General features: G+C 51.5%; 387 protein-coding genes, 1 tRNA gene, 13 pseudogenes and 1 CRISPR repeat array (2 of these 402 cut by a window edge). Of the genes and pseudogenes, 173 read left to right on the forward strand and 228 right to left on the reverse strand.

Features of this window, described 5'->3' with window-relative positions:
* From F1728_RS25100 to F1728_RS31380, 11 genes are all read right to left on the reverse strand, one after another.
* Positions 1-329, reverse strand: partial view of a hypothetical protein gene (locus F1728_RS25100; RefSeq protein ID WP_155366323.1) — the 5' end (the start) only. The gene continues 514 nt to the left of window position 1, outside the view; the window shows 329 of its 843 coding nt (coding positions 1-329); the start codon lies at positions 327-329; its stop codon lies beyond the left edge, outside the window.
* Between the two features lie 299 nt (positions 330-628).
* Positions 629-853, reverse strand: a complete 225-nt coding sequence (locus F1728_RS25105; RefSeq protein WP_155366324.1) for a MoaD/ThiS family protein — start codon at positions 851-853, stop codon at positions 629-631.
* A gap of 223 nt (positions 854-1,076) precedes the next feature.
* Positions 1,077-1,292, reverse strand: coding sequence for a hypothetical protein (locus F1728_RS25110; RefSeq protein ID WP_155366325.1), 216 nt, complete (start codon positions 1,290-1,292; stop codon positions 1,077-1,079).
* Between the two features lie 97 nt (positions 1,293-1,389).
* On the reverse strand, positions 1,390-1,638 hold the full coding sequence (locus F1728_RS25115) for a hypothetical protein (RefSeq protein ID WP_155366326.1): 249 nt from the start codon (positions 1,636-1,638) through the stop codon (positions 1,390-1,392).
* A gap of 10 nt (positions 1,639-1,648) precedes the next feature.
* Positions 1,649-2,590 carry a hypothetical protein gene (locus F1728_RS25120; RefSeq protein WP_155366327.1) on the reverse strand — a complete coding sequence of 314 codons (942 nt, stop codon included), beginning with the start codon at positions 2,588-2,590 and terminating at the stop codon, positions 1,649-1,651.
* Between the two features lie 25 nt (positions 2,591-2,615).
* Positions 2,616-4,112, reverse strand: coding sequence for an AAA family ATPase (locus F1728_RS25125; RefSeq protein ID WP_155366328.1), 1,497 nt, complete (start codon positions 4,110-4,112; stop codon positions 2,616-2,618).
* A 45-nt stretch (positions 4,113-4,157) separates the two neighbouring features.
* Complete coding sequence (locus F1728_RS25130) at positions 4,158-4,805, reverse strand: hypothetical protein (protein ID WP_228030343.1); 648 nt, start codon at positions 4,803-4,805, stop codon at positions 4,158-4,160.
* 17 nt (positions 4,806-4,822) lie between these two features.
* Complete coding sequence (locus F1728_RS25135; protein ID WP_155366329.1) at positions 4,823-5,017, reverse strand: DUF2997 domain-containing protein; 195 nt, start codon at positions 5,015-5,017, stop codon at positions 4,823-4,825.
* A complete protein-coding gene (locus tag F1728_RS25140; protein ID WP_155366330.1) occupies positions 5,014-5,382 on the reverse strand; it encodes a DUF1257 domain-containing protein in 369 nt (122 codons plus the stop codon). The genes F1728_RS25135 and F1728_RS25140 overlap by 4 nt, the downstream gene beginning before the upstream one ends.
* 1 nt (position 5,383) lies before the next feature.
* Entirely contained in the window at positions 5,384-5,953 is a 570-nt protein-coding gene (locus tag F1728_RS25145; RefSeq protein ID WP_155366331.1) for a hypothetical protein, read from the reverse strand.
* Positions 5,892-6,083, reverse strand: a complete 192-nt coding sequence (locus tag F1728_RS31380) for a hypothetical protein (protein WP_194242518.1) — start codon at positions 6,081-6,083, stop codon at positions 5,892-5,894. The genes F1728_RS25145 and F1728_RS31380 overlap by 62 nt, the downstream gene beginning before the upstream one ends.
* Positions 6,084-6,641: 558 nt before the next feature.
* Here F1728_RS31380 and F1728_RS25150 point away from each other — a divergent pair.
* Positions 6,642-6,809 carry a helix-turn-helix domain-containing protein gene (locus F1728_RS25150; protein WP_228030344.1) on the forward strand — a complete coding sequence of 56 codons (168 nt, stop codon included), beginning with the start codon at positions 6,642-6,644 and terminating at the stop codon, positions 6,807-6,809.
* A gap of 6 nt (positions 6,810-6,815) precedes the next feature.
* Here the strand turns inward: F1728_RS25150 and F1728_RS25155 are convergent, their stop codons facing one another.
* Positions 6,816-7,109: a hypothetical protein gene (locus F1728_RS25155; protein WP_155366332.1), complete on the reverse strand. Its 294-nt coding sequence runs from the start codon at positions 7,107-7,109 to the stop codon at positions 6,816-6,818.
* 278 nt (positions 7,110-7,387) lie between these two features.
* Here F1728_RS25155 and F1728_RS25160 point away from each other — a divergent pair, with 278 nt between their 5' ends.
* The 4 genes from F1728_RS25160 (at position 7,388) to F1728_RS25175 (ending at position 8,885) form a co-directional block, all read left to right on the forward strand.
* Positions 7,388-7,633 carry a hypothetical protein gene (locus F1728_RS25160; RefSeq protein WP_155366333.1) on the forward strand — a complete coding sequence of 82 codons (246 nt, stop codon included), beginning with the start codon at positions 7,388-7,390 and terminating at the stop codon, positions 7,631-7,633.
* A 115-nt stretch (positions 7,634-7,748) separates the two neighbouring features.
* Positions 7,749-8,036, forward strand: coding sequence for a hypothetical protein (locus F1728_RS25165; RefSeq protein WP_155366334.1), 288 nt, complete (start codon positions 7,749-7,751; stop codon positions 8,034-8,036).
* A gap of 24 nt (positions 8,037-8,060) precedes the next feature.
* A complete protein-coding gene (locus F1728_RS25170) occupies positions 8,061-8,309 on the forward strand; it encodes a hypothetical protein (RefSeq protein WP_155366335.1) in 249 nt (82 codons plus the stop codon).
* Between the two features lie 21 nt (positions 8,310-8,330).
* A complete protein-coding gene (locus F1728_RS25175; protein ID WP_155366336.1) occupies positions 8,331-8,885 on the forward strand; it encodes a plasmid pRiA4b ORF-3 family protein in 555 nt (184 codons plus the stop codon).
* A gap of 1,057 nt (positions 8,886-9,942) precedes the next feature.
* Here F1728_RS25175 and F1728_RS25180 read toward each other — a convergent pair.
* On the reverse strand, positions 9,943-11,328 hold the full coding sequence (locus F1728_RS25180) for a hypothetical protein (protein WP_155366337.1): 1,386 nt from the start codon (positions 11,326-11,328) through the stop codon (positions 9,943-9,945).
* A gap of 59 nt (positions 11,329-11,387) precedes the next feature.
* Positions 11,388-12,757 (reverse strand): annotated as a pseudogene (locus tag F1728_RS25185) (IS1380 family transposase).
* Between the two features lie 680 nt (positions 12,758-13,437).
* On the opposite strand from F1728_RS25185, the gene F1728_RS25190 reads away from it, so the two are divergent.
* The 10 genes from F1728_RS25190 to F1728_RS31895 all read left to right on the forward strand — a co-directional run bounded on the left by F1728_RS25190 (position 13,438) and on the right by F1728_RS31895 (position 26,933).
* On the forward strand, positions 13,438-14,451 hold the full coding sequence (locus F1728_RS25190) for a helix-turn-helix transcriptional regulator (protein ID WP_155366338.1): 1,014 nt from the start codon (positions 13,438-13,440) through the stop codon (positions 14,449-14,451).
* A gap of 39 nt (positions 14,452-14,490) precedes the next feature.
* The gene (cas3, locus tag F1728_RS25195) at positions 14,491-16,767 is read left to right on the forward strand and encodes a CRISPR-associated helicase Cas3' (protein WP_155366339.1); all 2,277 of its coding nucleotides are present in this window, start codon (positions 14,491-14,493) and stop codon (positions 16,765-16,767) included.
* 15 nt (positions 16,768-16,782) lie between these two features.
* Complete coding sequence (gene cas5c / locus F1728_RS25200) at positions 16,783-17,445, forward strand: type I-C CRISPR-associated protein Cas5c (protein WP_155366340.1); 663 nt, start codon at positions 16,783-16,785, stop codon at positions 17,443-17,445.
* Positions 17,442-19,199 (forward strand): type I-C CRISPR-associated protein Cas8c/Csd1, encoded by a 1,758-nt coding sequence (cas8c, locus tag F1728_RS25205; protein ID WP_155366341.1) that lies wholly within the window; start codon positions 17,442-17,444, stop codon positions 19,197-19,199. The genes cas5c and cas8c overlap by 4 nt, the downstream gene beginning before the upstream one ends.
* A gap of 98 nt (positions 19,200-19,297) precedes the next feature.
* On the forward strand, positions 19,298-20,179 hold the full coding sequence (cas7c, locus tag F1728_RS25210) for a type I-C CRISPR-associated protein Cas7/Csd2 (protein ID WP_155366342.1): 882 nt from the start codon (positions 19,298-19,300) through the stop codon (positions 20,177-20,179).
* A 92-nt stretch (positions 20,180-20,271) separates the two neighbouring features.
* Positions 20,272-20,976 (forward strand): CRISPR-associated protein Cas4, encoded by a 705-nt coding sequence (cas4, locus tag F1728_RS25215; RefSeq protein ID WP_155366343.1) that lies wholly within the window; start codon positions 20,272-20,274, stop codon positions 20,974-20,976.
* Positions 20,977-20,989: 13 nt separating this feature from the next.
* Positions 20,990-22,024 carry a type I-C CRISPR-associated endonuclease Cas1c gene (cas1c, locus tag F1728_RS25220; protein ID WP_155366344.1) on the forward strand — a complete coding sequence of 345 codons (1,035 nt, stop codon included), beginning with the start codon at positions 20,990-20,992 and terminating at the stop codon, positions 22,022-22,024.
* 14 nt (positions 22,025-22,038) lie between these two features.
* Positions 22,039-22,329 (forward strand): CRISPR-associated endonuclease Cas2, encoded by a 291-nt coding sequence (gene cas2 / locus F1728_RS25225; RefSeq protein ID WP_155366345.1) that lies wholly within the window; start codon positions 22,039-22,041, stop codon positions 22,327-22,329.
* A 202-nt stretch (positions 22,330-22,531) separates the two neighbouring features.
* Positions 22,532-24,788: a CRISPR direct-repeat array (repeat unit 33 nt; unit sequence CATCGCCCCTCACGTAGGGGCGCGGATTGAAAC).
* Positions 24,789-25,502: 714 nt separating this feature from the next.
* Entirely contained in the window at positions 25,503-26,144 is a 642-nt protein-coding gene (locus tag F1728_RS31890) for a reverse transcriptase domain-containing protein (RefSeq protein WP_390642638.1), read from the forward strand.
* 81 nt (positions 26,145-26,225) lie between these two features.
* Entirely contained in the window at positions 26,226-26,933 is a 708-nt protein-coding gene (locus F1728_RS31895) for a group II intron maturase-specific domain-containing protein (RefSeq protein WP_228030346.1), read from the forward strand.
* A 100-nt stretch (positions 26,934-27,033) separates the two neighbouring features.
* On the opposite strand, the gene F1728_RS25240 is transcribed toward F1728_RS31895, so the two are convergent.
* The 5 genes from F1728_RS25240 to F1728_RS25260 form a co-directional block, all read right to left on the reverse strand.
* Positions 27,034-27,216, reverse strand: a complete 183-nt coding sequence (locus tag F1728_RS25240) for a hypothetical protein (protein ID WP_155366347.1) — start codon at positions 27,214-27,216, stop codon at positions 27,034-27,036.
* Positions 27,217-27,667: 451 nt separating this feature from the next.
* A complete protein-coding gene (locus F1728_RS25245; RefSeq protein WP_155366348.1) occupies positions 27,668-28,639 on the reverse strand; it encodes a hypothetical protein in 972 nt (323 codons plus the stop codon).
* 323 nt (positions 28,640-28,962) lie between these two features.
* On the reverse strand, positions 28,963-29,553 hold the full coding sequence (locus F1728_RS25250) for an IS4 family transposase (RefSeq protein ID WP_155366349.1): 591 nt from the start codon (positions 29,551-29,553) through the stop codon (positions 28,963-28,965).
* Positions 29,547-29,894: an IS66 family insertion sequence element accessory protein TnpA gene (tnpA, locus tag F1728_RS25255; RefSeq protein ID WP_155366350.1), complete on the reverse strand. Its 348-nt coding sequence runs from the start codon at positions 29,892-29,894 to the stop codon at positions 29,547-29,549. The genes F1728_RS25250 and tnpA overlap by 7 nt, the downstream gene beginning before the upstream one ends.
* Before the next feature lie 620 nt (positions 29,895-30,514).
* Positions 30,515-31,723 (reverse strand): hypothetical protein, encoded by a 1,209-nt coding sequence (locus tag F1728_RS25260; protein WP_155366351.1) that lies wholly within the window; start codon positions 31,721-31,723, stop codon positions 30,515-30,517.
* Positions 31,724-32,144: 421 nt separating this feature from the next.
* Between F1728_RS25260 and F1728_RS25265 the strand changes: the two genes are divergently transcribed.
* The gene (locus F1728_RS25265; protein ID WP_155366352.1) at positions 32,145-32,360 is read left to right on the forward strand and encodes a hypothetical protein; all 216 of its coding nucleotides are present in this window, start codon (positions 32,145-32,147) and stop codon (positions 32,358-32,360) included.
* Positions 32,361-32,612 (forward strand): hypothetical protein, encoded by a 252-nt coding sequence (locus F1728_RS25270; RefSeq protein ID WP_155366353.1) that lies wholly within the window; start codon positions 32,361-32,363, stop codon positions 32,610-32,612. It begins immediately after the preceding gene.
* A 360-nt stretch (positions 32,613-32,972) separates the two neighbouring features.
* On the opposite strand, the gene F1728_RS25275 is transcribed toward F1728_RS25270, so the two are convergent.
* The gene (locus F1728_RS25275) at positions 32,973-33,629 is read right to left on the reverse strand and encodes a hypothetical protein (RefSeq protein WP_155366354.1); all 657 of its coding nucleotides are present in this window, start codon (positions 33,627-33,629) and stop codon (positions 32,973-32,975) included.
* A 746-nt stretch (positions 33,630-34,375) separates the two neighbouring features.
* Between F1728_RS25275 and F1728_RS25280 the strand changes: the two genes are divergently transcribed.
* The 7 genes and pseudogenes from F1728_RS25280 (at position 34,376) to F1728_RS25310 (ending at position 43,951) form a co-directional block, all read left to right on the forward strand.
* Entirely contained in the window at positions 34,376-35,425 is a 1,050-nt protein-coding gene (locus F1728_RS25280) for a glycosyltransferase (protein WP_155366355.1), read from the forward strand.
* Between the two features lie 14 nt (positions 35,426-35,439).
* Positions 35,440-36,585, forward strand: a complete 1,146-nt coding sequence (locus tag F1728_RS25285; RefSeq protein ID WP_194242519.1) for a class I SAM-dependent methyltransferase — start codon at positions 35,440-35,442, stop codon at positions 36,583-36,585.
* Positions 36,586-36,638: 53 nt separating this feature from the next.
* A complete protein-coding gene (locus F1728_RS25290) occupies positions 36,639-39,410 on the forward strand; it encodes a class I SAM-dependent methyltransferase (protein WP_155366357.1) in 2,772 nt (923 codons plus the stop codon).
* A gap of 478 nt (positions 39,411-39,888) precedes the next feature.
* A pseudogene (locus F1728_RS32850) lies at positions 39,889-40,506 on the forward strand (tyrosine-type recombinase/integrase); the annotation flags it as partial.
* A gap of 52 nt (positions 40,507-40,558) precedes the next feature.
* Positions 40,559-41,301 (forward strand): annotated as a pseudogene (locus F1728_RS32855) (IS91 family transposase); the annotation flags it as partial.
* A gap of 560 nt (positions 41,302-41,861) precedes the next feature.
* Positions 41,862-42,731, forward strand: a complete 870-nt coding sequence (locus F1728_RS25305) for a tyrosine-type recombinase/integrase (RefSeq protein WP_155366360.1) — start codon at positions 41,862-41,864, stop codon at positions 42,729-42,731.
* The gene (locus F1728_RS25310) at positions 42,728-43,951 is read left to right on the forward strand and encodes an IS91 family transposase (protein ID WP_155366361.1); all 1,224 of its coding nucleotides are present in this window, start codon (positions 42,728-42,730) and stop codon (positions 43,949-43,951) included. The genes F1728_RS25305 and F1728_RS25310 overlap by 4 nt, the downstream gene beginning before the upstream one ends.
* Positions 43,952-44,289: 338 nt before the next feature.
* Here F1728_RS25310 and F1728_RS25315 read toward each other — a convergent pair whose 3' ends face one another.
* Complete coding sequence (locus tag F1728_RS25315; protein ID WP_155366362.1) at positions 44,290-45,729, reverse strand: tyrosine-type recombinase/integrase; 1,440 nt, start codon at positions 45,727-45,729, stop codon at positions 44,290-44,292.
* Between the two features lie 328 nt (positions 45,730-46,057).
* Positions 46,058-47,626: a tyrosine-type recombinase/integrase gene (locus tag F1728_RS25320; protein WP_155366363.1), complete on the reverse strand. Its 1,569-nt coding sequence runs from the start codon at positions 47,624-47,626 to the stop codon at positions 46,058-46,060.
* A 178-nt stretch (positions 47,627-47,804) separates the two neighbouring features.
* On the opposite strand from F1728_RS25320, the gene F1728_RS25325 reads away from it, so the two are divergent.
* The gene (locus tag F1728_RS25325) at positions 47,805-48,920 is read left to right on the forward strand and encodes a hypothetical protein (protein ID WP_155366364.1); all 1,116 of its coding nucleotides are present in this window, start codon (positions 47,805-47,807) and stop codon (positions 48,918-48,920) included.
* 404 nt (positions 48,921-49,324) lie between these two features.
* Here F1728_RS25325 and F1728_RS25330 read toward each other — a convergent pair whose 3' ends face one another.
* Both F1728_RS25330 and F1728_RS25335 read right to left on the reverse strand, forming a co-directional pair.
* The gene (locus F1728_RS25330) at positions 49,325-49,744 is read right to left on the reverse strand and encodes a Wadjet anti-phage system protein JetD domain-containing protein (RefSeq protein WP_155366365.1); all 420 of its coding nucleotides are present in this window, start codon (positions 49,742-49,744) and stop codon (positions 49,325-49,327) included.
* Positions 49,745-49,955: 211 nt separating this feature from the next.
* The gene (locus tag F1728_RS25335) at positions 49,956-50,636 is read right to left on the reverse strand and encodes a TetR/AcrR family transcriptional regulator (protein ID WP_155366366.1); all 681 of its coding nucleotides are present in this window, start codon (positions 50,634-50,636) and stop codon (positions 49,956-49,958) included.
* A 558-nt stretch (positions 50,637-51,194) separates the two neighbouring features.
* Here F1728_RS25335 and F1728_RS25340 point away from each other — a divergent pair.
* From F1728_RS25340 to F1728_RS32730, 6 genes are all read left to right on the forward strand, one after another.
* A complete protein-coding gene (locus F1728_RS25340; protein ID WP_155366367.1) occupies positions 51,195-51,683 on the forward strand; it encodes a DUF2141 domain-containing protein in 489 nt (162 codons plus the stop codon).
* 410 nt (positions 51,684-52,093) lie between these two features.
* Positions 52,094-53,263, forward strand: a complete 1,170-nt coding sequence (locus F1728_RS25345) for an efflux RND transporter periplasmic adaptor subunit (protein ID WP_155366368.1) — start codon at positions 52,094-52,096, stop codon at positions 53,261-53,263.
* Positions 53,260-54,471, forward strand: coding sequence for an ABC transporter permease (locus F1728_RS25350; protein ID WP_155366369.1), 1,212 nt, complete (start codon positions 53,260-53,262; stop codon positions 54,469-54,471). Before F1728_RS25345 ends, F1728_RS25350 begins: the two co-directional genes overlap by 4 nt.
* Before the next feature lie 10 nt (positions 54,472-54,481).
* Positions 54,482-55,174, forward strand: a complete 693-nt coding sequence (locus tag F1728_RS25355; protein WP_155366370.1) for an ABC transporter ATP-binding protein — start codon at positions 54,482-54,484, stop codon at positions 55,172-55,174.
* Positions 55,175-55,833: 659 nt separating this feature from the next.
* The gene (locus F1728_RS25360; RefSeq protein WP_228030347.1) at positions 55,834-57,246 is read left to right on the forward strand and encodes a hypothetical protein; all 1,413 of its coding nucleotides are present in this window, start codon (positions 55,834-55,836) and stop codon (positions 57,244-57,246) included.
* Positions 57,230-57,421 (forward strand): DUF542 domain-containing protein, encoded by a 192-nt coding sequence (locus F1728_RS32730; protein ID WP_228030882.1) that lies wholly within the window; start codon positions 57,230-57,232, stop codon positions 57,419-57,421. The genes F1728_RS25360 and F1728_RS32730 overlap by 17 nt, the downstream gene beginning before the upstream one ends.
* Here F1728_RS32730 and F1728_RS25365 read toward each other — a convergent pair.
* From F1728_RS25365 to F1728_RS25415, 11 genes and pseudogenes are all read right to left on the reverse strand, one after another.
* Positions 57,376-58,311, reverse strand: a pseudogene (locus F1728_RS25365) (chloride channel protein); the annotation flags it as partial. The gene F1728_RS32730 and the pseudogene F1728_RS25365 sit on opposite strands and share 46 nt — an antisense overlap.
* Positions 58,312-58,516: 205 nt before the next feature.
* Positions 58,517-59,743: an NAD(P)/FAD-dependent oxidoreductase gene (locus tag F1728_RS25370; protein WP_155366371.1), complete on the reverse strand. Its 1,227-nt coding sequence runs from the start codon at positions 59,741-59,743 to the stop codon at positions 58,517-58,519.
* Positions 59,744-60,002: 259 nt separating this feature from the next.
* The gene (gene cas5, locus F1728_RS25375; RefSeq protein WP_155366372.1) at positions 60,003-60,641 is read right to left on the reverse strand and encodes a type I-MYXAN CRISPR-associated protein Cas5/Cmx5/DevS; all 639 of its coding nucleotides are present in this window, start codon (positions 60,639-60,641) and stop codon (positions 60,003-60,005) included.
* Positions 60,638-61,564 (reverse strand): type I-B CRISPR-associated protein Cas7/Cst2/DevR, encoded by a 927-nt coding sequence (gene cas7i / locus F1728_RS25380; protein WP_155366373.1) that lies wholly within the window; start codon positions 61,562-61,564, stop codon positions 60,638-60,640. Before cas7i ends, cas5 begins: the two co-directional genes overlap by 4 nt.
* A 25-nt stretch (positions 61,565-61,589) precedes the next feature.
* Positions 61,590-63,167 carry a type I-MYXAN CRISPR-associated Cas8a1/Cmx1 gene (gene cas8a1, locus F1728_RS25385; protein ID WP_155366374.1) on the reverse strand — a complete coding sequence of 526 codons (1,578 nt, stop codon included), beginning with the start codon at positions 63,165-63,167 and terminating at the stop codon, positions 61,590-61,592.
* A complete protein-coding gene (cas6, locus tag F1728_RS25390; protein WP_155366375.1) occupies positions 63,151-63,822 on the reverse strand; it encodes a type I-MYXAN CRISPR-associated protein Cas6/Cmx6 in 672 nt (223 codons plus the stop codon). Before cas6 ends, cas8a1 begins: the two co-directional genes overlap by 17 nt.
* A gap of 94 nt (positions 63,823-63,916) precedes the next feature.
* On the reverse strand, positions 63,917-64,489 hold the full coding sequence (locus F1728_RS25395) for a c-type heme family protein (RefSeq protein ID WP_155366376.1): 573 nt from the start codon (positions 64,487-64,489) through the stop codon (positions 63,917-63,919).
* A 53-nt stretch (positions 64,490-64,542) separates the two neighbouring features.
* Positions 64,543-65,112 carry a DUF488 family protein, N3 subclade gene (locus tag F1728_RS25400; RefSeq protein WP_155366377.1) on the reverse strand — a complete coding sequence of 190 codons (570 nt, stop codon included), beginning with the start codon at positions 65,110-65,112 and terminating at the stop codon, positions 64,543-64,545.
* 115 nt (positions 65,113-65,227) lie between these two features.
* Positions 65,228-65,656, reverse strand: a complete 429-nt coding sequence (locus F1728_RS25405) for a PAS domain-containing protein (RefSeq protein WP_155366378.1) — start codon at positions 65,654-65,656, stop codon at positions 65,228-65,230.
* Positions 65,637-66,203, reverse strand: a complete 567-nt coding sequence (locus F1728_RS25410) for a c-type heme family protein (RefSeq protein ID WP_145442687.1) — start codon at positions 66,201-66,203, stop codon at positions 65,637-65,639. Before F1728_RS25410 ends, F1728_RS25405 begins: the two co-directional genes overlap by 20 nt.
* Before the next feature lie 65 nt (positions 66,204-66,268).
* Positions 66,269-66,688 carry an RrF2 family transcriptional regulator gene (locus tag F1728_RS25415; RefSeq protein WP_155366379.1) on the reverse strand — a complete coding sequence of 140 codons (420 nt, stop codon included), beginning with the start codon at positions 66,686-66,688 and terminating at the stop codon, positions 66,269-66,271.
* Positions 66,689-66,946: 258 nt separating this feature from the next.
* Between F1728_RS25415 and F1728_RS32735 the strand changes: the two genes are divergently transcribed.
* Together F1728_RS32735 and F1728_RS25420 are read left to right on the forward strand one after the other, a co-directional pair.
* On the forward strand, positions 66,947-67,084 hold the full coding sequence (locus F1728_RS32735; protein WP_390644265.1) for a hypothetical protein: 138 nt from the start codon (positions 66,947-66,949) through the stop codon (positions 67,082-67,084).
* Between the two features lie 62 nt (positions 67,085-67,146).
* Entirely contained in the window at positions 67,147-67,479 is a 333-nt protein-coding gene (locus F1728_RS25420) for a cupin domain-containing protein (RefSeq protein WP_155366380.1), read from the forward strand.
* A 941-nt stretch (positions 67,480-68,420) separates the two neighbouring features.
* Here F1728_RS25420 and F1728_RS25425 read toward each other — a convergent pair.
* Together F1728_RS25425 and F1728_RS25430 are read right to left on the reverse strand one after the other, a co-directional pair.
* Positions 68,421-68,993: a c-type heme family protein gene (locus F1728_RS25425; protein ID WP_155366381.1), complete on the reverse strand. Its 573-nt coding sequence runs from the start codon at positions 68,991-68,993 to the stop codon at positions 68,421-68,423.
* Between the two features lie 160 nt (positions 68,994-69,153).
* Complete coding sequence (locus tag F1728_RS25430; protein ID WP_145442683.1) at positions 69,154-69,573, reverse strand: RrF2 family transcriptional regulator; 420 nt, start codon at positions 69,571-69,573, stop codon at positions 69,154-69,156.
* Between the two features lie 129 nt (positions 69,574-69,702).
* Here F1728_RS25430 and hmpA point away from each other — a divergent pair, with 129 nt between their 5' ends.
* Together hmpA and F1728_RS25440 are read left to right on the forward strand one after the other, a co-directional pair.
* Complete coding sequence (hmpA, locus tag F1728_RS25435; protein WP_155366382.1) at positions 69,703-70,941, forward strand: NO-inducible flavohemoprotein; 1,239 nt, start codon at positions 69,703-69,705, stop codon at positions 70,939-70,941.
* 741 nt (positions 70,942-71,682) lie between these two features.
* Positions 71,683-72,087 (forward strand): GreA/GreB family elongation factor, encoded by a 405-nt coding sequence (locus F1728_RS25440; protein ID WP_155366383.1) that lies wholly within the window; start codon positions 71,683-71,685, stop codon positions 72,085-72,087.
* Positions 72,088-72,359: 272 nt separating this feature from the next.
* Here the strand turns inward: F1728_RS25440 and F1728_RS25445 are convergent, their stop codons facing one another.
* Both F1728_RS25445 and F1728_RS25450 read right to left on the reverse strand, forming a co-directional pair.
* Positions 72,360-72,788 (reverse strand): GreA/GreB family elongation factor, encoded by a 429-nt coding sequence (locus F1728_RS25445; RefSeq protein WP_194242520.1) that lies wholly within the window; start codon positions 72,786-72,788, stop codon positions 72,360-72,362.
* 507 nt (positions 72,789-73,295) lie between these two features.
* Positions 73,296-73,548 (reverse strand): annotated as a pseudogene (locus tag F1728_RS25450) (transposase); the annotation flags it as partial.
* A 688-nt stretch (positions 73,549-74,236) separates the two neighbouring features.
* Here F1728_RS25450 and F1728_RS25455 point away from each other — a divergent pair.
* Positions 74,237-74,521: a hypothetical protein gene (locus F1728_RS25455; protein WP_155366386.1), complete on the forward strand. Its 285-nt coding sequence runs from the start codon at positions 74,237-74,239 to the stop codon at positions 74,519-74,521.
* Positions 74,522-74,639: 118 nt separating this feature from the next.
* Here the strand turns inward: F1728_RS25455 and F1728_RS25460 are convergent, their stop codons facing one another.
* The 4 genes from F1728_RS25460 to F1728_RS25475 all read right to left on the reverse strand — a co-directional run bounded on the left by F1728_RS25460 (position 74,640) and on the right by F1728_RS25475 (position 78,253).
* Positions 74,640-75,047: a GreA/GreB family elongation factor gene (locus F1728_RS25460; protein WP_155366387.1), complete on the reverse strand. Its 408-nt coding sequence runs from the start codon at positions 75,045-75,047 to the stop codon at positions 74,640-74,642.
* Positions 75,048-75,338: 291 nt separating this feature from the next.
* A complete protein-coding gene (locus F1728_RS25465) occupies positions 75,339-76,739 on the reverse strand; it encodes a sigma-54-dependent transcriptional regulator (RefSeq protein WP_155366388.1) in 1,401 nt (466 codons plus the stop codon).
* Positions 76,740-76,807: 68 nt separating this feature from the next.
* The gene (locus tag F1728_RS25470) at positions 76,808-77,971 is read right to left on the reverse strand and encodes a two-component system sensor histidine kinase NtrB (protein ID WP_155366389.1); all 1,164 of its coding nucleotides are present in this window, start codon (positions 77,969-77,971) and stop codon (positions 76,808-76,810) included.
* A 132-nt stretch (positions 77,972-78,103) separates the two neighbouring features.
* Positions 78,104-78,253 carry a hypothetical protein gene (locus tag F1728_RS25475; protein ID WP_155366390.1) on the reverse strand — a complete coding sequence of 50 codons (150 nt, stop codon included), beginning with the start codon at positions 78,251-78,253 and terminating at the stop codon, positions 78,104-78,106.
* Between the two features lie 466 nt (positions 78,254-78,719).
* On the opposite strand from F1728_RS25475, the gene F1728_RS25480 reads away from it, so the two are divergent.
* The 4 genes from F1728_RS25480 (at position 78,720) to F1728_RS25495 (ending at position 80,459) form a co-directional block, all read left to right on the forward strand.
* The gene (locus F1728_RS25480) at positions 78,720-79,031 is read left to right on the forward strand and encodes a hypothetical protein (RefSeq protein WP_155366391.1); all 312 of its coding nucleotides are present in this window, start codon (positions 78,720-78,722) and stop codon (positions 79,029-79,031) included.
* Positions 79,000-79,515 (forward strand): hemerythrin domain-containing protein, encoded by a 516-nt coding sequence (locus tag F1728_RS25485; RefSeq protein ID WP_155366392.1) that lies wholly within the window; start codon positions 79,000-79,002, stop codon positions 79,513-79,515. The genes F1728_RS25480 and F1728_RS25485 overlap by 32 nt, the downstream gene beginning before the upstream one ends.
* 79 nt (positions 79,516-79,594) lie before the next feature.
* Positions 79,595-79,963: a hypothetical protein gene (locus tag F1728_RS25490; RefSeq protein ID WP_155366393.1), complete on the forward strand. Its 369-nt coding sequence runs from the start codon at positions 79,595-79,597 to the stop codon at positions 79,961-79,963.
* 127 nt (positions 79,964-80,090) lie between these two features.
* Entirely contained in the window at positions 80,091-80,459 is a 369-nt protein-coding gene (locus F1728_RS25495; protein ID WP_155366394.1) for an STAS domain-containing protein, read from the forward strand.
* 447 nt (positions 80,460-80,906) lie between these two features.
* On the opposite strand, the gene F1728_RS25500 is transcribed toward F1728_RS25495, so the two are convergent.
* The gene (locus tag F1728_RS25500) at positions 80,907-81,209 is read right to left on the reverse strand and encodes a DUF4194 domain-containing protein (RefSeq protein ID WP_155366395.1); all 303 of its coding nucleotides are present in this window, start codon (positions 81,207-81,209) and stop codon (positions 80,907-80,909) included.
* On the reverse strand, positions 81,202-82,689 hold the full coding sequence (locus tag F1728_RS25505; RefSeq protein WP_155366396.1) for a DUF3375 family protein: 1,488 nt from the start codon (positions 82,687-82,689) through the stop codon (positions 81,202-81,204). Before F1728_RS25505 ends, F1728_RS25500 begins: the two co-directional genes overlap by 8 nt.
* A gap of 369 nt (positions 82,690-83,058) precedes the next feature.
* Here F1728_RS25505 and F1728_RS25510 point away from each other — a divergent pair, with 369 nt between their 5' ends.
* On the forward strand, positions 83,059-83,289 hold the full coding sequence (locus F1728_RS25510; RefSeq protein WP_155366397.1) for a hypothetical protein: 231 nt from the start codon (positions 83,059-83,061) through the stop codon (positions 83,287-83,289).
* Between the two features lie 37 nt (positions 83,290-83,326).
* Here F1728_RS25510 and F1728_RS25515 read toward each other — a convergent pair whose 3' ends face one another.
* The 3 genes and pseudogenes from F1728_RS25515 to F1728_RS32740 all read right to left on the reverse strand — a co-directional run.
* Complete coding sequence (locus F1728_RS25515; protein WP_155366398.1) at positions 83,327-84,667, reverse strand: PrsW family glutamic-type intramembrane protease; 1,341 nt, start codon at positions 84,665-84,667, stop codon at positions 83,327-83,329.
* Between the two features lie 72 nt (positions 84,668-84,739).
* Positions 84,740-85,714 carry a hypothetical protein gene (locus F1728_RS25520; RefSeq protein ID WP_228030904.1) on the reverse strand — a complete coding sequence of 325 codons (975 nt, stop codon included), beginning with the start codon at positions 85,712-85,714 and terminating at the stop codon, positions 84,740-84,742.
* A 207-nt stretch (positions 85,715-85,921) separates the two neighbouring features.
* Positions 85,922-86,095: pseudogene (locus F1728_RS32740) on the reverse strand (GYF domain-containing protein); the annotation flags it as partial.
* Positions 86,096-86,453: 358 nt separating this feature from the next.
* Between F1728_RS32740 and F1728_RS25525 the strand changes: the two are divergent.
* On the forward strand, positions 86,454-86,708 hold the full coding sequence (locus tag F1728_RS25525) for a helix-turn-helix domain-containing protein (RefSeq protein ID WP_155366400.1): 255 nt from the start codon (positions 86,454-86,456) through the stop codon (positions 86,706-86,708).
* Between the two features lie 451 nt (positions 86,709-87,159).
* On the opposite strand, the pseudogene F1728_RS32860 reads toward F1728_RS25525, so the two are convergent.
* The 4 genes and pseudogenes from F1728_RS32860 to F1728_RS25550 all read right to left on the reverse strand — a co-directional run.
* Positions 87,160-87,605 (reverse strand): annotated as a pseudogene (locus F1728_RS32860) (DDE-type integrase/transposase/recombinase); the annotation flags it as partial.
* Positions 87,606-87,706: 101 nt separating this feature from the next.
* A complete protein-coding gene (locus F1728_RS25540; protein ID WP_155366402.1) occupies positions 87,707-88,648 on the reverse strand; it encodes a toll/interleukin-1 receptor domain-containing protein in 942 nt (313 codons plus the stop codon).
* Positions 88,649-88,785: 137 nt separating this feature from the next.
* Complete coding sequence (locus F1728_RS25545) at positions 88,786-89,646, reverse strand: ImmA/IrrE family metallo-endopeptidase (protein ID WP_155366403.1); 861 nt, start codon at positions 89,644-89,646, stop codon at positions 88,786-88,788.
* A gap of 3 nt (positions 89,647-89,649) precedes the next feature.
* On the reverse strand, positions 89,650-90,027 hold the full coding sequence (locus tag F1728_RS25550; protein ID WP_228030348.1) for a helix-turn-helix domain-containing protein: 378 nt from the start codon (positions 90,025-90,027) through the stop codon (positions 89,650-89,652).
* 288 nt (positions 90,028-90,315) lie between these two features.
* Between F1728_RS25550 and F1728_RS32750 the strand changes: the two genes are divergently transcribed.
* Both F1728_RS32750 and F1728_RS25560 read left to right on the forward strand, forming a co-directional pair.
* Positions 90,316-90,573, forward strand: a complete 258-nt coding sequence (locus F1728_RS32750) for a DUF1883 domain-containing protein (RefSeq protein WP_228030883.1) — start codon at positions 90,316-90,318, stop codon at positions 90,571-90,573.
* A gap of 13 nt (positions 90,574-90,586) precedes the next feature.
* Complete coding sequence (locus tag F1728_RS25560) at positions 90,587-90,781, forward strand: hypothetical protein (RefSeq protein WP_155366405.1); 195 nt, start codon at positions 90,587-90,589, stop codon at positions 90,779-90,781.
* 481 nt (positions 90,782-91,262) lie between these two features.
* Here the strand turns inward: F1728_RS25560 and F1728_RS25565 are convergent, their stop codons facing one another.
* The 21 genes from F1728_RS25565 to F1728_RS25665 form a co-directional block, all read right to left on the reverse strand.
* Positions 91,263-92,168 carry a hypothetical protein gene (locus F1728_RS25565; RefSeq protein WP_155366406.1) on the reverse strand — a complete coding sequence of 302 codons (906 nt, stop codon included), beginning with the start codon at positions 92,166-92,168 and terminating at the stop codon, positions 91,263-91,265.
* Positions 92,165-92,965, reverse strand: a complete 801-nt coding sequence (locus F1728_RS25570; RefSeq protein WP_155366407.1) for a hypothetical protein — start codon at positions 92,963-92,965, stop codon at positions 92,165-92,167. The genes F1728_RS25565 and F1728_RS25570 overlap by 4 nt, the downstream gene beginning before the upstream one ends.
* Before the next feature lie 120 nt (positions 92,966-93,085).
* Positions 93,086-93,589 (reverse strand): YfaP family protein, encoded by a 504-nt coding sequence (locus F1728_RS25575; RefSeq protein WP_155366408.1) that lies wholly within the window; start codon positions 93,587-93,589, stop codon positions 93,086-93,088.
* A 71-nt stretch (positions 93,590-93,660) separates the two neighbouring features.
* Complete coding sequence (locus tag F1728_RS32755) at positions 93,661-94,221, reverse strand: DUF4339 domain-containing protein (RefSeq protein WP_228030884.1); 561 nt, start codon at positions 94,219-94,221, stop codon at positions 93,661-93,663.
* A gap of 5 nt (positions 94,222-94,226) precedes the next feature.
* Positions 94,227-95,081: a MotA/TolQ/ExbB proton channel family protein gene (locus tag F1728_RS25585; protein ID WP_228030349.1), complete on the reverse strand. Its 855-nt coding sequence runs from the start codon at positions 95,079-95,081 to the stop codon at positions 94,227-94,229.
* A 67-nt stretch (positions 95,082-95,148) separates the two neighbouring features.
* Positions 95,149-95,943 (reverse strand): GYF domain-containing protein, encoded by a 795-nt coding sequence (locus tag F1728_RS25590; protein ID WP_155366410.1) that lies wholly within the window; start codon positions 95,941-95,943, stop codon positions 95,149-95,151.
* 28 nt (positions 95,944-95,971) lie between these two features.
* Positions 95,972-98,932 carry a hypothetical protein gene (locus tag F1728_RS25595; RefSeq protein ID WP_155366411.1) on the reverse strand — a complete coding sequence of 987 codons (2,961 nt, stop codon included), beginning with the start codon at positions 98,930-98,932 and terminating at the stop codon, positions 95,972-95,974.
* A 68-nt stretch (positions 98,933-99,000) separates the two neighbouring features.
* Entirely contained in the window at positions 99,001-101,565 is a 2,565-nt protein-coding gene (locus F1728_RS25600; RefSeq protein ID WP_155366412.1) for a GAP1-N2 domain-containing protein, read from the reverse strand.
* A gap of 26 nt (positions 101,566-101,591) precedes the next feature.
* Positions 101,592-102,845: a hypothetical protein gene (locus F1728_RS25605; RefSeq protein ID WP_155366413.1), complete on the reverse strand. Its 1,254-nt coding sequence runs from the start codon at positions 102,843-102,845 to the stop codon at positions 101,592-101,594.
* A 439-nt stretch (positions 102,846-103,284) separates the two neighbouring features.
* Complete coding sequence (locus F1728_RS25610; RefSeq protein WP_155366414.1) at positions 103,285-105,903, reverse strand: GAP1-N2 domain-containing protein; 2,619 nt, start codon at positions 105,901-105,903, stop codon at positions 103,285-103,287.
* Positions 105,904-106,663: 760 nt separating this feature from the next.
* On the reverse strand, positions 106,664-106,948 hold the full coding sequence (locus F1728_RS25615; protein WP_155366415.1) for a hypothetical protein: 285 nt from the start codon (positions 106,946-106,948) through the stop codon (positions 106,664-106,666).
* A gap of 347 nt (positions 106,949-107,295) precedes the next feature.
* The gene (locus F1728_RS25620) at positions 107,296-107,967 is read right to left on the reverse strand and encodes a hypothetical protein (protein ID WP_155366416.1); all 672 of its coding nucleotides are present in this window, start codon (positions 107,965-107,967) and stop codon (positions 107,296-107,298) included.
* 1,066 nt (positions 107,968-109,033) lie between these two features.
* Positions 109,034-109,201 (reverse strand): hypothetical protein, encoded by a 168-nt coding sequence (locus tag F1728_RS25625; RefSeq protein ID WP_155366417.1) that lies wholly within the window; start codon positions 109,199-109,201, stop codon positions 109,034-109,036.
* A 300-nt stretch (positions 109,202-109,501) separates the two neighbouring features.
* Positions 109,502-110,308 (reverse strand): hypothetical protein, encoded by an 807-nt coding sequence (locus F1728_RS25630; protein ID WP_155366418.1) that lies wholly within the window; start codon positions 110,306-110,308, stop codon positions 109,502-109,504.
* A 366-nt stretch (positions 110,309-110,674) separates the two neighbouring features.
* Positions 110,675-112,072: an argonaute/piwi family protein gene (locus F1728_RS25635; protein WP_155366419.1), complete on the reverse strand. Its 1,398-nt coding sequence runs from the start codon at positions 112,070-112,072 to the stop codon at positions 110,675-110,677.
* A gap of 6 nt (positions 112,073-112,078) precedes the next feature.
* A complete protein-coding gene (locus tag F1728_RS25640) occupies positions 112,079-113,848 on the reverse strand; it encodes an SIR2 family protein (protein WP_155366420.1) in 1,770 nt (589 codons plus the stop codon).
* 355 nt (positions 113,849-114,203) lie between these two features.
* Entirely contained in the window at positions 114,204-114,803 is a 600-nt protein-coding gene (locus tag F1728_RS25645) for a GIY-YIG nuclease family protein (protein WP_155366421.1), read from the reverse strand.
* Between the two features lie 398 nt (positions 114,804-115,201).
* Positions 115,202-115,891: a hypothetical protein gene (locus tag F1728_RS25650; protein WP_155366422.1), complete on the reverse strand. Its 690-nt coding sequence runs from the start codon at positions 115,889-115,891 to the stop codon at positions 115,202-115,204.
* A 250-nt stretch (positions 115,892-116,141) separates the two neighbouring features.
* A complete protein-coding gene (locus tag F1728_RS32760) occupies positions 116,142-116,564 on the reverse strand; it encodes a PGPGW domain-containing protein (protein WP_155366423.1) in 423 nt (140 codons plus the stop codon).
* Between the two features lie 425 nt (positions 116,565-116,989).
* Positions 116,990-117,301, reverse strand: coding sequence for a hypothetical protein (locus F1728_RS25660; protein WP_155366424.1), 312 nt, complete (start codon positions 117,299-117,301; stop codon positions 116,990-116,992).
* Positions 117,302-117,343: 42 nt separating this feature from the next.
* The gene (locus F1728_RS25665; RefSeq protein WP_155366425.1) at positions 117,344-117,682 is read right to left on the reverse strand and encodes an HNH endonuclease signature motif containing protein; all 339 of its coding nucleotides are present in this window, start codon (positions 117,680-117,682) and stop codon (positions 117,344-117,346) included.
* A gap of 1,239 nt (positions 117,683-118,921) precedes the next feature.
* Between F1728_RS25665 and F1728_RS25670 the strand changes: the two genes are divergently transcribed.
* Positions 118,922-120,076 carry an IS256 family transposase gene (locus F1728_RS25670; RefSeq protein WP_155363077.1) on the forward strand — a complete coding sequence of 385 codons (1,155 nt, stop codon included), beginning with the start codon at positions 118,922-118,924 and terminating at the stop codon, positions 120,074-120,076.
* Between the two features lie 32 nt (positions 120,077-120,108).
* On the opposite strand, the gene F1728_RS25675 is transcribed toward F1728_RS25670, so the two are convergent.
* The 8 genes from F1728_RS25675 to F1728_RS25710 all read right to left on the reverse strand — a co-directional run bounded on the left by F1728_RS25675 (position 120,109) and on the right by F1728_RS25710 (position 135,604).
* Positions 120,109-121,638, reverse strand: a complete 1,530-nt coding sequence (locus F1728_RS25675; RefSeq protein WP_155366426.1) for a DegT/DnrJ/EryC1/StrS family aminotransferase — start codon at positions 121,636-121,638, stop codon at positions 120,109-120,111.
* Between the two features lie 89 nt (positions 121,639-121,727).
* Positions 121,728-123,188 (reverse strand): glycosyltransferase family 39 protein, encoded by a 1,461-nt coding sequence (locus tag F1728_RS25680; protein WP_194242523.1) that lies wholly within the window; start codon positions 123,186-123,188, stop codon positions 121,728-121,730.
* 271 nt (positions 123,189-123,459) lie between these two features.
* Positions 123,460-125,055, reverse strand: a complete 1,596-nt coding sequence (locus tag F1728_RS25685) for a glycosyltransferase family 39 protein (protein ID WP_145441609.1) — start codon at positions 125,053-125,055, stop codon at positions 123,460-123,462.
* Positions 125,056-125,122: 67 nt separating this feature from the next.
* Positions 125,123-127,099 carry a formylglycine-generating enzyme family protein gene (locus F1728_RS25690; RefSeq protein WP_145441608.1) on the reverse strand — a complete coding sequence of 659 codons (1,977 nt, stop codon included), beginning with the start codon at positions 127,097-127,099 and terminating at the stop codon, positions 125,123-125,125.
* A 76-nt stretch (positions 127,100-127,175) separates the two neighbouring features.
* Positions 127,176-131,804 carry a hypothetical protein gene (locus tag F1728_RS25695; protein WP_194242524.1) on the reverse strand — a complete coding sequence of 1,543 codons (4,629 nt, stop codon included), beginning with the start codon at positions 131,802-131,804 and terminating at the stop codon, positions 127,176-127,178.
* Positions 131,805-132,157: 353 nt separating this feature from the next.
* Positions 132,158-133,012 (reverse strand): carboxylesterase family protein, encoded by an 855-nt coding sequence (locus F1728_RS25700; protein WP_155366429.1) that lies wholly within the window; start codon positions 133,010-133,012, stop codon positions 132,158-132,160.
* Between the two features lie 392 nt (positions 133,013-133,404).
* Positions 133,405-134,496: a DUF1559 family PulG-like putative transporter gene (locus tag F1728_RS25705; protein ID WP_155366430.1), complete on the reverse strand. Its 1,092-nt coding sequence runs from the start codon at positions 134,494-134,496 to the stop codon at positions 133,405-133,407.
* Positions 134,486-135,604 carry a DUF4339 domain-containing protein gene (locus F1728_RS25710; protein WP_155366431.1) on the reverse strand — a complete coding sequence of 373 codons (1,119 nt, stop codon included), beginning with the start codon at positions 135,602-135,604 and terminating at the stop codon, positions 134,486-134,488. Before F1728_RS25710 ends, F1728_RS25705 begins: the two co-directional genes overlap by 11 nt.
* A 231-nt stretch (positions 135,605-135,835) precedes the next feature.
* On the opposite strand from F1728_RS25710, the pseudogene F1728_RS25715 reads away from it, so the two are divergent.
* A pseudogene (locus F1728_RS25715) lies at positions 135,836-136,039 on the forward strand (integrase core domain-containing protein); the annotation flags it as partial.
* Between the two features lie 224 nt (positions 136,040-136,263).
* Here F1728_RS25715 and F1728_RS25720 read toward each other — a convergent pair.
* Positions 136,264-137,253, reverse strand: a complete 990-nt coding sequence (locus F1728_RS25720; RefSeq protein ID WP_155366432.1) for a hypothetical protein — start codon at positions 137,251-137,253, stop codon at positions 136,264-136,266.
* Between the two features lie 959 nt (positions 137,254-138,212).
* Here F1728_RS25720 and F1728_RS25725 point away from each other — a divergent pair.
* Positions 138,213-140,006 (forward strand): ArnT family glycosyltransferase, encoded by a 1,794-nt coding sequence (locus F1728_RS25725; protein WP_155366433.1) that lies wholly within the window; start codon positions 138,213-138,215, stop codon positions 140,004-140,006.
* Between the two features lie 15 nt (positions 140,007-140,021).
* Here the strand turns inward: F1728_RS25725 and F1728_RS32765 are convergent, their stop codons facing one another.
* A complete protein-coding gene (locus F1728_RS32765; protein WP_155366434.1) occupies positions 140,022-140,198 on the reverse strand; it encodes an integrase core domain-containing protein in 177 nt (58 codons plus the stop codon).
* Between the two features lie 45 nt (positions 140,199-140,243).
* On the opposite strand from F1728_RS32765, the pseudogene F1728_RS25735 reads away from it, so the two are divergent.
* A pseudogene (locus tag F1728_RS25735) lies at positions 140,244-141,392 on the forward strand (IS3 family transposase).
* A 218-nt stretch (positions 141,393-141,610) separates the two neighbouring features.
* On the opposite strand, the gene F1728_RS25740 reads toward F1728_RS25735, so the two are convergent.
* From F1728_RS25740 to F1728_RS25765, 6 genes are all read right to left on the reverse strand, one after another.
* The gene (locus F1728_RS25740) at positions 141,611-142,687 is read right to left on the reverse strand and encodes a hypothetical protein (RefSeq protein WP_155366435.1); all 1,077 of its coding nucleotides are present in this window, start codon (positions 142,685-142,687) and stop codon (positions 141,611-141,613) included.
* A 216-nt stretch (positions 142,688-142,903) separates the two neighbouring features.
* On the reverse strand, positions 142,904-143,332 hold the full coding sequence (locus F1728_RS25745; RefSeq protein WP_155366436.1) for a hypothetical protein: 429 nt from the start codon (positions 143,330-143,332) through the stop codon (positions 142,904-142,906).
* Between the two features lie 17 nt (positions 143,333-143,349).
* Positions 143,350-144,483 carry a DUF1573 domain-containing protein gene (locus F1728_RS25750; RefSeq protein WP_155366437.1) on the reverse strand — a complete coding sequence of 378 codons (1,134 nt, stop codon included), beginning with the start codon at positions 144,481-144,483 and terminating at the stop codon, positions 143,350-143,352.
* A 522-nt stretch (positions 144,484-145,005) separates the two neighbouring features.
* Entirely contained in the window at positions 145,006-145,113 is a 108-nt protein-coding gene (locus tag F1728_RS32770; protein ID WP_194242526.1) for a transposase, read from the reverse strand.
* Positions 145,077-145,259 (reverse strand): transposase, encoded by a 183-nt coding sequence (locus F1728_RS32775; protein ID WP_155366438.1) that lies wholly within the window; start codon positions 145,257-145,259, stop codon positions 145,077-145,079. The genes F1728_RS32770 and F1728_RS32775 overlap by 37 nt, the downstream gene beginning before the upstream one ends.
* Before the next feature lie 152 nt (positions 145,260-145,411).
* Positions 145,412-146,511 (reverse strand): IS3 family transposase gene (locus tag F1728_RS25765; protein ID WP_155366439.1). Its coding sequence is split into 2 segments (ribosomal slippage): positions 145,412-146,247 and positions 146,247-146,511, totalling 1,101 coding nucleotides; the frame shifts between segments, so codons are not numbered across the junction.
* 140 nt (positions 146,512-146,651) lie between these two features.
* Here F1728_RS25765 and F1728_RS25770 point away from each other — a divergent pair.
* Positions 146,652-147,290 (forward strand): annotated as a pseudogene (locus tag F1728_RS25770) (IS3 family transposase); the annotation flags it as partial.
* A gap of 225 nt (positions 147,291-147,515) precedes the next feature.
* Here F1728_RS25770 and F1728_RS25775 read toward each other — a convergent pair.
* The 15 genes from F1728_RS25775 to F1728_RS25840 all read right to left on the reverse strand — a co-directional run bounded on the left by F1728_RS25775 (position 147,516) and on the right by F1728_RS25840 (position 156,969).
* Positions 147,516-148,175: a HesA/MoeB/ThiF family protein gene (locus tag F1728_RS25775; protein WP_228030350.1), complete on the reverse strand. Its 660-nt coding sequence runs from the start codon at positions 148,173-148,175 to the stop codon at positions 147,516-147,518.
* Positions 148,172-148,840 carry an MPN domain-containing protein gene (locus F1728_RS25780; protein WP_228030351.1) on the reverse strand — a complete coding sequence of 223 codons (669 nt, stop codon included), beginning with the start codon at positions 148,838-148,840 and terminating at the stop codon, positions 148,172-148,174. Before F1728_RS25780 ends, F1728_RS25775 begins: the two co-directional genes overlap by 4 nt.
* Entirely contained in the window at positions 148,752-149,768 is a 1,017-nt protein-coding gene (locus F1728_RS25785) for a hypothetical protein (protein WP_155366441.1), read from the reverse strand. The genes F1728_RS25780 and F1728_RS25785 overlap by 89 nt, the downstream gene beginning before the upstream one ends.
* 95 nt (positions 149,769-149,863) lie before the next feature.
* Positions 149,864-150,088 (reverse strand): MoaD/ThiS family protein, encoded by a 225-nt coding sequence (locus tag F1728_RS25790; protein ID WP_155366442.1) that lies wholly within the window; start codon positions 150,086-150,088, stop codon positions 149,864-149,866.
* A gap of 199 nt (positions 150,089-150,287) precedes the next feature.
* The gene (locus F1728_RS25795) at positions 150,288-150,503 is read right to left on the reverse strand and encodes a hypothetical protein (RefSeq protein WP_155366443.1); all 216 of its coding nucleotides are present in this window, start codon (positions 150,501-150,503) and stop codon (positions 150,288-150,290) included.
* 97 nt (positions 150,504-150,600) lie between these two features.
* Positions 150,601-150,846, reverse strand: coding sequence for a hypothetical protein (locus F1728_RS25800; protein ID WP_155366444.1), 246 nt, complete (start codon positions 150,844-150,846; stop codon positions 150,601-150,603).
* Positions 150,847-150,855: 9 nt separating this feature from the next.
* Positions 150,856-151,797 carry a hypothetical protein gene (locus tag F1728_RS25805; protein ID WP_155367497.1) on the reverse strand — a complete coding sequence of 314 codons (942 nt, stop codon included), beginning with the start codon at positions 151,795-151,797 and terminating at the stop codon, positions 150,856-150,858.
* A 26-nt stretch (positions 151,798-151,823) separates the two neighbouring features.
* Positions 151,824-153,320, reverse strand: coding sequence for an AAA family ATPase (locus F1728_RS25810; protein WP_155366445.1), 1,497 nt, complete (start codon positions 153,318-153,320; stop codon positions 151,824-151,826).
* 44 nt (positions 153,321-153,364) lie between these two features.
* Positions 153,365-153,970, reverse strand: coding sequence for a hypothetical protein (locus F1728_RS25815; protein WP_228030353.1), 606 nt, complete (start codon positions 153,968-153,970; stop codon positions 153,365-153,367).
* A 59-nt stretch (positions 153,971-154,029) separates the two neighbouring features.
* A complete protein-coding gene (locus F1728_RS25820) occupies positions 154,030-154,224 on the reverse strand; it encodes a DUF2997 domain-containing protein (protein ID WP_145044139.1) in 195 nt (64 codons plus the stop codon).
* On the reverse strand, positions 154,224-154,589 hold the full coding sequence (locus F1728_RS25825) for a DUF1257 domain-containing protein (RefSeq protein WP_155366446.1): 366 nt from the start codon (positions 154,587-154,589) through the stop codon (positions 154,224-154,226). The genes F1728_RS25820 and F1728_RS25825 overlap by 1 nt, the downstream gene beginning before the upstream one ends.
* Position 154,590: 1 nt before the next feature.
* A complete protein-coding gene (locus F1728_RS25830) occupies positions 154,591-155,163 on the reverse strand; it encodes a hypothetical protein (RefSeq protein WP_155366447.1) in 573 nt (190 codons plus the stop codon).
* The gene (locus F1728_RS31385) at positions 155,102-155,293 is read right to left on the reverse strand and encodes a hypothetical protein (RefSeq protein ID WP_194242527.1); all 192 of its coding nucleotides are present in this window, start codon (positions 155,291-155,293) and stop codon (positions 155,102-155,104) included. The genes F1728_RS25830 and F1728_RS31385 overlap by 62 nt, the downstream gene beginning before the upstream one ends.
* Before the next feature lie 347 nt (positions 155,294-155,640).
* Entirely contained in the window at positions 155,641-156,186 is a 546-nt protein-coding gene (locus F1728_RS25835; RefSeq protein WP_155366448.1) for a hypothetical protein, read from the reverse strand.
* A 63-nt stretch (positions 156,187-156,249) separates the two neighbouring features.
* Positions 156,250-156,969: a DUF4339 domain-containing protein gene (locus F1728_RS25840; protein WP_194242528.1), complete on the reverse strand. Its 720-nt coding sequence runs from the start codon at positions 156,967-156,969 to the stop codon at positions 156,250-156,252.
* 83 nt (positions 156,970-157,052) lie between these two features.
* On the opposite strand from F1728_RS25840, the pseudogene F1728_RS25845 reads away from it, so the two are divergent.
* A pseudogene (locus tag F1728_RS25845) lies at positions 157,053-157,291 on the forward strand (helix-turn-helix domain-containing protein).
* Between the two features lie 6 nt (positions 157,292-157,297).
* On the opposite strand, the gene F1728_RS25850 reads toward F1728_RS25845, so the two are convergent.
* Positions 157,298-157,609, reverse strand: coding sequence for a hypothetical protein (locus tag F1728_RS25850; RefSeq protein ID WP_155366450.1), 312 nt, complete (start codon positions 157,607-157,609; stop codon positions 157,298-157,300).
* A 330-nt stretch (positions 157,610-157,939) separates the two neighbouring features.
* Here F1728_RS25850 and F1728_RS25855 point away from each other — a divergent pair, with 330 nt between their 5' ends.
* Positions 157,940-158,809 (forward strand): tyrosine-type recombinase/integrase, encoded by an 870-nt coding sequence (locus F1728_RS25855; protein ID WP_155366451.1) that lies wholly within the window; start codon positions 157,940-157,942, stop codon positions 158,807-158,809.
* Positions 158,806-160,029, forward strand: a complete 1,224-nt coding sequence (locus tag F1728_RS25860; protein ID WP_155366452.1) for an IS91 family transposase — start codon at positions 158,806-158,808, stop codon at positions 160,027-160,029. Before F1728_RS25855 ends, F1728_RS25860 begins: the two co-directional genes overlap by 4 nt.
* Positions 160,030-160,398: 369 nt before the next feature.
* Here F1728_RS25860 and F1728_RS25865 read toward each other — a convergent pair whose 3' ends face one another.
* The 6 genes from F1728_RS25865 to F1728_RS25890 all read right to left on the reverse strand — a co-directional run bounded on the left by F1728_RS25865 (position 160,399) and on the right by F1728_RS25890 (position 165,095).
* Entirely contained in the window at positions 160,399-160,581 is a 183-nt protein-coding gene (locus tag F1728_RS25865) for a hypothetical protein (protein WP_155366453.1), read from the reverse strand.
* Between the two features lie 57 nt (positions 160,582-160,638).
* Entirely contained in the window at positions 160,639-162,603 is a 1,965-nt protein-coding gene (locus F1728_RS25870; RefSeq protein ID WP_194242529.1) for a recombinase family protein, read from the reverse strand.
* A gap of 69 nt (positions 162,604-162,672) precedes the next feature.
* Complete coding sequence (locus tag F1728_RS25875) at positions 162,673-164,031, reverse strand: tyrosine-type recombinase/integrase (protein WP_155366455.1); 1,359 nt, start codon at positions 164,029-164,031, stop codon at positions 162,673-162,675.
* A gap of 120 nt (positions 164,032-164,151) precedes the next feature.
* Positions 164,152-164,238: transfer RNA gene (locus F1728_RS25880), tRNA-Ser, on the reverse strand.
* Between the two features lie 62 nt (positions 164,239-164,300).
* Positions 164,301-164,543 (reverse strand): hypothetical protein, encoded by a 243-nt coding sequence (locus tag F1728_RS25885; protein WP_145042171.1) that lies wholly within the window; start codon positions 164,541-164,543, stop codon positions 164,301-164,303.
* A 234-nt stretch (positions 164,544-164,777) separates the two neighbouring features.
* Positions 164,778-165,095 (reverse strand): BON domain-containing protein, encoded by a 318-nt coding sequence (locus F1728_RS25890; protein ID WP_194242530.1) that lies wholly within the window; start codon positions 165,093-165,095, stop codon positions 164,778-164,780.
* A 364-nt stretch (positions 165,096-165,459) separates the two neighbouring features.
* Between F1728_RS25890 and F1728_RS25895 the strand changes: the two genes are divergently transcribed.
* Genes F1728_RS25895 through F1728_RS25905 form a run of 3 tightly spaced genes read left to right on the forward strand, consistent with a single transcriptional unit; the run spans position 165,460 to position 168,650 of the window.
* Positions 165,460-166,572 carry an ArnT family glycosyltransferase gene (locus tag F1728_RS25895; RefSeq protein ID WP_194242531.1) on the forward strand — a complete coding sequence of 371 codons (1,113 nt, stop codon included), beginning with the start codon at positions 165,460-165,462 and terminating at the stop codon, positions 166,570-166,572.
* Positions 166,569-167,258 carry a hypothetical protein gene (locus F1728_RS25900; RefSeq protein ID WP_155366458.1) on the forward strand — a complete coding sequence of 230 codons (690 nt, stop codon included), beginning with the start codon at positions 166,569-166,571 and terminating at the stop codon, positions 167,256-167,258. Before F1728_RS25895 ends, F1728_RS25900 begins: the two co-directional genes overlap by 4 nt.
* Positions 167,259-167,306: 48 nt before the next feature.
* Positions 167,307-168,650 (forward strand): CehA/McbA family metallohydrolase domain-containing protein, encoded by a 1,344-nt coding sequence (locus F1728_RS25905; protein ID WP_155366459.1) that lies wholly within the window; start codon positions 167,307-167,309, stop codon positions 168,648-168,650.
* 11 nt (positions 168,651-168,661) lie between these two features.
* On the opposite strand, the gene F1728_RS25910 is transcribed toward F1728_RS25905, so the two are convergent.
* The 3 genes from F1728_RS25910 to F1728_RS25920 form a co-directional block, all read right to left on the reverse strand.
* Positions 168,662-170,659: a hypothetical protein gene (locus F1728_RS25910; protein WP_155366460.1), complete on the reverse strand. Its 1,998-nt coding sequence runs from the start codon at positions 170,657-170,659 to the stop codon at positions 168,662-168,664.
* A gap of 220 nt (positions 170,660-170,879) precedes the next feature.
* Positions 170,880-172,337 carry a DUF1501 domain-containing protein gene (locus F1728_RS25915; protein ID WP_145042166.1) on the reverse strand — a complete coding sequence of 486 codons (1,458 nt, stop codon included), beginning with the start codon at positions 172,335-172,337 and terminating at the stop codon, positions 170,880-170,882.
* Between the two features lie 223 nt (positions 172,338-172,560).
* Positions 172,561-175,233 carry an FAD-dependent oxidoreductase gene (locus tag F1728_RS25920; RefSeq protein ID WP_155366461.1) on the reverse strand — a complete coding sequence of 891 codons (2,673 nt, stop codon included), beginning with the start codon at positions 175,231-175,233 and terminating at the stop codon, positions 172,561-172,563.
* Between the two features lie 363 nt (positions 175,234-175,596).
* Between F1728_RS25920 and F1728_RS25925 the strand changes: the two genes are divergently transcribed.
* Positions 175,597-176,565, forward strand: coding sequence for a DUF1559 domain-containing protein (locus F1728_RS25925; RefSeq protein ID WP_155366462.1), 969 nt, complete (start codon positions 175,597-175,599; stop codon positions 176,563-176,565).
* Between the two features lie 71 nt (positions 176,566-176,636).
* The gene (locus F1728_RS25930) at positions 176,637-177,092 is read left to right on the forward strand and encodes a carboxypeptidase regulatory-like domain-containing protein (RefSeq protein ID WP_155366463.1); all 456 of its coding nucleotides are present in this window, start codon (positions 176,637-176,639) and stop codon (positions 177,090-177,092) included.
* A 124-nt stretch (positions 177,093-177,216) separates the two neighbouring features.
* On the opposite strand, the gene F1728_RS25935 is transcribed toward F1728_RS25930, so the two are convergent.
* Together F1728_RS25935 and F1728_RS25940 are read right to left on the reverse strand one after the other, a co-directional pair.
* Entirely contained in the window at positions 177,217-178,971 is a 1,755-nt protein-coding gene (locus F1728_RS25935; RefSeq protein ID WP_194242532.1) for a CRTAC1 family protein, read from the reverse strand.
* 29 nt (positions 178,972-179,000) lie between these two features.
* Entirely contained in the window at positions 179,001-180,221 is a 1,221-nt protein-coding gene (locus tag F1728_RS25940) for a tetratricopeptide repeat protein (RefSeq protein ID WP_155366465.1), read from the reverse strand.
* A gap of 280 nt (positions 180,222-180,501) precedes the next feature.
* Here F1728_RS25940 and F1728_RS25945 point away from each other — a divergent pair.
* A pseudogene (locus tag F1728_RS25945) lies at positions 180,502-180,810 on the forward strand (DUF1559 family PulG-like putative transporter); the annotation flags it as partial.
* A 62-nt stretch (positions 180,811-180,872) separates the two neighbouring features.
* Here the strand turns inward: F1728_RS25945 and F1728_RS25950 are convergent.
* Positions 180,873-182,027, reverse strand: a complete 1,155-nt coding sequence (locus tag F1728_RS25950; RefSeq protein WP_155363077.1) for an IS256 family transposase — start codon at positions 182,025-182,027, stop codon at positions 180,873-180,875.
* Between the two features lie 171 nt (positions 182,028-182,198).
* Between F1728_RS25950 and F1728_RS25955 the strand changes: the two are divergent.
* From F1728_RS25955 to F1728_RS25970, 4 genes and pseudogenes are all read left to right on the forward strand, one after another.
* Positions 182,199-182,816, forward strand: a pseudogene (locus tag F1728_RS25955) (DUF1559 family PulG-like putative transporter); the annotation flags it as partial.
* A gap of 186 nt (positions 182,817-183,002) precedes the next feature.
* Positions 183,003-183,320: a hypothetical protein gene (locus F1728_RS25960; protein ID WP_155366467.1), complete on the forward strand. Its 318-nt coding sequence runs from the start codon at positions 183,003-183,005 to the stop codon at positions 183,318-183,320.
* Between the two features lie 310 nt (positions 183,321-183,630).
* On the forward strand, positions 183,631-186,108 hold the full coding sequence (locus F1728_RS25965) for a PSD1 and planctomycete cytochrome C domain-containing protein (RefSeq protein ID WP_194242534.1): 2,478 nt from the start codon (positions 183,631-183,633) through the stop codon (positions 186,106-186,108).
* Between the two features lie 5 nt (positions 186,109-186,113).
* Entirely contained in the window at positions 186,114-187,562 is a 1,449-nt protein-coding gene (locus F1728_RS25970) for a DUF1501 domain-containing protein (protein ID WP_155366469.1), read from the forward strand.
* A gap of 22 nt (positions 187,563-187,584) precedes the next feature.
* Here F1728_RS25970 and F1728_RS25975 read toward each other — a convergent pair whose 3' ends face one another.
* Both F1728_RS25975 and F1728_RS25980 read right to left on the reverse strand, forming a co-directional pair.
* Positions 187,585-188,502, reverse strand: coding sequence for an aminotransferase class IV (locus F1728_RS25975; protein WP_155366470.1), 918 nt, complete (start codon positions 188,500-188,502; stop codon positions 187,585-187,587).
* 10 nt (positions 188,503-188,512) lie between these two features.
* Positions 188,513-189,544 carry an FAD:protein FMN transferase gene (locus tag F1728_RS25980; RefSeq protein ID WP_155366471.1) on the reverse strand — a complete coding sequence of 344 codons (1,032 nt, stop codon included), beginning with the start codon at positions 189,542-189,544 and terminating at the stop codon, positions 188,513-188,515.
* 84 nt (positions 189,545-189,628) lie between these two features.
* Between F1728_RS25980 and F1728_RS25985 the strand changes: the two genes are divergently transcribed.
* The 5 genes from F1728_RS25985 (at position 189,629) to F1728_RS26005 (ending at position 195,305) form a co-directional block, all read left to right on the forward strand.
* A complete protein-coding gene (locus F1728_RS25985; RefSeq protein ID WP_145441571.1) occupies positions 189,629-190,663 on the forward strand; it encodes a formylglycine-generating enzyme family protein in 1,035 nt (344 codons plus the stop codon).
* A gap of 138 nt (positions 190,664-190,801) precedes the next feature.
* Entirely contained in the window at positions 190,802-192,130 is a 1,329-nt protein-coding gene (locus F1728_RS25990; RefSeq protein WP_155366472.1) for a Gfo/Idh/MocA family protein, read from the forward strand.
* A 123-nt stretch (positions 192,131-192,253) separates the two neighbouring features.
* The gene (locus F1728_RS25995) at positions 192,254-192,682 is read left to right on the forward strand and encodes a GNAT family N-acetyltransferase (protein WP_155366473.1); all 429 of its coding nucleotides are present in this window, start codon (positions 192,254-192,256) and stop codon (positions 192,680-192,682) included.
* A 72-nt stretch (positions 192,683-192,754) separates the two neighbouring features.
* Entirely contained in the window at positions 192,755-194,287 is a 1,533-nt protein-coding gene (locus F1728_RS26000; protein WP_228030355.1) for a hypothetical protein, read from the forward strand.
* Between the two features lie 166 nt (positions 194,288-194,453).
* Complete coding sequence (locus tag F1728_RS26005) at positions 194,454-195,305, forward strand: ion transporter (RefSeq protein ID WP_155366474.1); 852 nt, start codon at positions 194,454-194,456, stop codon at positions 195,303-195,305.
* Between the two features lie 8 nt (positions 195,306-195,313).
* Here the strand turns inward: F1728_RS26005 and F1728_RS26010 are convergent, their stop codons facing one another.
* From F1728_RS26010 to F1728_RS26085, 16 genes are all read right to left on the reverse strand, one after another.
* Entirely contained in the window at positions 195,314-196,669 is a 1,356-nt protein-coding gene (locus F1728_RS26010) for an MFS transporter (RefSeq protein WP_155366475.1), read from the reverse strand.
* 209 nt (positions 196,670-196,878) lie between these two features.
* Positions 196,879-197,781 (reverse strand): hypothetical protein, encoded by a 903-nt coding sequence (locus tag F1728_RS26015; RefSeq protein ID WP_155366476.1) that lies wholly within the window; start codon positions 197,779-197,781, stop codon positions 196,879-196,881.
* A complete protein-coding gene (locus F1728_RS26020) occupies positions 197,778-198,641 on the reverse strand; it encodes a hypothetical protein (RefSeq protein WP_145042150.1) in 864 nt (287 codons plus the stop codon). Before F1728_RS26020 ends, F1728_RS26015 begins: the two co-directional genes overlap by 4 nt.
* 3 nt (positions 198,642-198,644) lie before the next feature.
* Positions 198,645-199,376 (reverse strand): hypothetical protein, encoded by a 732-nt coding sequence (locus tag F1728_RS26025; protein WP_155366477.1) that lies wholly within the window; start codon positions 199,374-199,376, stop codon positions 198,645-198,647.
* Between the two features lie 2 nt (positions 199,377-199,378).
* A complete protein-coding gene (locus tag F1728_RS26030) occupies positions 199,379-200,713 on the reverse strand; it encodes a DUF6754 domain-containing protein (protein ID WP_155366478.1) in 1,335 nt (444 codons plus the stop codon).
* A gap of 3 nt (positions 200,714-200,716) precedes the next feature.
* Positions 200,717-201,850 carry a hypothetical protein gene (locus F1728_RS26035; protein ID WP_155366479.1) on the reverse strand — a complete coding sequence of 378 codons (1,134 nt, stop codon included), beginning with the start codon at positions 201,848-201,850 and terminating at the stop codon, positions 200,717-200,719.
* Between the two features lie 12 nt (positions 201,851-201,862).
* Positions 201,863-203,689 carry a glutamate mutase L gene (locus F1728_RS26040; RefSeq protein WP_155366480.1) on the reverse strand — a complete coding sequence of 609 codons (1,827 nt, stop codon included), beginning with the start codon at positions 203,687-203,689 and terminating at the stop codon, positions 201,863-201,865.
* 66 nt (positions 203,690-203,755) lie between these two features.
* Complete coding sequence (locus F1728_RS26045) at positions 203,756-204,154, reverse strand: hypothetical protein (RefSeq protein ID WP_155366481.1); 399 nt, start codon at positions 204,152-204,154, stop codon at positions 203,756-203,758.
* A gap of 255 nt (positions 204,155-204,409) precedes the next feature.
* Positions 204,410-205,183 carry a TatD family hydrolase gene (locus F1728_RS26050; protein WP_155366482.1) on the reverse strand — a complete coding sequence of 258 codons (774 nt, stop codon included), beginning with the start codon at positions 205,181-205,183 and terminating at the stop codon, positions 204,410-204,412.
* Between the two features lie 14 nt (positions 205,184-205,197).
* Positions 205,198-205,680 (reverse strand): ExbD/TolR family protein, encoded by a 483-nt coding sequence (locus F1728_RS26055; RefSeq protein ID WP_145042143.1) that lies wholly within the window; start codon positions 205,678-205,680, stop codon positions 205,198-205,200.
* An 11-nt stretch (positions 205,681-205,691) separates the two neighbouring features.
* Entirely contained in the window at positions 205,692-206,108 is a 417-nt protein-coding gene (locus tag F1728_RS26060) for an ExbD/TolR family protein (protein WP_145188048.1), read from the reverse strand.
* Positions 206,105-206,968, reverse strand: a complete 864-nt coding sequence (locus tag F1728_RS26065; RefSeq protein ID WP_155366483.1) for a MotA/TolQ/ExbB proton channel family protein — start codon at positions 206,966-206,968, stop codon at positions 206,105-206,107. Before F1728_RS26065 ends, F1728_RS26060 begins: the two co-directional genes overlap by 4 nt.
* Before the next feature lie 53 nt (positions 206,969-207,021).
* Positions 207,022-208,062 carry a tetratricopeptide repeat protein gene (locus F1728_RS26070; RefSeq protein ID WP_155366484.1) on the reverse strand — a complete coding sequence of 347 codons (1,041 nt, stop codon included), beginning with the start codon at positions 208,060-208,062 and terminating at the stop codon, positions 207,022-207,024.
* Positions 208,063-208,092: 30 nt separating this feature from the next.
* A complete protein-coding gene (gene lspA / locus F1728_RS26075) occupies positions 208,093-208,656 on the reverse strand; it encodes a signal peptidase II (RefSeq protein WP_155366485.1) in 564 nt (187 codons plus the stop codon).
* A gap of 68 nt (positions 208,657-208,724) precedes the next feature.
* Positions 208,725-209,753, reverse strand: a complete 1,029-nt coding sequence (locus tag F1728_RS26080; protein WP_155366486.1) for a vWA domain-containing protein — start codon at positions 209,751-209,753, stop codon at positions 208,725-208,727.
* A gap of 168 nt (positions 209,754-209,921) precedes the next feature.
* Positions 209,922-210,887 (reverse strand): LolA family protein, encoded by a 966-nt coding sequence (locus F1728_RS26085; protein WP_155366487.1) that lies wholly within the window; start codon positions 210,885-210,887, stop codon positions 209,922-209,924.
* 322 nt (positions 210,888-211,209) lie between these two features.
* On the opposite strand from F1728_RS26085, the gene F1728_RS26090 reads away from it, so the two are divergent.
* From F1728_RS26090 to F1728_RS26115, 6 genes are all read left to right on the forward strand, one after another.
* Entirely contained in the window at positions 211,210-212,349 is a 1,140-nt protein-coding gene (locus tag F1728_RS26090; protein WP_228030356.1) for a hypothetical protein, read from the forward strand.
* Positions 212,350-212,511: 162 nt separating this feature from the next.
* Positions 212,512-213,255, forward strand: a complete 744-nt coding sequence (locus F1728_RS26095) for a hypothetical protein (RefSeq protein ID WP_149344650.1) — start codon at positions 212,512-212,514, stop codon at positions 213,253-213,255.
* A 67-nt stretch (positions 213,256-213,322) separates the two neighbouring features.
* The gene (locus F1728_RS26100) at positions 213,323-214,579 is read left to right on the forward strand and encodes an isopeptide-forming domain-containing fimbrial protein (protein WP_155366488.1); all 1,257 of its coding nucleotides are present in this window, start codon (positions 213,323-213,325) and stop codon (positions 214,577-214,579) included.
* Positions 214,580-215,053: 474 nt separating this feature from the next.
* Positions 215,054-215,389 carry an STAS domain-containing protein gene (locus tag F1728_RS26105; protein WP_155366489.1) on the forward strand — a complete coding sequence of 112 codons (336 nt, stop codon included), beginning with the start codon at positions 215,054-215,056 and terminating at the stop codon, positions 215,387-215,389.
* Positions 215,390-216,294: 905 nt separating this feature from the next.
* Complete coding sequence (locus tag F1728_RS26110; protein WP_194242535.1) at positions 216,295-217,410, forward strand: serine hydrolase domain-containing protein; 1,116 nt, start codon at positions 216,295-216,297, stop codon at positions 217,408-217,410.
* A 284-nt stretch (positions 217,411-217,694) separates the two neighbouring features.
* On the forward strand, positions 217,695-218,504 hold the full coding sequence (locus F1728_RS26115; protein ID WP_155366491.1) for a lysophospholipid acyltransferase family protein: 810 nt from the start codon (positions 217,695-217,697) through the stop codon (positions 218,502-218,504).
* Here the strand turns inward: F1728_RS26115 and F1728_RS26120 are convergent.
* Entirely contained in the window at positions 218,464-221,403 is a 2,940-nt protein-coding gene (locus tag F1728_RS26120; protein ID WP_155366492.1) for a putative Ig domain-containing protein, read from the reverse strand. The genes F1728_RS26115 and F1728_RS26120 overlap by 41 nt on opposite strands.
* Before the next feature lie 311 nt (positions 221,404-221,714).
* Here F1728_RS26120 and F1728_RS26125 point away from each other — a divergent pair, with 311 nt between their 5' ends.
* The 5 genes from F1728_RS26125 to F1728_RS26145 all read left to right on the forward strand — a co-directional run bounded on the left by F1728_RS26125 (position 221,715) and on the right by F1728_RS26145 (position 227,682).
* Positions 221,715-222,431, forward strand: a complete 717-nt coding sequence (locus F1728_RS26125; protein WP_155366493.1) for a pyridoxine 5'-phosphate synthase — start codon at positions 221,715-221,717, stop codon at positions 222,429-222,431.
* Between the two features lie 631 nt (positions 222,432-223,062).
* A complete protein-coding gene (glnA, locus tag F1728_RS26130) occupies positions 223,063-224,475 on the forward strand; it encodes a type I glutamate--ammonia ligase (RefSeq protein WP_155366494.1) in 1,413 nt (470 codons plus the stop codon).
* Positions 224,476-224,831: 356 nt separating this feature from the next.
* Positions 224,832-225,275 (forward strand): Hsp20/alpha crystallin family protein, encoded by a 444-nt coding sequence (locus F1728_RS26135; protein WP_155366495.1) that lies wholly within the window; start codon positions 224,832-224,834, stop codon positions 225,273-225,275.
* Between the two features lie 579 nt (positions 225,276-225,854).
* Positions 225,855-226,670 (forward strand): HAD-IIA family hydrolase, encoded by an 816-nt coding sequence (locus tag F1728_RS26140; RefSeq protein ID WP_228030357.1) that lies wholly within the window; start codon positions 225,855-225,857, stop codon positions 226,668-226,670.
* Between the two features lie 220 nt (positions 226,671-226,890).
* Positions 226,891-227,682, forward strand: a complete 792-nt coding sequence (locus F1728_RS26145; protein WP_145042126.1) for a phosphoadenylyl-sulfate reductase — start codon at positions 226,891-226,893, stop codon at positions 227,680-227,682.
* Positions 227,683-227,688: 6 nt separating this feature from the next.
* On the opposite strand, the gene F1728_RS26150 is transcribed toward F1728_RS26145, so the two are convergent.
* Positions 227,689-228,693: an endo alpha-1,4 polygalactosaminidase gene (locus tag F1728_RS26150; RefSeq protein WP_155366496.1), complete on the reverse strand. Its 1,005-nt coding sequence runs from the start codon at positions 228,691-228,693 to the stop codon at positions 227,689-227,691.
* A gap of 68 nt (positions 228,694-228,761) precedes the next feature.
* Between F1728_RS26150 and F1728_RS26155 the strand changes: the two genes are divergently transcribed.
* Positions 228,762-230,267 (forward strand): sulfatase-like hydrolase/transferase, encoded by a 1,506-nt coding sequence (locus F1728_RS26155; protein WP_155366497.1) that lies wholly within the window; start codon positions 228,762-228,764, stop codon positions 230,265-230,267.
* A 13-nt stretch (positions 230,268-230,280) separates the two neighbouring features.
* On the opposite strand, the gene F1728_RS26160 is transcribed toward F1728_RS26155, so the two are convergent.
* The 6 genes from F1728_RS26160 to F1728_RS26185 form a co-directional block, all read right to left on the reverse strand.
* Positions 230,281-233,193, reverse strand: a complete 2,913-nt coding sequence (locus F1728_RS26160; RefSeq protein ID WP_155366498.1) for an outer membrane protein assembly factor BamB family protein — start codon at positions 233,191-233,193, stop codon at positions 230,281-230,283.
* 90 nt (positions 233,194-233,283) lie between these two features.
* Positions 233,284-233,958: a hypothetical protein gene (locus F1728_RS26165; RefSeq protein WP_155366499.1), complete on the reverse strand. Its 675-nt coding sequence runs from the start codon at positions 233,956-233,958 to the stop codon at positions 233,284-233,286.
* A 10-nt stretch (positions 233,959-233,968) separates the two neighbouring features.
* Positions 233,969-234,949: a tryptophan--tRNA ligase gene (gene trpS, locus F1728_RS26170; protein ID WP_155366500.1), complete on the reverse strand. Its 981-nt coding sequence runs from the start codon at positions 234,947-234,949 to the stop codon at positions 233,969-233,971.
* A gap of 73 nt (positions 234,950-235,022) precedes the next feature.
* The gene (locus tag F1728_RS26175) at positions 235,023-235,955 is read right to left on the reverse strand and encodes a dihydroorotate dehydrogenase (protein WP_155366501.1); all 933 of its coding nucleotides are present in this window, start codon (positions 235,953-235,955) and stop codon (positions 235,023-235,025) included.
* A gap of 973 nt (positions 235,956-236,928) precedes the next feature.
* On the reverse strand, positions 236,929-237,399 hold the full coding sequence (locus F1728_RS26180) for an HU family DNA-binding protein (protein ID WP_145042118.1): 471 nt from the start codon (positions 237,397-237,399) through the stop codon (positions 236,929-236,931).
* A gap of 607 nt (positions 237,400-238,006) precedes the next feature.
* Entirely contained in the window at positions 238,007-238,438 is a 432-nt protein-coding gene (locus F1728_RS26185; RefSeq protein ID WP_155366502.1) for a YkgJ family cysteine cluster protein, read from the reverse strand.
* A gap of 77 nt (positions 238,439-238,515) precedes the next feature.
* On the opposite strand from F1728_RS26185, the gene mobA reads away from it, so the two are divergent.
* On the forward strand, positions 238,516-239,166 hold the full coding sequence (mobA, locus tag F1728_RS26190; protein WP_155366503.1) for a molybdenum cofactor guanylyltransferase: 651 nt from the start codon (positions 238,516-238,518) through the stop codon (positions 239,164-239,166).
* Between the two features lie 22 nt (positions 239,167-239,188).
* Here mobA and F1728_RS26195 read toward each other — a convergent pair whose 3' ends face one another.
* The 4 genes from F1728_RS26195 to F1728_RS26210 form a co-directional block, all read right to left on the reverse strand.
* Entirely contained in the window at positions 239,189-240,949 is a 1,761-nt protein-coding gene (locus F1728_RS26195; RefSeq protein ID WP_155366504.1) for an ArnT family glycosyltransferase, read from the reverse strand.
* 436 nt (positions 240,950-241,385) lie between these two features.
* Positions 241,386-241,826, reverse strand: a complete 441-nt coding sequence (locus tag F1728_RS26200) for a hypothetical protein (protein ID WP_155366505.1) — start codon at positions 241,824-241,826, stop codon at positions 241,386-241,388.
* Positions 241,827-241,856: 30 nt separating this feature from the next.
* Positions 241,857-243,380, reverse strand: coding sequence for a 2-isopropylmalate synthase (locus F1728_RS26205; RefSeq protein WP_155366506.1), 1,524 nt, complete (start codon positions 243,378-243,380; stop codon positions 241,857-241,859).
* 381 nt (positions 243,381-243,761) lie between these two features.
* Positions 243,762-245,483, reverse strand: a complete 1,722-nt coding sequence (locus F1728_RS26210) for an NADPH-dependent assimilatory sulfite reductase hemoprotein subunit (RefSeq protein ID WP_145187974.1) — start codon at positions 245,481-245,483, stop codon at positions 243,762-243,764.
* A 325-nt stretch (positions 245,484-245,808) separates the two neighbouring features.
* Between F1728_RS26210 and F1728_RS26215 the strand changes: the two genes are divergently transcribed.
* Together F1728_RS26215 and folD are read left to right on the forward strand one after the other, a co-directional pair.
* The gene (locus tag F1728_RS26215; protein WP_155366507.1) at positions 245,809-246,300 is read left to right on the forward strand and encodes a phosphatidylglycerophosphatase A family protein; all 492 of its coding nucleotides are present in this window, start codon (positions 245,809-245,811) and stop codon (positions 246,298-246,300) included.
* A 68-nt stretch (positions 246,301-246,368) separates the two neighbouring features.
* Positions 246,369-247,247, forward strand: coding sequence for a bifunctional methylenetetrahydrofolate dehydrogenase/methenyltetrahydrofolate cyclohydrolase FolD (gene folD / locus F1728_RS26220; protein ID WP_155366508.1), 879 nt, complete (start codon positions 246,369-246,371; stop codon positions 247,245-247,247).
* Positions 247,248-247,334: 87 nt separating this feature from the next.
* Here folD and F1728_RS26225 read toward each other — a convergent pair whose 3' ends face one another.
* A complete protein-coding gene (locus F1728_RS26225; RefSeq protein ID WP_155366509.1) occupies positions 247,335-247,610 on the reverse strand; it encodes a hypothetical protein in 276 nt (91 codons plus the stop codon).
* A 671-nt stretch (positions 247,611-248,281) separates the two neighbouring features.
* Between F1728_RS26225 and F1728_RS26230 the strand changes: the two genes are divergently transcribed.
* On the forward strand, positions 248,282-250,213 hold the full coding sequence (locus F1728_RS26230) for a hypothetical protein (protein ID WP_155366510.1): 1,932 nt from the start codon (positions 248,282-248,284) through the stop codon (positions 250,211-250,213).
* Between the two features lie 57 nt (positions 250,214-250,270).
* Here the strand turns inward: F1728_RS26230 and F1728_RS26235 are convergent, their stop codons facing one another.
* Positions 250,271-251,533 (reverse strand): dipeptidase, encoded by a 1,263-nt coding sequence (locus tag F1728_RS26235; RefSeq protein ID WP_155366511.1) that lies wholly within the window; start codon positions 251,531-251,533, stop codon positions 250,271-250,273.
* Between the two features lie 266 nt (positions 251,534-251,799).
* Between F1728_RS26235 and F1728_RS26240 the strand changes: the two genes are divergently transcribed.
* Positions 251,800-252,042, forward strand: coding sequence for a putative signal transducing protein (locus tag F1728_RS26240; RefSeq protein ID WP_187782167.1), 243 nt, complete (start codon positions 251,800-251,802; stop codon positions 252,040-252,042).
* Between the two features lie 7 nt (positions 252,043-252,049).
* On the opposite strand, the gene F1728_RS26245 is transcribed toward F1728_RS26240, so the two are convergent.
* Positions 252,050-252,619 carry a tRNA (mnm(5)s(2)U34)-methyltransferase gene (locus tag F1728_RS26245; protein WP_155366512.1) on the reverse strand — a complete coding sequence of 190 codons (570 nt, stop codon included), beginning with the start codon at positions 252,617-252,619 and terminating at the stop codon, positions 252,050-252,052.
* The gene (locus F1728_RS26250) at positions 252,616-253,689 is read right to left on the reverse strand and encodes an NAD(P)/FAD-dependent oxidoreductase (protein ID WP_155366513.1); all 1,074 of its coding nucleotides are present in this window, start codon (positions 253,687-253,689) and stop codon (positions 252,616-252,618) included. Before F1728_RS26250 ends, F1728_RS26245 begins: the two co-directional genes overlap by 4 nt.
* Positions 253,690-254,251: 562 nt before the next feature.
* On the opposite strand from F1728_RS26250, the gene F1728_RS26255 reads away from it, so the two are divergent.
* From F1728_RS26255 to F1728_RS26265, 3 genes are all read left to right on the forward strand, one after another.
* The gene (locus F1728_RS26255; protein ID WP_155366514.1) at positions 254,252-255,265 is read left to right on the forward strand and encodes a DUF1559 domain-containing protein; all 1,014 of its coding nucleotides are present in this window, start codon (positions 254,252-254,254) and stop codon (positions 255,263-255,265) included.
* 101 nt (positions 255,266-255,366) lie between these two features.
* A complete protein-coding gene (locus F1728_RS26260; protein ID WP_155366515.1) occupies positions 255,367-255,819 on the forward strand; it encodes a hypothetical protein in 453 nt (150 codons plus the stop codon).
* A gap of 211 nt (positions 255,820-256,030) precedes the next feature.
* The gene (locus F1728_RS26265) at positions 256,031-256,960 is read left to right on the forward strand and encodes a hypothetical protein (RefSeq protein WP_155366516.1); all 930 of its coding nucleotides are present in this window, start codon (positions 256,031-256,033) and stop codon (positions 256,958-256,960) included.
* Between the two features lie 14 nt (positions 256,961-256,974).
* Here the strand turns inward: F1728_RS26265 and F1728_RS26270 are convergent, their stop codons facing one another.
* Positions 256,975-258,225, reverse strand: coding sequence for an outer membrane protein assembly factor BamB family protein (locus tag F1728_RS26270; protein WP_155366517.1), 1,251 nt, complete (start codon positions 258,223-258,225; stop codon positions 256,975-256,977).
* A gap of 454 nt (positions 258,226-258,679) precedes the next feature.
* Here F1728_RS26270 and F1728_RS26275 point away from each other — a divergent pair, with 454 nt between their 5' ends.
* The 3 genes from F1728_RS26275 (at position 258,680) to F1728_RS26285 (ending at position 263,378) form a co-directional block, all read left to right on the forward strand.
* Positions 258,680-259,456, forward strand: a complete 777-nt coding sequence (locus F1728_RS26275) for an ABC transporter ATP-binding protein (RefSeq protein WP_155366518.1) — start codon at positions 258,680-258,682, stop codon at positions 259,454-259,456.
* Entirely contained in the window at positions 259,456-261,687 is a 2,232-nt protein-coding gene (locus tag F1728_RS26280) for an ABC transporter permease subunit/CPBP intramembrane protease (RefSeq protein WP_194242536.1), read from the forward strand. Before F1728_RS26275 ends, F1728_RS26280 begins: the two co-directional genes overlap by 1 nt.
* 137 nt (positions 261,688-261,824) lie before the next feature.
* The gene (locus F1728_RS26285; protein ID WP_155366520.1) at positions 261,825-263,378 is read left to right on the forward strand and encodes a sulfatase family protein; all 1,554 of its coding nucleotides are present in this window, start codon (positions 261,825-261,827) and stop codon (positions 263,376-263,378) included.
* A gap of 21 nt (positions 263,379-263,399) precedes the next feature.
* Here the strand turns inward: F1728_RS26285 and dinB are convergent, their stop codons facing one another.
* Positions 263,400-264,593, reverse strand: coding sequence for a DNA polymerase IV (gene dinB / locus F1728_RS26290; protein ID WP_155366521.1), 1,194 nt, complete (start codon positions 264,591-264,593; stop codon positions 263,400-263,402).
* 278 nt (positions 264,594-264,871) lie between these two features.
* On the opposite strand from dinB, the gene F1728_RS26295 reads away from it, so the two are divergent.
* Positions 264,872-266,245 (forward strand): Gfo/Idh/MocA family oxidoreductase, encoded by a 1,374-nt coding sequence (locus F1728_RS26295; RefSeq protein ID WP_155366522.1) that lies wholly within the window; start codon positions 264,872-264,874, stop codon positions 266,243-266,245.
* 98 nt (positions 266,246-266,343) lie between these two features.
* Here the strand turns inward: F1728_RS26295 and F1728_RS26300 are convergent, their stop codons facing one another.
* Positions 266,344-267,183: an MBL fold metallo-hydrolase gene (locus tag F1728_RS26300; protein ID WP_155366523.1), complete on the reverse strand. Its 840-nt coding sequence runs from the start codon at positions 267,181-267,183 to the stop codon at positions 266,344-266,346.
* Between the two features lie 230 nt (positions 267,184-267,413).
* Entirely contained in the window at positions 267,414-268,475 is a 1,062-nt protein-coding gene (locus F1728_RS26305) for a Gfo/Idh/MocA family protein (RefSeq protein ID WP_145042093.1), read from the reverse strand.
* A gap of 625 nt (positions 268,476-269,100) precedes the next feature.
* Here F1728_RS26305 and F1728_RS26310 point away from each other — a divergent pair.
* From F1728_RS26310 to F1728_RS26340, 7 genes are all read left to right on the forward strand, one after another.
* Entirely contained in the window at positions 269,101-269,304 is a 204-nt protein-coding gene (locus F1728_RS26310) for a carbon storage regulator (protein WP_145042092.1), read from the forward strand.
* Between the two features lie 122 nt (positions 269,305-269,426).
* Positions 269,427-269,738 carry an acylphosphatase gene (locus tag F1728_RS26315; protein ID WP_155366524.1) on the forward strand — a complete coding sequence of 104 codons (312 nt, stop codon included), beginning with the start codon at positions 269,427-269,429 and terminating at the stop codon, positions 269,736-269,738.
* 389 nt (positions 269,739-270,127) lie between these two features.
* Positions 270,128-271,054, forward strand: a complete 927-nt coding sequence (locus F1728_RS26320; RefSeq protein WP_145187919.1) for an ABC transporter permease — start codon at positions 270,128-270,130, stop codon at positions 271,052-271,054.
* A 55-nt stretch (positions 271,055-271,109) separates the two neighbouring features.
* A complete protein-coding gene (locus F1728_RS26325; RefSeq protein WP_155366525.1) occupies positions 271,110-273,218 on the forward strand; it encodes an ABC transporter ATP-binding protein in 2,109 nt (702 codons plus the stop codon).
* A gap of 15 nt (positions 273,219-273,233) precedes the next feature.
* The gene (locus F1728_RS26330) at positions 273,234-273,821 is read left to right on the forward strand and encodes an HD domain-containing protein (protein ID WP_155366526.1); all 588 of its coding nucleotides are present in this window, start codon (positions 273,234-273,236) and stop codon (positions 273,819-273,821) included.
* A 150-nt stretch (positions 273,822-273,971) separates the two neighbouring features.
* Positions 273,972-274,595: a DUF3124 domain-containing protein gene (locus F1728_RS26335; RefSeq protein ID WP_155366527.1), complete on the forward strand. Its 624-nt coding sequence runs from the start codon at positions 273,972-273,974 to the stop codon at positions 274,593-274,595.
* A 54-nt stretch (positions 274,596-274,649) separates the two neighbouring features.
* Positions 274,650-276,218, forward strand: coding sequence for a sulfatase family protein (locus F1728_RS26340; RefSeq protein WP_155366528.1), 1,569 nt, complete (start codon positions 274,650-274,652; stop codon positions 276,216-276,218).
* Here the strand turns inward: F1728_RS26340 and F1728_RS26345 are convergent, their stop codons facing one another.
* Positions 276,219-277,646, reverse strand: a complete 1,428-nt coding sequence (locus tag F1728_RS26345; RefSeq protein WP_155366529.1) for a sulfatase — start codon at positions 277,644-277,646, stop codon at positions 276,219-276,221.
* Positions 277,647-277,914: 268 nt separating this feature from the next.
* Between F1728_RS26345 and F1728_RS26350 the strand changes: the two genes are divergently transcribed.
* Positions 277,915-278,772, forward strand: coding sequence for a deoxyribonuclease IV (locus tag F1728_RS26350; RefSeq protein ID WP_155366530.1), 858 nt, complete (start codon positions 277,915-277,917; stop codon positions 278,770-278,772).
* 39 nt (positions 278,773-278,811) lie between these two features.
* Here F1728_RS26350 and F1728_RS26355 read toward each other — a convergent pair whose 3' ends face one another.
* Positions 278,812-278,967: a hypothetical protein gene (locus F1728_RS26355; protein ID WP_155366531.1), complete on the reverse strand. Its 156-nt coding sequence runs from the start codon at positions 278,965-278,967 to the stop codon at positions 278,812-278,814.
* A 21-nt stretch (positions 278,968-278,988) separates the two neighbouring features.
* Between F1728_RS26355 and F1728_RS26360 the strand changes: the two genes are divergently transcribed.
* Positions 278,989-280,851, forward strand: a complete 1,863-nt coding sequence (locus F1728_RS26360) for a hypothetical protein (protein WP_155366532.1) — start codon at positions 278,989-278,991, stop codon at positions 280,849-280,851.
* A 100-nt stretch (positions 280,852-280,951) separates the two neighbouring features.
* Here the strand turns inward: F1728_RS26360 and F1728_RS26365 are convergent, their stop codons facing one another.
* Positions 280,952-281,302, reverse strand: a complete 351-nt coding sequence (locus F1728_RS26365) for a PilZ domain-containing protein (protein ID WP_145187900.1) — start codon at positions 281,300-281,302, stop codon at positions 280,952-280,954.
* Positions 281,303-281,825: 523 nt separating this feature from the next.
* Between F1728_RS26365 and F1728_RS26370 the strand changes: the two genes are divergently transcribed.
* On the forward strand, positions 281,826-284,051 hold the full coding sequence (locus F1728_RS26370) for an efflux RND transporter permease subunit (RefSeq protein ID WP_155366533.1): 2,226 nt from the start codon (positions 281,826-281,828) through the stop codon (positions 284,049-284,051).
* Positions 284,052-284,310: 259 nt separating this feature from the next.
* Positions 284,311-285,444, forward strand: a complete 1,134-nt coding sequence (locus tag F1728_RS26375) for an SDR family oxidoreductase (RefSeq protein WP_155366534.1) — start codon at positions 284,311-284,313, stop codon at positions 285,442-285,444.
* Here the strand turns inward: F1728_RS26375 and nusB are convergent.
* From nusB to polA, 5 genes are all read right to left on the reverse strand, one after another.
* Complete coding sequence (nusB, locus tag F1728_RS26380; protein ID WP_145042079.1) at positions 285,437-285,952, reverse strand: transcription antitermination factor NusB; 516 nt, start codon at positions 285,950-285,952, stop codon at positions 285,437-285,439. The genes F1728_RS26375 and nusB overlap by 8 nt on opposite strands.
* Positions 285,953-286,024: 72 nt before the next feature.
* Complete coding sequence (ribH, locus tag F1728_RS26385; protein ID WP_145042078.1) at positions 286,025-286,513, reverse strand: 6,7-dimethyl-8-ribityllumazine synthase; 489 nt, start codon at positions 286,511-286,513, stop codon at positions 286,025-286,027.
* An 88-nt stretch (positions 286,514-286,601) separates the two neighbouring features.
* A complete protein-coding gene (gene rho, locus F1728_RS26390; RefSeq protein WP_145187891.1) occupies positions 286,602-288,035 on the reverse strand; it encodes a transcription termination factor Rho in 1,434 nt (477 codons plus the stop codon).
* Positions 288,036-288,268: 233 nt separating this feature from the next.
* Positions 288,269-288,913: a dephospho-CoA kinase gene (gene coaE / locus F1728_RS26395; RefSeq protein ID WP_155366535.1), complete on the reverse strand. Its 645-nt coding sequence runs from the start codon at positions 288,911-288,913 to the stop codon at positions 288,269-288,271.
* A 315-nt stretch (positions 288,914-289,228) separates the two neighbouring features.
* The gene (gene polA, locus F1728_RS26400) at positions 289,229-291,925 is read right to left on the reverse strand and encodes a DNA polymerase I (RefSeq protein ID WP_155366536.1); all 2,697 of its coding nucleotides are present in this window, start codon (positions 291,923-291,925) and stop codon (positions 289,229-289,231) included.
* A gap of 519 nt (positions 291,926-292,444) precedes the next feature.
* Between polA and F1728_RS26405 the strand changes: the two genes are divergently transcribed.
* Positions 292,445-293,944, forward strand: coding sequence for a coiled-coil domain-containing protein (locus F1728_RS26405; RefSeq protein ID WP_155366537.1), 1,500 nt, complete (start codon positions 292,445-292,447; stop codon positions 293,942-293,944).
* A gap of 76 nt (positions 293,945-294,020) precedes the next feature.
* On the opposite strand, the gene F1728_RS26410 is transcribed toward F1728_RS26405, so the two are convergent.
* On the reverse strand, positions 294,021-295,784 hold the full coding sequence (locus tag F1728_RS26410) for a DEAD/DEAH box helicase (RefSeq protein WP_155366538.1): 1,764 nt from the start codon (positions 295,782-295,784) through the stop codon (positions 294,021-294,023).
* Between the two features lie 510 nt (positions 295,785-296,294).
* On the opposite strand from F1728_RS26410, the gene F1728_RS26415 reads away from it, so the two are divergent.
* Together F1728_RS26415 and F1728_RS26420 are read left to right on the forward strand one after the other, a co-directional pair.
* A complete protein-coding gene (locus tag F1728_RS26415; protein WP_155366539.1) occupies positions 296,295-298,349 on the forward strand; it encodes a prolyl oligopeptidase family serine peptidase in 2,055 nt (684 codons plus the stop codon).
* A 122-nt stretch (positions 298,350-298,471) separates the two neighbouring features.
* Positions 298,472-299,833 carry a sulfatase-like hydrolase/transferase gene (locus F1728_RS26420; RefSeq protein ID WP_155366540.1) on the forward strand — a complete coding sequence of 454 codons (1,362 nt, stop codon included), beginning with the start codon at positions 298,472-298,474 and terminating at the stop codon, positions 299,831-299,833.
* Positions 299,834-299,842: 9 nt separating this feature from the next.
* Here F1728_RS26420 and F1728_RS26425 read toward each other — a convergent pair whose 3' ends face one another.
* Positions 299,843-300,310 carry a DUF2203 domain-containing protein gene (locus F1728_RS26425; protein WP_155366541.1) on the reverse strand — a complete coding sequence of 156 codons (468 nt, stop codon included), beginning with the start codon at positions 300,308-300,310 and terminating at the stop codon, positions 299,843-299,845.
* 156 nt (positions 300,311-300,466) lie between these two features.
* Positions 300,467-301,498: an anthranilate phosphoribosyltransferase gene (gene trpD / locus F1728_RS26430; protein WP_155366542.1), complete on the reverse strand. Its 1,032-nt coding sequence runs from the start codon at positions 301,496-301,498 to the stop codon at positions 300,467-300,469.
* A gap of 287 nt (positions 301,499-301,785) precedes the next feature.
* On the opposite strand from trpD, the gene F1728_RS26435 reads away from it, so the two are divergent.
* The 7 genes from F1728_RS26435 (at position 301,786) to F1728_RS26465 (ending at position 309,924) form a co-directional block, all read left to right on the forward strand.
* On the forward strand, positions 301,786-302,931 hold the full coding sequence (locus F1728_RS26435) for a YfgM family protein (RefSeq protein ID WP_155366543.1): 1,146 nt from the start codon (positions 301,786-301,788) through the stop codon (positions 302,929-302,931).
* Positions 302,932-302,988: 57 nt separating this feature from the next.
* On the forward strand, positions 302,989-304,197 hold the full coding sequence (locus F1728_RS26440) for an outer membrane protein assembly factor BamB family protein (protein WP_155366544.1): 1,209 nt from the start codon (positions 302,989-302,991) through the stop codon (positions 304,195-304,197).
* 71 nt (positions 304,198-304,268) lie between these two features.
* Positions 304,269-304,664: a fluoride efflux transporter CrcB gene (gene crcB, locus F1728_RS26445; protein WP_145441505.1), complete on the forward strand. Its 396-nt coding sequence runs from the start codon at positions 304,269-304,271 to the stop codon at positions 304,662-304,664.
* Positions 304,665-304,924: 260 nt separating this feature from the next.
* On the forward strand, positions 304,925-305,437 hold the full coding sequence (locus F1728_RS26450) for a TIGR03546 family protein (RefSeq protein WP_155366545.1): 513 nt from the start codon (positions 304,925-304,927) through the stop codon (positions 305,435-305,437).
* On the forward strand, positions 305,434-307,167 hold the full coding sequence (locus F1728_RS26455; protein ID WP_155366546.1) for a TIGR03545 family protein: 1,734 nt from the start codon (positions 305,434-305,436) through the stop codon (positions 307,165-307,167). The genes F1728_RS26450 and F1728_RS26455 overlap by 4 nt, the downstream gene beginning before the upstream one ends.
* Before the next feature lie 412 nt (positions 307,168-307,579).
* The gene (locus tag F1728_RS26460) at positions 307,580-308,749 is read left to right on the forward strand and encodes a M24 family metallopeptidase (RefSeq protein WP_194242537.1); all 1,170 of its coding nucleotides are present in this window, start codon (positions 307,580-307,582) and stop codon (positions 308,747-308,749) included.
* A 179-nt stretch (positions 308,750-308,928) separates the two neighbouring features.
* Positions 308,929-309,924, forward strand: coding sequence for a cation diffusion facilitator family transporter (locus tag F1728_RS26465; RefSeq protein ID WP_155366548.1), 996 nt, complete (start codon positions 308,929-308,931; stop codon positions 309,922-309,924).
* A 38-nt stretch (positions 309,925-309,962) separates the two neighbouring features.
* Here F1728_RS26465 and F1728_RS26470 read toward each other — a convergent pair whose 3' ends face one another.
* Positions 309,963-311,390, reverse strand: a complete 1,428-nt coding sequence (locus F1728_RS26470; RefSeq protein WP_194242538.1) for a porin — start codon at positions 311,388-311,390, stop codon at positions 309,963-309,965.
* Positions 311,391-312,253: 863 nt separating this feature from the next.
* On the opposite strand from F1728_RS26470, the gene F1728_RS26475 reads away from it, so the two are divergent.
* The 4 genes from F1728_RS26475 (at position 312,254) to F1728_RS26490 (ending at position 329,614) form a co-directional block, all read left to right on the forward strand.
* Complete coding sequence (locus F1728_RS26475) at positions 312,254-323,107, forward strand: beta strand repeat-containing protein (RefSeq protein WP_194242539.1); 10,854 nt, start codon at positions 312,254-312,256, stop codon at positions 323,105-323,107.
* Positions 323,080-325,587: a pre-peptidase C-terminal domain-containing protein gene (locus F1728_RS26480; RefSeq protein ID WP_155366551.1), complete on the forward strand. Its 2,508-nt coding sequence runs from the start codon at positions 323,080-323,082 to the stop codon at positions 325,585-325,587. The genes F1728_RS26475 and F1728_RS26480 overlap by 28 nt, the downstream gene beginning before the upstream one ends.
* Before the next feature lie 386 nt (positions 325,588-325,973).
* Positions 325,974-326,345 carry a DUF3467 domain-containing protein gene (locus tag F1728_RS26485; RefSeq protein ID WP_155366552.1) on the forward strand — a complete coding sequence of 124 codons (372 nt, stop codon included), beginning with the start codon at positions 325,974-325,976 and terminating at the stop codon, positions 326,343-326,345.
* Between the two features lie 392 nt (positions 326,346-326,737).
* Positions 326,738-329,614 carry a 2-oxoglutarate dehydrogenase E1 component gene (locus tag F1728_RS26490; protein ID WP_155366553.1) on the forward strand — a complete coding sequence of 959 codons (2,877 nt, stop codon included), beginning with the start codon at positions 326,738-326,740 and terminating at the stop codon, positions 329,612-329,614.
* Positions 329,615-329,623: 9 nt separating this feature from the next.
* On the opposite strand, the gene fhcD is transcribed toward F1728_RS26490, so the two are convergent.
* The 4 genes from fhcD to surE form a co-directional block, all read right to left on the reverse strand.
* Positions 329,624-330,553 carry a formylmethanofuran--tetrahydromethanopterin N-formyltransferase gene (fhcD, locus tag F1728_RS26495; protein ID WP_155366554.1) on the reverse strand — a complete coding sequence of 310 codons (930 nt, stop codon included), beginning with the start codon at positions 330,551-330,553 and terminating at the stop codon, positions 329,624-329,626.
* A gap of 85 nt (positions 330,554-330,638) precedes the next feature.
* Positions 330,639-331,277, reverse strand: coding sequence for a response regulator transcription factor (locus F1728_RS26500; protein ID WP_228030358.1), 639 nt, complete (start codon positions 331,275-331,277; stop codon positions 330,639-330,641).
* Positions 331,278-331,281: 4 nt separating this feature from the next.
* Positions 331,282-333,330 (reverse strand): PAS domain S-box protein, encoded by a 2,049-nt coding sequence (locus F1728_RS26505; protein WP_155366556.1) that lies wholly within the window; start codon positions 333,328-333,330, stop codon positions 331,282-331,284.
* 220 nt (positions 333,331-333,550) lie between these two features.
* Positions 333,551-334,345 carry a 5'/3'-nucleotidase SurE gene (gene surE / locus F1728_RS26510; protein ID WP_155366557.1) on the reverse strand — a complete coding sequence of 265 codons (795 nt, stop codon included), beginning with the start codon at positions 334,343-334,345 and terminating at the stop codon, positions 333,551-333,553.
* Positions 334,346-334,460: 115 nt separating this feature from the next.
* Here surE and F1728_RS26515 point away from each other — a divergent pair, with 115 nt between their 5' ends.
* The 3 genes from F1728_RS26515 (at position 334,461) to F1728_RS26525 (ending at position 337,142) form a co-directional block, all read left to right on the forward strand.
* Positions 334,461-335,087: a nucleotidyltransferase family protein gene (locus F1728_RS26515; protein ID WP_194242540.1), complete on the forward strand. Its 627-nt coding sequence runs from the start codon at positions 334,461-334,463 to the stop codon at positions 335,085-335,087.
* A 405-nt stretch (positions 335,088-335,492) separates the two neighbouring features.
* Positions 335,493-336,833, forward strand: coding sequence for a hypothetical protein (locus tag F1728_RS26520; RefSeq protein WP_155366559.1), 1,341 nt, complete (start codon positions 335,493-335,495; stop codon positions 336,831-336,833).
* A gap of 69 nt (positions 336,834-336,902) precedes the next feature.
* On the forward strand, positions 336,903-337,142 hold the full coding sequence (locus F1728_RS26525) for a hypothetical protein (protein ID WP_155366560.1): 240 nt from the start codon (positions 336,903-336,905) through the stop codon (positions 337,140-337,142).
* A gap of 178 nt (positions 337,143-337,320) precedes the next feature.
* On the opposite strand, the gene F1728_RS26530 is transcribed toward F1728_RS26525, so the two are convergent.
* The 5 genes from F1728_RS26530 to F1728_RS26550 form a co-directional block, all read right to left on the reverse strand.
* On the reverse strand, positions 337,321-337,656 hold the full coding sequence (locus F1728_RS26530) for a hypothetical protein (RefSeq protein ID WP_145441493.1): 336 nt from the start codon (positions 337,654-337,656) through the stop codon (positions 337,321-337,323).
* A gap of 415 nt (positions 337,657-338,071) precedes the next feature.
* Complete coding sequence (locus tag F1728_RS26535; RefSeq protein ID WP_145042052.1) at positions 338,072-338,410, reverse strand: Flp family type IVb pilin; 339 nt, start codon at positions 338,408-338,410, stop codon at positions 338,072-338,074.
* Between the two features lie 76 nt (positions 338,411-338,486).
* Entirely contained in the window at positions 338,487-338,816 is a 330-nt protein-coding gene (locus F1728_RS26540) for a hypothetical protein (protein ID WP_145042051.1), read from the reverse strand.
* 904 nt (positions 338,817-339,720) lie between these two features.
* A complete protein-coding gene (locus tag F1728_RS26545) occupies positions 339,721-340,050 on the reverse strand; it encodes a hypothetical protein (RefSeq protein WP_155366561.1) in 330 nt (109 codons plus the stop codon).
* Between the two features lie 594 nt (positions 340,051-340,644).
* Positions 340,645-340,974 (reverse strand): hypothetical protein, encoded by a 330-nt coding sequence (locus F1728_RS26550; protein ID WP_155366562.1) that lies wholly within the window; start codon positions 340,972-340,974, stop codon positions 340,645-340,647.
* Between the two features lie 619 nt (positions 340,975-341,593).
* On the opposite strand from F1728_RS26550, the gene F1728_RS26555 reads away from it, so the two are divergent.
* Positions 341,594-342,463, forward strand: a complete 870-nt coding sequence (locus F1728_RS26555) for a formyltetrahydrofolate deformylase (protein ID WP_155366563.1) — start codon at positions 341,594-341,596, stop codon at positions 342,461-342,463.
* Between the two features lie 12 nt (positions 342,464-342,475).
* Here F1728_RS26555 and F1728_RS26560 read toward each other — a convergent pair whose 3' ends face one another.
* A complete protein-coding gene (locus F1728_RS26560; RefSeq protein WP_155366564.1) occupies positions 342,476-343,159 on the reverse strand; it encodes a uracil-DNA glycosylase in 684 nt (227 codons plus the stop codon).
* A gap of 298 nt (positions 343,160-343,457) precedes the next feature.
* On the opposite strand from F1728_RS26560, the gene F1728_RS26565 reads away from it, so the two are divergent.
* On the forward strand, positions 343,458-343,949 hold the full coding sequence (locus tag F1728_RS26565; protein ID WP_155366565.1) for a hypothetical protein: 492 nt from the start codon (positions 343,458-343,460) through the stop codon (positions 343,947-343,949).
* Between the two features lie 37 nt (positions 343,950-343,986).
* Here the strand turns inward: F1728_RS26565 and F1728_RS26570 are convergent, their stop codons facing one another.
* Positions 343,987-345,705: an SMP-30/gluconolactonase/LRE family protein gene (locus F1728_RS26570; RefSeq protein WP_155366566.1), complete on the reverse strand. Its 1,719-nt coding sequence runs from the start codon at positions 345,703-345,705 to the stop codon at positions 343,987-343,989.
* A gap of 404 nt (positions 345,706-346,109) precedes the next feature.
* Here F1728_RS26570 and F1728_RS26575 point away from each other — a divergent pair, with 404 nt between their 5' ends.
* The 5 genes from F1728_RS26575 to F1728_RS26595 all read left to right on the forward strand — a co-directional run bounded on the left by F1728_RS26575 (position 346,110) and on the right by F1728_RS26595 (position 353,704).
* A complete protein-coding gene (locus tag F1728_RS26575) occupies positions 346,110-346,649 on the forward strand; it encodes an NUDIX hydrolase (protein WP_155366567.1) in 540 nt (179 codons plus the stop codon).
* Positions 346,650-346,749: 100 nt separating this feature from the next.
* Positions 346,750-347,865 (forward strand): pyridoxal phosphate-dependent aminotransferase, encoded by a 1,116-nt coding sequence (locus tag F1728_RS26580; protein ID WP_149344493.1) that lies wholly within the window; start codon positions 346,750-346,752, stop codon positions 347,863-347,865.
* Between the two features lie 160 nt (positions 347,866-348,025).
* The gene (locus F1728_RS26585) at positions 348,026-349,729 is read left to right on the forward strand and encodes a serine/threonine protein kinase (protein ID WP_155366568.1); all 1,704 of its coding nucleotides are present in this window, start codon (positions 348,026-348,028) and stop codon (positions 349,727-349,729) included.
* Positions 349,730-349,924: 195 nt separating this feature from the next.
* Complete coding sequence (locus F1728_RS26590) at positions 349,925-351,646, forward strand: SpoIIE family protein phosphatase (protein ID WP_155366569.1); 1,722 nt, start codon at positions 349,925-349,927, stop codon at positions 351,644-351,646.
* Between the two features lie 60 nt (positions 351,647-351,706).
* Positions 351,707-353,704, forward strand: coding sequence for an ATP-dependent DNA helicase (locus F1728_RS26595; RefSeq protein WP_155366570.1), 1,998 nt, complete (start codon positions 351,707-351,709; stop codon positions 353,702-353,704).
* 16 nt (positions 353,705-353,720) lie between these two features.
* On the opposite strand, the gene F1728_RS26600 is transcribed toward F1728_RS26595, so the two are convergent.
* On the reverse strand, positions 353,721-354,131 hold the full coding sequence (locus F1728_RS26600; protein WP_155366571.1) for a hypothetical protein: 411 nt from the start codon (positions 354,129-354,131) through the stop codon (positions 353,721-353,723).
* A gap of 352 nt (positions 354,132-354,483) precedes the next feature.
* On the opposite strand from F1728_RS26600, the gene F1728_RS26605 reads away from it, so the two are divergent.
* The 9 genes from F1728_RS26605 to F1728_RS26640 all read left to right on the forward strand — a co-directional run bounded on the left by F1728_RS26605 (position 354,484) and on the right by F1728_RS26640 (position 367,840).
* The gene (locus tag F1728_RS26605; protein WP_155366572.1) at positions 354,484-355,656 is read left to right on the forward strand and encodes a serine/threonine-protein kinase; all 1,173 of its coding nucleotides are present in this window, start codon (positions 354,484-354,486) and stop codon (positions 355,654-355,656) included.
* Between the two features lie 173 nt (positions 355,657-355,829).
* Positions 355,830-356,738, forward strand: a complete 909-nt coding sequence (locus F1728_RS26610; protein ID WP_155366573.1) for an SGNH/GDSL hydrolase family protein — start codon at positions 355,830-355,832, stop codon at positions 356,736-356,738.
* A 66-nt stretch (positions 356,739-356,804) separates the two neighbouring features.
* The gene (locus F1728_RS26615; RefSeq protein WP_228030360.1) at positions 356,805-359,585 is read left to right on the forward strand and encodes a PVC-type heme-binding CxxCH protein; all 2,781 of its coding nucleotides are present in this window, start codon (positions 356,805-356,807) and stop codon (positions 359,583-359,585) included.
* Positions 359,582-360,289, forward strand: coding sequence for a hypothetical protein (locus F1728_RS31915; RefSeq protein WP_228030361.1), 708 nt, complete (start codon positions 359,582-359,584; stop codon positions 360,287-360,289). The genes F1728_RS26615 and F1728_RS31915 overlap by 4 nt, the downstream gene beginning before the upstream one ends.
* 210 nt (positions 360,290-360,499) lie before the next feature.
* Positions 360,500-361,993 (forward strand): aldehyde dehydrogenase family protein, encoded by a 1,494-nt coding sequence (locus tag F1728_RS26620; RefSeq protein WP_155366574.1) that lies wholly within the window; start codon positions 360,500-360,502, stop codon positions 361,991-361,993.
* 300 nt (positions 361,994-362,293) lie between these two features.
* Positions 362,294-363,868, forward strand: a complete 1,575-nt coding sequence (locus tag F1728_RS26625; protein WP_155366575.1) for a DUF1549 domain-containing protein — start codon at positions 362,294-362,296, stop codon at positions 363,866-363,868.
* Positions 363,869-363,924: 56 nt separating this feature from the next.
* Positions 363,925-365,469, forward strand: coding sequence for a DUF1553 domain-containing protein (locus tag F1728_RS26630; RefSeq protein ID WP_155366576.1), 1,545 nt, complete (start codon positions 363,925-363,927; stop codon positions 365,467-365,469).
* Positions 365,470-365,471: 2 nt separating this feature from the next.
* On the forward strand, positions 365,472-366,929 hold the full coding sequence (locus tag F1728_RS26635) for a DUF1501 domain-containing protein (RefSeq protein ID WP_149344477.1): 1,458 nt from the start codon (positions 365,472-365,474) through the stop codon (positions 366,927-366,929).
* Between the two features lie 341 nt (positions 366,930-367,270).
* On the forward strand, positions 367,271-367,840 hold the full coding sequence (locus F1728_RS26640) for a tetratricopeptide repeat protein (RefSeq protein WP_155366577.1): 570 nt from the start codon (positions 367,271-367,273) through the stop codon (positions 367,838-367,840).
* A gap of 173 nt (positions 367,841-368,013) precedes the next feature.
* On the opposite strand, the gene F1728_RS26645 is transcribed toward F1728_RS26640, so the two are convergent.
* Together F1728_RS26645 and F1728_RS26650 are read right to left on the reverse strand one after the other, a co-directional pair.
* Positions 368,014-368,289, reverse strand: a complete 276-nt coding sequence (locus tag F1728_RS26645) for a hypothetical protein (RefSeq protein WP_155366578.1) — start codon at positions 368,287-368,289, stop codon at positions 368,014-368,016.
* Positions 368,220-368,789 (reverse strand): hypothetical protein, encoded by a 570-nt coding sequence (locus tag F1728_RS26650; protein WP_155366579.1) that lies wholly within the window; start codon positions 368,787-368,789, stop codon positions 368,220-368,222. The genes F1728_RS26645 and F1728_RS26650 overlap by 70 nt, the downstream gene beginning before the upstream one ends.
* Positions 368,790-369,712: 923 nt before the next feature.
* On the opposite strand from F1728_RS26650, the gene F1728_RS26655 reads away from it, so the two are divergent.
* The 3 genes from F1728_RS26655 (at position 369,713) to F1728_RS26665 (ending at position 373,494) form a co-directional block, all read left to right on the forward strand.
* The gene (locus tag F1728_RS26655; protein WP_194242541.1) at positions 369,713-371,194 is read left to right on the forward strand and encodes an amidohydrolase; all 1,482 of its coding nucleotides are present in this window, start codon (positions 369,713-369,715) and stop codon (positions 371,192-371,194) included.
* A gap of 102 nt (positions 371,195-371,296) precedes the next feature.
* Entirely contained in the window at positions 371,297-372,244 is a 948-nt protein-coding gene (locus F1728_RS26660; RefSeq protein WP_155366581.1) for a PAC2 family protein, read from the forward strand.
* Between the two features lie 44 nt (positions 372,245-372,288).
* Complete coding sequence (locus tag F1728_RS26665; protein ID WP_155366582.1) at positions 372,289-373,494, forward strand: methionine adenosyltransferase; 1,206 nt, start codon at positions 372,289-372,291, stop codon at positions 373,492-373,494.
* A gap of 7 nt (positions 373,495-373,501) precedes the next feature.
* Here the strand turns inward: F1728_RS26665 and F1728_RS26670 are convergent, their stop codons facing one another.
* Together F1728_RS26670 and F1728_RS26675 are read right to left on the reverse strand one after the other, a co-directional pair.
* Complete coding sequence (locus F1728_RS26670; RefSeq protein ID WP_155366583.1) at positions 373,502-374,176, reverse strand: protein-L-isoaspartate(D-aspartate) O-methyltransferase; 675 nt, start codon at positions 374,174-374,176, stop codon at positions 373,502-373,504.
* A 42-nt stretch (positions 374,177-374,218) separates the two neighbouring features.
* A complete protein-coding gene (locus tag F1728_RS26675; protein WP_155366584.1) occupies positions 374,219-374,656 on the reverse strand; it encodes a CBS domain-containing protein in 438 nt (145 codons plus the stop codon).
* Positions 374,657-375,023: 367 nt separating this feature from the next.
* Between F1728_RS26675 and F1728_RS26680 the strand changes: the two genes are divergently transcribed.
* Positions 375,024-375,557, forward strand: a complete 534-nt coding sequence (locus tag F1728_RS26680) for an Hsp20/alpha crystallin family protein (protein WP_194242542.1) — start codon at positions 375,024-375,026, stop codon at positions 375,555-375,557.
* 112 nt (positions 375,558-375,669) lie between these two features.
* Here the strand turns inward: F1728_RS26680 and F1728_RS26685 are convergent, their stop codons facing one another.
* Both F1728_RS26685 and F1728_RS26690 read right to left on the reverse strand, forming a co-directional pair.
* Complete coding sequence (locus F1728_RS26685; RefSeq protein ID WP_261344486.1) at positions 375,670-376,305, reverse strand: response regulator transcription factor; 636 nt, start codon at positions 376,303-376,305, stop codon at positions 375,670-375,672.
* 173 nt (positions 376,306-376,478) lie between these two features.
* Positions 376,479-377,639, reverse strand: a complete 1,161-nt coding sequence (locus F1728_RS26690; RefSeq protein WP_155366587.1) for a baeRF3 domain-containing protein — start codon at positions 377,637-377,639, stop codon at positions 376,479-376,481.
* Between the two features lie 532 nt (positions 377,640-378,171).
* On the opposite strand from F1728_RS26690, the gene F1728_RS32355 reads away from it, so the two are divergent.
* Genes F1728_RS32355 through hypE form a run of 12 tightly spaced genes read left to right on the forward strand, consistent with a single transcriptional unit; the run spans position 378,172 to position 389,010 of the window.
* On the forward strand, positions 378,172-378,645 hold the full coding sequence (locus F1728_RS32355) for a Crp/Fnr family transcriptional regulator (protein ID WP_194242543.1): 474 nt from the start codon (positions 378,172-378,174) through the stop codon (positions 378,643-378,645).
* Positions 378,645-379,766 carry a 4Fe-4S dicluster domain-containing protein gene (locus F1728_RS26700; protein ID WP_390644269.1) on the forward strand — a complete coding sequence of 374 codons (1,122 nt, stop codon included), beginning with the start codon at positions 378,645-378,647 and terminating at the stop codon, positions 379,764-379,766. Before F1728_RS32355 ends, F1728_RS26700 begins: the two co-directional genes overlap by 1 nt.
* Positions 379,763-380,638 carry an FAD/NAD(P)-binding protein gene (locus F1728_RS26705; RefSeq protein WP_155366590.1) on the forward strand — a complete coding sequence of 292 codons (876 nt, stop codon included), beginning with the start codon at positions 379,763-379,765 and terminating at the stop codon, positions 380,636-380,638. The genes F1728_RS26700 and F1728_RS26705 overlap by 4 nt, the downstream gene beginning before the upstream one ends.
* Positions 380,639-380,640: 2 nt before the next feature.
* A complete protein-coding gene (locus tag F1728_RS26710; protein ID WP_155366591.1) occupies positions 380,641-381,432 on the forward strand; it encodes an NADH-quinone oxidoreductase subunit B family protein in 792 nt (263 codons plus the stop codon).
* Positions 381,429-382,721, forward strand: coding sequence for a Ni/Fe hydrogenase subunit alpha (locus F1728_RS26715; protein ID WP_155366592.1), 1,293 nt, complete (start codon positions 381,429-381,431; stop codon positions 382,719-382,721). Before F1728_RS26710 ends, F1728_RS26715 begins: the two co-directional genes overlap by 4 nt.
* Positions 382,722-382,724: 3 nt before the next feature.
* Positions 382,725-383,204, forward strand: a complete 480-nt coding sequence (locus F1728_RS26720) for a hydrogenase maturation protease (protein WP_155366593.1) — start codon at positions 382,725-382,727, stop codon at positions 383,202-383,204.
* A complete protein-coding gene (locus F1728_RS26725; RefSeq protein ID WP_194242544.1) occupies positions 383,197-383,568 on the forward strand; it encodes a hydrogenase maturation nickel metallochaperone HypA/HybF in 372 nt (123 codons plus the stop codon). Before F1728_RS26720 ends, F1728_RS26725 begins: the two co-directional genes overlap by 8 nt.
* Entirely contained in the window at positions 383,565-384,254 is a 690-nt protein-coding gene (gene hypB / locus F1728_RS26730) for a hydrogenase nickel incorporation protein HypB (RefSeq protein WP_155366595.1), read from the forward strand. The genes F1728_RS26725 and hypB overlap by 4 nt, the downstream gene beginning before the upstream one ends.
* Positions 384,232-386,529 carry a carbamoyltransferase HypF gene (hypF, locus tag F1728_RS26735; RefSeq protein ID WP_155366596.1) on the forward strand — a complete coding sequence of 766 codons (2,298 nt, stop codon included), beginning with the start codon at positions 384,232-384,234 and terminating at the stop codon, positions 386,527-386,529. Before hypB ends, hypF begins: the two co-directional genes overlap by 23 nt.
* The gene (locus F1728_RS26740; protein ID WP_155366597.1) at positions 386,520-386,795 is read left to right on the forward strand and encodes a HypC/HybG/HupF family hydrogenase formation chaperone; all 276 of its coding nucleotides are present in this window, start codon (positions 386,520-386,522) and stop codon (positions 386,793-386,795) included. Before hypF ends, F1728_RS26740 begins: the two co-directional genes overlap by 10 nt.
* A complete protein-coding gene (gene hypD / locus F1728_RS26745; RefSeq protein WP_155366598.1) occupies positions 386,792-387,892 on the forward strand; it encodes a hydrogenase formation protein HypD in 1,101 nt (366 codons plus the stop codon). The genes F1728_RS26740 and hypD overlap by 4 nt, the downstream gene beginning before the upstream one ends.
* 41 nt (positions 387,893-387,933) lie before the next feature.
* Complete coding sequence (hypE, locus tag F1728_RS26750; RefSeq protein WP_155366599.1) at positions 387,934-389,010, forward strand: hydrogenase expression/formation protein HypE; 1,077 nt, start codon at positions 387,934-387,936, stop codon at positions 389,008-389,010.
* A 14-nt stretch (positions 389,011-389,024) separates the two neighbouring features.
* On the opposite strand, the gene F1728_RS26755 is transcribed toward hypE, so the two are convergent.
* From F1728_RS26755 to atpD, 10 genes are read right to left on the reverse strand one after another with little or no spacing between them, the layout of a single operon-like run.
* Positions 389,025-389,537 (reverse strand): CBS domain-containing protein, encoded by a 513-nt coding sequence (locus F1728_RS26755; protein WP_155366600.1) that lies wholly within the window; start codon positions 389,535-389,537, stop codon positions 389,025-389,027.
* Positions 389,538-389,597: 60 nt separating this feature from the next.
* Positions 389,598-390,485: a F0F1 ATP synthase subunit gamma gene (locus tag F1728_RS26760; RefSeq protein ID WP_155366601.1), complete on the reverse strand. Its 888-nt coding sequence runs from the start codon at positions 390,483-390,485 to the stop codon at positions 389,598-389,600.
* A gap of 14 nt (positions 390,486-390,499) precedes the next feature.
* Positions 390,500-392,035 carry an alternate F1F0 ATPase, F1 subunit alpha gene (locus F1728_RS26765; protein WP_155366602.1) on the reverse strand — a complete coding sequence of 512 codons (1,536 nt, stop codon included), beginning with the start codon at positions 392,033-392,035 and terminating at the stop codon, positions 390,500-390,502.
* Between the two features lie 39 nt (positions 392,036-392,074).
* Positions 392,075-392,875, reverse strand: a complete 801-nt coding sequence (locus tag F1728_RS26770) for a F0F1 ATP synthase subunit B family protein (RefSeq protein ID WP_155366603.1) — start codon at positions 392,873-392,875, stop codon at positions 392,075-392,077.
* Positions 392,876-392,905: 30 nt separating this feature from the next.
* Positions 392,906-393,184, reverse strand: coding sequence for a F0F1 ATP synthase subunit C (locus tag F1728_RS26775; RefSeq protein WP_145042003.1), 279 nt, complete (start codon positions 393,182-393,184; stop codon positions 392,906-392,908).
* Between the two features lie 16 nt (positions 393,185-393,200).
* Entirely contained in the window at positions 393,201-393,935 is a 735-nt protein-coding gene (locus tag F1728_RS26780; protein WP_155366604.1) for a F0F1 ATP synthase subunit A, read from the reverse strand.
* A complete protein-coding gene (locus F1728_RS26785; RefSeq protein ID WP_155366605.1) occupies positions 393,936-394,253 on the reverse strand; it encodes an ATP synthase subunit I in 318 nt (105 codons plus the stop codon).
* Positions 394,250-394,606, reverse strand: a complete 357-nt coding sequence (locus tag F1728_RS26790) for an AtpZ/AtpI family protein (RefSeq protein ID WP_197993552.1) — start codon at positions 394,604-394,606, stop codon at positions 394,250-394,252. Before F1728_RS26790 ends, F1728_RS26785 begins: the two co-directional genes overlap by 4 nt.
* The gene (locus F1728_RS26795; protein WP_145187665.1) at positions 394,599-394,994 is read right to left on the reverse strand and encodes a F0F1 ATP synthase subunit epsilon; all 396 of its coding nucleotides are present in this window, start codon (positions 394,992-394,994) and stop codon (positions 394,599-394,601) included. Before F1728_RS26795 ends, F1728_RS26790 begins: the two co-directional genes overlap by 8 nt.
* Positions 394,991-396,403: a F0F1 ATP synthase subunit beta gene (atpD, locus tag F1728_RS26800; protein WP_155366606.1), complete on the reverse strand. Its 1,413-nt coding sequence runs from the start codon at positions 396,401-396,403 to the stop codon at positions 394,991-394,993. Before atpD ends, F1728_RS26795 begins: the two co-directional genes overlap by 4 nt.
* A gap of 442 nt (positions 396,404-396,845) precedes the next feature.
* Here atpD and ppsA point away from each other — a divergent pair, with 442 nt between their 5' ends.
* The 5 genes from ppsA (at position 396,846) to F1728_RS26820 (ending at position 402,495) form a co-directional block, all read left to right on the forward strand.
* On the forward strand, positions 396,846-399,293 hold the full coding sequence (gene ppsA / locus F1728_RS26805; protein ID WP_155366607.1) for a phosphoenolpyruvate synthase: 2,448 nt from the start codon (positions 396,846-396,848) through the stop codon (positions 399,291-399,293).
* A 29-nt stretch (positions 399,294-399,322) separates the two neighbouring features.
* On the forward strand, positions 399,323-399,808 hold the full coding sequence (locus F1728_RS26810; protein ID WP_155366608.1) for a hemerythrin domain-containing protein: 486 nt from the start codon (positions 399,323-399,325) through the stop codon (positions 399,806-399,808).
* Positions 399,809-399,882: 74 nt separating this feature from the next.
* Positions 399,883-400,659 carry a zinc-binding alcohol dehydrogenase family protein gene (locus tag F1728_RS26815; RefSeq protein ID WP_228030362.1) on the forward strand — a complete coding sequence of 259 codons (777 nt, stop codon included), beginning with the start codon at positions 399,883-399,885 and terminating at the stop codon, positions 400,657-400,659.
* Positions 400,656-400,886, forward strand: coding sequence for an MDR/zinc-dependent alcohol dehydrogenase-like family protein (locus F1728_RS31930; protein WP_228030363.1), 231 nt, complete (start codon positions 400,656-400,658; stop codon positions 400,884-400,886). The genes F1728_RS26815 and F1728_RS31930 overlap by 4 nt, the downstream gene beginning before the upstream one ends.
* Positions 400,887-401,016: 130 nt before the next feature.
* Positions 401,017-402,495, forward strand: coding sequence for a sulfatase (locus tag F1728_RS26820; protein ID WP_155366609.1), 1,479 nt, complete (start codon positions 401,017-401,019; stop codon positions 402,493-402,495).
* On the opposite strand, the gene F1728_RS26825 is transcribed toward F1728_RS26820, so the two are convergent.
* The 4 genes from F1728_RS26825 to F1728_RS26840 form a co-directional block, all read right to left on the reverse strand.
* A complete protein-coding gene (locus F1728_RS26825) occupies positions 402,483-403,370 on the reverse strand; it encodes a sugar phosphate isomerase/epimerase family protein (RefSeq protein ID WP_155366610.1) in 888 nt (295 codons plus the stop codon). The genes F1728_RS26820 and F1728_RS26825 overlap by 13 nt on opposite strands.
* 38 nt (positions 403,371-403,408) lie before the next feature.
* Entirely contained in the window at positions 403,409-404,425 is a 1,017-nt protein-coding gene (gene aroF, locus F1728_RS26830) for a 3-deoxy-7-phosphoheptulonate synthase (RefSeq protein WP_145041994.1), read from the reverse strand.
* Between the two features lie 347 nt (positions 404,426-404,772).
* Complete coding sequence (locus F1728_RS26835; RefSeq protein ID WP_155366611.1) at positions 404,773-405,711, reverse strand: hypothetical protein; 939 nt, start codon at positions 405,709-405,711, stop codon at positions 404,773-404,775.
* A gap of 236 nt (positions 405,712-405,947) precedes the next feature.
* Positions 405,948-406,703 (reverse strand): 3-keto-disaccharide hydrolase, encoded by a 756-nt coding sequence (locus F1728_RS26840; protein WP_155366612.1) that lies wholly within the window; start codon positions 406,701-406,703, stop codon positions 405,948-405,950.
* 279 nt (positions 406,704-406,982) lie between these two features.
* Here F1728_RS26840 and F1728_RS26845 point away from each other — a divergent pair, with 279 nt between their 5' ends.
* The gene (locus F1728_RS26845) at positions 406,983-408,707 is read left to right on the forward strand and encodes a sensor domain-containing diguanylate cyclase (protein ID WP_194242545.1); all 1,725 of its coding nucleotides are present in this window, start codon (positions 406,983-406,985) and stop codon (positions 408,705-408,707) included.
* 118 nt (positions 408,708-408,825) lie between these two features.
* Positions 408,826-409,623, forward strand: a complete 798-nt coding sequence (locus tag F1728_RS26850; protein ID WP_228030364.1) for a glycosyltransferase family 2 protein — start codon at positions 408,826-408,828, stop codon at positions 409,621-409,623.
* A 9-nt stretch (positions 409,624-409,632) separates the two neighbouring features.
* Here F1728_RS26850 and F1728_RS26855 read toward each other — a convergent pair whose 3' ends face one another.
* From F1728_RS26855 to F1728_RS26865, 3 genes are all read right to left on the reverse strand, one after another.
* Positions 409,633-410,544 (reverse strand): leucine-rich repeat domain-containing protein, encoded by a 912-nt coding sequence (locus F1728_RS26855; protein WP_155366614.1) that lies wholly within the window; start codon positions 410,542-410,544, stop codon positions 409,633-409,635.
* Between the two features lie 49 nt (positions 410,545-410,593).
* Entirely contained in the window at positions 410,594-411,631 is a 1,038-nt protein-coding gene (locus tag F1728_RS26860) for a mandelate racemase/muconate lactonizing enzyme family protein (RefSeq protein ID WP_155366615.1), read from the reverse strand.
* Positions 411,632-411,745: 114 nt separating this feature from the next.
* Positions 411,746-413,092 carry a HEAT repeat domain-containing protein gene (locus F1728_RS26865; RefSeq protein ID WP_155366616.1) on the reverse strand — a complete coding sequence of 449 codons (1,347 nt, stop codon included), beginning with the start codon at positions 413,090-413,092 and terminating at the stop codon, positions 411,746-411,748.
* 633 nt (positions 413,093-413,725) lie between these two features.
* On the opposite strand from F1728_RS26865, the gene F1728_RS26870 reads away from it, so the two are divergent.
* Positions 413,726-414,658: a histone deacetylase family protein gene (locus F1728_RS26870; protein ID WP_155366617.1), complete on the forward strand. Its 933-nt coding sequence runs from the start codon at positions 413,726-413,728 to the stop codon at positions 414,656-414,658.
* A gap of 11 nt (positions 414,659-414,669) precedes the next feature.
* On the opposite strand, the gene F1728_RS26875 is transcribed toward F1728_RS26870, so the two are convergent.
* From F1728_RS26875 to F1728_RS26890, 4 genes are all read right to left on the reverse strand, one after another.
* Positions 414,670-415,698, reverse strand: a complete 1,029-nt coding sequence (locus F1728_RS26875) for a prenyltransferase/squalene oxidase repeat-containing protein (protein WP_155366618.1) — start codon at positions 415,696-415,698, stop codon at positions 414,670-414,672.
* Positions 415,699-415,820: 122 nt separating this feature from the next.
* Complete coding sequence (locus tag F1728_RS26880) at positions 415,821-416,180, reverse strand: 2Fe-2S iron-sulfur cluster-binding protein (protein ID WP_145187622.1); 360 nt, start codon at positions 416,178-416,180, stop codon at positions 415,821-415,823.
* Positions 416,181-416,299: 119 nt separating this feature from the next.
* Positions 416,300-416,770: a universal stress protein gene (locus F1728_RS26885; protein WP_155366619.1), complete on the reverse strand. Its 471-nt coding sequence runs from the start codon at positions 416,768-416,770 to the stop codon at positions 416,300-416,302.
* Positions 416,771-417,037: 267 nt separating this feature from the next.
* Positions 417,038-417,190 (reverse strand): hypothetical protein, encoded by a 153-nt coding sequence (locus tag F1728_RS26890; protein ID WP_155366620.1) that lies wholly within the window; start codon positions 417,188-417,190, stop codon positions 417,038-417,040.
* Between the two features lie 80 nt (positions 417,191-417,270).
* On the opposite strand from F1728_RS26890, the gene F1728_RS26895 reads away from it, so the two are divergent.
* Positions 417,271-418,311 (forward strand): hypothetical protein, encoded by a 1,041-nt coding sequence (locus tag F1728_RS26895; RefSeq protein ID WP_155366621.1) that lies wholly within the window; start codon positions 417,271-417,273, stop codon positions 418,309-418,311.
* Between the two features lie 64 nt (positions 418,312-418,375).
* Here F1728_RS26895 and yidD read toward each other — a convergent pair whose 3' ends face one another.
* The 4 genes from yidD to F1728_RS26915 are packed head-to-tail and all read right to left on the reverse strand — an operon-like array spanning position 418,376 to position 420,402.
* On the reverse strand, positions 418,376-418,627 hold the full coding sequence (gene yidD, locus F1728_RS26900) for a membrane protein insertion efficiency factor YidD (RefSeq protein ID WP_155366622.1): 252 nt from the start codon (positions 418,625-418,627) through the stop codon (positions 418,376-418,378).
* On the reverse strand, positions 418,624-418,989 hold the full coding sequence (gene rnpA, locus F1728_RS26905; protein ID WP_228030365.1) for a ribonuclease P protein component: 366 nt from the start codon (positions 418,987-418,989) through the stop codon (positions 418,624-418,626). The genes yidD and rnpA overlap by 4 nt, the downstream gene beginning before the upstream one ends.
* 34 nt (positions 418,990-419,023) lie before the next feature.
* Positions 419,024-419,467 (reverse strand): hypothetical protein, encoded by a 444-nt coding sequence (locus F1728_RS26910; protein ID WP_155366623.1) that lies wholly within the window; start codon positions 419,465-419,467, stop codon positions 419,024-419,026.
* Between the two features lie 5 nt (positions 419,468-419,472).
* Positions 419,473-420,402, reverse strand: a complete 930-nt coding sequence (locus F1728_RS26915; RefSeq protein ID WP_155366624.1) for a DnaJ C-terminal domain-containing protein — start codon at positions 420,400-420,402, stop codon at positions 419,473-419,475.
* A gap of 324 nt (positions 420,403-420,726) precedes the next feature.
* Here F1728_RS26915 and F1728_RS26920 point away from each other — a divergent pair, with 324 nt between their 5' ends.
* A complete protein-coding gene (locus tag F1728_RS26920) occupies positions 420,727-422,082 on the forward strand; it encodes an ABC transporter permease (protein ID WP_155366625.1) in 1,356 nt (451 codons plus the stop codon).
* A gap of 47 nt (positions 422,083-422,129) precedes the next feature.
* The gene (locus F1728_RS26925) at positions 422,130-422,828 is read left to right on the forward strand and encodes an ABC transporter ATP-binding protein (RefSeq protein ID WP_155366626.1); all 699 of its coding nucleotides are present in this window, start codon (positions 422,130-422,132) and stop codon (positions 422,826-422,828) included.
* Between the two features lie 102 nt (positions 422,829-422,930).
* Here the strand turns inward: F1728_RS26925 and F1728_RS26930 are convergent, their stop codons facing one another.
* Entirely contained in the window at positions 422,931-423,428 is a 498-nt protein-coding gene (locus F1728_RS26930; protein WP_145187598.1) for a hypothetical protein, read from the reverse strand.
* A gap of 563 nt (positions 423,429-423,991) precedes the next feature.
* Here F1728_RS26930 and argB point away from each other — a divergent pair.
* Positions 423,992-424,867 carry an acetylglutamate kinase gene (gene argB, locus F1728_RS26935; protein ID WP_228030366.1) on the forward strand — a complete coding sequence of 292 codons (876 nt, stop codon included), beginning with the start codon at positions 423,992-423,994 and terminating at the stop codon, positions 424,865-424,867.
* A 9-nt stretch (positions 424,868-424,876) separates the two neighbouring features.
* Here the strand turns inward: argB and F1728_RS26940 are convergent, their stop codons facing one another.
* Positions 424,877-425,371, reverse strand: coding sequence for a hypothetical protein (locus F1728_RS26940; RefSeq protein ID WP_155366628.1), 495 nt, complete (start codon positions 425,369-425,371; stop codon positions 424,877-424,879).
* Positions 425,368-426,333 carry a hypothetical protein gene (locus F1728_RS26945; protein ID WP_155366629.1) on the reverse strand — a complete coding sequence of 322 codons (966 nt, stop codon included), beginning with the start codon at positions 426,331-426,333 and terminating at the stop codon, positions 425,368-425,370. The genes F1728_RS26940 and F1728_RS26945 overlap by 4 nt, the downstream gene beginning before the upstream one ends.
* Before the next feature lie 179 nt (positions 426,334-426,512).
* On the opposite strand from F1728_RS26945, the gene F1728_RS26950 reads away from it, so the two are divergent.
* The 6 genes from F1728_RS26950 (at position 426,513) to F1728_RS26975 (ending at position 432,728) form a co-directional block, all read left to right on the forward strand.
* Positions 426,513-428,495 (forward strand): hypothetical protein, encoded by a 1,983-nt coding sequence (locus F1728_RS26950; protein ID WP_155366630.1) that lies wholly within the window; start codon positions 426,513-426,515, stop codon positions 428,493-428,495.
* Positions 428,492-429,163: an ABC transporter ATP-binding protein gene (locus F1728_RS26955; RefSeq protein WP_155366631.1), complete on the forward strand. Its 672-nt coding sequence runs from the start codon at positions 428,492-428,494 to the stop codon at positions 429,161-429,163. Before F1728_RS26950 ends, F1728_RS26955 begins: the two co-directional genes overlap by 4 nt.
* Complete coding sequence (locus F1728_RS26960) at positions 429,160-430,341, forward strand: ABC transporter permease (protein ID WP_155366632.1); 1,182 nt, start codon at positions 429,160-429,162, stop codon at positions 430,339-430,341. The genes F1728_RS26955 and F1728_RS26960 overlap by 4 nt, the downstream gene beginning before the upstream one ends.
* Before the next feature lie 5 nt (positions 430,342-430,346).
* Complete coding sequence (locus F1728_RS26965) at positions 430,347-431,309, forward strand: metal ABC transporter substrate-binding protein (RefSeq protein ID WP_155366633.1); 963 nt, start codon at positions 430,347-430,349, stop codon at positions 431,307-431,309.
* Positions 431,310-431,585: 276 nt separating this feature from the next.
* Complete coding sequence (locus tag F1728_RS26970; protein ID WP_145041967.1) at positions 431,586-431,825, forward strand: hypothetical protein; 240 nt, start codon at positions 431,586-431,588, stop codon at positions 431,823-431,825.
* 57 nt (positions 431,826-431,882) lie between these two features.
* Complete coding sequence (locus F1728_RS26975; RefSeq protein WP_145187571.1) at positions 431,883-432,728, forward strand: TatD family hydrolase; 846 nt, start codon at positions 431,883-431,885, stop codon at positions 432,726-432,728.
* An 83-nt stretch (positions 432,729-432,811) separates the two neighbouring features.
* Here F1728_RS26975 and mog read toward each other — a convergent pair whose 3' ends face one another.
* The 5 genes from mog to F1728_RS27000 form a co-directional block, all read right to left on the reverse strand.
* Positions 432,812-433,342, reverse strand: a complete 531-nt coding sequence (mog, locus tag F1728_RS26980) for a molybdopterin adenylyltransferase (protein ID WP_155366634.1) — start codon at positions 433,340-433,342, stop codon at positions 432,812-432,814.
* Between the two features lie 168 nt (positions 433,343-433,510).
* The gene (locus F1728_RS26985; protein ID WP_155366635.1) at positions 433,511-434,971 is read right to left on the reverse strand and encodes a proton-conducting transporter transmembrane domain-containing protein; all 1,461 of its coding nucleotides are present in this window, start codon (positions 434,969-434,971) and stop codon (positions 433,511-433,513) included.
* A complete protein-coding gene (locus F1728_RS26990; protein WP_155366636.1) occupies positions 434,971-436,359 on the reverse strand; it encodes a proton-conducting transporter transmembrane domain-containing protein in 1,389 nt (462 codons plus the stop codon). The genes F1728_RS26985 and F1728_RS26990 overlap by 1 nt, the downstream gene beginning before the upstream one ends.
* A complete protein-coding gene (locus F1728_RS26995; protein WP_155366637.1) occupies positions 436,359-439,511 on the reverse strand; it encodes a DUF2309 domain-containing protein in 3,153 nt (1,050 codons plus the stop codon). The genes F1728_RS26990 and F1728_RS26995 overlap by 1 nt, the downstream gene beginning before the upstream one ends.
* A 205-nt stretch (positions 439,512-439,716) precedes the next feature.
* Positions 439,717-440,028, reverse strand: a complete 312-nt coding sequence (locus F1728_RS27000; RefSeq protein ID WP_155366638.1) for a hypothetical protein — start codon at positions 440,026-440,028, stop codon at positions 439,717-439,719.
* A gap of 360 nt (positions 440,029-440,388) precedes the next feature.
* Here F1728_RS27000 and F1728_RS27005 point away from each other — a divergent pair, with 360 nt between their 5' ends.
* Positions 440,389-441,063 (forward strand): carbonic anhydrase, encoded by a 675-nt coding sequence (locus F1728_RS27005; protein WP_145441420.1) that lies wholly within the window; start codon positions 440,389-440,391, stop codon positions 441,061-441,063.
* Positions 441,064-441,121: 58 nt separating this feature from the next.
* Here the strand turns inward: F1728_RS27005 and F1728_RS27010 are convergent, their stop codons facing one another.
* The 5 genes from F1728_RS27010 to F1728_RS27030 form a co-directional block, all read right to left on the reverse strand.
* Complete coding sequence (locus tag F1728_RS27010; protein ID WP_155366639.1) at positions 441,122-442,786, reverse strand: formylmethanofuran dehydrogenase subunit A; 1,665 nt, start codon at positions 442,784-442,786, stop codon at positions 441,122-441,124.
* Between the two features lie 67 nt (positions 442,787-442,853).
* Positions 442,854-443,111 carry an FmdB family zinc ribbon protein gene (locus F1728_RS27015; RefSeq protein WP_145187548.1) on the reverse strand — a complete coding sequence of 86 codons (258 nt, stop codon included), beginning with the start codon at positions 443,109-443,111 and terminating at the stop codon, positions 442,854-442,856.
* 28 nt (positions 443,112-443,139) lie between these two features.
* Complete coding sequence (locus F1728_RS27020) at positions 443,140-444,129, reverse strand: ABC transporter permease (RefSeq protein WP_145187546.1); 990 nt, start codon at positions 444,127-444,129, stop codon at positions 443,140-443,142.
* 36 nt (positions 444,130-444,165) lie between these two features.
* Positions 444,166-445,701, reverse strand: coding sequence for a sugar ABC transporter ATP-binding protein (locus F1728_RS27025; RefSeq protein WP_155366640.1), 1,536 nt, complete (start codon positions 445,699-445,701; stop codon positions 444,166-444,168).
* Positions 445,694-446,818: a sugar-binding protein gene (locus tag F1728_RS27030; RefSeq protein WP_194242546.1), complete on the reverse strand. Its 1,125-nt coding sequence runs from the start codon at positions 446,816-446,818 to the stop codon at positions 445,694-445,696. Before F1728_RS27030 ends, F1728_RS27025 begins: the two co-directional genes overlap by 8 nt.
* 352 nt (positions 446,819-447,170) lie before the next feature.
* Between F1728_RS27030 and F1728_RS27035 the strand changes: the two genes are divergently transcribed.
* Together F1728_RS27035 and F1728_RS27040 are read left to right on the forward strand one after the other, a co-directional pair.
* Positions 447,171-450,098 carry a c-type cytochrome gene (locus tag F1728_RS27035; RefSeq protein ID WP_155366642.1) on the forward strand — a complete coding sequence of 976 codons (2,928 nt, stop codon included), beginning with the start codon at positions 447,171-447,173 and terminating at the stop codon, positions 450,096-450,098.
* 158 nt (positions 450,099-450,256) lie between these two features.
* The gene (locus F1728_RS27040) at positions 450,257-451,528 is read left to right on the forward strand and encodes a hypothetical protein (RefSeq protein ID WP_228030367.1); all 1,272 of its coding nucleotides are present in this window, start codon (positions 450,257-450,259) and stop codon (positions 451,526-451,528) included.
* 53 nt (positions 451,529-451,581) lie between these two features.
* On the opposite strand, the gene F1728_RS27045 is transcribed toward F1728_RS27040, so the two are convergent.
* From F1728_RS27045 to F1728_RS27055, 3 genes are all read right to left on the reverse strand, one after another.
* Entirely contained in the window at positions 451,582-454,473 is a 2,892-nt protein-coding gene (locus F1728_RS27045) for a c-type cytochrome domain-containing protein (RefSeq protein ID WP_155366643.1), read from the reverse strand.
* Positions 454,474-454,535: 62 nt separating this feature from the next.
* Positions 454,536-457,040, reverse strand: coding sequence for a DUF1549 domain-containing protein (locus tag F1728_RS27050; protein ID WP_155366644.1), 2,505 nt, complete (start codon positions 457,038-457,040; stop codon positions 454,536-454,538).
* A gap of 151 nt (positions 457,041-457,191) precedes the next feature.
* Positions 457,192-458,568, reverse strand: coding sequence for a DUF1501 domain-containing protein (locus tag F1728_RS27055; protein ID WP_145041955.1), 1,377 nt, complete (start codon positions 458,566-458,568; stop codon positions 457,192-457,194).
* 202 nt (positions 458,569-458,770) lie between these two features.
* Between F1728_RS27055 and F1728_RS27060 the strand changes: the two genes are divergently transcribed.
* A complete protein-coding gene (locus tag F1728_RS27060; protein ID WP_155366645.1) occupies positions 458,771-459,532 on the forward strand; it encodes an AraC family transcriptional regulator in 762 nt (253 codons plus the stop codon).
* Positions 459,533-459,542: 10 nt separating this feature from the next.
* Here the strand turns inward: F1728_RS27060 and F1728_RS27065 are convergent, their stop codons facing one another.
* Both F1728_RS27065 and F1728_RS27070 read right to left on the reverse strand, forming a co-directional pair.
* A complete protein-coding gene (locus F1728_RS27065; RefSeq protein WP_155366646.1) occupies positions 459,543-461,030 on the reverse strand; it encodes a DUF1501 domain-containing protein in 1,488 nt (495 codons plus the stop codon).
* A 64-nt stretch (positions 461,031-461,094) separates the two neighbouring features.
* On the reverse strand, positions 461,095-461,373 hold the end of the coding sequence (locus tag F1728_RS27070; RefSeq protein ID WP_155366647.1) for a DUF1549 domain-containing protein. 2,844 nt of this gene lie beyond the right edge of the window; 279 of the gene's 3,123 nt are visible here — the last part of the coding sequence; its start codon lies off the right edge, out of view; its stop codon occupies positions 461,095-461,097.

Genomic DNA, 461,373 nt, shown 5'->3' on the forward strand with positions numbered 1-461,373 from the left:
ACCACATCCGACTGAACGTGTGGATGTGTGACACAGTCATTGGTAAACGCCGGATGGGGGTCCTTGGCGATCACCCGATACGGGGCCCCGTTATCCATTTTCAGATTTGCATAATTGAGATGAATCTCAAATGGTCCCAGATAGACGCCTTCCAGTTCAATTGGTTCAGTGCTGACGGAAATGCTTTGTTCACGGAGATCCAGTTGCAGCTCTCCGAATTCTTCTTCTATTGCCAGTAGTTCTGCATAGAGTTCTCGGACAGAGGAATTCTGCTGCCGAGATGCATCAGACGACAATTCACCATGTAAAGTGGTCAGTTGCTGGATCAACTGGGTTACACCTGATTTCAGTTCTCGTTCCAGTTTTGATGCAGCCGAATCCCAGCCTCTGCGTTGTGCTTGTTGGCGTTTCCGTATCAATCGATCACAGTACCACCATGCCTGGAATGGCATTTCATATAATGACGGGGGTCTTCAGATACCAGGCAGTGATGGATTCGACTGGCAGTTCGCCAGAGTCGTTTTCTTGGATGTTTCATAATTCACGTTCTCCCATAAAATAAAAACAGGCTGCCGGAACCGTGATCCCGACAACCTGCCAAAGACGAAACACTTAACTTCAGGGACAACTAACTTATCGCCCCTTCAATCTTCGTCGGCGTTATGGAAATCCGGTCCCCGTCCTGCAACTGCTGGTCCGGAGGACAGGGCTGGCGATTCACGCGAATCAGGTAATCGCGGGCTGCCGCATCTCCCATCTTCTGTTCAAAGAGTTGTGCCACCGTGGTTCCTGCGGGGACATCGATATAATCAGCGAATCCGCCGCCATCGTTGTTGATCAATAAAAGTTTCATAAAAGGCTTTCTGTTTTTGATTAAATTTTGTTAAGAACACACATTGATTGTTTATGTGAGCGGCCATCGTTTGCGACGTCGTTTCCTGCGGCGTGTATTACCTTTCACACCCCGTCGTCCCTTGATGCGACCAGAGTGCAGCGTTTGTCGCAGGGCTGATTGCGAATTCGATCGTGCACTGAGGTCCTCTGGGACAGTTCGACAGCATTCGCTCGTTTGAAGATCAGGCCACCACTGGTTCATGGCGTGCCCCTTGTCGCTCAGAATTCAGTCGATTGGCTTCCAGTTCATCCCAGTCAATTACATAGGGTCCCGACGTTTCGGAATCTGGATCAACCGTTTCATCGGGCTCCGCTAATAAAAAGCCCAGACGTTTCACGGTTGACATGCTTTCGCCGGTTGCCAGGGCAACGGCCCGATTCAATTCTGCCTGTTTCATCAGTTGTCTCCTTTAATACGAAAATGTTTAACAAAAAAAGCCCCAGCCATGCAGAGACGATTCTGCAAGACCGGGGCGTACCGTTGTGAAAATCCAATTACCCGAGGCTGGGGGAAAGCCAGTGCTGCTCCAGCCAGTCCATTTCGGCTTTCAGGGCAGCACTCCGCTGCACGAATGGTCCCAGTTTGGGACCGTCGACAGGGGACAGATCCACCAGCCACTGACCGGCTGCATCCGGTTCGACATACGAACCACGTGAGATGGCCAGTCGACCGAGGGTTGCCAGGTCAATGGCTTCCGAGTAAACGCAGTGCACCGTTCCCTGTGGCGAGATTAAAAGTTGCATGTTGATTACCTCACTTGGGGGTTCGGATAATCTGACGACGCGGGCGGTCGATCAACAGACCATCCAGGGCTGCCTGAACTCCCGACAGCTCAGAGGCTACCTGTTGCCGGAGTGTGTCTCGTTTTCGCAATTCCTGGGGCTGGATGCCCTGCACAATCCCCTGACACTGCGCTACCAGCACATCCAGCTGCTCGTTGGAGCGCACATTCAAGGAACGGAAACGCTCAAAGAACTCGTGCAGGTTGCCGATGGCGGAATCCCGAAAGACTTTGGGACGCCCATCAGCCTGACCACTCAAACGATCCGTCAGATGCGACACCAGCTGTGACAGTTCTCCCAGAAAGGCATCTTCGGCCAGCCTGACTGCCTCTTCAAACCGCGACTGCACCCGCTGGCATTCCTGCTCGTAGAGTTCCGGGTTGAGTTGCCTGAGGTAATCAGGCGGTTCGACGCTGGGAAAGTCCCAGGAAACTTCGAACAGACCGATCAGTGTCATGGGATAATCGTCGTCATTGAAGAGGCTTCCCAGACGCTCCCGGGCCGCTGACTTCAGGGACAGATATTGTTCATCCAACTGTGAGACAGCCTCGTTGAGCTCTTCCGTGAACTGGCGCATCTGCTCCTGAAAAGAATTCAGGGCATCCTGGCGCAGTAACCGTATCCCTGATTCCGGAAAAGGCAGGCTGATTGAAGTCCAGTACGAGCGCACCCGCTGACGGACCGCATTCACGGCTCGGAAACGGGGATGTCCTGTATCCAGCAGTTTCTTGCCCGCACTCAGGAAGGTCCCTTCCGCACCAAACGATTCTGCAGCCTGGGTCTTCTGATCGCGTGTCAGTGACTTGCGTGTGCCGAACCATTCAAAACTGATACGCGTGGCACACATCGTTGATCGCAGCCGATCGATGGGATCGGTGCGGGTATTTACTTCTTCGATAGCAGTCATGGTCATATTAGCTCCTTAAATAGAGTGTGGTTTAGTTTCTGTGAGGATCGCGTGAAAGATTCCGACGCGAACGCGAACCGGATCGCTCGTCATTGCTAAAAACGCCTGACAGTTCGGCAGACAGACAGCGTTTGCTGGCCCAACGTCTGAGACGCGCCACTGATTCGGCGGCCGTGACGGCCACAGGGACCACGTTTTCCGCGGCTTGAACTAAGGGCACATCAAGTAGTGCCGCCAGTCGACAGCAGGCCCGGATTTCCGAACCGGTCCAGTGCCGGTCGTCTGGCAAACGTTGATCGGACGTAAGCCCAAACAGATCACGGTACAGACGCCAGATAGCCTGCTTCTGTTCATCACCAGGTAAATCCAGAAAGAACAGCGCATCAAAGCGTTCAGCCCGCACAAACTCCGGCGGTAGTTTCGAAATATCGTTTGCAGTGCAAACTACAAACACGTCTGAAGTATGGTCGTTGAGCCAGCCCAGCAGTGTTCCCAGCATGCGGGTGGAGACACCGCTGTCAGACTGTCCGGAAGAGGCAGAGCCACTCAGCCCTTTTTCGACTTCATCGATGAACAGGATGGCGGGCTGCATGGCATCGACGATCCGGAGGGCTCGTCGAGTTCGCTCCTCTGTTTGCCCGACCAGCGCGCCCATCAGAGCCCCGACGTCGAGTGTCAGCGTGGGACGTCCCGTTTCCCTGCCGAGTGCTTTGGCAAACGCGCTTTTACCGGTTCCCGGAACTCCCAGTAACAACACGCCTCTGGGACGAACAGGTGTCGCATCCTGGGTTCGGGGACGGAGCGCACGCAGACAGAAGGCTTTGAGGGCTTCCAGACCGCCCAGACCAGTAAACGATTCTAACCCCTGGTGCAACGATAACAGGCCGCTTTTTAGCAACGTCTGGGATTTCAGTTCCAGTACGACCGAGGCTTCGATTCGGCCATGGCGTACCAGGGAGAGACTGAAAGCCCCTTCCGCTTCATAACGAGTCAGGCCCGAGGCAGCGTCCAGGACACGCTCCAACTCAGGTCCCTCCGGCAATTCTCCCGCTTCTGTGGCGATACTGCGGGCGATTTCTAGCAGCTGACCCCGATCAGGAAGATCATGTTCCAGGCAGACGAACAGTTTTTCCAGTTCTGTCGGGATCTGGACCAGGCTGGAAAGAACAACAATATATGTCCGTGCCTGTTTTCCCAGATTGATCTGTTGTGTCAGCGCCTGAATGATTTCGGGGGAGTTGATGAACCGATGGAAATTCTTGAGGACCAGCAGCGTGGGGCGACCCGGATCGGCCTGACTACTCAGACTGTGAATGGCAGCCAGAGGATCGGGGAGCGATGTGTTGCCGTTATCGACAAGTTCCGTTCCCTGCAGTCCCCGGTCAATGTCCCAGGAGAGTAACCGCCAGTCTTCACTGTGGCAGAGCCGGGACATTTCCAGCAACGCCTCGTCGTGTTCGTGACTCTGAATCCAGATACCAGTAAAGCAGGCGCGTATGTTCTCAGTCAGTCGTTCGGATAGTAACATAGAAGTTTCCTTGATGGTTTGAAAAAAAGAAGGTGAGAAATGTGCTTAAGCGGTTTCCGCCAGTTGGCCGATCGTCTCCAGCCAGGAAATGATTTCCCCGTCCGGATCACGTTCCTGCAGCAGGGGAATTGTCATTGACTCGACGGCACTGGTATTGAGCCAGTGCTTTGCTCGATTCCTGAGCCGGACCCGGATTCGACGAGTCAGTTGTTTCCAGCTATAGTCAGCATGCCGGCTGTCGAATATCCGCCGCGCGACATCCGAGGCCACACAATCATGGTCTCCGAATCCGAGAGTGATGTTGGCAACGGCCTGAATGGCACGGGGATGCAGGTAATTTTCCAGGCTCCGTTTCCGTGTCAGCACAGCATGACAACGGATTCGTTGATTGATCTGAGCAACAAACTCTATCCGTTGTTCCCTCTCAGGGGACATTTCTCCGTCATAGAGATGGAATTCTGACAGTTGGAGCGGAGCCAGCCGCCTGAGCCAGGCCCGGGGATGGCCGCCGATAGGCAGGAAAATGAGTTCCTGGTCGCGTTCCATGGCGGCCAGGTCAGGGAGTGTGGGATGTGCCGAATGCAGGAGCGTCGAGATGCGGGTCAGAAATTCAATATCGTGTGCCCCTTCAACGACGACCAGAATACGTACCGGCTGAGGATCTTCGGGAATCGGGTCCGGCAAGACCTGCATGTGTTGATTTGCGAAAGTTAATTCTCCTGTGTTAAATGGTTGGGTTGATGCTGGACACTCTGGTGGTACTCGGAGGTCAGCTGTTCTGAAGAGACCTTTCCCAGTGCCGCTTCCAGAAACCGGCTGGCGTCTTTGCACCGGGAGCCGGTAAAGCCGCGGGTTTCGATGCGGGACTGACCGTCGGTAGAAAAAATGATGTCGATGGTTTTCAATGGTCTGCTCCGATCTGAATGGTGAGTTTAATGGAACCGTCGCTCAACTGGTTTTCCAGGACAGAATGTCCCTTCCGGCGTGCCTCCAGACGGCATTTTTCCACCCCGTAAAATTGCAGTAGTCGATTGAGCTGAGCCGGTTCTCCCCAGCGTCCTTCAAAGTTATCGAATCGAACCTGCCCCTGCTCCACGTCAAACACGACAGGATACCGCCAGTCTGGTAGACGAACTGTGTATCCGGTGGCTTCCCCGCTAAACAGGGGAACGGTTTCGTGAATGGGTTCTCCCAGTTCGAGTCGACGGCAGGCTAGGCCCAGCGCTTCGGTGTCGCGGACCTCCGTTCGAATCGTGACAATGTGTGACATATCAGTTTTCCTCTTCTGTAGGTGGGGTATCAGGTGAGTGGGGTAAATCCGTTAATCGGCGTTTGTCTGGCTTTGATGTGGCAGATGGCATCAGACGTGGTTCTGCTGAGTCCAGATCCTCCAGCAGTAATTCTGTGATCTCATATTTGTCCGCTGGTTCAACCTTCTGCTGCAGTAACAGCCAGCAAATCAACAGGGGCAGCAGACTGACCACGACAAACGCCACCCTGGTGATCGCAGCCGCAATGATCGGATCTCGGTTTCTGCTGTCGACGATTTCGCGGCGTTCTGCCTCCAGCTGATCCCGCTGGTGACCGATCTCGTTTCGCTCGGTTTGCATCTCGCGCTGCAGAGTGACCATTTCCTGTCTGGCGTTGGCGTCTGCTTCCACCAGTTCGCGTGAACCCGAGGCGACTTCCTGCTGCAGTTCCGACATCCGACGGTTTTGATCCGCCTGACGTTTCAGTTGCTGAGTGGCCAGTTCGGCAACACGGCTGTTTTCGTTTGAATTACAGCCGATGCTTGTCAGCAGGATCAGCGTCAGTGTGATGCGAAGCGTCCGTTTTTCCATTTGCCCTCCAGCGTTGAATCAGGTGTCTGAGAATTCCCTGTAGCGCCAGGCGCAACCGTCGTTCCTTGATAAAAGCGATGACGGACAGCAACAGGGCGACAGAGACGAACGTTAAAACCATGTATTCCAAGCAATGCTCCTTTCTTTCTAATAAGGGGAACTGTGTGAAAAGCAAAACGCCCCGCATTCCAAAGTAATGCGAGGCGTTTTAACTGATTATGTTTTTGAATTACGGGTGACGGTAAGTGACAATAGCTAAGCTGCGCACCTATTAATCATGACACGTTTCGAGCCAAAATTTAGATACAGTGTGTGAAGCCACTATGCAGAAGTGACTTTCTCAAAAGATTTCAAGTTCTGTAGCTGGAACTTAACCCACCTAAAACTGAAATGGATCACGTTTTCGTGGCCCTTTATGTTCAAGAGACCATATTAAAGGTTGTCTGAGCGATTGAATGAAATTTTGAAGGGGAATTCATTTACCAGATTCCGTATCGACGTTGAGTGTCGTTTTATATTTGTAATTTGTGTGGGGAAAAGAGATCTCGAAGTCGATCCTGTCTGGATCGAAATCCAGACCTCCCTCTGGTGTAGAAAAGTGCTTTATTTCTCCCTTCATCCAGGAATCATGTTTCCAGAACCATGTTTTTGACTGGCCTTCTTTTAGAAAAGAAACATCAATCCGACATTGGGGAAGCAAGGTTACTCTCAGGAGAATTATGCTTACGCGTGTGAGCTGGACCGGACCTACGTCGGCGGGAGCGAGCGGAGGGAACGAAATCTTTCCTTACGGAATATCGAGCGGATCGCCGATACTCTCGAAATCAGCCTGGCAGAACTGCTGGAGAGGGTTTGAGGGAGTTTAGACCTCTGGTTCAGCAACCAGGACCACTCCCAGTCGGTCAGAGTCGTCAGTTTTTTCCTGACTGGCGGCTTCAGGAGTGTTAAACAGCTGGGGAGTCTTTACGCTGGCCGCATCATGCTGGCACACAGCATATCGCAGTCGCGCTGCCAGTAACTGCTGACGCAACCGCTGGATGTCTTCCTGACCCCATGTCGGCTCTATCTGGGGACTGCTAGCATAGACCTCGAACAGATTTGCATCTTCGAGATCCATTTCTTCGCACCAGAACTGCAGGGCAGCTCTGATTAACATGATTTCTTTTCTCGATAGCATTGTGCTCCTTTCATTAAATGTAACTTTTGATAAAAGACGGAATCAGTTCTTGGAACATACATTTTTCTGAACCAGTTGAAGAGATCATCACTGACCTTTTCATCTACTGTAATCTCTTTTGTTTTCGACAATAATATGTATTATTCTCGTGCTCGATAGCTAATATCTTTCCTATTTATCTTGACACGTTTTGAGCTAAAATTTAGATATTTAAAGGCGATACGGAAACAAGGCTCAGAGAACGGGGCATCTGCCAGTTGAAACATGGAGCGTTATCTGAGAATGAAGTACTGACGCTTGTGCGTGAGCCCGTGGTCGCCTTTACCATCGTGGTCCACGCTTTAACAAACCAAAAAAACAAGCAAGCCTGGATTGCCGCCGATGGTAAGGCGCGGGGATCGTTAACTGATAATGCGCTGCTAGATTCTAGCGGTAGCTGTTTGAAGCTGGTAGAATGGAGCTTCGACAACCACAAGGAAGCCATTATGCCTAACGAAAAATAGATTCAACCCGGCGAGAAAATGCCACTCAAACTGACCACAGCCGAGCAGAAGTTGATTCTTGATGATCTGCTGTACCTCGACCAGGATTACGAGCAGATCATTCGGCAAACCGGTGATGATGACCCTCGACGACCTCTACGACTTTGGCAGCTACTTCTCTGCCGAGTTCAACAACTGCAAAGACAGGAAGAAGCAAAAGAAACTCGATGCCGTGCTCAAAAAGATTCAGCGCTTGCTCGACACGTATATTGATGAAGAGCCTCCGCAGATTTTGAACATTGAGAATGCACACAAGATAAGGATGATTTCCGATCAGGCAGTACAGATCGCTAATTTTGCAGGGGCGACACTTGTGACTGCCGAACAACTTCGCATCAAAACAAAACCGCTCGAAACTTTCTGACTGGAACCGGAACAGCGAGATGTCTTGCTCCTGATTCCCAGCCTGTCGAAGACCATCAAGAATAAGCTGATGAAGGAAAATCCTCTCACTGTGGCGGAAGTTACCAGCATGACAATGTCTCTGGCGGTGGGCCTGCCGGATACCGGGGCTAAAAAAACAGGTGCACTGCTGCTGATTGCTGGCCGCTTGAGGGATCAGCTCGAAGAGGGAATCATGGCGAAGGCTGAACAACAGGAGAATATGGAGGCGGAGTCCAGGCGGAAGGCAAACTAGGATCTTCTCTACCAGTTCAAGATCACACAGCTAGGAATTGAACCCCAGATCAGGAGGCGGAATCAGGTTCAGGAATGCACTCTCGATATACTGCACGAACACATCCAGACCGCAATGGGCTGGGACAACATGCACCTGTACCAGTTCGAGATTAAGGGGGAACGGTACGGTAACCCTGATCTCCTGGACGATGGTTTCGGTGATTTTGTTTGCTTTGACTCGACAGCCACGATACTCAATCAAATCCTCCCCAGGACTGACAAGCGGTTTTCCTTCAAATACGAGTACGACTTTGGAGATGGCTGGAAACATGAAGTCTTATTTGAGGGGCAGCCTCCGCTGGAGAAGAACAAGAAGTACCCATTCTGTCTGGAAGGAGAACAAGCCTGCCCTCCTGAAGACATTGGCGGAGTTTGGGGCTATGTGGACTTCCTGGAGGCTCTGGCCGACTCGAAACATGAACGTCACGAAGAGTTCATGGAATGGGGCGGTCCGTTTGAGCCCAACGCATTCGACCCCAAACAAGCGACCAGGGAGATGAAGAAGGGGCTACCGGACTGGATAGTGATGAGATGAGCTTGCACTCAAGTTAACTATCGTCACTCCGCTCCCCCGCCCCACCTCAAGTTAACTACTTCTCCCGCACCAGTTTCAGTGCATCCTTGCCCCAAATGTAATTTGTCCACAGTTGAATGCCCTACTTTCATGTGGTGTTTACGCTGCCGAATCAGCTGGTGGACCTGATGCTTGCCAAGCCGCGCCTGATCTCCCGGTAGGCACGAATTCCTGCTCCATTTGCAGTCTGTGTCCGCTTCCGTACTCTGGGAGGTCAGCGACACCCCATGAGCCTCAAAATGAGAACCTGCCCGTCCGAGATTTCTTCCCGGTATCACGGAGAAAACAAAACGCCGATTTCTCCACGAGGCATTATTCCCCATAGTTGAAATCGCCCCTGAGGTTCAGTCCAATAATTCATATGCCGCATGTTGAGACCTCGAAAACCGCTCCACCTGAATGCTAACACGCTGCATATAATCCTATTTAATATGCCACATTTTGGGGATGGATTTATCATTTATAGAGCAAAATCAAACAAAGGTTTTTATTTCACTCGAGAATACATTTCACCGTGAATTCTCATATATGCCGAGCTACGCTACAGCGTCGATTTGGGGAATGCTTCTTTGGAGTTGTCTCGCACAGCAACCGGGAGAATGGTGGACTTTTATTTCTAAGCCTGACATTCACAATAATAATTGGATGTCAAAAGTCTATTGGAGTCTTGATGCCAACGACCCACTCGTGCGCGCAGTGATGGAGTCTTCAGGCTGATCAGAGCTTTATAGACTGAAGCACCAGATCACCATCGCGACCAATCCCGAGTCGGGCCGTATAAACGATTGGCAAGTTTGTAGGTCGCAATTGCGCCCAGCAATGAAAACAACACAGCCACTAAACGGGCCGCAAAAAATATCTCGCGGACCGAGGTGGATCAGCAGAACTCCCGTCAACAACATTCGGCCGCGTACCTGTGGTGCTTTGTTGAGTGGCAAGGGAGGACTCTCGTTGTGACTAAAATTCGTGATGCGAGTATTAGCAGACGGCATCAACATTCAGTTCCGGGGCAAATTCCTTAGGAGTTCGAACCACGTTTTTTCTTGATCACGTACAGGCCGATGATCAAACAGAGTACCACGGCGTTAATGGTCAATAATAGTGGCAGTTTTGATTCAGTTCGTTCGGTTTCGATATCACCGCGGGCTTTGATGTCGGCTTCAATCTGCACACGTTTTTCAGCCAGGGCCGTCAGTTCCTGATAGATCCCCTCAATCTCGTTGGCGTTGACTTCGACGAACTTCTTCTCCTGGCTGCGATAGAGGCTTTTGGCCGTGTTCGGCTTAATTCCATCCGAGAACTGGGCAGTTCTCGGTAACCGAATCGAAAGTTCTTCGGCTAGAGGTTTGTAAGACGGGTCAAACTCGACAACTTTCATTTCGCGAACATCGACGTAATGTTGTCTGTCAGATGGCGTCCTCCACTTCATTTTAATAGCATGTATAGGGTAATACGCTCCAGAATGATTTCTTATTTCAAGGACTTGTGTTTTTCCTTTATATTTTCCGCTTGATTTGCTGTAGAATTCCGTTAATACGGGCAGATAGCCTTGATTAGGATCAATGTAATAGTGTGTCTCCAAGCTTGAGACTTTTCCTGTGAGCTTGACCACAATCACTTCTTGACCTTCTGGTCCTATTGCATCATCGACTTCATATTTGTAGCCTTGATACTTATTTCGTATGGCATTTTCAATGAAAGTTGCTGGATCTCCTCCTTGAGCATCGTCTGCAAGATTAAATGGATGATGGCGAATACTCAGTCGATAATTCTTAGGAGAGTGAACATCTACGATATTTACCAAACCATCCCAGTCAAGTGCATATTGACTGTTCCCCAAAGCTTGGAAAGGAGACAGGATGACATTCTCACTCTCTAACCTTTCTAATGTCTCTCCATTCTCAACATCCATCTTTAGCGCGAACTTTTGATCGTCCAAATATAATGAGTATTTAGCGGTCGCCGGTATTACTGAGTCATTCCAGATGCCATGCAACGCGTCCTCTTCAGTCGCCGCCGACCGATATGAGAATTCAAACACATATCTGCCTGTCGTAAAAGACATCACATTATGTTTGTAAAGTTCAGCAATTACTTGCAACCGCGCACGCTCATCCCTATCCTCACCGTTCGCGATCAATGCCTGCGGCACAAACAGAACAAAACAGAATAGTACACAGATTAGGTGGCCAGAAGTGCGCATGTTTAACACATCAGATACGGTTTTCGGAAAACTATTATATAAACCGAGATTTCCCATATGGATCAGCCTGAAACCGCTCCAAGCATGGATTTTCTTTGATTGTAACCACTGCGGTCCCCCGTGTCTAAAACGAAGTGAGTTTTCACCACTTTTGTTGTCCCTCTTTTGTTGAGATCCGGGAATCGCGGCCGAGCGAATCATCTTTCAGTAGTCAACACGGTTTCTGCGCAGACTTTCTCTGTGATGACCCCCGTTTTTCGCTATTTGATATACTTCCGCTTCACGTCATGCGTGACCGGCGGCGGAATTGCCAGTCGTGCAATCCGATCAAGAATCGCGGCGAACAATCTCCGTGGCACAGCCACTTCGGCCAGTTGAAAGAATACGTACTTGGCTGCCGGGTTACCTTGGCCCCAACCTTGACCAGCTTCTCCCGCAGCGTCGTCAGCGACCAGTTCTGTATAGGCTTGGGCAAGGCCAGCCGCCGCAGGAAGTTGCCGAGGTTATAAGCTAAGGCGAACAGTTGCAGCCGCGCCTGATTGTCTTTGAATGTACGGCAGGAGAGCTTCGTCCATCCGACGGCGTTCTTGCTTTCCTTAATCCACTGCTCGGCCGTACCGCGACCGTTGTAGAACTTCACGACATTCTTCGAGTGTCGGCTCAAGTTGGTCACGATGAATCCAACACGCGGGAACAGTTCGCCTGCGTGCCACTCAACTTTGGCCACCACGCGACGCGCTCGCTGCCATGATTTCGCTTGATATTGGAAGCTGTGATAACAGACTTAGGGCTTGTGGGAAGGTCGTCCGACCGGACGGGTGAGCAAATGTGAGATTTCCCGCTCCAATACGGCGTTGGCTTTGAGGCGAACGGCGTAACGATAGCCTGCTTTCTCCAGCACACGATATAACGCTGGAATGGCAAACGCCGCGTCGCCGCGAAAAGACTTCGGAATGCTCAAGTGGCGATACCGTTCGATCACCGGCAACAGTACACTTCGCCAGTATTTCACGCTGGCCTTGTTGCCACGCCGCAGCATGGCGCTTTCCAAATCGCCATGCTGGTTGAACAGAAACAGCGAATGGTAACAGAAGCATGGAAAGTGACCGTTGTAAGCCGTGCCCTGTTGTCGGCCGTAGGTCTCACTGACCGAGCTGTCCAGATCCAAGATGAGTTCTTTGAGCGGTCGCCGCCGGTGGACGTTGTTGATCCAGCGTCCGGAGAGCTTCATCAGTGCCGTGAGATTGCGCTGCGTTCTGAGTATCTGCGTCTCGAAGCGGTCCACCTCGCTACTCGAAGCCGCTTGCTTCTCTGGCAATGTCGCCCTTCCACCAACCACGTGACGTAGTGCCGGGGCCACACACAACCGCTCGGCGTCGTTGACATCTTCGTAGCCTGCCAGTCGGCTGTAGATCGACTGACGTAACAGCGGCACAAGTTGGTGCTGCTTGTTGCGGCCCTGGCGTGAATCGCTCAGCACATCTCCGCCCATTTCCGTCAGACCGAGCGCTTCATCCAGTTCACGGTAGGCCAGCAGTCCCGCATCGGTGGTGACCTGACTTCCGCAGAACTTCAGCTTCAAGCGGCTGTCAAAACCAACCCGCAAATCCTCGTTTTGGCTGTCACCCATCGGGTTCCCCTGTCAGCATGGCATGAATTGGCAGAATACCCCTGCTTTGTAGGAGTATGGCGCAAATTACGTGCCAAAGTGTGGAAGGTCATCTGGGAAATGCGGGTTTCAATATCTAACGAGTATCTGAGTAATTACTACTGGAAAGAACCTTCTCCCAAACGTGCAAAGCAAGCACGCAAATCGAAATTTGATGCGCGCACCTGGTACCTGGAAAAACGGTGGGCTTTAATACTCGAACGAAGTCTGGAACGCGTATACCTAATTCGATGCCAGTTGATACACGGTGCAGCAACACACGGTGGCAAACTCAATCGTACTTCATTGAAGCATTGTGGTATGATGCTGAATTGCCTGCTGCCAACTTTTTTAAAAGTGTATGTTGAGAATGGATCAGAGGATGAATGGGGAACACTTTGTTACCCACCTTCAAATGGTTCATCGAGTTGAATAGGAATTCAAGCAAAATCACTTCAACTCTGCCAACATGCAAAACGCTGAGATTCCTATTGAAGTATAGCCTTTTCCAAGCTGAAAACTCTTTGCATCCGCTTGACTTTCTTTGCACATTTCGCCAGCATGATATGAACATTCGCTACGTGCGACATGATCTGACCAGACTATCCAGTACACTGCTGTCTAATAGAAACCTGGTCCACAATTCCACGTAAGGGCTCAAGATGGCTGAATCTGCTCAACTGATGCGTCAATGGAGGTTGCTTCAGATCCTCTCTCATCGCAAACAAGGTGTCACGCTGCAGGAATTAGCTCAAGAAACTGAAGTCTCAAATCGTACGATTGCACGCGACCTTCTTGTACTGAAATCAGTCGGCTTTCCCGTATCAGAAGTGACCACTGCTCATGGTAAAAAGCAGTGGAAAATTGCGGAAAATGTGGGGATTGCCCAATTACAGTTTACTCTGGAAGAGACGGCAGCCCTATATCTGGGGAGACAGTTCCTGGAACTGATGGCGGGCACTCTCTTCTGGCAGGGATCTCACAGCGCCTATCAGAAAATCAAATCAGCCCTCAGTGACCCTGCAGTTCGTTTTCTCGAAAAACTGGCATCAGCAGTCCATCTGACAAATCACCATATTGTCAATTATGCCGAGCGTGCTGAACTGATTGACCAGTTGATGCTGGCGATTGAAGATCATCGATTGACTGTGATCACTTATCAATCTCTCCGTTCAACTGAACCAGTCACTTTGTATGACATCCATCCCTACGCCCTGATTTTTCATAAAGGCGCTTTGTATCTGATTGCCTGGTCGCTGGATCACGGAGCAATCCGGACTTTTAAAGTAGATCGGATTTCAGAAGTGGATGTGCAACCGAACCTGATGACCTTTCAGAGGCCCAAAGATTTCCATCCCGCCAAATATCTGGAACATTCATTTGGTATCTTCGCTGAAGAACGTGCTCCCCAGACCATTCGCATTCGCTTTTCTCCCCCTGTAGTAAGAATCTTGCAGGAAAAGAAATTTCATACAAGTCAACATCTCAGTTTCAACAATGATGGTTCGGTGATTGCAGAATATCAATTGACCGGATTTGAAGAAATTCGATCCTGGCTTCTCAGTTTTGGAAGACATGCCCGTGTACTTGAACCTGAGGAACTGGTGGAGACGATTCGCGAGGAACTGGATCTGATGCTCGACTCTTATTCCTTGGGAGATCGTTCCTATGACTGAATATTTCGGCCATTCACTGAAGGATCGTCCTATTGAAGAATGGGAGCCATTAGAAGCACATCTGGAACTCGTAACAGAGTATGCACTGGAATTCTCAAAAAACTTAATGCAACTGATTGGGGCAGATTGTTGGGATATTGGCACGATCTGGGAAAATATGATTCCCGGTTTCAGGCTTATCTGCTGCAAGCCAATGGTTACCTTTCACATCTGGAAGAGACCAGTCGTGTGAACCATTCCAGTTTTGGTGCTCAGCATGCCATCCAAAGCTTCCCATCACCAAATGAAAAGCCACTGGCTTATTTGCTTGCGTATTGCATTATGGGGCACCACGCCGGTTTGCCTGATTATGCAGACGAAAATGCAGAACCGGGTAGAGCATCTTCGCTCTCTGCACGTCTCAGTGATACATCGACTCTAATTTCATTGGAAGAGATCCCTCAGCAGATACATCAGATGCAGCCTCCTGCCATGCCTCAAATCATGAAGTCAAATTCTGGTTTCCCCTTTCAGCTTGCGTTCTGGAATCGCATGTTATTCTCCTGTCTGGTGGACAGTGATTACCTGGCAACGGAAGAGTTCATGTCTCCCGATCGCACAAATTATCGGCCAGTCCTTCTGGATAATGCGATTTGGACAGCGATGGAAGAAGCGTTGCATCAGGATTTAGCAAGTAAAAGTATTCAATCACGTTCCAAAGTCTCAGAAATCCGTCAAAACATTTTGAATTCATGCCTGGAAAAAGCGAAAGAAGCCCCTGGTTTCTTTTCATTAACTGTTCCGACAGGTGGTGGAAAAACTCTCTCCAGTTTGGCTTTCGCGCTGAAGCATCGCCGATGCCATCACAAAGAACGAATTATTTATGCCATTCCTTTTACTAGTATTGTAGAGCAGACAGCCGGGGTGTTTCGAAATCTGTTCGATACGCTGGATACAGATCTCGTTCTGGAACACCACTCAAATGTCGATCCTGATCAGGAAAAGTATGCCTCCCGACTGGCAACAGAAAACTGGGATGCTCCTCTAATCGTAACGACGAATGTCCAACTGTTAGAGTCGTTATTCGCAGCCAAACCATCACGTTGTCGAAAACTACATCGATTGATCAATTCAGTCATTATTCTTGATGAAGCACAAACACTTCCGGTAGAGTTTTTGAAACCCTGCCTCAAGGCCTTACAGGAACTGGTTATGAATTACGGTTGCACCATCATTTTATGTACGGCAACCCAGCCAGCCATCACGCATCGGGATCAGTTTGACACTGGTCTAAAAGACGTCAGAGAAATCATGCCGGCACCGGATGCACTGTCGAAGCAAATGAAACGGGTCGAAGTTCGGTCACTGGGTCCCGTTTCGCAAGAATCGTTACTGGATAAATTGATAACACATGAAAGTTTTCTCTGTATCGTCAATTCCAAACCAGATGCTGCCAGATTATTTGAAAATCTGAAAGAACAGGGGTCATCAAATGGACTCTATCACCTGAGTACGAATCTGTGTGCCGTACATCGATTCCAGAAACTGGACGAAATAAGAAGCAGGCTCGCTCAGGGAAAGTCGTGTCGTGTAATCAGTACACAACTGATTGAAGCAGGCGTCGATGTCGATTTCCCTGTCGTTTTCAGAGCAATCGCTGGTCTGGACAGTATTGCACAAGCAGCCGGTCGTTGTAACCGTGAAGGGAAACAGGATTCAGCCGACGTCTATGTCTTTGAACCAACGGGAGATGGTTGGACGCGACTATGTGGCTATCTCAAACGAACTGCTGAGACGACTCTAACAATGATGCGCGACGCAGAAAGTCCACTTCATAGTCATGGCTGGTTATCTCTCCCTGCGATCAATCAATACTTCCGATTAAACTATTGGTCGCACAAACAAGAATGGGATAAAAACAACATCCTGGACCAGTTCCGCGTCTCTCTCAAAGATGGCACTCCGGAATTCTACTATCGTGAAGCTGCAAAAAGATTTCGCCTGATCGACGACTATCAAACCTCTGTATTTATTCCCTTCGACGAAAAATCCCGCCAGGCACTATCTCAACTAAGAGCCTGTCTGATGTCCCTCGACCAGACAACGACCACCATGCTAAAACGGAAACTGCTGCGAATCTTGCAGCGTTATACGGTTGGCCTGAATCAATTCGCGATACATACCATGCTGGGAAAAGACATCTCTGAACTATTAGATGCAGAAGGGCAACCGACAGGCTATTTCGAACTGATAAATTTGAGTTGCTATGACTTTAATTATCTAGGATTTATGCCTCAGCAGGCAGGAATTCTGGATGTTTCGCAATCTGTATTCTGAATGAAAGGACAACTGATGAAAAATACATCCATCTTCCTTCGTCTGTGGGGGGACTACGCCTGTTTTACTCGTCCCGAGATGAAAGTAGAGCGGGTCTCGTATGATGTCATAACTCCGTCTGCCGCACGTGGTGTTCTCGAAGCAATCTACTGGAAGCCACAAATCCGCTGGTGTGTTGACCGTATTCATGTCCATGCTCCGATTCGATTCATGAATATTCGACGAAATGAAGTGGCAAGTAAGATTTCTGTGAATGGCCCCAAAAAGTCCATGAAAGAAGGTAAAGGACATTTGGGACTGTATGTGGATGAAGATCGTCAACAGCGTGCGGCGATTGTCTTGCGTCATGTTGATTATGTCATCGAAGCCCATTTCGAGCTACGGGATCAGTCAGAGCACCCCAAAAAACATTACGAGATGTTCAAACGACGGGTCGATAAAGGGCAGCACTTCCAACAACCTTATCTGGGTTGTCGTGAATTCTCCTGTGATTATGAATGGATTGACCCATTAGAAATTGCTGCCTGCCCTGAGTCCCTGCAGGGACAGAAAGAGTTGGGCTACATGCTGCACGACATCGATTTTGATGACGATTGTACTCCCCGATTTTTCCGCGCTGTCATGAATGATGGTGTGATCGAAGTTCCTCCGTTTCACGGAAATGAGGTGCTGTCGTGATCTTGCAATCACTCAACCAATTTTATGAAAGGCTGGCTGAAGATCCGGAGATAGAGATCGCCCCTTACGGTTACAGTTCTCAAAAAATCAGCTTTTGCATCGTAATTAACAAAAAAGGGAAGTTGATTCAGTTTTCTGATATCCGTCGTGAAGCCGGCAAGCGAATGGTAGCGCAGGAAATCCAGGTGTGTGGCGGAGCCAAACCTTCCGGTTCTGGTCTGAATCCATGTTTTCTCTGGGATAACTCAAGCTACCTGTTGGGTTATAAGGCTGACGACCAGAAACCGGAACGCACGCGGGAATCGTTTGAAGCATCGCGTGATTATCACCTCGGTCTGGAACAGGAAATCAACCATCCCAGCTATTCAGCAGTTTGTAATTTCTTAAAGTCCTGGAATCCTGAATTAGCTGCTAACCACCCGGAGTTGGCTGAAGTTTCCACAGGTTTTCTGGTCTTTCAGATATCCGGAGAGGAAGGATATGTACATGAAACGGCGGAAATCAAAGCATGGTGGAATCAGCAATTAGAAGCACATCAAGACAGTAAGGACGTTGTGAATGCGTTTTGTCTGGTAAGCGGAAAACGGCAAAGACTGGCTCGGTTACATGAGCCGAAAATAAAAGGAGTCCGCGGGGCACAGTCCGCAGGAGCTTCGATAGTCTCCTTTAATGCGACTGCTTATGAATCTTACCATAAGGAACAATCATTCAATGCACCAGTGAGCGAACAGGCCGCATTTCAATATTGTACAGCTTTAAATTATCTCTTGTCGCGTGATAACAAACGAAGTTTTACCATCGGTGATGCGACTGTCGTTTTCTGGACAGAACGAGCCTCACCAATGGAACATCTTTTTTCCGCCTTCATGGACCCTGATCTCAAAGCCGAAGACGAATCGCAGCGAGAAAACTTAGGTAGGTTGCTCAAACAGGTGGCACGTGGCCAATATCCGACGCAGGAGTTTGGAGATCCCGAAACACCATTTTATGTTCTGGGCCTGTCTCCCAATGCTGCCCGGATTTCTGTTCGATTCTGGTATATGAGTTCGCTGGGAGAAATCTTTGCTCACCTCAGTCAGCATATGCATGATCTGGAGATTTGCGGTAAACCTGAAAAAGAATTGGCGATGCCCCCTCTATGGCAGTTACTCGCGGAAACAGTACGCGACACTAAGGATCTACCTCCGTTACTAGCTGGTTCCGTGATGAAAGCCATTCTTTCCGGCCAAATTTATCCACAGATGTTGTACTCCAGTATTTTACGACGGATTCGCATGGATCGTCAAATTAATTACCGTCGTGTATCCCTCTTAAAAGCCTGTCTGAATCGTCAAAACCGCATACAAAAACATTTCCAATTAACAAAGGAGATCTCCGTGTCCCTCGACCCAGAATACCCCGATCCTGCCTATCACATGGGGCGATTATTTGCTGAACTGGAAAAATCCCAGGAAGACGCTTTACCTGGCTTGAATGCCACCATTAAAGACCGTTTCTTTGGCGCCGCATCGGCAACACCGGCTTCTGTTTTTCCCCGCTTGATTCGCATGAATCAACATCACCTGGGAAAGCTGGAACCTGCGAAAAAGTCCTATCATGAAAAGCGGATTCAGGATATTTGTCAGAAACTGAATGTATTCCCAAGTCATCTGACTTTGTCGCAACAGGGGTTGTTCGCCTTGGGATATTACCACCAACGTCAGGATATCTTCACAAAAAAGACCAAAGCTAAAACTGACGACAATGCTGCTTGATCTTGATATCTCAAGAGGCGGCAAAAGCTGAATCGAAATCATTCTTCAGGGTCATCTGTACGCGACTCTTCACTAAATACAAAAGAAAGAATCATCTCATGAATCACCGTTACGATTTTGTTTATCTGTTTGATGTCACCGATGGCAATCCCAATGGCGATCCTGATGCCGGCAATCTTCCCCGCCTGGATGCAGAAACCGGTCAGGGATTGGTAACCGATGTCTGTATCAAACGAAAAATTCGAAATTATGTGGGGCTCATAAAAGAGGAGCAGCCTCCTTTCGAAATCTATATCAAGGAAAAGGCAGTGCTGAATCAGCAGCATGAACGGGCCTACCAGGCCTCAAAACTGAAATCTGAATCAAAGAAACTACCCAAGAAAGTTGAAGAAGCACAAAAAATAACGCACTGGATGTGTGAGAATTTCTATGACATTCGCGCTTTCGGCGCAGTAATGACCACCGAAGTTAACGCGGGTCAGGTACGCGGCCCCATTCAATTTACATTTGGCCGAAGCATTGATCCGATAATCTCTTCGGAACACTCCATCACACGCTGTGCAGTTACGACCGAGAAAGAAGCAGAAAAACAACAGGGGGATAATCGCACTATGGGACGTAAGTTCACAGTCCCCTATGGCCTCTACCGGATGCACGGCTTTGTTAACGCCAATCTTGCTGCTCAAACGGGTTTTGACAGCAACGATGAAGACCTGGAGCTTCTGTGGTCAGCACTGGCTAATATGTTTGATCATGATCGTGCTGCGGCGCGAGGTCAGATGTCGCCACAAGAGCTGATTGTGTTCCAGCATGAAAGCCCCTTGGGTAATGCTCCAGCACATAAACTCTTTAGTCGTGTCAAAATAGAACGTACTGCCTCAAACGGGGAAGCTGGACCACCCCGCTCGTTTAGTGATTACTCGGTCTCAGTAGATGACTCCGATCTCCCTTCCGGAATTTCAATCGAAAGAAAGATCTAAGATGACTCCCCCGAACGTTTAGTCCGGGGGGATATTTAAATTATTCAGTCTCAACAACCTGGTTTTGCATTCTCAAGTTTGGAGTGCAACTAATGTCATTTAATGAAGATGATCTGGTTCCGATCTCAGCGCTACAGCATTTAATTTTCTGCCCGAGACAATGTGCCTTGATTCATCTCGAGCGTCTCTGGGCTGACAATCAGTGGACTGCAGAAGGACATCTCCTGCACAAGAGAGCTGAAAGTGGTAAATCGACGACCCGGGATGGCATTCGTATTACGCGGGATCTGCCTTTACACAGCTTGAAGTATGGATTGATTGGCAAGGCTGATATTATCGAGTGGCATCCCCCCTCTGATCTGGAATCTCAAGCTGTCAAAGGAACTCTCAAGGAAGTCATTCATCAGTATCGCACGCGTTCCTTAGCCGACTGGACAATACTGCCAATTGAGTACAAGCGTGGTCAGCCGAAACAAAATGATTCAGACCGGGTGCAACTATGTGCCCAGGCTTTATGTTTGGAAGAAATGTTACATGTATCAATCAGCAAAGGTCTGCTTTTTTATGGAAAAAAGCAACACCGTTATGAAGTTGTTCTGGATGAATCACTGAGACAAACCACTATCGATACCATTCAGCAAATGCATGACCTGATTACATCCGGCCGCACACCACAAGCTGAATTTGGTCCGAAGTGCCAAAGTTGCTCACTTTACGATCTATGTTTACCACAATCGTTCCAACAAAACTCAGTCAGTCAGTGGCTGAACCAGCAGGTCAATCATTCTTTGAAATGACAGTGAGTTGATTATGAAAACCCATTTAAATACGCTCTTTGTCACAACGGAAGGATCTTACTTAGCAAAGGACGGAGATACCGTTTCAATTCGCCTGGATCACAAAACTCAGGCACGTCTTCCCTTTCATAATCTCGATAGCATCATTTGTATTGGACGGATTGGATTAAGTCCGCAATTAATGCAGGCAGCCAGCCAGTCCGGCATTTCGATTTCACTCCTCGACGAACGGGGACGTTTTCGAGCTTTGATCCAGGGATTTACATCTGGTAATGTATTGCTTCGCAGGGAACAGTATCGGGCCGCGGATAGCGAAAATCGGACGTTTGAACTGGCACGTGCTTTTGTTTTGGGAAAACTTGCCAACTGTCGGACTGTTTTACGCAGAGCCATTCGAGATGCCAACGAATTAGAACCGCGTGTCCAGACAATCGATAAGTCAGCCACTCGGATGAAAATTGCCATCGAAGCAGCTACGACTTCCTCAGACATTAGTGAACTACGCGGAATCGAAGGAGAAGCAGCCGCACAGTACTTCTCTGCTTTTAACTCTCTACAAACCCAGTTTCAGGAACGCTTCGCATTCCAAAAGCGATCTAAACGACCTCCCCTTGATCCAATCAATTCACTAATGTCTTTTGTGTATACGCTGCTCACACATGATATACGATCTGCGTGTGAAGCCACTGGTTTAGATGCCGCCGTCGGATATCTGCACCGTGATCGTCCCGGCAGGCCTGGTCTGGCTCTCGACCTGATGGAAGAATTTCGTCCCTGGCTCGCAGACCGTTTAGTATTCTCTTTAATCAATCGGCAGCAACTCACTGCTTCTGCTTTTCAGACACTGGAAAACGGTGCTGTGCTCATCTCCCCAGAAGCCAGACGCACAATTCTCACATCCTGGCAACAGCGAAAAAGTGAAGATATCTTCCATCCTTTTATCAATGAAAAGATCACGATCGGAATCCTGCCACTCATCCAGGCACGTCTGCTCGCCCGTCATCTCAGAGGTGATCTGGATCTCTACCCTCCTTTTCTCTGGAAATAAAGGACACTATTCTCGTGTATGTCCTTGTCACCTATGATATTTCCACATCAGATCCAAAAGGCCAGAAACGACTGCGTCGAATCGCCAAGGCTTGCGAGAATATCGGTCAGCGCGTCCAAAATTCGGTTTTCGAAATCAAGGCCGATGCCGGCCAGTGGACTATTTATAAAGCAATGCTTTTAGATATTGCTGACCTTTCCCAGGACAGTCTCCGCTTTTATAATCTGGGAAATAACTGGGAACGCAGAGTAGAACATCATGGGACAAAAGCATCCTATAATATTGATGGTCCCTTGATTATGTAAACTTTCCCGACATCAGTGTTTCTGATTGCGAACCTAATGCGCGCTCATTGAAGCCTATAGGTTCGCAATTCTATTAACTTGATTCTAAATAAAGGTTTAGATATTTTGAATTATAGCGAACAAGTAAATCAATTCAAAAAAACGGTTGTTTCGCGGATCAATCAATTTGGCCGCATTCCAGCTAACGATTTACAACATCGCTCATCGCCCCTCACGTAGGGGCGCGGATTGAAACTCGGTGGATAACGCCTACCATATTATCGGCGGCAACCATCGCCCCTCACGTAGGGGCGCGGATTGAAACACTCGTCATCGTTTGGATGTGCTGTAGATTCCACCCATCGCCCCTCACGTAGGGGCGCGGATTGAAACTGTGTCGGCGGCTAGATTACAGGACTCTTCTGAGCATCGCCCCTCACGTAGGGGCGCGGATTGAAACGCCATAGTATTTCCTGGGTCGTTTAAGGTCGTTTACATCGCCCCTCACGTAGGGGCGCGGATTGAAACCGAGATTTCGCCCATCACATGCCGGCCCTTACAGGCATCGCCCCTCACGTAGGGGCGCGGATTGAAACCGAAATGGAGTCGATGATCGATAGGCACCTTGAGCATCGCCCCTCACGTAGGGGCGCGGATTGAAACTGGGGAGAGGAAGAAGAAAAACTCGCATTGTACGACCATCGCCCCTCACGTAGGGGCGCGGATTGAAACCCACGGTGGCACAGTCCGCCCACAAGTCGACGCATCCATCGCCCCTCACGTAGGGGCGCGGATTGAAACCTGCTCATAGATATCGTTTGCGGTATCCATTGCGTCATCGCCCCTCACGTAGGGGCGCGGATTGAAACCGATTGTCGGTGATGTCTTTGTGCTTCCGTGCCGACATCGCCCCTCACGTAGGGGCGCGGATTGAAACACGCTGTCGAGGAATTTACCCTCATCATCAGCACCATCGCCCCTCACGTAGGGGCGCGGATTGAAACCCACCAACAACACCGTCGTCATACCCTTTTTTACATCGCCCCTCACGTAGGGGCGCGGATTGAAACATCCATGCCTGTTTTTTCGATAAGCGAATCCAACATCGCCCCTCACGTAGGGGCGCGGATTGAAACTCGATGAAGAGCGAGCACCGCAAGTAATCTAATTCATCGCCCCTCACGTAGGGGCGCGGATTGAAACGTTGTCACATTTGCAGTGAAATACTGCACAAGCCCCATCGCCCCTCACGTAGGGGCGCGGATTGAAACATGGGCAGCCTTCGCAGTGGAGAGTAGGATCTCATACATCGCCCCTCACGTAGGGGCGCGGATTGAAACACAATCGTTAAATGGGATGGCGATGAAAATTTAACATCGCCCCTCACGTAGGGGCGCGGATTGAAACTGGCGAATCAGAAACCAGCAGATAAAACCGACGTCATCGCCCCTCACGTAGGGGCGCGGATTGAAACTTTCTCAGTAAGTTTAAACGTTGACGGTTTCGCACATCGCCCCTCACGTAGGGGCGCGGATTGAAACCAATGTTGGCGTACAGCGAGTAACCATCCCCCTCACATCGCCCCTCACGTAGGGGCGCGGATTGAAACAGCGGTACATATGGTTGATTAAACAGGGGTCTGGCATCGCCCCTCACGTAGGGGCGCGGATTGAAACGCTTTACGTCAAGTTATACCGACAAGGTGTTTCAGCATCGCCCCTCACGTAGGGGCGCGGATTGAAACGTTTTCGCGCTCAAGTGCTGATATACGGTCTAGCCATCGCCCCTCACGTAGGGGCGCGGATTGAAACTGATTTGCTCTGATGGCTTCCGTGATAAAACTAGCATCGCCCCTCACGTAGGGGCGCGGATTGAAACATTTACTTGTGAGTCAGTTGGTTTCATTCCTGCCTCCATCGCCCCTCACGTAGGGGCGCGGATTGAAACAGATAGTCTTTGAACTGAGCACCCCTGACACCGACATCGCCCCTCACGTAGGGGCGCGGATTGAAACTTCTGTCATCTCACCCAATTTGATATATGAGTAGCATCGCCCCTCACGTAGGGGCGCGGATTGAAACCCGCTACGGTTGGGATGTTACCCAGTTGTGTATCCATCGCCCCTCACGTAGGGGCGCGGATTGAAACGACGAGTTTACCCCCGGGGAGCATGCTGAAGGCCATCGCCTCTCACGTAGGGGCGCGGATTGAAACTCGATTTCCTCTTTATTGGTAACAACATAAGAAAATATCGTCCCTCACGCAGAGGCCCGGATTGAAACCAAGTTGCGAAGCTGCTCTAATACCTGCTGATAAGATCGCTCCTCACGCAGGGGCGCGGATTGAAACTAAGTTCTGTTAATGTCACTCCTCAGACTCAGAATCGCCCCTCACGCAGGGGCGCGGATTGAAACAGCAGTTGCCCCGGTTGCGGCGTGGGCGAAATGAATCGCCCCTCACACAGGGGCGCGGATTAAAGCCAGCAGCCTTGCTTTTGCCATTCTGAAAGCTGATTTGTGTTGGCATTTCGTGTCTCCTTGTGCCATAGTTGCGATTGGCTACCAACTGTCGGCTGCCGTCGCTGAGGAAGGTACGGGGCGAATGATGCGATGAAAACCGTACATAAGTGTGATGATGAGTAACTTTGTGCATTACACTGGTGCTCGGTCGAGGAGATTCTCCACTGTCGATGGATCGGTCTAACAAAAAAGCAAAGGAGTGGGCTGACACGTCTACATTATGTTCGAGGCCAGGTCCGATGTCTGACGACATTCACACAACTAAGAGTGCGCAGTTCTTTCAAAAGACTAAAGCACTCCAGCGACGGGACATCGACAACTTCTTTGATGAAGTGCTTCAGTATTCGGATGCTACCGAGGTGCTTCGGATAACGATGTTGGTGTGTGGCGGAAGTCAGCCGAGGTCATTGTACTGCATCGTCGCATTCCAGCGACGACAGGAAGGACCGAACCATGAAGAACAGAGAGGAGCGACCGACGAATTTGGATCGAGGTGCCACGTAGCGAACGTTCGACTTCGGGAACGGAGACGAACCAACACTGTCCGCGAAATTCCTCCGCCCGGAGGTGACCGATCCGGTATTCGTTGACACGCCGTCCCTGAGCGTCTCACCAGACGCAGACTTGTTAGAAAAAGTTGTTGATTCGGGAAATCTTGAACGTGCGTGGCGAAGTGTGAAGAAGAACCGAGGAGCTCCCGGTCCTGATGGCATGACGATCCGCGAGTTCGAGAGCTGGTGTCCTGAACACTGGCCCGCGATTCAACAGCAGCTTCTGGATGGCACTTACCGACCCGCTCCGGTGCGTCGGAAAACCATCCCGAAAGACAGTGGCGGCGAGAGATCGCTCGGTATTCCAAACGTGCTCGATCGTCTCATTCAACAAGCCATCGCTCAGGTTTTGACACCGATCTTCGATCCGGAGTTTTCGGAATCGAGTTTCGGTTTTCGCCCCGGCCGATCCGCTCATGGAGCCGCGAAGCGGGTTCAGCAGATCATCCGGCAACGTCACGAACATTGCATCGATGTGGATCTCTCAAAATTCTTTGACCGAGTCCAACATGACGTGTTAATGTCTCGTGTGAGCCGCAAGGTTCACGACGTGCGTGTGCTGCGACTGATCGGCTGCTTCCTGCGAGCGGGCGTAATGGTCGAGGGCGTGGTTCAACCGACGGACGAAGGCTCTCCGCAAGGCGGACCTCTGTCACCTTTGTTGAGTAACATCCTGCTGGATGATCTCGACAAGGAACTGGAACGCCGCAAGCTAAAGTTCGTGCGTTACGCGGATGACTTTGTCATCTTCGTTCGCAGCGAATGAAGTGCTCTGCGTGTGTTCTCGTCGGTGCAGCGATATCTGACGCAGGTTCTGAAACTCGTTGTGAACGAGGAAAAGAGCAGCGTGAGATTATCCCGAGACTGCGAATATCTCGGGTTTGCATTTACGAGTAAGCGTGTGACGATTTCTGTCGCACCTAAGAAGCTGAAATCCTTTAAACGACGCGTCAAAGAACTCAGCGGTTGTAGCCGTGGCGTTTCGATGCAGCGTCGCTTGACCGACCTCAACCGTTATGTGCGAGGCTGGATCGGTTACTTCGGACTGGCTCAACAGTTTGATTTATTCGACAAACTGGATGGGTGGGTTCGCCGCCGGATTCGGATGTGCTTCTGGAAACAGTGGCGTCGTCCACGCACGAAGGTGAAGAACCTTGTGCGTCTGGGGGGTGAGCCTCGACTTTGCGATCAAACACGCGATCAGTCGCAAAAGCTACTGGCGTCTCTCGCGGACACCAGCAATGCGATTTGCAATGCCCAACAGATGGCTGCACGAACAGTTAGGACTTCTTTCGCTCAAACAACTCTGGTGCGACCTTGCTCCGCTTCGAGGAATCGCCTGATGCGGACCCGCATGTCAGGTGGTGTGGGGAGGGTCGTCAGCGATGGCGGCCCTTACCCGATTTCTGCCGCGCCGATGCGCCGTACGCCAACTGAACAGACATTAATGTCAGTCCATGATTCTACAATGTGGTTTGAGCTGTATCCATTGAAGATGGCCACCGTTTCTTTAGCCATGCAATTGTTGAAGATACGAGTACAAAAAGTGATGTGAGGACCCACGCAATTCCGACGATTCGGAAATCGTCCGCAGCTGAAACGACATCCGGATCATCATACGCATCAGCCTCGAACGGAACAAAACAATACCAAGGTTAGAAAAACAATGTGAATGCGATAAGCAACACGACAGAAGTAACCGCGAGTTTTCGTGAGGCAGTTTCTAAGGTCAGAAAAGCGACGAAGCAGATGACTAGCATGCCACCGCCCATTAGCATCATGGCCATCATCCAAGCTGCTTCTGCGAGACCAGCGGCGGCGATCAAAGTGTATTGCATCGGTGGGCCTTGGCGACAGAACTATTGATAGACAGAATTTGATTCTGTCTAAATTTATCAGGATTTCTGTCTATTATCAATTGTCGCAATGTGAACTTACGTCCATTTTTAGGATTATTCAGGGAAGACCAACATGACAGCGGATGTTGATCCTCTTCTCTCTATCAGGATCATGTAACATGACCACTGCCGTTTACCAATCGCCCAAACTCCTTGACCAGATGCGAAATAAGTTGCGAGTGATGCACTATGCCTGGAAGATCGAGTAGGATTAACATCATTTACCCGGTCACTATATTTAATGATTGTCTCTTAACCGGGATCGTCCAGTTGCAGCTCTTCAATCACCAGCGGTTTCGATTCGGCATAGGGAGTCGGTTTCTCCATTTCATACAACACGGCGGCGCGAGTGTGCATGGCGAGTGTCCCATTTTTATCAAGGAATGGTAATTTATTTCACCGTATAAGGGATGACCTTGCCGTCGGCGTCCCGTTTACGGGAATCCCAGACACGTGCTCCCTGGGGAAACTTTACCTGGAACTCTTCTGCTGGAATGCTTGCTTTGGCATGTAGGACATCGAAAAAATATTTGTAGCTGTTTCGCAGTAAATCTTCATTTCCGTAAAAAGATTTCAGATCGCAAGTCGTGGGGACCTGCCCCCAGTCTTTATCAATTTTGTATTGAATTTGACTCGAGACCAATAACTTATCTGCATTATGATACTCATATTTCAGCACCGTACATTCGTGTGATTTGGGAGCGACCCAGAGACAAGCTGTACCCTCTGAATCTGTTCGTTCCAAAACGGTACAGTCGAGATCCAAAATGGGTTCCGTTTTGCTTCGGACTGTAAAACCCTCCAGGGTTTCTCCAAGGTCGTGATCTCCTGCCAGGAGTGCCCAGCGGAGCGGAAGTTCTGACAGGGCAGAAAACACATCACTTGTCTCAGTTTTTTGGAATATATCGATCGAGGGTGTCCCTTGTGACTGCATCAGTCTGGTCACTGTCAGCCCATTGCTGAAGCAGGAATTATCAAATGAGACGGTCTCTTTCATGCGGTCAGAAGGAACACGTCCCCATTGGCGGTAACGAATCCTGGGGGAATCAAGCAGTATTGAATACCTGGCATGATAGATCACCAGTTCTTTTTTGAGACGCTTCATATCTGCTTTAGTCAGAGGAGAATAGGTGCTGGGGGGATTGACGGGTTCTTCTTCTTCAGAAAATAGAAGCAGCTTACTGGTCGCTATTTCTAGAGACAGCTCGACCCGTATTGCCTGCAGACGATCGCGGCGCTGTTGCCAGGTCTTGTTGATCTCTTTAATTGTAAGAGGCTGTGTATCTGCAGCTTCAGCAGTGGAACTAGCAGCTATACTGAAAACGATTTGGGTCAGAATAAGGAGTGGAAGACAGCGATTCATGCCGGGGCCTTTCTGTTCGAGTGACAAAGTCCATTTCGTCGATCGAGCCCAATATAGAACATTTTCAGCTGAAAGACCAGAGCGGATTAAACGCCTATGGTAGAGCCAGCCACTCGTGTCAGAAAACGTTGATTAAAACGTGCATGCTGAAGACCTACCAGAAGGAAATTGTCTTATCGAGCTTGAGTCCACACAAAAACGTGCGAATACCGCGTACACGTAGGGTGCAAGCGAAAACGGTCGAATTTTAACACGTACCGTAAATGACGAGTTTCGCGGACAGAATTGAGTGGAACACCTGCCGTAACCGTCTCACGAAACTTTCAATTACCCACAACTCCCCTTCTTAGTTCGAATCCTATTTGGATATCAGTAAGTCGTGATAAGCCGCGCCAGAGCACCATATTACCCGCGGGTGGGTCTTTCCCGCGCGCCAGATAACCTCCCAGCTTGGCAACTTCTGTGATGTAATCACTAACCGTTGCTGGGAATGATGGCTTTGTGCTTTTTGCAAGGTGATTCAGTATTTGAATTTCGGATTTGGTAAAGGCAACCTCGACCGACAGATTAGGTTCAGTCCGATTGACCATCGTTAACCAGAACACTCTCCAGGCGATAATACAGAACACGGCTAACTGGTTGGTCAATCGCTCGGCTGTACGAAGTTTGGATTCTTCAGCTTTACATCCTGACTTCAACACTTTATGAAACGTCTCAATTTTCCACCGCTGCGCATACCAATCCAGTTTCTCGATGGCCGACAAAAGGTCGTCTACAGGCAGGTTGGTCAACAGTTTCCACTCGATCGGGCTTCTGTCGGAGGGAGTTCCGCGTTCATAAGCATGGATGACCGCATAATTACGCATATCTGTGGGGACCGTGCAGAAATAAATGCGGGTCGGCAGATTCAGCATGCGCGCTGCTCCAGCGCGGCGAGCACGGTTTCGAGCGTGGTCCGATCACAGCCGCTTCCGACGCGAACAGTCGTGCCGTGCGAGAACACGATTTCAATCGGCGTAGCAGGGAGTTGAATTTCAACGGGCAGGAAGGAAGCTGCAGCGGTGTTCTCGGCATCCCGTTTTTTCAATTCGCGTCGCCAGTAATGGTAAGCTGGTTCGCTCAGTCCCTCACGCTGGCAGAAGGCACGGATCGAAAGCTCTGATTGCAGCCGGTCTGAAATCGTTGTTCGCCAGAACACTTCACGGTCCGGGTTCCGCCGCTGGTCGGCACGTTGTGTTGGCTGGGATGCGGGCATCGAATTCGCTCCTGAATATGTTGGGGTTGAAGCACATTCAGAATACTGCACACGTCAAGGTGTATTTTGTGGGCCGGTTACCACCTGCCTGGGGTCAGTTTCAAAACGGATTGCAATGCTGCGTAAGCGAAAACAATGATATTAAGGCACGTACTGGAGTACGTTTGAGATTGTGGAGCTGTAGACGTCTGAGATGAGTAAATCAAACGAGACCCAAGTGCCGAATATCCATGCAAATACGGGTCGGCTGAGTTTTTTTTACCCTACGGGGGCTAGATCAGGTGGACCAACGCTGACTGCTGCCGCTGAAGATCAGGTCGTTGTATATCGAACGGGGGCACCCTGGGAGAATGGATATACGGAAAGCTTCAGCAGTCGTTCCAGCTATGAATTTCTGACAGAGGGAATTTGAAAGCTGAAAGCAGCCCGAAGGCAGACAGGGGCCTGGAAAGAGGACTACTATAACGAACAACGCTCCTACGGTTCGTTGTGACCGTTACTCCGGCAAAGTTTGTATCGTTTTCGTCCGGCTCCTCAACTTCATCCAGGATTTCCCCGATGTACTATCAGTCATTGATAAAATCTCTGGCCATATTTGAGACTCGTTACAGCAAGGATTTCTACTTCTTACTTTTTTCCTTCAAGCCATCACTTTTCTGTTTGTGTTGCGACTTCTTCTTTTCTGCTTTGACTGTAAATTGAGATCGTTTGATATCTAATAGCACAAGGGGGCTCTCAGGAGAAAGTTTTAGAAACATCATGGCGGTTAACTTATACTTATCGGGATCCATAGAGCGGCTGATAATAAGAGCCTCTTCTGCCATAGCCGGTTGCCCTTTATGGATCCTCAACTCAGATCGACTAAATTGAGTCCAGAGATGCCCAGATATCGAGTTTTCACACGAGAGAGCAAGAAAGGTGGGAATCGACATATCTGCCTTCGAACTTGGAAACTCGGGCCAATTGTACTTTGTATTACAGGAGATTTCTTGAATTTCTGACGCCTTAGTGGAAGTACCTGCAACGGGCGTCAGTTTGTTTATCGAGGCTTCTATTGGACCATTGGCGGTCATCAGAGCGTCCGTCATACCATCCTTGGGTAAGGAGAGATCATCTTTTCCAATCTGATATGCGACGCGCGCCAGCAATTGAAAGGTATATAGATCCTTTTCGCTGTTCTCAAGACGCTTTTGATCGAGTTGGGCTTTCTCTTTTTCTGGCTTGATCGAAAATTGTGTTCGCTTGATGTTTAATAGAAAGGGGGGCCTTTCAGGAGAAAGTTGAGTAAACAGCATTGTGGTGAACATATACTCTCCAGAGGGGGCTGTAAAATTGGAATCACCCATAGATATTTCTGCCTTCGCCGGTTGTTCTTTTGTGATTCTCAAAACAGGTCGAGCAAATTGAGTCCAGAGATACCCTGTTTTTGAATTTTCACAAGAGATAACGAGGATGACGGGGATAAACATGTTCGCTTTCGCGATTGGAAATTCAGGAAAATCGAATTTTACTTTACAAGACACGTCCAGAGTTTCTGACACCTTAGCTTTGGTACCCATGGCTGGTGTTAGTTTGAGTGAGTGCTTTAATTGACCATTGGCGGTCATCAAAGAGTCCGAGATACCATCCTTGGGTAAGGAGAGATCCTCTTTTCCGATCTGGTATGCGACTCGCGCCAGCAATTGATATGAATGCAGATCACTTTGACTAATTTCAGTTTGCTTCTGTTTCGGGTTTTCTTCAGCAACGGCTCGCGAAGCCAGAACGGTCAAAAACAAAACAGCTACAAATCGGCAGAACCAAAACGATAGAAGATTCTGTTGGATCACTGTATCATTCCTTTGAAGTGAAATTAATACTGAAGGTAACTTATCTACTTTCTGAGGGGGAATTGTCAATCGAGAAAATAAAAAGTGATAAATAGTCTTAATTTCTAAGGGGACGACGAACTAGGAGGTGGCCACGAACTCGATGATGACGACGAACTAGGTGGTCGCGATGCACTAGATGATGACGACGAACTGGATGATGACGATGGTGGAGACGAACTAGAAGAAGATGACGAACTGGACGGTGGAGACGAACTGGATGGTGGAGACGAACTGGACGGTGGAGACGAACTAGATGGTGGAGACGAACTGGACGGTGGAGACGAACTGGATGGTGGAGACGAACTGGACGGTGGAGACGAACTAGATGGTGGAGACGAACTGGACGGTGGAGACGAACTGGATGGTGGAGACGAACTAGATGGTGGAGACGAACTGGACGGTGGAGACGAACTGGACGGTGGAGACGAACTGGACGGTGGAGACGAACTGGACGGTGGAGACGAACTGGACGGTGGAGACGAACTGGACGGTGGAGACGAACTGGACGGTGGAGACGAACTGGACGGTGGAGACGAACTGGACGGTGGAGACGAACTGGACGGTGGAGACGAACTGGACGGTGGAGACGAACTAGATGGTGGAGACGAACTGGACGGTGGAGACGAACTGGACGGTGGAGACGAACTGGACGGTGGAGACGAACTGGACGGTGGAGACGAACTGGACGGTGGAGACGAACTGGACGGTGGAGACGAACTGGACGGTGGAGACGAACTGGATGGTGGAGACGAACTGGATGGTGGAGACGAACTGGATGGTGGAGACGAACTGGATGGTGGAGACGAACTGGATGGTGGAGACGAACTGGACGGTGGAGACGAACTAGATGGTGGAGACGAACTGGACGGTGGAGACGAACTAGATGGTGGAGACGAACTAGAAGAAGATGACGAACTAGACGGTGGAGACGAACTAGATGGTGGAGACGAACTGGACGGTGGAGACGAACTGGACGGTGGAGACGACGAACTAGAGGATGACGACGACGAACTAGACGAACTAGAAGAGTTCGATGGCTGAGATGATGAGGAGGAGGAACTTGAAGTTTTCTTTATGCTAAACTGCCAGCTTGTTTGAACTAGAAGGTGCTTCTTAAAGCAGGCAGGGTTGGTTGAGCCACCATCATTGCGCTGTACATGTATGGTCGCGACTGCATTGTATTCCCCTTCCTTACTGACTGGACCTGCTAACAGGAGAAAGGGAGTGTCAGTAGTACCCCCGTAGTTTGTATCGTATTTATGAATGTTGCAGACTCAGGCCCAGTCACTTTCAATTCAAAGGTGAATACATACGTTTTGGTACTTGAATTTGACCCAGCAACTTTATACCGACCATCAATCTTTACGGTCACGGGGGGAGGATTTTCCGTACCATCGGCAGGGACCGGACCAACACAACCTGTTGCCGGTGCACCTTGACCGCTACAGAAGAAGGCGCTTGGCTGTGTATCATTTGGTGTTCCAATTTTGAACTGCCAAATTTTTAGATCCAATGTAGTTTCCGGACCAAATGTACCATCGGCCCGTTTCTTTTGTGAGACCATCGTCGCCGTCGCCTGATAATAACCATCATCACTGATGGGCTGACTAGGCTTCGATGTTGTATATGTCTTTGGTACGAATACTTCCTCATAGGTATTGATTGTAATCCGCGAAACTGTTGTGCAGTTCGTATTACTATAGACGCTAAGTCTTATGCTTACTTTATAGGTATCTTGCACGCCGTTTTGTGCAGCCGGGACAGTGACACTTCCTTGGGCATTGACATCCACACTAGTTCCTGAAGGGAATGATGATCCATTGTCCGGTTTAAAGGTGGTGATTGAACCCGTGATTTCAGCCATCTGTCGATTTCCTCATAGGGACTGGTAAATCAGCCTCTCGGCCTATTGAAGTTTCGTTTGCTTTACATAAATTGAGGTAAAAGAAATATGGAAACTTATATACCACATTCTGGTTCGAGCATGAAGGATATTTTGTGTTTTTGTTCAAGATATTACTGTTTTTATGTATTCAAGTGTTTTTTTAATTATACATTAGTGGTTTAATATCTCTGATGAAATTGAATGAAGATTCCACTTACTAAACTCAAGTCTAATAACTAAACATATCTAATTTTCAAAAGTTTAACGATCATTTTTTCGTCGCCTATAAAACTCTTTGACAGTCTGGTTTTCAACTCGGTGAGCAATATCAATATTCGATTGACTGTCATCATTTTTTTATATCATGAAAGCGCTTTCAAAATGAATTTCATTTAAGCATGTCCCTATTATATCGCGTTCATCTGTTCAATTTTTTAAGAGTAACCGATTTATATGTCTTATCTTTGTCTATATCTACTCCAACCTTTCAGTCCGGTGAACCATAAGTATTCAATTGTATTATGTTATCGTGGTATTGAGCTTGCAGATAGCTTTCTGCACATTGATTCTGTTGTTGGTTTTTGTTGGTTCGTGAGTAGCCCCTAAACACTCTGGAATCTTTGGTTGAGCCCAAATACCTTTTCACTTTCCAATACTATTGTATAGTCAACGCTAATAATGATAAGTGCGTCTTGACGTACCCTGCAAATATTTGGGAGAGCAACATGATTGAAAGTTTGTGTGTGATTGGCCATCCAAGTCGGTTGGGTGGGGCAGATACAGAGCTGGATCATCAAATCCGTTGTTGGCTGGCAATGGGGATTAAGGTGCATATGTGCCCTACTTCTCCGTTGGATAGTAATCAGAAATCGATGGGGTTTGAGCAGTTGGGCTGTGTGTATCACGAACATTGTGATTGGGCGTCTCTCGAGGGGATGCACTGCATTTCATTTTGCAACGAAGAATTCCTGAAATCTCTACCAGAGATAATAAAATATTCGCGTACCACATCATTTGTTAACTGCATGTCGTGGAATTTTGAACTGGAGATTGAACATCAAAAGCAAGGGTTGATTGATTTTCATTTGTATCAAACAGAGCATTCGTACGAACAGGTTAGCAAAAAATTAAAAGAGCATGATATCTATCGGCCTTTGTTTTTCAAACCATATTTTCATGCTGATGAGTTCCCCTATATCGATAATCGGCCGATGGACAAATTCCGATTTGGCCGCATTTCGCGAAATGATAGCGAAAAATTTGGTAGAGAGCAGTTATGGATTTACGAAACAATGACGGCCCCTGTTACAAAAGAAGGCCTCATTCTAGGGTGGGGGGCTAATACAGAGCGTAAGTTTGGCACAAGACCAGCGGAGTATATTCAGGCACTTCCCGAGGGGGCATTAACGCAGCGGGCATTTTATACTCAATGTGAAGCAATTATTATGACAACAGACACTTTCGAAAATCTTCCCCGCATTGGTTTTGAAGCAATGGCCTCAGGGTCGATTTTGATTGTTGACAATCGAGGAGGCTGGAAACTTGAGGTCGAAGATGGTGTGACAGGTTGGCTCTGTAATGACGGGCGTGAATTCGTCTACAAGGCCTCTCGCTGTGCCTTCGAATTTGAAGAGCGCAACCAAATGCGACTCGCCGCACTAAATAAACTTCAAAACGAATGGGGGCTGCAGCCTGCCATGGACTCTTGGTCTCAAGTCTTTGAACAATGGGAAACATTGACAAAGAAGAATTCATTAACGGCATTTCCTGCTTAGTATTGAGGAGAAAGATGAGTAATTGGACTCAAGAGATCATTTTGACTCGCTATCGCCAAGAGGCACAACGCGGACGTCCCTACACATGGTTTAACTATCAGCCAATCAACTTGCCGGGTTATGGGGAAACTCTGTCAAACTGTGGTAGGAATTGTTTTGATCGAAGCGAGGCGATTGCTGCGCATTTACAAGCGGAGTTCGGTGATAAGCGTTTGAAGATCATCGATTGGGGGTGCAATCTTGGTTTCTTTTGCTTTGAGCTAGCAAAGCTGGGTCACCAAGTGACAGGGATTGACAGCAACCGAGAGAATGTCGAATTATGCCGTTATTTGGCGAGGACAAATGACTTTCCAGAAACGCCTCAGTTCTTTCATGATAAGTTGTCAGTAGAGACACTCTCCAATTATCACGACTATGATCTTGTTCTTTGCTTTTCCGTTCTTCACCACTTAGGTAAACAAAAGGTTGAGACGTTGAAGAAGATGGCAGAAACATATCCTCATGCCTATGTTGAAATGGATGGGGCTGGGTACGGTTTTAATCTTTTATTTGCATTTTACTGGCAGCTCGAAGAGGTCTTGGAAACAAATGATCGTTATGGCAGCGGTCATCGAACCCGAAAAACATGGTATGGCTCGAATCGTTGCAATGGGAATGTGTATCGGAACATAAAAGAAAATAATTTGGTCAACTCGCGTGGTGTGTTTAGAGTGAAGCGTGACGGGACAACGTCAGTAGTGAAGCGAGAATTAAATACTGGCGGCACTCACACTTGGATCCAAACCGACCTGTCGCACGAAAGAGAAATGTATAGAAAGCTCAAAGGGGTTCGGTTTTTCCCCCAGTTATTGGATAGTGGTACAGAGAAGGGTTTTCAGTGGATTGAGCTGGAATACGTCAAAGAAGATGGCTGTTTTTCAGCCGACGAACTCTCCCTTTTCTATGCTTATCTTGCAGAGAGCAATCTTTTTATGCTGGATCTTACTACAGATTCCTTCCTTTTCTCTGATGGAAAGTTAAAAGTCATTGACTTGGAATCCTTATTCCCAGTCGAACATACATTGGAAGATCTCATTCAGGTGCAAACTCGACGCTCGTCACTTTCGCTGGACTCATATGAGAAACAATTACAATACTTGTTGAAACGATTGGGTGGATGACCAAATATTGATGGTCCAAGAATAGCGTGTTTTTTAATTCGCAGAGGATTTAAATGATTCTTAATTGGGATAAAATCTATGAGTCGCGAGGTATGTATAGTGGGCACGGATCTAGAGGGGCATGTGCAAAAAAAAAGGTTACTGCTATTGAGCATGCAATCGCAATCAATCAACCAAAATCTATTTTGGATGTGGGTTGTGGAGATCAATTTGTTATCAAACATGTGGATCTCACAGGTGTTGACTATGTTGGTATCGACTCCTCGCAATTTGCAATCGACCAACTAAAAGCACAATCAGGCCAGCTTAATGTCTTTTGTGAAGACTTCTTTGAGTTCGACTTCAATCGCACGTTCGATCTGGTTGTTTGTCTTGATGTTCTAATACATCTTGATGACCCGATTGATTATCGCCGATTTACTGAACGTCTCAAACGATTCGCGGTGAAATCGATTCTCGTATCGGGGTATACCCAAGCAACTCCAGAGATAACCAAGAGTAAAGTTATCCATTTTCACGAGTCACTCATGCAGACCTTTGCAGGTTACGAATGTGAAAAATTAGCTGAGTATAGGGATACCACGCTTCTGCTGGTTAACCTGCAAAAACACCGCGATCGCAAACATACGATATGGACATATTGGGAGACGATGAAAAATCATACTCGCCCAAAATATCTCGATCTTTGTGAAGAAACTTGGCATCATCAATGTGGTGATGATTTTGAAATTGTTCGCGTTTCTCCAGAAAATATTCAACAATATGTCCCCGACATCATTCCTGAGTGGCATGGTATACAATGTCTTGCACATAAAGCCGATTATTTAAGAGCAGTTCTAGTTCACCGTTATGGAGGACTGTGGTTAGATAGTGACATGATTGCGTTGAGCAATCTTTCTCCGGTAATGGACCGTCTTCATGAGTCCGGCTCAGATTTTATCGGATGTGGACGTCCCGGAAATCGACCCTCAAATGGGTTCTTTGGTGGCAAAGCAGGATCGATCCTGCTTGGGAAATATATTGAATCCATGGATGCGTTAATTCAATCTCGTAATAACAATTTACGATTTAAATGGACCGAGTTAGGGTATAACTTGCTCTGGCCTTTGACAAAAAACTATTCTTATTTTCAATATGATTTTCGGATTTGTATTCCAATTCATCCAAGCAGATTTCGAGCGTATTTCGATCATCGCAGTCTTGACGAACTGAGTGCTGCAGATTGCGACATTCGCCAAGATACATTGGTTGCGTACCTTTATAATGCTATGTTTCCTGTATGGTTTAAGCAGCTGCCGATAGATTCTGTGCTAAGGAGTTCTATGGTCATCAGCCAAATCATTCGGAGAGGACTGTCGATTGCTAATTGGCAGGAATATAACAACAATGAACATCTTTTTGATCAAATGAAAGCGTTGGGGCACCGTAACAACATTCCTAGCATGCTGCGCCGCGCGGGGTTGAACCATCACGTTTGCGAAATCGGAGTTCGCGCGGGACAGAATCTGGATCAAATCGTTCAAGGGAGTAAACCGAGCGAGTTCGTTGGAATCGATTCTTGGGATTCTGGCGAAATCTCCAGCCAAAATGATGTCGGATTCTCTCAAGTGAAACAAGATCAGTTAGAATCTCAAGTGCGCAATAAATTTGCAAAGTATGGTGAACGCGGGAGGATTATTCGAGGTTACTCTTTTGAGGTGTGCAGTCAGTTTCCGGATGGCTACTTCGATTACATTTATATTGATGCAGACCATAGCTACGAAGCAGTTAAACGAGATCTTGAAGACTGGTATCCTAAAGTGCGAACTGGTGGAATTCTCGCCGGTCACGATTATATCGCTAAGGACTCGAAGCACGTAAAGTACGGTGTGATTGAAGCAGTTGACGAATTCGTCCGGAATCATAATGTTCGTTTTTTTGCAACAACTCCTGAGAATTATTCGAGTTGGTTGATGCTTAAGCAAGGCATGCCTCGTACGCCCAGTTTTTGCTATTGGTCAATTGGATTTGGAAGCGTAGATCATCATGCTATGCTTTGTAGCCTTGTCCAGTCTGCTCGGTCCGTTGGTGTAGAAGAAGACTTTCATATTTGGACCGATCATGGCATCACAATTCCGGGAAGTGAGATACATGAAATTGATCGGCCTTGCAATCCTTCGCTAAGAAATATGTTCAAGGTAGAGGTTCTGAAAAACCTGAATAAATACGAGTATGATTACTATGTATTTTTAGACCCGGATAACTACTTCACGCGGAAGCCGTCAGATGAATCTATTCACACGCTATTGCAACTAGCTGACCCACTCCACTTATCAGTGGAATCTAAAATCAATGATGAAGCATTCTCAAACGCACAAACCCAGAGCTGGCAGTGGCGGGGTATCACACTTCAAGACATTGTTGACATCTGGGCTGAACGGGGCATGGAAGAAAAAAGCGTTTACAATTTGAATGGCGGGTTCTTTGTCATCAAGCGAGATGAATGGAAAAAAGTATATGATGCTTGTTGGGAAGGATTTCATGCTGTTAAGAATAAGAAAGGAATCGAACAAATTGCTGATGAACTAGCATTTGCTTATGCAATGACTAAGTTAACGAACCCCGATGGACATCAAATCAAAGACAAGCATGTGAATGATGTCTGGGCTGTAGATCGTGGGAATTACCGAAATAAGTTGCCAGACGGAAAGCCATTTCCTTTCTGGACGAACTGGAATGGCCAAAAATTTATGGTTGACCCAGCAATCGTGCGTGCAATGAAGAGTAAGCCACAACTTATCGAATACGGCAAGGCAAATTCCATTGAAACGTCATGTAGATCGTGAGGCAGAATGGTCGCTGAATAAAAACGAAGGTTTGTGACTAGTGGCATACTTGGGGGCACGTCACATCTAACCGGATTCACCACGCGATTTTGTACGGCTCGAGGATTAAATGGACGATCGCCGCATCGTCTGTCAGCAGGTTGAGGTCTTCGAGGCAACCGGCGAAGACCTCAACAATATCGAACAGCGAGGTTTTATATTCATCTCCAATCTACCTCGAAGACACTGACTTCGACCTACAAAAGTGCTCCGAATCTGTACACACCGTCGCAAGTTTTGGAATGACACCGCTCGCTCCGCTGGCGGTTTACGACCCCGGACTGCAAAGCACGCGTAGGTACCCCGGTCCGTCTGTACGGTCTGTTCCGAATATTCCGATTTGCGCTTCCGCCATTTGTGAGGCATATTTCAGTACCTTCCCGGTCTCTGAAATCTCTGTTTCACGAAAGGTCCAGTGATGACTCCACTGCGGCAGCGCATGATCGAAGACATGGAGCTACGGAACCTGTCCCCGAAAACAATCAAGCTTTACATCGACAACGTCTCCCGCTTTGCCCGGCACTTCGGCAAAAGCCCGGAAGTCCTGGGACCGGAGGCCATCCGGACTTACCTGCTGTATCTGGTCCAGGACCGGCAAGTCGCCTGGGGAACCTATAAGCAGGTGCTGGCCGCGCTACGGTTCCTGTATCGGAACACGCTCCAACGCGGCGAGATCGTGCACGACATTCGCTGCCCCCGGCCCGAGCGGCATTTACCCGAGGTGCTGAGTTTTGACGAGGTGCGCCGTTTCTTTCAGGCAGTGCACTCGTTCAAGCACCGCACCATCCTGATGACGGCCTACGCGGCAGGGCTGCGGATTTCCGAAGCCGTCCGTCTACGGGTCTGTGACATCGACAGCCAGCGAATGGTGATCCATGTCGTACAGAGTAAGAGAAACAAAGATCGCTATACGCTGCTCTCACCACTGTTGCTGCAAATGCTGCGGCACTACTGGTGGGCCGCCCGTCCGGACGACTGGCTGTTTCTCGGTCCTTCACGGGTCAAGCCGATCGCCGTAGGAACGGTGCAACAGGTCTGCCGGGACGCACGCAACGAAGCCGGCCTGGACAAAGCCGTCACGCCGCACATGCTCCGCCATAGTTTCGCTCCTGCATTGCGTGGTCCCTTCCGGCGGACTGGCGACCGCACACGCTGGGTCGCGGGAGGGGCCGATTTCTTCCTGCCCGTGCGCGTACTCAGCCGGTTGTTTCGTGGCAAGTTTCTGGACCTGCTCAGACAGGCGTATGTCGCAGGGAAACTGAAATTCCCCGGGCAGCTGGCTTCCACCGTCAATTCTGCGGACTTCAAGCGTCTTCTCAACCGGTCCGTGCAGACCGAATGAGTCGTGTATGCCCGGCCGCCGTTCGGCGGCCCCGAGTCGGTACTGAAATACCTGGCACGTTACACGCACCGCGTGGCGATCTCGAACAGCCGGCTGTTGAACGTCGCAGACGGCCAGGTCACGTTTCGCTATAAAGACTATGCCCAAGGCAGTCGGAAGCGGACCATGACGCTCGCCGCCACAGAGTTTCTCCGCCGGTTCCTGCAGCACGTGCTTCCGGACGGACTGATGCGGATTCGGCATTACGGTTTTCTGGCCAACCGGTTTCGGGCAGAGAAGACCGCGCTGTGCCGCGAACTGCTGGAAGGAGCGGCGCCTCTGAACGAAAATCATTCCCTTGAAGAGTCTTCTGTTCCCGGGGAGTCGCCTGCAATCTGTCCCGCCTGTGGCCAGGCTGCGCTCCAGAGGTCGCAGGAACTGCCCTCCCGCTGGGAGCGACTTTCTGCTCCCGTTGCGGTCCGTGCCTCGCTGCCGGCTTCCGAGCTCTGGGAGGTCTGTGACACATCATGAACTCTCAGGAAGAGAATCTGTTCGTTGTTTCGACCTCTTTTCGCGGAGTGTTTCGGTCGGGGTCTGCGCCGGTGATGGATACCGTTCACAGGAGGCCCGGCACAACCGTCCTCGCAACTACAACCTGTCCTGGCTACCTGTCACGAAACACGAGCGAACAAGTTCGTCGGGAAAAAACGTCCGCAATCACAGAGAAAACAGAACGCTGTTTTCACCCTACGGGCATTCAATCCCCATAGTCGAAAACGCCCCTGCGGTTCAGTCCAATAGATCATATGCCGCGTGTTGAGTACCCCGAAAAACCGCTCCACCTGAATGCTAACACGCTGCATATAATCCTATTTATTGAACTAAACCGCTTCGCGGTAGGCCTGGGATCGGCAACTGTGATTGATCCCTCCGCTGAGGGCTCGTCCCACCGGACTGCAAAGTACACGTAGCACCCCGGTCCGTCTGTGCGGACTGTTCCGAATATTCCGATTTGCGCTTCCGCCATTTGTGAGGCATAGTTTCAGTACCTTCCCGGTCTCTGAAATCTCTGTTTCACGAAAGGTCCAGTGATGACTCCACTGCGGCAGCGCATGATCGAGGACATGGAACTGCGGAACCTGTCCCCGAAAACGATCAAGCTTTACGTCAACAACGTGTCCCGCTTTGCCCGGCACTTCGGTAAAAGCCCGGAAGTCCTGGGACCGGAGGCCATCCGGACTTACCTGCTGTATCTGGTCCAGGAACGGCAAGTCGCCTGGGGAACCTACAAGCAGGCGCTGGCCGCACTGCGGTTCCTGTATCGAAACACTCTTCACCGCGGCGATATCGTGCAGGACGTTCGCTGCCCCCGGCCCGAGCGGCATTTACCCGAGGTGCTGAGTTTTGATGAGGTGCGTCGCTTCTTTCAGGCGGTGCACTCGTTCAAACACCGCACCATCCTGATGACGGCCTATGCGGCAGGGCTGCGAATTTCCGAGGCCGTCCGTCTGCGGGTCTGTGACATCGACAGCCAGCGGATGGTGATCCGGGTTGTGCAGGGCAAGCGAAACAAAGATCGCTATACGCTGCTCTCACCCCTGTTGCTGCAAATGCTGCGGCATTACTGGTGGGCCGCCCGTCCGGTCGACTGGCTGTTTCTCGGTCCTTCACGAATCAAGCCGATCACCGTATCAACGGTGCAACGGGTCTGCCGGGACGCCTGCAATGAGGCCGGCCTGGACAAAGACGTCACGCCGCACATGCTGCGTCACAGTTTTGCCACCCATCTGCTCGAAGCCGGTACGGAACTGCGGGTCATCCAGGAACTCCTGGGGCACGCCAGTCAGCGGACCACCGCGATCTACACGCACGTTTCCACGCACCTGATCGGCCGCACCCGCAGTCCCCTGGAACTGCTCCACGAGCAGGACCAGGCAGACACGCCAAAGGAGGACTCATGACGCGTCCCCGGTGGGAACTCGCTGACGTCGTACGGAAGTACGGCGCGGAATACCTGAAGCGATATACCACGTCTGTTGCTCAGCGCCGCGTCATGCGGGCGCTGCAGAACTGCCGGACTGCGGTCCTGGGAGGGCATGTGGAAACATGCCGTTCCTGCGACCATCGACAGATCAGTTACAATTCCTGCCGGAATCGCCACTGCCCCAAATGCCAGGGTTCCGCCTGTGCGCTGTGGATGCAGCGGCGGGCGACCGAACTGCTGCCCGTGCCCTACTTCCATGTAGTGTTTACGCTACCGAACCTGCTGGTGGATCTGACGCTTGCCAACCCGCGGTTGATGTACGGGATGCTGTTTCGCGCGGCCAGCCAGACGCTGCTGGAAGTCGCCGCCGATCCCAGGCACCTGGGGGCGGAGATCGGGTTCCTGGCCGTGCTGCACACCTGGGGCCAGACCCTGATGCCGCATCCTCATCTGCATTGCGTAGTCCCTTCCGGCGGACTGGCGCCCGACCGCACACGCTGGATTGCGGGCCGGGCCGATTTCTTCCTGCCCGTGCGCGTACTCAGCCGGTTGTTTCGCGGCAAGTTTCTGGACCTGCTCAAGCAGGCGTATGTCGCGGGGAAACTGAAATTCCCCGGGCGGCTGGCTTCCGCCGCCGCCCCCCAGGACTTCAAGCGTCTGCTCAACCGGTCCGTGCGGACCGAATGGGTCGTGTATGCCCGGCCGCCTTTCGGCGGCCCCGAGGCGGTCCTCAAATACCTGGCACGCTACACGCACCGCGTGGCGATCTCGAACAGCCGGCTGTTGAACGTCGCAGACGGCCAGGTCACGTTCCGCTATAAAGACTACGCCCAAGGCAGTCGGAAGCGGACGATGACACTCGCCGCCACGGAGTTTCTCCGCAGGTTCCTGCAACATGTGCTTCCGGACGGGTTGATGAGGATTCGGCATTATGGCTTTCTGGCCAATCGCTTCCGGGCAGAGAAGATCGCGCTGTGCCGCGGACTGCTGGAAGGGGCGGGACCACTGAGCGAAAAACGTCCTCGGGCAATGTCTCCTGTTCCCGGGGAGTCGTCTGCCATCTGTCCCTCCTGCGGACAGGCCGCGCTCGAAAAGTCGCAGGAACTGCCCTCCCGCTGGGAGCGACTTCCTGCTCCATATTTGGTTCGTGCCTCGCTGCCAGCTTCCGAACTCTGGGAGGTCTGTGACACATCATGAACTCTCAGGAAGAGAATCTGTTCGTTGTTTTGATCTCTTTTCGCGGAGTGTTTCGGTCGAGGTCTGCGCCGGTGACGGCACCCGTCTTCGGGAGTCCCCGCACAACCGTCCTGGCAATTACAACCTGCCACAGCGGCCTGCCTCGACACTTGAGCGAACGATCCCGTCGGACAATTATGCCCGCAATCGCAGAGAAAACAGAACGCTGTTTTCACCCTGCGGGCATTCAATCCCCATAGTCGAAAACGCCCCTGCGGTTCAGTCCAATAGATCATATGCCGCGTGTTGAGTACCCCGAAAAACCACTCCACCGGAATGCTAACACGCTGCATATAATCCTATTTAATATGCCACATATTTCCTTTGAATTTAGTTTGATCGTCTAAGTTGTTAAATTTAGTTGAGTATCGAATATACCATGTTTTAGCTATTTGCACGGCCAGTCGAATCAATAGCGCATTGGCAAGTTGTTTTCTTTTCGTTTCGGGACGTGAATGTGTATAAGTGGCAGTCATCCCCAGGCCATGGCTTGCCCCATTTGTTGCTGAAGTAGAATGTCCCATTAATTCACTGCGGATCAATGGATCCACGTTTCCATCCTGTAAACATGTGGCAAAGAGATGTCGCAGTGATTTGGGGGCGGTAAACTGAGGTAGATCTATCTGCTTTGTCAGCCTGATGAATTCTGTTCGTATCCGATCGGTTTTCAACGCACCACTATCGCGCCAGATTGTTCGTGAGATATTCAGCCACTGGTTTCTATTGATAGCCTTGCCGGAGGCGGTCTCTTCTTGAGCCAGTCGTTGCTGGAGTAAGTCTTCGAGTTGCTTTTCCGAATGGTCATTTATCTCAGGTCGAACGGAGCCTGATGAATAACGACGTTGCAAAAAGACTGGGCCTGTGACTCGATCACCAACTGAGATTGTCAGAACATCTCTCAGTTCATCGATCAATGGGATTTCACGTTCATTGCGTGTCTTAACCTGCCAGCCTAAATGAGGTTTATTTCTGACGTAGAGCATACCCACATTCAGATCGAGATCTTCTGGTAACAACAAGTGCGTGAGCTCTCCTGGCCGGAGCCCCGTCAGCATTAGTGTGAGAAAGATAGGAAACTGCCAGTCGTCGCAGGTTTCCAGGAATTTCTTTTCCTGATCGGGGCTGAAAATGGAAATAACTTTAGCGTTTTCGATTGGGATGCGGTCCAGATCGAGACTGGAGAATGGGTTTTCGGCATACGGAGAAAGGTGCCGTCGTTTTATCGCGTAGCCAAACATACTTCGGCAGCATTGCAGGATGTATTTGATGCCTTTGTCGAGCAGGTGGCGTTTCTGCGAATTCTCATGACCATTGGGAGCGACTTTGATTGTGCGTAGATAATGTACAAACTCTTCTGCGTGTCCGACCTGGAATAGTGATGTTTTTGAAGCCACACCTTTATGCGCGATGAAGTTAATAAGGTGGGTTGTCGCAGCACGGTAGCGGCGGATGGTCTGTAATGAAGATCGCAATACCTGTTCGTGATGGTTGAGCCATCTGGTTTGCAAATCATCGATTTGAACGGGTTCAAAATTGAATACAGAATGAGTGTGAGACTCTAACTGGGAATTGATACGCGCGGCCATCTGCCGGGCCTGTTCTTTGTCCGGACCAATTTTGGGTCGCAAACGCTTGCCATTTTCGTGGTAGGTGAGGTACCAGATTTTCCCGCGGAGATCGCCACGAACTTTGCCGATCCGGAACGTTGCCTTACGGTTTTGATTTGATGATTGCTTCATCAACAGAGCCTTTCAGAGAACCCCCGTGCCACAAAACGCCACAAAATGTGCCACAAATGGGAAGCTCTGGAGCGGTCCAGATAAAGCAAATGCCGCTGAGTTATAGGGTTACAACTCAACGGCAATCAAATAAGCGGAGAGAGGGGGACTCTCCGCCTGGGTGGTTTCAAAGCTGATTTCAACGCGGCGAAAATAAACCTAATGGTGCGTAACTAATTGAAAATAAAACAGTTGCTTACTTCGATGGTTTTTCGGTTCGGCAACCACACTCTTGATCCGGCTGTCTGGCGTTTGCACCAGTTGTGCACCAGCGGTGCACCAACCGAATTTAAACATTCTGACCACCTTCAGGTAATGTATCTTGTACTGGATTCGATCGACTTTGGCAAGCACTTATTTCCGACGTTACAAGTTGTTCCGTGCGAGTCTTAATCGCCTCCAGCAGGGGACGAATCTTGTCGTAATATTTAGCGATTTCGTGTTTGGGATTCAGGCCGGAATACACGTTAATAATGTCATTCACAGCGTGCGCAGTTAGGTACCGTAATTCTAAAAATGGTACACCAGCTTCTTTCATCTCCTGTGTTATGGAGCCGCGGAAGTCATGTGGTTTACCAGGTTGACCTTTTCCAATTACCTGGCGCAGTTGTTTTCCTACATAGTCACTGGTAACGCCACCAGCTTTGCTCAAGAACTTACGGAACGCAGCTTTCCGATCCTGGCTGTTAAGAATAGTACCTTTCGGAGCCTTAGCTAATTCTACTTGATACTGTCGTTCTAAATCTGACTTCGAGTCGAATGCATATCTTATTGAGGATTTCCCTTGGCAAATCTTCCGATTCAGGAAAAGTGGCCCTTCAATCCGCTCTCCCACCGACATACGTAGCAAAGGCATCAGCTCTTCAGGTAACGGGAATTGAACTTCCACTTTTCCTTTATTGAAATCTGATCCACCAAATCGACTTCCAAAATGTACCTGTTGCTTTTCGAAGTCTACATCACTGACGAGGAGTCCTTCGACGTCTTCTAAACGAAGAGGCAAAACGAATATTATGCTCAACGTTATGAATTGCCAGTCATCCATGGTATTTAAGAGGGCAAGCCTTCGTTCAAGTGGAAATACACATCGCCGGAGAGGATCTTTATTAAATGATTGATCAAAAAGGTCGGTCGAAACAGGATTGACAAAATCAGGTGGAAGATTGCGTACGTCTGCTCTACAGGCCCATTTTAAAACCATCCTTAACGTGTCCAGACAATTTTGTATCTGACGTGCGGACATCGGTTTCGTGGGAGCATTTGTGCTACCGTTCCTGGTCACCTTTCGGTTGAATAGAAATTCGACTAAGCCGAGAGTAAAGTCTCTGTTGAGTAAATTTGCAGCGGGCCATTTTTTAAGTGATTGAGCTAATTCCGCATAATCCAGGGCAGGTGCAAGCCGATTCATATAGCTTCTGGTAGTTTTTTTCCCCCGGGTTTTGCGTTTTTCGCTCAAGAATCTATCGCAAAGTTGGCGCAGAGTCAGGTTCGGAATTCTTCTGGTTTTTAATATCTGCTTTCGGGCGTCACTCGGGGGAACAAATGTGCCAGAGTCAAGCCTATGCAGCAATTCTCTCAGCTTAGATTTGGCTTCCTGTAGATCTGTTCCTAGTGTTTCTCCAAACGGTCTTCTTTCAAAACGGCCACGCGCCAGATATTTCCCATCTCTTTCGTAGATGTGGACGTTGACACCAACACTCGTTTCATGGGTATGATCTCCCATCAGTTCTGAACGAACCATCTTGCGAGATTTAGAGGGTGACTTTCGGACGGTCTTTAAAGAATCATCAGGAGCAGCATCCTGACATTCTTTTTCCCGATCAGGCTGGTTAGAATTCATCTGCACATCTGTGGACATTAGAAACACCGGAGAGCTAGAAGAAAATATTAGATCCGGCAGAACTATTCCAAGATGGTCGGAAGATATCGAGGTAAGCGTTTTAGAATTCGTTTACCTCAATTGGGGAGTCATTGATTAGATTATATTTATTTGCACCTTTGTATACATCATGGCATGCTGTTGAAGGAGGCTCAGAATGTCGCAGGACTCAAAGATTCAAGAAAAGTACCATACCGCTTGGGACGAGCTGAAGAGGCGATATCCAGATCGATTATGCCTGGATAAAGATGTAATTTATGCCTTGCCAGTTGATTTTATACATGCCCTGAATAAACATCTTCCCGGTCTGTGGAGTAAACAAGAACTTCAGTTTGAGTATGATCTGAATGAGATCGCAGGGATGGGGCTCTTTTTAAAACAGCCTTTTTGGTATCCCCTGCTAAAAGAATATTTTCCTCCTTCTAATGACGGTACCCGCCATTTCCAGGCTGAGCATACTAGAATCAGTCATGATCTTCGTTTAACGATTGAAGATTGCATGAGAAGCAATGGTAGCTCTGAGCTCATGATCAAAAACTATTTCAAGGAGGAAGAGAAGTATAAGTTACAGGCCCAGGAACGCCAAATTGGATATGCTGGCTGGTTGGTGACTGATCCTGGGTTTCAGCTTTCCAACACAGTGTTTCTGGGAGAGTGGTGGGGAATGATTCAACAAAGGGGAGAGTTCCCTAGTGTGCCTCCTATGAAGATGCTGAGAGACGCTACCCCGCTGCCCAAAAGTCAGAGACCCTTTTATGCAGGTTATACTCAGTTTTATTACGATTGGAGTCTGGAAAGACTGGCGACACCACATCTTCCAGTTCCGATGCATTCGAATCCAGTCGGGGTTTCCCAATACAGCGAGGAAGTCGATGGAGCAGCTGGACTGACACTGTTCATCCCTTGGTATTTGCTTGCTGATCAGGATCTGAAATTACATGACATCGCAAATCATCATTTGATGTATGGTCATAAAAAACATCTTCAGGGTTGGTTCGGCAACGACAATCGGGGAGAAGATAAACCTGGGTGGGGATACAACAGATTTTCGACCATGCTGAAAATGTTTGTTTTCCTGGAATGTGGTTTGTTTGCCAGATACAGAGAGCGTTTGAACCGGAAGGTAAGAAATATCGATGAAGCGTTTACAGAATTCCTGGAGGGTACTGAGCTCGATCCATTAGAGTTGGATAAAAAATTCCAGAGTACTCGAAAAACCAGACAAGAATTACAACGTCGATTGAAAAAATGTCGGGAAGCAGGGGGAACATGAAGTCAAAAAACAGTCCCCAAGTACTAAGATTTTGAGAATTTATAGTCCCATTTAATCGGCTTGGAAAAGCAATAGATAAGCATTTTCCATCCTATTTATTATGACACGTTTGGGGCTAAAATTTAGGTGTTTTAAACCGTCCCGAGAGTCTCTAGGCAGAGAACTGACCTTACTTGGTAGAAATTTTGGTAAAAGGCTTAATTAAACACAGTTTGTTTTTTGGAAGTTAAACCGGACCAACAATTTTGGATAGAAAGTCAGTCAGATGGTGCTGATGTGATTGCAGCGATCTGATTTTCCACGTAATTCTGAAGAATTCGTTCCTGTTCCAGCCGACATTGATTTTGCAGGCAGAACTCATATGCCGCCACCTCCTGATTGGTCAGATAGGGAGGCTTCTCGGACTAACTCGGATTACCTTTTGCGATAGCAGCCGCGTGACTGTTGAGCATTTCTTGATCCATCATCACGCTGCGTACATGTGGAAAGAGATTTCGCAACCGCGATAAGATCTGGAAGCCCTCCACATCGAGATCTCCCCAGTAAATCAGTTGATTCCGACTCAGACAGCTTAAATCTTCGAGTCGCGTGACTGCAATTCCTTCACCACGAATGGCCATCCCTCGACGGAATGAAGGCAGGGTTAGTAGATTCAGGTTGTTTTCTACAATAAAAACACTGTAATTCCTGACATTCAGCGTTTTCAGGTAACGTAACAGCAGGGAGAGTTCATCGTAAAGCAGGTTCAGTTCCGATTGTAACTCAGGATCAAGCAGCCGGACCGAGCGATGGGGCTGACTATCTCTAACTGGTCCTGGGGACACGGCAGAGCGGGTTAGTTACTGGCTCCACAGGGGGGGAAGAGAAGACCTTGTTCATCGGCCCAGGCAGTCCCTCGGCTACAGGGCCCGGTACCGGAAGATAAGCCGTTTTTCTATTTATACACTAAAACACTGAGTCTTGTGACTGGTGTCATAATAAGGAGGGAAAGTCCAAACATAACCTTCGAATGTTAATGTCAGATTATTTCTGCAACTACTTTGATTCTATATCATTTGCAATCGAAGCAATTCCAGCGAGTGCGTAATCCGTCAGATGTTTAACCAGAGCCGGAGCATCTTTTTGAGTGAATCCTAGGTTGGGGAACATCTCTTGGAGCGAAGGGCGATCACAAATAAGTAACATAAAACACGGACTGATGATACTTAAGCATCCTCGTTCCACTGCTGGGTGATTCGCTGGCAATCCCATTAATTCGCTAACAATGTTTTTTATGATAAATATTCTCTCAACTCTCTCTTTTCCTTTAAAAGGTGCAGCAACTGAAGTTGGATGGACAAGTTCTCGGCTAATGACGCGTAATACCCAAGAGGAAGAAATCGGACTGGCTAAAGCTTGGACAAAAATTCCCATGAACGCATATAACTTTGCCTGTGGGTTAGATTTTTCTTCAATGACACTTCTAATAGTATCAGTCGTAATTAGTCTAGATCCTGCTTCATGAAGAACAGCCTTATATAGTTCTTCCAGACCTCCAAAATAGTAGTTTACAGAAGCCGCATTCGTGTTTGCCAATTCCGTAATCTCCTTACTGGTTGCCCGGTCAAATCCCTTTTCAGCAAACACTTGCCCAGCAACTTCCAGTATTTTCTGGCGAGTGGATGACACTCCTCCTTCCTTTTTCGCTGGAATAATTTCTTGTTTGCCTTTCTTCATTCAATTCACCCTCTGTTTTTACACCCATTAAAAAAAGCCCGTTCAAGTATTCAGAAATATGATTGAGATTTTTTTGGGGAAATGTTTGTCAGTGCTCCCTGATCATATCAATCAAACAATAGCTCTCAAACGTGAAACGAGTAGTGAAATGATAGATACATGTAAGCCACGATAGAAAATCGGCGAATTCTCCCATATCTGAGTAATCTGACTAGTAGGCCAAGCCTACCCGTTAATTCAGCTATGCCATGACTGAAATTTCTTCCTATCAGCATCGTGGAAATATCTCTTGAATCCGGTGAATTACCCTGCCACTGATATATATGATCCTAGTTTTTCTACGTACCTCGACCGGTTTACTATGAACGCACAATCAAATTCAAATTTCAATTTGTAATTTGAATTTGATTATTTAGCCAGTTTTAGATACAATACCCCTACTTCAGTCATGAATTCCGTGCCTCCGTGGAAATTCTTCGTGGATGAGCAGAACTATTGAACACTTTGCGTTGTTGCCAAAGCTCCTTGTTGAAAACCAAATTAAGGAAAGAATTTACTATGCAAACCCAATTATTTAATCACTCATTTAATTTAACTATTCTCATGACATGTTTGCTGGGTCAAACAAGCTATGCAGAGGAGAACCAGTCGAGTCTTGCAGTTGAGCTGAGCAGCGTTCCCACAGAAGGTGCAATTATCACTGTCATTCTTTTCAAGGATCCCAAAGCCTTCACTCCTAAGATGGCCACATCCGATCGAAATAAATGGAGGGGATATCACTCAGTTATTGACAGAAGATCACGTGCTGGTAAATCCGTCGTAACGTTTGATGAACTTGTTCCCGGTGATTATTCAGTATTCGTCTATTGTGATCTCAATTCAAATAAGAAGCTGGATACAAAGTTTCCAGGTATCCCAGTTGAACCAATTGGAACATCAAATAATATCGTGCCACCTAGGCAACGACCTGCTTGGGATAATACCAAGATTCGATTGGCACCAGGGAAAAATGTCACGAAGATAAAGTTAGTCTCAGTCTCACGCTAACTTCGCCTTGTATTCTTGCCAGTAGATGTGTGGGTGATGATTCATAAAATCGTTGATTTACTTCTGTGAATTTTCAGGTGATAATCAAGTCGACATTCATTAAACGTTTCAAAGCGATCCGAGTTGTGTCTTGTTGATGTTTTTACATGAAAAAATAGAATGTGAGGACCTTCCCTGAGGATACTTTGCCTGACGATTGGAGCACTTTGAAAAGTTTCTGTTTTAATCAGAGACGATTCAAAGTGTACTCCAAATATTTTCAAGTCCCAGGAGAAACGGTCTATGTTGCACTCTCATTGTATTTATTTTGTTGATGTACGATTTATTTCAAGAGTCAAATCAAGAGAAAAACTATCATCGCGACCACCAATCCATGAAGTGTTGAGCCAGAATATGAGGGGCTGTTCCAGATGAAAAATAACCGGAAACGTATCAATATATGGAGCAGGCGATTACTAAAAATATCGCTCATTATTCTGACGATAGTGGGGCTGATTTTCTGGCTAAGGTATTCTCCTGTAACAGTAATAGAACATCAGATTTCTAGGGGACCAATGATTTCGGAAGTTCTTGGAACAGGGACTCTGGAAGCGCGTGTTTCCACAAGGATTAGTCCTAAGATTTCAGGGAGAATAAAAGATATCTTAGTCGATCAGGGAGATCGCGTGCAGAAAGGCGAGCTTCTTGTACGACTGGATGACGATGAGTTAAAACAACAAGTGGCTATAGCACAAGCGCAGGTCGAAGCAAGTGCGGCTGCCATTGATCGACTTAAGACAGATCGAGATCGCTCTAATGCAGTATTCGAACAGGCAACTAAAAGCCATAGTCGCATTGCATCCTTATTCGAGAAGAGTGCAGCAAGCCAGGCTGAGGTAGATCAATCTGCTGAAGCATTAGCAATTGCTATCGCTGGAGTGTCTCAATCAGAGGCTGCGATCATCGAAGGGAAAAAAGAACTAATTACTGCAGAGAAAACGTTAGCGTATCAGAGAGCAAGACTACAAGATGCGGAAATAAAAGCTCCATTTGGTGGAATCGTCGTCAAACGTACTCGAGAACCTGGAGACGTGGCTGTCCCTGGGAGTACTATCTTAAGTGTCATCGCCACCGATGAATTGTGGATCAGTGCATGGGTAGACGAGACAGAAATTGCTCACCTCTCATCCGAGCAACCAGCAAGAGTATTATTCCGATCAGAACCACATCAGACCTATGCAGGAAAGGTCACGCGTTTAGGCCTAGAAGCAGACCGTGAGACAAGAGAATTCATTGTAGATGTTGGAGTTCTTGAGCTACCTCATAATTGGGCTGTTGGTCAGCGTGCCGAAGTCTATATTAAAACGGCTGAAAAGAAAAACGTGATCCAGCTTCCAACCAGATTTCTGAAGAGGGTAGGAGGTGAAGATGGAGTCTATATCAATAGAAATGGTATTGCCTTCTGGCAACCAGTAGAAGTGGGACTACGCAATCGGGATGCAGTGGAAGTCCTGAGTGGGGTGAAAACCGGAGACAGTGTTGTCGCTGCAACGGATCTTAAAACTGGTTTAAAAAATAATCGTAGAATCATAACACCATGAATCTAGCCACACGGGATATTCGACATAATCTCGGTCGTTTCGCTCTGACAACGCTTGGAGTTGGTATGCTTCTAATGGTTGTCATGGGTATGGGAGGGATCTATCGTGGAATCGTAGAAGATGCGACCCTTCTCATTGATAAGATTGGAGCTGATCTCTGGATTGTGCAGAAACATACAAGAGGTCCGTTCGCAGAACTTTCTCAAGTCCCATCAAATCTTACCCAACGCGCATTATCAGTCCCTGGCGTTCTATCGACCAGAGATTTCATTTACCACACAATTCAGCGCGTAAAAAATGACAAACCATTGCGAATCGCTGTATTAGGATTAAGTTGGCCTACAGACAAGGGTGAATGGATTCCACTGAAATCAGGACGCCCACTGGGCCAGAATCATTTTGAGATGATTGCAGACGAGTCGCTCGGTCTTCAACTAGGAGAGACGGTCAAGCTCGGAAAAGATTATTATTTAGTTGTTGGTATTTCACAAAGTATGATCAGTTCCAATGGGGACGGTATCGGATTTTTCACCGTTGCAGATGCGCAGACGATTCAGTCTGATGCAGTAGGAGAAGCTGTCCGACTGGAGAGGGCTTCTCGAAAAGCACGTGGTGAACGAAGCGAAATGGGACTTCAGCAACCATCAAATCTGGATCTGGCAGAAAGACCTTCAACTGAACTACCAGCGATTTCTCGACCTCAGCTAACGGCGGTCATGGTAACCCTCGCTCCTGGGGCAGATCTGGATCAAATCACTAGAATATTTTCCGGTTGGGGAGACGTTTCAGTTTTCACTAAAGCAGGTCAAAGAGAACTGCTCTTGAAGGGGAGCGTCGAAAAAATTCGACGCCAGATTGGACTCTTTAAGATTCTTCTAACAGTTATAGCAGCAGTCATTATGGCGTTGATTCTTTATACATTAACGCTGGATAAGCTGCATTCGATTGCATTATTAAAATTGATCGGCGCTCCCAATAGCGTTATTTTGGGCTTGATCATGCAACAAGCTCTAGTGCTTGGAGTGCTCGGCTTTGGGATAGCTTATCTCTTGGGAAAGCAAATTTTTCCCCTATTTCCCCGTCGTGTAATTCTTGTTGAATCGGACTTATATCAACTAGGAGTTATTGTGCTCGTTATTTCTATTGCGTCGAGCCTTTTGGGGATTTGGAAAGCAATGCGTGTTTCTCCTAACGAAGCTCTGTCTTAGTAAGAATAAAATGGATAATTATTTTGCAATTGAAGCAATCGACCTGACGAAAGTTTACGGTAGTGGTAATACCGAAGTGATCGCCATGAAAAATGCATCACTTCAGTTGAAGCGTGGTGAAATTGCCGCCTTGCTAGGCCCTAGTGGCTCTGGTAAATCCACTTTTCTTACTGCTGTTGGACTGATCAACCCTCCTACCTCAGGGACTATCATTATTGGAGGGCAGTTAGTCATGGAAGGTCAGCAAAGCCAAACTAATCTTCGTTCATTTCGGCGCCAGCATATAGGATATGTTTTTCAGAAATCAAATTTAATTCCGTTTTTAACCGCTCTTGAAAATGTGCAAATCTCCCTGGAGCTCAATGGTAACTCTAAACGAGAATCTCAAGACAAAGCTCAGCAATTACTAGATGAACTCGGAATTGGAGAACGTTCAGACAATCTGCCTTCGATGCTTTCAGGAGGACAACAGCAGCGAGTTGCTGTTGCGCGAGCTCTTGCAAATCAACCCAATGTGATACTGGCAGATGAACCTACTGCAGCACTGGACAGTAAGCGAGGAAGACAAGTGATGGAATTATTCGCACAAGTGGCTCACACTCGAGGGGCTGGGGTAATTGTTGTAACACACGATCATAGAGCTTTGGACGTTTTTGACACAATATATGAAATGGAAGACGGGATGATGCATCAGGAGTTGTGATGCATACCTAGTGAAGTTCCCCAGAAATAGTGGCAGCTTCACCAAGTATGCCGAGTAATTGCGAGTGGTGTCGTTTGTTCGAGTGACCTTTCCGCCAGCCAATCACCGTTCCTTCACCAGTTATTTCTCGTTACGTTTCAATTTATCAATGGGCTCCCAAAGTAACCAGGAAAGATACATGGAAGATGTACAATGATGTGGAAAGGAGATTGAGCAGTGAAAGCGTCCTGGAACGTCTCCTGGCCGATAGGTTCCGGAATTCAACCCGTCGCATATCACTTGCAGGTTATTCAAGTCATTGTAACTTCTTCCGTTGCCCTCACACACGAGTGTTTTTTTGAAGTCGCTCCAACGAACCCACAATCCTACACCTTGACATGCAGAATTGTATTCTATACCATTAGGTGATAGTTTATGCCTTGGTAATACGATACTGTTCATCAGCGTACAATCCACCGGTCAGACGCCCCTTGCCCTCCCCCCAATCGTCAACAACCCTCCCCAGGCACACCGAGATGCAGGAAATACACACCAAGTTTCCCAGAGCAGATATTCTAGAAGAAGTTATACCTATGATTTTTCATACATACCACTTCACGATAGAACTAATGTTCTGAACTGTCCGTCTGAGCCAGGAATTGCAGGAGAATATGTTCCTCATGATTTTTAATTCCCAAACACATTCAGGCAACACCGCGATTGAAACTCGACACACTCCAATCGCGATTCATGTACTTTCGAAATGGTATCTTAGCGCGTTTGTCATCTTGGTATTGCACAGCTTTGCCCAAACCTCTCATGCGCAATTCGACAATTACAGTGCCTCTCCCATTAATTACAACAAGACTGAAGTCAATGATCCGGTTGCGATACTGGCACGACGTGTAGAATCTGGTGAAGCGAAATTACAATATGATAAAACGCAAGGATTTCTACCCGCCGTGCTTAAAGCTTTGGACATCCCTGTCAGCTCACAAACGCTTGTCTTTTCAAAAACCAGCATGCAGCGTTCTCGTATTTCACCACAGCGCCCTCGTGCAATTTACTTCAACGAAGAGGTATATGTAGGTTATGTACAAAAAGGTGGTGTGATCGAATTTGCAGCGACGGATGCCAGACAAGGAGCAACATTTTACACACTAGAACAGTCAGCAACATTACGACCACAGTTCATTCGTGACCAAGGACAATGCTTGACGTGCCATTCTTCCAATCGCACTCAAAATGTGCCAGGTTACCTGATTCGCAGTGTTTTTGCCAAACCTGACGGAATGCCGGAATTCGGGAAAAGGACATTCACCACCGGCCATAACAGTCCCTTCAAAGACAGATGGGGAGGATGGTACGTCACGGGAACCCATGGCGATATGCGACATATGGGCAATACCACGATTAAGAATCGTGAAGAGCAGATCGACCGTAATACACGTGCGAATCTGAAGACATTGAACGAACTGGTCTCCACCGTTCCTTATCCAAGTCCACACAGTGATATCGTGGCCCTGATGGTGATGGAGCATCAGACACAGATGCACAATGCCATCGCGTGGGCCAACTATGAAACGCGGCGCGCGATTCATCAGTCCGAGAGCATGAATAGGCTGCTTGAGCGTTCCCAAACACTGCTGAGTGAATCGAGCGAGCGTCGAATCGACAGTGCTGCTGACCGTGTGCTCAAACATCTGTTAATGTGCGACGAATTCGTACTGACCTCACCAGTCAAAGGTACAAGTGCATTTACTTCAGATTTTGAAAGCCGTGGCGTTCGTGACTCACAACATCGATCCTTGCGCGACTTCGATTTGAAATCACGTATGTTCCGTTATCCGTGCAGTTATATGATTTACTCGAAAGCCTTTGATGGATTACCGGATGAAGTTCGTAACCGCGTTCTAAGAAAATTAAAGCAAATCCTCGAAGGTAATGTAACCGGCGAAGATATCGAAAAGTATGCTCATCTCAGCGACAAAGACCGGAGTAACATCAGCCAGATCCTCAAGGACACCAAGTCGGAGTTTGCAGCCGTTTGTAAAATAGAGGTAAAAGACAAAGATGATGACTCTGAGAGATAGAGTAGGAGACGGGATATCCAATCATCCTGCAATTTCACGCATCATTGAGCAACATTTGATCGAATACTACTGTCGTGGAGAACGCTCACTGAAAGAGGCTTGCAGGTCGGCACAGGTTGATACGGAAACGATTCCCACTGCGAAGGCACCAATGGCCGGCCACCACATCCAGTGAATCGGTAGACGTTCAAAGCTGTCTTCAATAGCGTACACAGCCCGGGTAATAATGACAGCAAACAAGCCCAGGCCGGCCCCGATCAAAATGTAGCTGATTAAGGCTGCCCCTCCAGGTGCCTGGATATCAGTCATCTGAAATACAGGTTCAGCCCCTTCGACCATAATTCGCATCCCGGTTGCAGTCGAGGAGGCCAGAGCAACAGGGATAATGGAGCGAGGACGAAATTCGAAAAGCAATAATTAAACAGCCAGCAACACAGCTGATACCGGGCTACCAAATGTGGCCGCCATTCCCGCTGCAGCTCCGGCCGCTAACAAGGTTTTGCGTTCTGTAGCAGTAGACTCCAGAAATTGGCCGATGACCGAACCCAAGGCCCCTCCTGTAGCAATGATGGGGCCTTCTGCTCCAAAGGGGCCCCCAGTCCCAATCGAAACCGCCGCTGAAAGTGGTTTGAGAAACATCAAACGCATTGGAATCCGGCTTTCATTGGTTAAAACCTGTTCCATTGCCTCTGGGATACCATGACCTCGAATTCCCTTGGATCCATATCTGGCCATGAGCCCAACAATCAAAGCACCTGCCACAGGTATGAAGACAACCCAAAGCCCTAAATAATATTGTACTGCTGGAGCGGGAGAAATGAATGAAGTGCTCAGTTTGCCATAAAAACTGAGATTTGTAATACACCCTATCAGAGACGTCAGGCACAAAGCCACAAATGCTGCAACGGCTCCCAACACGATTGCAAGGCCGCAAATTCGCAGTGTGCGCACATTGATGGGCGTTGTCTCAGGGGGAATCTGTGCTGCCTCGGCGACAAAGTCGAGCGAGGGTGAAACAGTCAGTCCCTCAGTTGTCGGTGATTGAGTTGATTCGTGTTCGGTCATTGAGTCATAAGAATTTTATGATGAAGTTAAATTAAGACTGATAGCTACAGATAGGGCTCTCAATTTTAACCTTTGATATCTGCGAAATATTAGATTTCACATAATACGCCTGGAACATTCGCTAAATGTTGGCCAGGGATCTATGAGATACGATTAGTAGGCATCGTTAAAACGGGACTAAGTTCTCGGCCCATCATGACCAGGGTTACATATCTTTGGATTTCATTCGATCGATATCGAGGAATACTTGATCCAGCTCGTCCTTGAATAAATCGCCGATCAACAGATTTGTGACGTTACCTTTATGGTGTGGATAACGTTTCACAAATTCACCGAAGTTGAAGCCATTATAAAACTCAACCACGAGGCGGCGCATACGATTCATTCCCTTGAAATACTCCTCAGCCCACTTTCCAAGCTGCTCTTTCGAAGTATCATTCTTTCTGAGTCCTTCGACAATCGCATCCGCCGCTAATTCGCCTGACTTTAGAGCTAGCAGAATGCCTGAAGAATAGAGGGGATCAAGAAACCCTAAAGCATCTCCAACGAGTACCCAACCATTTCCCGCAGCCTGTTTAGAGCGATAAGTAAAATCCCTGGTTGCCCTGACCTTCTCTACCTGAGTTCCCAGCGAGAGCCGTTCTTTTACAACCGGACAATTGATTAATTCTTCCTGAAAAGTGGTCGCATGGTCCCGTCTTTCTTTGAACAGGTAGTCGAAGTCTGCAACAACTCCAACACTCACGATATTCTCATGTAACGGGATATACCAAAACCAGCCAGTCGATTTTTTTAAACTAAGTACAATCGTGGCGCCTGCGTTCGGTTCTTCATCCCGGTAAGCCCCTTCATAGTATGTCCAGATAGCACCTTTATTCAGCTCTGGATCAGGTTCTCGTAATTTAAATTTATTCAGTATCATAGAGCTTTGGCCGCTTGCATCCACAACCACTCTCGCGAGAAGCTCTTCGCGTCGTCCTTCAGCATTTTTAATAACAACACCAATAGCCCGGTCATTCTGAAACAGTACATCCAGAACTCTCACCCCCTGCGATACTTCAACCCCTTGCTCCTGGGCATTCTGTAACATCATTGCATCAAACTCGCTCCGGCGGATCTGCCAGGTCTGCGAGCATTCGTGTGGGTTGTGTTCAAAGAAATTAAATGGGGCTGATAACTTGCCGGAAGAATTCACAAATTGAACGCTGTGTTTTTTGACAAAATGGCTGGCTCTTAACTTATCCAGCATATTCAGACGCTTAAATGTCCAGTATGTCTCGGGGATCAGTGATTCACCAATCCGATACTGAGGAGTTGGTTCACGTTCCAATAATTTGACAGAATATCCCTGTTGTGCCACGAGGGTGGATGCTGTGGCGCCGGCTGGACCACCTCCGATAACAATCACATCGCTTTGATTTGGAGAATTCATTTTTGACTCACGAAGAACTAGGTAGCTGAATCGACTACATCTTGGACAGAGTTGTCCCCCCATTTCATGTACATCGCCTGACGGCATCTAATATATTATCAAGGAGTTTTATAAACCTGCTTTGAATGCTCAACGCCTGACGGCATCTCATATAAAATAGACTCGATCAACATTCAGGATTTCACCATTATACTCAACGCCTGACGGCATCATCCCATGGATACCAGCATAAATGCTTCACCACAAAATCCATGATTCATCAGGGCGGGATGATCATCGGAATTTCGTCACGTGAAAGCGTATTCAGATTTCGTGTTTGTATAGTCCCAGTGACATAACGCGTATTGGTAGATTGCACGTGATCTACCCAAACCGGCAAGGTTTGTTCTCCTCGAGCATCCAAAAGAAACATGGTCGCTTCTAAATCTCCTTTCAACTTTGATATTTCCTTGATAACCGAAACGTCATTGACCAGATGGGTACTTTCTCCTAGAGAAAGTCCACCATAACGATGTGTGTGCTTCGGATATTCCAGCGTGGAGCTGACGCGTTTGTCCAGAGTCGGTCTACTCCGATCTTCCTCTGCTGAATCGAGCCATAGTACCAGTTCTAAATTAGACAATAATTCCTGGTAATCGGGACGAATATTCTCACGTGCTTCAGGACGTGGATTTTTCACTCGCCAGACTTTTCTCAAGACAACACTCTTCACCGGCGTGGAGATAAGTCCTGCGGTCACTCGACAGCCGATATGTCGCTTCCGATCACATTCTCCAACTAGCGATAACAGGAATCCGTAGCACGTTGCCGGTGGTGGTAAAAGATGAGTTTCCAGATACTCCCGCGCGTATCCTTTCCGGAAACAGGAGACGGGCACAGTTACACGAACTCCAATCACGGTTGAGCCTCGATTCCTATTAGCTTTGACATCCTATCAAGCACGGAGGCACACGCAGCTTTCACTCCCATCGTTTCGAGGCCCCTGTTTTTCAATTGTTGATACAGGGGAGATTCGAAATCACTGACGCCACCTATCAATTCTTCAATCTGAATATCGCCAGAATCCAGGCGTGCAAGGAGCTGATCGACGGAAACAGTCTTCCCGTGATCGTTCGACTCGAAACAATAAAGAATTCGAGGTGCCGGATCGTGGGTCAACCGGAATACAACGGCATCGGGAGAGAAGTCATATAAGAACCGTCCTTGATTACCTGCCACTGTCCCCAGGTGACACAATGCATCAATGGCGGAGGCTGCCCTGGACTTTTCCCGTAGACTTTCCGGTGTCAGTGACATGCCGTACTGATATCGCGTGGCATGCACTTCACAACCATAAGGAACCGGATGTTTGAATTTATCCTTACCACGAACTGCCGCTGGTGTCGCTCCTGGACTGGCAGCATTGAATGTGACGTCACCGTTCCAGGGGGTTAAAGAGACTGCACGAGTCAGTTCCAGCACTGCACGACGGACTTTGGTGGAAGTAGTACCTTCGGTTTTGGCAGCCTCAGCCCGCATATACCCCAAAAGGTCATCATCAATATAGGTTTTGCCAGAGTCAGTATCCCATCCTCGAAACTCCGGGTCCTCCCAGGAATTGGTGCGTTCAGTCTCATTCCAGCGTCGATTCGTACCTGAGTCTTCCAGATCTGCCAGACGTCTCCGCAGTGAAAAACGTATCGCTTCCGCGCTTACGGTAGAATGCGGATGGCCCAGCCAGAGAATTTTTTGTAAAGTTGTGATATTACCATCCGTTTCCGCCCGATTATTAGCAGCGGTCCCATAGGGTGTTACAAAATTAGCATAGACATGCAGGGACATACCCAGTCTCCACGTTCTTAAATATTCAGGCAGATTGTTTCAGTTTCTGTTCTTCACTGACACGTCCAGAAAAACAAACCAGAGCCAGCAGACTTAAATCGCGACAACGTTGCCAGTCCTCATTTATAAATGCCAGACACTGGTTGTATTCCGTAGATAACGTTTTTTTAGAACTACTTTGATTCAACAATTGGCTGAGCAGAGACCGCAACTGTGATTGACATTGCGTCCTGGCTAGTTTGAGTCGTATCTTCTCATAAGCCCATCCACAGGTTGATGGGGCAGACCGTCTTGCTGAATGGATTGCTTCTGATCTTTTCCCGGAAAGCAGACCTGTTACTGCATTCTGAATCATGCCAACCAGCAATCGCTCTTCATCTCGGCCCCAAATTCCGGGAGTGGAGATGAGCTGATGCAGCCCCTGGGCTTCATACATGACCTGATCACGAAACAGTCTGCCAGTATTAGGATTAGTTTTGGACATCATGCTCGAAAACCCTGAATACCAGGGTTTCCGAGCTATCAGATTCTCTGCTATCAGGGATCGCATGATACTGTCGACCCGATATCCAGATTGAAAAGCTTTAACGGTTGTCTGCTTCGAACTGGATCTATTGAGGTCTGACTCTAAGGCAACAATTCGAGGCCGCAGCGCGTCATACACTTTTTGAAAGTGGCTGATTGTCAGATCATCCAATGTTCCAACTTCGCAGGTCTTAACGCGAGACTTAATTTGAAGGGCCCAGGGAGTGGGCTGAAATGTGACTGAATTGATTCCCAGTTTCGCACCGACCCTCATTTTAGCCTGTAAAATCGCATCGGCAGAATTTAACACGCGACATTCGCTGGCATGTTGAGGATTTAGTCGGGGACGCTGCTGAATAAATTCATGCAAATCTTTTACCTCTGGTACGAGCAGTATTCCAACACCTCGATTCACTGCCATTGCCAGACAACCTACCAGAGAAAAATACAGTGGCAGAATTCGTTTTAATGGTTCTTTGATAGCTGTTTGATTCTTGAAAGCAAAATGACGGATGGATGCTCCCGGATAGATTGAGCTGTCGATTCTTATCGGTTGAGTCTGAAATCGCCCGTGTTGATCAATCAGATCTTTCCAGCCAGACTGCTGCTTGAACCAGGACCATTTTCGATAAGCAACAGGTACCTCCCAGCTTCCCCCACCAGACAAGCGATGACAGACCTGCGATTCGTTTTTTGCCAATTTTCGCGAAGTCCCGTGTTGCAAAAATGTCAGAAGGTAACCAGCCTGTAAATCTGCCAACAATGCTGAATCCGGAGGAGAATGAAACTGCCCTGGCAGAAAAATAAGACCGTCGGAATTGATTTGAAACCCGAATTCAAAGAGTTTCTGGAGCGCATTTGCAGCCTGCTGAGGTTCAGAAAGTTCCAACGTGATAGAGTCAGTCTTGATCTCAAAGCGAAAGGGATAATCCCAATTGGTACCTGCGCCTGAACACATTCCCTTTTGCCATGCATGTAGCGTGCAGGCCAAACCTCCTAGCCCCGCACGATGTAGAGGAGACATCCCCGGTGCATGGAGTTCTAATTCAATCGTTTTTAAATCATTTACCGATACCATAGCCGCCCTGCCCTATCGTCTCATCCATATCTGTTACCATCGTTTTGTTCCGCGGTCGATATGCAGTGAATAAGCCACAGCCCATATGCCGCCTTCCACCGACCCCCATGATCTGCACCTGGAGAGATTCTTCCTCAGTCAAATTCTCTAACAAAACTTCATACCCCACTATTACTTTATCTTTAATTTTTAGAGTACGTCGTTTTCGAATATCAACCTTGCCTTCAGGATTCACGTCATAGCTAGAGAGCTGTTTTTCTATTGACGCTCGAAATGATAAGGCATCCAACTGGGCCGCATTTTGTCCCGCTATCTTGATTATTACCAGCCTGCTCCAAAGTGTAGGGGCAGCAAGCAGAGCAGTCACTTGAGGGACTCCAATCCGTATCTTTGCCTGATTCACCTGAATCGTTTTTCCCGTCAGACATAAGAACTGAAAGATCTGCTCTACCGGGGTTCTCAGCACCAGACTACTGCCTGTCCGTAACTTCAAGTGATGATTCTGGAGATATTTACCGCGCAATGAGTGAATACCGATTTCGTTCTTCTGATGCAAATCAGGGACCAGGTTTGAAAGCGCAGCATACAGATGATATCCATGATCAACGGGGACTGAATCTTCTGTTGTAATCCGAAATTTCAGATCGACGTACATAACCACTAACTGTCACTTACCTGAGAAAAGCTTTCTTTTTGCTGAGTCTGTCATCAAAACAGCGCAGCCTAAACTAGATAAACTGAAGATAGGATTATTCAGCTTTGCCATGTGATTTTACGGGCATAGAAATCACTAATCCCGCCACGCGATCTCGGTTATCTCGACGCATCGGAAGATGACACTTCAAACACTGGGATGGTAGTCGGATCTTTCCGGTGTAATGGAATTGGTCATCGATTACCTGTTCATAACTGGCTTTACCCACTGACAATTCTTTGACAGACATTTTCTCAAATTCAGTTTTGGGTTCGTTGTCAATGTTCATCGCCTTCGCGTTTACAGCCAGCCAGCGAATCTTTACCCCATGAGCACGGTTCAGCTCTTTAAAAACATCTTCCAGAGAATGTGAGGGGATCACTCGACTCTCATCCTCCTGAAAAAAATCGCGGTGTATTACCTGCAGTGCGCCATGAATAGTCTCATGTAGAATCCGAGCGCGTATTTGCGCCTCACCGATTGTCGTCGGTAGAGATTTCAATGTTGAAAGCGCTGCTTTGTCATTTGGCTTTTCCGCCTGTACGATGAGCGATGAACGTCTCCCCTGCCCCAGACTGAGATAAAGCAACCCAAATCCGACAAAAAGCAGCAGTCTAATTTTATTCATATTCTGATTTCTCAATTCAAAAATTAAAGAATGGCTCCGAACATATCATCCCCTTAAAAATCACCAGGGAGTAAATCTACGATATACCTCCAGCTTTGTTTGTCAGGCATCATCCAGGTTTTATGTTTCGTATACCATAGACCTCCCAGCGCGATAATCTCACTACGTACAGGAAATGTGTGGCCGCCAATCATTAGTCCCGCGCTCCAGCGATGCTGGCATTCTAAATGAATCAGCTGATCTTCGATTACAGTCGCCAGGTTTTGATTTGCTGAACCACTCTGATAGACCAGGATCAGCAAGCCCTGGCAGGCTAAACTTCTGAGCTGTTCGCATAATGAAACCTGTGATATTAGTTGACAGCGATATCGTCGACGGAATTCATACCAGAGCTCTGGATGATGCGAAAACCATTCTTGTAATTCACGGTTTGGATTCAATCCTGGCAACCACCAGAGCTCATTTCTCAAATTGCCTGGCGGTACATAAGAGTCACACCAAACAACACTATCCGTCTCATGGGTGACGAGATCATCAATATGCACTGAACAAACATGGAATCTATAGTTAGTCATAGGAGTTTTATCGCGGATAGGTTCTATCCACTTTTCGATATTCGACACCGCTTACCATCATCTATTCATTGACTAGTCGTAAGAGAGCTTAGCCGGTATTAACACGTTGGCCACCTTTCACAGCCCTTTTGAATTCTTATCCAAATTATTAAATCAACAATGATTACTGATCGTATTGGCGAATAGTATCCTCTCGAATAATCGCACCGATATTCACAATCCTCTTATTTTCATCTCTCACAACGCCAACGGTCAGCGCTCCCGGAAACTGAGTCTGGTCTTTGCGCAACATGGGGACATGGATCAAATCGCTTCCCAGACGAGTCTGATTCAGGCGCGTGGCTTTGTAAAATCCTTCCCAGTGTGCTTTGCGCGATTGCGGAGGGATAATCAGATCCAGCGACTCTCCGAGTGCTTCAGTAGACGTATATCCAAACAGGCGCTCGGCTCCAGGATTCCAGAGGACAAACCGCCCATCACGATCGACACTGATAACAGCGTCTCCGAATGCATTTATGAGTGTGTGCAATTCAGAATGAAACTGCGTAGCCTCCGGATCTCTATGGAGAGACTCACTTGATTGGTAACTCATAGCTGATCGCTCCTATCGGTTGTCCATCCTTCACATCCTTGTAGTGAGGGTGGCACATGACACATTTTTTCATCACCACGGGAACAGGCGTCATCGCCTGCAGGTAGGGCCGCCCTTCTTTGATGATTACCTCCTCATAGTAAGGTTCACCTGATTTGAGTTTTCGAACGCCTTGCTTCTCGAATTCGGTCTTGGCCACATTCTGGGGTTCGTAAGGCTCACCTGTCACATCCAGAAGGCGTACATGATGAAAGCCTGTTTTGCCGACTCGCTTAAATAACTCAACCGCCGCGCTGCCTGCAGGAAAGTCGTCATCGTCATTTACATACTTATCTGTAATAAGCACAATCGCCTGTTTATAGATATCATCCAGCATTTTGACGGTTTGACGAGTCCGTTTAACCGCGGACTTTGAAGGCTGTCCAGGCTCTTGAGCAGTCGGCTCGTCAGACGTTTTTCCAATCTTTTGATCTTGGCCTGTTAAATCGAGAGTAAAGAGAAACAGAATAGTCACTGCGAGGCTTGTAACAATTCCTGTCTTGAGCATGAGGCTTCCTTTCTTCCTACCAGATGAAGATTAATTTCAACTTCAATGCAATTACCAGAATATGATTAAGTTAAATTCAACAACTGTTGCTTTGAAGGGGCAACACCAGCCAAGGTAACACTGTTGAGATACTCCAGTTGAATCCGTTCGGCCTCTGCCAGAACCCCTTTAAGCTTACAGAATGGCTGAATCACACAGACATTATCAGTCCCAACGCAATCCAAGAGGTGCAAGCTACCTTCAAAGCGTTCGATCACTTCTCCCAAACGTATTTCTTCAAGAGGGGTTGCGAGTTCAATTCCTCCCCCTAACCCTCTAACACTGCGGATATATCCAAAGCGTGATAGCTGATTGACCACCTTCGCCACATGATTACTTGAAATCTGGAAGAGGGTGGCGACATCTGCGACCGTGACCCGCTCGTCTTGAGACGCCAGGTACATCAGAGTTCGCAACGCGTAATCAGTTTGCACGGTGAGTTGCATTTTCAATCCTGATCTGTAATAAACATGTATAAGAGATACATCTTTTACGGAATATAGATATGAGTCACCTTTTTGTCAACAATATTTATAAAATGGTGTTGATCACAAATGCAGATTCGACGACCTGTATTCTGCTTGGGAAACACTTCCAGAGTATAAACGACGGCGAGCATGAATCGCGCATGGGTAGCGTTTGCAACAGTGTTAGTATTCCCATTTCTCGCTTTGGAATGGACCGGAAGTCGAATCTATCAACGGATGCCCCCCATTCCTGACAAAGTTTTAACGCCGGATGAGAAACTACTGATTGACTCGCGCGCGATTGAGCAAGGACACAATATCTGGCAGTCCACGGGAGGTATGGAGGTCGGCCCTATTTGGGGACAATCGAACTAGTTCGATTAAGTTTATAGGTATCACTGAATTCTCGAAATAATCATTCAATAGAGGTGTCATATATGGCTATACCACATGCAGAATCTGGAACAATCATTAAAATCGACCCACTGAAACAAAAGCTTTCAGAGACTAAGACTCATACACTAGCCAAGACAGACAAGCTTGAAATAATACGCCTGGTCATGAAGAAAGGAAAAGAAATATCCCCTCATTCCAGTCCAGGTCCTATCACTGTCCAATGCCTGGAAGGTCGGGTTCAGTTTTCTACTCAGGGAAAGGATCTTGACATGGTTCCAGGGAATTTAACTTTCCTGAATGGTGGCGAGACTCATTCCGTAAAAGCGATTGAGGATTCATCATTGCTTTTGACATTACAAATCATGAAGCATTGATTCATCTCCTCTGGCATAACGCTTCTATAGCAATCTAAGCTCAGGTGAAAAGTGAAATCGGTTGGTACCGTAGATCGATTTACTTAATTGGATAAAGCCCTTCACTCGCCTTTTCTGGGTCTTATTAATCCCAAGGGCCTGATGACAATCTCATTAAAGAATCTACTACGTTTCGACTGGGACATCATCGACGGAATACTTACTGCTGTGTCGGCAATCGTACCGCATATGCTACACGTACTTGATGTAGAAGCTTTATCTGCAATCATGGTTGTGTTACTGGCGTTACTATTGCTTAGAGACCTGAGGAGAGAAAATTATGATGGGGATATTTTGATTTGCTTCAAATAACAAACTCAGAAGACCTGACCTGCAATTTGGAATAATAGCAACAGATACTGTTCTTGTCGGTCCACGACACCTGAGGAAAGTGCACAGAAAGTTTGCTGAGCAAGCCAAAGCGAATATGGCTGGTTTAACGTATGTTTCCTTATGTTCGAAACTCAGGAAATATTTGACTTAATGCTACGAACTGCGATTGAAAACCCAGCTGTCAGATCAATTCAATTTCTTTCTGACAGTGCTGAAGAATTCCTATGAAAAAAGAATACGTGTCCAAAGAATGTGAGCATTCCTGGTTAGAAAAAAGTAAGTACACCTCGCTGGAGAGATCTTCCTGAGTCAACCTCCTTCATATTCAGTGATTCTAAAACAGATGGTACGACCGAGGCCTGCTCAGTTTCTGGGGAGTACCATTTATGTCAAGAGAGACTGGTCGACAAACACCTCGTTTTATTTTCTGGATAAAAGCACACTCCGATTTCATCCCTCAGTTGATTGAACTGGAGCGTCGTTATCGCCTCAGAAATATTTAGGACGAGGCTTAAGCTCTTTAGTACACCATGACGACAAATAATATCCCAGCCAGCTATCAGCTCATATCATTTTATTGGGATCGATATAATCAATCCAGCAAATCGATCTTTCGTATTTTTCTTTCCAAACCCAACATGACAGCTCAAACAACCATGATGCATTAATGAAATCGCACCTGCTCGCTGGTAAACACCATTTTCGACTTTTTCATAGATCTCTTTACCCGACGCCAGTTCCTGAGCAGCCTTTTTTTCAAAATCGGTTTTCGGCTCGTGGTCGATACTCATCGCGCGGGCATTTACGGCAATCCATCGTGCCTTGATTCTCTCTACTTCCTCCACATCATCAAACATTCGTTGCATTACCCGTGCAGGAACAGCAGCTCGCTCATTGACAAAATAACTTCTATGCATGGAATCCAAAGTCGCCGAATATATATTGTGAGTAAGTCGCGCCCGTAAACGTGCCTCGTCGATTGACATCCGCCGTTCCAGTTGCTTTTCATCGGTTTTCTTTGTCGCCCCTCTTTTTAGCCCCTGTGCCTGGGTGAGGCTCTCCTGCCCTGGTGGTTCAGCGAACGAAACCAAAGTACAAGCCAAAACACATCCGCATAGCATCACTGATACTTTAATCATCATTTCCCACTTTCTCTAAACGGTTATTGAAGCAGAAATCTTCATCACAACCAATCAAAGGTAAATTACTAAAGACACAACGTTCCATTTCAAGACTTGGGTGATCATCTCTCTTGCTATAAAAATAGAATCAACGAAGTTAAAGTTCCCTTCAACAATTTCATCAACTCTCGCATAAGGGAACGATCGTTGTGGTGGACTCAAGTAGCTGGCCGATTGTCACGCGAGCGAATGCAGCTTCCGCTTCGGCATATACACGATCTAATTCTGCGTGTAAGGGACAGAGACTGGTGTGCGATTTCAGCCCCAACGGACAACTATTGATTCGTTCCATGGGGGCGATAGCGCTCACGATATCCAGAATTGAAAGTTCTGAAGGATCAGTAATCAATTCGTAGCCCCCCTTGGGGCCACTTCGCGACTTCAGAATTCCTCCAGCGGTGAGGTCCTGCAGAACACGCGTGAGATACCGTCGGGGTACTTTGGTCTTTTCTGCCAGATGATCTGCCGATTCTGGTTTATGGGGTTGCCCCGCCAGACAGGCTACTGCACGCAATGCATATTCATGAGTCTTCGAAAGCATCTGATTTCCCGAAAAATATATGGAGGTCCACAATTAGGCGTTGACGTACAAGAAAAACAATTCTATACATTCAGGTGCAGTATAATTAACTTCCCACATATAGCAAGTTTTTCTTCAGGAGAACCATCAATGCTAAGTGATAAAACCATCGGTATTGTCAAGAATATCACTCCGGTTGTCGCGGCAAATGCGGAAACCGTCACTCGCGTTTTCTACCAGAAGATGTTCGCAGGGAACCCGGAAGTCAAAGCTTTCTTCAATCAATCACACCAACATTCCGGTGGCCAGCAAAAAGCTCTTGCTGGTGCCATCTGCGCTTATTTTTCACACATTGATGATCTGGAGTCCCTCACGCCAGCAATTGAGCTCATTGCTCAGAAGCACTGCTCTTTAGGTATTCAACCCGAACAGTATCCGATCGTCGGCAAGCACTTATTGGCAGCGATTCAGGAGGTTATGGGAGAAGCTGCCACAGACGAAATCTTGGCTGCGGTGGGCGAAGCTTATCAACTCCTTGCGGATGTATGCATAGAACGTGAGCGACAAATTTATGCTGAACAGCGTGCTTTAACTGGAGGCTGGAACGGCTATCGTCCGTTTATCGTTGAACGTAAGGAATCAGAGAGTAATGTCATTACATCCTTCTATTTGAAGCCTGCCGACAATGGCCCACTTCCGAGCTGGATACCGGGCCAATACATTACCGTCAGAATTGATCATCCAACCACTCCCACTTCACCCCGCAACTACAGTCTTTCGGATCAGCCGGGACAAAACTATTTTCGTATCAGTGTTAAACGCGAAGTGAGCCTCACCCCTGATGCTCCTGCTGGACTGATTTCGAATTATCTACACGATGTAGTTCAGGTTGGCGACACCTTGGAAATCGGCCCGCCTTGCGGAGAATTTACATTGAATCTCTCTGATCAGCATGAAACCCCGGTTGTCTTCCTTGCCGGTGGCGTTGGTGTCACTCCATTATTATCGATGGCAAAATCGTTGATCGCTTCTCAGCCTGAAGCCCCTCTCTATTTTTTACAGGCAGCACGCAACAGCCAGACTCATGCTTTCAGAAAAGAACTTCAAGAATTAAAAGATAATGGTCCAAACGTCAGAACGCTTACGATGTATGATTGCCCTCTTGAAGAAGACGTCGAAAGGGAAAATTATGATTCGAATGGCGTTGTAGATGAAACAATCATTCGTGACTGGACTCCCTTCGAGAATGCCGAATTTTATTTCTGTGGTCCTAAACCGTTCATGCAGAATGTTTATTCTTGCCTACACTCCTTGAATGTCTCAACTGATCGAATTCATTTCGAGTTCTTCGGACCACGCCAGGACATAGAGTCCTTGGCCAACTCTTGAAAACGATTCATAGACTTGATTTCACATAGAATCAAATACTCGTCGATCCCACAAGAATTATTAGAAATTAAAGCATCCTACTAAACCCCCAATGGGCATGACGACGATATTTTTTTATATGTCCTCCTGAGTCAGCTGAAAATCAGGAGCACAATGAGCGCAACACTATGGCTTGGATTCGTCCAGTTCCAATCAATCATAGTGGATGAATGCATCCGTTTCTTCCTAACACGGATGCATTCATTTTTTCAACACAGTGGCTTTTCATCAATGAAGTTGGTGCTTTGATATCGTCTGGAATTCTTTCCTGCTCCCATAAATAAGAATCCATCTGCTTCATTACAGCTTATTCGTTCTTATCTTGTTGTAGGTTATCTGTTGAAGCATGGCTACGATTTAAGGCCGTTCAAACCCGGCCATTCGGATCTGCTTGCTGCCGGATTGAGGAAATTCGAGGAATAGCTGAGCAGACAATCCTTCTGACCATGACAACATTACTCGTCTTGTCAGCACTGAATGACAATTGTCAACATTAGTTGACAGTGAATCCGAAATGACGATACACAAGAAAACATGGTCAAATCAACTAGCATTTTGCCATATTCAAGCTTACTTTGACTATGCTAAGTATCCTCTGAATCGGCCCGATAATTGCATCATGGATTTACTGACATAATTTCAGAGACAATGTAATGTTGTGTTCTAAGATTATCATTTTCTAAAAATCCAGGGATGTAATTGATGAACCAAAAACGAATAGTAATTTCCAAAAGCGATCATCGAAAATTGTCGCTATTGCTGCAGAGCGAGTTCACACAGGCGATTGGCAATAACCCCTACATCTCGCGATTAAGGGGGGAGTTATATAACGCCGATATTGTAGAGCCGGATTTTATACCACCAGACATAGTGACGATCAATTCGCAGGTAAAACTGATTGATCAGGACTTGAATGAGGATGAGATCTATACCCTAGTCTACCCAGACGAGGCAAACATTAATGACGGAAAATTATCAATCCTGACCCCGATTGGCACCGCAATATTCGGCTGCAGGATTGGTGATAAAGTGAGTGGCTATGCAAGTCAAATGCTGATCAAAGAGATCATTTATCAGCCCCAACGCTCCGGTATAATGTCATCATAAACGGATCACGGGTAAGGTTGTCTCCATAAGCTGAAATCACGCTGATAACTCAGCTAAGAACCTGTGGAGTAATTTTATTTGAAAAATGGCAGGGCCCTCTGCAGTTAAACAATAATCTTTTCCGAGTACAAAAAATACACAACAGGTATGAAAAATCCCACGGCTCCTAAAGTGTCTGAATCTTTATAGATGTTGATCGGACTCAATTATCAAAGTCCGGCCTCTTTACCTGGTGAGTTTTAAGTATATGAAATCCCAATCCGAAATAAGCATTATAATTCATAGTGCTTGGTAGCTTCGGGCTGAAAGCAGATCATATCCAACTGGATTTGCTTTGTCCCCTCCGGAAATTCCCACTCTATAGTATCCCCAACGCTATATCCCAAAATTGCGACTCCCAAGTCGGAGAGGATCGAGAGCTTTCCTTCTTCCAAATCAGCATCTTGAGGAAACACGAGCGTGTAGACCCGTTGCTTCCCAGTCTTGCAGTCAGTCATTTTGACTTGAGTATTCATAGTGACCAGATATGGCGGAATTTGATCTGGAGGAACTATCTTTGCTCGTAATAATTCTGTCTCAAGATGACGGATATAAGAAGGAGGTGGTGACGCAAATTGATTTGCAACGAGCAGCAGTTCTTGTAGCCTGCTGTAATCGTACTCGGAGATAGTAACCGCCCGATATTTATTTGGATTCGACATTTTGCACATTCCTGTGGAGAACGTATCAGTAAGTGGTTTACAACAATTCAAGTAATTCTCAATCTAAAATAAAGCGATCCAATACTGGTCCAATTCATGTAGAGTAAAACTATATGAGCACACAATATATCATCAAGTAAACGCATCTTTTCTCAGTTGGACCAGATAAGCTGTTCTGCATATGTTAACTTCACTGAAAGCGAAGAGTTGGGCACGCACTAGATCCTTTGCTCTCCATTTTCCAGATCCATGAGCTGAACGTCAACTAGATAGAGGCCTTCCAGCTGACATCCCCGCGTTCTGAGGATATTTCATACAGGCTTCAGATACGGGCTAGATCACGTAACCGGATACGTAATTCGGTCCATTCGTCTCGAACACTTTTGTAGCGGTAGCTGGCTCGTGGAAATTTCAATACCCGTGCAATCACGACGTTCACTTTGGGAATAACCTTCCTGAAGCCGCTTCACCACTACGTGACGACAATCAGACCTCATGCCTTTCCCTGGACGACATCCTGCAGCGTCTTCTTATCGAGGCTGAGGTCGGCCACGAGCTGTTTCAGCTTCTTGTTTTCTTCCTCGAGTTGCTTCAGACGCCGCAGTTCAGCCACCCCCATCCCGGCGTACTTCTTACTCCAGCGATAGAAGGCCTGCTCAGAAATGCCCATCTTGCGGGTCACGTCCGCCATTGTGGTTCCTGATTCAGCCTGGCGTAAAACAAAAGCAATTTGTTCTTCTGTGTAGCGTTTTCGTTTAATAGATCTGATCCCTTTCCAGAATACAAGATAACAATATCTCTCGCATTCCGCATGGATCAAGAAACAGGGGAAGGGGCATTGTATCAATGGCTTTCTCCGATAGGCTATAGCAATATAAAGGCGAGAGGCCTTAATAGATAACGAAAGGCAACCTTAATCCTGGTTAGCCAGAAGAGATAAAGCTGATTGAATTCACAGGCAATAAATAGCAGTTGTAATTAGTCTTAGTAAACGATGAGGGGGGCAGGGGCATCTTGATGGACTCGGTCTCGGTGATGATATGTTGTTAAATATGGAGAATCCACTTTCTTTATACCCGACTGAGGCACAGTCCACATTCGCTGGATGACCGCTTTCAGAACTCTGAGAAACCTTCACTGGCCGCAGTGCCACAGTGTTTATGAACTCCACCTTCCATTCAGGTGTCGTGCTTTCAGATAAAAAACAACTGCATGCGACTTACCATAAGTGGCTGTTTTTCTGCGAGTGACTGATAGAAGCAATTATGATTCGCCCGTCTCGTTCGCAAACTGCTGTTTTTACGACGGGATTCCTAACCACTTGCTTACAAAGTTGCAATAACCCAAATCTGGAATGCATGTTTTTATGGCCCACGATTTGCTTCTCTCATGTAAATGAGATTTGTCGTTTTCGATCCACGAATGTCCCTGATGCAGGAGGGCTGAACATGCTGATGAAATCAAATCATGAAACCCGTTCCCGCCAGAAAATCAGGCGACACACACAGGGCTCGTTTGAGAGGCTGAGTGCTTCACGAATGACACCTTACGTGGAAACTCACGCGACGCGAATGTCACGCAGCGTAGAAGAAACAGACTCGTATCGGGCAGAGTCTTTCATGGTTATCAGGCTGATCCTGATCCTGGTACTGTTGGGAATCACACCTTTTGTCCTGTTCCTGCTGTCCTTACAGCTGTACCCGGATCTGCTGCAGATTGATATCACACCTTAAGCTGTGACCTGCCTGGGGAAGGGGCTGTCAACGCGACGGGGAGCGCTCGTCAATCGCGGTTGACAGCCCTTCCCATCTCAGGCTGGTCTTGAATTTAACGTGAAAACATTCGGGGATTTCAGGAAGGAACCCGCGCCCGTTCCGGCTGGAAGACAATCTCTTTAATCTGCATGCGGCTGGCGTTCCCGCTCACCACATCCCCTGTTTTACAGCCTAATATAGCAGTTCCAATCGGCGTCAGAATCGACAGCCTTCCGCTGGCGATATTAGCCTGGTCCGGATAGACGAGCACATAGGTCTCATCTTCATTGATATCCAGATCGACCAGGGTGACCTTGGAATTCATCGTCACCACATCGGGGCTGATCTCTTCTGGATCGACAATCACCGCAGCCTCCAGTTCACTCCGTAAACCGGTCAGGTACGGCTTATTCCCAATTGCCTGGGTGTACTCGCTGTTTAACAGTCGCGAGAGTTTATAATAATCGTTCCTCGTGATTACGATCTGTTTCTGTTTTAAATTCATCTTCCTTTTCCTGACTTCAAATCTATCAGTCGATACTCGTATTCCATCGGTAATTCGCATCATCCAGTCGCGTGGACTGTAGATCTCTTAGAGCAAGTTTCAGGCCAGTACCTCACAGCGGCAATCGGTTCCGTGCAGGGGGCGCCAATTCGACATCGATTGATCTATAGACTGCCGGTTTTTCCGGAATTGGCACTTAAGAAAACGGGACCATGGGGTGTGAACGGGGGCTGACAGGTGTCGCCCCGGGTTGACAGTCTCCAAGAGAGACACTCACGCCGCCCGAAAATTTTACGAGCGAAAATCTGCCGCAGAAATATTGTGCTTGTTCAGCAGTTTATGCAGCCCCTGTCGCGAGAGGCCAGCCTGCTGCGCTGCCTGTGAGATATTCCCCTCATGCTTTTCCAGTAAAGCGGTCAGGTACTGATACTCGGCGTTTTCAATGGCCTCATCCCGTGATCCCTCGGCCACGCCACTGGAATCGTGCTGGAGATCCGCCGGCGGGTTAAGTAGTGATTCAGGAAGCTCGGTCTTTTCAATCGTCTCCCCACGTGTCAACGCGACGGCACGTTCGATCACATTCTTCAATTCCCGAATATTTCCCGGCCAGGAGTATTCCCGCAGAGACTCCAGGGTCTCCGGGGCGAACTGCAACTCGCGACCACTTTTCTTCAGGGTCAGATTGAGAAAATGTTCGGCCAGTAAGACAACGTCATCTTCCCGATCACGCAGGGGAGGCAGTTCGATATGAATCACTCCCAGTCGATAATACAGATCGCCACGAAAACGACCGGCACTCACTTCCGCTTCCAGGTTCCGATTGGTCGCACAGACGAATCGCGTATCGATCTGCACGGCCTGACTTTTTCCCACAGGCGTAAAACGGGATTCCTGAATCGCCCGCAACAGCTTGGACTGCGACGCAGCCGGCAACTCACCGATTTCATCAAAGAATGCGGTCCCCTTGTCGGCCAGTTTCAGCAAGCCTTCCTGGTCGTTCACCGCGCCGGTAAAAGCCCCTTTCACATGACCAAACAGCACCGATTCGAACAGGGATTCCGGAATCGCCGTGCAATCGATGACCTGAAAGTTTTCCTTACTGCGCAGACTGTGCGCGTGAATGGTCTGCGCGACCACCTCTTTTCCGGTCCCGCTTTCTCCGGTAATTAACACATTCACATCGGTCTCGGCGATGCGGTCGACGATATCCAGAATTTCCATGAGCGGAGCGCTTGACCCGACGATATTCGGAAACCGTTTCGCTAATTCACTCTGTTCGCGGGCGCTGATGCTCTCGCTCCGCTGGAAAACACGACTCGGAATGGCCAGCGCCCTTCGGACGCTCGCCAGCAGATCTTCATATTTCACCGGCTTCAACAGGTAGTCGGTGATTCCCAGACGGATACTTTCAATCGCAGACGGCATGGAAGGCACGCCGGTCACAACGATCAGTGGAATGTGCGGCCAGTTACTGCGTCCCTGGTGCAGCAGTTCCAGCTTGAGATTGCCCGGCATATTCAGGTCAGACAGAATGAGATCGAAGGGCTCCGCTTCCAGTTTTTCAATCGCGGCCCCCGCATTCGAAACACAAACACAGTCAAACCCGGCTTTGCGCAGCAACTGCCCGGTCGTTTTCAGATACAGCGGTTCGTCGTCTGCAATCAGGATTCGCGGGGTCTGCTTTTCACTCATGAATGTCTTCTCTTCGTCTGTTGCACTTCAGGATCAGATCAATGGAACTCAGACAGTAACGCTTTACGTTAACGATTCCCGGGAGGATCTGCTACCGGGAAGTTCGCCGTGAAGACAGCCCCTGCTCCCGGTTGACTGGTCACTTCGATAGTGCCTCCCATCGCCTCGATCAGACTCCGTGACACCGACAATCCCAGCCCCATCCCCTGCTTGGAATCTCCAACTTTAGTCGTGAAGAAAGGATCGAAAATCCGCGGCAGATCGGTCGGCTGAATCCCCTCCCCCTGATCGATCACCGCCACACTGACAGTAGTATCACCGGCCCCCACTTCTAAACGGACAGCACTTCCTTCCGGGGATGCCTGGATCGCATTCTGCATCAGGTTCAACAGGATCTGCTTGACCTCCCCTTCAGGCAGCGTCACCTGGACCTCTTCCCGATCCGATTCGCAGTTTATCGCGACACCGGCTTTCGCAGCCGCGGGCTGCGAGAGACAGACAACGTCCTCAATCGCACGCGATAATGAAAAGGTCGTCGCATCATGCGAACTGGGGCGATACAACTGATACATCTGATGGGTAATCGAACTGATCCGTTCAATTTCACTGTCGATCAATTCCAGCAGTTCGTAATGTTCGTTATCGGGAGCGATATCAGCTTTGAACAGCGCGAATGCGTTGCGGATCCCCGCCAGGGGATTGTTGACTTCGTGTGCCACGCCAGCGGCCAGTTGGCCCAGCGCGGCCAGCTTTTCCATTTTCCGACGATGAATTTCCAGCTGCGTAATCCGGGTGGTCCGCTCCTGCACAAGCTGCTCCAGATGCGCTGCATGCAGCCGCAACTGCTCTTTTAACTCGTGCCGTTCCGTGATATCGCGAATGCTGGTACGGAAACCGAGGTGCGTTCCCGAATCGTTATAGATCGGCTGCCAGGAAACTGCCGTCCACAGACTGCGCCCGTCGCGGTGAGCGGTACGGAATTCGATATCATTTCCGATATCTCCCTGTTGCGCCGCGGTCAGAATCTCTGTGATGCGTGAACGGTCCTCTTCCGCGACCAGCGGCAGCGGGTAGTCCGGCATCACCAGGCATTCTTCGGGCGTGTAGCCGGTCATCCGTTCGACGGTCGCATTGACCCACAGCAGACGTCCATCCGGAGCATGCCAGCTTTCCCAGTCATAGGTGTAATTGGCAATCGCTCGAAAACAATCTGCACTGAATTCGCCGGACATGAAGCCTCGCCGCCTGTTCTGATGGATGTCTATCACGGGTGAAGTACAAAATCCCCGACAGGGAATGTTCTTCAAAGCGCATTCCATTTTAACCGGCGGCGGGCAATTGAATAGAGACGATTCGATCAGATTCTACGTCAGTGCCTGCAACAGGATCGCGAGCAGAATCACCAGAAAGAGGATCACCTGCCCTAATACATCCTCCCGCTCCGCCTGTGCAGGCAATCGTGGAGGAGTGAATGGAACCAGCCGAGGAGTCTGTTTGTTTAATAAATTGCGCATTGCGGTGCCCTTTCGTAATGGAAACCATGAGGCACCTCGAGGTGTTTACCGGATTAGAGTAAGCAAACAGCATGCCAGTTGGTCGACGGTGAGCGCGGTTCCTGATGCACTCATCACTTAAGACTGATGCGATCTGCAAGAGGAACCGAGAAGTGTCAGCCGTGCGCGACGCTGTCACCTGCAGTTCACATCCGGTCTCCCTTGAAACGCCTCCCCGGCAAGTCGGTATTCCTGTTCCCCGGGTTTGGCATGCGCTTTGCCTTTCTTCTCCTGTGGCAGATCATTTTTAAGGAGGATCACCATGGTGTGCCGTCTGGATGAGCGAGAGACAGGCTTGTACTGGGGCCTGATTCTAACCTGCGGCGCACCATGGTCTGTTTTGCCTTCCGGCTGCAACCATCAACGTGGGGTGACACTGTCAACGGCAGTTGACAGTCCGCTCCTCACTCAAGCGAACGGGAATGACATGTCAAACAATGGATTGGCGACGGATTCCATCACACTGACGAAATCAAGACTGGATGAACTGCTGAAAGACACACAATTTCTGCAGCTCACCTGCCAACAGGATCTTGAACGGATCTCGATCACGGGACACCTCAAGACGTATTACGCGTTACAGCTTTTATTAACGGCAATCAGTCTGCAGCACTCTGGTCCGGAAACTGCCGCGATTGCTCTTTATGTCACTGTTGGTGCAGCACGGACTCAATTCGAGACACACTTTTCTAAACGGGAACATCACCATGATCAGCAACTCTCGTCAGGTCACTGTTAATGCTGCTTTTCTCAAAGAGATCAAAGAGGATAATCTCAGGCTCTACAATCTCATGGAAAATCTGCGTACCTTCTGGCTGGTTCCTGATCCGTTGACACTCAAACCGGAATGGTTCAGCGTGCTCATCAACGAACTGAGAGACCAACTGGCGATGCATTTCGCGTTGGAAGCCACCTTCGGCTATTTCGATCATGCAGACCAGGTCGACGCCCTCACCGCTGCTGAATCACAGCGGCTGAGAGATCAGCATGCAGATTTATACCTGGAAATCGCATCGATCGCCGAGCAGGTTGAAGAGGCGTTATACCCGGAATGGAATCAAACCGCTTACACAGCACAGATCGAACGTTTTGATCTGTTCTATCAGAAGTTTCAGCAACACGAATCGGCAGAATTCGATCTGATCATGTCAGTTTCCTACGAAAATTTTAAGCGGATGTATTATTCAGACGTTTCCAGTAAAGCATACTCGGAGCGCTGGTGAGAAATCTCCTGATCCACTGCACCGCCGAGAATCACTTCAATCTTTGAAACCGTTGTTCTCTTTCCCAAAGGATTTTCCAATGAGAAACTATGATTTTGAATGTGTCGCCACACAGATCAATTGTGGTCCTGGAACCAGAGAGTACATCGAACGCGAATGGGACAAGGCCGTCAATCGCATCGAAAACTGGATCAAAACGGTCCGCATCTGCATTACAGATATCAATGGCCCCAAAGGAGGCATCAATCAGCGGTGCCGCATTGTCATGCAGACCCGACTCGGCGCACCGATTGTCGTCCAGGAAACCCGCGAACGACTCTCATCGGCCATCAATGTTGCCATCAGGCGTTCCGTGCATACTTTAAAACGGAAAATTTCTAAAAAACGTGATCAGAAAAAACAGCCTGTGCATATTGAGACACAGCAGGACGCAGAAGGATTGAGTTAAATCAAAGTTATCCGTCTCACTGATTGAAATCCGGAAAGTGAATGGGCTATGATAGAACATTCACTTCTCTGGATTTTATTTTCTTATGTTATCTCGTTAGTGGGCCAGTGGAGATTGAGCTCAAATCATGTCTGAAAACTATGAAATTTTCGAGGTAGAGGTCATTGCCCCGAATCTGATTGTAATTCCCCAGGGATCGGCCCTGCAGTTCCTGTATAACAACATCCAGATTGAATCCAATAAAATCCTGACCCTGCTGAACCCACCTGAAATTTCTAACGTGATCATCGATCTCAATCGCGTGGAATACCTGGATTCGATCATCATCAGCTGTCTCACCCGTCTCCTGCAACAGGCCAAACAGTCCGGCGGGCAGGCTGTTTTCTGTAACGCCTGCGATAACATGCAGTACATTCTCCATACTATTAAACTGGGAACGCTCTGGCCTCTGTTCGACACCCGCGAAGAAGCCATCCTGAGCCTGGGCTCGAATTAAGCTTCTTCTGTCCTGTGGAAATAATGCTTCAACGCCCGAAACGGGACTGCCAGATTATCGTAAAGCGAAATGCGCTCATTCGTCGGGTACAAATAGACTGTCGAACTTTAAGTCCCGTAGCCAATTGATCTTTGCCAACAAAACCTGTTGAAGGAACTGACGTTGGCCGGAGTAGGTCAGCCGTGAAGGACTATCGACTTTGACCTTTCAGGAGCGAACGCGCGTAGGTTGCTCTCTTGCCCTCCTGTTTGTCATAACATGTCCAGACATTTTCGCGCGAGTTCTCGCGTCTGGAAATAGTCAAATCATTTCAGCAACGAAACGCAGGACATCATTGTCATCAGAACTGACTGTGCCAGAGTGGAACACCGATGTCGGGATGAAGTCGCTGTTGGGGATAACAAACCGCACACGGCCAACCGGTCATAGTTTAGATAACTCATGCGTCTACTCCTCGCGCAAAAGTACGCACAGGAGGGGCACTTTATAAGTCAGGGGCGCTTTGCGGAATAAACGCGGCAGGCGTTCATAACCTCCTGTCCGTTCGTCGTCGCTGAATTGACGCAGGTAGGTCATACCTTCCGTACGGTCGATGACCAGTGACAAACCGATCTCGCAGAAGTAGTCAGTCAGGTCAGATTCATTGCTCAGCAACAGTGACCAGATTTCTTCCTGTTCCTCATAGATCACACCTTGCAGCAGGTGGACCGCCACGATACCCCGTTCGCGGAATTCCGGGATTTCACTCATCGGTGGCCCTCCTGTGAACACGCTCCAGTCTTTCAGTTTCAGACAAATACACAACCCGGGGAATCTCAAAGTCCTGTATTCCCATGGGAGTGTCGATGCTGATCAGATCGAATTCGTTTTCGTCAACTTCATGGCCACCGTCATAAGCGAGTTGGATATACCCGAGTATTTCGAGAGGTTCGTTGTCGGGAGGAAAGATATTCAGCAGGTCAGGCAGAGTCACACGTTCGTTAAAATCGATTTGACTTTTAATATTAGATCGCATGGTATCCCAGTCGAGCCGCTGCATTTCAGCAAGTCGCTGGAAGACATTCAACCGCTCAGCTGCGTTTGGTTCTTCCTGCTTCAGTTCGATCGCCTCAAACTGGATCGGAGTCTGCCAGAAAGGACGCTCCATGCCGTTAAACAAATCAATCTCTGTAAAGACTTCGATTTCTGCTTCGGGTTGTAATTCTGCCTGCCGGACTGCTGCTGAGTGAATCTCTCTTAAAACTGTTGCCAGGCGGAGTCGCGTCGTGCTGATGCGGGAATCCAGTAACCGGCGGAGCGTCGCATTCAGTCGTCGCGTTGTCTGCTGGACCCGAGCCGCTTCTTTTGACAGATTGCCGATCATCCCTTTGACACGCGATTTCCCTTCCGTCTGAGAAGCCAGTTCGTCTAGCTCATCGAGTTGTCGGATCATCTTTTCCAGTTCGTCCTGCTTCGACTGGGACAGCAGCATCTTGAAAAACGCTTGAAAACTGGCCCCCTGGTCTTCGTCCTTGAGCCGGTCTTCCGCTGCCAGTGCAGAACCCAGAATTTGCCCGCGAGTATCCACTGCCTCCGATTGCTGTTTTTGAACATCGCGCGTGATGGACTTAAACGACTCTTCTACAGCTCGAAAATCCCCCTGCAGCGAAATCAGATCGGAGATGACATCCGAAAATCGCTCACGAATGGCGGTTGAACTGTGTGTTGATACGATTTCGCCCGACTCGATCGATTGAATCTCTTCCTCGATACGATCACGTTCTGCTTGCAGATAACTCAATCGACGTTCCCGGTCCGCAGAGCCACGAATAACGATGTCGGATAATGTCTCAAGAATCCGGGTGAAGCGGGATTCCGTGCCGACAAAACCGAGAGAATGATCAGTGACATCCGTCAGAAATGTCAGGACATCTTCGGAATGTGGCGTCAGTTGAAAGACAGAATCCGCGTGCTGCGAGTCGTAATATCGCCTCAACCAGCGCGTCTCACCAGTGGACCACTGATTGAGGTAAGTTTCCGCATTGTCACGCAGTACCTCCGGCTCGGTTTCATGAATGTGTTCCAGAAAACCTTTCAGGCTCTGCACGAGTTCGGTATTCGGAGTCGCCAAATTCCCATTTGTTTTGAAGTGCTGATTCAGGAAATAAACGATATAGGCCGCCTGATTGGCGCGCAACAGCCTTGCAGATGGATTCGTGGAAAAAAATGTGATCAGACGATCCAGTTCCATGGTTGTGGTTTCCAGGTGCCTTCATCTTCACTTCATACAGCTACCATAATGTACACCTTGGGAGAACTAAATGGCACAAGAGAGTTACGAAAATCATTCATAAGACCTGCATTTCAGGGTAAACCGTAAGCTGGTGAAAGATTATCAGTCTTACAGGTTTAGTAATTTATTTTGTAAGTCTTTATTAGATCGAAACATGCGACAATATTCCTGGGAGAGGTTTTAGCCAATTGAGAATTGTGCTTTTCTCACCTAAGGCACTGGACACATGAGTTGATACTGATGCATTAATTCTCTCTGCAGAAGATTCAAACTTGAAGAAAGGCTACTTTTCAGTTCTTTTTTTTATGCTCTGGGCCGATAGGGCCGATGGCTGACTTACCTCGGTATTATTTGATTCTGTATATTTCCAAAACAGAGTCGGGCCAGGGACAGGTGGCCTACCTGCCTGTCGAGAAGCAGTTCAAGCACCGATCCTGCAGACTGGCCGGGCACTGTGAATTGCACACCGCCAGGCAGATTGTGCTGAAAAAATACCAGCTTATCGGGGCTTTAGTGAGGAATCCGATGGACTGGTATCGTTCTGCCGTACAGTGCTGAAGAGAACAGGGGGAATTGATACTTCAGGTGCTCGTTGTTATGTAGAGCATTCAGCTGAATCTGTACCACGCAGGTTATCTGGCTCCTGTTGAGCGTAATATAATCGCACAGTGATAAATACCGTCAACCATGCTACCAATAAACCCAGAAACAACGACCGTGCAACGAGAACGTTATAGAGACTATGCAGGGCCATCGAAGATATCACAGAAAATAGAATTAAAAACGTATATTCAAAGATGTCTGTTGGCGGTTTATGAGAATTATCATCCGGATTTTCTAATAGATAATAAAAACAGGCTGCAGAAATTGTTGTCCAGCAGCCATGCAACATTGCTACTGAGAAGAATCGCAGCAAATAGATCGAGAGCGGCATTTCCTGGGGTTGATACATCTGGGAATGGTACATCACTCCTTCCACAATACCGAAGCCGAGCCCTGACAGGGCTCCCACGAACAAGCCTCTCTGCTTCCAGTCTCCCGCGGTAGATTTTGCCACGTACATTACAGGAATGAATTTCAATACTTCCTCGCATAAAGCGACACTCGAGAACATTGCAACAAAATGGTAAAAGAAAGGTAGGCTCGCTCCCAGATCATCTGGAGAGATCTGGTTGTAGCCATTTCCGATTAACCAGGTTAGACAGAGAAAGATTTTAAAACGCCCTCCGCCGGTCTTCATGACTTCCGAAAATGGAGTACCTGCATATTTGGTAGCCATCTCCTGGAAGAAAAAGAGCAACGGAATTGCAATGATGAATGTAAAGATGAAGGCACCGATACCGATCCCATAATCATTTTCCCCGGGCTTAATCAATACAGAGAAGAGAATGCCACCGCAGATTGTCGCAATGATGGCAAGAAACCAGGGGCTGCCAGGAGTCGAACCAAAGTTTGGTAGCAAAAACGGAACCATTATCATCAGGTATAAGATCCAGCCCGGTTGCATGTATTGTTTTAAATCCAGGATATACTGGAGATAGGGTTCGAATGCGTCATTTGCTCCGTAGGCAATATTGGGTGGAGGTTCTGATGAGTTGCTAGGCTGCCCCTCTGTATTTTCTGAGATTGATTTCCTTTCTCCCCTTGATTGAAGGGTTAACTTTTCCGGAGCTGAATTTGCCTGAACACAATCCGTGATGGAAGTAAGAGGAGGAGGTGGTGGAAGTCGTGATACAGCAACAGAAATTGCGTCTTCGAATGCATCCTTCCACTCTCTAAGTGGTTTCCACTCATTCCCACCAACTGGACAAGCAAGGTTATCAGGAAAGAGCTCCAGTGTCCTGATACGTTCACGTACGATTTCAACATCAAATGGTCCGTCTGGTATCTCGGCTTTTGCGATCCACCATTTGGGATCGACTGTTCCAACTGACATTACTCAAGTTCCTTTGTGGGCAGATAATCTAAAATGTGCGTTGGCTTTTCCAGATTCTTTTCTGGAAAGAAGTCAAGAGCGTGTATTACTTGAGTAAATGTATATGGCTCCGATTATGATCAGCAAAAAGACGATTCGACCTCCGGTCTCTCCGAAGATACTTTGAAGAAATCCAATGATCACACTTTTGATGTCAGAACTATTTTTGACAGGTTGTTCATTTGATTCTTTTGAAACTGAGGGCTTTTGAGGGGCTGATTTCTCTGTGGAAACTGGATCATTCGATTTGTCTGTCTGTGTGATATCATAGTTATAAATCGAATAATCTCGTTTCAGCGGGTTTTTATCTTTTGCGGTTGGAGATTTTTGTTCAATCTGTCGCTGCAGTTCATCAGTGATCCCCCTGTAAAAAGTCAACATCGATGTGGGGCCGTTATCCAGGGGTTGATTGTTGAAGTGTGTAATGATCCAGCTGTCAATTTTCCATTCATCCTTGACTTCTAATAAATGAAAATAACCATTCAGGGTGAAAGTACCACCAGCTTCGTCAGGCATCGTAGATCGGTAACCAACTAAATACCCACCGACATCGGGAGCAGCTTCAGCTTCGTCAGTCAGTTGAAAGTATTCAATCTCTTCTTCGTCTTTCTGTGATTCTGGAAGTTGCTTGAGAAGAGTTTCGAGAAGCTCGAACTGCCGAATAATCGGCATCATGTTAGATGTGGTATATTGTTTTGCTTCATCGGGAGTTTCAGCGGCCAGAAACTCACTACAGACATCCCGAGGACCAGTTGGAAGAAATGCAACGGCAAGTCCAGCCAGCTGAAGCAGGGCCAACGGAGATCCGGCTAGACAGGGGACTAACCAGCTACCAGGGCTCTTATTAGTCTCCGTAATGGATTCAAACTGTTCCTGCTGTTTCTCAAGAAACAAGTACCAGAACGCGAACGCAAATCCCCCCAGTAGTAGTAGTGAGACAATTAGGGAGCCTTGCGCGATCTGATCAAAAATAATATCTGCGATGAGCCAGCCAATCCCCAACCCCACGGGCCCCCAGACTGATATTTTCTGTTTCAGTCTTTTGCCGTTAATGGCGATTAGAATCCCCAACCACAGAGGGCTGAAAAGAAATCCCAGGTACCAGAGATGACTTGGGCTCCAGGGAACTTTGCCAGGTTTTTGTGACGGTAACGGAGGGGGAGGCGGGATCAGTTCAGAGTCATCTAACTGTTCAGAAAATGCGTCCCATTCTCTAAGAGGTTTCCACTCACTACCTCCAACGGGGCACGCCAGTTGATCGTTTCTCAGGTCGGACTGGGATATCCGTGCGAGAATTTCTTCTACAGAGAACGGCCCCTCATGTTGATCGCCATTTGCCAGCCACCATTTGGAATCTACCTCTTGGAATTCCATATCACTCGCTCCCATCCGCGATTTTGTCTTTTTGTTTTACGCTCATTGTGATTGCACCCAATGTTGTTAAATAGTTCTGTAGTTCAGAAGAATTATGATGCTTCAACTTACAGAACCCGCTTCGCACACCACTTCAGGTGGGCACTTTTTAGATCGCTTCCACTGGACGAAGATTCCAGAATCAACCATCCGGAGACGATGTTCCGACGGACTAACACGAAGGATATGAACCCGTATTTGCTGCACCTAAAGCCATAGAGCTTCAAGCATCATCCCGGCAACTTAATTACTTCGACCTGACTATTATATCCTGTAATGGGATATCCTCAAGTGGGATGTAATCTTCCTGTACTTTTTAGGAGGTACAGGGAGTTTGAAAAAGAATCTATATACGCAACGGCAGCGCATACTGCTCGATTTACTGCGAGAAACCAGGAAAGAAGCAGGCCTGCGCCAGGATGATGTGGCTGAGCGACTGGGGAGGCCGCAATCATTTGTTAGCAAATACGAGTCCGGGGAACGCAGACTCGACATTCTGGAGCTCTATGATATTTGCAAGGCAATGGGGCTGCCCCTGAATGACTTTATTGAAAAGCTCCAGGCAATTCTTTTAGAAAATAAGTATTAGGCTAATCAGTTAAGGCTGGTGCTCAAAGTGGAAGCAGGTATTTACACTGATGTGGATATCTACTTGAGAGTGAAGTGCAGTTGTGTGGTACCGGGAAATCGTCTGACGCAGCACGCGGCTAGCTTGAAGTTAAGTATCGGAACCGGTAGCTAGACTTTCAGGCAGATGTGTCTCTGAATTAAAATTCTTTTGTGATCATCTTGAGCAGATCACATACGTCCGCACGCCGGACGGGAATGAATGAGGCATAAAATAAATATATCAATTTACTGTGCAGATGTAAGTTGTTGACGAAAAGATTTCCAGACGACTGTGAGCCAATCTGCTGAGGTCTACCCAACCGAGATATCAAATAGGACTACTAGCACGTGTGTGACTTTCTCCAATAATACGCTTTAGATGACTCTTCGAAAGTTCTGGATTGCGCGCTGAAAACCCATCCGCTAGGAATCCAGTTTTCCAGGACATCTTCCAGTGACAGGAACCAGTGCTGATTCAAACATTCCTGTCGCAGTCGACCGTTGAAGTATTCAATAATCGCATTGTCTGTAGGATTTCCGGACGTCTGAAGTCAAGTTTCACACGGTTCCAGTAAGCCCAATAGTCCAGACTCTTCGAGATTTATTCAAGGCCATTATCAACTCGAATCGTTTCCGGATGGGCACCACTCTGCTTCGTGAACTGCTCCAGAATCTGATCAAAATCATCGCCGGTCAGACGCTGGCTGGCCTGAATCGCTAGACTCTCACGGCTAAAGTTATCGACAGACGTCAACAGTCGAAATCTCAGTGCAAAATTCAGACGACCGGACATGAAGTCCATGCTCCATCTTTCATTGGCGCGACTGGCTAACTGTCGTAATTCCGAACCTGACAGTTTCGATTCCGCCGGTGACATTTTCGGCTCATTTGCAGGCCTTCTTCAACATAGAGCCGGTACACCAGCTTGTGATTGACGTGCAAACCTTCTCGCGAATGCAGGATCTTCGTCTTTCGTTGTTAACCTTGTAGGGGAGATATCAAAACTGCCCAAAAAACCTCTGCTGCACCTTGTTGCGTAAGTTGATCCTTGCTTTGGTTACCAAACCCATGATTCATAGACGCGGACAAGCCAAGTGACATGCCGTCGTCGACGATAGTCAGCATGTTATTGAAGGAGTTTCCTCGACTAGACTTGTCAGAACTGTAAACGATATTACTACCACCGAAGCTACTGGAAAGACTAACAGAACATTCGGATATACTTCCGCCGTCTTCGTAAATCGTTGCAGTAAATGTATTCCCATCAATACGTTTGAAATTTGTCTCAATTGACTCATTTCTCAACTCTAATTCACTGAGTGATTCTTCGAAAAAACGTGCAATATACAAGAAGGTTTCCTCACGAAATATGTCTTTGTCACGCTCAGAAAACTGCTTTCTTATCCGAAGGTTACTTGACCTCGGTTTTTCCGAGACGAGATGGGCAATTCCAGTCGGAATCTTTTGAATAGAACCGCTTTTGGTGTTGGATATAACTGCATGGCGAATGGCATTTGTTACTTCCAAAAACGCATCATGAACATTTGGAAATTTAGAAATCGGTCTACCGTCTTTCGGCATAGCTAGCAACTTTCCAAATGGTGCTGAATGCCAATCACAAGGATCAACAATCACGGGGATTACACGCGACAATCCTTGTTCATGTCTTTCCATCGCACGCGTCAATTCAACGTCATAGCAATAATTCGAAGCAAGAAAATATGGGCTGATTAAAAGAAGAATGATATCGGCTGATTCTAAATGCTCACTGATTTGTCCGTCGAATTCGTCACCAGCAACAATTCGACGATCATGCCATGTTTCGATTACATTTTGACGTTTTAACATCACCAAGTGGGTCTCTAACTCATCACGGATGCCCTCGTCTCGATGCGAATAGGAAAAAAACAGATCAGCCATTTACAGTATCCTGTGAAATGCGGATTTGACAAAGTATCATTTGTCTCGTGTAAGTGAAATGGTAGTGATTATTTTAAAAGAATATCGGTGACCGCTTTGGTTTCTGACCGGCATTAGGTTTCAATCGAAAGGCTAATTCACATGCGATATGGCGAGAAACGATAATCGTCGTCCTCTTCTTCTACATCTTCTGCAAGTGCTTCACTCGTGTGGAGCACCGTCAGAGTTCTTCCGTAGCTCCCGAGACCTACGACGTCTTCCTTCATCTCGACTTCTGGGGCACCTTCGAACCACTCGTTCAGCCATGTATACCCCTCGACTCGCCTTGCTTCTTCGATATTCTCGAAATTGGTATTGAATTTTGCTGTCGCTGAAGCTGGTAGTACTGTTCCCTTCTTCAACCACTCGATTCGTGGAAGATCCCGCAAAGCCTCAGACATAAAACAGTAATCGACCTGATTTCCCGAGCTGACGACAACGGCAACCGGGTCCTCAGCAAACTTGGTGTATCGAATCGCTGTCGCAGTGATAGACGTCACACACGTCTCGGCAAGTGTTTCGATCCCCTCGAACCCATCCCCCGCCCGTCTTAACGCACCCAGGAACAAATCACGTGGCATCAAGAGGGCAGCGGCAAAGAAATCCGCCTGCCTCTCAAATTTGTCAGATGAAATGAACCCACTCATCGAGTGGTGAATCCCTTCACCGTTCGGAAACAGATGTTCGGGATGACCCGGTAGGAAGTAGTGGCCTAGCTCGTGAGCAACGGTAAACCGTTTGAACCCCTCCACCTTGATGTGCGTCGCATACTGAATTCCGAACTGATCACCGACCCGAATAAGATATCCAGAGACCCCAGACGAGCTGGATGGTTTCGCCTGAACGACTATGTTGTGACTGTCGGCAAGCCCGAATGGGTCTACTGGCAATTCCGTGAATGCTTTGGTGACATTGGAAGCAACCCACTCCGCTTCCTGTTCGAGAAGTTTCGAGTTCATGACCTAATCATTGCCTCTCTTCCTGCTCTTCTTGGCCAGCATGGCGGCGAAGTCCGCTAAGTTCTCTTGGTCTTCAGCCGAAATCTCGGAAAAGTGGCGAAATAGCTTTTCGGCCACTGGACCTGCTCCCTCTGCTTTCTTCTCCCGTCCGAGGAGGAAGTCGATTGTCACGTTCAGAGCATCGGCCAATCGCCGCAAGTTGTCGAACGACGGACTCCTCCGACCAGTTTCAAAGTGGGAGATGGCTGATGGCTGAAATCCTGCTTTTTCTGCTAGTTCCGACTGACTTAATCCACGGTTTTCTCGAATTTTCCGAAGCTTTGGACCGAATGATGATGAATTGTCGCTTGACAAAGGCATGACGAAACCGTATACTTTCACGTGACACTGCCGTCTCTTGCTGCGGCGTTTTTTTTGATGATTGCTATAGACGAATACGTCATATTGTATGCTACGGAAATGGATAAGGCAAGTGATGAATCAGTCATCAAATACGACTTCTCAATTTAAATACCCTTCCTTTACTGCGGCGGCCTCTGGTAGTAGTGGTAGACAGCCATAGATATTATTGGACTTCGCGGCTCCATTTTGAAATGCCAGATCAGCAATAGCAGAATAGCGGGGCATTAGTCTGGATTAATCAATTTTGGCCATAAGAAAAGGAATATGATGAATTACTTACATTCAGAAGCTCAGATCGGGGCGGATAACTGTTTTGTAGTCTCAATTTCTGGCCAAGCAAATGTGATTCTGCTCGACGATTGCAACTACCACAATTACAAATCCGGGCGATCATACAACTACCGAGGTGGACTGGCAAAACGATCGCCAATTCGATTGTCGCCACCATATTTTGGCAACTGGCACGTTATTATCGACTTAGGTGGATATTCTGGTAGCGTAAATGCAAGTATAGAAGTTTTTTGAAAAAGGATTAGAAATGAAAAAACTTGAAATTGAGATTAAATGTCCAAGCTGCAGACGCGTATTGAAGCAGCAACTTGATCAAATGAAGCATGGTAGATCACGGCGTTGCACTTGTGGGTGTGAAATTGTTTTTGAAGGAAACGATGGTCCGAGTGCTCAGCAAGCACTTGATGAATTTGAGCGCGATTTGAAAAGAATTTTTAAGTGATGCTTATAGACTGTGAGTTTCTTCCAATAATCATTCATGTAATGACACCGAAGTAGAAACTCAGCCTTCGTAAAGAACTTCCGGAATGTAAGGATCTAAACATAGTGTTAATCAAGTTATTTGTATGTCAGATGTGTGGCTACCGATTCGAAGTCAAAGTCCTTGACCGCCGAGACCCTAACGAAAAGGATATTCCTGGTTCTCCGATTTGCTGTGATAAGTGCGGTAGTGCACGGGTGGAACCAATCCGAGTTATTCGACGAGCTAGTTGAGTGGCAGGTTGTCGTAAAAGTTAACTGTAGTTATCTGATACCATTAAAGTCATTCTAAGCGAACGGCAAGAATGAGTCTGAGGACTTCATCGCAGTAGTCACAGAGCACAGCTTCGGCTGCTCAGATTGGGTATTCTTCCCTACGTCAAACTTTTCCTATCGCTAATTGCTTCTAAAGAAGCAATTGGAAAAAGAGTCAGAAACAAACGCTATTGTACATTTTTAGCATTCTGGGCAGGGCCGATATACACTTTCTGATCTGGTGTGTATGGCTCCAGACGATATTCAAATCCTTTTTGAACCATTAGGTCTTTTAAAACGGCGAATTCTTCAAACGAATCGGGAGAAACAAAAACGGCAATATAGTGTTGGCTGGGCTTGAAGTCAGCCAGACGTCTTTCAAGCGATTCCTGGATGGCGTTGTCGCCTTTCGAGATCTTTATACCGGCTGAGGAAACAGGTTCAATGTATGCCCCTTGGGGGCCTGTTTTCTCAACCACTTCATTTGTGTTGGGAACATACGAGCCTTCTCCCATCTTTCTTGCGTAAGAAGACAAATACCCCTCGCGTAGAAAAAACACCATTTCAGTTTTGCTGGTTCTTCTTAATTTTGGTAACTTAGCAGCCTGGGTTCGCGTTTCCACCTCCGTCCGAAGTCTGCTCAGCAGCGAGTTATATTCCTCTTTCGCCTGGGCGAGTGCATCGGCACTTTGTTTTGACTCTGCAGCTACTTTGTTAATTAAGGTCTGATCTTTGCTGATATTGGCGAGCGCCTGATCTTTGCTCTCTTGTAACCGGGTTAAATCTGCATTGAGCTGTGTCCATTTTCGAACGATCATTTTTGTATCAGGATCGACAAACTGGCTTTCAATGCTCTGCTGTTGATCAATCGCATTTTTGAGCTTCTGGATTCGCTCCTGCGATTTTTGTAACTCGATCTGCATTTCCATCAGTTCTGCCTCATCGGGCGGGGTGACCTGAGCAGCATCGCTGGACATGTTGATCAGAATCACGACCAGAATTGATATAAACAACACGCCCCCAAACGTATTGCAAATCGTATCTAGTAGTAATTCGAGGCTATTGCCCTCGCCGGTACGTCGCGTTCGACTCATTCTAAGCCACTCCCTGCGCCTGTTTGCGGATCGATAGCTTTTTGGTTCGCGGAGAGTAAATCAAAACCGACGTCATAATTCTTTTCTTTAAGGTGAGGCAGGAGGGAATGGAACTGCTCTATGCCATCAGGTTTGATTAACAAAACAAAATATTGTGTTGCTGGATTTCTGCCTGTCAGCCAGTCCTCGAATTGGGACACATTGGAAAACTGAGATGGTACCTGAGATTTTCCCATTTCAGCCACACTGATTTTGTTTGCAGTGAGTTCGACAAGCCAAGGCGTTTTAGATGTCCCTTCAGCAGGGTTAAAAATAACACGGTTCTCCTGCTTCATCTTCTCCAGTCGTTCTTTCAAATCCTGGACTTGTCGTTGGATTTCTTCCGTTTTATATTGTTCTTCTCTAATTTGATCCTGCTGTTCGACCGCCTTGTTTCTTTCAACTTTAGTTTCCATTTGATCTTGAGCAATACTCGTATTTTCCTTTTGCATGACTTCTGTGAGCTCAGTCAGTTCGTTGATTTGTGTTTGCAATCGAGTAGGGGAGAATCGGGTAAGATCTTCCAGCTGAGACTTTCCAGCATTGAATTGCTTTTCCAGATCTTCGACTTCTCCTACAGCATTTTTCAGCTGAGAAATAATCTCACTGGTTCTTTCTCTGGGAGACATTTCCTGGCGTTCCATCATTTCCAGTGACAGAATCAATGTAATCAGGATCATAATGCCTGTTACCGACATGATGATGTCTTGAAAAACAAAAAGTGAAAATGCTGATCTATTTTTACCACGTCGAGACATTGCAGATCTGTAAAAATTCGATGAACTGAGTGAAACGGACAGCTATGTTTGTAATCAAGAAAATGTCCGGGGATGTGATGACGCAAACAGCACAATCAACTCCACATGCTACCAGGACGTTTAACGAGATAATTTATCAATCTGCATGGCAGGCTCTCCTGTACTGAGGGTTCCTGAAAACTGTCTGCTTTTCCCATCCTCAATGATCCTGACAGTAAACCTGGTTGGATCGGGGGATCCGTGTCGACTGTAATGATGGACAAAGACACGATAGATTCCATTCTGCATACCTTTGGGAGGCCAGAAAATGTTTTCGACCGGACGAGTTGATTCGCCTCTGACATTCATGTCAACATCCAGTTCGCCCCCATCAGCAGATCGCCTGTGGTCGAATGAAATCCGTTCACCAGAGGGGCATAACACATGCAAATCCAGATCATTTCTGTTATTCCAGATCAGAGAGATCTGAACTTCACCGGTTTTCCCTCCCTCGCGTTCAACTCGCTTATTGATTTCCTCGTTATTCCCTGAGAAATTCTCATTACTGGGGCTGGCTGTCACCAGTCGACTGGCGGTGAGCAGGCCAGATGCAGGTGGTTCTTTGTCAGTCCTTCCATTTTTCATTTCAGTAGGTTTCGGCTCCTGGGACACTTCCTGTGATACTTCCTCTGGCGATTCAGCTATCGGAGTCGGGGCTACCACACTGTCTCCGCTCGCTTTCGATTCTGTAGATGACGGCAAAGTATCACCGGTCCCTGTCTTTCCTTTTGGGCCTTGTTCGCCTGACATTCCCGTTCCCTGGCTTTGTGAGGATGTTGATCTGGCAACTGTCTCCGGCTGGGTTGGGTCTTTCCATAAAAAAGTATCAGCAGCAATAGTAACAGCAGCAGAAGTCCCCCCGCCAGCACGCTGAAAATGACATTCTTCTGACTTCGATTGCGATGTTCCGCCGGCAGAGGGGGAAGATTTGTTTTGTCCGGCGTTTCATCAATGAAATCAACGATTTCAGAACTGATGTCTGATTCCTCTTTGACAGCGTTCGGTTTAATTAAAGTGGCAAGCTCAATTCTGGAATGCGTCAATCGTTCTTTTGAAAACAGTTCACGAACAGACTCTGCTCGGACCCAGCCGCTCTGATGCTCGTTTTTTACCAGCGAGCCTGGGGTGATCTGTCCCTTGTTTTTCAGGTAGATCAATTCATCCAATGAATAAGGACCACATTCTGTTTCATCGGATTTAAAGTACCAGCCGGTCATGTCGCTCAATTGTCATTCTGAGTTTCAAAGGGCATGATGCGAAGTTTATTGACTATGTTCGTAATACAGTATTCAGAACAGGAATCGAGAAATTCCTCCTCTGATTTTTTCAGGAAGGTAAGTATCAGTTGAATGAAGAGTGCTGCGATCAGTGCCTGTAAAGTCGTCTCGAAAGCAGTCGCCAGTCCTCCCGTTACCCCTTGTAGTGAAGTCTTGATCTGACTTAGTTCTTCACTGGTCTGAAGAACTTTTCCGAATCCGCCAATTGCTTGAGATAGTCCAAGTACCGTTCCAATAAATCCTAAAACCGGAATAGCCCAGATAAAACCGCTCAAAAGAGCGTAACTGGTTTCCATTGAAGATTCATCGTGTACCGCCTGCGAACGTAGAATTTCGTCAACGTCAGTAACTCGTCCCAGGTTTCTCAAATTAGAGAGAGCGATTATGATCCGATTGAAAAGTACAAAATGCCTCGGATCATCAACACATTCATAAATATTATCAATTACAGTATCCACTGTGGTTGATGACAACACAAAACTCGTATCAGAGGGAACGACAATATAAGCCAGACTTTTCTTTTGAAAGGAGAGCTTCCGGTACTTAATAAACAAAATCGATAGTGACCAGAATGAAAAAAAACAGATCAGGTACGGAATGAAACCACGCCTAGTAAACATTTCTGCGAAAAACGTTCCTTCCAGAGGAATGAGCAGCGCGTAGAAAACGACTGTCAAAATTACTCCCAACAGAATAGAGAGTAACGTATTGACACGTGTGTATCTTCCTCCTTTGAAAGCGAAACGCTGTTCTATATCCTGACGTGACCAGGAAAGAGGAACTTCAGTGGTAATAGCCAACAATCCTCCCGGAATATTTTTATGTAAAGCTCAAGTTGTCGAATTGATAGAGCAGTCAATGCTGGAACTACGAACTCGCCGCGATGACGCCGATTAGCATTAACACGAATAGAATAATAATTACGATCAAACAAACGAAAATAACTCCATATCCCAGCATCAGGCCTGCCATTGCCATACCACGACCGCTGAGTCCTCCTCCAGCCTGTTTAATCTGCTTGAGAGCGACATGACCAAAAATGACAGCCAGAATGCTCCCTAACAAAAACAAAACATTGAAACCGACCAGCCCCAGAACCAGACTGGCGACGGCCATTGGGGCTGTTCTCGTAAATTCAGACTGCCGGGTATTATTCACCTCTACAGCATTTACAACTGGAATAACTTCAGATTTCGGCGTTGCAAATAAACCAGGAATTTCACTGCCTAATTCCCACTCATCCATTCCTTCCTGGCATACATAATCGTTCGGTTTCAGGGCACCGGATGAGGCCAATGACTGAAGCTTTGAAAATGAAACTGGTCCCTGACGTTCTGAATCCTGTGAATAATACCAGTTTTTCTGATCGGTATCTGGTGCTTCCACTAACTCATATGAATCATTCTTGCTAGGAGATTCTGTTAGTTCGTCTTCTGCCTGAAATTCTAAGACTGTTTCTGTTTCCTGCTTCTTACGGACTTTGGGCTGCACTGAAGCTGGAAACAAGTCAGGACGTGAAGAGGCGCGAGTCCAGTTGATACCATCTTCGGATATTTCATTGTGTCGTCCAAAACGACCACGATTCGCTTGAACCCTGATCTGCTCAGCAGTGAGTGGCCCTTTTACATTTCCACGAATTCGTATGAAAAATTGATCTGACAAAGTATTCTGTCCTCATATTTTAATATGATCAGTTGGAATCCAACTGACGTGTCTTCTGGTCCGACTTCATCGCATCTTTTACATAAAACACAGGACGGCCTTCCTGTAAAGCAGATGAAGGTCCTGAAAGGGTTACCTTACCTTTATGAACTTCTCCAACTTTTACGATTTGAACTGTTTCAGACTTAGGGTAGATGGCAAATAAATTCTTGTTTTCCGACTCATCAGGTACCGTTTTTGTTTTACAGACCCACTTATCTTCTGCTTTATCTTCAATCATCCAGCCATACCACTCATATTGATTTGCGAGAACAGGATTCTTCCATTTCGCTTTATATGCTTCTAATGATTTGAGAGCGGTTTTCGGGTGTTCCATTCTGTCCAGAACTCGTATTGCTTTTTTTCTGGCGAGATTGCTGTGGATGTTCTCTGGATCGATCCAGTTCACGGTAAAATCAAGATTGGAATTCGCTATCAGATCTATGTGGGAAGTAAATTCCTGCTTGATAAACAAGCTGCCCTGGGATGCCACTTTTAAGATACTCTCGATCAACTGAAGTTTGAGAACCGGTTCCATCTCGGTATTTTCAAACAGCAATACCAGGATCTCGATGAAAGTCGTCTCCCACCCTTTTCGATCAAGGTCGGTCATCAGATCCTGTGCTGAGGAGCTGAATACTGCCTGTGGCGCAGCATAATTGACTTTTTCACTTTGGGGGGGATATTCAATATTTTCTTTTTCAATACGTTCGACACCACCAATTTTGACTAAGTCGAACCCTTCCAGATAATTAACCACTAGCACCGAGCCACTTGATCTGGGGGGTTCCTTGCAATAGTACCTTTTGCCATCGATTGTTCTGATCATCAGCAGGTTGGCGACAGTTTCATTGTTGAACACATTATTTAACTGATTTTGTAACTTCTCGCCGCTTTCAGAAATGCGACTATTTACAGAGTGCAGCATATCGAGCAATGGCTGAATACTTTCTGCAGCTGGAAAGCTTTTATATTCTTCCTGTACTTTTCTGGCTTCGCTTTCCCAGGCCTTTGATTCATCTGCGGAGAGTGTCCCGAAATCAGTTCGTGTGCTGCGATCGATAAACTGATTCCAGGCATTGACCCCGACCCAGACAGTAAACTCGTCCTCCAGAACCTGCTGAAGGGCTTTCCCGCGAGCCGTTTGCCGAGCATGAGAATACTTCTCCAGGGCTGATTTGTACCTGTTGCGATCTCCGATCGAATCTGTAATCTGTGACAGAGCCCGGTTCTCCCGCTGTTTTTCCAGCGTGGTAGTGACCATGGAATTCAGGGAGTTGATCAACGGAGGTACCAGGACCGCGTATTCCGCACTCACACGAGGGCGGTCATTGAGCTCGTTTGCCTGTTTTAAAAGATTTTGCAGTTGAGTGAGATTTTCCTGGTCAGCATCAGCCATGCTTGATTTTAAATTGTCTAAATCTGCCCTGAAGCGACTATCTACCTCTTCCTGCATTCCGGACTGTTTTTCATTCACCTTACGCGTCAATTCAAGAATCTGACCATACTCTGCATCGGTGATTGCGACTTCTTTCGCTTCGTCCAGGCATTTCAGGGCGGCGGGCATATTCTCCCAGCTGGCGTTCAAGACACCCCGGGCGCGAGCGTCATCAAGGATATTTTGAAATTTAACTTGCCGTCCGCTCTCTGCTTCAATCGCAAGCTTCATCTCTGCCTTGAGTTTCTTAATATCAGTACTCTCCGCAACTCTCTGATTCTCTGATTCCAATTGATCGAAGTAATTGGATACTTCTTTGAAATTTCCCGTCTCCCTGGCAGACTCAAGCAATTCGGTGGCAGCAGCCACTGATGTGGCCAGTTCTTTATTATGGATCTGTCTGACAATCAGGTAGGTTATCCCGGCGCCGATCAATAAGACTCCCATCGCAACACAGGAAATGATTAACCGCCCTTTCCGCCGAGCTGCGAGTTCCTGGTATTCGAGGCGTTCCGAAAGTCGCCGATGTAATACGTCCGGAAGCGCTCGATCGTTTTTGACAGCCTGATAATAATGTCGCTCCAGTTCTTCTTTGGGGAGCTCAGAATCTAAAGCCTGTTCCAGCTGCGAAAGTGCTGTCTGATAGTCTCGCTCCTCTTGCTCCTGCTGATCTTCCCGATCCAGCCATTCCAGAGCTGGCCCTGCCAGTTCCCATAACTGGTCGTCGTCTGAGAGATTGGCAATCGGAACCAGAGCATTCCAGCGCTGACGCAAACTGCGCGCGGTCTGAAGATTAAAATCACTGAAAGCCGTCGTCAGGCCTTCTTCGATTGCTGTCATTTCTTTGCGTGCCTCTTTGGCGCGCAGCTGCGAATGGGTGGCGGATACCTTTGAAATCAGTTTTTTCGGAGGTCTTTCCAGCCAGTTGGGATCGAGCAGTTCCTGTTCTAGTTGAGCCAGCTGTTTTGAGTCCAATTGTTTTACTGCCGTATTCGCTTCATCTTTGAGCTGATTTTGACGCGCGCGTTCGAAATCGTGCAGATCGTCTTCCCAGATCGGGTTGCTCTGGTCAGCCTCTGCCAGCCGGCGCAGAATCCCAATGCGGGTTTTTAAGGGACTGCGTGCCAGGGCATGTAATCGATTTAAACGCATGAGACCATTTAATGGTTGCTCTTCTGAATATGCTTCATTGAGGTCAGCAGCAATATCAAGTTGTAATTCCGGAGGAGCCGGCAGATCGAATTGCGAAATATAATCGACCCAGACCTCACGCCCGGGGAAGTCCAGAATCGCGACGATATCCAGCAGATTCGGGGCGATTTCACATTTTCCCAGCGCCTCTGTCCGTAATCCCTGGTGTAAAAGGTTTTCACATTCCCGCAGCCGTGTATTGGTCTCTTCAACAGCACTGACGAATCGCCCCTCCAGGGCCTCCAGTTCTTCCTGTTCCGCATCGATGTCCGAAGACAGAATCGACTGGATCTCTTCAATAATACTTTGCTGCTCTCTCATAGCTTTTTGTCCCTGACGGAATCATCGTATCGTTACAAAAGTCGTAATTGGTTCTTTGTTAAAGGAAGCTACTGTTTCTTGTTACCGGGGCTGGTTTTGATAATCACCACCTTCTCGCCTTCGATTTCGATAAACAGTTCGTAATTGATGGTCACGTTCTTCTCTAACTGGTCGAAGAGTTCCAGCATTTTGTTGCACCATGACAGGTTCTTTTCAGAGAATTCTTTTCTCATACCATATATGTTTTTTTTGTTATCAAGCTTCTTTAGTGAACTCTCATTGTTTTTTTGTATATTCTTAGCATCCTTAATACTTGTTAACCCAAAGAAATTCAGATAGTCGATATGAAATGTTTTAATATAATTAAAAGCTTGCTGATCTTGCTTAGGTAGACTGGAGTCACTTTCAATCTTACTGATAATGCTCTGGCCCTCTTGTACTTTATCTTGTTGAGCAGCTATCTCTTTCTCTATCTTGGAAAGAAACGATAGACTTGAAGTGATTCCTTTTTTGCAATCATCTATTTTACGATCAATATGCTCCAAAGAAGTGATTTCATGCCATTGTTTTTCTTTGTGATTGCTATCAAGTTCTTTGCCAAATGCTTCTGCCTGAATAGAAATTCCGCTCTCTGTGTTGCTGTCGATATTTTCTAAGCTAACGATCAGGTCAAGAAACTTTTCAGAGTCCCCTTCAGCCGTAGGGTCGAAGATGCTAGCCCGGTACTCACCATTTAGTTTTAGGGGAGTTGGTGCTGGAACACCGAATTTATTGAACCCAGCTAAGCGTTTTTGGGATATTCCCTTAATGGATACAAGAAGCTGTAGATATTCAGAAGGGGGGAAAGGTCTGGCTTCTGGCGGAAACTTAAATTTCTCCTTTTTGGAGTTAAAGCTAAGTTTTAACGGCTTGGGGTTGAGGGTGATTGGTTTCGATAGACGACAGAGCACAGAATCGCCACCAGCGGTGATTTTTAGCAGACAATATTTCAAATATTGCCATTTTTCAGGAGGTTCTTTCCCCCAAACGAAGCTAAGTGAGTTGTTGATTAACTGAAATTTTCCCACCACTTTCTGACCGAAACCACTCCCAGACTTTTTGATCACGTTCCATTGCCTTACTTTATCTGAGATCGGTTCCAGTATAAATTTACTGCCATCCCCTAGTACGATCTCACTTCCTAGAATCTGCAAATGACAACCCTGTCTCTCTTTAACAAAGACCTTAGTGAGCTCGAACGGATCACTGCTGCTATTCAAACTATGGTCATTGGAGGGCAAAGGAAGCACCCGGTGATGTTTCTTACGAACATCTTCCAGCGGTTGTTTCACTATTATTGGTGATGTGCTCACTTTAGGTTTTTCGGCTTCAAGAGGGGAATGGTCAAAGATGACAACTTCGGTTGTTTTAACCTCTTTTTCAGGAAGAATCAGTTTTGGAGCCTGCTTCTGCCGGGCTTGCTCCATGACCTCCAGGGCTTCTTTATTCTTTAACCTCGGTGCTGTCTTCGGTGTATGGGCAACCGTTTCCGGATCCTGGCTCTGTTCTGGCATAAACAGGTAACCGGCTCCCGCGCTCAACAGCAGGAGCAAAACGACTCCCGCACCAATCAGCAACTTACGCCCCCTTTTTTTCGGCTTCTGGAAATGTTTCTCCAGAGGGGGAGGACCGGAAGCTCTCCGCGTCTTCTCAATAGGAGGTGGCACAGGAGGAATCGATTCGGAGATATCGGGAAACTCTTCAGTAGAATCCTGCTGTACAATTTCTTGAGGTGGAATCAGTGCCGCTTCACGAAATTCGATCACAGTCTCTGTATTCTGCTGCTGGGGAAGTTGCCCCGTCCTTGCCGCTTCAACCAGTGTTCCTTCCGGAGCAGTTCCCAGATCAGCACAGAGGTCAATTACCTGCATCCGTGGATTACGCCGGGCGGCGTCTGCTTCCAGTGTACCATCCAGCACAAAACGCCACTGACAATCCACGCCCGCGGGCAGCTTTGTGAAATAGGTGCTGAAGGTGACTTCCCAGCGTTTCTTTTCCGATAACAGCTGTAAGGCCTCGGCGACCAGTGCAAGCGTGCTGCTACCAGCCTCGACAGGAAAGATTATTGTCTGTGTCTGATTCTTTCCTTCCAACACGGATTGTGCCAGAACACCTGCCCAGCCCGCATCGCACCAGCGCGACCAGCTGGTGCATTGGGTTAGCGGAGGGTGGTCGCCGCTTAAATGATGGCAGTTCATTTCAGTATAACGGGTTTGAGAATCCCATTCTTCGACACAGAAACCAGGCTTCTGCAACTGGTAAGCAGGGCCTGCGGGGGGACGTTCAGAACGCGTCAAAGCCACATGGTGGGCCAGCTTGTTGGTACGCCCTGTGTAGTCCTGACCGGCATCACAGATACGGGATAAAACCGAATATTCCTGACCGCCGACCGTGACCTTCAGATGGGAGTAGTTTACCGGATTCAGATGCGAGTTTTCGTCGTGTACCGCAAATGCGTGGCGGTAGCCGCTCAGGGATTCCAGGCGTTCGGTCAGGTTCCGGGCCATTCCCTGAGTAGCGATCACGGTACAGAAGCCACGGCTGCTAGGCTTCAAGCCTTGAGGGGCGGATGTGTAGACGATCTCCTGACTCATGTTAGCGAATCCCTGAATAAACGCGGCTATGATGGTGAGGAAGAGTGGTCCCGATCGGTCGTCTTTTGCCTGGTTGACGACGATACTTTCTTTTTCTGTTCCCCGTTTTTAACCGTTGCGATCAGGCCAGGTACAGAGCGGTGGAGGGCATATAGCATGGGAATTTCAATCCACATCGACTTGATATCCTTGGGACGAATACCCAAATAGCCTGATTCTTCAATCAGTTCAGGAGCTTGCCCCTGAGCGCTTGCTGGAATGTAGATCACGTCTGACGAAAAGCCTTCTACAGCAGAGACCATTTCCGGAGCATACTTTGATACGATTTCACGTACCTGCCTTGAAATATTGCGTAACTGCTTTAGATTCAGCCCCTGATAGGCAGATTGCGTGGCGCTGGTCACCCACTCTTCTTTCAAAGGCTTCCCACTGGCCAGGGAACACCAGGCATCATATTTGGTGACCACAACCACCAGGGGACGATCATCCTTTTCATGCGCCGGCAACCCCTTATAGTTTCGGATCCGGTTTGCCGCTTCCTGGAAGACCAGGTCCTGACGATTACTCCAGACATTCTTCAAAATCTGTGGATCCTGGCTTTGATCTTTACAGGCATTTCGGAACTTGGGGTGCTGTGTCGGATCAAACAAAAAGAGAAGAACTCGCGATACCGCCAGATGCTGAACCGGTCTGTTTGCATTTTCATTTCCCGGAAGAAAATGTTCGCCCGCATTGTCATACAGGCATAAAGCACGTGCGAGTCGTCTGCTGTGGGCACCGTACTGGTGTCCCGCTTCTGGTTGGATGGGAAAGACGAATGGTTTCGGATATTGCACAGTTCTCCCAGATCCATAATTGACTGTCTCGTATAATTCCCCGCCTTCCAGTTCTGTTTTTCGGAGCGCAACTAATTTATCGTCGTCAGAATTGAGAAACAGTTCTTCTTCATAATTGATTAAAAGCTGGTTGGCTTCAGGATCTGCATCACCAAAACTAAGGCCGAACTGACTGCTTAATATCGACCGTAGTTTCCAGGTCATGGCTGCCAGAAAATATGATTTCCCTGAACCGGGGGCACCCAGAATTGATATAAAGAATGGTTCCATTTCCAGTAATTGTCGGGGGATCAGCAGGTGACATTGCGGGCAGGCGAGCTTACTGCACGGGACTCCCTTAATATCCAGGGCCTTCCCCTGAACGTTGAAGCGTGTGGGGAGAAATCGCTGTTGAGCATCACTGCCCAGAAGGGGATCGCCTGTCAGATCTGAATGGGCAGCCACCCAGAGTATCTCTTCAGGGGGGAATTCATTCCAACAGTGGGGACAGATGACTTGTTTTAGCAATGTTTGAGCTGTTTTTTGCCCACGACCCGTCGACACAAATTTTCTCCCTCTGAACGATCACTCAAAGGAAACTTCCCCCCGACCATTGATATAGAAATCGTAATAATTAACGTAAATCTAACAGGATAAATCTGGCTACAGGGTGAAACAAAAGTCTCCAGTGGCATATATACTAACATGCATGTCCATCAGAAACGAGAGTTTTGATATGATTTTCTGGGGATGTGTTGCGTATCGATCATTCCAGGTAGAATTACCTGATTTTTGTGCAAATCAGAACAATTTAGTCCTTTCTCAGCTGACAGGAAAGAACTAAAAATGAATCACCGGAGCGAGGCTACTGTCTGTGGATGTTCCATTTTTTGATCTTCTTGATCTAGTTTCTTTTATCAAACTCATTTATCCAATACTCAATGGCCTTGGGATCATCAGTATCAGAGGGATTAGAAAATCGAGATTTTGCGTGTTGCTTTCGAGTAATTCGTTCAAGGTTCCAGATTACAAGAGCTCTTGATAGATAATCGCCTACTTTCAATTGTTGGTTGCCATATTGCAAAATCTTCTCGAAATAAATGTCGCGTTTGATATTTTGCAAAACCGATTCTGCTCGAACGGTTCCACCTTCATTAAAGACGTCTTTTTTTAACCGTGTCGTGTCTCCGCGAATCAAGTCCAATAAATTCTCTGCGGTTTGAAGGCGTCTCCAGGAATCCTCTAATTCTTGGGGTAGCTCTGGTTTCTCTTTTTTTTCCGCTTGCTCCTTCTCGGCATGATAGGCCTTCAGCTGATCCTCATACTCTGTTCTCAATTCGGAAATTCTGGGAATTGATTCTTCTGGTGTCAGCCGTCTATTCACCGCCTGCCAGACCTGTTCTTCCAATTTTTCCTGAGCCGCTTGATCACTCTCGGGTAGGCTGACCAGTTGCCAGTTCAGCACGCCTACAAACTCAGGCCATGATTCTGCTAGTTCTTGATCATTCTCTGATTGCATCAGAGCCTGAACCACAGGGTCTACCTCGCCTAGCAGTCCCAGCCCCAGGGCCAGCTGGGCTTTTTGCTGCCCCTGCGCCTGATCCAATTTTTTCAGCATAATCCGTTTCAGGTTGCGATAGTATTTTTCAGATCTCGGATCAGAGGATGCTGCATTTTCTGAAGACAGGGCGGAAATGATTTCCCGTGAGAGAATTAAATTGCTCTCTGCCTGTTTCACTGCGTCTTCATATTTTCTGTTTTTCGGCAAAAACTTGTTGTTTGAACTGAGAATAATATTACCCTTTTTCTTGAGATAATATTTCTGTTGTTCCAGCTGGCTAACACTGGGAGCCAGTGGGACAATCACGTCCAGTTCCGCAGGAATATTCGAAGGAAAGCCAAGTGGAATCATTTCAACCTGATCTGTTTGCCCCGCGACATTGACTTTGATCTCACGAGTTTTCTGGCTCTGGTTTGTCACAGTAATCCGACCATAATTCAATGAAATGGTGGGAATTGTTTTATTGCCTGTATCCGCTTCCTGCGCGGGTATGGGTAATTCGATTTCCGATTTCTCATGGACAGTCAGTTCCAACTGCCCCGGAAGATGAATCGTCACCCGGGACATTGGCAGCACTAACAGTTTGCCTCCAGTGAATTGAGGGGACGTACCATCATCCTCTTTCTTGTTACCAGTCTTATTAAAATCTATGTCCTGATGCTTGCCAAACACGAGATAAGTATCGCGCGGGTTAACTTTCCCGACCTCCCGAGGGGGGGCTGTTGCTTTTGTGACCTCCGCTACTTTCGGTTTATCTGCAACCAGTGGAGACTCTTCGATGGTCGGTGTTTCAACCTTAGTGACGGCGGCTAGATGTTGCATTTTTTTCTCAGCCGCCTCTGCCTGGGCTTGCTCCATCTCTTTCAGCTTTTGTTTGTTCTTCATTTTTGGTGCTGAAGTGGGAGTTTGGGCAACTTTTTCCTGATCATTGTTCTGCCTTGGCATTAACAGGATACCTGTTCCCACAATCAACAGCAGAAACAGAACCACGCCTGTGCCAATCAGCAGAGACCGGCCCCGATTCGATTTCGTTTTCTGAAAATGTTGAGCCAGAGGAGGAGGGCGTTTGGAAGAGGTAGCTGCCACCGGTGATGCTGGTGTCGGGCTGGGATCAATTTCTGTGGTATTTTTTACCGCCTCAGTTGTCTGCTGTAGAGGAAGATGCCCCGTCCTTGCCGCTTCAACCAGCGGGCCTTCTGGAACGGTCCCCAGATCGGCACAGAGGTCAATCAATGGCATTCGCGGATTACGCCGGGCGACTTCTGCTTCGGGAGTATCGTCCAATACAAAACGCCACTGACAATCCACGCCCGCGGGCAGCTTTGTGAAATAGGTGCTGAAGGTCACTTCCCAACGTTTCTTTTCCGGCAACAGCTGTAAGGCCTCGGCTACAAGGGCAAGCGTATTGCTGCCGGCTTCGACAGGAAAGATAATCGTCTGCGTCTGATTTTTGCCTTCCAACGCGGATTGTGCCAGCACACCTGCCCAGCCTGCATCACACCAGCGCGACCAGCTGGTGCACTGGGTTAGCGGAGGATGGTCGCTGCTTAAATGGTGGCAGTTCATCTCTGTATAACGGGTCTGAGAGTCCCATTCTTCGACACAGAACCCAGGCTGCTGCAGCTGGTGAGCGGGGCCAGCGGGGGAACGTTCAGAACGCGTCAAAGCCACATGGTGGGCCAGCTTGTTGGTACGCCCTGTATAGTCCTGGCCAGCATCGCAGATACGGGATAAAACCGAATACTCCTGACCGCCGACCGTGATCTTCAGATGGGAGTAGTTGACAGGATTCAGATGGGCGTTTTCGTCGTGTACCGCAAAGGCGTGGCGGTAGCCGCTTAGAGATTCCAAGCGTTCTGCCAGATTCCGGGCCATTCCTTGGGTGGCGATGACGGTACAGAATCCACGGCTCCCAGGCTTCAAGCCCTTAGGCGCGGACGTGTAGACGATCTCCTGGCTCATGTTAGCGAATCCTGCATCTGAGTGACAAAATGATTAGGTAGGCTTTCGGTATTCATTGAAGCAAATCAATAGGTCTGACTCGGATCACGTTTTCTAACTGGCTTCAAAATCAGGAGCTTTTATACCTCCTGAGGAAAACAGAACCAGACTTACGTATACACTACCATAGAATCGTACACCCTCTCAAGTGGCTTTTGGGAAGGTGTGATTATTCGTCAGGCGTTCTCTCATTCAGAGCAGGAAGAGGGCTCATTTAATTGGGCAATTGTGCTTTTGCCCCCGGGAAACTCATCGTGGTCTGTTTTCAAAAACTTAAACAAAACGTATGCTCATTCTACCGCTTTCAGATATGCTTCAAACGTGTAGAGTTGTCGTAGCAGGTGAGAGCTTACATGGTCTGTTGGAGCATTGAATAGGCGCTGGAAGACAACATCTTCGGCTTGGTTGAGGTTCTTGAGCTTGCCCCCGGTCTTTCATGGCTTCGAGGTCCATCGTTGTTAGACGGCCAACAGACCTGTGAGATCGCCAGAGGAATCGTTTCCCTAACAAGTGGGTGGAGCTGACTGGTTTCGCTGCCGCTTCTTAGCAGTTAACTTTGTCGTTATGGCTTCTCAAACCGCTCCGGTTGCATCGATCTTAGCATTTTGCGTTTGACCGTAAGGGCGTTGCTCAGCACCTGCTCTCGAAACTGGTGCTAAATTCCCCATGAAAACGAGCCGAACGGTTGAGGTATTGCGGTGGTGGTCAAGAACCTTTGGTTTCACAATACGACCGATCCACCACTCTGGTTAATTGCCTTGTTCTGCGTTTTTGTGGCTTTGAACTCTCGCGATTCTTTGGATGCGGCGATCTGCTTACGTAGGCTTTCGATCACGTCGTCGCGAGGACCGTAGGTGAACAATGCCGATCCCCATGTTGCGACAGCATTCGCATCCAGTGGATTATCTTTTGGCCTGCCTAATTCAGCGATATAGATCTCGGCAAGAATCCGGTGGATTTCCGTTGCATCAACTTTTGCAGTTTGTAGGTCGATGTCAACTCGCATCGGTGAAACCGACTGATGTTTCGAGCCGACCGAAAGATGTTTCCGAAAAAACGTTCGACTTCTCGGAACACTTGTAGTGTTTGCTTTATTATTGATTAAATAGTGCAGGCTGAAGTCAGTCCAGACGGAATTATCATGGTCGTGTCTGAATCCGCGAATACGTATGGCTTCCCCGCACACATATTGAGTCCGCTTTCTGGGGCGTATAAACGCATTTGAGAAAACGTTTGAGTATATCGAACGAGGACAGGAGTAACGCCCTTCCTTCACCGGGTCTCGGAAAACGACGTCGGCTTCGAAACCCACGCGGCTCGCGGCTCCGTGTACAACAGATTGTAATGCAGAATTTATGACTTCGACGAGTCCATGCCAAACTGAAACTCATTAACTAACTGGCCATAGTTAGAGTGCCATAGGAGCTTGAATCGTGGTAACCAATAGTTGCCATAATGTGTCTGACAAAGTTCTTTGATCGCGTCGATCTTGTCATTTTTTTGGCCATAGACTAACAGTACAGCGCCAAAATAACCCATCTTATCCAAAAATATTTTGAGTTTCAGCAGATCACCCTCAATTTCTTTTATAGGTGCCGTGATTGGTTTGACTTCGGTAACGGCAATATTATGGTTACCTTCTCCGGGGCGATGAAGTACAAAATCCGGTTTCAGGCTTCCGATGTGTTGTGAATAAACAGTTCCAGCTTTGTCAAGTTCCGCGTTCAGGTAAAGTGATCTATCGAAGGCATGTCCTTTAGTCATCGAACAGCGGAGTTGATGATACAATTCGTAGCAGTAGACTCGTTCGCGATATATCCATTGAGTATTGAGTTCGACATCATTCGCAGAATCCTCAATATTGGGAATGTGGAAGTATGGCTCTAAAATCCGGGGGGCCGATTCTTTAACGAGTTTCAGAAATAATTCAAAGTCGGTCTGGCGGAGAATACCATCATGAGCGGCCTCGTCAACGGTTTGTTCGTGTTTGGGCGTCAGGTACCCAGAAATGTTCGTTGTGCCCATGGCAAAACCTTTGCAACATACCGACTAAGTTTTTTGTTATTTTGGTATAGCATTCAGCCTCTCAGCCAATTATCTGATCTCCATATCTATTCGGTCCCGATTACAGATCTGGGTACCAACGCGCTGGCCAGCATGTCAAATCTGAAGCAGCTTGGTTTGAACAGTACCAATATCAGCGATGCCAATCTGGCCCGCCTGAAGTAAGCCTTACCCGATGCAAAAATTACCGTCAAAAAATAAACACTGGTAAAAACTATCGATTACGCTTCGCAAGCGTTTAAAATGCGGTTTGTCGAGATTCTCTTCAAGCACAAATGAGACATCAACTTATTTCAAGCCAATTTGGGATTAAGCAAATATTCATCTTTTATCGTTTGTAAAAAATGGTTCGTTTGCCTTGATTGTACGCGAATCAACGAGTTTCGTTAACAGAATCTGCATATTTGCGGGCTCTCGTAACCAATTGTCGGGGCAACACACTCGATTCCTTGTTGGACGCTGTCGTCTTGCCTTGTGGTAGTTATCCGGACGTTTTTGTGAAGCAAAAAGACCGTGTCGGAGCGGAGCGAAGTCTGTGAATGTTACGCGTAGATATCGTTTCCTGCCTCCGGCAGTTCAACAAAACTGAAAGGAAGCAACTCATTGTATAATTCTTCCCGCCAATGCGTAATCAGCTTGTCTTGGACGTGCCGCCAGCCCGTCCCGTCCAAGCCTCTGTAAGTCCCTTCGTTGCCATCTTTTCGCCAGTCACGCGGCAGTAGGCATACTCGACCTGGAACATAGCTTCTATCATATTCTGTCGGCATAAGACCGCAAGGTCGTGGTTCCAGCGGCGCGAGATGAAGTAGGTCGCGGTTGCGATAGCGATCATCTGCCGCACTCTCCATGGCGGGTACGATGCGATATCTGCGTCAGCGGCCGGAACTGAGTCATCGCCGAACATGCGGAAGAATGGGCAAATCCCGAATGCGAAATGGAAGACAGCCTCATCGGGCGTCTGGAAGAAGCGGGCAAGATTATTGGTCGGGCGAAGGCCCAGGCGTTGATGTCGTGGTTTTCGATCCAGTCAAAGTGAATCGACGGCTGAGGCAGCCCTTTCGATCTGGAAACGGGCGGCCGAAGCTGCGCTGTTGAGTCTTGCCCTGAGCCACGGGCTGGCTTTGTTGATGTCGAACCGCGGCCCCATATATCGATTCGCGCTTGTGAATTCATTGAACATCTCTTCGTCGGTCATGGCAATGCCCCACTATTGTTCCGCATTGACTGCTAACTCGAGTTAAATTGCATTATTTCGGTAAAACTCATCAAGGGTATAGTTAGTAATATTTTGTTGAAACAGAGAGAATCAAAAGAAAATGAGGAATGTTCAATGAAAAACAACAGCTTCGAGAGATTTGAATATCTAGTCATTCTAGAAACCATTCGTTTTGAATTAGTATCCTGAATTCGATGTGTTTCGCGAACAGAATCGAGGCCCTAAGTGGTTCGATCGCCTTCGGCTCATTCTGAATTTATCGTCGAGCTCCTTCTGACACTATCCCGCTACGTGCAGCCCTTTGCTTATCAAGAGAGTCATGATCTCCTCCGCAGAGCGGCCCTTCTCATTGTCCAGCAGTGGTTTCAAGGTCCCCTCGCGGATGTTTGTAGCAAGTTGCTGGGCGAATGAGCCAGGGAGGTGGTCGGTGCAGAACCGTGACCAGTGTTCCTTGAACAATTCGAAGCTCTGCCGGTGGCACTCCATATCGGCGAACCCGAGCCCCTTCGTCTCTTCATACGCCGCTTGAGCGGCGACATACGCGGCAGAGTTGGCGTGACGGTACTCTTCCAAATGGGCTGCGGAAACGTGCTTGAAGTAGAACCAAGTGAAGAGTTGAGGCATATGTGAAACGCCCGCATGTCGGTCAACAACCACCTCGTTCAACATGTCGGCCAGGGAGCCCCTCAACTCCCTAACCCAATGTGGCCAGTAAGCGGACATGTCGAGGCCATAGGCTTCCATCCGCCGGAAGATCTCAGGGTGCTGCATCTCGTTTGAGAACATACCATGTAAGGAATTGGGCAGCCGGGCGGCAATCCGACAATACCCCTCTTCCACTAAGATTCCGTGCAGTAATTCGTGCACGAGGGAATGGTGAACCCGTTCGGACGACTCATCGATGAATATGTGGATTGCATCGCTCCACGCGCAGTAGCAAGACTGCGGGACGCGCGGGATCAGAGAGAGTGGGTGAAGCAAGACCGTCCGCGTGGTTAGTTTGGTCAGGTCCTGGTATGCGGACACGACCGCCGAGTTTCCGAGAAAGGCGTCCCAGTTCAGGTTTGGAATATCGAGCGGAGTCACTGGCAGTACCCTAGGTCTGTTGACCGATCATACCTTCCGTAATAATTGTCCACGTCAAGAATACAAAAACGGTGGATTTATGAAATTCCAGAATCGGTATGAGTTGATGTGACCGAAGAACTGCTAACGACTAAACTCAACCGGCGCGTTAGTGATCGGTTGGAGTGATCGGTTGGAGTGATTTGTTATGTGTATTGTTCCTTTTCATGTAAACCCCCTATGCCTGCTCTCAGCCAAAAATGCGGACATTCATTTGATAGGCTGGCTCGGGCACAAATTTGCTGTCCTCATTCTCATAATCTGTGTGTAACTTAGCCCCAATCATCTGAATAAGCCGGAACTGTGCTATTTTGAGCTACAAACAAGCTACATGAAACAGCGAAAATCATAGACTTGATCAATCATGTTTGGGGCTTCTTTTACTATCTGAGCAAAACGACTGGAATACTCTAATGTAGCTGGAAGCTTTTTGTGGAGAGTATTGTTATTCCAATCCATCTTCGTCAGCCCTAGGATACTTTGGCACGTTTCATGCCAACCACCTAAACCTGAGAATCGTCGGATAAATAAGGGCTTTGGAGTTGGAGCAAAGACGAAATCCTTATGAGTTTGCCATCTAGAATTAGTCAGATTCGCTCCAATGGTAGGTCCTTGTGTCCAGAGTAATGCCTCGTTCTCGCTAACAGGGAGATATGTTCCCCTAGGAACACCATACCTATCCACTTCCTTACTGTTCCATTTGAAGCCAAATACAGGCGAACGCTCTAATATTTGAACTAGCTCGACATCAGTGCCATCGTTAAATGAATCCAGGGCACCTTTGATTTCTTCCTCAGTAAATCGAGTGCTTTTATGAATAGTTATTTTCCGAGGGTATCGTCCGCGATGGTTTCTCTGGTACACCTGTAAACTTCTCAGAAGAACGGCTTGCATGTCTTCGGAACTTAAGTAGGGGTTTTTCGCAAAATCTACGTTTGCCGCACGTGTATCATAAGCCACAAACTCGAAGCCCAATCCATCTGCTTCAATTATTTGGCTACAGCAGGTATAGAACTGGGCGTCTCCATCAAGATTCTTTAAAGAATAGCTAATACCGATGAATGCCTCATCTGCGTTTACAGATGGCAGCTTCCAAGGTATCCCATTTGCTTTTGCATACAAGGCAACGCTTAGGCCCCACATCACGTTGGATCTACATCTTCTTGTAAGGGCTTTTTTTGTAACAATCTGAAAGGGAATATCCAGAGGTGCGCAGCGTGCTTTAAGGTGATTATGAAGATCAAAATTCTCGCCTTTGAAGCAACTCGCCCATTGATCGGATAAAAAGATTACGATAACGTCGAACTGGTGTTTGATTCTTCTCATTTTCCCGAGCGACTCCGATAACGCGTCGGCAAGACCGATATGGTTCCCGGACATTGCATATTCGTTTAAGTCTCCGGGTAAAGTTTGATGAACGCCCCTATCTGCCGCTTTCAAAGGAACCCGAAATGCGGCTTGAAAGCCTGGGTAGTTAGGATAATAGTCAGTTGCATCTCTGGTTTGCTGCGGTCTCCCAAGCTCCCGAAATACTGACCTTAAATTATCTCTGTCTTCTTCAAGGCACATAAACGCAACTTTGATTTGGTTCCAAAGATCTATTGGCTGACTATATGGACCGTGATCGAGAATTCCTCTTAGTGGATTGCAATCCATTCGCCCATCCATGAATACTAGCTTTGGTTCAAGGATATGGGAGTGTGCAGCTAAAGATGAAACCGACATACCTAACTAAATCCTTTTTGAATACACAGTTTTTGTGGAAACTACGAAGTTAGCTTTCCCATATTCATCTGCTTCAGCAAAGGCGGAAAATGTCATTACCTCATCTTCACCAGAATCAAACAAGTAGTTTGACCATGCAGAAAAGATCTTATCCAATACATCATTTTTTCGATTACCTACTCTACTATCTATCAGGTTCCTTCCCTTCTCTCGTTCTTTAGGGGGTGAAATCCAAATATCAGGTCTGACAGTAAGTAGTATGAAGCCCCCGAGAGTCGAGATACCCACCTGAACGGCCTCTGCCCAAGAAAGTGGATACTCATTCCACTCTTCTAGTTCGGTATTAAATCCTCTCACCAATATATTCGAATTGTATCCAGAAACTATTCCCCCTCCTGTCGCTTTCTCCAGTTCAGGATAACATCCTTGTTCAGATGGAATAGGTAGTACCAAATACTTACTTTTCCTTCTGTATTTCAAGTTCAAACTAGTATTTGTAGCCAAACCAAATGCTAGGGCTTCCTCTAGTGCCCCTTTCAGGGCCCCCTTTTGCAGCAAGGTTTCGACTCTACAGTCCAGTTGACTACCCTGAAATTCTGCTTCACTTCCAAAAATATTTTCAAGATCGGTTATCTTTCCCCACGCATAAAGGTCGTCATCGATGAATGCAATCATTCTTCCCCGATTGCGTCTATTAAGATCATTTACCTTTTTCCAATCAATCTTGTTGTTAAGGTGCACCTTGTAAGCGTGAGAGGGCATATCTAGAATTTTGAATGCATTAAAACGGATGATGGGAAGAGACTTTCCTGGGCAAGGTAAGGGCAAGTGCACCTGTTGCCGTGAGTATTCGAAAATCGCATCATCTAAATCAGTTGGTCGATTCGGAAGTTGTTTCCAAAGGGCTGTCGTCAATGCAACAAAATCCACTATCTCAACAATCTTTGTCTCGACTCCAAGTGAATTTGCTTTCTCTAAAATGTCCTGGACTTTCTGTGGCGGTTGATGTCCTTTCAACGTTGCCCAATACAATCCGTGGGGAAAAGGATTGTCGCCTTCTAAGGTTTCATCAATCAGACTCATTACAGAATCATCCCTTCCACTATATCCGACTACGAACAAGCCAAATCGATTGGATGAATTTTTAAAGCACTGTCCTAAATTCTTATTTGCTTCCTTTAAATCTTCTTCTAAGTTCATCAAAGATTTGTATCGAAAATCACCATGAAGTTTCACGTAGAAAGGAAATTTCTCATTGTTCAATTCATCGACCGCGGCTGATGAACCTTCTAAGTGAAACGTGGTAATAGCTTTCTTGGCGACTCGGGCAAAAGAAGTCTCAACGACCTCATCGAAGTTCGTTGTGAATATACACCTGAGATAGCCAGTTTCAATCAATCCAGCTAAAGCTTTTTGACCTGATGAAATAGATATTGACTCAGTGCTCAACACTTCTCTCAAATAGTCGCGCTGCTTCCCGTAGTCATCTCCAAACAACAACCCAAAATAAAATGAATACTCTGAGTCATCCCATTCTTGGGGAAACCCTTTTGACTCCATGTAGGATTGAATCTTTGCTTTGATAGGGGAAAGCTGAATATCATTTCCAAGAAATTCCCTATTCTCTTCCGAACAGTAGTATCTTTTCTTCAAATCCCAAATCAACTCGGTAGCAGTAGGCATGCCCGCGCTTACCGAGGTGCCAGCACCCAGAAGCCATGAGAGCTGACCTTTCTTTGAAACTTGAGTCCTAACAAACTCAGCCTGTGTGATCATCCCAATCACAATGCGTCCCTCAATTTGCAATTAAATGCTATTCTATGAAAGAAGATAGAGCTTTTTGATCTACCACAGCGCCCGCAAAGCGTTGACCCTTTACAATCAAAAACGAACTTAAAGTCGCTGCAATTACGCGTAATTTATGAGAAAGTAAAGGGTACGGTTTTTTGATCAGTAACAGCTTTCGCTTTGGGTCGACCCCCGTCATTCCTAAAACACATCACGTTAAGGATATCCGGTCCGAAATACGGCCCCAACAACCGATAGACTAGCAAAAACACGCAAGGCGTAAACGGCTCCGGTTCACTGATTTGATATGCATATTGTTCGGTAGGGCTCACTTTGGCTACGATCATATATTTGCAGCTCTACGCCGTCGTCGAATTGGACGCACAATAGGTTTGCCAGGTGGATGACAATGCACACCTGGTCGCTTGACGGTGCCAATGAAATAGCCGTTTTGGGAGTACGCACTTTCTTTGTCGCAATGTGCAGCACGATGTGAAATAACATCGTAGTCATCATCAAGACACCAGCCGTGGCAATGATGGCGGTAACATTCAGGACACCAGATTTGAAGGTAAGCATCTCGGCTTTCCGTGATGCCATCAGCGTTCTCAAAATAACATTTAGTGAGATTTGTGAGAATACCTCGAAGGACAGGCAGACCTTCGTGTTTCTCTGGGTGATGCAGATCATACATTATTGCCGCGTCAATCAATTGTTTAAGTTCTGCATCAAAGTAAAACCATTCTGAACTTGGACTGACGCGCAGGTGAGAGTATTTGTCGTGGTATTGCCGCTCGGTGTCGCGGTCGCCGGGGATCGAGAACAAGAGTTGCAAATCGTACGGGCAACCGGTTTGCAATTGGGGGAGACGTTTTGCTGGATCGTCAGCGTATCCGATCTTCACGCGATGTGCGCCGATTGCTTCGATGAAGTATACGCTCATTCTGGAGTTCCGTCATAGAGTTGTGTGTATATCTTGCAGTTAGACTGAAATATTTCGATATAACAAATTAACGGCAGAGTTAGTGAAATTCTGTTTAACCAGAAATAGATTGTCAAGAGTTAGATGAGGAAGTTGCGGTGAAGAAAGGAATTATGTTGAATGGCAATGGCAGCTTGAAGTTTGATGTGAACTCTCTTGGGCGAACTGACCGAAAGATGTTTCCGAGAAAATGTATGGCTTCTCGGGACACTTGTCGTGTCCGTTTTATTATTGGTTTTGGCGACCGGATGGACGAGCATAACGACAAAAATCATTGGGCGGCAGTGATCAAACCTTCCATTCAAGACCGACGACAGCCGCTCCCGTGCATTGTTTTGTTCGGCGATTAGGCCAATATGTTAGCAAGTGGAAGTTGGCCAAATGCATGCATCCGGATTAATGAGCCGTTTGGCATTCGTTTCATGAAACCAGATAATTGGCGATGAAGACAATAACCCCTGATTGGTATTATTTGGATTTGTACAAGTGCCATTGTAGTTTGCAACAATTCGGTGTGGTGTTGATTGGCCACTTGGCGAATGAAGACAGGGTGACCTCCATTCCACGCGTGCAGTAGGTGAATCGCACTGAACACCATATCCGGTTTCTGTGAAAACCATTGCGCTGGCGATGCTTTGAGATTTAGTATGGACCGTTCCATATCGATGCTCGATGTTCGTGGCGTAGTCCATCACCGCGAAGAGCCAACGATGATATCCCTCGGCATCATCATCGACGCGCCAAACACGATAGCGATACCAACGATCGCATTCCCATTTAAATGGTGTATTGTTTACCCCAATTCCCCCGTAACCCGCCCAGTCAGATCCGCCACCCCAATTGACGCCCTTATTGTTATTGTCTCGAAATCCGTGAGGACCGGACCACTGAAATCCTCCGTGGGACCACTCGTTGTGCTGAGTAAAGTTCACGTGTAATGAGAAGTAATAAAGCCATTGGCGGTCGACTGATGCAGGAAAGTCTGTAATGCGAACGTCAACATCGTATGCATAAACGTCAGTGGCTTGAGATTCGAGATAGGTGTGCACGGATTTTGGTTCCATAGCATTCGCCGAGCTTGTATTAAACTGAATTATTTCTGAATACCCCCCATTAACGGTCGTTTGAATGTTTGGTTTCAGAAACATAGGATTTGATAGCTTTTACTGCAGCATTAACTCAACTGGATATAGCACCACAATACTGAACTGATGGGCAAAAAACGCTCCAAAACAAAATAACTAACTAGAATTCACTGAAATATCCAAAGATTGACTCTTTCGTATACCGTCTTCAATCCTAGGTAGCACTCGTTTCTGATTCTTCCGGGATCTCTAACGGCGGACAATTTGAACGCCGTCGAAGCCAGTTGATGCTGCGTATTGCAGGTTTTTGTGAAATGACCCATCTTTCAAGTTTAAACTTACCTGGAAAGTCAAGAAGCATGATTCCAATGATGACCGTCAGGAGCCCTTGACCAGGTAGAGCGAGTAATAATATTCCGACTACCACAAAGATGAAGCCGAGAACATTTTTACCTATTAGTAGAATCCCTCGAATGACAGGATGTTGCGAAGCCCATGGCAAAGTCTTTCGTCCTGTTCGTTTGAAGTAGTCAACCGGAATTTGGACGACCAATATTGGAATTATGATAGCTGTTCCAATGAACGTGAGTAGCGAAGCTACGGCCAACCATCGCAACAATTCGGGAGACGCATGCATTCTTTCCTCTAGTCTGTAGAACGCGCACCATGATATGTGCAATCAACTATCAGTTTGAGCCTACTACACCATAAATGAAGATTAACGCATCCTTATAAATAACGTTCGTTTTTGTTTGCTGTCCCGCATTCGATGAGTTTCGCGAACAAAATTAATGAATGTCTGGTCTACTTGAAATTCATATCACAACTAATTGAACACAGTACCATCTGACTGAAACAATGCGTAAGCGAAAACGGTGGTCTTAAGACATGTATCGGCATTCATAGAATTACCAAAGCAACCAAGATGAGAGGATCAGAAGTTGATCAAGTGCCGGATTGTTCTGTAAATATGAATAGGCCGAGTTTTATGGCCGCCGCTCACGTTCAACCGATTACTCTACAGAATATCGATTGAATGAGAATCAACGGAAACCGATCCCTTCAAGCCAAACCACCACCGAGAGGCGGACCATAAGGCTCGAAGCGTTTGTATCGCTCCACCGCCTTCCCTGTCTTAGGGTTAGTTACTTTTGGTCCATCTTCCTCCCAATCTACCAGGTCAATCGGCTGGATAGACTGCTTAAATTGCTGGTCAGAAAACTCATTTCCCTGTGGATCGGTGTAAACAAGTTTCTGCTTCCACACTCCCGCTTCCTCTTGTTCCCCTTTTTTCTTCGCAGGCTGCTTCTTCGACGAACCTTTAGGTGGCTGCACGAACCTGGCCTTCTGTACTCTCGATCTTTTCTTTGCCATACGAAGCTCCAGATAAATTGAAAGATTCCGCCAGAGATGTGATCAAGGGGCGCCTTGCTCTTCAATCCCAAATTCTATTTCCGTCACGGTGAGCTTGTTGTTTTGCTTCCAAGACTCTGGCAAGCCTGTTGCACCAAACTCTGTAAGTGCCCGATAGAGATAAGGGCGGAGTACTTCATCGAAAACGCGATGGCAGTTTGGGCATAAAGGCATACCGTTCGCCTGACGATCGCAAGCATTACGCCTCTTCCATTCCTTTTCGTCAATAATATGGACAGCATCAGGCAGAGGGTATTGGGTTCCGCATATCACGCAGGGATGATGTTTTCCCGTTTTCCGATCCCGCACAATCTTGCGTTTGACATCAGGATTGAAAGCCATTTGCCGACTCCTTCTGGTCTGCCGAATTCAGCTGACTCACTTATTTAGGACTCTTTAAAGACCCCGATGGTAGAGAATGGACGTAAACACCCACTTAAGTAAAGAGCAAGCGATTTCCATAAGCAACATATTCCGTTTCAAATCACCCCAAGCGCCTTCTCAAGATAAAACTCGAATTAGACTGAATTGTTTCGGTACAACCCATGGATGGTAGGATTGGTGAAATATTGTATAATCAATGAGAACCTGTCAAGCTAGCATAGAGGAAGTTGAATGAACAAGGAAATTACCTTGAATGACTCACTTCGGTGAACCAACCGAAGGAAATTTCCGAGAAAACGTACGGCTTTTCGGGACACTTGCAGTATCCGTTTTATTATTCGTTTTCGCGAACAGCTAAAAATCAATATCTCATCAATATAATCTATACGTGCTGAATACGAGCTTGCTATATTCGAAATCAAAATACTATGAATCGTTTTTATATGATGAAAACCGTATTCGATTAGAGCGCTGAAGTTCCCCGGAAACAGTGAATCGTTAAAGCAGAAGAAGCCAGGCTAACCAATTAATGGTTCCGGATTGTAAAATTAAAGCCTTTTCACAATGTTATTCGCCGATTAGTGTTTTCGTAAGCAGCTGAAAAATAAGGGCTTGCTGCAATATCACGCAATGAAGGTATGGAGGCAGATCTCTTCAGAGAACGGGGACAATACCTTAGTGGTGTTTCTACTGGAATTAGCATTTTGGTGGTTTTTATATCAGTCGGTTTCAGGGCCTGAAGGTCAAACTTTTTCTCTTTCTCTGTCAGATGGAAGTTCCTTATTTATTGCTCGATAATTGATAACAGATAAGTAAACAGTCAATGTCCTTGAGCTAAAGATTGCGTGAACTCAAAACAGAACCGCAAATACGTTCGATATCTTTTTCGCCGATTCGCTGATGGCAAGGCACATATAGATATTGCGATGAAATCGCTTCCGCATTCGGGAAATCTGACTTTGTGCCAAAATGTTCTCGAGCAATATTGGAAAACAGGGGGCGACACTCAACACCAGATTTACTGATCTCCTCCAAAGGTTACTGTAACATCTCTTCTGTAAATTACCTGTGTGCCGGAGTGGTGCTTGTTATTTGAGCGTAGCGAAAATAACAAGCACCACTCCGGCGAGCCCTTGAAAGGGTGGGCCAGATCGGTTTCTTTTTAATGTTTTCCACAACAGAAAAGGAACTCCAACCATGGCCCACCAACAACAATCTAACAACATTCTCGACGCTGTCCAGCTCCTGGCCGATCATGGATTCGATGAAATGTCGCAAGCACTCCAGATCCTGTTCAACGAAGCGATGAAGCTGGAACGTTCCGAATACCTCGGTGCCGAACCGTATCAACGCAGCGTAACACGCCGTTCTTATGCCAACGGTTTCAAGCCAAAATCATTTCAAAGTCGCCTCGGAAAGCTGGAACTGCAAGTGCCCCAGACACGCGATGGCGACTTTTATCCCTCTGCACTGGAACGCGGCGAACGGAGTGAACGCGCACTGAAGCTGGCAATCGCTGAAATGTATGTTCAAGGCGTCTCTACCCGTAAGGTCGCCAAAATCACCACCGAACTCTGTGGATTTGATGTCACCAGTACACAGGTCAGTCGGGCAGCGAAACTGCTCGACGAAGAGCTGGAAACGTGGCGTAATCGACCGCTGGGGCAGGTGGAATACCTGATCCTCGACGCCCGCTATGAAAAAGTTCGCGTGGAAGGCAGCGTGCGGGACTGTGCCGTGCTGATTGCGATCGGCGTCCTGGCCAGCGGTCATCGGAGCGTACTCGGAGTGTCTGTGTCGCTCTCCGAAGCCGAAGTCCATTGGCGTGAATTCCTGGGTTCACTCAACCAGCGCGGACTGCATGGCGTGAAGCTGATCGTCAGTGATGCACACGAAGGCCTGAAAGCGGCACGACAGAACATGCTCGCTGGCACGCCCTGGCAGCGTTGCCAGTTTCATTTGATGCAAAACGCGATGCAATACGTTCCCAAGGTTCATTTGCGCAAACAGGTGAGCGATGAATTACGCAATATCTTTAATGCCAGAGACCTGGATGATGCGCTGAATGAACTGAAACGGTTCGTTTCCACTCATGAAAAAACAGCTCCGAAACTGGCGAGTTGGGCGGAAGAAAACATCCTGGAAGGACTGACCGTATTTACCATCCCTGCCGGTCATCGCAAGCGGATGCGAACCACAAACATGCTCGAACGGCAGAATAAGGAATTAAAACGGCGTACCCGCGTAGCGGGACTGTTTCCCAATGAGGAGTCGTTGCTGAGGCTGGTGACCGCGGTCCTGGTGGAACTCAGCGACGACTGGGAAACCGGCATGAGATACCTGACAATTTAATGCTGATCACAGAGACCGAAGGCCCCGGAAATTTACAGAATGTTTGTTGCTTTATCCTCCAAAGCATGATCGCGTGACTTTTGGTCAGGGTATCTTATCGGAAAGCCATGAGCGACAATATCGTTTGTTGCAACTCCAAAATCGTCTCCCAAGCGGTCTGCCAGCTGCTTGACGACCTGCTTCCGGCTATCAATTATTTCATCAAAATCATCAATATGCGCAGTTGCGTATGCAGCCTGGATGTTTGACATTTTTGCATTAAAGCCCAATCGGGGAAAGCAAAAACGTTCATTTACATTGTCTCCCATGCGTCCATGTGCACGGATTGATCTGCAAAGTTCTGCGATTTCATCATCATTAGTAGCAATCCTTCCTCCTTCTCCAGAGGTAAAGGAATGAGACACATACATGGAAAAAGTTCCTGCCATTCCCATCGTACCTGCGTATCTCCCATCAACCTGACTTCCTAAAGCTTCGCATGCGTCTTCCAGCACAGGCAGAGTTCCCTGGAGCTGGCTCACCCAACGACAGACCTTCCCCATCAGATGGACTGGGTAGAGAATGGCCGGGTTACGTTCTGCCAGGTTCACGACATCCTCCATTAATCCATCAGTTCCTACATCTAGAAATATGGGATTCAGGCCCGCATGCCTTATAGCATTAGCCTGTGCGATGAATGTCAGGGATGGCACAATGACATTGTTGAGCCCTGTTTTTAATGCGATGGCGGATAAGGCAACTGCATCTGCTAACGTGCCATTACAAACTGCAATTGCGTGTTTCACATTCAGTTTTACAGCAAATTTATGTTCAAGTTCCTCCACAAATCTACCACTGGCAATTCTGCCTGTACGTGACGCTTCCAGCAGGTTCTGATCTGCCTGTCTGTTGTAACTGACACATCCCAACGAAACCTGAATCTGAGATGTCTGGGTTTCATATCTCCCCCCCACGTAACTCGTTCTGGATGTTAGATCATAAATTGTGCAATTCTTTTTCAGATACCAGATGATAAATAAGCTGTTTACAACAGCCTCTATCCCTTTTTCTGGATTCTGGATCAGAAATTCCGCTGATTTCATTTTCTCGAAGCTGAACTCGATAAACCGGTAGACCCATACCATGAACTGATAAAATGTTGCTTTCCGCATAATCAAGGTTTCAGCAGTGAAGCTTTTTTTCAATTCAAAATAATCTCCCGGAATCTCTTCCTGCAGATCAGCAAACATACTCAAAATATATGAGTTGATGCCGGGATGCGTTGATTCGGACTGAGAGGCTATCCCTAAATTGGAGTTGATTCTGGATCCGGAGAGGATTTCGTTTTTTTCGAGTAACGCTTCAATTTCGAATTCCTCAGGGAAAAGATCTTCAGGAGTTTCTTGCAGACTCCCTGCAAAATACCCGATCCAATCATTTTGATCGTGGGGTGAGCTTCTCCATAAATACAGTAATTCCGCGAAATGAGGTATCTGCCTGTGTATTTCGGGCTTTTGGAGTTCCGGACAGAATGTAGTTGTAGCAGCATTGAAACCCGACTCTAAATCTAAGCCCGAAAACATCGAAGGATCAAATCTATGGACTGGCTGCAAACAAGACTGATAGATCCCTGAGTTAGTGTTACGAGTCGATTCCAGTGTGGTATTGTAGTTCAATTTGAGTTTGGTTTTGCAGTCACTTCGGTTGCTCGTGAATAGAGTCTTACTGCATATTTCGCTCGGAAACCAGGAAACGAATTTTCCCCCACCAATCGGTAACCAGGCGGAACCGGAACTCTCCAACGATAAGAGTCAGCATCAAAAGCCCAGATCCAGGGATCCCTCCGTTGAGCAATTTCCTGTGATCGTAAATATTCATCTTCCCGCATGGCAGCAGCTCCGTGTGTAAAGGGATAGTCTTCACCCGGATGAAATGTGAAAATATCTCCGCGTTCTCTGGCATGGGCGATCACAGATACATAAATCGCAGGATCACACACCAGAAGCAGTTCCCCTGGTTTCCGCCGTTCTTCAATACTCGCCATGGCGCCCTGAATGGCAGGCAGTTTGAAATCTGCTTCACGATTGAGCCATTGTTCATAAGCCAGAAAACCGGTCCCTGCGATGCAGATTCCATACAGGCAGAATTGAATCGGTTTCAAGCTGATACGACTGATTAATACAGCCAGCGCAGCAAAAAGAAAGATCTGATTGAACATGAAATAGCGATCATTGAAGATATTTCGTGAAAAGATGGACACGAGAATTCCAGCTACAAACGGGAAACCGGCTATCAGAGCTAGAAAATAGTCCCCCGGACGACGCCCGAATGCCAGCAACAATAGAATCAATACCATGATCTGACCTGCAATCAGACCAATGACCGGGGTCATATCCATTGCCTGATCAAAGCCAAACATATCAAAGAGCGTCGCTCCCGCTGTCTGCCAACTGAATGGTTTCGTCCAGAAACCCTCGACAACAAGTTGTCTCTGATGGAGAAACGAAGGCAGCCAGGGCAGCCAGGCGAGAAGAGTGCCTGTCGCTGAGATCAAAAGCGGCATCAGTCGGGAGCCCGCTTGTAACAAACTCGCAGCACGGTGATGTAGCAACAGATAACCGGCTGCAAAGAGATATTGCGCTGTGACTACGAACAGCCCGAAATTATGTGTGTAAACCAGGGCGATCGCCGTCATTGTGAAAAAATACCAGTCACGTTTGCGTGAGGGTTCTCGTCGCAGGACCTTGAGCAGAAACCAGCTTGAAAAAGCAGCCAGAGCAGTACCTGCCGCGTACATCCGCACCTGATATGACCATAATATGTGGAGTGGGCTTAACGCGACCAGAGCAGCGGCTACGACGGCAGCCGAATTCACGGAGGAGCTACAGTTTCCTGTTTGTGGGTCGCGATATGCTTCTTTTACTACCAGAAAAATCCCAATGATGGACAAGATACCCGGGATGAAACTGGCCAGCCTGGTGGCCAAGGTCGATGAGCCAAACAGCATCATCCAGTACTTCAGGATGAAGTAAAATAATGGTGGATGCGGATCTTCCTTTGCATGGACCCACAAATCGGAAATGGGGAACTCTGCCATTTTGAGACAGAAGCTTTCATCAAACCAGAAACTCATGTCTGAAATTCGATGCACTCTGAAAATCATAGCAATCAATAGAACAACCAGTAACATCCCGACCGCAGGAGTTAGTCTGTATTTTGTTCTATCAGTATTGGAAGTTAGCTCTGATTGCATTAATTTTTCCCACACCTGATTCTTTCCCGGATAAGGAATTTACCTGTCAGAAGTAGTTCGAATGTTTTAATATTTATACTCCGCTGCACTTATTCTTTTACTTCAAACTACTAAATTTGGTGTCGTTCTTAACATCAGCGTCCCGCTTCCCTTATTGGAGAAGTGGCGTTTGCTGAGCCTGCGGTTTATCTTCACGAACATATAACCGCAAAATGAGATCTGCATAAAATTCAGGAAAATGCATTTCCCCTGCCTTTCTCCAGCCAGTCGGTACATGAACTTCCCAGGTACCATTGAACCAGCGTTGAGCATCCAGAGTCCAGAATGCGTTACTGTTCTCACCAAGATATTCAGCGGGTGCAAGATATTCATTTTCTCGAATGACCGCTGTCCCCTGAAAAAAGGGATACCTGTCCGGCGAACCATCTACAAAAATTGTGTGCCTGTTTCGGGAATATGCATCAGCAGAAGTAAATAACATGGGGTTACAACAGATCAATTTTTCATCCGCCCCCCGAGACTGTTCAAAACGGGCAATTGCCGTTTCCATACCAGGTAAAACAGCATGTTTTTGCCTGACTTCATAATGCTTCCAGGCGAGGAATCCCATACCTGATATGACGAGAACAGTCATACTCAACCGGAGAGGTTTCACTGGGAGACGAGAGAGCAGAACAGCTATGGCAATTAACATAAAAATATGTGCGAATTGCAAATAGCGATATGCAAATACACTGCGAGATATTTTTGAAATGATGACAACAATCAAAATGGGGACACTTGCTGCTAGCGCAATATAAATATCAGCCGGACGACGTCCCATGACCAGGATCACCAGGAAGACAAAGCAGATTTCTGCAGCAAGTAAACCTTTCTGTGGCGAATTGCTCAACCATAAATTCAAATCGAACAGCAGGGCGATTTGTGAACCAAAGCGATCCCACGTAAGGGGACTACTCCAGAAAGTCTGATTTACATGTGATCGCTGGTACAAAAATTGTGGAATCCAGGGAGACCAGACAAACCAGATTGCGAAGGCAGAAAGAACCAGAGGCCATATATGGTTTAGTCGATGTGTCCACTTTTTTTCTGTGGAATTCAATAGCAGATATCCAAGTGCAAACCCGAATTCGACGGTCAGCGTAAACAGTCCAAAATAGTGGGTGTAAATCAGTAAGATTCCTGTCAGAGTAAACAAGCCCCAGTCACGTGCGCTCCTTTCAGGACGCTTGAGTGCACGAAAAAGAAACAAGCTCGACAGTACAGCCAATGTGGTCCCCAGAGAATACATGCGAATACGTTGAGACCAGGTGATATGCAGTGGGCAGAGCGCCGCCAGTAAAGCTGCGGTAATAGCGATGAATCGTGCCTGTTTTTCTGAACTGGCATCTCCTCGTTTACGGTACGCCTCATAGGCCAGGAAATAGACCCCTAATACCGTAATTGTTCCCAGTGCGACGCTCAACATGCGTGTTGAAAACAGGGAATTACCGAATAACCCTATCCAGGCTTTCAGGATGATATAGAACATAGGTGGGCCGGTATCTTCAGGGATCCGTTCCATCATTTCCTGAAAGGGGAACTGGACCATTTGCAGGCTGAAACTCTCGTCAAACAGATAGCCTACCTCTGACAGGTTTTGGCCCCTGAGAAAAACAGTCAATACCACGATCGGGATCAGCCACCAGAGTTTCGAATATGCTCTTGTGGAAGTCGTGTTTTGGAGAGTGGATTCTGGAAAGTCCATAGCAAGGAATCTTGATAACGTTCTATAGATTGAGCGGTTCTACTTTTTTTGAGAACGTTTTATTAGTTCAATCAGCTACATTCCCGTGATTATGAATCGAATTCTCATCCGGTATTTGGTGCAATTCACAAACTATTCGAAATCCGACAAAGGGGCTGGCCTTCCAGGGAGGCATCATGGAATAATCGATGCGACAGGTTTCACCGGTAAAGCGCCAGTCAGACCCGCGGACCACTTTAATAAATCCCTGTGCTGGGCCCCGGGGATTTTCTCGGGGAGAGCGATGATAATAGTCGCGATCAAACCAGTCGGAACACCATTCCCAGACATTGCCTCGCATATCATAAATTCCCATTGAATTTGCCGGATAATGGCCGACGGATGTCACAGGCAGTGCCGGTCTGATCCCACCTGCATAACCAGTGTCACCTGAGTTCTTTCGGTATCTGCCCCAATCAAATGGTTCATCTGATCCAGCCTTGCAGGCATATTCCCATTCCGCCTCAGTGGGTAGCCGATATGTGCGCCCCTGCATCTGCTCTGTTGAAAGATTCGAGAGTTGTCTGCAAAACTCTTGTGCTTCATACCAGGTCACTCGTTCAACAGGTTTTTTCCCGGCATCACCTTCCGTGGAATCTTCGGATAGATGATAACTCGGATTGTTACCCGTGATTCGTAAATACTGTTCCTGGGTCACTTCATACTGACCTAGCAGATAATCTTCTGTAATAGTGACTGAGTGAGCGGGAGTTTCTGGAGGAGGATTATGATTATTCCCTGAGTCCGCTATCCCCATGGTGAAAGTACCTGCAGGGACAAGGACAAACTGCATTCCAATACTATTAGTCAATGAAGTAGTTTTTTTTGTGGATTGATTTTTATGCTGCTCTGACTCATCACTCAAAGCAGCCTCGTCGTTAAAATTCTCAGTGGCAAGCTGGTGATCAAAATCATTGGAGCTCAGTAATTCTGAAGGGGTTTCCCTGGAATGAATTGCATGCCAGAGCCCCGGATCTATTTGATTTGATAAAAAACGACTGGTGCCATCCAGAAACAGAACGTTTGCTCCTTCAGTGTGAAGACTGCGTGCGGTAGCGTTGGTGTTACTATCAAGATAGGAGACGCAGGGCATTCCTTCTTTTTTTAAAGTCTCTGTCCCAACGGTATCGTGCAGGCGCGCACACCCGAGAATATCATCAGATCGCGGCCATTGATTATTGGGGCCATAATCATCTCCGTTCACACCATGTGCCCACGTGACGCTACTCCCGATCTGACCGAACGCCCAGACTCCTCGTGGGTCGACGGGGTGAATCCCAGCACGCACTTCATCAAAGACCACTAGAGACGAACTTCCATTTGCAAAATCTTTCTGTCGAAATGAAATATTAAATCCGGCAACGCCATTTCCCCAGTATTGAAACTCTCTGTTTTCCCGGTCGATTTTCAACTGCGCTCCGTCTCCTGACGGAATTGTGGTTGATCCTGGCACCAGCCGCATATTATGAGATCCGCCATTGATGGCATAATTCCCTCGCGCAAAAGAGATCGATTGTCCTGGTGTCGGTTCAAAAATATGCGGGTTCTCAGCCTGATTAAAAGAATCACCCGGACAGGTCATCACTGAGAGGAATGTCGTGCGAACTGCAGCATTTTGTTCGATGCTGACGGGCTGGCGATAATCCATTTTTTCTGCCAGGTGTTCCTCCCCCACAAAAGGCAACAGCATCAAAGCCCAGTTAGCATGCGTGAACAGATCAGGACGCGTACTCATATTCAGAGAGAGCGAATGCATCGCTTGCGTGCTCCAGATCGCAGCAGGAGGCAGACATTGATACGTGGTTTGATATGCCGCGAGTCCTGTGCCGAGACGTCTCAGATTCGACTGACAATGCAGCAGACGAGATGATTCGCGAGAATAGATCACAAGAGGCGAAATAATGGCTATCAACAGGATCGCCACACAAGATACAACGATGATCTCACGTTTGGTGATTCCCCGTCGTGAATACTGATTTGTAACGCAGTTTTGTCCTCTATACATTGCGAGTCCTTGAGCTCTTTCTGTTTTCCAGCTTACAACTGATTCCGTCCGCAATATGATCTGGAGAACTCCTGGTTCAAGCTTTTTTGAAATGAGATCGAAACAAAAACAGAATCACTCCCAGGACCAGGACGACATTCAGCCCCAGAACGAGAAGCATCATATTTGATTCACCTTCCGGTGCCTCATCCTTTTTTGACACCTGGAGACTGCTGCGGTTCCCGGTCTTGAAAGACATATCGGGTGCGAGAATCTGATTACCCGCTTCAGTGTCCAGTTCTACCAGACTGATCAGTTTGTCACCGTTCACATCTGCTCGATAAAACGCCTCTTCGATCCGCATGACGCGCGGTTCTGGACTCCCATCCAGCTTGATTTTGCCGCTGTTTTTCTCTGCGTTGAGAACTTCGTCAAGGTTTAAAGAACCATCCTGATTTTTGTCGCAGTGTTTCAGGAAGAGTGCCTTGGGGACTTTGCTCATATCTGCAGTGAATTTGAATTCGTTAAAATCCAGATAGCCATTTTTGTTGACGTCCAGTCGGTCAAAATATTCCTGGCGCAACAGGTTTAATTCCAGGCCTGAAGACCAGCCTAGTTCCGTCAGTGTCACCCGTCCGTCTTTGTCTGTGTCCCGGGAATAGGAAATCCAGTTTTCAACCCGATTCGCAGGCAGAGATGTTCGATATTCATCGAGAGAAAGCACTCCATCCTGATTCAGGTCAAACCCCGGAAAAGTATAGCTTGCCAGTGGTCGCAGAAAAGGAGCAATGCCTTCCATCAGTTCGGTTTCGTCCAGGGACGCATCCAGATTGAGATCCATCTTCCTAAATTCGGCAATCGGATCGAGCAGATGCCCGGGCATCTCCGCCCATTCCTTGAGTGTAATGTTTTCATCCTGGTCAGCATCCCCTTGATCAAAACGCTTTTTGCCCGCCTCTTCCCCCAGTCGCTGATAATAATTCATGAACTCTTTGAGCGTCAGTGAATCATTGTGATCGCGATCCAGAGCCTTGAAATGCCACCAGTAGACGATTTGCCCTGTTGGCAGGTGAAGCAGTTGACCGTCCAGGCGACGTAATCCATATCCCGCTTCAAACAGCCAGCGGCAATCATGTTTGCTGATTTTACCATCTGCATCTCGATCCCAGTCCTGCCAGGAAGAAAGCGCCAGTCCCGGGATCTGTCTCCCTGGTTTTGCTGACTGAAACTCATCGGGAGAAAGCGTTCCGTCTTGATCCTGATCCCACTGGCTCCAGTTTTGTTCAAGCTTCTCCATGAGCCTGTCAACGAGGCCGCTGAGTGGATTTGACAAAGCACCACGAAGCTGACTCGGAGCCATCCCCGGTACTGCAGCGTACTCATCAAGTGCCAGTTTCTGATCCACATTCCGATCAAAGAGCTGAAAATCCCGTCGTGCCTCAAGTTGTTTATCTGCAGGAAATGCAGCCGTAAATTCAGACGGGGTCAAAAATCCGTCCTGATCAGTATCGCGTTTGCGGAACCCGGCTTTGAGTGCCACCTCTGGGGAAGTCTTACTGGCATCAATGGAAAAGTTAAACTCGTTCGGGTCAAGAAAACCATCCCGATTCTGGTCCAGTCTGTCAAAATACTCCTTACGTAACAGACTTAGTTCCGGCCCTGGAGTCCATGGCAGTTCGGACAGGCTTAACTTTCCGTCATGATCCTGATCTCGTGCGCTGAGCATCCAATTTTCCACTCGATTCGCCACCATGGTTAAGCGGTACTCGTCAAGTGAAAGAAATCCATCCCCATCGAGATCAAACCCGGGAAAGATGGTTTTGACCAGCGGCTTCAAAAATGGAGCGACACCATCGGTGATTTCCTGCTGACTGAGTCTCCCATCATAGCTGGTATCATATTTACGAAATTCTGAAACGGGATCGAGTAAAAAACCGGGCATCTCTGCCCACTCTTTAAGTGAGAGTATTTCATCCTGATTCGTATCCCCTTTCTGAAAACGCGTTTTTGCATCCTCTTCACCAAATCGGTTGTAATAGGTCTGAAACTCTGCCAGGGATAAGCCATCACTGTGATCGCGGTCCAGATCTTTGAAATGCCACCAGTAGACAACAAGCCCCGAGGGAAGCTGAAGAGGCTGGCCATCCAGACGTCGCAATCCATAGGCGGCTGTTATCACCCCTCGACATTCTTCCAGGTCAATGGTACCGTCCGAATTATGATCCCACTCGCGCAGCTCAAGAGATTCGATGCCTGGCAGGTGTGTACTCAATGTTGTGGATGGATATTCTTTCGCAGACAGATTGCCATCCCCATCCTGATCCCACTGCTCCCAGTTTTCTTCAATCAGAGCTATCTGCTTTTCAATCATCGGAGTCAGTGGATGCGGCAAAGCCCCACGTAAAGCCAATGGAACCTGACCGGGTATCGTTCGAAATTCCTGAGCAGATAATTGATCATCACCGTCCAGATTAAACAGCTGGAAATCACGTTTTGCTTCTGCCTGCTTCTCTTGGGGAAAGGCTGCCAAATACTCCGTTTCATTTAACCGGCCATCCTGGTCAGTATCTCTGGAAGCAAAAGCAACCTGTAGTACAATCTCCACGGGTACCCGACTACTGTCGATGGAAAACTGATATTCATTTAGTTCGAGAAAACCATTCTGGTTGAGGTCAAGGCGTCGAAAGTACTCATGTCTTAAGAGGCTTAACTCCAGTCCGGGAGTCCAGGCCATCTCATTCAGGCTCAAACGCCCATCAAAATCCGAATCACGTGAAGTAACTGCCCAGTTCTCCAACTTATTGACCGGCATGGTCATACGATATTCGTCAAGAGAGAGTTTTCCGTCACGATCAAGGTCAAACCCTGGAAAGGTATACCGAGATAATGGGACTAACCATTTTGAGGTCTGCTCGACAAGCTCATCCTGATCCACAAAGGTGTCCAGGTTGCGATCCATTAGTTGAAATTCAGAAATTGGGTCGAGCAACAGACCTGGCATCTCTGTCCATTCCTGAAGTGAGATCGTCTGATTCTGGTCAGAGTCTCCATCGGTAAACCTTTGCTTCCCTTTCTCTTCTCCATATCTCCGGTAGTAACTTTGAAACTCTTCTAAGGTCAGTTGTTCGTTGTGATCTCGGTCCAGATTTTTAAAATGCCACCAATATACGATGCGTCCCGAGGGAAGGTACAAAGGCTGGCCATCGAGGCGCCGGAGTCCATAAGCGGCTTCGATTACCCGGTGACAGTCATCCTTGCTGATTTGCCCGTCGTTATTCCGGTCCCATGCTTTTATGTCTGCAGGTGGTAATCCGGAAATCGTTTCGTGAATCTTTGCTCCTTCAAATTCCTCAGGGGACAAACTGTCGTTACTATCCTGATCCCACTGCTGCCAGTGTTTTTCGATCAGAGCCAGCTGCTGTTCAACCAGAGGTTGCAGAGGATGCGGCAGTCCCTGACGTAAAGCGACAGGGATCAGACCGGCGATCGTGCGATACTCTTCAAACGAGAGGAGTTTATTCCCGTCACGGTTAAACAGATGAAAGTCGCGTCTGGCTCCCGCCTGCTGCTCTTCTGGGAACGAGGCCACGAATTCATCTTCGGTCACTTGCCTGTCCCGATTGGCGTCCCGGCTGTAAAAACCAGCTTTCAAGGCTATCTCGGGGGGGACTTTTCCACCGTTGACCGACACTTTGAACTCCTCGAGTTCCAGGTAGCCGTTCTGATTCTGATCCAGCCGTTGAAAATAATCCTGACGCAACAGACTCAATTCCAGGCCGGGGATCCAGGCCATTTCCTGCAGGCTCAGGCGACCGTCATGATCCGTATCCCGGGAAGTGACATCCCAGTTTTCCACCCGGTTCGCCACCAGCGTCAGTCGGTACTCATCTAATGAAAGCGTTCCATCCTGATCCCGGTCAAAACCCGGAAAGGTAAACTGTGCCAGCGGACGCAGAAACGGAGCGATCCCCTCCAGCAGTTCCTGCGGATCTACCTGGGCATCGAGATTCCGATCCAAGTTGCGAAATTCTGAGATTGGATCGAGTAAAAAACCGGGCATTTCTGCCCACTCTTTGAGAGATAGAATTTCATCCTGATTGGTATCCCCCTTCTTAAAACGTTGTTTCGTTTCTTCTTCACCGAAGCGTTTGTAATAGGCTAGAAATTCCTTAAAAGTCAGCTGATCATTCCGGTCTCGATCCAGATCCTTGAAATGCCACCAGTAAACTACTTGACCGGTCGGTAGCTCAAGGGGCTGACCATTCAGGCGTCTCAATCCGTAAGCCGCTTCCAGTACATGACGGCAGTCCTCCCGGCTGACGGTTCCATCGTCATCCCGGTCCCAATCTTTCAGAGTGGTCTGGGGTATGCCTGGGATCTGATCTTCAAGTTTCGCTGACTTGAATTCCTCAGGGGACAGGCGGTCGTTTCCATCCGTGTCCCACTTCTTCCAGTTCTGATTAATGACGTCTGTCTGTTTTTCAAGATAAGCAGCCAAAGAATGAGTGATCGAACCACGAAATCGTTTAGGAACGAGACCTGGAATTGTACGGTATTCCTCAAATGACAGAGCCTGATCACCATCACGATTGAATAGCTTAAAGTCTCTTTGAGCGACGGGTTGATTCTGTTCAGGAAACGATTTGAGAAATTCTGATCTGGATAACTGACCATTCTCATCAGCATCGTGAGCAAGAAAAGAATCTTTAATGCTTGCCAGGGACATCGACGTCTTAGTGGCAGGGTTACTTCTCGCTTTCTCTACCCTGGATTCTGGCTTCTGACTGCCTGTATCTGCTCGCAGGCAGGTCGTCTCAAAATCAGGAGAACTGAGAAGAATAATCCAACAATAAAAAGATCTTAAAATCAGATAAATAACGTTATTTCGATTGAACATAAACTCATATTCCTCGGTACAAAATAACAGTCATGCCAATATTCATGTTACATTCACATTTACTAATGTACAACAATAATTATGGTTAATTATTGTTGTACATTCGATTTGCAAGATTGGATAGAAGGTATTTCTCAGGCATGGGATCTGGGACCATTTGAGATAGAGAGTTCAGAAGATTTTCAATGAGAACTGCCCGGAGATCTTCTTTGTTTGAATAACCATTCCATCATTCCGGACTGCTCGCTGTATGTGGGTGTCCAGCTATCATGAGTGACTCCCCTTAACTCCACGTAAACTGGTGAACTGCCCACCTGTTGAAGTGCCTTGACCATCCTTCTTGAAGAAGCTACCGGTATGGTCTGATCTGCATCTCCGTGAGCAATCCAGATGGCCATCTTTGAGAATCTGGATACTGTTTCCGGATTGCCTCCACCGCAAATCGGTACGGCTGCAGCAAACAATTCCGGGTAACGGGCAATCATACTCCAGGTCCCAAAGCCTCCCATCGAATATCCTGTGACGTAAATCCTCTGTTGATCAATGGGATATTTACTGCAAATGTCCAGAATTAACTTGTGAATCTGATCAAGCAGCATTTTATCTTCGCCGGCGGGAGTGTCAGCCTGGATTACAGTCGACGACCAATTCATGCCGCGCGGGCATTGCGGTGCCAGAACAAAACAGGGAAACGTCTCTCGGCAAGGAGATTTTGCCATTTGCTGAGGTAGAAATTTTAGCTGTTGTCGATTGTCATTTCCTCGTTCTCCTGCCCCATGCAGGGACACAATCAGGGGATAAGCTTTCCTTTTCTCAACCCTCTCCGGTTTCAAAAGCCTTGCTCTGAGAGTAACAGAATCTTTTGAAATACCTGTCAGATTTGGAGTCGGGAGGGACTCAAATTCGTTGACAATCTCGGGAGCCAAAATGATTTCGGTTTTGGTTTTATCATGATTCGATGAAAGGCAGGTAAAGAATCCTGCATTCACCAGGATCCATGCCATGATGAAGCCGATGGTGGATTTAGAAACCTTCATATTGACTCAATCTCGAGAGATAAAGTACGAGCAGCATTACCAGACACTTGCTCGCATATCAAACAATCCAATCTTATTTGCAGAATACAAGCTGACTATTGTCACAGGATGCGGAGGCCGCATCTAGGCGGCTGTTTCGGATTGATGGTTCCCACTTCCTTGCGATTGATAAGAAGCTGGTTATCTGGATCCGGTACGGCAGGCATATTCGTATTCTGCTTCGGTCGGTAGAAGTGTCACCGGTCCGCTGATGACGCAGAGCATCCTCGAGGCCAGGATCGAGGTGCCAAAGGCCATCCCCCCTAAATCTGAGTACATAATTGATTTCGAGCGATCATTATTACTGCTAAATTTTAGATAGATTCAGAAGCTGAAGTTCTGAAATACTACGCTTATTGTTCCAGTGGCGTACCACTTAATGCCTGCCCTTGGGGACTGGCGAGAGCAGCATATACTTTTCCGTCAATGTCTGCTGATAGAAACTGAATGTGTCCATCACAGTATCCAACGTTAACGCCTCCTTCGTGCAGTGAATTGGGAAAAGGGGCACTCCCCTCGGGCTGAGTGATTCCGGCGTTAATCTTGCTTGGACCTGAATTTGAGCGATTATAATCCACGTTTCCGGAAGCGCAGTTGCTATTCAGGCAGGGATTGCCTATATAAAAACTGGTGAGATAGGGATTCGGCGAAGCCCAGTTGGCTGAATCAGGTCTGGCTGGATCATACCCCGTACGAATATTCTCAGAAATCAGCATGGTATTGGAAGCACCATCTGTAAGCCCAGACATCTGATGGTGACGCTTGGCCCGAATAACCCCTTTCCACGTTTCGTTGAAAAACAGTCCCATCTGGAAAAAAATTTCCCGATCTGACGGTGTTCCATCCCCCTCCGTAGATGAGTTGCATGTAATCCCGTTTCCATTCAAATCCAGCTTTCCTGATGAAGGACCAACTGGACAGTCATGGATTCCACCAATCATTGCAGAAAAGCCGACACCACTGCTGACGACGTAAGTCAGATTTCCCTGGCCGGGGACTTCAGTAATATCATCAGGGCAGGTCAGGACAGGGAGATGCGTTTGGGCCAGGGGAGCATTAACGGGGTCTTTGTAGTTCCGGTCAACATCCCATTGATTGTACAGGTTGGACTGATCAATATAAGGTAGAATGGCCACAACCCAGCTCCGAAAAGAGCCCCCACCTGTCGGTGTCCCATCTCCGAAATAACCACAAGCAGGGAACCGATTCGCACTGTCTGTCGCCTGTAGCAGTCCCAGACTTACATTGCGCATATTATTTAAACACTGCAACTGTCTGGCCGAGTTGCGTGCTGACTGAACCGCGGGAAGCGCCAGCGCAATTAAGATCCCGATGATCGCTGTCGCAACCAGTAATTCGACAAGGGTAAAACCTGCTCTCTGGCGAAACGCCTCTGTTAGAGAACTGTGGTTGATTCGTACGATATTTCCAGGTTTAGATTTCATCAGCTTGCGCCTCCAGCCACCAGGCGGCAAAGTAAGCCACTACAGCCACAATGACTACGGAATCTACAAAGTACATCCAGTAGGCAAACGTGGAACATTCTCCCAGGAGCGGAAAGATCAGTTTGGCTTCAGTCGGCTTGCGTGAAGGGAAAATCATGTTCTGTTTCTCTGACCAGTTCAGTAAAAATAAAACCGTGATATTCGCTGTTACCAAAGCTGCCCCCACTCGGTATCCGAGGCGCAAATAGGGCGCTGCAATATAGACCAGCAGTGGTCCCAGCATAAGAACCGTCAGCAAGGAGCAGCCAGCATATGCCAGAAACAACAGGGGCGAGGTATATCCGATAAGAGGAAAATAGAGTTTCCCCTGCCCCATCCAATCGACAAACCCATAGATCCCCAGACTCGCACAGAGGATGAAAATGCAGCCCACCAGCAACTTGCGAAAAGCAGGATGTTCTCGAAAGGAAAAGCTGAATGTGGGGAGTATTTGTCTGGGAGGCGCAGTCTGTTCCTGTTTGGGTGCTCGGGCATCGACGCGCTCGACAGCTGCATTCACCGTCGATGACCAGGTCTCTTCGGAATAAGCACCGATTTCAACATTGTCATTTACATCGTCTGAATCGCCGAATGCTTTCTCAAGCTGGTCCAAATCGGTTGCTGATTCCACACTGCCGTCGACAGGAGCATGAAGAGTGACATGAATCTCTCGCTGGGGGTCGAGAGGAACCGGAGGGATCTTACTGTCTCTCAATGACAGCAGCCGTTTCAGCCAGCCGGGACGTTCAAACTCTTGTTCCGGAAGGGCTGCATCAGTCGACTCACTTTCATCTGAATTTGCCAGAAATGCATCCAGGTCATTTTCATCAGCATATTCGTCACTGGTATCCGTCTCTTCAAGTTGAACGGGAGACATCGCCTCCGGTTCTTTCCGCGCCATATAAAACAGACCCACTACAGAATCTGCCCGTTGCCACTCATCCATATAGCTGGGACGCACCATGGTGTCAGGCAATAAACGCTCTTCACGCACCATGTCCACCATATCACGGAAGAGATATGGTCCCAGCTCTTCATCAGACTGCTTGTAGAACCATTCAGTCGCCATTGTCAGCTACAATCAATATGCAAGTTGAATATGAGTGCAATTATGCAATTCAATCCAACTGCAGACAAAGGATCACATGACCAGATAAAATTACCAGTGTACATAAGAGTGAAGTCGAATTGCAACATTGGTTCACTCATTTTGGCCATCCAAAGCGAACCAAGATGAAAGACTGATTGAAATGACCTGCTCTTCAAAAAGTGTTACAAAAGTTTTGAAGGTTCTTATCGCTCTGAATTTATTTCGAAGAGTCTGGATTGGTGGGCATACTGGAACCGAGTGATGCTTGACTTCAGTCGTCCGGGAAAGCCCTCTGATAATGCGTTTATTGAATCCTTTAACGGTTGACTGCAACAGGAATGTCTGAACCAGCACCGGTTCCTGTCACTGGCAGATGCCCAGGAAAAACTGGATTCCTGGCGGAAGGATTACAACTAGCGGCGTCCCCACAGTGCATTGGGCAACAGGACGCCTCAGGAGTTTGCGAAGTTTTCAGATCAGGCATGCCTAGACTGAAAACCCTTGTTCACTCGCATTCCAACTGGTACTAGGTTGGGGGCAAGGCCAAGGACGCTAAGAACCTTCATAACAATTGGACCAGTTTTTGAAAAGAAGACCACAGCACAGCGGCGCGAGTGTGCATGACAAGTATATCATTTTTAACAAGGAATGATAATTTGTTTCACCGTGTAAGGGATGACCTTGCCGTCGGCGTCCCGTTTGCGGGAATCCCAGACACGGGCTCCTTGGAGAAATTTCACCAGGAACTCTTCTGCTGTAATGCTCTCATTGACATGGAAAGCATCGAAAGTGAACTTGTAGCTGTTTCGTAGTAAATTTTCATTTCCGTAAAAACATTTGAGTTCACAAGTCGTGGGGACCTGCCCCCACTGTTTATCAATTTTATATTGAATTTGACTGGAGACCAATAACTTATCGGTATTGTGATACTCATATTTCAGCACGGTACAATCGTGCGATTTGGGTGCGATCCAGAGACTGGCTGTACCCTCTGAATCTGTTCTTTCCAGAACGGTACAGTCGAGATTCAAAATGGGTTCCGTCTTGTTTCGTACAGTAAATCCCTTCAGAGTTTCTCCCAAGTTGCGATCTCCTGCCAGGAGTGCCCAGCGAAGCGGAAGTTGTGATAGGGAAAAAATCACGTCACTCGTCTCAGGTATTTTGAATATATGGATCGATGGCGTCCCTTGTGACTGATGCAGCCTGGTCACTGTTTGCCCGTCGCTGAAGCAGTTGATATCGAACGAAACGGTCTTTTTCAGGCGGTCAGAAGGAAAACGTCCCCAGTAGCGGTATCGGATCCTGGGGGAGTCGAGTAGTATTGAATACCTAGCGTGATTGATCACCAGTTCTTTTTTGAGGTGCTCCATTTCTGCTTTAGTGAGGGGAGCATGGGCGCTGGGTTGATTGACGGGGGTTTCTTCTTCAGGATACAGGAGCAACTTACTGGTCGCCATTTCCAGAGACAGCTCGACCTTCATTGCCTGCAGACGTTCGCGACGCTGTTGCCAGATCTGGTTGATCTCCTTAATCGTGAGAGGCCGCGTTTCTGCAGCATCAGTAGTGGAACTGGCACTAATACTGAAAACGAGTTGGGTCAGAATGAGGAACGGAAGACAGCGATCCATGCCGGGAACCTTTCTGTTCAAATGACAAAATTCCATTTTGTCGCGCAGGCCCAATATAGATCATCTTTAGCAGAGAGACCAGAGCGGATTGAACGCCTGCGGAAAATTTCAGCTTCAAGCGACTGTCAAAACCGACCCGCAAATCGTCCTTTTTCGCTTCACCCATTGGGGCCCCCTGTGAGTATGGCATGAATTGGTAGAATACCCTTGTTTTGTAGTGCTTGACGCAAATCTTATGTCAAAACGCAGGGGGGCAAATGGGAAATGCGGGCTTAGAGATGTTGCAAAGCTTGTTGTAATGCGGGAGCCCTGGCATTGGGCTCTTTGGGGAGAGCGGGTTTGCCTGTTTTCAGGTTGTCTCAAACACAAAAACCCGACAGGGATAAGGTGTTCACACCTTTTCCCTGTCGGGTTTTTGATAGTACCGGAGGGGGAACTTCACTTGAACCCCCAAGAGGTTTTGAATCTAAAAATGATAGATTGAAGGGACACTACTTTTGTATTATAACTATATTGCTGTCAGAAAGATGTGTTGACTTCATATTGCGATGCCGTTGTAGGTAAATTGCCTTCATATTTCCAATTATGTCAGCGTTGGCATCAGTCTTACGGACCAGTGAAATGATTGGTTCTGGTCTGCGTTACGCCAATCCCATCCTGGTCCTCAAAGCCGCCAACTACTCAACAGATAACATTTTCATTTTTTGCCCCCATGAGGCACGAGGGACTAATATAGCTAAAGTTAAATAATTTTACTCATCATCCTCTTCATATTCGTTCCAAGATCCAGCGACGTCTTCCTTTGGATCACCTTCTGCACAGAAATAACTGAAATACTCTTGATTATAAAAACAATCTTGGCAACTGGTGTTAACCGCGGTCGGGCTAATTTATCTGAAACGTTGCCTGTCCCCTGAGAAACAACATTCAGCAGAGGGCCAGAGTTCAGAGGCCAGGTGATGTCGCAGACAAGCACGCAAAAGTCAGATGAAAAATCGCAGGACGCGTCGTCAGTAACCGTCAAAGTCTTGGTGGCCTTGCTATTGACAGTACACGCAGGACTGCTTGCTTGGAGTTCAACAAAGCATAGCCCTAATTGGAATGAACATGCCCATTTGGTTGCCGGCCTCAGTCATTGGAAGTTTGCTCGATTTGAACTTTATCGTGTCAATCCTCCCTTGGTACGCCTGGTGGCTGCCCTCCCTGTACTTACAACTGATGTAAAATACCAATGGAGTGAATTTTATGAGGCGCCAGGAGCGCGACCGGTTTTTACTCTTGGGACACAGTTTATTAAGGTGAATGGGACAAAGTTTATTTGGTATCTGACACTTGCCAGATGGGCATGTATCCCCTTCTCACTCTTGGGAGGATATATCTGTTATTGCTGGGCGAGAGACTTATATGGCCCCTGGGCTGGACTCTTTTCTCTGACGCTCTGGTGTTTTTCCCCAAACATTATCGCACACGGACAATGTATTACACCGGACTGCGGAGCCACTGCCTTAGGACTAGCAGCAATGTATTCATTCTGGAAATGGCTGCAATCCCCCCACTGGACGAAGGCAGTAATCGCTGGTCTTGTTTTGGGACTAGCGGAACTTTCCAAGTCTACCTGGATTATTCTTTTTGGGCTTTGGCCTCTGATCTGGTTGGTCTGGATCAGCAGTAGTACAACTACTCCTAACACTTCTTGGTATCGACAGCTTTCGCAGCTGGGAACTATTCTGCTTTTAGGTATCTATCTGCTGAATCTGGGCTATGGTTTCGAGGGCTCCTTCACACAGCTCAAAGCGTTTCCGTTTGTCAGTGAGGCATTGACTACCATCGATAATAATGAGGATTGTTTAAGCTCAGTGAAAAAGAATCGCTTTCAAGATTTCTGGATTGGAGAATTGCCGATACCACTTCCTCGCAATTACTTGCTTGGGATTGACATTCAGAAAAAAGATTTTGAAGCTTTTAACAACGTGTCTTTTTTGCGCGGTAAATTTCGAAAGAGAGGCTGGTGGTACTATTATCTGTATGCACTGGCAATCAAGGTTCCGTTAGGATTTTGGGTGCTTTTTGTTTTAACAGTTATTCATGCCTTATTGCCTGGAAAATCTAATCGATTTTCCAGGCAGGATAGTTTTGTCTTAGTAATCCCTGCTTTGGCCATTTTGATTCTAGTTAGCTCACAAACAGGCATAAATCAACATATGCGATATGTTCTACCTGCTTTCCCCTACGCTTTCATTTGGATGGGACAATTGGCGTTAGGGTTTGTTGAAAAAAGAAGGCTAGCCGCTATATTGACAACCTGCAGCCTTGCTTGGGCTATCAGCAGTAGTTTGTGGATATTTCCTCACTCACTATCCTATTTTAATGAACTTATTGGTGGTCCAAGGAACGGGCATTTTCACCTACTCCATAGTAATATCGACTGGGGACAAGATCTACTGTTCCTAAATGAATGGATTGAGAGCCACCCAGAGGCTAAACCAATTTACTTGTACTATTACGGTTACTTTGATCCAAGGGACTTGGGAATCAACTACCAATTGCCTCCATCGAATATAGATCAGAATCCTGACTTCCAACTACCCCCAGGTTGGTATGCTATTAGTGTCAACTATTTGAAGAGCTACGATTGGCAACAGCGCATTATCGGTTTTTCTTATTTCCAAGAAAAAGAACATGTTGGTACAGCCGGGTACTCCATCTATATCTTTCGTGTTAAAGAGTCTGATTTAACCTGCCCCCGAGAATGACACCAGTCACAAGACTCAGTGTTCTATTGTCTCAATGGCTGTTCTGCTCGCCTGTTGGAGCGGAGCGGAAACAGGCGAGCAGAACAGCTTCGCTTCCGGTACGGGGGCTCTGTAGCCCAGTGAACTGTGCGGCCTGATGGAGTTGTAATCTCCTCTCCAGCGTTCTGGTCTGCTTTTCAAAAACTGGCCCAAATGTTATGAAGGTTCTTAGCGTCCTTTTGACGAGGAGAACTTTTGATGAACAAGCGAAGAAAACGTCACAACCCCGAGCAGATTGTCCGCAAGCTGCGTGATGCAGATGCGATGCTGAATGCCGGTAAAGATCTGGCATCCGTGCTGCAGATCCTGGAAGTCAGTGAATCGACTTATCTGCGCTGGCGGAATCAGTATGGCGGCATGAAATCGGAAGAAGCCAAGCGTCTCAAACAACTGGAAGATGAGAATAAACGACTGAAAGAACTGGTCGCTGGTTTGTCTCTGGACAACAAGATGCTGAAATATATCTCGGAGGGAAACTGGAAAGCCCTTCCCGAAAACGAGCTGCCGTCAAAGCGATCCAGAATGAGTTCCGTGTCTCTGAGCGGAGAGCTTGTGTGGTTCTGGATCAGCCTCGTTCCACTCAGCGTTACCAGTCGAGCCCACGCAGTGATCAGCCGTCCCTGGTCAAACGCATGTATGAGTTGGTGCGGTCACGGCCCCGGTTCGGCTATCGCCGGATCGCCAGGCTGTTGCAGCGGGAAGGCTGGCACGCCAGTTTCACCCGTGTGTACCGTTTATGGCGTCGGGAAGGGCTGAAAGTGCCTCAAAAGAAGAGAAAACGTCGCAGGACCGGTGACTCTCCTAATGGCTGTCACCGGCTGCGGCCAGAACAGAAAGATCATGTCTGGTGCTGGGATTTTGTGTTTGACCGAACCTCATCGGGCAGTTCCCTGAAGTTGTTTTCCATAGTCGATGAATTTACCCGGGAGTGTCTGGCATTTAAGGTAGATCGGAGCATTCGCAGCGAGGATGTGATTGATACTCTGGCTGAACTGTTTTCTTCCAGAGGAATGCCGGAGTGACAACGGTCCGGAATTTGTTTCCAGAGCAATTCAACGCTGGCTGAGTCAACTGGAGATTAACTCGTTGTATATCGAGCCGGGAGCCCCCTGGGAAAACGGTTATGCTGAAAGTTTCAACAGTCGATTTCGAGATGAATTCCTGGCAGTCGAATTGTTTGAGAATCTGGGAACAGCCCGCAGGCTCACAGCTGGCTGGAAGGAAGATTACAACAGACAACGCCCACACAGTTCGCTGGGATATGTTACGCTGGCGGAGTTTTCGAGTCGCTGTGCAGTTTCCAATCGGGCTGCGCCCTCATTCCAACTGCACAGCGAAATTACATAAACCAACCTTCATGAGACTTGGCACAGGTTTTTGAGGCAGGTCATGGGCATGTTGCCTCATCCTCAATTAGTCCAGAATCCTGATTAGTATATCAAGTTCTGGACGTGGTTAAGGGGGGGACAGGTCATTCCGCATGGATGAAGTTAAGGGAGCCATACCAGGGGGGGAAGAAGGTCAAACTGGTTAGACTAATCTTACTTGAGTTAATTCCCTATTTATTATTTTTTAAGCTTTTTTCTTATACCAAATACCAACAAGACTAAAACTAGAATAATATTTATAGAAATAATAAATATCCAACGAAATTGGGCAGTGGAGTCTGATAAAGGGGATGTATTTCTTAGAGGTTTTTTAATCTTTTGATCTATTTCTTTCTTTGCTTCTTCGAGTATTGCTTCATCAAGGCGCTGTGGGCGGGTCTTTATCTCGACATTAGCTCCAGTTCGAGCGTCAGCAACAATTGCCCCAATGGGCCAATTGATCAAAAAATTATGCTCTTCGTTGGTGTTATATCTAGAGACTGCATAGGTAAACTCATCACGAATTGTTCCGTCCATACGAAAGAAAGTTATTGTTGCACTCTGTGGCAAATAATAAGATTGAACGTCAATAAAATCTTCCATATTTGCAGAAAAGAATTTCATTCCTTTAGGAGAGAAACCTTCACAAGAAATAAGTGCGTAATTGTCTACTGGTGAAAATTTAAAGATATAACGTTTGTGGGAGTCCTTTGGCTTGTGAACGAGCGACACAGATCCATCAGCATTGTTTAGGCCTTCGCATGCTTGAATGAATTCTTTATCAATCCACTCTTTTTCTCTTAACAACTTAAAGCCGATCGCTATATTGAAATGTTGTTCATCTGGAAGGTCAGGTAAATCAGATATAGAACCTCTTATCTGTTTATCTCCAGAGAAAATATAAAGTTTCTCATATCGATTGGTAGAGTTTGAAGCAATGTATTTCTTATAATAAATATTGTTATTGATGTCTAAAGAGTCATCTAAATTCCGATACACTCTCCACTGTTTGCCATCGCGCCATATCCCCCCAGTACCATGTGTGTTCTCGGTGCGAATTGAAATAGATGCTCCATCATCAAGTTTAATATCACTGTTCTCTTCTTCTGCCGGGAACCTTTGTACTTTAAATGAATAGTCAACAGTGAGTCTGGTAAGTTGCTCAACTTTGTTTTGCCATGCAGCTTTTGCTGCAGTAATTGAATCATCTTGACAACACGCTATTTGACTGGCGTATTGAAAAAAGACGAAGCCAAGGATAAGTATTTTCCACATAGTAATTTCCAGCATTAAATGTGATATAACCTTAACTTAGTTGTAATAGAGATTTCAGATATAAAAATAACGATTGTAAAACGAAAAAATTCCGTATTCCCAGTCAAGGTATAGTGTAATAGGTCTCAATTAATCGTCATAAAGCATACACGAAAACCCCATTTCTTGTAAGCACATCATGTTGGACGGTGAGACCAAGAATGGTAATTCTTAATTTTAAACGGTAAAAACACATTGCCACCCACAACAATTAGCAATAGTTCGATAAGCGGGTAGTTCAAAACCAGAGTCATCACAATCTGTGGCTGGAGCGGGCCACATCCAAATTTCTGCGCAGGGTACCATATCTGCGGGGTCAATGCCGCATTGATTATAGAGTTTAGGATCAGCTTCAACAACGTGTTGGTTCATACAGAAACTGGCAGCAACTTTTGATTTGACTTTCATATAACGACCATTTAAATGGTAACACGTTCCATCATCTTCAAGTCCTGGACAGCCAACTTGGACAACACAGCAGTAGTCTGGAGTTGTATTTGTACATTCAGCATATAGTATGCTACATTGATTCGCTGTTGCGTAAATGCAGAATTGAAGTACCACGAAGAATAAAATCACGCTGTTTTTTGCCGAGACAAATGACATTTGAGGCTCCTTTTTTGTTATTTTCTGATTGAACCATGAAGAATTGGTAGTTTTAAAATCAATTCTTCGCCACCTTCTGTTTTCAATGTTAATTTCAAAAGATGCTTGTGATTTGATTTAAGCTGAACACATCCATTTTTTGAGAGAGTAACCTTGACAGTGCTTGAATCAATATCGTAAGTAGAATTCCAATCCTGACGGCCTAATGGAGTAACATCAACTACTCTAATATCCGAACCGTCAATACTATTAAGAGTAAAACTGGCCCCTTTGTTGAAATTGGAATCTGGCAGCCTGATAATTCCTGGATTAATACGAATATTATTCGAATTTTCAATCACTATCGGTATTGTTAGATCGCATTGCTTTCCCTTGAAAGCCCACTTCACATTGAGCGATTTACTTCTAATGAAACGGTTACGATCAATGCATCCAACTAGTTTGCAATCTTTAGAGACTACTTGTCCAGAAGATATAATATTTGGCAAATTAAAGGTAAGAGAATCTTCGTTAGCCAAGTTTAATTCATTTGGAAATTCAGAAACTAGAGTTTTTGCTCCTGTCACCGTTATTTTCAGAGTATCATTTACCTTAGGATTTACTCGAACAATCCGAGGCACAATATCAATACCCAATGATTTATCTACTGTTGCAATGACTTGAACTTGACTTTTTAACTGCACATCACTACTGAATCCTTCAGTAATTACTGCGATATTTTTTGAAATTGAATAAGGGTTTGCACGTGAAGTTCCTAATGTAAACTGGATAAAAATCTCAGATCCTGCTGGTACAATTGGATCGTAGCTCTCAACAACCGTACAACCACAACTGGCTGAAATGTTTTTAATTCTTACTGGAAAGTCATTCTCATTTTTCACTGAAAAACGACCAACTGATTTGCTTTCAGGAGGTATTCTTCCAAGATCTACTACATTCTGAATGGTTAGATTACCTTTAAATGAAGCGACATGGTTAGCTGATCTTCTAATTTCTTGTGCTATCGGTTCTGAAGTGGTGAAATAGTATACTAGTGAACTTAAAAAAAATATCACCAAAGCAAGAACACAGTAATAAAAATTAATTCCCTTTGAAATGAGAGCTAAAAGTAGACTGTATATCGAGTTTTTTGAATTTATTTTTTGTAACATTCTTGAGCTTAAAAAATGTAGTACTGATACTCTGACCTCATATTCGGTATTTAATAGATCTGACCTATTAAACAGTGGTGGTTATTGGGTCATGTGCCATGTTTAGTTGGTATATCATTACTATCTACAAGTTCACATTGCAAGTATATTCATTTAAAAATGGATTTTAACGTAAAAAGAATATGATTCTTCACCAGACTTTTTGCAGGTTAGGTTTTCTGATATCTACCTCTGAGAAATTCAAGTCGCTATTATGAAATCTGGTAAGATACAATGATTTTGTACCAGTGAAGCAGAGTTTAGCTCTGCGGGACGCAACCGAACTACGAATAACTGGACCGACAATACGCCGAATGCGTACGGTTTTCGATGAGGCTATTCCTGATCGGAAGTTGTTTTCAAGATAATCATGATTCGTTTCGGACATCGGAGCGATGCCTCAATAAAATCTAAACTCGTCTTCTCCAATAAAGCAACAAACATTCTGTAAATTCCCGGGACCTTCGGTTTCGCTGATCAGTATTAAATCGTCAAGTATTTCATGCCGGTTTCCCAGTCGTCGCTGAGTTTCACCAGTACCGCGGTTACCAGTCTCAGCAGCGACTCCTCATTGGGAAACAGTCCCGCCACCGGGAGCGTCGTTTTAATTCCCTATTCTGACGTTCCAGCATGTTCATGGTTCGCATCCGCTTGCGATGTCCGCCAGGAATGGTAAATACGGTCAATCCTTCGGGGATGTTTTCTTCCAACTCGCCAGTTTTGGAGCGGTTTTTCATGAATGGAGACGAACCGTTTCAGTTCATTCAGGGCATCATCCAGATCTCTTGACAGCCCCCCATTTCCATACCAGTTGTTATGAGAGCATTGGGGTCTCTTGACCTTGCCCCCAACTCTGTACCAGTTGGAATGTTAGAGATCCAAGTTAAAATCATCCCTGGCGCGCCAGGGATGATTTTTTCGCGAACTCCACCGGGGTCTGATTTCCCAGCGAGCTGTGTGGGCGGTTTTCGTTATAGTCCAGCCGCCACTGGTCAATTTGTTCCTGAGCGTCTGCCAGGCTTAAAAACCAATGCTGGTTTAAACACTCCTGGCGAACTCGCCCGTTGAACGATTCAATATACGCATTGTCGGTTGGTTTTCCCAGTCGACTGAAATCCAGAGTCACTTTGTTGAAGTAAGCCCACCAGTCCAGACTCTTCGAAATGAACTCAGGGCCGTTATCCACGCGGATTGACTGAGGACAGCCTCGGGCCTCTTTGACGCGATCCAGAGCTGCCACCACTTCATCTCCAGTCAGCCGTGTTCCCACCTGTATGGCCAGACTCTCACGACTAAAGTTATCGACTAACGTCAACAGTCGGAACCGCTGCCCGTTAAACAGCTGATCGGCCATAAAGTCCATGCTCCAACTCTCATTGGTGCGACTGGCTTGCTGACGTGTTTTCCGGACCTGACAGCTCCGATTCCGCCGGGGGCGTTTTCGACGCATTTGCAGGCCTTCTTCGACATAGAGCCGGTACACCAGCTTGTGATTGACGTGCCAACCTTCTCGCGAAAGCAGGATATGCAACCGCCGATAACCGTAATGCACGCGGGTACGGGCCAGATCACGTAACCGGATACGTAATTCGGTCCTCTCGTCTCGAACACTTTTGTAGCGGTGGCTGGTTCGTGGAAAGTTCAACGCCCTGCAAACACGACGTTCGCTTTGGGAATAACCTGCCTGAAGCCGCTTCACCACTACGCGACGACGATCAGACCTCATACCTTTCCCTGGACGACATCCTGCAGCATCTTCTTATCGAGGCTGAGGTCGGCCACGAGCTGTTTCAGCTTCTTGTTTTCTTCCTCGAGTTGCTTCAGACGCCGCAGTTCAGCCACCCCCATCCCGGCATATTTTTTCTTCCAGCGATAGAAGGTCTGCTCGGAAATGCCCATCTTGCGGGTCACTTCCGCCACTGTGGTTCCTGATTCAGCCTGGCGTAAAGCAAAAGCGATTTGTTCTTCTGTGTAGCGTTTTCGTTTCATAGATCTGATCCTTTTCCAGAATACAAGATAACAAAATCTCTCGCATTCCACATGGATCAAGAATCGGGGAGAAGGTCATCTCAGCAGTGTTTCTCTGAAAGGTTGTGAATTCCGTAAGAGATTCCCTGGGACACGATCAGGTTTCGGAACGCCGTGCCTGTCGTGTCCTGGGACAATCCCGTTCCACGCAACGGAGGCAGCCTGTGGTCCCTTCAGATGAACCTCGGCTGGTTCGGGAGATCATCGATCTGGCGAGTCAGTACGGCCGTTATGGTTACCGTCGGGTGACCGAGTTACTGGGACGGCGAGGCTGGAAAGTGAATCACAAGCGCGTGGAACGACTCTGGAGACAGGAAGGCCTGAAAGTCCCACAAAAACAGCAGAAACGTCGTCGACTCTGGTTCAATGATGGTTCCTGTGTCCGGCTACGTCCCCGGCACCGGGATCATTTCAGGAGCTACGATTTTGTGCATTGTCGCACGCACAATGGTCGGGCCTTCCGGATGTTGACCGTGCTCGATGAATATACCAGAGAGTGCCTGTGCATTGATGTCGAAAGGAGGTTGAACAGCGAAAGTGTTCTGGAACACCTCAGTGACCTGTTTGTGCGTCGTGGAGTCCCGGACCATATTCGCAGTGACAATGGTCCCGAGTTCACGGCTGAGCGGGTGCGTGATTGGCTGCACAGGGGCGAAGTGAAGACTTTGTTCATTGGGCCAGGCAGTCCTTGGGAAAGCGGTTACATTGAATCCTTCAACGGAAAGCTGAGATATGAATTGCAGTGCGTTGTGGAACGATAATGCTCCCAGGGTTAAGAGGAACGTTATTGACATACGGAGACAACAAGCTTTAAAGAACTGGAAGCCATACTGCCCTCGTTGGGAATTCCATGATGACTAAAATATTCTGATAGCTAAAAAAAGCAGGCAGACCACCTTCAAAGGTGGCCTGCCTGTTCTGGTTATTGCGTTATAGGATGATAGAGAAAATAGTATCGTAAGTTGTCAATTTACTACAGTCTCGCCTGCCAACAGATTTAGAGTCATATCGTGCTCTAAGGATATTCCACGCAGCCAGCGACAAAACTGATGCACCATCAGTCCCGCTGCGATGCCGGCTGCATACACAGTACTGCGTGAGGTACAACTGCCCGCCTGAGCCTGGGGTTGAGGAAAGAGTGTCTCTGAATACTGGTCTATTCCAGAATTCTTTGTGGCAGTCAGCACTCGGATCGTTTCTCCCAGCATTCTGCCATCTGTCCAGAACGCACATTCTCTGCTGATGGATCGCCAGATCGCCGCACGGGCAGAGATCGAATCCACACAGCAGAAAACAGCCTCTCCTGTATTGATAGACGAACGAAACCGATCCGAAACTGTCTCCACTTGAACCGAATCATCGAGCTCCCGGATCGCCTGAGCTGTTGCTTCGACTTTAGCTGATCCCAGATCCTGTCTCCGATATCCCTGTGTCGTGATATTGGTCAATTCGACCAAATCAAAATCAACAAGCTGAATCCGCGGTGTCCCGATCGCCGTCAGCTGCAGGGCCACCTGTCGTCCGATGGCTCCCACACCGATGACAGTCACCGAAATCTGTGAAAGCCGTTCAGCGGGTACCAGACTACTTTGGCTCTGAAAACGGTCTATCGTTGTATTTGTCACTTCAAGTCTCCTTCCCTATCAGGTTCATTGAAAAACCAGTCCGCATCCCATTCAAAATTGTCGAACGCCGATAACGGCCGGCCGGGTTGGCGTTGCTCCGGATGCACGTTCGTTAAATATTCCCCTTCCCAACATTCGGGTTCACAGCCTGGAAAGGGCTCAGAGTAATCCCGCCTGACTGAAATCTCACATTCAAATGTGGGACCAGAATTCATCCGCAGGCGGGCATATGATCGCCCCTGCCGCGCCAAGATGAACATCACGGCCCAGTCAGAACGACCGAAGACGCGTTCAAAGGTCTCCTCATCAGTGGGGCTGGGTTCCGGACAAGCTCCCGGATGAGTGTGGATCCAGATCCGACCAAACTGCTCCGGGCGGAGTCCTGCATCGACCTGATCGTCAAAGAAATTCGCCACCGCTTCATCATCGAAGGCAACATGGACCAGCGAGCAGGTCTGTTTCACGAGTTGCAGGTCCTGGACCAGCAGCAAATCCGTCGAGGCCGCGATTCCAAAGCCGCCGACCTCCGTATGTCCATAATCACGCAAAAACAGCAGTTTGGCCCAGGCGGTTGGGCTAAAGCGGAGCGCCGGCAGGGGGGACCGTCTCCGGCGATGTGGTTTCCTGGTCCGGTTCGTACGTTTCTTCGTCTTCCTGTGTTTCACAGATCGGGCACCTTTCTTCATTATCGAGGCAATTTGAACAACAGTTGGAACCACAGAGTCCACACTCTTTCAGGCAGGATTCACAACAGTCATCACGGCAGATTTCACAGCGGGTCGAACAGTCGTGGCAAAATGAGGAACTACAGCCGCTACAGCGATTGGCGCATTGCCGACACAAGCGGTTTTCGCAACTGGTGCAGTGAGTCTGCTCATCTGTGGTAACGACATCCGCACAATCACTGCATTCTGCACTGTGCCAGTCGCTGAGGGCGACATAGGGACTTTCCGGGTTGTAAGTGCGTAACAAACGGGACACCAGCACGAAAAAATCCAGCAGCCGCCCCTGATCCAGGGCGCGTCTGATGGGCATACGGGCGTCTCCTTCACAGACGTTGTCAGACTGCACGTGCGGATGCGTGACTGCATCATCGGTGATCGGCGGCTGTGGATCTTGAGCAAACACCTGGTAGTGAAAGTGTGAGTCTGAATTGAGATCTGCAAACTCCAGCCGAATCTCAAACGCCCCCAGATAGACGCCTTCCAGCACAATTGGCTCTGTCACCACCGAAATCGTCTTACTTTTCAGATCAATGCTGTATTCACCAAACTCCTCTTCCAGGGCCAGCAGATCTTCGAAGATGGTGCGGATCACAGAGACAGGATTTTCAGCAGTGGCTGACTCCAGTTCCTGCTGTAAAGTTACCAGATGTTGAGTCAGCTGGATGACATCAGGTATCAGTACCCGCTTCAGCTTGGAGGCAGCACGGAACCAACCCCGTTCCTGTACCTGTTGTCGCATACGGATCAATCGCAGACAGCTCAGCCAGGCCGCTTCCGGTAGCGCGATATTTGACTCACTTCCCTGTGAGCCGAGTTGTTGCTCAATGAGACTGGCCATCCGCCAGACCGTTTTCAAACTCTGTTTCATTATTCGTTTACTCCTTTTACATTAATAGAAGACAGGCTATCGGGACCGTGATCCCGACAGCCTGTCAGAGACAAAATAATTCACTTCTAAAAAGGCTAGCCTTTCGCACCCTCGATTTTTGTCGGAGTGATCGAAATCCGGTCCCCGTCCTGTAACGGCTGATCGGGAGGACACGGTTGGCGATTGACCCGGATCAGATAGTCCGAGGCGTTCGCATCCGGCATGCGTTGTTCGAACAGTTGAGCGACCGTGGTTCCCGCGGCGACTTCAATGTAGTCCGCGAATCCGCCACCATCGTTGTTAATCAATAAAACTTTCATAGCATTCCTTTCTGGAATTGATTTGGAGATGTATTAATAAGAAGTAATGCTTTAACTAAGCGACTTTCGTTTGCGACGTCGTTTTCTGCGCCGAGACTTAACGGCACGTCGTCCCCGATGCCGCCCACTATGGAGCATCTGCAGTCGATTTGATTGGAAGGGACCAGCTGCCTGGCTGGAGCAGCGAATGATCTCGAGATCACACCCATGAAGGAACATGATTCAATCCCTCTGTCTGTGGAGCCATTCGCTGGTTTTCCAGTTCGTCCCAATCGATGACCAGCGGTCCCGATGTTTCCGAATCCGGATCAACGGTTTCCTGGGGTTCCGCTAATAAAAAGCCCAGGCGTTTGACGGTGGCGATTGTCTCGCCGGTAGCTAGGGCGACGGCCCGATTCAAGTCTGACTGTTTCATCTAATGTCTCCTTTAAAGCATAGGTTAAATAAAAAAAGCCCCAGCCCTGCAGCGACAATTCTGCAAGACCGGGGCACATTTGGGGGTTATTTCATTTTCAAGGACTGGGAGTGAGCCAGTGCTGCTCCAACCAGTCAACTTCTGACTGCAGGGCCGCACTCCGCTGCGCAAACGGCCCCAGCCGCGGTCCCTGGACGGGGGACAGATCGACGATCCATTGACCAGCCGCATTCGGTTCAACAAACGAGCCGCGTGAGATCTGCAGTCGACCGATGGCGGCCAGGTCAATGTCTTCCGCGTAAATGCAGCGGACTTGTCCTTCAGGTGTGATGATGAGTTGCATGTTACATCCTCACTTCGGAGTCCGTATGATCTGACGCCGCGGCCGGTCGACCAGCAGGCCATCCAGGGCAGCCTGGACGCCCGACAGTTCGGAAGCCACCTGTTGCCGGAGGGCGTCCCGCTTCCTCAGTTCCTGGGGTTGAATTCCCTCCACAATGTTCTGACACTGAGAGACCAGGGCATCCAGTTGCTCGTTGGACCGCACATTCAACGACCGGAAACGTTCAAAGAACTCGTGCAAGTTGCCGATGGCAGAATCCCGGAAGACCTTGGGACGGCCGTCGGCCTGTCCACTCAGGCGATCTGTCAGATGCGACACCAGTTTCGACAACTCATCCAGAAAAGCGTCTTCCGCCAACCGGACCGCCTCCTCGAATCGCGACTGCACGCGCTGGCACTCTTGTTCGTAGAGTTCGGGATTGAGCTGTCTGAGATAATTCGGCGGTTCGATACTGGGGAACTCCCAGGTCACTTCGAATAGCCCTACCAGCGTTGTGGGGTAATCATCGTCATTGAACAGACTTCCCAGACGCTCCCGGGCCGCCGATTTCATGGACAGGTATTGTTCATCCAGTTCCGCAACCGCCTCGGCCAGTTCCTCCGTAAACCGATGCATCTGTTCCTGGAAGGCGGTCAGAGTATCGTGTCGCAATAAGCGGATGCCCGGTTCCGGAAAGGGGAGACTGACCGAGGTCCAGTATTTCCGTACCTGGTTACGAACGGCACTTACGGCCCGAAAACGGGGATGCCCTGTATCCAGCAGCTTCTTGCCGGCACTCAGGAACGCTCCTTCCGCCCCAAACGATTCGGCGGCCTGGGCCTTCTGGTCACGTGTGAGCGACTTCCGGGTACCGAACCATTCAAAACTGACCCGCGTGGCACACATCGTAGCTCTGAGACGGTCGATGGGATCGTGGTGAGTTTCCACTTCTTCTATCGTAGCCATAGTCATCATTTCTCCTTGATTCAAAGTCAGGTTTAGTTTCTGCGGGGATCACGGGAGAGTTTGCGCTGCGCTCGGCCTTCCGACCGCTCTCCGTGAACAAAGACGCCCGGCTGCTCTGCAGACAGGCAACGGTTGCTGGCCCAGCGTCTGAGTCGAGCCACTGATTCTGCGGCAGTGACGGCCACGGGGACCACGTTTTCAGCAGCCTGGGTTAACGGGACATCCAGCAGGGCTGCCAGGCGACAGCAAGCCCTGATTTCGGAACCGGTCCAGTGTCGGTCTTCGGGCAGCTTCTGATCCTCTGTGAGTCCATACTGTTCTCGATAGATGTTCCAGATCACCTGCTTCTGTGAATCTCCGGGCAGATCCAGAAAGAAGAGACCGTCAAAGCGTTCGGCACGGATCAGCTCGGGAGGAAGTTTTGAAATGTCGTTGGCAGTACAGACCACGAACACGTCTGAAGTATGGTCGTTCAGCCAGCTTAAAAGTGTCCCCAGCATGCGTGTGGAAACACCGCTGTCGGACTGTCCGGACGAGGTGGCCCCGCTCAGCCCCTTTTCGACCTCATCGATAAACAGGACGGCGGGCTGTATCGCATCAACGATGCGGAGCGCCCGTCTTGTTCGCTCCTCGGTCTGACCGACCAGCGCGCCCATCAGGGCTCCCACGTCGAGTGTCAGTGTGGCTCTTCCGGTCTCTTTTCCCAGTGCTTTGGCGAAGGCACTTTTCCCGGTCCCGGGAACTCCCAACAGCAGAACGCCCCGAGGACGAACATGGGATGATTCCTGTGATCTGGGACGCAGCGCACGCCGGCAAAAGGCTTTTAAAGATTCCAGGCCTCCCAGGTCATCAAATGATTCCGAGCCGCTGTGGAGCGTTAGCAGACCGCTTTTTAGCAGCGTCTGAGCCTTCAGCTCCAGCACGACGGAGACGTCGATGCGTCCGTGTCGTACCAGGGAGAGGCTGAAAGCACCCTCTGCCTCGTAGCGGGTCAGGCCGCAGGCAGCGTCCAGAACACGCTCCAGTTCCGTTCCTTCCGGTAGTTCGCCGGGTTCCGTGGCAATGCTGCGAGCGATCTCCTCCAGCTGGCTCCGGTCGGGGAGATCGTGTTCCAGACAGACGAACAGCTTTTCCAGTTCCGGGGGAATCTGGATCAGACTGGATAGTATGATCACAAAGGTTCGGGTTTGCTTTCCCAGACCGATCTGTTGCGTCAGTGCCTGGATGATTTCGGGAGAGTTAATAAAGCGGTGGAAATTCTTGAGGACGAGCAGCGTGGGCCGATCTGAATCGGCCTGGCTGTTGAGGCTGTGTATGGCTGCCAGGGGATCAGGGTACGACGCATCACTCTCTTCAATGGCTTGCGTTCCCTGTAGCCCCCGGTCAATATCCCAAGAGAGCAAGCCCCAGTCTTCACTGTGGCAGAGCCGGGTAATTTCCAACAACGCCTCGTCATGTTCGTGGCTCTGAATCCAGATCCCGGTAAAGCAGGCGCGTACGTTCTCCGCCAGTCGTTCGGTTAGTAACATAAGTGTTCCTCTTAGGTTGAAAGAAATAGGTGTGTGAAGTGTGCTTAAGCGGTCTCAGCCAGTTGATGGATCGTCTCCAGCCAGGAGATGATTTCTCCGTCCGGATCACGTTCCTGCAGCAGGGGGACCGTCATCTCCTCAACGGCACTGGTGTTGAGCCAGTGCTTGGCCCGATTCGTTAGTCGCACCCGAGCACGACGAGTGAGCCGTTGCCAGGTGGATTTTCCATGACTGCTCTCAAAAACTTGTTGTGCTGCCAGAGTTGCCACACAAGCATGGTCATCGAATTCCAGTGGAACATTAGTGATAACCTGAATCGAGTGGGGATGCAGATAGTTCTCCAGACTCCGTTTCTGCGTCAACATGCCGCGGCAACGAGAGCGTTGGTTGATCCTGTCGACGGTCTCCAGACGTTGTTCTGTAACCGGTGACTGCTCGCGATCGTACAAATGAAACTCTGGCAGATTGAGTGGCGAAAGTCGTCTAATCCAAGCTTGAGGATGCCCACTGATCGGCAGGAAGATAAGTTCTCTATTACGTTCCATTGCGGCCAGATCAGGCAGTGCGGGATGCGCAGAATGGAGAAGTGCCGAGATGCGTCTCAGGAACTTGATGTCGTGTGTCCCTTCGACGACCACCAACACACGCACCCGTGAGGGAGCTCCGTCAATTCGTTCAGGTAATTCCTGTATGTGTTGTGAATTGAAAGCTAATTCTCCTGTTTGAGTTGGTTGGGTTGGTGTTGAATGGATTGGTGGTATTCGGCAGTCAGCTGTTCCGAGGAGACTTTTCCCAAAGCTCCTTCCAGAAACCGACTGGCATCCCGACAATGGGAACCGGTAAAGCCGCGGGTCTCGATCCGGGACTGACCGTCGGTTGAAATGATGATTTCAATGATTTTCACTAGCCTTCTCCGATCTGAATGGTGAGTTTGATGGAACCGTCGCTGAGCCGATTTTCCAGGACGGAATGTCCCTTGCGGCGCGCTTCCAGACGGCATTTTTCAACGCCATAGGATTGCAGTAGCCGATTGAGGTGAGTCGGCTCACCCCAGCGGCCTTCAAAGTTGTCGTAGCGGACCTGGCCCTGTTCGACGTCAAAGACGACAGGATACCGCCAGTCAGGGAGACGGACCGCGTAGCCAGTGACTTCTCCGCTGAACAGCGTGACGCTTTCGTGAACGGGTTCGCCCAGATTGAGTCGACGGCAGGCCAGGCCCAGTGCTTCCGCGTCGCGGACCTCTGTCTGGATCGTGACAATATGTGACATTTCATGTGCTCCTTTCTGTGGGATCATCAGGATCGAGGGGCTGCGAGAAATCCGTCAGCCGTGGTTTGTCTGGATTTGTATTTGCAGGTGGCATCAGCCACGGTTCTGCTGAGACCAGGTCATCTAGCAGTAGCTCTGTCATTTGCTGTTCGTCTGCGGGTTCGATTTTCTGACTGAGTAGCAACCAGCAGATGAGTAAGGGCAGCAGGCTAACCACCACCATGGCTACCCTGGTGATCGCAGCGGCAATGATCGGATCACGGTGGCGGATGTCGGCGATGTCGCGGCGTTCCGCTTCCAGCTGGTCCCGCTGGTGCCCAATCTCGTTTCGCTCAGTTTGCATCTCGCGTTGTAGGGTGACCATCTCCTGCCGGGATCTGGCATCCGCTTCCACCAGTTCCCGTGAACCAGAGGCGACTTCCTGCTGGAGTTCCGCCATGCGCTGGTTCTGTTCGGCCTGGCGCTCCAATTGCCGCGTGGCCAGTTCGGCCACACGACTGTTTTCGTCGGAACTACAGCCGGCTCCGGTCAACAGGATCAGTGTTAGTGTGATTGGTAGAGTCGGTTTTTCCATGTGCCCTCCAGCGTTGAATCAGGTGTCTGAGAATTCCCTGCAGCGCCAGCCGCAACCGCCGTTCCTTGATCAGAGAGACGACAGTCAGCAACAGGGCGACAGAGACGAACGTTAAAACCATGTATTCCAAGCAAGGCTCCTTTCTATTGGAGATGTGAAAACACAAAACGCCCCGCATACCTGTGGCATGCGGGGCGTTTTTACTGACGACGAATTTGTTTTGGAGATCGACTACCATCGTACAATAGGTAATCTATCCCCTATGTATTATGACACGTTTTAGGCCAAAATTTAGATATGGGGACTCACCCGAAAGTGTGGCAAGAATCACCGTGCGTACCTGATATTTATTTTTTCCAGCTTGTCATTTCTCCTGGCTCTTTCTCTCTTCTTCCATCTATTATGACGCGTTTTTCGTCATAATTTAGGTTCGGTGGATACAAATAGCTGAAGCGACTCTCTGAGCAACGGCTCCAGTTATTTACCTACGGGTAAAAAGAAGTTGATTCCACCACCGATCAAGTAAACACCAATGAGAATTACAAACAGCCCTGCAATTCTGTTGGCCACCGGTCTATGTTCCGGGTTCCCTCCGGAATCATGGGCTGTTCCGGTCAGCATCGTGTAACAGCCAATCAATAGCACAGCGCAGCCCCCAATAATCATCGAATAGGGTTTCACTCCGTGGAACCAGTGACCACCTGGGATCAACGCCAGTGCGTTGACTGTAATCCATGACAAGAGTGCCACTCCTGCCAGGAAATTCCAGCCAGGCAAAGGGAGGACTTTATTTTGCTCGTTGGCAGGCTCTGGAATCACAGGGACGAATCCGGGAAATAATCCGATTTCGAATGCTTTATATTTCCTACCGTCCTGGTGAATGATCTCCGTATCAGGCTGGATGTAATCCAGCTCAACGTATTCCATCAGTTCATTATAAGAGTAAGGGCCTGCAAGCAGGCCCTGGTCATCAAACCGCCATTCAGTGGCTTCCCTATTTTCAGGAATCATATTATCACTCATAAGAGCCTTTCTTTGTTACCAGATTGAAACAACATAATTCTCTGTCCTGTTTGTACCGCTTACTCAGGTTAAGGGGAGAGACCGTTCATTGCGTCGCAGCCAGAGAAGTGCAGTGACCATAAAGGCTGCTTCACACAACCCGACAATCACAGCTAAGAAATCGATCAATTCGACTGCCACTGTTTTAGTGGCATAGTGAATCGGATCAGACATGGCGAGAAGTAGCATCACCCCGAAAAGCATCAGAACCTGTACCGCAACGGCCACGACGATACTGAGAATAATGATCGTGGTTCCGGAAAGACGTAATGCTCGGAGTCGCATCCCACCGATGAACAGGGCAACGGTGATAAACAGTGATGTGAGCATATCGACGAACATTACTAGTGCATCCACGCCGGCCAGGGGAGCGTTTTCTACAAACGTGAGTCCACTTGTCAAATCTGAAACTACATAGAACCCCCATAACCAGGGAGATACCAGGAGGGTGTAGATACAGATCCAGTTTGCCATGGCGGGCAGCCTGGGATTCGTGATCAGAGGGTCGGTGGGATAGCTCTCCAGAGGGGGAGCTGGAGGAGATTGCAGAGCGGCATCTACAGTATCAGGCTCGAAGTTATTCCAGTCAGACAGTGGCTTCCATTCTTTCGAATCTGATGAGTAAACATAATCAGCCAGACTGATTTTGTTTGACTGTAAGGAATCTCTAATTTGCTGGTGAGATAGAGGACCTTCAGCCACACCATTCTTCGCCAGCCACCACTGGCTCTGGGGACTTTCCATTGTTTTGTTATTTTCTTCGTGCATAAAACCTACCAATCTTATCTAGCTGAAATATTTTGTTTTTACGTTTATTGGGGGACTGCATGTTCTGCTGCATTCCCACTGAATCCTGGAGAACTCTCCTGGTGAGATTTGGACAGCGGGTCCTGGAGCTGCGCAAAGAGCAAGGTTACTCGCAGGAGAATTTTGCTCGCGTATGTGAGCTGGACCGGACCTACGTCGGCGGGATCGAACGGGGGGAGAGAAACTGTCCCTGCGAAATATTGAGCGGATCGCAAAGACACTCGAGATCAGCCTGGCCGAACTGATGGAAGGGGTTTGAGGGAGCTCAGACCGCTGGGGCGACCAGAACGACTCCCAGGCGGTCAGACGCGTCTGCCATCGCCTGTCTGGCAACCTCCGGAGAGTTAAACAGACGGGGAGTCTTTATGCTGGCCGCATCAGAACGGCACACAGCATAACGTAGCCGCGCTGCCAGCAACTGCTGGCGAAGTTGTTGAATGTCTTCTTCTTGCCAGGATGGCTTGATTCTGGGGCCACCTGAATAGATCGTGAACACGTCTGCGTCCTTGAGATCCATCTCTTCGTACCAGAACTGCAGGGCCCCTCGGATCAACATGAAATCTTGTTTCTGTATCATTGTTCTCCTTTCTGTCGAAGGGACTTTTTATCAGGGCATTAACTCCATCGTCAATCAAGCAGACTGCCGGTACAGAGCAGCTCAACGATTTCAATAGCTATGTATTCCCTATTAATTGAACTAAACCGCTTCGCGGTAGGCCTGGGATCGGCAACTGTGATTGATCCCTCCGCTGAGGGCTCGTCCCACCGGACTGCAAAGTATACGTAGCACCCCGGTCCGTCTGTATGGCCTGTTCCGAATATTCCGATTTGCGCTTCCGCCATTTGTGAGGCATAGTTTCAGTACCTTCCCGGTCTCTGAAATCTCTGTTTCACGAAAGGTCCAGTGATGACTCCACTGCGGCAGCGCATGATCGAGGACATGGAACTGCGGAACCTGTCTCCGAAAACGATCAATCTTTACGTCGACAACATATCCCGCTTTGCCCGGCACTTCGGTAAAAGCCCGGAAGTCCTGGGACCAGAGGCCATCCGGACTTATCTGCTGTATCTGGTCCAGGAACGGCAAGTCGCCTGGGGAACCTATAAGCAGGTGTTGGCCTCGCTACGGTTCCTGTATCGGAACACGCTCCAACGCGGCGAGATCGTGCACGACATTCGCTGCCCCCGGCCCGAACGGCATTTACCGGAAGTACTGAGTTTTGACGAGGTGCGCCGCTTCTTTCAGGCGGTGCACTCCTTCAAGCACCGCACCATCCTGATGACGGCCTACGCGTCGGGATTGCGGATTTCCGAGGCAGTGCGTTTGCGGGTGTGCGACATCGACAGCCAGCGAATGGTGATCCATGTTGTACAGAGTAAGGGAAACAAAGATCGCTATACGCTGCTCTCACCCCTGTTGCTGCAAATGCTGCGGCACTACTGGTGGGCCGCCCGTCCGGACGACTGGCTGTTTCTCGGTCCTTCACGGGTCAAGCCGATCGCCGTATCAACGGTGCAACAGGTCTGCCGGGACGCACGCAACGAAGCCGGCCTGGACAAAGCCGTCACGCCGCACATGCTCCGTCACAGTTTCGCTACCCATCTGCTCGAAGCCGGCACGGAACTGCGAGTCATCCAGGAACTCCTGGGGCACGCGAGTCAGCGGACTACTGCGATCTACACGCACGTTTCCACCCACTTAATCGGCCGCACCCGCAGTCCCCTGGATCTGCTCCATGAGCAGGACCAGCCAGACACCCCCCAGGAGGACTCATGACGCGCCCCCGGTGGGAACTCGCTGACGTCGTGCGGCAGTACGGCGCGGAATACCTGAAGCGATATACCACGTCTGTTGCCCAGCGCCGCGTCATGCGGGCGCTGCAGAACTGCCGGACTGCGGTCATGGGAGGGCACGTGGAAACGTGCCGCTCCTGTGCACATCGACAGATCAGTTACAACTCCTGCCGGAATCGCCACTGCCCCAAGTGCCAGGGTTCCGCCTGTGCGCAGTGGATGCAGCGGCGGGCGACCGAACTGCTCCCCGTGCCCTACTTCCACGTGGTGTTCACGCTGCCGAACCTGCTGGTGGATCTGACGCTTGCCAACCCGCGGCTGATGTACGGGATGCTGTTCCGTGCAGCCAGCCAGACGCTGCTGGAAGTCGCCGCCGATCCCAGGCACCTGGGGGCGGAAATCGGGTTCCTGGCCGTACTGCATACCTGGGGACAGACCCTGATGCCGCATCCCCACCTGCATTGCGTGGTCCCTTCCGGCGGACTGGCGCCCGACCGCACACGTTGGGTCGCGGGACGGGCCGATTTCTTCCTGCCCGTACGCGTACTCAGCCGGCTGTTTCGCGGCAAGTTTCTGGACCTGCTCAAGCAGGCGTATGTCGCGGGGAAACTGGAATTCCCCGGGCGGCTGGCTTCCGCCGCCGATCCCCAGGACTTCAAGCGTCTTCTCAACCGGTCCGTGCGGACCGAATGGGTCGTGTATGCCCGGCCGCCTTTCGGCGGCCCCGAGTCGGTACTGAAATACCTGGCACGCTACACGCACCGCGTGGCGATCTCGAACAGCCGGCTGTTGAACGTCGCAGACGGACAGGTCACGTTCCGCTATAAAGACTACGCCCAAGGCAGCCGGAAGCGGACGATGACGCTCGCCGCTACGGAGTTTCTCCGCAGGTTCCTGCAGCATGTGCTTCCGGACGGGTTGATGAAGATTCGGCATTATGGCTTTCTGGCCAATCGCTTCCGGGCAGAGAAGATCGCGCTGTGCCGCGGACTGCTGGAAGGGTCGGGACCTCTGAGCGAAAAACGTCCCCGGGCAATGTCTCCGGTTCCCGGTGAGTCGTCTGCCATCTGTCCCTCCTGTGGTCAAGCCGCGCTCCAGAGGTCGCAGGAATTGCACTCCCGCTGGGAGCGACTTCCTGCTCCATATTTGGTTCGTGCCTCGCTTCCGGCTTCCGAACTCTGGGAGGTCTGTGATACCTCATGAGTCTTCTGCAAGAGAACCGGCCCCTCGTTTTGATCTCCCTTTATAGAGTGTTCCGGTCGGGGTCTGCGCCGGTGACGGCACCCGTCTTCGGGACGCCCCGCACAACCGTCCTGGCAATTACAACCCGCCACAGCGGCCTGCCTCGACACTTGAGCGAACGATCCCGTCCGAGAATTATGCCCGCAATCACAGAGAAAACAGAACGCTGTTTTCACCCTGCGGGCATTCAATCCCCATAGTCGAAAACGCCCCTGCGGTTCAGTCCAATAGATCATATGCAGCGTGTTGAGTACCCCGAAAAACCGCTCCACCTGAATGCTAACACGCTGCATATAATCCTATTTATTATGACACGTTTTGGGCCAAAATTTAGTTTTTACGGGAATCCCGTTCTGCGTCGTCCGGTTCATACTTTTTGACAATTGATCTGGCAAGCAGCTGTAACAGCCGATGGACGGGGCTTCCCGGAATGACGGGGCCGGTTGGCTTCACGTTTTTCTTTTTGGTTTTGGTGTGTCTGGCTTTCAAAATAGCTCCTTTCAGATAGCGCATTAAAAAACCCCGGCAACTTGCCGGGGTCGGATCAGGAATCAATGGGGGTGTTCATTTTCAGAGCGGAGGTCGCTGATAACCGGGCTTCGGCTGAAAAGAATACTTTTTGTTCTTGTGCCTGCGTAGTTTGTGATAGTCTTCAGGGGGTTCATCAACAAATTTATAAGGACTTGTCAGCCCCTGTTCCAGCATCTGCTGATGCAGTTTCAAGGCGTTCCAGACGGCTGTCTGAGTGGGGTTGCCTTCCAGCCGACGAGCAATCTCACGCTGTTCCAGACCAGCGGTAGCCAATCTGACAGCCTCCGGTCGGATCAGTTCACGTTGAGGGGGTTTAAACAGATCCAAGGTCAGTTCCCGAGACAAGAGCTGCTGTAACTCGGGAATCGAAGCCACATCCGGAATGCTCCCGGCCAGATTGAGGCGGATTTTGGCACGAGGCAGCAGATGACCGCCATCAATGAGTCGTACCAGATAGACATGGATTTCAGGAACCAACTCTCGGATCAAGTCACCGAACTCATGAGAGTGAATATCGATGTCTTCGAGGTGATGCAGCAGTATCTCCTTGATCTCTAATGTTGATTTCGGAAGATCGAGTTGCCGATTTTTGGCATACATCAGTGCCAGACGGTCCTGCGACAACTTCTTTTTCCGTTCAGTCAACTCCGACATCATTTCATATAGAATAGTCGGATCAACATCATTAACCTCTCGGATCAATTTTTTGATCTTTTCATTTTCATGCTCAATCTTTTTTTCGTCCCGGTCCAACTTGTTTTCGCGGGTACGGAGGTTCGAAGGACCACCAGCTTGAGTTTGCTGTAATAATTCCTGATACTGAGCATCAATCCCCTCCAGCGACGAAAGGGCCTCCAGGATCACACCCAGCATATTGTGTGCGGCATGAGGCCCATTAAACCCAACGGAGTTCCAGCAGTGCCACTCGCGGGAATTGGAGCACATCAGGTTGTCCGTCATGCCGTTCCCTCCCCACACGTAATGAAAACCACAATAGAAACAGGTGGCATGCTGACCAAAAGCCCGGGTCCGTTTCTTGGGAACAAGAGACCTGCAATCGACGCCATTTGTGTTTTTCTTACGCTTAAAATGGGCATTCTTCTTCTCCAGTGCTTCGAGGACCGGGTCAATTTCATCAGGGGAGAAAAAAGCCAGATGTGGTTCTTCTCGATAGGTCGGCCCCTTCGGGTTGCGACTAGAAGTTCTTCTACCCGTTATATGCTTCTTGGTGGTATGCATCGTACCACGTGCGGGTAACCCCTTTAAAATTGGATTGCGGTAGAAACGGAGAACCATTCTCCCGTCCCATTTATCCTTTCTACAATAGGGGCCTGGAGAGAATCCCACCTCATTAAAGTATTCCGCGACTGCAGCACCATTCAGCGTCCTTCTCAAGATTTGTAAGCCTTCCTTGAGATACTCGGCGGCATCTTCATCTTTAGACCAGTCTGAAAACGTCTCGGCCCCATCTGGTTTAATATAACCGGCGATGGGACAGGGAGTCGAAGCTCCATATTTTTTAAACCGGTTCATTTTTTTCTGTTTGATCCGGCGTGATGCTTGCTCGTTATGCTTCACATGCTCTTTGCATGCATCCATCAATCTGGGTTCCCAGTCCGGATGGTTCGTATCAATATCATCATTCGGTGAAATCACTCTAGTACCATGGTCCACCGCAATGCCAAAAATTAAACAAGCCGTTACTCCGCGAACCAGACGCCCGACATCCTCAAAAGTCAGTAAGTCAAATTCGTTTGCTTCGAGTCTAGTTTCAACTTCGGCAAGCTCAGGACGGTCAAGTCGTTCCCCCTTTCCTTTGGTTGCGATGATCCTGAAATCGATTTCGCCATCATAATATTCACGCGCGATTTCTTTACCGTGGTCCACCTGGTCCTCAAGGCTGAGTTCCTTCTGGTTTTGACACCCAGAGATACGGGCGACAATCCCGACAACCAGGGTATGACCATTCCGTGGTACAAGACTAGATTCATTTCGATAGTTCATAGCTATTAACTCCATTTTTATTGAATGAATATTTTTAACAGTGTTTAAAGCAAGTCAGTATTTTTAGACTCAGGACTTGATAGTACTGGCCCATTGCCTCGCATAAGCGAGAGGCTGGGGCCAGAAGCGAAGAGCACGTTCGATCTCTCGCTTCTGCGTGGTGGCGCGAGTGTGCGTATACACGCCTGTCATCCCCAGTCCGCCACTGCGGACGTCCTCGCTCGGCTTATGCCCCAGTGTGATCTGGCGAATGAGTGGATCGACGTTGGCATCCTGAAGCAGTGTGGCAAAAGAGTGCCGCCAGCTTTTGGGGCAGGAAGACTGTTTCAGACCTGCAGACTTGGCGGTACGGATAAATGATGTCCGCACACGCTCCGAGCGAATCACGCCGGCTTCACGCCAGACGGCTCGGGCGAGCTTCTCCTCCATGGTTTGCGAAAGAGTCAGCACACTTCCTGAGTCAGCATGCGAGATGCGTTGCCGAAGTTCTTCCTGGAGTGCCATCTGGTCCAGGTTTCCCAAAGGCGAGTTGAGGGGATCAAACTGGTGCCGGATAAATACAGGACCCGCTGTTCGATTACCAATCACCCTGCGTAAGACGGCGACCGCTTCCTCAATCAAGGGGACAGAGCGTTCGCGTCTGGTTTTGATTTTCCAGTGCAACTCTGGCTTGTTGCGAACATGCAGCCATCCGTTTTCCAGGTCGACGTCTTCGATCAGCAGATGGATCAGTTCGCCCGACCTTAATCCTGTCTTGGCAAGAATAAAGTGGATGGGAAAAGTCCAGTCATCCGCTTTCTGGAAGAATCTCAGTTCATCCTCCGCATCGAAGACAAAGATGGGTTTGGCATCTTCGATTCTCATCCGCTCCAGGTTGAGCTTGGAGAAAGGATTTTCGAAGTAGGGGGGAAGAAATCGTTGCTGGGCGGCATAGATATATACCGACCGACAGACTTCCAAAACGAAGCGCAGGCCTTTATCACGAAGTACCCGTTTGGCCGTGTTGGGATGGCCGTTTGGGGAAACTTTCTGCTTCCTCAGCCAGGCTACAAAATGATCTGCCCGGATCGCATGCGCCAGGTCAGAAGGACGGCATTCATTGAAATAATTCTCAAGATGCTGGGTCGCCGATCGATAGCGCCTGATCGTGGCCGGAGAGGATGGAGCCACGTTTTCGTGATGGTTGAGAAAGGCCTGTCGCAGTTCTGAAAAACTGACAGACGTGAAGGAAAACAGAGTAGGGCTGGACGAAGCCAGCTGCGCGTTCACTTGCGCCGCAATCTGCTCGGCTTCATCCTCTGTGTCAGCGACTCGCAACCGGACTGGCCGGTCTCCATCACGGTAGTAAAGATACCAGGCACCGTGATGCAGATAGTACGAAACACGCCCAACGCGTTTGCGTTGCGCAGACTTTTTGCGTCGTCTCATCAAAACCTCCTGTGCACACTGTGTGCACCAACTGTGCACCAGGGGGTTTATTACGACGCGCAAAAAACAACGCTAAGCTATTGAATTCAATAACTTAGCGCGTTTGGTCAGTTTGAAAAGCGGAGAGAGGGGGATTCGAACCCCCGGTCCCGTTTCCGGGACACAGCATTTCCAGTGCTGCACAATCGGCCACTCTGCCACCTCTCCGGTTGAGTTGCACTCGTAACGAGGCGACTCAGATGTTTTGATTCACTTCGAAGCGGGGCAGCTTATTCGTCTGCAGCTTCTGTGGAAGCGCCTGCTTTGATTGCAGCTTCCCGGTCTTCGATCTTCTTCAGGGACTTGATACGGTTTTGAACCTGAGTTTTCTGAGCGTTGATCTGCCGCCATTTGGGGTGTTTCTTACGCGCTTCTGCAGGAATGTTTTGCTCATCCAGGACTTTGGCGTAGTCTGAAATAGCGGCTTCTGCATTCTGTAACTGACGTTCTAACTGTTCTCTGCGTAAAGACATTGTCTTCCCATGTCCCTTTTGATGTAGTATTGACCGTTTATCTCTGGAAGGGGTTCGGCCCCTTACTATGCGCAAAATAATTGACTTCCCAAGGCCGGCAGCCAAAGGAACGAGAATTCTAACAAGATCAGCCCGGATTTGACAACGGTCAGGGGACGTAACCTGATGTATTGTCCTGTTTTTTGCTCAAAATGTTGCAATTGAACATGTTAGCAGCATTGATCGGAGCCCGATTCAGGGGAGATCCACACTGAGAGCCGCTCGGGAGGCTGGTTCCACATTGAGGCTGTTGTGGACCTGTCTGACCCCCTGGATGCGGCTCACTGACTCCTGAGCCAGCTGTTTCTCATAATAGCTGCTGACAATTCCGGTCAAGTAGACCTGTTCCTGTTCGACTCGATATTGCACATTCTGACGAGAAGCCAGACTGGTTTGCGATATGGCATGGCTGATCAGCTCATTCAACTGATGGGCGCGGTCAATGCTGATGTGTTGCGACATGGGAGACCAATACTTTAAGGATTTTAGAAATTTCACCTTATCCTTATACATGCTTCTCATCCTGAGGTTAGAAATGGGTGCAATCAGTTCATGCACTCTTTGACTGTTCGGCTGATTGATTTTTCCCCAATCAGGAAAAAGATGAGGAATGCAAGGGTTCCGTAAAGCTGGTCAGGAATCAGGATTAGAATCAGAAAAACAGGTACGAAAGGACCTGGTCAGGAGGGAGATCTCCCCCACGCTCCGGTTACGTACATGTGATCACCCGACGTTCCGGGCTTTTCTGACAGTGAGGTGTTCCTGTGTTTTGTTGTCATGTACAATCAGGGAGTTACAATCAGTCCGGGGATCTGTGGGTTTAAACATCACGGTTGCCCTGCCAAGTCAGGTTCGAGATTCTGAGAAGGAAACAACCTTGGTAATCATCAGTGATCAGGAGCTTTTGCAGCGATCTGCAGAACCTGCTCATGATTTATTTCCCGTGATGCGACGTGCTTCCGTAATGTCGCCCCTGGTGGCGTTACTGGCACTGGGGCCGGGGTTACTGGCTTTTCATTCCTACCGGATTGATGAGCTGTCTGCCTGGTTCGGATTACAGTGCCTGGGGAAGTCGCATCTGCTGGGGGACAGCGGCAATGCATTGATTTCTCAGCCTCCCCTGGTCGGCTGGATCTTCTCCGGTCTGTTATCGATTATCGGGCACTGGTCTTCATCACTGGTTCTGTTTTCCTACTTCTCGACGGCAGCGATGTTGTATGTCGCATATCGACTGACGCGTAAAGTCTGTAATCCGCGGTATGCGCTGGTCTATTGCTTCTTACTTGCATTCCATCCGGTGGTGCTCAAGCAGATTCAACTGATTGAGGCGCCTGCGTTCCCCATTCTGTTTGCCCTGCTGACGATCTGGGGCTTCATTACGCACTTGCAGTCTGAATCGGGTGTGGTCTCGTACAAACTCCTGTGCGGAGGGATTTCGTTGGGGCTCTGTTTGTTGTCGGGAGGAGTCCTGGCACTGGGAGTGTTACTGATGCTCGGGGTGTTTATTATCAACCCCCTGTATCTGCCCCGCGGTCGTTCCCTGGCAGATCAACAGAAGATGCCCGGGGTGAAGCAGGTATTGAGAGTCTGGAAATCACTCCTGGTTCTGGCGTTCACGGGTTTTGCCGTCGGGGGCTGGTGGGAACTGATGGCGGCTTCTCAGATTGAAGGCTTCTGGTCCAACTGGTTCGCAGGCACCGGTCAGCCCACGATCAGCTTTTACTGGAAGGCGGAATTTTATCCGTCTTATCTGGCCCGGGATATCATTTCTTCCATGGGCTTTCTGTTGGGGTTTGCCATTTTCGGCCTGTTTCACGGTATCAAACGAGTACTGAACCCGCAGGGAGGAAATCTGCAGGAGATCGCCTGGTTGCGTCTGGTCGTCATCTGGGCATTGTGTGGTGCCTTATTCTGGTGGGGCGTGCAATACCTGCCGCAGATGAATACCAGTACCCGGGCCATGTGGAAGCTGTTCTTCATCATTCCATGATGGCGGTCGTTGCCTGGGAATTCCAGCAGATCGCTCTACGACGAGTAGGCTATCCGACTGTGCTGGCGGTATTTACCCTGGGTGTATTGGCGGTGATTTTCATCAACGCTTCTAATACGGATACGCTCAGTCCATTGATCAGCTCGCGTTTTCTGAGGCAGTTGATCATTCTGGGTTTATCACTGGTGATGGTGCTCTGGTACAGTCATCGATTTAAGAAAGAGCATGCCCACAGGATTGTCGAAGTCGCGCTGGTGCTGGCTTTGTCTGTTTTGCATGTGGTCTATGGTGTCTTTTCCATTCCTAAACCTCACCCGGCTGGCGAACGGCTGCTACAGTTTGAGAATCAACTGCGATTGACTGAAAATGTGGGAGATTGTTTTCTGGTCAGCAAGAGTGACCAGGTGCCCCTGGAACTGAAATTTCTGGTGTTCTATCTATGGGGGGATATCGAACTCAAGCAGATACAGGGGGCTGTGTTGCCCCAGGATCTCCAGATTCCTGATCGCACTCATGCTGATGAACCTGGTGAGAAGCAGGTGATAATTCGCTGGGGGGCATCTCCTGTTGCGTTACGTAATATCCTGAACGCGGATTTTGTCTTAAAGCCTGTTGCACAGCCCGATGTTTACAAAAATCAGGAATTGCAGGCGGATCTCGTCAGTAAAGCACCACCTGGTTTCTGAATTAGTTATCTCAATGTTTTCGTGATATTTTGCTTTGGAGTCAGCTACATGAAACTTCTGAATCTTTTCGCTTATTCTTCACGAGCCCGGCAGGCCGTGGTTTGCTTTTCTTTATTTACACTGTGCCTGACCGGATTGAGCTCGTTCACTCTCGCAGCTGACCCGGTCGTGCTGGAAGAGACTGAGCAGCAGAAATGGTACAAAGGTAATCTGCATACGCATTCATTATGGAGCGATGGTGATGATTACCTGGAAATGATTGCTGACTGGTATAAGTCGCATGGGTACGACTTCCTGTCATTTACAGATCATAACGTGCTCTCAACCAGTGAACGGTGGACCGTTCCCGAAAAAAATAAAGGCAAACTGCACGCGTACGAAGAATTAAAGAAACGTTTTCCCGACTGGATTGAAGAGCGAAAAAATAAAGAAGGGCAGATCGAAGTTCGGATGCGGACTTTCGATGAGGTGTCGGAAAAACTGGGAGAGCGCGGGAAATTCCTGCTGATTCTGAGCGAAGAGGTAACGGACCGTTACAAAAATATGCCCGTGCATATGAATGCCACCAATGTGCATTCCCTGTTGACGCCACGCGGAGGGCAGAGCGTGTATGAGGTGATGCAGAACAATACCAACGCACTGCTGGCCCAACGTGAGCGTTCGGGTAAGTCGATGATGATTCACCTGAATCATCCGAATTTTCATTATGGGGTCACCGCTGAAGAGCTGATGAAGGTGATCGGCGACAATTTCTTTGAAGTCTATAACGGCCATCCCGGTGTGAATGACTCAGGGGATGAATCTCATGCCAGCACTGAGCGAATCTGGGATATTATTCTCACGAAGCGGCTGGCTGAACTGGACCTGCCCATGATGTATGGACTGGGGACCGATGACGGACATAACTATCACAAGATTCCCAGTCGCGCCAGCGAACCGGGGCGGGGTTGGGTTGTCGTGCTTTCCGAAACTCTGGAGCCGGAAGCCCTGGTGAAGGCACTGGAAGCCGGGAAGTTCTATGCATCCTCCGGTGTGAAATTGAAATCAGTCCGGCATTCTGACAAAGGAATGCAGGTGGAAGTGGATCCCGAGAAGGGGGTCGAGTACACGATCGAATTCATCGGGACACGGGAAGGTTATCCCAAACGAGGGATTCCCGTGCTGGACAGCAAGGGCCAGGAAATGCATGCCACCAAACGCTACAGCAAGAAGATTGGTGAATCGTTTAAATCGGTGAAGGGGACTTCCGCCAGCTATGATTTTGATGGAAGTGAGATTTATGTGCGGGCAGTTGTGCATTCGTCAAAGCTGCATCCCAATCCATCAGAGGTGGGAGAAGTCGAGCGTGCCTGGGTGCAGCCGATTACTGGTCCCGGAGCACCGAAGAAATAGGTTCATTGAACTTACTCGGTAGTATCTGCTGACTTTCCGCTGGCACTGGTGACAATCAGTGTCTGGCGGCTGAGCAGCTGTCCTTTGGAACCATCATAGACCGAAGTTTCGAACTGCGCGACTCCAAATGGAATCTGGTCAGTAAGCCAGAGATCCGTGCGGTAGCGCAGTTTTTTTTCTGCTTCCGTATCAGCGGCGATGGTAACCGCGACTTGTGACGCTGCCAGTTGACAGCGATAGGCGTCTTCCCGGAGTGGTGTAAACAGGTGTCTGATTTTGCCAGGGTTATATGCTCGACGGCGTGGCATGCCATAGAAGAAACGATAGGCAGCATACTTCTCTGCGTCCGAGACATTTTCATCCGGCCATTGGAGAAATTCTTCCGGCCATTTTCCCGCATTAAACTTAGCGACATCGATGGTGTAGCGACTGGACTGAACCTGATCACTTCCCAGATGACGAGTGACCTGAATTGTGCGCAGGTTCGGTGCTTTGCTCTGTTGTTCTTCCGACTTGACGACGCTGATTCTGAGACGGATCAACCGTCCGTCGTTGGCGGGACCGGTGAATTCGACAAACGGTTCCGGTACCTCCGGAGTTGATTCCGGAATCGATGCCAGCCAACTGGAATGGGGGCGTTTGAATGCTGTGGGACGCTGTTCATATTGAATCCAGCCAGCCTCTTTGAACCAGGAGAAAATCCAGGGGGCGCGCCAGGGGTTATGCAGCGGATGATGTGCGGAGAAGACCGAAAGCAGCAGGCAAAGGACACCCACGCACTGTAACCAGCGCCTGTTTGCGAACTGGTCGAGAAGCGGGATCATGCTGATCAACCAGAAGGGAGTGAGCCAGAGCATCCAGCGAAGAGCGGCACTGTTTCCACCATAATTGTAGTTGCCGGTTCGAGTCATATAGAAACCAAAAACGATGACCGTCAAACCAAGACTGATCCAGTGCAGGGGACGCAGGCTATGTTGGGCAGCCTGTCTGATGCGCACCCATGAGAAGAGTGTTAAGAGGTAAATGGGCGACAGCGAAAAGATTCCATGATGTCCCAGCGTGCAATGAAAGAAATAGACCAGCGGGGAATCGAGATTCTGGTCCAGACCCTGCGGGTTGTTCCAGTAGCTGGGGATGCCTTTATGTTCGTAGAGATATTTCTCGGTTCCGTAATACATATAGAAGGGCTTCCAGCCGCCGGTAGCTGCGTAGTTGGTGACGAAAAAACCGATCAGTGGAATCAGGGCTGCGGGAGAAAATACCAGCAACGTCAGTCGTGGATTGGCTTTAAACAGCAGACCGAAAGTGACCAGTCCAAACAGGGCTGCCGGCAGTTCATTGCAGCACGTAAACATGGCAAAGAATCCAGCGAGGGCAAAGTAGCGTTTCTTCTGTTCTCCGTCGAGGATGATTCTCATCAGGGGATAGAGCGTAAAGACAGCGCAACTGGCGGCGATGGAGTGATTGTTCAAAGTCAGCAGAAACGGAGTCAGTAATGTAGCGAAGCAGGAGGCGATGACAACAAAGAAACGTGTGAAATCGGTCTGGGCATACTTTTCGACCATGCGACAGATAAGTGCCAGCGCAATGAGCATCGGAATCAGATTCACGATTATCAAAATCAGGTGGGCTACATCATAGAGATTCTGATTCAGGTTCAGCCCGGTGACTGTTTTGATCAGCCAGTACAGGCCCGCTACCATCGTAGGAAACAGGGGCGGCTTGGATGAATAAAAATGATCCTGGTGACGGACCTTGTCGATGCTGGACCAGCCGGAACGATCGTTAATCGTATCGATCTGATAGGTGCCTTCTTCGACCAGTGACCAGACGGTGCACCAGCGAGAACGGTCATTCGCACTCTGCAGAGGAACGCTGTTCATGATTGCAGCCAGATTCTGACCTGCCGTGACTATCAGGAGCAGAATGTAGATACACCAGCGAAGTCTGGTGTTGTGAACGATCTGATCTGATGTGGGAAGATCTGTCGTGAGGGCTGTATTGGTCATGAGCACAAAACGGTTTCTGAAAGAACGCAGTGTGAATTGTCAGTTCAAGTGAGGTCATCCAGCAGGAGCACAGTGGGACTGGACTCTGTCTGCAGCATGCAGATTATCGCATGGCACTCGAAATGCAAACGGGGAACTGGTGTCAGTTCAGGCGGTTTTTCAGAAAATCAGCGACTCACGGCTCTGCGGCGAAACCGGAGTAAGCTCCGAAACTCACGAATCAAAACAATTCGTGAATCGGAGCACCATTCTCGATTACGGGGATCGGCCGTCCTTTGTCATCGACATAATGCGTGTCGAGGGGGACACCCATGTAGCGGTAAATGGTGGCAGCCAGATCGCCCGGACGAACGGGCCGATGCTTGATGTTACTGCCATCATTTTCGCTGGCTCCGATCACCTGACCATGATTCAGACCTCCACCTGCCATGCACATAGACATGACGACCGGCCAGTGGTTGCGCCCATCGGTGCTGCCCTGAGTTCCCGACATGGGGGATCGTCCGAACTCGCCCATGGCAATCACCAGGGTATCATCCAGTCGGCCTCGTTCTTCGAGATCGAGAACAAGGGTGGTCAACAGATGGTCGAACAGTGGGAGCAGTGGCCCCAGCCCGTTCTTAATGCCACCGTAGGGAGGAATATTATCGCCGTGGTTATCCCAGGTTCCGGAAGCGGTATGATAGCTCAGGTCGAGGGTGACGAACGAACTGCCAGCTTCCACCAGTCGTCGTGCGAGCAACGCCTGCTGGCACCAAAGGTGCTTGCCGTAACGGTCGCGTGTTTCAGCCGACTCTTGTGACAGATCAAATGCCTGTTGTACCCGCTTTCCGAGGACCATGTTGTAGGCACGCTGACTGTAACTGTCGATGGCGTTCATGGATCCCGCCTGATCGATATCGCTGCGCAGATTGTCGAACTGCAGCATCAGATCGCGTCGACTTTTCATACGCTCAAAGGACAGGCCGGGAGCGAACTGGAACATCTTGCCGCCACTCATTCCGCCGGTGTCTTTACCAACCATGTCGTACACGGGCAGGTCGGCGGCATCGTTGGCGATGAAGGGATCATACTGTTTGCCGAGATAGCCTCCCCATGCTATATGAGAATCGTGTTTCATGAAGGCGACGTAGGGGGGCATCCCGGGATGATTTGAGCCATGATGCTTGGCGACGATGGAAGCCATCGCCGGGTATTTGTCACCTTTGCGATTTGTACGCGGCGTTGCCAGCAGATTGGCGGTCTGCATGACCTGGTTGGGTTGATGGCTGCTCATCTTGGGATCGACGGAGCGGATCAGCGTAAAGCGATCCATCATGGCTGCCTGTTTAGGGAGTCGATCGGTAATCGTAATACCCGGGACATTGGTCTGAGTGACACCAAACGGTCCCCGGTTCTGAATCGGACGATCCGGTTTGGGATCCCAGGTATCGATGTGGCTGGGCCCGCCAGTCATCCAGAGCAGGATGATACTCTTCTTGGGGAGTGAAGATTTACCTTCTGAGAGCAGAGAATCAGAAGCACGCAACAAGTTCGGTACAGTCAGACCTGCCAAGCCTGCCAGCGAGGCTTTGAGCATATTCCGCCGACTTTGAACGACCAGACCTTCCGGTACCAGCGGGTTAAAAGCGGTAAATGCATGCTGTGAATGTGTGCGCGAATGTAGATTGAACTTCATTATCAATTCCACTTCCCATATCGGGGTTGCAAAGCGCGAGCGAACTTGCAGTTAGAATTTCATAAATATTTAATCTTATTTAATATATCGTCTGTCTCTGATGTGTTCAATACGATTCTCTGTCGCACCAGAGAAATTCAGACAAATTATAGCTCTCGAAATCTGATAATTCTGTCTGAATGGGTTGGCAACTGATCAGAGTGGCTGTTCAGAGAACCGGCTTTTATGGGGCTGGTTCGAGCACAATCCAGTTCAGACAGGTGTTTGTTGTTGAGCCAGTCTTTCCGATTTCGACCGTCAGTCGGCCATCGGAAACATCGACAGTTGTGCTCTGCTCATGAAATGCTCCACTGACTGTGGCCCGGTCCTCGATGAGCGGGTTGCCTTCTACCGTGACCCATTGCCCGACCTGTTCGTGGCCGGCATCTCCGACACAAACAGTAACGCGATAACTGCCTCGAGGGAGTACGCATTCCCAGGTGGCATGACTCCGTGTGAAAATAAATGTGTCTCGATAGGCTTCCGGAACCTGCTTTCGTTCGCGCACATTCCTGCTCAGATCCTGTTGCCAACCAAAACCCCGGGACTCTTTGAAAGGCAACCCATGATCGGCTTCAAATCCGGAGATGGCAGGTGTCTTGCTGCCGGCAAAGTTGAATTTACGAGCCCGGTTTGAAAAGTTTTTTTCCAGCAGGCCATCCTGGTCGGTGGTCAGTTTTTCAGGCATCCATTGCAGTGGTTCGCCTGGAGTGAAAAGGGAGGGATCATCGGCATCCGCGATACCGTCCCCATCGGCGTCGTCTGGTGTAAGCCGTTGGTAGGGACGGATGGGAACTCCTTGAATGGCAGACCAGAGTTTTTGACAGAATTCTCCTCGTGAAAGGTTGTCTGGAAGTGACAGAATCAGGTCGGGTTCCTGCAGTGTCTTCATCGTCAGCTCCATCGTGGCTGCACGCCACTCGGGAGTTGCGGGTTGGTCTGGTCGGAAGTCGACTTCACGGACCTTGAGGGGGAGAGCCTCGCGGGCAGCGAGTCGATTGACGGCCACAAAAGCCGGATGTGCCGGAGCCAGATCGCGGAACGGCCAGATTAAAACTGCCATACCGGTCTCCGATTCCCCACAAAGTGCATGCCGCACCCGTTCCAACTGTCGACGGTTGTAGGGGATTTCGCGTGGCTGGACCTGCTCTTTCAAAGAGACAGCAGCAGTCGCACCTGCTGCCTGACCAATGGCGATGCACTGATCGTGCAGACGAATCGCGGCACTCACAATACTGCTGTAGCCAACATTTTTCTGTGCGCCGAGCAAGCCGTCCATTTCCACAGGAACCAGACTCCGCAGGGGAAACAGGCTGCGATCGCTGACCAGGCTCGTGTTCCGGCCCGGTTTCTCATAGTCGATCCAGGGGCCTCTGTTCCCCTCGGATTTCAAGTAGGTACGTCCGGTACGGTGGAAGTCGTAATGGAACTGCCAGGCGAACAGCCCATCCGGATACATGACATGGGAGAACCGTTCGCGAGCGAATTTCTTGGTCGGGCCGTCCATATTACGGCCATCCTGCTCACGCATCATGTACATGGCTTTCAGACGCAGTGATTCGCGAATATAAGGTTTGGGGGGCAGCTGGTCGGGCGTGTTGAATTCTTCACTCAAGTGGAAGTGCCTGAAACTATTGGTCTGGTCGTCTGCACGATCATGAACGAAATTCTGCAAGTGATACAGCAGGCAGAGCGAATGCCGTTTCGCGTCATCAAAAATAATCTCTCTCTGGCGACGGTTCATCAGCACAATGTTCTTCATGGAAGCCCCTGGTTCGGTTGCTTCCAGAGCTTCGCTGACGTGGTGCGGAAGTCGTTCGAGGGGGTAGTCCTGGCCCAGCATATAATTCAGGAGAATACTGGTTTTATGATGTTTACTGGTATAGCCGTCCACGATTCGTCGGACTGTGAAGACAGAGAGCTGGCGGGGGGAAGCCTGTCCGGCGGGCGGCCAGTGGGGGATGGAGCCCATTTTTTTGAGGGGGCGATCCCATTCGAGATGTTTCATCTCCGCGAAACTCAGTTTGGATGTTCTTACGAAACAGCGATCATCGTAGCGTTCGGGTTTGGGAATCGGGGTATCGCCGTCCGATTCTTCTACGATCATGGCCCAGGTGATCGGATTCATTTCATTGGGCGGGTAATCCTTCAGAGTCAGGGGAGCACTCGGTTCTCCGTACCGTGATTGCGGGTCGGCTCCAATTTCGAATGCGGCGCCGGCAACCTGGATTGCTTCTCCCCAGTCAGAAGCGTCAATCGTCAGCCTGGCCCTCACGTGCAGGTCAGGTGTTTCTGTCCCGACCGGTGCAAACCAGAGACCTGTCAACCGGGGATGAGTTCCTCTCCGGTCGATGTCTGCCTTGACGGGATAATGGCGGGTAATCAGTCGAATCTGGCCACTTTGGATGTAGGGCTGGAGCAGTTCGCGAAAGATGGCTTCAGCTTCGGCGGGGCGAAATGTGGAAGGTCCATGGAACGGGCGTCCCGGCATGGGAGAGCCGTATTTTTGTGTGTTGAAAGCTTCGATCCGATCCATCAGTTCTTTGAACAGGCCACTGCGGTGGAAGGAGCGTTTCATCGGATGCCAGTCAACGCCCCAGCCAACTTTACCCGGCCCTTTGTTTTCGTCGACACAGGCGAGCGCCTGTTCTGTGTACTGGCCGCCCAGCCAGTCTCCATCCAGAACGAGGGTAATGGATTTCACCCCGAGTCTTGCCGCCTGAATGGCCGCCGCCCATCCTGATTCCGTTCCACCGACAATCAATAAATCGGTTTGCTCTTCGGCCTGTTGAGCGAACAGGGAATTTTTTGAAAAAAAACAGAGTAACCAGCAGAGGAGCACGATCTTCTTTTTCATGAGCTGTGTTTACTTATTCAATTGTTAACAATGATTTGATTTTCCCCGGCAGATGACAAAGCCTGAAAGAACGGTTTAGCTGCATCATACGACACCATTCATTGAGTTGTCATCTCTCTTCCTGATTCTGGCAGCATTTCTCGAGTCGGACCACACGCCTGGCGATCGCACGATCTGAGTGTTCTTTTCGTCAGCAGCATGCTCTGGCACTGATTTTGCATGAGTAAAGCGTCGTTAACAATTCCTTGATCAATCAACCAGTTGAGCCTGAAAAAACAGCATTCACTGCAGGTTCAGTAGGCAGACAACGACAGGGATGAGTTCATTTCAGTTCTGATTTAAAATTTTTCAGGAGTTCTTTTGATGTCTAAGATGCAAAGGCCAAAACGGGGTTTTACCTTGATCGAATTGCTGGTGGTCATCGCCATTATTGCAATTCTGATTGCCCTTCTGTTACCTGCTGTACAGCAGGCCCGTGAGGCAGCCAGAAGATCCCAGTGTAAAAACAACTTGAAGCAGCTCGGACTGGCACTGCACAATTACCATGAAACATTTTCGGTTCTGCCCCCGGCGCACATTGGACGTTGTACGACTCCCCGGCTCATGGCTACCGGTCTGACCATGTTGCTGCCTTATTTAGATCAGGCTCCCTTGTACAATATGTACAACTCCAGTGGTTCTGCTACGACTCACTCCAGTATTTCTACTGGTGGGGGCGCACTTTCCGCAGGTGATGACCCCGTGACCAACGGAAATGCCGCTGTGGTCAAAACACTGGTCACTGTCTTCCTCTGCCCGTCCGATGATGGGACTTACTTCATTCCTTCCGCTACCAGCAGCTATGGTATTTCTGCTACGAATACCGGAACAGGGGGCGCTAAGACCAACTACGATTTCATTACCATTTCCCCTTACAACTCCTGCGAAAACTGGACTCTGACCGCACCAACCAGCCGCTGCATGTTTGGCGACAACAGTAAGTGCCGATTGGATGATGTCAAAGACGGGACGAGTAACACCCTGATGATGGGCGAAACCACCCGTACTGTTTATAACGGCGGAACTAACGCCTGGGGATACCGTGGACACGTAATGGTCGGTCTGAATCTTGTTTCTTACCCGATCAACCGCTTCTATTACTCATCTGCCTCACCTCCGGAACAGCCCCGTGGAAAACTGGGAAGCTGGGCATACTCCGGAAGTCTGCACACTGGTGGTGCTCACTTCCTGCTGGCAGATGGTTCGGTTCACTTTCTCAGTGAGAACATTGACACTACTACCCGCCAGAATCTGGCACGTATGTCTGATGGCAATGTCATCGGAGAATGGTAAGGTCGACTGAAAACTCAAATCGAATTTTCAAACCTCTCAATTCATAAGTTCTTAAGAGGAAACTCCAAACGATGTTACAGCGTATCAGCTTATGTCTGGCAGTCTGCGGTCTCCTGGTGGGGCTGTCGGGCTGCGGCAGCGGTGCTGAAGAAAAGCCGCTACCGAACACTGTGCCTGTTACAGGTGCAGTAACTATGAAGGGCAAACCACTGGTCTCGGCGACAGTCACGTTCGTCCCGCAGGGAGAGACTAAGGGGGTGGAATGCGTTGGCTTTACTGATGAAGCCGGTAAGTACCAGCTGAAACAGATCCGAGGTGGCGAAGGAGCTCCTCCGGGCAGCTATAAAGTGGTGATCAATCACTTCGTGAAGGGAGACGGTTCTCCTATCAAGATTGATGGCTCTGAGCCCCCGGCGAACCTCGGTGCTGTTGAATCACTGCCGATTCAATACAGTAGCTTTCTTGACTCAAAACTGACTGCTCAGGTGAGCGATGCAGGAGGCGAGTTCAATTTTGATCTGAAGTAGTAGCGTCTGAATTCGACTTTGTTCGAACGTAGTAAAGACTCGCTCTAAAAACTCAACGGCCTTCGGTTTTATTTCACCTTGGAAATACAATCGGGGCCGTTTTTTATTTAGATCAGGGACGGACTCAATGGTTTCCCTGGATCAAGGTGACCTGTGGCTCAACTGGTATCTGTTTCCAGTGTTCCGACTTTCCATCGGGCCAGACGACGGTCAGGCGTTCAATCTGTTTGGCATCTCCTGTGGGAATGAGTACACGTGAGTCGCTGGAAGCCTGAAAGCTGCCCCCTGCCGGCACACAGTATATCTGTTCGACACCATTAATAGTCGCTTTCAGCGTCACCCCGAGGGGCTCTCTTACTGAGCTGGTTCCAATAAGTTTGACGCGCACACTGTTTCCAGTGCGGGGACTGTCGTTCCGTAAAAGTGTCGCTGGTTTCAGTTCGGGTAAGCATACCAGATCTGTATCTCCATCATTGTCCAGATCCCCAGCAGCCACAGAGCGTCCGAGAACCTGTTGCTGGAAATAGGGGCCCGACTCTTTAGAGACATCCACAAATCGCCGCCCCTGTTGATTCAGATAAATCTGCTGTGTCATTTCGTATTCATGCTCTGTCTGACCATCGTTCAGGTCCCAGATGTGTCCATTGGCGATGAACAGGTCGGGCCACTGGTCGAGATTGAAATCAGCGGTAATTGTTCCGAATGCCAGCTTGGGGCGGGAATTCGTATCCAGGCCCAGGCGTGTATTGCTGGTCAGGAAAATACCGGAATCAATCTGCTCGTAGAAATCATTGGGGGAATTCTCAAAGTTGGTGACAAACAGGTCGAAACGGCCGTTTCGGTTATAGTCGGCACAGGCGATTCCCATCGATGATTGCGGCATGCCGTTATCCCCCACAGCGACTCCCTGGATTAACGCCTCTTCCTCGAACTTGAAGTCACCTTGATTTCGGAAAAAGAAATTGTCTGTCATGTCGTTGGCGACAAAAATATCGAGCAGACCATCGCCGTCCAGATCGACAATCTGTACTGCGAGTCCCTTTCCGGCTTCCGGTCTGGTGATTCCCGTAGCCGTGGATTGATCGGAAAAACTGCCATCGCCGACATTTTGAAACAGAACGTCCGGCTCCGCAGTACGACCGATGGGACCACAGGAAATTTTGATCCGCCTGCCATTCAAAGTAGTGTAGCAGGGAGGATCTGACTCTGCGTATTCCACGTAATTTGTGACATAAAGATCGAGATCGCCGTCACCATCCAGGTCACCAAAGGCGGCACTGGTTCCCCAGTGTTTGGCATCTCCTGTGTCTGTCTGCCCTGTAATGTCAGTGAAAGTGCCATCGCCGTTATTCTGCCAGAACGTATTTTTCCCATAAGCACAAAGATAAAGATCGACAAAGCCATCGTTGTCAAAGTCACCACAGGCGGTTCCCATACCGAATCCACTGGTATTCACTCCCGCGTGGGCTGCTACGGGCGTGTATTGCAGGGTTTTCCCAGACTGGCCCGTTGCGCGATACAGTTGATTCGTCTGTCCTGCTTTGCCTGCAGGTTGATCAAAGTGAGAGCCGTTGGAAAAGAACAGGTCCAGTTGTCCGTCCTGATCATAGTCAAAGCAGGCGACACCCCCTCCATTCTGCTCCACCATGTAATGTTGAGGGCTGGGATTTCCATAATAAGTGAAGTCGACGCCGCTGGTCTGTGTGATGTCTGTGAAGCGAAATGGACTCAAATCTGGTGAGGAAGATGTTTGATCAAGGGTGGTTTCTGCAGGGGGATTAACTTCGGTCTGAGGAGTCTCAGTAGTGCCTGAAGGCTGACTGTTACAACCTTGCGATGCCAGGAGAGTCAGTAGCAGGATGACCTTATTGCGAATCATTTTACTTCCAATTAAGAACAAACTCGATTTCACATCGAAGCAGCAATATTTTTCCATAACCGGGCTTGTTGAGTTTTTCCCAGCATCTCCAGATGGGCGGCGATCCGCTGACAATCTTCTTTGCTAGGCTCGTCCAGGGCTCCACTTGCAACAAACTTGTATAACTCCTGATAGCTCCGTGCCATTATTTTAGTCTGTTTAAACTGTTTTTGAGCTGACTCATATTCTCCGGAAGCTTGATACACGCTGCCGCGATGCTGCAGATATTTAATTTCAGAAGGATTAAGCTTGAGTGCCAGCTGTATTTCTTCCAGCGACTGAGGCAGGTCATCGTTTTGAAAGTGGATACGACTTTTCAGAAAGTGCCAGCGGTCGTCCTGCTGTAATTGCTGCTGGAGTTCAGTTGGGTAGTCTTTTTCTGGTTGCAGCAGCTTTCGACTTTTTTCCAGATCACCAGTTTCCAGGTAAAAGTCAGCTGCGGTGAGAATTGTTTCCAGACGAATTGGGTTGATGGTCAGCGACTGCTCGATCAACTCACGGGCCTGCGCTGTCTCACCCAGCTTCCAGTAGCAATATCCCAGCGCCAGTACGATTGAAGCCTGCCCCGGTTCTGCATCATTAATGCGTTTCAGCAGACTGATCGATTCCTGAGCGATAGGAGGAAAATATTCGATTTGTAATAAATGGTAAAGTAAAGGATACGGATTTTCGGAGAGCGGCAATGCTTCAGTCAATAGCCTTTTCGCTTCTCTTACTCTGAACTGGTTAAAATAAAGCCATTGTAATTCCGTGATTACTGATGGAGATGCAGGTGCGTTGTGCAGGAACTGTTTGAGTGCTTGCTCTGCCTGCTCCATTCTGGCCGATTTCAGATATGCTTTTGCAGAATTCAACAAGGCAGGCTGATAATACTCAGACTCAGGTAAAATACTTCCAAACTGATTGGCTGCCTGCTCGTAGTATTTCTGCTGATAGTAACAATGGCCCAGTAGAAATGTGGCTTTTTGATTATCTGGAGCGACTTCCAGCAGATTCAGAAGCATATCTATGGCTTCCGGCCGCTGTTGTTCAGCAAGCAGACGCTCTGCAGTCTGAATAATTTCATCTGCCTGAGCTGGATCAGGCTGTGAACTTCTCGGGGAGACTATCCAGATCAAAAAGAACAGGCAAAAGATAGCGATCAGTATAATAAGTCGTTTCCGCAAGAGTTGCTCTTCTGCAAATAAAGCTGGAACTGGATTAAATATCAATAAAGGAGAAAGCCAATTTATACGGTCAGAAATCAGCGTGCGATGATAGTCCGTTTCTGGTCACTGTATGTAGATTATGATCAGTATATAAGGGGAAATAAATATTTTCTAACAATTAATAAAATTTACAAAACTCTTATTGCATAAATCCATCTTAATGGATGAAATATTAGATACATCTCAAATATTAAAGAACTCTTAATTAAAAACGCTAATTCTTAGCGCTCTCATACTCTGACGGAGTCATTTCTTTTTTGATTCTTATTATCAGGAGCTCGTCATGTATCGTTTCATTAAGCGTAAGAGTGGTTTCACTTTGATTGAATTGCTGGTGGTGATTGCCATCATTGCCATTCTGATCGCTCTGTTACTCCCTGCAGTCCAACAGGCACGAGAAGCAGCCCGTCGCAGTCAATGTAAGAATAATCTCAAGCAGCTTGGCCTGGCATTGCACAACTACATTGATACAACTGCTGGAGTCATTCCACGCGGCGTGAATCATTACAACGCAACATCCTGTTGTTGTGAAACAGATAACGGGAACTACGCTCACACAATTCACACAATGTTGTTGCCTTATCTGGACCAGACGCCTGATAAAGCAACAAACATTCTGTAAATTTCCGGGGCCTTCGGTCTCTGTGATCAGCATTAAATTGTCAGGTATCTCATGCCGGTTTCCCAGTCGTCGCTGAGTTCCACCAGGACCGCGGTCACCAGCCTCAGCAACGACTCCTCATTGGGAAACAGTCCCGCTACGCGGGTACGCCGTTTTAATTCCTTATTCTGCCGTTCGAGCATGTTTGTGGTTCGCATCCGCTTGCGATGACCGGCAGGGATGGTAAATACGGTCAGTCCTTCCAGGATGTTTTCTTCCGCCCAACTCGCCAGTTTCGGAGCTGTTTTTTCATGAGTGGAAACGAACCGTTTCAGTTCATTCAGCGCATCATCCAGGTCTCTGGCATTAAAGATATTGCGTAATTCATCGCTCACCTGTTTGCGCAAATGAACCTTGGGAACGTATTGCATCGCGTTTTGCATCAAATGAAACTGGCAACGCTGCCAGGGCGTGCCAGCGAGCATGTTCTGTCGTGCCGCTTTCAGGCCTTCGTGTGCATCACTGACGATCAGCTTCACGCCATGCAGTCCGCGCTGGTTGAGTGAACCCAGGAATTCACGCCAATGGACTTCGGCTTCGGAGAGCGACACAGACACTCCGAGTACGCTCCGATGACCGCTGGCCAGGACGCCGATCGCAATCAGCACGGCACAGTCCCGCACGCTGCCTTCCACGCGAACTTTTTCATAGCGGGCGTCGAGGATCAGGTATTCCACCTGCCCCAGCGGTCGATTACGCCACGTTTCCAGCTCTTCGTCGAGCAGTTTCGCTGCCCGACTGACCTGTGTACTGGTGACATCAAATCCACAGAGTTCGGTGGTGATTTTGGCGACCTTACGGGTAGAGACGCCTTGAACATACATTTCAGCGATTGCCAGCTTCAGTGCGCGTTCACTCCGTTCGCCGCGTTCCAGTGCAGAGGGATAAAAGTCGCCATCGCGTGTCTGGGGCACTTGCAGTTCCAGCTTTCCGAGGCGACTTTGAAATGATTTTGGCTTGAAACCGTTGGCATAAGAACGGCGTGTTACGCTGCGTTGATACGGTTCGGCACCGAGGTATTCGGAACGTTCCAGCTTCATCGCTTCGTTGAACAGGATCTGGAGTGCTTGCGACATTTCATCGAATCCATGATCGGCCAGGAGCTGGACAGCGTCGAGAATGTTGTTAGATTGTTGTTGGTGGGCCATGGTTGGAGTTCCTTTTCTGTTGTGGAAAACATTAAAAAGAAACCGATCTGGCCCACCCTTTCAAGGGCTCGCCGGAGTGGTGCTTGTTATTTTCGCTACGCTCAAATAACAAGCACCACTCCGGCACACAGGTAATTTACAGAAGAGATGTTACAGTAACAGACGCCTCTTTACAACAACATTAATTTTTATGTCGATCCTCAGGACGCAGTTAATCATGAGGTCCGGCGAACGAAGGTAACTGTCTTTATCTGCCCCAGCGCCCTGGTTGTAGACGATGCAAATTACGCTCAGCATAACTATCCGACGGCCAGTGCCAATCATGGTTGGGGCTTATGTGGACGCCATGGCTCTTCAACGACGAATGGAATTTTTGCTTCGCGTTGGGGGATTGTCGATGACGCCTCCGGAGCTGTCTATGATTCACAAATGCGATTGCAGAATGTGACTGATGGGACCAGCAATACGATTACATTCTCTGAGTTTGCCAAAGGTCTGGATTACATCCTGCCGACATCACACAAAAACAATATGGGGCGCAGTTGGTATGATGCCGCTGTAGGCTGGGGAAATATTGGTTTCTCAACACGTACTGACTCCACCCCCAACAATCCGAAAGCAACTTACAGTTCAACCCATAACTGGGGCACTGTAGGGAGCTATCACGAAGGTGGGGTTCACTGTGGGTTTATGGACGGTGCAGTTCGTTTTATCAGTGAAAATATCGATGGGAGACAGTGGCAGGCATTATGCACGCCCCGTGGTGGTGAGGTGGTTGAAGTCCCCTGATCATTCTGTCTGAGTCAAATTAAATCAATTGCTACACGCCTGGCATGTGTCTGGTGTGTAGCAGTTTTTCCCTGTTGATTATTGTGATGTAATAGGATTAATATGTTAAGCGCAAATGTAAAGTCTTTACGTCCAGGCATTCTGTTGATAATGATTTCTGTCATCTGTGGGTGTGGAAATCAGGAAATGGTAGATGAGAGTCAATCTGTGGAGATCACCGGGGTGGTCAAACTGGATGGAAAACCTCTGACAGACGCACAAGTATCATTTCTTCCTGCTGATGGTGACGCACTCGTAGGAACAGCGATGACAATGACAGACAGCCAAGGCAAATACACCGTGGCTGTTAATGCCCCACGTGAGTATAAGGTCAATGTTGATCGGATGATGAATGGTGGTCCGAATCCTAAACTGAAAGAATATCAGGGAGAGGAGACTCCCCTGAAGGCAGATGTCTCGGATGCAAATAAATCCTTCGATTTTGATTTAAAAAGTGCTCAATAATTTGCTCATTGTAATTCAATTAGTTGATTCTTGTCTGAATTCGCTGCTGTTCTAACACGACAGCAGCGTTTTTTAATTATGAAAGCACAAATCTAGCCTTACATTGAGTTCTCGAATTATCGGATGTGTAACTGGCTGGTGGTGTTAAATCTGGAATAACTCAAAATATCCTTCCTCAAATCTATTGAGAGGAGTTTTAATGAGTGAGAGATTTCCGATCCGGTCGAATCGAGTGAACTGGATCGTTCTTTTTGCATTCTTCTACTTTTACAGCAACCTGTGGACAGAAGCTCTGTCCGCGGAAACGCAGATGTCATTTGAGAAGGACATTCGGCCAATATTCAAAACTCATTGTCTGGAATGTCATACGGGAGGAGAACCGGAAAGCAGCTTTTCCCTCTCAACCAGGCAGACCACTCTGGCTGGCGGGAACTATGGGAAAGCCGTTATTCCCCAGCAGCCGGCCCGCAGTCTGTTGTTTCAGATGATCTCTGGGACTCATCCGGACAAGATAGTCATGCCTCCCGAGGGAGAACGATTGTCTGCACGGGAGGTTGCACTGATTCGGGAGTGGATTCAAGAGGGGGCACCCTGGCCTGAAAAACTTGTCTTAGACAATGAATCAGAACCAAACCACCAGAAGTCACATTGGGCTTTTCAGCCGATTTCTAATCCAGAACTGCCACCTGTCAGAAAGAGTGACTGGTGTCGAAATGAAATCGACTATTTCATTTTGCATCGCCTGGAAAAAGAACAGTTCACTCCCTCAACTGAAGCAGACAAAACAACGCTCATTCGTCGTGTCACTTTGGACCTGACCGGACTGCCTCCCTCACCAGAAGAAGTAACGGTTTTTTTGCAGGATGGGCGGCCAGATGCCTATGAGCGACTTGTAGATCGTCTCCTGCAGTCACCGCATTTCGGTGAGAAATGGGCTCGGGCCTGGCTCGACTTGTGTCATTACGCGGACAGTGATGGATATCTGACCGATGCCGTCCGACCGCATGCCTGGCGGTTTCGCGACTGGGTAGTCCAATCACTCAACCAGAACAAACCTTTCGATCAATTTACGATTGAGCAAATTGCCGGCGATCTGTTACCCGAAAGTTCGACTGAAGCACACGCTGGTACTGGTTTCCTGCGCCAGACCTTGAGTAACCGTGAAGGAGGCGCCGACCTGGAAGAGTTCCGGGTCAATAAAGTAGTCGATCGTACTAAACTGGTGGGAACGATCTGGCTGGGGCTCACGCTGGACTGCTGCCGCTGCCATAACCACAAGTACGATCCGATCAGCCAGAAAGAGTTCTATCAGCTCTTCGCTTTTTTTAATTCAGCCTATGAAGTCAACATTGATGCTCCCTTGAAACAGGACCAGGATCTGGTCGCGCAACAGGCGACTTATCAGCAGAAACGACAGGCACTCATCGATCCCATTGGCGAACCGCTCGAACATTTGCAGCGAGAGTGGGAGCAGAAAATGCTACATGCCTCGGAGCACCCTGCGGAAGATCATCACTGGGCCCGGGCCTGGGAAGTGATGGGGCTGGTCTGGGGCGTCAAATCCGGGGAGGGGCAACAGGAAGGCCTGGAGATCCTTAAGCTGGATCCAGATGAGCGTTCACAGAGGCAGCGTGACGATCTGCTGGATTACTTTCTGGCTCGCGGCCATCTGGTAGACAGTGCCCGTTTTAAAGAACTCAAACTGGGTGAACTTGCTCGAAACCTGACTGCTTTACGAAACGAGTTTCCGGCGGTTTCGCGTGCTCCCGCGATGCGTGAGATGCAGACGCCGAATCAGGCGTTTGTGCATCTACGCGGTTCCCATCTTTCTCCCGGAATCCCTGTGGCACCAGGGACGCCCCGTTCCTTACCGACCTTCCAGCCCTCAGGGAAGCCGGATCGACTTGATCTGGCTCGCTGGCTGGTTTCCGACTCAAATCCGCTGACAGCCCGGGTGACTGTGAACCGTGTCTGGCAGGAATATTTCGGCCAGGGAATTGTGATATCGTCGGATGACTTCGGTACCCAGGGGGATCGTCCTTCACATCCACAACTGTTGGACCGGCTGGCACGGCGATTCCAGAAGAGTGGCTGGGATGTCAAAGCCCTGCATCGCCTGATCGTGACTTCTGCGACGTACAGACAGTCATCAAAGACACGACCGGACATGCAGGAAAAAGATCCCGCGAATCGACTTCTGAGCCATCAGGCGAATCTGAGGCTCTCTGCCGAACTCGTGCGCGATCAGGCACTCGCGGTCAGTGGTTTGCTGACTCGAGAGCTGGGTGGCCCCTGTGTGCGGCCTCCCCAGCCGGACAGCGTCGTGATGGAAGCCTTTGGTTCCAATACCTGGGATGTCAGTACGGGGAACGATCGCTATCGCAGAGGGCTTTATACGTTGATTCTCAGGACTTCGCCTTATGCTCAGTCAGTGATCTTCGATGCTCCGAATCCGAGTCAGACCTGCACCAGACGCGATCGGTCTAATACACCGCTGCAGGCTTTAACTCTGTTGAACGATCCTGTCTTTTACGAAGCAGCACAACATCTGGGACGACGTGTTACCCGGGAGAGTTCGGGGGACCTCGATCAACAGATGAGCTATGCGTTCCGTCTCTGCCTGGCACGAGAACCGCTGGAAATGGAACGGGAACGCTTGAAGGAGCTTTATCATAAGCAGATTGCTCAACAGCCAGCTGACAGAACGCCTGCTGAAAAACAGGACGTGGCCTGGACGCTTGTGGCGAGTGTCTTACTCAACCTGCATGAATTCATAACACGGGACTGACAGCGATGCTATCACCTGATCCCTGGCTTAATTTGAAACGACGACACTTTCTGCAGTCCACGGCTTGTGGCCTGGGGGGAATGGCGCTCAACAGCCTGCTGGCCCTCGATGGTCTCGCAGAATCCGCTGAACTGGATGCGGTGAATCCCCTTGATGTAAAGAAGCCACATTTCAAGCCCCGGGCTAAAAACGTGATTTTCATTTTTATGTCAGGCGGTCCGAGCCAGCTCGATCTCTTCGATCCGAAACCACAGTTACAGAAACTGCACGGTCAGCCGGTGCCTGAGTCCTTTCTGAAAGGAATTCAGGATGCTCTGATCAAAACTACGGCCCAGGTGATGGCGTCACCTCGGAAATTCAAAAAGTATGGGGCAGCGGGACTCGATTTTTCAGATAACCTGCCACACATGGGAACATGCGCCGATGATCTGTGTATGATTCGGACGGTTCAGACTGACGTCAGCAACCACCACCCCGCTCAGATGCTGATGAACAGCGGCTCGACCATGTTCGACCGTCCCAGTATGGGCTCCTGGGTGACCTATGGGCTGGGGAGTGAATCGGAAAACCTGCCCGGCTATGTTGTGCTGCTTTCGAATTCGGGCAAGGGTGTAGACGGCGGTTCTTCGTTGTGGACCAATGGAATTCTACCTTCCACCTACCGGGGCGTGACCTTCCGCAGTCGGGGCGAGGCCATTTTGTATCTCTCCAATCCGGAAGGGGTTTCACCGGCCATGCAGCAGGCTCGAATCAACGCGATTCGGGATCTGAACGCACAACGGTTCGATCAGGTTGGGGACCCGGAAATTGCATCCCGGATTGCTGCATACGAACTGGCGTATCGCATGCAGACGGCTGCACCGGATCTGCTGGATTTCAGTGATGAGTCCAAAGCGACGCTGGACATGTACGGCATTGAAAATGAGACGACCAACTGGTTTGGCAGCAATGCACTGCTGGCCCGCCGGATGGTTGAACGTGGCGTCCGCTTTGTGCAGCTGTATCATTCGACCTGGGACGATCATTCCAATCTGGATAAGAATCTGAAGACGAACTGCGAGATGACTGATCAGCCCTGTGCGGCTCTGATCAAAGATCTCAAGCAGCGAGGGCTGCTGGATGACACGCTGGTGATCTGGGGAGCGGAATTTGGCAGGACGCCAATGACCGAAGTCCGCAGGGGTTCATCACCGGGACGAGAAGGGCGGGATCACCATCCCTTCAGCTTTACGATGCTCATGGCAGGGGGCGGCGTGAAGGCTGGAACGGTCATCGGGAAAACAGACGATCTTGGCTTTCATCCGGTCGAGCAGCCCGTGCACCTACATAATCTGCATGCGACGATTCTCCATCTGCTGGGCTTCGACCACACAAAGCTGATCGTCAAACACAAGGGGCTGGATTACCGACTCACCGGAGTAGAAGGCGAAGTTCTTGATATGTTGCTGGCTTGAGGGGCAGTCGTCTGCTGCCAGTTCAAGAGACTTTGGAGGCCTGAGCCTGCTCAATAATGTCGACGCCCACCAGATCGCTCCAGGCTGCAATCAACTGTTTTGTGATCGGCCCCACTTTTCCGTCACCAATTTCAAGCCCGTTAAATTTGGTTGCCGGCATAATGCAATAGGGGGTGCTGGTGAAAAATGCTTCATCCGCGGTCGTGACATCATAAGGCAGCAGCTGACATTCTTCGACCGGGATATTCAGTTTTTTTCCCAGGGTAAAGATGGACTGTCGGCTGATGCCGTCCAGACAGTTGATCGTACTGGGCGTTCGAATGCGATTATTGGAAACCAGGAAGAAGTTCCCTCCTTTGTTTTCGGAAAGATAACCGTCGGTGTCGAGCAGCAGACTTTGTGCTTTAGGATCGACCAGTTTCACTTCAGATTCAGCCAGTGTGTAGATGAAGCGGCTGCGGTTCTTAATGCGGGCATCTAAAGACTGTGCGGGTTGAATACGGGTGAAAGGAGTCACTGCATGGCAGCCTGTCTGGTAGAAGTCGGCCCAGTAACTCAGGTCGAGGGGCAGGGTGATGATCATTACCGTTGATGAGGAATCAGCGGGCTTCTGACCGCTGGAGGGCACCCATTGTCCCGGTGTGATATTATGGATGATCCAGGCATCAGTTCCCGCTGCATAATTGGGTTTATTCTTTTCCCAGACTTCGAGTGTTAATTTTTCGAGTTCGTCTGGTGTCATGCCGGCATCGAACCTCGCTGCCTTGAGACTGAGGTACAAACGGTCGATATGATCCCGCAGACGATACGGCTGATGACCGAACGTGCGCGTTGATTCCGTGACTGTCATTCCCAGGCTGATGGCACCATCAAAGATGGAGATTTTGGCTTGATCCGCGGGAACGTATTCTCCATTCAGGTAAACCAGGTTCTGTGTCATGGATGTCCTTTCAGGGGTCGGTCTGGGATGCTTCGAAGCAGGAGAAGCAGGGAGATTCATATGACTTTAACTGAGCCTGTTCATGTCTCAGAATCAGGCAGGCCGTGCCCGGTTTCTGACTTAACAGCGCAATTCCTTTTTCCGGTCCGAGGACGCTGATCGCGGAAGCCAGGCTATCGGCTGTGATTCCATCAGGGGCGATCACAGTCACGCGACTATGATCGGTCAGACCGAGTCCGGTATGAGGGTTTACGATGTGAGAATAGCGCGTGCCATTGATGACCACGTGCTGAAACGCGTCACCCGAAGTGGCGACTGCGCAGTCTCTCAACATGAGGTAACGATCAATTTTGGCATCCGGGGCATCTGTCGAAGAGATGCCGATCTTCCAGCCACAACTTCCAGGAGGAGGAGCCCCCAGTGACAGATCGCCGCTGGCGTCAATCATCACCCGGTCAATTCCATGTTCTTTCAAAACTCGAATCGCGACGTCTGCTGCATACCCTTTGGCGATTCCCCCGAGATCTAATCGCATGCCCGGTTTGAGGAGTTCAACGGTCTGGTTCTGTTCAGATAGTCGCATCAATTCATAACCGACCAGATCCCGGGCGGCCTGCAGTCGTTCACTGTCAGGCAACTCTTTACGTCGACGGGCTCTGCGCCAGAGGCGGACTACGGGACTGATGGTGACGTCGAACGCGCCAGCGGTCTCACGGGAAAGTGCTTGACTTCTTTTCAGTACCTGGAACAGGTCGGGACTGACTTTGACTGGCTTTCCCGGCCCGGATAACTGACACAACTGGTTTAACTCGCTGTTGGGATCGTAATCGCTGAGGACTTTGTTAAGTTCCTTTACACGGCGAAAAGCAATTTGAGAGGCATTGTTTGCGATTGGTTTGTCCGTTGCATATAATACGATTCTCCACTGCACTCCCATATGTACTTCCTGAAATTCATACCGATGCAGAATTTCGCTTTCCGTGCACTGTTGATTGCCTGACAATGTGGAGAGCAACAGGCATGTATGATATAGGTAAGACATCTTCCATCCAGATCTAAAGTCTGATTTCCGCTTAAAGTTACGGAGTAAACTAATATGCTTAGCGTATGTCGTTCCAGTCTCATAATGCAAGCCAAAACTGCATTACTCGCCATTCTGTGTTGTTCGTCTTCAGTGGCGTTCGCTGCCGATCCCTCGGAAGCAAAAACAGAAAAAGAGATGAAACCTTACACGCAGAAAATTACCAACACCGATGTCAGTTTTGATATGGTGCCAATTCCCGGTGGTGAATTCGTTATGGGCAGCCCTGCCGATGAAAAGAACCGGGAAGAAGATGAAGGTCCTCAGGTCAAAGTCAAAATTGAGCCTTTCTGGATGGGCAAACATGAAGTGACCTGGAACGAATATGATATCTGGAGCTTCAATCTAGATATTCAGCGCCGTAAGCTGATGCGTCTCAAATCGGATGACAAAGAAAAAGCAGCAGATGCTGTAACCCGTCCGACCAAGCCTTATACCGACATGACCTTCGACATGGGGCACGATGGGTACCCGGCGATCTGCATGACCCAGCTGGCAGCAAAAACCTACTGCAAATGGCTGAGTGAAAAAACCGGTCACTACTATCGTCTGCCTACCGAAGCGGAGTGGGAATACGCGTGCCGTGCCGGTACCACGACGGCTTACTCATTCGGTGACAACCCTGCTAAAATGGATGATTACGCCTGGCACTACGCAAACTGCAACGATACCTACCAGAAGGTCGGTCAGAAAAAGCCGAACCCGTTCGGTCTGTATGACATGCACGGTAACGTTTCAGAGTGGGTCCTCGATCAGTACATTCCTGATGCCTACAAAAAGTGGAGTGGCAAAGGAACCGTTGAGTTCCCCATCAGTCCTACGACTCCCGAAAAACTTTATCCGCGTGTTGTGCGTGGCGGTTCCTGGGATGATGATCCCGAAGCACTGCGAAGTGCGAACCGGATCGCCTCCAGTGCCGATTGGAAAATTCAGGATCCCCAGATTCCACAGAGTATCTGGTACCACACCGATGCGATCTTTGTGGGCTTCCGTGTCGTACGGCCTCTGAAAGTGCCTACGGCTGAAGAACGCAAGAAATACAACCTGGATCCGGTCATTCCGGCCGATGAAGGGCGCTAAATCCCGCCAGCTGCTGATAGTTTATTGAAAACAGATGCCTTCGTCGGATTCCTGCAAACATAAAGTCCGGCGAAAGGCATATGTATCTTAGAAACGTACCACTGACCAAATCGTCCTGCAGATTAGGAAAGGCCTCTGATGACTCAATCTAATAATCAATCTTCTTCCCGACGTGACTTCCTGAAGGTAACCACAGCCACCGCTGTGGGAACCAGCATCCTGTCTACTCTGGGATCGTCGGCTCATGTTTACGCCAATGGCGACGATAAAATCAAAGTCGGTCTGGTCGGTTGTGGTGGTCGTGGAACAGGGGCTGCATCTCAGGCTTTGTCGACCAAAGGCAACATCAAACTCGAAGCCATGGCTGATGCCTACCGTGATCGGATGGACAAAAGCCTCAGCAACCTGCAGAAGCAGTTCTCAGGTGAACCTGAAAAGGTCGACGTGGCCGAAGAGAAAAAGTTCGTCGGATTTGACGCCTATCAGAAACTGCTCGACAGTGGCGTTGATGTTGTGATTCTGGCAACTCCTCCGGGATTCCGTCCGATTCACTTCGAAGCAGCTGTCGAAAAAGGCAAGCACGTCTTCATGGAAAAACCGGTTGCCACCGATGTTCCCGGCGTTCGCAAGGTGCTCGAAGCAGCTGAGAAAGCTAAGGAAAAGAAACTGGCCGTCGGCGTTGGTCTGCAGCGTCACCACCAGGCAAATTACATTGAAACCATCAACCGTCTGAAAGATGGTGCGATCGGCGATATTACTTCCATGCGTTGCTACTGGAACAGTGGCGGGGTCTGGGAGCCGCGTCTGGCTCGTGAAGACGCTAAGAGCGAAATGGACTATCAGATGCGTAACTGGTACTACTACAACTGGCTCTGTGGTGACCACATCAACGAGCAGCATATCCACAACATCGACGTCTGTAACTGGGTGAAAGATGCTTTCCCCGTTCAGGCATACGGGATGGGTGGTCGCCAGGTTCGTACCGACAAAAAGTACGGTGAAATCTATGACCACTTCGCTGTTGAGTTCGTTTACGAAGACGGAACCCGGTTGTACAGCCAGTGCCGTCATATCCGCAACTGCTGGAACAGCGTGACTGAGCATGCTCAGGGAACCAAAGGTTTCTGCGACATCAGCGGTGCAAAATACGAAACTACAGGCGGCTACAAGTGGCGCTACCGTGGTAAGAAAACCAACCCCTACCAGGTTGAGCACGACGATCTGTTCGCTGCCATCCGTCAGGGAACTCCCTACAACGAAGCCGAGTACGGTGCCAAGTCCACCATGACTTCGATCCTGGGACGCTTGGCGACTTATAGCGGTAAGCCTGTCACCTGGGACGAAGCAATGGCATCTAATGTCAGCCTGATGCCCAAAGAGTTCTCCTGGGAAGGTCAGCCGGTAACGGTTCCCGATGAGAACGGGTACTATCCGATTCCGATGCCCGGTATCACCAAAGTACTCTAAACTCTGATATCAAAACTGATCGGCCGATTCGCTTCCTTTAAGCGGATCGGCTTTTTTTAATCTATATCACTTTGCGCCTGTTTTCATTCGACCATGTCTCCACAGTTTCATGTCTCCCCGCTAATGCCCGCTGATCATGACCGGGTCCTGATTGTCTGGGAAGTCGCGGTCCGCGCGACTCACCATTTTCTCTCTGAGCACGAAATCGAGGCTCTCAGACCGTTGGTCAGGCAGGCCTGCTTTGAAGGAATGCCGCTGTTTGGTGTGCGCGATTCTGAGGGAGAAGTGATTGCTTTTTCGGGAGTCGATGCTCCCAAACTGGAAGCGCTGTTTGTTCATCCGGACTGGTGTGGCAAAGGGCTGGGACGTTTGCTGGTAGAGCATGCCATCCGGGAACAGGATGTCTGTCTCGTCGATGTGAACGAGCAGAATCCTGCAGCCGTTGAATTCTATCTGCATCTCGGTTTTGAGGTCGCCCATCGCTCGGATGTGGATGGCTTTGGAAAGCCGTATCCTCTGCTGCACCTGAAACTGCCGGATCAGACAATCTGAAGTTTCTGATGCATTCCACATCCGCTTCTGGTATTGTAAAAGCTCCCTCATACTCAACCAGGAGCCTACACCATGTCTGCATGCGTCATCCGTTTTGCTTTGATCTGTTTACTGTCTGTGTTGTGGATTGACTTGCTGCCCGCAACAGAACCACTGTCGATCGGGACACGACGGGAACTGTTTGTCGACGACGCACTGGTCGATCATCTTTCTGGGGAAGCCGAGATCCGGTTACAGCATCCTGTGCCCCGCGAAGTGGTCTTTCGATTCGATCAACCCTGGGAGGGGAGCAGTTCCGGCTATCATACGATCATCCAGGATGGAGACCTCTATCGGCTTTATTACCGCGGTACGCACATCGAGGTGTCCCAGGGACGCATCAGCACGGGCAGCCATAAGCCATACTATTGTTATGCTGAAAGTAAAGATGGAATTCACTGGACGCGTCCGGAACTGGGGATTGTCGAGTTTCAGGGTTCAAAGCAGAACAACATCATTCTGGAAGGCCTGGGAACACACAACTTCGCTCCATTCAAAGATGAAAATCCGGAATGCAAACCTGAGGCACGCTTCAAAGCACTGGCGGGACTGCAGAATGAAGGAGGCCTGCATGCCTTCCAGTCAGCAGATGGGATTCATTGGAAGTTAATGCAGGAGAAGGCTGTGATTACAGAAGGGGCCTTCGACTCGCAGAATCTGGCCTTTTGGGATGAGGATCATCAAACATATCGCACGTACTTTCGTGTATTTACAGGAGGAGTCACCAACTCCAAGACCTGGAAGCCAGAAGGGATCCGTGCGATTCAGACAGCGACTTCTGATGATTTTCTGAACTGGAGTGAAGGCATCGATCTGGTCTACGCTGATTCACCCGACGAGGAACTGTATACAAACCAGGTGAAGCCTTACCTGCGGGCCCCACATATTCGTATTGGTTTTCCTGCACGCTATGTTGAGCGTGGCTGGTCCGAGTCGATGCGGGCACTACCCGATCCGGAGCGTCGTCAATTGAGAGCCTCTTCGGTAGAACGCTACGGCACCGCGATCAGTGAAGGGCTGTTGATGGCCAGTCGGGATGGTATCCATTTTAAACGCTGGAACGAAGCCTTTCTGCGACCGGGCATTGAGCGTACAGGAACCTGGCAGTACGGGCATCAGTTTATCGCAGAACATCTGGTCGAAACCGCTTCGGATCTGCCCGGTGCTCCGAATGAACTGTCACTCTATGCCGCTGAAGATTACTGGCATGGAAAAGGGGGCGCTCTCAGACGTTATTCTTTGAGAATGGATGGCTTCACCTCGGTGCATGCCTCTCTTAAGGGAGGGGAACTGATTACGCAACCATTTGTGTTTGCGGGGAAGACACTGTCAGTCAACTTCTCAACTTCTGCGGCTGGAAGTATATGGGTGGGGCTGCAAACCGCTGACGGAAAGCCGATTGAAGGCTTTTCCCTGGCTGATTCCGTCGAACTCTTCGGCGATACACTGGATCGCAAAGTCACCTGGAAACAGGGGGCAAACGTCAGTACGCTGGCTGGTAAACCAGTTCGTCTGCGGTTCAAGTTGAAAGATGCGGACTTGTACTCGTTTCAGTTTCAGAAGTAGATCGCCCAATCACTGCGAAATGATGCATCATCAGGATCACTGACAGGGATCAGGAGTCAGGTTGACCTGCAAGTGCCTGATCGCCCATAATCTGCAGGCAGTTCAGTCAATGATACCCGCTGAAGTAATCTTGAATATCCCTCGTTGAAACGAACCATCACCACTTATGAATGAGCCTCAACCTGCTCCCCGACGTAAACCGGAACACTGGCGCGATCGCTGGTACGAGATCATTTTTGAAGCGGATACGCCTGCTGGGAAAATGTTTGATGTCGTGCTACTGGTTGCCATTCTATTAAGTGTGCTGGTCATCATGCTCGAGAGTGTTCCTTCTCTGGATGAACAGTATGGTCAGGAATTCGGCTATGCCGAGTGGTTTTTTACCATTCTGTTTACGATTGAATATGCGGCCCGCATCAGCTGTGCCCGGCACCCTCTGCGGTACATCGTCAGCTTTTACGGCATCGTAGACCTGCTCTCGATTCTGCCTACCTACCTGATGTTCTTCGCGCCGCTGGAAATGCAGAGTCTGGGCGTGATCCGCGCACTGCGGTTGTTACGTGCGTTCCGAATTTTCAAGCTCGCCCACATGCTGACAGAAGCCTCGGAATTGCGGCGGGCGATCTGGGCCAGCCGTTCCAAAATCACAGTTTTCCTGGCAACTGTCGTAATTGCTGTTGTGATCGAAGGGACCGCCCTGTATCTGATCGAGGGGGATCAGGACAGTGGATTTACTTCGATTCCTCAGAGCATGTACTGGGCAATCGTGACCATGACGACTGTCGGATATGGGGATATCGCGCCGGTGACGCCGCTTGGAAAGTTTCTGGCGGCGGTCATCATGATTCTGGGTTACAGCCTGATTATTGTTCCAACGGGGATCGTTTCTGCGGAACTGGCACATCCCGGCGGAAAGAAGGCCTCACACTGGGTTACGACGCAGGTCTGTCCGGAATGCATGAAGGAAGGACACGATTCCGATGCTACCTTCTGTAAGTACTGCGGATCTAAACTCTGAAGTCTTCGCTAATTCGCGGCTTCCGGTTCTGTAGCAGGCTTCTCGTCCTTAAACAATGTCGGAGGATGAGCAGACCAGACGGCCAGGGCTGCCATCAGTGGGAGCGCCATGAACAGATAGAGCACCGGGTTGTAAGATCCGAAGTAATCAATCGACATGGCGACCGGCAGGGGCCCCAGGGCGGAAGCAAGGATCATCATTGACCAGGCCACGCCACGTACGGAGCCCTGATTCATGCGGCCATAATAGTTGATCCAGACGACTGTGGCTGTGCTGCGAAAGATACTCCCGGTGATCCCCAGCAGGAAGGTGTAGACAACGACCATCCAGATCGCAGGCATGGTCAATACGATGAGATTCGCCAGTGCCATGCAGAGCATGGAAAAGCAGAGGATGTAGCGGCTGGGGAAGCGGTCGGTCAACCAGCCGGCCGGGAACATCAGCAGAGTGGCACACACGGCCTGAAAGGCCATCATGCGGATTGCCCAGTTTGTGGGCACGCCATGACTGCCCAGCAAGGCGATCTGATGAAAGACCAGTCCGGTACCGACCAAGGCATGAGTGGTGATCACCGAAAGCAGTTTCCAGAAGGTCGGGTCGCGAAGGACCTGGCGGACCGTCCAGGATTCAATCGTGGCTGTGATCAGGGGACGCTTTGACTTCTCTTCAGGATCGGGCTCGGGTTTCTGTTCGGGATCGATGCCATCCGGGTGCAGGCCGAGATCCTCGGGCCGGTTTCTCACGATAAAGATTCCCGGGAGGATCAGACAGACTGCCACGGTAACCGCGTGGAAGATCCAGCCTGTTTTCCAGCCATACTCGCTGATCAGCCAGCTATTAATAAAGGGGACTGTCATCACAGAAAAAGCGCTGCCAAAACCGGCCAGGGCTGTGGCACGTCCCCGTTTCTTTTCGAACCATTCGCCAACCATCCAGACCGAGATGAGTGTCAGTGCGCCCTGTCCCAGGCTGCGGACAAGGCTGAAGCCCAGATACAGGCTGCCCAGGGTATGGATCTGCGACATGAAGAAACAGGAGATCGCCAGACCAGTCGCCACGATCGGCAGGATGATGCGGGCACCCCAGTGATCCAGCATGCGACCGATGAAGGGGAGCAGACAGGCGCTGACAATGGTAGCGAATCCATAGGCGAGTGAGTACTGGGTTTCGGAAAGCCCGAGGCTCATCCGCATGGGATCTTTGAAGACAGCGACTGAGAAAGACTGACCAGGTGCGGACAGAAACTGGGCCAGTGCCGCGATTCCCAGAATGGACCAGCCGGGGAAAAATTTATAGGTGGGGAGTGCGATCTCTTCGAGACCACCCTTCAGTTCCACTTCTGCACAAGAGGACTGTGAATTCATTTCTAATCAGTTTCTTCCCTGGATATTTTTTCAGGATCGACCCGGGGCGGGCAACCGGTGGGAATTTCACTATAGCAGATCAGGAAATGGACACGTAACCTCTGTCGCCGCGGCTTTTGATAAAAAAACGGCTTCTTCATGTTTTTTTATCAATCAAAATATCAGCAGTCGCACACCGTGGCTGTATTATCTTCTGCTCAAAACAAAACTTAGAGACCGATTCCCAGCCAGTTGTGGAACAGGAAGTCCAGTCGACCACTGAGCAGTGCGATGCGTCCCATCACGGTGTAAGCGAAACTGGCACCGAAAGTGACCATCAAAAACCAGACGCCGAGACGGGAGACGTAATTCACGAAGCCTTCATGCTCAATGGAGAAGAAGAAGTAAACCATACAGGAGACCACACCCACAATGATGATTGTGTTCTTGAGCGATTCCACGATCTGCCAGTTACCGTCTGCGCCAAAGACGACAAAGGGCATAATCGTATTCTGCAACTGGCCGACGAAGTCTGCTTCCAGGTAACTGATGAGCCGAATTCCCGCGGTAGCACCGATGAAGAATGCCAGAGGCCAGCGGGCGAGCCAGCTTCCTTTAGGGGAAAGACGCAGCAGCAGCAAGACGCTCATGGCCAGTGGAATCAGATACCAGAGGTTGGCAGTCATCTCTCCCTCGTTGAGTTCGAGAAAGAAAATATCCCTCGCCTGGATTGGAAACAGTTTGCCGAACAGATTGGGGATGATTTCCGACCAGAACGCGACCACCATCGCATAGCCTGCCGAGACACCGACGAACACGGATTCCGTGAATTTATAGATCGGATTATCGCCGTAGAGAAACGAGAAGATCGCCAGTGTGCAGAGAGCAGCCACCCAGAGACCAATCGTGCGGGAGAGTCCCACCTTAACTCCTGGTTGATCTTTTTCTGCTTCGGGGACGACTTGCGTTTTGGTCCACTCTACAGCCTGTTCCGCTCCCTCAACTGAGGACTTCGCTTCCACGGGAACGTCACGTACATAGACGCGGCCACTTTTTTTGTCGATCGTCTGAAAGAGCAGGAACCCGCCACCAGCGACCATCAAGATTGTCCAGATGAGTGTAGATTGTTTCATCGATACAGTCCCAGCTTACGTTCCCAGAAGTAAATCACATTTCCCAGTACAATCAATCCGATCAGGAGGACATGGGCCACCAACTGAGGGCCCATGCGTTTGAGTCCCTCTTTCGCTGCCGGATTGTCCTCCAGTTGGGGGTAGGCGTTGATGATGGCCTGTTCGTATTCCGCAGCACCTTTGATCGCAGCGATCATGCCGATTAACTGCTTGGGGATGTAAGGCAGCATGATCGGAGCCTGAACTCCGGTGCAACCAACGACCGTGGGAATATCGAAAGGAGCAGACCCATAGAGCACCCATTCCTTGGAGCCCGGGTAGCCGGCACTCACATTGACCAGCAGATCGACCTGCTGAATGTTCTTCAGGTTTTTCGTGAGTGGGAGATTATCGAGGCTGGTGCTGTTGATGTCGGTCGAATATGTTTTTTTCAAATCTTCTACGACCAGCTTAATCACCCCTTCATTCCCGGTACGAAAACCAAGGTTCACGTATTTGGTGCCATACTTGCCTTTGTAGGTATCGGGGAATTCATTTTCCAGAATATCAACCGAACGCTGAATCATGGGAACTCCCTGTGGCCAGAGTGTCATGAAGTAAATGTTGTGTTTTTTCAAAGCGCAGTGGCGGGTGAATGCAGAAGCCATCGGCTGAAGTTCGCCTTCACTGGCCGGATCGTAATCGAGGGCAATGAAGATATTGGAGCCATCAGGCAGATCGTCGACCGCGTGAAAGACGGACATCACCTGGTCAGAAGGTTTTTCCGGAAAGGTTGTCCCCATAATGAGGGGAATCGCGACCGCAAACAGCATCAGCAGAAAGATCCAGCGGCGGTCCAGGTTTTGTAGAAACTGTAACATGGGTTATGCCTCCTGATCCGACCCGAGGTAAGAACGATCGACGCCCAGCAGGACTTTCAATGAGGTCGAAGCCACTCCCAATGCGATTCCAATCGTGATGGCCCGCATGCCGGGGGTGGTGAAAACGTCCATAATGATTTGCGAAAGATGCGGTAATCTAAAGTCACTGTAGTAGACTTCCTTGAAGCCCATGATGGGTTCTTCGGGAAGCCAGCTGCCGGTAAGCCATTCGCCGGCATAGGTTCGTCCCAGCAGGACAATCACGGCGATGACCAGCAGAATCGTCGCTTCCGTGTTTTTGGCCCGGAAGGCACGAAATGCAGCGGATGAAATATAAAAGGCGAGCAGGGCAAACATGGTCGCTGAGAGTGGATAGAAGATATACTCGAACAGCCACCAGAATGCGCTGCCTTCCTCCAGAAAGTCTCCCGACCAGGGCAGCTCTGCGGCATTGATATTGGGATGCACGCCGACCTTGAATAACCCGACGAACAGGGTGATAAAAAACGCAATCAGCGTGACTGCAGCATAACCCCAGCCCGGCTGTTGTGCTGAAATTTTCTGTAACTGCATTTTGAGCAGGTTTCCGCCGCCGAGAATAAACGCGAAGGCTGCCAGGATATTAAACCAGGCCATCGCGGTATTTCCCCAGTCCACGAATTTGGGGATGAAGGCCGTGCCGATCAGCACGAAGCCTGTCACCGCAGAGATCAACAGGGGGATTGTCCGTTTCATTATTAAAAACCTCCCTTACCAAGGATGTTCTCTTTGATGTAGGTCTGAGCTGACTCCAGGGAAGTCGGTGCTTCCTGTTCTGCAGGAGCTGCCTTGGCTTCAAAAGCAGCAAGGGTGGCAATCACGCAGCCAACGACCAGCACGATGCCTCCCACCAGCTTGCCGAAGTCCTGTCCCTTGAGACTCCCCAGCTGCTGAGGTTCCCGTGACAGGTAAGCGGAAGCGGCGAAGAACTCTTCGCCGATCAAAGTGAAGTCACAGGCAGCGACGAAGAAGGGGAGCTGAGTCGGCATGGCTGTGCCGGCAACCTGAATCGCACCGACCGAGTTTCCGGTTTCTGCCAGAATCAGGGACTCGGCGTAAAACGCACCCATATAGAAACAGGCGGCGGGTTTGTCTCGCACCATTTTGCCAGTCACGCTGGCGACATAACCAAACTGCTCGTCGGTGATGTAGTAAATATCGTCTTCGTTGTATTCATCAGGACGACCCGCGGCGAGGTATGCGGCTTCCACGGTATCGCGGGCGGTGGTCATCACCAGGGAGCGTGAAGTGGGGACTTCCAGAGTCGCACGATAGTCGGCGGTTGTTTCTGCGACCTGGGCCAGTACGGTGATGCCGGCGACAGTCTGGATATCGTTAATGTCCTGAATACCGGGAACGAACAGGCAGGAGCGTCCCATTTCGGTCGCGCGGCCCACTGCATCGGTGATCGCTTCCAGACCGGCGATTTTGCGGACCTTGAGTTTCTTTCCCCGGCGGGCCATTTCAATGAACATGATGACTGACCCGCAGATCAGAAGCACAAACATGGCAAACCAGCCCCGTTGGAGATTGAACCATTGCAGCTGCGCTACCACTGGTTGCTCGAGAACGACTGGCGTTGATACCAGTCCCTCCTGACCGATGGCTTGAATCTGATACAGGTAAGGGACATCAGTTTCACAATTGGAATCGCGGAATTTATTGACACTATAGGTGGTCTCGCCGACAAGCTGGTATTCGTTCATGTCCTTGATGACTTCGACGATCATTTCTTTACCGCCGACTTCGACTGTGAGCTTTGTTCCCGGTGTCAATGTTTTGGCATCACCGGTGAAAACCTTTCGTGAAATGACATATCGCAGGACTTTCCGCGGTTTGGTCTGTTCTTCATCGTCGGGAGAAAGAGTCCAGCTCAAATCAATGGCGGTCCCTGCATCTCCGGGGACATCCTGAGCCTGGAAATTGGCCGGTGGAGCAGGAGCCTCTGCTCCCAGCGCCGGTGACAGCAGCAGGCAGAGCATCAGCAGCGGAAGCAGCGTCTGTTTCAGCATATGATTAAATGAACTGATCATGGTTTATCCTTCGATGAGTTCTACATTGGCACGCGGGACAATCACTTTCTCACCCGAATCAAGAATGACTTCGAGTACCCGGGACTGGGAACCTGATTCCAGCGTTCTCAACTCGGTGGGCATCTCGCCGACTTCTCCCAGCAGCCCAAAATAGGGATCGCGAATGATTCGGACCGGGACGCCGGTCTCCAGCAGACCGGAAGTGACTTCAACGTCTTCCGCGGAAGAGTCGGAGGTCATGCTTATATCCAGCGGGATGACGATTTCCGGTCGAAGCACACCTGCCCGGATCTGGGTTGTCCCATTCACGGCGGCTTCCGCTCCCTCCCGTTCTTTGAGCAGGTTAAACGTTCGATCGGCCATCGCGATGTCCCCGAAACCCTCGGTAATGATCAGAGTGGTTCCGAGATGCTCAGAACCGGTGACCGCGACACCCAGGTCATAGCCCAGGATCTCTTTGAGGTCTTCGTCATCGATCCCACCCGAAACAATGGCTGCAGCCCCGAGTTCGATGCCACGTTTGACTGCGGTGCCGGTCATGCGGGCTCCGCCAATCACGATTTTACCTTTAATCGATTCGTCGAGCAGGTCTTCTGTCAATGGCTGGTCCTTGATCTGGCAGGCAAACTGAATCTTGCCATAAGCTTCCCCGCCGATTCCCAGAATTCCCTGCAGGAAGGTGACTTGAGATTCAATGACGACGCCCTGTCCGGGAATCACCTCTTTGATAATGCCTGCCTGATAGGCTCGCACCTGGATCGGCAGGGGGGCGCCGCGGAGGATCACCTGTCCGGTGACATGAGAAATCGATTCGATGGTCCCTGCGGTTTTGGCTTTCGTTTCTGATTTGAAGAATCCGAAGATACCTTTACTGCGAGCCAGGAGGTCGCCCACCTGGACTTCGTCGCCTTCCTGGAAGAGCATACAGCCGGGAACTTCAGCGGGCGCGACGGAGATCTGGTTGGCAACGTTGATCGGTGTAACATCGCCGGGCATGAAGGTCTGAGCGACAATCTGCTGTGCGGTAACCTGTTCGCCGACCTTAACGAGCACATCGCCGGGGATCGGAAGAATCCGTCGACTGGAATGCAGCGTTTGCCTGCGTACCTGTAATCCTGGAGAATAAGCCTGTGTCATAGTGTCGGTTCTCTAAGTGACTTCCGGGTAAAGTTTCAGTTCTTCAACCCAGCTGTTGAGTTCAGCCAGATGTCGCGATTCATCTGCGGGGACCATGAGCGGTCTGCCGCGGGCATCCAGAATTAGGCCTACGGTTCCACCCCGTGCTTTGAATTCAACCCGTTTGCCGGAGCCTGCTCCAAAATCATAACCACGGCGGGGTTCAACGCTCACGCTGGCCCATTCATCATCGCCCAGGGGGAACAGCCGCATGTCGCCACAAACCATCTCCCCCGATTCATTCAATGTTTTGCCAGTGATTTTGTATTCGAAGCAGGTTTTACCAGCCTTGTAAAAACCGCGGGGAGCAATGCAGGTTCCCAGATAAATCAGACAGTCTCGTTCGAAGACCTGCAGTGCTGCAGCCGGATGAACCTGAGCCAGAACACCAAGATGAGGCATCATGAAAATACTGTCCTTAGCCAGCACGGTCATGCCTTCCGGTTCAAAGGCATCGATCATCATGGCCGCCGTCTGTTGCATGTTGGGGGCATGTGAGAGTACGCCACCAGAACCCACGAGCAGATTCAGTTTCATGTTATCGACGATGGACTGACCGCTGGTCTCCTGGCTGAAGGTATCTCCTACGGTCCGCTGCTGCTGAACCCCTTTGAGTGTCGTAGCGAATTCCTTGTGCTGGATGTATGCCAGCCTGAGTGCTTCCCGGGCTACGGCCTGCTCGAACACCAGAGCTTCCCTGGTCTGGGGAATGGTCGTGGGGCGAATCATTTTGTTCTTAATGTGATTCTGTAAGGCACGCGGATCCATATTCAGATGCACCCAGCGGAGAATCATGGGCAGAGTCGCGGAAGCACAGACATTGGATATGGAATAGCTCATACCCAGGTTGGCGCTTACGGTACGGTTGAAAGTGCCATCAAAGACACTGAAGACATCGGTCGTGGCACCGCCGATGTCGACTCCCAGTGCATTGATTCCCTGTCGTTCGGCGATGGTTTGCAGGATATTTCCGACAGCTCCGGGAGTAGGCATGATGGGGGCATCCGCCCAGGAGATGAGTTTGTTGTAGCCCGGGGCATGGGCCATCACGTGTTCGAGGAAGAGATCGTGAATCGCATCGCGGGCAGGAGCCAGATTCTCCTGTTCCAGCACCGGACGCACGTTAGCGACGGTTGTCAGCTTGACGTCTTCGTCAAAGGCCTCTTCGACCAGTTCGGTTGCTTCCTGATTGCCGGCGTAGATGATGGGCATCTTATAGGTGCCACCAAAGCGGGGCTGCGGCTTGGCAGGAGCGATCAGTTCTGCCAGCTGTACCACATGCTTCTGAGTACCACCATCGGTCCCTCCTGCGAGCAGAATCATGTCGGGACGCAGTTCCCGGATTCGCTGGATCTGTTCGTGAGGCAGCCGTTTGTCGTTGGAACAGATCGTGTCCATCACAATGGCACCCGCCCCCAACGCAGCCCGTTTGGCACTGGCGGCCGACATTTCCCGCACAACGCCGGCGACCATCATCTGCAGTCCGCCTCCCGCACTGGAAGTCGAGATATAGATGTCACAGCCGACATCTCCCTGGGCAGGGCGGATGATTTCGTCGTTTTCGTCAATCAGTTTGCGACCCGCGAGTTCCCCGACTTCGGTTACAGCATTGACGACCCCTACGGTCACATCCGCGGCCGGCTCTTCGACCGTAGTCGGCGCTTCACCACGATAGGTCTGACGATATTCGCCATTTACTTTTTCGATGAGAATGGCTTTGGTCGTGGTACTGCCGCAGTCTGTGGCGAGAATCACATTGATTTGATCAGGATCAAGTTTTTTTTCTGTTGCGGAGTTCATTCTGTGACTCACCATCCATGTAAGCGGGAAAGCAGGGGACGCTGTGATCGTGCTGATTTGTCTCGGTCAGGAACCGTCCTCGGGATTATGAGGGGAACCAACGGGGGGCGGTTTCTGTGAAGTCGCAGCCGTTGAGCCATCGGTCTTCGACTGACTGAGGGATTCCAGACGCTGGCACATCCATTCAATTGAACCGCGTTGCTCCAGGAATTCTGCAAAGAGTTTTTGTGAGCGGGGCTCAATCAGGATGGAGAGAAACGGAGTGAAAAAGTGCAGGGCCTGCGCGCCGACGTAATTCAGGGGGCGGCAGGTTTCCAGTGAGAGGATGGCGAGGGTGACCATGTCCCTGCGGACAATCTCGCGGCAGATGTGGTCAGCGACTTTCTGCTGCTCGGCAGTTGGAGCGAAATCTTCCGGTCGTTCGATTGCGAAGGCGTTCGCGAGCCACTGTTTGATCATGACCATCCTAGCCCGAATCCCGTGTTCAGCGAAACGACGGGTGGAGATACTCAGGGGAGAGCAGTCCGTTGCTGCCGTGACTTTGAACGCGTTCTTATGATACCTGTTGTGGTGATTGATTGACGCAAGTTATTTGTCTGTTTGAGCTAAGTGTAACAATAGCAGGATGAAGCTCAAATGAAAATATTCTCTCGCCAGAAAAACGGATTCTGACTGAATCCTGATTCAGGGCGGAAGATGAGATTTGCTGGGTCGCGAGAGCTAGTTCAACTGGAAGAGTGTTCTGGCATTCTGCGTGGTGATCTCAGCCATCTCCTCGGGTGTCTTATCATGAAGCTCTGCCAGGCAGGCACAGGTGTGTTTCACGAACGCGGGTTCGTTCCGTTTGCCCCGCTGTGGTACCGGTGCCAGATAGGGGGCATCGGTTTCAACGAGCAGGCGGTCGAGGGGAATCAGCCGCGCGGTTTCGCGCAGTTCATCGTTCTTCTTGAAGGTCAGCATCCCGGCAAAGGAGATGTACATTCCCAGTTCCAGGCAGGCAGCAGCCGTTTCCGGAGTCCCGCAGAAAGAGTGCATCAGACCTTTGAATGGGGCCTGTTCTGCTTCGCGTTGCAGCAGATCGACGACATCGGCTTCTGCTTCCCGGCAGTGCACCACGAAGGGGAGATCACGTTCGCGGGAGAGCTGAATGTGTTTGCTGAAGTAGTCCTGCTGCAGTTCGATGGGAGCGTAGTCCCAGTAACGGTCCAGACCGGTTTCTCCGATTCCGACCACTTTGTCTGCGGTGGAGAGAGTCAGGATCCGCTCCCAGTCACCCGGTTTCATCTGTGCGACATAATTGGGTTGAATGCCTACGACCGCATAGACCTGGGGAAAGGTGGCTGCCAGATCGACGGCCCGCTGACTGCTGTCGGCTGTGGTTCCGATGGTGAGAATGGTCTGGACGCCTGCCTCCAGAGCACGTTCCACAGTTTCATTGCGGTCGGGGTGAAAAGCTTCCTCGTCGAGGTGGGCGTGGGTATCAAACAGAATCATGGCTGGTTCGGAATTCAGTTGGGAGCGGTAATCGGTTTCTTCGGGGGAGCGACTTTGCTGGCGTCCGTGGCAAAATTGATTGACTGAAAACCGGCTGCCAGGCAGGTGTCGTAAGTGCGAATCATTTCACCCAGCGGGACATCTTCGTTGATATCGAGGATCACCGGAATTTCAGGAGCCAGTTCTGCCAGTTCGGTCAAAGTCTGTTTCAACTGGTCGAACTGAGCATACTCGCGATCATTTAATTCTACAATGGTCTGGTCATCACGGTATTTGAGTTTTAACCAGACTTCCCCCAGTGGTTTTTCCTGCGGTACTGTTTCCGTCGATTCAATACTGCCCGTGGCCAGTTCGGTGGGCAGCAGGAATTCCCGGATCTGGTTGGCCGAGGCGCTGATGAAGAAAATCAGCAGCAGAAACACCACGTCGATCATCGGCGTCATGGTAGCCTGATCCTGGATATCAGAGCGACTGTGGTGATGTGAGGGAATTTTCATAATGTTGAGTATCAGTCATTCAGCACGGCAAACTGCACATTGGAGATCCCTGCGCGGGCACAACTGATCAAGACCCTTTCGACGATGCGATAAGGAATATGTCGATCGCCCCGAATTCGGATTTCTGTCTCTTTCCGTTTATCTTCATCGAGTGAAATTAACTGCGCGTCCAGTTCTTCCGGTGAAATATCATTCCCCCTCAGATGCAGTTTTTCATCCGGGGTGATGGTAATGATGATACGTCGCGGGGCTTCCTCCGGTTCGGTTTCATTCTGAGACGCTTCCGGTAGTTCAACCGCTTCCAGCTTTTCATTTTGAGTTAAGTGCGTCGCAGCCAGAAAGAAGACAATCAGCAGAAAGACGATATCAATCAGCGGGGTGATATTGAACCGAATGCCGGCCTGGCGGGGGCGCGTGGGAATTCTCACGTTTCCTGGCCTCCGGGAGGGGGAGCCGGATGGGCCGTCTGTTGATTGGTCATCCGTTGTGCCAGTTCCTCTTCCGCACGCTTACGGGGTTGCTTGGGGACCGGTCGGTTTCCGAGGACCGTAGCGTGTTTGAAGTCTGCGAAAACATGTTCGGCCAGCAGTGAGGACTGGGCGACCAGTTCGTCGATCCGGTTGCGGAAGAAAGCAAAACTGGCCAGTGCGGGGACTGTGACACTCAGACCGAACAGGGTTGTAATCAGTGCCTTGGAGATCCCGGGGGCAAGTTCAGCCACATCAGGATTCGCTTTCGCTGTGAATTCTGAGAACGCGAGGATCATCCCCCAGACGGTACCCAGCAGACCCAGCATCGGGGAGAGGGTGCCAATTACAGACAGGTATTCGATTTTACGATTCAGACGGGCAGATTGCTGCATGGCGGCGTCTTCCATCGCTTTCTCGACCGCCCCATATCCCATCTGAACTTCAGACAGACCGGCGGAAAGGATATAGGACAGGAAGCTGGGGTTCGATTTACAGACCGAGTCGGCACTGCGATACTGCTGCTGCGCGATCAGGGAGTGGACTTCTTCTGCGAGTCCAGGAGGCATCAAAGCGTTACTGCGAATGCTGATGAGATGCTCGACAATCAGTGCGACCATCGCGATGCTGAGTACGGCGATAATGATACCGATGGTTCCCGCATCATCGACCAGTTGACGCAGGTCGACTTTTGATACTTCGGAAGCACCAGCGTCCCCCGAATCATCGGCTGCCAGGCAGAGAGCGGGTGTCAACAGGCTCAGGCAGCAGAGCAGGCAAGGGAGTGCGAATCTCTTCAGTGGTGATTTACTGCGATCCATCAAAATATTCTTTTCCAGTGTGTTCGTGAATTCAAAGAGTTGTTTTCCCGAGATCAGTTTTTCTGACCCGCTTCCTGCATCAGTTGATTGATCATCTGTTCGGCCATCTGTCGCGCTGTCGTTGTTGGATAACGGGCGACGGTTTCCTGGTAGAGCCGCAGGGCATTGGCTGACTGTCCCATGGCCTTGAGTGAGTCGGCGGCTTTGAGACTGGCGTCGGCGGACAGCTGCGGATTTGCAGCATAACCCAGGGGGACCCAGAGATACCAGGCTGCTGCCTGGCCGTGACGGTCGAGTTGAGCGTAGCCCGCACCGAGCAGATAACAGGGGCCTCCCCGGAGGTGTTCCGGAATCAGTTTCAAATTTCGTTCCCAACGCTGCAGTTCCAGCAGACTGATGTCACCTGCCCGCAATCGGAGTCGCCAGAGTTGGGCGCGTGCCAGTTGCTGGATATTCCGATTGGTACTGGTGGCCAGGGAACGCAGGGTTGCTTCCGACTGGGCAGCAAAATCCGGGGCTGTCAGCAGAATGCTGGCTCCGAGCAGTTGTCTGACTTCGTTAGGATCCGTCAACCAGCCTCGTGCTGCACTGCGAGCCGGAGAGAGACTTTCGCTGATCGACCAGTCGAGGGGAATCAGCTCGAAGTAGCGGGCGTCCGGCTCATGTTCGACCATGGTCTGGAAGCGAAGTGCCGCTTTGAGGATGTCCCCCTGAAACAGGGCTGCTTTAATCAGCTGAGCGAGAATCTCACGTCGGACCCAGGTACGGTTTTCGATATTCAACGCTTCACTGAAGGACTGAGTGGCTTTGTCGTATTTGCCCTGGTGCATCTGGTCCAGACCGCGCTGGTGAGATTCCGTCTGGGGCGTATGCACCTTGACGATTTCCGAGCCGGGATAGGTGCGGACTGTACCGCTGGGCAGCAGCTTGACTTTGATTTCTGACTGGGTGAAATCGAGAATCGTGCAGGGGAGTGTTGCCTGGCCCACATGATGATCGGGGCGGACTTCGATCTTATCCTGCGCAGCGGCTGAACTGGTGAACCCGGTCAGGGCTGCCACAGTCAGGATCATGATCAAAAAAGTACACTTCATCAATTCCGGGTTTCCAAATCTCGGGGCAGGTTACTCCGCAGCTGTGGGGGCCGCCTGATCCGGGGGAGTCGGTTGTGAATCAGAATTCTGCTGCTTCGGTTCCTTGGTAAAGAGCCAGGAGATCAGCATCAGAATCGCACCGCCGGTAATTGCCATGTCGGCTACATTAAATATGCCAGTGCGCAATGGACCGAGACCAATATTCAGAAAGTCAATGACGATTCCATTGAGAAAGACGCGGTCAATCAGGTTACCGATCCCTCCTGCCAGCAAGAGGGAGAGGGCAATAAACTGAACCAGAGGCATCTGCCAGCGAAAGATCAGCATACCAGCGACAATCAATAGAAAGGCGGCGTTGGCCACGACCAGCAGGAAGAAGCGGACCGGTTTAGAGAGACCGCTGCCGACACTCAGGAAGGCCCCGGTGTTCTCGGCATATTCCATGCGGAGTGTGTTATTGAAATAGGTAATGGGGCGTTTGTTCTGCAGATTATCGACCGCAATCTTCTTCGTGTACTGATCACAGCCTACGCAGAAGATCAGGCAGATCAGCAGCAGTGTATAGCGGGTCGCTTTAGAAACCGTGGCGGACATGCAGCAGTAACTTTCTCAGAGGTTAGATGAATCCAGAGAAGATCAGCAGATTCAATGGTGCTGACCTCCTAGCGTTTGATAATAAATTTACGGACATTGTAATAGCGGTAACTGCCTCGATTCTGTCGCGCGAGCTTATCGAGGGAATTCCCCTCTTTCACCGGAAACCCCTCGCCGAATTCGATGCAGTGAATCTTCGCTTTACCAGCATTCAGACGGCGAATTTCATTCAGATCTGCACTGGAGAGCTGAGGATGTTTCGCGTCCGTCAGGAAGAATATGACATCTGGGTGAAAACTTAAAGCTCTCTTTAAGGCGGGCAGGTGATCAGTACCGCCATCGGGCTCGACACTCTGGATAAACTGACGTGCCAGCGTGCGGTTGATGTCCGAAGCATAGGGCATTTCGGAGTCGTTTCCGCGGTGTTTCATCGCCCGGGTGGTTGTATTGTAGAAGATGATCTGGAACTGCTGATGATGATTGAGCCCGGACAGACTGGCGATGAGCTCGGAGCGGGCCTTGCGGATCGGGGCGCCCTGGGGAGCAGCCATACTGCCTGAGCAGTCCATGACGAACACGAACCGTTTGCCGGAATCGACGGCGTCGAAAAAGTTGACTTTACCGGAACCCATCACAGGTGGGGCCAGGGCTGCTGCAGGTGACATCACCAGATCGCTGGTGGGATCTGAATTGGGGGAGTTCGGGAGATTCGGCGACTGCACCGGACCTGCTCCCAGTAGTTTGGTGTTGAGTTCAGGTAATTGTGGATCCACGGGCGGTTTCTGGTCCATGACCTCGGTCACCTGTGGTTGCGCCAGCGGAGTCGGCTGGTTTTCAAGCGTTTCCTGTGGTTCCTGATCCGCGTCTTCCAGCTGATCGGCATCGGGGGACTGTTTGACGTAGATGCCTACACTACGGAGTTCACCTTCATCACCGCCGGTCTGGCCACTGTCACAGCGGTTGAGGCTGGAGATCAGAATCAGCAGAATCAGCGAATGAATGGCCAGTGAGGCAGCCCAGCTCGGAACCACCAGCAGAGGCGAGTTTTTCTGCCAGCGGGAGGTTCGCTGTTCAAGTTCTGTTAATGCTGCCGGCATGAGGAGTGGTCCGCAGTTCTAACTGGCTTCCGGAAAGGATTAAACGCAGGTCTAAGTTCATTAAGTGTATGATATTTCAGAGTTTAATGTGAGAGCAGATTGCCAGGACTCCCTCGTTTCGACCCGAAAGTGTAATAGAACGGGAGCCCTGCTACGTTTCATACGTGTTTATTGGCTTAACTGTTTAAGGTATTGATGAGTGATATCCACCGGAAACACACCATCGGGGGGTTCATACGCGAATTGCGTCGCAGCAATAGGGGCATTCAGGGTCACCTTGCTGAAATTCAGGGTCACCATGCGGTCCATGGTTTCCTGGTTCTTTTTCAGGTAGACAATCCGGCGTGGAAACAGAGTGTCTGGATCGAGATAAATTCTGACTCCATCCGGCACATAAGCGGGTAACTGGGCCGGGGCATTGGGATCTCCCCCTTTAAACTGAGCGAGAAAGCCTTCTTTCCAGCTTCCATTCAGAACGGTCAGGGTTTTGCCACTGATGGTTCGTTCGGCGACGCTTTCAAACTGCATGTTCTTCTGAATCGCCGCTAACAGCCCGGGTAGACCACCCAGACCGAGTTGTGCCACCAGCAGATTTGGTTGGGAGTTGGGATTCATCTGGGCCTGTTTCATGATTGCCTGTACATCACGGCGGGTGACTCGAGAATTCCCTTTAATATTGTGTTCTGTCCAGAGAACCTGTCCATCACAGATTTCGAGCAGGGTTCCGACCGGTTTTCCGTCCTCTTTACGGCTTTGGACTTCGAATTCCAGTCTGAGCTTCAGGTCTTTTCCCTGCAGATACTTCCCTTTAATGTGAAACGGCTTGGGGCCGATCTGCACTGTTTCCGTGATTTCCGCCTGGATTGAGCTGTAGGCCAGCAGTTTCTCCCTCGATTTTTTGAGGAGTGCCTCTGCATAAGCCGGATTTTTTTTCAGATTCTTTTCGCCTGAAGAATCACCTTCCGGGACCTCCGCGGGACTGCTTTCGGGATCAGCCAGGGCCAGACTCGCCTGGGGAACTGTCGCTGTATCCTTATTAGCAGCAGCAGCTTGTGATAACTGTTCCCAGGGAAAAAAGTTGTAAAGTCCTGCCAGTAACAGGAGGCCGACCATAAAAGTTAAATTGCGTAACATGTTCTAATTGTTCGGAAAAAAACGAATTTATCAAAGAATCAGACCACTTCGGTCCGAAAACAGATGTATGAGGTCATCCATGTACCTCTAGCTGGCTGGAGTATGCAGTCAGCAGGCCGTACAGCTCAGAGTGTTGCGTTGAAATTCAGGGTCTTTGCATTTTAACGGATATTCGGGTTTGGGGTCGACCTGAAAACTGAGTCTTTTTTGAACCGTACGTCGACCGTTCCCAATTCCCAGGAATCGACGTCTGTGTTTGTGATGGGCGGTTCTTCACTTAACTAGTCGCATTATTCGTCGTGGGGTATTCGAACAAGGGGTCATGATGAAGTACTACTTCCTGGCTTTAGGTACATTGGTTGTTGTCTGTGTTGGCTGTGCAGCCGACGGACAGCAAGTTATTAAAAAGGGTGAGTATGTTGCTCCACCCGCTGCCATGATGCAGCGGCCGGGGCCAATGGTGGATGGACCAGGTCCCGGCGTATTGCCGATGCTGGCACCACCACCAGCCAGTGCATTCGCTGCACGGACATCACAGATTCGGTTTGTGGGTCCCGCTGGCATGAAAGTGGGCTGGCAGGTTGCGGAAGGTTATGCCGAAAACCAGATCACCGCTCCTGGACGTTACAACTTTAACCAGGGGGCAACCTACCGGTTAAAGCTGTCACACATTCCGGGCCGCTCAATTCCGGCACTGTATCCGTCACTGCAGGTTTATCCGTCGCATCCGACGACCGATGCTTACCTGTCACACAACAGTATTCCTCTGGAAATCACTCCGGAAGACCTGGATCAGGTTGAAAGTAACAACTTTGTTACTAAGGTCATCTACCTGCCGGATGAAAAATTCCAGGAACTGGCAATCGCCGGTGTCGAAACTCTGGTTTCTACCCGTCTTGATCCCGGTGTAGACCCTGTCGCAGAAGCAGATCGTCGCGGTACGATCATGGCTGTCCTGCGGATGGGTAACATGGATCTGGAGATGCCCTCCGGTGACGGTGGAAACGAAACAGTATCACAGGTCTCTTACGATGGTGACGCTGGAGCTCACATGGCTCCCATGCCGATCCCCGGAGATACCATTGGTGTGACTTCCGGTGTCCCGGTTCCGACCATGGTCGGAGGAATGGGAGCACCTGGTCAGCCGGCTTACAACCCGATTGCAGGCATGGGACCAACTCCCGCCTGGGGTATGCCGATGACCGGTACACCGATCGGATTGCCCGGACCTCCTCACATTCCGCTGGGGGGACCCGCCAGTCTGAAATCACACACCATTCGGAACGTCTCCAAGACCAATCTTCCGAAACCGGTTGATCACTTCCTGATCGATGTCAAACAGGATCCGGCTCCAAGCCTGCCGAAACCTGTCAAGTACATCCAGTACTCAGAAAGTCATCCGGTACACTCTCCAGGCCAGGTATCGTATCCTCGTACGATGGCTCCCGGCCCGGGATATTAAAAGACTCAGGACCCACGCAGCACTCCCTGTCGCCTTCAGGGAGTGCTGCCCCTTGTCTTTTCGATTGCACTTCTGCTCGACCTGTTTCCTCTCCTGCTTCGCAACCGTCTTGATTTTTCTCCTGTCATCCTTTCGGACAACTGATTGTAGAAAATTTCTGTTATGACAAGTTTCATTCGACAAAACCGATCACGCTTATTAGCCATGCTGTTAATGACCATGATCGTTTTTGTCATGGATCTGCAGACCGCCTGGTCGCAGCAGATGGTTGGCGGACGGCAATACAATGTGGGGAACCGGTTCTACCATCCCCTCAATCAGCGCACGCCTCCGGGAGTTGCTGGCCAGTGGGCCGCTCTCTCAGGTCAGGTTCAGGAAGGCTATGTTCAGCCGATGCGGGTTTCGCTGCCCTCCAAAGGAACTGTCACTTTCTATGTGAATGGTCCCGAGCAGACGATTCGGAAAGCATCACCTGCTCCGATTGGCTTTGCCGTCGGTTATGTCTATCGCGTTAAAATCAGCGACATGCCTGAATTTCCGGGTGTCGAGCTGTATCCGACGATTGAACTCATCGATCGCCTGCATCCACCAGCGGGACTGGCAGAACAGTATCCCGTGCCGGTGAGCATTACCGAAGAAGATATCGAACTGGTCATGTCTGGTAGAATGGTTTCCAAGGTTGTGTACCTGGAACGTCCCCAGACTGCGGTTCCAGCGACTTATCAGAAACAGCCGACACAATCGATCTCAGCGCAGAAGAATCTGATCGCCGAGGCCGATCTGTTAGGGCGTCCGATGTTGATCTTACGAATTGGCGGCCGACTGCCTTCAACGCGTGGTGAAGATCCCGCGTTTTATGGTGGAGCTCCTGTAGTCGAATTACAGGCTCCGGCTGACCAGAACTGAGAATGGTGTAAGTGAAGGAAATCCCGTGTTGAATCTGTCGTACCGAAAATTGAGAGGAGCATCGCGAGTGCAGCGTGTCTGCTCTGCGGCTGCGATGATACTGCTGAGTGTCAGTAGCGGGTGTTCCAGTCTGTCACCTGTCACAGGATCGCTCCCCTGGAGCAAACAGACCGCTTCACCCATCGATCAGCAGCCTCCTGCCATTCAGCATGCCGACTTTGATGCCAATGTCGGAGCGGCTCGTCTTTCCGCGCCTGCGAAACAGCCTGCAGCTGCCTCACCGATTCAACAGGTCGCTTATCAGCAACCGATGCCTGCTGCCTGTCCTCCGCGTCCCGCATACTGCGAGTTCTCAGCTGCGGTTCAGCGAGATTATACACTGCCCGCCGGCAGCGACCCTGAAATGGTCAGAATGTACCCCGACGAATATCTGTTCGACGGCGGTGATCGCGAAAACCCCGTCCATTATGATGACTACAGCCGCCTGGGACTGGATACCGAAGATACCATCGTGGAATACCAGACCCACAAAGGCAATCACGAAGTCAAGAAATCAAACCGGGTCGCGGTCTACGCACCCCGTTTCGCTGCGATTCGCACCGCGAGCACTCCTCTGTCCGGAACTTCAATCGATGCTCTGGCCACCACGGAAGATACCGTTAAAGGCGTCGGCATCGATGCTCGGACTGTGATCTCTCAGCACAAACAACGTGAGCAGCTCGAAGGCATCCGCATGCGTTCCCGCGCCAGTGGCGTCGAAACCGAACAACAGCAGGGTGCTGTGGGACAGACAGCTTTACTGGGCGGTCATACCAAGCTGACCAACCTCTACCAGGATACAGGCACCGAAACCACAGGACAGTTTGAACAGTCGGACGAAGCACGCATTGCTTACCAGGTTCAGGCCGCAGCTATCTGGTCTCGAGCTCAGTTCCCTGTCATCGCGATTCGCTCCCAGTCGGCTCACTCTTCGAAGAGTGCCGTCAAGCCGGAAGAATACGTTGGCATCGAAGACAAACGTAAAACCGAAGGTAATCTTCAACTCATCAAAATGGCTGACAAGAAAAATGCCAAGCCGGGTGACGAGATCCTGTTTACCATCAAATATGAAAACGTGGGTGACTTCGATGTCGAAGGCATCAAGATCGTCGACAACCTGACACCGCGTCTGGAATACATCGAAGACAGTGCCACCTCAGACAGAGCAGGGCGGCTCATCGTCGAAGACAATCAGGAAGGCAGCCTCATCCTGACCTTCGAAGTCGATGAAACAGTCAAAGGACATACCGGAGGTGTCGTCACCTTCAAGGCTCGGGTTCGCTAAACCTGAACCGGTAACAATACCCTAAGTGGATTCCCGCGAATCCAAAGCCCGCTTGGCAATTTGTCGAGCGGGCTTTTTCTTTGGTTACATCGCCAACCCTCTGCTGCCGCTTATCAGGGCAGAGCGTGCGCCCACCACAGGCAGAGTGCCATCGGCCGTGTGTTTCAATTTACTACAGAGTGAGGTATTTTACTGCACCTTTTTGCGACTCCCGAATTTAACAGTTTCTTTAAATAAGTGATTGGCGAGTTGCTAAGTGATTATTTGACAGTTCTTTATGGTTAGTGTTCTTTATGTGGCGATCCGATCACGTCGCCGGGATTCCGGGGCTCGCTGATTGGCACATGAATTGCCAGAGTATGCTTGCGTCAAGCATCTGAAACGTAATGCAGCACCCGGGACTTTGTTGTTCTCTTACATATTTTATTCTTCTGCTGCTGCGTTTCCTGTCCCTTTCATAAGGATGAGTACAAGATGACGGTTCAACAGGGAGGCATACTCCAGGTTTACCATGCCGGTCCACTCTGTGTGGCAGGGTTTGGCGGGAAGGATATCCTTGATACGTTCAGCGTCAAAGATATTCGAGATGAATTGCTGGAACTGGTCAAAGAAAATCAGTGTGAAACACTGGCTCTCGACCTCACCGGCGTCAAATTGATTCCGAGCGGCATGCTCGGGCTGCTGGCTTCCATGCGAGATCTCAACATCGACATCCATTTGTATAACCCCTCGGAAGATATCCGCGAGGTCCTGGAAATCACCAGGCTGAACCAGTTCATGCATCTGCATGATGTCGAAATCCCTTACTGATTTTTTCTACCATTCGAAGTCATTAGCGAAGGTCAACTCCGGTTGGCCTTCGCTTTTTTTATTGTCCCCGTCACCGCTGACGCGAAACGTCCCTCCCGTGACACAGACGACACATTCATGCCCGCCTGTCGATCTGCTTCCCTGAAAATCACCTGCACGCAACTGAACAGACTGGACTTGATCGACGCTCCCAGAATCCTATTCTTGTGCAATTGTGCTTCGCGCGCGAGGCGGACGATGCGTGCACCGGAACACAACGCACTAATAACACAACAGCACCTGAATCAACGTCGATTTTCACTACATCTGCACTGGAATAAAAAACACCGGTTCCCCATGTCTCGTAAAATCTCAAATCATTTCGGAGCACCTTCAGAGCATTTCGCAGCACATTCGCCAGCAACTCACACGATTTCACAGTCCCCCCCATAGCACAATCTCCGCTTGACCCAGCGACGCCCTTTCTCAAAATACAATCCAAACATAACGGTCCTCAATAAAACTGAGCGGCAAGGCGCTAGCCGCCGGTAATCAGTCCTGACGAGTAATAGAATCAGGTATCATTATTTATCCACTCACAAAAAAAGGGTGGCCCCGAATGTAATTCGGGCCGAGCGCAGCGAGCAGGAAACCGACTGTACGAACCACAAAAATATTCACAGCAATCCTACCCATGAACACAACAAACTCAGGTATCCACAAAACACGAAAACTCCAACCCAGCAATCTTACGAATCGCCACCCACCACGCGACCTGAAAACCGAACACCTGGTGCACAACCACACGAACTCCCTTTATGAGGGACAATTCGCAACCGACCGGGTATATTAGGCGTAGTGCGTCTCCCGAACTCCGTTCCGGACACACTCCCGCAGCAACCCATACAGCAGGAAATAAAATCCAGATGTCCCGCATTCATCCCGCACGTTGGCAGACCGTCGTACAACTCGTCGACCAGTATTGTGAATCCGGTCAGGTTCCCGCGATCGCCTTACAGGTCATGACCGGTGAAACCACGTGTCACTATTGCCAGGGGCGACAGCACGTCGAAGATGACAACGGCACCCTGCGTGACGATGCGATTTTCCTGGTGGCCTCCATCACCAAACCCATCGTCGTGCTCGGCGTGCTCAAGCTGCTCGAACAGGGGGAACTGCTGCTCAACGACCGTGTGAAACAATACATCCCTGAATTCGGTTGTGCCGGCAAACACGGAATTACGATCCGAAATCTGATGACACACACTTCAGGCCTGCCGGACATGTTGCCCAATAATCGCGAACTGAGATCAGCCCAGGCCCCGCTGTCCGAATTCGTCAGACAGATTTGTGAACTGACGCCCGACGAACCACCTGGCCGGATCGTGCAGTATCAAAGTACCGGCATCGCGATTCTCGGCGAACTGATCCAACGCATCACAGGCAAGTCGGCTCCCCAGTATCTGCAGGACGAACTCTTCCAGCCGCTGGAGATGCACGACACCGCCCTGGGCGTTCCCCCCGCATGGTCTGAGGGAGACGCGGCCCGCCTGGAGCGCATCGTCGAAATCCATGTGCCCCCGGAATTGAATGTGGAGCCCCACTGGGACTGGAACAGTCCCTACTGGCGTGGCTTTGGTGCTCCCTGGGGCGGACTCTTTACTACCCCCACAGACCTGGGAAAGCTGGTCGATATGCTGCAGCAGCAGGGACTGGCTCTGGATCAGCGCCTCTTCTCCGCACAGACAATCCGCCAGGCAACCCGTGACCAGCTGCCTGAAATTCCCGGCCTCTCGGAAACCGCCCGCCAGGGAAAAGGCTGGGGACTGGGCTGGCAGATCGTCACCCGGGCCAAAAGCGATTACTACGGCGATCTTCTCTCTGACCAGGCATATGGACACGGCGGCGCAACGGGAACAGTCCTCTGGATCGATCCTCAACTCGACGCCGCCGCCATCATCCTGACCACGGAACCCCAGGAACCACACGGCCGGTACCTGGCCCGCTTGAGCAACGCCATCGTAGCCGCCATCGAAGTGTAGTTATTCGCTCTGTCAGTGTTGCTCATGAGCCGCAGGGCGTTAACCCCGGTTGAGACGAGTTTGATATATAGCATCCGAATTAAGAAACACTGACTGGCCCCGATTCCGCTCTAAACATGATATATTTCCTCAGTTGAATATAGATCTTTGATGAACACGACTTCGCTGATGCCACTCTGTCTGCATTATTGTTGATTTGCCGAATTTATTCACGGTATAATCAAGATCCTCAAACCTGATATCGTATCTGAACTTCCCGCACACTTTTCAATTTATGATTCTCAATGAGCGCTGAAACAGCCGGTGTTCTGGCACTGGTCATATATCTGTTGATGCTCCTGGCAGTGGTCGTCTACCAGGCGGTAAAACTGCCCGACGGCTGGCGTGCCTGGATTCTGTTCGCGATTACCCGCGTGTATGCGCCCGGGCTCTGGAAGATTAAACGCAATCAGCGCTGCCCCTTTCCCGGCGATTCCGCAGGCATCATCATTGCCAATCATCGCAGTCCCGCTGATCCGATCATTCTCTGGTACAATTCACACCTCGGGAATCCACAGAAAAAAATGCGCTGCATCAGCTTCCTGATGGCGCGGGAGTATTACGAGCGACCGGGCCTGGTCGGCTGGATCTCGCGTGCCATGCATTCGATTCCCGTGGAACGCAATGGGAAGGATGTGGCTCCCGTCCGGGAGGCCTTGCGCAAACTCAAACAGGGTGATCTGATTGGTGTCTTCCCCGAAGGGGGCATTCAGGAGGGGCGATCGATCAAACATGCGAATTCCGGCATCGCTTTTCTGGCGCTCCGTTCTCAGGCACCCGTCTACCCGGTGTATATCAACAATTCACCCGGCGGTAAAAACATGGTGGAACCCTTTTACTCTCCCGCTGAGACGTCAATCACTTACGGCGAACCAATCGATCTATCCGCGTACTACGACCTCAAGCATACGAAGGAGATCCTCGAAGAAGTGACCACGCTCATGATGTGGAAACTGGCAGAACTCGGAGACACCGAATATCTAGGTGCCCCGCGTCCTGACGAGCAGGCAGGGCTCATCCCCATGTCAGAAGATCATCGTCGAACGGCGAACTGAAATACACGTCGATCTCCTGCAGTTCCCCCGCAGCTTGTTGCACTTCTAATTCTCTCAGCGGTGCAGACAAACCAGGGACGGACTGCCAGACACCCGCTCCGCTCAGTTCGGATTCCCTGTTTTGCTGATCCAGAATTGGAGTGAGTCCGCGGTCATGCATGAATAACGGATCAATGTCTGCAGCAGCAAACGGAGAAAGACTCCGAGGCGTAGCAGCCTCCCACTGTATTGAGGCGATCATTATCGGCAGGCTAGTCTGAACCGGTTCCTCAACCGTCTGAACAGGAACTGGGTTCTGTTCCTGGGATTCAACTATCGAGTCGACCGGTTCTTCTCCCTGCAGCCCGGCAGAGTCCTGCATCACTGCGGTCGAATAGGAAAACGGTGGAACCGCTGATTGCGTTTCCGCTGCACTGAAAGAACTGACCAGCGGAGCCGCTGTCCAGGCGTGGGGATAGCTGGCAGGCAAATACAGCTCAGGATCTTCGAGCTTCGTACGACCATAGTTGGCCGCCAGCAGCAGCAGGTCGTGGAAATCAACCCTGCCGGACTGGTTGAAGTCCACAGCCCAGGTGTAAGGCAGCGGCGAATCGGCGACATCATGCTGGTAGGCAGTCGCGAACAGAATCAGATCCTGGAAATTGATAGCCCCGTCATCGTTAACATCATAAGGCACCGCCCAGAACTGCGTCGCGGGTATGTCACTGTTTTCCAGCTGATGCGGCGCCTGGTCGACCAGTTCGAGAGACACATTTTCCAGTGCCAGACCTGAGTCAAAAGGACCAATGGACTGCGACCCCAAATCCAGATCAACCTGGTCGGCGACGGTCGGGGCAAAATGAATCCGGGCAAGCAGCACACTCTGATCATCGCCCACATCGGTCGCCAGCGTGCTGGCGCTGATACCTTGAATCAGGCCGCTGGCATCATCGATCAGCGCCGACTGATTCTGCGTAAACGCGGGGCCAAATTCCACGACTGACGCAGTGGTGTACTCCGTCGCATAGGTCAGGTCAAAACTGAACGACACGATGCCGACGTCAGTCAGATTATTGACCTGTCCCCAGACTTCAACCTGAAACGATTCCCATTCATGCAGGTCTCCCGTGTGTGCAGGTAGTACCAGACTTTCACCATTGGCGGCGACCGATGTCGCTGACTTCACCACACGCAACTGCAACTGAGTTCGCGGCAGCGGCGCGACCGTCAACTGGAAGAGCACACTGTCGGTCAAGCCTCCAAGGTCGGCAGCGGTGACTTCAATTTCAATACTGCCAACATCAGCGAACGTGGGGACGCCCGAAAAGACACCCGTCACCGCGTTGAAAATCAACCATCCCGGCAACGGATCACCGTTTGACAAGGCTGCCAACAGCGTGAGCTGATCGCCGTCCGGCAGGTTGGCATCCGTAAAATAGGGACTGACATCCAGGTTGAATGCGGCCCCTTCCGTCAGACTTTGATTGGCAATCGGAGTGGCTACGGGCGCGACATTCGTATAATCGTTATCCAGGATCGTACCGCTGGCAAACGTCGTCTCTCCCAGCAGATAATCATTACCTGCCAGCAACTGGATGGCCAGGCTTTCATCCGGTTCATCGAGCGCATCCTCGAGTACGTCAACCACCAGCGTGGCCGTTGCTGCATCGGCAGCAAATGTGATTTCCCCACTCAGACTTTGAAAGTCCAGCCCCGGTGTGGCACTACCTGAAATCTGATATGCCACCGTCAAAGGCTGATCGATCTGCTCTGCACTCCGCTGGAACACAAATTCCAACTGGCTGCTGCTGAGTTCCTCAACCGGTAACACAGATGTTTCCAGCGTCACGGTCGGCAGGTCCGGCCCATTGACATTCTCTCCCAGGAAGGACAGCATTTCCTGATCGCTGGCCTGGGTCCGCAGATCGAGTCCCTGTAAGGCGACGGGGATCTCAGGGCGATCGAACTGCACGAATTCATAACCGGCAACGAGGTCGGGCTGAAACGCTTCGAAAGGCGTCGGATCGTAGCCGCCCGGCTGCAGAGTGTTGTTGTTCTGATAGAACGGATCATAGTCGTTGGCCTTCGTCCAGTCGGTGTAAGTCACCATACCCACCTGTAGTGTTTCAGGCAGATCGGGGCGATGATATCGGCTGTTTAACACCCAGTCCTGGCCGGGAATCTGGTACAGCGTGTAAGCGGAGTCGCCGATGCGGGCAATCTGTAACTGGATCACCGCGTTGTTGCCCATGCTCTGCAGCACGAGTGATGAATTGCTGTTGCGGGTGGTCTTGGTCTCCATCTGGAATTGACTGCCGGCATTCCCCCAGCCGAGGGAAAGAAAGATATAGTTTTCCCCGTTGTTGGTCCCGTCGTTCTGATGCGAACCCGGGCTCCAGTCGACTGCCGGATCAGTGATGTCGCGTGGCGTGCGAATCATCAGTCCGCCCAGTGAGTACTGCGAGCCGTTGGGAACATCATCCAGGTCGCTGTCGCCCACATCGTCGCGGTCGGTAATATGCACTTCCGTCGTGATCACAAAATCGCCGGTGATTTCCTTGTAAACCATGGGGCCGCGATAATCCTGGTACCAGACGGTCGTGTGCGGGATCATAACCATCCGGCCCGACTGTGTTCCGTTCACATCCCAGGTTTGCAGCTGATCGCCGGCCCAGCCTTCGGTCTGATACAACCGCTGCCAGTTCGACTGAGTGGCTGCGTCCTCAAAATCATCACTAAGCGCCGTCAGATCATCGGCTGCCAGCATTTGTCGGGTTTCGAGAAGCTCCGTCTGCGACAGGATCGGAGCAGAGCTCGCTTTTAACCGTCGTCGAGATACGCGAACGGACCGCCGGGTAGCATTAGCGAAAATGTGTACGAGCCAGCGGGGAAAGAACTGCTTGTATTCTGGAAACCACATATGTTCTGGCCTGTTGTGAAGGGACGAAAGTCTGCCATCAGCGGGAAACAGTGCCTGCTTCCAGAAGAGATTCGTCAACGAAACAGGAATGCGACAAAAGATCAGGATTTTCTTTGAAATTGACCTGATTGCCGAAGTTTCTGCCGGGCCGATTCTGGAACTGAGAGGAAAAAGCAATAAGATAAGGGAGATTCTTGAGTGAACGCCGAGAACTTTTCTCCGGCCTCGATTGTCGATTTAAGGAATGTCCCGGGGGGCTGAGTTTCTTCCCCACCTCGCCAATCTGACTTTATTTGAACAGAAAGCATGTAATGCCCGCTTTAGGTGTAAACATTGACCACGTCGCCACCGTCCGTCAGGCTCGTTTAACCTTTGAACCGGATCCCGTCTGGGCGGCCGTGCTGGCGGAACTGGGAGGCGCGGATGGCATTACCCTGCACCTGCGTGAGGATCGACGGCATATTCAGGATCACGACCTCTACACCATGAAAAAAACGGTTCAGGTCAAACTGAACCTTGAGATGGCGGCGGAAGAAGAAATGACGGCGATTGCCTTGGAGGTCCGCCCCGATCAGGTTTCCCTGGTTCCCGAAAAGCGGGAAGAGCTGACGACCGAAGGAGGCCTGGATGTGGTCGCCAATCTGGAGCGGGTTGAGCAATGTGTACACCAGCTGCAACAGGTAGGGATTGAGGTCAGCCTGTTTATCGACCCCGATGTCGAACAGATCGCGGCTGCAAAACAGGTGGGAGTACACGCTGTCGAATTGCACACCGGCCGCTATGCCGATGCGACCTCGGCCGACGAACAGCAGAAAGAATATGACGTCATCGTGAAAGCCTCCGAGTTTACCGTCGCGCAGGGACTGAAGCTGCATATGGGGCACGGATTGACGTATCGTAATGTTTCGAAGATCGCCGCCATACCCGATGTCTGTGAGCTGAATATCGGTCACAGCATCGTCTCGCGGGCAGTGCTGGTCGGCATGGAACAGGCGGTTCGCGAGATGAAAGCACTGGTGACCGTTTAGTCGTTATACAGGCGTCTCAAATAATTAAAGATCCTTTAGAATGCCGCTGCTCTGCGGGACCACTGCGCGCCCGTCTTTCGCTTGTCTGGCTAATCGTTACAGGCTGTTGATTTTATTTGACTGTCATGATTTAAGCACTCCTGCAGGCAAGCCGGATTTCATGAGAGAAGTCTTGCCACACAGTAGATTTCTCGGTCCTGATACGTTAAGGTGATTTTCAAACTGGCAACCTGCGCCGACTGAAGTTTCCGTCAACATCAGACCCGGTCGCAGGTTGTGCCTGAGGGTTTCGGTATGGTTGCGAACTCCTGCAATCGCTATCTGTCCAGCCGATCTACTTTGATGTCAGGAAGATAAAAAGTAGCCCGAAAAAGTGAGTCGCCAGACACTCTGTTGATAAGCAGTGGAGCCCGTCTGACTCACGGCGAAAACGAGTAAAGAGAAAAGCGTTCTAAGATCTGAATCGTTCTGGTTTTACTTGAGTAGCTTTTGGAGCAGTCCGCAGTGTTTTCTGTGAACTGTCGTCTTTGCTTGAACTATTTTTTGGAAATGATCGGTTCTACGCAGGACAGGGTAAGGCGGACCTCTTCACCTGCAGTATCACTCAGAATTTTAGAGGAGCAAATTAACGATGACTCCCAAGGACTTTTTTGCCTTCGCAGAAAAAAATGGCGCCAAGATGGTAGACTTAAAGTTTACCGACATCTTTGGTACCTGGCAGCACTGCTCGTACCCCCTCAGCACCTGGGATGAAGGTACTTTTGAAGACGGCGTCGGCTTCGACGGCTCTTCAATCCGTGGCTGGCAGACAATCGACAGCTCAGACATGCTGGCTGTTCCCGATCCTGCTACCGTGAAAATGGATCCCTTCTTCAAATCGCCGACCGTCAGCGTTCTGGCTGACATCGTCGACCCCATTACCAAAGAAGATTACAACAAAGACCCGCGTGGCGTTGCCAAAAAAGGTCTGGCTTACCTGCAGCAGACCGGCCTGGCCGATGCCTGCTTCATCGGTCCCGAGCCTGAATTCTTCGTTTTCGACGACGTACGTTACCTTTCCAACCAGCGGGGAGCCATGTACGAAATCGACTCTTCGGAAGCTGCCTGGAACACAGGTCGTTCTGAAGAAGGCAACCTGGGCCACAAAGTGGGTTACAAGGGCGGTTACTTCCCCGTAGCTCCCACAGATACCTACGGCGACCTGCGTGCCGAAATGGTTGAAGAACTGCAGAAGGTCGGCATCGTTGTCGAAGCCCACCACCACGAAGTGGCAACCGCCGGTCAGTGTGAAATCGACATGGAATTTTCACCACTGCTGCAGATGGCTGACCAGTTCATGTGGTACAAGTACATCATCAAGAACGTCGCCAAGCGGAACGGAAAAACCGTGACTTTCATGCCGAAACCAGTCTTCGACGATAACGGTTCCGGGATGCACACTCACATCTCACTCTGGAAAGATGGCAACACCCTGATGTACGGTGATGGCTATGCCGGACTGAGTGAATTCGCGATTCACGCTATCGGCGGGATCATCAAGCACGGTCGTGCTCTGATCGCTCTCTCCAACCCGACTGCCAACAGCTTCCACCGTCTGGTGCCTGGCTTCGAAGCGCCCGTGACTCTGGCCATGAGCCAGCGGAACCGTTCTGCTTCCTGCCGTATCCCGATGTACTCCGGCAGCCCAAAGGCAAAGCGTGTTGAGTTCCGTTGCCCCGATCCGACCGCCAACGGTTACCTGAGCTTCACCGCTCTGATGATGGCGATGATCGACGGCGTGCAGAACAAGATCGATCCGGGTGAACCACTCGATCGTGATATCTACGACATGACTCCGGAAGAGCTGGCTGAAACCAACGTCGCTCCCAAGAACCTGGACGAAGCTCTGATCGCTCTCGAAGAAGATCACGAGTTCCTGACAGCTGGCGACGTCTTCAGTGAAGACCTGATCAACTCCTTCATTAAGTACAAGCGGACTGAAGAGTTGGATCCGATTCGTTTACGCCCTCATCCTTATGAGTTCGATCTCTACTACAACGCGTAAGCGTTTCGTTCAGAGTACCGAAATCGGTAATATTCTCGCAGCAGGCCCTCGGGTTTGCTGCGAGTTTTTTATGCGCTGAGATGCAGCAATGCCATAATGGCACTGCCTGTGGCTGGGTGGCGGGTGCCATATTGGCGTTATTTGTGTGTGCGTCTGATTGTATATGCTCTTTTGTGTGAAAAAATATTAGATCATAAGTGATTGATAATAAAAGAATTGTGGTGAAATCTGTTGTTCTGTGTGACTAATTGGCATGCTGGATGCATGTGGGGAAACTGTCAATCAGCTGGTCAGTCCCACCTGTCAGGGATTACTGTTAATACAATTTCGTTTCTTATTTGATAAGGAGCAATGCCATGTTAAGCACACGCAATCACAAACTCGGATTTCCTTTTTCTGCCAACCTGCGTTCCGATCTGGATGATGCCTTCACCCAGTTCTTCGGCAAGTCATTTAATGGCTTCGAAGGCGCTTATTCGCCGCTTTCCGTCTGGGAAGAAGACAGCAAATTCCATGTCGCCCTGGATGTTCCCGGTATGACTAAAGAAGATCTGTCTCTGGATATTCAGGATGGAAACCTGATTCTTACCGGCGAACGCAAGTCGGTCGAAAACCGGGAACATCTCCACAACGAACGGAGCTTCGGCAAATTCAAACGACTGGTTCGCCTGCCGGAATGGGCCGATCCCGCCTCTGTTTCCGCGACTCTCGATGCAGGCGTCCTGACCGTGGTCATGGATAAGAAGGCCGAGATGCAGCCCCGCCGGATTGAGATTCAGGATATTTCCAAATCTGAATAACCGGCTGGAGTGGAGATCTCCCTAAGAAAATGATTCGTTGCGACACCCCGATTGGCTTTGCGAAGTCGATCGGGGTTTTTATTGATAGCAGCCACATTTTCAGCAGCGGCTGCCGCTGCGAGATCACACCCGTACTGTCTATTTCCTGTGCAGACCCGCTTAATTGCTAAGTGGCTCGTCCGCGGTCTGTGTGAGTTCCTTGTAAAGATTCGGCGGTTTTCTAATCAATCCTCTGAAAGGCGCATTTGAAAAAGGCCTTATTTCATAATGGGTTATGGCAATGGGTCTGCAGGTCGGGAATCGAGGAGCCCTCTCGAGCGGCACGGCAATTGCGAAGTCCATCAATCATGTTTGTTACGAAATGCGCTACTACTCTTCAGCAGATGCCACATAGATGAATTGTTCTGATGGTCAAATTGGAGTCGAAAAATAGAACTCAATTAGTTCTGTAAATTCACAGAGCTTTCCCCAAGACCCGATTCACACACTGACGTTTTTCAGTGAGCGCGCGCCCGGCATCTGAAGATTTCCCACGTGAGATTTGACTCACTCAAGTTCTAAATTCAAGGACCGAACACAATGTTACCAGGATATTTGATTGACATGGATGGCGTAGTTTACAGAGGGACCGACCTGATCCCAGGTGCCACCGAATTTATCAATGAACTCAAGAAGCGCGATCTGCCGTTCATTTTCCTGACCAATAACAGCCAGCGTACCCGCCGCGACGTCGTTACTAAACTCGGCCGGATGGGAATCACCGTCGGCGAAGAGCATATCTTTACCTGTGCCATGGCAACCGCACGGTTCCTGGCGCAAAGTAAACCCCACGGCACCGCCTTCGTCATCGGCGAAGGTGGCCTGTTGCATGCATTGCATCGCAACGGTTACTCGATCGTCGACCATGATCCCGACTATGTCGTCGTAGGCGAAGGTCGCATGGTCAACTTTGAAATGATTGAGGCCGCCGTCCGCATGATCGAAAACGGTGCCAAGCTGATTGCTACCAATATGGATCCCAACTGCCCGACTCAGAACGGCCTGCGTCCCGGTTGCGGGGCGATCGTCGCCATGCTGGAAGCAGCCACCAAGAAGAAAGCTTTCAGCGTGGGTAAGCCCAGTCCCGTCATGATGCGGAGTGCCCGTCAGGAACTGGGGATCTCCTCCGCTCAGACAACCATGATCGGTGACACAATGGAGACCGACATTCTGGGAGGCGTCGAAATGGGCTATCGTTCCGTGCTGGTACTTTCCGGCGGAACAGCCCTCTCGGACCTGAGCCAGTATGCTTATCAGCCCGATCTGGTGGTCGACAGCATTGCCGATCTGAACAAAGAAGAATTCTTCCAACTGGAGAATCACCGGATTCCCGAGCGGGAACGCCTGCTGGCCTGATTTTCTGACTGTCTAACGCGGTTTTGCCGCCAAACAGGGAAAAATCGCCCTGTTTGGCGGGCAGCCGTCCAGGAGCGCATTGAGGTATTTCTGACTGTTCGCTACAATTCCTGAAATTGTCCGCTCACAGGCGGTTTTTCCCTTATTTCAGGACTTTTTACTGGCATCGCTTATCTGCCTTTTCGCGTCAGTACGCGGAAAACGCAGCAGGAATACTTGAATGGCACGTCTGACTCAGGCTGATTTATCAGATCTTAACGAGTCGTTTGAAGAACGAACTCCCCTGGAGCTGATTCATTGGGCACAGGAAATGTTTGGCACACGACTGGCAGCTTTATCATCGATGCAGCGTGCAGGTTGCGTGGTAGCCCACATGCTGAGCCAGTTAAAGGCCGACATCCCGATTCTGTTCGTCGATACCGGCGTGCTGTTTCAGGAGACCCTGGATACCCGGGACCGCCTGATTGAAGAATACAACCTGAACATCGTCACGCTGATGCCGGCCAAAACGATGCAGGAACAGACCGAAGAACTGGGCGTCCTGTACCTGTCTGTCGAAGGTCAGGAAAAGTGCTGCGATCTGCGTAAGACGGAACCCCTCATTCAGGTGGCCGATCAGTACGATGCCCTCATCGGCAGTCTCCGTCGGGCCGACGGCGGTCAACGCGCCAATGTGCCTATCCTGGCGATTGACCCCGCCATGAACTGCCTGCGGGTGAATATTCTGGCCAGCCTGACCAAGGATGAGTTCCAGGCCTACCTCAAAGACAACCAGGTTATCACCAATCCGCTGCATCAGCAGGGCTACCCGACCATCGGCTGTAATCGCTGCACCACCCCCGTGATGGAAAGCGAACCGAACCGGGCCGGACGCTGGCGGCACCTCGGGCCCTGGTCACAGTACTGTGGCATCAATCCCACCGATGTGGCAGGAAAGCATGCCCCGTCGATTGAGTTGCCTCAGGATCTGGTCGACCGCATCCTGGGACGCGAAACCGACTTCATGATCTGAACCGGTTCACTTGCCCGGCGGTTGTTGCGTCAGCTCCAGGTGCAGTTTCGTCGTGGAACTGGCCCAGCCGGGAATGAATCCGTCTGCTTTACTCTTACGGAAAAACGTGTCTGCACTCACGCTGGTATCGCTGTATCCCAGCGTGAAGACCGTCGTGAATCCGTTTTTCTGAATGCGGATCATCTCCCGCTCTTTGCTTTCAATCCAGTCGCCTGAATGTGCGAACGCTGATTCCCAGAGCAGCCCGTCCGGATTACCGGGATGCTTATGCGCCAGGTCCAGAGCCAGCACGACCATCTGGCTCTTATCGCCCACAATCGCCGTTTTCCCAATCAGGTTCAAGCCCCGATTTTGCATGATGAACTTCTCAGGATCGAATCGCTTGATATCCCGAATCAGGCCGATCATCGCTGTCACACTCTTGGCACGACGCGGTATCGACCATTCCTTTCTGTTGAGATACAGGTCGGCGGTGTCGACGGTATCCAGAAACAGTCCGTCAATCTTCTGGGCATACATCCGCTTGATCCGCTCCATCAGAAAGCCCCTCCACTCGCCATAGCTCACATCGACATACCACGACTCAAACGTCTGGTTTTTGCCGAACACAATTTCGCTGAGAGGATACCCGTTGGGAGACCGTTTGAGATACTTCTCAAAGTTTGCTTTTTCCAGTTGTCCCAATTCGCCAATACTCAGATAAGCGATGACTTTCGCCTGCTTCTGATGCGCGGCTTTCACGAGGTCGGCAACCTGATCAGGCTGCAGACCCCGCAGTTCGATCACGATCACCTGGCCCGGTCGGATCCGGTCCCGCAACTGTTTCAGCAGGCGGGGCTCGCTCCCGTAGTAGAGCTGGTAGCTGGTCGGGACAAAAGCAGGCTTGTGCGCACTTTCGACGCGGGCCGTTCCCGTCAGCAGGATGGACAGTAGCAGTAAAACGATCGAGTAACAGCGGACGTGCATCGTCTTGATTCCTGTTGCAGGGGGTTTGAGTTTTCCCGGGCGCATCTGTTATCCTGAGCGGGTTACTCCTATGCTATGAACCTCGAACGTTAGATGTAAAGTGAATACCACCTATGGTTCCTCATCCGCTCACAGCCCGTGTGCTGAAATCATCTGCTCTTGTGATCCTGCTCTGTCTGATCGGTTCGCTGCACCTCGCTTCGCTGCAGGCCGCAGACACACCGCCCAACATCGTGATGATTGTCAGCGATGACCAGGGCTATCACGATTTGAAAAGTTTCGGCAGCCAGCAGGTCATCGCCCCCAACCTCGATCGTCTGGCTGAGGAAGGCGTCAAACTGACCAATTTCTACGTGACCTGGCCGGCGTGTACCCCCAGTCGGGGCAGTCTGCTCACCGGACGCTATCCGCAGCGGAACGGGATCTATGACATGATCCGCAACGAGGCCCCCGATTACGGCCACAAGTACAAACCGTCCGAGTATGATGTCACCTTCGAACGCATCGGCGGGATGGATATCCGCGAACAGCTCTTGCCCGCCTTATTGAAACCAGCCGGTTACGTGAGTGGCATCTACGGAAAATGGGATCTGGGCGTGCATCGTCGCTTCCTGCCGCTCGCCCGGGGCTTCGATGATTTTTACGGCTTCACCAACACCGGCATCGATTACTTCACGCACGAACGCTACGGCGTGCCTTCCATGTATCGCAATAACCAGCCCACCGAAGCAGACAAGGGCACCTATTGCACGTATCTCTTCCAGCGGGAAGCAGTGCGGTTCGTGAAAGAGAATCACGACAAACCGTTCTTTCTTTACCTCCCCTTTAACGCTCCTCACAGCGCCTCAAACCTCGATCCCCGCATTCGTGGTGTTGCCCAGGCACCGAAAAAATATAAAGCCATGTATCCCGAGCTGAAGGATACGTTCGTCACCAGGAATCGAACCGGCCGTTACGAATTCCGGGAAACCGCCAAAGGCCCCGTCATTCACCAGAAACCCTCGGCCGACAGGCGACGTCTGGAGTACGTCGCTTCCATCACCTGCATGGACGCCGCCATCGGCGAAGTGCTGGATCTGCTCGATGAATACAAAATCGCCGACAACACGATCGTGGTCTTCTTCTCTGACAACGGGGGCGGCGGTGGTGCTGATAACAGTCCCCTGAAAGGCAAGAAGGGAATGATGTTCGAAGGGGGTATTCGCGTCCCCTGCCTGATCCGTTATCCGAAAAAGATCAAACCGGGAACTGTCAACGAAGGCCTGCTCACATCGTTAGAACTCGTCCCGACGTTCCTCAAAGAGGCAGGCATTCCCCAGCCACAGGAGGTTGTCATCGATGGATACGATATGCTGCCCACGCTGATGGGCCAGGCCGATTCACCTCGCTCAGAAATGTTCTGGCAGCGTCGCGCCGACAAGGCGGCTCGCGTCGGAAACTGGAAGTGGGTTGAGTCCGAAAAAGGGAACGGCCTGTTTGATCTTTCCACAGATGTCAGTGAAAAGCACGATCTCTCCCAGACGCATCCCGAGAAACTCAAACAGCTGCAAGCCCGCTTTGCCAACTGGAAGAAAGAGATGGCCGAAGCCGAACCCCGGGGACCCTTCCGCGATTATTAACAGACGTTGAAAACTACTTCGTCAGCAGTTCCTGTTTCTGTTCGGGCAGGGTGACAATCTCATCCAGGGGGAGCCCTTGCCGCACCAGTTCCACACCGCAGATCAGGGCTGTTCCCGTCTGAGCCGTGAAGTTCAGCTGGGCGGACTCGGTCAGCGAAACATCTTTGAATTCCCGTACCAGGATTCGCTGTCGTGATACGGTTTCCCCGGCGATGTCAAGGTTCTGGATCAGCGGCTGTCCATTGAGTTGAACCGAGAAGACCCGCTTTCCGGCAGCCGCGAATTCCGGATCCCTGAAATAAAGTCGCAGCGTGTATTCGCCCGGCTCCAGATCATGTAACGTGATCCGTTCCACGCCTGTGATTCCGGAGGCACCCACCCAGGGCCAGCCTTGACCACCCTCGATCCAGAGGGAGTGCTCGTAGAACGGTTTGACGCTCGCGGGCTGAATCTCAAGCTTGAGTTCCGGCGAAGGCCCTCCCACGCTGGGTGTATCCAGCCAGAGTGTGCCCTTGTCGGTCATCCGGTCGCCGGGGGCACCGAAGTTGAGCCCGACCCGTTGAATGTCCTGCGCCTGACCTTTCCCCCAGACCATCCACTGCTCGTGCGTCTCAGGTAGGGAGATCAGCGACAGACCAACGGGAAGTGGATAGCTGCAGGTACATCCCTGGAAGTAATAGGGCACGTTAAGCAGACCATTCGCAGGCACAATGCTGTTCGTACAGCCGGAACGGGGGCCGCTGATGTGAATCGTACCGCTCTCCACCCGCTTGTCATAAAAAGCGGCGGTCCCGGAACGCATCGTATAGACGTAGCTGTAATCAACGCCGCCGTCGCAGCCGTAACTTTTAGGGAAGGCCCGCGGTTCGGTTTTGCCATTCAGTGGATTCGTCCGCTCGCCAATTACCGGCGGTGGGGGACTCCAGGCGTTCGTCTGATAAGGTGGCCGATACTGGTTCGGCTGCTTCTCTTCCTGGTTGAGTGTAGGCAGCTCGGTCGTCAGAACTTCAGCCTGCATCGCATTCAGTTTGCGGCCCGTGTAGACATCGGAAAACTGGGGGTTGAGTAATTTGTAGGGAGGCCGGATTCCCGCCGGGTAACCCTGCCAGAATTTCGAATGCGAGATCATCACTCCATCGACGAACAGCGGCTGCGGTGCCCGTTTAAAGTTCCCGACGCTGTCGTCATACCAGAGTACACCCACCGGTGCTTTGACCAGTTCGTCAGGGCTCGACCAGCCACCCGTGTAATTGGATGAACCGGGAATGGCGCCCACTTTTTCAAAGACCGAGTAGTCGCCGACACGCGAAATTTTCACTTGTGAGAGCGACTTGAATTCCGTCGCCAGTCGACCATGATCACTCTCCGACGTCTTAACCAGTAATCGGCCGCCATAGGGTCTGAGTGACGGATAGAGCAGGCGGACCTGTTCTGCATACGATTTCATACCGGCATAAACGGGTTCGGCTGTGATAATCGTCTGTGCAAAGTAAGCCGGGTAGCTGAACGTATCGAGTGGCCCGGGGAGAAAAGCCAGTTGGGAACTGGTATATCCCCGCTCGTGAAATAACTGTCGCAGCTGTGTGAGCTGCCCTGGATCATTGATCAGAGAAATGATCTGCAGGTCATGCCGAGTCAGTAGTGTGTTGAGCAGTTCCGCATCGGGAACCCCTGCGAGGAAGACATAACCGCCGGCCTGCAGTGCGTCTCCAAACATTGCTGGTAACGGAGCCTGAGCTGATTGACCGGCTGACTTCGTTTGCTTTGACAGCAGGGGAGACTCATAGGTGACCGGTGTCGTTTCTTCTGGACCCAGACAGTAAATGCTCCCTTCTTCCGTCACCGCAAACAGGCGATCCGCAGCGGCCATCAGGCTGTGAATGACTCCCGGAACACCGGGAATCCCTGTTTTGTAGGTCAGCTTACGATCTGCAGTCTGAATCTGCTGTCGGATTCCCCGTTTGCCGTCCGGACCATAATTCTGTCCATTCTCGTGCCGGGCAGAATTCACATCCCGGTCAAACTGCAGTTCCGGCTGAGCTGCTGGAGTCTGCGGAAGTTTCGTCTCTCCCCGTCGGGCTGCTTTGCCCGCAGCCGCGAACCAGCCACCCGGGGTACGTCCTGGTTTGGGCAGTTCGAACTCGATCAGTTTGCCCGTCTGTTTATTGATCCGCGCCGGAAAAGCGGTGCCGCAGGGAACAATCAGTTCCTCTCCGGCGATGACCAGGTAACCCTGCGGAGTAATGCCACCAAAGGCTTCCGCTGCGTGCGGATGCTGTCCGTAAATGTAACCGAGTCGATCGTTGACCCATTTAACGGCCCCCGTTTCCGCATTCAGGGCATAGATGAAGACACCTTCAAACGGCCAGACACCGGCGGCGAAGTAGAGTGTATTCTCTTCGATCACCGGGCCACCGCGAACTGGCCAGACGGAGATCAGGCGGCGGTTACCCAGAATCAGTCGCTGGGAAGGAACCGCCCGGTATTTCCACCGCAGTGCGCCGGTCTCAGCTGCCACCGCATAGACGCAGCCGTCATCCGAACCGAAGATCACCAGATCCTGCCAGGCGACCGGAGCCAGACGAACCGGGCCATCGGTGGTGAAACGCCAGAGTTCCTTACCGGTGGCCACATCAATGGCGGTGACGGAATCCGTTTGCGAGGAACCGTAAAACAGCCGCTGGTCTTTCACGATCGGTTCATAGCCTGCGTCGAACTGCAGTCGCTCATTATTGAAAGCGGGCTCAAGCGCCGGCAGTTTGTGAACCCATTGGACAAACAGACTCTCAGGCAGCGATTGTGCGGTCTCAGCCGAGCGTTGGGGATCGTGTCGCCACATGGGCCAGTCCGCTGCGGAAGCGGAATTTACTGCAAGGCTCAGAACGGACAGGAAGAGGGCCAGTATACGCGAGCGTAATGGGAGCATGGGGTCGAACCTTTGTCAGGTTGGGGACAGCAGATCGCAGGAAGGCAGTCGTTTTTCTCTCTATCAAAGTAGCACGACGCGGGACGAGGTTCAACTCTCTGTCGATTCCTGGTCTGTCAGAGCAGTCTCTATTGGCTCGGAGTCAAGAGCTGCAGGTTGGGTGACCTGACGGCTGGCCCAGACCGCAGCCACACAGCACAGCGTCAGTTCCACCAGCCAGAAGAGCAGGGGCCAGGGGGCATTCAGTTGCGCCACCGGGGAAATCCGATGTTCGAGATACGAGGAGATTTTGAGCAGATGCTCCTTCTTCTCCTGGCGTTCCTTCTTCGCCGCCTGGAACTGTTCTAATACCTGGTCATACTCTTTTCGGGCCTGCGGATCTTCGGGAGGTTCTCCCGTCGCGAACATCCGGTCGATGACCAGCGTCGTCTGATCCAGTTTGAATTGTCGGAGAGTCGCTGCCTGGTATCGCTGATGAGACAGATAGAGCACCAGGCCCTGTCCGGCGATGGTCAGGATCACGATCGTCAGCAAAATCCCGCGTGTCACGGTCAGTCCCGTTTTCACGGCGAGGGTCGAGAGCATCGCTCCCGCCACCAGCCCATAGACGACGGCGTAGACCAGAATCAGTTTGAGCCGCTCGGGCAGATGGACGGCCAGCAGCGAAAGTGCCGTCATCAAAACCAGACCGATGATCAACCAGGAGAGGAAGCCCGTTCTGGACCCCGGCGATTCAGATTGTACTTCTGAAGTTGGATCCGACATGCGACTCTTTTCATTTCGACAGGTGACTGGTTCCCAGGCCGCAGGCAGACTGTACCCGCTCCAGAACTTCTTTCCCTTTTTCCCGCGCTTTCCGGGCCCCTTCCGCGAGAATATCGTGGACGGTGTCCAGATCGGCGGCCAGCTGTTCGCGGCGTTCCCGGGCTTCCCCGAAGTATTCCAGAGCCGCATCGTGGACTGCCTGCTTGGCTTCACCATAACCCATGCCGCCGGCACGATAGCGGGCTGCCAGCTCTGCCTGCTGAGTTTCGTCAGCAAAGAGCTGATACAGGGCAAACACGGCACAGTTGTCAGGATCTTTGGGATCTTCCAGGGCTGCAGAGTCCGTTTTGATCGACATGACTTTCTTGCGCTGTTGCTTGGCCGTTTCGAAGATCTCAATCACGTTGCCGTAACTTTTGGACATCTTCCTTCCGTCCGTACCCGGCACTTTGGCCGAGGTATCCAGCGTGCGGGAGTTCGGCAGTGTCAGAGTTTCGCCAAACAGCATGTTGAACCGCTGGGCCAGGTCGCGGGTGACTTCGATGTGCTGTACCTGATCCTGACCCACCGGTACCAGGTCGCTGTCATACAGCAGAATATCTGCAGCCATCAGCACCGGGTAAGTAAACAGACCGGCGTCCGCAGCGATTCCATTGGCCTTTTTGTCTTTGTAGGCGTGACATTTTTCCAGCAGACTCATCTGCGTGATCGTCATCAGAATCCAGGTCAGGCTGGTCACCTCAGGAACATCCGACTGGCGGAAGAGAGTCGCCTGTTTGGGATCGAGTCCTAATGCCAGCAGGTCCAGGGCCGCATCAATGGTGTTCTGTCTCAGTTGCTCGGCATCGCGAACGGTCGTCAGGGCGTGGAGGTCGGCAATAAAGTAGAATGCCTGGTCGTTGTCCTGCAGGTCGATGTACTGTTTGATGGCCCCGAAGTAATTCCCCCAGTGGAAGCGGCCCGTGGGTTGAATTCCCGATAACACTCGCATGAGTTTATTCTCTTTGTCGCTTAAAAATTCGATTGTGGATGGTCAGGCTACGGTGTGTGAGACAGTGCCAGTATTATGGATACACCAGCGTGCCCACGAGTTCGCTGACTTGTGAGCAGTTTTCCGCGATCAGATTCTGTTCCAGCTCCGTGACCAGCTGAGTCGCGAGCCCTGGATTGTAGAAGTTGGCGGTTCCGATCTGGACGGCAGAGGCACCCGCGACGATGAACTCCATGACATCGTCGATATTAGAGATCCCACCCACGCCGATGATGGGAATATCCACGGCCCGGGCCACCTGGCAGACGACGCGTAAGGCCACTGGTTTGATGGCAGGGCCGCTCAGTCCGCCGAAGACGCCCCCCAGAATCGGTTTGCGGCGACGCCAGTCGATGGCGGTTCCCTGAACCGTATTGATCAGTGAGACCGCATCTGCGCCCCCTGCTTTCGCCGCCTGGGCAATGTCGACCACGCTGGTGACGTTGGGGGTCAGCTTGGCAATCACGGGTAACTCACAGCTCTCGGTTACCTGTTTGAGCATCTGCTCGGTCAGCTCGGGCTGTGTGCCGAAATCGACACCGCCACTCACATTGGGGCAGGAAATGTTCAGTTCCAGGGCCGTGATCTGATCCGGAAAGGCATTCAGCCGTTCTGCCATCCGGGCCATTTCCTCGATCGAGCGGCCGGCGATGTTCACAATCAGCGCGGTTTCCAGCGATGCGAGGTAGTTGAGATGTTTCTCGAGGAAGAGATCAATGCCGTCGTTATCCAGCCCGATTGAGTTCAGCAGGCCGGCACTCGTTTCAACGGTGCGGGGGGGAGCATTTCCAATCCGCGGCTCCGTCGTGATGGTTTTGGGGATGATGCCTCCCAGTCGGGAGAAATCAAGGAAGGGTTGCATTTCACGTGCATACCCGAATGTACCAGAGGCGACCAGGATCGGGTTTTTGAGCTGGAGACGGTTCAGCGTAACTGATAACAGATCCGTTTGGGTCGGGGCGTTCATCGAGTCGTTATCCGGGACAGCCGGAGGCTGTCTCATCTATTGAAGTCTGGATTGAAATAGAGCGTGCCCCGTCAATCGCCGGGCGTGAAAGTCGGCTGGTATTACCAGGGCACTCGAGACGCAGATCAACGTGGATCCACTGAGTCACATCTTAGCGTTACCGACGGGAGAGAACCAGTTAGAGCGAGGCGTAAATAGCGAACTGGTAAAAGCGAAACAGCTGCCGAAATGAGAATTACGGCAGCTGCAATTATGTCTGAAGCGTCAACTGTTCAACGGATCCGTTTGCGCCCGGGCAAGCGGAATGACCCCGGGAGGATGCGTTAGATGACACCACCATGTGTTCGGTATGGCGTGGCTACGTCAGGCATATCCAGTCCCCAGATACGTTCCCAGATCTTTGGGATGTGACGCATACTTTCAGACTGGAAGATTAATTGACGAGTACGGTCATCACGTGAAGATGAGTAGATAGGAACCACACATCCGACCTGAGTGAGCGATACTGCAATTAACATGCTGGCCAAAAGAAACTTACGCATTTTTTTCTCCATGATATGGTCGTGCCATATTTGCTGGTAGTGATCCCAGGCAGAGATCCCTTAATTCAATCCATTGAAATCAAGGCATCAAACCGATATCGAAGGGGTTAAAGTGCTGAAATGTGAAGGGAGGAGAGTGGAGAGATATGATTATAAATACCGCTTTTATTCTCCTCTAGATCGTTTTATCGACAACCGGATCAGGTGACTTTGGTAAAAAATGCGGATTATTCCAATTATTTTGGTAATCGGGCCATTGAGGGCTGAAATGGGCCTCTGATACGGAATAATCGTTCATCAGACGCTGAGAGAAGTGAGATCAGGTAGTAAGGGGCATAAAAAAACCGGTCTGTTGATGTACCATCAAATCAGACCGGTTATGAGAAAACTCATACCAGTTCTTTCCACAATAAGGTCTTTAAGAAAAAGGCTTAAGGTGTATGCTGCGTACCCGACGGGTAGGAATTGTTGTAGCTTCCTACTTGAGGGGACCCTGGTGTCGTACCGGGACTGGGTGGTGCCGACGACGGTGGAGGAGTCTGCTGCGGTGGTGTTGACGCCGCAGGTGGACTGCTTACCGGTGGTTGGGAGGCAGCGGCCGCTTTGAGCTTGGCTGCTTCTTCTTCCAGGTCGCGTACACGTTTTTCCATTTCCTTACCAGGCTTGAATGTGACGACGTACTTCTCCTCCACGTCGACGCGTTCGCCTGTTCTTGGATTTCTGGCTTTACGGGCCGCCCGCTTTTTGACTTCGAAAACGCCAAAATTGCGGAGCTCGATTCGTTTGTCGGTGACGAGTGTATCGACAATCGCATCGAACGTTTTTTGCACAATCTCTTTTGTCTTGAGTTGTGTCAGACCAATCTCTTCCGAAATCACTTTGACAATCTCTTTTTTCGTCACGACTGGGTTCTCCCAATTTTGAGAAGCCGTCGGACAGCTACGCCCTTCCGCTGGGCACTCGAGAGCCGTCTCAACTGTAATGGGTTACACGACTTAGTGTCACAATAGATTATTTCCCACAATTGAACAGTAAGTCAAGACCGATCTTTCAGCGCAGGGGTTTCGCGCCTGGTTCTTGGACAGGGAGACACTGTTCAACTGTCAAAAGCCAAAACCGCAAATGCAGGGGATTTCGACGTGAAATGAGCTGGTGAGACGATCTTAAGTGTAATCTGGAAAACAGGATAGGAATAGAGCCGGTTTCGGCTCAGAACCCCGGAACCAGGATTCGTAACTTCGTTATAGTCCCTATATCCAGACTGTAAGATTTTTTGACAAACTTCGAAGTTAAATAAAAAAAGTGCCCTCTGTGAGCAGAACAAGTCGTTTTCGACGTTCCAAAGTCTTGCTCAACCGTTACTTATTGAACCGAAATAAAATCAAAATTCACCAGGCGATCGAGATTCTGACGGTATCGAAATGCATTTCAAGTCAGCGCGTTGTCGTTGTGAAAACAGTGCGCGGAACAAACGGAAAGTTCTCACCTGACTTACGACACGCTGCTGAATCACAAGTCGATCTGCTCAGACCGTTTTTGAATTTCTTCGAAGCTGACGAAGGCACCTTTACCTGCACCAGGGCAGTCGGGAGAGAGAGAGTCCCAACTTGCTTTGTCTTTCAGATTCGAATTCCAGAAAGGCCAGGTGCGACATTGCACCGGACGTGCTTCATAAATTGTGCAGCCACGTTTTTCTGGATCAAAGAAAGTGCAATCCCCGTTTGCATATTCCGTTAAGGTGCGTCGACCTGCATAAAGTCGAGTATGCATTAACAGAATTTCTCCCGTCGATTTTTCCGTTAAGTCTGCTATCGCTTTGATTTCTGCATCATCGACCCAGACCACTCCCGGCGCGCCCGTGCAACAGTTTCCACATTGTGTACAGGTGAAATTCAGGCCATCGCGATACCATGGTTCCTGTTCAGAATTCTGATCACTCATGATTTCGGATCGCTTCTTGAGAGGAGAAGTTGTTAAACTGTGACTTTCATTTTTGTTTGTAAATTACTTGAGCTGAGATGTCAAACTCAAACGCAGAATTGAAGATCGGCGGAATCGTACTCTGTGGTGGTGCCAGTTCGCGGATGAATTATCCTAAAGCCCTGCTGCCTCTGGGCCAGGAGGTGATGCTGCAGCGCGTAGTGAGAATTATTGGCTCCTGTGTCAGTCCGGTAGTGGTGATGGCCTCCCCGGATCAACAACTTCCCACACTGCCTGCCGGTGTTCCCGTTTATTTCGATCGAGAGCCGCTGGAAGGGCCTCTCGCGGCGATTGGGCAGGGAATTGAAGCATTGCACGGGAAATGCGAAGCCGTGTTTGTATCGGGCTGTGATACGCCTCTGATCCAGACATCAATGATCGAATGCCTCTGCTCCCGTCTGGGAAACAAACAACTGGCTATGGTTCGCGAAGGAGATCGCCTGCACCCGCTGGCGGCCATCTATCGCGTCTCGCTGCTCGAGACGATTCAACAACTGTTGTCACAGGGAAAACGACGCCCGATTGACCTCGTCGCGCAGGTGGATTCTGTCTTTCTGGAAACGACGGAACTGCAGGAAATTGATCCGGGGCTGCGGAGCCTGCGAAATATCAATACGCGTGCTCAGTACCAGACACTGCTCAACGAACTGGAAATCACGGATTCAACAGTACTTCCGTTTTCTGACTGAGCATTCCGGCAGACAGTCGGTTTTAATTGGAAGGCATGAGCCCCATGCGCGCCTGGTTGACCGCATTCTGCCAGCGGTAAACGTCTTCGGGTGTCAGCTCATACACGTTGATGGAGTATCCCAGCCGTCGTTTGGGTTCAAAAAAGCGGAAATAGCCGAGGGCATCGGTACCGAGATTGTGCCGGCTGCCATCCTCTTTACGCACCGAATAGGGGCGCCCCTGCAGCAGGCTGGCACTGATCGCATACGTTCCCGGTTGCGGCTGCAGTTCCGGCGGGATGCGATACGGAGTCCCCAACATTGAAGGGGGAATCGTACCGAAATACGCCAGTCCCAGGTCGTCTGTTGGATGCTGTTCCAGATACGCTTTGAGGCGATAGAAATCCTGTCCCCAGTCGATGTTGGAATCGATGAGATGATAGCTGCCGTTCTCGGGACCGCCGGAGAATTCGTTAAAGTAAGCCAGGTGATCCGGTGCATAGCGGAGCGAGAAGGGGAGACTCACGCAGGCGACGATCACAACCAGTGCCAGGGCCTTCCGTTTTTCCAGATCAATCAGTTCTCCCAGGGGGGCGATCAACAGAAACAGGAACGGAATCACAGGCAGGATGTACCGCAGACCGAGCTGATTATTCGACAGACTGGCAATGCCGATCAGTAGCACAACCGGACTTAACAGCATGCCCAGAACACGGGGAGACATAAGCGTCGTGCGCCGCTGTTGAAACCACTGCCAGGCCGCCAGGAGCAATATCAACTGGATGCCGTGGGGAAGTTTATACAGCAGAGTGAAAATGTAATAGCTACGAAAGCCGGTAAGCCGCCATTCCAGATCCAGAAACGTGGGGTGTGACTGCTGCATGATATGCCGCTGCAGATCGAACCCCAAAAGGTAATCCCGCGGCAGCGGCAGGGGGAGACTCTGCAACAGGGCAGGCAGCTGGTTCAGAAGTTTCAATTCCGAGCTCTGAAACTGATACGTGCTGGCGGACTGAAAACTGCCCTGAAACAGGTATCCGGCGTTCATGATCAGACAGCACACGAGCAGCAAGGCAACCCAGCGTCCGATTATGACTTTCGCGGGAGTCTCCATTTTGATTTCCGGGTTTTTGACTCGCAGCAGGAACCACTGCATGATCAACAGAGGCACGAGCAGAATGGCCGTGTATTTCGTGATTTGAGCCAGCCCCAGTACGGCGCCGGTAATCAGCGCCCACCTCCACGATCCCGCTAACGCGAATTTCCAGCCACAATACAAGGTTGCCAGAAAGCAGCCCGCGATCGCCAGGTCCTGTGTTCCCAGAGCGGCATTCGCCAGAATGTTGGGGCTCATACTCCACAGAAAAACCGCCAGACAGGCCGCAGAGGGACCGAACAGTTCGCGGGCCCAGACTGCCAGCAGCAGTCCTGAAGTAACCGCCAGAATGAGAATCATCACGCGTCCGAGGACGTAATAGTGGTGATACTGTTCCGGATTCGCTTTGAGAAACGCGTCTCCGTAATCGGCGGGATCGGAGGAGTGCTCCGGATCGCCGGTTTGGGCCGACGTGAATAACAGGGGGAGAGTCGCCCAGTTGCGAATCAGGGGCGGGTTCAGCCGATCATAATCGGTCCGTCCCGTTTTCCAGGTGAGCAGCCCGACCGGCAGATGCCAGTATTCATCGTGCGTGACACTCAGCTTTTGCGCAGAATACAGGCCGAGACAGAATTGGAACAGCAGGAGGATGCTGATGACCAGCCAGAAGCTTCTGGAGTTCTGGAGTTGCTGTTGCAGTGAAGTCATGACCGCTCAGGTTGAAACAGGAATTTCCTCGTCACTTACGATACGTTCGATGATAGCCGGAGCCAGGATCTTTCGGAAGGGAAGCGGCGCGAAGAGGAAAACTCACAAGGGAGCAGGCTATAAATGGTTAACCCTCCAGCCGATAAAGACGGGCGTCATCACACAGGCTGGAGGGTAACCATTATTTTCGTGTTTCCGGAAAAGCGGATGCAGTTCATGCTTCTCAACAGAAACGATCAGCAGGCAGCTGGTACACAGGCAATGTTTATGCCAAACCAGATGTTTTCGTGGGAAATCTAAAAGACGCGTTTTTTACCGCGGGATTCAGGCTGTTTTTCATAAGCGGTGACGGACAACGATCACTCGGCAGGAACCGGGGTGTGTCGGTTGGTTCGACAGGCCTGTCTGTTGTGTGGGCGCTGGTCTCACGGACGCGTCAGTGCTGTTTCTGCCAGTCGGCCAGATTGATTTCGAGATCCCGCATCAGAATCTGCTGTTCGGGGATCGGCTGATAGAAGTGCAGTTCGGCGACTTCGTACTCGTTGAGGTTGAGATGCTCGCGGGCGACGAGCAGCACCTGATCTGCCAGCTCGTCGATGCGGGACTGGTTCTCATTGGGATTGAAGTCGACTGCAAGCGTCACCCGGAAGGTGAGCGGGTTGACCTCTTTTCCCTTGAGCCGTCCCCCCTCAACGCGGGGGCGGGACTTCGGGAACTTCTGTGCCAGGGCCTGCTGAGTTTCAGCGAAGTGATAGGTGTTGATGGCCTGAAACACATACAAAGATCCTGACATCACCAGCCCGAAGATCAGCAGGCTGATCACAATCGTTCTGCCTTTGATGCGACGGGATGATGGTTCAGGATCGTGTGTGGTCATTACTGACTCAGTTCGAATTCAGGTCGGTTTTCAGTTTTCCCCACGACCAACGGCTTTGTTGATCGCCTGCAGGTATGCTTTCGCACTGGACTCGATGATATCGGTACTGACGCTGCGCCCGGTAAACAGCTCGCCGTTAATGCGAACTTCGACACGAACCTCACCCTGTGCGTCCTTACCGCTGGAAACACTGCCGACGTGATACTGCTCGAGTACAGCTGAAATGCCGGTAATGCGTTCCAAAGCACGGAACACGGCATCGACAGGGCCGTCGCCGGTTGCAGCATCACAGTGGATTTTACCGTCTTCGTCAGCGAGCTCGATCGTCGCCGTCGCGATGGTACCGGTGCCGGCGGAGGTATGGAAACGGGCAATCGACCATTTTTCCGGTGCATCGGAGACCTGGTTTTCGATCAGAGCAACAATGTCTGAGTCGTAGATCTCTTTCTTCTTATCGGCCAGAGTGATGAACTCGTTAAAGATCCGCTCAAACGTCGCGTCATCGAGCGTGTGTCCCAGCGATTGAACACGATCCCGGAAGGCATGCCGGCCGCTGTGTTTGCCGAGCACGAGGTTCGTTCCCACATAACCCACGTCTTCGGGAGACATGATCTCGTAGGTGGTCCGTTCCTGCAGCACGCCGTGCTGGTGGATTCCCGCTTCATGAGCGAAAGCGTTCTTGCCCACAATCGCTTTGTTCCGCTGGACGGTCATGCCGGTGACGGTGGAGACGAGATGACTGATGGGGTAAAGACGTTTCGTGTTGATGTTCGTATTCACGCCGTAGTAGTCGGCACGGGTTTTCAAGGCCATCACGACTTCTTCGAGAGCACAGTTGCCGGCCCGTTCTCCCAGGCCATTGATCGTGCATTCGATCTGTCGCGCGCCGGCTTCGACTGCGGCCAGGCTGTTGGCGACGGCGAGTCCCAGGTCGTTATGACAGTGGGTGCTGATAATCGCCTGGTCGATGTTGGAGACATTCTTCTTCAACGTGGTGATCACATCATGGAAATGCGCGGGAGTCGCATAGCCGACCGTATCGGGAATGTTTACCGTCGAGGCGCCTGCTTCGATGGCCCGCTCGACCACTTCACAGAGGAAGTCTTTCTCGGTTCGGGCGGCATCTTCCGGAGAGAATTCGATATCCGGACAGTAATCGCGGGCCCGTTTGACCATCTCCACCGCGGTTTCGATGATCTGTTCCTTGCTCATCTTGAGCTTGTGTTCGCGATGAATCGAACTGGTGGCTAAAAAGACGTGGATCCGGGAGTTTTTGGCTTCTTTCAACGCTTCCCAGGCCCGGTCAATGTCTTCCTTACGACAGCGGGCGAGGCCGCAGATGGTGGTCTGATCGCCGAACTGGGTGGCAATCTTACGGACCGCATCGAAATCGCCGGGTGAAGCGATGGGAAAACCGGCTTCAATGATATCGACGCCCAGCGCGACCAGCTCTTTGGCCACTTTCAACTTTTCCGAGGTTGTCATACTGCAACCGGGCGACTGTTCACCGTCTCTCAAGGTGGTGTCAAAGATTTTTACTGTGTCATTGGACATTGGTTTGCTCCATGAATCGGTTGACGCCCCGCTGAGGGACGCTGTTGAGAGACCAGAATAGTACCAGTGGGGAAAATAAAAAACCCTGAGGCCGATCTGGTCTCAGGGTTTCACTGTATTTTGATTTACAATCGTACAAAGAACCTAAGACCTGGCTGGTAGCAGCAGGCTTCGTAGCAGGTTCAGGTTTAGGAGATTGTAATTTCGCATTGGTCGTTAATACTCGTAATTTCCGGTTCTCAGCAGCCTTAGCAGCTGTCTGTTGCAGATAATCTACCCGCGCGATCAGACAGGGTCAACCCGTTACGGATTGATTTTGTCAAAATGAAAGACAGCCTGCCTGCCGGAAGGTTCATATTCAAACAGACAATTCTGACAGAATTATTTGGCTGCCAGGCCTGCTTTTTCCTGCAGGGTTTCTTTGCCCATCCGATGGCAGAAATCACCAAAGGCTTCGCCGGGCTGACGTTCTTCCTTGAAGAATTCCAGTACGGGTGACAGGCGGCTGGTGACTTCTTCCAGTGGAACGAGATCATCATAAATGAAGGCCAGCCGGTTCCCCAGCGAGTTTCCACCCAGGAAGACCGTATACTTGCCGACGGCTTTACCGACCAGTCCGATATCCGGAACATAAGGACGGGCACAGCCATTCGGGCAGCCGGTCATGTTGACCGAAATCCGCTCATCCTGCAGGCCGAGGCGAGCCAGCTCTTCTTCGAATTCGGTAATCAGATCGGGCAGGACCCGTTCGGATTCCGTAATCGAAAGGCCACACATGGGCAGTGCCGGACAGGCCATTGAGAAGCGACGGATGAGGGTCAGTTCCTCAGCCCGCTTCATGCCATGGTCGGCCAGGATCTGTTCGATCCCCTGCTTGTCAGCGGGATCAATATCACAGAAAATAACACTCTGCTTAGCGGTGATCCGGGCATCCAGTTTGTAAGTTTCGAGGATCTTCCGCAGGCCGGATTTAATCCGCAGGTCGCCATCGTCTTTGATACGTCCGTTTTCGATGTTCACGCCGAGGAACAGCTTGCCATCCCCCTGCTCATGCCAGCCCATGTGATCGTCAATGCCGGTCACTTCCACGTCACGTGGGGCGGCGATTTCAGAACCGAAGTATTCAGCAACCTTTTCGCGGAATTTCTCGATTCCCAGATCGTCCACCAGATACTTCATACGGGCCCGTTTCCGGTCTTCCCGGTTTCCGAAGTCCCGCTGGACTTTCACGACTGCTTCCGCGACCGCCAGAACCTGATCGTTGGGTACAAATCCGAGCAGCTTGCCCAGCGCGGGATAGGTGTCTTTCTTACTGGGAGTGACTCCCATTCCGCCGCCGACGTAGAAGTTGTAGCCGACGATTTCGTCGCTTTCGACAATTCCCAGCAGGCCGATATCCTGGGTGAAGATGTCAACGCAGTTATCTTCCGGCAGGGCGATACCGATCTTGAACTTACGGGGCAGGTAGGTCTTGCCGTAAATCGGCTCTTCTACCGGCTGGAATTCCGCTTCGTTGGTTTTGTTGCCATCTTCGTCGGTAATCCACAGATCGAAGTAGGCAGTTGTTTTGGGACGCAGGTGTTCGGCGATGGCATACGCCATGTTCTGCATTGCGTCGAAGACCTGGTTGTTCTTGTAAGGAGCCGGGCAGGCCATCACGTTACGGTTCACGTCACCACAGGCGGCCAGGGTAGTCAGTTTGGTTTCGTTAATCCCCTTGATGGCGGCCCGCAGGTTGCCTTTGATCACGCCGTGCAGCTGGAAGCCCTGGCGTGTGGTCAGACGCACGGTTCCGTCGCCGTATTTGTCACACAGGTCCAGTTCGGCCAGGAACTGATCTGAGGTGACCTTACCACCCGGCACGCGGGTTCGGATCATGCAGCTGTATGACTTGCCTTTGGGAGTCCCGTCCGGATTTTTGGCTTTTCTCAGGTCACGATCGTCCTGCTGGTAGGTACCGTGATGCTTCAGGAGTTGCAGAGAGTCGCCGGAAAACTGGTCGCTTTCGTTGAGCAGTTCTTCAGCAATGGTTCCGCGCAGCTGATGGCTGCCTTCTTTGAGAGATTCGAGCTTGGAAAGCTTGGGGCCTTCGGGGGATGTCATATTGATCAATCCTGATTGATGTAATCGAGGAGCCATCCCGAATCGTTCTTCACGAGAAGCGACTCAAAATGGCAGGGTAGGTTTCGTTGAGTCTTACTGGAAATTTTCGGCTGTCAGGGTACGATCGATACAGGAAATGACGGGCTGCCTTCGAGTTACGCGATGCACCCGCTTTGGAATCAACACATTGGTTTGTGTTGACTGTCTATATGTACCCCGGGAAAATCACTCCTGTTTAAAGTATAAACGCTTTAGATTATCTTGAATAGTGACATTTTTCCGATTACGCAACACAGAGAATCGGCTCCCTGGTCAATTACCATAAATGAGAAATTTCAAAAACATTACGATTTTGCTCCTCGCACGGGGGCTCGGTACAGGGCTGGCTCCCAAAGCTCCCGGAACATGCGGAAGTCTGCTGGGACCGGTTCTGGTTCTGGGACTGTTCTGGCTGCAATTGTCGCTACCCGTCTATCTGGTGGTCTCTCTGCTGATTTTCCTGCTCGGCGTCTATCTCTGTGAGCAGGGTTCGCGGCTTTTGGGGAAAGAAGATCCGGGAGAGATTGTCATCGATGAGATCGGGGCTTTCACGGTGGTCATGCTGCCTGTCTTTCACCGACCGTTATCTGCTGACTTTCTCTGGGTTTCCCTGTTTGCCTTTCTCTGGTTCCGTCTGTTTGACATCTGGAAGCCCTGGCCGGTTCGATATTTTGACCGCATCCACGGGGGCTGGGGAATCATGGCCGACGACTATGTCGCAGCCATCTACGCCGCGATTTGCCTTTACGTCACATTAATTCTTTTGGGGTGGTTTTAGATTTTCAGACGATTCGTTATGGTGTGAGCGGATGGAAATTAACCCCTCTTGAACAAGGAAATGACAGGGTGTCAGCAGAAATTATTGACGGCAAAGCACTGGCGGCGACATTTCGGGAACAGATCGCACAGGAAGTCGCAGAGCTGAAATCAGCAACGCAGGTCGTCCCGCACCTCACAGCGGTACTGGTAGGCGATGATCCGGCCAGCGCCGTGTATGTCCGCAACAAGCAGCGGGCCTGTGAAAAAGCCGGTATCGAAAGCACCTTAAAACGGCTGCCTGCCGAAACCACTGAAGCAGAATTGCTGACCCTGGTCAAAGAACTCAACGCCGACCCCGGAGTACACGGCATCCTGGTACAGCTGCCGCTGCCCAAGCACATCAATGAGACAGCCATTCTGGATGTGGTCGATCCGCTCAAGGATGTGGACGCCTTTCATCCGGAAAATGTGGGTCTGATCGTGCAGGGTCGTCCCCGCTATCTGCCCTGTACGCCCTACGGCATTCAGCAGATGATCCTCTCGACGAAGATGGAGACCGCAGGCAAACATGCGGTCATCCTGGGGCGGAGTGAAATCGTCGGAAAGCCGATGGCCATGCTGTTGATTCAGCGGGGCATGGGGGCCGATGCCACGGTGACGATCTGTCACAGCCGCACACAGAATCTGAAAGAGATCGTGAAGTCGGCCGATATTATCATTGCCGCCATCGGTCAGCCTGAATTCGTAACCGCCGACATGGTCAAGCCGGGGGCGATTGTCATTGATGTGGGCATCAACCGCGTGGATGATAAACTGGTAGGTGATGTGGAATTTGAAGGCGTCAAAGAGGTCGCGTCTGCGATTACCCCGGTTCCAGGGGGCGTCGGACCGATGACCATTGCCATGCTGCTGAAAAATACGCTGACCGCAGCCCGCATTCTGAGTGGCAACGCATCTGCAAAGTAAACTGAGTTCAACAACCAAAACAAAAAGCTCTCCTGACAGATCAGGAGAGCTTTTTTTGTGTCGTCATCATAAATGACATGCCAGAGCTTAGGGTTTCTTTTCTTCTGGCTTGGCTTCTGGTTTGGCTTCTTCTGGTTTGGCTTCTTCTGGTTTGGCTTCTTCTGGTTTGGCTTCTTCTGGTTTAGCGGCATCACCTTCTGGTGCAGCAGCTTCTCCTTCAGGAGCAGCAGGATCTTCTGCAGGAGTTTCAGCAGGTGTTTCTGCAGGAGCAGGAGTTTCGTTGGGGGGAGTTTCAGTTTTGCCACAACCAACGAAGAACAGGGTCAGGGCCAGCATGGTGAAAAGTGTCGACAGTGATTTCATCTCAGTTCTCCAAATTCTCGATTCAATAACAGATCCGCAGGGATGAGAGGCCTGCAGACCGGGGCCTGTTCCATGATATGAAAGAAACCCGGTAATGTGTCTTGTGCGTCAGACAGGGCCCAATTGGTCCCTGCTGCCTGTAAGAGGCCCGTTGATTCCCGTTTATTCCAAAGAAATGATGAATTTTTTAAAAACGTGAATATTTGCTTCTGGAACGGGCCTGGAATGCATGAAATAAAGAACGATTCCTGACGCATGCACTTTGGTTGATGCCTGACGATAGATCTGTTGCGGACAGGCAGTTATTGACTTTTACAACCCCGATTCCTATTGTGACAGATATACGGGCCATTGAGATTCGGCAGCATTCCAGCAGGATGCGAAGTCGCTGAGTCAGTTGAAAACAGTAATTTGTGCTGTCTGCGCTGCTATTAAAATTTATCTCTGCTTCCTACCCCACCTGAACACCAGAGATAATAACCATAGACGGTTACAGTCTCAGTACGTCTGTCTGGATACTGACGGCGAGATATCTGCCTGATCAGTTTTCTCTCTCTTTATGCTTAACGGGCTCGGATGTCAGGTAGGAAACCTGTCCGCTTTTTCGCATAGAAATACTATCAGGACGATGCATGGGGGCTCTCACCTTCGTGGTCGGTCAGGTGAACTCAATGAAAAAGATATCAATCACGTTCTTAGTGTTGCTGACGATGTTATGCGTCAGCGAAGTCGATAGTTTCGCCCAACGGGGTGGTCGCGGCGGCGGAGGCGGCGGTGGTCATCGAAGTGGCGGAGGCGGTGGCGGACACCGGGGTGGATTTTCCGGAGGGGGAAGCCAGCGCGGAAGCATGTCCCGCGGCAGTAGCTCGCGAGGGAGCATTTCGCGAGGGAGTATTTCCCGGGGCAGCATCTCTCGGGGGAGTAGCCAGCGTAGCGGATCTTCCCGCTCAATGTCATCTCCCGGGCGTTCATTCTCACGTCCGAACTCAAGTTCCTTTCGCGGTTCAGGCAGCAGTCGACACAGTGCTCCTTCGCGATCCTTCAATCAGTCATTCGGCAGTTCTTCGGGACGCTCCAGTCATACCACCATGCGTCCTGGTCATTCCGGTTCCTCTGCTTCCGGCAGATCGCAGAATTCTCCCCGTAATTCCATTTCGCGGGGACAACGCAGTGTGACCGGTAATCCGGGGTTGCATTCCGGCAGTCGCATCCGTTCAGGTTCTTCTGATTTCAACCGTTCTCGTTCCCGCTCGTCGGTTCAGGATTTCGGATCCCGCCGGGGAAGCAACATCAGCGGATTAAGTTCGGGGGGAAGTCGTCACGGTAGAACCGATCAATATTACCGGGGAGCCACCGGTTATAGCCGTGGTGGAATTCAGTCTGGCTTTGGCAGTCAGCATCGACACAGTAATCCTGGTTTACGCTCCGGAGGACATCATCATGCTGGACGTGGCGGTACCGGATTAAGATCAGGACGAAACTACAATCGTGGCCGAGGTCATACTGGCTACGCCAGCAGATCCTATCGTTATAATCCTGGTTACTGGTCCGGTTACCGGACAGGCTACGGATTCGGAATCGGCTATGGATACGGTTCCGGCTATAGTCGATATCGCCGCGGTTACGGATACTATCCTTACTACCATTATCGCAGATACGGTTACCGTCCCTGGATCTGGGCTACTTACGGTGGTCTGGTTTCCTGGTGCGGTTATAATAATCTGACACCCGTCGTCTATAACTATTCCATCAATGACGGCTACATCTACAATGATGGGACGCCAATTGCACCTGTTAACGATTACGCATCCCAGGCCAATCAGATCGCCGAAAGCGTGACTCCACCTGAAGAGTCAGCAGAATGGATGCCGGTCGGGTTATTTGCGATTGTTCCTCAGGGAACCCAGGATGTGAATGTCACAGTTCAGCTGGCGGTCGGCAAGAATGGTGCGATCGCCGGGACTTACTTCAATAAAGAAGGTAATATCACGCTGCCTCTAAAGGGGGCGATTGATAAAACAAAACAGCGTGCGGTCTGGAAGGTGGGGGAAGAAGAAGCCGTCACCATGGAGACCGGTCTGGACAGTCTGACCAAAGATAAATCGACGGTCATCCTGTTTTTCAGTGATGGAGTTTCTGAAGTCTGGGATATGGTTCGCATCGAGCAGGATGTCGCTCAGCTGGCACAGCAGGAGCTTCAGAGTGACGAACTGAAATATCAGTTGCTCGGAGCACACCAGTCGCTGGACGATGTCGTGGATGCTGCCTGGAAAGACTACCTGGCACTTCCCGAAGGACTGGAAGCCAGTTCCACACCTCCCGATCCGGCTGAACTGGAAGCGGTAATCGCCAACTATCAGCAGGTCCAGGTCGATTCACAATATCACATGATTACGAATCGTCAGGAGTTTCAGAATACCTATCGTCTGCTGCAGGATTATCTCAAAGAGGTTCAGCAGCAGCAGAGTCTGGAAAAACAGGTCAAGCAGGCGGCCCCTAAGGAGCAGCCCGCCCAGGTGAAGCTGCCGGCACCACCCCCGGCTGAAGAGCGGGAGCTGGTAGCACCCCGTCCTGTCATGCCGAAGCTGCCGGATTCAAAATAGGGTTTTGCTTTAAACTGATTCTTCTGCGGGTGACAGAGAACAACGGGAAGCTGACGGTCAGTCTTTTGTCTGCTGTTGCAGACGAAGGGCGACCTGCTCGGCTTCCCGCATGACCCGCAGGAGGTTCAGTCCCATGATCTGTTTGATCTGCTGATCGGTATAACCCCGGTCGAGCAGAGCCTGAGTGATCAGGGGATAGGTTGAGACATCTTCCAGTTGCGCGGGAAGTGTCGAGACACCGTCAAAGTCCGAACCAATGCCCACATGTTCCACTCCGGCGACTTTAGCAATGTGGTCAATGTGATCAACCACATCATGAATAGTGCCGGGCTGCATTTTGTGGCTGCTCTTCCAGCGATTGTATTCCCGATTGAACTCTGTTTCATCGGGATATTTCTTTTTCAGCTCCCGGCGGACGTGGAACATTTCTGTCATCTGGCGGGCTGATTCCGGCACGACGAATCCGGAGAAATAATTCACCATCACCACGCCGCCGTTCTCTTTGACTTTGACCAGGATCTCATCGGGCACATTGCGCACATGATCCGCAACGGCCCGGGCTGAAGAATGCGAGGCGATGATGGGCGCCTGGCTGACCCGCAGCACGTCCTCCATGGTTGCCTGCGAGACGTGGGAAATATCGACCAGCATTCCCAGTTCGTTCATGGTGCGGACAACCTCCTCACCGAACGGAGAAAGGCCGTCATGTTTTGCTGTATCAGTCGCAGAGTCAGCCCAGTCGAGCGTATCCGAGTGCGTGAGCGTCATGTAACGGACTCCCAGACCGTAGAAAACCCGCAGCAGCGAAAGTGAGTTTTCAATGGAGTGTCCCCCTTCGACACCGATCATGGAGGCGATCTTGCCCGATTTGTGTATCCGTTCGATATCGTCTGCCGTGGATGCCATTTCGAATACGTCAGGATATCGCTTAATCATCCGGTGAATCAGGTCGATCTGTTCCAGGGTGTAATGAGCGGCCCTGCGTTCCTGGCTGGTCTCAGCAGGAACATAGGCGGACCAGAACTGGGCTCCGACATTTCCCTGACGCAACCGGGGAATGTCGGTATGAAACCGAGGCTGTGGTTGAGCGATGTCAGCCTGTTTAAAGGAAGAAGCCGCTTTTTCCCGCATCGTCCAGGGAAGATCGTTGTGACCATCGACCACCAGACACTGCCGATGCAACTCACGGGCCCGGTCCGTCAGAACCACAGGTTTTCGTGCAGGGGGCTCCGCTTGAGTCGGGCAGGGAATCAGGCCGCCTGTGATCAGCAGGGGAGTCAGGAAATGCAGGAAAAGACTTCGGAGTGACAGGCGGTTCATGGGGAGAGATCCCTTGTTAGATGGCGATGATAATCAGAGCACATTAAAGAATAACAGGCAGTGACCCTGAGATTCAATTCCAGTCACCCTGCTTATGAATTCCTGCGAACCATCGGCGACCTGAAGCGTATCCTGTGTATTTAATATTGATGTTAACACTGAATCAGGTTAGCCTTACAGGGTACGAGACCATTATTTGACTGACTGTGAAGCGCTCCATGATGAGTTCACTCTTCAGGGACGGTTTGTCTAAGGAACACAATACCATGAGTGATAGTCTGGAAACTGTCTATTCAACGACGAATGTGATGGAAGCGGAATTCATCAAGATGACGCTGGAAGGGGAAGGCATTCGCTGTCTGCTCGAGAATGAAAATCAGGCTGCGATGACCGGAATTTTTGAGATTAAAGTCGATGTGGTCTCTTCGAACGTCGATCGGGCCCGCCAGATCATTGACGAAATCCGTGAGTCTTCGCAATCGCACGAGGATTCCTCTGAAGAGGAATAATTCTGTCTCAGGATTCCTGCCTGGTGACAATCAACAGACGCGGTGCGGTGGGCGCAGACGAACGCGCCAGGATTGTTTCCGTTATGAATTCGTCGGCAGGTAACTCGTTCATCCATTCCAAAATGGCGCCGGTTTCCGCTTCCCCACCAGGATGTCCCGGATAAGCGAGGATCGTCAGAATTCCTCCGGGACGCAGGTAACCGATCGCCGCGTCCAGCGCTTGCACTGTGGTTGCCTGCTGCGTAATCAGACTGTGGTCACCCCCGGGCAGGTAGCCCAGGTTAAACATGATCGCTCCCGTTGCGCCTTGATACTCAGCCGGAACGATCTCTGCCAGTAGACTGTGATCACAGCAGATGAGCTCACAATGAAAGCAGTCCGCCTCCGCGAGTTGTGCGGCTGTCTGCGCCAGTGCCGAGTCTTGAATGTCGATCGCATACACGTGCCCCGTGGGACCAACGGTCTGACAGAGAAAACAGGTGTCGTGTCCGTTCCCCGCAGTGGCATCGATAGCGGTTTCCCCGGCGCGGAGAATATCGGAGATGCGTGCGTGTGCCTGGTCGGTTAAACGTGTCATGATTTTGGTTTGAGCTTACGGCTGAGGTCCAGTTGTTTTTCCGGAGTCGCTTTGTCTTCCAGTACATCGGCAAAATGGGCTGCCATCCAGGGGGTTTGCAGGCTGCCTTTCGAGGCAAAACCGTTGAAGAATCCGACGCACGGGTTTTCCGGATGCAGTCCCAAGACAGGCAGTCGTCCACGAATGACCGGACGGACCGCGGCCCGTTGCTCGACAACTTCAAACGGAACTTTCAGAAATTCGGTCAGACGCTGCATGATTTCTTCACGGCCGGCTACCGTGGGTTCACAGTCGAGGTGTTCCCGATCATAAGTCGAGCCGGCGCGATACAGGTCATCCTGCCAGTGCGCGAGCCAGACTCCCCGGTTGACCACGCGTCGTTCTGTCAGGCCTGGAATTTTCAAAGTCAGGATTTCTCCTTTGACGCCCTCAAAAGGCACTTTTTCAAACCAGGGATTGTGCCGCGCCTGGATCCCCTGGCAGAAAATGATTTTGTTGGCACTCACTCCCAGACGGTTGATCTGGACCTGGTCTGCTTTCCATGCCAGGTCCTGTTGCGGATCGATGTCTGCTTTCAAAAAACAGTTTTGTTTTTGAAACCACTCTCGCGAAGCTTCGAGGTAAGTGGGGACATCCAGTTTTCCTCCGCTCTGCATTTCGAATCCCCCCTGTGACACATCGAATTCAGATTCGTTCGCCAGAGGCTCGGGAATCGAAACCAGTTCCGGAAAATGTGTCTGGGATCGTTGCTGGTACTGCTCCTGTTCCTGCTCTGAAGCGAACAGTCGCAGCATTGGGTTCAACTCCAGGAAACGGGAACCGGTAAGCGATTCAATTTCGCGATAGAAGCGGACAGCGTAAGGCAGGAATTCTTCGAGTCGCCAGGAGACCACCAGGCGCAGTCCGGTGATAGGCGTGATTAAACCAGCTGCAATTTTCGAGGACGTGATCTCTTCACCGCGGTCGATGATCAAGGTGTGATAGCCGTGTTGCTGCAGCGTCCAGCCGAGTGCAGTGCCTGCGAGTCCCTGGCCGACGATGAGATGGTCAAAATGATTTAGTGGTAACATGTAGCGCGATTCGTTGTTGAGTCACTGTCAAAAAGGATAGAGTCGGGAAGGAATGTCATCCATGATGTTATGCAGAGGATAATTTTATCATCGAAGAAATTTTAATGTTCTGTAATACGTATCTGTATGAACATAACTCTGAATGACCCTGTCAATCTTCCTTAGAAATCCTGTTCATTATTAAGGATTCTTACTTATTTCGAAATGTCGTAACATCGAAATATCTTGTTTGACAATTTTATAAAACTAAGATAAAATCGTATCGGAGTATGTTGATTTATTTAATTTCCATTAATAATCCGTTTGAATTTTCGCATCTCCTCCCCGTCTCATGGGGTTCCACTCATCATAAAATTTCTGGTAACGGACTACGACTCAATTCTATTTACGAGTGACGCCATCTTTAGCTGGTGTCAAACGAGCGTACTGAGCAACGATTTATACTCTCATTCAAATCAGATGCCCTTTCATTTCCATCTGAGAGAGAAACGATACTGCGTGTTGTGAGAGACTGATTTTATCATCTCAATAATCACTTTCTTATTCTTAAAGGAGAGTCAGTATGGAGTTCAAGCGTTCAAAGAAGAGAGGCTTCACGTTGATTGAATTGCTGGTGGTCATCGCGATCATCGCAATTTTGATCGCCCTGCTACTACCCGCCGTTCAACAGGCGCGCGAAGCGGCCCGTCGAAGTACCTGCAAGAACAACCTCAAGCAGATCGGGTTGGCATTGCACAACTATCATGAAACACACTCGATGTTTCCCAACGATGTCTGGACCAACGATCCAGGTGGTTCCTCACCCGGAGCTCGTAACTACAGTTGGATTACTCTGATTTTACCATTCCTGGAGCAGGCACCCCTGTACAATCAGATTAACTTCTCCGCCCCGATCCTCGGCCAGACAGGAACGGCAGGACCAATTCAGGCGACTAAGCTGCCTGTCCTGCATTGCCCTTCAGACCAGGACCATGATCCCAGCGCCCGTGATGGTTTCGCGACCACCAACTATGCCGGATCTCAAGGCTTTGACTGGTGGCAACGTCCCAATCAGGTTCACACAGGTGTCTTTACACTGAAATCGAAAGTCCGGATTCGCGACATCACCGATGGAACGACCACCACCATTGCCGTGGGGGAAGTTCCACAAAATGGTTTTGCCAGTGGCGGACGAACCTGTGGTGCAGGTCGTTTGCGTGATGGAGGTGGAGAAGCGGTCTACCGAATGGCTTTCGTCGCTTCAACACACATCGTGGTCATGAACAATGCTGCCAACAATTTGTTATTACCCGATGGTACTTCCACCGGGGAAGATGGTACGTTCTTTAAAACAGCTCCTTATGCCTGGGGGCCGGTTTATATCGCCGCTCACTGTCTGAACTCAGAATGGCCGGGACCGGGTTCTGTGCATCAGGGAGGTGCTCACTTCCTGATGGCCGATGGTTCGGTACGTTTCATCAGTGAAAACATCGATTACCACGGTGATCACAACCAGTCAGCTGGAGCACCCAGCCTCTGGATGTCGCTCAATACGATTGCCGGTGGTCGCTTCGATAGTATCGTTGGCGATTTTTAAAATCAGCAGTTCTCAGTTTCCTCTCCCGGATCTCCGGGAGAGGAAATCGTGCTGATGACCTGAAGTTCATTTATCATTTTGGAATAGGAAACAAACATACGATGATGCGCTCAGCGAACGTACTGTTGGCAACCCTGATGATCTGTCTGACAGGCTGTGGAGGCGGGGATGCTGCAGGGAGCAAGCGGACAGTCGAGACTGTTCCGGCTTCTGGAACTTTGACATTGGATGATCAACCGTTCGGACCGATTCACATTGATCTCTTACCACTGACCAGTGGAGAAAATGTGCGGACTGCCCGGGCGAATGTGAATGAAGATGGCACCTTTGTGCTGGGAACCTATGAGGAAGAAGATGGGGCTGCCCCCGGCAGTTACCGTGTGGTTCTCGGCAATATGGGAGAAAACCTGATGGATCCTCCACCTGCAGTCCAGGAGACCCAGGTGATGATCCCAGAAGGGGGCGGAGATTCAATCAAAATCATTTTGAAGTCTGCCAAAGGGGATGCCGCAGCTGACAGTCTGTTGAATCCCAACATCAAAAAAGCAAAGTAGCGATTTCCTTTCAGTGGAATGGAAAACGGCAGTCCTGAAAACAGGGCTGCCGTTTTTTTATGCGCGAAAGACAGCGGTATCCAACCGGGACAGAAATAATAGACATTCTTAAATAATCACCCGTTTAGAAAACTTTACATTTGATCAATGGCTGTGTGTTCATACAATGGGTTCGCGTCGAACCGAATCTGTCTCAAATAAGGAACTCGTCATGATGCGCCGGAGAATCACATTTCTCAGTAGTTTTGCAGCGGTTTTACTCTGTTGTGTCGTTATGCCAATCGTTGCCGAGGAAAAAGAAGAGGCGGCCCATGATTCCAAAATCGATACGATGCGGGAGTTGCTCAATGCCTGGTCGATTCGTACCAGGGAAGAACGCAGTGCGCCGCTCGCTTTCGTCCAGGAACCGGTCATGAAATATCATGATCCCAAATATAAAGTGACCAAAGGTGCGATCTGGCGTTTAGGAACAACGGGCCGCCCCTGGGCTTATATCGCTGTGGAAATGGATCACCCGGAAGGAACTGCGGGACGCGCCACTTATGAATTCCTCTCGTTGACCGAAAAACCGTTTCGCATTGAAGGGCCCAGTGTGACCTGGCAACCCTGGGAGGTCGGAATTGAATTCAAACCGCTGCCCGATGCACCCGATCCGGCGGCAACCGCGGAGGAACGACTGGACCAGATGCAGCAACTGGCAATTCGATTTTCAGCCGAGGAGATGCTGGGACGGGAACAGATCTTTCTGAATCTGCATCCCACTCCCTTCGACCAGTATCAACCGACCGATGTAGAGAATTCGGATGCCGCGGCGTTCTATTTTGAACGCGGGTTCAATCCTGAGGTCATCCTGATTCTGGAAACCGATGGCAAGACCTGGTCCTATGGCTGTGCACGACTGTCTGCAGCAGCGACGACAGTTCAACTCGACAAGCAAGAAGTCTGGACCAGTCCCAAAATGAGCGTCCGTCCCAAAGAAGGACAGGTACGTTATCAATGGACGAACGCGTACACCGCCAATCGTTTCTATTTTCGATTACCCCAGGAGCTGCGCGGCTTTCGAGCCTTCGGTCAGCCGGTTCCGGCAAATCAACAGGTCGCACCACCTCAGAAAGCAGCCGAGCCCGCCAAGGCTGAATAGAGTCTGGCCAGAGACTATTTACCGATGCAGTAAAGCACGTCCTGACGTTCTCCCGAGGCACGACCGGCCGCGCGATGAAAGATCTGACTGCCGCAGATTGCTGGCGAGGCAAACCCTTCGTCGCCGAGTTGGTTTTCTGCCAGCAGTTCAAATTTCTGAGGATTCGAACGGAAGACAAACGTGGTCCCCCGTTCGTTCGTCAGATACAGATTGCCGTTTGCGAGGACCAGTGAGGAAGAGACTTTCCCGCCGAGGCGATGCTTCCACATCTCTTTTCCGGTCTGTGCGTCCCAGCAGTAGGCAATGCCGTTGTCATCGACGGCGTAGAGATATCCATTCGCAGCCAGCATCGATTGCTCATAGCATTTGACGCGGTTCGTCCAGGCGACCTGGTCCGAACCATCTGCTTTCACCGCAATGGTTCCCTTGGTTGGAAAACCACCGCTGGCGAAGACGAGTTCCTGATCCCAGACCATAGTGCCACAGCTGACAATCCAGGGAGCAGGGACCGACCAGATCTCGCGACCGTTACGCGGATCGAAACTCGCAACCCGCGAGTTGCCGCTGTGCAGCAGTTGGTCCCGACCAGCGATGCGGGTAACAATGGGTGTCGAGAAATTGATTTTATCGGGGCGATCGAGACGCCAGACTTCTTTGCCCGTCTGTTGATCGAAGGCAGCCAGGTAACCGTTCTTTTCATACTCGGCTGCCACGATCACGGTATTCCCATACAAAATGGGAGAGGGACCATAGCCGAACTGATACGCTCTGGGCAGAAAGCCTCCTGCCCGGATCTGCCAGCGCTGTTTCCCATCCAGATCGAGCGCCGTGAGCTGAATGCTTTCATGATGCGGGAAGGCCGCGAAAATCAGTTCGCCATTGGAAGCGAGTGTGGGAGAAGCGTGCGTATTCTTCTGATGAATTTTGGGAGCGAAACCACCCCGGTTGACGTCGGTCTTCCAGAGAATCTTTCCCGAGTCCCGTGCGAGACAAACCACCGACTGGATTTCCTGTGACTCATCAGCGGTCGCAATCAGTACTCGAGCGTTGACTACAATCGGCGAGGCATGGCCCCGTCCGGGGAGTGGGGTTTTCCAGTGAATGTTTTCCGTTTCCGACCACTTGACCGGTGGTGTTTGCCCGGCAGCAGCCACCCCGTTTCCCGTGGGCCCGCGCCACACGCGCCAGTCATCAGCGGCAAACAGGCTGGACGCAAACAGGCAGAACAGAAGTGTCAGCACGATCTGGCGGGGGAAGCATCTCATTTCGGAAACGGCTTTCAAACGGGAATGGAATGATACGGATAATCTGAGCAGCTTGAAGTAAGTATTTCGGTTCTATTGTGTGTTTGATGAGAACGGTCTGCAAGCAGAGTCTGGCTTCAAAGTTTTGTTTACTAAAATACCCGGTAGTAGATATTCAAATATTCATAGAACAGGATGCATTCCCGTCTTCCGTTCAGGAAACCTGTTTTCACAGGTGACAGATTGACTTTTGATTTGTTAAGATGGACCAGTTCCGAATCAGGTTATTTATGCGCCAGCATTTCTATTCGCACTTCCAGTGAATTTAACATGATTCAGGCAGGCCAGCTCTTCCAATCTGAAGTTTCAAGTGTTTCTGGTTCTAATGAATTCAAGCGATGATCCGCAATTGATTTCTCATTGATACCTCTGGTGCGTTCCCGGGGTTCTTTTAGAACCAGGACTAAGGGCCGTTATGATCCGCGTTCAAAACCTCACACGTATTTTCGAAGCCGGAAAACAGGATGTTCTGGCCGTCGATCATATTTCGTTCGCAGTCGAAGCAGGGGAGGTCTATGGTTTGCTGGGACCCAATGGTGCCGGTAAAACTACAACGCTCCGCATGATTCTCGGCCTGCTCAAGCCCACCAGTGGCGATGCCGAAGTCGAAGGCTTTCGCGTCTCGACGCATCCCGACGAAATCAAACGGCGGGTCGGCCTCGTCTCAACCAGTGCTGGCTTGTACCAGTGGTTGACACCCCGCGAGATCCTCTTTTTTTTCGCTGACGTCTATGGCGTCTCCGCAGCGCAGGCGGAAGACCGCATCCAGCGACTGTCGGATTTGTTTCGGCTCTCTGAATTCCTCGATCGTCGTTCTGCCACTTTAAGTACCGGTCAGAAGCAACGCGTGAATCTGGCCCGTTCCCTGATCCACGATCCTCCTGTGATGCTGATGGATGAACCAACCCGCGGACTGGATGTGGTCGGCAGCAAGGTCATCTTCGATTACATCGATCATCTCCGCGATGAAGGCAAGGCCGTCATCGTCTGCACACATCGCCTGGATGAAGCCGAGCAACTCTGCGATCGGTTCGGGCTTTTATACCAGGGTAAGAAAAGCTACGAGGGCACACTGGAAGAGCTGCAGCAATGCACTTCCTGTCAGACATTAACCCAGATCTTCCTGCAACTGCTGGATGCGCCTGTGACAAAATCGAAAACAGTCGCCGCGGCACAGGGGGAACTGCTTTAATGGTGTCGCCCTACGATCAGGACTCGGATCACCGGATCTACACTCCCACGACCGGTTTTCGCTTTTCGGGTCTGTTGAAGAAAGAACTGCGCGAAATTCTCCGCGACCGCCGCACCGTGATCACCTTGATTCTGATGCCGCTGCTGGTCTATCCACTGCTTGGTCTTCTATTGCAGAAGTTTTTTTTGAGCCAGATGAGCCAGCTCAGCAAAGTGGAATACCGGATTATTCTCCCCAACGAATCAGAGGGGCAGCTGTTTCGCGCCCTGCTCACCAAGGGGAACCGTCTGCTGGCAACCAATCCCGGCATGTCGCCTGTCGAACAGAAATCCGCTGACGACGAGCAGCCCCTGGCCCGCTTTCAAAGGGTCGACCCGGTAATCAAGTTTCTGATCGCCGACAGTACGGGGGAAAATCAAAACATTTCGAAACTGGTCCGCGATGGTCTGGTCGATGTGGGGGTACGTTACATTCCCATCGACACTGCGCAGGCAGATCAGGCCGACGAGAGACACAGTGGCCGTTTTCAGATTACCTACGGCGCACAGTCGCCCCACAGTCGACGGGCCGCGGAATATGTCGAGAAACGTCTGCAGGCCGTACGCTGGAATTACCGCGACCAGATGCTGACAGAAATGGGAAAAAGCGACACCGTTCCGTTCATCGCGACGTTTGAACCGGTAAAGTCCGAGATGCGACAGGGGGCTTCCCTGGTGACGTTCGTCCCCATGATTCTGCTGCTGATGACGATGACCGGCGCCGTCTATCCCGCAATCGACTTGACCGCCGGCGAACGCGAACGTGGAACACTGGAAACCCTAATGGCCGCGCCGTTACCCCGCATGTGGATTCTGTGTTCCAAGTTTTTCGCCGTCCTGGCAGTGGCGACTCTGACGGCAATTGTCAATATGGTGGCGATGCTGGCGACCGCGTACGCAAATGGTCTGGAGGGGATGCTGTTTGGCGAAGGGCTGACGCCGGTCGTCTTAATGCAGATTCTGTTACTCCTGTTGATCTTCGCCGGCTTCTTCTCTGCGGTCCTGCTCTGTATCACCAGCTTTGCCCGCAGCTTCAAAGAAGCACAGGCCTACCTGATTCCGCTGATGCTGATCTCGATGGCCCCCGGGGTCATCGGCCTGGTGCCCGACCTCAAAATGACGCTGCTCTGGGCGGTGATTCCCCTGGCGAATATCGTACTGCTCAGTCGCGATTTTTTACTGCACCAGGCGCAGCCCACACTGTTTTTTGTTTCGGTCTTTTCCACGGTCTTCTACGGGGTGGTTGCTCTCAGTCTGGCCGCCCGGATTTTCGGCACCGATACGATTTTGTATCAAAGCGAAGCTTCCTGGAGCGATTTTTTCAAGCGTTCCACCAAAACCCATGCTGCCCCCGCACTGAATAATGCGGTGCTCTGTCTGGCGGTATTGTTTCCGGTGTTCATCCTGTCCGCTGCATTTATCAGTCGGCTGCAGGAACTGTCCATGGCGATGCGACTGCTGGCATCAGGCACGCTCACCTTCTGTCTGTTCCTGCTGATCCCACTCTTGTTTGCCTGGCTGGGTGGTGTGAATCTGAAGTCCGGCTTTCGATGGAATCGTCCCCGACCGCTGGCCTGCGTGGGAGCGGTCCTGCTGGGATTCACGCTCTGGCCGATGGCTTACGAGATCGAGATCTTTGCCCTGACAGACTATCGCATTGAAGTCCTCACGAAACTATTCGATTCAATGAAGCTGGAACTGGAGCTGGTACCACTCTGGATCAAGCTGATCAGCCTCGCGGTACTCCCCGCGATCTGCGAAGAGCTCTTCTTCCGCGGTTACCTGTTGAGCGGTCTGTTGAACCGATTTTCGAGTACCAAATCGATTTTCATTTCGGCATTTCTGTTCGCACTGTTCCACGTCATCGTGCGTGATTCCCTGTTTATCGAGCGGTTTTTCCCCAGCTTCTTCATGGGGATCTCACTGGGATATGTCAACGTTCTTTCGCGAAGTGTGATTCCCGGGATCCTACTGCACATGTTGCACAACGGTCTATTGATCACCTTCGCCAGCTATCAGCACTACTTCTCACAATGGGACATGAACCTGCAGGATCAGAAACATCTACCCCTCTTCTGGCTGATCGTTTCCCTCTGTTCTATCGTGGTCGGATTCGCGCTGATTTATTTCAGTAGTCGCAGCCAGAAGACAGACGAGTCACTGGTCAGCGTCACTCCTCCGAGGGCCGGTTAAAGCATTTTCTGTCAGTCCTGCTTTCGCTGTCGTTTTATAACCGGTAGGATAAATAAGAGAAATACTGTCAGCTTCACAGTGAGTTGCAGTTGGCAATCTCCTGCTTCATTGTCTCGGATCGTCTTGAGGAGTCTACCATGTTGCGCCCGCTTGTCTGTTGTCTCTTGTTGTGTCTGAGCCCCGGATTGCTTTCGGCGGCTGAACAGCAGCGACCGAATATCGTGGTCATCCTGGCCGATGATTTTGGTGTGGGTGATATCCAGGCACACTATCCGGACAACAAAATTCCAACTCCGTATCTCGACCGCCTGGTAAAGCAGGGGATGAGCTTTACTGACGCCCACAGTGGTTCGGCGGTCTGTACTCCCACACGCTATGGACTTCTCACGGGCCGCTATGCCTGGCGAACGCGACTGCAGGAATGGGTGATCGCCGCTTACGAACCTCCGCTGATCGCTGCTGACCGACTCACTTTTCCCGGGTTTCTTAAGTCACAGGGTTACACAACCGCCTGTATCGGAAAGTGGCACTTGGGATGGAACTGGCCGGGACCGCAGCCCAGCCAAATGACGGAGAAACGCAACGGTCAGTGGCAACTGAACTGGGACTTTACCAAACCGATTTCGGGGGGACCGGTTGACCGGGGCTTCGATTATTTCTTCGGCGTCGATCTGCCGAATCTGCCTCCGTTTACCTTTATTGAAAACAACCGGGTCTTTCCACAGCCCACAGCCAAATTTCAACCCGATCCCGCAGAGGGAATTGTGTTGCCCAAAGCGTTCACCGGCGCTCCGGCGGCACCCGACTGGAAGATGCAGGAAATTCTCCCCGAATTAACCCGGCGGGCAGTCAAGTACATCGAACAACAAGCGACAGAAAAGAAACCATTCTTTCTTTATTTTTCGATGACATCACCGCATGAGCCGGTGGTTCCCTCACCTCCCTTCCGTGGCAAAAGTGGCATCGCCCCCGTGGCTGATTTCGTGATGGAAACCGACTGGTCCGCAGGTCAGGTCATTCAGGCCATCGATCAGGCGGGACTGGGCGAGAACACCGTGGTGATCTTCACTGCAGACAATGGCCATTCGCATTACACGGGCTGGAATGATCTGATCAAAGCCGGTCATCGCCCCAGCGGTCCTTATCGCGGACATAAAGGCGATGTCTGGGAGGGGGGGCACCGTGTTCCACTGGTCGTCCGCTGGCCCGGAAAAGTACAGGCGGGCGGCAGCAGTGACCAGCTGATCTGCCTGACGGATCTCCTGGCAACCAGTGCTGATCTGCTGGGAACAAAATTACCCGCAGCCGGTGCAGAAGACAGCCTCAGCTTTTTCCCCGCATTGCAGGGAAAAGCGTCGGACGGCTCACGTACGTCAGTGGTTAATCATTCGAACTTTGGTGAATTTGCCTACCGGGATGGTCCCTGGAAACTGGTGTATAAACTGAGCGGACGCAATCTGGAAAAGTCGCGCGGCAAGCCGACGATCGCAGAGCTCTATCACCTGCAGTCTGACATCGCGGAAGAGCAGGATCTGTCACAGAAACATCCGGAACGGGTCAGACAGATGACAGCCGACCTGCAGGCATTGATCGACCGGGGCAGCAGTCGCCCGGACCAGCAAAGTAAAAATGACGGACAAGTCGAATTCAAGACAACTCAAAAGTTGCGCTGGGCACCAGTCAAAGATTGAAGAAACAAACGGAATTCAAGCTCAGTCTGCTTCCGCTGATTCATCTTGCATATCATTTGTAATGCGATTGCCGCGTTTCAGCGAATCCATTCCGAAACGGTCGGCGATCTGATCTTTGATCTGGTCCAGCCTGGAGTGTTTCTGTTGATCCTCTTCGTCAAACAGACTGCGCTGCTGAACGGCGCTCTGATCGAAACCGGAAACGCCGACCCCGATCAGTCGGATTGACAGACGGCGGGCCGGCAGTCGGTGTTCCAGCATCTGCAGAGCGGCGGACTGGATATCGCGGGTGATGTCCGTCGGTTGCGCGATAGTCGATGCCCGCGTAAAGGTCGAGAAGTCATCGTACCTGATTTTGAGCTGAATCGTTTTTCCTCGCAACTGGTTTTTACGGAGCCGACGAGCCACGTCTTCTACCAGTTCAATCAGGACGGACTTGAGGATTTCCAGATCGGTCACATCGCGGGAAAAAGTGGTTTCGCGCGAAATGGATTTGGCCTGGCGTTCCGGCACTACGGGACGCTCATCAAGCCCCTGGGACAGCTTCCAGAGATGCGCACCCTGTTCGCCGAACAGTTCCGTGAGTAATTTCGGTTCGAGGGCCCGTAATTGAGCGACGGTTTGAATTCCCAGTTGGTTAAAGCGGCGGGTGGCGACCTTCCCAATGCCCCAGATGCGGGAAATGGGGAGTGGGTCGAGAAAATCATGAATACGGTCGGGCGCGACAATCACCAGACCATCCGGTTTGTCCGCATCGCTGGCAATTTTCGCGAGGAATTTATTTGGCGCGACTCCCACGGACGCGATCAGGTGTAATGTTTCCTGAACTTCGCGCTTGATGGTGCGCGCTATTTCTGCACCCGTGCCGAAGAGCAGTTCGCTTCCCGTCACATCGAGGAATGCTTCATCCAGAGACAACGGCTCGACCAGGGGGGTAAAACGCTGGAAGATCTGCTGCAGTGTATGGGAGACGCCTGCATAATCTTTCATCCGGACCGGAAAATAGTGTGCGTGGGGGCAGAGTGAGCGGGCGGTTTTCATCGGCATGGCACTGTGAACGCCGAATTTGCGCGCGGCATAGTTGGCAGCGGAAACGACACCCCGTGACTCAGCCCGACCGCCGACAATGATCGGCTGCCCTTTGAGTTCCGGGTGATCGCGTTCTTCGATGGACGCGTAAAAGGCGTCCATATCCACGTGCAGGATGGTGCGCATGTTACCGTTTTAGGAAAGAAAATATGTTAGGGTCTTTTATAAAACCAGGTTCGCCACGTTCGATCAGCAAAAGCGAGGTGGCGGCACTTTTTTGATACTTTCATTCTATCAGGAATCCCGGACAAGTCGTATGAAGAAAACAGACATAAAGCAGTCTTGATCTTTGCATTGCCGATTCCGAGTTCCTTATAATGGACTCATTGATCAATCATCCTGCACCTGCGTGATTCCATTCCTGAAATCGGCGCGCACCCTTCCATGTAGATAAGGAGTCTTCAGTGAGTAATTCCAAGCAGAATCGTCGCGACTTTTTGAAAACCTCAGCAGCCGCAGTCGCGGGAACTAGCGTTCCCTTCTGGTTCAGTGTTGACCCTGCCAGCGCCTACAAGTTCAAAGCGGCCAATGATCGCCCCGTTGTGGGTTGTATCGGTACCGGGAGCCGCTGGAATGCCGTTGGTCCGAATGCGATGAAGTACGGGGACGTGATTGCCGTCTGCGATGTCGATGCAGCACACGCTGGTAAAGCACACGACAAGGTCAAAGAAATTCAGGGGAAAAAAGGCAACAACAAAGAAGTCGCGGTCTTCGAAGATTACCAGAAAGTTCTGGAAAATCCCGAGATCGATATCGTGACGATCGTAACGACCGACCACTGGCACACCAAAATTGCCATTGAAGCAATGAAAGCCGGCAAGGACGTTTATTGTGAAAAGCCGCTGACATTGACGATTGATGAAGGCAAGCAGATCATCAAAGTGCTCAAGGAAACGGGCCGGGTCTTTCAGGTTGGGACCCAGCAGCGGAGTGAAATGGGGCAGCGGTTCCTGAATGCACTGGCAATTATCAAGGAAGGTCGCCTGGGGGACATCACCGAAGTGGAATGTGTGATTGGCGGCATATCACCCAGTGGTTCCATTCCCGTGGCCGAAGTTCCCAAAACTCTGAACTGGGACAAATGGCTGGGCCAGGCACCGATGACGGATTACCGCTGGAAATCAGCCGACGGACGTCCGAAAACCCGTTGTCATTACGAATTCCGCTGGTGGTATGAATATTCCGGTGGCAAAATGACCGACTGGGGTGCGCATCATGTGGATATCGCCCAGTGGGGGATTGGCATGGATCATTCCGGTCCGACCCAGGTCGTGCCGATTTCCGCAGTGCATCCGGTTCCTCTCAAAGACGGTATGCCGACCAAGGATGATGAATACAATGTGGCTTCCAAGTTCGAAGTGCAGGCGACCTTCCCGAACGACGTGAAGATGACGATCAAAAGCGATGGCCGCAACGGAATTCTGTTTAGCGGAACCAAGGGGCGGATGTTTGTCAGCCGCGGCGATCTGACCGGAAAGCCGGTGGAAGACCTGAAAGACAATCCACTTTCCAGCGATACCATCAAGGAACTCTACAAAGGACGCCAGCCCGGCGATCACATGCGGAACTTCTATGAATGTGTCGATGCCCGTGAGCAGCCAATCTCAGATGTGATGACGCACCATCGCGCGATCACCACCTGTCACCTGGCCAACATTGCGATTCGCCTGAATCGATCGCTGAAATGGGATCCCCAGACGGAACAGATCATCGGCGATGATGAAGCCAACCAGTGGCAGAGCCGTGAGCAGCGGAAAGGCTACGAAATCAACGCATAAACGTTGACTGCACAGAAAAAGCCTGGAGGGGCGATCCCTTCCAGGCTTTTTTTACAGATCTGCTGTCGGAGTCTCGCAGTCAATTGAGGCCGGATAAATTACAGCCAGAGATGGATACGCTCGAGTAAATCCTCGGGGACCCGTTTTTTGACCGCGTTGAGCACCTGATTATCGTGGTAGCGCGTACTGAAATGCGCGAGAATCAGTAACTCGTTCTTAAAACGGTTGGCGCGTTCGATGATATCATCCAGGTGCATGTGCCCGAACTTATGAATTCGTTCCCGCCGATGTTCCGGACGGTGGAACGTCATCTCGGTGATCAGGACTTTTGATTCATAAGCAGTTTCAAAATGGTCCAGCCCTGCGGGAGCGGTATCGCCCGTGTAGCAGACCAGTGGCACCCGGATTTCTTCACTGACTTCGACTCCCGCCATGCGCGCATCGCGAATTTCGGTTTCCGGTTTACCCGTGAATTCCGGCTTGAGCTTTTTACGACAGTCCCAGACCTGGAATCCGATCGAAGGGACCGTGTGCTTGGTCTGAAATGCAGTGACTGCATGTTCGCGGGTCAGCTGAATGTCTTCGCCGTCTTTCATGCCGATGAGTTCGCAGTCCATGCGGCCGCGGTCCAGTTTGTGCCAGCTGCGGAGCATTTTCCAGACGGGATCGACGACTTCTTCGGGCAGATAGATCGTAGGCGGACTCATTTTCATCATCCGCCGCCGGGCCACGTACGCAGGGAGCGCTGCCATGTGATCCAGGTGCGCATGAGAAATGAAATACACCGACGTTCCCATAAACGACCAGGGGCTGGCCCCCAGGTCAAAGCCAAGTTTCAGCTCGGGAATCCTCCAGTAACTCTGTACTGCAGCGCGAGAATACCCCTCGATGGTGAGTCCTTTATATTTTACTGATTGGAGAGGTAGATTTTCGAGCATGAGCTTAGCTTATCAGAGACTGGGCAGAGCCGTTTTTTCAGAACCGGACCGGTTATTGTTACCGGTTCAGGTCGGAGTGATGAAAGAATCGGGCTAAATTGCCCGGGAGTCAGGCTCAGATTACTTCATTTTCAGCAGTATACCAAGAAATACACCGCCGGTTTTCGAGAACGATTCGAGAATCGGCGGTGTGAATATAATAATGTGTACTTCAACAGCTGAAGTGACACTTATTTGACAGGAATGGATCGCCCTGTCTGAATACTTTTTGCTTCCGCGTAGCAGATTTTCAGAGCATCGCGGGCCAGGGCGCCGGAGAGTGCCTCGGGTTCTTCACCCGACTGAATCGCATTCACGGCTGCCTGCAGTTCCAGCGTGAAGGCGGCACACCATTCGTTGCCCCCTTTGAGTTTCGGATGTTTCAGCTGTCCGGATTTGGTGATCAATGTCAGTGGCTGGCTGACAACCCATTCCTTATTTTTGCCGACACCCATCGTTCCGGCTCCGAAGAGAACGGTGGCTTCTTCGAAGTAGAGTTCAAAGCCGTGGGCGAATTCGAGGCCCCGCGTCGCGATGCCACCGCTGACACAACTGATCGCCAGGTTCGGATCTTCATAGTCATAAACGGTATGCACGTGGTTGATGTAACCCTTGTTTTCGATACCGCGAGAGGTCACTTTCTGGGGAACGCCACACATCAGGCTGATCAGGTGGTTGTCATGAATGTGCAGGTCGATGCCCCAGCCCCCCAGTTTCTGGAAGTCTTCAATATTCTCTGACCATTTGGGAGGTGCCATCACACGGCGGAAGTGTGCGGCCAGCAGTTTTCCATATTTCTGGCTGCGAACACATTCAACGGCAAACTGAAATTCGGGGAAGAAGGGAAGGACCTGTGCGACCATGAACTGTACGCCCGCTTTTTCGGCTGCCTTCACCATCCGGTTGGCGGCCTTGAGGTCGATGGCAATCGGCTTTTCTACCAGTGTGTGTTTGCCGGCCTGGATGGAATCCATGGCGACTTTCTCATGCATTTCAGTGGGGAGACAGATATCGACCAGATCAATATCGGGGTCTGCCAGCAGTTCATGGTAATCACTGTACTGTTTTACCTTGGAGAGATCGACCTGACCTCCGCGAGGACCGAAGTTACCTTCGATGCTGCTCCAGTCGCCAGACAGTTTCTTGGGGTCGCGCGTTGAGATCGCAGTGACCTTGGCTCCTTTAAGCTTTTTGGCTCCTTCGTAGTGAGCCATTCCCATAAAACCGACGCCGATTATTCCGATACGAACCATGATGTTCCCCTGATAGCGAGGCAGAAATTCTGAGTTAGTTAACACTGTTGCTAAAGACTGACGATCAAAGTGGGAATCGTCAAGCGGTTCCCCGCTGGTTTTCCGTCTTCTTTTGCATCTGCATTCACCGCCGCCAACCGTTAACCGGCTGAGAGGAGACAAAGAATTTTTGAAATTCTTTTCCGGCGCACGGACCGGTTTTCAGTAGAGCCTGCGGCATCCACTATACTGGAAATTGACTGCAGGCTGGGCACCGGTCAGCGGGCTGAGGGGAAATTGTCTGGTTATGAGAGCTCTGGCGATGGTACTGGTTGTGCCCGATTATTGGGCAGTGTGGCCTGTGCTTGATTATTGGGCACAATTTTGGGTAAGATGAGTGGTTTCGGGGCGGTTTTTGCGGTTGCGCGGGTCGTGATGTTATTTTTCAGTCTGGGCTGGACATGATAATTCAAAAGCTGTTATCATACTGATGTCGACATCGTAGTGATGGCAGTTTGCTGGCTGGTTTCAGTGAATTGTCGAGATGAGTACTCTTGAACTACCCTCATCCTGCACAATGCTTTCGACCTTCCTGGAAGGTTACAGGGAAGTATGAGGGAACAGAAAACGAAGGATTCGAAAAGAAATGCTTGTATTATCACGTAAGCCCGGCGAGCGGATTCGGATTGGCGATGACGTAACCCTGACGATTGTTCGAATTGGTCCCAATTCTGTGCGATTAGGAATTGATGCTCCGCGCAGCATGAGCATTGTTCGCGAAGAATTGTGTATCGACTTTTCAGACTTGCCGGAATCAGGCCAGCTGACTGAAGAGCCTTCTTCGCATTAAAACAGTACGACCGAAGTCTCTATTCATTTCTCAGGGCTTAAAGTCCCTTCTGATCGTACTGTCTCCGATCAACATTTTTACGCTCATTAATTTACGGTCTCTTGCTAGAGAGGATATCGGCCATGTGTGCTGATCCTCATCAATCCGGTTCATCGACGGATCTGATCAGTCTACGCGCGATCTATGCGGGGCGGGTGCAGGGCGTCGGGTTTCGATATCGCACAACTCAACTGGCGGAGCGTTACCCTGTTACCGGATTCGTCAAAAATCTGTCTGATGGAACCGTGGAACTGGTCGCGCAGGCCCATGATCAGTCAGTACTCGATCGGTTTTTCGATGATATGATGCTGACATTCGCAACGAATGTGACGGATGTATCGATTCAAGGGGCCCCGGCCGATCCCGGTCGTCAAAGTTTCACCATCGAATATTGAGCTCGCCGATCCCTGCTGGATCACCAACACACCAGGTTTCTATCAGTCAAAACCCGCTTTGCTGTTCAACGGGAACAGGCTCCCCACCCATTTGCCGTGCGCATGGCAGCAATTTGGGAAGTTATAGCGAAGCTGCCTGTCAGATTGGGGAAAACGCGGGGCGTTTGGGTCTGTTTTCTTTACTTTCGCCACCGGTTCTCGGTAAAGTAGCTATTGCTTTCCGGTGATGGTCTGCGAATTCTGAATTCTCTCTCTTTTTTCAGAAGTTCAAAAATAAAACCAACATCGGAGCAGACTTCATTCGTATGATGCAAGTGTAGTTGCGCACTCAGGTGTCAGCTGCGGGCACTGACTTTTTGATGCATTATTTTAAAGACGGTACATAAAAAATGGGAAACCTGCTGGTATTGGCTGCTGAGACGACAAATCTGACAGTGCAATGGTGGATTACCGGAATCGGAGTGGCAATCTATTTTGTACTCCTGTTCGGTGTGACTTCGATGACCCAGGCGGGTGTAATCGCCAGGGCGACGACGAAGGAAGCCATTCGCCAGCCCGTGTTCCTCTTGCTGATGGCACTGGGTTTAATCCTGCTACTGTTAAATACGTTTCTCCCTTTCTTTTCGATGGGGGATGACGTCAAGATGCTGATGGACTGTGGTCTGGCCACGATCCTGATCTGCAGTCTGTTGCTGGCTGTGTGGTCGGCGAGTACCAGTATCGCTGATGAAATTGAAGGTAAGACAGCCATGACGCTGTTGTCAAAGCCGATCAACCGTCGTCAGTTTATCGTCGGGAAATACCTGGGAATTCTGAAGGCCGTCGTCTGGCTGATGCTGCCGATGGTGATCACTTTCCTGCTGCTGGTTTACTTCAAAGTCGGCTATGATGCCCGCGAAGCGGCCCAGGAACCGCCAACGCACGCCGAGCGGATGGCTGCGGTCTGGTTGATTCTGCCCGGGATTCTGCTGATCTATATGGAAGTCGCCATTCTGGCCGCCATCAGCGTGGCGATCTCGACGCGTCTGCCCATGATGGTCAACATGATTATCTGCTTCGGCGTCTATATCATTGGCCACCTTACTCCCAACCTGGTTCAGGCCAAGGCGGAGGGGCTGGAATTCGTGAAGTTTACCGGGCAGTTGATTGCTACGATTCTGCCCAACCTGGATAACTTCAATATGTCACCTGCGGTTGCAACGGGAACCGTGGTTCCACCTGTCTATATCGGTCATTCCGCATTAAGCTGCCTGCTCTATTCCGGAATTGCGATTCTGGTTGCCTTCATCCTTTTTGAAGACCGGGACCTTGCCTGACAGACAGGGGACAGGCCTTTTAATTTAATCACTTAAAACAGATTCGGTGGGTCCTGTGTCAAATCGTCAGCCCAACGCATTCCATCGCGCGTTCCCCGCGCGGGAGTTTTTTCGTGGGTCTGCCAGATCCGTTGTGTTCTGGTCGTTCATCAATGGCCTCTTGCTGGCGTTTCTGCTCATCCTGTTTTTCCTGATCCTGGATCTGCTGGATCATCGGGGGCAGATTTCGGTGCAGGGGGTAGAGCGAGTTCAGCAACTGCAGGAAATCCTGACCAGTCCCGAACCAGAAGCACCTGCTGAAACCACCGAACCATCCGAAGAACCGGCTGAGCCGAAAGCCGATACCGACGAAGTTGCTGCTGTGGAAGAAAAGCCCGCGTCTGAACCGGAGCCGAAAGCGGCTCCCGCGGACTCACAACCAGCGACTACCCCAGATCGTTTGGTCCTTTCCGATACGGGGATTCTGCCCTCCGTCTGGTGGACGCATTCCAAATACCATCTGGGGATCATGAAAAGCGTGTATCAACGCGTCCCCTTGCTGCAGCAGAATCAGTCCGCGTTATTCACACTGATTTTAGTCGCGCTGGTCGTGGCCAGCATCCGGGTTTTGATCCGCTGGCGATGCCGACTGCGGAGCCTGAAGGTTTCCCATCATATTTCGACAACGTTACGCAATATGATTCATCGCCAGGCGCTCCGCCTGGGCCCCGGGGATCTTTCGGGGAAAGAGACCGACCAGGCATTTCACCTGTTTATTCAGGATGTGGGAACCGTACAGAACGGTGTCTTCCACTGGGTCTACGGTTTGACGCGGCATACTGTGACGCTGGCGATTCTGCTGTTGATTGCCGTTTCCATCGACTGGCGTTTAACGCTGCAGTGCATCATTCCGCTGGCCGCAGCCTGGTATTTTCTGATGCAGCATCGCAAAGATTACGATTTGCAGCATGCCAGAACACTGGTTACCATCGACACCGAACTTTCCCTGCTCGCCGAGAATCTGCGGAGCACACGCCTGGTCCGTGGCTATGGAATGGAAAACCCGGAGCATGAACAGTTTCAGAAGCATCTGGCGAAATACACCGAAAACCTGGAAAAGCTGAAACGCGTTGAAGGCTGGGGACATCGTATTGCCCGGGGCCTGGCCGTCTTCTGTTCCTGCCTGGTCGTCTTTCTGGTGGGGTATAAAGTCCTCGTGAATCCGGATAGTCTGCCGCTCTCTGCAGCGGTGCTGGTGGTCGGGATCTTCGGCTTCTTCTACCTGCCGGTCAACGGTCTGCATGAACTGTTCCGTGTGCGCGAAGAATCCACTGTGGCTGCCAGCTCGATCTATCGTTATCTGAACCTGATCCCCGAAGTCGGGCAGGCAGTCGGAGCGAAATTTCTGGAACCGATGTCGACGGCACTGCAGTTCGAAAACGTCAATTACAGTCTCACGCCCAGTTCACCTCCGATCTTGAATGGCTTTGATCTGAAAATTCCCGCCGGTTCGACAACCGCACTGGTATCACTGGAGAAGCTCGCCCCGCGCGCTGTCAGTTTCCTGGTACCCCGCTTTATTGAGCCCCGCTCGGGCCGGGTTCTGATCGACGGCGAAGACACGGCGTGGGTGACCCTGGAGTCTCTGCGGGCGGAAGCGATTTTTGTTAGCGGTAACGATCCCTGTCTCACCGGAACCGTCAAGGACAATATTCGCTGTGGCGATGAACGGTATTCGCTGCAGGAAGTCATTGCGGCTTCAAAAGAATCACACGCGCATCAGTTTATCCAGGGACTGCCTCAGGGGTACGAAACCGTGCTGGGTCAGCACGGGGAAGATCTGACAACGGGTGAGTGTTTCCGATTAGGACTGGCCCGCGCCCTGTTACGAAAACCGGCTCTGATGATCATCGAAGAACCGGAAGGGCCGCTCGACGAAGATACCAAAACGCTGCTCGAAGATGCCTACTCCCGGATTTTCCAGAACCGGACCGTGCTGGTCATTCCTTCCCGTATCACGACCCTGCGACGCGTCGATCAGGTCGTCATGATTCACGAAGGCAAAGTGGAAGCGGTCGACAGTCAATCGAACCTGTTGAAGAAATCCGCCCTGTATCGTCACTGGGAGTACACACGATTTAACCAGTTCCGGCACTCACAGGATACTCCGATCGAAGAACGTTAAACCAGAGTTTGCAGCATGGATACACTTCACTCTCCGGTAGTCGAGAACGCCATTCGGGTTGCCGCGGAAGCACATAAATCTCAAAAACGCAAGTCGTCCGGAATTCCTTACATCGCACATCCGATGGGGGTCTGTCTGATCCTGGTGAAAGCCGGCTTTCATGAGGAATCCATCCTGGCAGCTGCCGCCCTGCATGATGTGGTCGAAGATACCTCGCTGACTTTTGAGGATCTGGAGGGAACCTTTTCAGATGAGGTCCTGCACTACGTCAGGGAGATGACCGAAGAGAAGGAAACTCAGGAGGGCGCAAAGCGGAGCTGGCGCGATCGCAAGCGGGATCATATTGAGGTGATGCAGCAGGCATCACTCGGCGCGCGGGCGATTGAGCTCGCAGACAAACTGCATAACCTGGAAGCGATGCTGTTTGATCTGCAGACCGAAGACCGCGCTGAATTCTGGGGGCACTTCGGCGCCCCGCCGGAAGAGATTGTGCAGTATTATCATTCCATGATCGAGGCCGCCGGTCAGTCCGATGAACGTCTGGTCCCGCTGGTAAAAAACTGCCTGTCTCGCCTGGATGAGTTACAGAAACAGATGCCATAGTCGACACTGTCAGTCGGGGTGACTTTTCATGCCGGCTGAGGTAGTGTTTAATACATCAGCCGACAGGAAGTGTCTCAATCCGTCTGAACCAGATTTTTCAGGCGCGCTGCCGGAAATGAAACAATAATTGTCACAGGGGAAGCGTGTGCGATGGGAAATAAAGGCGAATATCCCGACTGGTTTTTGTGGTTGTGGGACAAATGGTTCGTCCTGTTTCTGTTGCTGGGAGTTGTGACCTTAGTGCTGATCGCGGGGGCAGTGTACCTCGATACCCGCTTCGAACGGTTTGAACACGAATTGAAGTTCGTACCACCGCGCAGCTATGAACCGCCCGATCTTGCCAGTTACCAGGCAGGCGAAATCGACTCAGAAAAAATGACGCGCAGCGGTTCGATCTATGCGCCCTGTTATTCTCACATCTATTATCATGGCGGATCGCCGTTGCTTCTGGAAACGACTCTGAGTATCCGGAACATCAATCAGGATCAGCCGGTCTACCTCACCGGAGTCAAGTATGTCGATACTGACGGGGAGTCGATTAAGGTCTATCTCGACCAGCCAATCAAGCTCGCCCCGTTTCAGACGATTGAATTCCTGGTGGAAGAAAAAGACAGCACGGGAGGCTCCGGTGCGAATTTTCTCGTGAACTGGATGGCTGAGGAGCAGGTTGTACCGCCGCTGGTTGAATCCGTCATGGTGGGGGCTTCTGGTTCGCGGGCAATCGCCTTCACGCGGAGTGGTGTGCCGATTCCTGCTGCTCAAACGGGAGAATAAAACCGCCCCGAATCCCGGATTCATTTTTAATTCACTGTCATTGAAAGCGCTCTCATGTCATTTCGAATCTTCTCACTGCTGACGCTGTTCCTGGTTTGCCTCCTGCATGGTCATTCTCAGCTCCGGGCCGACAAACCCAATGTGATCGTAATCATGGCCGATGATCTCGGGTACGGGGACGTTTCCTGTTATGGCGCGACAGCGCTCAAGACACCTCACATCGATCAACTGGCAGCTGACGGACTGCGGTTTACCAGCGGATACTGTTCCGCTTCGACATGCACGCCGACCCGCTATTCGTTCCTGACCGGGACCTATGCCTTTCGGGGAAAGCGGACCGGAATTGCGCCACCAAATGCACCGGCCATTATTAAGCCGGGAACAGAGACCGTCGCTTCTCTGTTGAAACGCGCCGGCTATACCACGGCCGTAATCGGTAAATGGCACCTCGGGCTCGGGGGAGAAGCGGGACCGGACTGGAACGGAGATTTGAAACCGGGGCCACTGGAGATCGGTTTTGATACCTGCTTCCTGTTGCCGACAACCAATGACCGGGTTCCTCAGGTGTATGTGAAAGATCACCGGGTTCTCAATCTCGATCCGGCAGATCCCCTCTGGGTGGGAAATAAGAAGCCCAGCCCAGATCACCCGACCGGCCTCACACACCGTGATACGCTCAAGATGGACTGGTCTCACGGGCATAACTCAACGATTCACAATGGAATCAGCCGCATCGGCTTTTATACAGGCGGGTATGCGGCTCGTTTCCGCGATGAGGATCTGGCCGATAAGTGGGTTGAGAAGTCGGTCGAATTTATCGAAGCCAATAAAGATCAACCCTTTTTTCTGTTCTTCGCCTCGCACGATATTCACGTCCCGCGCATGCCTCATGAACGGTTTCAGGGAAAAACATCACTCGGTTATCGCGGCGATTCAATTATTCAGCTCGACTGGTGTGTGGGTGAGCTGATGAAAACACTCGATCGTCTCAAGCTGGCTGAGAACACGCTCGTCGTATTCTGTTCCGATAACGGTCCTGTGATGGATGATGGTTACAAAGATGGTGCGCTGGAGAAAGTAGGAGATCACCGCGCTGCCGGACCATATTCCGGGGGCAAGTACAGTGTTTATGAGGGGGGAACCCGGACGCCCTTTATTACCCGCTGGAAAGGGCGTATCCCGCATGGTGTCAGTGATGAGCTGGTCTGTACTATCGATTTGCCAGCCAGCCTGGCAACATTGACCGGACAGAAACTGCCCCAGGATGCCTGTCGAGACAGTTTCAATGTGCTGGATGCACTGCTGGGGAAACCGGATGCTGCAGGGCGTGCGCATCTCGTGCAACAGAATAACGGGAACAACGGCACGTATGCCTTGCGGACCGGGAAATGGAAATTACAGCGGTACGACAAACAGACCGCCCGCAATATCATTGTCGAGCAGCAGCTGTCAAACACCAAAGTCCCCCAATATCAGTTGTTCGATCTGGAGCAGGATCCTGCGGAAAAGCAGAACGTCATCCAGGCACATCCGGAACTTGCACAGCGGTTGAAAAAACAGCTGGCCGATCTGATCGAGCAGGGGAGCAGCCGACCCGGTGCCGTTGCACCTGCAGAGAAATAATTAAAACAGAGCCGGCTTCATCTGCGAATTAAGTTCGTTCCAGCGGGTGAGCAGTTCCTGCAGTTTGTCCTGCTGCTCGCTGGCGAGATTGGTCTGTTCCGACAGATCCTCTGTGATGTGGTACAACTCCCAGTCTTTGATGTCGGATTTGCCCCGCATTTTGACAATTTTCCAGTCCCCCAGTCGGAGTGCAGCTCGTTTGCCCTGACGCCAGAAAAGCTCGTGATGCGGCGTACCGTCTTTTTCTTTCAACAGGTACGGCATCAGGTTTTCACCATCCAGATCGTCCGGCAGCGGTGCACCGGAGAGAGCTGCCGACGTGCTGAAAAGATCCATGCTGCTGACTGGCTGCGAATAGGTTTGGCCTGCAGGTAACTTATCTGTCCAGCGCATCAGAAAGGGAACCCGCAGCCCTCCTTCGTACATGGATCCCTTCTCGCCACGCAGAGGAAGATTACTGGACGTGAGTTCGCGCGTCGGGCCGCCGTTGTCACTTAGAAAGACAATCAACGTGTTGCGATCCAGTTTGGCATTTCGGACCTGCTTCAGAATCTGACCGACACTTTGATCCAGGGAAGAAAGCATGGCGGCAAAAATGCGTCGGTGCACATCGTCAATGTTTTGAAAACGCTGCATGTCCGCCTGTTTCCCCTGCAGGGGGCTGTGAACTGCGTTATACGCCAGGTAGAGAAAAAAGGGTTTGTCCTGGTGGCGATCGATAAAGCTGAGCGCTTCCCGTGTGAACGCATCGGTCAGGTATTCCGTTTCCACAACCGGTTGTCCGCCGCGAATGATGGGGTTGTTGGCGTCATAGTCGGGTTCATCGTATCCCAGATGCGTTGAGTAAATCAGCTGTTCGCCAATCCAGCGCCCCTTGCTTCCACCGGGAAGTGTCTTGCGACGCAGCATGGTTGTCACCCCCTGATACGGCGGCGGGACGAAGTAATGCCCTTCGTGCATGAAGCCGAAGAATTCGTCGAATCCATGGCGGTAGGGATGATAGTCGGCAGCGCCCCCCAGATGCCATTTTCCGATCAGGCCGGTCGTGTAACCCTGATCGTGCAGAAGTTCGGCCAGCGTCTGTTCTGCGGGCGGCAGCCCCGTACCCGGATCTTCATTGCGGGCACCGATGGGATTGAATTCATAACCGAAGCGAGTCGGGATCTTGCCCGTCAACAGTCCCGCCCGTGACGGACTGCAGTTAGGCGCGGTGACATAAGCCTGTGTAAAACGAATGCCCTCCTGGGCGAGTGAGTCGATATGTGGCGTGGGGATTTGCGGATTTCCCTGGCAGCCCAGTTCTCCGTAACCCAGGTCATCGGCGAGTAGGATGATGATGTTGGGCTGTTCTGCTGCCCGCAGAGAGGGATCTGTTGCCACGGGGGACAGGATGAAACTGAGTAGAAACAGGGAGACGATCAAACGCATGCTGGTTTCCTCTTCGATGAGCGAATCGATTTGAATACACAGGGCCGTTTCCGGGACCGGAGTGAATCAGCGGCTCATCGATTGTAACGCTTCGGGAAACTGCTGCCCATGAAATCCTGATTGAATTGGTGAAATACGAGTGTGAATGGGGCATCGCTGGAAGGGATCGCCTCGAACGCCTATACTGCAGGTTCGCTGATGAAAGCGATCCCGTCCGCAAGCGAGACCGGGGGCAGCGAAGAATGTCACTTAATCCGGAAAGAGAATCATGCCATTACTGGGAGCACATCAGTCGATTGCTGGTGGATATTATAAAGCCGTGGATCTGGCTGCTGAATTTGAAATGGACTGCGTGCAGATCTTCACCAAGAACAACAACCAGTGGCGGGCCAAGCCTCTGACGGATAAAGACGTGACTCTGTTCCAGGAGCATCTGGAGTCAACGGGCGTGAGCCGTCCCTGTTCGCATATGAGCTACCTGATTAATCTCGCCAGTCCCAAAGATGAACTCTGGAACAAATCGATCGATGCCGTCGTTGTGGAACTGGAACGAGCGGAAGCCCTCGGACTGGAAGGGGCCGTGATGCATCCCGGTAGTTTTGTGACCTCCAGCGAAGAAGAGGGACTGGATCGGATCGTGGCTGCCATCGATCAGATTCACGAGAAGACCGATGGCTTCCAGACCCAGATCTGGCTGGAGACCACAGCCGGCCAGGGATCAAATCTGGGACATCGCTTCGAACAACTGGCGTATCTGCTGGAACAGGTCAAGGAAGGGGAGAGGCTGGGGATCTGTGTTGATACCTGTCATATCTTTGCTGCCGGCTATCCTCTGATCGAAGCAGACGAATACCAGTCAACCATGCAGGAACTGGATAATGTGATCGGTTACGCTCGCGTGCGGGCCTTCCATCTGAATGACAGTAAGTGTGAGTTCGGCAGTCGTAAAGACCGTCATGAAAACATCGGTAAGGGCTTCCTCGGACTGGAACCGTTTCGGCATCTGCTCAACGATCCAAATTTCCAGGACCGTCCGATGTATCTGGAAACTCCTAAGGATGAGGAAGACGGCGTACCTCTGGATCAGATTAACATGCAGACCCTGCGTGGGTTATGCGAAGACTGAACGATTTTCTTAAAGACTGCTAAAATCCGAAATACCCTCTCATGCCATCAATTTCGCCCAGTCGATAAAGGGTAACAGGCGAAGTGTCGGGTGCGGTTGCGCGCCTGTGTCATGTCTCGCCTGCACCTCAACGCCCCATTGAGGCTGCTCCCCGCGACCCAGGCAGAGATCTCGTTCCCGTGACGATGTCTGCATGCAGAAACAGGATTTTTCGTTGTGAAGATCGGTCTGTTAACACGAAAACTGACAACGGTTTATTTATTGCTGGCACTCTTCGGTTATCTGACCGTGGGATGTCTGCGCCAGCCTGCGGACGTGATCTCCCAGTCGAATCAGAAATCTGACAACCCGCTGATCACTGCCAGTAACAGCTCCAGCTTTAACTTTTTTGATCAGAAAAAGAAAGTTTCTGTTCAAGAGAAGCCGGGCCGTGTGAAGCTGGGGGCGCCGACCTCAGTGCCGGAAGAGCAGATTGCTCAAGCGGAACACAAATCAGAGGCGATGCAACCGGGGCCTGTAAAAATCAGCCAGGCTGCCTTTGAGGATGCGGAACGCCAGCGACAGGATGCAGAAGCAGCAGCTCAAAACAAACCGGTCAAACGCAGCCCCGCAGATCTGGATGACTGGCGCTCTAAATCACTGATCGCTGAGGCCAGGAAATATCCTTCAAAGCTGATGGACGCCTGTCAGCAGAACTCCGAACGGATTCAACAGGCTTCCGGTTCGATCAGCAGGGAATTTTCACAAGGGATTCGGCGTCTGGCGGGAACCTCACAGCCGGAATCCAATTCGCAGGAAAAAGCTGTCACACCGCAGGAACCTCCCCAAGAGGAACCAAATTTCGAACAAACGGCAGATGATGTTTTTCGATCGGACGAGCTCAGTCGCTATTTAGATCAGGCCGATCAGCAGCAGTCAGCTGATCCTCAGCTGAAACAACTTGGTCAGGAATTAGAGCGGGATCTGCAGCAGACGAATCCAGTCTTCGAAGATGTGTCACAGGAAATGCGAAGACTGCAAATCAGTTCGATCATGGAACGAGCCCGGCGTGAATTGAAACAGAAGAACTATGAATACGCACAGTTCCTGGCGGAACAGGCCCTGGAAACCAGCTATCGCGGGCATGTCGCCTTTGGTCTGGATGAAGTCTCTCCACAGATGCTGTTGCAGCAGATCAAAGAAGAACTGGCAGCCCAGCAGCCGTCCGATTTGAAGCAGACAGGTCATTCAGAACCGCAGGTACAGTCTAACGGCGGTCAGAGAGTTCCTAACTTCCGTCCCTCAAGGGTTCATCCCTTGAAACGACGTGCTACACCTCCTCAGCAACCAGAACCAGTGAAAACGCGTCCTGTTCAACCGACTTCACCCGGTCCTGCGAGTGATGAGTTACCACTGATCGTACCTCGTAACATGGGGACGACTCCTGTTCAGCCACAACAATCCAACAGGCAGAGAAGTTCCGCAGGAAGTCTCTCTCTCGAACCTCCGAGTTTTGAACCAACTCTGGAGGCACCCGAAGAGTTGCCGCCGATCGAACAGCCGATCCAGCGGCGGGAACAGCCCGTTCCACAGGAACCGTCTGTCAAACTGGAACTGGAAGAAGTACCAGCCGAAGCGCCTGCTCGGATTGAGCTGAAAGAGCCGAAACCAGCGGCTGCTCCGGTGCAACCGTCGCAGACTGTTGAAAAGCAGGACGAAAAGCCTGCTGCAGGGGCGGGGCCTCAGCTGATGCTGCCGAAACTGCCTTCTGTTCCCGGTGATCAGACTTCACAGACGGGGCGTCACCGCAGTACGCAGACAGCACCTGTGAAGTTTCGCTCGCGGATTCAGGATCGTGGCGCAGAACCATCTCCCTTTGTCGAGCAGAAACTGGAAGAAGTTCAAGCGGAAGCAGGCCAGCCAGGCACGAGTCTGCAATTGGATGAGATTGAGTGGGACCTGGCAGAGCGGAAACGCCCCGAAGTGAAAAACGGCTGGGGAAGTCTGACAACCCTGTTACTGGTGGCAGGCGGGGTGATCATCTTTCTGCTGTCCGGGATCATCATCGTTCTGCTGCGACGCGGAACCTCTGCCTCCTGATGGACTGATCACGTACTTTCAGTTATGGGGCAGCAAGCGGGCAGCGGTCGACCGCTCCTGCGAGCGGTCTCTTCTGGATGGATCTGGTATCAGCGTCTGCTTAGTTTTCCGGTTTGGTGAGAAACTCACCACCGCTGATGAACATACCGTTATCGCAGGGCGTGCACCACATGATCTTGACGCGGTATTCAAATTCACGCGTCTCGCTGGCCAGTTTGACGGTGACTTCGCCCGGATTGATCATCCCTTTGTGCAGCAGTCCGAGTCCCTGGCGGCTGATTTCGCGAGTCATGGCTGAAATAGTATTCCCCCGAGAGGTTTTGATCTCTGCAGGCACGGAGAGTTCCAGGCGATCCACGTCACGGACATTGACGGCATCCTGATTACCGAAGCTGGCCAGTACGTGTTTCAGGTCCTCCATTGAAGGACGGCTCCATGGCGTTTCTTCCATTGAATTACTCCCGGGTTAGAAGTCTGTATTTTGATTTTGTATGTGGGTTCAGTTCTGACTGATATAGAAATATAGAATACAAATCGCGAATAGTGCCTGATTTCATGCCAGATTACAGAGTTTGCTGGAACTGGAAGTTCGTAATTTGAGGGGAAAGACTGAGCTCACCACAGTCGATCCCTGCGAACGGGGTAACCGCTGACTTTTGTGTGAGTCAGATTGATGGCACCGACTGTTCCAAATCTACCGGTTGTGACGGTATTTCACCCTTTGAAGGTACGAGTTATACCAGTCGTACGAAAGAAATCAGCTGATTCTGCTATACCGGCTGCCGTTTGGAAAAACCGTTTGACGCATTGTTTCAAGTCGGTTCGATATGAAATTGGGGTGGTCTCAGTAATCGATCATTTGACTGATGACTCAGCCGGGCCTGGATCCTGAGTTCAGAATAATGTTGATTACCAGGGGTGTGAGTACTTGAAATGGCTCGAGCAAGCGAAAGCAGATTGATCTACCAAATCTTATGATCTCATCTTTCTATCAAAAATACAGTCGTTACCTGATCTGGGGTGTGTTCTGCACGCTGCCGATTCTGGCCTTCATGGCAGAGCTGCTGCCTTCCAACAATGATATCGAAACCTGGTTGCCCAAGGATTCGGATGTTCGCATTGTTTACGATCGCTTCAAGGCGGAGTTCGGTGCGGAAGAGGTCATTCTGGTGGCGGTGGAGAAGGGGCTGGATCAGCCGGCACTGATCGAAGGCACCGCAGGGCGGATCGAAACCCTGGATTCCGTCAGAGAGTGCTGGACCCCCGATCGACTGAAAAATATTCTGAATGAATTCCAGGTAGAACCAGCAGAGATCAACCGTCGTCTGGACGGCCTGTTGATGAACAAGCAGCATAACATGGCCGGGATCCTGGTATTACTCTCAGACGAGGGGATTAAAGACCGGGCTGGAACGGTCGCCGGGATTCGTGAAAAGCTGGAGTACAACCAGTTAACCGGACGTGAGGTCAAGCTGGCGGGAGCGCCGGTGGTGATTGCAGAACTGGATCGCCTGGGCAGTCAGAAAACCAATAAAAAGTTTTTCATCATCACGCTGCTGATCAGTCTGTGTCTCCTGTATTACTCCTTCCGCGAATGGAAGAAAACACTGGCCACACTGGGTCTGACGATCTGGGCCATCAACCTGACCACCGCTCTGATCTACCTGGGCGGCGGTGAGATGAACTTCATTCTTGGTGCCCTGTCGGTGATGGTGCTGGTATTCACACTCGCCATTTCGATTCACGTGCATCACTATGTCGCCAGCTGTATCGATCAACCCGATCCCCTGTCTGCTGCACTCAAAATCGCCTGGAAACCCTGTTTTCTGGCAACCCTGACAACCACGATCGGCCTGTACTCGTTGACGATCAGCGAAATCGGACCAGTCACCCAGTTCGGCTATGCCGCCTCACTGGGGACGTTCGTCTCCCTGATTACCGGACTCGGGCTCACACCGGCGGTGTTGACCATCTGGCCCATCGATCCGAAAACCATCCACGCAGCGGAATCCCGTTGGAACTTCCAGAAATGTGCCAACTGGTTGATCGATCATTCTGGACGAGTGTCGCTGGCGACAATCGTATTGGTGATGATTACCGGCGTAGGGTTGTTCAGTCTTAAGACGAAAATTGATCCACTCGATTTTCTGCCCGCGGAAGGACGAGTGATTCAGGATGTGAGATCCGTTCAGGAGAATCTGACCGAACTCGATTCTGTCGAAGCGATTGTTGATTTTGGCGATGACGACAAGCCGTTTATCGAAAAAGTAGAGCGAGTTCGCGAGCTGGAAAAAGTAATCCAGCAGCATCCTGCTGTCAGGCACACCATGTCGCTGGCGAGCTTCTTCCCGAATCAGTTTCCCGAAAGTCCGTTCGAAACAGCCCGGCTGTTGTCAAAGGCACAGTCGAAGCACGGAGAGAATGACTTCGTTTCAGATGGAGAACGGCTGTGGCGGATTTCTGCTCGCATCAGCAGCGATGCAGAACTGCCTCAGGATCAGATTTACGACGAACTGTCGGCGATGATCAATGATCCACAGGTCGTTTTGACCGGAGTGGCTCCGTTGTTGAGACGGGCTCAGAACCAGATCTTTACCGGCTTCTGGGAAAGCTTTTCGATGGCGTTTGTGATCATTACGATTGTGATGATTGTCTCGCTGCGTTCCATCAAAGCGGGACTGGTAGCCATGGTTCCCAACCTGACGCCGATCTGCATCGTGTTCGGTATCCTGGGCTGGTACCAGATTCCGATCGACATCGGGATCATGATGACTGCCAGTATTGCGCTGGGTATCGCCGTCGACGGGACGTTCCACTTCCTGGTGCGATACCAGGAGCAGTTCCGTCTTTCCCGTAATTCGGCTCAGGCTTCCCGCGATTCCCTGCTGATGACCGGTGAACCGATCTTTACGGCTGCGGTGATTACCGGGGCCGGTATGCTGGCGTTAACGCTCAGCAACTTCGTGCCGACCGCGCGGTTTGGCTATATGATGACTTCACTGCTGGTGGCAGCACTGGTGGGAGATTTGATCCTGCTGCCCTGTCTGCTGGCCCTGCGACCACGGAATGTCGATCAGCTGGATGGATCTGATCACAAAGACAGTGGTGCCGAGACTGATGAGTCCCGGCCACGGAGTCCGCATTTTCTCAAGCAGTCGCAGCAGGGAGCGAAAGATCAGTCAGACAAAGCAGTTGCATAGTTCATTTTAGTGCAGTTGCCTGAATTCGTCGGTCAATCTCTTCGCTTTTCCGTACCCGTTGATTGATATATGAAGCCAGTTCATTATCATTGACTTTCCCCTGAAAAACAGCATTTTTTCTGTGTCGGCGAGGGAGCGGTCTGCAGCGTTTCTGTGCTGCAGCGATGCCAGCTGGATAGGCCGACCAGAAAACAGAGATAACAAACAGAGCTATTCAGCACTCCTTTTTTTCAACTACAGGTTCATAGCGGAAATCAAAATGGGATACCATCTGATCACAGGTGCCACCGGCTTACTGGGAAGATACTTAATTCGAGATTTGTCCATGGCGGGAGTCCCGCTGGCGGTGCTGGTGCGACCTACCCGACGGATGACAGCAGAGCAGCGGATCGACATGATCATGGGCTTCTGGGATGATCAGCTGGGCCGTGAACTGCCACGACCTGTCGTGCTGGAAGGCAACATTAACGAAGAGAATCTGGGTTTGAGCGAAGAGAATCTGAAGTGGGCCACTGAGAATGTGGATCGCATGATTCATTCGGCTGCCAGTCTGTCGTTTTACAGTACCAGCCACGAAAGCGAGCCCTGGCGCTCCAACGTGGGTGGTGTAAAAAATGTGCTGGAGTTCTGTAAAACCGCGGATATCAAAAAATTCGATCATGTTTCAACCGCGTATGTCTGCGGTTTACGAACCGGTCGGATCATGGAATCCGACGTCGATGTGGGACAGGAATCAGGAAACGACTACGAACGGAGCAAGCTCGAAGCAGAAATGCTGGTTCGCGGTTCCGATCAGTTTGAATCGCTGACCGTCTTCCGTCCTGCGATCATTATTGGCGATTCCAAAACCGGATTCACGAACACTTTCCACGGGTTCTATGCCGCTCTGCAGTTGGGACACACTCTGATGCAGATGCAGTCCCGGGATGAAACGGGCCTGCTGTATGCCGACTCCCGGTTCACGCTGAACGGGGATGAATCCAAGAACCTGATTCCCGTGGACTGGGTTTCCGCAGCGATGTCACACATCATCACCCATCCCAAGCATCATGGCAAAACGTACCATCTGACGCCACTGCATCCGGTTCAGTCCCGCCTGGTGCACGATGTACTGCAGACGGCCTGTAAGTTCTATGGTTCCCGGTTTGCGGGGGCTGGTGTGGAACTGACTGACCCCAACGAAGGGGAGCGGTTATTCTACGATCACATCCGGGTGTACAACTCTTACTGGCGCGATGACCCGGTCTTCGACAGTTCCAACACACAAGAGGCGGCACCGCATCTGCCTTGTCCGCACGTGGATCGCGATCTGCTGCTGCATCTTTCGCAGGTGGCGATTGATATGAACTTCAGCTGGAACGATCGTACGCCCCACCGGTTCGGCGTTAAGTAGCCCAGGGGCTGCCCGGCTTCAATGGAGGATCTTCTTCTTCGGGATCCTCTTCCACCGGTGGTTGAGGAGCAGGCTCAGTTGGCAGAGGAGGGGCGGCACGATTTTCGTCGTGTCGTCCGGGGACGAGCTTATCCAGGATCCCGTTAACGAACTGGGATGACTGAGCACTGCCGAATTCACGAGCCAGTTCGACGGCTTCGTCGATAATGACCGCGGACGGCGTGTCGGTATGCAGCAGCTCGTAGGTTCCCAGTCTCAGGATATTGCGATCGGTGACCGCCATCCGTTTCAGGGACCAGTTCTCTGCGACGTGGACAATTTCCGCATCGATCTGCTGTTTGAACTCCATCACTCCGGTAAACAGTTCCCAGGCGAAAGCGCGAACTGTTTTGCTGCGACCATGCTCATCGATCATTGCGCGAATCTCTTCCGCAGTGATGTCAGAGTTGAGGTCGATCTGGTAAAGCATTTGCACGACCAGCTGTCGTGCCTGTTTTCGGAGAGACATAGGGGTATCACAACTACAGTCTGGAGACAGAAAAATCCGGTTTGTCCGGGGAAGCGGATCAGGGCCTGATTATCAGGCGGATGGCTGATCCTGATCAATCGAGTCTAACAGATTGACCATCTCAATAGCAGCCAGAGCGGCTTCACTCCCTTTATTGCCGACTTTTCCACCGGCCCGGTCCATGGCCTGTTCCATTGTTTCACAGGTTAAAACACCAAACAGAACGGGAATCCCGCTCTCCTGGCTGCTGCGCATGATGCCTGCAGCCACCTGATGATTGATGTAATCGTGGTGCATGGTGCTGCCCTGAATGACGGCACCGAGGCAGCAGACTGCCTGAAAGCGTCCACTCTTGGCCAGTTTATCAGCGACGAGCGGCAGCTCGAAGGAACCAGGCACCCAGTAGACAGAAATTTTCTCTTCGGAACCACCGTGACGACGGAATGTCTCCAGTGCGCCATCCAGCAGACGGCGGGTAATCAGTTCATTCCAGCGGGATACAACAATTGCATAGTTCGCATCGCGGGCCAGCAGGTTGCCTTCAATCAGTTTGTGGTTCATCGAGGTCGTTATTTCAAATAGCCAGGTGGATAAAATGACAGTTCCGGGAGATTCAGCAGTCAGCTTTGAGACTGCTTTGCAGTGCTGATTATCCCAGGTTCATGCTCAGCAGAAATTCTTCGTTCGTTTTAGAACGTCGCATCCGGTTGGTCAACAGTTCCATCGCATCAACCGGATTCATATCGTTGAGAACCCGTCTGAGGATCCAGACGCGACGGAGTTCTTCTTCGTCCATCAGCAGTTCTTCGCGTCGGGTACCCGACTTGTTGACATCGATGGCGGGCCAGATACGCTTTTCGACCATTCTACGGTCGAGGTGCAGTTCGGTGTTACCGGTCCCTTTGAATTCTTCGAAGATCACTTCATCCATGCGGCTGCCGGTATCGACGAGGGCGGTTGCAACGATTGTCAGGCTGCCCCCTTCTTCCACGTTACGGGCAGCACCAAAGAACCGTTTGGGGTGCTGCAGCGCGTTTGCGTCTACACCACCGGAGAGGATCTTACCAGAGTGCGGGACTTCGGTGTTCCAGGCACGGGCCAGGCGGGTAATGGAATCCAGGAAGATGACAACGTCTTCACCGTATTCCACCATGCGTTTGGCTTTTTCAATGACCATTTCCGAAACCTGAATGTGTCGGCTCGGTGGCTCGTCGAATGTACTGGAGACGACTTCGCAGCGGTCGCCGCCGACCTGTCGTTCCATGTCGGTGACCTCTTCCGGCCGCTCGTCAATCAGCAGGATGAATACGTACGCGCTGGGATGGCTGGCGAGAACGCACTTGGCCATTTCCTGCAGCATGACCGTTTTACCGGCACGTGGAGGCGATACGATCAGACCACGCTGTCCCATACCGACGGGGGCCACGAGATCGACAATGCGCGTGCTCAGGTTGCCGGCCGGTGAAGAGAGGCGGAGCCGTTCCTTCGGGTGCAGCGGGGTCAGGTCATCGAAGAAGACTTTGGTCGTGAGGATTTCGGGATCACAACCGTTGACCGCTTCGACTCGCAGCAGTGCGAAGTAACGTTCGTTTTCTTTGGGCGGACGAATCTGGCCCGCCACGATCGCACCGGTGCGTAATCCGAAGCGTCGGATCTGGCTGGGCGAGACGTAAATGTCGTCCGGGCAGGGGAGGTAGTGGTAATCGGGGCTGCGGAGGAAGCCGAAGCCATCCGGCAGGATCTCGAGAGTTCCTTCGCCGAACATGAGGCCGTTAACCTTGGTCCGTTCTTTCAGGATCTTAAAGATCAGGTCCTGTTTTTTGAGCCCGGTGTATTCGGTGAGGTTTTCTTCCTTGGCAAGCTGCATGAGTTCTTTCATGGTCAGCCGCTGCAGATCAGCGATATGGATTTCGCTCTGCTTGATTTTTTCGTAGCGTTCATCAGCGGCTTTGGAGATGGCATCCGCGCGCTGATCTCGCGTCGCGGTTTTGCCCGCTTTACCGTTCGAGTCTAACCCGTCTATATTTTCTGAAGCCACAAGCCCGTCATTTTCAGATGTCTGAAGTTTTATGGATTTGGCCATGATCAAATACTTTCCGAATTGCTAAATAGTGAGATGAAATCGAGTGGAGTTTCTGGGAATTTTAAGCAGATGGGTTGAACGCGAAGAATTTTGAACCTCTGGAAAGGTCAGGTAACATTTGAAAAGGCATCAACTGGTTTCGGTTGAATCAGCGGCGAGTCAGCTGTCTCAGGTTGAAGACGAAATTATTATATGTGTCAGACTGAGGATGTGAATGGGATATCCTCAAATCATTAAATTGTCTCTTTTTCTGTTGGCAGTATTGAATCGATGAATCTGGATAATTGAAGACCTGCTGATTCCAGGTCCTGATCATTGTGAATCACGCTGGTTGCCAGTTTACGCTTTTCTGAGAGAGGCAACTGTTGATTCTCCCGTTTGGTTAATTCTGCTGCTGACCACCCTCGATTCTCAGTCACTCTGAGTAGGCGTTGCTCAAAGGGACACTCAATAAAAACGATGTGATCACACAGCTTTTGCCATCCCGCTTCCAGAATCACGGCGGCGTCTACCAGGATGGCATCAACCTGTCCTGCGGACCGGGCTGCCACAATTTCCTGTTCCAACCTCCGATGAATCTCGGGATGGACGATCTTTTCAAGTGCGTCTAATGCTTCCTGATATTGTTTTGATTCTCCAAAAACGAGTCTGGCGAGTTCTTTACGCATTATTATCCCCTGTTCATTGAACACCACAGACCCGAAACGGGCTCGTATTTTCTGTTGAACTTCGGGGAAATCAAGTACTTCGTGTCCGATCTTGTCGGCATCGATGACTCTGATCGGTCGAAATGAATTTACTGTTTTGGCTACTGCACTTTTACCTGATCCGATTCCTCCAATCAGAGCAATCGTAGGGATGGCTTTATGACAAGACACAAGGTGGTTGTGCTAACTTGCAATGGTGGAAAATGGATTTCTTACACATTCCTTCGCAACAGAAACGTACCACACAGGAGGCTTATGATTGCTGAATCCCTTAGCAACAAGTAGATGAGACACATAGGCGTGCATTAATATCGTTACCAATACCCAACAGGTTGTCAACAAAAAAAAGGAAAGTTCACTGTTTTCAGCTTAAAATTTATCTTTTCTTTACAAGACTGTTGAACTGCCGGATCAGCCCTTTTTGATGGGTGACAGTTTGTCGGGCCCATGCTCCGGAAAATGCCGGATTTTGCGAAGAATCAAGCCTCAGTCACTTCCCAGAGACGTCTGCTCCAGCCAGTTCAGCCCGGACGACATATCGACGATCAGAGGCACCTCCAGATCCATGGCAGATTCCATCTCGCACTGTACAATTTCTCCCAGCGATTCCAGTTCGCCCACCGGAACTTCGAAGACCAGTTCGTCATGAATCTGCATCAGCATCCGGCCGGGGTGTGCTTCGTCTTTGAGACGCTGGCTGACGTTGATCATCGCCTGCTTGATCAGGTCGGCGGCTGATCCCTGAATGACGGTATTGATGGCGGTCCGTTCGGGCATATTCAACTGTTTCTGAACGCCGCCTCGCACGCCCTGAATCTCACGTTTTCTGCCACAGATGGTCGTGACGTAATTCTTGCTCGCACAATCCTCCAGGATCTGATCCAGGAATTCCCGGACACCCTGGTAACGATCAAAGTAATCATCGATAAAACCGGCGGCTTCGTTCTGAGGGATGCCAATCGCTTCGGAGAGACCGAAGGGACTCTGACCATAAATCACACCGAAGTTCACCGCTTTGGCGGTCCGCCGCATGTCACTGTCGACGTCATCCGGAGAGACGCGGAAGATATCGGCGGCGACCGCGGTATGAATGTCGGCTCCTTCCCGGAAAGCCTGGCTGAGAGCATCGTCCTGACTGAGATGGGCCAGCACACGGAGTTCGATTTGCGAATAGTCCGCACAAAGCAGTCTCCAGGTTTCATCCTGCGGAATGAAGGCTTTGCGGATCAGACGCCCTTCCGGTGTGCGGATCGGGATGTTCTGCAGATTCGGGTCACTGGAACTCAGACGCCCGGTGGCAGCGACCACCTGGTTGAAGCTGGCGTGAATGCGTCCGGTTTCCGGATTGACCAGCCCGGGCAGGGCATCGAGGTAGGTACTCTTCAACTTGGAGAGGTGCCGGTGTTCGGTGATTTTCGCAGGCAACTCGTGTAACGGGGCCAGCTTCTCCAATACACTCTGATCGGTACTGGGGCCGGTTTTGGTTTTCTTGACGACGGGCAGATTCAGCTCTTCGAACAGCACCGTTCGGAGCTGCAGGGGAGAGGCAATGTTGAATTCATGGCCGGCCAGTGAGTGGATCTCTTCGATGAGCGTTATCAGTCGTTCATCCAGCGCCTGGCTCTGCTGCTTGAGTTCATCGATGTCGACGCGGATGCCGGTGAATTCCATCTCGGCGAGAATCGGAATCAGCGGACGTTCCAGGTCCCAGTACAGGTCCCACAGGTTATGTTGCTGCAGTTCATCCTTGAGAATCCGGGAGAGTTGCCAGGCGATCTCGGCATCTTCGACCGCGTATTCAGCGACCTTGTCGATTTCGACTTCGAACATCTTTTTCTGCTGTTTTCCAGAGCCGATCAGTTCCGAAATGGGAATCATGGTGTGCTGCAGATAGCGTTCGGACAGCTTGTCCAGACTGTGTCCCCGTTCGCCGGCATTGAGCAGATAGGAAGCGACCATCGGATCGATACTGACGCCCTGCAGAAAGACGCCGGCCCGCATCAGCACGACCATATCGTACTTGATGTTCTGATTCGTAATCAGGATCTCGGGGTCTTCCAGCAGTGGTTTGAGCTGGCTGAGTACCAGTTGAGGATCAAGGGCCGGCTGCCCCGGAGGACCTTCGACGGGAATGTAATAGCCGCTGTGCTTTTCCCAGCTGATGGCCCAGCCGACGATTTCCGCTTCGGCGGGTTTCAGTCCGGTGGTTTCCAGGTCGACGCAGAATTCGTCCTGTTCCTTGAGCAGTGCCACGAATTTCTCGAAGGCGGCTTCGGTATCAACAGTTTCCCGGATGCGTTCCTGGGGCTCGACTTCCTCTGGTTTGGTGAAGTCTTCTTTCATCTCCTCGGCGAAGCGACGGAAGCCGAAATCCATGAACAGCTCGCGCAGTCGTTCCCGGTCGGGATGGGTCAGACGGGAGGCTTCCCAGTCAACGCTGAGGTCCAGGTTCTGATTCAGCGTTACCAGCTCGCGGGACATGCGGGCCTGTTCGGCGAATTCTTTCAGGTTCTGCTGCAGTTTGGGGCCTTTGGCTTTATCTGCATTGGCGAGTACCTCTTCCAGGGAACCGAACTGCTCGATCAGGGTTTGTGCCTTCTTGGGACCGATGAGAGGGACGCCGGGGATATTGTCGACGCTGTCTCCCACGAGTGACTGGAAATCGATGACCTGATCCGGTCGCACGCCCCAGTCGTCTTCGACGGCCTGGGCGTCCATGAACTTGTTTTTGCGAATGTTGTAGAGCCGTACGGCTTCGTTAATCAGCTGGCGGGCATCCTTATCGTTGGTGACGATCACGGTATCGATGCCTTTTTCCCGGGCCTGGCGGGCAATGGTGGCAAAAACGTCATCAGCTTCCCAACCCGGACATTCGATAATCGGAACCTGAAATCCCCGTACGACGTCCATGATGTGCGGAATCTGGGGACGGAGGTCTTCCGGCATCTCGGTGCGATTCGCTTTATATTCGGGATACACATTATTCCGGGTGCCCGGTCCGCTGGAATCCATGGCGAAGATCAGGTAGTCGGGGGCCTGGCTCTTGATGATGTTCAGAATGTCCCGCGTAATGCCAAAGATGGCATTGGTCGGTTGACCCGCAGGACTGGTCATGGCCGGCACAGCATGAAAAACCTGAAATACCAGAGAAAACGTATCAATGATGTAAAGTGTTTCTTTCATAAAGATTTAGCTTTACCTGAAATTTTGAAATGAGATAGCCGAAACTGGAAACATGAGGAGATTTTACGGGCCCCGCATGAGGACCTGCTGTTCGCGAATCTGCAGGAAATCGACTCGTGAGAGTCTCATTATTGGGGAGACAGTCGCGAATCGCCATGTACAGGCGGGCCGAAGTCGGAACTCAATGAAATCTTTTGTCAGTCAGACTGCAGGAACGCAGTTTACTGATACTTTGTGTAGCCTGGCAGGTGGGGCAAGCCTGCCGGTATATCGGAAACTGTTTATCGACAGAGGGGGGAGGTTCAGAGAAGCTGCTTGACACTGCTATTCCTGAACTTAGAATGATAGATAGCAGGACGCTGTTCTTCAGAATTCTCAGAACCACCTCTTCTGGTCTTCCTGCAGGTTGTCATGGCAGACTGCCGGGCATTGCTGAAGATAGTTTGACATATCGACCATCACCGCCACGGTGCTTCGTTTCCCACGATTGTCACTTGAAAATCCTTAAGGTTAGAAAAAATGGCTGCCAGTAAACCAACTGCTGTTCACTTCTCATTAATCTTTTTCGTCATGCTCACACTGATTTGTGGCGTGATGGCTTACCTGAACTATAAAGATCTGGCAGAAGCCAACGCCAAGCTGAATCAGGCTGAGTCAAACGCTCGTACCAGCGATGCCGCAGTACGAAAGCTGGACGAAGAACTGCAGGCTTTGAAAAAGCTGATCGGGAACGAGCAGGATGAAATCGGCCTTGATAACAAAACTCCGAACACCGTCATTGGTGCGACCGAGCAGGATATCAAGACCCATGCTGACGTTCTGGCAGAGCCCACGATTAAAAACACCCTGATCAAGCTCTCCACTCAGCTGAACCAGACCAAGAATCAGCTGGCACAGGAACAGGCCGACAAAAACAAACTCGAAGCCCAGTTCCTGGCTCTCAAAGGCGAGCTGGATAAAGTTGTTGACCAGCACCGGACTGCCCGCGAAGGGGCAGAAAAGGATCTGGCAGACACCCAGAAAGTCAAAGAAGAAGAAGTTTCCGCCAAAGATCAGCAGATCGCTGCCCTGCAGAAGGAAAACGAAGAAATCCTGATCGAGCTGGACCAGCTGCGTGAAACCAACGCGAAAACCATTAAAGACCTCGAAAACAAAAACAATACCTACGCCAGCCTGATCGACACACTGCGTAGCCGTCTGACCGAAGTTCAAAAGGAGAGTTTTGAAGTGCCGGATGGCGTTGTCCGCACCGTTGATAACAGCACCGGCGTAGTCTGGATCAACCTTGGTGAAGCAGACCGGCTGCCCAAGCGGATGACATTCAGCGTCTATCGTAAAGCCCACCAGGGGATTGGTCGTGGTGAAGAAGACATCATTGGTGCCATCGAAGTCACCAAGATCCTCGGGCCACACCTCTCTGAAGCTCGTATCGTTTCTGACGACATCTATCAGCCGATCAGCCCCGGCGATCCGATTTACACACCGCTCTGGGGGGTTGGACGTCCTGAAACCTTCGCGATTTCAGGTATCATCGATCTGGATGGGGACGGCAAGTCCGATATGGATCTGCTGCAGCGGATCATCGAGAATGCGAACGCCAAGATCGACAACATCGTGACCGAAAACGGTGAGCGGATCGGCAACGGCCTGACTGTACATACCAAGTTCCTGGTGATTGGCGAATCTCCCAATATTGATGCCGCCAAGACTGATGAACAGCGGGATAAGATGCAACAGGTTATCGCGAAGATGAAGGAAATTCGTGATGAAGCCCGTCTGAAAGCAGTCCGCGTGATCGGCATCAATGATTTCCTGAGCTACATCGGCTACAAGCCGCAGCGTCGTCTGCACACTCCCGGTTCGGGAATTGCCTCCCCGATCAAAGCGGGAGCCAAGAAAACTGGCGTGAATGCTACTTCGTCCGGACAGGTTTCCGGAGTCTTCACCCGCAGTAAACGACTGAAGCAGCAGACCTCTTCCGGTCAGACTTCGAATGTCTTTGGTGGGGCCGGCAAATAAGCGGCTGACACACTGACCTCAAAATAAAAACCGCTGTCCCGATTACTCAGGACAGCGGTTTTTTTGTATCCGCAGCTTAGGCTTTCTGCTGCTTGTGTTTCTGTTTGCCTTTGAAGCGTTTCTTCTTACCGGCAAAGGTTTCGGGGGATTCCCAGCGGGAGATCCGTAACTGCTGACCTGCCACCCAGACGTTCTTCAGAGCACGGAAGATATTCCGGGGCATCCCTTCGGGAAGATCGACGGTACTGAATTCATCAAAGATATTGATGCGGCCGATGTACTGACTGTCCAGGTTGGCTTCGTTTGCGATAGCACCAACGATGTTGCCAGGTTTGACACCATGGTTGTGGCCCACCTGCAGCTTGAAGCGTTCCATACCCTCTTCCGGTGAATCGCTGAATTCCCGTTTGCGGGGACGCTCCGGACGGTCTTTGTCTTTGTTAAAACGACGTTCGCCTTGCGGTGGTTTGTGGCCTTCGGTTTCGCGCGGTTTGCGTGTTTCCTGCCGGGTTGTTTCCTGGAGAAACAGCGGGCGTTTGCCCTGATGCAGGCAGGCCAGGGCAGCGGCGATTTCGATTTCCGGGCAGCTGGTGTCAGCCTGGTATTCGCTGAGCAGCTTGCGGAACATGCCAAAATCGGGAGCACTCATGGCGCTGGTGATGGATTCCTTGAAACGAGCGGTGCGACGTTCATTGATCACCTCGATCGTGGGCAGGTCCATCCGTTCCAGTTTGTGTTTGATAGCACGTTCAATGTTGGACAGTGAGCGGGTTTCACGCGGGGAAACGAAAGTGATCGCGTGGCCGGTTCGGCCGGCACGTCCCGTTCGTCCGATGCGGTGTACGTAGGCTTCGGAGTCCCCCGGCAGGTCGTAGTTGATCACGTGACTGATACGGTCTACGTCCAGTCCGCGGGCAGCGACATCGGTAGCGATGACAATGTTGACATGGCCGGCTTTCAGTCTGCCGACGGTGAGTTCACGCTGCCTTTGAGGAATATCACCATTCAACGGAGCTGACAGGAAGCCGCGGGCTTCCAGTTTTTCAGCCAGCTCAGTAGTGATGCTCTTGGTACGGACAAAGATGATCACGCCGTCGGTTTCTTCCACTTCCAGGATGCGGGTCAGAGCATCCATTTTGTGGTGCCCTTTCGCGAGCCAGAAACGCTGATGAATTGTATCAGCGGTCCGAGTTTTGACTTTAACGGTAATCTCTTCCGGCGACTGCAGGTAGTTAACTGCGATGCGACGGATGGCATCAGGCATCGTTGCGGAAAAGAGTGTGGTCTGATGGTTCTCAGGAGTCTGTTCCAGAATCCATTCCACGTCGTCAATGAAGCCCATACGCAGCATTTCGTCTGCTTCATCGAGTACGAGGCAGCGGAGCTGGTCCATTTTCAGAGTGCCACGACGCATGTGGTCCATGACGCGTCCGGGAGTTCCCACTACGACATGCACGCCCCGTTTCAGGGGTTGCAACTGGTCGCGGAAGCTGGCGCCTCCATAGATGGGGAGTACCTGCAGTCCCTGCAGTTCCGCACCGTAATCTTTGAACGATTCAGAAACCTGGATTGCCAGTTCCCGGGTCGGAGCCAGTACTAGTACCTGGGGAGCTTTGACTTCCAGATCAATATTTGAGAGCAGGGGGAGTGCGAACGCGGCGGTTTTGCCGGTTCCCGTCTGTGCCTGACCTACCAGGTCACGACCTTCCAGCAGATGCGGGATCGTTTGTGCCTGAATCGGGGTGGGTGTCTGGTAGCCCAGCGTCTCAAGTGCAGCGAGAATGGGTTGTGCAAGCGCAAAATCAGTGAATTTTGTCTGCTCAGAGACATCAGTTGACATAAAATCAGCCTTTTGACGCACCTTCATCCCGCAGGTGAGGCTTGCGTCGCGTAAAAAAGAACATGGTGTGAGAGTCGATCCCTATCGACTCAGGGGGCATGAACAGACGACGGTCTGGACAGCGCTCTCCTCGAAGCTCTGCTTCGTATCACCCCACTGCTACGGTCAGAAGCGAAACCCCTGTCTCAGGATTTCGGCAATATGTAGCAAAAACAACACGAAAAGAGGGCAAACAGCCGGCTCTTTATGAAAGAGATTCTGGAGATCAGCTCAGAGCGGGTCGGTCACCGTACCGGTAGACGGACCATCTGGCTCCTCATCGGAGTGGAATTGTATCAGCGGTCCCCGCTAAATACAGCCCCTGAATCGGGATTTTCAGAGAATATCTCATTTCAGAGGACCGTTGCCGAAAAAGCTGACAAATTGAACCAGATGACTTAAGTCAGGCTCAAGTATTCCTCTACAATAGTTCTCAAACCGACCAGTGCCGTTATTTCAGGAGCAAGCAGGATGGATGCAGCAGAAAATTCCGATCAGCAGGATTTAGAGCATAAAGAAGAACAGTCGCTGCTCTGGCTGGAAGAAATTGAAGGAGAGCAGGCCCTGGACTGGGTAAAGCGACAGAATGCCGAGACCCTGCAGGTGCTGACCAGCGATCCCCGTTATCAGCAGTATGAACGGGAAGCCCTGGAAATTCTGACTGCCGCCGACCGGATTACTTACGGGACCCTGCGGGGAGATTTCGTCTATAACTTCTGGCGCGATCCGCAGCACGTGCGGGGAATCTGGCGTCGCATGCCCCGGGAGCAGTACCGGCAGAAATCGAAAGAGTGGGAACTGCTGCTCGACGTCGATCAGCTGGCCAAAGAAGAAGCGGAAAACTGGATCTACAAAGGCGTCGACTGTCTGGCCCCGGATCACGACCGCTGTCTGGTGGAACTGGCACCGGGCGGAACGGACTCGGCCGTCTATCGTGAATTCGATCTTCCTTCGCGGTCGTTCGTGCAGGGGGGCTTTTCTGTACCACAGGCGAAGAGTAATCTCTGCTGGGAAGACCGCGATCATCTGCTGATTGCTACTGATTGGGGCCCAGGCAGTCTGAACTCATCAGGGTATGCCCGCATTCTGAAACGCTGGCAGCGGGGGACGCCACTCTCGGCAGCGGAGACCGTACTGGAAACGGGCGAAGACGAGACCTTCGTGTATCCCGTCAATCTGAAACACAACGGCCGACAGAGCTGTTTCGTGATGCGGGGACATGATTTTTATCACTTTACGTTTTACCTGGTGACTGCGGAGGGAACACTGCAGCAGCTTCCGCTGCCACAGAAATGCAGTCTTTCGAGCCTGTTTCGGGATCAGTTGCTGGCGGAACTGAAAGAGGACTGGCGCGACTTCTCGGCGGGGGCCCTGGTGAGTTTCTCCCTGTCCGATTTTGCCAGGACGGGGGAGATTGCCGACATCTTGTCCGTGTATGATCCTGGCCAGAGTGGAACGATTTCTCAGGTCCGCTCTGCGCGGGATGCGGTTTATGTGACCGGAATCGAACATGTTTCGAGTCAGATCCGCGAATTCAAACTTGCTGACAACGCCTGGCAGGGGCGTGTGCTTCCCTGGGGAGAGGGAGATGTAATCTCTATCAGTTCTTCTGACAGCAGCAGTAATGATCTGCTGATGTCGCGCGACGGATTTCTGCAGCCGGGCAGCCTGTACTATGTCAATTTTCAGGAAGGGATCGAAACGCTGTTGCAGTCGACGCCGGCCCGCTTTGATACGAAAGGTCTGACAGTGAAAAAATCATTTGCCGTCAGTCGCGACGGAACGAAGGTGCCTTATTTCCTGGTACATCACGAAGAGATCCCGCTGGATCATTCCACGCCCGTCTTACAGTACGGCTATGGTGGGTTCGAGATTTCGATCCTGCCGCACTACAGTCCGCTAATGGGAAAGCTCTGGCTGGAGAAGGGGGGCGCGTACGTGCTGGCCAACATTCGCGGCGGTGGGGAATACGGTCCCCGCTGGCACGAAGCGGCGCTGCAGGAGAACCGACAGCGTGCCTACGATGACTTTTTCGCGGTTGCCGAAGCGGTGCAGCATCAGGGAGTGAGTTCGCCTGAACATTATGGGGCGATGGGCCGGAGTAACGGCGGGCTCTTGATGGGAGTGACACTGACACAACGCCCGGATCTGTTCAATGCCATCGTCTGCGGCGTACCGCTGCTGGATATGAAGCGTTTCAACAAGCTGCTGGCAGGCGCCAGCTGGATGGCGGAGTACGGAAATCCCGATCTCCCCGAACAGTGGGAGTTCATCAGCCAGTATTCGCCGCTACAGAACCTGAAGCCAGGACAGGCTTATCCCCGGGTTTACTTCTTTACGTCGACCAAGGATGACCGCGTCCATCCCGGGCATGCGCGAAAGATGGCGGCCCGCATGGATCAACTGGGGTACGACTACTTTTATTACGAGAATATCGAAGGGGGCCACAAAGGGACGGCGAACCAGCAGCAGGAGGCGATGCACAGCGCCCTGGAATATCTGTATCTGATCCGGCAACTCAGTTAACGGCCCTCGATTGACAGGCGGCGCTTAACATGTTGTGATGGAACCGGGGCCTGTCGCAGGTCTCAGCGCTACGCAAAGCGACCGAATTAATCGCCTGTTGAGAGTGATCCGGAGAAGCCGTGATGAATTACCGTCTGTTCTGTCTGTTGAGTCTCTGTTTTGTTGGTTTGTGTCTATCATCGGAGCCGGTGGCAGCGCAGCAGAAAAAACAGCAGCGGCCGAATATCCTGTTGATCACAGCAGACAATCTGGGTTACGGTGATCTGGGCTGCTATGGAAACAAGGTCATGCAGACTCCCCGCCTGGATCAACTGGCGCGGGAAGGGACGCGGCTGACCGATTTTTATACGGCTTCCCCCACCTGTACGGTTTCGCGGGCGACACTGCTGACGGGCCGCTATCCGCAGCGGATCGGCCTGAATCACCAGTTGAGTGCAGATGAAAATTACGCGGATGGCCTGCGACAGAGTGAGCGGCTGATTCCACAATATCTCAAACCGCAGGGATACCGGACGGCCTGCTTCGGCAAATGGAATGTTGGCTTTTCGAAAGGCAGCCGACCGACGGAGCGGGGTTTTGACGAGTTCTTTGGATTCGCAGCCGGCAACATCGACTATTATCACCACTACTACGCCGGGCGGCACGATCTGTGGCGTGGCGTCAATGAAGCCTTCGAGAAAGGCTATTCCACGGAGCTGTTTGCCGACGAAGCGTGTCGTTTCATCACCGAAAATAAGCAGCGTCCGTTTTTCATCTATCTGCCTTTCAATGCACCGCATTTTCCCAGTAAACGCAACAAGCAACCGGGACAGGGCAATGAATGGCAGGCGCCGGACAGTGCCTTTGCCGCGTATGGCTATTCGCCCGGGACAAAAGATCCCCGGAAACGATATCGCGCCGTTGTGACCGCGCTGGATACGGCGATCGGCCGCGTGCTGGATCAGCTGGACACCTGCGGATTGCGGGACAATACATTGGTGATCTGGTATTCGGACAACGGTGCGTTCATGCTCAAGGACCGTGGACTGGAAGTCGCTTCTAACAAACCCCTGAGAGACGGCGGTGTCACTTTATGGGAGGGGGGCATCCGCGTGCCGGCGATCGTGCGTTATCCCGGTCACATTGAAGCAGGCTCTGTTAACAACAGTCCGTTGATCAGCCTGGATATCCTGCCGACCCTGATTGCGGTCTCTGGAGGAGAGCGGCCTGCAGATCGAACGCTGGATGGAACGAATATGCTGCCGGTCCTGGAGCAACCGGAATCGGCGAAGCCGAGGACGTTCTTTTTCCAGTACCGGAAATACGCTGCGGTGCGGCATGCAAATTACAAGCTGCTGCGAACGAGTCCTGACAAGCCCTTCATGCTGTTTGATCTGGATCAGGATCTGAGTGAGACAACCGATCTTGCAGACCAGAAGCCGAAGATTACTAAACAGATGAAAGCAGCGTACGCAGCGTGGGAACAACGGGTACAGGCTGAGTAAGCAGCGGGCTTACATCAGCATGTCATTGTGGTCATCGTTGTCGATGGACTCTTCGAGCAGCGAACGGCGATCTGAGTAGGTTTCGTCGAGGGAGTGCCAGTGGCCGACTTCCTCTTCACCCAGTCTCCAGCAGAGGTAAACCTCTTTGCCTTCGCGGAGGGTCGGGAAGTTGACGACACCCAGACCAGGATCTTCCAGCTCGACACCCAGTTCGAGCAGTTCTTCTTCGTAGGTTTTCAGCTGCTCTTTATCGTTTTCGATGTCCAGCTCAGCCTGCAGCAGTTCTTCGCTGTAGACCGAGTCTTCATCGCGCGTGGTGGAGCCGGGGAGATGCTTGATCTCTTCGATCCGTTCCTGGCGGTCATGCAGATTTTCGTACAGCGCGACAATGTCTTTGACGATGGCCCGTACGAGCGGTAAACGGAGATTGGCCTCATCCGGATTGAAAATCAATTTGCGTTGTGCTTCAGCATTCATAATGGTGAGACCTTTATTTTTGCCAGAAACCACTGAACATGGTCTCTGGTCGGGGTGACATTGTTTTGAGGAATTATAAGAGTCAGTCCAGATTCGGCAAGTCAACCTGACGAAAGCATTCGTTTTTTGTTAGACCCGCGTGGAATTTCGTCTTATTTATTCTCCTCCTCTACTACTGCTAAAGTCGATGAGTTGTTGGAGTTTTTCGCGTACTTTTCCCTCATCGATCAGTTGAGCGACCTTTTGAACAGCCTGCATCAGATCGGAAGCCTGTTCAGCAGCCAATAAAGCAGCTGAAGCATTGGCGACGACCATGTTACGGGCCGGGCCCTGTTCACCATTCAGGATCTCGCGGATGATGTTGGCACTTTGCTCGGAGGATTCGACTGTCAACTGACTTACGTCGCATTCGGGTAACCCGAAGTCGGCAGCAGTCCATTCGAAGTGATTCAGGTTGGCACCCGTCACTTCGAAAACGGTCGTTTTTCCCCAGAGGCTGACCTCATCCAGTTCTCCGTTGCCACAGACAACCAATGCATGTTTTCGACCTAATTTTAACAGGGCTTGAGCAATTTTTTCCGCAGCCTCTACCGAATTGGCCCCCAGCAACTGGTACTCGGCGCTGGCCGGATTCGTTAAAGGCCCAAGGTAATTGAAGATGGTGCGAATGCCGAGTTCCCGCCGGACCGGGGCAACATATTTCATCGCGGAATGGAGCAGGGGCGCGAAGCAGAATCCAATGCCGGTCGTCTCCAGGCACTGGCCGATTTGTTCAGGTGTCAGGTCGAGTCGGACGCCGAGTGCTTCGAGGACATCTGACGACCCGCTGGAACTGGAGACGCTGCGGTTGCCATGCTTGGCGACGGGAATGCCGGCTGCCGCCGCGACCAGGGCGACTGTCGTGCTGATGTTGAAGGTGTGCAGCTGATCGCCGCCGGTGCCACAGGTATCCAGCAGACCTTGTCTGTTCGTGGGGATCGCGAGTGCCTTGGCGTGCATCGCCTGGGCAGCGCCGACGAGTTCGTCAGACGTTTCACCTTTCATGCGGAGGGCTGTCAGCAACGCGGCAATCTGGGCATCGCTGCATTCTCCCTGCATGATCGAGGAGATAACCTGGCGGGTCGCTTCACTCTCCAGATTCTCTCCCTCGAGCAGTCGATTCAGAGTCTGGCTGAGAATTAAAGACATACGAGAAGTTCCTGGGGCTCAAAAGTAGTCAATCTGATTCGTACGGGAATTATATCACAGGCAAGACTCAGATTCAGCCAAGACACGAACGGAATGCAGGAAGTTCGTTTGAATTGGCTGACAGGCAGCATTCCGTGATAGCGACTTCCCGGGGAAAATTGTCTGCATACTTGTTGGTGCGGGAAGGAAACTGGTACAATTGCAGGCACTTGACTCTACTCAACGACGCGATCTCCAGGCAGCGGAGATTGCTGATTCAGAACAATTTTGAAAGTCGGGAGATTCTCATGCAGCGAAGTCGTTTTCTTTTCTGCTGTTTGTGTCTGTTCAGCGTACTGAGCAGCGTGCGGGCGGATGATGTGGAACAACAGATCGCCAGAATCAAACAGGTTCAAAAAGAGGGGCAGGGAAATCAGGCTGCCTCCCAGGCGGTTCAATCGCTTTCCCAGGCAGATGCGTCGGCACTGATTCCGATTCTGTCCAGTTTCAAGGGGGCGAATCCTCTGGCGGTCAACTGGCTGTGCGGGGCATTTGAAGCAGTCGCGGCGAACGCAATTCAGCAGGGAAAGCTGCCTGAAGCAGAGCTCGAAAAGTTCATTCTGAACAAATCCCACAATCCCCGGGCACGACGACTGGCTTACGAAACGCTCATCAAAGTAGACGCGAGTGCCAGCGAACGCATCATTCCCGGAATGATCAACGACCCGAGTGTGACTCTCAGACGCGATGCCGTGCAGCGACTGATTGATCAGGCCAAGAAACTGGAAAAAGACGGCAAGAAAGATGCAGCCAAGCAGGCCTACGAGCAGGCACTGAGCGGCGCGACCGATGATGATCAGGTGAAAGCGATTGTCAAACCGCTGCGCAGCCTGGGCGAGAAGATCGACCTGCAGAAGCATTTCGGTTTCCTGTCGGACTGGAAGATTATCGGCCCCTTCGATAACCGGGAACTGAAGGGATACGACACGGCCTACCCGCCCGAGAAAAATCTGGACTTCTCCTCGGCCCTGAAAGGCAAGGAAGGGGAAGTGAACTGGAAGTCGGTGAATACAGAAGACGATTACGGTATCTTCGACATCGCGAAAGAGATTTCTCCCTACAAAGGGGCCGTGATGTATTGTGCGGCTGACTTCTATAGCCCGGGGGAACAGGAACTGGAGATTCGCCTGGGAACGCCCAATGCCTGGAAAATCTGGGTGAATGGCAAGCTGCTGTTTGCCCGCAATGAATATCACCGCGGGATGATCATGGACCAATACAGCGTGCCCGTGACATTTAAACCGGGGAAAAATGTGATTCTGCTGAAACTCTGTCAAAACGAGCAGACCGAAAGCTGGGCACAACGCTACCAGTTTCAATTACGTATCGCCCGTCCTTCCGGGACCGGCGTACTTTCCGAAAAACCAGAGGCAACGACGCAGTTAACGCCGTAACTGCCGATCTGCAGTTTCTCCTCGAATTCAAACATACTTTCCTGACAGGTTAAAATTATGAATAAGAGTGCCTTTCAACTTGTGATGCCTCTGATTGCCATCGGTCTGTGCTGTGGAGCCGACTGGCCGCAGTTCCGGGGACCGCTGACCAACAACGTGGCGACTTCGGATACACCGCCGACCCTGGTCGACCAGGAGAGCATTGCCTGGACCGCCGATCTGGAAGGTCGTGGTGCTTCTGGGCCGATCATCGTGGGAGACAAGGTCTTTTTGACCAGCACTACCGGCTTCAAACAGGACCAGTTGCACGTACTCTGTTTCGATGCGAAGACCGGCAAGCAGCTCTGGGACCGTCAGTTCTGGGCAACAGGACGGACACAGTGTCACAACAAAATGTGCGTGGCGACGCCGACTCCCGCCAGTGATGGCAAGCGGGTGTTCGCCACATTCTCGAGTAATGATGTCGTCTGTCTGGACCTGGACGGAAACCTGCTCTGGATCCGTGGACTGTCACACGATTTCCCCAATGCGAGCAACAGCCTGGGAATGGCCTCTTCACCCATCGTGGTGGGTGAGACTCTGATCGTACCCGTCGAGAATGACGACGATTCTTTCACCACCGGCCTGGATGTGAAAACCGGCATCTCCCGCTGGAAAATCAAACGTCCCCGGGTCGCCAACTGGACCTCACCCGCGATTCTGAAAGCCTCTGACAGTGCCGAAACCCTGGTGCTGTTGCAGTCGAGTGAAGGTGTGGATGCGATTTATCCCGAAACGGGAGATACTGCGTGGAGCTACGAGCAGGGAGCCGGCCGTATTCCTTCGACCACGGTCGGAGACAATACGCTGTATATTCCTTCCAACGGTCTCACCGCACTCGTACCCGGGTCCAGCAGCGAACCTCCCAAGGTTCTCTGGCAGGAACAGAAGCTCTCTCCCGCGACGGCCAGTCCCCTGGTGTATGAGAAGAAAGTCTTCACTGTGAACCGGGCAGGCGTATTGACCTCTGCGAATCCGGAAGATGGCGAAGTGATCTGGCGTCTGCGGTTAAAGGGGCCTTTCAGTGCGACTCCGATCGCCGCCGGCAAGCATCTGTACCTGGTCAACGAAAAAGGACTGTTACAGGTGGTGCAGGTGGGGGCAGACGAAGGTAAAGAGACGGGCGAAATCGATCTGAAAGAGACGATTCTTGCCACGCCCGCGATTGCGGATAACGCTCTGTTCCTGCGCAGCGACAAGCACCTGTGGAAGATCTCTTCCAAGTAGTTTTCCGAGAACTCAAACCGATTCGTACGCCTGTGTCAGCAGGCTGAGCAGACTGAAAAAAGGGATAACAGGTGTCACAACTGCTGGCCGTTGGACTGGGTGGATTTTTCGGAGCGATTGCGCGCTACAGTATCACGGAATTCATGTCACGAAAGTACCCCGGATTTCCCGCGGGTACCTTCGTGGTGAATGCGACAGGCTGCCTGTTGATCGGCATTCTGATGGCGATCGTCTCGCATAAGCAGATCCACTCTTCAGTGTGGGTGCATAAACATGTGAGCCTGTTTCTGATTACGGGCATGCTGGGCTCACTGACCACTTTTTCCACGTTCGGCCATGAAACCGTCAGTCTGCTGCGGAATGCAGAGATGCATCATGCGTTGATCAACATCGCCGGGAACCTGCTCGTCGGCCTGTTCGCTGTCTGGCTGGGCTGGTCGCTCGTCATGCTCTGGATTCAGAAGTAATCTGGGCCGGTACATGGGGGAAATCCAGGATTCCCCAGCCGTTCTGAGACCATTTCTGGCTGTTCGACCACCTTCAATCAGTAGTGACACTGATATTATCTCTGCGAATGTTAAGAATTTCTGATTATAACGATTAAGACGCGCGAGGCTTTCAGCCGATATTAAGGCTTAACAGGGGGGATTCTGCCTGACCTTCTTACGCAGGCAGGCAGAATTTTTATTCCTTTTAACTCCAATGATATAACGGAGTTCACCCCGAAATGTCTTACTGGCTTCGCTCTCTGCGATTTCTGGCCAGCGCCTTCAGTGGCGTTTCCTCACCGCGTCAACTGGCCCTCGGGTTCAGTATGGGCATGGTGATCGGTCTGGTTCCCAAAGATAATCTCATCGCCTTGATGCTGCTGTTCATTCTGGCAAGTTCCAAGGTCAATCTCTGCTCCGCTTCCCTGGCGACCCTCGTCTTTTCCTGGCTGGGTGTTTTGCTCGATCCGTTGAGTCATCTGCTGGGTAAAAAGGTCCTCAGCGCGCCGTCGTTACAGGGATTCTGGCAAAGCGTGTATGAACTCCCGCTGGCTCCCTGGACTGATTTCAATAATACCGTCGTGATGGGTAGCTTACTCTTGGGGCTGTGTCTGTTCTATCCGGCTTATCGACTGACGCGCCCTCTCTTTGAAAAATACACGCCGATTGTGGCTGAGCGGCTGAAAAAGTACTGGATTGTCAAACTGCTCTGGGGAACCGAAGTCGGTACCGTGGTGGGAGAGGTTTCATGAAGTGGAATTACCTGCTCCCCCGCCTGACCCTGGCAGCGATTATCTGGGTCTTTTTTGCCTTCGCCTTCGATCCACTCGTGCGCTCCGGCCTGATTCAAATGAGTCAATCCGTGACGGGAACGCAGGTGGAAATTTACGATCTCAAAACCGGCTTCTTTCCCCCGGCGATCAAGACCGGTCCTGTGGCAATCGCCAGTCCGGCCAAGGACAAGAGCTACATCGCCACGTTTTCTGAGATGGAACTGAAACTCGCGGGACGCCCGTTGCTACAGCGGAACCTGATTGTCGAAGAGGCGGCCATTCTGGGAATGGAATTCAATCCGCCACGTTCCACTGTTGCGACTGCGGAAGAGAATTCGGAGCCGGGCAGTCACTTTCACTTGAACTTCGCCCCCTTTCGGAAAAAGTCAAAACAACTGGGCAAGAGCTGGCTGGATGTTTTGAAGCAGTCTGCTGTCGAGCAGCTGGATCCCGATCGTCTGGCAACCGTACGGGTTTCAAAGCAGGTCCAACAGGAGTGGAAGCAGCGTTTCGCGCAGTATGAATCGAGGGTGGACCAGGTGAAGCTGGAACTGGATTCGGTTCAGGATTCGGTCAAAACCGCCGAGGGCAAGACCCTGGATCGAATCAAAACCTACGCGGAGTCGGCTGAACGTGTCGATCTGCTGGTCAAGGAAGGCAAGCAGATGCGGGAGGAACTCAATAACCTGCCTCAACTGGCACAGCGCGACTTCCAGCGGATCGAAGAGGCCAAAGATCAGGATCTGGCTCAACTCGATTCGCTGATGGACTCCGTCTCGCCCGATCCAGAGAAAATTCTGCACGCTCTGATTGGTGAAGAACTCACAGCACAACTGGAAGAGATGACGGGCTGGTCGAGTATGATCTTTCGGACTGTCAGAACCATGCGTGACGAACAGGAGCCGGAGCGGATGCAGGGGGAATGGATCGATTTCCGACCGGCGGATGCACTGCCGAATGTGTTATTCAAGCAGATCAAAGTGAGTGGAAGCACGCGTGTGAATCAACAGAAATATCCGTTTCAGGCACTCGTACGGGAACTCTCCTCTGAGCCGAAAGCGTATCGCCGTCCGATTCAGCTGCAGGCACGCGTCGAGGCGGAAGGAGAAGTCAGGCTCGCGGGAGAACTCAAATTTTATGAGCAGCAGCCTACACACGACTTTCTCGTCAAGTTTGACCTGCCGAAACAGAAAACGATTCAACTTGAGAATTCCGATAAGTTATCGCTGGCGCTGATCGCGGATCAGACCGAGTGTGAGTCGCGGATTTCGTTTCGGGAAAATGATTTCACGTGCCGGGTGGAATTTAAACAGACTCCCGTGCGGTTTCAGTTCGATTCTGAGCAGGCAGGCATCAAGCCTCTGACACAGGTCGTCGCCCAGGCTCTCTCCACCATCGATTCCATCTCAGCGACCCTGGAGGGATCGGGAAGTTACAGCCAGCCTGTCTGGCGGCTGGAATCGGAAACCGGCGAGCAGATTGCCCGCGGGCTGAAGCTGGCCTGCCAGGCGGAAATCGGTCGACAGAAGCAGGTACTGGCCCAACAGATCGAACAGCTGGCCCAGCAGGAGCGGGATCAGCTGATAGAAAAGCTGAATCGCCAGTACTCGGCAGTGATCGCTGACCTGGAAAAAGAAGAGACCCGGGTCCAGTCGGTTATTCAGAAAGTCTCAGGGCGGTCACTGAACATTCGCAGCCTGTTGCGTTGATGTCAGGGCGACAGAATGCCGTATTTTCGGGCTGTAGAAGGGCGTGCCCCTGACTGCTGATCGAAAATGCCCTTGATTTCTTTCATATCCTGATATGATTGATGGTAGGAACGGAGTGCGTTGCAGGATGCGATTATCCTCTTTATCTGCCTTTTCTGGCTGCACCCTCCTGTCCTCAACAAATCATCTCTGTCTGTCTGCAGCGGTAGAACCGGTGCTGAAAAATCCGTTAATCGTTTCTATGAAGATAAAACCTGTATTTCGCCGTTGAGATCAGCGGGAAATGCTTGACTTCAGCTATTTTAAATACAAAACTCATTTATTGACACTGACTTCTAATCAGACAAATTTCAGAGGGTCACAATCGTGTGTTGGGAAGATTGTTTGTTGTAGTACCAGCGGGGAGTCCTCTATGACGATCGTAGCAGTGAATGCTCATGCACCAATTTCTTCCGGAGAAATTCCCACGACAGACCCCCGGCGTGCCACCGATGTTGAATACAAGCAGCAACAGGTGATCTCGCTGCTGGAGGCTCATAACCAGGACGCGCTGCTGCTGCAGTCCCCCGAGAATATGGCCTGGTTCACCGCGGGAGCTGAACTGACCCGTGCTGGATCGAACAATCCCTGTGCTGCGGTTTTCATTACCCCGGATGCCCGGTTGATTGCCTGCAGCAATGTGGACGCGAATCAGATTTTTGACCGTGCGATCCCGGGACTGGGCTTCCAGATCAAAACCCGCCCCTGGCACGAACCGTTGTCACAACTGGTGCGGGACCTATGTAAAGGACGAAATGTCGCCAGCGATACGGGAGTTGAGGGAACGCTGAACCTCTCCGATGAATTAAGGACCCTGCGGTTTCCGTTTACCGAACTGGAAGGGGAGCGCATCCGCGAACTGGGGAAACTGGTTTCGCATGCGGTCGAAGCGACTGCCCGCCGGGTGGAACGGGGAAATACCGAACAGGAAATCGCCGGTTGCCTTTCACATCGTCTATTGAAACATGGCGTCAACCCCCGGCGGTTACAGGTGATGGCAGACGGACAGAGTATCCGTTATCGACACTGGGGCTATGGCGAAGACCGCCTCGAGAGGTACTGTGTGATCTCTGCCGTCGGTTCCCAAAACGGTCTGCATGCGGCTGCGACACGCACCGTATCATTGGGAAAACCTCCTTCGAGTATCATTAAATCGCATCATCTGGCACTGCTCATGCAGGCGACCGGAATGTATTTTTCCAAGCCGGACTGGGCTCTGTTTGATACGTGGAACCGGGTGAAACGCATCTACGAGAAATACGATTGCCCCGATGAATGGCAGCACGCCGACCAGGCGGACATCATGGGGTATCAGTCGGCTGAGACCTCGATTCTGATCAACAGTGAGTTCAAGTTTCAGCCCGGCATGGCTGCATTCTGGCATCCTTCCGTTGGTCCCGCGATGACCGGGGATACCATCCTGATCGAAGAGAACGAGACCATCATGATTACGCCGATGGAGCAATGGCCCGCGGCCAAAATCATGGTGAAGGAAAACCAGCTGAGCCTGCCTGATATCCTGATTCTGCCTGACGCAGACTGAGCGACAGCACCGGCTGAGACAAACTGTTCTCAAATCGGTTCCCAATCACGCTTTGGCTTGTTTCGCTCTTGTCAAACTGCCTCAATCCAATCAAGATGCGGAGATAACGGTGTTCACTGTGAACCTGCAGCGGACTTCTCTCCTTCAATCCTGATCCTCATTGATGTGTGTTGACTGGTATGGCAGCTGCTGACAGCGCTGGTAATTCGAATGAGCCTGCTCCGGCTCCTCTGCTGGAGGAATTTCCGGAACCGCTGGAATTGTCGGAAGATGTCTCGCGGGTTCGTCGCCGCAGAACTTCCCGGCTCATGCGCGTGGCCTGGGTGGGAATCAATGTCCGCCTGTTCGTGATTGTGATGGAGCTGGTGGGACTCTGGTTTCTGGGGCATTCGGTGCTGCTGGTCGATGCCCTGGCGAGCTGTGCTGATGTGTTTACTTCGCTGGCAATTCTGTTCGCGATTCGTCTGGCAGAACAGCCTCCCGATGAAGACCATCCTTTCGGGCATGGTCGCTATGAACCGCTGGCAGGATTTCAGCTGGGCATCTTGATTCTGGTGGTCGGAACAGGCACATTCTTCTATCAGCTGGTAGCGGCTTTCAGCCATGTTCAGTACGAAGTGATCGGCTGGGTGAGTTGGACCATTCCCCTGTTCGCTGCCGTATTGCTGGAAGTGACCTGTCGTGTGGTACTCCGTATGGCCCGTCAGGAGAAGAGCTCGGCGATGATAGCCGAGGCTTATCATTATCGAACCGATGCCCTGACCAGCTTCCTGGCGGCCCTGGGGCTGCTGATTGCCAGCTGGATCCCCGGATACGGTCATTTGATCGATCACATCACAGCAATGCTGCTGGCGTTAATCATGATCTACCTGGGCTGGGTCGCTGCCCGGGAGAACCTGCACGAGCTGACCGATAAGATCCCCGATCAGAAGTATTTTGATCAGGTGCGGGCTTCTGCCCTGAAGGTCGCAAGGGTGCTGGATGTGGAAAAGGTCCGGATACAGACTGCAGGGCCTGACGCGCATGTGAATATCGACATTGAAGTCAACCCGAACGAAACCGTTGATCAGGCCCATCTGACGGCCCAGCAGGTCCGCCAGCAGATTCAGCACGACTGGCCTTCCGTGCGGGAGGTTGTGGTGCATGTCGAGCCCTACTACGAAGATGACCATTAACGGGTCTTCGAGTACTTGCCCCTCATCCGCTTCCTGTATTAGAAGCGGATGATCACGTCGCCACCCAGCAGGACCTGGTAATCAGACTGGAAGTTTCGGTAAGGTCCCTGAACGTTGAGCAGAGGAGCCCGGGTATCAGACCAGTCGAACCGCAGTTCCGGTCGAACAGTAACGCAGGGATGTGGTCGCCAGTTGGCACCCACGGTCAGCCCGTAATAGTTTCCGCCGGTGGCCAGGAACTCAGGTACCTGCAGTACCCGTGAGAAGTTCTGATCCCGGAAGTATTCGAAGCGGGCACCCACGGCAAATTTATCGGTGATGTCGTAGAACAGGTATTGATTAAAGGAGTACCATTTGGCAGGAACGACCTGGAACTGGTTATTGATAGTTCCGTTGTCCTGAATACCGAAATCGCTCTGGAAGACGTAAGTCAGGCAATCGGTGAAGTCGTGTGACAACACGAAGCTGATCAGGGTCCGGTTGGCGGTATTGCTGAATCCATTGTCCTGATCGCCCGAAGTCAGGGTCAGGTTGATGCTGGTGTCTTCATTGGCGCTGTTCCAGCCGATACCTGCCAGCAGTTCCCCATCGTCATTCGGATCTTCCCAGGCATCCCAGCCCCGAGCAACACCGGCCAGTACCTGCAGTTGATCATTGATCTGGACTGTGCCCAGGACACCGGTATGAGTGAAGGGCTCACCATACTGCATGCTATAAGAGTGTGAGTAGAAGAAGTTCTTCGGGGCCATCACGCTTTCATAACCGATGGGCGTATAAAAGTGACCGGCTTTGAAGCTGACGCCAGACAGGAAGGGCAGATAGAATTCTGCATATAACTGAGGCATCGCCAGGCCGTACATGGCATAATTATATCCGCCGCTGCTCCGAGGTCCGTTGGAGCTGTTCCAGTGAGGGGCTCCATCAGAGCGGGTTTCCAGACCGAGTGCGGTTGTGTAAAAGTAGTCAGTACCGTAGAGCAGGTCTCCGCGGAAACCCCAGTCGAACTCATCGCCGCCGTAGTCAACGGGACGCTCGACGAACAGGTACAGCTGATTCATCTGGTATTCGTTGGAGCGGTCGTTGAATGTGACAGGCAGGTTGAAGTTGTTTGATGGTTTCTGGAAGTTGCCTGTGAAACCCTGGTCCAACCAGCCGCCAACGCGAACCCGCTGAGAGTTCATCGAAGGGTAGATCGGTGAATGACGCATCAGAAACTGCTCAAGGAAATTGCAGCACTGGCATTCGGGCAGGCAGATCTGATTCACGCAGTCCTGAGCGGCCATGGCATCAGGAGCGCAAACTGCTTCCTCAGCTACGTTTAGCGAGATCGGCTGGTACAGGCTCTCTTCCGTGCTCGGAGCCGATTCGTCAAGGTAGCCGGGTGCCGGGTAGGTTTCACCACCGAAAACGATACCGTGAGTACTGATCGCGAGAGCAACCACAATCCATTGTGAAAATTTATTCATTCGCATGTTTTCCAACTCGTGCGATCACCAGATTGTTTATCTGCAGACCTGTCGTTGATTTTTTCCCTGAATCCAGCTGCAGGATGTCAGGACGAACCGATTCAGCTCAAACAATGTATTTGTAAAACAGAATGACCTGATTCCGTGGATTCAGGCCTCGATAGAGGTAGAAATCCCGCGGGAGAGTCATAATCACTCTTCTTCACTCTAGTTCGGTATGTGGGATCAGCTCTGGCGAATCAATTTAGAGCTGAACAGGTCTCTTCATACTGATTTTCGGTTGCAAACGTTAACTTTCCCTCTGGATTGCCTATTTTACGGGGAAAGATCGTGCCTGAAGGTCCCTGTGTGTCACGTATCGGAATCTGTTGATCTCTTATTGGATTTTGTTCAGGTTTCTTATCAAGCGTGTTGCCTAAATGAAACTTTCTTGTTGAGTTAAGGCATCAGCATGTCCTATCCCCCCTACTGAACATGAAACTCATTTTTGCGCTGATCTTTACGAAGGTCCTACAACCTGAACTAGATCTCCTAAACATTCCAGATTGCCTTTTTATTAATTGCAATTCCTTCACGCGTAGGCAAAGATATTTCATAAATTGCATTATTGGCTGAAAACTTGAGCTAAAAATGCGTACTCAAAAAGAAAAAAACGTATTTCGAGCAAGTGGCTGACTGTTAGGTTTAATTAGCTTAATCGTCAAAGTATGTGTCTATTTCGACAGTAAATATCCTCATCTGCCATACCTGTATATTCTTTGACCACGATCCAATCCAATACGAGTAAAAACACTATGAAGAGCCTCAAGAGATTATTTGGCCGCAACTCTACTCGCAAATTCAAGCGTCGTTTACCTTTTCGGATGTCTCGTCCGATTGGATATGCCAGCCACGTTGAACGTCTGGAGGACCGGACTCTGCTGGCGAGCAACATCCTGGCGTCGCTGGAGAGTTCAGTAAACCAGCCAAATGATTCGACTGAACTGCTGCTGACGGTTGGTGCCGGCAGCTCGCCGACTTTGGGATTTGAGGTTCATGCCTCTCCCGGCTCTGCATTCAATCCGGCTGCGGTCCAGATTCTGGATGCGAACACCAATGCTGTGGTTCCGCTGCAACTGGCTGAACACGATCATGCTGGCACGTCCAGCTCACTGGTCCTGGCCACACTGGCTCCTGGTGACTACTCGATCTTCGTCCAGGGCCAGACAGCAGCCACCGGTAATTTCACCATCGACATCTTTATGCCGGGTGACTCCGACGGCAGTGGCTCTGTCAGTGATACTGAATATCAGCAGGCTCTGGCTGCTTCTTACCAGCATCTGTTTGGATTTAATCATTTCACTTCGCAGATGATTCTATCGATGGGTCTGAATCCGAATCAGAACTATTACTCTGAAGAGCAGGACAGTGACAAAGATGGTGACATCGACAACTACGACCTGCAGATGATGAACAACAACCGCAACGTACCTGCGGTGCAACTGGAACTGATTGGGGATCAGGATGCGCCGGCAGTGGTAGCCGGCCTGCAGACGGATTCCGGAATTTCCAATTCGGACGGCATCACCAACGATCTGACGATTGTCGGTACCGTTTCTGACGAAAGCCTGATTACCCAGTTCAAAGTCGCCCTGGATGGGGGCAGCTATGTGGATATCTTCGGGCTGCTGTCTGGCGGCTCCAGCGGTGGTTCTTTCACACTGTCACGCAGCTGGCTGGAAACCAACCTGAATGGTGGTGGTTCGCTGGAAGGGGGCACTCACACGCTGCACTTCATGACTGTGGATGAACATGCCAATGTCAGCCCGGCTGGTGCCTTCAATGTCAATTTTGAACTGGATACGATTGCACCTACCTTAGCGACTCCGGTCGGGAACCAGACACTCAACGAAGATTTCGGCAGCTTCAACCTGGGCCCCTTCACTGATTTCTTTAACCAGAACGGGGGAACCCCGCTCAGCTACAGTGTTGATTCCATTACCAATGCCATTGTCAATTTTGATTTCGCCACAGACGAACTCATTTTGACTTCCCGGCAGGATGTGAACGGATCGGCCGACATTGTCATTCAGGCCATCGACGTCGCCGGGAATGCTGTGCTGTCGAATACGTTCACTGTGACAGTCAATGCACTTAATGACGCCCCGGTAGCTGTCGACGACAGTTTCAGCACAGATGAAGAAACAGTCCTTAATGGTGCCAGCAATGTGCTCGCTGCAAACCCTACGACAGCTGATTCCGATGTTGAGAACAATACGCTGACCGTAACGGAAGTCAACGGGGTGGCAGGTGACGTCGGCAATCAGATTGCACTCGGTTCCGGTGCGTTACTGACACTGAATTCCGATGGTACGTTCACCTATGATCCTACTGGCGTGTTTAACTATCTGGCAGTCGGAGAATCAGCGACGGAAAGCTTTACCTACACCATCGACGATGGAACCGGGCTGCTGGTTACCTCGGATACCGCGACCGTCACGATTACGATTCACGGCGTGAACGATCCTCCGGTCGCTGCTGACGATGACTTTACTATCACTCAGAACGAAACCCTGAGCATGAATCACCACAGTGTGATCAGCAGTAACGGCAATGGTGTGGACTACGATCCCGATAGTAGCGACAGTATTGAGGTAACGGCCGTCAATGGTAGCGCAGCCAATGTGGGTAATGAGGTTGTGCTGGCTTCCGGTGCATCGTTGACACTGTTCAGCGGTGGGTTTATTTCTTACCGCCCTGAGGGGGCCTTTGACTATCTGGCTCTGGGTGAGACCGCGACCGAAACCTTTACCTACACCCTCAGCGATGGGAACGGCGGCACCGATACTGCGACCGTAACGATCAAGATCACCGGTTTGAATGATGATCCTGTCGCCAATCCCAATACAATTCTGACGGTAGGCGCAGATGAAGATAATCCTGTAATCGTTCCCGCCGGGGCGATTTTTGAATTTGCCACTGATGCGGAAAACGATTCCCTGCTGATAACGGAAATCAATGGCGCTGTCGGGAATGTGGGGGCTACTATTTCCATCGGACTCGGAGGATTGCTGACTGCGAATGCAGACGGCAGTTTCACCTTTGACCCGAACGATAGCTATGACTTTCTAGCTGTTGGTGAATCTTACGACGAAGCATTTACGTATAAAATCTCTGATGGCAACGGTGGTACGGATGGAGGCACCTACACCATCAGGATTCATGGCATTAACGACGCCCCGATCGCCGCCGACGAAGGCATTGCAGCGACCGAAGATGGTGGTACGGTATCCACGAGCGTGCTGGCCGATGATGTGGACAGTGACGACGACGCCAACAGCCTGGTCTATGCGATCACCGCACAACCCAGCGAAGGAAGTGCTTCTTCCAACGGAGATGGCAGTTTCACCTTCAATCCGGGGACTGACTTCCAGGACCTGGCCTTGGGCGAAACCCGTCAGGTGACCTTCACCTACACCGCCACCGATTCAAATAGTGCCGTAAGTAATACGGGAACCGTGACCGTGACCGTAACCGGCGTGAACGATGATCCAACGGCCGCCGACGAAGGTATTGCCGCGACTGAAGATGGTGGTGCGGTATCCACGAGCGTGCTGGCCGACGATGTGGACAGTGACGACGACGCGAACAGCCTGGTCTATGCAATCACCGCTCAGCCGAGTGAAGGAAGTGCTTCCTCCAATGGTGACGGGAGCTTCACCTTCAATCCGGGGACTGACTTCCAGGACCTGGCCTTGGGCGAAACCCGTCAGGTGACCTTCACCTACACCGCCACCGATTCAAATAGTGCGGTGAGTAATACGGGCACCGTGACGGTGACCGTGACCGGCGTGAACGATGATCCGACGGCTGCCGACGAAGGCATCGCGGCGACCGAAGACGGTGGTGCGGTATCCACGAGCGTGCTGGCCGATGATGTGGACAGCGACGATGATGCCAACAGCCTGGTCTATACAATCACCGCTCAGCCGAGTGAAGGAACTGCTTCTTCAAACGGAGATGGCAGTTTCACCTTCAATCCGGGGACTGACTTCCAGGACCTGGCCTTGGGCGAAACCCGCCAGGTGACCTTCACTTACACCGCCACTGACCAGCACAGTGCTGTGAGCAACACGGGCACCGTGACCGTGACCGTCACCGGCGTGAACGATGATCCGACCGCCGCCGATGTGGGTATTGCTGCGACCGAAGATGGCGTCACCGTGGATGGCAACTTCGACGGGGATGACGTGGATTCGGATGATACACCAGCGAGCCTGACTTACGCGATTACGAGCACTCCCTCGGAAGGTTCTGTGATCAATAACAGTGACGGCAGTTTCACCTTCAATCCGGAAACTGACTTCCAGGACCTGGCTGTGGGCGAAACCCGCCAGGTGACCTTCACCTACACCGCCACTGACCAGCACAGTGGTGTGAGCAACACGGGCACCGTGACGGTAACCGTGACCGGCGTGAACGATGATCCGACGGCCGCCGACGAAGGCATCGCGGCGACCGAAGACGGTGGTGCGGTATCCACGAGCGTGCTGGCCGATGATGTGGACAGTGACGACGACGCGAACAGCCTGGTCTATGCGATCACCGCTCAGCCGAGTGAAGGAACTGCTTCTTCCAACGGAGATGGCAGCTTCACCTTCAATCCGGGGACTGACTTCCAGGACCTGGCCGTTGGTGAAACCCGCCAGGTGACCTTCACCTACACCGCCACCGATTCAAATAGTGCCGTAAGTAATACGGGAACAGTCACGGTCACCGTAACCGGCGTGAACGATGATCCGACGGCAGCCGACGAAGGTATTGCCGCGACTGAAGATGGTGGTGCGGTATCCACGAGCGTGCTGGCCGACGATGTGGACAGCGACGACGACGCGAACAGCCTGGTCTATGCGATCACCGCTCAGCCGAGTGAAGGAAGTGCTTCCTCCAATGGTGACGGGAGCTTCACCTTCAATCCGGGGACTGACTTCCAGGACCTGGCCGTCGGTGAAACCCGCCAGGTGACCTTCACTTACACTGCCACCGATTCAAATAGTGCCGTAAGTAATACGGGCACAGTCACGGTCACCGTAACCGGCGTGAACGATGATCCAACGGCCGCCGACGAAGGTATTGCGGCGACTGAAGACGGTGGTGCGGTATCCACGAGCGTGCTGGCCGATGATGTGGACAGTGACGACGACGCCAACAGCCTGGTCTATGCAATCACCGCACAACCCAGTGAAGGAAGTGCTTCTTCAAACGGAGACGGCAGCTTCACCTTCAATCCGGGGACTGACTTCCAGGACCTGGCCTTGGGCGAAACCCGCCAGGTGACCTTCACCTATACCGCCACTGACCAGCACAGTGGTGTGAGCAGCACGGGAACCGTGACGGTGACCGTAACCGGCGTGAACGATGATCCGACCGCCGCCGACGAAGGTATTGCCGCGACTGAAGATGGTGGTACGGTATCCACGAGCGTGCTGACCGACGATGTGGACAGTGACGACGACGCGAACAGCCTGGTCTATACAATCACCGCTCAGCCGAGTGAAGGAACTGCTTCTTCCAACGGAGACGGCAGTTTTACCTTCAATCCGGGAACTGACTTCCAGGATCTGGCTGTGGGCGAAACCCGCCAGGTGACCTTCACCTATACTGCCACCGATCAGCACAGTGCTGTGAGCAACACGGGGACCGTGACAGTTACCGTAACTGGAGTCAATGACCTCCCCATCGCTCAAAATGACGATTTTGATGTCAACAAGGAAATCGTCTTTAATGGGAACGTATTCGCCAATAATGGTAACGGCATTGACAGTGACCCGGATACGAATGACACCTTCGATGTGATCGAAGTCAATGGTGTCTCCGGTGATGTCGGTGCTCAGATTACGCTGGCCTCAGGTGCATTGCTGACATTGAATCAGGACGGTACTTTCAGCTACGACCCGACTACCAGTGCGACTTTCCAGGCACTGACCGGGACTGACACAGCCACGGAAACATTTACATATACAATTGAAGATGAGTCCGCGGCAGTAAGTTCCGCATCAGTGAAGTTCACTGTTTCTGCCAATCAGTTACCGATCGCCAATCCGGATGCCGCTTCAACTGATGAAGAAACACCTATTCTGAATATTGATGTTTTAGGGAATGATACGGACCCGGATCAGATTACTGATCCGCCAACCGTAGTCAATTTGCCCAGCTTGACTTCAAATGGTGGGGCCGCGCTGACTCTGAATCTCGACGGGACCATTAACTACGATCCGACGGGAGCATTCGACTCTCTGGCCGCCGGGGAAATGGTAGTTGATACATTTACCTACACACTGGAAGATGAACGTGGTGGTCAGTCAATAGGGACCGTGTCGGTCACGGTGACTGGCGTGAACGATGATCCAACGGCCGCCGACGAAGGCATCGCGGCGACCGAAGGCGGTGGTGCGGTATCCACGAGCGTGCTGGCCGATGATGTGGACAGCGACGACGACGCGAACAGCCTGGTCTATGCGATCACCGCACAACCGAGTGAAGGAAGTGCTTCTTCCAACGGAGACGGCAGCTTTACCTTCAATCCGGGGACTGACTTCCAGGACCTGGCTGTGGGCGAAACCCGCCAGGTGACCTTCACCTACACCGCTACCGATTCAAATAGTGCGGTGAGCAATACGGGCACCGTGACGGTGACCGTCACCGGCGTGAACGATGATCCGACCGCCGCCGACGTGGGTATTGCTGCGACCGAAGATGGCGTCACCGTGGATGGCAACTTCGACGGGGATGACGTGGATTCGGATGATACACCAGCGAGCCTGACTTACGCGATTACGAGCACTCCCTCGGAAGGTTCTGTGATCAATAACAGTGACGGCAGTTTCACCTTCAATCCGGAAACTGACTTCCAGGACCTGGCTGTGGGCGAAACCCGCCAGGTGACCTTCACCTACACCGCCACCGACTCAAATAGTGGTGTGAGCAACACGGGCACCGTGACCGTGACCGTGACCGGCGTGAACGATGATCCGACGGCTGCCGACGAAGGCATCGCGGCGACCGAAGGCGGTGGTGCGGTATCCACGAGCGTGCTGGCCGATGATGTGGACAGTGACGACGACGCCAACAGCCTGGTCTATGCAATCACCGCACAACCCAGTGAAGGAAGTGCTTTTTCCAACGGAGACGGCAGTTTCACCTTCAATCCGGGGACTGACTTCCAGGACCTGGCTGTGGGCGAAACCCGCCAGGTGACCTTCACCTACACCGCCACTGACCAGCACAGTGGTGTGAGCAACACGGGCACCGTGACCGTGACCGTGACCGGCGTGAACGATGATCCGACGGCTGCCGACGAAGGCATCGCGGCGACCGAAGGCGGTGGTGCGGTATCCACGAGCGTGCTGGCCGATGATGTGGACAGCGACGACGACGCGAACAGCCTGGTCTATGCAATCACCGCTCAGCCGAGTGAAGGAAGTGCTTCCTCCAATGGTGACGGGAGCTTCACCTTCAATCCGGGGACTGACTTCCAGGACCTGGCCTTGGGCGAAACCCGTCAGGTGACCTTCACCTACACCGCCACCGATTCAAATAGTGCGGTGAGTAATACGGGCACCGTGACGGTGACCGTGACCGGCGTGAACGATGATCCGACGGCTGCCGACGAAGGCATCGCGGCGACCGAAGACGGTGGTGCGGTATCCACGAGCGTGCTGGCCGATGATGTGGACAGCGACGATGATGCCAACAGCCTGGTCTATACAATCACCGCTCAGCCGAGTGAAGGAACTGCTTCTTCCAACGGAGATGGCAGTTTCACCTTCAATCCGGGGACTGACTTCCAGGACCTGGCCTTGGGCGAAACCCGCCAGGTGACCTTCACTTACACCGCCACTGACCAGCACAGTGCTGTGAGCAACACGGGCACCGTGACCGTGACCGTCACCGGCGTGAACGATGATCCGACCGCCGCCGATGTGGGTATTGCCGCGACCGAAGACGGCGTCACCGTGGATGGCAACTTCGACGGGGATGACGTGGATTCGGATGATACACCAGCGAGCCTGACTTACGCGATTACGAGCACTCCCTCGGAAGGTTCTGTGATCAATAACAGTGACGGCAGTTTCACCTTCAATCCGGAAACTGACTTCCAGGACCTGGCTGTGGGCGAAACCCGCCAGGTGACCTTCACCTACACCGCCACTGACCAGCACAGTGGTGTGAGCAACACGGGCACCGTGACGGTAACCGTGACCGGCGTGAACGATGATCCGACGGCCGCCGACGAAGGCATCGCGGCGACCGAAGACGGTGGTGCGGTATCCACGAGCGTGCTGGCCGATGATGTGGACAGTGACGACGACGCGAACAGCCTGGTCTATGCGATCACCGCTCAGCCGAGTGAAGGAACTGCTTCTTCCAACGGAGATGGCAGCTTCACCTTCAATCCGGGGACTGACTTCCAGGACCTGGCCTTGGGCGAAACCCGCCAGGTGACCTTCACCTATACTGCCACTGACCAGCATAGTGCGGTGAGCAACACGGGCACCGTGACGGTGACCGTCACCGGCGTGAACGATGATCCGACCGCCGCCGACGTGGGTATTGCCGCGACCGAAGACGGCGTCACCGTGGATGGCAACTTCGACGGGGATGACGTGGATTCGGATGATACACCAGCGAGCCTGACTTACGCGATCACGAGCACTCCCTCGGAAGGTTCTGTGATCAATAACAGTGACGGCAGTTTCACCTTCAATCCGGAAACTGACTTCCAGGACCTGGCTGTGGGCGAAACCCGCCAGGTGACCTTCACCTACACCGCCACCGACTCAAATAGTGGTGTGAGCAACACGGGCACCGTGACGGTGACCGTGACCGGCGTGAACGATGATCCGACGGCTGCCGACGAAGGCATCGCGGCGACCGAAGGCGGTGGTGCGGTATCCACGAGCGTGCTGGCCGATGATGTGGACAGCGACGACGACGCGAACAGCCTGGTCTATGCGATCACCGCACAACCGAGTGAAGGAACTGCTTCCTCCAATGGTGACGGGAGCTTCACCTTCAATCCGGGGACTGACTTCCAGGACCTGGCCTTGGGAGAAACCCGCCAGGTGACCTTCACTTACACCGCTACCGATTCAAATAGTGCCGTAAGTAATACGGGAACTGTCACGGTCACCGTTACTGGCGTGAACGATGATCCAACGGCCGCCGACGAAGGTATTGCCGCGACTGAAGATGGTGGTACGGTATCAACGAGTGTCTTGGCTGACGATGTCGACAGCGACGATGATGCGAACAGCCTGGTCTATACAATCACCGCTCAACCGAGTGAAGGAACTGCTTCTTCAAACGGAGACGGCAGTTTTACCTTCAATCCAGGGACTGACTTCCAGGACCTGGCCGTCGGTCAAACCCGCCAGGTGACCTTCACTTACACTGCCACCGATTCAAATAGTGCCGTAAGTAATACGGGCACAGTCACGGTCACCGTAACCGGTGTCAACGATCCTGTTACCGCCGTTGACGACGACGTGACTACATCCAAAGATGTTTCTTTGAACTTTGATGTTCGCCTGAATAACGGCAATGGTCCCGATCTGGACCCGGATGTGAATGATACTCTGTCGGTCTTTGAAATTACCGATACAACGCTGGGTACTGTTACCGCGGTCGTCGGGAATGCAATCACGCTCGATTCTGGGGCGACTCTGACGCTGCAGGCGGACGGTACACTCACTTACAATCCGAACGGTCAGTTCGCCAGCCTGCTTCTGCCCACCGATACGGCAACGGATACGTTTACTTATACGATTCGCGATGGTAACGGCAGTTCGGATACCGCCACCGTCACGATGACGATTACCGGTACCAACGAGGACCTGGTTCAGACCGCACCGCTGGACGATGTTTACAGCGACGGTCTGTCGACGGTGACCATTGACCTGGATAATTACTTTAATGATCCCGATGCCAGTGATGACATCACCTACACCCTGCTCAGCAGTGCTTCGTTTGCAGCAAACTTCTGGGTCGAAAGTGTGAGCATCACCGATAACATCCTGGAAATCACGTTCACTGATTATGCCTCTGACCAGGAACGACTGCCTACGGATATCACACTGCGTGCCGAGTCGACTGATGGGATTTCACCCACGTTTGAGCCGACCTTCCAGTTGATTCCTGACCCGCAGCAAACCATGGAAATCCGGTTGATCGCTACGCCGACACTTTCCGGCGGTCGCGACTTCACGTACTTCCGTGCCGAAGGCGGTCTGGGTTCTCAAGGACGTGGTTTGTTCCATCTGACCAACGGGAATGCGGACCTCGAGTATTCGATTTATCTGACTGACTATGAAATTGATTTGGATGGTTCTCAGACTGGTACCATTGATGATGATGTGAAGTCGGTTCGACTGGTCGATACCACCAACGGAAATGCCGTGGTCTATACGATCTACAACTCAGTCGGTGCCGATGACAGTCCCTCGCTGGATCTGACGAATGACAGTCTGCACGGTACTTTTGCTGCCGGCGAAGGCTTCAACAGTACCATTCTGGATAAACTGTATGATGGCAGCCTGGCGATTCGGGTTGAACTGGATGGAACCGGCGGCACCATTAATAAAGTCTCTGGTGGCAACATCACGGTCTCTCCCGAGGTGGCTGACGTCGGTTCGCTGCCTGCTGAAACGACGCAGTATGTCGAGGGGGCCAGCTACAATGTTGAAATCTGGATCAGCGATCAACTGGCCCAGGTTCTGGCCGCTCAGACCACGGAAAATTCCTCGATCACTTCTGTTGTGCTTGATCTGTTATGGGATGACACAACGGCAGCCTTTGGTGATTTTGCCGATGTCACTGGTGTTGCGAGTGCCTTCCGACTCCTGACCCAGGTGGGTGGTATCAATAATGCCACCGGGGTAATCGAAGATTTCTCAGGAATCACCCTGATGCCTGGCATGGCTGATGGCTACTATGCCCGGGTCGGTTACGCGTCATTTATCGCCAACGCCCCGACAGCAGACGCCGACCCGGTTGAGTATACCGTCAATATTACACCCGGTGAAGATTTGGTCAATCGCGGTACTGAAATCGATCTGAGTCAGATTGATATCATTGGTACTTCGGTGTCACATTTCGGGACCTCCGAATTCCTGATCCAGACGGATATGACCAATATCAACATCGAAGGGACGATCAATATTGGCGGGGAAGTGATTACGCTGACTCCTCAGGATCTGGGGCTGGACAGTACGACCGTGAGTGGTCGTCTGGAAGTCCTGTTCGACGATGTGAATAATCCTTCCACGATTCAGATTCTGGATTCGTTCATTGAGGTCAACCCCTCCGGGCTGGCCCTGCCCGATCGCACAGCAGCGAATAATGACCGAACTACAGAGGAACTGGCTGATTTCGGATTGGAAGGCGTGCTATCGAATTTCAACGGGACTGGTAACCCCGCTGATCTGACAGTTGCCATTCGGGATGCCCTGGTGCAGGTACTCTCCAGTACGCAGGCTCTGGATGGCGACGGTAATTTCAACATTTCCGAGGACTGGCAACTGACCAATGGTGACCTCTATTCCATGCTGGTTGTGCCGGCCTTTGGTAATTTTGTTGCCAGTGATACGGTCGAGTCCACAGCTGGTGAAACGATGGCCTTCTTCGATCCGGGGCAGGCGTACCAACCGGTGTGGACAGCTGGAGCCAGGCCAAACTGAAGGAATTATCTACCGGTCTGTATGAACTGGTGATACCTGTCAGCCGCGTGCTCAACTTCAACACCGAAGCGGGATATCCTGTCGAGTTGAAACTGACCGGCTACGCGACCGCCCGCTTCCTCGTGGATCAGGAAACGACAGATCAATTTGGAGACACAATCGGTACGGCTCATGCCACCGGTTTGAGTTCTGCCTCGACGGGGACTAATACCTATTACGGTGGCATCGGGAATAATACTTCCATCGCCGATCCGCTGCTGGATGTCGATATGTTCCAGGTGCAGTTGAACGCTGGTGACAGCGTGATCGTGGACATCGACGCCAGCCAGTTCCAGACAGGACTGGACAGCGTGGTGCGGATCTTTGATGCAGCCGGAAACGAAGTGGCTTACTCGGATGACGATCTGGCCCCGGATGAAAACTTTGTCAGTTTCCTGTCCAACTTTGATTCCTATGTAACCTACACCAACACTACGGGAAGTGCGGGTAATTTCTTTATCGGGATCAGTGCTTATAACGACCTTGATGACCCGGTTTCATATGATCCAACGGATACCGCAGGACGTCCGACGGGCGTTGATCCTTCGGATGTGGGTAGCTATGACCTGCATATCACAGTCCAGAATGGTGCAGCACCGCTGCATGGAACCCAGGCTGTCATTACTGATGCACCGCTGGAAGACGGGACAGCCGTCGATCTGGCGGTCGTCCGTGATCAGACCCAGCTGGATGCCTATGGTCAGACCAGCAGTCTGCCGAACAGCGATACCTGGATCGATGAGTGGAGTTCCTTCTGGGTGGAAATCTACGTTGAAACGGCAGATGCTCAGGGCATTACTGCAGCGATTGCCGATCTGAATTACAACACCGATTTCTTCACCGCCACGGCGATTGAATTTGGTGCCGCGTTTGCTGACAACGGGCAGGCAATCATTGATGATGCCACCGGCGTCGTAACCGGATTGAGCGGAACGGCTCAATACGAGAAAGCAGGGCACCTCAAGAAGGCTCTGCTGGCCCGCGTGAAATTTGAATCGCTGGAGCAGGATGATGTCTCGATTGACTTCGAGGATAAATTCATCGGTCCACATGCCCTGGGGCTCTCGTTGAGCAATGTGAGTGTCAGCCTGACAGATGACACAGAGACCACCCTGCTGGTGGGCGATGCTCCCGAAACAGACCTGTGGGCGATTGCCTATGATGTGAATGATGATGATGTCATTGACTTCAAGGATCTGACGATTCTGGCTTCGGTCTACAACCAGAATGTGCTCGATACGGATTCACCTTATGTCTGGGCCCTGGATGCCGATAAGAGTGGTGATGTCAACTTCAAAGACCTGACGTTCTTTGCCACCAACTATGGAGTTTCGAAAGGCGGGGACAGGGATGTAGTCTACCCGTCGAACTTCCTGCAACGCTGGTATGGTAAGACCACCAACATCAGTGGTGACTCTTCGATCGATCAGGTAATGGATACGGCACTGAGCATCTGGCAGGACGCCCTGGGAATGGATGAGCCTCTGGATATCCAGCTGGTGATCACCGACCTGGGCGGCACTCAACTGGGTGAAGGCCAGATCACCGCTGTCGACGAGCAGGGCCGACCTGTCGCCGGGATTGTGACACTGGACGACGATGCCGCCGGCCTGGGCTGGTACTCTGACATCTCGACAACTGCCTTTGGTGGTGGCGAGCTGGAAGGGGGCGTGTCTTACACGGCTGACATCAATTCCGATGCGGCTGGTCATTACGACCTGTTAACCGTGCTGTTGCATGAAATCGGTCACGTTGCCGGCTTCACAGATACTTATGCACCATTCGAAAGCCACATTCAGGTGGGCGTAGGTGGTACGCTGAGCTTCGTCGGCAACGGATTTGAAGCAACGCTGACAGACGATGGCCTGCACCTGGATGATTCGGTACATGATGGCGACGTCATGAACGCGACACTCGATCCGGGTGTGCGGAAACTGCCTTCGATTCTGGATGCATTGATTCTGCAGACCGCTCATGAGACGGCTGCTTCTGGCGACTTCGAGATTATGGTGGGCGTCAACGCTCCGCTGATGGCAAATCTGCCTCTGACAGGCAGCGATGAAACTGTTCTGCCTGAAGCAATCCAGCCGCTGGCTCCCCTGGTAGAACTGGCTCAGGTCAGCTTCGACGCCTCTGGAAGCCAGAGTGATCCTGCAGGCTCGAATCTGCCTGTGATCTGGAATCAGGTCTGGAACACCCTGAATCAGCTCTCCCAGGGAGCAGATCCGAGTGAACTGGATCTGACACTGCTGGAAGGTCTGAATGAAGAATTCGTTCAGTCGCTGCGGGAACACGGCCTGTCGATTATCGAGTCTGGCGAGATTCTGGGTCACGAATTGAGTGAGCTGGATCCTGCCGACTGGCAGCTGACAGGACTGGACCAGGATGGAGATGGCGACTTTGATGCAGTCTTCTCAAACTGGGCAGGTCCCATACTTTAAATCGCTAATTCACTGAATTTAAATTCAGCAGGCTCTGATATGTGACGTATGATGACATATCAGGGCCTTTTTTCATAAGTGCAACGTCGACTGGCTGTTGTAGGTGAGATAGGCGATTGAGTTGCTTTTTGACAACATACAGTAATTTTCGTCAGGGTCGATGCCCTGTCTCGTAAGAGTTTGAAAGACTTGGGTTTCTGTTCTTGAATAGTGAACAGGCCGATGTTATGTTTCAGGTGTCTTGAGGGAACTCGGGACGAACTGATCTTTTTTTACCGCGATGAACTGCCTGTCACTGCAGGAGCTCTTCATCTCCGGTCCGTACAGTTCCCATATCCGGAACCAATAACTTCTTCAGATTTTGTAACATTGAGGAGAAATCAAGCGTGAGTGCTAAGAAAGATGACAAACCAGCTGAAGCAGCACCAGAAGCAGCTGCAGAACAGGCTCAAGGTCAGGCCCCCGCTCAGCAGCAGCAGCAGGTCAAGGTGAATGATGCAAACGTCATTGCCAGCTATGCCAATTTCTGTCGCGTTTCCAGTACTCCAGAAGAGTTGATTCTGGACCTGGGACTGAACCCGCAGCCACTGGATCCCGCCAACACTGAAATCAATGTGGGACAGCGGATCATTCTGAATCACTACACAGCCAAGCGTCTGTTGAGTGCTCTCTCAATGGCTCTGCAGCGGCATGAGCAGGCCTTCGGTGTTCTGGAAACAGACATCCGGAAACGCGTCGTGCGTCAGCAGCAGACCTAGTCTATTGATGACGGCCTGAGTTTCTCAGGCAGCGATCTTCTGAACCGGCCCGTTACCTGGTGTAACGGGGCCGGTTTTTTACTGCGCTGACGGGCAGCAGGGGCGGGGCTTTGTATCCATTCGTCAGGTGACTGATATTCTGGTTTTTCCTGAAAAATTGAATAAAAGACTGGCAGCGGTTGAGTAGGAAAGCGTATAGCAGTTTGCTAACTTTATTTATGATACTGCAAGAGGTCTGGAGTGATGCGCTTTCAATCTCAGATCTTATAGGATATCGTAGAAGTAGTATCTTTTCGAAACCGTAACTGCGACAGAACTCCTGCTCTTTCAGGTTTCCTGAGATGCAGGAGGCGTATGTCGGTTGTTCTTAATTACAGCCCGGAGAGGGCAGAATGTTAGATAAACCAGATCCCGCTTCGTCTTACCATGACGGCAACGGGCAGAGCGACGTTTCGCTGCCCGACGATTTAATTAACGAATTAAGCTCGGAATCGTTAAACTTCGTAGAAGACCTCTACACGAGCTATCTGGAGTCACCCAGTTCGGTGAGCGAGGAATGGCGAAATTATTTTGCCAGGTTCCCCCAGAAGTCAGCCCGTAAACGCAAGCCGGGTTTCGGTCCCACATTCAAACGTCATTCGATGTTCAATCCGCCGTCACCCGTCCGGAATGAAGCCGTCGATCGTCAGACAATGAAGATCGCCGACCGGCAGGAACGTCTGGACCAGTTGATCCGTAACTATCGCGTGCGGGGACACATCCTGGCGTCGCTCGATCCGTTGGGAAAAAAGCGGGCAACTCCGGCTGAACTGATGCCCGAGTTTTACGATTTCTCCGAGCGGGATTACGACCGCGTCTTTTCGACCTCCACCTTTGGTGGTCCGAAACAGCGAACGCTGCGGGAAATGATTCAGTGGCTCAAAAACACCTACTGCCGTTCGATCGGTGCGCAGTTCATGCACATCGACAGTCTGCGGGTTCGGGAGTGGCTGCAGACCCGAATGGAAAGTACGGCGAACTTCCTCAAGTTCGAACGTCCCGAAGCGCTGCGGATTCTGCGTCGACTGACCGACGCCGTCGGCTTTGAAGAATTCATTCAGAAAAAGTATGTCGGCCTGAAGAGCTTCTCGCTGGAAGGGGCCGAAAGTCTGATTCCACTGCTCGACCTGGCGATTGAAAAAGCAGGTGAGCAGGGGGTCGATGAAATCGTATTCGGTATGGCCCACCGCGGTCGTCTGAACGTGCTGACCAATATCATGGGCAAAAAGCCTCGTGAGATTTTCCGCGAATACGAAGATTCGGTTCCGGAAATGAGTGTGGGCCGCGGCGACGTGAAATACCACCTGGGTTACAGCTCGGACTGGATGACCGAATCCGGACACAACGTCCACCTGACGCTCTGTTTCAACCCGAGCCACCTGGAATTCGTGAACCCGGTTGCTATGGGACGTATGCGGGCGAAACAGGATCGCTGGCACAACATTGACCGGACCAAGGGGATGGTGCTGCTGATTCACGGTGACGCCGCGTTTGCCGGAGAAGGTGTGGTGCAGGAAAGCCTGAACCTGAGCGAACTGCGGGGCTACCGCACGGGGGGAACGATTCACGTTGTCGTGAATAACCAGATCGGTTTCACCACCGACCCCGCTCAGAGTCGCTCTTCGACCTACGCGACCGATGTGGCCAAGATGCTGCAGATTCCTATCTTCCACGTGAATGGTGAAGATCCGGAAGCAGTCGCCCAGGTTGTCCGTCTGGCAATGGATTTCCGCAAAGAATTCCATCGGGACGTGGTCATCGACATGTACTGCTATCGTCGTCGTGGGCATAACGAAGGGGATGAGCCTTCATTCACTCAGCCTCTGATGTACGATGTGATCGACAAGCGGCCTTCAGTCCGCGACAGCTTCCTGCAGCGGATGCTGGAACGAAAGTCGGTCACCGAGGAAGATGCCGACCGGTTACAGGAAGAAAGTGTTTCACATCTGGAAGCCGAACTGGCGGCAGCCCGGGTCGAGAATTATCCTCATAAGGTCGAACTGCCCGGCGGGATCTGGACCGGTTATCGCGGCGGAAAAGAACTGCCCGCGGATCAGATCGATACCGGAGTTCCCGAGGAGAGTCTCTCTAATTTGCTGTTGAAGCAGACCGAGCTGCCCGATGGTTTTACGCCACATAAGAAAATTAAACGGTTGCTGCAGATCCGTAAGGATATGGCCGCAGGAGAGCGGAAGCTGGACTGGGGAACCGCAGAAGCCCTGGCATTCGCGTCACTGCTGACCGAAGGTTATCGGATTCGCGTCAGCGGTCAGGATGCACAGCGTGGTACTTTCAGCCATCGTCATGCCGTACTGCACGATGTGAAGACCGGTAAAAAGTACACACCGCTCAAGCACCTGGTTTCAGGTCAGGGCACCGTCGAGATTGTGAACAGCCCGCTTTCCGAAGCAGGGGTTTTAGGTTTCGACTATGGCTACAGCCTGGACTGTCCCGATGGTCTGATTATCTGGGAAGCCCAGTTTGGCGATTTCGTCAACGCGGCTCAGGTCATCATCGATCAGTTTATTGTCAGTGCAGAAGACAAGTGGCAACGCTACAGCGGCATGGTAATGCTGCTGCCTCACGGGTTTGAAGGTCAGGGACCGGAACACTCCAGTGCCCGCTTCGAGCGTTTCCTGCAACTGGCGGCGGAAAGTAATATTCAGATTGCGGTACCGACTACGCCGGACCAGTTCTTCCATCTGCTCAGACGTCAGGTCATCCGCAAGTGGCGTAAGCCTCTGATCGTCATGACTCCCAAGAGTCTGCTCCGACATCGCGATGCGGTTTCCAGTTTCAGTTCGCTGACCTCTGGTTCCTTCATGAAGGTGATCGGCGATACGAGCGATCTGAATCCGCAGAAAGTGAAACGGATTCTGTTGTGTACCGGAAAGATCTATTACGATCTGAACGAACGCCGTCGTCAGACCGAACGTGACGATGTGGCCGTCGTGCGAATCGAGCAGCTTTATCCGGTGCCTCATGAAGATCTGGAAGCAGCCCTGGCACCCTATCCGGAAGGAACCCCGGTTTACTGGGTTCAGGAAGAGCCGGAAAACATGGGCGCCTGGCGATTCATTTACTGCCGGTTCAAAGGAAACCTGTTTGGGCGCCATCCGCTGCACGGGGTTTATCGTCCCGCGAGTGCCAGCCCGGCAACAGGCTCCGGTCGCAGCCATCAGTTCGAACAGGAAATGCTGATCAACGAAAGTTTCCGGGACGACTCTTAGTCCCGGAGACTATCTCTGCTTGAGTTCAGCGATGACTTCGGCCAGGTGAAAATGGTGTTTGCCCAGTTTGCCGCCGTAGTTGCCCGCTGTGATCTGCAGCAGTCCCGGTAACTGCGTGGCTGCCTGCAGGCCTTCGCACATCGCCTGTTGAACGTCGTCGAATGTTTCGCCGTCGATGACGATTTCATAAACGCAGCCTGTACCCTCAGGGAGATCAGAATCGGTCTCGGCGCGGAGGGTCGGGCAGTAGGCGTCGTTCGTAGAGGCTTTGAGCGCAGAATACTTCGAACCGACTTTACTGCCGCTGCGGACAATGCCTCCCGGGAAGGGGAGGATGACATTGTCGACGGCCTGCATGGCGGTAACAGCCGCTTCGGTTGCGAGCAGGCCTGCAGACTGGTTCGTCGCGCAGATCAGCAGGTTGCCCCCGGCGACTCCTTTGAAGGAACCAACACGATCTTCGCAGACGAATTCGCCATCCATGACCGGAATTCTCCAGAGGCGGCGATCCTCCCATTTCTTTGAAATCTGAAATCCATCACCAAAGAAGCGGAGCTGTTTGCCCAGGGCCAGGGCTTTTTCGGGATCTGTCACCGGGATGCCGGCGTAGCAGGCAGTGGTGGGACAGGTCAGGATACATTGACCCACGCGATTAGTGACTGCTTTCTCAAGCGCAGAGCGACTGAAAGCGAAGAACATCAGGCTGACACCGGGACGTCCATCGGGGCTCTCTTCAGGGGAGAGGAACTTTTCGACGCCGGCTTCGGCATCACAGGCGATGACACTGGTGGCGTAACCGGTGACTTCGGTTGCCGCGATCCGGACCCAGGATTCGGAGACCGCGGTCACAATAATACGGGTTCCGACCGTGGTGAATGCCTCTGCAAACGTGTCGCAGACGGGAACGTCGTTCCATGCCAGTTCTGGTTGAGTATTCAAGTTCGTGCCCGGACGCTGATAAAAACTGTGTTGTCCAATAAATCCTGCCCCTGATTATGGCGGATCGGGCGCAAAATTCAAAGGGTCAGCGTTCCTGAGTCGGAGTCGGGCTTCCCTGGATCTGCAGTTCCATCTGAATCAGCTTCGGAACACTTTTCGCCTGCATTTTTTTCATGATCTTGGCGCGGTGGGCTTCAACCGTCTTAAAGCTGACATTCAACTTCTCTGCAATTTCGCGGCTGGAGAAACCCGAGACGACATATTTCATGACTTCATTTTCGCGGCGGGTGAGTGTTGCTTTGCGTTCCACCAGTTCTTTGTTCTGCAGACGATTCGCCTTGTTTTTGATATCGCGTTCGATGCCTTTCTGGATGTAATCCAGCAGAACCTGATCGCTGACCGGCTTTTCCAGAAAATCAACGGCTCCCGCTTTCATGGCACGGACAGCCATGGGAACATCTCCGTAACCGGAAACGATGATGACGGGAATGTCGTAGCCCCGCTCCCTGAGTTTCTCCTGCAGTTCGAGACCACTCATGCCGGGGATGCGCACATCGAGCACCAGGCAGCCGGGGTGATCGGGAGAATAACTTTCCAGAAATTCGCTGGCGAGTTCATGGGTTTGAACTTTGAGCCCGACCGATTCAATCAGCCAGCGGAGTGATTTGCGAATTGCCGGGTCGTCATCGACGACAAATACGGTTGCTTCCTGTTGGATTGTCATAGCTTCAGCCACCACCACTGTTATCTCCATTTACTAAGGGAAGCTCAATGAAAAAGCTGGTTCCCTGTTTATTGCGACGGGGGTAAAGTTTCCCCCCGTGGGCTTCGATAATGGTCTGGCTGATGGACAAACCAACGCCCAGGCCTTTTTGTTTAGTTGTGTAGAATGTTTCGAAGATAGAATTTTCTTCGCCTTTTTTCAAACCTATTCCGCTGTCGGTCACGCAAATAACAAGATTATCGTTGATGTGAAGATCCGATTCAATCAGCAGTTTCCGTTGTTCGGGCGGTAGTTCGGACATGGCTTCGATGGCGTTGAGCAACAGATTCACGAGTACCTGTTCCAACTGGATCGCATCACCGATGGTTCGCAGCGGTTTGGGGCTCAGTTCCAGTTGCAGGCTGATAAAATTCCGCTGGATCTCATGCTGGAGCAGGGCGATCGAATTTTCGATGACCAGGTTGATATCGAGTATCTTTTGCTCGACTTCGCTTTTCTGCACGTGACGCCGCAGGCGTTTGATAGTTTCGCTGGCACGCTGGGCCTGACGCGACATTTCCTCGAGTGGTTCGATCAGATCATCGAGTGAAGTAATGCCCGAGCGAATCCGGCGGATGCAGCCGTTTGTGTAATTGTTGATGGCAGCCAGCGGCTGGTTGAGTTCGTGCGACAGTTCGGCAGCGAGTTCGCCCATCGTCGACAGACGAGAGAGGTGTGCCAGTTCTGCGCGGCGACGGACCAGTTCCTGTTCGGCCAGTTTCTGGTGTGTAATGTCGGTGGCGATGACCATGGCTGCAATCGTAATCCCGCCACTGACCATTGCTCCGATACGACAGGAGTAGATGTATTTCTGGCCTGAGGATGAGACGCCTTCGGTTTCCATCTCCTGTGGTTTTCCGGTCTGGAACACCTGTTTGAGAATCGTTTTGGCTTTCTGGATGTCCCCGGCAGGCAGGAATTGATAGATGGAGGATCCGATGATTTCTTCCATGGCCCGGTCAGCGAGGGGATGGTTGAGATAGAGGATCGTGCCATCGATGTCGAGGGTGAGGATGGTGTCCGGGGCGTTGGTTACGAGCGAACGCCAGCGGGCCTCGGTCTGTTGCAGTGCTCGATAGAGGCGATTGCGTTTGGTGTATTCTTCATTGAGACTGGCGTGAGCCTGCTGCAGCTCTGCTGTTCGTGCGGCGACGCGGGCTTCCAGGTTTTCATTGAGTTTTTCGAGTTCATCCAGGGCCGCCCGTTCGCGGGTCACATCTTTCACGCAGGAGAGCAGAAAGGTTTCGCCGCGGAAATAAATCTGGACCGCAGAGAGCATGGTGCAGAGCCGGGTTCCATTGGGAATGATAAAATCGAAGTACAGCTCGCGGGCGGTTCCTTCGCTTTTAACCTGCTCAATCATTTCACGACGCGTTTCTTTACTGGGCCAGAAGCCGATATCGAACGCGCTCTTTCCCAGAATCTCTTCCCGCGTGCACTGCAGGGCCGTCAAAAAGTTCTCGTTGACTTCGATAAAAATACCGGTGTCGATTTCCGTAATACACATCGCGATCGGATTGACCTGGAAGATGGTACTGAAACGTTCCTCGGAACGCCGCAGTTCTTCCTGTGATGCCACTTTCTCGGAGATATCGACGGCGACCGTGAGAAATCCGGCGATTTCCTGCTGGTCGTTATAGAGAGGCGTGTATTCCACATCGAGAGTCTGCTCGCCGACCGTCCTGACATGGCGCTGTTTTTCGCCGTGCAGAGTCCTCTGGAACAGATCGATCAGTTCCGGGTCGTCAGCAAATTCAGCGAAGATCGATTTGCCTACCCATTCGCCAGGTTCAAAACCGAGCCTGGTGAGCCCGCCCCCTTCGGAGAGGGTGACCATGCCCTGGCGATCGACGGCTGAAATAATAAAAGGGGTGATCGAGAGGATTTTCCGGAGTAACTGATGGCTGTCGTCCGAAAGTTTTTCCAGGAAATCAGGAGTCTGGATTTCGGGGAATGTCTCTGACAGCAGACGAGAGGTCAGACTGGTTTGATCCTGAGGTCTGGTTTGATCCACGATTCACCTCTCACTTCCCCTTTTCTGATCTCAGCGACGGCGGAGCGCGAACGGGGCGTCTGGATATCGTTTCGGAAGTGATTTCAACAGTACCGGCGAAACAGGAATTCAGCAGCACAGCAGCGGCGTAATCAGATTCACCAATGTTTATGGTACCCTGACAGGTGACTGACTGTCAAACTGCGGTGGCTGTCTCAGTATGGAATCGCTGTCTCCGCGGTTAAGCGGGTGGAAGATCGAAATTCTGTCCCGGTGTATTAGCGGAACTGTTAAGCCGTTCATGGTCGGTAATATCATATTTGAGCGGCGTCACCGTCACATAACCTTCCGAGAGTTCCTTGATGTCGGTACCCACTTCGAGCTGGTGGTTGATAATGGGATCCAGGCCGCTCCAGAAGTAGGGCCGCCCGCGGGGATCGATGCGTTTTTCCATCACATCAAAGTGGCGTTTGACGCCCAGGGAGGTCCATTTGACACCGCAGGGCCATTCGGGTCTGGTTTCGGGAAAGTTGATGTTCCATAGACGGTCAGCGGATGTCTCCTGCTGTGCCATCAATTGACGAATAATGGGGATGCTCTGTTCGGCCCAGCGATCATAATCCGGTTTGACATCATTCGAGAAGCTGCTTGCAGCGGAGACGGCAATCGAGGGGATCCCGGCGAAGGCACCTTCGATGGCACCCGCGACCGTACCGGAGTAAAGTACATTGATGCCGACATTCGAACCGGAGTTGATGCCGCTGACGATCAGATCTGGTTTCTGTGAGCAAAACTCGAGAATGCCAAGTTTGACGCAGTCCGCGGGACTGCCGGCGACCGCCCAGCCCCAATGCTTTTCTCCCTCGAATTCCTGATGTATCATCAGGGGGTGCAGATAGGTGATGCTCAAGCCGACGCCACTCTGTTCAGCGAGGGGGGCGACGACTTCCACATCTCCCAGTTGTGTGAGTGCGGCTCTCAGGCTCCGCAGACCCGGGGCATGAATACCATCGTCGTTGGTTAACAGGATTTGCACGAAACTACCTCGACTCTCTATGGAAACAGGTTTGACGGCTCCCGGAGAGAAAGCCGTTCCCTTGAATGTTTGCGTCAGACACGTCGAATTTTATTTTAGCCTAAGGGACGATTTTATGACACCACGCAGACTGTTTGCGGTCATTCCTGCCGCGGGACACAGCCGGCGGATGGGTACGCATAAGCTGCTGCTCACCCTGGGCGGAGAGACGGTCATTCAGCGGTTGATCCACGGATTGGCGACTCCCTGGATCACCCGCACGGTCATCGTGGCCCGCGGTGGAGATGAGGCGCTGGCGGAACACCTCGCAGGAGAGAATGTGGAACTGGTGCAACCGGAGGTCGATCCGCCGGATATGAAAGCCAGTGTGCAGGCGGGACTGCAGTGGATTGAAACGCACCATGCACCCACCGAAGAGGACAGCTGGCTGCTCATTCCCGCAGACCATCCGGTGCTTAAACAGACGCTGATTGAGCGGCTGTGCGAAGTCTGGTCGCAAAGTGAAGCGCGAATTCTGATTCCCGCGTTTCAGGGGAAGAAAGGGCACCCCGCATTTTTTCGCTGGTCGGTCGCGCATGAGGTCTTTCAACTGGGAGACGCGCAGGGAATCAATGCGCTCTGGAAAGAGGGGAGTGCCGCGCCGGTGCTCTGGGAATGCGACGATCCGGAGATATTAATCGACCTGGATACCCCCGCTGATCTGGATGCGGTTCGCGCGCGTTATGCGTCCGATTTTGAATGATCAACGCGCTTAGATATCTACATATGCTGAAGCGTAACGCGTCTCAAACGGGTTTGGCGTGTGGTTTTCATGACACATGTTGAGTGATGGTAGTCGTTTAAGCTGCTTTGATGTTGCATTTGTGAAACTTTGCAGGTGATAACGATTATAAACAGCGCTGCCAATCGACCTCTTAACTAAAGAGCGATATCACCCTTTTTTCCTCAAGTTGCCAAAACTATTTGTTCTATGCTTGAGTGCTAAATAGAACAACCCGCTGTGATTTTGGTTTTTCCATACGGGACGTCAGCTTTTGATTTGCATCTTTTTTCAGGTGATGTCAATAATGCAGACAGTCATGTATGAAATGAAAAATCGGAAAACGCACGCTTTCATCATGTGACGAACTTTTTTGGAGGGGGAAAAATGAGAAAAACACTGGCCCTGGCATTCGCCGCTGTGGCGATGCTGGCTGTCAACGATTCCGCACAAGCCTGCAGGTATTTTGGCGCAGCGAGCTACAACTGCTGCCCAACCACTGCCTGCCAGCCGACTGCCTGTTACACTGCTTGCCGAGTCGAGCGGAAAACATGCTATCGGACCGAGTACGATCAGGTTATGGAACCTCAGCAGTACACGGCTTATCGTACGGAATACGAGACAGTTTACGAAGACAAACAGGAAACCTGTTATCGTATGGTCAACGAAACGGTCTATCGCGATGTCGAATATACGGTCCAGAAGCCCGTGTATGAGACTGCAGAACGCGAAGAGCGTTACACCGTGCGACGTCCCATCGTTGAAACTGCGTACCGTGACTGCAGCTACCAGGTGCAGAAACCGGTCTGGGAAACACATGAGCGAGAGTGCCGTCGGACAGTAATGCGTCCGGTTGTCGAAACCATCGAACAGGAATGCCGCCAGACGGTCATGCGTCCTGTGACGGAGACGATCAACCAGGAGCGTTGCTACACCGTCATGAAGCCTGTGACCACCTACCGGACGGTTCATCGTATGCAGGGAGTCTGGGAAACCCGTCAGGTTCAGAAACCGGGACGCTGCCGTCCCTGCTGGACTACCGACGCCTGTGGTATTCCCCGGATGACCATGGTTCAGGTTCCCGGCAAAACTCATTGCCGCAAGGTCTGGAGACTGCGCCGCGTTGCCTGTCAGGTACCCTGTACACAGTATGTGCCTCAGGTTGTCCGTCAGAACTGCCCGGTTCAGGTTACCCGTTACGTTCCCGAAGTGGTCGTCAACAAGGTGCCTGTGAAGGTCTGCAAAATGGTTCCTGAAGTCGTAGTGACCAAGGTACCTTACCGGACCTGCCGCTGGGTAACGGAAACCGTTGCTCAGAAAGTTCCTTACAAAACCTGCCGCTGGGTCTGTGAAGAAAAAGTACGTAAAGTACCCGTACAGACCTGCCGCATGGTATCGGAAAAATGCACCCGCAAAGTGGCTGAATGTGTCACGCGCAAAGTGCCTTACACTGTAAACCACCGTGTTGCCCGCTGCGTACCAAAACAGGTACCAGTCACCTGCACACGTTATGTTGCCAAGTGTGTGGCTCGCAAGGTGCCTTACGAAGTCTGCACGATGGTGCCTACCACCGTCTGCCCGACAACTTCGGCCTGCTCGACCGGAAACTGCGACCTGTCTCCTGCTCCCCAGACCCGGGGGTCAAACAAGCCGCTCGCTCCGACTCCCGAGCCGGAACCCGAAGCAAATCCGAAATCCGCTCCTGCTAAACCACAGGTTTCAGCTTAAGCGGGCTGACGATTCCCAAGTGTTGTGAACGCACAAAGGCAGGTTTCATCCGAAACCTGCCTTTTTTCATTGGTGCAGACTGCTGCTGCCCCTGATGTTGATTACGAACGGATTACGTTTATCTTTCCCGAGTCTTTGGTGAAAGCCCTGGCTAACGTAGAAGCTGACAATATGTCGGCGGTGATTGAGACTTGGAAGGAAACCAGCGAAGTTCCCTATGATAACGACCAGGATCTTCAGGACCTGCTTGCTGCTCTGTGCCGGCTCTCAAGGTTTGCCCTGGAGCGAGAAGAAGATCTCTACCTCTAGAATTGTCTTTGAAAGAGCGAACCGGTTGTTGCCATCCCATCGAGATCCGGATCGGACACGAATGTCAGCGTGATTCTCTCTGAGTTCAAATAATAAAACCGAGGCAGGTCTCTTTCGAAACCTGCCTCGGTATTTTGTCTAATTCTCATGGTCAGAATAGGCTGACCCCGGTCATGTCTTACCAGCCACCTTCAGACTGCAGGCCTTCCGCTCCACAGACAATATCGCAGGTGGTGTTCAAATCGCAGTCATCGAAGGAATCATCGAATTCACTGCCAACGGTGTAGCTTTTGGTTTTGCCACGTGAACCGGACCAGAAACCGGTGACGGCATAGGTCTGATTTAACGCACCGATGGCATTTGAAACATCGTTCAATTCGGTGTTCACGGCGACGGCAACTTCGCTCAATCCGACAATCATGGCCAGAACGCCAATCGTCAGAACCAGAACCAGTTCAGCTGAAATGATGAAACCGGCTTCATCGTTGTACAAACGGTGCATTACGCGCAACATGAGAGAGTCCCCTTAACTTTGGTAGTGTGCGCTGTCCCGACTTGCGATCAAGAACAGCTATGTGAGAGAGATTGATTGTGAGAGAGTATTTTCTTTCAGCAGAGGGCTTGAGTGATTTAACTCAAACTGCTCTGCCTGACTCGAATTAAAGCAGGAGACGTGCCAGTTTGCCGGGAAGTGCCAGTGAAGGGCAGGGAAGGTGAAGGAGTATCTGCTTATATGGAAATGATTTAGGAAGAAGTGACTCATCGTCAGACGCGGTCAGACCACGCAGGACGGATTTTGAAATCTGTTAACCGGGTTGAACAGAAAGCTTAAACAAAGTGTAAGCAGGACGAAGCGTAAAAAAAGAACCGCTGGAAGTTCCATCGGTTCTGAGTGTCTGAATTTCATGTTCGCTTCGCAGCAGAACAGATCAGGGTGTGACGCTTTCGGAAGCCGTCACCGCATTGGTGCCGGTCACCAGATCACAGGTTGTGTTCAAATCGCAATCATCTGCGTTGTCATTGAACAGGGAACCTGCAACATAGCTTTTGTGTTTACCGTCACAAGTGGCAGTCGCCGCATAACCGGTATAAGCATAACTCTGATTCAGAGCGCCGATCGCATTGGAAACATCGTTGAGTTCCGTGTTCACAGCAACCGCGACTTCACTCAATCCCACAATCATTGCCAGGACAGCGATGGTCAGCACGAGTACCAGTTCCGCTGAGATGACAAATCCACGCTCATCTTTCCATAAGGCCCGCAACATGGTTTATCCCCTTGTCGAAAAAAAACTCTGCCCGGACGAATCCGGGCAGAGCGTGTAATTTTGATGAGAGATCAAATTACGGAGTTACGCCTTCTGAGGCAGTAACACCAGTTGTACCGGTAACCAGGTCACAAGTTGTGTTCAGGTCACAGTCATCAACAGCGTCGTTGAACATTGAACCAGCGTAGTGGCTTTTGTTCTTTCCGCCAGTTCCAGCGAAGCCGGTGTAGGCGTAGCTCTGGTTCAGAGATCCGATTGCGTTTGAAATGTCGTTCAGTTCAGTGTTGACAGCAACAGCGACTTCGCTCAGGCCGACGATCATAGCCAGAACAGCGATGGTCAGTACGAGTACCAGTTCGGCTGAGATTACGAAACCTGCTTCATCGTTCCAAAGTTGATTTAACATTTGAGTGAGTTCCTTGGTTTTAAACTTTTTAATGAGAGACTGATTTGCAGAAGGGGCTCCCTGGGGAAACCTTCCGCGACTAATTGCTGGCTAAAGCGGTAGCGATAACCAGATCGTGACCCAATTCGGAGACTTCGCTCCACTCAGGCACAGTTGTGAAATGCACTGGCCGGTGCATTTCACGGCACAAACTGCAGATTTGTAGGCTTAAAAATATTGTTAAAACGCACGTTATGACCCGCGGAGCAAAGGAAGCCCAGTCATGATGTCGTGGACACCATACGCATTGAATGCTCTCTCACCTTCATGCAATGCAGTCGCTTCTCTTCTTCTCTCGGGGACAAGTCGCAAGAATTTGAAGAAGCCTCAACACGGGTCACAACGCTGCGAATCGATTGTTTCTGTTCAGTTATGAATTTTGTTTTCGTTTCGGTTACGTGAACTACTCAACGCAGCAGGTGTGCCAGAATCGGACGGAGGGGGATGTTGCCAGGCGGCAGCAGGGGCGGTGGTGGGAAGGAAACGCGAATGCGTAATCGCTATAACTGTAGGTCAAATGGCCGTTTACGGAAATCGGCCACAAAATGGGATCCGGATCGGGAAAAGTTCGGTTGGTTGTTTTCCGGCAACAGAATTTATCAATGGATCTGAACAGTCTGTAAAACCAGGTGGCTACACGATGAGTTTTTTTTTAAACATCGGGCCTCCGCAGATGCGGTAAATTTTCTGGAAGACAGAGTTTAGGTGAAATGCTGGCTGTCTGGGTTATACAGGTTTTATCGCTGAGAACAGTATGAGATTGATAATCAAAACAAATGCGACTACCGCATCGCTGTTACAAAAAAAGCTCTGCCCAGGAAAGTCCTGAACAGAGCCTGTATTTACCGGTTGAAACTAATCCGGATTACGGAGTAGTACCTTCACCTGGGGTGATGGCGCCAACACCGGTAACCAGATCACAAGTTGTGTTCAGGTCGCAGTCATCAACAGCGTCTTCGAAGCGTGAGCCAGCGTAGAAGCTCTTAGCTTTACCACCGGTTCCGCGGAACCCTGTGTAGGCATAGCTCTGGTTCAGAGCACCGATTGCGTTTGAAATGTCGTTCAGCTCAGTGTTAACAGCAACAGCAACTTCGCTCAGACCAACGATCATGGCCAGTACAGCGATGGTGAGAACGAGAACGAGTTCCGCAGAAATTACGAAACCAGCTTCGTCATTCCAGAATTGATTCATCATGTTAGAGTTCCTTGTTTTTACTTGAGAGTAAAGAGATTGTTTCCGATCCTGATCGAGATATCATGATCGTGAGAGACAGCAGTCACGCCGCGTGCGTCACTACTTATGCACAGGCCCAACAATATTCAGCCCAGCCTGAGTGGCTGTACCAAACCGCTGATGACCAGGAACTGGTTGTCATGCAGGTTGAAATTCAGAGAACCGGTTCACTCTGAACTCACTAGATGACTCAAACCCCTATTGCTAAAGGTCCGATTACACAATTCCTCTATGCAGTGTTGAGATGTTTGCACAGGACATGCCGAAGGAAGAATCTTTACAAACGGTAGAACTCGTAAACAAGGAATCTTGTAACTAACGCCTTTTATTGTTGCAGTTTATCGCTGGAAACTGCGGTTGGCGTGAGAATGTTCAGGGGGGCGGGGCGTAAAGAAGTGTAAGGAATCTGAAACACGGCTTTACAAAGCGTGTTTCAAAACAACAACAAATGCGTTGTTTCTGAAAATTCAGTCTGTTGAATCAAATCCCGGAAGAGAAAGTTCTCTTCCGGGATTCGTCTCGATCAGCTCTCAAGTTAAAAATCTGCACTCAGGCTTATCGGCCTCTGCCTTCGTTGACGGTGACAAACCGGACACCGGTCACCAGGTCACAGGTGGTGTTCAGGTCGCAGTCATCGACGGCGTCTTCGAAGCGTGATCCACGATAGTAGCTTTTCAGTTTTCCGCCGGTCCCCCGGAAGCCTGTGTAGGCATAGCTTTGTGTGAGGGCTCCGATTGCGTTTGAAATATCATTTAATTCAGTGTTTACAGCGACAGCAACTTCACTCAGGCCAACAATCATGGCCAGTACGGCGATGGTCAGGACCAGGACCAGCTCGGCTGAAATCACAAATCCAGCTTCGTCATTTAAAAATTGTTTCCACATTGTTTGAGTTCCTCTTTTTGAGATTGAGAGTTTTGTTTTAGATTCCATACGGAATCCTGAGAGACTTCGAAATCAGTTCAGAATGCCCCGGGGGCTGAAGCCGGGGCTTCTGCAGCGAATCGATTGAGGGTCGATTCAAGGTGCTGTCAGGGAACAGGCTGTCTGCCTGGACTGGTTTCAGCTACCGGTTCTGTCTGAATCCAGTTACAGGGAAGAAATCAGTTATTCTGAACGTGACTCCTTTAACGGTTGTATCGATTGCAGAGATCGTGCCAGATGTTTCTGATTTGAGGATCGAAGGGGCTGCCTGGGAGTGGCGATGCTATAATTGATTAGCGATTCGAGGTTTAGGGGAAGAGCTATAAGGCAGGATTGAGCGGGCGAAGTGTTCAGCTCAGCAATTTTTGTAAAGAGATCTGAACACGGCTTTACAAATCGTGTTTCAGAATTCCGACAAAACCGTAAATTGAATATGATTTCAGGAGCAACAGGACGTTTTTAAGCCAGGCTTTGATAAATCGCGGTGGGCAGGATCTCTGTGGGATACATTTAAGATGGTATTCCAACGATTTAAATCAGAGTCTGAAAGAACCGGGAATTCAGGAAAGCAGTTTGAGTCATGCAAGTTACTATCACAGCCGTCGGGCCGGACAATCGCGGATTAGCAGATCCCATCGTGCACTATGTGACCGGTGTAGGGGCCAATATTCATGAGATCCAGATGTATGACCATGATTCAGAACGCCTGTTTGCCATGCTGCTGCGTATCGACTGGCCCGTTGATGTGGAGCCGATCGCGGTGCTCCGGGAACGGATTATGCAGATCGGTGCGCAGAAGGGGCTGACCTTACGCGTCTGGGCGCGTGATGAGCATGATCGTCCTCCCCGGATCGCGATCTGTACGACTTATCGCAGTGAGCCTGCTGCGGCGGTTCTGGAAGCGATCAAGTCTGGCGTCATCCAGGCAGAGCCGGCAGTGATCATCGGCAACCGGGATCGTTGCCAGTCGCTGGCGGCTGAGCATGGACTGGACTTTCATAACATCGGCGACGAGCGGGGGAACCCGGACTACGATCAGATGGTGTCGCTGTTCGATTCATACGAAGTTGACTACGTGCTCTTGGCCCGGTACATGCGGGTGCTGCCCCCCGGGATCTGCTGGAGTTTCGCCGGCGGCCGCATCATCAATCTGCACCACGGTCTGCTGCCGTCCTATCCCGGATTTCAGCCTTATGAAGATGCTTTCAGTCATCACATGCTGACCTTTGGGGCCACAATTCACTTCATCATTCCGGAACTGGACGCGGGCAATCAGATCATTCATCAGAACGCGTTTACGGTGGCACCGGGAACTTCGCTGAAAGAGATCAAGCGGATCGGGGAGACCGAACATGAGCCCGAGTGTTTGGTGGAAGGGGTCCGCCGGGTCGTGGATCGCGAGGTGGAACTGCACTTCCATCGCGTCGTGGGGATGGCTGGGAAAAACTGAGGAAGGGGACGTTCAGTCTTTCAGTTTTGATTTGACCAGTTTGAAAACGTCGTCGAACATCGGCTCTGTCAGTCGACCGGTAAATGTATTCTGCTGGCTGGGATGATAACTGCCGACGAGCCAGTGACCATCGGGAAACTGATACGCGGCTCCGTGCCCGAAGGCAGGTCGTTTGCCGGACAGTCTGTCCTGGCGTTTTTTGAAGTCGAGGACCGCTTTCCAGCCGATCTGTCCCAGAGCGAGAAAGACTTTGACGGGTAGCATGTCGACCGTCTGTTCCAGCCAGGGGTGACAGTTTTCAATCTCTTCGCGCGTCGGTTTATTCGCGGGCGGCGCACAGTGACAGGTGGCGGTGATCGCGCAGTTGATCAGCTCCAGTCCGTCATCACTGCTGACCGCTTCGGGTTGCGTCGCAAAGCCTGCTTTATGCAGGGCGCGGTACAGCCAGTCCCCACTGCGATCGCCGGTAAACATGCGACCGGTCCGGTTGGCACCATGGGCCGCAGGGGCCAGGCCCACAATCAGCAGTTCGGCCTGTGAATCACCAAAATTGGGGACCGGTTTACCCCAGTAGTCCCAGTCGAGAAATGCTTTCCGTTTTTCAGCCGCGATTTTCAGACAATGGGTCCGCAGACGATCGCAGAGGTCGCAATTGGTGATATTCCGGTTTAACTGGTTCCACTTGGTTTTTGACATCCGGCTTCTCGTCTGACTGCTGATCAATGGTTCTGGTACAGGTTAGGGGGATCGTACTGATTATTCCCGCCGCAACGATCAAATGCGGCAGCGATAGATCATCAATAGCAGTAAACGGGTAATGCCGTCAAACGGGACTCTATATTTAAAGAGAACATTTTAAAATCGAGGCTTGAAAAACCGTCGAAAGCCTCTTTACGATAGTATCACAGTGCGGTGCCTGCCTGTCTCAGACAGTGGCGGGTGCGGCGCGTTTGATTTTCTGCATTTGAATATGCCCCTTTCAGGAACAGCGATTGTGTCGAAACTTCAACTCCCTTTGATGTCATTGATAGCCGCAATTCCCGGTGCTTTGTTAACGTACATGCTGGTGATGGCATTTCTGAATCATGCGGAAGCCATGTCGACGACATTGCTGGGAGTGGCCGGCCTGACACTGCTGATGAGTGCCATGCTGACGCTGATGCCCGTTGGTGCCCTGATCTTCGGACCCAAGGGGGCAGGTAAGTCGAAGAGCAAAGCGAAGGACGACGCAGAGTCGGATCTGGTTGATGAAGAGGAAGACGACGAAGAACTGGTATCTGATTCCGGAGCCGAAATCTCAGACGAGTTTGAAGCAGACGAATTCGCTGATGACGACGATGACCTGATGGCGTCGGGCGATGATATGGAAGTCGACGAACTGGATGACTTCAGTGACAGTGAATTCGACGATGCGGCTGACAGCGAGTTCGACTTTGCCGACGATGAGTATGAATTCGACGAAGACGATGAAGAAGAGAACAAATAACGTTTACCTGTTCTCTCCTTCTATTCGCTCGAATTGATTACTGCTGCAGATGCTGCTGGAAGAACTGGTCCATATCGGCGACCATGTCATTGAACCAGGGAAGCTGGTTCCAGCAGCCGTGCTTACCCTTGGGGTAAACCTTAATGCCCGTAGGTACCCCGGCTGTTTTGAGCTTTTCCCGTGAGGGGGCGTTGCGTTCGGGGTTGTCAAATTCCCCGGTCATAAACAGCAGTGGTGGTGTCTGCCGGGAAAGATGCAGGTAGGCATCGCTGAGTTCGTAAAGCTCGGGTGCTTCATCAATCGTTTTGCCCAGCCACTGATTGGAATTGGATTTCTTTGGGTCCTTGCGCGAACGTTCGGCGACCGAACCGGAGGCCATCATCATCGGTCCTGCCATCACGATGGCGGCCTGTAATTGAGAAGACCGGTCAGCATAGCCGGCATCTCCCTGGAGCGCTTTGACGTGTGGTGCCGCTGCCATCAGTCCGACCAGATGTCCGCCTGCGGAACCGCCGACGGCACCGATCTGCTGAGGATTGACATGGTATTTAGCGGCCTCCGCTCTGAGAAAACGGACGGCAGCGTTACAGTCCTGAATTCCAGCGGGGAACTTTGCTTCATGTCCCAGTCGATAACCGACGGCCATCGTGACATAGCCCCGCTCGGCCAGGGCGATCGCCAGGGCACGGAACTTGGTTTTATCTCCGTTGAGCCAGCCACCGCCGTGCACGACAACGACTGCCGGGAAAGGACCTTTACCGGTCTGGGGTACAAAAATATCTGCGAGCAGCTTGCGCGGTCCGGCCTGACCGTAGACCACATTCAGGTGTGGCGTGACTGAATCTGGTACGACTGTGGAGGGGCGGTTACCGCTATTGGCTGAAACTTCCGGTTCGGGCATGCAGCCATAGGCGTTCATGCGCTGACGATAGAGTCCCCCAAAGCCGGTGATGTAGAGCGACCGCATGTCCTGATCGCCGAAAGTGCAGTTGATGGGGCGGGTGGGCGTATGGATTTTTCCGAGCAGTTTGCCCTCAGGATTCCAGATCCAGATGTCTGCAGCACCGGCACAGTAGACGTTCCCGGCACGGTCGATGGTCATCCCGTCGGCACCCTTGTCGGGGCCATCATCCATTTTGGCAAACAGGCGTCCGTTTTTGACTTCGCCTGGTTTGGTTACATCGTAAGCCCAGATCTCTTTGGGGACGTATGCAGCAACATAGAGTGTCTGACCATCGGGAGAGAGGGTGATTCCGTTGGGCGTTTTGATCTCTTTGATGGCGACCGACTGTTTGCCTTCCGGTGAAATCCAGATGACTTCCCCCGAGCCGGTGAGAGTGTAGTAGATGCCCCCGGTTTGATCCACGACCAGATCGTTCGGACGACGGGGCGGCTTGACATCATTCGGCTGACCATTGATGCGTTTCTTCTGTTTACCTTCCAGAACTGAGATCTGGCTGTTGCCGTTATCTGAGAGGTAGAGTTTGCCATGATCATAAAAGCTCGCGCTGATCCGGCCGGCGTCGTTCAGGAAGACCTGGACTTTACCGGTGCGGGGCTGATAGCGATACAGCTTGCCTGCTTTAACATCGGGGAAGTAGAGAGTGCCGCGTCCATCCCAGGCGGGACCATCGGCGAGTTCGAATTGGGTCGCGATCGTCTCCAGCGGGGACGACGTATCGATGACAGATTCTTCAGCAGAGAGCGTGATCTGCACGAAAAGTACAGAGAGCAGGGCAAGGGCGAGCTGTTTCATAGATGTTTCCTGATCGAAAGTGAAACGGATTGAGGTTCCTGGCTGGCGGAAGTGGATTGATGGTCAGTCGAGACGCAATGGTCACCAGTCCCTGTCAGCGATGCGCTGCGGGACCAGGCTTCCTGTTCCGATCAGCCCCGGGATACGGGACTGTGGAAAAAAGCGGTCGCGACTCCTACAATCGGGAGCACACACGGCCGGGACAGGTAAGCGAACCTTTGTCGTCTGTTGAGCATCAAACAGGTACCTCGGGATTGGTATACTGGAATCAACGTGAGTCTGTTTATTCTCAGAAATTTGATGAAACAGATCAATCGTTATCCATGAGAATGCTCGGGTTCCCCTCAAGAAACCTTCGCGTTTTCACAGAGATTCAGGCTGGAGAGCAGAAAGAACAAATCAGTATGAGTGAGACCGACCAGACTTTGATCGAAACCCGTTTTTTGAGGTTGATCAAACGGGGACGCTGGGAATTTGTGCAACGTGCCAACGCGTCAGGAGTGGTCTGCCTGTTCCCGTTGACCCGGGATTACCGGGTGATTCTGGTCGAGCAGTTTCGTCCGCCTGTGAATTCCCCGGTGATTGAATTCCCGGCGGGACTGGCGGGGGATATCGCAGGTCAGGAAGACGAACTGCTGGAAACCGCGGCACTCCGGGAACTGGAAGAAGAGACCGGTTATGCAGCGGGGCGAATCATTTCACTCGGATCAACAGTCTCTTCGGCCGGCCTGACCGATGAAGCGGTTCATTTTTTCCTGGCCCTCGATCTGGAGCAGGTCGCGGAGGGGGGCGGCGATGAATCGGAGAATATCACCGTGCATTCTGTGCCGTTTGCGGAAGTCGAAGACTGGCTTAAAGCGGCCGAAGCACGCGGCTGTCTGCTCGATGCCCGAATTTACGCAGGTCTGTATTTTCTCTCCAAACATGTGCCGACGACTTCCTGAGCCGTTTGCTATATTCTCAAGACAAATGAGCTATAATAACGACGGACCAACATTTCAGATCCTCTTGAATCTGCTTTTTTAATCATAGAATGAGACTCCCATGAGTGAAGAATGGATAGCCGACCGGATGCACCTGATTGACGCCTCCGGAATTCGCAAGGTGTTTGACCTGGCGGCGAACATGAAAAATCCGATCAACCTGAGCATCGGGCAGCCCCACTTTGATACTCCCGATGAGATCAAAGACGCGCTCTGTCAGGCAGTCCGGGATGGGAAAAACGCTTACAGCCAGACACAGGGGATCGCCCCGCTGATCGAAAAGATCCAGTCGCGGGTAGACGAGATGTATCATCACGAGGATCGCCAGGTCTTTATTTCCAGTGGCACCAGCGGTGCATTGATGCTGGTGTTGAATGCCCTGGTCAACCCGGGTGATGAAGTCATTGTGTTCGATCCTTACTTCGTAATGTATACGCACCTGACCCGTGTGGTGGGGGGCAAACCTGTGTTTGTAGAGACTTACCCGGATTTCAAGATCGACGTGGAAAAAGTCCGGGCCGCGATCACCGACAAGACGAAGCTGATCCTGTTTAACAGTCCGAGCAATCCGACCGGCCACGTTGCCTCGGAAGAGGAAGTGCGAGCCCTGGCGGAACTGGCGGCGGAAAAAAACATCGCGCTGGTCAGCGACGAGATCTATCGTTCCTTCTGTTATGACGATCCGTTTGTGAGCCCGGCTGCTTATAACGAGAAGGTGATCGTAATCGACGGGATGAGTAAATCGCATTCGATGACCGGCCATCGGCTGGGCTTCGTGCATGGTCCCAAAGCCGTGACGCAGCAGATGATCAAACTGCAGCAGTACACGTTCGTCTGTGCCCCGCATCCGGTGCAGTGGGCTGGACTGGCGGCGCTGGACTACGATATCTCGGGACGCGTGGAAGAATACAAGGAAAAGCGTGATCTGATGCGGGATCTGCTCTCGGACCGGTTCGAAATCGCCGGTGCGCAGGGGGCGTTCTATATGTTCGTCAAAGCTCCATGGGGAACGGGGACCGAATTCTGCACCGAAGCGATCAAGAACAACCTGCTGATCATACCGGGCAATGTGTTCAGTAATCAGGATACGCATTTCCGAATCTCCTATGCCCAGGAAAATCCGGTTCTGGAGGCCGGGGCGGAAATTCTGAATCGGCTGGCAGACCGCAAGGGCTGAATAATCCGACCGGAAACAGGTCGTTGTCAGGGCCGGGGGAAGTTTTTTGTACAAATAAAAACTTTCTCTATACCTGAAAGGGTATCACCTCTATCATGGAGAGAGTGTGAGACTCTCATTCCCTTCCGAATAGACTTACGATACTGTCTGACAACGACTTATGCCTTCCGATCAACCGCAGAAAAACGGTCCTGGGGCTCCCGCCGGATCCGCACGCGAAAAGTCTTCTCCACGCTCTGCTGAACTGCAGGGAGGGGAATCCGCTCCGCTTGCGCACCCTGACGACTCCGATCTGAGTGAGGACACGGTTTATCAACCGGGGACGACACCTCAAACAGGAAAAAAGCAGACTGAATCGGTCAATCTCGTCGGCAGACAGCTGGGGGATTTCAAAATCCTGCGTCGCCTGGGGCAGGGAGGAATGGCTACTGTTTATCTGGCTGAACAGGTCTCTCTGAAACGCGAAGCCGCCATCAAGGTGATGCACAGCGAACTGATGAGTGATGAGACCCACATCAGGCGCTTCGAACGCGAGGCGAAAGCGGCCGCGGGGCTCACGCATCCGAATATCGTCCAGGTTTACATGACGGGCGATTTCGAGGGAACGCATTATATTGCTCAGGAATACGTGCGGGGGATCAATCTCAAGGAATACCTGGCCCGCAACGCACCCCCCGATTGTGCGCTGATCCTCAAAATCATGCGACAGGTGACCGCGGCCCTGCATGCCGCTGCGGAGAAGGGGATCGTGCATCGGGATATCAAACCCGAGAACATCATGATCACGTCCCGCAAGCTGATCAAGGTGGCCGATTTCGGACTGGCCCAGATTGCCCAGTCTGACGAGCGGGTCCATCTGACTCAGGTCGGCACCACAATGGGGACGCCGCTGTATATGAGTCCGGAGCAGGTCAACGGCAAGGCACTCGACCAGCGGAGCGATATCTATTCGCTGGGTGTGACCTGTTACCATTTGATCTGTGGTCGGCCCCCCTTTCACGGGGAAACGGCCCTTTCGATCGCCGTGAAGCATCTGAATGAAGCAGCCCCATCACTGAAGAAACGCCGTCCCGACCTGCCGGAAGAGCTCTGCGATCTCGTACATCGCATGATGGAGAAAGATCCGAACAAACGTCCGGCCAACGCCACTGAGCTGATGCAGGAAATCCGCAAGATTCCGGAGCAGTCCTCCAGCAGCGAAACACGCGACTGGCGGTCCCGACTGCCGTTTCAGGGAAATCAGGGGTTACAGAAACAAATTGCCACGTTTGTGCTGGCTTCACTCTGTCTGGGAGGCGTCGCCGCCGCCGTGGGCTGGGTGAATCGCCCCGGGAATCCACTGAACGCGCCTGTTGTTAATGCTGAGGGTCAGGCCAGTGGATCTGCGGTGGCGATTGGTAAGGAGGCCTCCGCCATGCTGCAGTATCTGCGGGCCATGCGGATGAACGATAACATCAACAGCGAAGATGGCTGGAAAGCAGTGATTGAGTATTATCCGGAGCATGCCGTCTACAAGCCTCTGGCACAGATTCGACTGGGGCTGTTAATGCTCAAGGGGGGGCGTTATGCCGAAGCCAGGCCGATTTTTGAGGAACTGGTGGCTTCCGGTCAGGAACGCGATCAGATCAACGGCTACGCCGGACTGATGGCTCTGGAAAGTCTGGAAGGGAACCCCGTCAACTCACAGAACATCTGGGAGAACCACGTTCACGATCATCTGGATGATCTGGACCGGGAAATGTTTGAGATTGCTTATCTGACCGTGACCCGCAACCAGAGTGCTCCCGGCGTTACCCAGAAAGATGATTACCGGAAACTGTTCGAACAGATGAATAACGAAGGTGAAGAACTGCTCAATCCTTGAGTCAGACTCGTTGCGCTCGCCCATTTCGGAAAGGATCTTTAATTACCGGACGATCCGGTTTCCCGTAGAGATGTCATTTCTGGACAGATACTCTATAATACAGCTCAACCAACGTTTGAGCACGAATCCGCTTCGGATTTCCTGCTCCAACCAATCCAGAATACCAGTTCTATTTCAGCAGAGTCGGGCACAGCTGTGGCGATTTTACAGATACTTAAAGGGAAAGTTCCCGAACAGATCATCGAGCTGAGCGGAGAACGGGTGATAATGGGGCGACATCCCAATTGTGAGATCGTCCTCGATAATGTCGCCGTCAGCCGCTACCACGCCCAGATTCTGGAAAGCCATGGTTTCTACTACCTGGAAGATCTGCACAGCCGCAACGGCACTCTGCTCAACGGCACGGTCATCGAAGGTCGGACCGAACTGCACGAGAACGATACGATCAGCATCTGCGATATCCAGATGCAGTTCCTCGTCGATTATGAACCGTCCCCCGATTTTATCGATTCGGCGATCCAGCAGACGCTGGAAGTCACCAATCGGTCGCTGAAAGAAAACCAGCATCTGGCCCTCGATGATGGCACGACGGAAGGTGTTCTCGATGGGTCCTCGATCATCAGTCAGCTGGATCTGAATACGAGTAGCCAGCTGCGGATCAGCGTCAAACCCGAAGTCAAACTGCACGCGGTACTGGAGATCAGCCAGATTCTCAGCCGGGCATTGAAACTGGACGACGTACTACCGCGTATCCTGGACGGTCTGTTCAAGATATTTGCCCAGGCGGACCAGGGCTTCATCATGCTGCAGAGTCCGGAACGCAAAAAGCTGATTGTTAAAGCAACGAAGGCCCGTCGCCGCGAAGACGAAGATTCGATTCGCATCAGTACCACGATCGTCCGCCAGGCGATCATGAGTGGTTCCGCCATCCTGAGTGCCGACGCGGTTGAAGATGATCGCTTCAAGATGAGCGAGAGCATCACGTCGCTCCGCATCCGTTCCATGATGTGCGTGCCGTTGATGTCGCAGGCCGGGGATGTACTCGGCGTAATTCAGATCGCGACCCGCGATATCGGTCAGCAGTTCAACAAGGACGACCTGGACGTCATGGTGGCGATTGCCCAGCAGGCGAGCCTCGCCGTCGACAATGCGAAGCTGCACGAAGACCTGGTTCGGCAGCGGGACATCGAGCGGGACCTGGAGTTCGCCCACCAGATCCAGTTGGGTTTACTGCCACATAACCGACCGAAGTACAAAGAATACGAGTTCTTTGATTTTTACGAATCAGCCCAGAGTGTCGGCGGCGATTACTTCGACTACATCGAACTGCCCGGCGGAAAGCTGGCGGTGACGCTGGGGGATGTCGCCGGCAAGGGGGTTCCGGCAGCTATTCTGATGGCCCGCCTGTATGCCTCGGCCCGCTATCATGTGCTTTCCCGAAATGCAGCGGACAAGGCACTGGCCGAACTGAATGCAGAAATCGCCTCCAGTGGTGTAGGCCTGCGATTCATTACATTCATACTGGCGGTGCTGGATCCGAAGAAGCATACGGTTTCAATTGTCAACGCCGGTCATATGGCGCCGCTGTTACGACGAACGTCCGACGGAACCGTGAAGCAGGTGGCTCAGGAAAAGTCAGGCATGCCGCTGGGCGTGATGAAGACACAGACGTTCCATGTGGAAACGATCACACTGGAAAAAGGGGATACACTCCTGATGTATACCGATGGTGTGACCGAGGCCATGGATCAGAAGAACCGACTCTATCACCGGGATCGGCTGGTCAAGTATCTCAAATCGGCGCCTGAAGAAGTCGAACCCCTCGTCAAGGGACTGCTCTCGGATGTGGAGTCGTTCCGCAAGGATTCGATGCAGAAGGACGACATGTGCGTTGTCTGCTTCCGCCGCAAATCATAAAACAGAGACAGAGCCACGCACCAACAGGATGTTCCGCTCTCACGTTCAACCACTCACCGGATGAGGCCCGTTTTGACTACTGATGTATTATCCATTCTCGGCAAGGACGGCAAAGTTGCCCGGCGGCTCGACCATTACGAGGAACGCCCCGAGCAACTGGAGATGGCCGAAGCCGTCGTACGGGCGATGGAAGAGAAGCATCACCTGCTGGTGGAAGCGGGAACCGGGGTGGGCAAAAGTTTCGCATACCTCGTACCGGCGATCCTGGAGACCTGCAGACAGAACGAGACCCGTACGGGCAAAGACCGTAAACGACTGATTGTCTCTACCAATACGATCAGTCTGCAGGAACAGTTGATCAATCGCGATATCCCGTTCCTGAACGCCGTGCTCCCGGTAGAATTCTCTGCGGTGCTGGTAAAGGGGCGGTCGAATTACATCAGCCTGCGTCGACTGAAAGGGACCGTCGAGCGGGCCGGGAATACGTTCTCGAATGAAGAAGAACTGAGTCAGCTCGATCAGATCGCGCAGTGGTCCCGCAAGACAAACGATGGCAGCCGGTCTGACCTGGATTTTCGTCCGCATCCCAAAATCTGGGACGAGATTCAGAGCGAACACGGCAACTGCCTGGGCAAACGGTGTGCGACTTACAATGAATGCTTTTATTACCGGGCCCGCCGCCGCGTCTGGAATGCGGATGTGCTGGTGGTGAATCATGCCCTGTTTTTCTCAGACCTGGCGATCCGCCGGGAGGGGAGCAGTATTCTCCCTGATTACGATACGGTAATTCTGGACGAAGCCCACACCATCGAAGCAGTGGCGGGGGACCACCTGGGGCTTTCGATTACCAACAGTCAGTTCGATTACCTGTTCAGCAAGCTGTATAACGACCGGACCCAGAAGGGCCTGTTGATGCATCACAACCTGGTCGACTGCCAGCAGCATGTGATGCGGCTGCGTTTCATGGTCGAGGACCTGTTCGATCATCTGCTGGAGTGGCAGTCCCGAGAGGGGCTGGCCAACCGTCGCATTCGCCAGTTGCCGCCGGTCGAAAATGCGGTTACCCACGAAATGAAGCTGCTGGCTGCCCAGATTTCGGAATACGCATTCCGTTTGAACAGCGAAGAAGAAAAGATCGAACTGCAGTCGGCAGCCGAACGCTGTTCCGCGCTGGGCGATGGCTTACAGAGCTGGCTCACACAGCAGGCCGATGCCGATTCGGTCTACTGGGTGGAAGTCTCTCGCGGACGCAACCAGCGTATCAAGATGGTTAATGCGCCCATCGACGTGGGACCGGTGTTGCGGGACGAACTGTTCAACCAGGCTCAGACGGTGATTCTGACGAGTGCCACCCTGGCGGTCGGCGATCAGGATTTCAGTTTTACGCGATCGCGGCTGGGACTCAATCAATGTGAGGAACTGAAGCTGGGAAGCCCCTTCGATTACCGGGAGCAGGTGCGACTCATCCTGCCCGATCCGATGCCGGATCCCGGGGAAGCGCCGGCGGAGTATGAGCGTGCGGTGACCGAGAAACTGAAACAGTATCTCGAACAGACCGACGGCCATGCCTTTGCACTGTTTACCAGTTACAAGATGATGAAAAATTGTGCCGACCAGATATCAGGCTGGCTGCAGGATCATAACCTGGCCTTGTATCTGCAGGGGGAAGGATTGCCTCGTTCCCTGATGCTGGAGCGGTTCCGCAATAATCCCCGTGGGGTGTTGTTCGGGACCGACAGTTTCTGGCAGGGGATCGATGTGCCCGGTGATGCGTTGACCAATGTGATTATCACCAAGCTGCCCTTTAGCGTGCCCGATCATCCTTTACTGGAAGCCCGGGTCGAAGCGATTCGGAATCGGGGAGGGAATCCGTTCATGGATTATCAGATTCCGGAAGCGATTATTAAGCTGAAGCAGGGGTTTGGTCGTCTGATTCGGACTGCCAGCGATCAGGGGCAGGTCGTGATTCTGGACCCGCGGGTGCGGACCAAGCGTTATGGTCAGAAGTTTCTGGAGAGCCTCCCGGATTGCACCGTGATTATCGACCGGGATGACTGAGCGCGGCGGCGGTTTGTTAATCTGAGCCGAAGACGATATCGCTGCTGCAGAAGGAACCGCCGAAGTTATTTGCGAGGGTGACCACCTGGTCCAGTCCATCCATAAACAGGTTGCGACTCAGGTCGGTCAGAGGGTGCAGGAACAGTGACCAGAGTACACCGTCGCCGATGGCGTAGCGCGCGTCGAGGGAACGGTCGAAATTGGCTTCCATTACGTCCCAGAGATCCTCTTCGTCCAGATCCTCTTCTTTAATGATCGGCGTCATGATGCGAACCCGGTCGTGGATCTCATCGACGATTAAAAACAGGATGCGTTTGTGGTACTCCACTTTCCAGCATCCGTCACCGGTCTCCAGGGGAGTGCTGACATCTTCAATGATTTGTGAAATCGATTGCGGGGTTAAGGAATTTTTTATGGTTGCAATCATTGTCCTGCTCCTTGAACAATTCTTAAAACGGTTGAAATCGAGAACCGGTTTCAGCAGCAGTGTGAACCCGGTCGTGGGTTACCTGTCAGTCACAATGTTCAATCAGAGATTGATGCGTCATGCGCGGCGACAGTACCGAAACCAACATGATTTCAATGTTCCCTGCACCTCTATTGTTTATCAGTTCGAATCTAAAAAGCAACATTTTTTTTATTCCTCGTCAGAAAACTATTTTTTGGCGATATCAAAAAATCAGTGACCGACTACAATCAGGGTTTAGTTCACTGTGGACGTTTTCCCTCATCATGAGGAAACGGGAAAGCCCTCCTTTCTCTGACTATCTGGATTTCCATTGACCGATCACGATTCTGCAACATCCGCAACGATCTCTAAACTGGAGAAACAGTATCGACAGTTACTCGACAATAATTGTCTCGAGTGGCAGAACCAGCGCCAGTTTTCACGCTGCCTGGGGATTGGCGGACAGGGTGTCGTTTACCTGAGCGCGAGAGAAGGTGCAGACGGGTTCAGCATTCCGGTGGCACTCAAGCTCTTCTCCCCCAAACGGTATGCAGACTGTACTGACTATCAGAGCGAAATGGCTCGTTTATCACAGGTCGCCGCACGCGTGGCACGAGTTCAGGAAAATCACCTGGTTGCCGTGCAGAACTTCGTGAAACGCAATGAAATATATATCATGGAAATGGAGTGGGTCGATGGCTACGACTTGCGGAGCCTGCTCACTCCCGCCACGTTCAAACAGATTCGGGAACAGGTTACCCGCCGTCGCTGGAGGACATTGAATAACAATGTCTTCACCCGTGGTGTGCAGCAGCCGCGCCTCAAGCCGGGAGTGGCGGTTGCTATTCTCCGCGAGTGTCTGGCTGCACTAGCCGCCCTGCATCGCAATGAAATTATTCACTGCGATATGAAACCGGCGAACATCATGCTCAAACGGAGCGGGAACGCCAAGATCATCGATATCGGATCCGCCATCGACTTGAATAACCTCCCGGAGAATCATGCCTGTACGCCTACGTATGCGGCTCCTGAAGTACTCTCCGGGAATCGGGCGACCGCCCAATCCGATCTGGCCAGCCTGGGTTACATTCTGATTGAAGTCATCACCGGTTTTCAGCCGTTTGCGAATCTCAAGTATGCTCAACTGGTCAAAGCGAAACAGAATATTCTGCAGCAGTTGCCCCAATGGTTTCCTGCGGAAGAATTCGCGTTAAGTGAACCGCTGATGAAGCTCATTCACCGTCTTGTGCATCCCGATCCTGCGGAACGGTTTCCCAGTGCGGAAGCAGCAGAACTGGGAGAAGATGGTGCCGCGGAATTTCATCGACTGCTGGTGAAAAGTGATCTGCCGAGCGACTATGAAAACGAATTGCGACTGTGGATCGAAGAAGTCGAAACGGATTATTTCGAATCGACGCAACCTGCCGCCGATCCCGGTACGACTGTGTTCACCACTCGCGCCTGGGATGGTGACGATGATCCGGGTTATTCACTCAAATCCTGAATGCAGATCTACCGCTGATAATTTACAAAGCTAATAAAAGATCCCTCCTTCAGCCGCTCTGAGATTGCAGAATCCCGTTTAAAATTCGAGATTCCTGATTTGCCGTACCCCGCGGATGCTGCTATTTTAACGTAATAAATATATTGACCCCTTAGCATCGATCGAGGTACTCCGTGAAACAGCGACTCATTCCCTGCCTGCTCCTCTGTATCTGCCTGTTAACACAAGTGGCTGATGCAGCCCCGCCTCCGCTCAAATTAAAATCAGGTGATCGCGTGATCTTCCTGGGTAACACGATGATCGAGCGTGCTCAGAAATTCGGTCGCTGGGAAAGCGTGTTTTTACGCAGCTTTCCGGAAGCGAAACTCTCCTTCCGGAACCTGGGCTGGAGTGGTGACACTGTCTGGGCCGATTCGCGCGGCATCTTTGATCCCCCGGCTGTCGGTTACCAGCGGATGATCAAGCAGATTGAAGAACTCAAACCAACATTGATCGTGCTGGGTTATGGCGGCAATGAAGCGTTTGCCGGCGAAAAGGGACTGCCGGCTTTTGAGAATCAGCTGCATAAACTGCTGACCGATCTGAAGTCCACCGAGGCGAAGATTCTCATCGTCTCTCCCCATCGTTACGAAAACCAGGGAGCACCTCTGCCCGATCCCGCGGAACACAATCGGGATCTCAAGGTTTATGCTGATGCGCTGCAGCAGATCGCTCACAAAGGCAATTATTATTTTGTCGATCTGTATAATCAGTTGATTCCCGAACCTGCCGGTGATCCGGGACTGAAGTGGACAACGAACAGTATCCACCTGACAGATGCGGGTTACCAGAAGGCAGCCGAGATTATTGCGGCCAACCTGGGATTACAGCCCATCACACTCACGCGTGACATCGATCAGCAGGTGCGTGATTTAACCTTTGAGAAGAACCGCCAGTATTTCTACAACTGGCGCCCGCAGAACATTACTTATCTGCTGGGATTCCGCAAACATGAGCAGGGGCAGAATGCCAAAGAACTGCCGCAGTTCATTCCTCTGATTGAAAAGAACGAAGCGGAGATACACAGTCTGGTCTCCCAGTAGCTGCTTGAGCTCTCTGTCTTCTGTTTTTTCTTACTTGATTCATCTGATCTCTAAAGGATCGTTTCTGTGATAAAATCAGCCGCACTATTTCTGCCTCGCTTTGTCGTCTGTTTTGCCTGTCTGCTGACCCTGTTGACCGGTTCCCTCGCCTGGGCGCAACGGGACCTGACCGATATTCCGCCTCCCGATCCGGAACTGGAACGTAAGTCGTTCAAAGTCGCGGAAGGGTTCGAAGTGAACCTGTATGCCGCCGATCCGCAGATCGCCAAACCGATTCAGATGAACTTTGATCCGCAGGGACGGCTCTGGATTGCGTCATCGGAAATTTATCCGCATATCAAACCGGGTGAAAAGGCCAACGACAAGATTCTGGTTGTCGAAGATAAAGATGGAGACGGCGTTGCAGATAAGACGACGGTATTCGCTGATGGCCTGCTGATTCCCACGGCCGTGATGCCGGGCGACGGCGGTGCATATGTCGGCAACAGCACCGAACTGCTGCATCTGAAAGACACTGACGGAGACGGCAAGGCGGATGTCCGCAAAACTGAGCTGACCGGTTTCGGTACTGAAGATACACATCATATTGTGCACACCCTCCGCTATGGGCCGGGCGGGCACCTGTATTTCAATCAGTCAATTTATATTCATAGTCACATTGAAACGCCTTACGGTGTGCGTCGCCTCAATGGTGGCGGCATCTGGAAGTACCGCCCCGAGTCGATGGACCTGGAAGTGGTCATGCGGGGGATGGTCAACAGCTGGGGGCATCACTTTGATCGCTGGGGACAGTCGTTCTGTACCGACGGTGCTTATGGTGAAGGGATTAACTACACGTTTCCCGGCGCTGCCTTCGTGACGGCGGTCGGCATGGATCGAATTCTGAAAGGTCTCAATCCCGGCAGTCCCAAACATTGTGGCCTGGAAATTCTGAGTGGGCGCCACCTCCCCGAGGACTGGCAGGGGAATATGATTACCAACGACTTCCGCGGGCATCGCGTCTGCCGGTTTGTCGTGACGGAAAGTGAATCGGGCTATGTTTCGCGCGAACAGGTCGAGCTGATTAAAACCGATCACGTCGCGTTCCGTCCGATTGACGTCAAGATGGGACCCGACGGTGCGATCTACATTGCCGACTGGTACAACCCGATCATTCAACACGGTGAAGTCGACTTCCGCGATCCACGTCGCGATCATACACATGGTCGTATCTGGCGCGTGACTTACAAAGGCAAGCCGACGCTGCCACGTCCGAACCTGGTAGGTGCCTCGACTGAGGAACTGTTCGAGTATCTCAAAGCACCGGAAGAGTGGACCCGTCAGAATGCCAAGAATGTGCTGCGGGAACGGGGCCGTGCGAAAGTCGAAGGGGAACTGAAAACCTGGTTGAGCAAGCTGGATCCACAGGATCCTCAATATGAACACAATCGACTGGAAGGCCTCTGGGTTGCCGAGTGCATCAGCAGCCCACAGCCTGAGTTGCTCAAGGCCTGTCTGCAGGCGAAAGACGGGCGTGCCCGGGCTGCCGCAGTTCGTGTGGCGAAGGAATGGAAAGACGAAGTGCCTGACACCTACGCCTTGATCGCACCCCTGGCGAATGACAAGCATCCCCGGGTCAGGCTGGAAGCGGTACGGGCACTCTCTGCCTACGATCAGCCCAGTGTGCTCAACGATGCGTACCAGGCACTCAATCATCCTGTGGATGAGTTTCTGGATTATGCACTCTGGCTGACCACCCGCGAAACCCGTGAGATCTGGCTGCCGCAGGTGCTGGAAGGGAAATCCGATCTGCAGAAGGATCCACGGAAGCTGACCTTTGCCCTGACGGCGATCAATTCTCCCGAAGTGACACCCGTGATCACAAAGCTGATTAAAGAGGGACAGATGCCGGACAGTCAGCTGCAGAGCGGTCTGAACCTGATGGCGAAGTTCGGAAATGATAAGGACCTGCAGCAGCTGTTTGCCCACGCTCTGGATGCGAAAACGAAACCGGCTCAGCAGGCAGCCATCCTGCGGGCACTGGCCCAGGCATTTCAGGCACGGAAAGTCCGCCCTGCGGGGAATCTGGGAGAACTGCAGCAGTTGTTCGGTTCGAAAGATCCTGCTGTGCAGCAGGCTGCCATCGATTGTGCCGGTCTGTGGAAAATCGAATCATTGCAGACCCCGATTCGCGAACTGGCTGAATCGGGGAAAACACAGGCCGGGCTCCGCAACACGAGTCTGTTTGCACTGGCACGCCTGGGAGGCAAGGAAAACCAGACGCTGTTACTTAAGCTGAGCCAGAAAGATCCCTCGGTGGATCTGCGGATTGCTGCCATCGCGGCGCTGGCGGAAGTGAATGTCAAACAGGCCGCAGCGCAGGCAGTGAGCCTGATGAACGGCGATGCTGCTCCCGCGCAACTGTCAGCTGTGGCGAATATCTTCCTGCAGCGAAAGGGGGGCGTGGGCGTTCTGGTGAATGCTCTGAAAGGGAAAACCATCTCCAAAGATGCTGCGATTCAGCTGAGCCGCCTGGTGCAGTCGTCCGGTCGGGGGAACCCAAACTTGGAGAAAGCGATTGCCACTGCAGGGGGGCTGTCCAGCAGTGGTGCACCGCAGCCGGTTAAGCTCTCACCGGAAGAGATGGCACAACTCATCAAGGAAGTACGGACCAGTGGAAATCCACAACGCGGGGAAGCGATTTTCCGCCGCGAGAATCTGTCTTGTCTGAAATGTCACGCGATTGGTGGTGCCGGCGGTAAGGTCGGTCCCGATATCATCAGCCTGGGGGAAGCTCTCAGCCGGATTACATTGTCGAATCACTGCTCGATCCGAATAAAGCGGTCAAAGAGAATTACAATGCGGTGACGGTTGTCACCGTGCAGGGGAAGGTCCATTCGGGCGTTCTGGTGCGACGGACCGACAGCCAGCTGGTCCTGCGGGATGCCAACGACAACCTGATGAACGTTCCCCTGGATCAGATCGACGATGAAACGCCGGCGGCGTCATTGATGCCCGTGGGTCTTCTGGACAAACTGACGCGTCAGGAACTGGTGGACCTGGTTCGCTTCCTGTCGGAACTGGGCAAAACAGACGCGTATACGATTGGTAAAGATCGCGTGGTGCGTCGCTGGCGGGTGATGAAGAATACTCCCGAAGCAATGAACGCGATCCGCAGAACGCGGCATGCTACCGCGGCGACCGACAACCCGGCGTTTGTCTGGGAGCCGGCTTACAGCCGCGTAGATGGGAATCTGCCCCTCGACCAGCTGGAAGAGATCGGCCGACTGCACGTTTCGAAGCGGGCCCGCGGCGCCGCGTTCCTGCGCTGCGAACTCGATGCCACAACGGCCGGCAAAGCGGTTCTGAAATTCAACTCGGTCGATGGATTGAAGCTGTGGATCGGTGAAAAACCGGTTGCCCTCCAGCCGAAAACCGAAGTCGAACTCCAGAAGGGCATCAACACTCTGACGTTTGCGGTCGAACTGCTGCCCGAACGCGATGTACTGCGACTGGAGGTCGAGGATGCGAAAGACTCTCCGGCACAGGTACAGATTGTGGGCGGGAAGTGAGTTATTTTACAGGCTGGTGAAATACTGGTCTGCGAAAATCGCGTTTAGCGTTTAAATTTCAATGTGATTGCGGTTATGATGAACCCTGACAGCACGATGCTGTCGGGGACAATTTAACGCAAGAAGTCGGTTCCGGGTTCCGTCGCCTGCGACAGGGACTGCTGGGAGCCGTAGCTATTTATTCTACATCACATTGAACAGGAGCGCGCGATGTCAACCACAACAGCCAGTGAACTGTATCCCGAAGTCAAAGCCTTTCTGGAAGAGGGGACGCTGAAGGGAGTCGTCGGGGGTAAAGAGGTCGAATCTGCGGGTGGCGAGACGTTCGTGACGTCGGATCCCGGCTCGGGCAAACAGCTGGCAGAAGTCTTCAGCTTTCAGCCGGGTGATGTCGACATGGCCGTGGATGTGGCTGATGCCGCTTTCCGCAAGACCGGCTGGGCCGAAATGCCCCAGAACGAACGCAGTGCTCTGCTGCATCGCCTGGCGGACGCCGTCGAAAAACACAAACCGATGATTGCCCAGCTCGAAGCGCTGGACGCCGGTAAGATTGAAGCCCAGGCCCAGGGGGATGTGCAGAACTTCGTCGATACGATGCGGTACTTCGCCGACCTGGCCCAGCACGTGCAGCGACGATCGGTTCTGGCCGTTCCTCAGCACGAAGCCTGGACCGTGCGTCAGCCTTACGGTGCCTGCGGATTTATCTTCCCGTGGAACTTCCCTTTCCTGCTGATCGGTTGGGGGATTGCTCCGGCTCTGGCAGCAGGGAATACCGTGGTCATCAAGCCGGCGGAAGATACGCCGATGTCGGCGATCTACCTGGCTCGTCTGGCGAAAGAAGCCGGTATTCCGGATGGCGTGATCAACGTTGTGCCCGGCTATGGGGCGGTTGCGGGAGCGGCGCTGTCGGGGAATCCGAAGCTGAAGCGGATGTCGTTTACCGGATCGCCCGAAGTCGGTCGCCTGGTGGCGGAGTCCTGCGGTGCGAACCTGGTGCCTGTCAAACTGGAGCTGGGCGGCAAAGGGGCTGCGGTGGTCTTCAGTGACGTCGATGTTCCCGATACGGCTCAGAAGCTGGTGAATGCGATTACCTTCCACACCGGTCAGGTTTGCTGCGATGCGACCCGCTGGTTGATTGACGAAAACATTTACGATCACTTTGTAAGTGAATGTGTCGATCGTCTGAAGAAGGTACAGGTTGGTTATCAGCTGAATGAAGACAGCCAGATGGGACCGGTCGTCAATGCGAAGCAGCATCAGCGGGTGTTGTCTTACCTCGAGAAGGGGCAGGCTGAAGGGGCCGAATGCGTGCTCGAAGGGGGCGCTGCTGAGGTGCCCGGTTATGAAGGTTACTATGTGAAGCCGGCGTTGATGGCCGGTTCGCTGGATAACGTGGCGGCTCGCGAAGAGATCTTCGGGCCTGTGGCTTACCTGGCACCGTTTAAGACCGAAGAGCAGGCGATTCAGATGACCAACTCGACCGACTACGGTCTGGCGAACAGCGTCTGGACTTCTGACCTGAGCCGAGCGTCACGTGTGGCGGAAGCGATGTGTGCCGGCAACAGCTGGATCAACGCTCATAATGTGTTCGCACATGGTGTACCTTATGCCGGGATCAACAAGAGCGGCATGGGGGGCGGCGTGCTCTCCGTGGAAACGCTGTTTGATTACTGGCGAAGCCTGTCGGTGGTTCGTCCGCTGTAAGACGATGTATAACTGAACTGAAACGCTCTGCAGGTCGATTCTCCGGGTGAGATCTGTGGGGCGTTTTTTATTGCGCAGCTTGACTGTTTTTGCCTGAATAAGCGGATTTAACTGCAGGCACGCTAATTAGTTGGCGTTCACCCGAACATTGCTTGACAGGCCTTATCCGGCGCCTCTAAGATCAGTATTAGCGATGCACTCGCTGGGACCCACCTGTTCTCCCGGACCATGATGGCATGGTTCGGCTTCTGAGAGACGCACCAGCATCGCTGTAAGATGATCATCTACGGGGCATGAAGTATGCGTTCCCTTTTGCTGCGAAGCGGGCTGCTCGTACTGGCGGTCGGCGTTACCTGTCTGACACTGTTTGCCGAGGCAGATCCGAAGTCGAAACCAACGACGACGGCCGAAACCGGAGTGGCCGAAACCAGTGCGACCGAAGCGGGCATCGATTTCAATCGCGATATCCGTCCGATTCTATCCAACAACTGTTTCTTCTGTCATGGTCCCGATGAAAAGCATCGAGAGGCCGATCTGCGACTGGATACGAAAGCGGGGGCGTTTGCCTCTGCGATTGTGCCGGGCAAGCTGAATGAGAGTGCCCTGATCGAGCGGATTATCTCGACAGACGATGATATCAAAATGCCGCCTGCGGACTCGGGCAAGTCACTCAAGCCGGAAGAGATCGAGTTGATCAAACGCTGGGTGCAGTCGGGAGCCGCCTGGCAGGAGCACTGGGCCTACGTCAAACCGGAACGGGCAAAGCTGCCAAAAGTCAAACAGGCCGACTGGCCGCGGAATGCGATCGATTACTTCGTCCTGTCGCGACTGGAAAAGGAAGGGCTCAAACCCTCACCGGAAGCGGATCGCCGGACCCTGGTGCGTCGGCTCTACCTGGATCTGCTGGGGCTACCGCCCACGGCTGAGGAAGTCGACGCGTTTGTGAATTCAAAGGACCCCCAGGCTTACGAGAAACTGATTGATCGTCTGCTGGAGACTCCCGAGTATGCAGAGCGGATGACGCTGAAGTGGCTCGACCTGGCACGCTATGCGGACACGAACGGTTACTCCATCGATGGGGGCCGCCACATGTGGCTCTGGCGGGACTGGGTGATCGATGCCTTCCACAAGAATAAACCGTACAACGAATTTATCACCGAACAGATTGCCGGTGACCTGTTACCGAATGCGACGCCCTGGCAGCAAGTGGCGACGGGCTTCAACCGCAATCACATGATTACGCACGAAGGGGGGACGATTCCCGAAGAGAACCTGGTCAACTACACCGTCGACCGGGTAAAGACGACGTCGGAAGTCTTCCTGGGACTTACGATGGGATGTGCCCAGTGTCATAATCATAAATACGACCCGATTACGATGAAGGACTTCTATCAGTTCTACGCCTATTTCAATCGTCTGGATGATCGCGGACTGGACGGGAACAGCGGAATCAACGCCGGTCCCAAGCTGGCGGTGAAGACGCAGCTGTCCTTCGCTGCGGAAGAACTGAAGTCGCTGGATCAGGAACTGGCGCAGGTCGAACAGGCACTCGCGCATCCTGATGAAACGCAGCTGGCTGCCTGGATTGCCCAGACAAAACAGGAACTCGCACAGCGGGGAAAAGGCCTGAAGCTGCACGAGCTGAGTGTGGTCAAGGTGTCTGATCCCAATACGCGGAGTGCCTTTGAGGTCAGTGACGAGGGGCATGTGCTGGCGCTGGCAGCCAGTGGGCGGTCGCCTTCGATTTCGCTGAAAGTCGGCGCAGACGTCGACCAACTGGATGGCTTGCGGATCGTGTTTTACCCGAACGAGAAACTGCCCGAAGGGGGCATTGGTCACGGTAAGAAAGAGTCGTTCCCGGGGGCTTCATTCTGACCAGCTTTGCTGCGTCGGGAACCGCGATTCCCTCCGATCAGCTCGACCTGTATGCGATGTTGAATGTCGCGAAGATCACCGCAAGCCGATCTCACCCCGATTACCCGGCGGCTGACTGTCTCGATCCCCGGGATCACAACGGCTGGTCACCCGCACCGGAAAACAAGCAGCAGCAACATCTGACTGTGACCTTTGATCAGCCTTACGATACGAAGGATTCGAAGTATATTACGGTGATGCTGGTCTGGGGCGGCGGTCAGTTCGGCGGACGCCAGGCGTTGATGGCCGGTGATTATCAGGTCTTCGGGATGACCGGGACCGATGACGGGACCATCATTCCCGAAGCGATTCAGCAGATCCTGGCGACAGATGCCACGGACCGCGACGCGAAACAGACGGCGGCTCTGAAAGCTTACTACAGCGGGATCGCTCCCGAACTCGAGAATCTGCGTTATCAGCGGGAGAATCTCAAGGAACGCCGCAAGATGCTGACCGATTCGTTTGAGACGATGGTCATGAACACGGCGAAGAAGCCGCGGGAGACGTTCATTCTGAACCGGGGGCAGTACGATCAGCCGACCGAAAAAGTGTCGATGGGTGTGCCCGGGTTCCTGCCGGGAGCGTCTCAGCAGGAATCGGAGAATCGTCTGGCCTTGGCCCAGTGGCTGACATCGCGTGAGAATCCTCTGGTGACCCGGGTCGCGGTGAACCGGTTCTGGGAAATGCTGTTTGGTCAGGGAATTGTTTCAACGTCCGCTGACTTCGGTTCGCAGGGGGATCCCCCGACGCATCCCCGACTGTTGGACTGGCTGGCGGTGGAGTTTTATGAATCGGGCTGGGATGTCAAACACATCATGAAGCAGATTCTGATGTCGGCGACCTATCGTCAGTCCTCGGCGGGAACGCCGGAGCTCTGGAAAGAGGATCCGCAGAACCGACTGCTGGCCCGTGGTGCCCGGTTCCGGCTGCAGGCGGAAGCCATTCGTGATGCGACGCTGAAGGTCTCCGGGCTGCTGGTCGAGCGTGTGGGCGGGGCGAGTGTGAACCCGTATCAGCCGGAAGGGTTGTGGCGGGAAGTGAGCCATTACGGCAGTTCGCCGGCGACCGCGCAGGTCTTCGTGCAGGATCACGGCGAGAAACTGTATCGCCGGAGTATGTATACCTACTGGAAGCGGACGGTACCGCCGCCGAACATGCAGACATTTGATGCCCCGAACCGCGAAGTCTGCCTGGTGAGCCGGGCTCGTACGAATACGCCGCTGCAGTCCCTGGTGCTGTTGAATGATGTGCAATTCGTGGAAGCGTCTCGCAAGTTCGCGGAGCGGATCATGCTGGAAGGGGGGGCTTCGCCTGAGGAACGAATCACGTTTGCGTTCCGCGAAGCCCTGGGACGACCGCCGGCGGAGTGGGAGTTAGAGACTACGCTGGCTGCTTATCAGCGTGAGCTGAAAAACTACCAGGCGGCACCTGAAGCGGCGCGATCGCTGTTGTCGCAGGGGGAATCGACGAGCGATGCGAGTCTGAACCCAGCGGAAGTCGCGGCATGGACGACCGTGGGAAGTATGCTGTTCAACACTTATGAATTTATGACGCGAGGGTAAGCATGGACCCGGTATTTGAATACGAACGTAATCTGACACGACGGACACTGCTGGGACGCTCGGCCCGCGGCATTGGTGGAGCGGCATTAGCGAGTCTGCTCTATCCGGAACTGTTCAACCAGAGTGCCTCCGCTGAGGCGATCCCGGCTGCAGTCCAACAGGTCGCACCCCGGGCGAAGCGGATTATCTACCTGTTTCAGTCGGGCGGTCCTTCACATGTGGATCTGTTCGATTACAAACCCGTACTACGGAAGCTCCACGGTTCGGATCTGCCCGATTCCGTGAAGGGAACCCAACGCGTGACCGGCATGACGGCCCGACAGAAGTCGTTTCCTGTCGTCGCGCCGTTCTGGGAGATGAAACAGTGCGGAGAACATCAGACGTGGATCAGCGAACAGCTGCCGCATACACAGACGATTGCCGATGATATTACGATTGTCAAATCGGTGAATACCGAGGCCATCAATCACGATCCAGCGATCACCTATATTAATACGGGTTCACAGCAGATCGGCCATGCGAGCATGGGCGCCTGGTTGAGTTACGGACTCGGAAGTGAGAACGAAAATCTGCCCGCCTACATGGTGATGCTGTCACAGGGTACGGGGAAAAATCCAGGGCAGCCGCTGTTTGACCGGCTGTGGGGTTCGGGATATCTGCCCCCCAGTCACCAGGGAGTGAAGCTGCGGCCTGGTTCGAGTCCGGTGCTGTACCTGTCTAATCCGGCGGGTATCGACCGTAAACAGCGGCGGAAGCTGCTGGACGACCTGGCGACACTCAACCGGGGACAGGCGGAAGAAATTGGCGATCCCGAAATTCAGGCGCGTATTAATTCTTACGAAATGGCTTATCGGATGCAGACTTCGGTCCCCGATCTGATGGACCTCTCGAGTGAGACTCAGAAAACGTTTGAAATGTACGGACCCGAATCTCGGAAGCCGGGGAGCTTTGCAGCGAACTGTCTGTTGGCCCGCCGGATGACTGAACGTGGTGTGCGGTTTGTGCAACTGTTCCATCGCGGCTGGGATCAGCACGTGTCGCTGAAGAGCCAGCTGCCGAACCAGTGCCTGGACGTGGATCAGCCCTCCGCGGCGTTGATCAAGGATCTCAAACAGAGGGGGCTGCTGGATGAGACACTGGTGATCTGGGGAGGCGAATTCGGCCGGACCGTTTACAGCCAGGGTGCCATCGGCAGCCCGAGTGCCGGCCGGGACCATCATGGACGCTGCTTCTCGATCTGGATGGCGGGCGGCGGAATTAAGCGTGGTTTCGAATATGGGAAGACCGACGACTTCTGTTACAACGTCGTTGAGAACCCGGTGCATATTCGAGATATGAACGCGACGATTCTGCACTGCATGGGGATCGACCATCGCCGACTGACGTTTAAGTATCGCGGCCTGGATGCGCGGCTGACCGGGGTGGAAGAGGCGCATGTGAAACATGACCTGCTGAGTTGAACCTCGAAATACGCGAATGGTTTTGCTACCACGAAAAGCACGAAAGACACGAAAAAAGAGGGACTGTTGGATTGTGCGTGTTTGCTGGACCCGGCTGACGGTAGAGAGGGAATTATGCTTCGCGTGGCGGGCGGCCACATAGGGCCGCCCCTACTTCTGTGCGCGCATCCTGCGGGAAATGAATCATCTTGCGGTAACAGTGGGTTCTGGTTTACATTACGCGCGGAGGGGGTTACTCCTGCCGGTTGCCTGATAGAAATGTTTCTGCTGTAACATGTTGTCCTGAATGGATTTAGGTGGAAATATTTCGGGGGCTGCGGTCGAACAAGGATTGTGATGTGATGCTGAATCTGTCTTTCCGCCTGCTGACGGGTGGGCTATTGCTGATGTGTTGTCTTTCAGCGTGCATCCCCGTTCCGATGCCCAAGCCTGAGCTCTATCGGCCGTTGACGGACTTTACGCCCCAGGATGGCGTTTACGATTTTGAGTCGCAGCAGGCCCGCTTCAATGTGGCGATTGATGATAACCCCCGCGACGCGGATGCCCGCTTTGCGCGTGCGCTGCTCTATATGGGTGTTGGTCGATACGCGTCTGCAGAAGAAGACCTGACGATTGCGATTCAGGTGGCGGAAAAGCAGTCCGATTACGATCCAGAGCGTCTGGCGACCATTTATGTGCATCGAGGGCTGATCCGCTGGAGCGATGAAAAGGTCGCACTGGCCATCGACGATTACTCGCGGGCGATCGAACTCGCGCCGAAGAACTGGGAAGGCTATTTCCACCGCTGGCTGGCGTATCACTTTGAAGGTGAGGAAGAGAAGGCGGAGCAGGATCGTCAGCGTGGTATGAAGCTGGAGCCGGATGTGTTCGACAGGGAATACGTGCTGCGGTATGACGGCATTGTGTTGTAGACCGCGAAGGGCTCGAAATTTAAGCTACCACGAAAGACACGAAAGTGTTGGGGTGCGCAGGGGCTCTCTGACTGGGGAGAATGAGCTGTCAGTTTCCTGCTCGCTGCGCTCGGCCCGAATTGCATTCGGGCCCACCCGGTTTCAGGCTGTTTGTCTTGATCGCTTTGGATTGATCAGTATTGCTTCCATTTTCCGCGGTAGATCACATAGCGGGTGATGCCCTGGTTGGTGACTACCAGCAGGCGCTTGCCGTTTTTCATGTCATAGTAGTCCTGGTAGTTGTCGTCGTAGAGGATCAGGGCTTTGAGGGGTGTTGTGGGGGTGAGCGGGAGGTCGACTTTCTTACCAGTTTCAATGTCCGCCTCGGGGATCTTGACGTTCAGCGGGGGACCTGCTTCGCCATGGTGGTTGATCTCTTGAGCGCATCCCCCTTTTTCACGAAGGCACAATACCGACCGGCGTTGATGAACTTTTTCATTTCCTCACGCCAGTTTTCATTGTACTTGAGGCCAATCTTCAATCGCTGCCAGTCGTAGTCTTCATTGTAAAAGAAGATGCTCAGGCCATTTGTCTCGTAGAAGTTGTCCAGATTCGGGTTCCCCTGATTATTCTGCGGAAGCTTTGCGTTCTTTTTGGGCCTGAGTCGGATCGGCTGGCTTTTACGAATGTGTAAATAGGCTTTACGGATATTTGCCGCCAGTTGCTCATTCTGTTTGTCCAGCTTGAGCTGCGAATAGCCGGCGTAGCCACAGAAGGCGAGTTCGCAGACGTAGTTGTAGTAGTAGACGGGCTCGGCTTCCTGTTCCTGTCGTTGCAGATTTTCATAAAGGACTTTGGAGGGAAAGAAGGAGTCGCCGGGCAGAAAGTTGTCATTGGTGGCGTGCACTGGCGAAAGCAGCGTGAATAGACTGAATAACACAGCCAGGCCTGCGAGAGGGAGACGTTGCATGAGCGAGTCCTTCTGAAACGGCGAGAAGTGAGAGATGGTTTCATTTTGGAATCTTTCGGGGAGAGATGCAAAACATTTCTGGTTGGGTTTTTGTTCGTTGTGGGTGTAGATAGGGTAAGTCTGTAAAGTGTCTGCTGATGCAACTTGAGCACTGGTGGGTAATGTTTACGTCGCCTTGTGCGTGCCGATGTGTAGGATAGCGGGGGTTGTAGAACGAATGATTACAGCAAACCGAGTCGTTTTTTATTGAACGCAACACCGTCAGTTTCCTGCTCGCTGTGCTTGGGCCGAATTTTATTCGGGTGCCGCATCATTCTTTGTTAAACGGCGTCTTGTGGTGGTAATTTACTCCGCATCTATTCTGGATACCGGCGGCTAGCGCCTTGCCGCTCAGTTTATTTTCAACTGGATTGGGGGATTCATGGGGGCGTTGGTCTTTTTCAAAGGGGAGTTGGTCGTGAATGAATTGCTGTTCTGTTTCTATGTTGAATTCTGTGGAAGGGCGCGGGGGCGTCAAGACAGAAATTTGTCCCGATGTGGCCGGATTTTGTCACGCTTTGTCCCGGATTTTGTCCGCGTCTGGCCGGAATGTGTCCTGGTTTGCCCTGAACAATGGAAGGGAACAGGGCGAACCGGTTGGGGAGAGACAGGTGAAATCGTAGTGAAAAACGGGGTGAGTGCAGGTGCTGATTCGTCAGTGGTGCCGAGTGTTCTGGTGGATGTGAACGTGCCTCGCGCGCGAGCCAGAGGGGACCAGCATACGTATCGGGAGGGCCGGTTCAAGTCCTGTTTATTCAGTATTTCATCAGTGAAAATCCCGCAGTCAGGGAGGGGGAAATGAGATGACTTTCGAGACGGGCTGTGTTAGTCTGAATTGAGACACAAACCTGTAGCGCTGCACTTCTCTGAGGAACAGAATGATCATGCATGTAAAAAATAACTGGTGGACTGGTTCGATCGTGGGTTTACTGCTGGCGAGCAGCGGTCTGATGCTGAGTGCGGCTGAGAAAGAGCAGCCCACATTGAGTAAGGCCCAGCAGACGGCGGTGCAGGATGTGCAGCAGCGGTCGGAAGATCTGAAAGCGGTGAACCAGTCGATCTGGAATTATGCGGAAGTCGGCCTGCAGGAAACGAAGTCATCGCAGCTGCTGATTGAAAAGCTGGAAGCGGAAGGCTTCAAGGTTAAAAGCGGAGTGGCGGATATGCCGACCGCGTTTGTCGCCAGTTATGGGAGCGGAAAGCCGATCATCGGGATCCTGGCAGAGTATGATGCGTTGCCGGGGCTGTCTCAGAAAACGGTTCCTTATCGTGAGAGTCAGACTGAAGGGGGAGCCGGTCATGCCTGCGGACACAGTGGGCTGGGAACCGCGGCACTGGGGGCGGCGCTGGCCGTTAAGGAAGCAGTTGACAAACATGGCTTGAAGGGGACGGTGCGACTTTACGGAACGCCAGCCGAGGAGACCGGACTGGGGAAGGTTTATATGCTGCTGGATGGGCAGTTCGAGGATCTGGATATCTGTCTGCACTGGCATCCCGGAAATAATACCAACGTGCATCTGGGAAGTTCGAAGGCGCTCGTCTCAGTCAAGTTCACGTTTACCGGTTTGCCTTCGCATGCATCGGTGAGTCCGGAGAGTGGTGTGAGTGCCCTGGATGCGGTGGAACTGATGAATACGGGCGTGAATTATATGCGGGAGCATGTTAAAGAAGACGCCCGGATGCATTACGTGATCATTGACGGCGGGGGACAGCCCAACGTAGTGCCTGCGAAAGCGACCGTCTGGTATTACGTGCGTGCGAACGCGCATGAAGACCTGGAAAGGTATTATCGCTGGGTCGTCGATATCGCCAAAGGGGCGGCACTGATGACGCGCACCAAGCTCTCGATTCAGGTGGATACCGACAATCATGAGCTGATTCCCAATACGCCGTTGTCGGAGTTGATTCATGAGAAGCTGACGGTGATTGGACCTCCCGAGTTTTCGGAAGAGGAGAAAGCGTTTGCCCGTCGGATTCAACAGCCGCTGATTGAAGAGTTCGGCCAGACATTCCCCGTAGCGATCGACAGCAGGGTGCATACGCTGCTGGAATCGAAAACATCTTCCAAGGGCTCAACGGATGTGGGGGACATCAGCTGGCACATTCCCACGGGAGGTCTGCGGACGACCTGTTTTGCAGCGGGAAATCCGGGGCACAGCTGGCAGAACGTAGCCTGCATCGGTTCTTCCATCGGCGAGAAAGGGATCATGTATGCAGCGGAAGCTCTGGCGGCAACGACGGTGGCGCTGTTGGAAAATCCGGTACTGGTTAAAGAAGCCAAAGCGGACTTTGATCAGCGAATGAAGGATCGGAAATACATTACGTTGATTCCCAAGGGACAGAAACCGCCTGTGAAAATCAGATAATTGGCAACCAGTGAGAGTGGGAACAGGTGTTTTTCGTAAGGACCCGCCTACGATCAATTCAGAAGCAGAGCATCAGACAACCAGGAGCAGGAGGACCGAGAGATGAATTTGATTGACGGCGTTCAGGCTTTGAAATCGCCCTGGATGATAGCAGTCTGGCCCGGGATGGGTAACGTGGGGCTGACCGCGGGATACTACCTGATGGCCAAGCTGGGGATGGAGCTGCTTTCCGAGTATTCTCCGCCCGAGCTGTTTGACATCGATTATGTCGAAGTCGAACGGGGAGTGATTCATACAGGAGCACGACCGCGGAGTCGCTTTTTTCTGTGGAAAGATCCCGAGGAACAGCACGACCTGGTCGTGCTGATCGGAGAAGCCCAGCCTCAGTTCGGCAAATATTCTTACTGCAAGAAGATGATTTCTTATGCGCAGGATCTGGGGATCAAGCGGGTCTTCACGTTTGCGGCGATGGCCACCGGGATGCATCCGGAACATGAGTCGCGCGTGTTTGCAGCCGTGACGGATCAGGAAGATCTCAAGGAGATGCGGGTGAATAACCTCGAGATTCTGCAGGAAGGAAATATCAGCGGACTGAACGGGATTCTGCTGGGGGCCGCGGCCGATAAGGGCTTGAGCGGGACATGTCTGCTGGGAGAGATGCCGCATATTTTTTCGCAGTTACCGTTCCCGAAAGCGTCGCTGGCCGTATTGAAAGCGTTTCGGTTAATCTCGGGAATTGAGATTGAAACCAGTGAGCTGGTCGAGCAGGCCCAGACGATGGAGAAGAAACTGGGTGAACTACTCTCTCAAGTCGAAAAGTCGATGGGGGAGAAGGCGGAGCAGTCGGAATCGTTCGAGGAGTCGTTGCAACCGGAAGTGCCCGAACAGCCGAAGCTGACGCCGGGAGAGGAGCAGCGGATCGAGCAGCTGTTTGAAGAAGCGAAGCAGAACCGTTCCAAAGCGTATGTGCTCAAACAGGAACTGGATCGCCTGGAGGTCTTCGCTGATTATGAAGACCGTTTTCTGGATCTATTTAAAAATCGTGGCTGAGCCTGTTCAAGCAGGGAAACGCGTCAAAGGGAGTCCATTTTCTGATGGAACATTTTCACCTGGAATCGCTGGGACCACTTACGACCGCAGAGAAAGCGGTGGAATTCGTGGAGCGAAAAGGGATCGGTCATCCGGACACGATCTGTGATGGCATTGCGGAAGCGATATCGATCTCGCTGTCACAGAGTTATCTGCAGTGGGCGGGGCGGATCCTGCATCACAATATCGATAAAGGGTTGCTGGTGGCGGGACACACGGAGCCCGAACTGGGGGGCGGAGTCGTCCATACGCCGATGCGACTGGTGATTGGAGATCGGGCAACCTCTGAGTGGGAAGGGCATCGAATTTCCGTGGAAGAGATTGCGTTGGAAAGTGCCCGGGAGTGGATCAAAGCACATCTGCCGCTGGTCAATACCGAGACGCATGTGGTGTTTCAGAATGAGCTGCGCGTCGGTTCCGCAGAGCTCACAGACATCTTCTCGCGGGCCCGGCTGTTATCGAATGACACTTCAGCGGCAGTCGGGTTTGCGCCGCTCACTGAGACTGAGCAACTGGTGCTGGAATCGGAGCGGTTCCTCAATACCGAGGAATTCAAACTGAAGTATCCGGAGACGGGACAGGACGTGAAGGTGATGGGGGTGCGCAGAGACAAACATCTGCAGCTGACGCTGGCGGTGGCGATCGTCGACCGGTACATCGAAGAAGTGCAGTATTACTTCGATCGGAAAAAGGAACTGGCGGACGAGTTAACGGCATTTCTGGAACCACAGCTCAAAACGCTGGACGGCGTGGATCTGGCGATCAACACCCTGGATAATCCGGAGCGGGGCATGGACGGCATGTATCTGACCGTGCTGGGAACTTCAGCCGAGGGGGCTGACGGTGGCCAGGTGGGACGAGGTAATCGAGTGAACGGTTTGATTACGCTGAATCGTCCGATGAGTGCAGAAGCAGCGGCCGGGAAGAATCCTTTCAGCCATGTAGGGAAGATTTATAATGTGTTGTGTCATCAACTGGCGCAGCAGATTTATGACGAACTGGAACCGGTCAAGGAAGTGATCGTGCGGATGTGCAGCCAGATTGGTCGAGAAATCAGTGATCCATGGATGGTGAGCACGGAAGTGGTACTGAGCAAGGGAGTCGAACTCAAGGAGGTGGAAGAGCCGATTCAGAAGATTATCGATCGGCAACTGAGAAACATGGAAGACTTTGTCAGACGACTGGCGAGCGGAGAATTCCCGGTTTACTGATGACGCTTCAACGGTCCCAGCCGAATTCACCGATGAGGGGAACGAAGGCGAAGCCGCCGAGGTTTTCTTCGTCGAGAAGACCCTGGCGGAGCGTAAAGCGGCACATGGTCTGCCCGGTGTATTCGCCTCCAATGGGAATGATGATGCGACCGCCTTCGTTCAGTTGATCGACGTAGGGTTGAGGGAGTTCTTTGGCGCCTGCGGTGACGATGATGGCGTCAAAGGGGGCGGCTTGCGGGACGCCGAGAGTCCCGTCGTCGGTATAGACGTGGACATTGTTATAACCGAGACGGTCCAGTTTTACGCGGGCCTGTTCGGCCAATTCAGGGATGCGTTCAATGGTGTGGACCTCGCGAGCGAGGAGCGACAGGACTGCGGCGCCGTAACCTGATCCGCAACCGATTTCGAGGACTTTTTCACTGCCGGTCAATTGAGCGGCCTGACACATGAACGCGACGGTATAGGGTTGCGAGATGGTCTGCTGACAGTCGATGGGGAGGGCACAGTCATTGTAGGCGTAGCGTTTGTTGTCGGGCGTGACGAACTCTTCCCGGGGAACGCTGCGCATGGCGTGGAGCACGCGGGCATCGGTAATTCCCCGTTCCCGCAGATGCTCCCGCAGCATGCGCTCGCGTGCATGCGAATAGATGTCGGTCTCGGAATGCTCATCAGAGTTAGTCATGTCGGACGGTTAATTCTCCGTTTGAGGAGTGATACTGCCTGGTCAGAGTTGGGCCAGGCTGGCCGGGCTCTCTTTCTGGATGAGCTTCCCGATCTCGGTGAATTCTTCACAGAGCAGTTCGAGGATATCGTCGAGCGTCAGGACGCCAATCAGCTTACCCTCCTGATCGACGACCGGCAGTCGTCGGAAACCGCCGGATCGCATTTTCGTGAGGGCGGCTTCGATGGAAGTGTCCTCACTGATGTTATAGGGGAATCGCGTCATGATATCCCAGACGGTCGTTTCGATGGCGTCGCGTCCCTTGCCGACCACGCGGAGCGCCAGGTCCCGATCGGTGAGCATGCCGATGGGGTGGGATTCTTCATCGAGGACGATAAGTGTGCCGACGTTACGGGAATTCATGCGTTCGGCGGCGACTTGAACGGATTCGTTTTGATCAACCAAATCGACTTCTCTAGTGCAAATTCGACCTGCAGTCATGACTTTCTCCTTTGCAAAAAAATGATGTCGTGTTTCTGATTGAAAATAATAACGATAGAGAAACGAGCCCAGAGAGTGGCAAACCGCTTCTCTGATTCATTATAACAAATTTTTACGATGAGTAAAAATCTTCTGAATAGTCTGAAAACCGATCGTTGTGGTGGGGGAATTCCCCAGGCGGAGGGCAGGGGATACCGTAGTATAGTTCTCTTTGTTTTCCTGATTTCAGAACGAATGAGGAGCAGGTAGGATGCCGTCAAAAATCAATGACGGCCAGTCGAGCTGGAGGTCAGCCGAACTGGAGTCGGTTTGCTGACCTGGTCAGCAGAATATTCCCTGTCAGCTTTTCATAAGGAGAGAAATGACGATGGCGACAACCATGACAAAAGAGAAAAACCAGCCGATGCAAGCTGCTCAGCCTGAGGTCAAAACGCGGCTACTGTCACAACGTCCGGGTGCTTTCAGTTCGTTTCTGGGGCGTGCCCCCTTCTGGTCGTTGCGGGATGAGATGGATCAGCTGCTGTCCCGTTTTTCTGATGACTGGAACAGTGGCTGGCTGACTCAGGGGTTTGAAGCTTCACTTGACCTGTCCGAGACGGATGACAAAATCGAAGTTCATCTGGATGTTCCCGGAATCAGGCCTGAAGAGATTGATGTTGAAGTCAGTGGCAATCAGTTGCGGATTACCGGGGAGCGGAAAGAAGACCGGGAAGAAAAGGGCAAGACCTATCATCGGGTGGAACGCCATTCGGGTAGTTTTTCACGGACGGTGACGTTGCCTTGTGAAGTGAAGGAAGCTGCGATTGAGGCCTGTTGTGACAACGGCGTGTTGACGATTTCACTTCCGAAAGCAGAGACCGTCAAAGCACACAAGGTGACTGTGAAGCCGAAAGCCAAATAACTCCTGAGTCGATGGTGGTGGCTTTACATTCAGACGGGTGGTGTGTCGCATCAGGCGTGTTGCGGCGCACCATCTTTGAATTTAGGAGGATCTCTAAATATGCAGAGACAACTTACTGGCGATTTTCCAGAACCCACTGAATCGCATGTCGGGTGAGTTCCGTGGCGTTGGACAGATTCAGTTTATGCTTGATGTTCTCGCGGTAGGTTTCGATAGTTTTCGCACTGAGATTCAACTTGGAAGCGATCTGGCGGGTGGTTTCTCCCTGGCCGATCTGCTCAAAGACCTCCAGTTCCCGGTCAGAGAGTTTTTCGATGGGGGACAGGTTTTCATCTTCCAGGGCGCCGATGGAACGGGAAATCATACGTTCGGTGACGTCCTGGCTGAGATAGATTTTTCCGGAGAGAACACGTTCGATGGCGTTGATTAACTGCTCGGGAGCCTGTTGTTTATTGACAAACCCCCGGGCGCCCGCACGAATACAGCGTTCCGCGAAGAGACTTTCATCATGCATGGAGACGGCGAGCAGTTTGACTTGTGGGAACTGGGACTTGACGTCTTTGATTAATTCCAGCCCGGAGCCATCGGAGAGGGAGATGTCCACGATGACCAGATGAGGCGCGGACTCTCGGATCTGCTGGAGGGCTTCGAATTTGCTGCCTGCCTGGGCGCAGACCTGCAGATGATCTCGCCTCTGGATGAGATGGACATAGCCTTCCCGGACGATGGGATGATCGTCAACAATCATGATATGGGTGCAGGAATGACTATGTGAATCGTCTCTGGAGTGTTCTTCCATCACAGGTCCACGTGAAGTCAGGTTCTGATCGAGGATTCGGATAGCAGAGCTATTCTATACCGCGGGAGTGATGGAGAACATCGTCCAGTTTTGAGTTTTATTACTTTAAATTACAAATACTACTACCAGCGTAAATATGCGGCGACCGGTTTGTCTTCGGGCATATCAGATTCTGCAACTACGTAAGGGGTACCACCATGTTTGTAGGTGTTGCGGATAGCCCTGTTAAGTAGGGCGATGTCGCCATTTACGGGTTGATCGTGGGTTTTAACCAGTTCGCCGTCGCCGGGGGGCTGCCCCCATAGTTCAGAGCCGAGCGGAGCGAACAGGGTTTCGATCCGGCCTTCGTCAGCCGCCTGGAGGATCGCTTCCAGCTGGTGAGTAATCCGGGATGTTCCCAGATGTTTCTGATACTGTTCGCGGGCCTTACGCAGCGGTTTACTGGTGATCTGTTCGATGACCGGTAAAGCCGCCTCGTACAATTCCTGCTCGTTCAGATGATCGGGCGAGGTAGAAATCCCCTGTTCGAGCAGGTTTTTCGCATGATAATGTTTGCGGAACATGCTCTGTTGTTTTTCGGAGGCAATCAGAATCATCGTAGGCCCGTTGTTGTCCAAATGTTTTTCCAGCTGCTTGGCCAGAATCTGGAAATAATCCGTCAAGAGGGTTTCATTGAGTTCTTTCGTTAAACCATGGCCGTGCAGCATGGAGGCATTATCGCTCCCCGGACCAACATGAGAAGTCGTATGATGCTGCAGAGATTCCTCGAACTGGGTTTTCGAGGAAATGGCTTCAATATTTTCGGGGATATTTTCCGGTAGATCCAACTGCTTGAGCTCCCCATTCTGGTGACGAATCAACCGGACTGATTTGGGACAGACCGCCAGGAGGTCAAAATGATCATTTTCGTAGACCTTGTAGAAGAGAGGATTCACGTAGAAGCTGTCTTCAACGGTCAGACTCTGCGGACACTGATAAAACAGGTCGTATTGCTGAAACATGCCGGGGGCCAGCAGGATGCAGATTCCCTGGGCGGGGCCGCGTCCCCAGAAATTGCCATCATTCTGGATTTTCCGAGCCGGTTCTAGCAGCGTTTTGATTTCGCCCGTGCCCATCCCCCGTTCCTGTAAGGCTGTCTCTGCCTGATCGAGCATGTTTCGTAGATGAATAGGATCTTCACGGTAGTCGGATAAGGCCTGATGTCGAGGCAAATAGATTGAAATGCAGGGGCCTTGTTCCCATTCCGTCAGCGACTTCAGTTCGTCATGCGCGAGAGTCTTCATAGATCGCTCCTTGAGTATTAAAAACGTAGATGCTGGTTGACAATTAGCCGATGCTTCTGATCGCAAACTCAAGTTGACCCGCACTGTCTGTTCAGCAACCGCGACAGTCAATGCTGTAACTTCTATTGTACGAAATTAAATGAGTGATGCGAATAAAATCGGAATGCTGGCATCGGTTCTCAAAAATCAGGCTTTCATAAAGGGGGCTGGTATCAGAGCCCGATAGGTTCAGACGCAATATGCATGCCAATGCGGGATGGTTCCTGTCTGTGGATCGAAGGTCGAATCAGGAAAGATTTTTATTTTATCAAAGGCGATTTTTCATCTGGTATGGGACAAATAACCTTTTCACTGATAGGGAGATTCCCGATACCACAGCGGATCTGTTTTTCGTTTTCTCTTCCGCGGTTGGCACTATAGACGCTGCCGGTGCTGCGGGATAAAATCCGATGCAGAGATCCAGACTGACTTCCTTGTGATTTCAACGAAAGCAGAGGCTGCTATGGAGGCAAATCCGCTTCTGGAAATTCTGATGAAACTGCGGTTCACTGCAGGACTGTCAGAAGAAGATCAAGATAAACTGGCTGCGATAGCACGACAACGGAAATTCAGGGCTGGGGAGACTCTGTTTACAGAAGGCAGCGATCACAAAGATCTGTATGTGATCTGCAGTGGTCGAGTCGAGATCTGTATGACGATTCCCGCCCGTGGCTGTCTACCGGTGCTAACCCTGGAAGCAGGTGACCTCGTCGGCTGGTCGACAATACTGCAGCAGGGAGAAATGACAGCCACTGTTGCTGCGATCGACGAAACCGAAGTCATCGCCATCAATGCCGAAGCGTTACGGGCGCTGTGTGATGCAGATCATGATATCGGGTATCAGATCATGCAGCGGATTGCACGGGCCCTGTCACAGCGGCTGGTTGCCTGCCGTCTGCAGGTGCTGGATATGTATGGCGAACAGCCCGGTCAGACATTCCAGAGCGAGAAGGGGGCCGTGGAATGATGGAAGCCCCACAAGCCGACGACCGGCGATCCTGTTTTCTCGCGCTCGATCAGTTTGCCAGACTGTTTGATGTGTTGCACTCGCGAGGTTACGAAATTATTGGCCCCACGATAGATCAGGAAGCCATCGTCTATGATCGTCTCGATTCGATCGACGATCTGCCCCGCGGCTGGACCGACATTCAGGAGCCGGGAAAGTATCGACTCGAAGAGCGCGATGATCAGGCACTGTTCGGATTTAATGTCGGACCCCAGTCCTGGAAAAAAAATCTGTTTCCCCCGTTCAGTATGCTTTCTAAAGCGACAAAATCGGATCAGGTATGGAATTTCAGCGAGCCTGAAGAACCCACTCCCCAATACGCATTTCTGGGCGTGCGTGCCTGTGAACTGGCTGCCATCGGAATTCAGGACAAAGTCTTTGTGGGAGGCCCCTATGTAGATCCCCAGTATCAGCGTCGTCGTGCAGCTGCATTAGTGATCGCGGTGAACTGCACGCAGGCAGCTTCGACCTGTTTTTGTACTTCGATGAATACGGGCCCGCGTTGTCAGCAGGGATTCGACCTGGCGTTGACCGAATTATCGGACGGCTTCCTGGTAGAGGTCGGCTCCGAACAGGGCGAGGAGATTCTGCAGGAACTGGAGACGGTCGAAGTCTCCGCTGATCAGGAGTCACAGGCCACTGCTGCCCGGCAACAGGCCGTCGATCAGATCGAACGCGAATTCGATACGACTGATATCAGGGATCTGCTGCTCTCGAATCTGGAGCATCCCCAGTGGGACGACGTGGCGGAACGCTGTCTTTCCTGCACGAACTGTACGATGGTATGTCCCACCTGTTTCTGCAGTTCGGTAGAAGAGGTCAGCGATCTGGCGGGCGAACAGGTCGAACGCCAGCGGGTGTGGGATTCCTGTTTCAATGTCGAATTCAGTTATATGAATGGGGGGCTGGTACGGAACGGGGTTCGCAGCCGTTATCGACAATGGCTGACGCATAAGCTGGCGAGCTGGATAGATCAGTTCGGAACTTCCGGCTGTGTCGGCTGTGGTCGTTGCATTACCTGGTGTCCGGTGGGTATTGATTTAACCGCCGAAGTGGCCGCAATCCGGGAGTCTTCATCATGAATGAATCTGCATCCGCTGCTGCCAGCCACTTCAGTCCCCAGGCGAATGCATGGGTGCCACAGACCGCGGTGATTCGCGAGATCAGACCCGAAGTGAGTGGTGTGACCACTTACCAGCTGGCACTCATCGATTCCGTAGCTGCCGAGACGTATCACTTCGCTCCGGGGCAGTTCAATATGCTATATGTTCCGGGGGCAGGGGAATCTGCTATTTCCATGAGTGGCGATCCGGATGCCACAGAGACATTAACACACACGATCCGTAAAGCAGGAAACGTGACGGGGCGGATTGCAGCCATGCAGGTCGGCGACACTCTGGGGCTGCGAGGACCCTTTGGCACCAGCTGGCCCGTGGATCTGTGCAAGGGAAAAGATGTGATTCTGGTGGCGGGGGGCATTGGATTGCCACCACTAAGGCCGGTGATCTATCGCATGTTGTCTGAGCGGGAAAATTATGGACAACTGACTTTGCTCTACGGCGCCCGCACGCCGGAGATGCGACTCTACATAAACGAGTATCAGCGCTGGCAGGCACAGGACTTCGATGTCCGCCAGACAGTGGACCGGTCAGCATCGGGCTGGCAGGGAAATGTTGGCGTCGTTCCCCAGTTGCTGGAACGGCTACAGTCTTTCGATCCAGCCAATTCGATCATGATGATCTGTGGCCCCGACATCATGATGCGTTTCACTGCACGGGCGGCGCTACAGCTGGGGATGACGACCGAACAGATCTGGGTCTCGACCGAACGGAACATGCAGTGCGCGGTGGGGCTTTGTGGTCACTGTCAACTGGGACCGGAATTCATCTGTAAGGATGGGCCGGTCTACCGCTACGATCAGATCTCTCCCTGGTTGAAAGTGGAGGGCCTTTAAATATGTGTAAGCCACGCCTGGCAGTATTCAAGTTCGCCTCCTGCGATGGTTGTCAGTTGTCGCTGCTGGATGCCGAAGATCACTTGCTCGCGGTCGCGGATGCAGTGGAGATCGTCTATTTCCCCGAAGCAACCAGCCATATGGAAGAGGGCCCGTATGACATCGCCCTGGTGGAAGGCTCCATCACCACGCCTCACGATGCCGAACGGATTCAGCAGATACGAAAAGATGCCCGCTTCCTGATGACGATCGGTGCCTGTGCGACCGCGGGGGGCATACAGGCTCTGCGGAACTGGGCCGACAAAGATGAATTCATGCAGGCCGTGTATGCGACCCCGGAATACATCCAGGTCCTCGAGACGTCGACACCGATTGCCGAGCATGTGCAGGTCGATTTTGAACTTCGGGGCTGCCCGATTAACCAGTATCAACTCATCGAAGTCATTCGCTCACTGCTTGCAGGTCAGACGCCCCGTACTCCCCGGCACAGTGTCTGTCTCGACTGTAAACGTCGAGGCACGGTCTGTGTCACAGTTGCGCAGGGAACGGCCTGTCTGGGGCCGGTTACCCAGTCGGGGTGTCATGCACTCTGTCCCAGTTACAACCGGGGCTGTTATGGCTGTTTCGGACCCGCGCTGCAGGCCAATCTAGTGAGCCTCTCCGCGCAGATGGAGCGGGAAGGTGCCTCGAAAGCGGAAATTGCCCATAAGCTGAAAAACTTCAACGCATACGCACCCGCGTTTCGAACAGAGAGTACGCGTCTAGTGCAACTGGAGGGGGATCAGCGCAGATGACCGAGCGAAAGATCAAAGTCGAAACGCTGACTCGCGTGGAAGGAGAAGGGGGGCTCTACGTCCGCCTGCAGGGGGAGCAGGTAGAAGAAGTCCGTCTGGAAATCTACGAACCGCCGCGGCTGTTTGAAGCGCTCCTGCGGGGACGGCCACTCGAAGATGCCCCTGATATTACGGCCCGGATCTGTGGAATCTGTCCTGTGGCGTACCAGATGAGCAGCGTGCATGCGATGGAAATGGCGTTGGGAGTCGAAATCACTCCCGAGATACGTCGACTGCGCAGATTGCTGTATTGCGGGGAATGGATCGAGAGTCACGGCCTGCACATGCATCTGTTACACGCCCCTGATTTTCTGGGATTTGAAAGCGGGCTGGCGATGGCCAAACAGTTCCCGGACGAGGTCAACCGGGGGCTGAGACTGAAGAAACATGGGAATCAGTTAGTCGACCTGCTGGGGGGGCGGGCCATTCACCCCGTGAATGTCTGTGTCGGAGGCTTCTATCGTATTCCAAGCCGCAACGAGTTTCAGAAACTGGTGCCCGATTTTGAATGGGGTTTGAACGCAGCCATTGAGACCACCCGCTGGGTCGCCGGTTTCGAATATCCCGAACTGGAATCGGATTGTGAATTTGTTTCACTCTCGCATCCCGACGAATATCCCATGAACGAAGGCGTCATGCAGACCAGTTCCGGAGATCAGATCGAAATCAGCAACTACCGCGATGAGTTTCAGGAACAACAGGTACCACACTCGACGGCCCTGCACGCCATTCGCAAAACGACCGGGCGTCCCTATCTGCTGGGCCCCCTGTCACGGGTGAATCTGAACCGCGATCGGCTTTCTCCAGCGGCGCGGAAACTGGCTGATGAAATTGCGTTTGAGCCCGAGTGCAGGAATCCGCATCGAGCCATTATCGCCCGGGGGCTGGAACTGGTGCACTCGTACGAAGAGGCGCTGCAGATTCTTCGTGACGAGCATTCCACAAAGGAGCCTCGCATGACTTATGAATACCAGGCCGGAGTGGGCATGTCGGCGACGGAAGCGCCCCGCGGAACACTCTTTCATCGTTACGAAATTGACACTGAAGGTAAGATCGTCGAGGCGGACATTATTCCTCCGACTTCCCAGAATCAGGCACAGATTGAAGTCGATCTGAAAGCATGGGTGGGCCAGGTAATTGAGAAAGAAGAATCACAGGCGGCCCGTCTCTGTGAAAACCTGGTGCGGGCCTATGATCCGTGCATCAGTTGTTCCACGCATTTTTTGAATGTCACGATAGAACGGTCCTGAGTTATGACAGATTCCCGACAGATACAGGTCGCAGGGCTTGGCAGTCCGCATGGCGATGATCAGGCTGGGTGGGAAATTGTCCGCGCGCTGGAGAAAAGAGGCCTGTCTCAGGCGATGGTTCATTATTCACGAACGCCGGATGACCTGCTCAACTGGCTCGATCCTGCGTATCCTCTCGTCATCTGTGATGCCTGTCGCGGCGGTAGCCCGGTGGGGAGCGTGCATCGCTGGCAGTGGCCAACTACTGAACTGGATCAGGTGAACTGGTCGGGGACACATCAGATCGCACTGCCGGGGGTGTTATCGCTGGCGGAGGAACTGGGACAGCTTCCTGAGTTGGTTATCATCTGGGGTGTAGAAATTTCAGAGACAATTCCGGGAGACGCCATCTCGTCAAAGGTGTCTGCCGGCGTGGAACGCGCCGTCGAGTCGATCTGTCGGGAATGGGATGTCATACGTTCTCTGGAGGTCGATCATGCATGAGCGGTCCCTGGTACAGACGCTGTTGAATCAGGTTCAGCAGATCGTTGCCGACGATGGCGGGGGCGTGGTGAAAGAGATTCAGGTGCAGGTCGGAGACCTGTCGGGAGTCGAACCTTTGTTATTTGAATCAGCTTTTACAGAACTGGCGAGAGAATGGTTCCCGCAGGAATGTCGCCTCGTGCTGGACATCGTGCCGGTCAAGGCGGAGTGTCGGCTGTGTGGTCAGTGTTTTGAAGTGCAGGATAATGAGTTTCTCTGTCCGGCTTGTGGAACCGGCCCCGTTGAGGTGATTCAGGGAGACCAGGTGAAACTGATGAGTATTACTGTCGATTCTGAAAATTCAGTGTCAGGAGCGAAGTCATGAACACCCGCGTGTTATCTGTCAGACGGGACATCCAGGCGGAACAGAAAGCGGACGCGGCTGCAGAACGGGAACGACTGGGTCGGCGGGGGACGCTGGTGATCAACCTGCTTTCCTCGCCAGGTTCGGGCAAAACCTCTCTGCTGGAAGCGACGGCCCGGCATTGGGCTGGTCGCCGCAGCATGGCCGTGCTGGTTGGTGATCTGGAAACAGACCGGGATGCACAACGACTGGCACCCTTAGTACCGGTAGCCCAGCTGACAACGGGGGGCGCCTGTCATCTGGAACTACCTCTTGTGCAGCGGGGATTGCAGGCGCTGGGAGATCCGGCAGTCGACTTTCTGTTTATCGAGAACGTGGGTAACCTGGTCTGTCCGGCGTCCCACGATCTGGCAGAGCACCTCCGCGTGGTCCTGATCAGCACGACGGAGGGGGACGATAAGCCGGGCAAGTATCCCAAGATGTTTCGCACCAGTCAGGCTATGGTTGTGACCAAGCAGGATCTGCTGCCACATGTCCCTTTCTCTATCGAAGCAGTGACCGAAGATGCGTTGAAAATTCAACCCGAGCTGAATGTCCTGACGACGTGTGCAATCGATAATAGTGGCATTCAGGAATGGTGTGAATTTCTGGAACAGCAGTATCAGGAAAAAATCGAGTCCGTCTATGAACCGGCAGGCAACCAGTAATCCGGAAGCAACACAGATCGCCGTACAGCTTACGTGCAACGGTCGCGTGCAGGGAATCGGCCTGAGACCCGCGGTAGCACGCTGGGCGCACGAACTGGGACTGGCCGGTTCAATCTGTAACACCTCTGCGGGGGTAAAGCTGCACGTAGAGGGACCTGCTCCGCTGATACAGCGATTCGAGGAGGGGCTGGAGGCCCATCTGCCGGTTGAAGCAGTACTGGAAACACGGGCGCGTCAACCTGTTGAATATGAGGGCTTGAGTTCGTTTCAGATTCAGGAGAGTGACGAGGTCGGCGTGCTGAGAACCGCAGTCCCCACGGACCAGGCCGTCTGTCAGGCATGTCTTGAAGAAATCTTCGATCCTGATGATCGTCGTTATCAATATCCGTTTAACAGCTGCACGGACTGTGGTCCCCGCTATTCACTCATTCACGCCATGCCATACGAACGACGGCAGACTGCGATGACAGAATATGCGATGTGTGATGCGTGCGCAGCCGAATATGAGTCAGCGACCGACAGACGGTTTCATGCACAAACCATCGCCTGTCCGGACTGTGGACCTCAAGTCTGGGGGACGGATTCTCAAGGAAATACTGTTGCCTCAGGTCAGCTTTCAATTGGAAGAGCAGCTCAGGCATTAGCACGCGGTCAGATTGTGGGACTGCGGGGCCTGGGAGGCTATCAGTTAATCGGTGATGCCCGTTCTGATGCCACGGTTCAGGCAATACGCCGCCTGAAGCATCGACCGTCCAAGCCCCTGGCTGTCATGGTCCGATCGCTTGCAGAAGCACAGCGACTGGCAATTGTAGACGACGTGGAAGCCGGGGAACTCAGTTCAGCCGTAGCGCCGATCGTACTGCTGCGTGCCCGGCAGGAGTCTGGTCTGTCACGTGAGTTGAATGCCGGATTACAGACCCTGGGGGTGATGTTACCCACGACACCGCTGCATGCACTGCTGCTGGAGCAATGCCGATTTCCACTGGTTGTCACCAGCGCGAACCGGGAAGGATCGCCCATCCCCTGTCAATCAAAGATAATCGAAGCCGAGATCAGCCAAGGTGCCGATCTGTGGCTGGAACACGATCGGCCAATTCAGCGCCCCATCGATGACAGCGTCGTCCGTATCATCGCGGGACTCAGTGTCACCATTCGGCTGGCCCGCGGGCTGGCTCCGTTGTCCCTGCCTGTGAAAAGTGACGAATCATTGATGGCCACGGGAGGGCAGCAGAAGTCTGCTTTCGCGCTGTGTAACGGACAGCAGGCGATATTGGGGCCGCATATCGGAGAGCTGGATCACGTAGCCGCTTGTGAACGGTATCTGGGCCAGTTAGAGGCTCTTGAACAACTTTATGATGTCTCACCTGCAGGCCTGGTCTGTGATCAACATCCGGATTATTTCACGACTCAGTGGGCGGAACGTGAAAACATTCCACTGGAACAGGTACAGCATCATCATGCACACATCGCATCAGGGATGCTGGAACAGGGCTGGCTGGAACGACGTGTCCTGGGAGTCGCATTCGACGGAACCGGCTGGGGCGAAGATCAGACCATCTGGGGAGGCGAATTCTTACTCGCGAGCGCTCGGGAATATGAACGCATCGGGCGATTGTTGCCGTTCGCATTACCGGGTGGCGAACAGGCGATTCGCGAACCGTGGCGAATTGCGGTGACGTTACTGGCAGACGCACTGGGAGATCAGGCAGCATACGAACTGGAAACCGAACATAGTCAGGTGGCAGCACTGCTCAAAATCGCGGAATCCCGACGTCTCTCCCCACTGACGAGTAGCGCGGGGCGGCTGTTTGATGGAGTGGCCTCATTGATCCTGGGCTGTAGACATTCCGGTTTTGAGGGCCAGGCAGCAATGTTGCTCGAAGCGGCCTGTGATGCAGCAGAAGCAGACGCGTATGACTTTCCGATGCAGGAGGGCGATCTGCGGGAACTCGACTGGAGACCGGCGGTCAGACAGATCTGGGAGGATCGGCTGCAGGGAGTTGAACCGGGGCGGATGGCGATGCGTTTTCATCGGGGGCTGGCACGCGGGATTGCCCGTTTTTGTGCTTCGTATGCGGAGTTTCCCGTTGTTCTGGGAGGGGGCGTGTTTCAGAATCGTTGCCTGGTCGAAACGGTCGCTGCTGAGTTCAGACAGAATGGACAGGAGCTTGGTCTACCGGGACGGGTTCCCCCCAACGATGGCGGCCTGGCGGCGGGTCAGCTGGCGATTGCGCTAGCCAGACGGGAAAGGAAGGACACAAACCAATGTGCTTAGGCATCCCGGGAAAAATTGTACGCTGGCTGGAGCGGGAAGGCGTCTTTGCACAGGCGGAAGTGGAATTCGACGGCGTACGTCGTGTGGTGCATATGGCCTGTGTCACGGAAGCGGAGGAAGGAGAATTCGTCATCGTCCACGCCGGCATCGCCATCAGTCGAGTGGACCCCGAAGAAGCAGAACAGATCTTCAAAACGCTGGCCGCGATGGGAGACGATGCAGGCTGGCAGGCAGCCGAGCCAGACGACACGGGGTACGAATCATGAAGTACCTGGATGAATATCGAGACCCGGCCGCAGCACAACGCCTGCTGAAAGAAATTCAGAAGGCAGCCACCCGCCGTTGGACGTTAATGGAAGTCTGCGGGGGCCAGACCCACAGCCTGCTCCGACACGGGATCGCTGCAGAACTGGAGGGTATCGTAGAACTGATTCATGGTCCCGGTTGTCCAGTCTGTGTCACCAGTCAGGCAGACATCGATTTCGCCTGCGAGTTGGCACAGCGGGAAGACACGATCCTCGCCAGCTTTGGTGATATGCTGCGTGTGCCGGGCAGCAAGCGGTCGCTGCACGATGTCCGCACCGCGGGCGGGCAGGTGCAGGTCGTGTATTCGCCTCTGGATGCGGTCAGACTGGCTCAGAAAAACCCGCAGCGGCAGGTCGTCTTCTTCGCAGTCGGCTTTGAAACGACGGCCCCGGCAACGGCACTGGCGGTCAGACAGGCGGAACGGGATGGAGTGCAGAATTTCAGTCTGCTGGTTTCGCATGTGCGTGTACAGCCGGCGATGGAGTCCCTGGTGGAAGCACCCGATCATCGGGTTCAGGCATTTCTGGCGGCAGGTCATGTCTGTACCGTGATGGGCTACGAATCGTATGAATCATTTGTGGAACGTTATGAGTTGCCCGTGGTCGTCACCGGCTTTGAGCCGCTCGATCTTTTGGAAGGGATACTGGCCTGTGTAAGACAACTCGAACAGGGACAGGCACGGTTGGAAAACTGTTATGCCCGCGCTGTGCAGGCCGCGGGGAACCGTGCCGCACGCGATCTGGTGCGAGAGATCTACCAGATCAACGATCGCACCTGGCGTGGATTCGGTGTGATTCCCCGCGGAGGCCTGGAACTACGACCTGAGTGGAGCCACTTTGATGCGCGACTGCGTTTTGAAAAAACTGAGCTGCCGGTGCTGGAGAATGATGTGTGTCGCAGTTATGACGTCATGACCGGTCAGCTGAAACCGCCGGACTGTCCCGAATTCGGTAAACGCTGCAGCCCCGATTCTCCTTTAGGAGCACCTATGGTCTCCTCGGAAGGCGCCTGTGCCGCCTATTATCGTTATGGAATACCTGTGGACCAAACAACTTGAGACGGAACTGAGTAACGGAAATTATCAGGAAGAAGCGGAAGATGACCGAGCGGGAAGGAAAATCTCCAGGCGGCTGGCAGCTGAACTGTCCGGTCTCACTGCGCGATCATGCGGAATGCGTGACCCTGGCGCACGGAGAAGGGGGACGGCTATCCCGGAGGCTGATCCAGGAGCGGATTCTAAAAATCCTGCAGTCGGTCTCTTCTCAGACTCTGGATGACGCCGCGCGATTACCCCACAGCGGGCAACCATTGGCCATGACAACGGACAGTTTTGTCGTCACCCCATTATTTTTCCCGGGAGGCGACATCGGTTCGCTGGCGGTTTACGGTACGGTAAACGATCTGGCGGTCAGCGGCGCCAGACCACTCTGGCTGACCCTCTCACTGATAATCGAGGAAGGGCTTCCTCTGGCGGTGCTGGAACGAATTCTGGAAAGTGTCGCACGAGCAGCGGGAGAGACTGCAGTGCAGGTAGTGGCCGGAGATACCAAGGTTGTTCCACGGGGGGCGGTGGATGGACTGTTTATCAATACCGCAGGGGTCGGCGAGTTACTGGAGCCGGTTCCCGCTGGTCCGGAACAGCTACTGGCGGGTGACGAACTGATTGTCAGTGGTCCCCTGGGGCAGCACGGGATGGCGGTGATGGCGGTGCGGGAAGAACTGGGCATCGAGCCGCTGCCCCCGAGTGATTCCGGTTCCTTATTTCACGCAGTCGATCACTTGCGAAGTGTTCTGGGGACACGAATCCGCTGTCTCCGCGATGCGACTCGAGGAGGCGCTGCGGCGGTCTTGCACGAATGGGCAGAAGCCTGTGGAATGACATTGAGCATCGAGGAACGAACTCTGCCTGTAACGCCTGAGGTACGGGGAATCAGTGAGTTGCTCGGGCTCGATCCACTCCACATCGCTAACGAAGGGACGATGCTGCTGGCTGTGGAGCAGGGGGCGGCGGCAGAGGCTGTTGCCCAGTTGCAGACGATTCCGGGCATGGAGCGGGCCAGCCGGATCGGTGTTGTCAGAGAACGCGGTGTTGCTCCCGTGACAGTGCAACGCACATTGGGAGCGGAACAGCCACTGGCGGACCCCCTGGGGAGTCCGCTGCCTCGGATCTGCTGACTTTGAAGATGGACTTACTCGTGATCACGATCGATGGTGAATCGCAGGTTGAAGGTTTGCGATGTGTCACGCAGCATGCGTTCGTGATCCTGGTGATGCAGATTCTTTTTGTAATATTCATCCATCTCTTTGAGGATATCGTGCCGACTGACAATCCCCAGCAGGTGTCCATTTTCTACAACCGGCAGATGTCGCAGTTTGTGGCTGTTAAAGACTGAGACAATCGAGAACAGATCTGTGTGGGGGGTAATGCAGATCGGATGCGCGGTCATGATGGTGCGGGCCGTCTGCGGAGGACTGGGGAAGCCGAAAAAGACTTCATCAGAGAGAGCACACAGACAATCGTGTTCGGAGATAAAACCCTGCAGGATCTTCTTGCCATCCTTGATCTCGACCACGGGCGCATTTGAGACATGATGCTTCAACAGAAAATGGATCACATCAGACAAATGCATGTCGGGAGTGACGACTTCCACGTGGGTGGTCATGAAATCGCTGGCTACGGGAGTTGCGGGCTGATCGGTCATGGTACTGCGCTTTCTGTTATATTAAATGTGTTGAAATTAGATATTCAGACAGTCGGTGTTTTATTTCTCCTCCTTGAGAGCTTCAAAGCCGGTGACCACATCGAGGAGTTCTTCTGTGATCGCGGTCTGGCGACGTTGATTAAATTCGGCCTGAAGATTCATCAGCCGCTCTTTAATATTGTGTTCTGCCGCCTGCATGGACGCAATCCGACTTGCGTTTTCACCCGCCTGAGATTCTGCACAGGCGCGGAACAGCGAAACAAACAGATATTGTCGAATGAGCCGCGAGAGTAAAACGCCGGGAGGCATCGTAAACAGGGGCAGCGACCGGGATGATGAGGCGGGTGTATAACTCTCTGCGAGTAGAGCAGGATCAATGGGCAGTAGCTGCTGGGCATGTGGCTTATAGGATGAGGCGGAAACCCGCTGATTGTAGAAGATATAGATTTTCCCCAGGTGTCGTTCATATCGCCAGCGATCAATTTCTGCGAGGATGTCTGCGACCAGGGGGGATATGCCGGTAACGGCTCCCGGCAGATTGAATTCGTAGTCGATCTGGCAACCAGCGTCCAGAAGTTTCCCAGAGATACGGGATCCGATAACCATCCAGGCATGCTGCGTCGCTGGCTGGGGATCATCCGCAAAATAATCCAGTGCGAACGAGCCGATCTGCTCATTGAACTGACCGCACATTCCCTGGTCAGATCCAAAAACAATAATGCCTGTTGAACCGGTTCTCTGCAGTTCAGACAGGCTGGTCTGCGGAGGGACGTTTTTCAAAACCATGGCCAATCCGCGATTGACCGTTTCCGCGAAATCTTCCAGTGAATCGACGGCCTGTTCGTATTGGCGGATGCTGACCGCGGCCAGGGTTTTCATTGTCCTCACCACCGATTCCAGGTCGCGTGTGCTATCGATACTGCGTTTTAAGGTTTCAAAGTCCTGCATGCTTCTGCTTCACTTCAAGCCTGGTCCTGTGTGAATAATGCAACCTGTTTTTGCGCTGCTTCTACAATCGCCTGTTGATCACCGTCGGTCAGTTTATTCCCCTCCAGAATGGACTCGCTCAGATGAGGGAAGTCGGATTCGAGCAGAGGAGCGATGCGTTCTTCCAAAGTTCGGATGTGCTTTAAATCAATATCATCGAAGACACCTGCAGACATCGCGACCAGGACCGAAATCTGCTCCGGCACGGAAAGTGTCTGGTACTGAGGCTGTTTGAAGATCTCACGCACCCGTCGTCCCCGTTCCAGTGTTGCCAGCGTTTCCTCATCCAGACGACTGCTGAAGCGGGAGAACGTTTCCAGTTCCTCAAACTGACTGTACGAGAGCCGTAAATCGCCGGCGACTGCCCGGTAGGCAGGCAGTTGTGTCTTGCCGCCGACTCGGGAAACGGAACGCCCCACATCCACAGCGGGCAGAATTCCTTTCTGGAATAACTGGGGAGACAGATAGATCTGGCCATCGGTGATCGAAATCAGGTTCGTCGGAATATAGGCAGAAAGATTCTGAGCTTCCGTTTCTGCAACGGGAAGGGCGGTCAGAGAACCGCCTCCCAGTCGTTCATGCAGGTGTGTTGACCGTTCGAGCAGTCGGGAGTGCAGATAGAAGATATCCCCAGGAAAGGCTTCGCGCCCGGGAGGCCGTCTGAGTAGCAGAGAAAGCTCGCGATAGGAACGGGCGTGAGAAGTCAAATCGTCATAAATGACCAGCACATCCTGACCACGGTCCATAAAATACTCGCCGAGGGTGGTCGCTGCATACGGGGCTACGAACTGCAGACCCGGGGGGGCATCACTCTCGGCGACGACGACAGCAGTGTAATCCAGCGCACCATGCTTGCGAAGATCGTCTATGACTTTCGCGACTGCGGTATTTCTCTGACCAATGGCGCAGTAAATACAGATCACGTCTTTGTTTTTCTGGTTAAGGATCGTATCCTGGGCGATGGCAGTCTTTCCGGTCTGTCGGTCTCCGAGGATCAGTTCCCGCTGGCCGCGACCGATGGGGATCAGAGCGTCAATCACTTTCAGGCCGGTCTGTAGTGGAACCGTAACGGGGGAGCGATCCGTAATCGATGCTGGATCACGTTCGTAAGGACGACGTTCGGCCGCAGAGACGGGACCGTGGCCATCCAGGGGGCGACCCACCGGGTCAATCACGCGCCCGATCAATGATTCACCGACTGGTACGTCTAACAGTCGATGTGTGCGGCGAACTTCATCGCCGGCTGTCAACTGGTCACTGGGATCCAGCAGGACGACGCCCACTTCATTCGGATCCAGGTTCAACGCCAGTCCCAGTACATGATTGGGAAACTGCAGCAGTTCTTCTGATTGAACGTTGGGAAGTCCGCTGACCCGGGCGTGACTGCGACCGACGTAGGTGACTTTTCCGATTTCAATCAACCGGGGATCGAAATCGTGCTGCTCCAAAACACCACCGAATTTACCGAATGTGTTATCGAGCAGAATCTGGATAGCAGGATGAATACTCATAAAGCTCTTTCACGCAGGTTGTGTCGGTCTCGTATCATTTCAGGAGGCAGGAGGCGTACTTTCGACGCCGGATTCCAGGGTGATGACTTCATTCAGGGAACGGACAAATTCTTCTTCCAGTTCTTCGAGTGGCTCCTGCAGGTTCCAGGCGACTTTGTATCCGGAGATATGCAGATCGATCCCGCAGATCAGATCGGGGCGTTCGCGATATTCGATATCGACCTTTATATCGAGAAATTCTGAGATGAACTTACTGATGCGATCGCGATCTGATTGTTCCAGCTCAAGGGCACTTTCCACCAGGACCCGGCTGTCGGGCGTTTTGAGCAGATCACGGAATTTGAGCTTCTGCTGCTCTTCAATCCGGCTGATGCGTTCAAGGAATACAGAGATCGTCTGCTGCTGCAGATCGGCATTGGCCAGTTCCTTGAGGACGCACTGGCTCATGTGGTGGATGTGGCCGGCCATCCGTACGCGGGCTTCGCGGAGGAACGATTCCCTTTCCCGATGCAGAGCTCGGTACCAGTCCTCTTTTTCCTGATCCACTTCCTTCCGGGCACGTGCCAGATGCTCTTCGCGCCAGCTTTGGATTTCTTTGCCTGCCTCAGCCAGCAGTTCATCCTTAGCGTGTGTCAGTTCTGCGTTCTTCTCCTCGAATTCCTCGACTTCATTCGCTGCCTGTTGTTGTAAGTCAAGGGCTTTTTGATGTTCGTCAGCGATTTTCTGCTGTCGTTCCTGCATCGCCTTTGTGATCGGCTGATACAGAAAGTGCGTCAACAGCCAGACGAGCACCAGGAAGTTGAGGATTTGAGCGGTAAACGTAAACCAATCAATGGACATGTTCTAATCCCGAGTGTACTTCTAAAGTAATTAACTGCCGGTGGCCTGCAGGAAGTGATTCCAGAAAGGATTTGCGAAAATCAGAATCATGGAAATCACGAAGCAGTAAATTGCCGTGGATTCCACCATGGCCAGGCCGACGAACAGCGTACGGGTAATCGTACTGGCTTCATCGGGCTGCTGGGCAATCGCACTCAGGGCCTGTGCCAGGGCGCGACCTTCCCCGAGCGCGGGGCCAACCGAACCGATGGCAATTGTGATGCCTGCGGTAAAGATGGAAACTGCTGCAATGACGGTATCTGCATCCATAGAAGACGTTCCTCATTTATGATGTGGGAGTGTGAGTCGAAGTGGTCTGCGAATCTGTATTGTCTGTATCCTGTCGCTGCGCGGGCCCCTGATCGTTCTGCGTAGCGGAGGCGATGTAGACCATTGCCAGTACCGCAAAAATATAAGCCTGGATCATCCCGGTTAAGAGACCAAAGGCCTGCATCAGGATCGGCACGAACAGGGGGACGAAACCGAGTAGAATGGCCCCGATGACCGAGCCGCTCATGATGTTGCCGTACAGGCGAACTGCGAGGGCCAGGGTCCGCGAAAATTCGCCAATGATATTAAAGGGGAGCATGAATACCGAAGGCTGTATATATTGTTTCAGATAACCAGGCAGCCCCTGGTGCGCGATACCATATATAGGAACAGCCACGAATACGCAGGTCGCTAGAGCTGCGGTAGTGGAAATCGAACTGGTTGGTGCATAATAGCCGGGAACAATCGAGAGGATGTTTGAGACGACGATAAACAGGAACAGGGTCCCCACAAATGGCATGTATGGTCCGGGTTCCTGTTGGCTGACTTCTCTGATCTGGTTCCGCAGTCCCATCACGAGGACCTCCAGCAGATTCTGTCCACGTGAAATCCTGGGACCGCTGGTCAGTCTGCGGGTGATGAACCAGGAACCGATCACGAGGATCGCCATCACGAGCCAGGTAAACAGAATGGTGCGATTGAGGATGATCCATTCCCACTGCCAGAGTGGGACATCGGGTGAAATATTCATTCAGGCAGACTTTCCAGTGGCAGGCACATTTGTCGAACGTGTATAGCGGGTAATCATCATCCGCGCGATGATGAATCCTGCCAGACAAACCGCGGTGCGTTGCCAGCGAAATGATTCTGATAACCAGATCCCCACGCACCAGAAACCCGCGAGAATGATCAGGGTTCTACCCAGGGCACTACCCAGAAACAGCAGCCAGGGGGCTGAGACTTTGGGAAGTTGTTTCACGGTCAGCCAGAGTCCGCCAAAAAAAATGGCACCCAACAGGAGCCCGGCGAGCAGGCTGACGAGGAGTTGCATACTCAAGGGAAGATTCATCGGTCCACGTTTCCTTCTTTATGTAACCACTTCCAGGCATTGAAACAGCCCAGGGTAATTCCACCAATCAACAGCATCAGGCTCCAGGAATATCGAGATGGCCAGCGGGAGTCGATCCACATTCCCGCCAGTGCACCGATCACAGCCGGAATCGCAACTGACCAGCCGATCAGACCAAACATGCCCAGACCGAACCAGATGGTATGATGTTTTTCTTCACGGGCTTTCAGTTTTCGCGCCTCTTGTGAAGCAATCCGTTTTTCAATCTGACTGCGATTATGCAGGTGCAGCGGGTGACCCTGATTCCCGGGGATCTCAGAGCCGTTTTCCTGTTCCGGGGGCAGCTCAGACATCGGCGGTGATTCCCTGTTTGACAAAGTGTCTGAGAATATCGGCTTCCAGTCGGGCGATAGCGGAGCGTACGGTTCGCTCCCGCTCATTGATGGCTTCAAACTGTTCCGTGACCTGCTGGCGGAGCGTACCCAGGTCTTCTCCCTGGACGGCATAGATCGTCGAGACGCGGACTTCGGATCCGGTTTTGGTGAGAATCCCTCCACCAATACCAAGATAATGTTCCAGGTTCTGATCGTCTACGAATGTCAAAATGCCAGGTAATAATGCTGACAGGAAGTCGACGTGCCGGGGCAGGAGACAGAAGGAACCATTTTCCGCTTCAGCGATCACTTTAGTGACGCTCTGGTCGACCAGGATTTCCGTTGGCAGGAGCACTTTGAGATTCATTTCATGGTTCCCTTTTGTTTTGAGGCGACTTCGTCGATTGAACCAATCATGTAGAGTGTGCGTTCGGAGACATCCTGGAACTCATCATTAAGAATGCGTTCGCAGCCATCCAGTGTTTCGTCCAGTGAAACAAACTTACCCTCATAGCCCGTAAACTGTTCAGTGCTGAAGAAGGGTTGAGTCAAAAACCGTTCCAGGCGACGGGCGCGATTCACAGTCCGTCGGTCTTCACGGGAGAGTTCCTCCAGCCCCAGCATGGCGATGATATCTTTCAGATCTTCATAGTTTGCGAGGGTGCTTCTTACGGATTGCGCAACCTGGTAATGATGATCGCCGACAATCGGTGGCATCAGCATTTTGGAGCTGGAGTTCAGCAGGTCGATTGCGGGATAGAGTCCTTCTGAGGCTCGTTTACGGGAGAGCACAACCGAAGTCGACAGGTGAGCAAAGGTGTGGACCGCGGAAGGATCGGTAAAGTCATCTGCGGGAACATAAACCGCCTGCACGGAAGTAATCGAACCGCTGGTTGTCGTACAGATCCGTTCTTCGAGTTCTGCCAGGTCCGAGGCGAGAGTGGGCTGGTAACCGACGCGGGACGGGAGTTCCCCCATCAGTCCGGAGACCTCGGTTCCTGCCTGAATAAAGCGAAATATGTTGTCGATGAGCAGTAGGACATCCTGGTGCTGTTCATCCCGAAAATACTCAGCCATGGTCAAAGCGGCATGCCCGACACGGAAGCGGGCCCCCGGCGGTTCATTCATCTGACCGAAAACCATGACCGTATTATCGAGTACTCCGGCATCTTTCATTTCGCGGTAGAGTTCTTCCGCCTCACGACAACGCTCCCCGATACCACAGAAGAGACTGACCCCTTTGTGGGCACCGACGACGTTATGAATCAGTTCGGTGATCAATACGGTTTTTCCGACGCCCGCACCACCAAATAGTCCCGCCTTTCCGCCCCGTTCGAGCGGGGCCAGTAGATCGATGGCTTTGATCCCGGTTTTAAAGATTTCGGAACGTGGTGGCCGTTCCACCAGTGCCGGGGAAGGATGATGGATCGAACGCCAGTTGGCCTCTTCGATGGCCGTTCCCTGATCAATGGGTTCACCGAAGACATTCAGCATACGGCCTAACAGCTGCTGACCTACGGGGACCTTTAGCGGATGTCCCGTATTGAGAATCTGAGAGCCCCGTGCCAGACCGCGAGTGGATGTTAAGGCAATGCCACGCACAGTCTGACTGTCAAGCTGTGTGAGCACCTCGATGATGATTTCCTGGTGCGGACCCGCGTGTAGTTCGCTTTGGACTGCGGGCAGACGGTGAGGGAAAACAGCGTCAATAACGCTGCCTCTAACTGAGAGAATCGAACCCAGGTTCAGGTCGTGCTTCGAGACTGTCTGCTGCATCTGGTGGGAAGTCCTTCCTGCTGGAAACAGGTCCTGTCGTCCTTCATTCTGCATCCTAGCAGAATACGCTTGAACTGACTACAGGTTAAGATCCGTCAAATTGACTGATTTCTCGAAAGAACTCAAGTGAAGGTAAATCAAATCAGAGCCTTTTTTCCGATCTTGATGCAAATCGAACCAGGTCGGTTTCAAGGTAATGGTTTCCCCCATAGAAGAACCGGGGATTTATCTGTATTGAAACTGTTCAGAATCGCGATAATGATGAGTGTGGAGGGTTCCGCGCTGATTATGATATGCGAAGCAGACAGAAAACTTTGATGTGCAAAGATCCGTTATTTATAATCAGAGGCAGTACACTCTGACAGTTAAGGCTACGGTTCACACTTCAGGGTCTAACCTTCAGTAGTGAAGCATCAAAAGATTTAGTACAAGGAGTGGAAGCATGGCGGCACAGGAACCTCTGGTGTTGTGGTTTGAGCAGATCGGGATTGATGATGTCTCTTCCGTGGGAGGCAAGAATGCCTCGCTGGGGGAGATGTACTGTAATCTGAGTGCCCGGGGAATCGCGGTTCCCAATGGATTCGCGACCACTGCCGCCGCTTATCGACTGTTTATGTCGGAGACTGGTCTGGATCAAAAAATCAGAGAGATACTCGATGATCTGGATACCGCCAATATTTCCAATCTGCAGTCTCACGGCAGGGAAGTCCGTCAGGCGATCCTGGCTACTGAAATACCCGAGGATCTGCGTAACGAAATTCTGCAAGCCTATCGTAAGTTAAGCGAGGACGTTGAAGGCGGCCTGGATGTGGCGGTGCGTAGTAGTGCAACCGCAGAAGATCTGCCAGATGCGAGCTTTGCAGGGCAGCAGGAATCGTATTTGAACGTGCATGGTGAAAGCAGTCTGCTGGATACCTGCCGCCGCTGCTTTGCCTCCCTGTTTACTGACCGGGCGATTTCTTATCGCACGGAAAAAGGTTTCGATCATTTCGATATCGCCCTGTCGATCGGCATTCAGAGGATGGTTCGTTCTGACGAATCCGCTTCGGGAGTGATGTTCTCCATCGATACGGAAACCGGTTTTCGGCAGGCAGTTCTGATTAATGCCGCTTATGGGCTGGGAGAAAATGTCGTCCAGGGGAGTGTCAATCCGGACGAGTTTTATGTGTTTAAACCGACTCTCAAAGAGGGCTTCAAGCCGATTCTGAAGAAAACACTGGGGTCGAAAGAGTTCAAACTGATCTATGATACCGGCGGGGAGAAGATGACGCGCAATGTTCCCGTGGATCCGATCGATCGGAAACGGTTCGCTATTGACGACGAAGACATTCTCAAACTGGCGCGCTGGGCCTGTCTGATCGAGGAACATTATTCAGAGGTCCGCGGGCATTTCTGTCCCATGGACATTGAATGGGCCAAAGATGGTCTGACCGATGAACTGTTCATCGTCCAGGCACGACCGGAAACCATTCATGGAGGCAAGGAACTTAAAGTCCTCAAAACATTTCATCTGAAAGAACATGGCCACGTGCTGGCGACCGGGCACAGCGTGGGAGAGCGGATCGGTCATGGTGTTGCCCGGGTCGTGGAAAGTGCTGAAAACCTGGATCAGGTTGAGGAAGGGGATGTGCTGGTGACCGACCGGACCGACCCGGACTGGGAACCAATCATGAAGAAGGCGTCCGCCATCGTGACCAACCGTGGAGGCCGGACCTGCCATGCTGCGATTATCAGTCGCGAACTGGGCGTTCCCGCGATCGTCGGGGCCGAAAATGCGACGACCGCGATTCCCTCCGGGGCGATGGTTACCGTTTCTTGTGCCGAGGGAGATACAGGGCAGGTCTATGATGGTCAACTGGATTACGAAGTTCAGGAGGTCGATCTGTCCGAACTCAAACATCCGCAAACCAAAGTCATGATGATTGTGGGAAATCCCAATGAAGCGTTCCGCCTGTCAATGCTGCCCAGCGAGGGGGTAGGGCTGGCGCGGATGGAGTTCATCATCAACTCCTTCATTCGAATTCACCCCATGGCTTTGCTGGAGTACGATAAGCTGGAAGATCCGATACTCAAATCAGAGATCGATCGTCTGACGGCGTCTTATAGCGATAAGCCCGCTTTCTTCGTAGATACTCTGGCCCAGGGAGTCGGAATGATTGCAGGGGCCTTTTATCCCCGTGATGTCATCGTGCGAATGAGTGACTTCAAAACAAACGAATATGCAAATTTGATCGGGGGCGAGAAATATGAGCCGGAAGAAGAGAACCCGATGATCGGCTTCCGCGGTGCTTCCCGCTACTACCACCCGCGCTACCGCGACGCTTTCGGACTCGAATGCCAGGCGATGCGTAAGGTTCGCGAAGAGATGGGACTCAAGAATATGAAGCTCATGATTCCCTTCTGCCGGACTGTGGAAGAGGGCCGCAAGGTACTGGAAGTCATGGCGGAACATGGACTCAAGCGGGGCGAAGACGGGCTGGAAATTTACATCATGTGTGAAATTCCCAGTAACGTCATTCAGGCAGAAGCGTTTGCAGAAATCTTCGACGGGTTTTCGATCGGCTCCAACGATTTGACGCAATTAACCCTCGGCGTCGATCGCGACTCAGAAGTCGTGGCACATATTTTTGATGAACGGGACCCGGCAGTCATGGATTCGCTGGCGACCGCGATTCAACGGGTGAAAGCGTCCGGAAGAAAAATTGGTATCTGTGGTCAGGCTCCCAGTGATTATCCGGAGATCGCCGCGTTTCTGGTTAAGCAGGGGATTGACAGTATTTCACTGAATCCCGATGCTGTAATGAAAACGGTCTCCCGCATTGTAGAAGTCGAAGCAGAACTGGATTCACAGGGTTCTGCTTCCCAGACCAGGAGCGATGTTACTGTGTGAAAGTGATTTCATAGAGAAAGGATCAGGCAATGAATAATCGCAAAATGATGTCTGAAGAAGGAAACACCAAAAAGAAAGATCCCCATGAACACCTGCAATATCTGCTCGATGAGCATGAACAGCTTCTGGCTCACATGAAGGATCTCAATCGCTGGTGGACGGAACTGGATGAGCATGGCTTACCCAAATTTGGTGAAATGGGAACGCGTGTTGCCGGTTTTCGTGATTTACTGGCGAAGCATTTTGAGGACGAAGAGCAGGAAGGCTACTTCAAACCGTTGATGGATGAAGAGCCCGGCTTCTGCATCATGGTTCCCGATTTTCAGAAGAAGCATGCAGTGACCCTGTCACGCTTTGACGATTTTATTGATCGGCTCAAGCAGTCTCAGCCTCCCTTTAAAAACTGGAGCGAGGCCATGCGGGAGTTTGATAGTCTGATGTCGGACATTCGCGAACATGAGAATCGGGAAATCAGGCTCGTTCAGGAAGCCTTCGAGAAATCAGCCGGTGATTAAAGGCTGTGAGCGACAGCACTCAAAGGTGTTCGAGACAATGTTGCTGACAGGGACAACAGGAGTTCGTCAGACGCATGAAAGCCATGGTCTTAAAACAGCGTGCGATGATCAGTTCCGAACCTCTGGTCTGCCAGGATGTTCCCGACCCGGAACCGGGGCCACATGAAATCCTGATCAAGGTGCACTGCTGTGCGATCTGTCGCACAGATCTGCACGTGATCGAAGGGGATCTACCCGAAGCGAAATCCCCGGTGATTCCCGGACACCAGGTGGTCGGGAGTGTCATTCAGACTGGGGCCGATTGTCAGCGTTTCCAGATCGGAGACCGAGTCGGAATCGCCTGGCTCCGCAAGACCTGTGGTCAGTGTCAGTTCTGTCAGTCTGGCAGAGAGAATCTCTGTGAGCAGTCGCTGTTTACCGGCTATCACGCGGACGGCGGATTCGCTGAACTGGCTGTCGTGCATGAAGAGTATGCCTATGCGATTCCTGATGTTTTCAGTCATTTAGAGGCGACGCCGTTACTGTGTGCCGGCATCATCGGTTATCGGGCTCTGTCACGCAGCGAACTACAGCCCGGCCAGCGACTGGGGATTTACGGCTTTGGTTCGAGTGCCCATGTGGTGATTCAAATCGCGCAACATCGGGGCTGTGAAGTGTATGTGGTCACCCGGGGAGAGAAGCATCGACAACTCGCTCGGTCCATGGGAGCGACCTGGGTCGGGGAATATGCTGAGCAGATGCCGAAAAAAGTACATTCGGCGATTGTCTTCGCCCCCGCGGGAGAACTGGTTCCTCCCGCTCTCAAGTATCTGGAAAAAGGGGGACACTCGCACTGGCAGGAATCTACATGACGGACATCCCTCAGTTGAATTATGAGGAGAGTCTCTTTTACGAGCGCAACCTGCGTTCGGTGACCGCGAATACACGTCAGGACGGTCAGCATCTCCTGCAGGAAGCCGCACAGATTTCCATCCATCCACACCTCACCACATTTACGCTGGAAGAAGCGAACAAGGCTCTTATCCTGCTCAAAAACGATGAGATCAACGGTACCGGCGTACTGGTTATGGATGACTAAACCCTGAATTACTTTTGTGAGCGAATCTCTCTACACCGACTCTGCGGATGCGAGCAGGGGAGGGTTCTGGTTATACTGGAAGTTCGACGAGATACTTTGCTTTAGTACCAGATTAATATAGAGGCTTCCGATGCGCTTTGTTTTTACCAGTGTGATGATTTGCACTTTTGCGTTCTTACAACTTAGTCAGGCTGATTCCGTTCGGGCTGAAGAGCGAAAGCAACCCAATGTATTATTCATCGCCATTGATGACCTTCGTACGGAACTGGGCTGTTATGGTCATCCACACGTACAGAGTCCCGCGCTGGATCGGCTGGCAGCGCAGGGGGTCCTGTTCACAAATCACTTCGTACAGGTTCCCACCTGTGGCGCCTCTCGTTATTCCCTGTTGACCGGACGCAGTCCTCGAAATTCGGGAGTGACCCGCAGCAACCAGGCCTTCTATCACGGTAAATCTGCACTTTCCGCAGAGAAGACGGCCGGAGCGCAAACCATGCCGGAACTGTTTCGCAGAAGCGGCTATCAGACGACCTGTATTGGTAAAATCTCGCATACGGCCGACGGACGCGTGTTTGAATACAACGGCAGCGGTGACGGTCGGGACGAAGTTCCGCACGCATGGGATGAACTCGCGACCCCCTTCGGATCCTGGAAGCGGGGTTGGGGAATCTTTTTTGCCTATGCAAATGGACGGAGTCGAGAAGACGGCAGCGGAATTCGGGATTTGATGCAGTTCACCGTCGACAAGGATGAGGATCTGCCCGATGGATTGCTGGCACAAGAAGCGATTGCAAAACTCAAAGCATTCAAGACCGGATCAAAACCATTCTTCCTGGGGCTGGGTTTCTTCAAACCGCATTTACCCTTTGTCGCGCCACGACAGGACTGGGAGGCGATTTCCCAGATCGAGATTCCTGATGCGCCTCACCCGGAGAAACCGGAATCGAGCTACTGGCACAAAAGCGGGGAGTTCTACAGCTATAATATGGATTTTCCCAAAACTCGACCACTGGCCCGGGAAAACCGTTTACAGACCAGACGTGGCTATCTGGCCTGTGTGCGCTACGTCGATCGCCAGGTGGGAAAGGTGCTCACTGCACTTGAGGAACTGGGCCTGAGTGAAAATACAATTGTTGTCGTCTGGGGAGACCATGGCTGGTTTCTGGGGGATTCCGCTCTCTGGGCCAAGCATGCTCCACTGGAGCGGGCGTTGAACAGCACTCTGATTATCCGGGCACCGGGGGTATCCCAACCGGGACTGAAAACAGCCGCCCTGGTCGAGACCATCGATTTATATCCCACTCTGGTAGATCTTTGTCAGCCGGCGTTCCGGAAAACCGAATTTCCACTGGATGGCGTCAGCCTCAAGCCGATTCTCAATGGTCAGAAAAGTAAGGTACGCGATTTTGCATTCAGCTACTGGAATTCTGCAGTCAGCGTGCGAGACCAGTCCTATCGACTGACGGCGATGCTGAAGAAAGGTCGGCCTGCCAGCGTCGAACTCTATGATGTTTCCGAGACTCCCGATCCGCTGCAAAATCTGGCGAAAGAGAAAACGGAACTCGTGAATCAGATGCTGCAGGCGATCCCGGACGCTCAGAGTAAATGAGTTTTCATCCAGGTCAAATACTCGGCGGCGTAGGCATTCAGATTTTCCAGGCTGCCTCCGCCCCGGATGGGAGAGCACATTTCATAGGTGGCGATTCCATTGAAGCCCCCCTCTTTCAGACCATGGAAGAAGGCGGAGTAGTCGATGAAACCGGTACCAAATTTGACTGCCCGGACCAGATCGGGTTCCTCTTTCTGGTAATTGATCAGCTCGGGTTGATAAGAATATCGCGGTAGCCTGATGTAATCTGCGTTTGTGGTAATCGCGGTGTGCGGAGCCATTTTCCTGGCTGCTTCATACAGGTTCTCCCCACGTAGAGCAGGGGACCAGGCATCAAATCCGAGCTTGCAGTTTGGTCGGTCAATGTCGTGCAGCAGTTCGAGCAGGGCGTCGGAGTGGACACCCACATCGTGATGATTCTGGACTGCCAGCGTGACGTCATACTCGGCTGCCCGATCACAACATTCCTGCAGAGCCGAGACCACCTGTCCCCACAGCGCGTGGGGACTCATCCGGGGCGTATCGTAGGCGGTAAAGATCCGCACGGTGCCGGCTCCCAGTTCCCGGGCGATCTGGGAGAGTTGCTGAACGTATTGGATCTGCAGTTCCAGAAGAGGAACCTCTGTGGCTGAAGAGCCTGCGAAATCTGTGTAGCCACCGATGATCGCACACTGAATCTGATGTTCTGCGAGCGCACCTTTGATGGACTCCAACTGCTCGGGAGTGACATCCAGCGGTGACAGATGAGGCCGTTTCCCCATGAGCATGACAGAGTCGTAGCCGGTTTGCGCAGCCTGAGCGATAAATTCCGTCAGGCTGAGCTGCTGCTGACCCCAGAAACCGGCATAACTCACCGAAAACAGGCAGAACTTCATATTGTGATTCCTATTCTGAAACGATTCAGAGTTCCCGATTATCCCAGCTCTTTTCCGAGTGCAGCTGCGACTTTACGACAGGTTTCCATCGTCTCGGCGAATGCCTGGGGTGTCAATGACTGAGCTCCATCGCTCATGGCCCGTGATGGATCGGGATGAACTTCCAGAATCAGTCCATCGCAACCCGCGGCGATAGCAGCGGCACACATGGGAGGCACCAGGCTGGCAACGCCGGTGCCATGACTCGGGTCAATCACGACAGGCAGGTGAGTTCGCTCATGCAGGTAGGGAACTGTTGCCAAAGGAAGCGTGAAGCGGGTATGAGTTTCGAAAGTACGAATACCCCGTTCACAGAGAATGACCTGCTGATTACCCTGATCGAGGATGTATTCTGCGGCCAGCAGGAACTCTTCGATGGAAGCCGCTGGTCCCCGTTTTAACAGTACGGGCAGGCGTGTCTCACCCACGGCCTGCAGCAGGTGGTAGTTCTGCATGTTCCGGGCACCAATCTGAAGCACGTCGGCATATTGACAGAGCAGGTCGACATGATGTGGAGTCATGACTTCCGTGACGACTGCCAGTCCCGTTTCTTCGCGGGCCAGGGCCAGCAGCTTCAGGCCATCTTCTTTCATTCCCTGGAAAGAGTAAGGGCTGGTACGTGGTTTGAATGCGCCCCCGCGAAGCCCCGTCGCGCCAGCTGCCTTAACCTGGTGAGCGACCTGCAGGATCTGTTCTTCGCTTTCTACGGAGCAGGGGCCAGCAATCACGCCTACGTGTGAACCGCCGATAGTCAGATCCCGGGTCTTGACGACGGTCGGCTCTGGTTTCGTCTCTTTACTGGCGACCTTGTAGGCAGCCACGATCGGGACGACTTTTTCGACCTCTGCACAGGATTCCAGTTCTTCCTGATGGCTGTCACGTTTGATGCCCGCGGCCGCGATGACGGTGCGTTCTTCACCAACGATCACGTGTGCCTTCAGGCCCATTTCCTCGACCCGTTTGACCATGGCCTGAACCATTTCTTCCGTGGCGCCTGGTTTCATTACAACAATCATGGCTTTGACTCATTTCTAATTCAGTTTCAGGGAATAAAAAAAGCCCTGTAACCAGGCAGGTTACAGGGCCAATCGAATTTCGGGGGCTGTTCAAGTACTATGAACGGTGTATGCTTCGATCGGTCAGGTAACCTGTTCCGGTAAACCAATAGCTAAAAAAGTGCCAGGCTGAATAAAATGACAGCCGCACAAAATTAAAGCTAAAAGTACCAAACCGATGTGTCACAGAGAAACTCCAAATCGGAGAATTTTCGGATTCAGAAAAATATCAACAGATTGATCATACCGCTCTGTCCCGTTTGAAGTCAACCGGTTTTCCGGAAAGATTCCCGCACCGGCTTCTGCTCTCAGGATGACTCTTTTTGATTGCGGTGTCTGATCTGGGTGAAACTGATCGACTGAGGGGAAGGGAACGCAGGCTTCTGGGAATCAGAGGGACTGATTTGTTTGCTCATTTTACCAGGACTGACATCGCTGATTGAGAGACCGAGCATTCGACGGCGAATAATCTCAGGCAACCCGTCTGGTGATGATTCAGTATCGGTTCCGCTGCGTTCGTAGCGTATTTGTCGGAGTGACTTGATCGTCGCAGAATGACTGAAACAGTCTGCCGGAAAGCAGGCCAGCACGGCTCCCAGCATGGACTCCCAGTCCGCAGTGGTCTGACTGGTCAGACCGGAGGGAAATGAAACCCGCAGGCCGGCGTTAATCAGGTTCCAGGTTTGTGCAGCATGAATGGCATTCTGTTCGGACAACTGATCCTCACCAAAATCACGTGCGCGTTCTACGTCGTGGGCAAATTCTTCGAGGCCCAGTCTCTGTACGTATGGGCCAAGCAGCATGTCGGTCCAGCGCTCGATTGAACGACGGGTGGCATTGATGCGTTTGAGAGTCTCTGTACTCAATCCCTGTTCGGACACCAGTATTTTTAAAATGATCCGTTTCACATCCAGAAAGGAAAGGAACAGGCTGCGGGCAATCGGTTCGGCCTGACATTGTCCACGTCGTTGATCAGCGGCGGTATAGATTGCTGTGACGACTCTGATCAGCATCTCTTCGGCGAAGAAATCTCTAACAATGATTTCCAGTTCGTTCTCTGCAGCTTCGATTCTCAATTCTGACTGCGTGAGTGCATCCAGTGTAGCTCGTCGATGTTTGATATGTTTCTGTCCATGCGACCAGAAATCACACAGGAGTTCTGGCGCGAAAGGATCGGATCCCTCCACCAGAGAAAAACTTTGAGAACTGATCAGTGCAGCCACCTGAGCGGTCAGTTGAGAATTCAATTTAGTACCATTCCGAGCTGAGAGATGAATTAGATAGTTAAGCAAGAGCGTTTACCAGGGAAGTGTTCTATCCCCTGTCCCTGATACTTTGCAAAACTGATACCAGTTCCCTCTCCAAATAAAAAACTCTCTCATAAACGCTTTATATGTAGCGGTTTATGAGAGAGTTCTGAATTCTTGTTCGGGGTTCAGCGCTGAGCTAATCCACCAGCGTGTTGATAAAAATCAACACGAGCTCACTTTTTCGGTGCCGTTTTCGCGACTTCCTCCGGAGAGAGTTTTCGCAGGCGGATGTTCTTCAAGGCGGCGGTGGTGGCGAAGGATGTGATTCCGAAGGGGCGGGATAGCTCGACCTCATGGCGGATTGAAATTTTACGATCCTTCAGATTCTGATCGACGATCTGCTTATCATTCAACCAGACCTGGATTTTATGATCGGTAACCTGCAGACGCACTTTATACCACTCCCCTTTTTTCAGGGTCTGAAATGTGGTTGTGCTGTTCTGTGAGGCATCGTCGCCGTCAATACTGGAAAGACCACACAGAGCACCACCCCAGCCTCCGAGAATAAATGAGCAGGGATCTTTTTTGACCGGAAACGTCAGTCCGCAGAAGAAATCGGTGCCATCGACACGCATGGCTTCCAGTTCGACTTCATAGTTAGTCTCTGGCAACTTTTTGGCATCGGTAAATGTGGCGCCGGTAAGATCGACACCCATTTCGAGGATCAATTTCCCGTCTTCGACGTGAACTTCTCCCTCCCCTCCGAATTGGGGGCTTTTCCAGCCATCCAGGTTTTTCCCGTTAAAGAGGGAGACCCATTCTTTGGATTTTTTGGCTTGGGCTGCCGGTTTGTCGCTACCAGCTTCCTGTTTTTTATCAGCAGCAAAGGTGCTCGTGGAAACAGCAACTACCAGGCTCATTAAGAGCAGACGGAAACTGTAATTAGAAGCATTCGAACTCGATACGAACGTCGCGAAGTTTTTGTACATGGGATGTTCCGAAACTGTATAACAAGTGAGTTGTCAGGGGGTTAGATAAGCTTCTATTAGAAAACAACGGGCGTTGATCTGAAAGCAAAAAAATACAGTTTATCGGGATTATAACGAATTCAGGGAACAGTGAATGTGAGGCTGCTGATTCCCCGGTCTGCGATGAAAAATGTGTTCATCATTATCCCGTTTCTGAACTAGGTTTGATTGCAAGCTATCACAAGACGGATGGAAAAATTCTATTCATTCAGTCAGATTTTCAGAAAGCGCAGGGCCCCGTTGTATTTTCTTATTGCCTCGATTATTGAAGTATTCACGAACCACGTCGCATCGGGTGCGTCCAGTGCCAGCGTGTTGGCGATTGCCAGTGTGTGTCTGCTTCAATATGTCGTTTACACGATGAAAATGTCTGCTGTCCGAAAGGAAAATGCGGAATTTCAGCAGCATTATCACGATGTGGAAGAAGAGCTCAATGATGTCCAGTCAGACCGGGCGATGACTCTGATTGAGAATCACATCCTGCGTGAGTTTGTCGCTCAGTCTGAATTTGATCAGACCATTGACCTGCTGTTAAAACGCTATGTACCGTCCATCCGGGAAGGGCTGGGATTGTATTTGAACCGAGTGAACGACGAATTCAAAGTACGCGACTCACGGGGGATTACCAGGAATTCCAAAGCCGTTTTCGAGTTCGACGAGCGTCAGCTCAAACAGTTAAAGACACAGAACGTAATTATCCTGCGTGGGCAGGAATTAAGAAATTCAAAAATTTATCAATGCTTTGATGAGCAGGACAAGCCGCGGATTCACAAATTGTGTCTGCTCGCAGTTTACGATAAAAATGCCATCTCTGGTGTATTTCTGACGACGAACCTCTATCCCGACGGGGTGGATGAACAGCAGCAGATTAAGCTGGCAAAGCGACTGCTGGTCTGTGTGTCACGGAACATCGTGAAAAATCAGGATTACGAATCGTACCGCTTTGAATTGCGTGTCACCCGCGAGCAGCTCGAATTACGGGCACTCGCCGATCAGCAGTTTAAAACTCCGGTAATCATGCTGGAAGAATTTCTGGATCGACTCCGACAGTTAACGAACTCAAGCAGAGCGAGTCTGTTTCTTTCCACACCCCACGATTTTTCAAACTGTAAGTCTATTGTGGATTGTGGCATGACCCTGCAGGCGGGGGTTAAAACCCGCTGGAAAGAACATGAACTGACTCTCGTTCGGCTCGGACTCAACTCCGGCGAGAATACATCGCTGTCAGGTGAGCAGCTGGAGAATCATGGAGTTCGGTCGCTGATTGGAGCAGCACTGGTATCTCCCTTAATTACAAATCGTAAACGGATTGGGGCGATCTGTCTGACGAATCAGGAATGCCAGCCATTCGATGAAAGAGCGCTGCGTCTGATATCGTGGGCATCACAGTTTCTCTCCAATACGCTGCTCAAAGTTCTCAATCATGCCAACATTGAAAAGCAGGCTCGGCAGGATGGTTTGACGGGTCTGGTAAATCGGCGTTCGTTCGATGAACTGATCGACAATGCATTCGGACGGGCCCAGGCCGCTCAGTCCGCCTGTTCTCTGATTTTGATTGACCTCGATCATTTCAAGTCAATTAACGATACTTACGGGCATCAGGCGGGGGATGAAGTTCTACGACGGGTAGCCCGGATTCTACAGGACCGGATTAAAGAAATCCGTTCGTCGGACAATGTGATCGCGGCCCGCTACGGCGGTGAGGAACTCGCAATCCTGCTGCCCGAGATTGGTCTGGCGGGGGCTGAACGAATTGCAGAGGTGATTCGGCATTCCATCGAAACCGCCATCATTGAGTTCAACGCCACACGGATTCCGGTGACAGCCAGCCTGGGACTTTCAACCTACACTTCACAAGCCATGGAAAGTGTACAGACGCTGGTCGCAGCCGCTGATGGAGCGCTGTATCAGGCGAAATCGGATGGTCGAAATCGAGTTTGCAGTCTGACTTCCGCACCAGTCTGAGCGAATCTTCAAATCTCTCGCTTTCAGGCTTGTCTCAGCAGTGGATGTCATGAACAATGATCTGGCACCAATTGTCTGAAGCACAGTCTCTGTCTCCGATGCGAAGTATAGTATTCCGATGTCTGATTCGATTTCCCCCCAACCCGGTTCCCGTTCTGAAAGAGGTCGGGTCATCGCTGTGATGCCAGCCTACAATGCAGCCAGCACGCTGGAACGGACCGTAGCCGATATCCCCGCAGGTTCTGTTGATGAGATCGTACTCGTGGATGACTGCAGTAGCGACAACACTGTCGAAGTCGCCAGGCAACTGGGGCTGACGATCATCCAGCATGAGCGTAATACCGGCTATGGCGGAAATCAGAAAACATGTTACCGGTATGCAATGGAAGCGGGCGCTGATTACGTGGTCATGATTCACCCGGATTATCAGTACGATAGTCGAGTGATCCCGGTTGCAGTTGAATTAATACGGCTGGGAATCTGCGACGTGATTCTGGGTTCACGTATTAGAACCCGCGCAGAGACTCTGGAAGGGGGGATGCCTCTCTACAAGTACATTGCGAACCGGTTTCTGACAATCATTGAAAATATTGCTCTGGGACAGAACCTGGGCGACTTTCACAGCGGGTTTCGTGCTTACAGTCGCGCGGTACTGGAAAGCGTCCCCTTTGAGAAAAACTCGGACGATTTTGTGTTCGACAGCCAGTTCCTGGCGCAGTCGGTTCGGTTCGGCTTTAAGATCAGCGACATCCCGGTGCCCGTGCGGTATTTCGAGGAAGCCTCCAGCATTAACTTCAAGCGCAGTGCCCAGTATGGTCTGTTGACGCTCAACGTCATGCTGCAGTACTGGCTGCACCGGCTCGGGATCTGGAAGTCAGAACTGTTTAAAGAGAAACAGCCTCAGCTCATCGACTGAGTGTTGTGGCTATTCCTGCTTTTTGAATTTGCCGGCATCGTACTCCTGCCAGAATTCAGCCGCTGCTTTCACATTGTCAAAGTCTGTGCCGATGCCCTGTAGAGTAGGGCTGTCCCTGATTACTTCGATGCCTTTTGTGATTTTCGACGGGGTAAAAATCAGACGTTGGAGAGGCATGCCTTTCAATGGAGTTAAATCGGTCACTTCAGATCCCGTCATATTCAAACGCAGGATCTGCATCCCTCTCAAAGGGGTCAGATCGGAAACTTTGGTTTTCTCAAAGTCCAGGCTTTCCAGCAGCATCCCTTTCAGCGGGCTGATGTCAGAGATCTCCGTTTTGGGAATCCAGAGGGTTCTCAGTGGGAGCGTATTAATCAAACTCAGGTCTTTTACTTTAGTGTCGAACAGATTCAGCTGATTCAGCGGCATGCCCTCCAGAGGTGCAATATCGGAGACAGGCGTGTGTTCCATGCGAAGAACCTGTAACGGCATTCCCTGCAGGGGCCGCAGGTCTGTGACATAGGTTCCTTCCAGGAAGAGTTGCTCCAGCTTCATGCCTTTGATGGGACTCAAGTCACTTACCGGGCAGTTGGTCAGGTCCAGATATTCCAGTTCGAGACCTTTGAGCGCCGAGATGTTTTCGACGTTCATATTGAACAGATTCACCGAAATAATTTTCCCCTGGCGTTTACCAAATTCAGCTGTGTTCTGATACTTGGGGTTATCTTTCTTCAGTCGCTCGTGGATGTCTTCTTCAGTCAATACGACGGGAGCAGGCGGAGCGGTGGGAATCGGAGGATCTTCCCTGGTGACCTGGGCCTCAGGCTCGGCAGGTTGCTCCTCTGAGCAGCCGGCGCTGATCATCGGAGAGGTGACAAGACAAAATACAATTAAGGTGGTCAGGTGAGGGTAGAGGTTCATATAGAAACGTGCTTTCGCAGGCAGAAGAATCTAATTCGTTTTGAAAATATCAGTAAACCAGTTCAAGAGACTGTTCGTCAAATGTCAGTCCCCAGCCGGGTCGATCTGTAACAGAGATCAGCCCCCCGTCGATTTCAGGCTGACCAGCGACCCAGGTCATCCAGGGCCGGCCGGTTTCAGCCAACGGGTGAGGATCCAGCGCTGCGATGGCATGCAGAGCCCAGATTTCCGCACCACGGTGGGGGCAGACACGCAATCCGGCACGATTAGCCATCTTGTAGATTTTGATCAATTCCGTCATACCACCACACCAGCAGACATCGGGTTGCAGAACTGTGTGCAGTTTCTGGTCTATCAGTTGAGTAAACGCTGCTGCTGTAAATTCATGTTCGCCTCCTGCAATGGGGACGGCTGACTGTTCGCTGAGTTGTGCATAACCGGCCAGATCATCGGGAGAGAGCGGCTCTTCAATCCAGTCGATTTGAAAAGGCTCGATCGCCCGGGAAATGGCAATGGTTGATTCCACCGTCCACTTCATCCAGGCATCTACCATCAGCAGGGGATCGGGTCCGATCAGTGTCCGGGCGGTTTCAATAGCCTGGATCATTTCATCCTGTTGACCGGCATTGGAAACTTTTCCCAGGTGCAGTTTATAGCCGGCGTGGGAGTCAATCGACTCCAGATCTTGCGTATTCCAGACGGTGCAATAAGTGGGAAGCTGCTGACCCGGTTGGCCACCCAGAAGTGAAACTACGGGTACTTTCTCGGCTTTCCCCTTGAGGTCCCATAAAGCCAGGTCAACGCCGCTGATGGCCATGATGGCCAGGCCTTTGCGTCCGAAGGCCAGCGTGGACTGATACATTTCATCCCAGAGCCGGGAGATATCTTCGGGGCTTTGACCAAGGAGCAGATCACGCAAGACGGTTTTGACGACGTGAATCCCTGCCAGTCCGCCGCCGCCGACTCCATAGCCTGTGAGTCCACTGTCGGTATCGATGGCAACCAGAATCTGTCCCAGGCTGGTACGCCAGTCGGGAGGAGAGTTCTTTCCCACGGGTTGTATTGCGCGAACGTCTGTAATTTTCATACAGACAGTCTAGCGGATCTCAATACAAAATGCAGCGATCTGATTTCTGATTTGATCTGCGGGAAAGAGAATTTTCGCGGAGTTTCAACCCAGCAGCAGCTAAGCAGCGAGCGGTCAGTTACCTTCCGCGACCTGCTGATTGTTGGGTTTGACCTGAACGGGAGCGACCCGGAAGTTTTTAGGCAGGTTTTTTTTCAGCCAGTCATCCATCGACTTGGTGACATCTGCGGCGATTTTGGGAGTATTGCCTGGCTGGACGATGGTCGCCACCGGTTTGATGATCTGCTTGTAAGCATCGTTGACGACTGTCTGGTTGACTTTTTTCTGTGTCAAACCCTCTTCAGAACCCTGATTCGCCGGTTTGAATGCCAGATAGACATTCCAGAAACAACGTTTCCAGAAACGGGCATTATTGTTCTTATTGTACTCCGTAACCATTTTGCGGGTCAGGTCCACAATGGAGTACGTAATCAATTTAATGTCGGAACGGGAATTGAGAGGCAACTTACCAATATTATAGGCGGCTGCAGAACGGACTCCCCAGGTTCGCTTCGGGTTTTTCATGGCGTCCAGTAAGGCATCGACAACAACAGGCTGACGCGCCAGGTTGTCGGTAATTCCCAGGGATCCCAATGCATCGACCAGGCTCCGCTGATACCAGGAATGTTCCTGAATCGAGTTCTTGAGCTGGGGAATCAGGGCTTCAGCAATTTTAACACGCAGAGCATTACTGGGATCACCCATCTCACCGATGCGACCCAAGCCATTGGCGGCGACGATTTTGACTTCAGTCGGTTGTGTTTTGGATTCGATGACTTTCAGCAACGGAGCGTATGCCAGGGTGTAGGCGGTCCGTTTGGTCTTCTTGCGGCGATCTTCATCTCGCAGGTCCAGTTCGGAGAGCAGCACGACTGCACTGAAACGGACCAGGCGATGATTGTCGAACAGATCGGGAGCCTGTTTGGTTAATTCTTCCAGATACAGTTCACGCGCCTGGTAGTTACCGGAAACGCGACCGGAAAACTGAATGTCACGCAGAATGTTGGCACGCAGCTTTTTCAGGTCGGTGGGATTTTCGGGTTTATTGGGATCATTTTTAAACGTCATCAGGTACAGCTGGTAACGGGCACCATCTGCAATCAGCTTCTTGTCCGCACTACTGCTGATTTTTCCTCCCCGCAGGAGCTCATCAAAATCACGTAGTTTGGTCTTGCGAAAATTGACGGCCTCTTCCGGTGTCATCAGGGGTTTGTATTCAGAGAGCGCTTTTTTGTATTCAGAGAGCGCTTTATCGTCTTGCTGTTTTGCCTCAGGCGGATTGGCAGGAGCCTCGTTCTGACCGAACAGCAGAGAGCTGTCTGCGAAGAATAATCCGGCAACCAGCAGAAAGAAACCAGTAATTCTGGCGGCTGGCACTTCAGTTACTGAAAAGGCCTCATACGAGCATCTGGATTGTCGCACGGAAAGTTCCTTCATTCAACGTTCTGCTCGAACCCCTGTTCCGCGGAACAACTTACGGGGTCTTCTCGACTACAATTGGGAGCGTGACATTCAAGAAAATATTACACAAATAAGGCAAAAAACTCTATGGCAGCCGAAAAGAATTCCTGTGATAAAATACCGACCGCTTAAATGGTTCCGAATGAAACGGAATGAGGAGATGAATTAGTATAATAATACGATAAATGCTGTGTCGTTACCAATTAAATCTAGTATTTAATAACAATCGAAGTGGTTAACCACCGGCTCGTATGAATTGAACTGTCTGAAATATCGAGAGAATTCCCGGAGCGCGACTTCAGGTTGTTTTAAAACCGATGGTTGTATTATCTTACGTTATCGCTTTACCTTACGAGCTGTCAAGTTTTTTCCCCTTTCTGGCTCCGATTTCGGGGCTGAATCTGACAGAGGCTGGCGTCTTCTCACAAAATTTATAAACAGAGTTCTCGTAGTAATGCGTGGAACCGGTATATTCCCTGCAAAGCAACCTGGCATGCCATTAGTCGATTCTGCAGGCAGGGGCTGAAAAGCTGCGTGGCAGGGAGGCCTGAAGCGGACTCAGGAATTGAACAGATCCAGTTGGAAGGATGATCAATGACCGTTTTTTACCAGAGCATAACCTTTCTGCATCACGAAACCGGATCTCACCCCGAAAGTCCTCAACGCTTACAGGCCGTGATGGACGAAGTGGCAGCGAAAGAGATTGCCGGCCTGACAGTGGAGAACGATCCGACAGTCAAAATCGGACAGGAGATTGAACGCGTCCATTCAGCCGACTATTTGAAATCAGTGCAGCAGTTTTGCGCGGATGGTGGTGGGCGGATTGAGACCGATACGGTCGTCTGTCCCCGGTCTTTCGAAGTCGCCCAATATGCAGCCGGCTGTGCTGTTAAGGCGGTGGATCAGGTGTTACTCGGGAAAACGAAACGGATCTTCTGTGCAGTGCGGCCGCCGGGACATCATGCACTCGCAAAGCAGGCAATGGGGTTCTGCCTGATCAACAATGTGGCCGTAGCAGCGAAGCATGCAATCGCTCACCATAAGTTAAACCGGATCCTGATTGTGGACTGGGATGTACATCACGGTAACGGCACCCAGGATATATTTTACGAAGAAGACCAGGTCTATTTCTTTTCCGCGCACCGTCATCCGTTTTATCCTGGAACCGGGATGGGGGATGAAACGGGAACAGGGAAAGGGCTGGGGACGATCTGGAATCTGCCCCTGGCCTTTGGGATTTCTCGCGAGGACTACTTTAAAAAGTTTGAGCGAATGCTGCTCCAGGCTGCTGAGAAGTGTCAACCGGAACTGGTGCTGATCAGTGCCGGCTTTGATGCTCATAAAGAGGATCCCATCGGCTCACTGGGGTTGGAGACGGAAGACTTTGGCCGATTAACCAGACTCGTGGCTGGTGTGGCGAATCAGTATTGTAAAGGCCGTATCGTCAGCCTGCTTGAGGGAGGCTACAACCCCCGGCGACTGGCAGAGTCTGTGGTCTGCCATCTGCAGGAGCTGGAGTCTGCCTGACAGAAGTCAGACTACTTCTGATAGATGGGCAGGTAACCATTATCGAGTTGCAGAATTGTGGCATTGATAGCGGTGGTATAGACGGGCCCTACATGCCCTTCCATCCAGGCACCGGAAGCCGACTGCTTGCGCAGGATCTGCTGACCAATATCCTTGATGTACTTGTCCCACTCCTTGTTTTCTCCACGGTACATGACCTGGGCATAGTAAAAGTGGGCGTAATGCCAGTGCCCAAAATACCGGTTGGCGTTTCCGCCGGGCCAGACATTTTTCTTACAGTAATCCAGCATGTTTTTCAGGTGATCGGAGTCGTATTCTCCGGCATTGAATAATGCGGCACAGGCAGCGGCGGTGATCGCGGGACGGGCACCGCCCCCACGGATGCTGTACTGCACACCACCCTCCTGAGTCGTACAATCGGAGATGTACTTTTTGGCCCGGTCAATGATTTTTTTGTCGACCGGAATGCCCGCGTTACGGCAGGCACGTAAGCCTTGAACCTGGGTGATGCAGGTCGATCCTTCATCGAAGTCGTTCCCATCTTTGGCGGAGACATAGCCCCAGCCTCCACGGGTGGTTTGAGCGCTGGCGCAAAACTCCACCGCCTTGATCAGGACTTTTTTGAGTTCTTCCCGACGCAGGGCATCCTCTTCCTCACCATAAACCTGGGAAAGAAAGACCATCGAATAGCCGTGGCCATAGGTGTAATGGTAATCGTTCTTGTACCCGATCAGCCCGTTCGGTTGACTCATTTCCAGCAGGTAGTCGACGGCATTCTGAATGTTGCGGGCGTACTTCCCACGTGTTGTCGTCGATCCTTCGGCCAGCAGGGCATTGCCGGCGAGTGCCGTCATCGCGACCCGGTACTGGCCCCCATTGGCCTCCCAGTAGCCCTGTCTTCGTTGTTCCCGAGCCAGGTATTCCAGTGCGTTCGAAACGGCCTTTTGGTACTTGGGATCGCGATTCTTGGCGAAGATGGAGTCTGCTCCACACAGAGTCAACCAGACTGAGAAAAGGATTCCGATCAGAGTTTTGTGCATTGAAAACTCCCTCTGTTCAGAGGAAAAGGTACCCCCTCGATCTGAGCGGGTAAAAACGCTGCAGGCTCCTGAGTCGTCAGCGAGACGCTCTGACCCAGGAAGTCTGCAGATTTTTCAGGTAATTATTTTTCAACCCATTCAACAGGCTGAGGTTCAATCTCATCATTGGGGCGGTTGCCGGCATCGGCACGGCCGCTGCCTTCCAGACGGCTGATGGCCCGGACGGTCATATCATGATCACAGAGGATCTGACAGCTCAGGCGGCAACCGGTAACTTCGCGGGCTTCCAGGGTGTTTTTCTCAGCGACCGTCATTTTGTCCGGTTCGCCTTCGATGAACTCAACGCGACATGTCGTACAGCGTCCCGCGCCACCGCAGGCATGTAATTGATCGATCTGGGCATCGTCCGTCAGGGCTAAAACCAGACGCTTGCCTGGTTCCACATCGAATTCTCCTACATTTTCTACTGTCAGTTTTGGCATTAGATCCTCAATTTACGGTGGTGATTAAAATCAAAATTCATCATGAAACTGATACGTGTTAACAAATTACTATATTACGAATTATATGCATTCTGTTTGATGATAACAGGGGAGAATTCCTAGGTTGGCATCACAAATTCGTGTTCCGGGTGGGAAACCGTCAGTACCGGGCAGGGGGCTTTGCGGACCACTTTCTCTGCGACGCTTCCCAGCAGCATATGCTTGAGGCCAGTGCGCCCGTGGGTGCCGATCACAATCAGATCGATTTCCTGCTCTTTGGCATACCTGATGATCTCCAGAAAGGCTGGTCCCACACAGACCTTGCGGACGACATTGAGATCCTCTGATCCGGGAAGCCCCGGCATTTCTGCCAGCTGCTTTTCTGACAGGCTCTGCATGTCAGCCACCAGGTCATTCATGGATGTCCCCATCATATTGGGTTCCGGAAACATGGCGACCGCATCCTGTACTACGTTCAGCAGGTGTAATTCGGCTCCAAAACGTTTGGCTAATTCACATCCATAGAGCAGAGCGTGCTGCCCGAATTCACTGAAGTCAGTGGGAACAAGAATTTTTTTGAGATCGATCATCGGTTTACTCCTCGTGGCTCCATTTCATGATCAGAACGATTACATCCTCTATTGTAATCAATATCCCCGGGCAATGCCGATACCGGCTGGCTCTCTTATCAGAAATTCATCAGATCCCATCAGATAGACAAAACCGGTAGCCCTGAAAAATGGGGAAGAACTGCTACAACCGGACCAGGTGATTTTTCTGTCTGATTCTGAACAATCGATTTGATCCGTGTGACTCAGCAGATTCAGATTAGTTACAGGTAATACGACCGTTAGAGCTCAAAAAATAGATTTATCAATCACGACACTTGCATTTATGAGAAATCGTTTTTCCAAGAATAAACGGAGGGCGGTTGCAGCGATTCTAATCGTTTCAGCACTTTCCGCTGGCAGGTCGTGACCAGTTAAACCGATTTTGATTGCGTGTGCCATACCACATTCTGATTGTTTGTCAAACGTCTATTGTGGTTTTTCAAATTGCCCGCCACACGGGATGCAACGAGGAACTCAACATGTCACTGCCATATTCGAAATCGATTTCATTAGCTCTCTGTCTGTCCACCATGACGGGGTTATATGGCTGTCAGTACGCAAAAGAGAAGGTCTATCAACAGGCGGCCCGCTCCGGAGCTGACTATGACATTGAGACGTTCACCGAAAAGGAACCGCTGCCGCGTTACCAGAGCCCAAGTCGTTACCTGAGCGAACCTGCTCCGGCTCCCGTAGATGATTCGTTCCCCCCGGCAGCGCCGCCCAGCATGATTCCACCCCAGCCGGAAAAGGCAGCCAACGAACGGGTTTCTTATATCCTGAGAACGTCGCAGGAGGAAGAGGTCGAAGATCAGGAATACTTCAAATCGATGTTCGATTCGGAACCGGTTGAGCCAGCCGAGAAACACCTCGGACTGGTACCCCATTATTCCACAGTATCCAGTTCTGTTTCCCGCAAGGTGAAACAGATGAATGGCAAAGTGAAAGATTTCTACTCGAAAATGAAAGCACACGTCAAAACTCCAGACTGGGTGCGCAAGGTTTCCGGCAGCCACGTGGAAGTGACGGAGACAGAAGTTATTTCTGAAGGGATGTCCTGTATCGAAGCGGCGCCTTTCCCACAAGAGGTGCTGATGGAATCAGAGTCGATCGATCTGGAGCCTACTCCAGCGTATTCGGCACCACAACTGCCTGCTCATTCCCTGCCTGAACCACCTCAGAAACTGCAGCCTCAGCCCGAACTCAAATCGCAGCAGCTTCCGCAACTGCCCCCGCCGGGAGAAGCGACAAAATGGGATGAATCCTGGCGGGTCTCTGCAACCCTGGAACAGTTGCCCGTGAAAGATTATTCAACACTGGATGACCAGATCGAAATGTGGCCGTATTCTCAACAGCGGATGCAGCAGGCCAAAAAGTTTGATTTCAAGACCGCGACCCCGGTCTCCGCACCACGCACTTTGGAAACTCAACCGGAACTGAATCACCCCCGGGAATTGACCGTACCTTCCATGATCTCACAGGAAGAAGCGGCTCCCGTCCGGAAAATCAACTGGAGCGAATAGAGCCGATCGCTCATTCATCTCACGCAGGTTCAGAGCACCTCGCGTTGACTTTGGAGTCCTGACCTTAAGGGGGATCATATCCCCCCGGATGAAAGGGATGACAACGGCAGATACGCAATATGCCTTTTACGGAGCCTTTCATGGCTCCGTATTTTTTTACGGCTTCAATGAAATAGGCGCTGCAGGTCGGGTGGAAGCGACACTGTTTTCCGATCAGGTGGCTGAGTGTCATCTGGTAGATGCGAACCAGGCCGATGAGAATCATGGCCGGCAGTTGATAGAGAAATCGGCCAATGCTGGCAAGCGTGGCTTTCATGGGCGTTCAACTGCTGGCAGACGTTGGTCCAGTTTCCGTGTCAGACGCTGGAAGGACTGCTGATACGCTTTCAGGTCCCCATCTACATCAGGACGCGGGATCGCGATCAGATCCAGGTTTGTCGGTAACCGATGACGGATCAGGCGAAATGCTTCCCGCAGCAATCTTTTCTTCCTGGCCCGCAGGACCGCATTCCCGTTTTTTTTAGAAACACTGACCCCCAGCCGACTGTGCCCCAGTGAGTTACGAATCGCAAACAACAGCAGATTCTGATCTCCGGCCCGCTGGCGCGCTTCGTAGATCGCAGCAAAGTCCTGCTGGCTGCGAATCCGGTTTGTAGGAGGGTGGCCGTATTGTTTCAAGAGAATTTCTGCCTGCCGACACGCGGCTGATATATCAGGATTGAGGCGGATCTTTTTCAACTGTCGCCGATTTGTCTTCCGTTTCGCTTTCCGATTCTTCCGTCGGCGGCAGATGTCTGGCGTGCGACTGTGGCGGATACGGTCTTCGGATCATCGTTCGCACCGAGTGTCCGAACAGGGATGTGAAGATCAGAATTCCAATTCCTGCCCCTGCCAGAATCCAGACCACCAGAATCATGACACCCAGTTCCCGGGGGCGTTCGTCTTTTTTCTCCTCTTCGGAGTTCGCGTCCTCTGAAGTGGAACCTTCGGGCAGATTGACATCCGCCTGATTCATTTCTTCGACCGTTGCCGAACCCGCTTCCGGGGCCTGTGCCGGTACTGCTGTTGAGGTCAGCAGCACACAAGCGACGGTCAGGCAGATGATCAGCAGTGAGTGAGTGGCTGGATGCCCGGTTTTCCTCTGGATGACATTCATCGGGATCACCATACTTTCGAACGGGGATTATCGTGTTTCAGTTGCTGCAGCTGTTCGTAGAGTTCTTTTTCCTGATCGTTCAGGTCTTTGGGGGCCACGATTTTGATCGAGCAGATCTGGTCACCCGGTTGTTTGGTTTTCTGATTTATGATTCCCTTACCTCGTAGTCGTAATTTGCTACCACTGGATGTACCAGCGGGAATTGTCACTGTGACTTCCCCTTCGGAAAGAGTCGGAACATCAACTTTCGCTCCGAGGGCCGCTTCGGTCAGGGTGATGGGAACTTCCAGCAGCAGATTGCTTCCGTCCCGCTTGAAATAGGGGTGACTGCCGACCTTAAGTGTGATCAGTAAATCGCCGGTGGGACCACCGTGAACCCCGGGGCCTCCCTGACCACTGAGCCTGATGACAGAGCCGTTATCGACGCCCGCCGGGATTTTGATTGTCAGTCGTTCGGTAGAACTTCCCCGCTGTACGCTGATTTCATGCTGTCCGCCAACTGCAGCCAGGTGGAAAGGAATCTCAATCTGCAGACGCTTCGATTCCCCTTTCTGCGGACGGGGCTGAGAACGCTTGGCACCACGAAACGCACCGCCAAACAAGTCTCCCAGATCGATGCCTCCTCCGCCGAACAGATCCTCGAAGTCAACAGGGCCACCACCACCGCCTCCGGCCTGATAGTAACCTCCGCCACCACCGCCCTGACCAGCATGCTGGAATGCGTGGCCGAACTGGTCGTACTGTTTGCGTTTATTCTCGTCGCGCAAGACCTCGTAGGCTTCCTGGACTTCCTTGAATTTCTGATCAGCGGTTTTATCGTCCGGAGCCATATCGGGATGATATTTACGGGACAGTTTGCGGTACGCTTTCTTGATTTCATCTGCAGAAGCGCTGCGGGAAACTCCCAGGATCTCGTAATAATCGCGTTTACTCATGGATATTTTATTCGTACTGGCTCCCAGAGGATATTAGCAGGGGTGAGTCCTGCCCTCTGGCGAGTATCTGAAAACACTGACACTAAACGAATGCTCTTAGTGAGAATCAGGGTCGAAGTCACACACTTCTGCTGATTCAGGTCTGGCAGCATTCTACGTTTGATTTTAGCTGGTTTTCAAGTTTGCTTCGTCTATAACTCCTTATAATCAGTCCTTTTATTTAAAGAATACGAATGAAATTCATTCTTTGCTGGAAACGATCTGCATAGAATGCCTGTACTGTCTGAAGTCAGGGATGTTGTTTGAGACTGGAATACTGCCTGCATGCTGAAATTTGCCTTTCGAAACCTGCTGAGCCGCTCACTGAGATCGTTTCTGTGCTTGATGGGGTTAACCATTGCCATCGCAGGCATGGTAGGCCTGTTCTCCATCGCGGGGGGACTGGAAAAGACGGTCGCCCAGACGTTTGGGAAGATTTCAGGTATTGTGGCCATGCAGCCCGGGGCCCCCATCCCCCTCTTCTCACGGGTTCCTCGCGCCTGGGGGGAAGAAATCAAAACGATCCCCGGTGTGGCTATTGTGAATCCGGAAATCTGGTCGCGGGTCAATATCATCGATGGGAAACCGGTGGTGAGTCCACCTCGCTTCCTGTTTGGAACTGATCTCCCGACCCGCACCCGGCTCAAACATGGAATCTACCGGGATTCTATTTACGCAGGCCGCTTCCTCGATCTCAACGATCAGGGCCAATTAAACGCAGTCATCAGTCGCCAGATTGCCGAGCAGCATGAGAAACAGGTGGGAGATACGATCGAGGTGAATGGTCAGGATCTCCAGATCATCGGGCTCTATGAAACAGACTCCATTCTACTGGATGTCGCCATTATTCTGGATATTAATGTGGTTCGTGATATCACCCGTTTTGATCCGGACAGTGTCAGCTGTTTTTATATCGAGCAGACCGGCGAGATAAAAAACGATCCGCTCGTTGAATCGATTAAAGACCAGTTCCGGGATCGTGAACTGGCTTCCTGGCAGCCCGCTTCTCTGGCACTGGCCAATGGCTCGTCTTCCAATCTCCTCAAGGATCTCATGCAGAGCCTCGATCAGGGACTGAAGGGCAATCCTCCTGCTGAACCGAAACCGAACGAGGCCGAGGTTCCAGTGAAAAAACAGTCTGCGAAATCGACCGAAGCCAACATTAAGGATAGAGAACAAGAATCTCCGAGTGCCCTGGAAGTCCGGGCGGCTGCGGACTGGGGAGATCGCCTGGAAACCTTTACCGCCGATTTGGATATCTTTCTGGGACTACTGACAGGCATCGGTGTGTTGATTGCCATGCTGAGCATCATCAATACGATGTTGATGAGTGTGATGGAGCGGATTGTTGATTTCGGAATTCTGAAGGCTAATGGCTGGTCCAATCGGGATGTAATGCTGCTGATTACTGCAGAGAGCTCGTTACTGGGCATTGTTGGCGGTGTTCTGGGTGGAATTCTGGGGCTGATCGCGATTGCAATCGTCAACTGGAAGTTCGCAGATCAGGTTCACCTCTATGCCAGCCCGGGATTGTTGCTGTTTGGAGTGTTCTTCAGTACCAGCCTGGGAATTCTGGGCGGCCTGTATCCCGCCTGGTGGACCACCAGGATGACGCCCATCGATGCGATTCGACGCGGTTAAGCTGACCTCCGAGAAATGACTTGTAACAGAGAGTGAGTAGGGAAATCATGATTGAAGTGCGAGATGTCACGAAAGTTCATCAGAGTGGTGAAACCGAAGTCCATGCACTTCGCGGCGTGAGTTGTCGGTTCCCCGGTCACACATTTTCGTTCATCCTCGGGCCCTCAGGGAGTGGCAAAAGCTCATTGCTCTATCTGATGGGGGCACTCGACTCACCTACCAGCGGCGAGATCTTCGTTCAGAACCGTTCCCTGGCAGCCCTTTCCCTAAGTGAACGCGATACGTACCGTCGGGAGAAGGTAGGTTTTGTCTTTCAGAATTTCAATCTGCTGAAGAACCTGAATGCTCTGGAAAACGTGCTGGCTCCTTATCTGCCTCAGGGAGTGACTGCCGAACAGAAAGAGCGGGCGCGGGAGTTACTAAAGCAGGTGGGGCTGGAGCAGCGGATCACACATCGGCCGAATCAGCTTTCCGGCGGGGAACAGCAGCGGGTGGCGATTGCCCGGGCTTTGCTCAAGCGGCCATTGTTGATTCTGGCTGACGAACCAACGGGGGAACTGGATACCCAGACCGGCGCGGAGATATTCAGTTGCCTCAGGCAGATGAGTGAGCAATATAAAACGACGGTCGTGATTGTGACTCATGACGAACGCTACATCAGGGAATCAGATCACATTCTCCGTCTGCGTGATGGCAAACTTGCCGACGATCATCAGGCGGAAGCATTGTCGAATGATGCGTCATAAAAAACATTCAGCTGCGATACCAGAGGATCGCAGCTGAATGGTGCAATCGAAACATTTGACGCTGCTTACGATTGGTTGAGTCCATTTCTGTGCCGGGGAGGCTCAGACGGTATCAATTTTCCCATCGTGCGATTTGCGAAATCCCGGTCCCGCTTCTTCCGGGGGAGTCGCATAGACATTCAGGCGGACCAGTTCCAGGTCGGCCAGGTGTCCTTCGATGGTGATGTAGGCTGAAGCCGGATCGCATGTGCTTTGGGCTTCAATCTGTTCGAGGAAGTTAAAATGGAATCGGTTCACAGATTCGAACCGGTCGAGTAGCTGCAGCAGGTCGAACTGAAAGCTGGCGGCGATAAATTGACCGTCCCGTTCACCGCCGACAATTTCGGTGCTGCCCAGGAAGAGGCCCACTTCCCAGCATTCTTCGGTGAACTGACAATCAAAACCGACGCGACCGACTTCTTCATAGGGGTTAAAGATATCGGCAACTTCGTCGACAAAGCTGTTGAGCCATAAGGGGCGACAATTCAGATTCATAGATTCCGAATTGAAGTTTTCCATCTGTTTCATCAGGTGTTGAATCGGCAAGTGTGAATGGGCCAACGTTGTTTCTCCGTCTCAATCTTATGGGGGTCTCTGGGGAAGAAGTATTATGCACTCTCTCAGGTGTTGCAATTGGGGGTTGTAGTGTTAAGTATCGGGGAATTCACAAGAAAGACCACACAACAATTCTGTTCTTCGTGGGAGATGAGATGCTTCGAGTGTGCGTGGGCGCAAAATTGCCGAAGCGGACTGTCGCACCATTCCCGCTATCTGCCGGGGCCGTACTGATCAGTCCGATTGTGTTGCCTTTCCAGGGCCCGGCTCAAGTTCGATTTTGTCGTATTGCCCGGGGAAAAAATCGCTGAATTTATGATTTGAGTCATTTGCTACTGAAGTTGAGCCAAAATCAAAAAAAACAGCGGGAAACAACGAATTTCCAGGGTAGGCTGCCGGAGCCGATTCTGGCTACAGCGGGCCGGGCCAGTGGTTTGACACTGTCTCCCCGTCTTCTAAAATGGATCGATTCAAATGAAGCCCACCGGGGCGAGCAGAGAGTCCATCAGCTGGTATGCCCGCAGTTAAATCAATAAGTGTTGATGAGTTCGGAAGGAATAAGGTTCACAGTGGAAGATGCCGTTCGTAAAGCAGCCGTCCTGATTGAAGCGTTAAGCTGGATTAGAAGATTTCGAGGACGCTACGTGGTCATCAAACTGGGGGGCAGTGCTCTCGAAGAAGAGGCCGCTGTCAAAAGTTTTTTGACCGATGTCATCTTCATGCGCACCGTGGGCATGTATCCGATCCTGGTGCATGGCGGCGGAAAAGCGATCAGCCAGGCCATGAATGAAGCCGGCATCGAACCTCATTTTGTGAACGGACGGCGCTACACGGATGAGAAAACTCTGGAAATCGCGACCAGTGTCCTGGCGAACCAGATCAGTGAATCACTGGCTCAGGAGATCCGCGCTCAGGGAGCCCAGGCGGAACCCCTGCATTTCGGCACCCGTAACTGTCTGCTGGGCGAGCAACTGACACTGCAGGCCGAGGATGGCAGTCCCATTGACCTGGGACATGTGGGCTACGTGAATGATATTGATCAGGGGCTACTGGCAGAGGTCTGCCAGGCAGATGCGATTCCAGTGATTCCCTCGGTTGCTCTGGATGCTTCCGGACAGAAGCTGAATGTGAATGCAGATACGGCTGCTGCTGCCCTGGCCCGGATTCTCAAAGCGGAAAAGCTGGTCTTTCTCAGCGATGTGCCGGGAATTTTCCTGGATCGACACGATCCGGGGACACTGGTATCCCATCTGGAAACAGAACGCTGCCGGGCTCTGATTAAAGATGGCACGATCGATTCCGGTATGGTTCCCAAGGTCGACGCCGCCCTGGAAGCCCTGGCCAGCGGTGTGGGAAAAGTGCACATCGTAGACGCCCGACTGCCCCACTCAATTCTGCTGGAAATCTATTCTGATAGAGGGATCGGAACGGAAATCGTCAAATAGCGTCTCGGTTCACCCATCAACTGATTCCAGAATTGGCTTGACCGCTTCGACCGGAGCAGTTGCTTCGAACTTGATTTCCGGATGGCGAATTCTGCCGCCCCAGTGTGCTGCCACGCTCCAGAAGCCTGCGAGAGCCAGGGTGCCGACGATGATGACCGTGCGTTGCCAGCGTGGGACATTTTCTCCCTGAAAACCCTGGATCAGTGCATTGCCGACGACCATCGAGAGTACGACCATCGCCAGCAGACAGGACCGCGCCAGGACCGCGTGAAATTCGACAGTTTCCTGATCCAGCTGGTACTGGTCTCCCAGCAGCTCATATGCGGGAGGCCCTGAAAAGTAAGCCACGGTCGCCAGCAGGAGCACGGAGAGCAGGAGCCAGCAGCTGATTTTAAACAGTCGTTCATCACGAAAGTGGGCTGACAACAGGAACAGAATGAACAGCCCCCAGCAACCGACAACAGGAACGTGGACTGTCATCAGATGAAGATGAGCTGCGTTCATTTCCGACCTGTCTCAATCGCTTTGCTGGGATCGATGCCTTTATCGACCTGGCTGTAATCGAGTTCGCTGCCCCCCATACTGTGCGGGATGAGATAGCAGACCGTCATGACGATTGCTGCGGTAAACACGACGACCCGATGCAGAGCCGTGGTTTTCTTCTGGGGATTCAACCCGATCACAGAACAGGCAAAGACCCAGGCCAGAAACATGAACAACATTTTATTGTCGGTCCAGTCACCCCCGAGGGGGAACCCGGTCCAATATTCACCGAAGGCATACTTTTGTACAAAAGGACCCAGGATCATCCCGCCCACGGTCATACCGCACAGGGTAAGCCACGCCAGTTGTCGCATGTTGTAAGGGGCGAACAGGGCTGCCAGCCCGGTGCGCATGCCAAGCAGAATCGAAAAAATCATCAGAGTCACATGCGGAATCAGTACTCCGTCAGGGACGGGATCTTTAAAGCGGATGACGACGTTCGAATCCTGAGTCGGGGGAAACCGGCGTTCCTGACCTTCCAGATTGGCCTCGATATAGTATTCGAGCTTACCCGCTGCCGGCTGTTCGGGCAGGGGCGCTTCCAGCTGATAACGCTTGTCTTTTTCGACAGCCTGCATCGGAACAGCCGTGAATTGGTCGTCGGTCCGGAAGCGTTTATAATACAGTGTACCTGAGGGGGGCTGTTCCTGATTCTGCTCGACCGGCAATTCCACCATGGCGTCGCTGGTCGATTCATGGGTACGGATCAATTTTGCGACGATGTCTCCCGTCACCGCAACTTTCATGGGATAGGTAGGACCAGTTGCACGCTGGTAAATCATCGCAGAAGCGGCCAGAACAAATGCCAGGAACCAGAGTCCGGTCCGTTTGAGCAGTCGGAAACTCTCTTTGGGAGGCAGCTCTTCTGTAACGTCTTGATCTGTCTCGGGTTCGGGTTGAACAGATTCCTGATTTTCTTCCATGGGAGTCCCTTTTTCTCAATCATTGTGAATCTTCTACTCGTAGTGTCTTATAAGCGGACCACGATTGCAATTCTATACCGGGTCTCGGTACGATCAAAAAATATAGAATTGTAACGATCCTGCCCGTTGACGTCTCACCTGTCAGAAATAGCCCGATACGACCTGCTGCGAAATCAAATATGTTCACGCGCGTTGCTTACTCCCCGTTTCTCTCTGCCCCTGACAGGAAACCGTTCCGGTTTGCTCGACTGCTTGTGCTGAGTTGCCTGACGCTGCTGTCGGGGCTCTGGTTTTCTGAGAAAGCCGAAGCACATCCCATTTCGGTCAGCCAGGAAAACGTCTATGTTACGCGGGAAAAAGTGGTGATCTCGATGCAGATTTATGTCGAGGATCTCTACTTCTTTCAAAAGCTGGAACCGGATAAAGAGAACATCGTCTCCCAGAAACAAATCAAGGATGCGATCGAAAAACACAAACAGTTTCTGCTGGATCGTCTGCTGGTGCGGGACATCAACGGTGAGCGGCTCAAGGGAAAAGTCACCTCGGTCGACGATTCCTCGGTCTCCTCTAAGGGGGTGGCCATGAGTGACCTGATGGCCTTCACGCTGGATTTTCAGCTGGAGTATCCACTCAAAGAGCCCCCAGAGTTTTTGACCTTCAGCCAGCAACTCGTCGATTCCAATGCAGGCTTTCCTGCCATGGTTCAGTTTAATCTGAAGCAGGAAGGATCGGAGACTCCCTATTCGGTCTCAATGAAACCCCGCGAGCCTCAGACAATTCGCTTTAACTGGGATCACCCGCCGCTGGCTCCGGATGCCTCGGAGGAAGACTGGCAGAAGTGGCTCAAAGAACGTCGTGAAGAGACGCTGGGGATTACGAGTTATGGTACTGTTTACTCGTTTCTCTACATCGAGGATTTTGAAATCCGTCATGAAATTCTGATTCCGCTGGCGACGTTGGAGTCATTCTTCACACTCGAGCGCAAGGATGAAGATTTTCTGTCTGTCGCTGAGCAGGAAGCGTCGCGCGACACGATCGAGGAATTTTTTGCCAAAGCGAATCCGATCGAGATTGATGGAATTGTCGTGAAGCCGGTGATCAGCCGCCTCGATTTTTATGGGCTGGATTTCAAGGATTTCGCGAAACCGGCTGAGAAGAAGCGGGTCAGCGTTGCGAATGCCCGCGTGGGTATCATCTTGACTTACAGTACCAAGGGGACTCCCGACAAAGTCAAGGTGACCTGGGATATGTTCAACCGCAGTGTGTGGAGCGTGGAATCCGTCTGCTTCGCATTCGACAAAGCTTACAAGCCGATCTTTTCCAAGCTGGAACGGAACAGCGAATTTGTGTGGACCAATCCGGGACGCAAAGTCAGCCTGGAGGTCAATCCGGTAGAAGTCGCTTTGCAGCCACGGACTCAATGGTCGGTTTCGATGCTGACGGCAGGGGGATTATTTCTCTGCCTTCTGCTGGCATTAAGCTTGATCAGCAAACGTCAGAGACGGAAATCGACTTATACCATGCTGGCTATTTTACTGGTGGCGAGTCTGCTCTGTTGGCCGGTCTCCCGTGTGACTTTTGCCAGTCCCCTGGAACCGGTTCCGCATGTGTCGGCAAAAAAAGCAGAAACGGTTTTCAAAACCCTGCACAAAAATATTTATCGCTCTTTTGACTATCACACTGAGAGCGATATTTACGATGCACTCGCCAAGAGTGCCGATGGTTCTTTTCTGGAGACACTTTATCGGCAGATTAACCAGAGCCTGAAAATGCAAGAGCAGGGGGGCGCCGTAGCGCGAGTGACCGACGTACAATGGAAGACCATCGAACCCCAGTCCACTTCCACCGCGGATTCAACCCCGCAAACTGATGAGCGTAGCTTCGCGGTTCAGTCGACCTGGACGGTCTCGGGCACTGTGGAGCACTGGGGGCACATCCATACCCGCACCAATCGCTATCAGGCCGTTTTCTATCTTCAGCCGGTGGAAGGTGTCTGGAAACTGACGGGCATGAATCTGCTCGATCAGGAACGTCTGCGGTTTGAAACCGGTTTGCGGGAAGTCAAGATCGAAGAAACTAAGCCGGAGCCTGAACCTGTCAATAAAGTATCCCCCAAAGGCAAGACTACTAAATCTAAATCCTCGGATTCGAGTTCCTCATGATTCAGATCAGACAGCTCAAGTTTGGCTATCCGGAATCGAGTTTCCGGTTAAATATCCCTGAGCTGGAGATTCAGGATGCGGAAAAGGTTGCTGTCATTGGTCCCAGTGGCTGCGGCAAAACGACCCTGTTGAATCTGATTTCCGGGATCCTGATTCCGGATCAGGGTGAGTTGACTGCAGGTGATGTCGATTTGCGTAAGCTTAATGACAGTCAGAGACGAGCCTATCGCATTTCTCAAATCGGCTTTGTCTTTCAGGAATTTGAGCTGATTGATTATTTGAATGTCCGGGAAAATATCCTGCTGCCTTATTATATCAATCAGACTCTGAAGCTGGATGAAAGCGTGCAGGCACGGGCACATGATTTGGCTGTCTCGATGCAGATCGAGCAGTACCTCAATTCACGCATTGATCAGATTTCCCAGGGAGAACGTCAGCGGGTTGCGATCTGCCGGGCACTGTTGACTCAGCCACAGATCCTGCTGGCTGATGAGCCGACGGGGAATCTGGACCCGACCAACAAACGCCTGATCCGGGATCTGCTGCTGGAGCATGCCACCCGTACCAACGCCATACTGATTATGGTGACTCATGATGATCGCCTGCTGGACGAGTTCGACCGGACGATCGATATTGAGCGTTTTCATGAAATGGTGAAAACGGCATGAATGGGATTTTGCGTCTCACATTACGCTACCTGGCGTATAACAAACTCAAAACAGTCACACTGATTCTATGTGTGACGCTGGCGGTCCTGCTGCCGGTCCTGCTGCAGTTCGCTGTCAGCTGGTTCGAGCAGGATCTGCACTCCCGCGCCAAAGCCACTCCCCTGGTGGCGGGTGTGAAAGGCAGCCGATTCGACCTGGCACTGCAGAGCATGTATTTCAGTCGGGCAGATCTGGAACCGATCAATATGCAGGCCGTGGAAACCATCCAGGAATCGGGTTACGCCATGCCAATTCCGCTGGCAGTCCGGTTTACTGCGCAAGACGCACCAGTCGTGGGGACTTCTCTCGATTATTTCGAATTTCGAAAGCTGCAGTTATCTCAAGGAACCAGCCTGAAACGACTCGGGGATTGTGTGCTGGGCGCCAGCGTTGCTGAGCGACTGCAGTTGGAACCCGGCGACAGCCTGATGTCCGATCCGTTGAATGTGTTCGATCTGTCGGGGAATTACCCGTTGAAAATGCGAGTGGTGGGAGTGCTCGAACGTGCCCATTCGCCGGATGACGAAGCTGTGTTTGTGGATTTGAAAACGGAATGGATCATTTCCGGAATCGGTCATGGGCATCAGACTATTAATGCAGAGACCAGCAAAGATCTGGTGCTCGGACAAAATGACCAGCAGACGGTGGCCAATGCGGCGGTACCTCAATTCAATGAAGTGACCGATGAAAATCTGGCATCGTTTCACTTTCATGGGGATACCGGCACATTTCCGGTGTCGTCGATCATCGTGGTACCCCATGATGCCAAATCAGAGGTCCTGCTGCTGGGCATGTATGACTCTGGGTCTGCCGATGTGCAGATGATTCGGCCTGTAGAAATTGTAGATGAACTGTTACAGGTTGTGTTTCGAGTCAAGCAGCTGTTTGACGTGAATACTTTCCTGGTTTCGTTCTCGGTGGGATTGCTGCTGGTGCTGGTGTTTACGTTGTCGTTGCGTCTCCGTCGTCGCGAACGACAGACGATGTTTCAACTGGGCTGCAGTCGTTCTGTGATCTGGAAGCTGCAACTGACCGAAGTGTTCTTGATTCTGCTCAGCAGTCTGGTTCTGGTGTTATGTATTACAGCTGTCGTGCGAGTGTATGCCGAACAGCTGCTGCGAATATGGATTATTGATTGAGTCTGATGATGCGAAACTTTGCCCTGTGGTTTGTACTGTCCCCACTGATATTGTTGTCTGCCTGTGAGTCAAAAGAGAGTTCGCCAACCGGGGAGGCAGCAACTGACGCATCCCCTGTCGTGGTGGTCGTCAATTACCCGCTGGAATTCATTGTGGACTCACTGGCTGGTTCGGAAGTCAAAGTTCTGAATCCAGTTCCATCCGGTGCAGACCCCGAAACCTGGATTCCCGACGATGAAGTCGCCGAAACGATCCAGCGGGCAGACCTGATTATCACGAATGGGGCTGATTTTGCTGACTGGGTGAAAAAGCTCTCTCTCCCACGATCGAAGGTTCTGAGGACATCGTTGTCACTCAAAGATGCGCTGGTGACAGTCCCTGATTTTGAAGTTCACAGTCACGGCACTGGAGGAGCACATTCCCATGCCGGTACTGTCGCGTTCTTCTGGCTCGATCCCAGTCTGATGTACCGACAGGCGGAAGCCATCGCGCAACGCCTGGTCAAGTTGAACCCTGTTGATGAGCAGCAGATTGAGTCACAGCTGCTCAAGTTCAAGGAAGCACTCTCGCCCCTCAATCAGCAGCTCGATCAGATGAAAGCCGATTATTCGGGACGGCACTGGTTTTCCCGGCGTCCCGTCTATCAATATTTGGCCCGGAGGTGTGGCTGGGAAATGTTTCACCTGCACTGGAAACCGGGGGCAGCGCCCACTGAAGGCGAGTGGGAACAGATGCAAACACTGCAGAAAGAACATCAGATTTCAGGTGTCCTTTGGGAACGGTCTCCGGGGAAAAACCTGCGTGAGAAATTGGATGAGCAGGGCCTGAATTCATTCGTCCTCAACCCGCTGACCACAAAACCGGCAAAGGGAGATTATCTCACCATGATGCAGGAGCAGCTGTCACAACTGGCACAGTTTCTGAAATCAAATCAGCCGGTCTCCGCCGACGAAAAGAACCCCAAGTAATTGGTATATCTATGTTTTGAGACTGTACGGATTCTGCCTTTCTCAGAGGCCTCAGGACTCGTAAACCCGAAAACAGACGGGATCGGCCACCAGGACTTGATTGGGGCAATTACTACGACTGCTGCATTTATACTGAATTTCTGTTTCCGGTTCGCTGGATTTCGGGTTGAGTTCAGTTGAGGGAGTAGGAAGTACCGATGTAAGGTATATAATGTGGATAAATCACTGTTTTGAGATGATGGATCACGACCTGTTACGATAACCCGAAAGGTTTTAATGATGCAAACAGCTTTACAGGTTTTGGACCGGGAATACCTCGAAGCCCGTTGTGCCCTGCTGGAACTGGCTGCGGCCCTGGATCGCGTTGATCGCGCTCACGATCATGAAGAAGCGGCCAACAATTTTCAGGATTCCCGTCTGGACCTACTGAATCAGGCAATCAAGATCTTGAGTGAAGAAAGTCACCTGCCCAATCGATCGGAGCGTCTGCTGCTGCTTTTCTCCGACCTGGACTGATTCTCCTACGTTCTTCCTCCCCGCCATTTAATGATCTAAATTTTCAGCGAGACGAATATGCAAATCATCCAACCTCATTATCATGCGATCGCCCGAACAGCCCAGGACTACGAACGGATGGCAATGTCCGGTGTCGTAGCCGTTGCTGAGCCTGCTTTCTGGGCCGGCTTTGACCGTCTGTATCCGGAAACCTTTGTGGATTACTTCCGCCAGATCAGTGAATTCGAACCAACCCGTGCCGCTGAATATGGCATCAAGCATTACTGCTGGGTTGCCGTGAATCCCAAGGAAGCTGAAAACCCGACGTTGAGCCACGAAGTGCTCAAGCACATGCCAGAATTCTACGAAAAGCCGAACGTGCTGGGCGTGGGAGAAATCGGTTTCCATAAAACGACCAAGAATGAAGAAGAGATCTTCGAAGCCCAGGTCGAGCAGGCGATCAAATATGATCAGCTGATTCTGATTCATACGCCTCACCTGCAGGACAAAGTCCGCGGAACCAAGCGGACCCTGGAAGTCCTGGCGCACATGAACGTCAATCCGGAACGGGTCTGGATCGACCATGTCGAAGAACACACGATTCGCGAACCGCTGGAAGCGGGTTACTGGGTCGGCTTCACTCTCTATCCTATTACCAAGTGCTCGCCCAAACGGGCCTGTGACATGCTCGAAATGTATGGTCACGAACGAATCCTGGTGAACTCCTCAGCTGACTGGGGACCCAGTGATCCCTTTACCCTGCAGCAGTGTGTCGTACAGTACCGGGCACGCGGCTACTCGGTTCAGGATGCGATCGAAATCTTCCACAACAATCCGGCGCGCTTCCTGGGACAGAATCCCAAATTCGATATCAAGCCGATTCAACTGGAAACGATCGAAGAAGAAATTACAGATATGGTCTAAAACGACCAGATCTCGGAAAGAAATAAACAGGAGTCGGGTTCATGCTCGACTCCTGTTTTGCTGCGCGGATCTCAGGATAACGCCTATTTCTTCTTCGGGCGAAAAGCGACCAGACGTCCCTCATCGGTCTCCAGAAAGGGACCTTCCAGCAGGTCGATACAATACGGGACAGCCGGAAAGACAGCGTCCAGGCATTCCTGAATCGCCTTGGGCTGACCAGGCAGATTGATGATCAGCGTCCCGCCTCGGATCACGGCGGTCTGCCGGGAGAGAATGGCAGTAGGGACTTTTTCCAGTGAGACCTTACGCATCAGCTCTCCAAAGCCGGGCATCTCTTTTTCCGCGACTGCGAGAGTCGCTTCCGGCGTGATGTCCCGTCTGGCAGGACCGGTTCCGCCAGTCGTCACTACCAGGCAGCACTGCTCTTGATCACAAAGCTCAATCAGAGTTTCTGTGATCGTGGAGAGTTCATCGGGAATGACACGTGCCTCAGGCGTCCAGTCGCTGGTCAGTACTTCTTTCAGATACTCGTGGATCGCCGGGCCTCCCCGGTCTTCATATTCACCTCGACTGGCGCGGTCGGATACGGTCACAATTCCTATTCTGGCTGTCATTTATTATCTATCTGAAAAGAGAGCAATAAGGTAATTCAGGTCTCAAACACGTTACTGCCTGACTGCTGGATTATAACGATTCGCGGACTGAATTTAAAAAGAGATTGCTTGCTAAACAGACTTTTCAACCTACTTATTCCGTTGTAACAGTACTGATCGCCAGCTGATTCAGGGAGACGTCGTTAGATGATGTTTATCTTCGCTGATACTGTAATCAACGGAAACTTTGTTTTCTTGAAAGGCCTCATCTCGCTGTTGAATTAATTGAATGGCTGCATGATTTCGGGAGATGACACCCGGTTGTGGGTACAGGCCGCCGCCGATGACAAGTGCGACCAGGATCAGAATGGCGACATGTTCTGGGATCCGTGCCCGGAGCGATATGGATGCCGAATGATGCGTTCCCGTAAAGACCCGAAAGTAGACCTGCAGGATTGCAATGCTGTTCAATGCGGTTGCGATCACAACTGCAGTCCCGACCAGTGGGTAGATTTCAATTACTCCTTCAATCAGAAGTTCGGTCCCGATAAAGCCCAGCGTTCCGGGAAAGCCGATTGACGCGAGGCCCGTAACCAGAAATAACCCTGCCAGGGTGGGAGTATGTTCGTAAAGTCCATGATAGGTTTTCAGAGAAATCCGACCGGTTCTGGCTTCGACAGAACGCAAGGTTAAGGCAAATCCGGCCAGTGAAATTCCAACAGAAATCCAGACACATAATCCACCTGTCAGTCCCAGAGGAGTCGCCATTTCTAAACCAACGAGCACCAGGGAAGAATGGCTCAGGAACAGATAGCAGAAAAAACGGCGGGCTTCCTGTTGCACCAGCGCCATGCCGGCTGCATAGACGGCTGTAATCAGGGAAACAATCGCGATGCCCTGCAATGCCCAGTCTGGGGCAATGGGGAAGACCAGCCGTAAGATGGCATAAGCGCCCGTCATGGGAGTGACGAACAGTAAGGCGGTTCCGAACGTGATTTTATCAAACAGATCTGTCATCCAGCAGTGAAGTGGAATGATTCCGCTTCGCAATAAGGCAGCGGTGGTCAGCAGCGCGCCAGCGATCAGTGAGAGTGTGCCGCTTTGATCCTTGAAGCTGGAAAGTAAGCCTCCAGCGACCAGAAGCAGGACAAACAGCCCCATGTGTAGAACATAGACACGGCTTGAGCGTTTATTGGACCGGAATTCCAGTAAGGGAGGGATTGTTGCCACGGAAAGTAAGAGAATGATGATCCACGGTTCTTTACTGCTGAGTGTCGACAGCAAGATCGCTTCGGAGATTAAAGTGTTACTGAAAGAAAAACTATGTCCCTTGGTCTTCAGCGTGGAAAGCACCGTCAGGAGGTAAAGCAGCGCTGCCAGCGGCAGCAAAGGGGCACTCAAGTCATCGACCACAAAGAGGTTTTTATGGAACAGTCGATAAAACAGGGAGAACGGTTCAGAGGCAGCAAACGTGTTGAGACTTACAAAGTCGATCCATCCGCAGATCGTGACCAGACAGGTCAATGTGCAGATGCGGATGCAGCGCTTGTAAGCACGATCCCGATCTGGAGTGAATTTGAGCCAGATTGATCCCAGCAGAGTGATCAGGACGGATATTTCCATCCAGGGGAGATGGAGTTCGGGCAACATTAATTTTCCTCCAGAGAATCAGAGACTGGGGAGACGGATTCAGATTCTCTTTGATCTTCTCCGGAAATCAGATTCGTCCAGCGCGATTCTAAACTGTCACAATAACGAAACAGCCCAACAAAGGGGGTGATGATGAATCGGTTACAAAGCATATCCAGATAGCCTCGTTCCAGTTCAAATCGATACAGTGATACACGATACCGTTCGGGCATAATTCGAACCCAGAGTGATGGTTTTTGTGTCAGATGAGCCCCAATCGCATTTTCTAGTGAATGGTAATCGTGAAATAATGACGGCGCTCGCAGCAACTGTAATGTTCTCAGACAGGCGTGCCCGATGATGTGAATCAGCGCGATGTAACGTAAGCCACATCCGATTTCGACGACGATGATGCTCACCTGAGTCAGTGAGGCAAAGGCGAGTGCACTTTTAATATCAGTTTGCACGCGGGCAACGAGAGTACCATAAATCGCGGAGACCAGCCCCAGCAGGATAACTGTCAGGCTGAGTAGCGGGGATAGCTCGAGAATCGGACTGACACGCAACAGCAGATAGGCGCCCAGATGGACGGAAAGTGATCCGTAAAAAACAGCACTCGAGGGGGTGGGGCCTTCCATGGCGCGCGGTAACCATCCGGAAAATGGTACAAGGGCGGATTTTCCCGCTGCCGCGAATAACAGCAGTAGTCCGATAAACAACGCGTGTTGCTCTGAAATCGAAGCCTGCCCATCGGGCCATGAACCTGTTCCCATCAGTTCGGCGAAGTCACCTGCGCCAGTTAAATGGTGTAACATGATTGCCGCCACCAAAAATGCGGCGTCAGCAATTCTGTAGATCGACCAGATCCGCAGCCCGTTTCGAACGGGGTTGAGGCGTTCGTGAAAAAATGCCACCAGCAGTGCTGAAGAGAGTCCGACTAATTCCCAGCCGAAAAAGAGTGTCTCAATCGTTCCTGCCAGCGAAGACACTATCATTCCCAGCAGAAACAAGGCATAGCAGATGAAAAAACGATTATAGCCGGGTTCCCGATGCAGATAGCGACTGGCGAATGCGCCAACGGTACCACAAAGGATAAATGAAAGAATACAAAAGGGAATTGATAATCGATCGAAAATAAACTTCAAATGGAAGTGAAAATGTTGCTCGGGGAGCACGACCCAGTTCCCCATTTCGACAGGAACATATCGTTTGCCCAGGGTAAGCATCAGAACCAGGACTGCGATCGAGGCAAACAATCCCATGACGACGACCGTCTGGGTCGCATGGGCGATCAGTCGCTCACCCAATGGCTTGTTGATCAAGGACGACGTACCGAGTAATGCCAGCAGCAGGGCAGGGCCTGCGACAATACATACGCCGAGGAAATGGAATGCAATTTCAGAATTCATTAGGGAACCGATACCTGTTTCAACGAAGAGGAGATGACAGGATTTTCAATGGAGGCAAAACCAAGATGATCCCGTTTGCCACGGTACCAGTCTATGGAAGAGTTTGTACGCGGGAGTTGCTCTGACTCAGGACGATATAGTGTGAAAAATCCATTTCGATATTCATGGATCTGGGAGGTTGCCACATCAAGGATGGCTAACTGTACCCAGTTACCATTCACCAGTCTCGCAATTCCTGGATTGTCATTGATAATCCGGGACATGGCCTCTTTTGTCGTTTCGATGACGAGGAGTAACCGTACGGGTTCATGAATCTCGACCATCTGCCAGGGAAGTCCAGGTCGAAGATCGCTGGCAGAACCGTCCATCACACCTAACAGAGATGTGATATTATGTGCCAGCTTTGTGCCACAGCCATAACCCGTTGAATCGACGTATGAAAAATAGTATTCCAGATTGATCCCGGCACAAACGGGTATGACCGCCTGCAGCAGCCTTTCCAGAATCTTGCTGTCTTCATCATCCTGCAGGGGATTATAGGATGTCAGAAATGCACGACGATCCAGAAACAGTCCACGGTTCCATTCTCTGCGCCCGACAAAGCAGATCGAATTAGTCGCGTGTCCATACTCGGGACGCACCTGTGAAAGGTCCTCTGCACGACCTTCGACATGTCGCAGTGCTTCATCAACTGAGAGATCAAGATCGGCAGATTCAAACTGGCGGCAACGTTCATGGGCATTATGAGCGCGGGCCGCGGTGATGTGCTTGTCTGCCGTTTCAAACAGTTTCCGGTGGGAGACTGGAAGACGGTCGAGGTCATACCAGGTGACGTTGTCGTTACAGGTATTGTGGTAGCAGCCTAAAAAATTTGTCTCGTCGGGGATAACCAGATTGTGTTCAGACAGGATACGTCGCACTCGGGGATCGTTTGCCATTTGAGCGAACGCGCGTGCATTGGGGCCTCCGCGACCTCCTCCGCATGCGCCACAATCATGCGCGGCTTCGTGCGGGTTATTCATGCTAGAAGATCCGTGGCCACAAATAATGACCAGGGGAGAAAACTGTTCTGATCGTGCCAGCCCCATGGCCCGTAATCCACCTTCAACGATTTGCGCCATTTCTGCAATCGAATACCCCAGTTGATCACCTTGATTCCCTGGCTCGGCACTGATTCGCTCCAGCCTTAGTTGAGTTGTGGGAGGGGCAACGATGCTCTGAAACATCCCGCGGATCTGGGCTGTTGTACGTGGAAAGAGCGTGCGGGCAACCAGGGGAAACGCCGCCAGTGAACCAACCAGACCGGTTAACAAACCGCCGAGGAAAGTCCGGGTCCCTACATGCGTCTGATGGGTGGCTCGACCGAGGCGACGACGTGTGACCGCGCGGCGACGACTGATGCGTTCGAGCGAATAGAGCGTCTCTTCCTGCACAAAATGAACCGGTTTGATGTTAACCGGGCATAGCGGTGTGAAATGGGCGTCCGCAGCACCACGATAGTACATCGCGACACCAAAGAAACCGGCGATTCCAAACGTTTCGCACTCGGGAGCGATTTCTTCCAGGTGCCGGCGGAATGATTCTTCACGTTCATCAATGCAACAGACGACCTGATATGCGGGCTGCATCGGTTGCTGAGTTTCAGCCTGCGTCTGTAATTCCCGGTAGCGTTTTGTATGCGCTGTAACTGCGTTGAGTATGTCGTTTCGGTATTTACGTTCATAGGCCAGGTGGAATATGCGTCGACGTTCCAGGCTCGAAAATTGTTCAATTTCCTGAATGAGCAGTCTCCACTGTTCATCTGAAAGATACATCAGGTCTTCCGGGTTCCAGCCACGCACTTGAGAAAGCTGAAATAAAGTAAACGCCAGTTGATATTGATGGTCTTTCAGGCAGGGATGGGTGTTTTTCAGGATCTCATTGCGGACCGTTGCCAGGGAGCCCTCAAAATGAAGTGATTCCTGTATCACAGCCGTCACAGCGAGCCGATCGAGGATCAGGCGGACTGCCAGGAATTCGATCAGAGTTCCTTTGGGGGCAGGGTGGGGAGCCCATTCCGCATTGGATTCCATTTGCCAGACAATACCGGACCACCCCCGCAAGGCAAGCAGCGTTTGGGAAACATAATCATCCCGTTCTTCGTCAGGGACTCCCAGCAGTGAGAGGGATTCACTGATTGATTCCAGGGGGCTGAGGTTAGACACCAGCAGGCGATTGATTTCGCTGTTGAGTCCTGAGAGTGCGACAGAGGGACTCAGTTTTGACCCGGAATATAAATTCAGGAACGCATGATAAAATCCTGTATTGCGTTCGGGGAGCGTCCATGCGCCAAATCCCTGATCGAGAAATGCTGCACAGAAACGAATTAAGACTTCGTTTACGATCAGATCGGAATCGACGCCGGTTGCGCTCATTAACAGATCTCGGTGTCTGACCGATTTTTGCGTGGTGCTCATCGGTTTGATGTTCGCAGACTGGACGCGGTTGTGGCAGACTTCCCACAGGAAGTGTAAGGCAAATGATTCCCACTTCTGCGCATTCCATGAATCCATGGATTTCGTATTGAACTGACCACAAAGGCTGCTCATGATCATTTCTGACTTTTGATCAGTCTGATGCTTGCCTTCGCGGAAGTCCCGCATGATCCAGTTTTGTGTTTTGGCAATTGTCTGGGCGCGGGTGGCGGGCGAAACTTCCTGTCGAAAGCGACGTAAAGCATCGGTTTCTGCAATGAACCAGCGTAATTCCGCTACGGGGCCTGAATGGAGGGGGAACTCTAACATGGCCAGGCGGAGGGCGTACCTTGTTCCAAACGTACCAATCAGTTGATCTGCCCTTTCAGCAAGTTCGTCGTGTAAGACGGCCTGCAGGTCCTGGACGCGAATCCGCTGGTTTTCCAGTTTTTTTCGATAGCGCTCTTCTGGCAGGTATGGATGGCAGCCAAAAATCTTGCCACCTGCGGAGACACCGTTCTCAAAGGGAAGATTCTCAAAGGCATGCAGCGTATTGTGGTGTACGAAGACCGTAATCGGACCCTGAGCTGGCAGATAATGTGCGGCATGTTTTATAGCCTGGAGCAGCTCAGCATGCTCTTCGGAGTCTGTCGATAACTCAGGCTGATCGCCTGGTTTGTTTTCAGTGGGTTTATTCATGATGAATCACAAGCTACCGCTGCGCCCGGTTGAGTGTGCGCATAACTTCCATATGAGGGATCACCAACCGTCTCAGGAAGGCAGAGGGCCTGCTCCATAACCAGTCAGTGATTAGAATGAGGACTGCTTAAATATCGCGAGCACGCAGCATTAAGACAGAGTTGTAGAAGCCAGCAGGCAAATCCTTTCAACTGAATTTGCGCAATCAGACTGCAGAAACTGGTGGGGCCCGGGAGCAGTCAGGGCTGTAAGCGATTCTCGTGGGGATGACAGCAACATCATGAATAGAGCGATCAACATAATCTGTCTGATTAAAGTAGTCGCTCGATATTCTCAGGAGCTGAAAAGTGAGTTCCCATTTTTTTAACTCGTCCTTGGATTTACTTTCTTTACCGACAGGCTGATTGATGGGGGAGGATTGCCCTTCCCCGACAGCAACCTGCGAAGGCATAGATCCAAAGATCAGTACGCAGAAGAGAATTAAATAAACGAGGAGTCTCATTAATGGTTCCAGCATTAACAGTTTCAGTTTCGCCGCTGAAAATCAGTCAGGAATACGAAAATAAACCGCTAATAGCAGAGGTCAAAAACTGGTATACGGGAAAACAATATACGTACTTTTAACAGGGGTGACAAGTCTGTAGAACCCTTGGAACAGGTGAGACCATGGATGTGTAAGAATGTATATTTTTGATGGGTGGTAATCGAATAAGAAGATTATCTCACCTATCACGCATTTATTTTATTATACTGAAATCAACATTTATTGTCTGAGAGACTGACTAGAATGTCTGAGAAAAGGTGTTTTATCAAACCTTCCCTTTGACTACATTACCGCGGTAATTGAACTACATTTAAATATCTTGGGAGTAATGAGATGCAAAAACTTGTCGATGGAATTCACAAGTTTCAAAGAAACTATTTCAGCCAGGACCAGAAGCTGTTTGAAACTCTGGTTGAGGGGCAGCATCCGCTCGCCTTGTTCATTACCTGTTCGGACTCCAGAATCAATCCGAATTACATGACTCAGACCAAACCTGGAGAACTGTTTATTCAGCGAACTGCCGGTAATATTGTACCAGCTTATGGAGCGGTTCACGGTGGTGAAGCAGCGACAATCGAGTATGCTGTCAGTGCACTCAAAGTGAAAGACATCATCGTATGTGGCCACTCCCATTGCGGGGCCATGTCAGGTCTGCTCAATCCCGAGCTCATTGAGAAGATGCCTGCTGTCAAAAGTTATCTGGAACACGCCGAGTGTACGCGTCGGATCGTGGATGAGAATTACGGGCATCTTACCGACCCCGAAAAACGTCTGATTCTGACCGTTCAGGAAAATGTACTCGTACAGATTGAAAACCTGAAAACCCACCCCTCGGTAGCTGCTGCGGTAGGCCGAGGAGAATTAAAGCTGCACGGCTGGGTTTATAAATTCGAAACTGGTGAGGTATTCAATTTTAATCCGGATGAGGGGCAGTTCCTGCCTTTGGAAGAAGACGTCTTATCCGAAAAGGCATTGGATAAAGCGATGCCACCTATCTCCCCCATCTAACGTTACTGGAGAAGCCTGCTACCCGCACTGCCTTGTTTCTTGAATAGAGATGAGGTGTTTATTCGGGTGTGCAGGCTATTTTTTCAGCCAGCGGCAGTTCACCCTCATCGATCTGGTAGTTACCAAAGCGGATTGAGTAGTTATCGTTAAACCAGTCCTTGATCTGAGGCAGGAATTCCTGGTCAAATTCAGGAGCGGTGAAGAAGGTGCGTCCGAAATGGTGCGCCTGAATTTCTCCATCGGCAACAACCATCTCTCCATCTTTAAAGACCCAGCGGGGGCGTTCAAACATTTCCTGTCGGTTTTGTTGCGGGGAGTAAATTGTGATGTCAGCATGAGCGCCGGTGCCCAGATGCCCTTTGTCTTTCATGCCCAGCACACGAGCGGGGGCAGCCCGGGTAATAATGGCGATTTCATAGAGCGAATACTCACGTGTCAGATCTGCCAGCACACTTCGTTCGCGGATCGCTTCGGGCATCTGTGACAGGAATTCATCTCGGAAGCTTTTATCCATCAACAGATAAATGATCTCGGGGTAATGATAGAAGGCTCCGCCGTTGGGGTGATCACTGGTCATGACAACCCGCCAGGGGTCTTCCATCAGCAGATACCATTCCAGGGCGATCGCCCATTGGACGGCATGAATCAGGCTCCGCTGCGGTCGGTATTCAATGGGGATTACGCCACAGCTGCTTTCGAGTTCACAATCAGCGGTGTACCACTTGTTGCGATTGATGTTGTGCAGGAACTGGCTGAACGGCGTGTCCCCGGTCATGGAGAGGGTCAGCCCGGGATTGATGTGTCCCACGTCCACCGTGATGTTTTCGTGTGACTGGACATAATCGACCAGTTTCTGGGTAGCCGAGGAAAAACTGCTCGGGTCGTTTGGATCGCCATCATACGAGTGAAACTGGACGTGTGCTAAATGGCCTCGATGCCCTTCGAGCGATTCCATTGTGTTCAGAGTGGTTTCCCAGTTGCCGGGAATTCCCAGATTATTACAGTGAATATGCACTGAGTGAGGGAGTTCCAGGCGGTCGGCAGTACCTGCCAGTCCGCGTACAATCTGGCGGGGAGTCACGCCGAAACCTTCTACGGGTGCATCCAGTTCCCACATCGATTTGCGACTGATCTGTTTCCAGTCTTCCACGCCACCAGGATTGACGATTTTGATCGTGTAACCCTTGGCCGATTCCAGCAGCCAGGCGCAATAGGAGTCCAGCGCATTCTGATCCTGATTCCGCAGATGCTTCATTACGAAATGATTGTTGCCGAACAGCAGGTAGAAGCCTTTATCCAGAATCGGCGTGTCCTGCAGTTCCTCATGGGCGTGGCGGGCGTGCAATCCTGGAATGGCGGCGTCCATGGCCGTGGTATAGCCAATACTGGCAAACAGGTAGCCGGTGGCGAAGGTACTGGGCACGACGCCTCCTGTGCCGGAACGCGTCTGTTCTGTGCGGAAGATGGGAGCAGCCTGCCGCTTCATCTCGGGCGTCATTTTGCGCCCCGCGTTCACTTTGGGACCGGCAATATGACAGTGCATATCGATCCCTCCCGGCATCACAGTGTAGCCGCTGGCATCCAGGGTTTTACCGGTGAACGAGTCTGCATCCAGGGGACGGTCGATGATCTTACCATCCTGAATCCAGAGGTCGCGGACCTCACCATTGACTCCATTGGCTGGATCGTAGACCGTTCCATTTTTTATCTGGAAGAGAGACACGGGATACCTTTTGTCGTGACAGTCACATCAGGCAGCAGCACAATGCAATGACGCGGAAATGTGAAGATTAATGGTGGCGGCAGCAATTGGATCGTCCACAGCCGGGATCGGCCATGGGAAGTTGAGATTTTTTATTACTGCTTTCTCCTTTGAAAAGCAATCCGCCTGAGATCAGACGTTCGACCGGAGCTGCCGCGGGAGTGCCGTTGAGGGGGACTCCTGCTTTCTCGCAGACTTCACCCCAGGTTTTGAGCGATTCGCTCATGCGATGGCTGACTTCAACTGTTTCGTTGTTTGATTCACAAAAATATTCGTAGGTGATCATACTGATGATTCCGAAGCTTTCGAAACGACTATCCCGATGTTTGTCTGGCCTGCTGGATCGCCCGGCGTTTCTGTGCATAACGTTTCACAAGTTCGTCCGAGACGACGCCGACCAGAATTACTGCACCAATGATAGCAAATTCCAGCTGGGAGGGAATCCCCAGCATGGTGATTGAATTACGCAGAACCCGCATCAGAGCGGCACCGATTACCACTCCCAGAATCGTCCCTTCCCCGCCGCGAATACTGCATCCCCCCAGTACCGCTGCTGCAATCGCGTACAGTTCGTAAAAATTACCAATCCCCTCGGGCTGGACCGAGTTGATATCCAGGCCGAACAGGATGCCCCCGATGCCCGCCAGAAACGAGCAGATCACATAGGCCGTAATCACAACTTTATCGGTTTTGATGCCGGAATACCGGGCGGCTGCCTCATTGTTTCCGATGGCTTTGAGATAGCGGCCAAAAATCGTTTTATTCAACAGGAAAGCAGCCAGCAGAGCCAGGCCGAGCATGATTAAGAACGGCACAGGTAGCTTGAATCCTTCGATGAAGGGGAGATCGATTTTACCCGTTGCCAGATAGCGGAGTCCCGCATGAGCCGTACCGAAGCCCTGGGTTTGATCCTCGGTAATCCCCCGGGCGACACCCCGATAAATCAACAGGCCACACAAGGTCACGATAAAGGGTTGCAGTTTCAATTTGGTAATCAGTAAACCATGTGCGAGGCCGATACAGATCGAGAGAGCGCCGACGATCAGGAAGGCGAGCGGAACGGGAACCCCTTTGGCCAGCAGGTATGGCAGCATGGTTCCAATCAGGCAGATCACCGAACCGATCGACAGATCAATGCCGCCGGAAATGATGACAAAGGCGACGCCAATACTGATAATTCCAAACAGGGATGTGAGTCGCGTCACATTCTGAATGTTATACGCAGACACAAAGTTCTCGTTTGAGATGGCAGTTACGCCGCAGACAACAATCAGTAAGATTAAAATTCCCAGTATTTTTTTCATGATTCTGATTCTCAGGTATGATTTCAGCTTAGATGATCATTGTGTCTGACTGTGGCTGAGAGTCTGGCCGGTCGCCAGTTGCATGATGGCCTCCTCGCTCAGTTCATCGCGGGAGAGTTCGCCGGTCATTTGTCCCTCATGCATGACCAGCACACGGTCAGAGATACCGCGGATCTCTTCCAGATCGCTGCTGACAAACAGGACCGCCATGCCTTGAGAGGCCAGTTGATTCATCAGTGTGTAGATTTCTTCCTTTGCCCCAATGTCAACGCCGCGGGTGGGCTCGTCGAGCAGCAGCACACGAGGATTCATGGCCAGCCATTTTCCCAGCACGACCTTCTGTTGATTTCCGCCAGATAAAAACTGCACGATCTGACTATCGCTGGGAGTTTTGATCTTCATCGCCGCGATCATCTCTTCGGAGATGTTGCGTTCCTGATTGAAGTTAATTCTACCCAGTGATTTTCGATCGCGCGTCAGGCTGGCCAGACTCATGTTTTCGCGGACTGCCATTTCCAGCACCAGTCCTTGCAGTTTACGGTCTTCAGGCACCAGTGCCAGACCGGCACGGATTGCATCCCGCGGTGAATTGATCTGCACTTCCTGTCCGGCCACAGAGATGGAACCGCTGAGAGGGGAGTCGATGCCAAAGAGTACCTGCATCAGTTCTGTACGACCAGCTCCGACCAGTCCTGAAATCCCAACGATTTCATTCTGCCTGATCGAAAAGTTGATGAAGTGGGATGGATAGGCGGGTGTGCGGAGCTGCTTGACTTCCATAACGACCGGGCCGGGTTCATGGGGCGTATGTGGAAAAAACTGGGAGACATTCCTGCCCACCATTAATTGCACCATCCGTTCATGAGAGATTGAGGCACGATCCAGATCGCCGGCGTTTTCGCCATCGCGTAAGACAACGACCCGATCAGCCAGGTCATTGACCTCGCCCAACCGATGGGAAATGTAAATCACACTGACCCCCCGCGCCTTCAGCTCGCGGATGACGTCAAACAGGGCCTCCGATTCATGCAGAGAAAGGGACGAGGTAGGTTCATCCATAATCAGGATTCGGGCATTGATCGAAAGAGCCTTGGCAATTTCGACCATCTGTTGCTGCCCGACGGTCAGGTCCCCTACCAGGGTTTGCGGGGGGAGATTCAGTCCTACCTGCTTGAGCAGTTTTTCGGATTCGAGGTAGGTCTGCTGCTGGTTAATCACATTCCAGGAAGCGGGCTCACGTCCCAGAAAAATATTGGCTGCGATGTCCAGATTCTCACAGAGGTTCAACTCCTGGTGAATCAGGGCGATCCCGTTCTCCAACGCAGCCTCTACGTCGGAGATTGAGACTTCTGCTCCTTCAATCAGCAGTTTCCCCGAATCTGGGGGTTGGACACCCGCCAGGATTTTCATCAGCGTACTTTTACCGGCACCATTTTCACCAATGACGGCCAGTACTTCTCCATGTTTTAACGACAGGCTGACCTGGCTCAAGGCTTTGACGCCAGGAAACTGTTTGGAGATCTGAGCTACTTCGAGAAGAGGTGCCGGATGAGTCGTGGCAGGACTACTCATCCTTCTGCGGTTCTTTCTGCTGTTCTGAGGAGCTGGACTCAGGGGCCGATCCGGTTTCTTTGGATTCGCTTGCGGGTTGATCCTGATCCTGTTTCGGTGAATCTCCGAGCAGTGATTTCAGTTCGGTCCAGAACTCCTCGACATTGTCTTTGCGGATTTTGCGAGCCGGAATATGCAGGATTTCGTTTTCCGGGATCACTGACTTGTCACCGTTGGCGAGTGCTTTCAAAACCCGTACCGATTCGTAGCCGTACTGGTAAGGGTTTTGCACGACGGTACCTACCACCGTACCATCCATAATTCCCTGCAGGCTGGCTTCGTTTTCGTCAAAAGAGACAACCTTGATTTCCTGGAGTTTCCCGGCGTCACGAATCGCCTCCAGGCAGAGCGGGGGATTGTAAGCAAAGAGTCCGACCATGCATTTTAAATTGGGATACTTGGCAATCGCATCTTCCGCATTCGCTTTGGCCTGCAGATGGTCGAAGTCGTCCGTACGGGTATCAATAATAGAGTATTTGTCATTCTTGATGACCTCACCTGGTTCGTCATAACGTGAACCGTCGTGCGAGCGATCCATCAGTTCGTCAATCACACCCTGCCTGCGTTGACGGGCATTGGCCTGCCCCAGACGTCCCACGAACAGCATGACCTCGCCTCCATCCGGCAGAGCTTCTTTGACCAGTTCTCCACACATGCGACCGGCGGTGTAGTTATCCATGCCGATATAGCACTGACGTGGGCTTTCCGGTGCATCGGAATCTTGAGTGATCAGAATCGATCGCTCGGCGATTTCTTTTAACAGCTCATTTTGATTTTCCGGATCAATCGGGCTGATGGCAATTCCATCGACGTTTTGAGCCAGTAGTTCCTGAACCATTCGTTTCTGGTCCGCCACACCCTGGGGGGGCATTCTCACTTCGACATTCACATCCAGGTCTTCACCCGCTTTTTCAGCACCTCTCTGGGCAATCACCCAGAACGGGTCGACTCCGTTTGTGACGAAGGCAACCGTTTTTTTACCGTTCCCTTTCTGCTGGTTACAGGCGGGTAACAGAATCGAAATACTTAAGATAGTTGCAAAAAGGGTGCAGCTCCGAATCAGTTCGCGACAGGTCATCAAGTGAGGCTCCTTGTATTTATTGTGCGTAAGATCAGGTCGAATGAAATGCTGATATTATGATGATTGACTCAGTCACATGATGCAATGATTTCGTAGAAATATCGAGTATACCCGGGCCAAATCAATAAATAAAAAAGAATACAGACTGGTTTTCAATGCTTCAATTGGCTGTTATCATAAGAGATCGCCTACCCGGGGCATTCTCTCCTCCGTTACAGGCTTACCTTCCCGTGTGATTGAACTCTGGAGACGATCTGATGAAACAGACTATCAGTCTCGCTGTTCAATGGCACAATCCCATTCAACTTCATATTTCATCTAACCTACAACGTACTACAGGGGCAGCAACGTGATTCAAGCACTCAAAACATTGTGTATAGCTACCAGTGTTCTGCTGGTTTCCCAGGCCATGCTCGCGGCCAAAGATTCCAGCGCACCCGATTCGACTCAAGTCTGGATCTTCAAACAGAAAGAACACGGGTGGACTCCCTATCGTGACTGCACTCTGGATGTCAAAGACAATCTGCTGCAGGTAAACAGCACTGGTAAAGATCCCCATTTTGGCCGCGAACTCAAATCCCCGGCGGGCTGGAAGAAAGTCAAAGTCCGTCTGCGGGCTCCCTATCGACTGCGTGGAGAACTCTACTGGAAAACAGAACAGAAAAACGGGTATGCCGACGAACGTTCCGATAAGTTCGATACCCGTGGAAATAACAAAGACTGGCAGGATCTGACTTTTGTATTTTACGCTGACTCTCCTCTGACGGGACTTCGCTTCGATCCTTCCAGCCGAAAGGGGCTGGTAGAAATCGAGTCGATCTCGCTGGAAGATTCTGAACCACCGCGTTCTGCGACTGCCACCCCGGTCGATCAGATCAAGTTGCTCGAAGGTTACAAAGTCGAGTTACTTTACTCGGTACCTACCGATGTCGAAGGGTCGTGGGTCAGTATGACCATCGATCCAAAAGGTCGTCTGATCGCCTCTGATCAATACGGTGCTCTCTATCGTATCACGCCGGCTAAGATTGGTGCTAAAACTAACGACACCCAGGTTGAAAAACTGAATGTCGATATGGGTATGGCGCACGGTCTGCTCTATGCCTTCGACAGTCTGTACGCCGTGGTGAATGGTGGGGATAAGCGTCCTTCCGGTCTCTATCGTCTTAAAGACACCAACGGTGATGATCAGTTCGATGATGTGCAGTTTCTGCGTGAGATTAAAGGTGCCGGTGAGCACGGTCCTCATGCAATTATTCTCTCCCCCGATAAAAAGTCACTCTACATCGCAGCCGGAAACCATACCGATCTGCCCAACCCTGAAAAATCACTCGTTCCCCGTAACTGGGATGAAGACCTGCTGCTGCCTCGTCTGTGGGATGCCCGCGGACATGCTGCTGGTAAACTGGCACCCGGCGGTTGGATCTGTCGCACCGATCCGGAAGGGAAGGAGTTTGAATTAGTCAGTAGCGGTTTCCGTAATGAATATGACATTGCCTTCAATCCGGAAGGGGAACTGTTTACTTACGATGCCGACATGGAATGGGACGTGGGATCTCCATGGTACCGTCCGACTCGCGTCAATCACGTGACCAGCGGCAGCGAATTTGGCTGGCGTTCCGGAACGGGCAAATGGCCCGCTTACTATCCTGACAGTCTGCCGGCTGTAGTAAATATCGGTCAGGGCTCGCCCACAGGGATTGTTTTCGGGACCGGAACCAAATTCCCGGCGAAGTACCAGCGATCGCTGTTCATCTCCGACTGGAGCTACGGCATCATTTACGCCGTGCATATGAAACCCGAGGGAGCGTCTTACGTCGCGACCTATGAAAAATTTGCCTCGGCAACCCCGCTGCCGGTTACCGATCTGGTTGTCAATCCGGCTGATGGCGCGCTTTATTTTACTATTGGTGGACGCCGCACTCAGTCCGGCCTGTACCGGATTACCTACACCGGGAAAGAATCGACGACTCCCGTGTCGGCGACTCCAGCCGAGTTGGCCGGTTACCGGGCACTGCGTCGTGATCTGGAAAAATATCACGAACATCAAAACGAAGAAGTTGTTTACAAGGTCTGGCCTTACCTGGGACATGCCGATCGTCACATTCGTTTTGCAGCCCGGATTGCCCTGGAACATCAGCCTGTCGAACAGTGGCAGAACTGTGTGTTGATCGAACAGGATCCCGCTACGCTGATCAATGCAGGGATCGCGCTGGCCCGGAATGGGAAACCAGCAGTGAAACACGCACTGCTGGAAAAATTGAATGGCCTCGACTGGGCAGCATTATCTCAGACCGAGAAAATGGATCTGCTGCGTCTCTATCAGCTCGTCTTCATCAGACTCGGTGAACCGACCGAGCGGGAACGGATTGATGTCCTGGCGCAAATCGACAAGTCTTATCCTGCCAGTGATGTCTTCATGAACCGGGAACTCAGTCGTCTGCTGGTTTATCTGAACGCACCGAAAGTGATCGAGCGAACTCTGGCACTTCAGGACAAAGCCCTGACCCAGGAAGAGCAGATTCACTATGCCAAGGTACTCAGCAGTCTGGCCAGTGGCTGGAACAATGATCTGCGAAAGCGTTATTTCGAATGGTATCTGAAGTCGATTGCTCACAAGGGCGGGAGATCATTTGATAAGTTCCTGGTTAACATCCGTGCGGAAGCCATCAAAACGCTGACCGATGCGGAAGAGAAAGCCCTCAAGCCGGTTCTGGAAATCAATCTGGAAAAAGCCGAACCGGTATCTCAGGGGCCGCCAAGACCGGTTGTGAAAAAATGGACCGTTGATGAACTGTTACACGCAGCCAATAACGATAATGGCCAGCGGAACTTTGAACGGGGCCGTGAAATGTTTGCTGTGGCAGCCTGTTTCAAATGTCATCGGTTTGCCGGTGAAGGGGGAACCATTGGACCCGACCTGACCGGCGTCGGTGGGCGTTTCAATGCCCAGAACCTGCTCGAATCGATTATCGAACCTTCCAAGGTTATTTCCGATCAGTACGCCTCCACCATGTTCATTCTGGATGATGGTCGCGTTGTCAACGGGCGGGTCATTAACCTGAGTGGTAAAAACCTGATGGTGCTGACTGATATGACCAATCCCAGTGATCTGGCATCAATTAACCGCGATAGCGTTGAGGAGATGATGCCTTCCAAATCATCCATGATGCCGACCGGGCTGGTGGATACGCTGACGAAGGAAGAAGCCCTTGATCTGCTCGCCTACCTGCGATCTGGTGGGAATTCAAAACACGAGCTGTTTAAGAAGAAGGACTAGAATCAGCGCGAAGTACCTTGTTTCCCCATTGAAGTACTTCGCAACTGCTGATTAACTTATCTTGCTATGACGTAGACTCCTGATTTCCATCCCGGAATCAGGAGTCTACTTTTCTTTCGGGACAACTGTCTGAATCAATGCGGGGCTGAGGCGGAACAATGAATGATTCACAATACATCACACGCCGGGACTTGCTGGCCAGTGCTGCTGCACTCGCGTGTGGCGTTTCTACCCAACGTGGCTATGCGACTTTGAAAAATCAGGTGAAGCCAAAATCGGTCGCAGCGGTGATCTCCATTTATGAGCCAGGGACTCACGCTGATGTGCTGATTGGGAAAATTCTGGAGGGCTGGAAACAGGACGGCGGTCCGGGACCTGCACTGAAGCTGTCATCTTTATATGTAGATCAGGTTTCTGATCGGGACCTCTCTCGCCGGATGGCTGAAAAATATAGCATACCTGTTTTCGATACGATCGAAAAAACAGTCACGGTGGGTGGTGATCAGATACCCGTGGATGCTGTTATCAGTATCGGGGAGCACGGTGACTACCCCTTCAATGAAAAAGGTCAGCAGCTCTATCCGCGGCGTCGTTTTTTTAAAGAGATAACCGACACCTTCCGCAAGTATCAGCGGGTTGTACCTGTTTTCAATGATAAGCATCCCGGACCGGTCTGGAATGATGCCAAATGGATGTATGATCGTGCCCGGGAGATGAAAATCCCTTTCATGGCCGGTTCTTCTCTGCCCCTCACATATCGGAAACCGGAAATCAAAGTTCCCCCAGGGTCTGAAATTGAAGCGGCGGTCGGCATCGGTTACTCGGGGCTCGACATCTATGGCATTCATGCCCTCGAGAGCTTTCAGTGCCTGGTGGAACGCCGCCGGGGAGCAGAAACAGGCGTGAAATGGGTTCAATACCTGGAGGGAGATGCCATGTGGGCCGTACTCGATCAGGGGATTGTCTCGCAGTCTCTCTTCGATGCGGCACTCGCTGAGGTGCCGAAAGTCAGGGAAGGGGATGTCCGTAAAGATCCTGATGCGGGGCTGTTCCTGTTTCAATACAACGATGGGTTCATGGGAGCCGTCTTCATGCTGCAGTCCGTGAATCGAACGTCAGTGGCCCTGAAGCTCAAAGGTCAGCCACAACCGCTGGCGACCCAGTTCGAAGAACGTACCGAACCCGCGCATCCGCATTTCGCCTACCTGCTGAAGGCCATCGAACGCATGTTCCATACGGGACAACCCAGTTATCCCGTCGAGCGAACGCTGTTAACCAGCGGGATCCTCGATCGTACTCTGAATTCAAGGTTTCAGGGCGGAAAAAAACTGCAGACGCCCGAACTGGCGATTCATTATCAGCCCGTCGATTATCCTCACGCTCCCCTGCCTGATCTGAGCTCCAATCCGTCACTGCCGTTACCTGAATGAACCAGATAGACGGCCATCGACTCCGGATGTGTCGCTTTCAAATGGTTGTCAGCTCAGTTCGATCGGTCGGCCAGTTTTTCTTTGCGTTTGACGTGCAGTAGGACGGGGATGGAAGTCTGTCTGCCTTCCTGATCAGCACGCAGGTGGAACAGCCGGGTTGTTTCAGGCACCCATTTCGCGGCGGTCAGGTAGAATGTTCGTTCGCTCTGATCGTCCAGCAGCAATAAACCGTTCAGGCCGATGTTGTCGACAAACACGCCGTGTGGCAGATTTCGGCCGGCATATTCACGACCAAAGCCGACGACACCTTTGTAACCATCCCTCAGCACCACGACTTTGGCTGCGATTGTTTCACCTGGATGGATCGTCAACTCCAGCGGTTTATCTGGGATTTCTGCCAGTTGATCTCCTGCGATACTCAATCCGTCTGAATCGAGGGCAACCATCCGAATCATCAGACGCGGCTTCTTCTGAACCTGGACCACGCCGAGAGGATTGACATTATGGCTGACTTCTTTGCCCACGATGGTCGCGGTGGCGGAGACGTTTACACTCTTATATCGAGCATCCGATGGGCGAGGAGCAACCAGGGGGCCGTCCGTTTCCTCAACAGGATCGGCGTAAATTGTCCCATAAGCCCGGTCGTGACCAGCCTGAATGATGATGGGACTGGTAACATGCAGGCCAGGGGGAACATCAGAAATGTCCACGCGGATCGGACCATCAAAACCATCAATTCGCTGGGCGACCAGTTCAATTTCCTGTCCACTGCCAGCGTTGACCTTGGGATTGGCTCCATTCAGTGTCACTTTGAAATCGGGCTGACGGGGACGAACTGTCAGATCATAATGAAAATCCTGCCCTTGAAAACCTCGCACGTCCGAGACACGCACTAGGTAGGTGCCGTCCTTGGGGGCTTTGAAGATCAGTCGCGAGTCATCTCCCAGTTCGCGTCTGCCATCGTCGTTGTTCTCGTAATAGATCGTAAACACCGGGAGTCCATTGGGAGGCAGTTCGGTTCCCGCAGGATAGGGATCGACGATATAGCAGGGTTCGTGTAATGCATGCGTAATCGGCGAGGTGCCAAAATAGGTATAGCGCCGACCGAGACCCGGATAAACGTTGAAGCCCGAGTCGGGACCACGGGGATAGAGCCAGAGTTTGACGACTTCCCCGTTGCAATACAGGTACTCATTCAATTCCATCTCCCGCCAGTTGTGGATGCGGAAATCGTTGACGATGTTGGAATCCTTGCCGCGGAAGGTGAAATACGAGTCACGTACCGCCCGCAACAAGATGCGGGGAATCTGGTTGCCTTCTGCATCCAGAACTTCAATTTTGGAATCGAGCTTTGATTTCTTACGGGCGGCGTTGGTTTCAATCAGCCATTCCTGGCCCGCTTTGGATTGGAACTGGTACAGGTCGACATCGGTCTGTCCGGACTGAGAGCCATTGATCAGACCGCTGGCGACGACAGAGACTCCCTTGAGAGGCGTCGCCTGCCCAGGCTGGTTGTTGGGTTCCTGTTCTTTAATCTGCACTGTTTCAGCAGAAGCCATCGGTGTGAATTTATCTGTTTCAGGGGACTGTCGGGCAATAATCTGTCCGGTCCTGCCTGCAGGCAGACTGGCAGGCAGGGTAAACCGTTTCAGCTGTCCGTTACTGAAGCCCACGATGGCTGTCTGTGAATCGGGTGCGAAAGCGACCGACGTGGGGATTGCGGGCAGATTTTCAATTACATGCAGTAACTGCAACTGGTCTGCATCCCAGATTTTCAGTGAACGGTCATCCGAAATGGAAGCCAGCCATTTCCCATCCGGGGAATAAGTGATCTGAATCACCGGGCTTTCATGCGCGAAGCGGGCAATCACCAGTGGATTGATTCGTGCTGACTTCCGGGAAACAAATCGCCATTTGCGGATCCGGTTATCGGCTCCCGTAGCGACGATGTAGTTCCCATCCGGGCTGAAGTTCACTGATGTCTGTTCTTTGAGAGGCTGACTCAGTGTATCCAGCCGTTCTCCCGTGGCGACCTGCCAGACTTTGACTGTTGCATCTGCAGAGGCACTCGCGAGTGCCGTCGAATCAGGGCTGAATGCGAGATCAAAAATCGCACCGTTGTGCCCGCTTAACGTTCTGACTTTTTTGCCGGTTGCGATATCCCAGAGAATAATGTTGTTATCGTAACTTCCGGTCGCCAGCCATTTCTGGTCCGGGCTGACCTGTGCTGCATAGAGAACATCTTTATGGCCTACAAATTCGTGAAGCTTTTTCCCGGTACCCACTTCCCAGATGTCCGCCTGTCCGAACAGCCCTGTCGTTCCCGAAGATGTGATCAGCCACTTGCCATCGTTACTGAAGCGAACCGAATTCACTTTACCGGGCAGACCTTTGATGGTGCGTACCAGTTTGTTCGATTTCCCTGATAGCAGGTCAATCTCCGAGAAACGGGCGATGGCAATCAGGTCGCTTGCAGGAGACCAGACCAGGGATGCAATCGGTTTGGAGATTCCCTGTGCCGGTTTGATCTCAGGAACGGTCAATTCCATCCGCAACGGTTCCTTGCCTGAGGGGCCTTTAGCGCCCTGATTGATCCATTCTGTCAGTACCGCGATTTCAGCATCAGTCAGTTTCTCGCCGCTGTCTTCCGGAGGCATTACCGGTTTAAGTTCGCCCTTGATCATGCGGATCAGGCGACTCGATTGACTGTCACCCGGCAGGACCGCAGGGCCGTGTTCTCCCCCTTTCAGTAGGTCAGTGAAAGTCTCTGTCGAGAATTTTCCTTCCCCATCGTCTGCTGTATGACAGCCTTCACAATATTTGCGGAGCAGGGGAGCGACCTGTTTTGAATAATCAATGGGCGCTTCCGCAGCCGGGACTGACTGCGGGAGAATCAGCAGCAGGCAGGCAGTAGCCAACAGGAATTTATCAGAAAATTTCAACATGGATAGCCTCAAGTGAGCGACTTTAAATCATGGTATGAATGTTGTTTATGAGTTCGATCTCATCAATGGTTAAACAGAAACTCGCGGCTGCTGAGCACGCCCCAGAACAGGTCTTCTACGACCTGGCGTCTCTCTGCCTGCGGGGTCTCTTTCAGAATATTGAGCAACTGGGTGTTTTCCTCTGGAGTGGGTTTCCGCGAGAGGCACAGCAGATAAATCTGCTCCACCAGTTCCTGGTCTGACTGTTTGGCATTCAGCAGTTTTGTGACCCGACTTTCTTTGGCTTTGAGCTTGTTATTGATGGTGTCGCCATTCGAGAGGTGCAGCACCTGAACCATCGTTGGTTCTTCGGAACGCTCGCATTCACAGGTAATCATCCGCTCGTTGCGTCCAAACGTTTTCAGGAAGTAGGAGATCACAGACGAATCATATAATTGAATTGCCCGGGTCCCTTTGGGATAGAAGTCGGTATTCTGCGGATTTGGTTCGTAATACTTCGTGAATTCATCCGGTACTTCAGTGACCTGCGAAATGGCATCCAGCAGGACTTCGGCCATCATCCGCCGGGGATAGTAGCGGGAGTAGAATCGTTTTTCGTCTTTGTTTTCAGGCAGAGGTTGACTGCTGCGTTGATAAGCAGCTGACTGCAGGATGACCCGCATCAGCGCTTTCAGGTCGAAGTTCTGGTCTTTAAGATAGTCGGATGCAGCTGACAGCAACTCCTCGTTACTCGCGGGGTTTGATTCCCGCATGTCATCCACCGCTTCGACCAGGCCGACTCCGAAGAAGTTGGCCCAGACGCGGTTTGTAATGGAACGGCTGAAGAAGGGGTTCTCTTTCGCAGTCAACCAGTCCGCCAGATAGACGCGGCGGTCTTCGGGAGCATTGATGTCAATCGGTGCGCCATCCAGGGGAGTGGGGGGCTGAGGTTTACCCGTCAGCGGTTGAGCCAGGTCCCCTTTGGTCGCTACAAACAGGGTGCGAATACCATCGCCTGAACCCTGGCTGCCACCCCAGCCCTTAGCTCGCACACGGGCGAAGAAATTAGCCATCGCGTAGTATTGGCCGTTGGTCCATTTTTCGAGTGGATGGTTATGGCACTTCGCACAACCGATGGCCAGACCCAGAAATGCCTGGCTCACATTTTCCGTCATGGATTCCGGATCCTGGTGGATCGCGTAAAAGTTGGTTGCACCGTTTTCGATGCTGCTCCCCTGAGCGGTAATAAGTTCATGTACCAGCTTGTCCCAGGGAGTGTTCTGCTTCACATGCTGATAGATCCAGTCGTGATAGGCTTTGACTGCCTGAGGACGAATCAACTCGCCATTCACCAGCAACAGGTCAGACCATTTGTAGGTCCAGTAATCCACGAACTCGGGGCTGTTTAACAGCTGTTCGATCAACTGGTTTCGTTTGTCCGGGCGCTGATCAGCGAGAAAGGCTTTGACTTCGGCCGGTGTGGGAAGGGTACCTATCGTATCGATGTAGACCCGGCGGACAAATTCGGCATCGGTCGCCTGGGGCGAGGGGGGCAGGTTCAAACGTTTGAGCTGTTTGATGACCAGCTCATCGATGAAATTGTGTTTGGGGGATCCGGCATAGACGTCCGGATTGATGTCCTGCGGATAGGGAGACGTGATTTTGGAGATCGCGACTTTACTGGAGAAGATGCAGACAATCGCGCCTTCCCCGTATCCGGTGACTTTGATATTTCCTGCTTCGTCTACCTGGGCGACGCTTTCATTCACGGACGAAAATGCAGTCCAGCGGGTGACATCGCGGACAGAGTTGTCTGAGTAGCGTGCCTGGACCAATAGACGCTGTGATTGTCCTTTGGTGAGGATCGAACGACCGGGAAGGACCTGCAGGCTTTCGATGACAGGATCCTGCTCAGCCGGCGGTGTCGCCCCCTGTGCGATCCATTCGGAGAGAATCCGGTATTCCCGGGAATCGGTTTCGAAGCGGACGCCCCCTTTGTGAGGAACTGCTCCCGTTGGTTTGATCAACAGCAGGCTGCGGGCCGGGTCTGATAGTTCGATGCGTCGTCCGCGTGCCTGTTCGACAATGGTGTGGAAGTCGCCGGGCACATCATACGCTTTGAGTGAGAGACGAAAGCCCCCCTTGCCTGCCAGGGCGCCGTGACAGGGGCCTGAATTACAGCCTGTCTTGGTCAGGACCGGCTCAATATCGTTGCGAAAACTCCAGCGGTGTGGCTGGTCGAGACCACTGACGGTGACTTGGCTGGTCGATTTAGCCGAACCGGACTGGACGGTAATCTGGGCAGTGCCATTCCCGACCGGGACCGCGGTCTGGTCTTCAATTTTGACGACGTCCGGATTACTGGAAGTCAGCTGGAATGGTGTCGTGACCGGTCCAGTGACTTCGTCATTGGTCAGTGTCTGCACCGAAAGCCCCTGGCGGGCTTCACTGCCACGCAGATCGATGGTTTGCGGGAACAGCTTGATGGCGGTGTCTGTTTGTGTCGCTGCCTGAGAGTGTGCAGGGCAGAGCACGCCAGCAAGGCAGGCGACGAGCAGGATGGATAAGACAGATGTTCGAGGAGTCATTGAGCACTTCTCTTCGTGTTATAATTAAAACTGTCGTGGTTTGATCAAAGTACGTAACGGCCGCGCAGCGACAAGGCCAGTTTGTTCCTCGTTAGAGTGAGGAACTCAACGTCTATTTAGTCTCAGTTGAGGTTTGAACTGAGGTTACGCGTTAAAACAGTTCACGGATTTCCTGCTTACCCACATCCACCAGCGGGAAGGGGCGACCGGCGGGGCCGGGGAGCACCGTGTGCAGATCGAAGCCGAGGCTGTGGTAAACGGTCGCTGCCAGATCCCCGGGAGAAACCGGTCGATCTGCAGGCACACCACCAATCGGATCGCTGCTGCCGACCACGCGTCCACCCTGGACGCCTCCGCCGGCAAAGTAACAGGTAAAACATTGAGGCCAGTGGTCACGGCCTCCGGCTGGATTGACTTTCGGGGTGCGGCCAAATTCCGCCACGTTGCAGACCAGGGTTTCGTCCAGCATGCCCCGGTCGTACAGATCTTCAATCAAGGCGCTGTAAGCCTGATCGTACATAGGGGCAACGATATTTTTCATCCCCTCAATGGAAGTGAAAGGTTTCGAGCCGTGAATATCCCAGGTGATTTCGTTGAACACGGTCAGGAAGGTGTTGATTGTTACAAAACGCACGCCGGCTTCCACCAGACGACGGGAGAGCAGACAGCATTGCCCGAAGCGGTTCATGCCGTAACGTTCGCGGACCTTCATGGGTTCTTTGGAGAGGTCAAAGGCTTCGCGGGCCTCTTTACTGGTCATCAGGCGATAGGCCGAGTGAAAATTACCGTTCAGCAGTTTGGCGTCTTCGGTCGATTCAAAATGATCGATCGTACTGTCGACCACGTCGCGGATTTTACGGCGACGTTCCAGACGGGCCGAGCCGATCTCCTGGGGAGGCAGCATGTCGGGAACTTTAAAGTTCGGTTTGGAAGGGTCGGCCATCAGGGCAAATGGATCATGAGCTTTACCCAGGAAGCCGCCCGCCTGACCATTAGGCAGGTTTCCACCGCCGCGTCCCATTGTTTCGGGGAGGACCACGTTAGCGGGCAGGTCGGTTTTGCGCCCCCGCAGATAATCGACCACCGAGCCGATGTGAGGAGTATTGATTCCACCCGTGAAGAGACGACCGGTCTGCATCATCTGCCAGCCGGCATCGTGGACCGCTGCCGCGGTATGATAACAGGAGCGGACCAGCGAGAACTTGTCGGCTACGCGCGCATGCAGCGGGAAAATTTCGGAAATATTGATATCGGGGGAAGCGGTATCGATGGGCTTGAAGGGACCCCGGATTTCGGACGGTGCCTCTGGCTTCATATCGAAGGTGTCGAGCTGACTCGGGGCACCCAGATTGAAGATCATAATCGCCGCACGGTTGTCGTTCTTCTTATCGACCATCCCGCGTTCTTTGGCTTCGAGGTACTGTGGCAGTGAGAGCCCCATGGCGCCTAATGTACCGACTTGCAGAAAGTCTCTGCGGGTGACTCCGCTACAGGTATGCGCTGTGCCTTTGCCAGTGAACTTCAGCATGATGAACCTCAATGTGTGGAATACGAATTAGGATCTGTCAGCGGCAGAATCCGGCTATAAATATCAGTCAGATGGAAACTGAACCACCGCGCGAATTTCCTACTCGCGCAAGAAATCCCTGATTCGTTTATTTTCGCATATCGTAGACGCAAAGATCAACATCGTCTTGTACGAATGACGCATAAATTTGTATTATTTACGCATGCAAGATCCTCAGAAATTCCGCGACGATTTCCTGAAACGCCTTGACAACAAACTCCATCTGGAAGAACTCTTCAACTACATTCCCGATGCTTATTTCTTTGCCAAGGACGCACAGGGACGTTTTATCAATATCAGTCGTGCCTGGATGGATGTGCGAGCGATTCCCCGCGAGGAAGACATCATCGGCAAGACCGATTTCGACATCCATCCCAAGGATCTCGCAGAACAATACGTGGCTGAAGATCAGCGGGTAATGGAATCTGGTACTCCACTTCCCAACCAGGTCTGGTTAATTCCCGATCGCCAGGGAAATCTGAAATGGTATCTCTGCAGTAAGATTCCCCTGTTCGGCGATGGTGGCAAGGTGATTGGCGTGGCCGGCGTGCTACGCGACATCAAAGTTGCCGGCTCCGAATTTCAGTCTTACCAGGAACTCGACCAGGTGATCGCCTATGTTCTGGAACATTACCAGGAACGCATCCAGATTTCCGAACTGGCCGATCTGATCTTTCTTTCTGTCAGTCAGCTCGATCGGAAATTTAAAAAGCTGTATCAGATTACTCCTCAAAAATATATTCTGCGGGTTCGCATCAACGCCGCTTGTCAACTGCTGACGCGAACCGAAAAACGGGTGTCCGAAATCGCCCTCGAATCCGGCTTTTACGATCAGAGTTATTTTACCAAACAGTTTGTCAACCTAATGGGGCTCTCTCCTTCCGAGTACCGTAAACGTTTTCGGCAGGAGACGGAGATGGCCTGAATCAGATCGATCAGGCAATCAGCTCATCAATCACGTGACCACCCACATCAGTCAGGCGGAACCGGCGCCCGCTGTAGAGGTAGGTCAGTTTTTCATGATCCATTCCCAGCAGTCGTAAGATCGTGGCGTGCAGATCATTCACATGCACTTTGTTCTCCGCCGCTTTGAAGCCGATTTCATCGGTGGCTCCGTATGTCGTTCCCGCTTTGACGCCACCGCCGGCCATCCAGGTGGTAAATGCATGCGGATTGTGATCGCGTCCCGGGTTGGCCCCTTTCTGAGCGATCGGCAGGCGGCCGAATTCACCGCCCCAGATTACCAGCGTTTCATCGAGCAGGCCGCGGGCTTCCAGGTCTCCCAGGAGAGCGGCGATCGGCTGATCGGTTTCGCCGGCGAAGCCGCTGTGATTTCCTTTGATGTCCTGGTGTCCGTCCCAGCTCCGTTGATTCTCCATCCCGCCGGAGTAAATTTGCACGAAGCGGGTGCCCCGTTCCACCATCCGCCGCGCGATCAGGCACTGTTTTGCGAAATGCTCGCACTGTTTGTTGCCAATCCCGTACTGATCCTGCAGGTGTTTCGGTTCCTGTGAGACGTCCAATGCTTCGGGAGCCGCACTCTGCATGCGATAGGCGAGCTCGAAACTTTCGATGCGGGCTGCCAGTTCCTGGTCTCCTTCGTTCTGTTCCAGATGCTGTCGATTAAGTGCTTTCACGAGGTCGAGCTGCGAACGCTGGCGTCCTTTGTTGGTTAAAACCGACGGTGGTTGCAGGTTGTCGATGGGTTCACCGGTTGGTCTGAGATACGTTCCCTGGTAAACGCTGGGTAGAAAGCCGGCGCCCCAGTTAAGACTGTGTCCTTTGGGGAGACCGCGTCCCAGGGGATCGGACATCACCACGAAGGCCGGCAGGCTGTCGCTTTCAGAACCGAGTCCGTAAGTGACCCAGGAACCGACACAGGGATGCCCCATTTTGGGGACGCCGCAATTCATCATGAACAGCGCGGGGCTGTGATTGTTTGATTCTGTATGCCCCGAGTGAATGAAGGCCATCTTGTCGACATGCTGAGAGAGGTGCGGGAAAATATCCGAGACCCATTTCCCAGATTCGCCATACTGTTTGAATTTGAAGGGGCTTTTCATTAGCGGTCCGACCGCGTTTTGAAAGAATCCGGTCTTGTTGTCAAACCCTTCCAGGGCCACACCATCCCGCTTTTCCAGTTCGGGTTTATAATCCCATGTATCGACCTGGCTCGGTCCACCATTGATAAACAGCCAGATGACCGCTTTGGCTTTCGCGGGCATATGGGGTTCTTTCGGTGCCAGCGGATTGTTGGGACGCACAGCCGGAGCAGCCTGGCTGGTTTCCAGAACTCCCTCCTGTTGCAGCAGGCTGAGCAGGCCCAGCGTACCGATGCCGCTGCCGGCCCGTTTGAGCAACTGTCGGCGGGCCAGTAACTGGTTGATTGATATGGTCGGCAGTTCTGTGATGGGTTGTGACATCCTGTTTCTCCGGGAGTATTCGATTGAGCTGTGTATTTAAAACTGGTCTCACAGAAAGTCGCGTTTAGTTGGGATAGATGAATTCATTGGTACTGAGCAACGCATGCGTGAAGTCGGTTAACGCCAGCAGTCGCGGTTCCGCTTGCTTTTCCGCGGTGTAGGACTGCTGATGCTGTTTGATAAACTCGACTGAGATCGCCGTTTCACTGGCGGTCGGCTGACGTCCCAATGCGATCTGGTAGGCATCAGTGACTGCCTGTTCCAGCGAGTCCGGCTGCTGCTGCTGGATGCGCTTGGCGAAGGACTTCGCACTCTCGCGGATAAAGTCGGCATTCATGAACAG

The sequence above is a fragment of the Gimesia benthica genome (genome assembly GCF_009720525.1).
Taxonomy (GTDB): domain Bacteria; phylum Planctomycetota; class Planctomycetia; order Planctomycetales; family Planctomycetaceae; genus Gimesia; species Gimesia benthica.

Bases quoted from the DNA above. Each gene is read 5' to 3' on its own strand.
- F1728_RS25105 (WP_155366324.1), bottom strand. From the start codon at position 853: ATGAAACTTTTATTGATCAACAACGATGGCGGCGGATTCGCTGATTAT.
- F1728_RS25110 (WP_155366325.1), bottom strand. From the start codon at position 1,292: ATGAAACAGGCAGAATTGAATCGGGCCGTTGCCCTGGCAACCGGCGAA.
- F1728_RS25115 (WP_155366326.1), bottom strand. From the start codon at position 1,638: ATGCAACTTTTAATCTCGCCACAGGGAACGGTGCACTGCGTTTACTCG.
- F1728_RS25120 (WP_155366327.1), bottom strand. From the start codon at position 2,590: ATGACCATGACTGCTATCGAAGAAGTAAATACCCGCACCGATCCCATC.
- F1728_RS25125 (WP_155366328.1), bottom strand. From the start codon at position 4,112: ATGTTACTATCCGAACGACTGACTGAGAACATACGCGCCTGCTTTACT.
- F1728_RS25130 (WP_228030343.1), bottom strand. From the start codon at position 4,805: ATGCAGGTCTTGCCGGACCCGATTCCCGAAGATCCTCAGCCGGTACGT.
- F1728_RS25140 (WP_155366330.1), bottom strand. From the start codon at position 5,382: ATGTCACACATTGTCACGATTCGAACGGAGGTCCGCGACACCGAAGCG.
- F1728_RS25145 (WP_155366331.1), bottom strand. From the start codon at position 5,953: ATGGAAAAACGGACGCTTCGCATCACACTGACGCTGATCCTGCTGACA.
- F1728_RS25155 (WP_155366332.1), bottom strand. From the start codon at position 7,109: ATGTTAATCAGAGCTGCCCTGCAGTTCTGGTGCGAAGAAATGGATCTC.
- F1728_RS25165 (WP_155366334.1), top strand. From the start codon at position 7,749: ATGATGACCCTCGACGACCTCTACGACTTTGGCAGCTACTTCTCTGCC.
- F1728_RS25180 (WP_155366337.1), bottom strand. From the start codon at position 11,328: ATGATTCGCTCGGCCGCGATTCCCGGATCTCAACAAAAGAGGGACAAC.
- F1728_RS25190 (WP_155366338.1), top strand. From the start codon at position 13,438: ATGGCTGAATCTGCTCAACTGATGCGTCAATGGAGGTTGCTTCAGATC.
- cas3 (WP_155366339.1), top strand. From the start codon at position 14,491: ATGGGAGCCATTAGAAGCACATCTGGAACTCGTAACAGAGTATGCACT.
- cas5c (WP_155366340.1), top strand. From the start codon at position 16,783: ATGAAAAATACATCCATCTTCCTTCGTCTGTGGGGGGACTACGCCTGT.
- cas7c (WP_155366342.1), top strand. From the start codon at position 19,298: ATGAATCACCGTTACGATTTTGTTTATCTGTTTGATGTCACCGATGGC.
- cas4 (WP_155366343.1), top strand. From the start codon at position 20,272: ATGTCATTTAATGAAGATGATCTGGTTCCGATCTCAGCGCTACAGCAT.
- cas1c (WP_155366344.1), top strand. From the start codon at position 20,990: ATGAAAACCCATTTAAATACGCTCTTTGTCACAACGGAAGGATCTTAC.
- F1728_RS25240 (WP_155366347.1), bottom strand. From the start codon at position 27,216: ATGCAATACACTTTGATCGCCGCCGCTGGTCTCGCAGAAGCAGCTTGG.
- F1728_RS25245 (WP_155366348.1), bottom strand. From the start codon at position 28,639: ATGAATCGCTGTCTTCCACTCCTTATTCTGACCCAAATCGTTTTCAGT.
- F1728_RS25250 (WP_155366349.1), bottom strand. From the start codon at position 29,553: ATGCTGAATCTGCCGACCCGCATTTATTTCTGCACGGTCCCCACAGAT.
- tnpA (WP_155366350.1), bottom strand. From the start codon at position 29,894: ATGCCCGCATCCCAGCCAACACAACGTGCCGACCAGCGGCGGAACCCG.
- F1728_RS25265 (WP_155366352.1), top strand. From the start codon at position 32,145: ATGGTGGAGACGAACTGGACGGTGGAGACGAACTGGACGGTGGAGACG.
- F1728_RS25270 (WP_155366353.1), top strand. From the start codon at position 32,361: ATGGTGGAGACGAACTGGACGGTGGAGACGAACTGGACGGTGGAGACG.
- F1728_RS25275 (WP_155366354.1), bottom strand. From the start codon at position 33,629: ATGGCTGAAATCACGGGTTCAATCACCACCTTTAAACCGGACAATGGA.
- F1728_RS25280 (WP_155366355.1), top strand. From the start codon at position 34,376: ATGATTGAAAGTTTGTGTGTGATTGGCCATCCAAGTCGGTTGGGTGGG.
- F1728_RS25285 (WP_194242519.1), top strand. From the start codon at position 35,440: ATGAGTAATTGGACTCAAGAGATCATTTTGACTCGCTATCGCCAAGAG.
- F1728_RS25290 (WP_155366357.1), top strand. From the start codon at position 36,639: ATGATTCTTAATTGGGATAAAATCTATGAGTCGCGAGGTATGTATAGT.
- F1728_RS25305 (WP_155366360.1), top strand. From the start codon at position 41,862: ATGACTCCACTGCGGCAGCGCATGATCGAGGACATGGAACTGCGGAAC.
- F1728_RS25310 (WP_155366361.1), top strand. From the start codon at position 42,728: ATGACGCGTCCCCGGTGGGAACTCGCTGACGTCGTACGGAAGTACGGC.
- F1728_RS25315 (WP_155366362.1), bottom strand. From the start codon at position 45,729: ATGAAGCAATCATCAAATCAAAACCGTAAGGCAACGTTCCGGATCGGC.
- F1728_RS25320 (WP_155366363.1), bottom strand. From the start codon at position 47,626: ATGTCCACAGATGTGCAGATGAATTCTAACCAGCCTGATCGGGAAAAA.
- F1728_RS25325 (WP_155366364.1), top strand. From the start codon at position 47,805: ATGTCGCAGGACTCAAAGATTCAAGAAAAGTACCATACCGCTTGGGAC.
- F1728_RS25335 (WP_155366366.1), bottom strand. From the start codon at position 50,636: ATGAAGAAAGGCAAACAAGAAATTATTCCAGCGAAAAAGGAAGGAGGA.
- F1728_RS25340 (WP_155366367.1), top strand. From the start codon at position 51,195: ATGCAAACCCAATTATTTAATCACTCATTTAATTTAACTATTCTCATG.
- F1728_RS25345 (WP_155366368.1), top strand. From the start codon at position 52,094: ATGAAAAATAACCGGAAACGTATCAATATATGGAGCAGGCGATTACTA.
- F1728_RS25350 (WP_155366369.1), top strand. From the start codon at position 53,260: ATGAATCTAGCCACACGGGATATTCGACATAATCTCGGTCGTTTCGCT.
- F1728_RS25355 (WP_155366370.1), top strand. From the start codon at position 54,482: ATGGATAATTATTTTGCAATTGAAGCAATCGACCTGACGAAAGTTTAC.
- F1728_RS25360 (WP_228030347.1), top strand. From the start codon at position 55,834: ATGATTTTTAATTCCCAAACACATTCAGGCAACACCGCGATTGAAACT.
- F1728_RS32730 (WP_228030882.1), top strand. From the start codon at position 57,230: ATGACTCTGAGAGATAGAGTAGGAGACGGGATATCCAATCATCCTGCA.
- F1728_RS25370 (WP_155366371.1), bottom strand. From the start codon at position 59,743: ATGAATTCTCCAAATCAAAGCGATGTGATTGTTATCGGAGGTGGTCCA.
- cas7i (WP_155366373.1), bottom strand. From the start codon at position 61,564: ATGTCCCTGCATGTCTATGCTAATTTTGTAACACCCTATGGGACCGCT.
- cas8a1 (WP_155366374.1), bottom strand. From the start codon at position 63,167: ATGGTATCGGTAAATGATTTAAAAACGATTGAATTAGAACTCCATGCA.
- cas6 (WP_155366375.1), bottom strand. From the start codon at position 63,822: ATGTACGTCGATCTGAAATTTCGGATTACAACAGAAGATTCAGTCCCC.
- F1728_RS25395 (WP_155366376.1), bottom strand. From the start codon at position 64,489: ATGAATAAAATTAGACTGCTGCTTTTTGTCGGATTTGGGTTGCTTTAT.
- F1728_RS25405 (WP_155366378.1), bottom strand. From the start codon at position 65,656: ATGAGTTACCAATCAAGTGAGTCTCTCCATAGAGATCCGGAGGCTACG.
- F1728_RS25410 (WP_145442687.1), bottom strand. From the start codon at position 66,203: ATGCTCAAGACAGGAATTGTTACAAGCCTCGCAGTGACTATTCTGTTT.
- F1728_RS25415 (WP_155366379.1), bottom strand. From the start codon at position 66,688: ATGCAACTCACCGTGCAAACTGATTACGCGTTGCGAACTCTGATGTAC.
- F1728_RS32735 (WP_390644265.1), top strand. From the start codon at position 66,947: ATGCCCCCCATTCCTGACAAAGTTTTAACGCCGGATGAGAAACTACTG.
- F1728_RS25420 (WP_155366380.1), top strand. From the start codon at position 67,147: ATGGCTATACCACATGCAGAATCTGGAACAATCATTAAAATCGACCCA.
- F1728_RS25425 (WP_155366381.1), bottom strand. From the start codon at position 68,993: ATGATGATTAAAGTATCAGTGATGCTATGCGGATGTGTTTTGGCTTGT.
- F1728_RS25430 (WP_145442683.1), bottom strand. From the start codon at position 69,573: ATGCTTTCGAAGACTCATGAATATGCATTGCGTGCAGTAGCCTGTCTG.
- hmpA (WP_155366382.1), top strand. From the start codon at position 69,703: ATGCTAAGTGATAAAACCATCGGTATTGTCAAGAATATCACTCCGGTT.
- F1728_RS25440 (WP_155366383.1), top strand. From the start codon at position 71,683: ATGAACCAAAAACGAATAGTAATTTCCAAAAGCGATCATCGAAAATTG.
- F1728_RS25445 (WP_194242520.1), bottom strand. From the start codon at position 72,788: ATGTCGAATCCAAATAAATATCGGGCGGTTACTATCTCCGAGTACGAT.
- F1728_RS25455 (WP_155366386.1), top strand. From the start codon at position 74,237: ATGCTGATGAAATCAAATCATGAAACCCGTTCCCGCCAGAAAATCAGG.
- F1728_RS25460 (WP_155366387.1), bottom strand. From the start codon at position 75,047: ATGAATTTAAAACAGAAACAGATCGTAATCACGAGGAACGATTATTAT.
- F1728_RS25465 (WP_155366388.1), bottom strand. From the start codon at position 76,739: ATGAGTGAAAAGCAGACCCCGCGAATCCTGATTGCAGACGACGAACCG.
- F1728_RS25470 (WP_155366389.1), bottom strand. From the start codon at position 77,971: ATGTCCGGCGAATTCAGTGCAGATTGTTTTCGAGCGATTGCCAATTAC.
- F1728_RS25475 (WP_155366390.1), bottom strand. From the start codon at position 78,253: ATGCGCAATTTATTAAACAAACAGACTCCTCGGCTGGTTCCATTCACT.
- F1728_RS25480 (WP_155366391.1), top strand. From the start codon at position 78,720: ATGTCAAACAATGGATTGGCGACGGATTCCATCACACTGACGAAATCA.
- F1728_RS25485 (WP_155366392.1), top strand. From the start codon at position 79,000: ATGATCAGCAACTCTCGTCAGGTCACTGTTAATGCTGCTTTTCTCAAA.
- F1728_RS25490 (WP_155366393.1), top strand. From the start codon at position 79,595: ATGAGAAACTATGATTTTGAATGTGTCGCCACACAGATCAATTGTGGT.
- F1728_RS25495 (WP_155366394.1), top strand. From the start codon at position 80,091: ATGTCTGAAAACTATGAAATTTTCGAGGTAGAGGTCATTGCCCCGAAT.
- F1728_RS25500 (WP_155366395.1), bottom strand. From the start codon at position 81,209: ATGAGTGAAATCCCGGAATTCCGCGAACGGGGTATCGTGGCGGTCCAC.
- F1728_RS25505 (WP_155366396.1), bottom strand. From the start codon at position 82,689: ATGGAACTGGATCGTCTGATCACATTTTTTTCCACGAATCCATCTGCA.
- F1728_RS25510 (WP_155366397.1), top strand. From the start codon at position 83,059: ATGGCTGACTTACCTCGGTATTATTTGATTCTGTATATTTCCAAAACA.
- F1728_RS25515 (WP_155366398.1), bottom strand. From the start codon at position 84,667: ATGTCAGTTGGAACAGTCGATCCCAAATGGTGGATCGCAAAAGCCGAG.
- F1728_RS25540 (WP_155366402.1), bottom strand. From the start codon at position 88,648: ATGGCTGATCTGTTTTTTTCCTATTCGCATCGAGACGAGGGCATCCGT.
- F1728_RS25545 (WP_155366403.1), bottom strand. From the start codon at position 89,646: ATGAACTCGAAACTTCTCGAACAGGAAGCGGAGTGGGTTGCTTCCAAT.
- F1728_RS32750 (WP_228030883.1), top strand. From the start codon at position 90,316: ATGAATTACTTACATTCAGAAGCTCAGATCGGGGCGGATAACTGTTTT.
- F1728_RS25560 (WP_155366405.1), top strand. From the start codon at position 90,587: ATGAAAAAACTTGAAATTGAGATTAAATGTCCAAGCTGCAGACGCGTA.
- F1728_RS25565 (WP_155366406.1), bottom strand. From the start codon at position 92,168: ATGAGTCGAACGCGACGTACCGGCGAGGGCAATAGCCTCGAATTACTA.
- F1728_RS25570 (WP_155366407.1), bottom strand. From the start codon at position 92,965: ATGTCTCGACGTGGTAAAAATAGATCAGCATTTTCACTTTTTGTTTTT.
- F1728_RS25575 (WP_155366408.1), bottom strand. From the start codon at position 93,589: ATGAAAAATGGAAGGACTGACAAAGAACCACCTGCATCTGGCCTGCTC.
- F1728_RS32755 (WP_228030884.1), bottom strand. From the start codon at position 94,221: ATGACCGGCTGGTACTTTAAATCCGATGAAACAGAATGTGGTCCTTAT.
- F1728_RS25595 (WP_155366411.1), bottom strand. From the start codon at position 98,932: ATGAGAGAGCAGCAAAGTATTATTGAAGAGATCCAGTCGATTCTGTCT.
- F1728_RS25600 (WP_155366412.1), bottom strand. From the start codon at position 101,565: ATGAGTCAGGAGATCGTCTACACATCCGCCCCTCAAGGCTTGAAGCCT.
- F1728_RS25610 (WP_155366414.1), bottom strand. From the start codon at position 105,903: ATGAGCCAGGAGATCGTCTACACGTCCGCGCCTAAGGGCTTGAAGCCT.
- F1728_RS25615 (WP_155366415.1), bottom strand. From the start codon at position 106,948: ATGCGAGTTGACATCGACCTACAAACTGCAAAAGTTGATGCAACGGAA.
- F1728_RS25620 (WP_155366416.1), bottom strand. From the start codon at position 107,967: ATGGGCACAACGAACATTTCTGGGTACCTGACGCCCAAACACGAACAA.
- F1728_RS25625 (WP_155366417.1), bottom strand. From the start codon at position 109,201: ATGACCGACGAAGAGATGTTCAATGAATTCACAAGCGCGAATCGATAT.
- F1728_RS25635 (WP_155366419.1), bottom strand. From the start codon at position 112,072: ATGTCGGTTTCATCTTTAGCTGCACACTCCCATATCCTTGAACCAAAG.
- F1728_RS25640 (WP_155366420.1), bottom strand. From the start codon at position 113,848: ATGATCACACAGGCTGAGTTTGTTAGGACTCAAGTTTCAAAGAAAGGT.
- F1728_RS25645 (WP_155366421.1), bottom strand. From the start codon at position 114,803: ATGAGCGTATACTTCATCGAAGCAATCGGCGCACATCGCGTGAAGATC.
- F1728_RS32760 (WP_155366423.1), bottom strand. From the start codon at position 116,564: ATGCATGCGTCTCCCGAATTGTTGCGATGGTTGGCCGTAGCTTCGCTA.
- F1728_RS25660 (WP_155366424.1), bottom strand. From the start codon at position 117,301: ATGGCAAAGAAAAGATCGAGAGTACAGAAGGCCAGGTTCGTGCAGCCA.
- F1728_RS25665 (WP_155366425.1), bottom strand. From the start codon at position 117,682: ATGGCTTTCAATCCTGATGTCAAACGCAAGATTGTGCGGGATCGGAAA.
- F1728_RS25670 (WP_155363077.1), top strand. From the start codon at position 118,922: ATGGCCCACCAACAACAATCTAACAACATTCTCGACGCTGTCCAGCTC.
- F1728_RS25675 (WP_155366426.1), bottom strand. From the start codon at position 121,638: ATGTTTTCGGGCTTAGATTTAGAGTCGGGTTTCAATGCTGCTACAACT.
- F1728_RS25680 (WP_194242523.1), bottom strand. From the start codon at position 123,188: ATGAGTTTCTGGTTTGATGAAAGCTTCTGTCTCAAAATGGCAGAGTTC.
- F1728_RS25685 (WP_145441609.1), bottom strand. From the start codon at position 125,055: ATGGACTTTCCAGAATCCACTCTCCAAAACACGACTTCCACAAGAGCA.
- F1728_RS25690 (WP_145441608.1), bottom strand. From the start codon at position 127,099: ATGTATAGAGGACAAAACTGCGTTACAAATCAGTATTCACGACGGGGA.
- F1728_RS25695 (WP_194242524.1), bottom strand. From the start codon at position 131,804: ATGTCCCTGGCAAGCATTAAAGATTCTTTTCTTGCTCACGATGCTGAT.
- F1728_RS25700 (WP_155366429.1), bottom strand. From the start codon at position 133,012: ATGAAGGTTTCTAAATCCACCATCGGCTTCATCATGGCATGGATCCTG.
- F1728_RS25705 (WP_155366430.1), bottom strand. From the start codon at position 134,496: ATGAAATCTAAACCTGGAAATATCGTACGAATCAACCACAGTTCTCTA.
- F1728_RS25710 (WP_155366431.1), bottom strand. From the start codon at position 135,604: ATGGCGACTGAATGGTTCTACAAGCAGTCTGATGAAGAGCTGGGACCA.
- F1728_RS25720 (WP_155366432.1), bottom strand. From the start codon at position 137,253: ATGGATCGCTGTCTTCCGTTCCTCATTCTGACCCAACTCGTTTTCAGT.
- F1728_RS25725 (WP_155366433.1), top strand. From the start codon at position 138,213: ATGTCGCAGACAAGCACGCAAAAGTCAGATGAAAAATCGCAGGACGCG.
- F1728_RS25740 (WP_155366435.1), bottom strand. From the start codon at position 142,687: ATGTGGAAAATACTTATCCTTGGCTTCGTCTTTTTTCAATACGCCAGT.
- F1728_RS25745 (WP_155366436.1), bottom strand. From the start codon at position 143,332: ATGTCATTTGTCTCGGCAAAAAACAGCGTGATTTTATTCTTCGTGGTA.
- F1728_RS25750 (WP_155366437.1), bottom strand. From the start codon at position 144,483: ATGTTACAAAAAATAAATTCAAAAAACTCGATATACAGTCTACTTTTA.
- F1728_RS32775 (WP_155366438.1), bottom strand. From the start codon at position 145,259: ATGAAAAACCGCTCCAAAACTGGCGAGTTGGAAGAAAACATCCCCGAA.
- F1728_RS25785 (WP_155366441.1), bottom strand. From the start codon at position 149,768: ATGAAACAGAGTTTGAAAACGGTCTGGCGGATGGCCAGTCTCATTGAG.
- F1728_RS25790 (WP_155366442.1), bottom strand. From the start codon at position 150,088: ATGAAAGTTTTATTGATTAACAACGATGGTGGCGGATTCGCGGACTAC.
- F1728_RS25795 (WP_155366443.1), bottom strand. From the start codon at position 150,503: ATGAAACAGTCAGACTTGAATCGGGCCGTCGCCCTAGCTACCGGCGAG.
- F1728_RS25800 (WP_155366444.1), bottom strand. From the start codon at position 150,846: ATGCAACTCATCATCACACCTGAAGGACAAGTCCGCTGCATTTACGCG.
- F1728_RS25805 (WP_155367497.1), bottom strand. From the start codon at position 151,797: ATGACTATGGCTACGATAGAAGAAGTGGAAACTCACCACGATCCCATC.
- F1728_RS25810 (WP_155366445.1), bottom strand. From the start codon at position 153,320: ATGTTACTAACCGAACGACTGGCGGAGAACGTACGCGCCTGCTTTACC.
- F1728_RS25825 (WP_155366446.1), bottom strand. From the start codon at position 154,589: ATGTCACATATTGTCACGATCCAGACAGAGGTCCGCGACGCGGAAGCA.
- F1728_RS25830 (WP_155366447.1), bottom strand. From the start codon at position 155,163: ATGGAAAAACCGACTCTACCAATCACACTAACACTGATCCTGTTGACC.
- F1728_RS25835 (WP_155366448.1), bottom strand. From the start codon at position 156,186: ATGAGTGATAATATGATTCCTGAAAATAGGGAAGCCACTGAATGGCGG.
- F1728_RS25840 (WP_194242528.1), bottom strand. From the start codon at position 156,969: ATGGAAAGTCCCCAGAGCCAGTGGTGGCTGGCGAAGAATGGTGTGGCT.
- F1728_RS25850 (WP_155366450.1), bottom strand. From the start codon at position 157,609: ATGATACAGAAACAAGATTTCATGTTGATCCGAGGGGCCCTGCAGTTC.
- F1728_RS25855 (WP_155366451.1), top strand. From the start codon at position 157,940: ATGACTCCACTGCGGCAGCGCATGATCGAGGACATGGAACTGCGGAAC.
- F1728_RS25860 (WP_155366452.1), top strand. From the start codon at position 158,806: ATGACGCGCCCCCGGTGGGAACTCGCTGACGTCGTGCGGCAGTACGGC.
- F1728_RS25865 (WP_155366453.1), bottom strand. From the start codon at position 160,581: ATGCGCTATCTGAAAGGAGCTATTTTGAAAGCCAGACACACCAAAACC.
- F1728_RS25870 (WP_194242529.1), bottom strand. From the start codon at position 162,603: ATGAACTATCGAAATGAATCTAGTCTTGTACCACGGAATGGTCATACC.
- F1728_RS25875 (WP_155366455.1), bottom strand. From the start codon at position 164,031: ATGAGACGACGCAAAAAGTCTGCGCAACGCAAACGCGTTGGGCGTGTT.
- F1728_RS25885 (WP_145042171.1), bottom strand. From the start codon at position 164,543: ATGTCTTTACGCAGAGAACAGTTAGAACGTCAGTTACAGAATGCAGAA.
- F1728_RS25890 (WP_194242530.1), bottom strand. From the start codon at position 165,095: ATGTATAAGGATAAGGTGAAATTTCTAAAATCCTTAAAGTATTGGTCT.
- F1728_RS25900 (WP_155366458.1), top strand. From the start codon at position 166,569: ATGATGGCGGTCGTTGCCTGGGAATTCCAGCAGATCGCTCTACGACGA.
- F1728_RS25905 (WP_155366459.1), top strand. From the start codon at position 167,307: ATGAAACTTCTGAATCTTTTCGCTTATTCTTCACGAGCCCGGCAGGCC.
- F1728_RS25910 (WP_155366460.1), bottom strand. From the start codon at position 170,659: ATGACCAATACAGCCCTCACGACAGATCTTCCCACATCAGATCAGATC.
- F1728_RS25915 (WP_145042166.1), bottom strand. From the start codon at position 172,337: ATGAAGTTCAATCTACATTCGCGCACACATTCACAGCATGCATTTACC.
- F1728_RS25920 (WP_155366461.1), bottom strand. From the start codon at position 175,233: ATGAAAAAGAAGATCGTGCTCCTCTGCTGGTTACTCTGTTTTTTTTCA.
- F1728_RS25925 (WP_155366462.1), top strand. From the start codon at position 175,597: ATGTCTAAGATGCAAAGGCCAAAACGGGGTTTTACCTTGATCGAATTG.
- F1728_RS25930 (WP_155366463.1), top strand. From the start codon at position 176,637: ATGTTACAGCGTATCAGCTTATGTCTGGCAGTCTGCGGTCTCCTGGTG.
- F1728_RS25935 (WP_194242532.1), bottom strand. From the start codon at position 178,971: ATGATTCGCAATAAGGTCATCCTGCTACTGACTCTCCTGGCATCGCAA.
- F1728_RS25950 (WP_155363077.1), bottom strand. From the start codon at position 182,027: ATGGCCCACCAACAACAATCTAACAACATTCTCGACGCTGTCCAGCTC.
- F1728_RS25960 (WP_155366467.1), top strand. From the start codon at position 183,003: ATGGTAGATGAGAGTCAATCTGTGGAGATCACCGGGGTGGTCAAACTG.
- F1728_RS25965 (WP_194242534.1), top strand. From the start codon at position 183,631: ATGTCATTTGAGAAGGACATTCGGCCAATATTCAAAACTCATTGTCTG.
- F1728_RS25970 (WP_155366469.1), top strand. From the start codon at position 186,114: ATGCTATCACCTGATCCCTGGCTTAATTTGAAACGACGACACTTTCTG.
- F1728_RS25975 (WP_155366470.1), bottom strand. From the start codon at position 188,502: ATGACACAGAACCTGGTTTACCTGAATGGAGAATACGTTCCCGCGGAT.
- F1728_RS25980 (WP_155366471.1), bottom strand. From the start codon at position 189,544: ATGTCTTACCTATATCATACATGCCTGTTGCTCTCCACATTGTCAGGC.
- F1728_RS25985 (WP_145441571.1), top strand. From the start codon at position 189,629: ATGCAAGCCAAAACTGCATTACTCGCCATTCTGTGTTGTTCGTCTTCA.
- F1728_RS25990 (WP_155366472.1), top strand. From the start codon at position 190,802: ATGACTCAATCTAATAATCAATCTTCTTCCCGACGTGACTTCCTGAAG.
- F1728_RS25995 (WP_155366473.1), top strand. From the start codon at position 192,254: ATGCCCGCTGATCATGACCGGGTCCTGATTGTCTGGGAAGTCGCGGTC.
- F1728_RS26000 (WP_228030355.1), top strand. From the start codon at position 192,755: ATGTCTGCATGCGTCATCCGTTTTGCTTTGATCTGTTTACTGTCTGTG.
- F1728_RS26005 (WP_155366474.1), top strand. From the start codon at position 194,454: ATGAATGAGCCTCAACCTGCTCCCCGACGTAAACCGGAACACTGGCGC.
- F1728_RS26010 (WP_155366475.1), bottom strand. From the start codon at position 196,669: ATGAATTCACAGTCCTCTTGTGCAGAAGTGGAACTGAAGGGTGGTCTC.
- F1728_RS26015 (WP_155366476.1), bottom strand. From the start codon at position 197,781: ATGAAACAATCTACACTCATCTGGACAATCTTGATGGTCGCTGGTGGC.
- F1728_RS26020 (WP_145042150.1), bottom strand. From the start codon at position 198,641: ATGTTACAGTTTCTACAAAACCTGGACCGCCGCTGGATCTTTCTGCTG.
- F1728_RS26025 (WP_155366477.1), bottom strand. From the start codon at position 199,376: ATGAAACGGACAATCCCCCTGTTGATCTCTGCGGTGACAGGCTTCGTG.
- F1728_RS26030 (WP_155366478.1), bottom strand. From the start codon at position 200,713: ATGATCAGTTCATTTAATCATATGCTGAAACAGACGCTGCTTCCGCTG.
- F1728_RS26035 (WP_155366479.1), bottom strand. From the start codon at position 201,850: ATGACACAGGCTTATTCTCCAGGATTACAGGTACGCAGGCAAACGCTG.
- F1728_RS26040 (WP_155366480.1), bottom strand. From the start codon at position 203,689: ATGAACTCCGCAACAGAAAAAAAACTTGATCCTGATCAAATCAATGTG.
- F1728_RS26045 (WP_155366481.1), bottom strand. From the start codon at position 204,154: ATGGTCATGATCAAACAGTGGCTCGCGAACGCCTTCGCAATCGAACGA.
- F1728_RS26050 (WP_155366482.1), bottom strand. From the start codon at position 205,183: ATGATTCTGTTTGATACCCACGCCCACCTCGACGAGGAAGCTTTTCAC.
- F1728_RS26055 (WP_145042143.1), bottom strand. From the start codon at position 205,680: ATGAAAATTCCCTCACATCACCACAGTCGCTCTGATATCCAGGATCAG.
- F1728_RS26065 (WP_155366483.1), bottom strand. From the start codon at position 206,968: ATGGATCGCAGTAAATCACCACTGAAGAGATTCGCACTCCCTTGCCTG.
- F1728_RS26070 (WP_155366484.1), bottom strand. From the start codon at position 208,062: ATGAAGTGTACTTTTTTGATCATGATCCTGACTGTGGCAGCCCTGACC.
- lspA (WP_155366485.1), bottom strand. From the start codon at position 208,656: ATGTCCGCCACGGTTTCTAAAGCGACCCGCTATACACTGCTGCTGATC.
- F1728_RS26080 (WP_155366486.1), bottom strand. From the start codon at position 209,753: ATGCCGGCAGCATTAACAGAACTTGAACAGCGAACCTCCCGCTGGCAG.
- F1728_RS26085 (WP_155366487.1), bottom strand. From the start codon at position 210,887: ATGTTACGCAATTTAACTTTTATGGTCGGCCTCCTGTTACTGGCAGGA.
- F1728_RS26090 (WP_228030356.1), top strand. From the start codon at position 211,210: ATGATGAAGTACTACTTCCTGGCTTTAGGTACATTGGTTGTTGTCTGT.
- F1728_RS26095 (WP_149344650.1), top strand. From the start codon at position 212,512: ATGACAAGTTTCATTCGACAAAACCGATCACGCTTATTAGCCATGCTG.
- F1728_RS26105 (WP_155366489.1), top strand. From the start codon at position 215,054: ATGACGGTTCAACAGGGAGGCATACTCCAGGTTTACCATGCCGGTCCA.
- F1728_RS26110 (WP_194242535.1), top strand. From the start codon at position 216,295: ATGTCCCGCATTCATCCCGCACGTTGGCAGACCGTCGTACAACTCGTC.
- F1728_RS26115 (WP_155366491.1), top strand. From the start codon at position 217,695: ATGAGCGCTGAAACAGCCGGTGTTCTGGCACTGGTCATATATCTGTTG.
- F1728_RS26120 (WP_155366492.1), bottom strand. From the start codon at position 221,403: ATGTGGTTTCCAGAATACAAGCAGTTCTTTCCCCGCTGGCTCGTACAC.
- F1728_RS26125 (WP_155366493.1), top strand. From the start codon at position 221,715: ATGCCCGCTTTAGGTGTAAACATTGACCACGTCGCCACCGTCCGTCAG.
- glnA (WP_155366494.1), top strand. From the start codon at position 223,063: ATGACTCCCAAGGACTTTTTTGCCTTCGCAGAAAAAAATGGCGCCAAG.
- F1728_RS26135 (WP_155366495.1), top strand. From the start codon at position 224,832: ATGTTAAGCACACGCAATCACAAACTCGGATTTCCTTTTTCTGCCAAC.
- F1728_RS26140 (WP_228030357.1), top strand. From the start codon at position 225,855: ATGTTACCAGGATATTTGATTGACATGGATGGCGTAGTTTACAGAGGG.
- F1728_RS26145 (WP_145042126.1), top strand. From the start codon at position 226,891: ATGGCACGTCTGACTCAGGCTGATTTATCAGATCTTAACGAGTCGTTT.
- F1728_RS26150 (WP_155366496.1), bottom strand. From the start codon at position 228,693: ATGCGCCCGGGAAAACTCAAACCCCCTGCAACAGGAATCAAGACGATG.
- F1728_RS26155 (WP_155366497.1), top strand. From the start codon at position 228,762: ATGGTTCCTCATCCGCTCACAGCCCGTGTGCTGAAATCATCTGCTCTT.
- F1728_RS26160 (WP_155366498.1), bottom strand. From the start codon at position 233,193: ATGCTCCCATTACGCTCGCGTATACTGGCCCTCTTCCTGTCCGTTCTG.
- F1728_RS26165 (WP_155366499.1), bottom strand. From the start codon at position 233,958: ATGTCGGATCCAACTTCAGAAGTACAATCTGAATCGCCGGGGTCCAGA.
- trpS (WP_155366500.1), bottom strand. From the start codon at position 234,949: ATGCGAGTGTTATCGGGAATTCAACCCACGGGCCGCTTCCACTGGGGG.
- F1728_RS26175 (WP_155366501.1), bottom strand. From the start codon at position 235,955: ATGAACGCCCCGACCCAAACGGATCTGTTATCAGTTACGCTGAACCGT.
- F1728_RS26185 (WP_155366502.1), bottom strand. From the start codon at position 238,438: ATGAGTGATCAGAATTCTGAACAGGAACCATGGTATCGCGATGGCCTG.
- mobA (WP_155366503.1), top strand. From the start codon at position 238,516: ATGTCAAACTCAAACGCAGAATTGAAGATCGGCGGAATCGTACTCTGT.
- F1728_RS26195 (WP_155366504.1), bottom strand. From the start codon at position 240,949: ATGACTTCACTGCAACAGCAACTCCAGAACTCCAGAAGCTTCTGGCTG.
- F1728_RS26200 (WP_155366505.1), bottom strand. From the start codon at position 241,826: ATGACCACACACGATCCTGAACCATCATCCCGTCGCATCAAAGGCAGA.
- F1728_RS26205 (WP_155366506.1), bottom strand. From the start codon at position 243,380: ATGTCCAATGACACAGTAAAAATCTTTGACACCACCTTGAGAGACGGT.
- F1728_RS26210 (WP_145187974.1), bottom strand. From the start codon at position 245,483: ATGACATCCCCCGAAGGCCCCAAGCTTTCCAAGCTCGAATCTCTCAAA.
- F1728_RS26215 (WP_155366507.1), top strand. From the start codon at position 245,809: ATGAGAAATTTCAAAAACATTACGATTTTGCTCCTCGCACGGGGGCTC.
- F1728_RS26225 (WP_155366509.1), bottom strand. From the start codon at position 247,610: ATGAAATCACTGTCGACACTTTTCACCATGCTGGCCCTGACCCTGTTC.
- F1728_RS26230 (WP_155366510.1), top strand. From the start codon at position 248,282: ATGAAAAAGATATCAATCACGTTCTTAGTGTTGCTGACGATGTTATGC.
- F1728_RS26235 (WP_155366511.1), bottom strand. From the start codon at position 251,533: ATGAACCGCCTGTCACTCCGAAGTCTTTTCCTGCATTTCCTGACTCCC.
- F1728_RS26240 (WP_187782167.1), top strand. From the start codon at position 251,800: ATGAGTGATAGTCTGGAAACTGTCTATTCAACGACGAATGTGATGGAA.
- F1728_RS26245 (WP_155366512.1), bottom strand. From the start codon at position 252,619: ATGACACGTTTAACCGACCAGGCACACGCACGCATCTCCGATATTCTC.
- F1728_RS26250 (WP_155366513.1), bottom strand. From the start codon at position 253,689: ATGTTACCACTAAATCATTTTGACCATCTCATCGTCGGCCAGGGACTC.
- F1728_RS26255 (WP_155366514.1), top strand. From the start codon at position 254,252: ATGGAGTTCAAGCGTTCAAAGAAGAGAGGCTTCACGTTGATTGAATTG.
- F1728_RS26260 (WP_155366515.1), top strand. From the start codon at position 255,367: ATGATGCGCTCAGCGAACGTACTGTTGGCAACCCTGATGATCTGTCTG.
- F1728_RS26265 (WP_155366516.1), top strand. From the start codon at position 256,031: ATGATGCGCCGGAGAATCACATTTCTCAGTAGTTTTGCAGCGGTTTTA.
- F1728_RS26270 (WP_155366517.1), bottom strand. From the start codon at position 258,225: ATGAGATGCTTCCCCCGCCAGATCGTGCTGACACTTCTGTTCTGCCTG.
- F1728_RS26275 (WP_155366518.1), top strand. From the start codon at position 258,680: ATGATCCGCGTTCAAAACCTCACACGTATTTTCGAAGCCGGAAAACAG.
- F1728_RS26280 (WP_194242536.1), top strand. From the start codon at position 259,456: ATGGTGTCGCCCTACGATCAGGACTCGGATCACCGGATCTACACTCCC.
- F1728_RS26285 (WP_155366520.1), top strand. From the start codon at position 261,825: ATGTTGCGCCCGCTTGTCTGTTGTCTCTTGTTGTGTCTGAGCCCCGGA.
- dinB (WP_155366521.1), bottom strand. From the start codon at position 264,593: ATGCGCACCATCCTGCACGTGGATATGGACGCCTTTTACGCGTCCATC.
- F1728_RS26300 (WP_155366523.1), bottom strand. From the start codon at position 267,183: ATGCTCGAAAATCTACCTCTCCAATCAGTAAAATATAAAGGACTCACC.
- F1728_RS26305 (WP_145042093.1), bottom strand. From the start codon at position 268,475: ATGGTTCGTATCGGAATAATCGGCGTCGGTTTTATGGGAATGGCTCAC.
- F1728_RS26310 (WP_145042092.1), top strand. From the start codon at position 269,101: ATGCTTGTATTATCACGTAAGCCCGGCGAGCGGATTCGGATTGGCGAT.
- F1728_RS26315 (WP_155366524.1), top strand. From the start codon at position 269,427: ATGTGTGCTGATCCTCATCAATCCGGTTCATCGACGGATCTGATCAGT.
- F1728_RS26320 (WP_145187919.1), top strand. From the start codon at position 270,128: ATGGGAAACCTGCTGGTATTGGCTGCTGAGACGACAAATCTGACAGTG.
- F1728_RS26330 (WP_155366526.1), top strand. From the start codon at position 273,234: ATGGATACACTTCACTCTCCGGTAGTCGAGAACGCCATTCGGGTTGCC.
- F1728_RS26335 (WP_155366527.1), top strand. From the start codon at position 273,972: ATGGGAAATAAAGGCGAATATCCCGACTGGTTTTTGTGGTTGTGGGAC.
- F1728_RS26340 (WP_155366528.1), top strand. From the start codon at position 274,650: ATGTCATTTCGAATCTTCTCACTGCTGACGCTGTTCCTGGTTTGCCTC.
- F1728_RS26345 (WP_155366529.1), bottom strand. From the start codon at position 277,646: ATGCGTTTGATCGTCTCCCTGTTTCTACTCAGTTTCATCCTGTCCCCC.
- F1728_RS26350 (WP_155366530.1), top strand. From the start codon at position 277,915: ATGCCATTACTGGGAGCACATCAGTCGATTGCTGGTGGATATTATAAA.
- F1728_RS26355 (WP_155366531.1), bottom strand. From the start codon at position 278,967: ATGCAGACATCGTCACGGGAACGAGATCTCTGCCTGGGTCGCGGGGAG.
- F1728_RS26365 (WP_145187900.1), bottom strand. From the start codon at position 281,302: ATGGAAGAAACGCCATGGAGCCGTCCTTCAATGGAGGACCTGAAACAC.
- F1728_RS26370 (WP_155366533.1), top strand. From the start codon at position 281,826: ATGATCTCATCTTTCTATCAAAAATACAGTCGTTACCTGATCTGGGGT.
- F1728_RS26375 (WP_155366534.1), top strand. From the start codon at position 284,311: ATGGGATACCATCTGATCACAGGTGCCACCGGCTTACTGGGAAGATAC.
- nusB (WP_145042079.1), bottom strand. From the start codon at position 285,952: ATGTCTCTCCGAAAACAGGCACGACAGCTGGTCGTGCAAATGCTTTAC.
- ribH (WP_145042078.1), bottom strand. From the start codon at position 286,513: ATGAACCACAAACTGATTGAAGGCAACCTGCTGGCCCGCGATGCGAAC.
- rho (WP_145187891.1), bottom strand. From the start codon at position 288,035: ATGGCCAAATCCATAAAACTTCAGACATCTGAAAATGACGGGCTTGTG.
- polA (WP_155366536.1), bottom strand. From the start codon at position 291,925: ATGAAAGAAACACTTTACATCATTGATACGTTTTCTCTGGTATTTCAG.
- F1728_RS26405 (WP_155366537.1), top strand. From the start codon at position 292,445: ATGGCTGCCAGTAAACCAACTGCTGTTCACTTCTCATTAATCTTTTTC.
- F1728_RS26410 (WP_155366538.1), bottom strand. From the start codon at position 295,784: ATGTCAACTGATGTCTCTGAGCAGACAAAATTCACTGATTTTGCGCTT.
- F1728_RS26415 (WP_155366539.1), top strand. From the start codon at position 296,295: ATGGATGCAGCAGAAAATTCCGATCAGCAGGATTTAGAGCATAAAGAA.
- F1728_RS26420 (WP_155366540.1), top strand. From the start codon at position 298,472: ATGAATTACCGTCTGTTCTGTCTGTTGAGTCTCTGTTTTGTTGGTTTG.
- F1728_RS26425 (WP_155366541.1), bottom strand. From the start codon at position 300,310: ATGAATGCTGAAGCACAACGCAAATTGATTTTCAATCCGGATGAGGCC.
- trpD (WP_155366542.1), bottom strand. From the start codon at position 301,498: ATGTCTTTAATTCTCAGCCAGACTCTGAATCGACTGCTCGAGGGAGAG.
- F1728_RS26435 (WP_155366543.1), top strand. From the start codon at position 301,786: ATGCAGCGAAGTCGTTTTCTTTTCTGCTGTTTGTGTCTGTTCAGCGTA.
- F1728_RS26440 (WP_155366544.1), top strand. From the start codon at position 302,989: ATGAATAAGAGTGCCTTTCAACTTGTGATGCCTCTGATTGCCATCGGT.
- F1728_RS26450 (WP_155366545.1), top strand. From the start codon at position 304,925: ATGTCTTACTGGCTTCGCTCTCTGCGATTTCTGGCCAGCGCCTTCAGT.
- F1728_RS26455 (WP_155366546.1), top strand. From the start codon at position 305,434: ATGAAGTGGAATTACCTGCTCCCCCGCCTGACCCTGGCAGCGATTATC.
- F1728_RS26460 (WP_194242537.1), top strand. From the start codon at position 307,580: ATGACGATCGTAGCAGTGAATGCTCATGCACCAATTTCTTCCGGAGAA.
- F1728_RS26465 (WP_155366548.1), top strand. From the start codon at position 308,929: ATGGCAGCTGCTGACAGCGCTGGTAATTCGAATGAGCCTGCTCCGGCT.
- F1728_RS26470 (WP_194242538.1), bottom strand. From the start codon at position 311,390: ATGAATAAATTTTCACAATGGATTGTGGTTGCTCTCGCGATCAGTACT.
- F1728_RS26475 (WP_194242539.1), top strand. From the start codon at position 312,254: ATGTCTCGTCCGATTGGATATGCCAGCCACGTTGAACGTCTGGAGGAC.
- F1728_RS26490 (WP_155366553.1), top strand. From the start codon at position 326,738: ATGTTAGATAAACCAGATCCCGCTTCGTCTTACCATGACGGCAACGGG.
- F1728_RS26500 (WP_228030358.1), bottom strand. From the start codon at position 331,277: ATGACAATCCAACAGGAAGCAACCGTATTTGTCGTCGATGACGACCCG.
- F1728_RS26515 (WP_194242540.1), top strand. From the start codon at position 334,461: ATGACACCACGCAGACTGTTTGCGGTCATTCCTGCCGCGGGACACAGC.
- F1728_RS26520 (WP_155366559.1), top strand. From the start codon at position 335,493: ATGAGAAAAACACTGGCCCTGGCATTCGCCGCTGTGGCGATGCTGGCT.
- F1728_RS26530 (WP_145441493.1), bottom strand. From the start codon at position 337,656: ATGTTGCGCGTAATGCACCGTTTGTACAACGATGAAGCCGGTTTCATC.
- F1728_RS26535 (WP_145042052.1), bottom strand. From the start codon at position 338,410: ATGTTGCGGGCCTTATGGAAAGATGAGCGTGGATTTGTCATCTCAGCG.
- F1728_RS26540 (WP_145042051.1), bottom strand. From the start codon at position 338,816: ATGTTAAATCAACTTTGGAACGATGAAGCAGGTTTCGTAATCTCAGCC.
- F1728_RS26545 (WP_155366561.1), bottom strand. From the start codon at position 340,050: ATGATGAATCAATTCTGGAATGACGAAGCTGGTTTCGTAATTTCTGCG.
- F1728_RS26550 (WP_155366562.1), bottom strand. From the start codon at position 340,974: ATGTGGAAACAATTTTTAAATGACGAAGCTGGATTTGTGATTTCAGCC.
- F1728_RS26555 (WP_155366563.1), top strand. From the start codon at position 341,594: ATGCAAGTTACTATCACAGCCGTCGGGCCGGACAATCGCGGATTAGCA.
- F1728_RS26560 (WP_155366564.1), bottom strand. From the start codon at position 343,159: ATGTCAAAAACCAAGTGGAACCAGTTAAACCGGAATATCACCAATTGC.
- F1728_RS26570 (WP_155366566.1), bottom strand. From the start codon at position 345,705: ATGAAACAGCTCGCCCTTGCCCTGCTCTCTGTACTTTTCGTGCAGATC.
- F1728_RS26575 (WP_155366567.1), top strand. From the start codon at position 346,110: ATGAGTGAGACCGACCAGACTTTGATCGAAACCCGTTTTTTGAGGTTG.
- F1728_RS26580 (WP_149344493.1), top strand. From the start codon at position 346,750: ATGAGTGAAGAATGGATAGCCGACCGGATGCACCTGATTGACGCCTCC.
- F1728_RS26585 (WP_155366568.1), top strand. From the start codon at position 348,026: ATGCCTTCCGATCAACCGCAGAAAAACGGTCCTGGGGCTCCCGCCGGA.
- F1728_RS26595 (WP_155366570.1), top strand. From the start codon at position 351,707: ATGAGGCCCGTTTTGACTACTGATGTATTATCCATTCTCGGCAAGGAC.
- F1728_RS26600 (WP_155366571.1), bottom strand. From the start codon at position 354,131: ATGATTGCAACCATAAAAAATTCCTTAACCCCGCAATCGATTTCACAA.
- F1728_RS26620 (WP_155366574.1), top strand. From the start codon at position 360,500: ATGTCAACCACAACAGCCAGTGAACTGTATCCCGAAGTCAAAGCCTTT.
- F1728_RS26625 (WP_155366575.1), top strand. From the start codon at position 362,294: ATGCGTTCCCTTTTGCTGCGAAGCGGGCTGCTCGTACTGGCGGTCGGC.
- F1728_RS26630 (WP_155366576.1), top strand. From the start codon at position 363,925: ATGTTGAATGTCGCGAAGATCACCGCAAGCCGATCTCACCCCGATTAC.
- F1728_RS26635 (WP_149344477.1), top strand. From the start codon at position 365,472: ATGGACCCGGTATTTGAATACGAACGTAATCTGACACGACGGACACTG.
- F1728_RS26640 (WP_155366577.1), top strand. From the start codon at position 367,271: ATGCTGAATCTGTCTTTCCGCCTGCTGACGGGTGGGCTATTGCTGATG.
- F1728_RS26650 (WP_155366579.1), bottom strand. From the start codon at position 368,789: ATGCAACGTCTCCCTCTCGCAGGCCTGGCTGTGTTATTCAGTCTATTC.
- F1728_RS26655 (WP_194242541.1), top strand. From the start codon at position 369,713: ATGCATGTAAAAAATAACTGGTGGACTGGTTCGATCGTGGGTTTACTG.
- F1728_RS26660 (WP_155366581.1), top strand. From the start codon at position 371,297: ATGAATTTGATTGACGGCGTTCAGGCTTTGAAATCGCCCTGGATGATA.
- F1728_RS26665 (WP_155366582.1), top strand. From the start codon at position 372,289: ATGGAACATTTTCACCTGGAATCGCTGGGACCACTTACGACCGCAGAG.
- F1728_RS26670 (WP_155366583.1), bottom strand. From the start codon at position 374,176: ATGACTAACTCTGATGAGCATTCCGAGACCGACATCTATTCGCATGCA.
- F1728_RS26675 (WP_155366584.1), bottom strand. From the start codon at position 374,656: ATGACTGCAGGTCGAATTTGCACTAGAGAAGTCGATTTGGTTGATCAA.
- F1728_RS26680 (WP_194242542.1), top strand. From the start codon at position 375,024: ATGGCGACAACCATGACAAAAGAGAAAAACCAGCCGATGCAAGCTGCT.
- F1728_RS26685 (WP_261344486.1), bottom strand. From the start codon at position 376,305: ATGATTGTTGACGATCATCCCATCGTCCGGGAAGGCTATGTCCATCTC.
- F1728_RS26690 (WP_155366587.1), bottom strand. From the start codon at position 377,639: ATGAAGACTCTCGCGCATGACGAACTGAAGTCGCTGACGGAATGGGAA.
- F1728_RS32355 (WP_194242543.1), top strand. From the start codon at position 378,172: ATGAAACTGCGGTTCACTGCAGGACTGTCAGAAGAAGATCAAGATAAA.
- F1728_RS26700 (WP_390644269.1), top strand. From the start codon at position 378,645: ATGGAAGCCCCACAAGCCGACGACCGGCGATCCTGTTTTCTCGCGCTC.
- F1728_RS26705 (WP_155366590.1), top strand. From the start codon at position 379,763: ATGAATGAATCTGCATCCGCTGCTGCCAGCCACTTCAGTCCCCAGGCG.
- F1728_RS26710 (WP_155366591.1), top strand. From the start codon at position 380,641: ATGTGTAAGCCACGCCTGGCAGTATTCAAGTTCGCCTCCTGCGATGGT.
- F1728_RS26715 (WP_155366592.1), top strand. From the start codon at position 381,429: ATGACCGAGCGAAAGATCAAAGTCGAAACGCTGACTCGCGTGGAAGGA.
- F1728_RS26720 (WP_155366593.1), top strand. From the start codon at position 382,725: ATGACAGATTCCCGACAGATACAGGTCGCAGGGCTTGGCAGTCCGCAT.
- F1728_RS26725 (WP_194242544.1), top strand. From the start codon at position 383,197: ATGCATGAGCGGTCCCTGGTACAGACGCTGTTGAATCAGGTTCAGCAG.
- hypB (WP_155366595.1), top strand. From the start codon at position 383,565: ATGAACACCCGCGTGTTATCTGTCAGACGGGACATCCAGGCGGAACAG.
- hypF (WP_155366596.1), top strand. From the start codon at position 384,232: ATGAACCGGCAGGCAACCAGTAATCCGGAAGCAACACAGATCGCCGTA.
- F1728_RS26740 (WP_155366597.1), top strand. From the start codon at position 386,520: ATGTGCTTAGGCATCCCGGGAAAAATTGTACGCTGGCTGGAGCGGGAA.
- hypD (WP_155366598.1), top strand. From the start codon at position 386,792: ATGAAGTACCTGGATGAATATCGAGACCCGGCCGCAGCACAACGCCTG.
- hypE (WP_155366599.1), top strand. From the start codon at position 387,934: ATGACCGAGCGGGAAGGAAAATCTCCAGGCGGCTGGCAGCTGAACTGT.
- F1728_RS26755 (WP_155366600.1), bottom strand. From the start codon at position 389,537: ATGACCGATCAGCCCGCAACTCCCGTAGCCAGCGATTTCATGACCACC.
- F1728_RS26760 (WP_155366601.1), bottom strand. From the start codon at position 390,485: ATGCAGGACTTTGAAACCTTAAAACGCAGTATCGATAGCACACGCGAC.
- F1728_RS26765 (WP_155366602.1), bottom strand. From the start codon at position 392,035: ATGAGTATTCATCCTGCTATCCAGATTCTGCTCGATAACACATTCGGT.
- F1728_RS26770 (WP_155366603.1), bottom strand. From the start codon at position 392,875: ATGTCCATTGATTGGTTTACGTTTACCGCTCAAATCCTCAACTTCCTG.
- F1728_RS26775 (WP_145042003.1), bottom strand. From the start codon at position 393,184: ATGGATGCAGATACCGTCATTGCAGCAGTTTCCATCTTTACCGCAGGC.
- F1728_RS26780 (WP_155366604.1), bottom strand. From the start codon at position 393,935: ATGAATATTTCACCCGATGTCCCACTCTGGCAGTGGGAATGGATCATC.
- F1728_RS26785 (WP_155366605.1), bottom strand. From the start codon at position 394,253: ATGAATCTTCCCTTGAGTATGCAACTCCTCGTCAGCCTGCTCGCCGGG.
- F1728_RS26790 (WP_197993552.1), bottom strand. From the start codon at position 394,606: ATGTCTGAGCTGCCCCCGGAACAGGAAAACGGCTCTGAGATCCCCGGG.
- F1728_RS26795 (WP_145187665.1), bottom strand. From the start codon at position 394,994: ATGAATCTCAAAGTGCTCCTGCCAACGGAAATCCTGGTCGACCAGAGC.
- atpD (WP_155366606.1), bottom strand. From the start codon at position 396,403: ATGCAGCAGACAGTCTCGAAGCACGACCTGAACCTGGGTTCGATTCTC.
- ppsA (WP_155366607.1), top strand. From the start codon at position 396,846: ATGGCGGCACAGGAACCTCTGGTGTTGTGGTTTGAGCAGATCGGGATT.
- F1728_RS26810 (WP_155366608.1), top strand. From the start codon at position 399,323: ATGAATAATCGCAAAATGATGTCTGAAGAAGGAAACACCAAAAAGAAA.
- F1728_RS26815 (WP_228030362.1), top strand. From the start codon at position 399,883: ATGAAAGCCATGGTCTTAAAACAGCGTGCGATGATCAGTTCCGAACCT.
- F1728_RS31930 (WP_228030363.1), top strand. From the start codon at position 400,656: ATGACGGACATCCCTCAGTTGAATTATGAGGAGAGTCTCTTTTACGAG.
- F1728_RS26820 (WP_155366609.1), top strand. From the start codon at position 401,017: ATGCGCTTTGTTTTTACCAGTGTGATGATTTGCACTTTTGCGTTCTTA.
- F1728_RS26825 (WP_155366610.1), bottom strand. From the start codon at position 403,370: ATGAAGTTCTGCCTGTTTTCGGTGAGTTATGCCGGTTTCTGGGGTCAG.
- aroF (WP_145041994.1), bottom strand. From the start codon at position 404,425: ATGATTGTTGTAATGAAACCAGGCGCCACGGAAGAAATGGTTCAGGCC.
- F1728_RS26840 (WP_155366612.1), bottom strand. From the start codon at position 406,703: ATGTACAAAAACTTCGCGACGTTCGTATCGAGTTCGAATGCTTCTAAT.
- F1728_RS26850 (WP_228030364.1), top strand. From the start codon at position 408,826: ATGTCTGATTCGATTTCCCCCCAACCCGGTTCCCGTTCTGAAAGAGGT.
- F1728_RS26855 (WP_155366614.1), bottom strand. From the start codon at position 410,544: ATGAACCTCTACCCTCACCTGACCACCTTAATTGTATTTTGTCTTGTC.
- F1728_RS26860 (WP_155366615.1), bottom strand. From the start codon at position 411,631: ATGAAAATTACAGACGTTCGCGCAATACAACCCGTGGGAAAGAACTCT.
- F1728_RS26870 (WP_155366617.1), top strand. From the start codon at position 413,726: ATGACCGTTTTTTACCAGAGCATAACCTTTCTGCATCACGAAACCGGA.
- F1728_RS26875 (WP_155366618.1), bottom strand. From the start codon at position 415,698: ATGCACAAAACTCTGATCGGAATCCTTTTCTCAGTCTGGTTGACTCTG.
- F1728_RS26880 (WP_145187622.1), bottom strand. From the start codon at position 416,180: ATGCCAAAACTGACAGTAGAAAATGTAGGAGAATTCGATGTGGAACCA.
- F1728_RS26885 (WP_155366619.1), bottom strand. From the start codon at position 416,770: ATGATCGATCTCAAAAAAATTCTTGTTCCCACTGACTTCAGTGAATTC.
- F1728_RS26890 (WP_155366620.1), bottom strand. From the start codon at position 417,190: ATGGCACACGCAATCAAAATCGGTTTAACTGGTCACGACCTGCCAGCG.
- F1728_RS26895 (WP_155366621.1), top strand. From the start codon at position 417,271: ATGTCACTGCCATATTCGAAATCGATTTCATTAGCTCTCTGTCTGTCC.
- yidD (WP_155366622.1), bottom strand. From the start codon at position 418,627: ATGAAAGCCACGCTTGCCAGCATTGGCCGATTTCTCTATCAACTGCCG.
- F1728_RS26910 (WP_155366623.1), bottom strand. From the start codon at position 419,467: ATGAATGTCATCCAGAGGAAAACCGGGCATCCAGCCACTCACTCACTG.
- F1728_RS26915 (WP_155366624.1), bottom strand. From the start codon at position 420,402: ATGAGTAAACGCGATTATTACGAGATCCTGGGAGTTTCCCGCAGCGCT.
- F1728_RS26920 (WP_155366625.1), top strand. From the start codon at position 420,727: ATGCTGAAATTTGCCTTTCGAAACCTGCTGAGCCGCTCACTGAGATCG.
- F1728_RS26925 (WP_155366626.1), top strand. From the start codon at position 422,130: ATGATTGAAGTGCGAGATGTCACGAAAGTTCATCAGAGTGGTGAAACC.
- F1728_RS26940 (WP_155366628.1), bottom strand. From the start codon at position 425,371: ATGAACGCAGCTCATCTTCATCTGATGACAGTCCACGTTCCTGTTGTC.
- F1728_RS26945 (WP_155366629.1), bottom strand. From the start codon at position 426,333: ATGGAAGAAAATCAGGAATCTGTTCAACCCGAACCCGAGACAGATCAA.
- F1728_RS26950 (WP_155366630.1), top strand. From the start codon at position 426,513: ATGTTCACGCGCGTTGCTTACTCCCCGTTTCTCTCTGCCCCTGACAGG.
- F1728_RS26955 (WP_155366631.1), top strand. From the start codon at position 428,492: ATGATTCAGATCAGACAGCTCAAGTTTGGCTATCCGGAATCGAGTTTC.
- F1728_RS26960 (WP_155366632.1), top strand. From the start codon at position 429,160: ATGAATGGGATTTTGCGTCTCACATTACGCTACCTGGCGTATAACAAA.
- F1728_RS26965 (WP_155366633.1), top strand. From the start codon at position 430,347: ATGATGCGAAACTTTGCCCTGTGGTTTGTACTGTCCCCACTGATATTG.
- F1728_RS26970 (WP_145041967.1), top strand. From the start codon at position 431,586: ATGATGCAAACAGCTTTACAGGTTTTGGACCGGGAATACCTCGAAGCC.
- F1728_RS26975 (WP_145187571.1), top strand. From the start codon at position 431,883: ATGCAAATCATCCAACCTCATTATCATGCGATCGCCCGAACAGCCCAG.
- mog (WP_155366634.1), bottom strand. From the start codon at position 433,342: ATGACAGCCAGAATAGGAATTGTGACCGTATCCGACCGCGCCAGTCGA.
- F1728_RS26985 (WP_155366635.1), bottom strand. From the start codon at position 434,971: ATGTTGCCCGAACTCCATCTCCCCTGGATGGAAATATCCGTCCTGATC.
- F1728_RS26990 (WP_155366636.1), bottom strand. From the start codon at position 436,359: ATGAATTCTGAAATTGCATTCCATTTCCTCGGCGTATGTATTGTCGCA.
- F1728_RS26995 (WP_155366637.1), bottom strand. From the start codon at position 439,511: ATGAATAAACCCACTGAAAACAAACCAGGCGATCAGCCTGAGTTATCG.
- F1728_RS27000 (WP_155366638.1), bottom strand. From the start codon at position 440,028: ATGCTGGAACCATTAATGAGACTCCTCGTTTATTTAATTCTCTTCTGC.
- F1728_RS27005 (WP_145441420.1), top strand. From the start codon at position 440,389: ATGCAAAAACTTGTCGATGGAATTCACAAGTTTCAAAGAAACTATTTC.
- F1728_RS27015 (WP_145187548.1), bottom strand. From the start codon at position 443,111: ATGATCACCTACGAATATTTTTGTGAATCAAACAACGAAACAGTTGAA.
- F1728_RS27020 (WP_145187546.1), bottom strand. From the start codon at position 444,129: ATGAAAAAAATACTGGGAATTTTAATCTTACTGATTGTTGTCTGCGGC.
- F1728_RS27025 (WP_155366640.1), bottom strand. From the start codon at position 445,701: ATGAGTAGTCCTGCCACGACTCATCCGGCACCTCTTCTCGAAGTAGCT.
- F1728_RS27030 (WP_194242546.1), bottom strand. From the start codon at position 446,818: ATGACCTGTCGCGAACTGATTCGGAGCTGCACCCTTTTTGCAACTATC.
- F1728_RS27040 (WP_228030367.1), top strand. From the start codon at position 450,257: ATGAATGATTCACAATACATCACACGCCGGGACTTGCTGGCCAGTGCT.
- F1728_RS27045 (WP_155366643.1), bottom strand. From the start codon at position 454,473: ATGTTGAAATTTTCTGATAAATTCCTGTTGGCTACTGCCTGCCTGCTG.
- F1728_RS27050 (WP_155366644.1), bottom strand. From the start codon at position 457,040: ATGACTCCTCGAACATCTGTCTTATCCATCCTGCTCGTCGCCTGCCTT.
- F1728_RS27055 (WP_145041955.1), bottom strand. From the start codon at position 458,568: ATGCTGAAGTTCACTGGCAAAGGCACAGCGCATACCTGTAGCGGAGTC.
- F1728_RS27060 (WP_155366645.1), top strand. From the start codon at position 458,771: ATGCAAGATCCTCAGAAATTCCGCGACGATTTCCTGAAACGCCTTGAC.
- F1728_RS27065 (WP_155366646.1), bottom strand. From the start codon at position 461,030: ATGTCACAACCCATCACAGAACTGCCGACCATATCAATCAACCAGTTA.